We start from the raw sequence: 461373 nt of genomic DNA on the forward strand, positions 1-461373 counted from the left end.
TCGCGCCGACGCGATCATCCTGGCGGGTTCCCGGCAGAGCGGCGACCTCGACCGCGACCTCGAGAAGGACTGCGCGCGATACCTGGACAACAACGGCAAGGTTGTCGTCATCGGACAGCCACTACCGTTCGGTGCCGCGGTGGAGCCCGAGAATCGTGCTGCCTCGGCACAATTGGCGACCGCCCTGCTCGAGCAGGGCCACCGGAATTTCGGCGTCATCGGCGGCCCCGGCAATATCAGGACCGCCGTCGACCGGCGCAACGGCTTCGTCGAGGCGCTCGCGGCGCAGGGAGTGACACCCCTGGTCGAGATCGCGGGCGACTTCTCCCGTGACGGTGGTTTCACCGCCGCTCGCCGCCTCGCCGCCGCGCTGGATCTGCACCCCGGTCAGGCCCGCGGCACCGCACCCTGCGTTTTCGCCGTCAGCGACGTGATGGCGATCGGCGCGGTCGCGGCATGGCGTGAACTCGGCCTCACCGTGCCCGATGATGTCTGCGTTGCCGGGTTCGACGATATCCCGACGCTGCGCGACCATGTGCCGGGTCTTTCGACGGTGGCACTGTCGCTGGTCGAGATCGGTGAACGCGCCGTCGCGCTGGCACTGGACGACTCCGCGAAGGCCGCTCATGTCCACGAATTCGTACCCGGCCGCGTGATCCTGCGCGACAGCAGCGTTGTGCGATGTGTCTGACCTGCACCAACCCGAAACCCTTGACACTGTGCGTCCGGTCACACTAGCCTTTTCCTCAGCGTCGGAAAGCGCATTCCCAGCGGGTGTAGTGCGAACCCCGCTTTACTACTAGCTTTAGGACTCCAGATGGCGGTAGTCACGTCCGTCGAGGCCGGTTCCTCCGCACCGAAAGCGACGCAACCCGTTCGCACTCGGCGCCGGAAACTCCCATCCCCATCCACACTGTGGTCGACCATATGGCGCCCGCTCGCCCTCGTGGCGGCGCTCGTTGCCGCATGGTGGGCCGTCACCGAATTCGAGCTCGTCGAGCCCTACATTCTGCCGTCGCCGGCGGATACCTGGCGCACCGCCGCCGACAATTCGGCATATCTGCTCCAGAACACCTGGGTCACCACTTACGAAACCGTGGTCGGCTTCATTATCGCCGCGGTGATCGGCGAAGCCGTCGCACTGGTGATGATCTACTCCCGCGGTATCGAGCGGACGATGTACCCGCTCATCCTCTTCGCGCAGGTCATCCCCAAGATCGCAATCGCACCGCTGTTCATCGTCTGGCTCGGGTTCGGCACCAGCCCCAAGATACTGGTTGCCGTGCTGATGGCATTCTTCCCGATCGTCATCGCCGGTATGGCCGGGCTGCGCTCGGTCGATCCCGAAATACTCGAGCTCACCTCCACCATGGGCGCGAGCAACTGGAAGACGTTCGTGAAGGTGCGTTTTCCGGCATCTCTGCCGCAGTTGATGTCCGGCCTCAAAATCGCCGCCACCCTCGCGGTCACCGGCGCCGTAGTCGGTGAATTCGTCGGTGCGAACGAAGGGCTCGGCTACGTGATTCTGCAAGCCAACGGCAATATCGATACAGCAATGCTGTTCGCCGCCCTGATCATCATGTCCCTGCTGGGCATCATCCTGTTCGCGATCATCGAAATCGCCGAACAGTTCCTCATCCCATGGCACGCCTCGCGCCGGTCCACGGCCTCGGCCGTCGGCGCGGCATAAGCATCGAACAACCGCATTCACGCCACAGCTGGAGAACTCGCATGACATTCGGAACTCGCAGACTCACGACGATGGCCGCCGCTGCGGCTGCTTCACTCCTGGTATTGACCGGCTGCGGGGGCAGCGGCAACGAGGCGAAAGATCCCGGCGCCGGCGGGGAGACCACCACGGTGTCGCTGATGCTCAACTGGTATCCCTACGGTGAACACGCCCCGTTCTATTACGGGGTACAAGAAGGCATATTCGCCAAGCACGGCATCGATCTGAACATTTCGGCCGGCCAGGGCTCCACCAAGACCGCGCAAGCCACCGGTTCACAGCAGACCGACTTCGGCTGGGCCGATACCCCGGCCGTCCTCAGCAATATCGATAAAGGCGTCAAAATCAAGAGCGTCGGCGTCTTCCTCCAGACCACGCCCTCGGCAGTGCAGGTATTCGCCGATTCGAATATCCACACACCGGCAGACCTGGCGGGTAAGACCATTGCCGTGTCCGCGGGCGACGCGCCGACCACGACCTTCCCGGTCTACCTCGACAAAGCGGGCGTTGCGGCGGATCAGGTAAACCAGCAGAGCCTCGACTCGGCAGGCAAGATGTCGGCGATGCTCTCCGGGCGCGTCGACGGGCTCATCGGATTCGCGCACGACCAGGGCCCCACCATCGCGAACAAAAGTGGCCGCGAGGTCCGCTACCTGCGGTATTCCGACGAAGGCCTGAGCTTCTTCAGCAACGGCCTGATCGCGAACCAGGCCACCATCGAATCCTCCCCCGAGCTCGTACAGGCCATGGTGGATGCGACCAGCGAGGCATTCGCCGCCGCGGTCGCGAAACCGGAGGCCGCGGTCGCAGCGATGGAAGGTAAGGATCCGCAACTGCCGCCGCAGGAGGTACTGCTTCAGCAGTGGCAGGAGACCATCCCGTTGCTCACCACACCGGAAACAGCCGGCAAGGCGCCGGGCACGAACTCAGAAGCCGATTGGCGCGCCACCGTCGAGGTCCTCAGCAGCGCGAAGCTCCTCGACAAGGCCGAAGCCCCGGCCAAGTACTGGGAATCGACGTTCACCCCCACCAGCAAGCCGTGACCGGAGCAGGTGACGATATGAGCACACCCACCGATACTCTCGCCCGCACCGATACCGCCGTCGCGGTGGATGACCTGACCGTGCGGTTCTCGTCCAAACGCGGCGAGGTCACCGCACTCCACGATGTCGGACTACAGGTCGGCCGGGGCGAATTCGTTTCGATCGTCGGCCCGTCCGGCTGCGGCAAATCGACGCTGCTGAAGGTCGTCGCCGGCCTCACCGATCCGAGCGGGGGCAGCGTCGAACTCGGCGGTGTCGCTGTACGCGGGCCGCAACGCAATATCGGCTATGTCTTTCAGCGCGCGGCACTGCTCGAATGGCGGACCGTCCGCAAGAACATCCTGCTCCAAGCCGAGATGCGTGGCTTGAACAAACGGGCGGCCGAGGCCGAATGCGCGCGCCTCATCGAGATGACCGGCCTCGGCGGATTCGAAAACGCTCTGCCGCACGAGCTCTCCGGCGGTATGCAACAGCGGGTTTCACTGTGCCGGGCTCTGCTGCACGAACCGGAAGTGCTGCTGATGGACGAACCGTTCGGCGCCCTCGACGCCCTCACCCGGGAACGGATGAATATCGAGCTGCACAGGATCTGGCGGGAAACGGGCACCACGGTCCTGCTGGTCACCCATTCGGTGGCCGAAGCGGTCTACCTCGCCAACCGGGTGGTCGTGATGAGCCCGCGGCCGGGCCGGATCGTCGAACTGCTCGACGTGGACCTGCCCGCCCACCGGGAGTACGCCACGACCATGGAGCAGCCGGAGTTCATCAGAGTCGCCAATCGGATCCGCGAACTACTCGGCTCGGCGCCACACACGGACTGAACTCGATCCCCCGGCCAGTCACTGACAGGAAGTCGACCGCGTGAAAGTTCTCGTTGCCCCGGACAAGTTCAAGGGAAGTCTCTCGGCGTCCGAGGTGGCCGACCGGCTGGCGGAGGGTTTGGCGGCAGCAGGGGTCGACAGTTACCGGATGCCGCTGGCCGACGGCGGGGACGGGAGCGTCGACGCCGCGATCGCGGCCGGATTCACCCCGCGTCCGGTGACGGTGGCCGGGGCGGCGGGAACCCCGAGATACGGGCGGATCGCCGTCGGCCACGGCACCGCGGTGGTCGAGGTCGCCGACACTTGCGGCCTCACCACTCTTCCGAACGGCCGCAAGCTGCCGCTGGACGCGAGCAGCCTCGGTATGGGGCAGGCCATCTCGCAAGCGATGCGATATCGGCCGCACCGACTGGTCCTCGCCCTCGGGGGCAGCGCCAGCACCGACGGCGGGATGGGACTGCTCGCCGCGCTCGGCTACACCTTCGCCGACGCGGCGGGAAGCCGGCTGCGCGCGTGCGGACGGTCTTTGGGGCAAGTCCATACGATCGACTCGTCGCGGGCCGCGAAGCTCAGCGGGATCGATATCGTGGTCGCCGGGGATGTCACCAATCCCCTACTCGGGCCGGACGGCGCGGCGGCGGTGTACGGGCCACAGAAGGGAGCCACCGACGAAGAGGTTCGCTTCCTCGACACCGGCCTGAACAACCTCGTGCGAGCGTTCGCGCGCAGCGGTTATCCGCAGGCGATGGCTGCCGCGAACGCGGCCGGGGCGGGCAGCGCGGGCGGAATGGGCTTCGCCGCGTCGGTGCTCGGCGCAGAGATCGTGTCCGGTGCCGACTACTTCCTCGATTTGCTCGAGTTCGATCGTCATCTACCCGGTTGCGACCTGGTGGTCACCGGCGAGGGACGTATCGATGAGCAGACAGCGAACGGCAAACTGCCGACAGTGGTGGCCCGCCGCTCATTTCCCGTTCCGGTTGTCGCTGTCGCCGGTCGGAGCACCCTGTCCCCGAGCCGTTGGCGCGCGACAGGATTCACCGATATTCATGCCTTGGGCGACTACACCGACAGGGATACCACCGACGATCCCGACCTGACCCGCCGGCTACTCACCCGGATCGGCCGGCAGATCGGGTGTGCCGCCGCATACCGTCCCGGCGTAGTCGTCGATGACAAACAGCCCGACGTCCACCGTTGATCGCCCGCCGAACCCGAATGCGGTTGAGCGGGCTCCCGGGACACGAAGGATATGGCACCGAGGACTTACTTCCTGCCGATGACTTGTTACGGGTCAGAGAAAGCCCCGGAGGGCCAGGCTGCGGAACAGGTCGGCGGTACCGAACTGCCACGGTTCGCAGTTGTCGCTGGTGCGTACCCGATTGGTCAGGCCGCCCAGAGCAGGTGCACTGATGGTGACCAGATCGTCGATATGGTGGGTGAAGCCGAGTCCGGGCTCGGCACGATCCTGGACGGGAGCGAACATGGTGCCGAGGAAGAGGACGACCCCGTCCGGGTATTGATGGTGACGGCCCATGAGCTGGCGAATGAGATCTTCCGGGTCGCGGCTGATCTCGGCCATCGACGATTCGGCGCGCAGGGTGAAGCCGTCGGTGCCGCGGACCCGCAATGTCACGGTCAGCTTGCGCACCGCGTCGAGATCGAAGGTGTTGTCGAACAACCGGATGAACGGTCCGACGGCAGCGGAAGCATTGTTGTCCTTGGCCGCGGTCAGCAACAGTGCCGATCTGCCCTCGAAGTCACGCAGGTTGACATCGTTGCCGAGGCAGGCGCCGACAGCACGGCCGGCAGACGAGATCAGCAGCACCACCTCGGGTTCCGGGTTGTTCCAGGTGGAGCGGGGATGCACACCGATATCGGTGGCGGTGCCGACACTGGCCAGCGGTGCGGATTTGGTGAAGATCTCGGCGTCGGGTCCCAGCCCGACCTCGAGGTACTGACTCCACCAGCCCTCGGCGACCAGCAGTTCCTTGAGCCGTGCGGTTTCGGCCGAACCCGGTTCCAGCGCAGCCAGATCCGTGCCGACATGCTCGGTGATCTGCTCGCGCACGCGGTCGGCCAGGGTGGCGTCACCGCGGCAGCGTTCCTCGATGACCCGTTCCATCAAGGAGACCACGAAGGTGACGCCTGCGGCCTTGATCGGTTGTAGATCGATCGGGCTGAGGAGCCTGGGAATCTCGGGCCGCCGGGATTCCGCCGGAGTGCAGGCGGCGATCTCGGCGAGCGATCCGAGGTCCGGGCCGGCACAGTCGCGAACGAATGCGGCGGGGTCGTCGTACTCGGCGAGATCGCGCACCGTGGCGACCCGTGCGGTGATATCTATCAGGCGACCGCCGCGCACCGTGACCACGCAGGGGCCCTCCGCGCCCATCACCCGCCCGACGAGAACAGCACGGTCGTGGTCGGCGGGCAGGAGGGTGTCGGCGGCCGGTGGCCAGGTGGGGGTCACGATGCGGTCCTCGATGTCGTGGCCGGTGCGAGGCTGCGCTCGTAGCTCTCGTTCACCTCGCGGGTGAGTCGGCTGATGTCGCGGTGGTCGAACAAGCAGGCCCGCACGGCCGCGGCACCCGCGTTCTGGAAGGCGATGGCGCCCGCGTGGCGGGGCCGGACCCAGGCGTCGTCGATGGTCGCCCGGGTCGTCCGGTAGAAGTCGTGGCTGCCGGCGTTGACGGCATCGTCGTCCCAGGCGCCGGTGTGCGCCGGCTGACCTTCCTCTGCGACGACGAACCGGCGCTGGGTGTCGGTGATCATGAGCCAGCGCAGATGGTCGAGCAGCATCGGGTCCGGTACACAGCGGGTGCTGACTGCGATGCCGGTGCCGCCCAACACCGATCCGCGGCGGCCGGCTGTGCCGCGCGGCGCGTCGGCGAACCACAGCGGGCGGGGCCGGCGGGCATAGTTCACGTAGCCGTAGATATGCGGGCAGTAGTCCGGACCGTCGCCGCCGGACATCCGCTCCAGTAGGGCGATGGGGTTGTCGTTTCCGTCGACCGGCCGGTCGGAAACGAAATGGCGCAGGATATCGATCGCGGCGCCGTATTCCGCTTCCGTGAGGAACGTGTCACCGTCGCCGGGTGTGGCGCCGTCCCCCACCGCGATACCGCACAGGGTGAGAAACAGATGGGGCCCGGAGGTCGGTAATGCCGCAGGGATTTCACCGGCCAGTTCGACCGCTTCGGCCCAGGTCCGTGGAACGGGGATACCGGCATCGCACCGCACAGAAACCTGCGTCGCGGCGTCCAGTGGCAAGGCCCAGCAGTGTCCGGCCATCTCGTAGGACCGGGCCGACAATCCGACACTCGCGGCTCGCCAGGCCGCGAGTTCCGCCGCTGTGAAGAGCGCATCGAGCGGTTGCAGCGCCCCGGTCTCGATCGCCTCACCGATATGCGGATGGTCAAGTACTACGAGGTCGTAGCGACGCGCGGTCTCGGCGATAGGCGCCGATTCGAACCCCTCCAGTGGCTGGATATCCCAGCGGATATCGCAGGCGGGTGCGGCAGGGTGCCGGGTCGCGGCGCGCAGCGCCCGGTAGCCGCGGGGATGGTCCCAGGTCAGTCCGGTCCAGCTCGTCATCCGCGCAGCTCCACGGGAAGTGCTGCGGTGGGCAGGTTCTGGTAGGCGACCGGGCGGGCGAACCGCAGTGCGGCGGCGGTGCCGACCGAGGTCGAGACAGGCGCCGTGGTGGCAGGCCAGGGACCGCCGTGCTGCTGAGCGTCGCTCACCGTGACACCGGTGGGCCACTGGTTCCAGATGATCCGGCCGGTCCGTTCGGTCAGGAGGTCGATCGCGGCGGCAGCCTGATCGTCCACCTCATCGCCGCCCTGCACTGTCGCGGTCAGGCTGCCCTCGATGAGTTCCAGAACCGCCAGAGCCTGGGCGGGATCACCGTATTCGACCAGTACCGACGCCGGTCCGAAGATCTCGGTGGTGACGAGCGCCGGATCCGCCAGGGCGGCACGCGCAGTGGTGGTGAGGATATGCGCGGCCGGTGCGGCCGGTGCCGACGGCCCGGTGCGGGAGGTTTCGACATCCGGATGTTTCGCCACCGCCGCCAGGGCCGCGGCGAATCCGTCGGATATCCGCGGATTGAGCATCGGTCCCACGGCGGGTAGGGCGATCCGGTCCAGGAACCCGGCCAGGTCCGGAACCAGCACGACTCCCGGCTGGGTGCAGAACTGCCCTGTTCCCATGGTTGCGGATTCGGTGAAACCGGTGACGATTTCGTCCGCACGTTGTGCCCACCCGGCCCGGGTGACGAGCACCGGGTTGGTGCTGCCGAGTTCCCCGTAGAACGGTATCGGGTCCGGACGCGAGACTGCCAGGTCGAACAGGGCGCGTCCCCCCGCCTCGGAGCCGGTGAAGCCCACCGCACGGATCCGCTTGTCCAGCACCGCGGTGATGCCCGCCTGTTTCCCCTCGATCAGGCCGAATACGCCGTCGGGCGCCCCGGCTCCACGCAACCGTTCGGTGACGATACGGGCGGTGGCCCGGGAGAGCTCCGGATGGCCCTCATGAGCCTTGACCACCACCGGGCACCCCGCCGCCAGCGCGCTGACGGTATCGCCTCCGGCAACGGAGAAGGCAAACGGGAAGTTGCTCGCCGCGAACACGAGGACCGGGCCGATCGGCACATGGCTACGCCGGATATCAGGGCGCGGCCCCATCGGCCAATCCGGATCGGCCGGATCGATCCGCACATCGAACAACGTGCCCTGTTCGAGCCGATCGGCGAAGAGCCGGGCCTGGAAGGCAGTGCGCACCAGTTCGTTACGAAGCCGTGGGAGCGGCAGTGCGGTTTCGCGGTGGGCGAGTTCGGCGAGTTCGGCGGCGCCGTCGTCGAGCCCTCGAGCGACAGCACGCAGCTGCCTCGCTCGCTGCGCTGCCGTGGCGCGCCGGGACGGCCGGCGGGCGAGATGGGCTGCGGCGAGTATGTGTTCAACGGCCGCGGTGTCGATCATGACTTCTGCTCCTCGGAATGCGGTGTGCGGTCGACGGCGAGCACGTGCTTGCAGACGAGCACGGTGTCGCCGCGCTGGTCGACCCCGGTGTACTGCTTGGTGACCAGTCCGATGCGCGGGTTGCGGTGCTCGGCGAGGTCGACCACTTCCGAGGTCGCGCGGACGGTGTCGCCGGGCAGTACCGGGCGGGGAAACCGGATGCGGTCGTAGCCGTATGCCACGGCGCGGCCGTTGTATTCGACGGTGAGCCCGACCACCACACCGAAGGTGAGGACGCCGTGGGCGATCACGCTACCGAACCTCGGCTCCGCGAAACCGGGGTCGGTATGGGCGGGATGATGGTCGCCGGTGAGATCGGCGAACCGGGCGATATCGGCGGCAGCGATCACCCGGCTGCCCCCGGTGCCGGTCTCCCCCAGCGTGTACTCCTCGAAGTACCGGTCCTCGAAGTGCGGGATGGTCATACCTTCGCTCCTGTGACAACAGTGCCGGTCGGATGGGTGATCACATGGTTGAAATGGTCGTCACTGTCCTGATCCGCATCGCTTCGGTAGCGCTTGGAGAGATAGACGGAGACGAATGCGACGGTCGCCATGATCACCATCCACACCGCCACCGGCCACCAGTGCCCGAAGCCGGCGAACATGGCCGTCGCGATCAACGGAGTGGTACCACCCAGCAGAGCGCCACTCACCTCCCGGGCGAAGGCGACTCCCGAGTACCGCATGGCGGGCGGGAACATTTCCGCCAGGAACGCCGCCTGCGCGGCATAGCAGGTGGCCACCGCGCCGATGAAGCAGATCACCAGGGCCAGGATGATCAACGCGGGTACGCGGGTGTCGATGAGAGCGAACATCGGGAACGCCCAGACTATGCCGAAGCCGGCGCCGAACAGGAACAATCTGCGCCGCCCGAAACGGTCACCGATCCGGCCGAACACCGGCATGAACGCCGCACCTGCCACCAAGACCACGGCATTGATACCGAGCCCGGCCATCGCCGCGAGGCCGATATCGTTGGTCAGGTAGCTCAGCGCCCAGACCTGGGGGATATACGAGAACCCCGACAGCATGAAGTTCGATCCGAGGCTCAGCACCAGCCGACCCTTGGCCGTCCGGAACAGCTCCAGCAGCGGGATTTTCGTATCGTCCTTCTTCGCCTGCTCGAAGCTCTCGGTCTCTGTGACGCGGCGCCGGATGTACAGGCTGATCACCAGCATGACCACGCTGAGCAAGAACGGTATTCGCCAGCCCCACTGCTCGAAGTTGTCGCCGGTCAGCCAGAGCGCGATCTGGAAGGTGCCCAGCCCCAGGGCCGAGCCGAGCCACACACCCCCGCCCGACCAGGAGGCGTAGAACCCGCGGCTCCCGCGTGGCGCCGCCTCCGAGGACAGCACCACCGCTCCGGCGTACTCGGCGCCGGCGCCGAGTCCCTGGATGATCCGGAGCAGGACCAGCAGGACCGGAGCAGCCAGTCCGATCGAGTGGTAGCTGGGTAGCAGCCCGATCAGCGCGGTCGACACGCCCATGATGCCGAGCGTGATGATCATGACCGGTTTTCGGCCGATCTTGTCGCCGAGGTGTCCGAAGACCACGCCGCCGAAGGGCCGGGCGAAGTAGCCGACAGCGAAGGTGGCGAACGAGGCGAGCAGCCCGGTGGTGGGACTGGCGTCGACGAAGAAGTAACTGTTGAAGACGAGGGCCGCGGCCGCGCCGTAGAGGGCGAAGTCGTACCACTCGACGAGACTGCCGACCGCGGACGCCGCTGCTGCGCGGCGTGCCTGCTGAATCGGTGGGGCGGTTGTACTCATGAAGGGATCTTTCGGTGATGTGTCGTCAGGAATTGCGCGCGACGACGGGAGACCGGTGACGGTGGATGGCGCCGGTCGATTCGAGTTTCTCGATCCGGTCGATGCTCACGCCCAGCTCCAGCAGCACTTCCTGGGTGTGCTGGCCGTTCAGCGGCGCCGGCCGGTAGACCTTCTGGGTCTGGTTGCTCAGGCGGAAGGCGAAACCGGGGGTCACCACGGTGCCCTCGGTCGGGTGGTCGTATTCGACGAAGGAGTTGTTGTGCCGGACCTGCGGGTCGTCGCGGAGCTGGGTGTAGTCGTAGACCGGGCCGACCCATACGCCCGCGCCGCCGAGGGCGGCGAGCCAGTGCGCAGTGGTATTCACTGCGAGGTTTTCGGTGACCAGCGCGGATATCTCGTCGCGGTGGGTGAATCCGTCGCGTTCGGCGTCGTAGGCCAGAAACCGGTCGTCGCCGAATACCTTCGCCAGTGCGTCCATTTCCGCGAAAGACAGCGCGAGATAGCTGTCCGAGGTGGGGAAAATGCCGTAGGGAGCGCGGATATAGGAGTGAGCATGGATCTGATCGGTCGGTTCCTGCCGGACCCCACCGACGGTCGCGACGCTGATCTCCTGCATTTGCGCGGCAATGATCGAATCCAGCATATTCGCCTCCACCAGCTGACCTTCGCCGGTGCGTTCCCGGTGGAACAGTGCGGCCATGGCGCCCTCGAAGGCCGAATAGGCGGTGATGGCGTCGGCAAGGAAGAACGGTGCCGGGCGCGGCGCTTCGCCGTGGCGGCGGGCGCTGGCCAAGCCGCCGCTCATCGCCTGGAGAAGGACGTCCTGGCCGGGCCGGTCGGCGTACGGCCCGGTGGTTCCGTAACCGGACATCGACACGTAGACCAGGTCGGGCTTGATCGCTCGTAGCGTTTCGTAGTCGACGCCGAGCCGATCTGCCACGCCGGGGCGGTAGTTCTGCAGGAAGACGTCCGCACCGCCCACCAGTTCGTACAGCAGCTCGCGGCCCGCCGGGTCCTTGAGATTCATCGATAGCGAACGCTTATTGCGGTTCAGCGAGAGAAACGAGGCATTGACCTCGTTTCCGCGAGCTCCGCCGGCCGAAACATGGCGCTGCCACTCCCCGGTCACCGGCTCCACCTTGATCACATCAGCTCCGAGATCTGCCAGTTTCTGCGCGGCGAACGGCCCGGCCATGGCGATCGACAGATCCAGCACCCGGATACCGTCCAGCACATTCATCCTGCTACTCCCTGCCTCGGGACCACTGTACGAGTAGTCACATGGTGTTCTGCGCCACGAATGTTAGCGGTAACGTTAGCGGTAACGCAATAGCTTGTTTTCGACCGGCTACGGATCGGCGAACACGCCGCGCACGAAACGGATCGCTCGCAGCGGTATGCTCCGCACACAGCAGGGACAGCGTTTCGGGAGGTGGCGTGGCCGGAGTGGAACGACGACGGCGGGTTCGCGCCAAATCGTCCACGAAATCGGTCACCATGCAGGATGTCGGGCGGGCGGCCGGAGTCTCCGCGCAAACCGTCTCGCGCGCCCTCAGTTTCCCCGATCAGGTCTCCGAGGAGACTCGGCGCCGCGTACAGCGCGCCATCGCCGATACCGGCTATCTGCCGAATCTGGCCGCCAGCAGTCTGGCATCGAACCGCAGCCGCACCATCGCCGCGATCCTGCCGGTCATCTCGACCTCGATCTTCTCCGATACGCTGCGTGCCGCCGCGGGGCGGCTCAATCCCGCCGGATACCAGCTGATCGTCGGCTACACCGATTATCACCCGGAACGCGAGGAAGATCTGGTGCGTGGCTTCATCCAGCGGCGCCCGGACGGCTTCTTCATCGTCGGCACACTGCACACCCCGGAAACCCTGCGGTTGTTACGCGCCTACGGTGCGCCCGTCGTCGAAACCTGGGACTGGATCGACGAACCGATGGATACACTGGTCGGCTTCTCGAACGAATCCGCGACCGGCGATCTGGTCCGGCACCTCGTAGACCGCGGCCACCGCGCCCTGGTGTTCGCCGGCACCTTCGGCTCCGGCGACGCCCGTGCCATCCGGCGCCGGGACGGATTCACTCGCGCCGTAAGCGAACTACTACCGGACCAGCCTGTCCGCATCGTCGACCTACCGGAACACGATATCTCGATGGACACCGGTGTCGCCCTGCTCGATACGGCCCTGGAACGCTTCCCGGAAGCGACAGCGATCATGTTCGCCACCGATGTCCTCGCCACCGGCGCCGTTCTCGCGGCGCAGCGCCGTGGGATCGCCGTGCCGGATCGTCTGGCCATCACCGGTTTCGGCGATTTCGAGATGTCGCGGCATCTCAACCCGGCACTCACCACAGTGAGCGTCGATATCGATGCAATCGGCACCAGGGCCGCCGATCTACTCCTGGCCCGGTTGGCCGGTACCGCGATCGAGTCGGCCACGGTGGACGTCGGCTACCGGATCGTCACCCGCGAAAGCGCCTGATTACCAGGTTTTCTCGCGACGAGCGCGTGCCCCGGCCCGACCGTGGGGCGATGACATCAGCGGCGCAGAACGGCAACGATCGAATCCGGGCACCTACAGGGCCTGCTCGATCTACTCGAACCGGACGCAATGCTCCTGGGTGACGCCAACGGAATGAAGGCGTCGAGCGTGAGGCCGAAGCGGTGGCCCACCTGCTGACACAATCCCGTCGAGATCGGGTCTCCGGCGCGCCGTGCGAGATCTTCCCACCCGGGCCCGGGTTCGTCGTGGCCGCGGTCAGCTCGACACCGCCCGGGGCCCGAGCACAAGATCATGACCACCCAGGTCGATGGACTCGGCCAATTCCGGATCGCGGATATCGGCACCGGCAGTCGCGGCATGCCGGTAAGCGATCAGGTTCACGGAATCGTTCGCAGTGCTGGTGACGCCGCGTTTCCAGTAGGCCCTGGCGAGGATGTCGCAGCGGTCGACTTCCCATACCTCGACGGCGTGCGCCCGGATACCGCGAACCTGGGTGGCCTCGGCAGCGATCCAGACCTGGGTTCGGCGACCGACGGCTATCGAGGCGGGGGTGTGGTCGAGCGTCCGGGTGAGATCGGTGAGGTGGTGCAGCGTCAGTTTCGGATGCGCCGGAACGAGTTCGACGTCGGCAGGATCCGGGGTGGCAATATAGGCCGATACGGCATGACCCGAGTCGAGACCGTCGAGGATGGCCGAGATGGCCGGGAGTGCGGTGGCGTCACCGATCAGCACATGCTCGCGGATTCCGGTACCTACTGCCCATTCGGGTCGCATTCCGGACAGCGATACCGGGTCACCGGGGCGCGCGGCGTTGAGCCAGTCGATTCCCACGCCGTGGTCGTGCCGAGCCACATCCATGGTCAACCGGCGTGCGACCGGATCGAATGCGCGGACCGTAAAGGCACGGAGCACCGGCTGCACCATATCGGCGGGCCATTCCGGAAGCCCTGACTCGCCGCGTACCGGTGTTGCCACCGCGGAATTCCGCGTAGGTGCCATCATGAGTTTGAACGCGTCGGCCGGATGTGGGTCGCGATATTCGTCCAGATCCGGTCCTTCGAGAACGACGCGGGTGTATCCCGGAGTCAAGGGCTCGATCCCCGCGACGAACAACTCGAGCGACAACAACCGACGGCCCTGTGATCGCCTCCAGATCCCGGCCTTGATCGACTCCACCGCACCCACCTCTCGGTATTTAGGGTAGGTAACCCTAAATTCGATGGTAGCGCAAACTCAGGTGCCCGTGCGAAACCACACAAGGTGGTCTCGCCGTTTCACCTCGTCGTCACGACGCCGACAGCAGTGGCCGACGCCGCCACACCTCCAGCCACTGCCCGGCAGCCGGGCCACGGCTCACTACTTCAGGAGACTTCCCGCGTCGACCGGTAGTGGAAGTCCGGTGATGTAGCGGGCCTCGTCGGAAGCGAGGAACAGTACCGCGTTGCTGATGTCCACCGGTTCCACCCAACCCACCGGCAGGACATGCATGAGCTGGGCAACGGGGGCGAAGTCGTCGGCGCCGGGATTCTCCAAATCCGGCCGGAACAGTTTCATCGTTCCTTCGTTCATGAACATCGGAGTGTTGACATTGGTGGGCAGCACCGAGTTCACCCTGATGAAATGCTGCCCCAGCTCCACGGCGAAACTGCGCATCAAGCCGATGACCCCGTGTTTGGCGGCGATGTAGTGGCCGGTGTTGGGGTAGGCCTTCAAACCGCCGACCGAACTGGTCAGGACGATCGATCCCCCACCGGCGGTCAACAGATGGGGCACACCGGCTTTCACCGTTTTCCACACCCCGGAGAGGTTGATGTCGATCATGGCCTGCCAGTCGGGTTCACTGGTCTTGTCCAGGGTTTCGCCACCGTTGCCGATGCCGGCGTTCGCCACGATGACATCGAGGCGACCGAGCTGTTCCACCCCATTGTCGAGTGCGGTCTTCAGGGCGTCGTAGTCGCGGACATCGACCTGTTCGGTCACGATCCTGCGGCCGTGATTCTTGACCAGATCGGCGGTCTCGGCCAGATCTTCCGGTGTCGACGGGGCGATATCGTCACTGCCACTGACCGGCGCACAGACGTCGACAGCGATGATGTCGGCACCTTCCTGCGCCAGCCGGACCGCGTGGCTGCGTCCTTGTCCGCGTGCTGCTCCCGTAATGAAGGCGACCTTGCCTTCGACCCGACCGGCCATGTTCCACCTCGTTCTGTCGTCGAACGGCCACCACGCAGAGCCCGGTAGCCACCACGATCGACCAACTGTTGATCGATCGATAAAAACTGTGACACCGGCGATGGGAACTGTCAACGACGGACCGGCTATTCGGGGGGACGGGCGACCCCCGCGGTCGCAATCGGCGGACGGTAACCGCTCATCAGCTCCTCGACGAAAACACGCAGCTCGCTGTGCCCCTGCCGCATACCCACAGCACCTTCGTTGCAGAGAATCCGGGCCGCACCGGTGAGCAGCATCGACACGACGACAGGCGGGAACTGTGTGAGGTCGACCCCACACGAGCGCAGTACGAGAGTGACAGCGGCGGTTTCGATATCGCGGACACGTTCGGCGAACACCTTCAGCTCCGCTCCCACCGCCTTGCGATGGTTGGCCAATGCCATGAACTCGGTGTTCAGCTGGGTGAACCGGGCATCGGTGTTGATCTCCCACAACACCTGCAGCGGATCGTCGGCGGTGAGCGCCTGCCGCATTCGATTCAGCGCCTTTTCCCCACCGGCACGCAGTACCGCAACGAACAGGTCGTCCATCGTCGGGAAGTAGTAGTACACCAGGGTCGATTTGACTCCGGCAGCGGTCGCGACCCGGCGTGAGGTCGCCGCGGCGTAACCCTCTTCACGGATGATCTGAGCGGTCGCCTCCATGAGCCGCAACCTGGCCCCGGTGTCGTCGGCTTTAGCGGCACGCTTCGCAGGCATTCAGCGGCACCGCCCGAATTCGCGGCCGACCGACCCGCTCCCGAGGGGGGTCACAATCCTTGACTGCCCGAAATGCCACATGGTACCCATGGTGCACTCTAACATTTTATCGATCGATCAAATTCTGATGAGGGCCGCGAACGGCCACCTCGGGCGGATCGACGAAACAGCGAACGGTCCTGCGGCGTCGCCGCGCGGACCTGCATCGAAAGGCTGCGAGCCGATGAACGACCTTGCCGCACGGGATTTCTTCTCCGACGAAGCCATCGCCCAGAGCCCCTACGAATACCTCGACCACCTGCGCAGCCGGAACCCGGTATTCCGTGAACCCCACTACGGCGTGGTCGCGGTGACCGGCTACCAGGAGGCCAACGAAGCCTTCCGCAACACCGCGGACTTCTCGGCATGCATCTCCATCGGCGGCCCGTTCCCGCCACTGCCGTTCGAGCCGGCCGGCAACGATATTTCCGATCGGATCGCCGAGCACCGCCATCTGTTCCCGATCTTCGAGCACATGGTGACCATGGACCCGCCGGAGCACACACGCGCTCGGTCTTTGCTCAATCGCCTGCTCACCCCGAAACGACTGAAGGAGAACGAGGACTATATGTGGCGGCAGGTCGACCGCCAGCTCGACGAGTTCCTGGGCGCCGGGCGTTGCGAATTCCTCGGCGACTACGCAAAACCGTTCGCCACCCTGGTGATCACCGACCTGCTCGGCGTACCCGAAGCCGACCGGGAGCGGTTCCGCGAGACCCTGGCCGGCAACGAGCGGTCCGGCAGACGCCCGGGCGCCCTGGACCACGAACCGGTCGGCCGCAATCCGCTGGAATGGCTCGACGAGACGTTCAGCGCCTATATCGCCGACCGCCGCCGCACACCCCGCACCGATGTCCTCGGCACCCTGGCGACAACGCACTATCCGGACGGCACACTGCCCGAGATCATCGATGTCGTACGCCCCGCAACATTCCTCTTCGCGGCCGGCCAGGAGACGGTGACGAAGCTGCTCAGTTCCGCGGTACGGGTTCTGGCCGAGCGCCCGGATCTGCAACAGCAACTCCGTGCCGACCGTAGCCTCGTCGGCAATTTCATGGAGGAAGCGCTGCGGATCGAAAGCCCCACCAAGGTCGACTTCCGGCTCGCCCGCCGGTCCACCTCACTCGGCGGTGTCGATATACCCGCCGGCACCGTGGTCATGCTCTGCATCGGCGCCGCCAACCGCGATCCCCGCAAATTCGACGACCCCGGCGAGTTCCGGCTCGACCGCCGCAATGCCCGCGAGCACATCGCCTTCGGCCGGGGTATCCACACCTGCGCTGGAGCCCCGCTGGCACGCGTGGAGGGTCAGGTCACCCTCAATCGGATGCTCGACCGGATGAGCGATATCGCAATCGACGAGAGCGCACACGGTCCCGGTTCCACGCACCACTTCGAGTACGAGCCGACCTTCCTACTGCGCGGACTGCGCGACCTCCACATCACCTTTGCTGCCGCCTGAACCCCTGACGGGAAGCCGTCGCACCGCACGATGCGACCGGCTTCTCGTCCAGGCACCCGGAAGGCACGGCGGTCACAGCAGTTCAGTGAGCGAAAGTGATATCGCGCGGCCGCGGCGCGTTACGGCAGCGTACGCAGGGTAGGTCGTGCGATCCCGGAGGTTTCCAGTGCGGCCGAAGTCTCGGCCGAGGGTGGTGTGACCAGTTGGGCCACCAGCGTATCCAGCAGTTGACCGACGTGAACCGCGAACGACGCCACCACCGAACCCATCCGGCGCATACGGTGACGATCCGCGCAGATATGAAGGCAGATGGCCGACGCCTGATGAATGCGGATATCCCGCAGGGGCTGGGGAATATGCTCGATCAGCGCCCCGACACGTGCGTAATAGGCGCGTTCGGAGTCACGGTGCGTAGCGGGCAGTTTGTCCAGCGGGTGCATCTCCCGCACCAGCTGTTCGAGGAACGACAGGTAGTAGCAGTTGTCGTCCTCGGCCAGTTCCATCAACGGCAGCTGATGAGCCTCGACGACCCGCCGCAGATCACCTTCCGGGACACGGGCTTCCAGCAAGCGGCGGCGCCGGGTCAGGTCCTCGACACGGTTCAGCAGGATCGCATCGATCAGCCCTTGTTTCGATCCGAAATGGTATTGCACTGCCGATTTGTTGCCCATTCCGGCTTCGTCACCGATCCGGCGCAGTGGGACTCCACCGAGGCCGTGCACCGCGTAGAGCCGTTCCGCGGTGAGCACGAGTTGCTGTTTGGCGGAGAGGCCAACGGAGGGTGCCGACTCGGTCATGGATTCATCAAACCACCCCTGGACATTGTAAGTCGATAGACTTAAAGTCAGGGTAGCCGCATTACTTTTAAGTAGATAGGTAGGCGCTATGGGGAGCTACCGGTCCGTGATGACCGTCGACCCACCACCCGAAACGGGCACCCCCTTCGAGCGGGCGGCCCGCGATTTCGTCATCGATCAAGTGTGGTCACGACCTGGGTTGTCGCGCCGCGACAGGCGCTGGGTCACCCTGACCTGCGTCGGCGCGGCGGATGCGCCGCAGTCGATCGAGGACCAGGTCTTCGCCGCCCTCAACAGCGGCGATATGACCATCGACGAGATGCTGGAATTCGTCCTGCATTTCGCGGTGTACAACGGCTGGCCCAAGGGCTCCCATCTGGAGGGGGTCATTCGGCGCCAGTGGTCCCGCATACAGAGCGAGCGGGGACTCGACGCCGCGATCCGGCCACCGGACAACGCGACCCTGGGCTCGACCGACTGGACCGAACGCATCGCAGAAGGCACCCGCGAATTCATCGAGGTCAATTTGATCGACGCCCCCGCGCCGGAGACTCCGTACATCCATGCCGGAATCCTGAACTTCGTCTTCGGCCATATCTGGCAACGCCCCGGTCTGTGCCGCCGTGATCGGCGGTTCATCACTGTCGCTTCCGTCGCCGTCTGCGATGCCGCCCTACCTCTGGCTTCCCATGTCGGCTCCGCACTGGAATCCGGCGATATCACCAAGGCCGAGATGGACGAGATCGTCCTTCAGCTTGCGGCCTATTCCGGTTTCGCCAAAGGCGAGGCCCTGCACTACACGGCCGAAAACGCCTGGGCCCGGCTGGGTCACCGAGACCGGCCGGGTCACTGAGAAAGGACCGACCATCATGTCAGGACTGGACGGACGCGTCGCGTTCATCACCGGCGCCGGCCGAGGTCAGGGCCGCGCGCACGCCGTGCGTCTCGCCCGCGAAGGCGCCGATATCATCGGTATCGATATCTGCGCGAACGTCACCTCGATGACCTATCCCAATGCAAGCGAGGCAGAGCTCGCCGAAACCGAGAAAATGGTCCGTGCACTGGGCCGCACAATGATCGCCCGCAAGGCAGACGTCCGCGACTACCACGCACTCTGCGCAGCTTTCCAGGACGGGTATCAGCATTTCGGCCGCGTCGACATCGTCGTCGCCAACGCCGGCATCATCCGGATGGGTCCCGAATCCGATGATTTCCTCGCCGACTGGAACGACGTCATCGACACGAACCTCACCGGCGTCTACCACACCGTCCGCGCCGCGCTGCCGGCATTACGCCGGAGCGGCCGCGGCGGGTCCATCGTCATCACCAGCTCCACCGCCGGGCTCAAGGCCTCCCCCTCACTCAATGCCAGCGGCAACGCCTACGCCGCCGCCAAACGCGGTGTCGTCGCACTGATGCAAGGGCTCGCGGGCCACCTCGCGCCCGAATGGATCCGCGTGAACACCATCCACCCGACCGGTGTCGCCAGCGGCATGACCCATAACGACGCCATGCGCGAACTGATGGAACAAGCCGCCGCCGGGGGCCAGAACTCGATCTCCGGCATGCAGAACGCACTCCCCGTGCAGATGCTCGAAGCCGAGGACATCGCAAACGCCGTTGCCTACCTCGTCTCCGACGAAGCGAGATTCATCACCGGCATCCAATGGCCCCTGGACGCCGGCTTCATGATCCGCTGACCGCACGACCGGTCACCCCACCGACGACAGAGACCGCCAGGACCTCCAGCCCCGCGTAGCGGTTCGACGGTGCCGGTCAAGAGGGGGCCGGGTGCAGCGTGTGCGGTCCGGTGGGACGCAGGCGTAGTTCCCGAGAGAGACGGTGCGCACAGCGCAGGAGTAGGCTGCCCAGCTCGTCGCGGCGGTCGGCGCGGAACCGGCTCTCGACTCCGGTGAGACTGAGTGCCCATCGGGGTTCGTCGCGCTGGTCGAAGACCGCCGCCGCCATGCCCCAGCTGCCTTCGACGAGCAGGCCGGGATTCACACACCACCCGGATTCCCGTGTGGCGGTGATGCGCTGGGACAACTCGGGGCGTGCGTGTGCTGAGCCCCAGTCGGTACTCAGGTCGGTACGGGCGAGATAGTCCTCGATATCGCGGTCGGGCAGGTGTGCCAGGATCACCAAACCGGCCGAGGCGACACCGAGGGGAAAACGGATACCGGGGTACAGCACATGGGAGCGGAGCGGGAAACTGCCTTCCTCACCGGCCAGGCATACCGTCTCGTCACCGCGGCGGGCGGACAGGAACGCGCTCTCTCCGGTCTCCCGGGCGAGTTCCCGCAGCACGGGCCGGGCGGCGTCGCCGATGTCGTAGCGCTCCGCGGCGAGTGAGCCCATGAGGAACAATTCCGGGCCGAGCAGCCATCGCCCCGTTCCGGCGTCGCGGTCCAGGAAGCCTTCCTCGGCGAGTGCGACGAGCAGTCGGTGGGCCGTGGGCCGCGCCAAACCCGTCCGGCGTGCCAGATCGCTGGTCGTCACTGCCTGCTCGCCCTCGGCGGCGACCGCGCGCAGCAGGGCAGCTGCGCGCCCGAGGACCGACGGGTTCGGCTCTGCACTCATCCCTCCATCCTACGTTCACTGAGTGAACGTGCTTCAGCACAGTGTTCACTCGATGAGCACTTCCTGCTTCGCATAACCCGAACACTTGCCAGTTCATACCGGGCAATGTTCTCGTGAACGAACCGCAGCAACGACGTTTGCTGAGTGGACAGAGAATGAGAGGCAAGCCGGAAATGGAATCAAAAGTGGTGGAATCCGCCGCCGCTGCCGTCGCCGATATCTGTTCGGGAGCGACCCTGGCGGTCGGCGGATTCGGGCTGTGCGGTGTCCCGGACTCCCTGATCGCGGCCATAGCCGAGGGCGAGGCCACCGGCTTCGAGGTGTTCTCCAACAACTGCGGGGTCGACGACTATGGGCTGGGAATCCTGCTGTCCGCCGGCCGGATCGCCCGGGTGACCGCCTCCTATGTGGGCGAGAACAAGGAATTCGCCCGGCAGTACCTCGGCGGCGAACTCGAAGTCGAACTCCTGCCCCAGGGCACACTCGCCGAACGACTGCGCGCCGGTGGCGCCGGTATCCCCGCCTTCTACACACCGGCCGGGGTCGGGACACCGATCAGCGAGGGCGGGCTGCCGTGGCGGTACGCGCCGGACGGGTCGGTCGCGGTCGCTTCACCGCCGAAAGAAGTCCGGGTATTCGGCGGCCGCCGCTACGTGCTCGAGGAGAGCATCGTCTCCGATTACGCCCTCGTCCACGCTGCCGTCGGCGATACCGACGGCAACCTGGTGTTCGAGAAAACGGCCCTGAACTTCAACCCGCTGGCCGCGATGGCCGGGCGAGTGACCATCGCCCAGGTCGAGGAACTCGTCGCGCCCGGCGATCTGGCTCCCGCCCACGTGCACCTGCCCGGCGTCTTCGTCCAGCGCATTGTGCACACCGGACCGCAGAACAAACGTATCGAGAAGCGCACCGTACGGCAGGAGGCCACCCGATGAGCTGGACGCGCACCGAAATGGCCGTCCGCGCGGCCCGCGAACTCGTCCCCGGCGAATACGTCAACCTGGGGATCGGTCTGCCCACCCTGATCCCCAACCACTTGCCCGACGGGGTGACGGTTGTCCTGCACAGCGAGAACGGCATCCTCGGCACCGGCCCCTACCCCACTCACGACGCGGTCGACGCCGACCTCATCAACGCCGGAAAGGAAACCGTCACCGTCGAACCCGGTGCCGCGTTCTTCGATTCCGCGCTGTCGTTCGGCATGATCCGTGGCGGCCATATCGACACCGCAGTCCTGGGCGGTATGCAGGTCTCGCGAACCGGTGACCTGGCCAACTGGATGGTGCCCGGCGCGATGGTCAAAGGTATGGGCGGCGCGATGGACCTGGTCCACGGTGCCCGTCGCGTCATCGTGCTGATGGAACACACCACACGCGACGGTTCCCCCAAGATCGTCGACGCCTGCACTCTGCCACTCACCGGACAGGCCGTCGTCCACCGGGTGATCACCGACCTCGCCGTCCTCGATATCGCCGGCGGACAGGTGATCCTGCGCGAAACCGCGCCCGGGGTGAGCGTGGCCCAGGTGCGGCAAGCGACCGGAACAACGCTCTCTGTCGAGACCGCTCCGGCCTGACATCCCGCACCATCGCTAACCAGCGATGCTCGAACGCTTCGCCTGGCCGGCGATTCCCGTAGAGACCGCTGCGGCCGCTTCACATGTTCGGCGTATGCCATTACTGCGGGGGCCGGACAATACCGGCCCCTTCGGGTGTTGCCGGAGTCCGCCGACGAGAGCTATCCCGGTTCCCGCCGACGGCTTGTCGTCGGCTGCCACCGAGGTACCCGCCGGATGATGAAGTAGCCCCTTACCGACGGGCAAAGTGTGCCGGTTCTCCCCCGGGTAGCTGAATGATCAGATCGCGGGCCACGAGGTGCCGCAGGTGCGCAGCCGCCTCGGACAACGCCATGTTCTTCCCGAGAGGTGAGATCGCCGCCCACGGCTTGTACCATTTCATCCGCTCCGCGACCTCCCACACGGTGATCTGATCATCACCGAAGGCGCTGTACAGGTGGTCCAGTCGCTCTTCGTGATGTTTGATCAGGAACGCAGCACGCCCCCCGACGTCCTCGAGGGCGAGTCCGTGGGCGCCGAGCCCACGCGTGACGTTCATCGATTGCACTCGTCGCAACGACTCGGTGAACTCGGCCAGCGCGTCACGCTCTTCGAGTGGGTAGACGAAACTGCCGACGTGCGGTGTCGTCTTCTGGAGAATATGGTCGCCGGTGAACATCACGTCGCCGTCCTCCAGGTAGAAGCACACGTGCCCCGGGGTGTGGCCGGGGGTGTGAACCGCGCGCAGCTCACGGCCGGTGAGCGCGATCCGCTCGTCATCGGCAAGCGTCCGGTCCGGCGCCGAATCGCGGCTCACTCGGGTTTCTTCGTTCACGGCGAGCTCGTATGCCGCCACATCGGCGAGAGGTGCACCCGCCTGGGCCAGATTCTGCTTCTGAGCCGCCATCCAGGTCTCGTCTCGGTCCGCCGTCATTGCGGTGAACAGATCGTGGTCGGCTTCGTGCATCGCGATCCACGCACCCGAGGCCTCCCGGACACGTCCGCACAGACCGCTGTGGTCCGGGTGGAAGTGTGTGAGAACGACACCCTCGACGTCGTTCACCGAATGGCCGATTGCCGCCAACCCCGCTGTGAGGCCATCCCACGCGTTGTCGTCGTACCAACCGGCATCGATGAGCACGATGCCACCCGGGGATTCCAGCACGTATATCAGCGTATGCCCGAGTGGATTACCTGTGATCGGAACCGGAATGCGGAAGATACCATCGCCCACAGAAATCGCGCCGTCCATGAGGTCACCATATTCCTTAGGCAAAGAAAGTACTGCCGGGGGTTCCCGGTAAGCGAGACCACGGGCTGCGTCGACTCTCCCGGCCGATTTCCTGGACGTGTGTACCACGGCCGTTCAGGGAACGATGGCGGAGCGTGTCACGGGTTCCGGCGCCTGTTGTCGCGCAAATATTCCGCGGCGCAGGGCGGTCAACAGGGCGTCGCGTGTCTCTTCCGGCCGGATGAGCTCGTCGAAACCCATACGTTCGGCGGAGTGGTAGGAGGCCAGTAGTTCCATCTCCCGCAATTGCGCCGCGATATCCTCGTCCGCGCCCGAGGCCACCCCGAGGGCCGCCGCGCTCATCGCTCCCATGGTCGCGCCGGGGTAGGCGAAGGTCGCTGTCTGATCGTCGAAACCGATGAGCGACATGACCATCGAGCCGAACCCGTACGCCTTACGCAGTGTGACGTGCAGTTTGATCGTGGTCGCCGTGGTCTGGGCGACGAACATCCGGGCGCCCGCGCGCAGCACACCCTCGCGTTCGGATTCACTGCCGGGCAGCATACCGGGATTGTCGGCGAGGAATACCAGTGGCAGGTGGAAGGAATCCGCCACCGAGATGAAATGTGCGGCTTTGTCGGCGGCTGCGGTATCGATCGAGCCTGCGAGCACCTGCGGCTGGTTGGCGACCACCGCCACCGGGTGCCCGCCGAGATGGGCCAGGGCACAGACGATCGCGGTGCCGTAGCCGGGTTGGACCTCGAACCAGTCGGGGGTGTCGAATACGGTGTCGAGGACAGCCCGGATGTCATAGGTGTTGCGGTTGTCCCGCGCGATGATGTCCAGCAGTTCCGGGGTCGGCCGCGGTTCGGTGGAATCGTCGGAGAGCAGTGCGGGCGGATACGACCACGCGCTGGACGGGAAATAGGACAGATACCGCCGGATATCGTCGAGTGCGTCCTCGTCGTTGTCGGCCAGGTTGTGGATCAGGCCGCTCGGCACCGCTACGCCGGGGCCGCCGAGGTCCTCTTTGCTGATGTCCTCACCTGTCGATTCCCGGACTACCGGCGGGCCCGCGGTGAAAATGGCGCCCTGCCGGCTCATGATCGCGAAATCCGATACCGGGGCGATGAGCGCACCGTGACCGGCCGAGGCGCCGAGCACCCCGGTGACCATCGGCACCCGGCCCGAGCACCGAGCCTGGGCGAGCAGGTCGGTGGGGGTCCGTCCATAGTGTGCGCCGGTGGGCCGGAATCCCGCGCCCTCCAGCAGCATCACCAGCGGGACCTTGTTTCGTACGGCGAGTTCGGCCAGGCGATACCGTTTGGCGTTGCTGCCCGGCGCGATGGTTCCCGCCACGGTGGTGAAATCTTCCGCGCCGACCATGACCGGCGCTCCATCGATCAGGCCCGAGCCGGTAACGACGGCGTCGGCGGCGATCTCACCGCCGACCAGCGAGCCGAACTCCTGGAACGTCCCCGGGTCGAGCAGGTGTGTGATCCGCTCCCGCGCCGTCAGCTTCCCCTTCGCCCGGTGTTCGGCCACTCGTTCGGGACCACCCATGGCCGCCGACCGCGCCCGGCGGACGTCGAGATCCTCGAGCGTTTCCTTCCAGCCTCGCGCATTCGTCATTCGTGTCCCTCTCAGCGCAGTGGTCGGCTCATCGCAGCAGGTTGTGATCGGCGGATACGGGTTCGATCCGCATCGTCGCGGCTGTACCAGGCGGCCCGCACTCGTTGCCAGTAGATCACCCAGCACCCGTCCGGCAGTATGGATCGGTCGCAATGTCCCATCCCGCGGAATCGACGGCCTCGTTGTGCCGGCAACTGTGCATGGCACCGCCTATCGGTCACGACCGGCCGCGACTAGCAATTCGCTACGTACCGCGGACGCCACCTGCGGCGGTGCCGCCACTCCGGACGGCCGAGTGTTCATACGCTGGACCAACTGCGCGCCCGGCTGTACGAACAGGCGACCCCGGGCAGATGTTCGGCGCCACACCGGATACGCCTTCGACTCCCCGGGCAGCATGCTCGGCACCACACCGGATAATTCGCTTTTCAAACACCGAATTAATACAGTGATCCTGTGCAACTGTCCCGCTTCAGCGATCTCGGCCTGCGGGTGATGATGCGCCTGGCTGTCAGCGGGGCCGCGGCCGAACGGGTCACCGTCAAACTCGTCGCCCGCCAGGTGAACGCGTCGGAACACTACATCGCGAAAGCGGTGACGAAACTTGCCGAACTGGGCCTGGTGGATTCCCACCGCGGCCGCACCGGGGGCATCTTCCTCACCGAGCGCGGGCGCACGGCCACCGTCGGTCGGATCGTGCGCGGGCTCGAGGGGCAGGGCGAGGTCGTGGAATGCACGGGCGCCACCCCTTGCCCACTGGCCTCGGCCTGCCGGCTGCGGCATATGCTGGCCGACGCCCAGGAGAGTTTCTACCGGAATCTGGACCAGTACACTCTCGGCGATCTGATCGACAGCCGGACGGTGCAATTACTGCATATGCCGGACTTTCCGGAACGTTAGATAATCTTCGCCGTGATATATCGGCGCGGCGATGCACAGATATCGTTTTCGCCGGCGAGTATCTTCACCTCCACCGGAAATCAATTCACCCTCCTTTTCTGCGCTTTCCGCTGAGGTCGCAATCACCCTGTGGTTCATGCACTTCCACGGCAGTCTCGCCTACTTCGCCCACATCGGACGCCCACTGTGGCGCCTACAACATATTCCGCACGACGGTGGGTAATTCAGTTCACGCCGTCGAGACCTATTTTCCCCCACGGAATTGGATACCGTGTTGTCGTGGCATTCGAGCCGCATTTCAGCTCGTCGAGGAGAACAGCATGACAACCGTCGCGATATCGGCACCGGACCTTCCCGCAGAATTGGAGGCGCACCACGCCGATGTGGTCCGCGCGACCCTTCCGGTGATCGCTGCGCGTATCGACGACATCACCGCCCTGTTCTACGAGAAGTTGTTCGCTGCCCACCCTGATCTGCTCGCCGGCCTGTTCAACCGCGGGAACCAGGCCCACGGCGCACAGCAGCGGGCGCTGGCCGCATCGATAGCCACGTTCGCCACCCATCTGGTGGATCCCGCCCTGCCGCATCCGCGGGAAATGCTCGCCCGGATCGGGCACAAGCATGCTTCCCTGGGCATCGTGGCCGAGCAGTACCCGGTGGTGCACGAACATTTGTTCGCCGCGATCGTCGATGTGCTGGGCACTGAAACGGTCACCGCGGAAATCGCCGCCGCATGGGATCGCGTCTACTGGCTGATGGCCGACACTCTGATCGAGTTCGAACGTGGGCTCTATTTCGAGGCCGGGGTGGCGCCCGGCGACGTTTTCCGCGAGACGGTGGTCACCGAACGTATCAACGACCCGTCCGGAGTGGTCACCTTCGTCGTGGAATCCACGGACCCCGCTCGCTCGCTGCCGGAATTCCTTCCCGGGCAGTACGTTTCCGTCGGCGCGGAGCTTCCTGACGGGGCGCGGCAGCTGCGGCAGTACAGCCTGGTCCGGGCGCCGCACGACGGGCGGCTCGCCTTCGCCGTACGTCCGGTGGCCGCCACCGCGGACCAGCCCGCGGGGGAGGTGTCGAACCACCTGACGGCCAATATCTCGGTGGGCGACAAGCTGGCGATCACCCTGCCGTTCGGCGACCTCACCGCCGACCCCGCGGCGGCCACACCGCTGGTGCTGATCTCGGCCGGAATCGGTATCACGCCGATGGTCGGGATCCTCGAACACCTCGCCGCCGCCACCTCCCGGCGGGAAGTGCTCGTCGCGCATGCCGACCGCAACACCGCCACCCACCCGTTGCGGGCGGTGCAGGCCGACCTCATGGAAGCGCTCCCGAACGCCACCCTCGAACTCTGGTACGAACAGCCCGCCGGCCACGGCCGGCCCGGCACACTCACCGTGGCCGATCTCGACCTACCCGCGGACGCCGATTACTACTTCTGCGGCGGTGCAGGGTTCCTCCGGTCGGTACGCGCCCAGCTGACCGCCGCGGGAGTTGCGCCGACCCGCATGCATTTCGAACTCTTCAGCCCCGACGACTGGCTGTTGCCCGAATGAGGGCGGCCGGAGCCGCCCGTGGCGCGGGTCAAGATTCCGCGGAAAAGGGTCAAGAAGTCGTCAGGAGCGAGTTCGCCGGGAAGCGACGGGCGTAGTCCTGAGGTCGACCCCGCATACGGAACGGCGGGGACACACCAGGAGCACATCGTGACCTTGCTCGACATGATCCCGTCTCTCCAACCGGGAATCCCGCCCCGGCTGAGCCCGGGGATCTGGCCGCGCGACGCCCGCTACGACAGCGAAGGCAGGATCACCCTCGGCCGCGTGGCGGTCACCGATATCGCGGACCGGTACGGAACCCCCGCCTATGTACTGGATGAAGCGGAAGTCCGGGCGCGCTGCCGCGCGTACCGGAAGGCGTTTCCCCGCGCCCGGATCTACTACGCGGGTAAGGCGCTGCTTACGAAAGCCGTCGCCGAATGGGTGAGCGCCGAAGGGCTTTCGATCGACGTCTGCTCCACGGGCGAACTGGCCGTGGCTCTGACGGCGGGTGTGGACCCGCAGCGCATCATCCTGCACGGCACCGGGAAATCGCGCGATGAGCTCGAAGCCGGCGTCCGCGCCGGGGTGGGGCGTATCGTCATCGATTCGCTGTCCGAGATCGCGCTGCTGTCCACCCAGCTGAACCGGCCGCAGGCGGTGCTGCTGCGGCTCACACCCGGTATCGACGTGCACGGGCATCCGGCCGTCCGCACCGGCGTCCTGGACCAGAAGTTCGGTCTTCCGCTCGGTAGTGCGGACGCGGCCGAAGCGGTCCGGCGGATCCTGGAGCAACCGCTGCTGCAGCTGGCCGGCCTGCACTGTCATCTCGGGTCGCAGATCTACGATCCGGACCACTACGGTGAGGCGGTCCGCCGTTTGATCGCGGAAATGGCCTGGATCCGCCGCGATCACGGGCATCTGATCACCGAACTGGACGTGGGCGGTGGCCATGCGGTGGCCTATCGGCCCGGTGACGCCGAGCTCAACGTGGCCGAACTCGCCGATATCCTCGACGACGCGCTCGACGCGGCCTGCGCCCGCCACCGCTTCCCACGACCGGTCCTGGCCATGGAGCCCGGCCGGGCGATCGTCGCGCGGGCCGGGGTCACCCTCTATCGCGTCATGTCGGTCAAACAGGTCGAGGGGGCGAGCACATTCGTCACCGTCGACGGCGGGATGAACGACAATCTGCGGGTCGCGTTGTACGGCGCGCATTACGAAGCCGTCGTGGCGAACCGCCGGCCGCACGGTCCGCAGCGGACGGTGACCGTGGCCGGCCGCTATTGCGAAGCGGGCGATATCCTCGCCCGCGATATCCGGTTACCCGTCGACCTGCACCCCGGTGATCTCCTGGCGGTGCCCTGTACGGGCGCCTACCACCACAGCCTGTCGGCCTCCTACAACTGCGTCGGCAGGCCGCCGGTCATCGCCGTGCGTGACGGTTACGCCCGGGAACTCGTCCGCCGCGAAACCATCGCTGACCTGCTGGCTCGCGATATCGGCGGATGAATCCGCGCCGGAGGACAGGCGACACCGCGTGCGCGAGGTTCGGTGGCGCCGGTGTGCCGGTCCCCGGTCGGGAATGCACACCCGGTCGTTCCACAGATCCCGAGCGGCGTCTCCCGCCGGCGAGGGCGGCGGTCGGCCGGCGGGGCCGGGGGCAGAAGCGGGCGGCGGTGGCCAATGCTGCCGGAAGGGTTCCGCGATCGCCTCATGGACGTATATCCGTTCCACGGTGACACAGGCCTGCCCGGAGCACGGCGACCGCTGGGCCGAAACCGATCCCGTCAAGGTGTCGCCGGCCCGGGATCGGGGCGTAACGCGGCCAGGGCGAGGCGGGCGTAGCGGCGCCATACCTCGGGGTCGCGGATATCGAGGTCGATGAGCGCGCGGGCGACACCGGATACCAGGATCTGCACATCCATCCCGGTGGCGTCCGCGCGCAGACTGCCCTGCCCACGCCCCAGTGTCAGAAGCTCCTCGAGCCGGTCCCCCAGGCGTTGGTCGAGTCCTTCCAAACCGCTGAGCACCTCGATCATCAACCGGTCCTGGGCCAGGCGGGTGGTGACCTGTTCCAGCAGATCCTCGAGCGCGCGGTAGGCGTCGTCGCGCGCCGCCGCGACCGCCGCGCCGGCGAGTTCGTGGAACCACTCGATATGTTGCTGCGCCAGGGCCCGCACCAGGTCGGCCTTGGTCGGGTAGCTGCGGTAAACGGTGGCCTTGCCGACTCCGGCCCGGGCCGCGACCTGCGGGATGGTGGCGCCGATACCGTGCTCGGTGAACACTTCCCGTGCCGCGGCCAGGACCCGCTCGTGGTTCAGCCGGGCATCCGCCCGGCGCCCCGCCCAGTTCTGCGCGTCGTCGTTCTGCGCGTCGTCGCGCGTGGCGTCCGGCTGCGCTGCCGTCCTACCGGTCATGGTGTCGCCTCCACGAAATCCGCTTCCATCCTGCCGGATCGAGAGGCACGTCTCATCCCGGCCGCAAGGTGAGTTGCTCCACAACTTCCTCGCCGAAGTGGACCCTCGGGTCCACTCGCTTCTACCCTGAAGCATAACCGGACCACAAGGTCCACATAATCGCTCGGAGGAAAGCGCATGGCGTGGCAGTTGTTCCGGCTCGGCCGCTGGTCGTTCGTGCACCGCAGGGTGGTGGCGGCGGTCTGGGTGGTGCTCCTGGCCGTTCTGGCGATCGGAGCGGCGACACTGTCCGGGAAGACCAGCGATAAATTCGAGCTGCCCGGGATCGAATCCACACAGGCCTTCGAGCTCATCGAACAGCGCAGCCCGCAGGCTTCCCCGGACGGCGCGACCGCACGCGTGGTGTTCGAGGCACCCGCGGGTCGGTCGCTCACCGAACCGGCCTACAACTCGGCGGTCGCCACGGCGTTACGTGAACTCTCGACCGAGAACGTGCAATCGGTGGCCGACCCCTTCACCGCCGGCAGCCTCTCCCCCGACGGCCGGGTCGGCTACGCCGCGGTCACCTACACCAAAACCGCGAACGAACTCACCGACGCCGACCGGTCGGCGCTGGAAACCGCCGCCCACAACGCGGAGTCGGCCGGCCTGGACGTGGCCATCGGCGGTGACGCGCTGACCGAATTCGAGATGCCGCTGGCCGAGGTGGTCGGTATCGCGGTGGCGCTGGTGGTACTCGCGATCACCTTCGGATCGCTGGTAGCCGCAGGGATGCCGCTGCTGACCGCTCTCGTCGGCGTCGGTATCGGGATGCTTGCCATCACCACCCTCACCGGGTTCGTCGAACTCGGCTCCACCACTCCCGCGCTGGGCACCATGCTCGGCCTCGCGGTCGGGATCGATTACGCCCTGTTCATCATGTCCCGCTACCAGAGCGAGGTCCGCGCCGGTCGTTCACTCGAGGAAGCGGCCGGGAGGGCGGTCGGCACCGCGGGATCGGCAGTGGTCTTCGCCGGCGCCACCGTCATCATCGCCCTGGTGGGCCTGGCGGTGTGCAATATCGGGTTCCTCACCCAGATGGGTCTGGCCGGCGCCTTCACGGTCGCGATCGCCGTACTCATCTCGCTCACCTTGCTCCCAGCAATCCTCGGCTTCGCCGGCGACAAGGTCATGAAGGGTAAGCCCCGCTACCTGAAGCAGCAGACCGCCGAGGCGGAATTCCGCACGCACGGCCGCCGCTGGGTGGACGGTATCGCCCGGCACAAATGGCTCGCCCTCGCCGGCGGTATCGCCGTCGCCGCGGTGGCCGCGCTGCCGATGACCTCCATGCAGCTCGCGCTGCCCGACGATTCCAGCAAACCCGGCGGCAGCGACGCCCGCATCGCCTACGACCTGATCTCCGAGAACTTCGGCGCCGGCGCCAACGGCCCGCTCGTCGTGGTCGTCGACACCGCGAATGCCGCCGATCCCGCGGCGGCCGTGCACACCGCCACCGAGAATCTGCAGGCAATGTCCGACCGGCCGGACTCCGATATCGCCACCGTCGTCCCGGCGGTCACCAGCGATACACCGCAGGCCCGGCAGATGTTCGCCCAGCAGCTCGAGACGGTCCGGTTCGCCACCATCACCGTTATCCCCGCCTCCGGCCCGTCGGATCAGGCCACCAAGGACCTCGTCGCCGATATTCGCACCACCGTCGCCGATCTACCGGCCGAGACCGGCGCCCGCGCCCTGGTCACCGGACAGACCGCGGTCGGCGTCGATATCGCCGACAAACTCACCGACGTGTTCCCGCTCTACCTCGCCGTGGTGGTGGGTTTGGCGATCTTCCTGCTGATCGCGGTGTTCCGCTCGATCTGGGTACCGGTCAAGGCCGCATTGGGCTTCCTTCTCTCGGTCGGAGTCTCGCTCGGCGCCACCGTCGCGGTATTCCAATGGGGCTGGCTGAACGAACTCGTCGGCCTGGACACCACCAGCCCGGTACTGTTCATCCTGCCCATCCTGCTGACCGGCATCCTGTTCGGACTCGCGATGGATTACGAGGTCTTCCTCGTCACCCGGATGCGCGAGGCATATGTCCACGGGACCCCCGCACGGCAGGCGGTGATCGACGGGTTCACCCACAGTGCCCGCGTGGTGGTCGCCGCCGCGATCATCATGATCGGGGTTTTCGCCGGATTCGCGCTCGTCGACGATGTCATCCTGAAATCCATCGGCTTCGCCCTCGCGGTGGGGGTTCTGGCGGATGCGTTCCTGGTCCGTATGCTCATCGTTCCCGCGGTCATGCTGATCGTGGGCGAGCGGATCTGGTGGATGCCGAAATGGCTGTCGCCGCTCGTACCCGCCTTCGATATCGAAGGCGAAGGACTCGCCAGGCGGCTCGACAAGACGGCTGTCGAACCGCCCGCGGAGCGGGTACTCACCGGAAGCTGAGCAGAAACCACGCGACCCGCGGAGCGCGGCCGAATCCGAACGGCACCCTCTCGATATACCCAGGTGTAACCGGTGCGGTCGTGGGTATGCGGGTCGGCGTGGGCACTGCGAATACGCGACCGACCAGCACAGTCCGGGACGACCGTCCGCCGCCGCGCAAGTCCGCGTGGTGGATGGCGGCCGTATCGGCGGCCGCGCTGCTGGTCACCGGTTGTTCGGCCGGACAGCAAGCCCAGACTTCCGGCCAGGAGCCGGCGATCAACGGTACGAACGGGAGTGTCGGCGCCATCGACCTGGAAAACGTCTACTTGCAGGCCGAGGTCGCCGATCAGCCCACACCGATCTACACCGATATCCGCCTGGCGTTCACCGCCGTGAATACGAGCTGGACCGAATCCGACCGGTTGACCGGGATCGCCTCACCGGCTGCCGAATCGGTGCAGATCGAGGGGCCCGTTTCTGCACTGGAACTGCGTCCGCAGACCGGTCTCGCCGCCGGCGAACCCATCCAGAATCTCGATCCGAGTGCCGCTCCCGACCAACCGATCACCGTCACCGTGACCATGAAAAGTGCCGGCGCATCCCCCGGTCTGACGTACCCGTTCGATTTCACCTTCGAAAAGGCCGGCACCGTTCAGCTACCGGTACCGCTCGACGTAAGGGCCCCGAGCGAATCACCAACCGTTCAAAGCCCACCTGCCCCTCGGTGACCCCTCGATGGACGTGACGCCACGCCCGCGGCCGACGCCGAGCCCCCGGGCCGAACCGCAGGACGGGACGAAATCCGACGTCGGACCGCACGGTCCCCGAAAGCCTGCCCTCCGAAAAAGCTGGATATCACCCCGTGGTGGCTGGGCTGCGCATCCGGCGAGCCACCCGGTCCCGCTCCTCGGTTATCGCGCGCCGTCGAATCGCCATGGCTTCGGCGGGCGACTCCTCCGACGCGATCGCCTCGAATACGGCCACAACGTCCTCTATGCCCTCCCGGGCACCGACACCCGCTGCCGGGGTGATGGCGTGATCGGCGTCGCCCACCAGCACCACCGGTGGGGCGGGCGGTGCCGCCGAGCCGAGTGAGACATTGCGGGCATTGGAGACATGCACGCGCTCGGTGGCAGCCACCAGTTCGGCGGTCAGCTCGCGGACCGATCCAGGAGCTGCGGCCACGACCGCCTCGGCCCATTCGCCGACCCGCCGGATTCCGGTCTCCGCGTCCGGTAGCGGCGCCCGCGAGATCCGCAGGAACCACAGCGCCGCCACAGCGCCGGGCCGCCAGATATGGCCGACGGTTGCTGCCGGGCGGCCACCGGAACCGGCGGCCGCGTCGAAGTGCAGGACGAAGGGGTCCGTCGGGCAGTGCACCGCACGTTCCGTCATCCCGTAGACCACCACATCCCCTGCATATTCCGTAGACCGGCGCGGTTCGATACCGGCACGCGCCACCGAATCGATTCCATCGGCGCCGATAACGAGGTCCCCGGTTTTCACCGTGCTGTCGCCGAACCGCAGCACGGTCCCGTCGATGGGATCTACGCGGACCTCCGTGACCGGGTCGCCGTATCGGATCTCGGCGCCCGCGTCCACCGCGAACCGATTCAGCACCGTCATCAGATCGCTGCGCAGCCAGAACCGGTGCCCCTCGCTGGGACGTCGCCGGGTGACCCCGTCGTCCGGGGTGTACCGCAGTTCGTCGAGCGGGTACGACGCGGCATGGAGGTCGTGCTCCGGCACACCGAGATCGATCAGGCCGCGATGCCCGCGACCGTCGAGAATCAGGAAAGCCCCGCCTCCCTCGCTGTGGCGCTGTTCGTAGACGGTGACCGGCCGGCCGGATCCGGCCAGCGCACCCGCCAGCGCGGTTCCGGCGATACCGCCGCCGAGGACAGTGACCATCCTGAATCCTTCCGTTGCCGTGCGCGGCGTATCACCTGTGTGTATCCAGAGCGGCTTGCCGCCGGACAGATCGCCGGCGCCCCGGGAACGCACCGTCCGGAGCCGATCGGGCTTCGAATACATTTGCGCCCAAAGGTTCCGGTGCCGCCGCAGAGTGCATTCTGTTGTACGTGGTGAAACCGACCTTAACCGAGCGCGGCTCGACAGATCGCGACACAGGAGTAGCCCGTCCCTGCGTTCTCCGAACCGTGCGCGCGTCGGTCGGCCGGGGCAGCAGGTAGACCCCGAATCCATGGGCGACAGCGACGGATGCCGCGAACGCCCCTCGCAAGGTGGGTGATGCGCGGGGCGAACCCGGCGGCCGCATAGGCGCGCGGGTCGACCGCAGGCCGCGCAGGCGGGGCCCGAAGCTCCGCGACCGGGCACGTTCGTCGGGCTTTGACTACTGCGGCCGGTCGACGACTGCGGCGCGGCGCAGAACGCCGATCCGGAGGTGCCCGCTACCCCGCCGGGGTATTCCGGGGCAGCGAGATGTGCTGCTGACCGGCCGGATACCCGGAGCAGGTAGGTATCGAGCGGCGCGCCCGACGCGCTCCGCCCGGACCGACCAGGTCGTACACGCACCGGCCGGCGCCGGGCTCAGTTACGCATCTCGCCGCCGAGACCCCTCAGGGATACAGTGGACGGTGGCGAGAGGTGAGCGCATGCCGACCGGTGCCCACACAATTATTCGGCGGGTCGTTTTCCGGCCATGACCGCCGGAGATCCGCTGCGAACGCGTCGCAAGTCGACGACATCGGTCGCCGCGGAACTCGATGCGGCCGGTTTCACGGCAGCCACCGAAATCGGGCGGGGCGGGTTCGGCATCGTCTACCGCTGCACCCAGCAGGCGCTGGATCGAACAGTGGCGGTCAAACTCCTCACCGGCGAAACGGACGAGGACAACCGGGCCCGGTTCGTCCGTGAACAGCGCGCTATGGGCCGCCTCACCGGGCACCCCAATATCGTCCCGGTGCTGGAGGCCGGGGTCACCGACGGGGGGCGCCTGTACCTTGTGACGCCTTACTATGCGTCGGGTTCGCTCGAGAACCGGATCCGCCGGCACGGGCCGCTGCCGGCGGAGGACGCGCTGCAACTCGGGGTGAAGATCGCCGGCGCATTGGAGAGCGCGCACCGGCTGGGGGTCGTGCACCGCGATGTCAAACCCGGGAACATTCTGCTCACCGACTACGGAGAGTCCGCGCTCACCGATTTCGGCATCGCCCATATCTCCGGCGGGTTCCGGACAGCCGAGGGCACCGTGACCGGCTCCCCGGCGTATACCGCGCCGGAGGTATTGGAGGGTGATACACCGACACCGGCCGCCGACGTATACGGCCTGGGGGCGACGCTGTTCAGCACGCTGACCGGCCATGCAGCGTTCGAACGCGGAACCGGCGAGAAAATCGTGACCCAGTTCCTGCGCATCACCAGCCAACCGCTGCCCGATCTGCGGGAGAACGGGGTTCCCGGCGACATCACAGACCTCGTGGAAGCGGCGATGAGCCGCGATCCCCGGGCGCGTCCCTCCGCGGCCGCTTTCGGGGAGGACGCGCGCCGCGTACAGCGCCGCCACGGGTATCCGGTGGGTTCCATGGCGCTGCGTGACGTCCCGCTCGAGGGGCGACCCCACGAGGTGCCGCCGAAGGCGCGCGAATCGCCCGTGCTGGATCGCTCCGGCAATCTCCCGCTCGAATTGACCAGCCTGGTGAATCGGCGGTCCGAGCTGGCGGAGGTGAAGAATCTGCTGGCCACCCAGCGTTTGGTGACCTTGACCGGGATCGGCGGCGTCGGAAAGACGCGGCTGGCGTTACGGGCCGCCGCGCAGACGATGCGGGATTTCGCCGACGGTGTCCGGCTGGTCGATCTGGCCGATGTCTCGGATGCCGAGATACTCGTCGAGAATGTCGCCGCGGCGGTGGGGGTGCGCGACGAGGCGGCGGTCCCGTTGATCGACGTGCTGGTGAAATTCCTCTGCACCCGGAACATGCTGCTGGTGCTGGACAACTGCGAACAGCTCGTGCAGGCTGCCGCCGAATTCGCCGAGGAGATGCTGCGGGTATGCCCTGATCTGTGCCTTCTGGTGACCGGCCGGGAGCCGTTGAATGTCGCCGGGGAGGCGGTACTGCGTATTGCGCCGCTCACGGTTCCGGAGCCGGGCCGGGAACCGAGCCTGAAGGCGATGCCCCGGTTCGACTCGGTCAACTTGTTCGCCGAACGCGCCGCCGCGGTGGTGCCGGGGTTCGAACTCGACGAGGACAACAAGGGTGCCGTTGCCGGTATCTGCGCCAGACTCGACGGGCTACCGCTGGCGATCGAACTGGCGGCCGCCCGGATGCGTACGCTGTCGCCGCAGCAGATCCTGCAACGGCTCAACGACCGGTACTCGCTGCTCACCCAGGCCGCGCGCACCGCCCCGTCCCGCCAGCAGACCCTACGGCTGTGTGTCGACTGGAGCTTCGATCTGTGCACCCCGGCAGAACAGCAGCTGTGGTCGCAACTGTCGATGTTCGCGGGCAGTTGTGAACTGGATGCGGTCGAAGGGGTCTGCGATGCCGACACGGCGCCGCTGAGCCTGCTCGACGTGCTGTCGTCGCTGGTGGACAAATCCATCCTGGTCCGCGAGGAATCCGGTACCGTCGTGCGTTTCCGGATGCTGGAGATACTGCGCGACTACGGTCGGCAGAAACTGCGGGAAACCGGCCGGTTCGGGGAGATACGCGTCCGCCACCACAACTGGTACCAACAGCTGATAGCCGATGCCGCGGCCGGGTGGATCAGCGCCGAACAACCGCAGTGGATCGCGCGGCTGGAACGGGACCAGGGCAATCTGCGCGACGCACTCGAATACTGCCTGGCCGAGGACACCCCGACCGCGATCGAAGCCGGACTGTGCACGGCTGCGGGCCTCTACGAGTTCTGGAATTTCCGGGGCTTGTACGGGGAGGGCCGGACCTGGCTGAACCGGCTCCTTTCCCGTCCCGGACCGCATTCGGTACCGGTGCGGATCGAGGCGCTGTGCGCGGCCGGAAAGCTGAATGCGATGCAGGGCGAGTTCCCGGCTGCGGCGGCCCGGCTGCAGGAGGCGCGGGCGTTGGCCGGCAGCGAACTCCGGCCGCCGGCCGGGGCGCAGATCACCTACGCCGAAGGCTTACTGGATCTCGCGCGCGGCGAATCCGACGGTGCCAGACAACATTTCGGACAGGCCGTGGACCTGACCGAATCCGATCCGCACGGTCAGCTCAGGATGAGTGCGCTCGCCCTGCTGGGCTGGGCGTATGAGCAGGCCGGAGATACCCTCCGCGCCGGAGACTTCTACCGGGACGTGCTCGCGGTGACCGAGCCGCGCGGCGAGGTGCTCCACCGCGCGGCAGCGCTGCGCGGACTGGGCGTCACCGAGTGGCGGCGCGGTGCGCGCGAACGCGCCCAGCAGCTGCTCACCGAAGCACTGCGGGTGAACAGCGGATTGAACAGCACGGTGATCACCGTATTCTGTCTCGACGCACTGGCCTGGACATTCGACCCCCGACGCGACGCCGAACGGGCCGCCGTCCTGCTGGGAGCCGCGCACGGACTGACTCCGGCGGGAAGCCAGGTGCCGACGGTCTACGGCAATATGGCCCGCTACCACGAGGAGTGCGAGCAAGCGGCACGTCGAGTCCTGGGCGAGCGCAGGTTCGACACCGCCCGCCGCCGCGGCCTGGCGATGAGCATGGACGCCGCCGTCGCCTACGCGCTCGGAGCACCGGAATCGGCGCCGCCGGCCGGCTCCGCCTCCGGGTCGCTGACCAAACGTGAGCGGCAGGTCGCCGATCTGGTCGCCCAGGGTCTCAGCAACAGGCAGATCGCGGCGAAACTGGTGATCTCGCAGCGCACCGCCCAGAGCCATGTGGAACATATCCTCACCAAACTCGGGTTCACCTCACGCGCACAGATCGCCGCCTGGATCACCGATGCCGGCCAGGACTGAGAGCAGCGTCCCGAACTACCGAGCGGGTTCCACCACCGCGCCGCGATCGCACCGGCGTCAGTAGGAACGCCAATCATCCGCGGCCGCTGCGCCGGAGAACGCCGAGACATGGTCGGCGACCCACTCGGCATACGCACGCGGCGGCCGGCCGAGTACCTGCCGGATATCGTCGGTGAGCACAGCGTTCCCCCCGTCCCGCACGAATGCCTGACCGGCCAGGGCGCCGTCCGCAAAACCTGGAGTGGCGCCGGCAGCGAGCATATGGGCGCGTGCGGCCGCCTCGTCGATATCGGCGACCTCGACACGGCGCCCCAGCGCGGCAGCCACGACGGCGGCCTGATCATGGGTGGTGAGCAGTTCAGGCCCCGTCAGGGTATACAGGCGCCCGGCATGCACCGGGAACAGCAGCGCTTCGACCGCGACAGCGGAGACGTCCCGCGGATCGACCACTGCCTGCGCGCCGGAACCCGAGAGATTGGAGACCGGCTGGTGCGAATGGAGGGCTTGGGCCCAGCTCAGCGTGTTCGAGGCGAACGAGCTGGGGCGCAGGATGGTCCAGTCGGCGCCGCTGGCGCGAACCGCCTGCTCACCCGGTAGATGCCAGGTGCCGACGAGGCCGAGTCCAGGATCACCCGTGCCGATCGCGGACAGTTTCACGATCCGGCGGGCGCCCGCGGCCGAAGCCGCGTTGACGAGGGCGGAATCGGCATCGACTCCTTCCGGGCCGAGCACACCCAGAACGAAAACAGCATCCGCGCCGTCCATGGCCCCCGCGATGGACGTGATATCGGAGTAATCGCCCCGGACCGCCTCCACCCCGCCGGGGAAATCCGCGGTTTCCGGGTTCCGGGTGACAGCACGAACAGGCTCACCACGCGCAGCCAGCAACCGGACGATTTCGCTACCGATGGTGCCCGTAGCACCGGTGATCAGAATCATGGGTACATACGGTGCCGCCGGAACAGGCCCGGCGATAGGAAATTCCGGCACACCCGAATTGCCGGGAGCTGAATACAGTCGAACCGGTGAACACCCCGGAGACGGCGTGGCCGTCCGTGAACACCGACCTGGCCGAAACCGTGGTACCCGCGCCGGAATCGCTGCGGCCATGGCTCACCGAACTCGGGCGGATTCCCGCAGTGCGCGAACTGTCCGAACCGTTCGCCCATCTCCCCCAGGCCACAACCATGATCGTGCTCCGGACCGAGGACCACGGCCCGCGCGACGCTTTGGTCCTGGGGCCCAGAACCAAAGCCTCGTACGCCAAGGCAGACAAGCCCCTGGGCTGCCTGCGGCTACGGCTCGCGGCGGGCGCCACCCCGGCATTGCTCGGAGTGCGGGCCGCCGACCTCACCGACCGGGTGGTCCGGCTCGCCGACCTTCCCGGACCGGCCGCGGAGCTGGCCGCCGAACTGACGCAACTGCACCCCGATGAGCTGCTCCACTACCTGGAACAGCGATTACCGCACCGCGTTCGCGAAAGCCCGACGCAAAGGTCACACCGCGGACTGCTGCACCGGGCAGTCGGCACCGTGTCGACGCAGCCCGCGGATCGGACAGTTCCCGTGCTCGCCCATTCGCTCGCCGTCAGCGAGCGCCAGCTCCGGAACATGTTCATCGCCGGAATCGGAGTCTCCCCCAAACACTATGCGCGGATAGAACGCGTCCGGCGGGTGCTGACCCAGGCCGGCCACTCGCCCTGGTCGCAGCTCGCCGTGCGCGCCGGCTACTACGACCATTCACATATGACCGCCGAATTCCGGACCCTGATGGGCGTCACTCCCAGCTCCTTCCTGAGCGGTACCCGCCCACCAGCGGACCCTTGCCGGCCACTGATACGCGGCTGATCACGCCGCACCTTCGCGAAGAAATATTCGCGGGCGGAAATGCTGTGCGTACGCCATCATTGCGGCCGTGACCCGGAACCGGATCGATATCGCACAGTCCTGTCCACCGAATCGGAGCAACGATGAACACCCCCGAACGACCTGAACGCCCGGACCTGACGGGATGGCGACGGCGGCAGCAACTTCGCCGCTCCAATGCGGCCCAGCCCATCGCCTCCGCCAAGAGCTATCGGCGCAAACCCAAACATCTGCGCGAACGCGAGGTCCGGGATGCCTGGCGGTGACCGCCGTCCGGGAGTTCAGGTGACGAAGCCAGTCGGCCGACCGGTATCACCAGGTATAGAAACTCTGCCCGCTCTTCCTGCCGAGTAGACCGGCCGCGGTTTTGCCATTCGATTTGCCGATTCGCTCGACGTCGGCTGGGATCGGTGCACGTGAGCGGAAACAGGAACGTTTCGATGCCGACCCGCCCGGGCACCCTCGGCCGGCGCGCGCTGTTGCAGGCCGGGGCAGGTGCGGTCGCCGCCGCCAGCATGCTGACAGCACCCGCCGCCCGGGCGGCGACCCAGGTCTTCGGCCACGGGGTCGCGTCGGGCGATCCGCTGCCGGACGGAATGATCCTGTGGACCCGGGTAACCGTCCGCCCGGACGCGGTACCGGGATCCGGTCTCGGCGACCCGGCGACCGTGCGCTGGGAGGTCGCCGCGGACGAGCAGTTCACCGAGATTGTGACGTCCGGAACCACAACCGCCACCGCGGACAGCGACCACACGGTGAAGGTCGATGTACGGGGTCTCGCTCCCGCGCAGTACTACTGGTACCGGTTCACGGCCTTCGGCGAAGAATCGGCCGTGGGCCGCGCCCGGACCGCGCCCGCCGCCGGGGCCACTCCCGCGCGACTGCGCTTCGGGGTGGTGTCGTGCTCGAACTGGGAGGCAGGATATTTTGCCGCCTACCGGCATCTGGCCGGCCGCAACGATCTCGACGCCATCGTCCATCTCGGCGATTACCTTTACGAGTACGCGACGGGGTCCTACGGTGGCCGCTCCGGGTCCGTCCGGCGGCACGACCCGGTGCACGAGATCGTCTCGCTCGCCGACTACCGGATCCGGCACGGACAGTACAAAACCGATCCCGATCTCATGGCGCTGCACGCCCGGCTGCCGTTCATCTGCACCTGGGACGACCACGAATCCGCCGATAATTCCTGGTCCGGGGGCGCCGGCAATCACGACCCGGCCACCGAGGGCGACTGGCCGGCTCGCCGGGCCGCCTCCGTGCGGGCCTATCTGGAATGGATGCCGGTACGGGCGGAGGGCACGGCCGCGGCACCCCGGATCTACCGGAGGTTGCGGTTCGGCACTCTCGCCGAGCTGTCCATGCTGGATCTCCGCAGTTATCGCGATGCCGCGCCACACCTCGGTTCCCCCGGCAGCGACGATCCGGCCCGCAGTATCACCGGTGCGGCGCAGATGGATTGGCTCACGGCCGGGCTGGTATCCGGTTCGGCGCGCTGGCAGCTGGTGGGTAATTCGGTGATGATCTCGCCGCTGGCGTTCCCGCCCATGGATCCGGCTACGACGGCCGCGGTGACCGAGGTTCTCGGGATCCCGCGGGAGGGCCTGGCACCCAACACCGATCAGTGGGACGGGTATACGGCCGACCGGCGGCGCCTGCTGACGGCCCTCACCGACCGGAACGCGACGAATATCGTCTACCTCACCGGTGATATCCACAGTTCGTGGGCGTCGGATGTGCCACTCGACGCAGCGGCCTACCCGAACGGCCCCACCGCGGGGGCGGAGTTCGTGGTCCCGTCGGTGACTTCCCTCGGGATCGGTGATCTGCTGCCCGGCCCGCCTCGCACAGGGTCGGTGGCGCTGGAGCACTCGATCCGGACGCTCAACCGGCATATCCGCTATACCGAACTGGATTCGCACGGTTACGGCGTGGTCGATATCGCCGCCGATCAGGTGCGTATGGAGTGGTTCTACACGGCGGATGTCACCGATCCGGGAACCGGGGTCGCACTCGGCGCGGCCTGGGTCCTGCCCCGTGATGGCCGGCTCCAGCCCGGAACCTGAGGCCACTACCCGGTCGGCGCCACACCCGAGCAAGGCCGGCGCCAGCCCGCTTGTGGAGGACAATGCCGGGAGCGGTGTGCGCGTCGTGCCTGCTTCTGCCACCTGGTCACCAGCCGCCGCTCGACCCGGGCGACACAGGTCTCGACCGTCCCCGCTTGATAGGCAAGTAACTACTTGCCTATAGTCGGTGTGTGCACGACGATCAGGGACCGATCTTCAAAGCACTCGCCGATCCGACCAGGCGGGTAATTCTCGACGAACTGGCCGATCACGACGGTCAGACCCTGTTCGAACTGTGCGGACGACTCACCATGAAACACGGCCTGTCCTCCACCCGGCAGGCGATTTCTCAGCATCTGGACCTGCTCGCCGCCGCGGGGCTGATCCGCACACACCGCGACGGGCGGCACAAATTCCATCATCTCGAGCGCAGCCCACTGCGCCATCTCACCGACCGCTGGCTGGAGGAATAATGTTGCGAATCAATGTCACGAGCGTCTATGTCGACGACCAGAGCAAGGCCCTGCGCTTCTACACCGATGTGCTCGGGTTCCAGAAGAAAACCGATATCCCGGTCGGTGACGCCTCCTGGCTCACCGTGGTATCGCCACTGGACCCGGACGGTGTCGAACTCCTCCTGGAACCGACCGGCCATCCCGCGGCCGCGGTCTACAAACAGGCTCTGATGGAGGACGGGATACCGTTCACCTCGTTCGCCGTTGCCGACCTGCACGCCGAGCACGAGCGGCTACGCGGACTCGGCGTGGAGTTCACCCAGGAACCGGCCGACTACGGCACGGTGATCACCGCGGTATTCGATGACACCTGCGGCAACCTCATTCAGATCGCCCAGGAAAAGTCCGCCTGAATCCGGTCGCCCGGTGCAGGTCCACGGTCACCGTTGCCCACCCGGCGCCGGTGCGGGCGGCGGGGTTTTACGGAGGCGGCGCGGAGCCCTTCACGCGGCGCCAGCGCCCGCGAGTCCCCACTCCCGGGCAAGCAGACGATGCGAGGCCAACCTGTCCTCGTGCCGGTGGGTGACACTGGTGATCACCAGCTCATCGGCACGGGTCAACTGCTGCAGTGCCGACAGCCGCGCGGCGACGGCCGCCGGTGTCCCGACGAACTGGGTGTTCACCCGGTCGTCGACCAGCTGACGCTGATAATCGGTCAGCGGCGGTGCGGTATCCGGGTCCAGGTATTCGGTCGCGCCCGCACCGCTACGGACACTGGCCACCCAGTGTCCGTAGGTGGACGCGAGGTGCCGGGCCCGCGCCTCGCCTTCGGCGACGACCACATCGGCCGATACCACCAGGTAAGGCTCCGGAAACTGCTCCGACGGCCGGAATGCCGTGCGGTAACCTGCCACGGTTTCCAGGATGGTCCCCGGCGATACATGGTAGTTCGCGACGAACGGCAGTCCGAGGCGACCCGCCAGCTGCGCACTCTCCCCACCGCTGCTACCGAACAGCCAGACCTGCACACCCGCCCCTTCTCCCGGTACAGCACGCAGGTGAATCCCGTCGGCGGTCGTGTACGTCCCGGCGAGCAGTGCGCGGATCTCGGCGACCTGCTCGGCGTAGTCCAGCGGTTCGGCTCCGGGCAGCCGGAGGGCTTCGAGTGAGGCTGCCAGCCGGCTCGTATCCCGGATCTGCGCGGGCGAGAACGGGGGCGGGACCACCACGCCGTCGCGCACCACGGTCGGCCGCGGTGGCGGCGGGGTGCCCGGGGCGCGCAACTGCGGAAGGCGATGCGCGGAACGCCCCAGCCCGAGGTCCAGCCGGCCGGGGTACAGCGCGTCGACGGTGCCGAAGGCCTCCACCACCGACGCCGAGGTCCGGTAGCCCGCCTGGACGGCGGCGGAACCGACCCGGATGGTCTCGGTGGCGGCGGCGATGAGCGCGATCAGTTCAGTGGGCGCCGACGACGCCACCGCCACGAAATGATGTTCGGCGACCCAGTACCGCCGGTACCCCCAGGCTTCGGCGTGACGGGCGAGATCGATGGTGTTGCGGATCGCGCCCCGCGCATCCGACCCCGTGCTGATCGGCGAAAGGTCCAGGACCGACAATGGAGTGGTCATGAGGCACGCACCTGATCCGCGGCACGGCGCGGAAGGCGCAGGCCCAGATGTTCGCGCAGCGTCGTACCCCGGTATTCGGTGCGGAAGCTACCGCGGTCCTGCAACTCCGGCACGACTCTGTCGACGAATTCGTCCAGACCGGCGGGAGTGAGGTGGGGTACGAGGATGAATCCGTCGGCTGCGTCGGCCTGTACGTAGCGGTCGATCTCCGCCGCTACGGCGGCGGGTGTGCCCACGAACTGCTGGCGAGCGGTGACCTCGATAACGAGTTCCCGGATGCTCAATTTCTCCGCCTCGGCCCGCGCCCGCCACTGGCGCACCAGGGCTTCGGGGTCCCTGGTGTGCCGGACCCGGCCGCGGGTGATGGTCACATCATCGAGCGGCGCGAGATCCGGAAGAGGACCGTCGGGGTCGTAGGCGGACAGATCGCGACCCCACACCTGCTCGAGGAAGGAGATCGCGGTCTGTGCGCTCACCTGCTTCAGCCGGATCTCCCGGGCCCGTTCCTCGGCATCGGCGGCGCTGTCGCCGAGAACGAAGGTGGCGGCGGGCAGGATCAGCAGGTCGCCGGGGTCGCGGCCGTACTTGGCGAGCCGCTTCTTCATATCGGTGTAGAACTGTTGTCCCGCTTCGAGTTCCCCGTGCCGGCTGAAGATCGCGTCCGCGGTGGCGGCGCCGAATTCCCGGCCCTCATCGGAATCCCCGGCCTGAAGTTGTACGGGATACCCCTGGGGGCTGCGCGGCAGGACGAAGGCGCCGGAAATATCGAATTGTTCGCTGCGGTAACGAAACTCGGGAATCGGGCGGGCGAAGATGCCACGGTCGCGGTCGACGACCAGAGTGTCGGCAGGCCAGCTGTCCCACAGTGTGCGGGTGGCGGCGACAACCTCGGCGGCACGCGCATAGCGCTGGGCATGGTCGAGGTAGCCGCCGCGGCGGAAGTTCTCCCCGGTGAACGCATCGGACGAGGTCACTGCGTTCCAGGCCGCCCGGCCGCCCGAGAGGTGATCCAATGTGGCGAACTGTTTCGCCAGTTCGAACGGTTCGTTGAAGGTGGTGTTGATGGTGCCGGCCAGGCCCAGCCGCGTCGTGACAGCGGCAAGGGCGTTGAGGACCGTCAAGGTGTCGGGCCGGCCGACCACGTCCAGATCGTGGATGCGGCCGCGATGCTCACGCAACCGCAGCCCTTCGGCGAGGAAGAAGAAATCGAACAGCCCGCGCTCGGCCGTGCGGGCCAGGTGGGCGAACGAACCGAAATCGATCTGGCTGCCGGATTCGGGATCGTTCCACACCGTAGTGTTGTTGACGCCGGGGAAATGGGCGGCGAGATGGATCTGTTTGCCGGGCTTACGTATCGACACGATCATGCCCTTTCGGTCGCATAACGGTTCAGTGGCCGCGGCAGCCCCAGGCGGCCGCGCAAGGACAGCAGCGGAGCGGGTATCCGGTCCAGGAACGCGGCCTGTGCCAGTGGCTTCAGGACCAGGCCGTCGGCGGAGCATGCGTGCTCGGCCTGCGCGACGAGCTCGCGCAGGGTGTCCGGGGTGCCGATATGACGCAACGTGCCCGGTGCCGGTCCGGTGGTCCAGGCGTCCAGCTCCCCTATCTCCGCTGCTGCGGCGGCAGCCGACTCCCCGAGATGGACCTCGATATCGAGCAGTACCCGGATCAGGTTCGGATCCCGGCCCGCAGCGGCGGTGGCCGCGCGGAGCACCGATCTGGTCTCGGCCGCCGTCATGAGATCAGGGGCAGTGATGCGGAGGAGGTCGGCGCGCTGCACAGCGACGCGGGTGGCGTGCGGGTCGTCTGCCCGGACCGCGATCAACGGTTGCCCCTGGGGCGGACGCGGAGTGATCGAGGGCACCTTCACCGAGAAATGCTCCCCGGTGAAATTGATGTAGTGCAGTTTGCCGCGGTCGATGAACCGGCCCGTCGGCGTATCGCGGATCTCCGCGTCGTCCTCCCAGCTGTCCCACAGCCGGGTGACCACCTCGATCGCATCGTCCGCCTCCTGCCACAGCGAAGAGCCGGGCTGTTCCGGTTTGCGACCGAACAGCCGGGTCTGCTCGGTACCGGTCGAGACCGTCACCTCCCAGCCCGCCCGGCCGCCCGACGCGTAGTCCAGGCTCGCCACGGCCTTCGACAGATGGAACGGTTCGGCATGGGTGACCGGGCTCTGCGGGATCAGGCCGATCCGGGTGGTCACCGGCGCGACTCGCGCGGCGATACCGACCGCGTCGAGCCGGCCGCGTACCTCCCCCGATTGCAGCGCGCACGAATCCGGCAGGAATACCAGGTCTATCCCGGCTCGTTCGGCGGCGGTGACCGCGTCGACCCAGAATCCGGGTGTGAACAGGTCCTGTGCCCGTGAATCCGGGCGCCGCCACGATGCGGGATGCGCGCCGGTACCGTCCAGTTCGACGGCCAGCAGCAACGGGGAAACGTGCGGCATCACGCGGTCCTTTCCGTCGGCCCGTAGCGCCGCCCGGCGCCGGGAATCGCGAGCAGCAGCTCGCGGGTGTAATCGTGTTCCGGGGCTTCGAAAACCTCGATGGTCGGACCGGTCTCGACGATCCGCCCGGCGCGCATCACCGCGACACGATCGCTGATATCGCGGACCACCGCCAGATCGTGGGAGATGAACAAATAGCTCAACCCCAGCTCCGACTGCAACTCACCGAGCAGCTCCAGAATCTGCTCCTGCACCGAAACATCCAGGGCGGATACGGGTTCGTCGAGCACCACCAGATCCGGGCGTAAGGCCAGCGCGCGGGCAATGGCCACGCGCTGGCGCTGGCCGCCCGACAATTCGGCCGGCCGCCGCCGGGCGAAGGAGCCCGGGAGCGCCACCCGGTCGAGTAGTCCGGCGACCCTGTCCTGGCGCGTGGTCCGCGTACCGACGCCGAATGCCTGCAACGGTTCGGCAATGATCCGCTCTACGGTGAGCTTCGGATTCAGTGACGCATAGGGGTTCTGGTACACGATCTGAACGCGCCGCCGCCATGCCCGTAACCGCGCTCCGCGCAGCGCACCGATATCGATACCACCGAACTCGACGGTGCCGCGATCGGGTGCTTCCAGCCGGGCGACGATCCGGGCGGTCGTGGATTTTCCGGATCCCGATTCGCCCACCACAGCCAATGTCTCACCACGGTCGATTGTCAGCGAGACATCGTCTACCGCGGCGATCGTATTACCGCGCGCCACGCGGAAGGTCTTGTGCAGTCCTCGGGCCGACAGCAGCGGTGTGCCGGCCCGCTCACGAACGGACCGCCGGGGCCGGTGCGCCCCCCACGCCGCGTCCAGCAGGCGGCGCGTGTAGTCGTCGCGGGGTTCGGTGAGCACCTCCGCGGCCGTGCCGGCTTCCACGATCCGGCCGTGCCGCAGCACCACGATCCGGTCGGCGCGGTCGGCGGCGACGCCGAGATCATGGGTGATCAGCAGTACCGACGTACCGTATTCGGTGGTCCGGCCGGACAAATGATCCAGGATGCGCCGCTGCACGGTGACATCCAGTGCACTGGTCGGCTCGTCGGCGATCACCAGGCGCGGTCGGCAGGCCAGCGCGATCCCGATCAGCACGCGCTGGCACTGGCCGCCCGACAGGTCCTGCGGGAATTGCCGGACGCGTAGTCCGGGCCGGTCGATCCCGGCTTCGGCCAGGATCCGCACTGCTTCGTCCCACGCGGTTCGCCGGTCCGCGCGGCCGTGGATCCGCAGGGTTTCCGCGATCTGGTCGCCGATTCGCAGCACCGGGTTCAGTGAGACCACCGGGTCTTGCGGAACAAGCCCGATCTGGGCGCCGCGCAGCCGCCGCCACGCCCGCGGCGACAGCCGGTCGATACGCCGGCCACCGAAAGTGACGGTACCGGCGGTGACCGCTCCCCCGCCGCTCAGCAGGCCGATCACCGCATGCGCCAGACTGGATTTCCCGGAACCGGACTCGCCCACGAGCGCAACCGTTTCTCCGGCATGGATCGTGAGCGACACATCATCGACCGCCGTGGTGGATTCACCACCGGTGCGGTATTCGACCCGCAGGTGGTCCACCTGTAGAACCGGGGCCCGGGCCGCAGCGGTGATGCCGTTTGCGGCAGCTGCGTCGGGACTCCTCACAACGACCATCCGGAAAAATAGGCGTGTGGCATCCGTTCGGCCAGGCGAGCAATGAAGGACCAGCCCTCACGAAAGAAGCTCCGCAGCCGTACCAGCGCCGCACTCACCGGATCGGCCGCCGGCCTCGATGCCGTACCGGCAGACCTGGCCAAACCCGCGACCGGCCGCTCCGGGTATTCGCCGCGACAGCGCGCCGCCCTGTTCGTGGTGGGAATACGGCGCGGTCGGGACGAGAACGCAGCGGCCTTGATCCGATGCGAGGTGTGCCGCGCCGAGGCGGGGCCGTATCTGTTCATCGCAGTCCTTCCCCGGCGAGTGCCCGGCCCAGGCGCTGCGTCGCGAGCACCAGCGCGACGATGACGAGACCGGGCAGAGTGGTGAGCCACCATGCGGTGGCCAGATAGTTGCGCCCTTCCGAAATCAGCGAGCCCCATTCCGGAGTGGGCGGTGCGGCGCCGTATCCGAGGAAGCTCAGCGAGGAGACGGCGAGCACGGCGAGACCGAATTCCACGGCAGTCAGGGCCGCCACCGGCGCGTAGGCATTGCGCAGGACGTGCCGCACGAGCACCACGTACCAGCGGACACCCGATGCGTAGGCGGCCTCCACATAGGGGGCGCCGCGCACACGGAGTACTTCCGCGCGCATCACCCGGGCGAACCGCGCGATGAGCGCCACCCCCACCGCGAGCGCCACATTGCCGGTGCCGAACCCGAGGACCGTGACGAGCGCCAGCGACATCAGGAGCTCCGGAATCGACAGCAGCACATCCACGCCACGCATCAGCACCGTGTCGACGGTGCCGCCCACCACCCCGGACAGCAGCCCGAGCAGTGAACCGGCGACCAGCCCGATCGCGACCGCGAGCACCGTCGCAGTCAACGACAGACCTGCCCCGTGCACGACCCGGGTGTAGAGGTCACGACCCAGATTGTCGGTGCCGAACCAATGCTCGGCGCCGGGTTCCTGGAACTTCTCGCTCGGCACGCCGCTGCGCGGATCGCCCCCGGCGAACACCCGGGGAGCCGCTGCCCAGCCGAGCACCAGCACAATGATGCCCGCCGACACCAGAACACCCACCGCCGGCCGTGGACGCCGCACACGGATTCGCTCCAGCAGCGACCTCACACCCCGGTGTGGTGACGGTGCCGCGTCTCGGCGCACCGCAACCGGGTCTGCGGGCGTCTTCACCGCGTCAGGCCCTTCCGGTCCCACGGCGGGAGCCAGGCGTTGAGCACCGATTCCCGATCGTGGCACGGTATCGGCAGGCCCCTTCGGCACGCCGGTCTTGCGGGAATCAAGCACCGACCCGCTCCTTCGCCCGGAAATCTTCCGCCACCCGCGCATCCACCAGCGGGTACACCAGGTCCACCAGGAGATTCACCACTACGTACGCCGCCGCCCCGAACAACACGATCCCCTGCACCACCGGTATGTCCTGGTTCAGCACCGAAATCTGGGTGAGGCGGCCGATACCGGCGCGCGCGAACACCGTTTCCACGATCACCGACCCAGCGAGCACTGTTCCCACCCAGATACCCGCGACGGCCAGCGCCGGACCGATCGCCGCGCGTAGGACGTGCCGCCACTGCACCCAGGCCCGGGACGCGCCTTTGGCGAAGGCCATGGCCACAAACGGCTGCTGCCACGTGGTGAGCAGACTGCTGTAGAGCACCTGTGCGGTCACCGCACCCACCGGTATGGCCAGGGTGACCGCGGGCAGCACGGTGCCCGCGAACCCGGTACCGCCGAACGCCGGGACCAGCCGCAACTGGAACGAGAACACCTGCAGCAGGAGTAACCCCACCCAGAAGGTCGGCATGGCGGCACCCACCGGAGGCAGTGCGGTCAGCAGGTCTCGCAACCACCGGCGTTCGGTGTACGCGGCCGCGAAAGCCAGTGTGGCCCCGAATATCAAGGCACCCGCCAGCGCCGACCCGGCCAGGGCCAGGGTCGACGGCAGTGCTTCACCGATGGCAGCCGTAACGCTTTGGCCGGTGGTCAGCGAGTATCCGAGGTCCCCCTGCACGGCATGGGTCAGAGCTGTCCAATACTGTTCCCACACCGGCCGGTCCAGGCCGTATCGGGCCTGCAGTTCGGCGACGGCGGCGGCATCGACCGGCGTTCCCGGGGTCGCGTCTATTGCGAGCTGCACGGGATCGGCGGGCAACAGGTACAGCACTGCGAACGTCACGGTGAACGCCGCCCACAGCACCCCTGCTGCCTGCATCACGCGGATCGCCGCATAGCGTGCCATCACCGTCACCGCCCGCTCAGCCAGGTGTCGTAGAACTGCAACCGCGCCGAGGCCTCGAATTTCAGTTCCCGCACCGTCCCCGCGACGCCGATGGCTTGCGAGAGCTCGATGGTCGGGAGCCACAATCCTTCCGCGAGCACCAACCGCTGCGCTTCGCCGATCAGCCGCGCGCGTTCGGTGGCGTCGACCGTTCGCAGCTGTTCCGACAGCACCGCATCGAGCGCCGGTATCGCGTCCCGGTCGTTGAGATTGCGGCCGTCCAGGCCGAAATTGGTGCGGAGGATATCGCCGTCGGCACGGGTGGTGTTGTAGTAGATGGTGTCGAAGTCCTTGGAGTTCTGCCGCACCGTGTAGTCGGCATTCGAAGCCAGTTCGAGCCGCAGATCGACACCCGCCGCGCGCAATTGCTGCTGCAGCAACTCCAGAACCGCCTGGTTCCCCGCAAATACCTGGCTGAACAGCACGCCGAACGACAGTCGCTGCCCGGCCTTCGCACGGATCCCGTCGGCGCCCGCGATCCAGCCGGCCTCGTCGAGGATGCGCTGTGCGGCGGGCAGATCGAATTCGGTATCCGCGGCGAGGTTCACATACCCCGGTGTTGTGTGGGCGAGCGGGCTGGTCGCGGCCCGGAACTGCGGGCCCAGCACGGTATCGACGAGTTCCTGCCGGTTGATCGCCCGCAGCACCGCGGTCCGCACCGCCCGGTCGCGCAACGGCCCCCGGGTCACATTCGGTTGCAGACCGAAGGTGATTCCGGGATTCGACGCGGTCGCCACCTGTCCGCCCGCGGCCTCGATCTGCGGTACGTCCTGCGGCAGGGCATCGCTGACCGCGTCGAGTTGGCCCGATATCAGGCTGCCGGTACGCACCCCGGACTCCGGCACGACGGTGAATTCGATCCCGTCCGGATACGCCTCACCCTGATGAGCGAATATCGCAGAGCCCCAGGCATATCCGGACCGCTTGGCGAGTGTCACCTTATCGCCCTGGCGGTATTCGGCGTACGTGAACGGGCCGCTGCCGATCGTATCGCCCAGGCACCGCTGCTCGGCCGGCTTCGCGGTGGTCGCGGCGGCGAGAATCGCGAGCTGCGGTGTGGATGTCGCCTGCAAGAACTGGGCGTTGGGCGCGCCGAACCGCACTCGCGCGGTGAGCGCGTCCACCACTTCGGTACCCCGGTAGCCGGCGAGGTAGGTGGCCGCCAGCGGCGCCTTGGCGCCGCCGAGGGTGTGGACAATCGAATCCAGGTTCGCGCGAACCGATTCCGCGGTCAGCGGCGTACCGTCACTGAATGTCACGCCCTCGCGCAGGTGGAAGGTGAACGTGGTGGCGTCCGGGCTCACCTGCCAGCGTTGCGCCAGCCACGGGACGATCTCGCCGGTGGCCGGATCTTGATCGGTCAGTGAATCGGCGATCTGCCGGGTGACGTAGAGCGTCTGGTTGGTACCGCTCTGCGCCGGGTCCGAACAGGTCGGTGCCTGGGACAGGCCGTAACGTAGCGTCCCTCCGGGCTGCGGTGGCCCCGCGGCCCCGCCCTCCCGGCCTGGACCCGCGCAGGCCCCGAGGGCCAGTGTCGCGGCCAGCACCCCCAACAGGGCAACGGTTCGTTTCATCGCGCACTCCGCATCGCGCCGTTCCGCACACTCGGTCCGGCTTCGTGGCGCCGGGACTCCTCAACAGCAGATCCCTGACGTAGGGAGAACGGTAGGCAGACAGCTGCGGTGAGTCGCCGGTCTCGCTCAGCCTGAATCCAAACTCCGGACAGGCGGCATTCGCTCACCCATCGGCAAACCGGTCCTCACCGGATGCGCGAGATTCGCCATCGTGGTCCACCGGCCGTACTGCGCGGCAATCTGCCCGGGCGTCGCGTTGCCGATTCGTTCTTCGAGGATATGGAACGGGCTGTCAGCGGGGTTCTGCGCGCCACCCGGCAAGCAGACGGGGGGCGGTCAGGCCGTGTAGCCCCCATCGATGTCCAACGTCTGACCGGAGATGAAGTCCGCCCGATCCGAGGCCAGGAAGGCTGCCGCTTCGGCGATATCCTGGGCATCGCCGAAGCGGCGCAGGGGGATATTGCCCCGGGCGATCTCGAGCGCCGATTCCTCGAGGTCGCCGGAACCGATCAATCGTTCGGCCATCCCATCGGTGAGCATGCCCGGTCCGATACAGTTGACCCGCACCCCGTAGCGCCCCTCCTCCACGGCCAGCCCCCGGGCCACCGCCTCCACCGCCCCCTTCGTCCCGGCGGACAGCCCGTCCCGGACCGGGTATCTCCGGGTAGCGGCAGTGGTGACAGCGACCACGGCGCCGCGCGACTCCCGGAGCAGCGGCAGCGTGGCGTGCATCAGATTGAAAAATGCCGCCGAATCGCCGAGCAGCTGGTCTCGGTACTGCTGCGGCGAGACCCTGCTCAGGTGGACCATCGGGACATGAGGGCCGGCGGCGTACACCACTGTGTGCAGGCCACCGAAGTGTTCACGGAACTGTGTGACGACGTCGGCTACCGCGTCCGGATCCGCCAGGTCCAGCGGCCATGCCCGGCCCGAACGTCCCAGTCGCACAATATCTTCGGTCAGCCGGTCGGCCCCCGCCCGGTTCTTTCGGTAGGTGAACCCGATATCGCTGCCCCGCTGGGCCAGCAAACGCACCACCGCGGCGCCGATTCCACCCGTCCCGCCGGCCACCAGCGCAGCCCCGGGGCGCCCGGAAAACTCGTCCACCATCACGCCTCCCGACCAACCAAGCAATTGCTTGCTTAAGTCTAGCAGCAGGGCGAGCGACCCATGAGCACCGCCGTCTGCCCGCGACATTCCCCGGATTGCAGCAAGCACACACCCGCACCGGCCGCAGCTTCCAGGCCCGGTGACCACAGGTGCCCGCTGACGCCACGCAAGCGCAGCCACCTGCGACCACCCCCTTATGGCCTGCCGTTTTCTCGATGACCGAGTGTTAATGTGAACATATGTTCGAATCCGACGACGACTCCCCCGGGCGTGGTCGCATACGCCAGCCCCCTCGGCCCGGCCTGCGGCCTCGGATCGCCGCGCGGCCGCAGGCGTCGATCCTGCACGCCGATCTGGATTCGTTCTACGCCTCGGTCGAGCAGCGGGATCAGCCGTATCTGCGCGGCAAACCCGTACTCGTGGGCGGCGGGGTCGTACTGGCTGCCAGTTACGAAGCCAAGGCACGTGGAGTGCGGACCCCGATGAACATCGGTCGAGCACTGCAGTTGTGCCCGGAGGCGATCGTGGTTCCGCCGCGGATGCCGGAGTACGCGCAAGCCAGCTCGGATGTGTTCGCGATCTTCTTCGATACCACTCCTGTCGTGGAGGGCGTCTCCATCGACGAAGCGTTCCTCGATGTCGCGGGGCTGCGCCGGGTCGCCGGGGAACCGCGTGCCATCGCGCGGGAGCTGCGGGTACGGGTGCGGCGCGAAGTCGGCCTGCCTATTTCGGTCGGTATCGCGGGCACCAAATTCCTGGCCAAGGTCGCCAGTGCGGTATCGAAGCCGGATGGATTACTGCTGGTGGAACACGGCGGCGAACTCGATTTCCTGCATCCGCTTCCGGTACAACGACTCTGGGGCGTGGGGCCGGTGACAACGAAAGCCCTGCGCGCGCACGGTATCGAACGGATCGGACAGCTGGCCGAACTCGGCGAGCAGGGGCTGAGGCCGATCGTCGGCCGGGCGGCTGCCCGGCATCTGCACGCCCTGGCCTGGGCGCGCGACCCACGCCGCGTGGAATCCGGGCGACGGCGCCGGTCGATCGGCGCGCAACGGGCACTCGGCCGCAGGTCGCGGACCCCGGACGAAATCGAGGCGTATCTGCACGGCCTCACCGATCGTCTCGCCCGGCGACTCCGGAAGGCAGACCGGGCCTGCCGGACAGTGGTGCTGCGTTTGCGTTTCGACGATTTCGGCCGCGCCACCCGTTCGCACACTCTGCCCGATTCCACCGATCACACCGAAACGATCCTGCGCGCGGCACGTGGCCTACTGACCGCGGCCATGCCGCTGATCCACGAACGCGGGCTCACCCTCATCGGGTTGGCGCTGACCAATCTGGACGACGCGGACCCGCGCCAGCTCACGCTGCCGTTGAATCACGATCCCGGCCCGGAATTGGATACGGCACTGGACCGGGTTCGCACCCGATTCGGGTCGAGTGCCGTCACTCGCGCCGCACTCCTCGGCCCGGGTGAAGGACTTTCGGTTCCGCTGTTGCCCGACTGATCACGGCTCCTGCTTCGTGCGCGTGGCCGGCGCCGAGAGCTGAACAGTTGCCCAACCACATCTGGACGAACGTTCAACAGTGTGGTTCGCTGCCACTCGACAGGAAAGGAACCGCGATGGCAGCGACACCCGAACCCCACACCGCCGCGAGCCCGTCCGGCGACCGGCCCGCAGCCCTTCCGCGCCGGACCGTGCTGGCAGGTGCCGCGGCGGGGACGTTCGCCCTCGGCGCGGTCAGCACATTCGGCTCCGGCGCCCCCGCGACAGCGGCGCCCGGATCCGGCGAATATCTGATCGGGATGGGAATTTCCGATATCACCGGACCCGCAGCCGAATGCGGCATGATGGGGTACTCCCAGCAGGACCAGACCTCCGCCGGAATCCATCTACGGCCCCGCGCCCGCGCGTTCGTCATCGCCGCCGGCACCGAACGGGTGGTGTTCGCGGTCGCGGAGAACGCGATGATATTCCAGTCGGTGCACCGGGGCGTGCTCACCGAACTGGCGCAGCGGTTCGGCGGTCTCTACACCGAGCGCAATGTGCTGCTCACCTCCACGCATTCGCATGCCGTCTGTGGCGGCGCGGCACACGATTACGCCTACAACCTGTCCATTCTGGGCTTCCAGCAGCAGGTCTACGATGCCGAGGTCGGCGGGCTGGTCGAGGCCATCGCCGCAGCACATGCCGATCTGGCGCCCGCAACCTTGGCGCTGGGCCGTTCCGAATTGCACGACGCGAGCGTGAACCGCTCCCGGATCGCATTCGATCGCAACCCCACCGCGGACACAACGCATTTCCCCGGCGCCATCGACCCGGCCGTCACCGCCCTGTCGATCGACCGGGGCGGGCGGCCGGCGGGTGCGATCACCTGGTTCGCCACCCACAACACGTCGATGACGAACAAGAACCGGCTGATCAGCTCCGACAACAAGGGTTACGCGGCCTTCACCTGCGAACACACCCGGCACGGTGTCCGCTACCTCGACGACGGACCACCCGATTTCGTCGCCGCCTTCGCGCAGACCAATGCCGGCGATATGTCGCCGAACCTGAATCTGCAACCGGGTTCCGGGCCCACCGAGAACGAGTTCGACAACACCCGGATCATCGGTGAACGGCAGTACAACGCCTCCCACGCGGCCCTGGCCGCGGCTCGTCCGCTGACAGGTCCGGTGGGGTCGGTGTTCTGCTATATCGATCTCGCCGATATCGCGGTGGACGGCCGGTTCACCCCGGACGGCGTCGCCCGCCGGACAGCGCCGGCCGCCGCCGGTGTCTCCCTGCTGGCGGGCAGTATCGAAGACGGACCGGGTCTGCCCGGCGCGCCGATCCCGGAGGGTGTCCGCAATCCTCTCGTCGACGCACTGGGCGACCCGCGCCTACCGGCGCCCGGGTGGCTCGCCGATGCCCAGGCCCCCAAAGCGATCGCGGTGCCGTTCAGTCTCTTGCCTCCGGCGCCGTGGGTGCCCAATATCGTGCCGATCCAGATCGTGCGGATCGGTGAGTTGTATCTGGCCGCGGCCGGTGGCGAATTCACCATTGTCGCGGGCCTGCGGGTGCGCCGGGCCGTGGCGGCGGTACTCGGCGTGGATATCGCACAGGTCCTGCTGCAGGGGTATGCCAACGCGTACCACGAGTACGTCACGACCCCGGAGGAATACGACGCTCAGCAGTACGAAGGCGCCTCCACGCTGTTCGGCCGCTACACGCTGCCCGCCTACGAGCAGGAATTCACCCGCCTCGCTACGGCGCTGGCCGCGGGCACGACTGTCGCGCGCGGTCCGGCCCCGCGCGATATCTCGCATCTGCAGCCGAATTTCGTTCCCGCGCCGGGCCCCGATACCGCACCGCCCGGATCCGATTTCGGTGCGGTGCTCACTCAACCGGCACCCTCCTACACCGCGGGTACCCGGGCAACCGTGGAGTTCGTCTCCGGCCATCCCAAGCACAATCCACGGCGTAACGGCACCTTCCTCGAAGTGCAGCGGTCGATGGGCGGCGAATGGACCCGGATCGCCAACGAGGGCGAATGGAATGTGCGATTCCACTGGAGCAAGCGCCCACCGGCGACCTCCATCGCGACATTCACCTGGGACATCCCCGGAGACACCCCGGCCGGGCGGTACCGCTTCGTCCATCGGGCCGACCGCCTGTCCGCCGAGGGAACCCTGCACCCCATCGACGGCACCAGCAGCGAATTCGATATCCGCTGATCACCGACTACCTAGGCCCGATCGAGGTCGCGACTACCGGCGGCGCAGGGTAGAAAGTCCGGTCTCACGCCAGCCACGGACATTACCGGTGAATGCGAGGCCCGGGGTTCAGTGGCGCCGGCAATCCGGATCCGGGGTGCGATCAACCCCGGAGCGCAGGCTCACCGACCCGGGCCGGTAGTTGCTGTTCACAGACCGCCTCCACGAATTCACCGGTCTGCCTCTCCGATACACCGTGGGCAATATCGGCCTCGGTGATGATCCCGACCAGCCGACCGTGTTCGGTGACGGGCAGGCGACGGATCTGGTATTGCTGCATCAGCGCCAGTATCGCCCCGGATTCCGTACCCGCTTCGACGCTGCGCAGTTCGTCGCCCTGCGCGAACTCTCCGGCGGTCGCGGTAGTGGGATTACGCCCCAACGCCAGGCAGTTCACCACGATATCCCGGTCGGTGACGATTCCGACCGGATGTCCTTCCCCGTCGCAGATCGGCAGCGCCCCGATATCGCGCTGTCGCATCTGCTGAGCAGCGGTGTCCATGGTGTCGCGTACACCGATGGTCACCACATCGGTGTGCATGAGCTCGCGTGCTGTGATCATCGTGCTCTCCTTCCACCGGGATGCAACCTGCGGAGTTCCTCCTCGCTACGGTGGCGAATGTTCTAATCCATAGTCCGCGCCGGTGTGGTCGCTGTCCAGACTCTGCCGATATCCGGCCGGACGCTGGAGCGATCCGGCCGCGAGGAGCTGTTATCGGCACCGCGGACACCTGAGTGCCCACCGGGTCGGAGCCATGACAGTGTATAAACGCAACATTTGTCGCTTCAGCGGTCGAGGTCCGCCTGCCGCTGCCCACCGGGGCGCACCGATTCAAGATCACGTAGTCCCACCGGCCAGGGTCTTTCGGCCCCTACGGCACAGGACCATCGCCCGCATCCGCCGCCATGTGCCACGTTCTAGTGTCGGCGACGAGTCTGTATAGACCGGTTGCCCTCTCCAGTCCGGAACCAGGTGGTCGAGGGCAGCCGGCCGCCGCACGAAAGGAAACCCCGTGACCGCGTGCACGCGAGCCCCCGTTGTCGTCGGCATAGACGGGTCGTCCGGATCGATGGCTGCGCTGTGGTGGGCGGCGCGTACCGCCGCCCGTCATCGGGCCGCGCTGCACCTGGTGTCCGCGATCGGCATCCCCGACGATCCCGACCTCCCCCACGGCGATGCCACCTTCGACGATCGGACCCTACGCGCGGATGCGGCAATACTGCTGTCCACCGCCCAGGGGCTCGCGCGCGACCGCGCCGGAGCCGAGTTGGATATCGTCTGCACGGTAGCCGACGCCCGGCCGGAGACAGCGCTCATCGGCTGCTCCGAGGATGCCCGCATGGTCGTTGTCGGAGTTCGTGGTGTCGGGGCCGTCGGGCGGGGTGTGCTCGGTTCGGTCAGCACCTCCCTGGCCCGCCACGCCCGCTGCCCGGTCGCCGTGATCCCCGCACCCGACAGCGGTGTAGCCGATCTCCCGCCCCGGCCCGTCGTGGTGGGAGTCGACGGGTCCGCCTGCGGCGCCGAAGCTGTCCGGCTCTCCTTCGAGGAGGCGTCGCGGCGTTCCGTCGGGATCGTCGCGGTCACCACCTGGTCGGAGCTCTCTCCGCACGGATCCCGCGCCGTCATGCACGCGCGGGCGCGCGCCCTGCAATCGAAGACCCTGGCCGAGCAGGCCGAATGGTATCCCGATGTGCCCGTCACCCAGGTCGTCGTCGAGGACCGGCCGGCCCGGCGCATCCTGGCCGAGTCGGACAGCGCCCAGCTGGTGGTCGTCGGCAGTCACGGCCGCGGCGGATTCGCGGGTATGACCCTCGGCTCCGTCGGCCAGGCCGTCCTGCACGGCACACAGGTCCCGTTGATCGTCACTCGCCCCCGGGACTGATCGAACTCCCGCTGCGGCCCCCTCCCGTCTAAGCTTGGACAGGACTCGGGAGAGGGGGCTCGGTGTGATCACGGTGTTCCTGGTCGACGACCACGAAATCGTCCGGCGCGGCGTGGCCGACCTCATCGACGCCGAAGCCGATATGGAAGTCATCGGCGAGGCCGGCGATGTGGCGCGGGCCCTGGCCCGTATTCCCGCGCTGCGCCCCGATGTGGCGGTCCTCGATGTACGACTGCCCGACGGCAACGGCATCGAGCTGTGCCGCGAATTGCGCTCGGCCCGCCCGGATCTGCCGTGCCTCATTCTCACCTCGTTCACCGACGAGCAGGCCATGCTGGACGCCATCCTGGCCGGCGCGCGCGGGTATGTCGTCAAGGACATCACCACGCTCGCACTCATCAGCGCCATTCGCGATATCGCCGCGGGCCGTTCGCTGCTCGACAACCGCGCCGCGGCCGCGCTCATGCGCAGACTCCGGTCCGAGACCGAGGCCGATTCGGGCCCACTGTCCGGGCTGACCGATCGGGAAAGGGCCCTGCTTGCCCTGCTCGGTGAGGGGATGACCAACCGCCAGATCGCCGAGCGATTGTCGCTGGCGGAGAAGACTGTCAAGAACTATGTGTCGAGGTTGCTGTCCAAACTCGGAGTGGAGCGGCGCACCCAGGCGGCAATACTGGCCACGAAATATCAGAATCGGGCCTGAAACCGCGACTACCCCAACCGGATCGCCGCCGAATCCGGAAGGTCGATGGCAGAATACGTCAGTGACGGAACATCACCGGGGCGGGGGCATGGGCGTGCGGAGAGCGGTTTCCATCGGGGCGGAGCGGACACCGGTTTCGGAAACGCTGTCACAGTTCCGGCTCCGTGAACTGCTGCTGGAAATGCAGGACCGGATAGCGCAGATCATCGACGTCCGCGACCGGATGGACCGGCTGATCGAAGCGATGCTCGTCATCACTGCCGAACTGAATCTGGACGAAACCCTGCGCACCATCGTGCATACCGCCATCGAACTCGTGGACGCCCGGTACGGCGCGCTGGGTGTGCGCGATACCGAGCAGAGCGGTCACGAGCTGGCCGAATTCATCCACGAAGGGATCGATGTCGAAACGCATACGCGGATAGGTCATCTCCCCCGCGGCCACGGGATGCTCGGTCTGCTGTTCCAGCAACCCGAACCGATTCGGCTCACCGACCTGTCGGACCACCCGTCCTCGGTCGGGTTCCCGGCGCAGCATCCGCCGATGCGCAGCTTCCTCGGTGTGCCCGTCAAGGTGCGCGACGAAGTGTTCGGCAACCTGTATCTGACCGAGAAGTCCGGCGGCCACCCGTTCACCGAGGACGATGAGGTCGTCGTCCAGGCGCTGGCTGCGGCGGCCGGTATCGCGATCGAGAACGCCTATCTCTACGAGCAGTCCCGGGTCCGCCAGCGCTGGCTGGAGGCCACCAAGAATGTCGCCACCGAACTGCTCGAGCGCGGTGAACCCGACGACGTTCTCGATCTGGTCGTCGATCGCGCACTGGCACTGACCGATTCGGCCTACACGTTCATCGCACTCCCGGAGGAGCCCGATCTGCCCACGCACGAGATCGGTGAACTCGTGGTCGTGGCCGCCGCCGGGGCCGACGGCGCCACCCTGACGGGGCAGCGAATCGGGCTGCACGGGTCGCATTCCGGTAGGGCGTTCCGGCAGGGCCGGCCGGTCACGGCGGACCGGCCCGATTCACCGCCGCACCCGGATATCGGCGACGACGCGTGCCCGACCCTCACGCTCCCGCTGCGGGCCGGCGGAACACCGATCGGCGTGCTCACCATGGTCCGGCCGTCCGGCGCGCGCCCACTCAACGATCACGCGAAAACGATGATGCTCGTGATCGCCGACCAGGCGGCTCTCGCATTGCAGCTCGCGGCGAGCCAACGCCGGATGCGCGAACTCGATGTGGTCGCCGATCGCGACCGGATCGCGCGCGATCTGCACGATCACGTCATCCAGCGTTTGTTCGCGGTGGGCCTGTCTTTGCAAGGCACCCTGCAGCGGGCCCGCACACCGGAGGTCCGTGACAGGCTGAGCTCCACGATCGACGATATCCAGGACATCGTGCAGGATATCCGGCACTCGATCTTCGATCTGCACAGCGGCACCGTCGATCTGCGCCGGCATCTGCACCGGTTGTTCGAGGAGATGACCGCGGAAACAGACCTGCGCACCAACCTGCGGATGACCGGCCCCGTCACCGTTCTCGGGCCGCCGCTGTCCGACGATGTGGAAGCGGTGCTGCGGGAAACCGTCAGCAACGCCGTCCGGCATGCACAGGCGTCCGCCCTTTCGGTCGAACTGCGTGTCGGCGACGATGTCACGGTCGTGGTCAGCGACAACGGGACGGGAATATCCCCCGATATCGGCCGGCGTAGCGGCCTGGCGAACCTGACCGCTCGCGCCGCGGCCGCGGGAGGGCACTGCGATATCGAACCGATCCCCGGCGGGGGAACTACCGTGCGCTGGCAAGCACCCTTACCGTAACCCGCGCCGACGGGCTACTCCGGATAGTCACGCCCATCCAAACCGGCAAGAGGAGCTCGATCAACCGAGTCCCCGGGAACTGTTCCCGCGCAACGAGTTCTCGGGCGCGCTCGGCGACCGGCCCACGGGCAGGGTGCGGTCGAACAGTGCCAGCAGTTCGCGGTAGTGCCGTTCGGCGGCCGCGGGGTCGTGGGCGGCGGTGTCCGCCTGGGTGAAGCCGTGCTGGGCGCCCGGATAGACCTCGGTGCGGTAGCGGACGCCGGCGGTGGCCAGCGCCTCGTCGAACCGGGCGATATGTTCCGGAGTCATATGGTCGTCCTCGCCGGCGTGCGCGAAGTACAGTTCCGCAGTGATGTTTCCGGCCGCCAGGTGCGGACTGTCCGGGGTATCGGTGACGAGCGGCCCGCCGTGGAATCCGGCCACCGCCGCGACCCGGCCGGGGAACATGGCGGCGATCAGCACCGCCAGTCGCGCGCCCATACAGTAACCGGTGACCCCGGCCTTCCCCTCGGCCACCTGCGGCGCTGCCGCCAGCCACTCGAGGTAGGCGGCGGCATCCGAACGCAGAAGCTCGGGTGTGAGCTCGCGGATCATCGGGATAACCTCCTGGAAGATCTCGGGCCGCTGCGCCGGGTCGATGAGCTCCGGCAGTTCGATCACCGGTGCGCGCCCGTGCCGGTAGTAGGCGTTCGGCAGCAGAACTGTGTAGCCGTGGGCGGCGATACGGTCGGCCAGCGCACGCAGACCGGGCCGCACGCCGAAACCGTCCTGGATCACCAGCACTCCCGGATGGGGATTGCCGTCATCGGGGTGGGCGATGTACGCGTCGGCGACACCATCGGGTGTCCGCACATCGACCTGCATACCCTGTATTGACATCATCATCGAATCCTTCTGTCGTAGTTGATATTCCGCAATCAACTCGACGAAGGCGGAGCCCGGGCACTACGGCGGGTCCCTCGACGGCACAGCGGGCCCGGACCGGCCCGCACGGCGCTCAGCAGAGCACCGGGTAACCCCTCCGTGTGTGGCGAATCGCCGTCCCGGTAGTCATCGCCGCAGAGACTAGCAACGGTTGCCGATGGCGCGATCTGTGGGGTGTATGTCGTTGACGCCATCCGCGGTAGAGCGGAAGGGTGGCACTGTGCAGCAACGCCGTGTCGTATTCGTCGTATTCGACGATTTCCAAGCGCTCGACCTGGTCGGCCCTTACGAGGTCTTCCAAGGCAGCGGCGAGTACGACTGCCGAGTCGTGGCCTCCCGTCCCGGATGCGTGCGATCCGACAGCGGCCTACCGGTCGGAGTCGACTGCGGTGTGGACGATGTGGACCCGGTGAGCGTGGATACGCTCGTGGTCGTCGGCGGGCCGGGTGTCGAGGCCGCCCGCGATGACACCCACCTCGTGCAGTGGATCCGGGCGGCCGCGGGGGCTCGTCGCGTCGCCTCGGTATGCACCGGTGCGTTCCTCCTCGCCGCGGCGGGCGTACTGGACGGGAAACGGGTGACCACGCATTGGGCGTTCACCACACAACTCGCCCGCGACTACCCCCGGGTCGGCGTCGAACGCGATCCGATTTTCGTGCACGACGCAAACATCTGGTCCTCGGCGGGCGTGACCGCCGGGATGGATCTCGCCCTGGCTCTCGTGGAGGACGATCTCGGCCGCCGGGTCGCCCTCGAACTGGCGCGCTATCTGGTGCTGTTCCTGCGCCGACCGGGCGGACAGACCCAGTTCAGCACGGCACTGTGGCGGCCACAGCCCGCCACCGACCCGGTGCGGGCGGCAGTGGCGGCCATCCACGCCGAACCGGGCGCCCGGCACAGTATCGGCGATCTCGCGGCCCGGGCCGGTTTGAGTTCCCGTCACTTCCAGCGCCGCTTCACTGCCGAACTCGGTGTCGGCCCGGCGACCTATGTCGAGCAGGTGCGAATCGAGGCTGCCCAGAACGCACTGGTCGACGGTATTCCGGTCGACGTCGTCGCCCGGCGCTGCGGTTTCGGTACCGCCGAATCGTTGCGCCGCGCATTCCACCGCAGGCTCGGGGTGTCGCCCTCCGACTACCGGGACCGTTTCCGCTCCACCTCCGCGACCACTGCGTAGTCCGCCCCATCGACCTGAACAACCGTCCCGCCCCGCAGCATCGGCCGGTTCCGGCCGGCCGGTCTCCGCCGCCGTGCGACCACACCGTCCGCATACCCATTCGACCCGAGGAGTTCCCATGTCTCTGGACCTACCGGCCACACCGCTGGCGCTCGCGGCGCACACCGTGATCGACACCGAACTGACCCCGGCCCTGCGCAATCACAGCGTCCGCTCATTCCTGTTCGCCCGAGCCGCGGCCGCCGACCACGGAATGCGGGCGGGTACGGACTACGACGAGGAAATCGTGTACCTCATCTGCGCCCTGCACGATATCGGCCTGGCCGAAGTCGCCAACGGTGACCAGCGGTTCGAGGTCGACGGCGCCGACTACGCCGCAGAATTCCTGGAATCGCAGGGCGTGACCGATGAACGAGTCGACATCATCTGGGATGCCATCGCCGCCCACACCACCGGCCTCAGCGGCTCCCCGGTCTACCGGCGCCGCCGCCCCGCCGCCATCTGGGTCGCCGTCGACGGAATCGCCATCGATATCGGCGGCAGTGCGGACATGGTTCCCGCGGGCTACGCCGACCGGGTACACGCGGACTACCCGCGGCTCGGCGGAATTCGTGCGCTGACACGCCTCGTCGAGAAACAGGCCGTAGCGAATCCCGCAAAGGCGCAACCGGGTTCGCTGCCCGGCGAAATCGTCCGGCTCGCACACCCAGAACTTGTCCCCAACTGGCAGGACATCATCGCCGCGGGCGGCTGGGGCGACTAGCAGCGCACCCGCCCGACCTTCCTCCCTTCCACCCCTCTGTTTCGATCAGCCAGGAGTTTTCCGTGACCGATGCCGGTGTCACTTTCATCAATGTCATCGAACTGCCCGCCGAAGCAGTCGACGATTTCATCGCACAGTGGCGCGGGAGAGTCGACCGAATGCGGTCCGCGCCCGGGTTCCGCGATGTACGCCTGCACCGTGCACTCCTACCGGATTCCCGCTTCCAGCTGATCAATATCGCACACTGGGACACCGCCGAAGATTGCCATACCGCCGGTGTCGACCCTATGGTCACAGCCTCGGTCGCTGAGGCGGAGAGGACCGCTACTGCCCACCCTGGGCTTTACCGGGTGGTCGCCGAAATCAATCCGGGCGCGCATCGAAAAACTCTGTGAGCAGGTCACGTCGATTGAGCCGCCGCCGACGACCCGGAGCTCCGCCGAAAACGGCGTTAGCAGCAGTGCGGCCATCACCGGACATCGAGGCGTCCTGTCCACCAGCGGATCTCCGGGTACGGCCGGCGGCAGCGCTACTCGGTGAACTGTGCATTTCCGATGGGCGCCGGCCGGGATCGCCGGTAGCCGCGAAATCCATCCAGGGCCGGTGCATATATGCGGCGAGGGCAGCTGGTGGTTCGGCCGGTCCGCGGCCAGTCTCGAGCTGCTCACCCGCTCCGTAACCGCATCGGCCACCGTCGCCGCCCGTCTCGCACGAATAGCGGCCGTTCCGGTCGTAGGTCCGACATAATCCGCCATTGACAAATGGCACATTTGTAAATGATGCTTACAGGTATGAACAGGTCGACGAGGACCTCACCGCCGGTGCTCCCAGCCCGGAAGGTGGGCTGACATGCTCGGACTCGATATCTTCCGGCCGTTCGGTCCGCCACCGCGCAGCCGCGGCGCGCGGGCCGTCGTTACCGGTGCGGGCAGCGGCATCGGCCGGGCCTTCGCCCATGAACTGGCCGCTCGCGGCGGCCGGATCGTCTGCGCCGATATCGACGAGGATCGCGCGGCCGAGACGGTGGCATCGATCGGACGCGAGTATCCGGGCGTTGCCTACCCGTTCCGCTGCGATGTGGCGAAACGCGACGATGTCGAGGTACTGGCGCGCTACGCGGAATCCGTTTTCGACGGTCCCGCCACCCTGGTGATCAACAATGCCGGGGTCGGGTCGGGTGGACCACCCGTCGGCGAGATCGGTTTCGCCGAATGGGAGCGCACCCTGGGCATCAATCTCTGGGGCGTGATCCACGGATGCGAAATCTTCGCGCCACGGCTGCGCGAGGCGGGTCACGGCGGAATCATCAATGTCGCCTCGGCGGCGGCGTTCGGCACCGCACCGCGGATGGCCGCCTACAACACCGGGAAGGCCGGGGTGCTGGCGCTGTCGGAAACGATGGCCGCGGAGTTCGGCGGAACCGATATCGCGGTGACCGTACTGTGCCCGACCTTCGTCCGCACGAATATCGCGCGTGACGCACCGGTCCCCGCGGGGCCGCGCGAACTCGCCGACACCTTGATGCGCTGGACCGGGTTCTCCCCGGAAAGCATCGCCCGCACCACCCTCGACGCGCACGACCGCGGCCGGTTACACGTCGTCCCGCAGCTCGACGCGCAACTTCTCTGGTTGCTGAAACGACTGTTCCCCGGCCAGTACACGGCCGTGGCCGGCCTGCTCGCGCGGCTACTGCCCGACGAGGAAGCGGCAGCATCTGTCACCCCGGAAAGGACAGGAGTCTGATATGGCGACCATGGACTTCGACGATATGCTCGGCAAGATCAAGGACCGGCAGTGGGCGCTGGCCGATATCGATTGGGACGCTCCGGGCGCGGAAACTCTCACGCCGGAACAACATGCCCGCCTGAAGCCGTTCATGGCGGATCTGATGTGGATCGAGAACGTGGGTGCGCGCGGTTTCGCGGCGATGGCCAAAAAAGCCCCCACCGAGACCCTGCGCGAGATCTACCGCTGGTTCCACGCCGAGGAACAGCGGCACGCCAACGCCGAACTCGCCCTGATGCGGCGCTGGGGGATGCTGGACGGCGACGAGATCCCGCAACCGAATATCAATGTCAAACTCGTGATCGACTTCCTGGACAAGTACTCCGACGATATGTCGCTGTCATTCCTGGGCACCGTGATCCCGATGCTGGAGGTCGCACTGGACGGCGCCCTGGTGAAGTTCATCATGGATGAGATCGACGACCCGGTCTGCCAGGAAACGTTCCGTCGCATCAATGCCGACGAATCCAGGCATCTCGCAGTCGATTTCGCGGTGATGGACGTGCTCGGGCATGCGGATTTGCGTAAGCTGCTCATCGACCTGGTCGGTGGCTGGGTGAAACCGACCTTTCTCATCGGAGTGCTCAGCTATGTGCCGTTGCTGAACAAGATGCGCGACAATATCGTGGCAATGGGCGTGGACGAGCAGAAGCTGTACACGGCAATGGAGCGTTACCGTAAGGTGGGCGAGCGTAGCGAATTCGTGCGCCGGCTCCCTATGTATCAGATCGTGAAACTCCAGGCAAATTGGGTGGTCGACCGTGGCCACCCCTATCACCTCCTCGCCGATGCGCTGGTGAAGATCACCGGGGTCATCCCGCGGCAATTGCTGCGTAAGGACCCGACCTGGTCGAAAGAGCTGACCTACACCCCCGCCGCGTGAACGAGGACACCATGACCATCAACCATGCGGCGGCGCTCGACGTCGCCGTGATCGGTGCCGGCTTCGCCGGAATCGGCACCGCGATTCGGCTACGCCGGAGCGGTATCGGAAATTTCGCCGTATTCGAGCGTGGCTCCGCAATCGGCGGCACCTGGCGTGACAATACGTACCCGGGCGCTGCATGCGATATTCCGTCGCGGCTGTACTCCTACAGTTTCGCACCGAATCCGGGATGGTCGCACACCTACTCCGGTAGTGCCGAAATCCTCGGCTATATCGAGTCTATTACGGCGAAGTACGACGTTGCGCCGCATATTCGCTTGCAGCACAACGTCACCGGGATGTCGTTCGACGAAGAAGCCGGACTCTGGGAGATCACGTTCGAGGGCCGCGAGTCTGTGCGAGCACGGGCGGTGGTACTGGCATCCGGGCCGCTCACCGAACCCGGTTTCCCCGATATTCCGGGAATCGACACATTCACCGGCCACAAGATCCACAGCGCGCGATGGGACCACGACTACGATTTCAGCGGTAAACGGGTCGCGGTGGTCGGCACCGGCGCGAGCGCGGTCCAGATCATTCCCGAATTGGTTCGGAAGGCCGGTTCGGTCAAGGTTTTCCAGCGTACGCCGGGCTGGGTGCTGCCCCGGGTCAACCGCCGCACCGGCACGCTGGCCAAGGAGATCTACCGGCAGGTTCCGGGTGCGGAAACACTGGCCCGGCAGGCCTGGTTCTACGGCCACGAATCGGTGGCGCTGGGCGTCGTCTGGAACACCCCGCTCACCCGGGTGGTCGAACTGGCCGGGCGGGCGCAGTTGCGGCGCCAGGTGCGCGATCCCTGGCTGCGCCGCCAGCTCACCCCGGATTTCCGGGCCGGCTGTAAACGCCTGCTCATGTCCGACGACTACTACCCGGCACTGCAGCGCGACAACTGCAAGCTGATCACCTGGCCGATCGCGCGGATCGCCCCGGACGGTATCCGCACGGCCGAGGGAATCGAACACCGGGCGGACTGCATTGTGTTCGCCACCGGATTCGATGTTTCCAAGAAGGGCACCCCGATCCCGATCACGGGACGTGACGGCCGGGTACTCGCCGACGAATGGCGACGCGGCGCTTTCGCGTACCGCAGTGTCACGGTGTCGGGCTATCCGAATCTGTTCCTCACCTTCGGCCCCAATTCCGGTCCCGGGCACAATTCGGCGCTGGTGTATATGGAATCGCAGATCGACTATCTGGTTCGCGCTATCCGGATAATCGTGGATCGCGACCTGAAGATGCTCGATGTCCGCCCGGACCGCCAGGAACGCCACAACGCGGCGATCCAGCGCCGGCTGGGCGCGACCACCTGGAATTCGGGCTGCCGGAGCTGGTATCTCACCGAGGACGGTTTCAACCCGACCATGTACCCGGGTTTCGCCACCCAGTACCGCCACCAGCTGCGTGACGTCGACCTCGACGACTACACGGTGACGGCTGCCCGGGTCGAGGATTCGGCCGACGTCGGTCCCGGCGTTCTGAGCGGCGGCTAGACTCGGTCACTCGAGCCGGGGGCAACCGGGCGGTAGGCGGGCGAGGAGGTGTGGCGGATATGCCGAGGTACCGGATCGACGATCTGGCCCGCGCTGCGGGCACTACCTCCCGCAATGTCCGCGCCTACCAGGAGCGCGGCTTGCTCCCGCCGCCCGCTGCCAAGGACGGCCGCGCCAGTATCTACGACGATTCGCACCTCGAGCGGCTACGACTTATCGACGCGCTGTTGCAGCGCGGGTTCACCACCGCACATATCTCCGATTTCATCACCAGCTGGGAGACAGGTAAGGACCTCACCGAGGTGCTCGGTTTACAGCACGCGGTCACCGCCAATTGGTCGCAGGAGCAACCGTTCGAGGTCTCCCGGGAACTGCTCACCACCATCCTCGGCGCACAATCCGAGGAACTGGTGGAGAAACTGCGCCGGATGGACCTGGTCCGCACCGACGGCGATACCGTCACGATCACCGATACCCAGTTGCTCACCTCGTTCACCGAACTGCACGAGTACGGGATCGATCTGGGCACTCTGATCTCGGTGTACGCCGAGGTCGCGACCCGGATCGACGATATCAGCGGGATCCTCATCCGCGCCGCGAAGAAACATATCGTCGACGAACACGGGCCCGGTTGGCTGCCCGACACCAACGAGGAGATCGCCGAAACCACCCGCATGCTCAACACCATGCGCGAACTCGGCGTCGCCGCCGTGCACAGCAGCCTCGCCCGTTCACTGGACGCGACGCTGGCCCGCGAACTCGGCGACTATCTCGCCACCGCCGCCGAGCGAGAACGCGAACGTAAGGCCGACAGCGCCGAACGCGGTCGCTGATCCCGGCGGCCATCACCTGCCCAGCGGCCGTCCACGAGCAGTCCGGAGTAATCCGCGCTCTTACTCGAGGGGCCGCGGAATCGTCAGGCGGCGAGCCGGCAGAGCGTTTTCCCCATGGTGAGCCCGGACAACATCGCCGGCAGAGCCGTACTCGCCGACTCGATTCCGTCGAATACGGTTTCCCGGTAGATCAGCCGGCCGTCCGCGAGGTAGCCGCTTACTTCCCGGCGCATCGATTCCTCGAGGTGCAGGAAAGATCCCGCGCGGAAGCCGCGCATTCGCAGCCCCTTCGACACCATGGTGAACAGGTTCGGCGGCCCCGGCGGTGCGGCGCCGTCGTAACCGGAGACTGCGCCACACAACGCGATTCGGCCGGATGGCCGGAGAGCGTCCAGCGCGGCGGTGAGGTGGTCACCGCCGACATTGTCGAAATAGGTGTCGATACCACCGGGCGCGAGCGCCGCCAGCGATTCCGGTACCGGGCGGTCGTGGTAATCGAAGGCCGGGATGCCGAGTTCGTCGCGCAGGAACGCGACCTTCGCGGGGCTTCCGGCGGAACCGATCACGGTGGCGCCCCGGATCTTCGCGAGTTGCGCGGCCAGCGCGCCGACAGCGCCCGCGGCGGACGAAACCCACAGCGTGTCGGCCGGATCGAGGTCCAGGATCTCGAACAGTCCGGTATAGGCAGTGAGCCCGGCGCTGCCGAGCGGACCGAGGAACCATTGGGGCGGTAGGTCTGCGGCGTCGATCCGGGACGCGGCGCCGTAGCCACCGATGGTCTGCGCCCGGGTTCCGACCAGCGCGTATTCCCGGTAACCGAGAGTATGGGAAACCAGATCACCGACGGCGAAATCCGGGCACCGGGATTCGATCACGGTGCCGAGGGCGAGCCCGGACAGCTCGTCGCCGGGCCGTAATGGCGCGAGATACCCGTTCGGGGTGGTGTCGGCGAGCCGGATCCGAATCGAGGGGTCTATCGACAGCCAGGCGTTTCGCACCAGTGCCTCCCCCGGGCCCGGTTCCGGGATCGGCGCCTCGACCAGCTCGAGGTCGGCGGCTGCGAGTTTCCCTGACGGACGGCGGGCAAGCCGCACGTGACGATTCAACGACGGTTCCTTCCAACGGTCCGTGGCGCGGTTCAGCGCACGAACGAAATCTCGGGGGTCCGGGCGATGAGAAGGCGGCGGACCGCGCCGGCGGAGTCGAGTTGCGCGGTCGCGTTGAACGACGCCTCGAACGCCCCGTCGCGGGTGGTGCGACCGACCACCAGCTCGTATTCGCCGGCCACGGTGCCGACGTCGATGTGATGGATCAGCGTGCTCTTCTCGCGCTGCGCCAGGTAGGCGACCAATCCCGCCCGGTCACCGACGAATTCGGCGCTCTGCCCGGCACCTGTGGAGAACTGCACGGACATGGTGAAATCGTCGGCGATCATAGCGAGAACCCGGTCGGGGTCGTCGGAATCCATATAGCCGAACCACTGGGTGAGTACCGGTACCACCGTCGTCATGCCTGCGCTCCTTCGGTCGAGGACTCAGCTGGTACGAGCGCGAAATCCGCGCTGAACGAGACCTGATAGCGGTCGATCCGGCCGTCGGCGCCGAGATGCACGGCGGCGACGAACCAGCCGGTGGTCACGGAATCGTTCTCGGTCACCGCACCGTGCGCGAACTGCATATCGCCGTCGACGGCTACCCGCAGCAGCCGGTGTTTACGGTTCACCTTCGGCCTGCGGCTCAGGTAGTCGAACATGGCCGCACGGCCGCGGTCCCGGTTGACTCCTGTCGGCAGGACCATCGCGAACTCGACGTCCTCGGCCAGCATGGCCGTCGCATCCCGCAGCCTGCCGCTGTCGACCGTCGCGTAGTAGTCCTCGATCACGTGGGTCATGAAATGAACTTAGTTCAGCCCACCTCTTCTTGTCGAGAGGTTCAGCCGCTAGGCTCGGAGATATCGAATTGAACTCAACTCAAGGGGAGAAAATGTCTCCGACCTCGGCAGCCGTCGCCGAACACCCCTGGCCACGCTCGGAACCGCGGGGATTCACCCCCGACCCCGAACAGCTTCAGCTGCGCGAATCGCTGCGGGGATTGCTGGGAAAATACAGCGATATCGAACAGGTCCGAGCCGCCGCGAACACCGGCCCCGGCTACTCACCACAACTGTGGCGCACACTCGTCGACGAGATGTCGGTGACCGCCCTGGCCATACCTGAGCAGCACGGCGGACTCGGTTACGGAACCGCCGAACTGGCGGTAGTCCTCGAAGAATGCGGGCGGGCGCTGGTCTGCGAACCGGTCTACAGCTCGGCAGTCCTCGGCACACAGGCACTGCTGGGCGCGCCGGAAGCCGAAGGTAATCCACTTCCGGACGTTCTCGCCGGAAACCTGATCGCCACGATGAGTTCGCTCGATCCGGCCACCGATTCACTCCGGGCCACGTCGAGTCCACACGGATGGCGGGTCGAAGGCACGGTTACCCACCTGACCGGCGGCCGGAGCGCCGATATCGTCATCGCCTCGGCCGAAACCGCCGACGGCCCGAAACTGTTCGCGCTGTCTCTGCCGGACGAGGCGATACGCACGGAACTGCGGGGACTCGACCCCACCAGGCGGCAAGCCGATATCACCGTGCGCAACTGCCCGGCCGTGGCACTCACCGCGCCGGACACCACCGCGGCGGTGCGCTCGCGCCTCCACGACCTGGCGACACTCGCCCTCGCCTGCGAGAACACCGGAATCGTCGAATACCTGCTGGAGACGACCGTGCAGTACGCCCGCACCCGGCACCAGTTCGGCCGGGCCATAGGGTCGTTCCAGGCGGTCAAACATCGACTGGCCGATCTGCTGGTATCCCTGGAACGCGCACGCTCGGCCTCGCGCTATGCGGCTGCGCTCTATGCCGAGGACCCGGATTCGACCAGCCTGGCCGTGGCAGTGGCCGGTGCGGTGTGCACCGACGCTGCCGTTCACGCGGCAGCCGAAGCCGTGCAGCTACACGGCGGAGTGGGGTTCACCTGGGAACATCCCGCCCACTCCTATTTCCGCCGGGCTCTGGGAAACGAAGCGGCACAGGGTGATGCGCGGACTCACCGGGCCCGTATCGCCGCACTGATCGGCGTGTGACCTGCCGCGACGTTCTCCGGAAATCCATATTGACGTGCTTCATGCCGTCGAGTACAACTGAAGTGAATCCAGTTCAGGAACTGATCCCGAAAGAGGCTCCGATGATCGACACCGACCACATCGTCCTGGAGAAAGACGGCGATATCGCGCGCGTCTGGCTCAACCGCCCGCACAAGAAGAACGCGGTCACGGTGGAACTGCTGCACCGGCTCGACGAGATCATCGTCGAGGTCGACAACGATCCAGAACTGAAGGTGCTGGTACTGCGCGGTCGCAACAACACTTTCTGCTCCGGCTTCGACCTCGACGAATTGCGCGAGAACTATGTCGGCAAAACCAACGCCATGGACGTCGCGGTGCTCTCCGCCAAGGTCTGCGACCGGCTGTACTCGATGAACACCCCATCGGTGGCAGTGCTCGAGGGATACGTCACCGCGGGCGGGTTCGAGCTCATGATCTCCTGCGATTTCGCAGTAGCCGCCGACGACGCCAAGATCGGCGACTTCCACATCCGGCGGGCCCTCTTCGGCGGCGCCGGCCCGATCTACCGGCTTCCCCGGATGATCGGCATCCGCAAGACCAAGGAACTGATGCTCACCGGCAAACTGCTGAACGGCCGCGAAGCAGCCGACTTCGACCTGATCAATGCCTGCGCCCCCGCCGCGGAACTGGATCAGCTCGTGGCCGATTTCATCGCCCCGATCGTGGACAAGAGCCCGTTCGCCATGAAGCTCACGAAGATGACCATCGATCGCGGCCTGGACGCCGATATCCAGTCACTGATGGTGATGGAGCACCTCGCCGTCGGCAATGCCCTGCAGTCCGAGGACGCGCGCGAAGGCGTCAACGCGTTCCTGGAGAAGCGTGAACCGAAATGGGTCGGGCGCTGAATTCCGGATAGCGGCGACGAAACGGAAGGGACGACATGGGTGACCAGGTGAAACCGGTGCTGGAAGGCAGTAGGTGCACAGTATGCGGCACGGTCGGTTATCCGGCCGGCGCGAACTGCGCGCGCTGCGCCACACCGACCGCCGAACCGCTGACGCTGAGCACCGAAGGTGTGGTGTGGACGCATACCGTGCAACGGTTCGCACCGAAATCGCCGCCGTATGTCGTTCCCGCCGAAGGCTTCACGCCCTATGCGGTCGGCTATGTCGAACTCCCGGAGGGAATCCGGGTGGAGGCGATCCTCGACTGCGACGATTTCGCCGAGCTGGACCGGGCACCGGTACGCCTCGTCGCGGCGGCACCGGTGCCGCGATTCGCCACAACAACCCGACAGCAGAGTGAGGTCCGGTGACCCGGCAGGTTTCCATCATCGGCAGCGGGCTGTCCCGTTTCGGCCGGCAGCCCGGGGTCACCGGACGGCAACTCGCCGTCCAGGCGATCGGCAACGCGCTCGCCGACGCCGGGCTGACCTGGCCCGATATCCAGGTCGCCTACGGCGGTAGCGACGGGTCGGGATTGGCCGACACCCTGGTGGCCGAACTCGGCTTCACCGGGATCCCGTTCACCAATGTCAAGAACGGCTGCGCCACGGGTGGTAGCGCACTGTTCTCCGCCGTCAACGCGGTGCGCTCGGGCGCCGCGGAGATCGCGCTGGCCGTCGGTTTCGACAAACACCCGCGGGGCGCGTTCGATCCCGATCCCGCAGACTGGGGCCTGCCCGAGGGATACGGCGCGGCCGGGCTGATGGTGACAACACAATTCTTCGGCGCCAAGATCGGCCGCTATATGCGCGAGCACGGTATCTCCACGGCAACGCTGGCCAAGGTCGCCGAGAAGGCCTACCGCAACGGCAGTCGCAACCCGAATGCCTGGCGGCGGGAACCGATCTCGGCGGAGCAGATTTTGTCGGCCGAGATGGTCAACGATCCGCTCACCAAGTTGATGTTCTGCTCACCGGGCGAGGGCGGCGCGGCCGTGGTCGTCGCGAGCGAGGCCGCCCTCCGCCGCCTCGGCGGCCGACCGGTCCGGTTGCGAGCCATCAGCCATCGCACCCGGCAGTTCGGCTCCTTCGAGGTGTTCAGCCCCGCTGTCCAGGGCACCGGTGAACCGACCAGTGTCAGCGCGGATGCCGCCTCGGCGGCATTCGAACAGGCCGGTATCGGCCCGGGAGAGATCGGCGTCGTACAACTCCAGGACACCGAGAGCGGCGCGGAGATCATGCATATGGCCGAATGCGGGTTCTGCGTTCCCGGGGCGCAGGAAGAACTGATCGCGGCGGGTGTCACCGAGATCGACGGCCGGCTGCCGATCAATACCGACGGCGGGTGTATCGCCAACGGCGAGCCCATCGGCGCTTCGGGGTTACGGCAGGTGCACGAGATCGTGACCCAGCTGCGCGGCGAGGCAGGTGATCGCCAGGTACCGGGCGCGCCGAAAACCGGTTTCACCCATGTATACGGCGCCCCCGGGATCAGCGCCTGCACGGTTCTGTCGATCTGAGGTGGACACAGTGAATACCCGACAGCTTCCCGGCCTCGCAGAATTCACCGAGCAGGCCCACGCCTGGCTCGCCGGGACGGCGGTGCCGCGGGCCGCAACCACCTGGGGCGACGGCGACGATTCGGTGGCGGTCTTCGAGAACTGGACCGCAGCGGAAGAGCGGCGCCACACCGACCGCATCCGAGCCTACGAACAGGTCAAATTCGATGCGGGCTGGGGTGCGCTGACCTGGCCCGCCGAATACGGCGGCCGGAGCCTGCCGATGTCCTACGCACTGGCCTTCCGCCGCGCCGAGGAAGAGTACGACGTGCCGCGGCGGACCGAAATGTTCTCGGTCACCCAGCAATTGGTCGCGCCGACCATCGAGCAGTGGGGCACCGGCGAGCAGCGGGAACGCTACGTGCGGGCGATGCTGCGCGCCGACCTCATCGCCTGCCAGCTCTTCTCCGAAACCGAGGCCGGATCGGATCTGGCCGCGGTACGCACCCGGGCAAACCGCAACACCGACAGCACGTGGACGCTCAACGGTCACAAAGTGTGGACCTCCGGGGCCAGGGTCGCCGACCTGGGGGTCGCGGTATGCCGCACCGATCCCGCGGCGCCGAAACACGCGGGACTCACGGTCTTCCTGGTGCCGATGGACGCCCCGGGGGTCACCGTCCGGCCGATCAGGCAGATGACCGGCGGGAGTTCCTTCAACGAGGTCTACCTCGACGACGTGGTGCTCGACGACGGGTTGCGGCTCGGGCCGGTCGGTAAGGGCTGGCCGGTGGCGCTCACGGTGCTCGCCGCCGAACGGCTCGACGGCGCCGGGTTGGGACTGGCGAACGCCGATCAGGCAGTGGAGCTGGCCCGCAACCTGGGTCGCGAACCGACGGAGCTGGAACGCGACCGGGTCGCGGATCTGGTGACCCGGAGTTATGTGCAGCGGATCGCGGGGATGCGGGTGGCCGCGGCGGTGGTCGCGGGCCGCGATCCCGGACCTGAGGCGTCGGTCGGCAAATTACTCGCCACCGACACCATGGCCCGGACCTCCGAGGTCGTGCGGCTACTACTCGGCCGGGAACTCACTGCGGATTCCGGACGCTGGGGCACCTACGCCTGGACCGAACATGTGCTGGGCGCGCCCGGGTACCGGATCGCCGGCGGTACCGACGAGGTCCAGCACAACATCATCGCCGAGCGGGTGCTCGGCCTACCCAAGGAGCCGCGGCCATGACGCTGGAACAGCGGGTACGTGACCGGTTGCGTACCGCCCTCGATGCCGAGGTCACCGGATTCGAACCGCTGCCCGGCGGGCATTCGGGCCTCACCTACCGGGTCACCACCACCGGCCCGGAGTTCGTGGTGAAGGCGGTGCCCGAAGGCCGTAAACCGGTCGGCCGCCACGATATGCTGCGGCAGGCCCGGATCATGCGGGCGCTGGCCGATACCGCTGTGCCGGTGCCCCGGATCGTGGCCGTCGACGAAGCCGGACCGGCCTGGTTTGCCATGGAATTCGTCACCGGGGAATCGCTCGAGCCGGTACTGGACGACCCGGCCGTCGAACCCACCCTGGCGGCAGCCCGGATGCGGCGTGCAGCCGAGGTACTGCCGCGGCTGCACGCGGTCGACCCGGCCGCGGTACCGGACGCCGAAACCGCCCTGACACCGGCCGATGAACTCGCCCGCTGGGCACGCACGCTGGGCGCGGTACCGCCCGAGCTGGTCGCGGGCGGCGACCGGCTGCTCGAACTGCTGGGCCGGACGATTCCCGACCCCGTAACCCCCACGCTTGTCCACGGTGACTACCGGCTCGGCAATATCATCGCCGCCGGTACCGAACCGGTCGCGTTGATCGACTGGGAGATCTGGAGTGCGGGCGATCCGCGCGTGGAACTCGGCTGGTTCCTGGTATTCGCCGACGGTACGAATTTCCCGGAAGTGGGCCGCACCGTACCGGGCCTGCCCGACCCCGCCGAACTCGTGGACCGCTACCGCGCGGGTGGTCCGCCACTGCCCGGCCTGCCCTGGTTCGACGCGCTCGGGCGGCTCAAGATGGCCGCCATCATGGGCCACAACCTGCGGCGGCACCGGGAAGGCCGGCACCACGACCCGGACCAGGAAAAACTGCCCGCCACCATCAATCGCCTCATCGAGACCGGAACCGCGCTCCTCGCCGGTTGAAGTCCTCTCCCCCCGATTCAGGAGCCGTATCGTGGATTTCGCCTACACCACCCGCACTCGAGAGCTGCTCGGCCGGCTCGGACAATTCATGGACGAGTACGTCTACCCTGCCGAACGGGTGTACGACGAACAGATCGCGGCCGCGGACAATCCGCACGACCAGCCGCCGATCATGCGCGAACTCCAGGCCGAGGCCAGGCGGCAGGGGTTGTGGAATCTGTTCATGACCCACGACGGACTCGGTGCCGGGCTCACCAACCTCGAATACGCACCGCTGGCCGAAATGGTGGGCCGATCGATCATCGGCAACGAGACGATCAACTGCTCGGCCCCCGATACCGGCAATATGGAAATCCTCGCCATGTTCGGCACCGAACAGCAGAAGCAGCAATGGCTGAAACCGCTGCTGGACTGCGAGATCCGCTCGGCGTTCGCCATGACCGAACCCGCCGTCGCCAGCTCGGACGCCACCAATATCACCTCCACCATCCGCCAGGACGGGGACCACTACGTCCTCAACGGCCGCAAATGGTACATCTCCGGAATCCTCGATCCGGATTGCAAACTGATCATCTTCATGGGCAAATCCGATCCGGACGCCCCCGCCTACCGCCGGCAGAGCATGATCCTGGTGCCCGCCGACGCCCCGGGTATCGAGGTGCTACGGGATCTACCGATGTTCGGATTTCACGACCGGCTGGGGCACGGTGAGGTGCAGTTCACCGATGTGCGAGTCCCAGCCGAGAACATGCTCGGCGCCGAGGGCGACGGTTTCGCAATCGCCCAGGGCCGGCTCGGCCCGGGACGGATGCACTACGCCATGCGCGCCATCGGAATGGCCGAGCGCGCCATGGAACTCATGTGCCGGCGGTCGCTGGAACGGACCGCGTTCGGCGGACCACTGGCCGACCGCGGCGTGGTGCGGGAATGGATCGCGCGCAGCCGGATCGAGATCGATCAGATCCGGCTGCTCACCCTGCAAGCCTCCTGGCTGATGGATACGAAAGGCAACGCGGCGGCGCGTTCGGAAGTCGCGGCCATCAAGATCTCGGCGATGGAGGTCGCGCACAAGGTGGTCGACCGCGCGGTCCAGACCTTCGGCGCGGCGGGAGTCAGCAACGACACCGTCTTGGCCCGGATGCACGCCATCACCCGTGCTCTGCAGATCGCCGACGGCCCCAACGAAGTACATCTGCGCACCATCGCGCGTCTCGAGGTGAAAAAGTACGTATGAGCACAACGGATCTGAGCGGGAAGGTCGCGCTGGTAACCGGCGCCAGCCGCGGACTGGGGCTGGCCATGGCACGTGGACTACGCGACGCGGGAGCCACCGTGATCGTCTCCAGCCGCAAACTCGCCGCCTGTGAAGCGGCCGTCGCCGCGCTCGGCGATGGGCCGGGCAGCGCGCACCCGCTGGAATTACATGTGGGCCGGTGGGACACCCTCGAACCCGCAGTCGACGGGATCATCGAACGCTTCGGCAGCCTCGACATCCTGGTCAACAATGCCGGGATCGCCCCGCTTGCCGAGGATCTGGCGTCGGTCACCGAAAGCCTGTGGGACAAGACCATCGAGGTGAATCTGAAGGGCCCGTTCCGCCTCATGGCGATCGCGGGAGCCCGGATGGCCGACGCCGGCGGGGGGTCGATCATCAATATCTCGAGTATCGGTGCGGTGCGGCCGAGCCCGCCGGAGGCGATGTACGCCGCGGCCAAGAACGGGCTCAACGCGCTCACCATGGCCTTCGCCCAGGAATACGCACCGTCGGTGCGGGTGAACTGTGTGATGCCGGGCGGGTTCGCCACCGATATGTCCGAGCACTGGGACGACGAATTCGTGGGCAAGATCATCGACCGGCTGCCCGCTGGGCGGCTCGGCGATCCGGCCGAAATTGCCGGCCTGGTGACCCATCTCGCGAGCGACGCGGCCGGCTATACGACGGGCGCGCTGATCCCGGTCGACGGCGGCCGTACCGCGGTGTACTGAGAGGCGGCGCAGATGAATACACCGGTATTGCGGGATCTTTTCGGGCTGGACGGCCGGATCGCCGTCGTCACCGGGGCATCCTCCGGCCTCGGGGCCGGTTTCGCGCGGGCACTCGCCGGGGCGGGAGCCACCGTCTATGCGGCCGCCCGCCGGCTGGACCGCGTACAGGCGCTCGCCGCAGCCGAACCACGAATCATCCCGGTACGCTGCGATGTCACCGACGCCGCGGACCGCGCCGAACTCGTCGACCGCTGCTACGAGCAGTCCGGACGCCTCGACATCCTGGTCAACAACGCGGGCCGGGCCGGGCCGCCCAACGCGGAGCAGGAGACCGACGCGGAGTTCCGGGCCATCCTGGATCTGAACCTGCTCGCGGGATTCCACCTGGCAACCTGTGCTGCGGCCAGGCTCCCCGAGGGGGAACGCGCGTCGTATATCAATATTTCCTCGGTGATCGGCCTCGTATCCACCGCGCCGATCGGCGGCGCCAGCTATGCCGCGTCCAAAGCCGGAACCCTGGGATTGACCCGCGAACTGGCCGGTCAGTGGGGCCGCCGGGGTATCCGGGTGAACGCCGTGGTCCCGGGCTGGTTCGATACGGAGATGACCGACGGACTGTTCACCGATGAGAAATCCGCGGGCTGGGTGCGGCGCAACACCATGCTCGGGCGGGGCGGACAGGCCGGAGAGGTGGACGGAGCCGTGGTTTTCCTCGCCTCGGACGCGTCCTCGTATATGACCGGGCAGGCTCTCGTCGTCGACGGCGGCTGGACGGCACGCTGATGCTGGCCGTTCAACTCACCGCCTGGGGCGCCGAACCCGAGCTCCGCGAGATCCCCACACCCCGGCCGCGTGGCGAAGAACTGCTCGTCCGGGTGACGGCAGCCGGCATGTGCCGTTCCGACCTCCATGTCATGGACGCCGCGGCGGGCAGTTTCGACTACCCGCTGCCGCTCACCCTGGGCCACGAGGTGGCCGGGACCGTGGTGGACGCGGGATCGTCCGCCGACCGGAGCTGGCTCGGGGAACAAGTGGTGGTGCACGGTATCTGGGGTTGCGGCGGCTGCCGTAATTGCCTGCGTGGCCGGGAGAACTACTGTCTGCGCCTGCGACCGCGCGACGGCCGCGGCGCACCCATCGGCAACGGGCTCGGTTATCCGGGCGGTCTGGCCGAAGCGGTGATCGTGCCCGCGGCCCGGTTCCTGGTGCGTTCGGCCGGTGTCGATCCGGTGCTCTGCGCACCGCTCGCCGATGCCGGTCTCACCGCTTACCACGCGGTCCGCGAACATCGCGATCTCCTCGACGCGCAGAGCGTCTGCGTAGTGATCGGGGTCGGCGGCCTGGGGCATCTCGCACTCCAAGTACTGCGCGATTTCGGCGCCGGGCGCATCATCGCGGTCGACACCCGCTCGGACGCACGGGATATGGCCGGGGCGCTGGGAGCCGATGCCGTATTCGGCGATATCGTTTCCGCCACCGCAGCCTTGGGTGAGGGCGCGGATCTGATCCTGGATTTCGCCGGTGCGCCGGATACAGTCGCCCCGGCCGCCGCCGCACTCGCGCCCGGCGGACGGTTATCGGTGGTCGGCAGTGCGGGCGGACGTCTCGAGGCCGGCAAGGATGTGGGGCTGGCGGCCGGCTGGGAAATCACAGCCCCGTTCTGGGGACCACGCGCGGACCTGGCGGCAGTGGTCGATATGGCCCGGCGGGGCGCGCTGCACGTCACCGCGCAGACCTACCCGCTCACCGCGGCGGTCGAGGTCTACCGGCAGTTGCGGTCGGGGGCCATCACCGGCCGCGCAGTTCTGGTCCCGCCGCCGTGACCGGGGCAAACCGCCCCGCGGCGGCCCAGCAGCGAGTAAACAGAGAGCACAGCAGCAGCACGAGGAACGGTAGATGAAAGCACTGGCGCAGGAGATGGTCGAGCGGGCCCGCAGGGCTCCGGCGGAGATCGCCGTGATCGACGAGCTCGGACAGCACACCGTGGGCGAGATCATGGCGACGGCGAATACGCTCGCCGAACGGATCGCGGCCATCGACGGCCGGGGCCCGACGGTGATCATCCAGGCCGACAACACGTGGCGCACGCTCGCCGCGGCGCTGGCCGTCGGGCTGCGGGGCGGTGTGGTGGCCGTGTTCAGTCCGCACGCCACCGAATCGGAATTCCGGCTCGCGTTCGAGGATATCGACCCGGATCTGGTGATCGGCGAACCCGCGGCCCTGAGTGCATGGGACGTGCCCGCAACGGAGTTCCCCTTCGCTGCCACCGCATTCGGCGACCATCAGTTGCGTTCTCGCGGCCTGCCGTTCGGTCCGGTACAGCGGTGGCGCGGCGGCAGTGCCATCGCTATGACCTCGGGCTCCACCGGCCGGCCGAAATGCGTGGTCCAGTCCGAGGACGCCATCCGCTACGCCTGCCGCAGCACCATCGATACCGTCGGCCTGCGGCCGGGTGAATCGGTGGGCGCGTTCGTACCGCTGTCGTCGGTGGCCGCGTTCTGTTTCGGTATGTATCTGCCGGCCTTCCTGGGCGGCACCATGGTCACCATCGGCAGATGGACTCCGGCGGCGGCGCTCGACGCCATGGCCGAGCACCGGGTTGCGTGGACGATGCTGGTACCCACCATGGCCTTGCAGCTCTCGGTCACCGGCAACAGTGCCGGGCGCCTGGCCGGTATGCGGGCCATGACTGTGGGCGGTGGCCCGATGAATCAGCGGGCCTTGGCCGACGCCGAGACGAAGCTGGGCACCACTTTCCTCCGGGTCTTCGGAATGTCGGAATGCCTCGGCCATACGACCCCGCGTCCGGCCGATCCCTCGTACATCCGGCTGGGTCGCGACGGCAGGCCCTTCCCCGGCACCGTTGTCCGCGCGGTGGACGAGTCGGGCACCCGGCTCCCCGCCGGCGCGATCGGCGACGCCCAGGTGAAGGGGCCCTCGTTGTTCGTCGGCTACGCCCGGGGCGGGGTCCCGATCCAGCCCGAGCTGACTGCGGACGGCTTCCTTCCTACCGGTGATCTCGTGGAAGTCGCCGCGGACGGTTCTATCCGGGTGATGGGCCGGCAGAAGCAGATCATCATCCGGGGCGGTCGCAATATCGATATCAACGAGATGGAGTCGGCGATCGCGGCGCTGCCCGGGATCGTGCAGGTCTGCGTGGTTCCGGTGCCCGACGAACTGCTGGGCGAGCGGGCGGCGGCCCTGGTCGTCGCCGACGGCGCCACGCCGACGCTGACCGGTATCACCGACCGGCTCGCCGCGGCGGGTATCCCGAAGTTCAAATGGCCGGAATACCTGTTCCCGGTCGCCGACCTGCCGCAGAACCGGGTCGGGAAACTGTCCCGCCCGGACGCGATCCAGCTCGCCACCCGACTCGCGACAGTTGACTCGAATTCATCTCAGGTTGGGTTGTAGAGTTGACCGATCCACACACAGTCCATATTTGGGGGCACAACTCATGACCGTTGACACCGGAGCCCGGCGGGAAAGCCCGCGGTCGAAACGCAGCAGCATTCTGACGGCCGCCATCGAGCAGTTCGGGCGGATCGGTTACGAACATACGAAATGGGCCTCCATCGCCGACGAGGTCGGCATCGGGCAGACCGCCCTCTATCACTACTTCGAGTCCAAGGCGCACTGCCTGCTCACGATCATGCGCTTGGAGCTCGCCGATTCCGTCGACCGTTTCGCCTCGGCAACCGAGAACGAGACGGATCCCGAGAAGGCCCTGCGCGCCGCCGTGGCCGCTGCCCTGCGCGCCGAACCGATCGATGCACTGCAGCGCCGCATTCTGCAGAACCATATGGACCTGCTGGCCCAGCCGCGCCAATCGGAGAAAGAGGAAGCCGAACGGCTGCGGTCACGTGAACTGGTCCAGGAGATCGAACAGAATTGGACGGAGCTGATCGAGCGGGGCGCCGAGGCCGGCGTTTTCACCGGCAGTGATCCCAAGATCCTCGGCCGAATGGTATTGGCCGTGGTGATCAGTGTCTGGCGCTGGTATCGCCCGGAGGGCACGCTGACCTTGGCCGACATCACCGAAACCGTCACCGATACCGCGGTGCGGATGGTGCGCGCTTGAGGGGCTCCAACACGACGGTCCGTAGGTTCCACGAGCCCAGGATCACGACGTAAGAACTCCGATCTCCGGCCGGCGCCACGACATACCCCACCAACCAGAACAGAATTCAATTAGGAGACCCTCGTGTACAACCTCATCGTGCTCGCATCGCGACCCAGCGATTGGTCGCACGAACAGTTCATCGAATGGTGGCGCGGCGAACACGCCGAGGTGACCTACCCACTGCCCGGCCTGCTGCGCTGGCAACACACCGAACTCCTCGACACCTCCGACGAAAAATCGGCCGGCTGGGACGGCCTGTCGATCCTGAGTTTCGAATCCCGCGCGGCGCTCGACGCCGCGCTGGCGAGCCCCGAATGGAAGGCCGCCGTCCAGCACGTCGGCGCTATGCGCGGCCGCCGCATGATCTGGTTCGGCGAGGAACAGACGATGGTGCCCTTGGCCGGCAGCGGCGAATGAGCACGCACTGGGCCGAGCCCGGCTGCTACCCGGTCGCCGACGGAATCCACCGCATTCCGCTGCAACTACCGCAGGACGGATTGCGCGCGGTGAACGTCTACGCACTGGAAACCGATACCGGGCTCGTCCTGATCGACGGCGGCTGGCACCGTCCGGACACCTACCGCGAACTCGCCGCCGGTCTCGCGCGGATCGGCCGCTCCCCCGACGATATCCACGATGTCCTGGTCACCCATATCCACCGCGACCACTACACGTTCGCGGTGGAACTGCGGCGCCGCCACGGTTGCCGAGTCCACCTCGGCGCCGGCGAATCGGCCGGCCTCGCGGCGATCCGCGCTCTGGGCAACAATGTGCCCACCAGTTCTCTGCGCGAACTACGCCGCGCCGGCGCCACGGGTATCGCGGCACGCGCTTACGGCGCCAGTATCGGCGAACCCTTCGACATCGCCGACTGGGCGGCCCCCGACCAGTGGCTGCAACCCGGGACACTCACCCTCGGCGGATACGAACTCGAGGCCCGCGCCACACCCGGACACACCAAGGGGCACTTGGTCTTTCAGGACCGTGCCCGGCGACTCCTGTTCACCGGCGACCATCTGCTACCGACCATCACGCCCTCCATCGGCTTCGAACTGGGCACCTGGGAACTGCCGCTGGACAACTTCTTGAACTCGCTCGCCCTGCTCCGCGACGACGACGATCACACCATGCTGCCCGCCCACGGTCCCGACGGCGGCAACGCCGGCCACCGCGCACGGGACCTGCTGAATCATCACGACCAGCGTTTCGACCAGATCCGCACCGCCCTCACCGAACTCGCACCCTGCACTGGCCTCGAAGTCGCCCGCGCGCTGACCTGGACGCGCCGGGAGCGCCCGTTCGACACCCTCGATACGTTCAACCAGATGGTGGCCACCTGCGAAACGATGGCGCACCTCGATGTTCTGGTCGCCCGGAACGTCTCGACCGTCGAAACCGACTCCGGCGTAGATATCTTCGCGCCCGCCCACTGATCACACTCGGTTCCGCCCAGCGCCCAGCGCCCAGCGCCCAGCGCCCAGCGCCCAGCGCCCAGCGCCCAGCGCCCAGCGCCCAGCGCCCAGAAGATCGTTCCCGCCTGCGTCGCCGTCGGCAAGCCCACCACGGTTGCGCCGATCCCGCATCGCCTGCAATCCGCCCGCATGCCCGGATTGCTCAACCGGCATATGCGGGTCGCCGACGGTTGCCTCCACCCTCATCCGATGGAGACAACCCCGGCTTCCGCACCGTCAGGCGCAGGTCCAGCCCCCATCCACGTAGAGTTCGCTGCCGGTGACGAACGTCGAGTCGTCCCCGGCCAGGAACGCCACCGCGGCGGCCACTTCCTCGGCCCGGCCGAGCCGGTCCATCGGCGTGTTCGCCAGCATGGCGCGATACCGGTCGGTGCCTTCGTAACGTTCGAGGAGTTGTTCGGTTTCGATGAAGCCGGGATGGATCGAGTTCACCCGTACCCCTTTCGCCGCCCAGTGCAGGGCGGCGTTCTTCGTCATCGTCCGTACCGCGCCCTTGGCGGCGGCGTAAGCGAGGCTGTTACCCAATCCGCCGACTGTGCCGAGGATCGAGCAGAGGTTGACGATCGAACCGCCACCGCTCTGCTCGATCACCGTTCCGGCATGTTTCATACCCAGCCAGGTGCCGGTCTGGCTCACCTCGATCACCCGGTTGTAGCGGTCGAGGTCTTCGTCGACCACCGTGGCCAGACTGCCGATGGCACCATTGTTGACCAGGGCGTCCAGCCGCCCGTACCGGTCGCGCACCGCACTCACCGTGGCGACCCATTCCGGTTCCCGGGCGATATCCAGCGGCCGGGCGAGATGGCGGTCCGGCCGATCCAGGGTGGCGGCGAGATCGGCACAGGCCGCCTCCCCGAGGTCGGTCACGACCAGCAGGGCGCCTTCCGCGGCGAGCCGGCGCACGATCTCCACACCGATACCGCCGGTCGCACCGGTCACCAGGACCACCTTGTCGGTCAACCGCGACGGACCCGTTGCCATGGCAGGCCTTTCTGTTTCGAGGGAAAGAATGCGGCAGGCCGCGGTTCACAACTTGTTCAGCACGTTCCGGCCACCGACGAGCATCGCCACACCCACACCCGCGGTGGTGACCGCGGTCATCAGCAGCGCCATCGCGGCAACCAGCGGGTAGGAGCCGTTCTGCCACAGATCGAACAGCAGAGTGCCCATCACCTGCGTGGTCGAGGCGCGCACCAGCAGCGAGGCGGCGAATTCGTGGGTCAGCAGGATGAACATCAGGGCGACGGCGCTCAGGATGGTGGGCCGCATCAGCGGCAGCATCACTCGCAGATTCGTCACCAGTGGCGACGCACCGCTGGTCGCCGACGCCTCGCTGTAGGTATTGCCGAGCGAGAGCATGGCGGTCATCTGCATCCGGGTCGCGTAGGGCAGCATCAGCACGATGTAGACCAGGATGATCACGGTCTGGGTCCCGTACAGGATGAGTGGCGGCTCGGTATAGGTGAGCAGGAAACCGACGCCGAAGATCACTGCTGGAATACCCAAGGGCAGTGCGGTGATCAGATCGGCCAGCAATGCCATGATCTTGAACTGCCGGCCGCGGACCAGCAGGGTGGCCATCAGGTAGCCCAGCGGTACACAGACCAGCACGGCGGCCAGTGAGGTGGACACGCTGGTGACGACAGAGCTCACGATGGCACCGTCGGTGGCCAGCGCACGGAAATTGTCCAGGGTGAGCAGATCCCAGGACAGCGAACCGGACCAGTACGGGGTCAGCGCGACGATGATCAGGCCGATCAGCGGAATGATCAGCGCGAACAGGGCGTAGACGACGATGGTCACCGTGGCCCACAGCGAACGTCCTCCTGCCGGAGCGAAGGATTTCCCGCCATGGGTGACGAAGCGGGATTGATTACCCAGCAGTCCTTTCTGGATCAGCACCAGCACCAGCCCGAAGATCACCAGCGGTGAACCGGCGGCGGCCGCCGCGGCGAAATCCGACGGCGATTCCGAGACCCGGCGATACATCTCGGTCGTCAGCACTTTCACGCCGTAGTTCTGGCCGAGCAGCAGCGGACCCGTGAACTGGCCGAGCCCCAGCAGCAGTGCGATACCGCCGCCGTAGATCAGTGACGGCCGCAGCAGCGGCAGTACGACCCGGAAGAACACTCCGACAGTGGAGGATCCGCTGATCTGCGCGGCCTCCAGATGTTCGGCACCGATGTTCTGCATTCCGGCGCTGACGAACAGGTACACGAACGAAGTGAGCCCGAACCCGGTGAGGATGATGATCCACGGCACGGTGTACACATCGATCGGCCCGGAATCCGTGCCGCTCCACCAGGGCAGCTTCCGGAGCACGACATTCAGGTAGCCCGGCCCGGGAGACAGCAGGAACGCCCACCCCACGATATTGGCCACCGCGGGCATCACGATCGGCAGGATCGGGATGATCCGCAGGAACCCGAAACGTTGCGGCAACCGGCTCGCCGCGAACGCGAGCAGCGTGCCGAGCACCATGGCGATCACCAGCGACCCCAGCGCGAGCGCGATGGTGGTACCGATGGTTTCGCCGATATCGAAACGGGTGTACTGCGCCCGGTAACCGCGGGCACCGTCTTCGAAGGCCAGCGACTGCAACCGGATCATCGGTAGCACCACGAGATATGCCAGCACGGCCAGCAGGACGAAATACCCCAGCCGGGTCCGCCATTGTGCCGGCATCGCGAGGGCGCGGCCGACGGCGGTGGTCACGGTGGCCATCAGGCGTGCCCTCCCGCGCTCACGGCGACGGGTTCCGGGGCGGCGGGTTCGTCCCCCGGAATCGGGAAAACACGCAGGCTCGCCGGCGAGAAGCTCACAACCAGCGGCGCACTCGGGCGGCTGCCGCGTAGCGCCGCGCTGTGCCGGGCGGCCGGCACCCGCAGGATCAGCTGTTCACCACCGGTTTCGACCGTGACATCGAAGTAACGTCCACCGTATTCGTAGGTCACCAGTTCGGCGTGCAGGACGACATTCCCCAGCGGCACCTCGTCGGCCCTTGCGTGCAACAGCACGTCGTCGGGCCGCAACCGGGCCACCGCGGTGGTGTGCTGGTCGGCGGAATCGCGGATCACGGCATGGGTGAGGTCGATCGGGTCGCCGGCAGAGGTCTCCCAGCCCCCGTGTCCGCGCCGCAGCGACAGCTTGTTGCTCATCCCGATGAAGGCGGCGACATAGTCCGATACCGGGTTCTCGAAGACCTGTTCGGGCGCGTCGTACTGTTCGATCTTGCCGGCCTTCATGATGGCGAGCCGGTCACCCAGGGCGAAGGCCTCGGACTGGTCGTGGGTGACGAATACCGCTGTGAATCCGAGCTTCTGGTGCAACTGGTGGATCTGGGTGCGCACCTGATCGCGTAGCCGGGCGTCGAGATTGCTCAGTGGTTCGTCGAACAGCACCAGATCGGGCCGCGCCACCAGACCGCGGGCGACCGCCACGCGCTGTTGCTGCCCGCCGCTGAGCTGCGACGGATACCGGTCGAGCAACTGTCCGCAATCGACCATATCGGCGGCGGCCTCCACCGCGCCCTCGGCAACGGCTTCTTTCATCTTCCGCACCTTCAACGGATAGCGGATATTGTTGCGGACGGTCATATGCGGCCACAGCGCGTAGGACTGGAACACCATCCCGATATTGCGTTTGTGAGCAGGTACATTCAGCCGGGCGTCGGAGTCGAAAACGGGCCGGTCCTTGAATGCGATCGCACCGCCCTGGGGTGTTTCCAGCCCGGCGAGACAACGCAGCGTGGTCGTCTTCCCGCACCCACTCGGCCCGAGCAGCACCAGGAACTCGCCCTCCTCGATGGTGAGGTCGAGCTGGTCGACGACAACGTTGCTGCCATAAGTCTTGGTCAGGCCGGAAACGGTGAATTGCGACGTCATCTCATGCCTTCTGGGTCGATAGTTTCGGTGTGCGGACGCCGGCGGCGGTTCCGCCGTCGACGAGAAGATCGGTTCCGGTGACATAGCTGCTCTCGCCGCCGGCCAGGAACGCGATCACCGACGCCACTTCGGTGGGGGTGCCCCGGCGCTGCATCGGAATACTGCGGACATACGCCGCGACGTCGTCTGCGGCGAATCCGGGCGCCGCGGTGATCTCGGTGGTGATACTGCCGGGACATACGGAATTCACCCGTATTCCCTGTTCGGCCAGTTCCAGTGCGGCGACTTTCGTCAGGGCGCGCACGCCGGATTTGGCGGCGCCGTAGGCGCCGAGTTCGGCGGTGGCCAGTACACCGCGCAGCGATGAGATGTTCACGACCGACCCGCCTGCGGTCATCGCCGCGGCCGCAGTCCGCAATCCCAGGAATGTCGCGACCAGATGCTGGTCGATCATCCGCCGGAACTCGTCGAGCGTGGTCTGCGCCAGTGTCGCTTTCATAGCGGTTCCGGCGCTGTTGACCAGCACATTCATCGGATGCCCGGAGTGCTGCATCGCGCCGGCCACCGCGCGCCAGCCGGCTTCGTCGGTGACGTCGAGGTGGTGGTAGTGGGCGCGCGGGCCCAGCGCCCGTGCTCGTTCCTGGCCGGCGATATCGTCGATATCGGTGAGGTAGACAGTCGCGCCCTTCGCGACGAACAGTTCGGCGGTCGCTCCGCCTATCCCCCCGGATGCCCCGGTCACCAGTACGTGGGTGCCGTGCCAGGGCTCGGCCGTATCGTCCATGCCTATCCTTCGTCGATGTTTCGGGAACGGTGGAGCCGGATCAGCCCTGGAACCGCCGGGCCCATTCCTGGGAGTACTGCGCGACCTTGTCCGGGGTCAGGTCGCGGGTGTCCGGTACGGCGATATCCTGCGCCTGCACAACGGCACCCGGAATATCGGGCAGCGCAGCGGCGTAGCCGTCGTTCAGCGCAGTCTGGCCCTCGCGGGTGGCGAGGAAATCGACCACCAGCTGGGCGGCGTTCGGATGCGGCGCGACGCTCACCACATGGCTGTACCAGGGCGTTCCCCACGGTTGTGGCGGGAGGGCCCAATCGACCGGAGCGCCTGCGGCCACCTCGGTCACCAGCGGCTGCACCGACGGGGTCACCGCGATCTCACCGGAGGTGAGGGCCTGTGCGATACCGAGTGCGCTCGGATATATCCGGGGTTTCAGCTCGGCCAGCCGCTCCCAGTAGTCGGCACCGTAGGTGTCGGCGTAGTAGCGGTAGAGGTCGACGTACGAGGCGATACCGGTCGGGTTGACGATGCCGATCTTGCCGGTGTATTTCGGGTCGAGGATATCGCGCGGTGAGGCCAGGCCGGCGGGAACTGCCTCGGTGTTCCAGCCCAGGGCGAAAACGGCCGCACTGCTGAGCGCGAATCGATTTTCCAGCATGCTGGTCTCCGGCCGGTATTCCGGCGCCCGCATATTCGGGCCGATCAGTTCGGTCGAATAGCTCCCCGATTGGGCGGCGTTGGTGACCCAGGTGGCGTCGGTCAGCATATGGACGTCCGCGGTACCGCGACCGGTCCGGTTCTCGGTTTCCACACGCGGATTGATATCGGCGTCGGTGCCTCGGACGAACTTGAGATCGATGCGGGGATACGCTGTTTCGAAGGCCTTCTCCAGACGTTCGAGATTGGCCGGTTTCTGACTCGAGTAGAGCAGGACGCTGCCTTCGTCCTCGGCAGCGGCGACCACTTCTTCCCATGTGCCCGAGACCGGGGCCGTCGTTCCGGGGCTCGCCCCACAGGCGGTGAGGACGGAGGTGACGGCGAGGGCCGCGGCGGCCGCCGTGGCCTGGAACAGCAACTTCATAGTGCGAATACCCACATCCCACAGAACTGAACTGATGTCAGTTTGAAACTAAGGCATACCCATTGTGGTGTCAATCACCTTGTGGCAATAATATGAAGTGAATCCAGTTCAAGGAGGAACTCTCGGTGCCCCCTCTCCTATCGTCCCCACTGCGAATAGGCGACCTCGAGCTGCGTAATCGCCTGGTCGCGACCGCCCACGGCTCCGGCGTGGTCAGCGCCGGGACCGCCCGTCCCGGCGACGACGACTACTGGCGACGCTGCGCTGCCGGGGGTGCAGCCATGGTGATCGCGGGCGGCACGGTGGTCGGATCGGACTCGGGCAACCGGACAGGCAACATCACCGACGCATCCCTGCCCGACGCGGTTCCCGGACTGCGGCGACGCGCACAGGCGATCACCGACGGCGGCGCCGTACCGGTCTGCCAGCTCGTGCATCTGGGCCGCGAAACCCTCGGCGCCGAGATCTGGGAGCATCCGGTCGCACCGTCGGCCATCCGGTCCCCACGCGAACCGGTCCGCGCACGGGTGATGTCGGACGCCGATATCGACCGGGTGATCGCCGATTTCGTCCGCAGTTCCCGCCACGCCGCGGCAGCGGGATTCGCCGCGGTAGAGCTGCACGCCGCCCACGGATACCTGCTGGCACAGTTTCTTTCCCCGGCCACGAACCACCGGGCCGATGCCGATACTGCCGCCGGCAGGGCCGCGATCCTGCACCGGCTGCACGCCGAAATCACCGAAGCCTGCCCTGGCCTCGTCGTCGGCGTGCGGGTTTCGCTGGACGGAGCCGAAGAAGCGGGACTGGACACCGACGGCCTGTGCGAACTGCTGCCACTACTGGACATGTTCGCCTACCGCAATGTCACGGCGGGCGTACGCACCACCTACGTCCGCGATATGGCAACCGCCGAGCCCCCCTTGCTGCCGCTGCTGCGGCGTTTGCGCGCGGCGACCGCCGGGCCGCTGCTGGTTTCGCAGGCCTTCCGGTCACGGGCGCAGATCGAGGAGGCTCTCACCGCCGGCGCGGACCTGGTCGGGATGGCACGGCCGTTCATCGCCGACCCGGATATCGCAGCGAAACTACTGAGCGGAGCGGACAACCGGATCCGGCCGTGTGTGTCTTGTAACGAAGACTGCCGTTCTTTCACCCCGGTACTGCTGTGCACGGTCAATCCGGCCCTGGCGCCACCCGGCCTCGCCGCCCGGCCCGCCCGCCCCCTCCGTTTCGGCCCGCCGCCGAGCCGGCCCGGGAAGGTCGCGGTGGTCGGCGCGGGGCCGTCCGGGCTGGAAGCCGCCCTACGCCTGGCACCGGCTCACGACGTCACCCTCCTCGACGCCATGCCCTGGATCGGTGGCCAGTTGCGCACCGCCGCGCAGGCGCCGAACCGGACGGGCTGGTCGGCGCTGCTGCGCTTCTATCAGGACAACCTCACCGGCGTTCGTACCGAACTCGGGCAGCGGGTGACTCCGGCGGACCTCACCGATTTCGACGAGATCATCGTGGCGACCGGAGCGACCGAAACCGATACCGCCGGCGCGGAGACGACCACCTCGGTTCTGACCGATCCACACCGGTTCCGACCCGGCAATCGCGTGGTGGTGGTCGACGACGGATTCGGCTACTGGCCCGCACTCGGCGCCGTGGAGGCCGCCCTGGCCGGAGGCGCCGGCCAGGTGACCGTGCTCACCCCGGTGGCGGCGATCGCGGCGGGTATCCCGGCAGAGAGCCGCGTGCAGTTGCTGCGGCGCCTGGCGGGGCACCCGGTGGATTTCGTCGTCCAGGCCGCACTGGCCGAGGTGCGCCGTATCGCATCCGGCACGGTCGTGCGCTATCGCAATGTCTTGTCCGGGGAGGCGATCGAGCTGATCTGTGACCGGCTGGTGGTCGCAGGGGAGCGGATCGCTACCGACTGGCGATCATTCCCGGAGAACCTGCCACAGGCGAGGGTGCAGGTCATCGGTGACGCACTCGTCCCCCGGCGGGTGTCCCACGCTGTCGCCGAAGGATACGCGGCCGCGGAAACGATTCTCACCGGCGCACGGGTGCCCGCACAGGCCGGGTGACCGGCGCCCCGGCGAACTGCGCCGGCCACCGGCGTGATCTGCGGGCGTGCCCGAGGCCTGGACAGGCCGCGGACCGTGCGCCACGGAAAGGATGAGGTAAGTATGTGGAAAACCCTTCGAACGAGGGTTCTGGGGACGGCAGCGATACTGGGGGCCATCACCCTGACTCTCGCCGGATGCGGTGGTTCCACCGCGGTATCCCGGCCGGTCTCCGGATCGTGGGACGAGGTGGTGGCGGCGGCGAATGAAGAGGGCTCCGTCACGATCTACTCGACCCAAGCCCAACCGGTGCTCGCAGACCTCGAGCGGGCCTTCGAAAAAGCCTATCCCCGGATCGATCTGACCGTCGTCCGGGGCGTGGACTCCGATCTGCTCTTCCGCGTCGATATCGAAGCCCGCACGGGCAAGGGCGCCGGAGATGTCGCGGTGATCACCGATACCGCCTGGATGCAGGCGGCCGCAGACACCGACAAGGCGGTGCAGGTGATCGGCCCCGCGTTCGACGCACCCGAGTACCGGCGCGCCGACAGCGTTGTCGGCGGGAAGTTCTTCCTCGAGGGCGCGGTGGTCCTCGGCTTCGGCTGGAACACCGCCGCATACCCAAAGGGCATCCGGACGGCCCAGGATCTGCTCGACCCAGCACTGAAAGGCAAGGTCGGGATCGTCACCCCGGCCACCTCGCCGACCTACATCGACTACTACGACCACATCGAGGAGCACTACGGCGGCCACGAATTCCTCGAAAAACTCGCGCAGAATTCGCCGCGCATCTATCCGAGCTCGCAACCACTCGGGCAGGCACTGGCCTCCGGCGAAATCGTGGCCGCGCTGATGTGCAACCCGATGCTGCCGGAGAAAGCCGCAGGGGCGCCCGTCGACTGGACCGCCGGACCGGCGGTGTGGGGCGCGCGCTGGTACGGCCTGGCGCTGGGTTCGGCCCCCCATCCCAATGCGGCGCAGGTACTCGCGGACTTCATGGTGAGCCGGCCCGGCCAGCAGGCGACGTCACCGGGATACGGGTCCGTCCTGCCCGATATCGAAGGGGCATTGGCAGTGGCACAGGACATTCCCGACCAGAACCTCGAGGTGACCGTCGGCGAAGGCGCCGAAAAGTACCGCAACGACTGGGAAAACATCTTCCAGTGAGCACCGATCCCACCACCACAGACGAGGAGACAACCGTGCCGGAACAGCAGTTCGACGGGAAGGTAGCGCTCATTACCGGCGCCGGATCCGGGATCGGTGCCGCCACCGCGCGAATGCTCGCGCGGCGCGGAGCGTCGGCCGTGCACCTCTGCGATATCGATCGGCAGGCGGTTGCCGGTGTGGCGGCCGATATCGTAGGCGGCGTCCCGGTCGCACTGGACGTGGCCGATTCGGCGCAGGTCGATCAGGCCTTCGCCGCAGCACTGGCCGAGCACGGCCGCGTCGATATCGTGGTCCACGCGGCGGGTGTCGACGACCCGCACAGTAAGCAGCGCATCTACGAGGCCGCCGAACAGAATCGGCCGCCGGACGTGCTCACCCACCTCGGGGACGCCGACTGGCGGCGCATCCTATCGATCAATCTGGACGGCACCTTCCACGTCCTGCGCGCCGCGGTCCGGGCGATGAAGGACGCCGGCGGCGGCGCGATCGTCACCGTGGGTTCGTCCGCGGCGTTCGACACCCTGGCCGGTTATCCGCACTACGCGGCGTCCAAGGCCGGAGTGCACGCGCTCAGCCAGTCGGTGGCAAAAGAGGTGGCGCATCTCGGGATCCGGGTGAACACCGTCGCGCCTGGTCCGGTCGATACGGGGATGGCCCAGCGTACGCCGCCGCATCTACGCGCGGCGATGTCCGAAGGCACAGGCCGCGGTTACGCCACCGCCGAAGAACTGGCCGACACCATCCTGTACCTCGCCGCACCATCCGCCGCCAATGTCGTGGGCGCGGTGTTGTTGAGCAACGGCGGCCGGTTCACGGTCTGAATCACCGGATCGAACAGCAAGGGAGCAAGAATGCAGAGGATCGACACCGATGTCCTGGTGATCGGCGCGGGTATGGCCGGTCTCACCGCCGCGGCTCGTTCGCTCGACCGCGGCGCTTCGGTCGTGGTGGTCGAGAAGGCCGATACCGTCGGCGGGTCGGCGCGCTTCGCCGGGTACGCCTGGACCGCACCCGACCGGGCGGTGATGGACGAGGTGAACCCGAACGGCGACCCGGCGCTGCGTACCGCGCTCGTCGACGGATTCGCCGACGGTATCGCATGGATCCGAGCGCTCGGCGTGCACTGCGCCGATGCGGTGCCGATCCTGCGCTACGGTCGCGGCCACCAATTCGACACCAACCAGTACCTCGACGAATGCCGGCGCCGGGTGAGCGCCCGGGGGCAGCTGTTCACCGGTACGGATACTCTGGCCCTGCGCACCGCAGACGGAGCGGTCACCGGCGCCCGAGTACGCAGGCCGGATGGCACCGAACTCGAGATAAACAGTGCCGCAGTGGTTCTCGCCACCGGCGGATACCAGGCCGATGGCGCACTCGTCGCCGAGCACATCCATCCCCGCGCCGCCGATATGCAGGTGCGTTCCAATCCGGTGAGCGCGGGAGCCGGTCTGCGCCTGGCCGAAAGCGTGGGCGCCGCGACCGGGAACACTCGCTCCGGCTTCTACGGGCACCTGGTACCGACGCAGGTGCCGTTCCGCGATCCCGCCGATTTCGTGGCATTGTCGCTGTACTACAGCGAACACGCGCTGCTGTTCAACCTCGGCAACCGGCGCTTCACCGACGAGACCCAGGGCGATCACCTCACCGCGATGCACCTGCTCGAGCAGCCGGAATCCCGCGGCTTGCTGGTCGCCGACGAACGGGTGTACCGCGAATGGGTCCTCGGCAGTTATGTCGAGGGGGCGGTCGCGGTGGACAAGTTCGAACTCACCCAGCGCCGCGGCGGCCGCTGCGGAATCGCGGAGACCCTGGCGGATTTCGCCTATCTGCCGCCGGAGTGGGGATACGACGGGGCCGCCGTCGCCGAGCAGATCAGGCAGGTCAACGCCGCCGGTACCGCGGTCCGGCCCACGCGGACCCACGACGACCAGCCTCTGGACAACGGCCCGTACTACATCATCGAAACATGCCCTGCACTGACCTTCCCGTTCCACGGCGTCCGCATCGACGCCACCGCACGGGTTCTGTCCGCGGCAGGCGGCTCGATTGCGGGGCTCTTCGCGGCGGGTTCCGACGCCGGCGGCCTCTATCACTATGCGTACGCCGGTGGTATCGCCCCCGCACTCGTCTTCGGCTTGGCCGCGGCCGATACCGCGACAGGACACCGGCCGGCCGTGCCCGCGGAGAACATCGGGTAGGCACCGAATGCACTGGGCCGCCGATGAGGGGCGGTCCAGCGCAGCCCTCTCATCGATCGACGATCATCGGCATGCCTCTTCGCCGGGTCCCTCGACCGCCGCGCGGAAACCGGCTCGATGGCCCGTTCCCGGCCTTCGCAGCACTATCCTGCTCGGATGACGGAACCTCCCCGGTCACCCGGCCGCACCGGTGACATCGATATCGCGGCCGAAATCGAGCGGGTCCACGATCTGCTGGCGACCTGGCTGGGTTCGGCGGCCTCGCCGCGCGTCCTCGACGGGTTCGCCGCCGCGCACGACGAGGACTTCTCGATGATCACCACCGCGGGCACGGTGGTGCGCAAACGCGACCTGCTGTCCGGACTGCACCGCGCGCGCAACAGCCGCCCCGGTCTGGTGATCGAGATCTCCGAGGTAGAAACACTGCGCTCGGAGGGCGATACCGCCGTGGTCCGTTTCGTCGAATGCCAGCGGGACGCCACCGGGTCGGAGTACCGGCGCACCACTGCGGTGCTGCACGTCGATCCGGATTCGACCTGCCACTGGGGCGCGGTGCAGGAGACAGCGGTCGCCGAGCCGGAGTAGCTTCCCGGGTTGCCCGGATCCGTTCTGCTGTCAGGCGCGCGGTGCTGCTCCGCGCCGGGCCGCCCACACCGTGACGGTGAAGAGCAGGACACCCAGGAGAGCGAGTCCGGCCCCGACCACCGCGGGTGCCGTGTAGCCGTAGCCCGCGGCGATCACCAGCCCGCCGAGCCAGGCGCCGGCCGCGTTCGCGATGTTCAGGGCGGCGTGGTTGAGCGCGGCCGCCAATGTCTGCGCGTCGGCGGCCACGTCCATGAGCCGGGTTTGCAGGCCGGGCGCCAGGGCAGCGCCCGCCGCCCCGACCAGCAGCGCGCCGATCCCGGCCGTGACCGGATTGTGCGCGGCGGCCACGAACACCGTCAGGATCACCATCATCGCGCCCATGGCCAGGAAGATCGACCGATCCACACCACGGTCGGCGAGTACACCGCCGATGATATTGCCCAGCACCATGCCGACCCCGAACAGCATCAGCACCAGCGGCACCAGCCCGGTGCTCAAGCCGGCCACATCGGTGAGGGTCGTGCTCACATACGTGTAGACCGCGAACATGCCACCGAAACCGATGGCGCCCACGGCCAGCGTGAGCAGCACCTGCGGGCGGCGCAGCGCACCCAGTTCGGTGAGCGGATTGGTGATCGCGATCCCGGTCAGGGCCGGCACATAGCGCAACAGGGCCACGACGGTGGCCACTCCGATCACCCCGACCAGAACGAACGCACTGCGCCAGCCGAGGTGCTGCCCCAGCCAGGTCGCGGTGGGAACACCGACGACATTGGCGGTGCTCAGCCCGAGCATCACCGCCGCCACCGCCTTCGCACGCTGCCCGGCCGGCGCCAGTGTGGCCGCGGCCAGCGAGGCGACCCCGAAATACGCACCGTGCGGAAGGCCGGCCACGAAACGCGCCGCGACGAACGTCGCGAAATTCGGCGCGAACGCCGAGGCCAGATTGCCGATAGTGAAAGCCACCATCAGCACGACCAGGAGACGTTTGCGCGCCACCGACGCACAGGCCGCCGCGATCACGGGCGCGCCGACCACCACCCCGAGCGCATAAGCAGAGACAGCATGACCGGCAGCGGGCTCGGACACCGTGAACGCGTCCGCGATATCGGGCAGCAGCCCCATCGTGACGAATTCGGTGGTACCGATCCCGAAACCGCCCAGCGCCAGCGCCAGCATCGCCGGGATATGCCAGCTGGTGCGAGCAGTGTGGCCCGAGTTCGGGGCCGTACCGGTAGCCGTAGAAGTCACGCTCTCGTGCAACAGGTGGTCCGCGGGCAGGTTTCCTTATCCCCGCTGTGAGTTCGCCCACCGTATGCACCTGACCCACCCGCCCGACCTCGGATTCCGCTCGGCGGTCCGGACGATACGATCGCCGTGGTCTGCGAGGTCGTCGGCTCGGATGCCGGGCGGCGAATATCCTGGGTACCTCCGGCCCACCCGAAGCTCGCACGCCATAGACGAGGACGGCGGATGAACGACCCACAGGTCCGGGACCGAACGCTCGACGGACTCCGCGGCGCGGTGCCGATCCGGGAGTATCTGCCCGCGGACCCCGATACGGCGGCAGACCCCCTGCTGTGGATCCACGGGGGCGCGTTCGTCTCCGGCGGGCTCGATCAGCATGAATCCCATGCGGTGGCGTCGCGGGTGGCCGCGTCCGGCCGGCGGGTTCGCACCGTCGACTATGCACTGGTGCCGAGGTTCCGGATCTGGGGTCCCCCGGTCCTGCGCCCCTCGTCCAACCGCTATCCGGCGCCGTTGGACGATGTCCTCACCGCCGCCACCGACCTCATGGCGGGGGGAGGGCGGCGGATCGTGATCGGTGGCGCGAGCGCGGGAGCCTGCCTCGCTGCCTCGGGCGCACTGCGGTTGCGTGACCGGTCGGCGGAGGTGCCGGCCGGAATAATCCTCGCCTACGCGACCCTGCACGCCGAACTGCCGTCGCTGCCGGATTCCGTCCGGGCACGGGTGCGAGGACGGCGCCGGATCGGCACTTACACGCCGCGGATGATCCGCCGGATGAACCTCAACTATGTAGGCTCGCCGCAACTGCTCGCGGATCCGGAGGTTTTCCCGGGCGGCGGCAAACTGGCCGCCCTGCCGCCGGTGCTACTGCTCGACGCCGCCTACGACACACTGAGCGCCTCGAGTACCGCTTTCGCCGGTGAACTGACCGAGGCCGGGGTGCCGGCCGAACACCACGTGGTCTCCGGCACCCGCCACGGTTTCCTCGACCGCCCCGATTCCCCCGGTTTCCGTGCCGGAATCGACGCGATCCTCGATTGGCTCGGCCGGACCGCGCGCAACGGCTGATCGCGACGCTACGAACGCGGTGGCAGTGGAACGGCCGCCGCGACCGGTCCCTGCACACCGCGGCCGTGCCCGGCCGGAACCGTACTCAGCGCGCGGTGGCCGGCTGCCCTTCGGCCGGATGGACTCCGTATCGGTCGGTTTCCATCAGATACGCGATATCCCGGCCGGCGGGGGTCATCGTCAACGAGGACCGGGTTTCCAGCAGCCAGGCGCGGTAACCGGGCTGGACGTTTTCTTCGGGACCCTGGTGCAGGATGCCCTTCGGGGTCCAGGTGACCGTGCCGGGCGTATCGACCGAACCCCACGGCGAGGGGCCCATGCCGTAGCAGATGACCTCGTCGAAATCGGCGTTGTGATGGACCGGGGGCCGAGCACTGTGCCGGCTACCGACGCCGAAGATGAAGTCGCGGCCGGAGGTACTGCTCATCAGCTGGGCGGGCGCCAGTCCGCCCTCGGCGACAGCGAGCCCCTGTACGTTCTCGATATTGAACCGGACCACCAGCGGAGCGCCGATGACATCGAGGCACGGGATCGGGTCCACGTCGTAGAAATACGATGTGAACCTGTCGCCGGTACGGACCACGACCTCGTATTCGTCGTCCACCGGGAGCCCGGGCCGGCCGTGCGGGACGGGGCGATCGAGGTGGAGGTCGGGGTTGAAGGTCGCGGGTGCGCCCTCGGGGTCCAGGCGTAGTTCGCTGGTGGTGACCACGATGAATTCGTTGATCTCTTCGGCGATTTCACCCCAGCGGTAGGTCACGGCGCGCGGGATGAGCACGAAATCGCCGGTACGGACCTCTAGTGTGCCGACCTCGGTGTCGAGTTGGCCGCGCCCGGATACGATGTAGTGCAGTTCGTCGGCCCACACGTTCACGTAGCCGAATGACATGGCGGCGGCGCGACGGTTCAGCTCGAGGCCGATTCCCTCGCCCTCCAGGATCGTCACCGGCAGGGCTTTGGGTTCGGCGAAAACCTGGGCCGGTAGATCCCACGTGTGGAAACGGCGCGGTAGGTATTCACCGCGGGCGCGTAGGAAACGAGGCCGGTACTGGGCCCGGACGATCGTGGTATTCGGGCCGGCGAAACCGTTGCGGGAGAAAAGCTCGATATTGGGCGCCAGGACTTCGTCCGGCATGCAGCACCTCCGAAAATCGTTGTGCCACAGATCCTAGACAAGAGACTCGGTGTCCGCGCACTTTTGCGAACTCACTATTCCGGAGTTAACTGGTACCGAAAGTACACTCGCCCTGGCGAATCCGGATCGACCCCGAACGGTCCGCCCATCGGAGCGCTCTCGGCTGCTACCGAATTCACGCCCACCCGAATCCGTGGGACGGTTCAGGTCCTGGTGGCACACTGCACAAGCAGGTCCGCCGCACCGGCCGGTGGCGTCGCGCGGCGCCAGATCACCCGGAACTGCCGATCGAGGACCACTCCATCCGCGAGCGCCACCCGGCGCAACGCACCGGTCGCGAGCTCGGGCGCAGCGACAAGAGAACTGAGCACCGCCGGGGCCATCCCGGTCCGGGCGGCCGCGACGATGGCGACCGCGGAGCCCAGTTCGGCCGCAGGCGGCGCCGGTGGGCCGTACCCACTCAGAATTTCCCAGACGGTGTCGCGGGTACCGGATCCCGGTTCGCGCCACAGCAGCGGTGTCGCGACCAGTTCGCGCAAGGCGACCGGCACGGTCCGGGTGGCCCACGGATGCGTGGGTCCCACCACCAGCAGTAACTCGTCGGCGCCGAGCGCCCGGCCACCGAGTTCCGGGGGCGGATGGGGGCCTTCTACGAAGCCGAGGTCGGCGTCACCCGCACGGACCATGGCTTCCACGTGCGTGGTGTTGTCCACCTCCAGCGATACCGCGATATCCGGCCGGATCCCGCGCAACGCCGCCAGCCACTGCGGAATCCGATGGTCGGCGATGGTTTTCGAGGCCGCAATCCGCAGTCTCGGGGCGTCGGTGCTGTGCAGTGCAGTGACGGTATCGTTGAACGACCGGGCCGCATCCAGCACCGTCCGCGCGGCGGCGACCACGGTGCGGCCGGTGTCGGTAAGGGTGGAACCGGTGGGGCCGCGGTCGAGCAGTCGCACACGCATCCGTCGTTCGAGAGCACTGATCCGCATACTCGCCGCGGGCTGGCTCATACCGTGACGGCGTGCCGCCGCACCCAGACTTCCTGCATCCGCGACCGAGACCAGCAGGTCCAGCACGGCGAGGTCGGGGGTTCCGGGCGGCAAGGTCACAGGGTCGATTATGGGTGGTCGGCACACCGGCCTCACCGGCACCCATCAGTTCCGCTTATGACCTCCTGCGGATTCGACGGCTACCGGGGCCCGCCCGGGTCCGACAAGGTCGGACCGGTGACAGACGTATATCGCAGAATTCCGGGGCTCGGCCTGGCCGCCGGCCTCGCGACCGTGGCGACGCTGCTCGGCACGTTCGTCCCGGTGGCCGGCGCGCCGGTCCTCGCTCTGGTCGCCGGTGCCGCGGTCGGTATGCGCGCCGAGGGGCAGGTGGCGGATTCGGGCCGGTTCGGACCGGGGCTGGCCTGGGCGCGGCAGCATCTACTCGGCGCGGCGATCGCACTGCTCGGGCTCGGACTCCCGGTGGGAGCGGTGTTCACGGTCGGGCGCGAAACCGCTGTGGTCCTGCTCGGGACCTTGTGCGCTGGAGCGGTGACCGCATTGTTCGTCGGCCGGCTACTGGGGCTGCACCGCGAATCGGTGATCCTGATCGCCGCCGGGACGACGATCTGCGGTGCCTCGGCCATCGCCGCCACCACCGCGGTATTGAAACCGGACCGCGAGCGTGTCGCCTACGCGCTCGGGACCATCTTCGTTTTCAATATCGTCGCGGTGCTCGCCTATCCCCCACTGGGCCGGACGATCGGAATGTCGGAGGAGGCGTTCGGCCTGTGGGCCGGCACCGCAATCAACGACACCTCGTCGGTACTCGCGGCCGGTATCGCCTTCGGGCCGGTGGCCGCGAGTTTCGCGGTAGTCGTGAAACTGGTGCGCAGCCTGATGATCATCCCACTGTGCGTCGGCCTGCATTTCTCCTGCCGCCGCACCGATACCGGCGACCTCGCCAGGCCTCCCCTGTGGCGGACCGTCCCCCTGTTCGTCGTGCTCTTCCTCGCCGCCTCGGTCGTCGCCGGGACCGGCGTACTGCCGTCGTCCTGGACCGCGCACCTCACCGATCTCAGTTCCTGGTTGGTCGCCGCCGTACTCGCCGCGATCGGCACCTCCCTCACCTGGCGGCGGCTACGGTCGGCCGGCTCGCGGCCACTGATGTTCGGCGGAGCACTCGCCGTGGTTCTCGCACTGTCGGCGCTCGCCCTGCAGTGGTGCACCGGCTGGCGCTGAGCGCACCGCCGGCCTGATCGCCGACTCGGCTCGCCGAACGGCGGCCGACCGGGTCCGGGCATCCGCCGCCGACGTCCGGGCGGAGAAATCGGGAGTGGTGAAGTTCAGCAGACCTCGGCTTTCGAGTTCGCCGCCCGGCGGGTGGGTATCATCTCCGGCCGTACGCGATACGTGTACCGGCCGAGCCTTTTCGAGCAGGTAGTACCGGCCGTTCCGGATAGCGCCCGGAGTGCCGGCGCACAACCTCAGGGGGTACCAGTGGCAGGACAATCCCGGCCGGCGTCCACGAGACGTCGCGGCAGCACCGACACACCGGCAGATTCCACAGGTTCCCGAATCCCGCTCTACTCTCGTGAATTCGCGACCGACCCACATGGCTTCTACCAGTGGATGCGTCGGCGTTTCGGCACGTTGGTCCCGATCGACCTCGCCCCCGGAGTTCCCGCCACCCTCGTGGTGGACGACCGGACGGCCCGGCGAATCCTCGACGATCCCAGCCGTTTCCCGTCCGATCCCCGCGTCTGGCAACAGAAAGCACCTGCCGGACTGCCGATCGTGCCGATGATGCAGTGGCGGCCCAATCCGCTGCGCACTCACGGCCCGGACCACGACCGCTACCGCGCCGTCACTGTGGACGCCCTGGCCGGCGTGGACCCGAATTCGCTGCGTACCACCGTTTCGCGCATCGCGATGGATCTGATCAACGAGTTCTGCTCCGACGGCGCCGCCGATCTGCTCGACCGGTACGTGGTGCCGCTGGTGTTCCGGACGATGGACAATATTCTCGGCTGCCCACCCGAACTCGGTGATCTGCTGCGTCTTGCGCTGACCGAGATGACCGCCGGCGCCGCCGACGATGGTTCCGAACCACGGATCCAGCAGCTGCTCGCCGAACTGATCGCCTGTAGACGTGCCGAACCCGGCGACGATGTCACCAGCCGCCTGATCCGGCACCCGGCGAACCTGTCCGACGAGGAACTGGTGCACCAACTGCTGGGCCTGTACTGGACCGGAATCGAACCGCCGCGCAACCTGATTGCCAACACACTGCTGCTGATCCTCACCGATCCCCGGTTCACCAGCAATCACACCGGGTTCGCACCGCCCGCCGGCGCCGCACTCGACGAGGTGCTGGCGAGCGACCCACCGCTGGCGAATCACACCATCAGCTATCCCCCTTGTCCGGTAGTGGTCGACGATGTGCTGCTACCCGCGGATCAGCCCGTACTCATCGGTGCGGCCGCCTGCCACAGCGACCCCGCCCGATCGAGTACACCCGTTCCCCATGAGGACCGGAACCTGGCCTGGGGCCGCGGACCGCACGCGTGTCCGGCACAAGCCCGGACAATCTCCCGGCTGCTCGCCGAGGAGGCAGTCGATCAGCTACTCGACGCGCTACCCGATCTGACTACCGCGTTCGACCCGGATCGGACGATCTGGCGGCCCGGCCCGTTCCATCGCGCGCTCATCGCGCTCCCGGTGCGATTCCCACCCGCACCGGGAATGCCGCTGGGCTGATCACCCGCTGCGGGTGCTACCGGTCCCGGCGATGTGACGACGGCCCGCTAACGCCGGGCGCCCGGCGAACGATTGTCCCGGTGTACGTGCTCGGCGATCCAGCTATGGAGGTTACCGATGGTCACTCCGGCCGTTGTCCCGTCCGATCCCGTTCAGGGCCTGATCATGGAACTGAGCCGGCTGTTGTGCACGCTGTCGTCGGGCGAAGGTTGCATGGTGATCATGTAGACGGTCGGGCCGGGATTGCGTAGTGTAGGCTGGCGCAGTCGCCTTTCGGCAATTTCCCCGCATCCCCAATTTATCTGCAACCGCTAGTTACAGATAAATGTAGTGGTTCGTACCCAACAATCCACCTGCTGTTTCCGGCCCGCCCGGCAACTCCTTGCGCAGATCGGGCAATCCAGCACCACACCACGCGGGGACCCCCCCCGGACGATCGCACGGCAGTCAGCGAGCGGATACTCCCGCCGATTCACCGCGGCCGGTGCGATATCGCCGCCCCGGACTGCCGTCACCCACGGAATCGCCCCACACGCCACGGATTCGGCGAGTACGGTATAGCCACCGCATTGCTGCGGGGTGAATCGAAGCGGTGGGAAAGGCGGGGCACAGGATATGCACGATCCGGGATCGCCGGGTATCGGATTCATTCCGTCGCAGGCCGACAGGTCTGCACCGGTATCCGGTGCCGGTCAGCTGCCCAGGTATCTACGCGGCGGATATCGCGATGCCACACCGTTGCTGACGAGCGCCCCACCGCCACCTTCCGGACCGCGGCACAGCGCCGCCGAACCAGCACCGCAGCGCCGCACACTCGCCGCGCGATATCGCAGTGCCGATCCGATCGACCTCGACGGCGCCACGGTATACCCCATGTACAGCGAGCAGTTGCCGACCCCCGCGTCAGCACTGACGATGACCCTGCTCTCGGCGACACCGCCCGGCGGATTGGCCGCCGTCGGTATCGGCCTGTCGGTGATCGACGGATATATCGACCTCGACGACCGGCACCTTGCCGGAGTCGATATCTGGCGCGACGCACTCGAACGGGGAATCACCTTCGACCTGGCCGCGGACTCGCCGGGCGCCTTGTTCGCACTCACCCCGGTCTGGTCGAATGCCGCGGGCGAACCCCAATCGTGGTCCGGTAATTACGGAATCGTCGTCGAGCGCACCGGGACGGGCCGGACCGTCCTCTGGTGCAGTATGGGCGAAGGCCCACCCCATTTCGCCGATCTGGTGATCGAGGTGCGCAACACGCCACTGGACCCACACCCGCGCCTGTTCATGTCCGGAGCAATCCCCACCGTCTCCACGGCTACGCCCCCGGAACACCGGACCAATCGGCACCACTGGGTGGAAACCGATGATCCCGACCCGGATGGCGTCGAATTCGACCCGTGGGCAACGCATTACGAACCGGCCACCGACGATTCCCCAGCAACGCCGTATGCCGCCGAATTCCCGCTGGTGCCGACCGCAGTCGACCCCCTGACCAGATCGATCGCGGACGACTCCGCACCGGTCCAGTGCGATTCCGTATCGGTATCCACTACCGGCGAATCCCTGCCGGCGACGGAAGCACACGAGCCCGAGCGGGAACCCACCGCAGCCGGCTCCATACCCGCCCCCGCCCTGCCGACGCCCACTACCACCCCGGCGTCCGCGTCCACAGCATCAGCGCACATCACAATCGAACCGCTGCCCGCATCTGCCGCGTCGGCGCACACCACAACCGGCCCTCCGGCCGTACCGGCCGTATCGGGGCCCGTCACCACTGATCCTCCGGCAACGCCCACCGTATCGGTGCACGCCACACGCAAATTCACCACGGCGCCCACTGCCCTGGACTGCTCGACAGCGCCCACGACCCACAACTCCCCGACGGCACCGACAGCCCACCACTCGCTGACGGCGCCCACCGGCAGGGACCATTCGGCCACGCCGGCAGGCGACTCCTCGACGGCGGCCCACTATTCCCCGGCGGCATACAGCAAGGGCGACCGGGTGACGAAACCCGCCGCACCCGATTCCCTGATGGAACCCCTCGGCGGCGAACCTGCGATGGCAGCCGTTCCGGCAGATTCCGCGGTGGTAGACGCCGAAGACGACGCCGAGATACAGGGTTACCCTTGCAGTTTCGCCGATATTCAGCTGTCCGCACCGGAGGACGTGGGCGAGCCGCACCATACAGGGGCGCTGGAGGCCACCGCACCGCACCGCGCCATAATCGACGCTGTCTTCGGCTTCGACGACCCGCCCATCGGAGCGGATGCGGACCGCTCCTCGGCCGACGCGGATTCCTATCGGGATAGCGGGGCGCCCGGATGGGCCGAGAATCCGGAGCTGACAGGCCTCGTCCCGGTTATCCGCGATGCCGGATTCACCGATTTCGGCCCCGAACCACCCCGGCCGGCAGCAACCGATTCCACTGCCGGGGCCTCCCCGCACCGCACTCCACTGCTCACCGGGGCGGGCGCGGCCACGGAATTCGCAGTGCACGAAGACAACTCGCTCGTCGACACCCTCGCCGACGATTCACTCACACCGGTTCCGCCCGCCGGGCGGCCACCTACGGGCGACGAGATCGACCCGGCTCGGCTCCATTCTCTCGGCGCGGTGGCGCACGCCCAGGGTGATGACGATCGTGCGCATCTGTTGTGGTCGCGGGCCGCGCGGGCCGGGCACCTCGGCGCCATCTACGACCTGGGCGCGCTGTCGCTGTACCAGGACGATCCCCGCGCCGCAGAACGGTGGTGGCGGGCAGCGGCCGGTCGGCGGATGATCCCCGCCATGGCCGAACTCGCGGTACTCCTGGAGCAACGCGGCGCCGTCGCGGAGGCCCGTATGTGGCGAACTCAGGCGGTTGCCGAAGAGGTGATCGCCACCGCGACCCGCCGCCCGGCCGCCTGCGAGACACTCACCGGCATGTTCTGACGCTGCACGACGAACGCTCCGGCCCGAAAACCACTTGAACGCACGGCCGGATTCCGGCGACGATATTGCAACCATCGTGGCTACGCCCGCCACGTCTTGTGCAGGCCGATCGGTGCACGGCGGTCCGGCACCGGTGTCGTCGGCGGCAGGATCGCTGTCGCGGTCGACGGCGAAGGATTTCGCGGCAAACCCAGCCGCTCCGGAGCCGGATGTTTTGTACAGACATCCGTTCGGGCGTGGCGTCGTTCAATTGCCGGGCACCGTCGCCGATGCGGGCGAATGCGGTTGCCGGGAACAACGCCGACCGGGGCGCCGTACGGCTACACGCGGCGGCAGCTCCGATGAATCTCGGGGGCTGCGACCGTCCAAGGTGGTGATATGCCCACCGGTCACCACTTGACCTGAACTATTGTCGAGGTTGTTGAGTTCATGAGTATGGAAGCCCCGAGTCGGCCTGCCGACGCGACCGATACCCGCCTCGACCTCGCCGACCCCACTGTCCGGACTTTCGCGCAGCTGCTGGTGAATGTGCTGCTCGTATCGTTCATCAACTTCACGATCTGGTTCGCTATCACTTTCTTCGTCTACCTGGAGACCCGTTCGGTTTTCGCCACCGGAATGATCGCCGGGATCTTCCTGGTGGCGATGGCGGCCACCGGCGTGTGGTTCGGCAGTATCGTCGACCACCACCGCAAGAAGTCGGTGATGCAGGCTTCCGCGCTGGTATCCCTCGCGATCTATGCGATCGCACTCGCGTTCTACCTGGTTACTCCGGCCGAGCAATGGCGCAATCCCGCCGGTATCCACCTGTGGGTGCTCATCGTGCTGGTGATGGCCGGCGTGATCACCGGTGGCCTGCGCACGATCGCGCTGCCGACCGTGGTCACCGCTATGTTCGATCCCCGTGTCCGGGATCGGGCCAACGGCTTGGTCGGCACGACCACCGGCATATCGCAATTGGCGACATCGGTGGCCAGTGCGCTGCTCGTCGGTTGGAACGGAATGCTCGGTGTGCTGGTGATGGCCGTCGTCGTCCTCGCCGGAGCCGTCCTGCACTTGCAACGCCTCACTCTCCCGGACGCGCTGTCCCATGCCGCCGCCGCAGGCGAACCCAAACGGGTCGACCTGCGCGGGACGGTGCGAATCATCCGCGGAATCCCGGGCATGATCCCGCTGATCGCCTTCGCTGCGTTGAACAACCTCCTTTTCGGTGGGTTGATGGCACTGATGGACCCGTACGCCTTGTCGATGATGTCGGTGCAGGCCTGGGGCATCATCTCGGGTGCGCTCAGCGCAATGATGATCGTCGGCGGCCTACTCGTGGCCAGAACCGGGACCTCATCGAACCCGGTGCGGTTGATCCTGCTGATCAACCTGGCGTTGTGGGCGGCGATGCTGGTGTTCCCCCTACAGGATTCGGTTCTTCTCCTGGTGGGCGGAATGGCGGTCCTCATGGTGCTCATGCCTTTCGCGGAGGCCGCCGAACAGACCGTCCTGCAGAAGGTCGTCCCGTACGAACGGCAGGGCCGGGTGTTCGGTTTCGCGCAGAGCGTGGAACAGGCGGCTTCCCCGCTGACAGCCTTCTTGATCAGCCCGCTGGCGCAGTTCTTCTTCATCCCCTTCATGACCGACGGGTCGGGCGCCCGCTGGATCGGCGACTGGTTCGGCACCGGCGAAGCCCGGGGTATGGCGCTGGTTTTCGTCCTGCTCGGAGTCCTCGGTTTGCTGTTCACCGGTTACGCCCTCGGCAGCAGACATTACCGCTACCTGAGCCGCAGCTACCGTATGAGCGGCCTCCCGGACGTCGGGGATTCGGTGCCCGACCCGGGGACCACAAACCCGCCGACCACTGTGCCCTGTGACGCCGCAGACGCCGGTACCCCCTCGGCCGAACTCGCTGATCTGACAACGGACGAACGGGGCGGTGCGCCGGGATGCGACCCCACGGGAGTGCGGTAACAGAGCGGAACGCGCCAGCCGGCGCGGTGTTGCCGGCAAAGGGCCGGTGATACCAGCGGGCCGCGAGCTCATCGCCACCGGGGCACCGCGATAGCACCACTGGGCCGGCCGCGAAAACCGCACCCGCCCGTCGCATCCGGGTCGTATTCCGCACCCGACCGCGGGCACCTGTTCGAAGGTGCCGGAAAACCGTTCGACGGATTCCCACGGACCGCCCTAAGGTGGCAGGCATGGGAACTTTGTGCATCGGCGGAGTGTGCGCGGGCGTGTACTCCATCCGCCTGCGCACGGCAGCTCGGGCTCTGCCGGCACATTTCGCACTCCGCTGACGCCGCCGGGTCGTCCCACTGACGGGATCTCCCCGCCGTAACCGATACCGGTCCACCGGCCGGTATTTCGTCGCGATCATCCGACGCTTCGGCGCCGCGGGCAGCACCGGCATGAGCCCGGGCGAATCAACGCACCTCGATTCGGCCGACTCCCTCGGAGGACCCTCATGTCCCGCTCGACCACACGCCCGCGTGCCCGTAAACGGCTGTCACAGAATTTTCTGACCGAACCCGCCACCGCTCGTCGCATCGTGGGGGCCGCCGGTATCGGCCCATCCGATTTCGTCCTGGAGATCGGGCCCGGCGACGGTATGCTCACCCGCCATCTCATTCGGCAGGCGGGACGGGTGGTGGCCTACGAAAGGGATCCGCATTACGCCCGCCGGCTCGCCGTACGCTACGACGATAATGATCGGATCCGTATTGTGCACAAGGATTTCCGTTGCGTCGAACCGCCAGAGCACCCGTTCGCCGTCGTCGGCAATATTCCATTCGGTGCGAGCACGGATATCCTGCGCTGGTGTCTGGCCGCGCCCCGGCTCACCGCGGCTACCTTACTCACCCAATACGAATTCGCCCGGAAATACAGCGGCAACTACGGGCGCTGGACCAAATCGACCATTACCCACTGGCCGGATTCGGTACCGGCACTGGGCGAACGGATCGACCGCGGTGAGTTCTTTCCGGTGCCACGGGTCGACGGCGCGATATTGCGGATCGTGCGCCGGCCGGTCCCACTCCTACCGGCCGGCGCCCGCAGTGATTACCGGCGAATGGTGGAACTGGGCTTTTCGGGAGTCGGCGGTTCACTCGGCGCCTCACTCCGGCGGGCGCATTCGGCCCGGATGGTAGCCCGGGCCTGCGCAGCAGCCGATATCGCGACCGACCTGCCGGTGGGACTGGTTCCACCGGCAGCATGGCTCACCCTGTACCACCGGCTGTACGACACCGCACCTCCGGAATACGACCGTCCGGCACCGCGGCGACGCCGCTGACCCGGACACGACGACGGGGACGAACCCGCCGGGATTCGTCCCCGTCGCCATGGGCGAGCAGTCCCTTCTATACCGCCGTGAAGTCGCGACTCGCGATATATGTCGGCCGGCGCGCCGGTGCCGCGAACGGCTCCTCCAGGATGTTCTCCATACTGTTGAACACAAGGAAGATATTCGACCGCGGGAACGGCGTGATGTTGTTCGCCGACGCGTGCATGATATTCGAATCGAACAGCAGCGCCGACCCGGCCGGGCCGGTGAACTGCTCGATCCAGTACTTATAGGCCAATTCGGTGATATCGGCCTCGCTCGGTACCCCGATCTCCTGCTCACGCAGTGATTCGCGGTAGTTGTCCGCCGGTGTTTCGCCCTGGCAGGGGACGAAAGTGCGATGCGATCCGGGCATCACCATCAGGCTGCCGTTGTACGGGTAATTATCCGTCAACGCGATGGACAGACTCACCGCCCGTGGCGCGGGCATTCCGTCTTCGGCGTGCCAGGTCTCGAAATCGGAATGCCAGTAGAAGCCGGTACCGAATCCGGGAAGATAATTGACCCGGCTCTGGTGGATGTACACATCCGAACCCAGAACCTGTCGGGCCAGATCCACAACCCGGGATTCGCGCACCAGCTCCTTCACCGCCGGACTCAGCCTGTGCACATCGAATACCGAGCGCACCTGCCGCGACGCCTTCTCCACGATCAGCCGGTCGTCACCCCACAGTTCTGGATCGTCGGCCAGCCGATCGATTTCGGTGGCGAACTCCGCCACCTCTTCGGGGCTGAGCAAACGATCCAGAATTGCGTAACCGTCGGTATCGAACGCAGCCAGCTCCGCGTTGCCGATCCGGCCCCACACCGTCGCGTCGTGTCGCTCCTGTAGCGCCAGCCGCTCGGCGGTTCTGGTCGGATAGCGATCGATCCGATTGTCAACCAACGTCGTTCGTCCTTCCTCTCAGTCGGCCGGAACGGCGATCAACGGATAGACGCCGTTCTCGTCGTGCACCTCCTGCCCCGTGACAGGAGGATTGAACACGCACAGCATCCGCATCCGTGTCCGTGTCCGCACCTCGTGCTTCTCGTGCCCGTCGAGCAGGTACATGGTGCCCGGGGCGAGATCGTAGGTGCGGTCGTTGGTCAGATCGGTGAGGGTGCCTTCCCCCTCTACCAACCAGACCGCTTCCACATGGTTCTGATAGTGGAAGACGTGGGTGGTGCCGGCCTCGATGGTGGTCTCGTGGAACGAGAACCCCACACCATCACCGCCCAGCACGATCCGTTTGCTACGCCAATCCTCCGCACCGACATCGCGGTGGGTGCCGGTGATCTCGTCGGTGGTGCGCACGATCATTTCTGTAGTTCCTCTCAGCTGCAGACGGTTTCGACGGCATCGCCCAGGATGCGCAGACCGTGGTCCAGTTCGTCGTCGGCGATGGTCAACGGCGGCAGCAGTTTCACAACTTCGTCCGACGCCCCGGAGGTCTCGGCCAGCAGGCCACGCTCGAACGCGACCTGGCAAACCTTCCCGGCCTGCGAGGCATCGTCGAAGACCAGGCCGTGCACCAAGCCGCGGCCCCGAGTCGAAATTCCCGGTGCGGCCGCGGCGATATCGTTCAACGCCGTGGCCACCCGCTTACCCTTGGCTCCGGTGGACTTCTCCAATACATCATCGGACCAATAGTGCTCGAGCGCCACCTGTGCGGTCACGAAGGACGGATTGTTACCCCGGAAGGTGCCGTTGTGTTCGCCCGGTGACCACACATCGTGTTCCGGCTTGAACAGCACCAGCGCCATAGGCAGGCCGTAACCGCCGATCGACTTGGACAGGGTGACGATATCGGGGGTGATCCCGGCGGTTTCGAAGGAGAAGAACGGGCCGGTGCGACCGCAACCCATCTGCACATCGTCGACGATGAGCAGGATGCCGCGGGCGGAGCACAACGAAGCCAGATGCCGCAGCCATTCGGCGCGGGCCAGATTCACACCGCCCTCACCCTGCACCGTTTCCACGATCACGGCGGCCGGGCGGTCCAGGCCGGAGGAAGAATCGTCGAGCACCCGCTCCATCCACTGGAAGTCCGCGGTGGTGCCGTCGAAGTAGCCGTCGTAGGGCATCGGTGTCGCATGGTGGAGCGGAACACCGGCACCCGCGCGCTTCATGGCGTTACCGGTCACCGACAGTGCGCCCAGCGTCATCCCGTGGAATGCGTTGGTGAAGCTGAGGATGCTCTGACGGCCGGTCACCTTGCGGGCCAGCTTCAGCGCCGCTTCCACCGCGTTGGCGCCGGTCGGACCGGGGAACTGCACCTTGTAGTCCAGGCCGCGCGGCGCCAGCAGGGTATCGCGGACGGTTTCCAGCAGTTTGCGCTTGGCCACGGTCGACATGTCCAGGCCGTGGGTAATGCCGTCACCGGCCAGGTAGTCGATCAGCGCGGTCTTGAGCAGGGGGTTGTTGTGCCCGTAGTTCAGCGCGCCCGCGCCGGCGAAGAAATCGAGGAAATCCCGGCCGTTCTCGTCGCGAAGCCAGGCACCCTGGGCGGTCTCGAACACCGCGGGCCAGGAGCGGCAGTAGCCGCGAACGTTGGATTCAAGGTCGTCGAAGATCGTCGTTTCAGGGGTAATCATCAGTGATCCCTTTCGTTTTTACGGGCGATCGGGGAAATGGTGTAGAGGTCCTCGGCGGCGTGACTGTCCGGGAACACATCCGGTTCGAACAGTTCGCTGCGCACCATTTCTGCGTCGCGGCGGCGGGCCAGCGAGGCGAACATGGCGATCGAGGCGGGATTATCGGGGGACACGGTGGTCTCCAGCGCGTTTACGTCACCGCCGGCCGAATGATCCGGCGCGGTGACGGTGGCGACCAACCAGTCCAGCATGGCGACCCCGGTTCCGCGGCCACGCTGGTCGGCGTCCACGGCGACCTGCCAGACGAACAGGGTGCCGGACGCGTCGGGTCTCAGGTAGCCGGTGACAAAGCCGACGACACGGCCGTCGCTCTCGGCCACCACCGAGGTGGCGGCGAAATCTCGGCACCACAAAAGATAGGAATAGCTCGAATTGACGTCCAGGACCTGCGACTCGTCGGCGATCTGCCACAATCGCGCGGCGTCCGTGATCCGCGGTGCGCGCAAGCTCACGCCGGTACTGGCGGGCTCCGCATCGGTCGCGGCGGACGAAGTGGTCGAGCCGGTGCCGGTCGAACCGGCGGTCTGCGTGGACTCAGTGTGTAAGGACATACAACTCCGATGTCTGCTTGCAGTACTTTCCCAGGCTTACGAATCAACTTTGAGGTAGCCTGGTCGAGTTCTTTACGATTGTGTTACAGGCTGATGACGCCCCTCTCGATCGATGGCAGGAAGCCGGATGACGAATCGGGCGCCCCCTCCGGGGCGTTCCGTACATTCGACCCGGCCACGGTGAGTGGACACGGTCTCGGCGACGAGCGCCAGGCCTATTCCGGTACCACCGGTGGTGGACCGGCGGCTGTTGCGGGAAGTCGCGAAGCGTTCGAAAATTCGGTCGCGGTCGGCCCGTGCGACCCCGGGACCGGCGTCGTCGATCTCGATGACGGCCTCCGGGCCGTCGCGGCGCACTGTCACCGCCACCGCGCCCCCACCGTGCCTGTCGGCATTCTTCAACACGTTCAGCAGGGCGCGCTCCAACTCCAGTTTACGGCCCAGCACCGTGACGCGGTCGGCGACTGTGAGCAGTTCGGCAGGCCGGTGACTGTCGCGCAACGTGTGTACCAGCAGATCTCCCACCGAAACGGGATCTGCATCACCGTGATGCATACCCGCCTCCACCCGCGCCAGAGCGAGCAGATCATCGAGCAGCCGACGCAGGTGTTCCACCTCGGCGCTCACCAGATCCAACGCTTGCCGAGACCGCGGAGGGAGTTCCGCGCGCGAGCGTTCCAGCACTCCCACCGCGGTGGTCAACGTGGTCATCGGGGTGCGCAGTTCATGGCTCACATCGCCGAAGAGGCGGTGTTCGCGATCGATGCGACGTTGCAACGAATCGACCATCCGGTTGAACGAGGCGACCGTGCTTGCGAGGTCCTGGTCATTGCTGTCCGGCAGGCGAGTGCCCAGTTCACCGGAAGCGATCAGAGCGGCCGCTTCGGCGACGTCACGCAGTGGTTTGAGCATGCGCCGGCTCACCCCGACCCCGACGGCGGCGCCGACTAGCGCCGCGGCGACGGCGCACCCCACCAGCAGTGCCGGACGGTGATGCAGCCGCTCGCTGAAGGTGCGGCTCTCATCGCTGATCACAGCAAACACCGCCAGTACGAGTACCAGCGCCATCAGGCCGGACGACGCCGCAAACGCAGTCGTCACCCGGCTGCGCAGGCTCCAGCGCCCCGGACCGCGTTCGACCCGGGCCGCATTCGTGATGCCGACCATCGTTCAGCGCTGCACGTCCAGCCGGTAACCGAGGCCACGGACGGTGACCACGATCTGCGGTTCGGAGGGATCGCGCTCGATTTTGGTCCGCAATCTGCGCATGTGGACATCCACGATTCGCTCGTCACCGAAGAAACCCCGGTCCCAGACGCGCTCCAGCAGAACATCGCGGCTCAGGACCCGCCCCGGGGCATCTGCCAGTTCACACAGCAGCCGGAATTCGGTGATGGTTAGGTTGATCTCCTCGTCGCCGCGGCGGACGGCGCCACCCTCGGGTGAGAGGATCAGGGGCGCGGCGGGGTCGGCGTCCAGAACGACCTCGATCGGCGCCGTGTCGCGTTCCACCGACAGCCGCGCGCGGCGCCGTAGAGCGCGCATGCGTGCGGTAATTTCCTTGATCTCGAACGGTTTGGTGACGAAATCGTCGGCGCCGGCCTCCAGGGCAGCCACCACATCGTGAGTATCGTCACGTGCGCTCACCACAATGATCGGCACGTCATGGTCGCGGCGGATCTCCCGGATACAGGTGAATCCGTCCATTCCGCCGAGCATCAGATCGACGATCATCACATCTGGTACACCGATCGTCCGCAGATGGGTGAGCGCGGCCTCGGCTTCCTCGGCCTCCGCGACGTCGTAGCCTTCGTCCTCCATGGCCAGGCGTAAAGCACCCCGGACCCGGTCGTCGTCTTCCACGATCATCAGGTTCGCGCTCAATTTTCAATCCCTTGCAGACGCACGTGGCGTGCCGCGGCGTGGGTTCGCATCCCCAAACCGACGCGACAGCCCACTACTCAGTTTACTCGAGCAACCTTCCGGTTATACGAGTAGCCGCAATGCCTGCGAAGTAAACCCCCCAAGTGAAATGACTCACTGTCAGATGTCGCGCGCATGCTCCAAACGGAAGAAGTTGCTCGGAGTACCGTCGGCGCGGTGTTCCTGATAACGAAAGCTCAGTTTGCGTGCGTCGAAGGTGGCGAACCAGTCGGCCCAGCCGACCGGCTGGAGGACCGCTCCACCGTAGTGCGGAAAGTCCAGGCGTAGGACCCCCACCTCGCCGTTGTACTGACTGCCGGGCGTCGTCGCCGGAGTGGCACCGCGCCGCTGGGCCCACTGACGGATGATCTCATGATTCGTGGTGACCATGGTTGTTCCGGGAGCGGCGGAAAGGCCACCCTTCATGACGAACCTCCTTGCGGTAGGTGCGTACGTGCTCACCGTGCGACCCTCGTGGTCACACCGGCTTTCCGGACTTGTACCCGACTTCGCACTCTTGCAAACACAACGGACAAGCAACTGTCCTGTATGTCCGCACCGTCGACCCGGCAACTGAAGATCCCCGCCCTCAGCAGCCCCTCCGGTTTGCCGAAGGTTCGCCGCGACCGGGAAACGGTCACCTGCCGTCGGAAATCGGCGCCAGAGCCACTGTGATGTTATCGCTCCCCCCGCAGACCACCGCGTAGTCGACGAGCGCCCGCGCGCCGTCACTCGTCGGCATCCCGAGTGCGCGTTGGGACAGCTCGGCCGGACCGGGCAGGTAGTTCCACAGACCGTCGGTGCACAGCAGCAGCGAACCCGGACCGTCCACGTAGTAGGACCGGATACTGTCACCCGACCAGGGCTGCTGCCCGGCGTCCGCACCCAGCCAGCGCATCAGGGTATGCGCGCGCGGATCGGCCATCGCTGCCTGCTCGTCCATCGCACCCGCTTCGATCAGCGTCTGCGCCCACGAATCGTCGACCGTCAGTTTCTGCGGACCGGCTAGCGGACCGGAATGCCCCGGCCCTGCCGGGTGCTCGGAAACCTGGTCCCCAGCGGCCAGCCAGTAGGCACGGCTGTCGCCGATATTCGACACGGTAACCGATACCCGGCCGTCGGCCTCGGTGCGCACGATCGCCGAAACATAGGTGCACGACGGAGCGTCCCCGTCCGGCCCGACCAGATTGCGCACCGCCTCCGAAGCGGCCGCCATTCCCGCGGCCGTGGCCTCCTCGGCCGTCCGGTCCTCGGCGAGCGCGGCGAGGCAGGCATCCACACCGGTGCGTACGGCGGTGCCGGAGGCCGCCTGCGGATCCGGCGAGGATGACACGCCATCGCACACCACCAGGACGAGAGTCTCCGGTTGCCCGCTGTCGTCGGGCACCACCGCTGCGGCCACGGCATCCTCGTTACGGGCATGCACGATGCCACGGTCGGTGACCAGTCCGGCCACCCCGAGATCGGCCTCGAACCGATCCTGAAGGCGATGCGGATGGTCACAGACGGGGCAGCGCGGGCCGCGTCCCTCGGTCCCGCAGTGCACACAGACCACTTCCGCCAGGCCATCGTCCGGTAACGCCACCCGGTGGACCCCCGGCGTGACGGCCTGGCGCGGAACTGTCCGTTCCGCGGCCGCGGCCCGGCGACGGGTGTCCAAGGTATCGCGCACCGCCGGCATGGGTTCGGTCACCGCGTCGAGGATATCGCCCGATTCGGCGCCCCCAGCGTTCGTCTCCCGGTTCATCCGGCCACCACACTGTCGAGTAGTTCCCGGCGCCCCCCGACCCGGATACCGCGAGTCCGCACACCGCCCCCCTTCATTCGACCCGTTCCGTTCTGACGATCGACGATAGTACGCGGTGAACGGGCGGGCGCGTTCATCCGCGCTCCCCAACCGCGCGAACGGCTTTGCGGGCCGCCACCAGGACCGGGTCCCAGACCGGCGAGAACGGCGGGGCGTACCCCAGATCGAGTGCGGTCATCTGTGTCACGGTCATCCCCGCGGTCAGCGCGACCGCCGCGATATCGACCCGCTTACCGGCGCCTTCCAGGCCTACGATCTGCACGCCGAGCAGGCGTCCGGTAATGCGTTCGGCCAGCATCTTGACCGTCATCGGTGCCGGGTCCGGGTAATATCCGGCACGACTGGTGGATTCGATCGTCGCCGTCACATATTGCAGACCGGCGGCACGGGCATCCTTCTCCCGCAACCCGGTTCGCGCCACCTCGAGATCGCACACCTTGCTCACCGCGGTACCGACCACACCGGGAAAGGTCGCGTAACCGCCACCGATATTGGCGCCGATGGTCTGGCCGTGCTTGTTGGCGTGGGTTCCCAGAGGGATATGGCGGCGCATACCGGAGACGAGGTCGAGCACCTCCACGCAATCACCCCCGGCCCAGATATTCTCGTGACCGAGAACCCGCAGGGCGGTATCGGTCAGGATCCCACCGTGTCCGCCGATCGGTAATCCGGCCGCGCGGGCCAGTTCGGTCTCCGGGTCGACCCCGATCCCGAGCACCACCACATCCGCGGGGTACTCGCTGCTGCCGGCGACCACGGCGCAGGCCCGGCCGTCGGCACCGGTCGATATCCCGGTCACCTCCCGGCCGCCGGCCACCACGATGTCCAGGCCACTCAGCGCGTCGCGAACCAGAGCTCCCATATCGGGATCCAGCGTCGACATCGGTTCGGACCCGCGGTGCACGACGGTGACCTCGAAACCGCGGCGGATCAGGGCCTCCGCCATCTCGACCCCGATATATCCCGCACCGACCACTACGGCACGGCGACCGCCGGTGGCGGCCAGGGCCGCGATGAGCGCCTCGCCGTCGTCCAGCGTCTGCACGCCGTACACACCCGGCGCACCGATGCCGGGTAGCGGCGGACGGATGGGCCGGGCGCCGGTCGCGAGCACGAGTTGGTCGTAGCCGGTCCATGTTTCGACGCCGGTTGCCAGATCACGGCTACGCACCCGGCGGCCCGCGATATCGAGTTCGACGACCTCGCTGCGTAACCGCACGTCGATCGCCCGCGCCCGGTGCTCGGCCGGCGTGCGCGCGATCAACTGATCTCTGTCGCGGACCTGCCCGCCGACCCAGTACGGGATCCCGCACGCGGAGTACGACGTGAAATGCCCGCGTTCGAACACCACGATCTCGAGGTCGCCGGCATTCCGGTACCGGCGTGCCTGGGCGGCCGCCGACATGCCGGCCGCGTCACCGCCGACGATCACCAACCGCTCGGTCATACGATCAACCTACCCAGTCGGCCGCGGTTCCCCGCGACACCACCGGCAACCGCCGCCCGTACCACCGGATGACAGGCGCCCACTGTAGTTCGTGTTGCTCACCGACCCACGATGAACAACCTGCCGACGAGAGCTTTTCCCTCATGAGTGGGTACGCACCGAGCCCGGCCCATCGAGGACACCTGCACCGCGGCCGCGACCGGGGCCCGGGCGGGCCCGTGGCCGGTACTGCTCGGACCGGCCGCATCGCCGAGTCTGCGTATGCACGGGCAGGCTACCGGGGTCACCTGCGGCCTGCCTGAGCCGGGCCGCGCAATCGCTACGCCGACCTGCTGTGCTCGTCCTCGGTCCCCGCGCCGACTCACCATGCCTGCGACGAACTCGCTGGTATCCGGGCCGAACTCCTCGTCCGGGCGGCGCCGGATTCCTCGGACCGGGCTCACGACCTGGCCGGTAGCCGGTGATTGCGCGGCCTCAGTCGGTGCGAGAGCCGATCAGCGGGAGCCGGCCCATGGCCGTGCGGGCCGCGCGACGGGGGCCGGTGGTCGATCGGCCGGTGCTGTCGGTGAAGGTCAGGACACCGTCCTCGATCGGGCTCTTACGCAAATAGGCGCGGTCACGGAAATAGCTGTTGACCACCTTCCACGGTCCGCCGGTGCCCTGTCGGGGCATCACCGCGTCGCCGCGCTGGATATATCCGGAACTGAGCGCACCGCCCATCACCGAAACTTCGGAGCGGTCGCCGGGGTGTGCGTTCGCCACGAACCGCGTGTATCCGCGGTCCCGCATCCGGTTGAGCACCTTGCAGAAGTATTCGGCGGCGAGGTCGGCCTTCAGGGTCCACGACGCATTGGTGTACCCGAGGACCATCAGCGCGTTCGGTACACCGTCCAGCAGCGCCCCCTTGTACATGACCCGCTCCCGGGTCACCACCGGTTCCTCGTCGACTTCCAGAGTTGCGCCGCCCAGGATCTGGATGGTCAGGCCGGTGGCGCAGACGACGATATCGGCGCCGATCTCGGTGCCCGAGGAGAGGCGGATTCCGTTCTCGGTGAACGCGTCGATGGTGTCGGTGACGACGGACGCCTGTCCACGGCGAAGTGCTTTGAACAGGTCGCCGTCGGGTACTACGCACAACCGCTGATCCCAGGGCGCATAGTCCGGGCTGAAATGCCGCATATCGATACCGGGGCCGACCGCCATACGAACCCAGTTCAGAAACATTTTCCGGGCCAGGGCCGGCTGCTTCCGCGAGAGCTGATAGCTGGCCTGCTGGACGGCGATATTGCGCGCGCGACCGACCTGGTAGGTGAGACCGGCCGGGGATTTGACCTTCGTGAGGCCGATCGCGACCGGATCGTCGGCCGGAATCGAGGCGATATAGCTGGGTGAGCGCTGCAGCATCGTCACATGGCCGGCTTCGGCAACCATCGACGGCACCAGGGTGATGGCAGTGGCCCCGCTGCCGATCACTACGACCTTCTTCCCTCGGTAGTCGAGGTCCTCGGGCCAGTGCTGGGGGTGGACGATCTGCCCGGTGAAATCGTCTTCCCCCAGGAACGACGGCCGGTAGCCCTTGTCGTAGTCGTAGTAGCCGGTGCAGCCGACCAAGAACCCGGCGGTCCACAATTCTTCGGCGCCGGTCGCTTCGTCGACGCCCCGGACGGTCCACCGGTTATCCGCACTGGACCAGCTCGCCGAAACCACTTTCCGGCCGAAGTGGATATGTGGAGTGACCCCGTACTCGTCGGCGGTCTCCTCGATATAGCGGCGGATCCCGGCACCATCGGCGAGCATCTTGGTTCCGCGCCAGGGCCGGAAACCGTAGCCGAACGAATACATATCGGAATCCGATCGGATCCCGGGGTATCGGAACAGGTCCCAGGTTCCGCCGATGGCGGTCCGCCGTTCCAGGACCGCGTAGCTGCGCCCGGTGTTCTCCTTCTCCAGGTGACAGGCCACATCGATACCGGACAGACCGGCTCCGATGATCAGTACGTCGACATGCCGCGTCATTGCGTTCCTCGTCTGCTTCGTGCCGGGTTCGTCGTCGACCGTGACGGACGCACCTTTTACATGTTACCGAGGGTAGCTGATATCAGTGCGGAAGCGGGCACGCCCCCACAGAGCAGGTCGAGAATCTTGCACTCACCGCGCACCTCCCCACGCCCGGACTCAGCTCCCTCCGACCTTCGACGAACCGAGCCGCCCCGGCGAACTCCCGGCCGGCAGCACCGGGTCGCGAAGGGCATATTCAGCAGGGACGTGTTCAGCCGGACCCGTCCGGCGTTCTCCGCCGCCGGCATCAGCGCCCGAAACGACGCACCCGGCCGAGATGGCCGGTTACGCCGATCACGTCATATCCCGGCCACTCGGCCCAGCGGCATTTACGCACCCGGTCGCGGCGCGAATCCGGCACGACCGCATCGCGACCGAACCGGAGTTCCGTCGGTGATCTCACATCTTCTGCAAACCCCGCGCCGCCTCCGGGCCGGCGAGCCCGCGGACATAGGCTGGGCATACGTCCCGGGCAGGCGCGGCGCCGGCCCGAGCCACCAGGAGGAATGTCGATGAACACCACCAAAACCCGGTTCGCTCTGCTGGCCGCGACCGCAGCGCTCGCATTGGCCGGGTGCACCGAGATCGAGCAGGCGCTGAACAAAGGCGGCGACACCCCCTGCCGCGAATACATCGCGCAAGATCAGGAAACCAAACGCGTCACCATCACCAAGTTCCTCGAGGAACAGCACGGACAGGCGCCGACCGGCACGAATGTCGACCTGTCGATGGCCGCCGCCGACGGCCTGTGCACCGTCCAGGCCAATGCCGATACCCCCATCGAGCGGGCCGACCTGGCCGGTATCTTCATCCGGAAATAGTCGGCGGCTGCCACACCTTTCTTCGCCGGCCCGGAAGCCCGAGCAGCCTATCGCGCTTGCGCAACCATTTGCCCTATACCACAAGCATTTTCACCGCGCCACCGACACCCCTTCGCCTCCGGAACCGGGATACGCAAGAATGTGTTCGCAAAAGTGCTGGCGAAGTACCGATCCGGCTACCGGGCTACGGCGAGAGCCGGAATCGGTGCGCACGGGCGGCGCCGGCGCCGGAAACTAGGTGCAAGGAGCGCGCAATGTTTCATCGGATCGAATCGGTGGCGCCGCGGTACCGTGGCGTGGCGCGGAGTTCCTGATGGCGTATCGCAGCGACCGGGTGGCGGTAACCGACAGGGCGCGCAACGCGTTACGAGAATTGATCGAACAGCACGGCCCCATCCTGCTCTACCTGCCCGACCTCGACAGGGACGAACCGGCACCCGACTGGCTGCCCATCCGCGATTTCCGGGCAGGCGAAGGCGATACTCTCTTCGGCCGACTTGCCTGGCATACCGAACTGTGGATGAGTGCCCAGGCGCACAAGCATTTCGAACGCGACCACCTGACCGTGGACGTCCCCGCCGATACCGGGCCACCGGCGGGCGGTGGGGAACCCGCAGCGGATACCGCGGTCTTTCTGCTGCGCACCCGCCGGCTCAGCGCCGCCGAGGCCGCCGCCTCCGAGACCCGCAAACGTAGCCGGGGCTGAACCGCCCGGTCATCGTCTCCACCGGCAGGACGAGAATTCCGGCCTGGGCGCTACGGTTCTCGGCCGCCGCTGCCACAGTTCGATCACGGGTACGGTCGCGGCTTACACCGCTGCCGGTCGCGAGGTCGAAGGGAGTCCTGTTCAATGGGATTCGATGTGCCGGAAGCGGGTCGAAAGGTTACTTTGTGGCGATGTTCAGAGCGAGGCTCGGTGTCCGCGCCCGGATCCTGGCGATCGCGCTCATCCCGAGTTTGACCTTGTTGGTGGTCGGTGTGGGCGCGACCGGCTACCTGATCGACCAGGGCCAGCACGACCGCCAGGTAACCGAGGCGATGCGGGCGGCCTCCGGTCCCACCCGCACGGTGTACGAAATCGTTCAGAACGAACGCCGGCTCACCCTCGCCTACCTCGCCGGTGATTCGGCCGCTGCCGATGCGCTGGCCGCCGTACGGCCCGGCAGCGAACAGGCGCTGCGCGGCCTCCTCGACGCTTCCCAGCAACTGCGCAGCCTGCAACCCGACCAGATCACCGACGATGTCGGCTCGTTCGCCACGCTCATCCAGCAACTGGGCAATATCCGGGGCGCGGTCGACAGCCGCGCGGTCTCCGCGGGTGACGCCTATACCTTCTACGCGCGTCTGCTCGACGCACTCGCGATCGGTGCGCAGGTTTCGCAGTCCTTCGCACCGGATGCGCATTCGGCCACTCAACTCACCCTCGCGACCCGCATCATGCACATGCTCGAGGCCACATCCCGCAGCCGTGCGCTGGCCGGGGCGGCGCTGCAATCCGGCCGGCCGGTGGCACTGCCCGAGGAGTACATCCAGCAGACCGGCTTCTACCACACCGAATCAGCGCTGCTGGCCCGTGAGCTCGCCCCGGAACTCGGTGAGCGGCTGAACAATCTACTCAGCAGCCCGCAGTGGCAGCTGCTGACCCGCGCCGAGAACACCCTCATCGCCCGGAGTCTTTCCAGCGCAGGCAACGACTCCTCAGGTCTGCCGCCCGCCCAGTTCGCCGCCTGGCAGGATGCGGCCGGCCATCTCGATCACGAAATGCTCGAACTATGGGACGAGCAGAACACGGTCATGCAGCAGGCCTCGCTGGATGCCGCGGCCCGCACCACGACACAATCCCTGCTGATCGGGCTCGCCGTCCTGGTGATCTCCGCGGCGGCGTTCGGTATCTCCCTGGTGCTGGCCAACCGGTTCATCCACCGGTTGGTGCGGTTGCGCGACCATACACTGGCCCTCGCCGACGAGCGACTGCCGGATATCCTCGACCGGCTCCGCGCCGGAGAGGATATCGACGACGCCGCTACCGCGGCGCGACTCGATTTCGGCCACGACGAACTCGGTGCAGTGGCCACCGCATTCGAGCATGCGCACGCGGTGGCCGTTACTGCCGCCGTCACCGAGGCCCGCAACCGGGAAGGCGTCAAGTCGATCTTCCTGAACATCGCGCACCGCAGCCAAATCGTGGTGCACAAGCAACTGGAGATCCTCGACGAGGCCGAGCGGCGCGAAGAGGATCCGGCGATGCTGGATGTTTTGTTCAAACTCGACCATCTGGCCACCCGGGAGCGCCGTAACGCGGAGAACCTCATCGTGCTCGGCGGCGGGAAACCCGGCCGCCAGTGGCGCACCCCCGTACCGCTTGTGGATCTGGTGCGTAGCGCTGTCGGTGAAACCCAGGACTATCCCCGGGTGCGCCTGGCCCGGCTGCCCGAGCTGCGGGTGGCGGGTAGCGCGGTCGGCGATCTCATCCATCTGCTCGCCGAACTCGTCGACAACGCGACCTCGTTCTCCCCACCGCAGTCGCGTGTCCAGGTGACCGGTTCGGTCATCGGCAAGGGGGTGGCCGTCGAGATCACCGATCAAGGTATGGGAATCCCCGCCGACAGCCGCGACCGGCTCAACGAGATCCTGGAGAGCCCGCCCGATTTCGAAGTCGCCTCGCTGCAGCGGGATTCGCGGCTGGGAATCTTCGTGGTCGCGCAACTGGCCCACCGGCACGGTATCTCCGTACGGCTGTGGGAATCGGAGTACGGCGGTGTGCGCGCGGTCGTGATCATTCCGTCCGCGCTGCTCACCGACCCTGCCGAGGAGACCGCGCCGCTGACGGGTTTGACGCGACCGGCCGCCCCGGTCCCGCCCCCCGCACCCGAGGAACGCGCCGAGACCCCGACGGCCACCCTCGTCGAAGACCGCCCGCGGCCCGCCGCCCGTCCCGAACCGGCGCCTCCGGACGTCGCGGCGGCGGAGACCGGCGCAACCACCGGGGAACCGAAGGTTCTGCCCGACGGTCGTCCGGCTTTACCACGCCGCGCCAGGCAGGCTAAAGTCGCACCGCGACCGGAAGATTCGGGCGCCCAGCAGGCCGCAGCGGCACGGCCGCGCTCGGCCGAACAAGCCCGAGATCTGATGGCGGCGATCGAGAACGGTACTCGGCAGGGCCGCAGGCCTCTGCCCGCCACGGATTCCGGCGCCGCGAACCCGGCGCCGGATGGCATATCCCCGGATGAACAGGAAGGCTAAGTGTCAACTTCCACTCAAGGTGACCTGAACTGGCTGCTCGACGATCTCGTCGAGCGACTCGCGGGAGTCCGGCTGGCGGTCGTACTGTCCACCGACGGAATGCTGCTCGGCCACTCCTCGAAAATGGACCGCACCGAGGCAGAGCATTTCGCCGCGATGTCGTCGACCCTGCACGGCCTGGCCCGGAGTGCGGGCGCACGATTCGAGGGCGGTAGCGTACGGCAGGCGGTGATCGAACTCGATCGGGCCGTACTGTTCGTGACCTCCGCCGGCGATAACGCATGCATCGCGGTCCAGGCCGCGGCGGACGCCAACCTCGGCATGGTGGCCTACGAGATGAACCTGACCGTCCAGCGCGTCGGTACCCATCTCTCGACCAGTTCCCGCAGCGGAACCGGGGACCGACCACAGCAACCGTGAGAACAGCAGCGATACTGCGATGACCGGTACACGGGATTCCTGGTTCGACGATGATGCCGGGCCACTGGTGCGGCCGTATGCGATCACCCGGGGCCGGACCGTCGGTGCCGGACACGATCTGGATATGCTCACAATAGTGGTCAGAGCTCGCGGAGCCCCGCCCCTACGTCGTACCGAACCCGAATATCTCGATATCGTGCAGTTGTGCACAGAACCACAGACAGTGGCGGAGGTGGCAGCCGCCTTGAAACTGCCGCTGGCGGTGACCAAGATTCTCGTCGGAGATCTGATCGGTGACAGCCATCTGATCTTCCGGACTCCGGTGCAGATGGAGTCCGGACCCGGCGACTTCAACATATTGCGAGCGGTACTGGATGGAATCCGAAAAATTTGACCCTGCCCGGATCGACCCCGCGGCACCGGCCCTGGCCGCATCGGTCAAGGTCCTCATCGCCGGCGGCTTCGGCGTCGGCAAAACCACCATGGTGGCCTCGATCAGTGAGATTCCGCCGTTGCGGACCGAGGAGATGATCACCGAACTCAGTACGGGGATCGACGATCTGTCGGGTGTCGAGTCCAAGACCACCACGACGGTGGCGCTGGACTTCGGCCGGATCACCATCGACAAAGATCTGGTGCTGTATCTGTTCGGCACGCCGGGCCAGGACCGTTTCTGGTTCCTCTGGGACGAATTGGCACGGGGCGCGCTCGGCGCGGTGGTCCTGGCCGATACCCGCCGGCTCGGGAACTCCTTTGCCGCCATCGACTATTTCGAACGCCGCGGGCTACCGTTCCTCGTGGCGGTCAACTGCTTCGACGGCGCACCGCGCTACACCGTGGACGAGGTCCGGGACGCCCTCGATCTCGACGGCTCGATGCCGGTGATGCTCTGCGATGCCCGTGATCGGGTGTCGGCGAAGAATGTGCTGCTCAGCTTGATCGAGTACCTGATAGATCGGGCCACCCGGCCCGATCTGACGGCCAATCCCGGGTGATCTGCCGGCGGAGCCGTTCGCCGGCTCCGCCGGAGCGCGTCAGGACCGGAGGCGGTAGCACAGCGTAACCACGCAGGGCCCGCGCTCAGGTGCAACAGACACAGCCGATATTCAGCGCAGGGCGCCCGCCGCGTGCAGTTCGTCGAACAGCAGCTGATCCACCGGAGGTACGCGGGGTCGGTCGGCGTAGCCGAACCAGTCGATTTCGGAGATTTCGCTGCTCGCGGTCAGCTTTCCCCGGTAGTCGGCGCGGTAGCAGCTCATCCGCACCCGGGCCGCACCGTCGGCGGCCTCGTAGACGCCCACCGGCTCGACGGTTTCGGCGACGAGTGCGACGGTGAGCTCTTCGGCGATCTCGCGAACCAGGGTCTGTTCATCGGTTTCGCCCGATTCGCGTTTTCCGCCCGGGATGTAGAAGATTTCCTTGCCCGCCGGGCGGGCGCACAGGATCCGACCGTCCACGATCAGCACCCAGGCGACCGTATCGATGAGCTCACCGACCAATTCGTCCGTCACGCCGGCAGCTTAGACCAGCGCCGCGCGCGGGCCATATCGGCCAAGCTGCCCCCAACAGCACGGTCGCGGACGTACCATGCGGACGTGGCCGATGCGAATCTTCCCGCCGTGCTGCGGGTCCTGGTCTACAGCAACGACGCCGACACTCGGAGTCAGGTGATGCTGGCGCTCGGGCGCCGCCCGCATCCGGAGCTACCACCGCTCGAGTACCTCGAGGTCGCTACCGCTGCGGTGGTACTGGAGCGGATGGATGCCGGTGCTGCCGATCTCGCCGTTCTGGACGGTGAATCCGCCCCGGTCGGCGGGCTGGGCCTGGCCAAACAGCTCAAGGACGAGCTCGCCGAATGCCCGCCGCTGATCGTGCTCACCGGCCGCGCCGACGACGCGTGGCTGGCGAACTGGTCGCGCGCGGAGGCTGTCGCGTCCCACCCGATCGATCCACTACGACTTACCGAGATAGTGGTCGACCTGCTGCGGCGCCGCTCCGCCGCCTGAGCGCGTCAGGCCCTGAGGCCGTAGCGGAGCGTCACCACCAAGGGCTGCACTCAGGCGCAATCGACACAGCCTGAGCCGATTAGGTTCATTCGCTCATAAATCTCAGTCCCGAATTCGATCAAACCGGCCTGTGAATCCGCGTTCTTCCTGCCGCGACAGTTGTAGGCTGTGCTGTAGCTCACATGAGCGCGGGAGATGACATATAACCCATGCCACCGAAATCCTCCCCCAGCCCATTCCCGATTTCGGGGATGATCCGGCGGCGTGGGCCGTACCCATCGACCGCCCGACCCCGTTCGCGGGCGCCGCGGCACAACCGCGGGTCCGGAGTTCGCAAGGAGGGGAAGCGCAGTCGTGAACACCGAACTGCCGATATTGGTCCTCGGCGCGGTTGCCGCCGCGTTCGCGATCATCTCGATCCTGATCGCCGGCCTGATCGGCCCGAAACGCTATAACCGCGCAAAACTACAAGCCTACGAATGCGGTATCGAACCGACACCGCACGCGGTGGCCGGAGGCGCGGGAAGCACTACCGGACAACGCTTTCCGGTGAAGTACTACCTCACCGCAATGCTTTTCATCATTTTCGATATCGAGATCGTGTTCCTCTACCCATGGGCGGTCCATATCGATGCGCTCGGGGTGTTCGGCCTGGTCGCGATGGCATTGTTCATCGTCAATGTCTCGGTCGCCTACGCCTACGAATGGCGGCGCGGCGGCCTCGGCTGGGACTGAGCCGCGAACCTCCGATCAGCAGCGGTCCGCGTCGCGGCGTGGGCCCATAGCCCCAGGGAGTAGTCGGATATGGGTTTGGAAGAGAAACTGCCCAGCGGTTTCGTACTCAGCACGGTCGAGGCCATGGCGGGGTACATGCGCAAGGGGTCGTTGTGGCCGGCCACATTCGGTCTGGCCTGCTGTGCCATCGAGATGATGGCGACCGGCGGCGGCCGGTTCGATTCGGCCCGTTTCGGTATGGAGGTTTTCCGCGCCTCGCCGCGGCAGGCCGATCTGATGATCGTCGCGGGGCGGGTCAGCCAGAAGATGGCGCCGGTACTGCGACAGGTCTACGACCAGATGACCGAGCCGAAATGGGTACTGGCCATGGGTGTCTGCGCGTCGTCGGGCGGAATGTTCAACAACTACGCGATCGTGCAGGGTGTGGACCATGTGGTGCCGGTCGATATCTATCTGCCGGGCTGCCCACCGCGACCGGAAATGCTGCTCAACGCGATCATCGCCCTGCACGAAAAGATCCAGCACACCCCGATGGGGGTGAATCGCTCCGAAGCGATCCAGGCGGCGGAGCAGGCCGCCCTCGCGGCGACCCCGACGATCCGGATGGAGGGTTTGCTGCGATGAGCACCGACCGTCCCGAATCCACCGACAGCCGAGCCGTCGAACCGGAACAACCCATCGGGCCCCACGACGAGGTTATCGGCCGACGGCGCGGAATGTTCGGCATCTCCGGCAGTGGTGATACCTCCGGGTACGGGCGCCTCGTCCACGAGATCGCCCTGCCGGGCGGTACCGCCCCACCTTATGGAGGCTATTTCGATACGGTCGTCGACCTGCTGCGCACAGCGCTGAGCACCGGCGCAGGCTTCGACGCGGCGATCGAAAAAGTGATCGTGGACCGCGACGAACTCACCCTGCATGTGCGCCGCGACCATCTGGTCGCGGTGGCCCGGGCGTTACGCGACGAGCCCGCCCTGTGTTTCGAACTGTGCCTCGGGGTGAGCGGTGTGCACTACCCCGACGAGACGGGCCGCGAACTGCACGCCGTCTATCACCTGAACTCGATCACGCACGGACGGCGGCTGAGGCTCGAGGTGTCGGCACCCGATACGGACCCGCATATCCCGTCGCTGTATTGCGTTTATCCGACCTGCGACTGGCACGAACGGGAAACCTACGACTTCTTCGGAATCCGGTTCGACGGGCACCCCTCACTGACCCGGATCACCATGCCGGACGACTGGCGCGGTCACCCACAGCGCAAGGACTACCCGCTCGGCGGGATACCGGTCGAGTACAAGGGCGCGCGCATTCCGCCGCCCGATGAGCGGAGGACCTACAGCTGATGAGTGAAATCGATACCCGGCCCGGCGTTTCCGGTGGGCCGGACCACGACGACTCCGGCACCGGAACCGGCCCGGCCGCGCCGCGCGCGGATTCTGGTCAGCAGGTGGTGACGGTCGCAGGCCAGGACTGGGATGATGTCGCCGACGCGCTCCGCGGTGCCGGGGAGGAACGCATCGTCGTCAATATGGGCCCGCAGCATCCCTCCACGCACGGCGTACTGCGGCTCATCCTCGAGATCGAAGGCGAAACCGTGGTGGAGGCCCGCTGCGGAATCGGGTACCTGCACACCGGTATCGAGAAGAATCTGGAATTCCGGGCGTGGGCCCAGGGCGTCACCTTCGTCACCCGGATGGACTATCTGTCCCCCTTCTACAACGAGACCGCCTTCTGCCTGGGCGTGGAACGACTACTCGGGATCACCGACGATATCCCCGAGCGCGCCACCGTGATCCGGGTTCTGCTCATGGAGCTCAACCGCATCTCCTCACACCTGGTGGCGCTCGCCACGGGGAGTATGGAGCTCGGTGCGCTCACCCCGATGCTGTTCGGTTTCCGGGAGCGGGAACTGATCCTGGATGTTTTCGAGGCCATCACCGGCCTGCGAATGAATCATGCCTATATCCGGCCCGGCGGGATCGCCCAGGACTTACCCGGCGACGGGGTCACGAAGGTGCGGGAACTGCTGGAGCTGATGCCGAAACGGCTCCGCGATATGGAACATCTGCTCACCCATAATCCGATCTTCAAGGCCCGCACCCAGGGCATCGGCTATCTGGATCTCACCGGATGTATCGCCCTCGGTGTCACCGGACCGGTACTGCGGTCCACCGGGCTCCCACACGATCTGCGCAAGGCCATGCCCTACTGCGGATACGAGAATTACGAGTTCGATATCCCTATTACCGATACCTGTGACTGCTACGGCCGCTACCTCATCCGGATCGAGGAGATGAAGGAGTCGCTGAAGATCGTGGAACAGTGTCTGGACCGGCTGCGTCCCGGCCCGGTGATGGTTTCGGACAAGAAAATCGCCTGGCCGGCGGACCTCACCCTGGGCGAGGACGGCCTCGGTAATTCACCGCGGCATATCGGCAAGATCATGGGCACCTCTATGGAAGGGCTCATCCACCATTTCAAACTGGTCACCGAGGGCATCCGGGTGCCGCCGGGGCAGGTCTACACGGCGGTGGAATCGCCTCGCGGGGAACTCGGGGTGCATATGGTCAGCGACGGCGGCACCCGGCCGTATCGGGTGCACTATCGCGATCCGTCCTTCACCAATCTGCAGGCGGTGGCCGCAATGTGCGAAGGCGGCATGGTCGCTGATGTGATCGCCGCCGTGGCCAGTATCGACCCGGTGATGGGCGGTGTGGACCGATGACCGAGATCCTGTTGCGCCTGAGCACCCGGCCGCAGCCCTATCCGGACGAGGTCCGGGCCCGGCTGGAACCGGACGCGAAGGAGATCATCGCCCGGTACCCGCAGCCACGGTCGGCCCTGCTGCCACTGCTGCATCTGGTGCAGTCGGAAGAGGGCTGTGTGACCGGTACCGGTATCGAATTCTGCGCCGAGCTGCTGGGCCTCACCGGCGCCGAGGTGACGGCGGTGGCCACCTTCTACTCCATGTATCGGCGCACACCCACCGGCGAATACCACGTCGGCGTCTGCACCAACACGCTGTGCGCGGTTCTCGGCGGCGATGCCATCCTCGCCGCATTGCGCGAGCATCTGGGAATCGCACACGGGGAGACCACCGACGACGGCAAGATCACCCTCGAGCACATCGAATGCAACGCCGCCTGCGATTACGCCCCGGTCGTCATGGTGAACTGGGAATTCTTCGACAACCAGACCCCCGGGTCGGCGAAGTCGCTGGTCGACGATCTCCGCGACGGGCAAACGGTCCGGCCGACCCGGGGAGCACCGCTGTGCACCTTCCGCGAGACCGCCCGCGTGCTGGCCGGATTCCCCGATACCCGCCCCGGCGTGCTGGACGGCGATCCGGGTGGCCCGACGCTGGCGGGATTGGATATCGCGCGTGAACAGGGGATGTGCGCCCCCGAGGTCGCGGAGACCGGTGAGGACGGTGCGCGATGACCTTGACCCCGGTACTGAGCAAATATTGGAATCTGCCGAACTCCTGGACCCTCGACACCTACCGCGCGCACCAGGGGTACGCCGCGTTGCCGATCGCGTTCGCCATGACTCCCGACGAGGTCATCGCCACGGTCAAGGATGCCGGGCTGCGTGGTCGTGGCGGGGCCGGCTTCCCCACCGGGATGAAATGGGGTTTCATCCCGCAGGGCCCTGACCCCGACGGCACGGTGAAACCGCACTACCTGGTGGTCAACGCCGACGAATCCGAGCCGGGCACCTGCAAGGACATCCCCTTGATGCTCGCGTCCCCGCATTCGCTCATCGAAGGTGTGATCATCGCGGCCTACGCCATCCGGGCCGCCCATGCGTTCATCTACGTACGCGGTGAGGTGGTGCCGGTCCTGCGCCGGTTACAGGCCGCGGCCGAAGAGTGCTACGCCGCCGGACTGCTCGGCTCCGACATCCTGGGTTCCGGTTACGACCTCGAACTCACCGTGCACGCAGGCGCCGGCGCCTATATCTGTGGTGAGGAAACCGCTCTCCTGGATTCGCTGGAGGGCCGCCGCGGCCAGCCCCGGTTGCGTCCGCCGTTCCCCGCGGTCGCGGGGCTCTACGCCAGCCCGACGGTGGTCAACAATGTCGAGTCGATCGCCAGCGTACCGCCGATTCTCCGCAACGGGCCGAGCTGGTTCCGTGCCATGGGCACCGAGAAGTCGCCGGGTTTCACGCTGTACTCGCTGTCCGGGCACGTCGCCCGGCCGGGGCAGTACGAAGCGCCGCTCGGGGTGACACTGCGCGAACTGCTCGGGTACGCGGGTGGCGTCCGGGCGGGCCATGAACTGAAGTTCTGGACCCCCGGTGGCTCCTCCACCCCCTTGTTCACCGCCGAACACCTCGACGTACCACTGGACTACGAGAACGTCATGGCGCACGGCTCGATGCTCGGCACCAAAGCGCTACAGATCTTCGACGACACCACCTGTGTGGTCCGGGCAGTCCTGCGCTGGACGGAGTTCTACGCGCACGAATCGTGCGGGAAATGCACGCCGTGCCGCGAGGGCACCTATTGGCTGGTGCAGCTGCTCACCCGACTCGAAGCAGGGCTCGGCACCCCGGCCGATCTGGACAAACTCCTGGACATCGCGGACAACATCAACGGCAAATCGTTCTGCGCGCTGGGTGACGGCGCCGCCAGCCCGATCGTGTCCTCCATGAAGTACTTCCGCGACGAATACATCGCCCATCTGGAACGAGGTGGCTGCCCCTTCGACCCGGCGCGCGCCACCGCCTGGGCCCCCACCGCGGCCGGAGAGGTAATCCGATGACAGCTACCGTCCGTTCCGATTCCGCTGATCTGCAGCCCGCCGACCTGGTCACCCTCACCATCGACAGCACCACGGTGAGCGTCCCGGCCGGAACGCTGCTCATCCGCGCCGCCGAACTGATCGGGGTCCAGATCCCGCGGTTCTGCGACCATCCGCTGCTCGCACCCGTGGGCGCCTGCCGGCAATGCCTCGTGGAAGTGGAAGGCCAGCGCAAACCCGTGGCGTCCTGCACCATGGCGGTGACCGAGGGCATGGTGGCCCACACCCAGTTGAGTTCACCGGCCGCAGAAAAGGCGCAGCAGGGCGTGATGGAACTGCTGTTGATCAACCATCCGCTGGACTGCCCGGTCTGCGATAAGGGCGGCGAATGCCCGCTGCAGAATCAGGCCATGTCCACCGGGCGTACCGAATCCCGGTTCGACGGTGTCAAACGCACCTTCCCCAAACCTATTCCGCTGTCGAGCGCGGTACTGCTGGACAGGGAACGCTGTGTGCTGTGCGCGCGCTGCACCCGTTTCTCCCAGCAGATCGCCGGGGATCCATTCATCGAACTCCTCGATCGCGGTGCGTTGCAGCAGGTCGGCACCGCCGAACACGAACCGCTCGACTCGTACTTCTCCGGGAACACCGTGCAGATCTGCCCGGTCGGTGCGCTCACCGGGACCAGCTACCGGTTCCGTGCCCGCCCCTTCGATCTGGTGTCCAGTCCCAGTGTCTGCGAACACTGCGCCTCGGGGTGCGCACAGCGCACCGATCACCGGCGCGGGAAGGTGATGCGCCGGTTGGCCGGTGACGACCCGCAGGTCAATGAGGAATGGAACTGCGACAAAGGCCGGTGGGCCTTCGCCTACGCCACCGAACGGGACCGGATCACCACGCCGATGCTGCGTGGCCCCGACGGCGAACTGGCCTCCTGTTCATGGTCGGAGGCCCTGGCCGCGGCCGCGCGCGGGCTGCGCGCCGGAGTGGGGAATGCGGCGGTGCTGCCGGGCGGACGGGTCACCGAGGAGGAAGCCTACGCCTACGCGAAGTTCGCCCGGGTGGTACTGGGCACCAACGATATCGATTTCCGCGCCCGCGACCATTCCGCGGAGGAGGCCGAGTTCCTCGGCGCGTGGGTCGCCGGCCGTCCCGACTCCGTTACCTACGACAGTCTGGCGACCGCACCGGTGGTGCTGCTCGCCGGTTTCGAGCCGGAGGAGGAGTCGCCCATCGTCTACCTGCGGCTGCGTAAGCAGGCGCGCAACCGGGACCTGCCCATCTACTCCATTGCCCCGTTCGTCTCCCGCGGTCTGGAACGGATGTCGGGCACCCTGCTGCCGACGGTACCCGGTGCCGAAGCACAGGCCCTCGCCGCTCTCGGTGGAGCCGGCGGTTCGGAGAACTCGACTGCGCCGGAGCCTGTTTCGGCGGGCCTGGCGCGGCTGCTGCGCGAGCCCGGCGCGGTGATCCTGGCGGGCGAACGATTGGCCGCAGCTCCCGGGGCACTGTCGGCCACAATTCGACTGGCCGCCGATACCGGTGCCGCGCTCGCGTGGGTGCCGCGCCGGGCGGGTGAACGCGGCGCGGTGGAAGCGGGTGCTCTGCCGGGCCTGCTCCCCGGCGGCCGGCCCGTCACCGACCCGGAGGCCCGGCGCCAGGTCTGCCAGGCATGGAAGGTCGACGAACTACCGGCCGGGCCGGGGCGTGATACCGGGATGATCCTCGACGGCACCGGCCGGGTCGGCACGCTCGTCGTCGGCGGTGTCGAACTCGCCGACCTTCCCGATCCTGCAGGTGCCCGGGCCACACTCGGCCGGGCGGATTTCGTGATCTCCCTGGAGCAACGGCACAGCGAGGTGACCGCGTACGCAGACGTGGTGTTTCCGGTGGCGACAGCGATGGAGAAATCCGGTACCTATCGCACCTGGGAGGGCCGCCCGCGGCCGTTCGCCGCGGCGCTGACCGACAGCACGGTGCGCCGCACTGCGGCGCCGCTCTCGGACCAGCGAGTCCTGCACAGTCTCGCCGCCGAACTCGGTGTTCCGCTGGGCCTGCCCGACACCGCCACCGCCCGCGCCGAACTGGACCGGCTCGCCGGCTGGTCCGGAACCACCGTCGATGCGCCTGCGTATCCGGCCGGCCGGGTGCCCGAACTCCCCGCCGGGACCGCGGTTCTGGCCGGCTGGCGGATGCTACTCGACCGCGGCCGGCTACAGGACGGTGAGCCGAATCTCGCGGGTCTCGCCCGAGCTCCGGTCGCCCGTATGTCCGCGGCGACCGCGGCAGAATCGGGCGTGGCCGATGGTGATCCGGTCACGATCGGCGCCGACAAGGGCACGGTCACCCTGCCGTTGGTGGTGACGCACATGCCCGACAGGGTGGTGTGGCTGCCGTTGAATTCACCCGGTTGCTCGGTGCACACCGATCTGGGCGCCGGACCGGGCAGCGTCGTCACGGTGCGGCGCGCCGAACGGACGGAGGCATCCGACCATGACTGATCTGTCCCTTTTCGGCCTCGACCCGCTGTGGCTGGTCGCCGCCAAAGCCGTCGCCATTTTCGTATTCCTGCTGCTGACCGTTCTGTTCGGGGTCCTGGCGGAACGCAAGGTCGTCGCCTGGATGCAGATGCGGGTGGGGCCCAACCGGGTCGGTCCCAAGGGACTGCTGCAGAGCGCGGCCGACGGGGTGAAGATGGCGTTCAAGGAGGACATCGTCCCCGCGATCGTCGACAAGCCTATTTTCGTTCTCGCCCCGATCATCTCGGTGATCGCCGCGGTCATGGCCTTCGCGGTGATCCCGTTCGGACCCGAGGTGTCGATACTGGGGAACACCACCGCCCTCCAACTCACCGATCTTCCCGTGGGTGTGCTCTACATCCTGGCGATCACCTCGATCGGGGTGTACGGGATCGTGCTGGCCGGCTGGGCCTCCGGTTCGACCTACCCGCTGCTGGGCGGCCTGCGCTCCACCGCCCAGGTGATCTCCTACGAGATCGCCATGGCGCTGTGTTTCGCGGCCGTGTTCCTGCTCGGCGGCACCATGGCGACCTCGGGCATCATCGCCGCCCAGCACCCCACCTGGTATGTGTTCCTGCTACTGCCGTCGTTCCTGATCTACTGCATCTCGATGGTCGGCGAGACCAACCGCGCACCGTTCGATCTGCCCGAAGCCGAAGGTGAGCTCGTCGGCGGCTTCCACACCGAGTATTCGTCGCTGAAGTTCGCGATGTTCATGCTCGCCGAGTACGTGAACATGGCGACGGTATCCGCGCTGGCGACCACCATGTTCCTGGGCGGCTGGCGGGCCCCGTTCCCGGTCAACCTCTGGGAGGGCGCGAACTCGGGCTGGTGGCCCCTGCTCTGGTTCACCGCCAAGGTGTGGATGTTCCTGTTCGTCTTCATCTGGTTGCGCGGCACCCTGCCGCGGCTGCGCTACGACCAGTTCATGAACCTCGGCTGGAAGCTGTTGATCCCGGCTTCGCTGGCGTGGGTTATGGTCGTGGCCACCGCCCGCGTGCTCGATCTCGAGGGTTATACAGCGGCCACACCTATCCTGGTGATCGCCGGTCTGCTGGTGACGGCGCTGCTGATCGGGCTGTTCCTGCGCGCCGGCCGCATCCCCGCACCCGCTCCGGAATTCCCACCGGACGATTTCGCCGCCCCCACGGCGGGGCAGCCGAGCGGTTCCGAGGTTTTCCTCGGTTTCCCGACCCCGCCACTTCCGGAGCGGACCTCCACCATCAGTTCCTCACCCGGTCTCTTCGAACCGCTGGCAGGTTTCGCGGTCACCGCCGGCACCATGTTCAAGAAACCCAACACCGAGTTCTATCCCGAGGAGAAGGTCCCCACCGCACCGCGATATCACGGCCGGCACCAGCTCAATCGGCACCCCGACGGGCTGGAGAAATGTATCGGTTGCGAACTGTGCGCCTGGGCCTGCCCGGCCGACGCGATCTACGTCGAGGGCGCCGACAACACCGAGGAGGAACGCTTCTCCCCCGGTGAACGCTACGGCCGCGTCTATCAGATCAACTACCTGCGCTGTATCGGCTGCGGCCTGTGCATCGAGGCCTGCCCCACCCGGGCGCTCACGATGACCAACGACTACGAGATGACGGACGACAACCGGGCCGACCTCATCTACGAGAAAGACCGCCTCCTCGCACCTCTGGCACCGGATATGCAGGCTCCGCCACACGCCATGCAGCCGGGCACCACGGAGGCCGACTACTACCTCGGCCGCGTACACGGCGATACGGAGCAACCCGTCGCCGGCGCGGGGCAGGGAGGCAACCGATGAGCCTCGCAACCGCATTCGTGGCAGCCGCTCCGCTCGCCGAGACAGGAACCGGCGAAGCCGTCCAGTTCTGGATCCTGGCACCGCTGGCGGTACTCGGTGCGCTCGGTATGGTTTTCGCGGCCAAGGCTGTGCATTCGGCGATCTGCCTGGCCGCCACCATGATCAGCCTGGCGGTTTTCTATATCGCCCAGGATGCATTGTTCCTCGGTGTCGTCCAGATCGTCGTGTACACCGGCGCCGTCATGATGCTGTTCCTCTTCGTACTCATGCTGGTGGGCGTCGATTCCGCGGAATCCTTGCGGGAAACCCTGCGCGGACAGCGCATCGCCGCCGCCGTGGTGGGGATCGGGTTCGGCATCCTGTTGTGTACCGGGATCGCGCACGGTATCCGGCGTTCCGATATCGCTTTCCCCGCCACCGGTTTCCCCGGTCAGGACGTGATCGGCGCGCTCGCGGAGTTGATCTTCGTGCGCTATGTGTGGGCGTTCGAGCTCACCGGGGCCCTGCTCATCGCCGCCACCATCGGCGCCATGCTGTTGGCGCACCGCGAACAGTTCGTCCCCAAACTCGGCCAGCGCGAACTGTCCCGGCAGCGGTTCCGCGTTCCCGGGCACCGGCCGACACCACTGCCGACGCCCGGTTTCTACGCCCGGCACAATGCCGTCGATATCCCCGCACGGCTCCCGGACGGCTCCTTCGAGGAACTGTCGGTCTCCACCATCCTGCGCCATCGCCGCACCCGGGCCCTCACCGATGCGGCAATCCTGTCCGTCGGTGCCCCGGCCGCGGAACGCCCCGCAGGCGATACCGCGCCGCCCGGCGCGCAAGACTGCACCGCTCGCCCGGCCGACGAGGAAGGTAACCGGTGAATCCCGAGAACTACCTGTTCCTGTCCGCGCTGTTGTTCACGATCGGCGCTGCGGGCGTGTTGTTGCGGAGCAACGCCATCATCGTGTTCATGTGCATCGAGCTGATGCTCAACGCAGTGAATCTGGCCTTCGTCACCTTCGCCCGGATGCACGCGAACCTCGACGGTCAGGTCTTCGCCTTCTTCACGATGGTGGTGGCCGCGGCCGAGGTCGTGGTCGGACTGGCCATCATCGTCACCATTTTCCGCGCCCGCCGCTCGACCTCGGTCGACGACGCCAACCTGCTGAAGTTCTGACATGTTCGGGTCGAGCACGGAGGCGGTAGCGCAATGCAACCACGCGGCGCTCCCGAGCATGCCGAAAGGACACTGACGTGGATACCGCAACGCTATGGCTGCTGCCCGCCCTGCCCCTGGCCGGTGCCGCCGTACTACTGCTCACCGGCCGTCGCGCCGATACCTGGGGCCATGTGCTCGCGACCTTCGCCGCACTCGCCTCGTTCGCCGTGGCGATCGTGGCCTTTGTCGGAATGCTGGGCCGCGCCGATCCCGATCGCGCGGTGGCAGCAGATCTGTTCAGCTGGGTTCCGGTGGCCGGGCTGCAGGTCGATTTCGGGCTGGCACTGGACCAGTTGTCGATCTGTTTCGCCCTGCTCATCACCGGCGTCGGCTCGCTGATCCATATCTACTCGGTCGGATATATGAGCGAGGACCCCGGCCGCCGGCGCTTCTTCGCCTATCTCAACCTGTTCCTCGCCGCCATGCTGCTGCTGGTGCTGGCGAACAACTACCTCGTGCTGTACCTGGGCTGGGAGGGCGTCGGTCTCGCCTCGTACCTGCTGATCGGCTTCTGGTACCACAAGCCGACCGCAGCGACGGCGGCCAAGAAGGCGTTCGTGGTGAACCGGATCGGCGATATGGGGCTGGCGCTGGCCATGATGGTCATGTTCGCCACCTTCGGCTCGGTCGATTTCGACGCGGTCTTCGGTTCCGCCTCCGGCGCGAGCGATGCCACCCTCACCGCGATCGGGCTGCTCCTGCTGCTGGCGGCCTGCGGTAAATCCGCCCAGGTGCCGCTGCAGTCCTGGCTCGGGGACGCAATGGAGGGCCCCACCCCGGTGTCGGCACTCATCCACGCCGCCACCATGGTCACCGCCGGGGTGTACCTGATCGCCCGCTCCAACCCGATCTACAACCTCGCGCCCACGGCGCAGGTCGCGGTGGTGCTGGTGGGCGCGGTAACGCTGTTGTTCGGCGCGATCATCGGCTGTGCCAAGGACGACATCAAGAAGGCGCTCGCCGCGTCGACCATGAGCCAGATCGGCTATATGATGCTGGCCGTCGGCCTGGGACCCGCCGGCTACGCGGTGGCCATCATGCACCTGCTGACCCACGGCTTCTTCAAGGCGGGCCTGTTCCTGGGCGCCGGTTCGGTGATGCACGCCATGGACGACGAAACCGATATGCGCCGTTACGGTGGTCTGCGCACCCTGTTGCCGATCACCTACATCACCTTCGGACTCGGGTATCTCGCGATCATCGGCGTACCACCGTTCGCCGGGTTCTTCTCCAAGGACCGCATCATCGAGGCCGCATTCGCCGCCGAGGGGGCCGCGGGACCGATTCTGGGCACCGTCACCCTGATCGGCGCCGGGCTCACCGCCTTCTACATGACCCGGGTCATGCTGCTCACCTTCTTCGGTGAGCGCCGTTGGAAACCCGATACCCATCCGCACGAATCCCCCGGCCTGATGACCGGCCCGATGATCCTGCTGGCGCTCGGTTCCGTCGGCGCCGGTGCGGTATTCGTCTGGGGATCCTCATTGCAACACTGGCTGGCCCCGGTCGTGGGCGAACATCACGGCGAGCCCGCACTGCCGGTGCCCGTGATCACCGCGCTCGCGCTCGGGGTGGTTGCGACAGGTATCGCGCTCGCCTACCGGCAGTACGGGCGCGCGAAGGTACCCGCCACCGCACCGGCCGCCGTCTCCGCACTGACCGTGGCCGCCCGCCGCGATCTCTACGGGGACGCGGTCAACGAGGCGGCGTTCATGCGCCCCGGCCGGCATCTCACGCGGGCACTGGTTTTCCTCGACAACCGCGGTATCGACGGACTCGTCAACGGTTGCGCAGCCCTTATCGGCGGGGTGTCCGCGCGGGCGCGCCGTGTACAGACCGGGTTCGTCCGTTCGTATGCCCTGTCCATGTTCACCGGCGCGGCCCTGGTGGCCGCCGCCCTGCTGGCCGTAAGGATCTGGTGAGCGCCGTGCCCTGGTTGACCGTGCTCTGGCTGCTCCCCCTGGTGGGCGCGGCAGTTGTGCTCCTGCTGCCCGCCGGCCGGCCGAACCCGGCCCGCTGGACCGGACTGGTGTTCGCGGTGGCGACCCTGGCTGTGGCGCTCGGCGTCGCCATGGCCTTCCAACCGGGCGGTGAACAATTCCAGTTCGTCGAATCCCACACCTGGATACCGGCGTTCGGTGCGGGCTATACCCTCGGCGTCGACGGAATCGCCCTGGTGCTCACGCTGCTCACCGCCGGACTGGTGCCGCTGCTGATCATCGCGGGCTGGCACGACGACCGCGAGGTGGGTTCCGGGAAACGCGCCGCGCATATCTACATCGCCCTCACCCTGCTGGTCGAGGGCATGGTGCTGGTCTCCTTCCTCGCCCTCGACATCCTGCTGTTCTATGTGTTCTTCGAGGCGATGCTCATTCCGATGTATTTCCTCATCGGCGGGTTCGGGCCCCGCACAGACGGCGCGCCGGCCCGGCAGCAGCGCTCGCGGGCCGCGGTGAAATTCCTGCTGTACAACCTGCTCGGCGGATTGATCATGCTGGCGGCGGTGATCGGTCTCTACGTTCTCACCGTCCAGCAGGGTCTCGGGGCCGACGGGGCGGGCACGTTCGATCTGCGCACGGTGGTGGCGGCCGCGAATGCCGGCGAGCTCGGCGCCGGGCCCGTAGTGCTCAATGCCCTGTTCCTGGGGTTCATGTTCGCGTTCGCCGTGAAGGCACCGCTGTGGCCGCTGCACACCTGGCTGCCGGATGCCGCGGTCTCCGCGACACCGGCCAGCGCGGTGCTGATGATGGCGGTGGTGGACAAGGTCGGTACCTTCGGCATGCTGCGCTACTGCCTGCTGTTGTTCCCGGCCGCCTCGGATACTTACGCACCCTTGGTCATAGCCCTGGCCGTGATCGGCATCCTCTACGGTGCGCTGCTGGCCATCGGGCAGACCGATGTGATGCGGCTGATCGCCTACACATCCATCTCGCATTTCGGTTTCATCGTGCTCGGTATCTTCGCGATGACCAGCCAGAGCCAGACCGGCGCGACCCTGTACATGGTGAACCACGGCATTTCCACGGCGGCGTTGTTCCTCGTGGCCGGATTCCTGGTGTCCCGCCGGGGCAGCCGGCTCATCGCCGACTACGGAGGTGTACAGAAAGTGGCGCCGGTACTGGCCGCAACGTTCTTCATCGCCGGTCTGGCCACGCTGTCGTTACCGGGTCTCGCACCGTTCGTCAGTGAGTTCCTGGTTCTCATCGGCACATTCAGCCGATATCAGGTGGCCGCGATCCTCGCCACCGGGGCCCTGGTGCTGGCCGCGATCTATGTGCTGTGGCTCTACCAGCGGATGATGACCGGACCGGTGGCCAAAGGTAACGAGGGGATCCGCGATCTGGTGCCCCGGGAACTGGTCGTGGTGGTGCCGCTGGTCGGTGCCCTGATCTTCCTCGGCGTGTATCCGAAGCCGGTTCTCGATTTCATCGATCCAGCGGTGCATCAGACCCTGACCAGCATCGGCAGTGTCGATCCCCCACCGCCGGTCCCCGCGCAACCGGAGGCCGCGAACACCGGAGGTGTGCCTCATGAACGCTGATCCACGCGGCAGTGAGATCCTGGCCGCCTCGATACCCGCGCCGAGTATCGAATACCACGCACTGGCCCCGATCCTGATCGTCTTCGGAGCAGCTGTGCTGGGTGTCCTGGTGGATGCGTTCCTTCCACGCGCCCGCCGGTATCCCACTCAGTTGGCGCTCACCCTCACCGCTTTGGTAGCCGCCTTGATCACGGTGGTGCTCCTGTCCGGAACAAGGATGACAGCCGTCGCCGATGCGGTCGCCGTCGACGGAGTGACACTGTTCCTGCAGGGCACGCTGCTGGTCGTCGGGATTCTGTCGGTGCTCTTCGTCGCCGAACGTGGACCACTGCCCCGGCCGCGGTCCGGTCCCGGTACCTGGAGTCGCGCCGCCGCTGTCCCCGACTACGGAATGGACGCGTTCACCCCGCAGGCGTCCGCGGTGCCCGGGAGTGGCGCCGAACGGTCCGCGGCGACCGCAGGTGTCACCCCCACCGAAGTGTTTCCGCTGTTGCTCCTGGCCCTCGGTGGGTTGCTGCTGTTCCCCGCAGCCAACGATCTGCTCACCATGTTCGTCGCGCTCGAGGTGCTCTCGCTGCCGCTGTATCTGTTGTGTGGGCTGGCGCGCCGGCGCCGGCTGCTCTCCCAAGAGGCAGCGCTGAAATACTTCCTGCTCGGGGCGTTTTCTTCGGCGTTCTTCCTGTACGGCGTGGCACTGCTCTACGGCCAGGCCGGAACCGTCCGGCTGACCGGTATCGCCGAGGCGATCGCGGCCGAATCCGGTGCGCCCACGCTCGCGCTGCTGGGGATCGCCATGCTGGCGGTGGGTCTGCTGTTCAAGATCGGCGCGGTCCCGTTCCAGGCTTGGGTGCCCGATGTGTATCAGGGTGCACCCACGCCGATCACGGCCTTCATGGCGGCGGCCACGAAGATCGCGGCGATCGGCGCCCTGCTGCGGGTGCTGCAGGTGGGTGTCGCCGAGATCGCCGACGATTGGCGTCCGGTACTGGCCGCGGTCGCCGTGGCCACGATGGTGGTAGGTGCGGTATTGGCGATCACCCAGACCGATATGAAACGCATGCTCGCGTATTCCTCGATCGCGCACACCGGTTTCCTGCTGACCGCGCTGGTCGCGGCGAACGACCGCGGTATCTCGTCGACACTGTTCTACCTGTTCGTCTACGGAATGGGCACGCTCGGCGCGTTCGCGGTCGTGAGTATGGTGCGCGAACCCGACGGTACCGAGGCCACCGCACTGTCGCGCTGGGCCGGCCTCGGCCGTCGCGACCCCTGGCTCGCGACGATATTCGCCCTGCTCCTCCTGTCGTTCGCCGGGATCCCGGTCACCGCGGGCTTCGTTGCCAAATTTGCGGTGTTCCAGGCAGCGGCCGCCGGCGACGCCGGGCTACTCGTGATCGTGGGTGTGCTGGCCAGCGCGGTTGCCGCGTTCTTCTATATCCGGGTGATCGTGCTGATGTTCTTCACCGACCCACCCGCCGATGCGCCCGTTGTGGTCAGGCCACCGGCCACGATGGCGTCCGTCGCGGTTGCCGCCGCGGTCACCCTGATCCTGGGTATCGCGCCACAACCACTGCTGGACTTGGCCGGTCGCGCCGCGGAGTTCGTCGGCTGATGCCGGCAGCCGTGGTGGATCGCTGCGCGCAGTAGGGCGAGCGGTGGATGATCCCGGCGGACACGATATCCCGGCCGGGATCACCGGGACTCAAGCCGGGGCATATCACAACGAGCGGGCGATGAGCTCCTTCATGATCTCGTTCGCGCCACCGTAGATGCGCTGGGCACGGGCGTCGGCATACATGCGGGCGATCGGCCGATCGAGCACCAGTCCGTGCTCGCCGAACAATTGCAGACAGCGGTCGAGCACATCGCCCTGTACCTCGCTCGCATGCGCTTTTGCCATGGACGCCGAGGCGATATCGAGAGTGCCGTCGAGCGCCTTCCGGACGCATTCGTCGACGAACGCGCGGGCCGTCCGCGTCGAGATCGCACAGCGAGCCAGCTCGAAACGAGTGTGCTGGGTCGCAAACATGGGAGTATCGAGCACTCGATGCTCCTTGGTGTAGCGCACGGTTTCGGCCAGGCCCGCTTCCGCAACGGCCACCGCGCTATCGGCGAGCAGCAGCCGTTCGCGGGCCAGCTGGGTCATCACATAGCCGAAACCCGCACCTTCGGCGCCGAGTAGATCAGTAGCCCGCACCCGCATATCGGTGAAGTACAGCTCCGCGGTGTCCTGCGCGGGCAGGCCGATCTTGCTCAGCCGCCGGCCTACCCGGAACCCCTCGGTCCGCGCGGTATCCACCAGCAGCAGGGAAATCCCGGCGGCGCCCGCTCCGGGACGGGTCTGCACCATGAGAACCACGAGATCCGCGCAGGAACCATTGCTGATGAAGGTTTTCGATCCGTTCACCACGTAGTGGTCGCCGTCGCGGATCGCGGTGGTGCGCAACCGCTGTAGGTCCGATCCGGCGCCCGGCTCGGTCATGGCAATGGCACCGACGACGGATCCGTCGGCCATACCGGGCAGCCAGCGCTGCCGCTGTTCCTCGGAGCCGTAGGCGAGCACATAGTGCGCGACGACTCCACTGTGTACCGCATTGCCTATGCCGAATCCGGTCTCTGTCGCAACCAGGGGCGCGCGGAAGACCACGAGATCGTGGGCAAGCGTGCCCCCACCACCGCCGTACTCGGCCGGAATGGAGGGGCAGAGTAAACCGGCCGCTCCCGCCCGGCGCCAGAAGGCGCGGTCGACAAAACCTTGGCCTGCCCATCGCACGCGATGCGGCATTGCTTCGCGCTCGACGAATCGTCGTGCTGTTTCGGCAAGCGCCGCGATCGCATCGTCCATCCAGACCGAACGACGCTCCATCCCGACCTCCCGATGTTTCCGCGACCGGTCTCTGAGGCCGCATTTTCAGAATCTACCAACTATGTACATATTGCGTACGGACCACAGTTCGATTGCCTGCCGACCAACCGCAAGGCTTCGAAAATCCCGTCGCTCTTCCTTCTCGACAACAGGGTGTTTTGCTGTTCTCCAGCCTCGATTCGACCGAGACCGAGGGCGACCACCCGTTGCCCCACAGCAACCGCAATGCTAGCCTGTGATCCACTTCATATCTATCAACCATGTACTTATCGTCCCGGTTCACACCGGGCAGTCGTGAGAGAGTCCCGATGACACTGACCTTGTCGTGCTCACTGACCAGCTCGCTACACAGCCATGAGCACGCGCGAATCGCCGAAGAACTCGGATATACCCGCGCGTGGTTCTACGACTCCCCTGCCCTGTACGCGGATGTCTGGGTGCAGCTGTGCCGCGCCGCGGAACTCACCGAGCGGATCACCCTCGGGCCCGGCGTCCTGGTACCGTCGCTGCGTCACCCGATGGTGACCGCTTCGGCGATCGCCCAATTGGTCGACCTCGCGGGCCCCGACCGGGTCGTGGTCGGCGTGGGCACCGGGTTCACCGGCCGTGTCAGCCTCGGGCAGCGTCCTTCTCGATGGCGCGATGTCGCCGCCTATATCGAGGCGGTCAAGGCGTTGCTGGCCGGCAAACAGGTCGAATGGGAGGGCAGCATCATGCAGATGCTGCACGAAACACCGTTCGCGCCCGCACGGCCGATCGAGGTCCGGTGGGCGGTTGCGGCCGAAGGACCCAAAGGTATCGCAACAGCGCGCGAGCACGCCGACGGCGTTCTCGCGGTCACCAAACCCATTCCCGGCTTCGACTGGAGTGCTCAGGTGGTGTTCGGCACCGTCCTGGAGGAGGGCGAAGAACCCGGCTCCGCGCGCGCGATCGCCGCGGCAGGGCACGGCGCGAGCGTACTGCTGCACGTCGCCGCCGAATTCGGCATGTTCGAACTGATTCCGGGCGCACAGGAGTGGGCCGAATCCGCCTACAGCGATGTGCCGGAGAACGAACGCCACCTCGCGCTGCACCGGGGCCACCTTCACTCGGTGAACGACCGCGACCGCCCTTTCGTCACCGCCGAATTGATGGCCGCCACCGGAGTAGCCCTCGGCGTGGCCCAGTGGCGTGACAAGCTCGCCCAGCTCGATGAGGCGGGAGTCACCGAAATCGTGTACCAGCCGGCCGGCCCCGACATCCCCCGTGAACTAGAAGCGTTCGCCGCCGCGTTCGCCCACTGACCAGCGCCACAAACCCGAGAACGAGAGAGGTCCGAATATGAGTAATCGTCGCATCGTCATGGGCACGTCGGCAGACGGAGCCACCGTTGTCCTCAGCGATGACACCGTCGCACCGGTGACCGCCACCTTGCTGCCCGGCGTCGAAATCTTCCGGGTCTGGGAACTCGACAAGACCTCGGTCCCGGTCACGACCGCAACGGACGGCGACCGCAAGTCCACGTTCTTCCCAGCGCCCGGCGGTATCCGCTTCGGCTTTCTCACCATCCCGCCCGGTATCGACTACATCCCCGCCCCGGACGCCGATCTGAACGCCGCCGCGGTGGAGATGGAGGAGAAGCTGCCGGGTGCGGCGGCGACGTTCTCCACCGAGCATCCCGGCGAGCACACGACGCAGAGCGTCGACTACATCATCGTGTTGTCCGGTAACGGGCTCATGCGGGCGCCCGGCGTGGAAGTGCGCCTGAACGAGGGCGATTGCCTGATCCAGAACGGAACCCCGCACGCCTGGCTGAACGACGGCGACGAACCGCTGGTCCTCGGCTATACCCTCGTCGGCGCGGACAGCTGATGCCGGCTCTCCGTGCCGCTGTGCCACCACCGGACACCGGCCACCTGTTCATCGGGGGGCCGGACCGGCCTCGCCTGATCGGGAGCCGGTGCCCGCACTGCGCAGTCACGACCTTCCCGCTCCAGTCCAGTTGCCCGCGTTGCGGCAGCGGCGATATGCGGGAGATCGAGTACGCCGAAACCGGAGCGTTGTGGACGTTCACGACCCAGGGCTTCCCACCGAAATCCCCGCCGTATGTACCGCCGCCCGAACCCGAATTCACTCCGTATGCCGTGGGTTACGTCGAATTCCCCGGCCAGGGCCTGGTCGAGGGCCGGATCGAATGCGCCGACCCGTCGGCACTGCGAATCGGGATGCCGATGCGGGTCGCCATGCGCCGGTTCGGCGGCCAGGGCGATGCGGCTGCCTGGTGGATCCATTGCTTCCGGCCGATAGAAGAGATGTGAACCCCATGGATATGGCAATCGTCGGAATCGGCCTCTATCCGTTCGGCAGGCACGCCGGTGTCTCCGCAGTGGCGATGGGCGCGGAAGCCACCCGGAAGGCACTTCGCGACGCCGGAGTGACGTGGGCCGATATCCAATTCGCCTATGGCGGGTCCTACGGCGCCAATACCGTCGGTGGTGAGGGGACTACGGCGGATTCCATGGTGCGCTGGATGGGTCTGACCGGGCTGCCGTTCGTCAATGTTGCCAACGGCTGCGCAACGGCGGGCAGCGCCGTCGCGATGGCACACCACACCATCGGCTCCGGTCACGGCGATCTCGGCGTCGTCGTCGGTTTCGACAAACACCCCCGCGGCGCGTTCGGTGTCGATCCGGCGCTGTTCGATCTCGAGCCGTGGTACGGCGCAAGCGGCCTGATGCTCACCACCCAGTTCTTCGCCATGAAGATCAACCGGTACCTGCACGATCACGGGATCGATCCCGCGGTGCTGGCAACCGTCGCGGCCAAGAGTTACCGGAACGGGGCGCTCACGCCCACCGCCTGGCGTCGCGAACCGTTCTCGGAGGAAGAGATCGCGGCCGCGCCCATGCTGAACCACCCGTTGACCAAGTACATGTTCTGTTCACCCAGCGAAGGAGCCGCCGCGCTGGTGGTCTGCCGCGCGGACCGGGCCCGGCAATACACCGACACCCCGGTGTATGTCTCCGGGGTCACCGTACGGACAAGGGAATTCGGTTCGTTCGAGGTCTTCTCGCCGGCACTTCCCGAGCGGCGCGCCCCTGCGCCGACCGTGGCTGCCGCTGCGGCCTGCTTCGAGATGGCCGGCATCGGGCCGCAAGATGTGCGAGTTGCGCAACTCCAGGACTCCGAGGCCGGCGCCGAGCTCATTCATCTGGCAGAGAACGGCTTCTGCGCGGACGGCGAACAGGAGAAGCTGATCCGGGACGGCGACACGGCCATCGGCGGCCGGATCCCCGTCAACACCGATGGCGGGTTGCTGTGCAACGGCGAACCGATCGGCGCATCGGGCCTGCGCCAGATCCATGAGATCTGTGTCCAGCTCCGTGGCCAGGCCGGTGCACGACAGGTCCCCGGCACCCCGACTGTCGGCTACACCCAGGTATACGGCGCACCCGGGGTCTCCGCCTGCACCGTTCTGTCGACCTGACCGGCGCCACACAGCAAGGAAGACCCATGTATCTCACCCAAGGCCTGCACCGCGCGGTGGCGCACCATCCCGGCCGCATCGCCACCGCATTCGGCACCCGCACCCGTACCTTCGCCGAACAGATCGACCGCGTGAGCCGCTTCGCCGGTGGCCTGCGCGCACTGGGCGTGGGTTCCGGCGATTGCGTCGGAATGCTGGCGCTCAACTCCGATCGCTACATCGAGTATCTGCTCGCCACCTGCTGGGCCGGTGGCGTCGTGAACACGATGAATATCCGGTGGAGCGCCGCCGAAACGGCCGAGTCCGTCAACGGTTGCGGTACCCGTGTGCTGTGCGTGGACGACGCCTTCGCGGTTATGGTCGACGAACTGCGCGACCGTTGCCCGGAGCTGACCCATATCATCCACTGCGGTGACGGACCGACCCCGGACGGGATGTACGGCATCGAGGATCTCATTTCGGGGAGCCTTCCGGTCGACGACGAGCGGCGGGGCGGGAACCAGCCGGCAGCGTTGTTCTACACCGGCGGAACCACCGGGCGGGCCAAGGGCGTGATGCTCAGCCACCACAATCTGGTGGCCTCCGCACTGGGGTCCATCGCCACCTGCGGTTTCGCGACTCCCGATGGGGCGATGCTGCACGCCGCGCCGATGTTTCACCTCGGCGACCTGGCGGGCTGGGTGGCGCATACCCTGCTCGGCAACACCCATGTCCTGATCCCCCGGTTCGATCCGACGGCGGTGTTACGCGCCGTCGAACAGCACAACGTCACCGATCTGCTGCTGGTGGCGACCATGGTGCCGATGGTTTTCGACCATGTCGAGGCCGGCAGCGCGGATCTGAGCAGCCTGCGCCGGCTGGTCTACGGTGCCGCGCCCATCCCGGCCACCGTGATCCAGCGGGTTCTCGCGAAGGTGCCGCAACTGGAATTCGTCCAGACCTACGGTATGACCGAACTGTCGCCGGTCGCGACCATGCTGACTCCCGCCGACCACCGCGCGGGCGGCCACCGGCTGCGTTCGGTCGGCCGAGCCGCGGTGCACTGCGAGGTTCGTATCGTGGACCCGAACGGCCGGACCGTCGAGCCCGGTGTCGTCGGCGAGGTCAGCGTTCGCGGCGACGGTGTCATGCAGGGGTACCGCGATCTGCCCGAGGCCACCGCGGCCGCGGTGCGTGACGGCTGGATGCACACCGGTGACGGTGGATACATCGACGAGGACGGCTACCTTTTCCTTGTCGACCGGATAAAGGACATGATCATCACAGGAGGGGAGAACGTGTACTCGTTGGAAGTCGAGAACGCCATTGCCGGGCATCCCGATATCGCCGCGTGCGCGGTCGTCGGCGTACCCGACGACAAGTTCGGCGAGCGGGTCCACGCGGTGGTGGTGCCTCGTCCGGGCACCCGGCCGGACCCGGACGAGATCCGCGCTTTCGCCAAGACATCGATCGCGGGCTACAAAGTGCCGCGAACGATCTCGTTCGCGGCGGAACTGCCCCTGTCCGCCGCAGGCAAGGTGCTCAAACACGTACTACGCGACCGCCTGACCGCACCGGTTGCGAACGGCGCCCGGTGACCGACGGTCCCGGCAGTGCGGATAATTCCAGCACGCGCAGGCCCAAGGATCGCCGGCTCATCGTCGCCCGAGAAGCGGCGGAGATGTTCAGCGCGCACGGGTTCGCAGCGGTCCGCATGGACGATATCGCGCGCGCCGTCGGCGTCACCGCGCGCGCGTTGTACCGCCACTACCCTGGCAAGCATGATCTGCTGCTGGCGGTTGCCCTGGCTGCACAGGACAACTACTACACGGCACTTGCGGCGGCCGATACTGCCGGTGATGCCCGGCACCGATTCCGGTCGGCCATCGCCGCGCTGGTGGAAGTAACCCTCGACGGACGATCGCACGCGGTGCTCTGGCAACGCGAAGCCCGGCACCTACACGCCGAGCAGCGGGCCATCGTCCGCGGCCGGCTCACCGAGATCGCGCATCGTATCGCCGAACTGATCGGTCGCTGCCGCGACCGCCCGGCCGACGACCCCACCGTGGAGCTGCTGGCCTGGGCGGTGCTTTCTGTGGTGACCAGTCCGGGCCACCACACACGCACACTGCCCCGCCCCGATTCCGATCAGCTCCTGATGCAGGTGGCCGACGCCCTCGCACAGCTCGAACTACCGCCACGCAGCGAAGACACCGGCAGTATCTGTACCCGGCCGCTCTCGTCGCGACGTGAACGTATTATCCAGGAGTCTGCGCGATTGTTCGCCGAACGGGGTTATCCCGCGGTATCGGTCGAGGATATCGGCGAGGCGGCCGGCATCCTGGGCCCCAGTGTCTACCACTACTTTCCGAGCAAGCAGCAAATTCTGCACACACTGATCCATCGCGTGTACGAGTGGATGACCTTCGGCCTGGTGACAGCCGGGGAGACCGGTGAGCCGAACGAGGCCGTCGTGCGGATGACCGATTTCTACGTGTCCTTCGCCCTGCGATTCCCCGATCTCACCGGTATCGCGGTCACCGAGGCGTTGTACCTCGGCGAGGCAGAGGCGGAAACGTTGCGCCGGATCCGGTTCGAATTCGTGACCGAATGGGCGGACCTTCTGACGACCTCACGTCCTGAGATATCCCCGTCCACCGCGGCGCAGATCATCGAGATCGTCCTGGCCCTCGTCGACGACCTCGCACGTACTCCGCATATCCACTCTGCCGGAATCGCCGACCAGATGAATGCGCTGGCCGGAGCAGTCATATCCGCGAGTCCGACCGCCATCTGACGTGGCCGAAGGCCGGCCGAGCCGCCTTGTCACCATTGCAAAGGGGGTGAGGGCGGGAACATCACCGGCAATGATTCCAGGGAACGGTGCGTCGCGCCCGGCCGCCACCGCAGCGATTCCGGGGGTATCGCCAGTTCGATTTCCGGTAGGGCATCCAGGATCTGGTCGATTGCTTCTTTCACGACCAGAGTTGCCGAGTTCCGAGCCGGGCACGCATGCGGCCCCGCACCCCACGACAGATGCGATCTGTTGTCGACGAATTGCCCACCCACCGCAGGATCGTTGTTGCACGCGGCCATACTGATCACCACCGGCTGATGCGCGGGCAGCCATACATCATTCAGCAGGATCGGCTGCTTCGGGTACGTAACACAATGGTTCGCGAACGGCGGGTCGGTCCGCAGTACCTCCTCGATCGCGTCAGCACTCGAGAGACCACCGCCCAGCAGGCTCCCAGCGAATCGGTCATCGGTCATCATCAGGAGCAGAGTGTTGATGATCAGATTGGTCTGTGGTTCACTACCCGCCCCGTACAGGGTGACCAGCTGATGAATGATCTCCACATCCGTCAGTGCCGGTGTGTGCGTCACCAGGCGTGAGGCGATATCGTTCGCGGGCTCAGCTCTTTTGGCGGCGATGAGTTCGGTCAACGCCGCGGCCATCATGGCCTCGGACTGCTCGCTCCCCGTGTTCTCCATCAGGGCTGCGAACGCCGCACCGACTCGCGCCCCGATCTCCTCGGAACAGCCGATCTGAGCGTTGATCGCGGCGAATACAAGGGGCCGGGCATACTGGGCGAGCAGGTCCGCCGAGCCTCCTTCACAAAAGGTGTTGACGAGTGTCACCGCGTGTCGCCGTACTTCGGTATGCAATGCGTTGAGGTCGACGCCGCTGATGGCGAGGGTGTTGGCCGCCCGGTAGCGGGAATGCTCGACCCCGGACGTTCGCAGGGCATTGGGCCGCCACTGCAGCAGCGGAAGAATCGGGGAATCGGCCGGGACCGTCTTCTGCCACTCGCGCGGGTCGGCCGGGAAACGCTCTGGGTCGTTGAGAATGCTCAGCGCCAGGCGATAGTCGAGTACCAGGGTGGCCGGCACCCCGGGTATCAGCTCCACCGGAGCAAGGCCACCGTACTCACTGCGCATTTCCCGGTACACCCGATGTGGGTCCGCGGCGAACTCCGCACTGTACAACGCTACTCGATCCTGCACAGAAGCCACCTCTGGGGAGGACACACTACGCTCCGATTCCGTTGAGCTGCCGACGATTCCATCCATCCTCGCTTATTCTCCGGACCTACGCCACTGCGAGTCACCGGCCCGCCGCCGACCCTGTTCCCGCCCCGCCCCGCCGCGAGCCGGAGGCTGACGCACACCAGATTCGCACGACCTACAGTGAGAACTTCGTGCGCTGGGACGCAGATGGCGGGTTCGGAACTGCCCTGACGGCCGTGCTCCTCGAGCACCGTCGCGCTTTGGGCGAGGTGTTCGTACAGCACACCGTCCCCGTCGACGTCTCGTCGCGGATAGCAGGAAATCCAACTGCTCGGTGCGGGGCGATTCCGTTACACCCGTTTACGACTCCATGTAGTAGTCGTCGCGGGGATCGAGTAGCGTTCCGTTTCATGGAACTCGTCTACAACGTTGTGGTCGTCACCCATCTGCTCGGGATGGCGGCCGTGGTCGGCGGATACGCCGCCGGGCGTCCCGGAGTCAACGAGGTGATGGTCTGGGGTGCACGGGCCCAGCTCATCACCGGTGTGATCCTGGTCGGTCTGGCCGAATCGGTGTCCTCGCTGGACAAAGACCTGAACATGGTGAAGATCGGGATCAAGCTGGTGATCTCAGTACTGGTGGCCGCATTCGCGGAGATGGCGCGGGCCGATGCGAAACGCGGCAAGGATGCGGCCTGGATGCCCGATGCGGCCGGCGGGCTGGCGATAGCCAATGTGCTGATCGCTGTGCTGTGGACCTGACACCACCGACACGGTGACCCCAGCAGTAATGTCCTCGAACGACGGCGGCGGGACGCCCGCGCGGTAGCGTTCGGTCATGCGGCCCTGGGCCCGGAATCGGCGCTCACCCGGAACGGATCCGGGAAGCTGTGTGCCGGCAGAGTTTCATGGGCGTAAGCATGTCGATCGCCGTCCCGGTCGTGGTAGAGCGCACCGACCGCGGGACTAACCGGTTCCTGACCATCCCGTTTCGGCACTGCGACCATATCCTCGATACCGGCGCATCGGCTCTGCCGATCGCCGGTGGCGCGAACGCCGGCCGACCCGCCCGGACACTTGGCGCCCGCGGTTCAGGCTTGCTGGGCAGTGCCGAGCAGTGACCATGCCTCCAGCGCCAGGTACAGCTCGGCGGACTGCCGTGGATCGGTGGTGTCGCGGCCGGTGAGATCGCGGATCTTCCGCAACCGGTATCGCACCGTATTGCGGTGGCAGTGCATCGTTTCGGCAACGGCTGCGGCCGAACCACCGCAGCGGTACCAGGCATCGAGAGCCGCGATCAGATCGTCGCGTTCGGGATCCGGCAGTTCGAGAACGGGGCCCAGGATCTGCGTGGCGGCCCGGCGGCCCGCCGCGGGCACGGCGATGAGCAGGTGACCGACGGGTTCCTCACCGAAGCGGACCGCACCGGTCACGCCGGTGCGTACGGAGCGCGCGGCCAGCCGAGCCTCGGTGAGCCCCGCGGGAATGGCCTGGGATGCCCAGAACACGGTGCTGATACCGACACGGTCGGCGACGATCGAGGAGATCGCCGCGGCCGCGCGGTCGATCGCGGCCGGGGCTGCCGCGGACAGCAACCCGATATACGCGTCGATCTGCGCATCCCAGACCGACCTGATACCGAGGCTGTCCAGCACCGCGGCAAGTTTTGCCGGTAACGGGGCGGTGGGCTCGGTATCGATGGCGACGACGGCGAACGCGCCTCGTTCCGGGAACCCCAGCGTCCGCAGGACGTCGAGCACTCGGGCCGGGTTACCGGAATGGTCGTCGAACAGGGTCCGGATGAGCCGGCTCTGGACCTGAGCGTCGGAATGCGCAAGCAAGACCTCGGCATCACGGTAGGCCTCGACGGCAGCGTCGGAGTACAGGTCGATGAGTTCCCACAGATGCGTGGCCAGATCATGCAGCCGCGGATCGCCGGGCCCGTCCGATCGCGCGGTCAGTTCTTCCCAGATGAGCCGGCCGCCGACCCGGTAGGCGTGCAACAGGGCAGCGACCGGGATACCCTGCTCGGCCTTCAGACGCCCCGCCGCACGGGCCGGTTGCGGCCGGAATGGGTGCGTACCGGCCAGGGCACCGATCACCGAGGCCAGGTTTTCCCGGCAGGTGTGCGCCAACTGATCCTCGGTCAGCAGTCCGGATTCTCCGTAGGAAGGGTCCGCCGCGGCGATGCGGCCCACGAGGATATCGGTCAGCACGTCGATGGCATCCGACAGCCGGGCGGCCAAGGCCGACGCTTCGGGTGCGGGCGTCGCGGGTACGGGCGTGCTCATATCTGGCAGTGTACGCATCAATGAGTGACCCAAGCCACGCCTTGATTGTGCTCACGCACAACTATTGGGGGCCGGGTGCGCAACAACAACACATTCCCTTCGGTCGTGAGCACAGTCACACTCATCAGTGTCCGGATAACCGCGCGATTCTCATCAACGGAGTGCACCGTGCAGACAGAACAGGCCGCCGCGGCCGATACCGTAATCGACGCCGCCCTCTCCGACCTCGCCCAGGGCGAGGAGAAATGGTCGCGGCTACCGCTGGCCGGCAGACGCGCCCTGCTCGACCGGGTGCGCGCGCTCACCGGGCAGCACGCCCAGGAATGGGTCGCCGCCGCCGCGCGGATCAAAGGCCTGGATGCCACCTCGCCGCTGGTAGGCGAGGAATGGATGTCCGGCCCCTATGCGTTCGCGACCGCTCTGGCCGCCGTTTCGCGCACGCTCGACTCGCTGGAACAGGGGGTGAGCCCGCTCGCGAAGGCGAAGTTCGGCGCCGCCGGTAATCAAGTGACCGTACAGGTGCTACCCACAAGCCTCTACGACGAACTACTGCTCAACGGCTTCCGCGCCGACATCTGGCTGCAACGCGGTGTGAGCTCGGCAGCGGCACGGGCCAATGCAGGTCTCGCCCAGCTCGATCCGACCCGAACGCACGGCATCGGTGCCGTCCTCGGCGCGGGCAATATCAGCTCGATCGCGCCGCTGGACACCGTGTACGAACTCATCGCGCACAACCGGGTGGTCGCGCTCAAACTGAACCCGGTCACCGATCCGCTGCTGCCGGTCCTCGAGAAGATATTCGCGCCGCTGATCGACCTCGCAGTGGTGCGCATCCTCACCGGTGGCGCCGATATCGGCGGGCGCCTGATCGCCCACGAGAAGGTCGCTCATGTCCATATGACCGGTAGCGCCGCGACCCACGATGCGATCGTCTGGGGTACCGGCCCGGACGCGACGGCCCGCAAGGCCGCCGGAGCACCGCTGCTGGACAAGCCGATCAGCAGTGAACTCGGCGGGGTCTCCCCGACGATCGTGCTGCCCGGCCGGTGGAGTGCGTCCGATCTGCGGTTCCAGGCCGAACATATCGCTACCCAGCGGCTGCACAACGGCGGCTACAACTGTGTGGCGGCGCAGGCGGTGATCATCTCCGCCGAGTGGGCGCAAAAGGACGAATTCCTGAAGGCCCTGGCCGCGGCATTGGATCGGGCGCCGTCCCGCCGCGCGTACTACCCCGGCAGCGACGACCGTGTGGCCGCGGCGCGTAGCACTTACCCCGATGCCCGGCGGCTGGGCGGGCACGGCGAACGCACGCTGATAACCGGGCTCGATCCGACCGCAGCGGAGCAGTTGTACTCGACCGAATATTTCGCACCGGTTCTCGGCGTCGTGGAATTACCCGAAACCGGCGCAGCCTTCGCCGGCGCGGCGGTGGATACCGCCAACGAACGGCTCACCGGCACTCTCGGCGTAAACATCGTCGCGCACCCGGACACCATCGCCGCTCTCGGCACCGAGTTCGAGGACCTAATCGAACGGCTGCGCTACGGCACCATCGCGGTCAACGCCTGGACAGCGGTGGGATATCTGACCCCGACCGCGAGCTGGGGCGCCTACCCCGGCCATACCCTCGACGATGTCCAGAGCGGTATCGGCGTCGTGCACAACGCCTGGCTGATCGACCGGATCGAACGCACCGTCGTCCGGGGCCCGTTCCGGCCCGCCCCGCGTTCGCTACTGAACCGGGAATGGGCGCTGACCCCGAAACCGCCGTGGTTCGTCACCAACCGGACTGCCGCGCAGACCGGTCGCCTGCTGACCGCTTTCGCCGCCGAACCGCGCTGGTCGCGACTGCCCGCCATCTTCGCCTCCGCCCTGCGCGGCTGAACCACGACTGGAGCATACGATGAAAGCAGATATGGCTCTGCCGTCCACCGCTGACTACGTCGTCATCGGCACCGGTTCGGCCGGGGCAGTCCTCGCAGCCCGGCTGAGTGAGGATCCGGGCAGCCAGGTCGTCGCACTCGAGGCCGGTCCGGAGGATACCAACCGGTTCGCCCATATCCCGGCCGCGTTCTCCAAACTCTTCGGAGGTGAATGCGATTGGGGCTACCTGACCACTCCGCAGCCCGAACTGGGCGATCGCCAGATCTTGTATCCGCGTGGGAAACTACTCGGCGGCTCGTCCTCGATGAACGCCATGATGTGGGTGCGGGGTTTCGCCGCCGACTACGACGAGTGGGCCACCGTGGCCGGTGATGCCTGGTCGTTCGCCGGAATCGTCGAGTATTTCAAGAAGATCGAAGCCGTCGAGGGTGCGTCCGAACCCGACGAGGGCAGGAGCGGGCCGCTGCGGATTTCGCACCAGCGCACCGCCAACCCGTGGACCGGGAAGTTCCTGGCGGCTGCCGAGCTCGCCGGATTCAAGCACGAGCGGGCGAATACGGCGCAGCCGGAGGGCTTCTGCCCGACGATGGTCACCCAGAAACGCGGGGCTCGGTGGAGTACCGCCGACGCGTATCTGAAGCCGGCGCGACGGCGGCCGAATCTGACCGTGATCACCGGGGCGCACGCGAACCGGGTCATCTTCGAAGGCACTCGAGCCGTCGGCGTCGAATACCGGAAAGACAATCGGGTTTTCACCGTCGAGGCCCGGAAAGAGGTCGTGCTCTGCGGCGGTGCGATCAACACCCCGCAATTGCTGATGCTCTCCGGTATCGGCGGCGAACAGCAGTTGCGCGCACACGGTATTCCGGTGCTGCACCATATTCCGGATGTCGGCCGCAATATGAGCGATCACCTGGTTTCACTCATCGGCTTCGGCGTCGATTCCGGCACCCTCTTCGATGCCGAAAAGCCGCGCCAGCTGCTCGACTACCTGCTGCGGCGCCGCGGGTTACTCACCTCGAATGTCGGCGAGGCCTACGGTTTCGTACGCAGTCGGCCCGATCTCGAACTGCCCGACCTCGAGATCATTTTCGGCCCGGCGCCATTCTTCGACGAAGGGATCGGTGTGGCCCCGGGGCATGCCGTCGCGCTCGGCCCCATCCTGCTGCGCCCGCGCAGCCGTGGAACGGTCACCCTCACCGGGGCGGACCCCGCAGCCAAACCCCTGGTGGACCCGAAATACTTGTCCGACAGCGAGGGTGCCGATCGTGCCGCGCTACTCGAGGGCCTGCGGATTGCGCATCGGATCGCCCGCACCGCACCACTGGGCCCCACGCTCGGCCCATTCCTGCAACCCAAACGGGAGCTCGACACCCTCGACGAAACCCTCGAAGAGGCGCTCACCTGGCATTCACACACCCTGTACCACCCGGTGGGCACATGCCGGATGGGCAGCGATTCCAGCAGCGTGGTGACGCCGGACCTGAAGGTGCGCGGTGTCGAGGGTTTGCGCGTGGCCGACGCTTCGGTGATGCCGGGGATCATCCGCGGCCATACCCACGCACCCGCGGTGGTGATCGGCGAGAAGGCAGCGGACCTACTGGCAGCCGCCCGCTGAGTTCGACACTCAGGCCGATAGGCCCGTCCACTGCGTCACGGTGTATGGGCCGGAGCCGGCAATACCGGTCCACCGGCTGATCACCGCGGTCAAGTTGTCGGGCGAGGACGACCCGGGGTGCAGATAACCGCCGTAGAGGTTCGGTAGTTGCGGGAAGCCCGCATGTTCCGGCGCGACCGTGGCATCGTGCACCACCTGGGTTTTCGGGGCGGACCACAGCGCGTCCGGCCGTGGCGCGGTCCGGGTACACACACTGAGATCGGTGCAGTCGAAGTACGACATCACATAGACCGAACCGATACGTTCGACCGAGAATTCGCCCAGGTTGTTGCCCGGGCCGAAGATCGGGGTCGGGGCTTGCCGGGCGGCGGGATACCAGCCCCATTCTCCGTCGACATGGGCCCAGTTCTGCTGGGCAGCGAAATCGCCGTGGAAGAAATCGGCGGGGTCGTAGCGGAAGAGCTGGATACGGCCACGATCGTGGCGGTAGTGGTGGCTGCCGTTCCAGGGTTTGGCGAAGATGTACAGGTAGCCGTCGGGATCGATACCGGCAAACGTCCACATGCCGTAGGGATTCCCATTGATGCCGAGCGCAGCGCCGTGCCAGTGGTACCCGAAGTCCTGCCAGGTGACTCCGTAGTCGTCCGAGTAGGCGACACCCGAGAACCCGGATCCGTCGGTATCGGAGTTCGGCGGGACCCAGGTGTGCACGGAGGTGTACTGGACGAAGGTGCGGCCGCCGAATTCGATGGCGTCGTTCGGAATCCGCGATACCTCGGTGACACCGAATCCGTTGTCCGCGTGGCGCCGGTAGTCGAACAGCTGACCGGCCGGACGGTCGCCCGGCAGCGGGCGGGTGAATTCGATGGGGCGGGCGCCGGACGGGTCGAAATCGTCCTCGACCAGGATCAAGGGGGAACCGAGGTAATCACCGGATTGCCCCGGCCCCCGCCAGCAGTCGCCCCACACATAGCCCCAGGTGCCGTCGTGGGCGCGGTGATACGGGATGCACAGGTCGCCCGACCCGAGTCCGCATCTGCTCGCCGAGTCGGCGGGTTCGTCACACAGTGGGGTGCCACTTCGAGAAAATTTATCGATTTCGGACATCTCCCCCAGCGTAGCCGGTACAGCTCCGGGTGTAATACCGAGCGGCCACAACGATATCGGCATCCGGCAAAATTCTGGGCCCGAATCACCTTGGCGGAGAGGTATCGCACCGTCGATGACGTGAATCCACGTGGCCCGATAAAAGAACAGCCCGCCGGATCTCTGATCCAGCAGGCTGTTCACGCAGGTCTACCTGCATACACGAGCCACTTGTCACTCTGCGGAGAAGCTCGTCAGATCGCCGAATCCACTGAAGATGCTCCCGAACGCACCCAGCAGAGTCCCGAGGTTTCCCAGGTCGACAGAACCCATTTCCTTCTCCAATCAATCATCCAACCGATAACGCTCCGTGCGTCGCACACATTGATAGTTCCGTAATTTAAACACACCCGCCTCGTTTTGCAAATGTTATACGAAACAGAGGTTAATAGAAGTCGAATTCCAGCGCGATTCGAATACCATTCATGGAATTACATCAGTGTATTACAACGAATTATCGTGCGCGAGCGGATTACTCGGATAATTACGGAAATAACGGACATTTCCGAATCAGGAGGCCGTTACGGCGACCTGCCGGACGCTCGCCTCGGAAACCTCGAAGCACCCGAGCACCTCGGCCGATGACCGCCGATCAGCCCTGCACGGACACGATCAGCCCAGGTGCGCCGAGAGCAGCCAGGCCGGCACCGATTTGCGGCCGTGCGGTTCGTCGCGCATGGCCTCCAACCGGAACATCGGGTTGCCCGTCGGCGCCTCCAGAACGGCGGCGGGAATCTTGGCGTGGATCCGCGCCGGCTCGATCTCGTCGACCACCCAGTACCCCGAAACCGCCGATCGCAGCTCGTCCGCGGAGACCGGAGCCGGCCCCGGCCCCGCGGGCTCGGGGAAGGCGGCCCGGTCGAAGACCAGCGCGAAGTAGGATGCGCCGGGCGCAGCGGCCCGGGCAATCGAACGCAGGTAGCCGTCCCGCGCCTCGACTGGTATCGAATGGAACAGCGTGCTGTCGGCGACAGTGCCGAACCGCCCGTCGTAGCCGGTGAACGAGGTGATATCCGCGACCTCGAATGTGGCATTGCCCAGGCCGCGGCGGCGGGCCTCGGCGCGCGCGGACTCGATCGCGGTCGGCGCGAGGTCCAGCCCCACGGTCGTGTAGCCGCGGGCCGCGAGGTCCAGCGAGATCGCACCCTCCCCACATCCGGCGTCGAGGATTTCGCCGTGAAACCGCCCCTGTTCGATGAGCGCGGCGAGCGCGGGCTGCGGTTCGCCGATACTCCACGGCGGTTCGGCGCCCGGCCCGAACGGCCCGCCGGTGCGGTAGATGTCCTCGAATTCGAACTCATCCGGAGTTGTCATATCCAATGACTATCAGCCGGGACTGTCGGTGTACATGTAACCGTTCGGCGATATCCGCCGATACCCGTTCTACAGGCCGCCGCCGGGCGCCGACCATCAAAAGGTTTCGACGAGCTCGGCTACCTCTGGTTACGCAGTGGTTATCGCATGCATCGAATCGACCGACGCGCCCTCCTTTCTGATCGCCCCAGACCCCGGGTCATCCCGAGAGCGAACAGCCACACCGCCGATAGATACGAATCATCCGACGTATAGCGGATTTTCACCGGAACACTCGACCCACCCGTAGGCAATCCGCTTTCCGGCAACCTCATTCAGAGAATGCAATATTGCGTATTCACAGTGCACAGACAGCAAATGTGACGGATACCACCAAAATTGGCAAATAATCAGCACACTTCTTCGATCAGCCTGTCGTACTGTCTATCTCACACAACAGGACCGGGATTTCCGGCGGAAATTGGATGGACATGCTTCACCTGGAACACTTCGCGCTGGGCTGGCTCACGCCGGCACTGGCGTATTTTCTCTCGGCCACCGGCTGCGCCATCGGGCTCCAGTGCACCAAACAGGCCCGCCGTGGGCGGCGCCGGCTCGGCTGGCTCATCATGGCCTCGATCGCCATCGGCGGGACCGGCATCTGGGTCATGCATTTCGTTGCGATGCTCGGCTTTTCGATCGACGGCGCCCAGATCCGCTTCGACGTCCCGCTCACCGTGCTCAGCGCTGCCCTCGCGATCGGGGTCGTCGGCGTCGGCCTCTACCTGGTGAGCACGCCCGGTTCGGGACTCGCCACCCTGCTCACCGGAGGGCTGGTCACCGGACTGGGAATCAGTGCCATGCACTACACGGGTATGGCGGCGATGCAAACCAACGCGCAGATCGATTACGACCCTGTACGAATCGCCCTGTCCCTGCTGATCGCCGTGGGCGCCGCCACCGCCACCCTATGGTTCAGCCTGCACTCCTGGGGCGCGGTCTCCACGGTGGGGGCCGCGCTGGTGATGGCGGCGGGCGTGGCGACCATGCACTACACCGGCATGTCCGCGATGCACGCCCACGCCACCACGCACGCCGGGGAACCGGCGGGCGCCGAAGCGCTGGAGGTACTCGGCCCGCTGATCGGCGCGATCAGTGTCGTCACCGTCGGGCTCCTCATCGGCATCAGTATGACGCTGACGGATCCGCATCGGACCTCCCCACCGGAGCGCTGACAGCGGCACCGGATTCACTCGGCGAACGCCCGGCGCAAATTCTCCTCCTGTTCATAAGACAGGTTGGTGGATATCAGTTCCGGGCTCTGCCCGTGGAATTCGTTCAGTACCCGGTCCATCACGGCATCCGAGCTGAGGACGAACAGCGCCGAGCTGCCCGGCCTGATCCGGGTACTCACTTCCTTGATGAATTTGTCGTCGATACCGATATCGGTCAGCGCACCGGCTACCGCGCCCACCCCGGCGCCGACAGCGGCCCCGACCAGCGGGACGAAGAACGCGATCCCGAACAGCAGCCCCCAGAACACTCCCCCCAGCGCGCCGGCTCCGGCGAGGCTCCGCAACTGCCGCGTTTTCGGTTTACCGGCTTCCGGTGGCCAGCTCACGACGGCGGCATCGCGCAGCGTGATGAGTCTGCGGCGGCGCAGATCCTGCAGAGTGGCGACAGCGGTGTCGGCTCCGGTCTCGGTCGGGAACCTCCATACGGTCAACGTTGCGGCCATACCGGCCTCCTCGCTTCTACCGGGGCTGGAATTCATCCGACGGCAAGGTCGGATTCCGGCGGTCGGCAATTGTTCGGTCCACGATGCCCGGCGCAGCCGGCATCCGGTACGCCGCCGTCAACCGAGCAATTGCCGTTTCGCCGCGGCGAATTCGTCGTCGGAGAGCACACCTGAGGCGTGGAGTTCACCGAGACTGTGCAGCTTCTCGACCAGGTCCTCCGATTCCGCCGCCGCGGGCGCCGGTGCCGGCCGGGCGTAGGGATCCGGTCGACCGTACTGCTGCGGGGGTGGCGGCGGCGCCTGTTGCGCGGCGTATGGCCGGCTCTCTTCGGCCCGCCGCTGCGCGTGCCGGTCGACCGCGTTCGCCGTCGCGCGGGCGGTACCCGCCACCACCGCGGTGCGGGCCACCGTGCCGAGCAGCCCCGGCCGACCGATACGTCCTGCGCGGAACACCATGGGATTCTCCTTATCGAGTGGCCGCCGACAATGCCGACGTCACGGCATCCCGGGGTATCTGCACGTGCAGCGCGACCTCGCCACCGGCACCGCGCACCGTGTCGGCCAGCTTGCGGGCCCAGCTCTCCTCGTAGGCGATCACGACGGCGGAGGTCCCGGGTTCCATCGCGGCCCGTACGACGGCGAGGTCCTCGTCGCTTACCAGGCCGCGGGAATCCACGGTAAGCCCGTCGAGCCCGATATCGGTGAGCGATTCGTCGACTTCGACCTGGACCAGATCTCCCTGCTCGTCCATGGTCAGGTAAATGAGGTCCAAGACCGTGACATGGCCGCGGTCCACCACCTCGGCCAGCGCGGACGTCACCGACCGGTCTATCCGCGTGCCGGGGAAGGAGAGTACGACCAATTCGACCGGGCCGAGATCCGATGTGTAGGTCATAACGTCAGGGTGGCGCCCCGGCCACCGCATGCGCATCACCCGCCGCGGATGAGGTCGCCCTGCCGGGCGGCTGATCTCGCGTGCCCGGGTCGCGCGGCCCCGGATCATCGCCGGTCCGGGGTCCAGGTGGTCACGGCCCAGATCACGACGACATCGAGGGCGATCACGAGAATCGACCACCACGGATAGTACGGGAGCCACAGGAAATTCCCGACGATCGACAGGGCGGCGAGGAATACCGCGGTGACCCGCGCCCAGACCGCCCCGGCCAGCAGGCCGACGGCCGCGATCACGATCAGCGCACCCACGACGATATGCACCCAGCCCCAGGTCGTGGTGTCCAGCTGGTACAGGTATGCCGGTCCCTCAACGAAAAGATCGTCGGCGGCGACGGCGGAACCGCCGGCAAAAATTGACAGCACCCCCACCGTGAGCAGCAGCACTGCGACCCCGATGGAGGTCACGGCTGCCACACCCTGCGAGACCGGGTTGCGCAGTGAACCTGTCGTGTGCGTCATGCGTCCTCCTCATCCGGTTCCTCATGGACAGATATGCCGTATCCGCGACGGTGGCCGCGTCACCCGGAGCGGATGAAGTCGCTGGACCTCAGTTCACGATCCGGCTACCGACCGTATGCACGAGCACGACGCCGGGATGCCAGGGCACCAACTCGTGCACCGACCGTTCCAGGCCGGCGGTGGGAGGTAGATCGCCCGGCGACAGCACCTGGATCGTGGCAGTATCGGATTGCAGGGTGACATCGGTGACCTGCGCTCCGGGCACATCCGCCAGCCAGTTCCGGGTCGCGTCGGCGATCTGTTCGGCCCACAGCGAAGACAGCGAGTTCACCACCATCGGCACGGCCACCACGATCAACCCGGCTGCCAGCACCGCATACGCGCGCCCGCGCCGCCGGGCTCCCGCACCGGCTTCGGCCGGGTACCCGGTGATCACCAGCACCACAGTGGCGGTGATGACCATGGCGACCATATTCGAGGCGAAGAGGACGAAGGCGCCCAGCGCCAGCCCCGGCGCACTCGACCCCAGGCAGACCCCCACCACCGCCAACGGCGGGACGAGCGAGATCGCGATGGCCACCCCGGGCAGGACATCACCGACATCGCGCCGGATGATCGCCACAACACCTACCGACCCGGTGGCCAGCGCCGCGGTGAGATCCATCAGCTTCGGTGACGTGCGGCCGATCACCTGCGAGTTGGACAGCACATTCGTCGGATTCGGCAGTACCTGCGCGAACAGGAAACCCACGAGAACGACCAGGCCGATCCCGGCCAGGACGAGCAGCAGACTGCGGGCGACGAGTTCCCCGCGACCGGTGGCGATGCCGAGACCCACGCCGAGGATCGGCACCGACAGCGGCGCGACGATCATCGCGCCGATCACGGTCGCGGTCGAATCGCCGACCACCCCGGACGCCGCGATGATCCCGGACAGGGTCAGCATGATCCAAAAGGCGGAACGCTTCGCAGTCGTTTCCCCGACGCCCAGGTCGAGCCGGTCGGTGAGCTCGTCGAGAGTCCGGCGTCGACTTGCGGGGACCAGAAGTGACATGGGCGTGACCTCGATCCGGTTCGCGCGGGCGCGGGCGGCGCCATGTCCGGCCGCCGGTCTGAGACCTTCTCGAATATCCGTCGACTGTGCCCGGCAGTCCGCGGAGCGGCTTCATCCACGAAGGGTGAATCAGTTCCACCGCCCCTGCCGATCACAACGGTCCGGTGGTTTCGAAGCAAGCCCCCGGGCACGCCCATAAAGGACGTGTTTGCCCGGCATCGGGCCGGGTACGGCCCCGATGACACCAGGCCGGTCGCACGGTCCGGCGCCGGCCGGCAAACCCTGGGAGGTGTGGACGATGGCCATCTGTGTTACCTGCGGCAACGACTACGACAAAACATTCACTGTCAGCCGCGACGGACAGTCGTGGATATTCGACAGTTTCGAATGTGCCGCGAGCGAGCTCGCACCGGTCTGTGCGCATTGTGGCTGCCGGGTACTCGGGCACGGTGTCGAGGCGGCGGAACAGATCTTCTGCTGTGCGCACTGCGCGCGCCGGGCCGGGCACCGGTCACTGGCCGATCACGCATAGACAAGGCCGGGGAAGGACAGCGCCCGGGGACCGGCAGCCCTCACTCCAATCGCCGCCGCGCGCGTTCCAGTGCGGTTGCCGCGCTGCGGACCTCGTAGCGGGTGGCGCGTTCGGCTTGCCGAGCGAAACGATGTTCTTCTTCGGCGGCGGCAAGCTCGGTGCGGAGTTCCGCCAGCCGCTCCTCCCCGCGCCGGAGTTCTTCGGCGGCCAGCCGGGCGTCGTGTTCGGCGGCTTCCAGCGCGCGGCGCGCCTGCTGCTCAGCGGCCCGTAACTCCGCCGCTTCGCGCGCCACTCGCCGCTGCTCGTCGTCATCGGAGCGCTTTGCCTCCGCGTGCTTCGCGGATGTTTTCCGCCCGCGGGGTTTTTCTCGTGACCCGGCGGTACCTTCGTCCGCTCGCACGATGCTCAGGCCGGATCCCACGGGGCCGAAACCCGCGTAGTTCGCCGCCGACGCCAGTGTTGCCGTGCGGACCCGTTCGGCGACCTCGGGGTCGGCAAGGGCAGCGGTCAGGGTCTCACCGACCTGACGGAGCACGGCAGCGGTCACCGGCTGTCCGTGTTCGGCGGCGACCGTGCCGGCCCGCGCGGCGAGCGCGTCGACCACGTGGCGCCGCTGCGCGGTGAGTAACCGCAGTTGTTTCCCGGATAGTTCCCGCTGCGCGGTACGCAGATCCACACCCAGCCGCAGCAGGGCGGCGACCTCGTCGGGTGCCGTGCGCACCAGCATGTTCACCGTCCACGCCGCCACTGTGGGTTTACGCAGGGCCGCGATATCGGCGGCCAGTTTCTCGGCCCCCGACTCCTTGGCGGCACGTACCTGTTCGTTGCGCGCAGCCACGAACTCCGCGGGCGTTCGCCCGTACAGATCCGCGGCCACTTCGCCCAGGTTCATACCGCCCGAGCCTAATGCGCGCGGCGGCGGGGACGGCCGCAGCTGGGCGGCGGATGTCATTTCCCGGTCGTTGCCCGTTCATCTCTCGGCCGGCTGATGGAAAACTGAGGAGATGGGTGCCCCCACAATCGAGGCGCTGACCGGACAGCGGCCACATTGGCTGCTGCGCAGCGGTGTGTGGTCGGCCTATCTGCTGGCATTGGTGGTTGTCACCGTCGTGTTCGGACTGCCGACCGATCGGATATATCAGGCTGTCTGGATCGTCGTCGGGATCGCCGCCTTCAGTCCGGACCGCCCGTGGCGCGACCATGTGCGCACGCTGATCGATTGGATTCCGCTGATCGCCGCGCTGGTCGTCTACGACCACACCCGCGGTATCGCCAACACGCTCGGAATGCCGGTGCGAGTCGAGGAATTGGTGACGGCGGAGAGCTGGTTGTTCGGCGGCACGATCCCGACGGTGTGGTTACAGGACCACCTGATCCACGATGGTGCGCAACCGTGGTGGACTCTTTTCACGGGGATGGTCTACACCAGTCATTTCGTTCTTCCCTGGCTGATCGCCGCGATCTTCTACGTACAGTCGCGGGACCGCTGGTCGAAGTACATGCGCCGGATCGTGCTGCTGTCCTATCTCGGTCTGCTGACCTATGTGCTGTTACCGGCCGCGCCTCCCTGGTACGCGGCCCGCGAAGGCGTGCTCGGTGCCGAGGTCTACCGGGGAACCGGGTTCGGGTTCCATCTGCTGTCGGTGGATGTCAGTGGCGACTGGCTTGCGGCACAGGGGAATCCGGTGGCAGCCCTGCCGTCGTTGCACTCCGCGTTCGCGCTGCTGGTGACTGTCGCGCTGTGGCCCTCGGCCCGGAACTGGTGGTGGAAGATCCCCCTGGCACTGTTTCCGCTGGCGATGGCTTTCACACTGGTCTATGGGGGCGAGCACTATGTGGTCGACGTGCTGGCGGGCTGGGCGTATGTCGGGCTGACGATCCTGCTCGCGCGGGCCTGGGAACGACGCCGCAAACCGGCCGGACCACTGGCGCAGCCCGAGCCCGACGGGCGGCACGCCCCGTAATCCGCCTATTTCTGTCCGGCCCACGGGGCCAGCAGCAGCTTGCATGCCCGGCGCATATCGGCCGCCGCCTCCCCCGCCTCCAGTAACCCAGCCGTGGCCCAGGTCATGATGCCGTACGCGGTTTGTTCCGCCAGCCGCGCAAGCTGGAGATCTCCGGGTTCCGGGTCGGTGATACCGGCAACGGCGATGATGCGGTCCCGCATCGTAACGTTGTCCGCGCCCGTCTCGGCCGATCGCACGGCATTGGCCGACACCAGCATGGCGCGGCCGAGCCGGGGACGCCGGAGCAGCTCGACCACCGCGCTCTCCAGGAAATCCGCCACGGCGCCCACCGGGTCGGCGGGATCTCGCGGGGGCGCGGGCAGCTTTTCGACAGCAGTCGCCAGTACCCCCCAATACAGGTGATGTTTCGACGGGTAGTACCGGTACAGTGTGCCGAGCGCGACCCCGGCGGCCGTCGCGATCTCCGACATCTGGACTCGTTCGAGACCCGACTCCGCGCCGAGCCGGGCGGCCGCGCGCAGGATTGCGCGCCGACGTGCCAGCTGCCCCGTGGTGGACGGTTGCCCCGGCTCACGGGGCTCCGCTATCCGCGGCACGGCCCACCTCCGATCGAAAAACTAGAATTCACTCTAGCAGGAGGGCCGCCCCGGCGGCGGACCTCGTCCGCCACCGGGGCCCAGTACCGGCTACAACGGCATGAGGTGGTGCTTGCGCGGCCCGTGCCGGACGGACTTGTCGCGGAGCAGGCGCAGCGCCCGGCGGATCTCCAACCGCGTCTGCGACGGTTCGATCACCGCGTCGATATATCCGCGTTCAGCCGCTGTCCATGGCGTCGCCACAGCGGTGTTGTAGAAGTCGACCATCTGCTGTCGCAGCGCGGGGCGCTCCTCCTCGGAGGCTGCGGCGAGCTGCCGGCGCTGGGTGAGCCCCACGGCGGCCTCGGCGCCCATAACGGCGATGCGCGCGGTCGGCCAGGCGAGATTGATATCGCCACCGAGTTGTTTACAGCCCATCACCGCGTAGCCGCCGCCGTATGCCTTACGCACCACCACGGTGACGATCGGGACAGTGGCCTCGACCACCGCGTAGAAGAACCGGCCGCCACGTTTGATCACGCCGATCTTCTCCTCCTCGACCCCGGGTAGCACGCCCGGTGTGTCGACAACGAAGACGAGCGGGAGGTCGAACGCATTGCACAAACGGATGAAATGCGCTGCCTTGTCCGAAGCGCGGGCGTCGATCGCACCGCTGGACACCAACGGCTGATTGGCCACCACACCGACACTACGGCCGTCGACCCGGGTGAAACCGGTGATCATATTGCGTGCCGTCGCGTCGCCGACCTCATGGAATTCGCCGTCGTCGAAGATCTTGAGCAGTACGTCGTACATGTCGTAACCGGCGCGATCGGAATCCGGCACGATCGAATCGAGCTCACGATCGGAATCGGTGAGCTCGGGTTCGAGGCCGGGATTGACCAGCGGCGCCCGGTCGAAGCAATTGGACGGCATGAAGCTCAGATAATTGCGCACCCACGCAAGGGCCGCCTCCTCGTCCGTGGCGACATGGTGGATATTTCCGTTCTGGGCCTGGTTGTGGGCACTACCGAGTTCTTCGAGTGTGATCTCTTCGCCGGTGGTCTCCCGGATGACGTCGGGGCCGGTAACGAACATATAAGCGGATTCGGTCGCGACCAGCACATCGGTGTTGATCGGTGAGTACACGGCACCGGCCGCGCATTTACCGAGCATCACCGAAACTTGCGGCACCACGCCGGACAAGCCCAGTTGCCGCCGGCTCATGGCGGCGTACCAGGCCAGCGAGGTGACCGCGTCCTGTACCCGGGCGCCCCCGGAATCGTTGATCGCCACGAACGGACAGCCGATATCGGCGGCGAGATCCATCGCTGCGGCCACCTTGCGGCCGAACATCTCGCCGACGGAACCGCCGAACACCGTCTGATCATGGGCGATGACCACCACGGGGCGGTCGTCGACCGTGCCGCGCCCGGTGACGACACCGTCACCGTAGAGGCTGCCCGGATCGGCGGGTTGCCGGACCAGCGCGCCGATCTCGACGAAACTCCCCTTGTCGAGAAGCATATCGATACGCTCGCGGGGGCTGCGGATACCTTTTGCGGCCCGTTTGGCGACACCCGCCGGGCCGGCCGGTTCGTGCGCAACCGCCAGATTCTCCCGCAGTTGTTTCAGTTTGGCAGCGGTCGTCGCCTCCACTGTGTACGCCCTTCGTTGTCTCGATCGAGCTCTCGGTCGCCGTGCGGTGCCGACCCTAGCTCCGATAGACGCGTTCACAGCGCTGTGCACCGCAATAAACTTTCCGGCATGTCGTCTACTGCAATACATCGCGGGCCGGGAACGAGCTATCAGCAGCGCAGCGGCCGTGCCATCGAAGAGCGGACCAAGGCGATGATCGTGGCGGCTGCCGAGCAACTCATGACCGAACGCCTCGCCGAAGCGGATACCGACGATGCGCTCGCCCATCTCACCACCGCCGATATCTGCGTCCAGGCCCGCAACTACATCCGGCGCGACGGCACCGAGGGACCGATACCGAAGGCCACCATGTGGAAACACTTCAAAACCGTCGAGGCTCTGGCTGTCGCAGTCGCCGACACGATGACCGCGGCCGACCGGCCGGTTCCCGACCAGGTACTCCGGCTGGCGGCGGGGCGCCCGGCGGCGCCACCGGAGGGCGGAGATACCCGGCGGCTGGAAGCGAGATTCGCCGGCCGCCACTACGACCTGGATCAACTGGCCGACCAGTTCGTCCGGGCCGCCGGAGCGGACGATCGTGCCGATATGCTCTATTGGGCCGCCGAACTCGCCGAACGCGGACTTCGGGAACGCCGCCGGGGCGATCACGCCCGGGTCGCAACCGCCCGGGACTGGGCGCGCCGCGGACTCGAACTGGCCGACCGGGGCTCGCGCCTCGATTGCATGATGGGTATCCGCTGTGCCCGGGCTGCCGCCGCGGCCGAGGCGGTGCTGTCACGGAATCTCGACTACGAGCCGACCGGCCTCAGCCGGTTACGCACCATCAGGGAGACCGAGCTCGAATTCGCCGAGGCGCTCGGCTGGGACCTGCACCGGCTGCTCGCCCGGTTCCATATCGACCACGCGCGTGCTCTCGCCGAGGAGGATCCGTGGCGCGAGATGCACGCCGTGTACACCGTCGCCCGGGAACTACCTGCGCTCGCACTGGAATCGGACCGGGCGCGCGAACCCCAGGATCGTCTGCAGGCCGGTGAGCTGTCCGAGATCATCGCGGCCCTGTGCCGGATCGATATGGCCTACGGCGGCGATCCCGAGTCCGGCGAGCAGTTCGTCGCATTGTTCGGCGACAGCGCGCAGACGCTCATCCAGGACCTGCTGGCCTGCTTCGCGGTCACCACCGGGGAGCGCCGACGGCACGAGGGCAATATCCGGGCACTGTTGCGCCTGAGCGAATTCGCTCGCCGCACCGGGCACATCACCGATCCTGCGACGACGGTCGCCGCCGTCGAGAATTACCGGCAAGCAGCCGTGGATCTACTGCGCACCGCGGAATTCGGTGCCCTGCGAGACCTTCTGGTTGCGCGATACCTCACTGCGAAAGCATATTCCCTCACCGCGACGGAAACAGATGCGCGCCCAACGGAACCGGCCGCCGGGTCGATCGTTCATCCACGCCCCGAAGGCCTGCTCCAAGCCGCCGTCCAGTTCTACGATCACGCCGCCGGAGTGACCAGCCCGCGGGGATCCGCCGGTGTCCTCCGCGCCCGCGCCGCGCAGGCCGGCGCCGAATTACGGCACTCGGTTCCCGCCGCCGCGGACCCGCACACCGCGGAGACCGGAGTACTTGCGGGCGGTGAATTCGACAGTATTGCCCGAGCCATCAACGATCTCGTGCTGATCGTCATCAGCCGCCGGAACAGGTTCACCGATACCGAAATCGCGCGGTTGCTCGAACTGGTCGACCCGATGTACGACTACATCACCGCGGGCCGGAACTGAACGCGATCGCCAGTGCTGTCCGCCTGTAGGAGGCGGGCGAGGATTTCCGGGCCGGAGCTGCCGGTCAACGCGACCGGTGGGCCGATATCGGTGATCCGGCCGCCGTCCAGTACTGCAAGCCGGTCGGCGCGGTCCAGCTGGCTACTCAGATCATGGCTGATCCACAGGACCGCGGCCTCGGTCCTCCGCCGGTAATCGTCCAGGTGGTCGAGGATCAGGGCGGCGGTGGGTTTGTCCAGCGCTGTGGTCACCTCGTCGCACAGCAGGATCCGGGGCCGGGCGAGTAGTGCCCGGGCGAGGGCGGCGCGTTGGAGCTGCCCGCCGGAAAGCCCGGCGGGCAGGCGGACCGCCTGCTCAGCGTCGATTCCGAGGTCGGCCAACAACGCCGCACCAGCGGACCGGGCCCGGGCCCGGTCCAGCCCGCGCAGCCTGATCCCGGTGGCGGATACCTGGTCCAGGATGTCGCGGTGGGGGTCGAAGGCGGCCGCGGATTCCTGCCAGACGTACTGGACCCGGCCGATCTGCTGCCGGGTCCGGCGGCGCAGTACGGGGAGCCTCTCCCCATTCACACAGATATCCCCGGCGACCGGCCGGGCCAGTCCCGCGATACACCGGGCCAGTGTCGATTTGCCCGCACCGGAGATGCCGAGGAGACCGAGCATTTCGCCGGGATGCAGGTCCAGATCGATATCCCGCAGGATCGGTGTGTGCCGAGAGCCGACCGCGAGGCCGCGGACCCGCAAGGCCGGTTCACCGCGCGACTCCCGGCGCGGCCCCGTCACACCGAGGTGGCCGACGGGCGTAGGTTCCGGTTCGACGAGACGGCCGCCGCTGACGAAAAGTGTGCGGTCGCTCAGTTGCTCGACCACGTAGGGGTCGTGGGTGACCAGCAGTACGGCCTTTCCCGCACCCCGCAGGTCCCGCAACGCGCTCAGCAGCGCAGCCCGGGCCAGCGAGTCCAGCCCGACTGTCGGCTCGTCGACAACCAGTATTCCCGGCTCGCACACCAACACCTGAGCGAGTGCCAGCCGGGCCCGTTCACCGCCGGAGAATTCGAACGGGTATTTACGGAGTATCCGGTCGCGGTCGCCGGTATCGATCGCGACGGTCGCCAATGCCCGCGCGACCCGCTCCCTGCGGGCCTCCGCGCTCATCCGGCGGCCGCCGCTGCGCCGGTGTTGCCGGGTCACCAGTTCGCCGAGCGCCGCCCCGATCCGCCGGGCCGGATTCAGTGTGCCGGCCGCGTATTGCGGCAGGTAGCCGATCCGGAGGTCCGGTGCACACCGGATCTCGCCGGATACATCGATGCCGGGGCGGTCCACGCCGGCGACGGCCGCTGCGAGGGTGGTTTTTCCGGCACCGGACGGCCCGAACAAGGTAAGGATCTGCCCCGGCTCGATATCGACGTCGACGGCGTGCAGGATCGCGCTCGTGCCCGCCCGGGCATTGAGGTTGCGCACCGAGATCAAGGGGTCAGCCATGGTTGCCCACTCGGCAAGACCGTCGCGGGCGGGCTCGATGCGCTGTTCCGGCGGGTGCCGTGGGACGGCGCCGGCGGGCGCCGGCCGCGGCCCGTGTGCGCGGATCCGACAGCAGATCGTCGACCAGCAGATTCGTCCCCATCGCCAGCAGGACGATGAGCGCACCGGGCAGCACCACCGACCACGGCGCGATCATCAGCGCATCCTTGTTGGCTGCCACCGAGACCGCCCAGTCGGTGGAAGTGGTGTCGAAACCGAGTCCGAGGAAATTCGCGGAGGCGAGGAAATAGACGGCGGCGGTGAAGCGGACACCCACATCGGCGGCGACGGGCCGGGCCATCGCGCGGACCGCGTACCGCCCGTACCGGTAGCCGCGGCTCTCGCCTTGCATCCGTAGTGCGTCCATGACGGGCCCGTGCACTATCCCGGCGGCCGCCATACGGACGAACCGCGCGATGGGGGCCACCAGGGCGAACCCGATGGCGCAGGCGATCGCCACGGCCGATCCCTGGGTGCGCAGGGCTGCCACCATGATGAGCAACAGGGCGGGGATGCAGAGCAGCACATCCACCGGCCGCATGAGCAGATCGTCCAGCCACCGGCGCGGTGCGGCGGCCGCGGATACGCCGATGAGGAACCCGGCGAAGTAGGCTCCCAGCACGGTGAGCACGCCGACGGTCAGGAAAGTCTGCCCGCCGTTGAGTGCGGCGGCCAGAACATCCCGGCCCAGCCGGTCGGTGCCGAACGGCGACCACGGGGACGGCCCGAACGGCGCCAGCCGGCCGGCCGGCGCGCCACGTGCGAGCACTGGCCCGGCCAGTGCGAACAGCAGCGGTACCGCGATGAACGCCGCGTACACCCACCGCCGCGCGGTCATATCCGTACCTGCGCCGCGGCCGCCGGGTTCAGCCGGTGCCCGGCCATATCTATCGCCGTATTCACCACGACGGCGATCACCCCGGTGATCGCGACGATCGCGAGGATCACGGGATCGTCCCGGTTTCCGATGGCGCCGATGAGTTCGGTGGCGATACCCGGTACCGCGAATACCGCTTCCACGATCAGCACTCCGGACAGCAGACCGTCACCGGTGCGGCCGAGCTCCTGCATCGCCGGGGCCAGCGCATTGGGTGCCATATGCCGGACCAGCAGCGAGAATCGGTGGATTCCGAGCCGCCGTGCCTGCGCGATATAGGGTTGGTCCGCCACCTCGATCACGCCGGCACGGACCAACCGGACCAGTGGCGCGGCGACGCGCGCGACCGTGACGACCAGCGGTAGCACCAAATATTCGGGCCGTTCCAGCAGCGCCGGTAGATCGGCGCCCAAGAAGGTCGCCGGCAGGAGGTCGAGCCGAACCGACAGCACCGCCACCAGCAGGACGGCGAGGACGAAGTCGGGGATCGAATCCAACCCGATACTGATCGAGGTGATCAGGCGGTCGGCCGCCGAACCGGGGCGCAGGCCTGCCGCGAAACCTGCGGTCACTGCGACGGGGACGAGCACGAGTAACGCCAGCCCGGCGAGCAGCCCGGTGACCAGGAACGGGCCGGCGATCACCGATCCGACACTCGCACCGTTGGCATAGGAGGTGCCGAAATCCCCGCGTATCGCATCGCCGAGCCATTCGAGGAATCTGGTCACCGGCGAGACGTCGAGGCCGAGCAGGTGCCGGGCGTGCTCCTGCTGAGCGGCGCTGAGGACGGTGTTGTTCTGCACATCCGCGGCATCGCCGGGCAACAGCAGCGACAGCAGGAAAACCAGCACGAGCAGCACAGCGAGCTGGCCGACACCGATCCCGGCACGGCGGACGAGCAACCGCACGCCGGGGCGGGCTGCTGATATCACCGGACGATCACCGGATCGCTACCACGACGCGATCGTCCCCGTACTGCCAGACGGTTCCGGCTTCGGCGAATCCGGCCTCGATCGCGAACGCGAGATAGTCGTGGGCAGTGGGCCGGTCGTGCACCTTGTGTTCGAATCCGCCGTCCCGTAGCCGGACCAGTTCGGCGAGTTCGGGAGCGTTGTCCACCGCCGCCCACCAGTCCGCCCAGTCCTCGGCGCCCGCCGTGCCGCAGCGTTCCGCCCGGCGGACGGTCAACGCCCGGCCCAGGGCGTCCAGGCGCGGGCCGGCCGGGCCCTCGTAAAGATGGTCGCCGTCGACGAATATCCCGCCGGGCGGGAGGACGGTGGCGCAGGTGCGGATCAGCCTCCGGAGTGGTTCGCGATTCATCCAGTGCAGTGCGGTGGTGCTCACGAAGGCGTCCGGCGCGCGGTTCAGGCCCAGCGCTGCCGGCCAGCCGGGTTCGCGTAGATCGGCGAAAACCGTGCGTAGCCGGTGCGACCCGTGGGCAGCCTCGCACAGGGCGAGCAGGAGCGGGTCGGCATCGACACCGACCACCGTGGCGCCCGGTAGCCGGGCCAGCAGCCGCTCGGCCAGGGTTCCCGGGCCCACCCCGAGATCGACGATCAGCGGGTCGGGCCGGTCGAGCAGTTCGGTCAGCACATCACCGATCACATCGAACCGCATTTCGCGATCGGGCATATACCGTTCCTGCTGGCGGTCCCAGCGTTCGAGCCAGTAGCGCGCTCGCGCCGGATCCAGGTTGGGCGTCATCGGGCACGCACCTGGTCGAAGCGGGCCCATTCGTGCGAGTTCGGTACGGCCGCCGGAAGCTCCACGAAACGGTCACCACAAGCGCTGTTCCAGTTGGTGGTGCCGAAAAAGATGAAACCACCGCGGTCGTGCTGTATTTCGTGCATGGTCCGGTAGAGCGCCGTGCGCCCCTCCGGACTCCGGGTGCCTCGAGCCCTGGCATAGAGCCGGTCGAACTCCGGATCGGACCATTTTGTGCGGTTCTGCGGGGAATGACTCAGCAGCCGGGACGCGAAATGGTTGGGGATCGGCAGCGGCCCGGACTGCCCCATGGTGAGGTGCCCGGTCTCCAGTGCATCGGTGTAATAGGTGTCCTTGGAACCCAGCACCACGTTCACCCGCACTCCGCAGGTGGCGGCGTGGTCGGCGAAGAGCCTTGCCGCCTCGACGAAGCCGTAGGCCACCGGCGCGGTGAACAGGTCGAACGAGAGGTCGCGCACGCCGGCGCGACGCAGTAACCGGCCCACTTCGTCGGGGTCGTAGTCGTGCTGCGGCAGGTCGGCGTAGTACTGGTAGCCCTTGCCGAAGACGTCGTTGGCGATCTCCCCCTGCCCTTCCAGCGCCACCTTCAGCAGCTCGGACCGGTCGGCCATCCGCATCATCGCCCGGCGCACATCCGGGTTGTCGAACGGCGGGCGGTCGGTTTTCATCGCGAAGAAGTAGATACCGCTGCCCGGTGTGGATACGAGCGTGGTTCCGGACCGGCCTTCGAGGGTACGGGCCGCCGAGGGGGTGAGATTATCGGCGTAGTCGATCTCCCCGCTCTGTACCGCGTTCACTCGGGCATCGGCCTCGGCGCTGACGATCCGGAGCTCACCGATCCCCGGGGCGCCCGCCCAGTAGCGCTCGTTACGGGTGGCGATGAACTGGCGGCCGGGGTCGAAGGATTCGAATACGAAGGGGCCGGTGCCCACCGGCCGGCGGAAATCGGTCGCACCGTCCTGCACGATTTTGGTCCCGTAGACCGAGAGGGCGATGAGGAACTCGAAAGACGGCTCCTTCAGCGCGATCTCGACGGTCCGGTCGTCGACCGCCCGGCACCCGGAAAGATCGACCCCATCCAGTGAGGACGCCGCGATGAAAGGGCGTTGCGGCGCGGGCCCGAGCACCCGGGACAGGGTGTAGAGCACATCGTGCGCGGTGAATTTCTTCCCGTCGTGCCATTGCGTATCGCGCAGTGCGATCCGCCAGCGGGTGCCGTCGGTGCTGGGTTCCCCCGATTCCGCCAGGCGCGGGATCGGCGTCATCGCCGAATCCACCTCGAACAACCCGTCGTACACCGCCTTCATCCGGGCTTCGTCGATGAACAGGGTGTTCACCCCAGGGTCGATCCCCTCCCCCGCACCCGATCCTTGGAAGGCCGCCGTGAACATATCGGCGGCGGACCCGGATCCGCCGCATCCGACGGCCAGCGCACCCGCGGCCACCGCGCTGCCCAGCAAGAACGTTCGACGATTCCACTCCGGTGGCATGCCACGCATATCCGACTCCCGTCGCGTCAGGGCAGTTCACGCGACACAGATATGCGAAACCGGCCGCGCGCAGGCGGCTGGTCCGGCGCATCGATCAATACCCACGTGATCATGACCATTCAGTACCTCATCCGCAGGTATCTGGCTTCGGTTCGCAAAACGAACCTCACAGTTGCGGGACAGCCCCGGACTCGCACCGGTCTTCCCTGCAGACCGAGCCGACATTACCGAAGCGCAAGCCGCGGAACCATACCGCCGCCGCGACCGGCCACGGCGGATCACCACATATTCCGTGAACCACGACATGTGATCCAGGCCGCGATCGGCCAACGTTTGCCCACCGAGCCCACGGGTAGTCAACCAAAGGAATGCTCTCGTCGTGGTCCAGCCCTCGGGATGGTGCGGGGAAGGGGGCGCAATGGGCAACAGGTGGCTAGGAGAGTCGGGTGTCGGTAGTTCTCGTGCTTCAGGCACGCGGTCTCGGTGAACTGCTCACCGCTGTTCCGGCGTTGCGTGCCCTGCGACGGGCCCGGCGTAACGATCACCTGGTCCTCGCCACCCCGCATCGTCTGCGCCCGATCGTCGAGGTGATGGCCCTGGTGGACGAGATGGTGCCCATCGCCGACCCGCAGGGGTTGCGCTGGGACGGGCCGGCCCCGAAACTCGCCGTCAATCTGCACGGTGCCGAGGCCACGCCGATCGTGGAACTCGCCAAAACCGGTGCCGAACGTATCCTCACCTACCGCAATACGGCATTCCCGGAAATTCCCGGCCCGGACTGGCACGAGGATCGGCATCCGATCGACCGCTGGTGCCATCTGCTGGAATTCGACGGGATCGGCGCCGACCGCCGCAATCTCGGGCTGGTACCGCCGGTGGCCACCACCAGCCACCGCGACTGTGTGGTCGTGCACGTCGGTGCCGGCGCCGCCGCACGGCGGTGGCCGGCCGATCGGTTCGCGGCGGTGATCCGGCATCTGCTGGTGCTGGGCCACGAAGTGGTCCTCACCGGCAACGAAGGCGATCGCGAACGCGCCCACGGTATCGCCTCCCGGGCAGGACTGGCCGGGCAACGAGTGCTGGCCGGTAACCAGAACCTGATCGAACTGTCGGCCACCGTGGCCGAGGCGTCGGTGGTCCTGTGCGGCGATACCGGGGTCGCGCATCTCGCGACCGCGTTCGGGACCCGCACGGTGCAACTGTTCGGGCCCACCGCCCCTGCGCAGAGCGGACCGCCCGGGCATCTGCTCAACCGGCACGAAGTGCTGTGGGCGGGGCGCACCGGTGACCGCGAGGGTGCCACACAAGATCCCGGTCTCCTGCAGATCGGCGCCGCCGAAGTGATCGCGGCACTGGACCGGCAGCTGAGCAAGCGCCGCGCCGAGGCCGGGGTGACGGGAGCCGCGTACCGCCGGGTGGGCTGACCACAGGCGGGCGGGTCATACGCGTCCGCGTGCCTCACTCAATGCGGCGGCATAGGCGGCGAGGGCGCTCGGCCAGAACTGCTCCAGGTAGTCACGGGCGTCCCCGAGGCCGCGCGGGTCGAGCGAGTAGAGCCGCCGATTGCCCACAGGGCGCACCATCACCAGGCGTGCTTCGCGTAGTACTCGCAGATGCTGCGATACGGCCGAACTGCTGATCCCCACCTGTTTCGCCAGCTCACCCACCGAGCGCGGGCCCGAGGGCAACGCTTCGAATATCGCCCGCCGGGTGGGGTCGGCGAGGGCGATCAGCGGCGCAGCTCTGTTAGCGACCACTCATACAGTGTCTCCATCGGGCAACCCCTCGGTCAAACCCCCGCCGGATGTCTCATTTGTGCAGCTCGACGCGGGAAATTTCGGGTTTCGTTACCGGACGGTTATAAGCGACCTGGGCTTATGCACCGAGAGTGACGGTAACCACATGCTTGCTGACTCGGCCTGAAAGTCCCCTAGCTTGTAGCTCATGCCCGTGACCCTTCCGTTACCTCTCCGCAAGCTCACGGTGCCGTCGATCGGCCGTCGTCGCGTAACGACGCAGGTTGTCGCCACCACGACTGCGCTCTTTGCCGGTTTCGGTCTCCTCGCCGCAGGGGCCGACTCCGATAACGAAACGATCAAGAACGTGGCCGCCACCGCGCCCGCGCCGGCCGCCACCGACGCGCCCGCAGCCGAGCAACAGGCCCACTCCCACGACCCCGCGGCTTGGGACCCGAACAAGCCCGCTGCGGACAACCAGCCCGTCGCATTCCCCTTCCCACCTCCGCTACCCCGGCCCACCACCGTACGTCCGGTCGATGCTGTCGTGAGCTCCGGCTTCGGCCCGCGCTGGGGCGCCAACCACTTCGGTATCGACTTCGCCGGCCAGCAAGGTGTGCCGATCCGCTCGGTCACCGACGGCGTGGTGATCGAGGCCGGCCCCGCTACCGGTTTCGGCCTGTGGGTGCGTGTCCAGCAGGACGACGGCACTGTCGGCGTGTACGGCCATATGCAGGACATCCTGGTCCAGGTCGGCCAGCCGGTACAGGCCGGCGATGTGATCGCCACCGTCGGCAGCCGTGGCCAGTCCACCGGACCGCATCTGCACTTCGAGGTGCACCAGCCGGGTGTCGGCAAGATCGACCCGCAGCCGTGGTTCGCCGGACGCGGCCTCGACGTCATGAACTTCCCGGGCTGACCCTACTCACGACCCATACCGACGGCCGGTAACGGTACCCCGGTAGCGGATCCACTCGGTCCCGTAGTGGGACGCCTCGAGTGCAGTGCCGTTCCTACCGTCGGTCCATGTCCGCGATATCGCCCCCCGGCGGGCCGGGAGACTCCGGCCGCCCCACAATCTCCGATCTTCGTCGGGTGATCGGATGCCTGCACCGGCCATTACTGCTCTGTACCGCGGTAATGGCCGGTCTGGTGTTTTTCTGCCTGGTCGCCATGGTTGTCGACGACCGGGAGCTACTGGGGGAATCGGTCTGGCTGAAACCGATGAAATTCGGACTGGCCTTCGTGCTGTACTCGGTCACGCTGGCGTGGCTGCTCTCGCTGCCTCATAAAGGACAACGTTTCACCTGGTGGCTGGGCTTCGCCTTCGCGGTGACCGGGATTGTGGACGTGGGGTTCGTGGTACTCCAGGCCGCGCGTGGAACATTCAGCCATTTCAACACCGAAACCGATGCGGTGAACGAGATCGGGCAGATGGTCTTCGCCTCGGGCGTGCCGGGTCTCTTCGTTGCGAATCTGCTGATCGCCGTCATCGTTTCGATACGGCCCGGCGCGGATCGGCCGACCGTCCGGGCTGTTCGCGGCGGGCTGGCCATGGCCGTGGTGTCGATGGCGCTCGGCTACCTGATGGGATTCACCGGCACCCAGCTGACCCGGACCGCTGATGGACGGCTGGTGGAGTTGGCCGCCGGACACACCGTGGTCGACCCGGAAACCCGCGCGGCCGTGGGCGCGCCGGACGCTGTCGGCGGGATGCCGATCACCCACTGGAGCAGCCTCGGCGGTGATCTGCGGATCCCGCATTTCGTCGGATTGCACGGAATCCAGGTCCTACTGGGCATTGCCGTGCTGCTGGCGTGGTGTGCCCCGCGATACTCCCGGCTACGCCCGGCCCGCACCCGCGCCCGGCTGGTCGGGGTGGCGATACTCGGTGGAGGCGGCCTGCAGGCGATCACGTTCTGGCAGGCGATGCGTGGTCAGTCCCTGATCCATCCGGATTCCGTCACACTGCTCGTTGTGCTGGGGCTGGTTCTGCTGGTCACAGTTCTCACCGTGGCGATCCTGCAGGCCGCACCGGTCGAACCGCCGCCGGACGGTCCGGCCGAGCGGAATCCGGTACTGCGGACTCCACCCGTGGTTACCGCGCGCGGAGTCAGCGCAACCGTTCGGCGTCCCGGGCGAGTTCCACCAGCACCGCACTGAGACGTGCGAGCTCGTCGTTACCAGCTCCTTCGTCGATGGCCGTCGCCACATCCTCGGCCGCACAGCGTGCCGCGAACCAGCGGTCCGCGAGAGAGGTGGCCTCGGTGGCACTGAGCACCACCGAATCGATGGGGATACCAGTGCCCTTCACATTATTGCGGTGCTCATACGCGCGTTGACGACAGGACTGGCGGCAATACCGGCGCCGCCGCCCCGCTTCCGTATCAACAATTTCCCGACCACACCACAGACAGGACTGCAACCGGCGCGACATGACCCGACACCCTAATAGGCGTTCTCACAGCAGCACACACCGCACACCGCGCAGAGTTCCCGGGCCGACGCCGTACAATTACAAGGCTCTCCCGAACTGGGAACGGATCGACCCTCGCGAACGTTGACAAGAAACAGGGTGCAAGGCCGTAACCGGCACGAACCGCGGGTTCGTGTGCAGGGATCGGCTCGCAGACGTGACCCGAACGGTCGGCGGAAGGCAACGGCCGTCGACACGCGAACCCACGAGGTTCGCGACAGCACAACCACAGGGGTCAACCCACCGGTTCGCCCCGGGTGGGTTCCGGTGCACCGCAGCGGATACGCCGACAGGTGTTTCCGGTCCGGTGATCCGGAACCGAGCATCCGGGAACCCGCGGACCTGCGCGCGGTAACGCGCCGACAACACAGAGAGGACCTGTACAGATGGCAGATCGCGTACTCCGGGGCAGCCGGCTCGGAGCGGTGAGCTACGAAACCGACCGCGACCATGATCTGGCTCCCCGCCGGATCGCCCGGTACCGGACCGACAATGGTGAAGAATTCGATGTCCCGTTCGCCGACGACGCCGAGATCCCACCGACCTGGCTGTGCAAGAACGGCCAGGAAGGTGTGCTGCTCGAAGGCACCTCGCAGGAGGCCAAGAAGGTGAAGCCGCCGCGCACGCATTGGGACATGCTGCTGGAGCGGCGCAGTAAGGAAGAGCTCGAGGAGCTGCTCAAGGAGCGTCTGGAGCTGCTCAAGACCCGCCGCCGGGGCTGAGTCACAGCTTTCGGGAGTCTCGGTTCGGGGCTCATGCCCCGAACACCGGCTGATAAGGCCGTACCCACCGGATCATCCGGTGGGTACGGCCTTTGTCGTTTTCGGCGGCGCCGGACACCCGGCGCCGCCGAACGGGCTTCAGCGGCTGGCCACCCGGCGGTAGCGCAGCAGCGCCAGCGGCATAGCGATGAGCAGGATCACCACCGAGCAGATCACGGCGTATTCGACACAGTGTTCGGCCGGCCAACCGGTGGGCGCTTCGAAGGTCGGCGGCGCACTGTTCTCGAACAACTTCCGGCCGGTTGCCGCGACCGCGGTGATCGGGTTCCATTCGGCGATGACGCGCAGCGGCCCGGGCAGGGTCTGCGCGGAGATGAAGGCCGAAGAGATGAACGACAGCGGGAACAGCCAGATCAGGCCGGCGCTCTGCGCAACCTCCACGTTCGGGGCAAGCAGGCCCGTGAGGGCGCCCACCCACGACATGGCGAACGCGAACAGCAGGATCACTCCGTAGGCCAGTGCGGCCTCGGCCACGCTGCCCTCGATGCTCCAGCCGACGATGTATCCGCAGATGGTCATCACCAGCAGACTCAGCATGCTGACCACGAGATCCGACAGCGTCCGGCCCATCAGCACCGCCAGCCGCGACATGGGCAGCGCACGCATCCGGTCGATGATGCCCTTCTCGAGGTCACCGGCCAGGCCGACAGTGGTGAACGCGGCACTGAACGCGACCGTCTGCGCCATGATCCCGGCGATCAGGAATTCCCGGTATTCGCCGCCGCCGAGGGAGGCACCGAATACGTAGGCGAACAGGAAGACGAACATCAGCGGCTGCACGGTGGCGGTGACCAACAGCGTGGGCACCCGCATGATGGTGAGCAGGTTGCGGTGCGCGACAATCGCGCTGTCGCGAATGATCCGCAGCCGGGGCTCGGCCGATTTCGGGATCCGGTGCGAGGCCGGTGCATGCTCGGTATCCGCGGTGTCCTCCTCGGTCCGGTCGGCGGTTTCGGCTTTCTCGACCGCCACTTCTGCGGTGCTCACGACATGATCTCCTCGGGTACATCGCTGGTTTCCGGCTCGGAGTCCGGGGTCGCCGGGGCGCCGGTGAGGGACAGGAAAACGTCGTCGAGGCTGGGCCGGTGCACGCGGGCATCGACAGCCAGCACATCTGCGTCGTCGAGGCGGCGCAGCGCTTCGACCATGGTGCGGGACCCGTCGGCGACCACCACCGACACCTCGTCGACACTCGCCTCGTGCGCGGGGTCGCCGAGGCCGACATCAGCGAGCACCCGCAGCGCGGGCGCCGGATCCTGCCCGGATGCCAGGGTGACGGTGAGGCGGTCCCCGCCGATCGAGGATTTGAGTTCGTCGGCCGAACCGCGGGCGATGACACGCCCCTTGTCGATCACCGTGATCTCATCGGCCAGCCGGTCGGCTTCCTCCAGATACTGGGTGGTCAGCAGGACCGTCGTACCGTCGCGCACGAGATCGCCGATCACCCCCCACATATCGGTGCGGGCCCGCGGGTCCAGGCCGGTGGTCGGTTCGTCCAGAACCACCACCGGCGGACGGGCGATCAATGCGCCGGCCAGATCGAGACGGCGGGTCATACCGCCGGAATAGGTTCCGGCGCGGCGATCGGCCGCATCCTCGAGCCCGAACTGACTCAGCAATTCCCGGGCCCGTCCGGCGGCGCTGTCGCGGCTCATCCCGTAGAGCCGCGCGACCATGCGCAGATTCTCGTAACCGGTGAGATTGGCGTCGACTGCCGCGTACTGGCCGGACACTCCGATCAGGCGGCGGGCGGCGGCCGGATCGTGCAGCACGTCGACCCCCGCAACCTGCACCGTTCCGGCATTGGGCCGCAGCAGCGTGGTCACGATGCGAACGGTGGTGGTTTTACCGGCACCGTTGGGTCCGAGCAGACCCATCACGGTGCCGGCGGGTATTTCGAGATCGACATCGTCCAAAACGCGGACCCGGCCGTAGTTCTTCACCAGGCCGGTGATCTGTACCGCGGGCTTCACTGAGCGTTCTCCTTCGTTTCGATACCGGGCGGGGGCGCGTTCTCCGCACGCACCGTCAGCTGCGCAAGCGCGCGCGGAGGTGTTCGCGCAGTACGGGTCCGATCACCGCGAGCGCTTGCGCCGTGGTCATCTCCGCGTGTGTGCATTCGATTTCATGGGCTGTCACCGAGCCGGTGACGAATTCTTGCCACGCGCCGGGCCGGCGGTCGGCTGCCGCTCGGTTCACCGGGTCGGTGGCGGCGGCGAAGAAGAGCAGGTCGCCATCGAAAACACCGGGCCGGAACCCATTGGCCTGCACCGTGCCGTCGGCGTAGCCGGCGTAGAGCCGTTCCAGATGCTCGAGGGTGAGCGCCGCGAACGGTCCCGGCCGTGAGCGCAGCATCTCGGCGGCCTCGGCCAGCGTCGGTTCCGCACCGTCGACGGCGAGGTCACCGCCGAATTCGCCGAGGATCTCGCTGATCGTCGGCATCGCGTGTCCGGCCAGATCGTCGGAGAGCCGGTAGCTGTCCAGCATGGTGAGCGATTCGACTTCCTCGCCGTCCTCTTGCAACCGCACCGCGATCTCGTGCGCGATGAGGCCACCCAGTGACCAGCCGAGCAACTGGTACGGCCCGTGCGGCTGCACCGATCGGATATGGGCCAGATAGTGCTCGGCGACCTCGGCGATCGACCCGAACCCCGGCTCGCCCGCCGCCTGCGGCGCCTGCAGCCCGTATACCGGCTGATCGGTGGGCAGTTCGGCGAGTAGACCGGCGTAACACCAGGACAACCCGATGGCGGGGTGGACGCAGAACAGCGGGGCACGGCCCGATCCGGAATCGGGTCGCAACGACAGCAGTGGTGCGAGCGCGAGATCCATCGCATCGCTCGCGGTGCCGTCACCGATCCGGGCCGCCAGGGCAGCCGGGGTGGATTCACCGAACAGCAATTGCATCGGCAGGTCCAGTCCGGCCTCGCGCGCCTGGGCAACCACCTTCGTGGCGAGCAGGGAGTTACCACCCAATTCGAAGAATCCGTCCGCGGTGCCGACCCGTTCGACTTCGAGCACATCGGCGAAGATTTCGCACAGGGCGGTTTCGAGGGGGTTCGTCGGTGCCCGGTATCCCTCGGCTGCAGAGAACACCGGTTCGGGCAGGGCCGCCCGATCGAGTTTGCCCACCGGCGTCAGCGGCAGCCGGTCGATCAGCATGATCGACTGCGGAACCATGTAGTTGGGCACGGATTCGGATACGTGTGCGGTCAGTTCGGCCGCGGTGGCGCCCGGCGCGGCCTTCACGTACGACACCAGTGCGGTGGCACCCGCCGGAGTGCGATGGCCGGTGGTGTACGAGAACTCCACCGCCGGATGCCGGCTCAGGGCGGCGTCGATTTCGCCGAGCTCGATCCGGAAACCACGGATCTTCACCTGGTGGTCGGACCGCCCGACGTACTCGATATCGCCGGGGCCGCCGTCACCACCGGCGCGGATCCGGACCAGATCGCCGGTGCGGTACATTCGTTCGCCCGGCTTCCCGAATGGGTTGGCGACGAACCGCTGCGCGGTGAGACCGAGGCGGTCATGGTAGCCGCGGGCCAGCGCGCCGCCCGCGAGATACAACTCCCCGGTAACGCCGAGCGGGGCCGGCCGCAGCCGGGAATCCAGAACCATCGCAGCCACCCCGCGGATCGGTTCCCCGATCGGGATCGGACCTGCCGGCACCAGCGGCTGCGAGACCACCGTAACGATGGTGGTCTCGGTGGGACCGTAGACATTGTGCAGGTTACGACCCGGCGCCCAGCGGGCCACGACCTCGGCGGGCAGCGCCTCACCGCCCACCAGCACGTGCTGGAAATCGGTGATACCGGTCGGATCCACCGTGGCCAGGGCGGCCGTGGTGATGAACGCGTGGGTGATGCGTTCGGCGATCAGGACCCGCGCCAGTTCCGTTCCACCGACGACACCGGGTGGGGTCAACACCAGAGTGGCGGCACCGCCGAGCGCGAACAGCAGGTCCAGCATGGCGGCATCGAAACTCGGCGTCGCGAAATGCAGGATACGGCTGTCGGGCCGGACGTCGAACCGCTGGGCGGTTTCCGCCGCGAAGTTCGACAGACCGCGATGGGTGACGACCACGCCCTTCGGCGTACCGGTGGATCCGGAGGTGTAGATGACGTAGGCCGGGTTGTCCATCCGCAGCGGCCCGTTCCGTTCCGCATCGGTGACCGGTGTGCTGGACGCGTCCAGCACCTCTTCCCGGAATTCGGGATCGTCGAGGGCCAGCCACTGGACCTCACCCACCAAGTGCGGCCGGTACTCGGCGAGCGTGAGCCCCAGTGCGGCACCGGAATCGGTGAGCATATGGCTGATTCGGGCCGCCGGATAGCCGGGGTCGACCGGGACGAAGGCCGCGCCGGTCTTGGTCACCGCCAGAACCGTCGCCACCGATTCCACCGTGCGCGGAATACCCAGCGCCACGAGCGTTTCCGGGCCGACACCGTAACCGACGAGTACCCGCGCGAGCCGATTGCTCCAGCGGTCGAGCGCGTCATAGGTGACCTCGACACCCGCGGCAGCCAGCGCGACCGCTCGCCGGTCGACCGACGCCGCCGCCGCGAAGACCGCGGGCAGGGTGGCCGGCTGATCCGGATCGGCCCGGCGCAGCGGTGCCAGCGCCGACCATTCCGTCGGTTCCAGCAACTCCAGATCGCCGACGAGCACGGCCGGATCAGCCGCGATCGCGGCGAGCAGCCGGACCAACCGGCGGCCGAGCCGGGCCGCGGTCTGTTCGTCGAACAGGTCCGCGCTGTAGTTCACCGCAACAGCTATTCCGTCCGGCGACCGATCCTCGCCCCGGCATTCGGTGAGCGTGAACTGGAGATCGAATTTCGCGATACCGGCATCGATATCCATCGCCTCGATACTCAGCCCCGGCAGTTCCAGTGCCCGCACCGGTTCGTCGCGGACCGACAGCATCACCTGGAACAGCGGGTGATGCGATTGCGACCGCACCGGGTTCAGTACCTCGACGAGCCGTTCGAACGGCAACTCGGCGTGCGCGAAGGCGTCGAGATCGGCTTCCCGCACCGTATCGAGCAGTTCGGTGAACTGCCGGCCCGAATCGACCGGTGTCCGCAGCACCAGAGTGTTGACGAACATACCGATCATCCGGTCGAGCTCGGGATGGCCGCGGCCCGCGACCGGGGAACCGACGACGATATCGCCGGATCCGGTGAGGCGGTGCAGCAGTACCGCCAGTGCGGCGTGCAGCACCATGAATACGCTCACGTTGTGGCGGGCCGCGAGATCGCGCAGGTCCCGGTGCGCGCCGGCGTCGAGCCGTTCCTCCACGGTGCCGCCGCGGTAGGCCGGAACCGGCGGACGGGACCGGTCGGCGGGTACGGCGAGGAGTTCGGGCAGTCCGTCGAGCGCGTCGCGCCAGTACTCGAGCTGGCTGCTGATCACCGAGTTCGGATCGTTTTCGTCGCCGAGCAGTTCACGCTGCCACAGCGTGTAGTCGATGTACTGCAGTTGCTCGGTATCCGGGCGTGGCTCGGCACCGAGCCGCACTGTCCGGTACGCCTCGGCCACATCGGCGGCGAGCGGTTGCAGCGACCATCCGTCCATGGCGATGTGATGTACCACGAGTACCAGGATGTGATCGTCCGGGGCGACGACGAACAATCCTGCCCGCAAGGGGATCTGCGTGGACAGGTCGAATCCGGGGGCGATGAACCGCTCGATATCGGCACGCGGGTCGGCCTCGGTCGCCGGAGTCTGCAGGGCGACAGCGGCGCCGGGGAGATCGCGGACCACCTGGGTGGGTTCGCCATCGATCTCCGGGAACACCGTCCGCAGGGTTTCGTGCTGCTGCTGCACCGAGTGCAGGGCTGTCGCCAGCGCCATCCGGTCGAGCGGGCCGCGCAAACGCAGCACCACCGGAACGTTGTAGGCACCGGGAGTTGCCGCCGGATCGGAACCACCGAACCGATTGAGGAACCACAGCCGCTGCTGGGCCGGGGACAACGGAATCCGGGCGGGACGCGCGCGGCGTTCCAGTGCGGGCCCGTTCTCACCGGCGTTCTCGCCGTCCAGCCGGGCGGCCAGTTCGGCGACAGTGGACGCGGTGAAAACCGAACGGACCGCCAGCCGCACCCCGGTGGCCGCTTCCAGGCGCCCGACCAGCTGAGTCGCCAGTAGTGAGTTGCCGCCGATCTCGAAGAAATTATCCCCGGTATCGGTGACCGGGGCGTCCACCAGATCGCCCATAACCGCGGCGACCAGGCGTTCGGTAGCGGTCTGCGGGGCCCGCCCGGCGGATACGGTGGGCAGCGCCTGCGGTTCGGGCAGCGCGGCGATATCCAGTTTGCCGACGGGGGTCAGCGGGATCTCGTCCAGCAGTGTGAACGCGGTGGGCACCATATGCCGAGGTAGCCGGTGCGCCAGATATTCGCGCAGCTCCTCGGGTTCGGGCCGGCGGCCGGGATCGGCCGGATGCACATAGGCCACCAGCCGATCCACCCCGGCCACCCGGCGAACTTCGGTATGGGCGAAATGCACCGCCGGGTGAGCGGTGAGCGCGCCGGTGATCTCGCCGAGTTCGATACGGAACCCACGCATCTTCACCTGGTTGTCACTGCGTCCCAGATAACGCAGGTCGCCCTCAGGAGTCCAGCGGACCACATCACCGGTGCGGTACATCCGGGCTCCGGTGGGGCCGTACGGGTCGGCGACGAAACGTGCCGCGGTGAGGCCGAACCGTTCGTGATAGCCCCGGGCCAGCCCGGGTCCTCCGAGATACAGCTCCCCGGGGACACCGGTGGGTACGGGGCGCAGGCGTTCGTCGAGGATTACCGCGCGCACTCCGCGGATCAGCGACGCCAGACCGGCGGGGCGGCCCGGCACCACCGGGGTCACCGAGACCACGACGGTGGTTTCGGTGGGCCCGTAGGCGTTGAACATCCGCCGCCCCGGCGCCCAGCGGGCCACCAGTTCGGGGCCGACATGTTCGCCGCCCACCATCAGGCCGCGCAGCCGCGGCAGCGGCCACCGGTCCGGGTCGATGGTGGCGAGGGCAGCCGGGGTGATGAAGGTATGCGTCACCTCGGCGCGGGTCATGAGTTCGGCCAACTCGTCGCCGCCGTACACCTCGGGCGGGACGATCACCATGGCGGCGCCGGGGCCGATGGCGAGCAGCAGGTCCAGGACCGCGGCATCGAAACTCGGCGAGGAGAAATGCAGTGTCCGCGCGCCGGGGTTGATGGCCAGCCGGTCGCGGAACTCGTCGGCGAGATCGGCGAGCGAGCCGTGGGTTGCGGTGACGCCCTTGGGTTTACCCGTGGACCCGGAAGTGTAGATCAGGTACGCCGGATCGGTGACCCGCACCGGGCGGACCCGGTCGGCATCGGTGACCGGGTCGGCCGGAACGCCGGTTTCCCGCCGCCCGGCGGGAGTGTCGAGCAGCAGCCAATCGATATGGTCACCGCCCGCGGCGCGCAGCGTCTCCGCATGCCCCGCGCGGCTGATACCGACGGTGCAACCGGAATCGGCGAGCATATGCGCAACCCGCTCGACGGGATAGTTCGGATCCACCGGAACGAATGCGGCCCCAGATTTGGCGATGGCCAGCATGGCCGTCACCGAATCGGCGGACCGGGTGAGCCCGAGCGCGACCCGGTCCCCCGCACCCAGGCCACGACGGATCAGCGCCCGGGCCAACCGGTTGGCCCGGCGGTCCAGTTCGGCGTAGGTGAGTACGGTGTCCTCGGTGTGGAGCGCCGGGCGCGCGCTGTGCGCGAGGACGGTCGCGGCGAACAGGCTCGCCAGGGTGCGCGGGATTCCGGGAACCGGGCCGCGGGCGGGGCTGTAGGTGGCGCGTTCGGAATCGGTGCGCGTATCGATATCGCCCACCGCGATATCGGGTCGTTCGGCGACAGTGGCCAGGACGCGCAGAAACCGATCGGCCAGGGTCTGCACCGTGGCCGCGTCGAACAGTTCGTCGGCGTAGACGAATTCGAGCTCACCGGCGTCGAGGGCACCTGCCCGGAGTTCGAGATCGAACTTCGCGCGGGCGATATCGAGCGCGGCCGCATCCACCGCGAGTCCGGGCAGCTCCAGCGTCGGCACCGGGGTGTCCTGCACGGTCAGCGCAACCTGGAACAGCGGGTGACGCCCGGTGGCGCGGGGATCGTTGCCCAGGGCCGAAACCACCTGTTCGAACGGAATATCGGCGTGGGCGAGGGCGGCAAGTTCGGTATCGCGGTCGGCCCGCAGCAGATCGGTGAAGGAACGGGCCGGGTCGACGTCGGAACGCAACACCAGAGTGTTCACGAACATGCCGACCAGCTCGTCGAGCCGCCGATCGGTACGCCCGGCGACCGGAGTGCCGATGGCGATATCGCGGCCGCCGGTCACCGACCGGAGCAGTACGGCGAGCGCCGAGCGTAGGAGCATGAACGGGCTCACGCCCTGGGCGCGCGCCAGTTCCGCAAGTGCCTGGCGTATCGGCGCCGGGATCGTGTATCGCACTGTCCCCGCAGTCTGCTGCGGTTCCGCCGGACGGGGCCGGGTATAGGGCAGGGGCAGTTCCTCGGGCAGCCCGGCGAGCCGATCGCGCCAATAGCCGAGTTGCCGGGCGGCGAGGCTGTCCGGGTCGGTGGCGGCGCCGAGATGCTCGCGCTGCCAGAGCCCGAAGTCGGCGTACTGCACGTCGAGCGGGCTCCAGTCGGGCACGGAGCCGGCGCACCGGGCCCGGTACGCAACGGCGAGGTCGCGGGTGAGCGGTGCCAGCGACCAACCATCCGCGGCGATATGGTGCACCACCACACCGAGCCGGTAACGGTCCGCACCGGTCCGCAGCAGGGTCGCACGCAGCGGGGTGCCGGTGGTGAGGTCGAAACCGGTGGTCGCCGCCTCGTGCAGGGCCGCGGCGGCACCGGCCCGATCGGTGTCACGGACTTCCACGACGGGAAGCGCCCACGTGGCAGGAAGGATCCGTTGCTGTGCACCGTTTCCGTCGTCGGGATAGGTGGTGCGCAGGACCTCGTGCCGTTCGACGATATCGCCCAGCGCCGAACGCAACGCCGCCATATCGAGGGCGCCCTCGATATCGAGGACGAAGGCGATGTTGTAGGCACTGGATTCGGGGGCAAAGCGGTTGAGGAACCACATCCGCTGCTGCGGCAGCGACAACGGGATCCGGTCGGGCCGCGGATCCCGGGCGGTCAGCGGCACCCGAACCGTCACCGGAGTGCGGGTGACGTATTCGGCCAGCCCGGCCACGGTCGGTGCCTCGAACACGGTCCGCACCGGAAGGTCTACCCCGAAACGGTCGTACAGACCGCCCACCAGCCGGGTAGCCAGCAGCGAGTTCCCGCCGAGATCGAAGAAACCGTCGTCCACGCCGGTGACTTCCCGGCCCAGCACCTCGGCGAACACCTCGGCGACCCGGCGTTCGATATCGGTGGCCGGCGGCCGGGAGGTCGCGGTCGCGCTGACGAAGTCCGGTTCCGGCAGCGCCTTCCGGTCGAGCTTGCCGGAGGGAGCGGTGGGGAATTGCGGCAGCACGGTGACGGCGTCGGGAACCATATAGCCGGGCAGCCGGCCGCGGACACTGCCCCGCACCCCGGCCGGATCGACGCCCGCATCGGCGACGATATAGGTAGCGAGACGTTGCCGGCCCTGCGGATCCGTATGTACGACGGTCAGCGCGCGGCGGACCCCGGGATGGTCGCGCAGGACGTGATCGATCTCGGACAGTTCGATCCGGAACCCACGCAGTTTCACCTGATCGTCCGCGCGTCCCAGGAATCGCAGCCGGCCGGACCGGTCGGCCACGACCAGGTCACCGGTGCGGTACATCCGTTCGCCGCGGCGGCCGTAGGGATTGGCCGGGAACCGGGCGGCAGTGAGCGCGTGCCGCCCGTGATATCCGCGGGCCACGCCGGGGCCGGACAGGTACAGCTCGCCGGGCGTGCCCGGCGGCACCGGCCGCAGCCGGGAGTCGAGAACGAAAAGCCGCATCCCCCGCACCGGATGGCCGAGCGGTACCGGCCGGCCGGGCCGCATGGGTCCGGACATGGTGGCGGCGACGGTGGCCTCGGACGGACCGTACATGTTGTGCATGCGGTATCGGCGAGCCCAGGTGGCCACCAGCTCGGGTCCGGGGGCCTCACCGCCCACCATGACCGTTTGCAGCCGGTCCAGACCGGCCGGGTCGACGGTGGCCAGCGCGGCGGGCGTGACGAACGCGTGGGTGACCCGTTCGACCTGTAGGAAGGTGGCGAGTTCGCTACCGCCGTATATCTCCGGGGGGGCGATCACGACCGTCGCCCCGCAGGCGAAGCCGAGCAGCAGTTCCAGTACCGACGCGTCGAAACTGGGCGAGGAGAAATGCAGCGTGCGCGCGGCCGGGGTGACCCCGAACAGGTAGCACTGTTCCGCCGCAAACGAAGCCAGTCCGCCATGGGTGACGACCACGGCCTTCGGGGTACCGGTCGATCCGGAGGTGTAGATCAGATAGGCCGGGTGGATGGTGCGCACCGGGCGGATCCGGTCGGCATCGGTCACCGGCGCGGAAGAGACTGCCGCGCACGCTGTTTCCAGCTTCCTGTCGCCGAGAACCAACCACTGCCGGACAGCGCCGGAATGCTCGCGCAACACGTCGAGCTGATCGGGGCCGGTCACACCCAGCAGCGCACCGGAATCGGTGAGCATATGCGCTATGCGGTCGCGCGGGTAGCCGGGATCGACCGGCACATACGCCGCACCGGTCTTGGCGACAGCCCAGACCGCGGTGATCGCATCCAAGCCACGGGGCAAGGCGAGCGCGACCACGGTTTCCGGGCCGGCCCCCTGTGCGATCAGCAACCGGGCCAGGCGGTTCGCTCGCTCATCCAGTTCCCGGTAGGTCGTATCGCGGCCGCGGAAACGCACCGCAACACCGTCCGGATCGCGGACCGCGGACCGGCCGAGAAGTTCGGCCAGCGAAACGGGCGGTTCCGCCGGACCGCCCGCCAGCGGTACGAGATTGCCGTACTCGCGCCGGTCCAGCACTTCGATATCGCCGACCGGCCGCCGCGGCGCGGCCACCGCGGCGTCGAGTACCGCGACGAACCGCCGAGCGATCGACTGCACGGTCCGCTCATCGAACACATCGGTGGCGTAGCCGATTTCGGCGTGCAACTCACCACCGGAGTTGTCGTCGTGCATCTCGAGCTGGAGATCGAATTTTGCGATACCTGCATCCAGCGCCATGATCTCGGTCCGCACCCCGGGCAGATCCAGGTCGATTTCACCGGCGTTGTCGTAGGACAGCATCACCTGGAACAGCGGGTGGCGGGCGCCGGAGCGCTCCGGATTCACCACCTCCACGAGCCGCTCGAACGGCACATCGGCGTTGGCGAAGGCATTGAGATCGGTTTCCCGCACGATATCGAGCATCCGGTCGAAATCGCCGGCGGGATCGACCTCGGTACGCAGGACCAGGGTGTTGACGAACATCCCGACCAGCTCGTCCAGCGCGGGATCGCTGCGTCCCGCGATCGGGGTGCCGATGACGATATCGGTGCTGCCGCAGATCCGGGACAGCAATGTCGCCAGAGCCGCATGCACCACCATGAACATGCTCGCACCGCGGGCAGCCGCCAGTTCCGCTGCTGCCCGGCGGGTGCCCGCCGGAATGGTGAAGGCGACCCGCCCGCCCTCGGTGGACCGGTGCGCGGGACGCGGCCGGTCGAGCGGGAGGTCGAGCTGATCCGGCAGGCCGGCGAGTTCGGCGCGCCAATGGGTGACCTGCCGGCTCAGCGCGCTGGCGGGATCGGATTCCTCACCGAGCAACTCGCGCTGCCACAGCGCGAAATCGGCGTACTGCACGGGCAGCGGGGTCCAAGCGGGTGCCAGGCCCGCGGCCCGCGCGGCAACCGCGACAGTGAGGTCGCGGACCAGCGGCGCCACCGACCAGCCGTCGCCGCAGATATGGTGCAGCACCAGCACCAGCACATGGCAATCGGTATCGACGGCGTACAGCCCGACCCGGAACGGAAGCTCCGCACGCAGGTCGAACGGCCGCGTCACGAACTCGGCGGCCAGTTCGCGGACTCCGTCGCCGGCCACCTCCACCGGCTCGAGCGTCAGCGGTACTTCCGACAGCGGATGTACCAGCTGCTGCGGACCCTCGCCCAGATCGGGGAAGCTGGTGCGCAGGCTTTCGTGCCGCTCGAGCACATCACGCAGACCGGCGCGCAGCACATCGATATCGAGGTTGCCGTCCAGCTGCACGGCCAGCGGCATGTTGTAGGCGGCGGCGTGTTCGGCGAACCGGTTGAGGATCCACAGCCGCCGCTGCGCCGGGGACAGCGGAATCCGTTCGGGCCGTGGCACCGGAACTAGGCGCGGGGAGGCGAGATCCGGTTCGTGCACCGTGAACCGTTCGGTGAGCGCGGCGATACTGCCGGCTTCGAACAAGTCGCGAATCGTCAGGGCGGTACCCAGCGCGGTATTGATCCGCGCCACCGCCCGAGCGGCCACCAGCGAGTTTCCGCCCAGTTCGAAGAAGCCGTCGTCGATACCGACCTCGGGTAGGCCGAGCAGTTCGGCGAATATCGCGGCCAGTACCTCTTCGACCTCGGTGCGCGGCGCGGTCCGCACCCGGTCGCCGGTGGGCCCGGGCGCCGGCAGTGCGGACCGATCGATCTTGCCGTTGCTGTTGAGCGGTAGTTCGGGTAGCGAGGTCACCGTCGCGGGCACCATATATCCCGGTAGCGTGCGCGCCAGCCGAGTCCGCAGCTCTGCGGTTTCGAGCGGTTCGTCACCACGAACCACCACGTAGGCGGCCAGCTGATCGCCGGCCGGCGTCGCCTGGGCGATACAGACCGCGCGCGCGATCCGCTCGTCGCCGAGCAGCGCCGCTTCGATTTCGCCGAGCTCGATCCGCAAACCGCGAATCTTCACCTGGAAATCGGTGCGGCCCAGATATTCCAGCACGCCGCGGCGCGTGTCCCCGAGCTGCCAACGGGCCAGATCACCTGTCCGGTACATCCGCTCACCGGCGTGGAACGGGTCGGCGACGAATCGTTCGGCGGTCAACGGGGCCTGCCCGAGATATCCGCGAGCCAGCTGTACCCCGGACAGATACAGTTCACCCACCGCGCCGGGAGCTACCGGGCGCAGCGCATTGTCGAGCACATAGGTCCGGGTGTTCCACACCGGTGAACCGATCGGCACGGTGACCGGATCCGGCGAGCACTCCCAGTAGGTCACATCGACCGCGGCCTCGGTGGGGCCGTACAGGTTGTGCAACTGCGGCACGGGCAGCGCCGCCCGGAAATCACGAACCGTCGCGGCCGGCAACGCCTCCCCACTGCAGAAGACGCGCCGCAATGTGACACAGTCGCCCACCGCGGTATCGGTGACGAAGACCGAGAGCATGGAGGGCACGAAATGTGCCGTGGTGATGTGTTCTTCGCGGATGAGCCGCGCCATATACGCCGGATCGCGGTGGCCGTCGGGCCGGGCCACCACCAAGCGGGCTCCGGTCTGCAACGGCCAGAAGAACTCCCAGACCGAAACGTCGAAGGTCGCCGGGGTCTTCTGCAGCACCGCATCGGTGTGATCGAGCGGGTATTCGTGCTGCATCCAGCGCAACCGGTTCACGATCGCGCGGTGCGTGACGCCGACGCCCTTAGGGGTTCCGGTGGACCCGGAGGTGTACAGCAGATAGGCGAGGTGATCGCCGCGCAGCGGTACGGTCCTGTCGCTGTCGGTGATCGGCGCCGGGTCCCGCTCGGACAGATCCACCGTGTCGACGGCGATCGCCGCGATGGTGCCGGGCAGGGCGAGACCGTCGCGGGCGGCGGCCAGCAGGGCGACCGGCCTGGCTCGGTGAACGATCTGTTCCAGCCGCTGGACCGGATGTTCGGGATCCAACGGCAGGTAGGCGGCACCTGACTTGATCACGGCGTACATCGCGACCACCAGATCGAGGCTGCGGCGCAAGCACAGCGCCACCACTTGCTCCGGGCCTGCTCCTTCTGCGATCAGCAGACGCGCCAGTCTGTTCGCGCGTGCGTCGAGTTCCCGGTAGGTCAGCGCCGCGTGCTCGAATCGCACGGCCTCGGTATCCGGGGTGCGCGCCGCGCGATCGGCGAAAATACCTGCCAGAGTGGCCGGTTCCACCTCGGCGGCGGTGTCGTTCCAGGTGTGCAGGACCTGCCGGTGCTCGGCCTCGGTGAGGGCAGTCAACTCCCGGACGGGGGTGTCACGATCACTGGCGAGGAAACGATCCAGGAAGTCCAGGTAGCGCCGGCGATGAGCGGCGACCTCGGCCTCACTGTAGAGCTGCGGGTTTGCCTCGAAATCGAGGTGGATCCCGGCACCGTCGCTGTTGTAGAGGTTGACCGAAAGGTCCTCGACCGGACCCGTTGCCAGCACGTGCACCGAAACGTCGAGGTCGGCGAACTGCAGCGGCCGGGCGAAGAGCATGATGTTGATCATCGGGCCGAAGAATCCGCGGGTATCGCGGTCGTATCCGCAATCGCGGCGGATATCGTCGTGCCGGTAGCGCTGATGACGCAGCGCCCCTGTGATCTGGCCGCCCACGACACGCACCACATCGTCGAGAGTGGTCGCGGGTCCGAACCGGATCCGCAGCGGCACCACATTCGATACGACCCCGGCCGAGCGGCGCAGCGATACCGTGGTGCGCGCCGATACCGGCAGGCTCAGCACCACATCGTCCCGCCCGGTCATCGCCCGCACATAGCAGGCCATCGCCGCGGCGAACAGCACCGAATTGGAAGAATCGCGCTGTTCGGCGGCGGCAACGACCGCGGCCTCCGTTTCCTCGCTCAGGACACCTGTTGCCAGCCGGCGCCCCGCGATCGCCGTGGCCGGCGCGTTGGTCACGGCGGACAGGCTGACGACTTCGCCTGCCCCGTCGAGCACCTCTTTCCAATACGCGCCGTCGCCGGCGCGGCGCTGCGATTTGCGGTAGTCGATCTCGCCGGCATACAGCTCGGCCAGCGGCGTTGCCCGCGATACCGCCGGTTCGCGGCCCTCCGCGTAGGCGGTGTAGATCTCGGAGGTACGGATCAGTGCGTTCATCGCGGCGTAGCCGTCGAGCACGATGTGGTGCACGCGGGAGTACCAGATGTAATCGCGCTCCCCCGTACGCAGAACGGCGTTGAAGACCAGCGGGTCGCAGTCGATATCGATCGGCGTGCGGGTGTCGTCGTGCATCCAGCGCAGCGCCGCGGCACGCGGGTCCGGCTCGTTACGCATGTCCAGGCGGGCCCAGCCGGGTCGGGAGGTGGGGTCGAGTACCTGATGCGGTACACCGTCCACCTGCACGATGCGCTGCAGTACCACCTCGGTTTCCACGCCGAAGCGTTCGATCGCGTACAGCAGCAGGCCCGGGTCCAGATCACCGTGGAACTCCACATATTCGGCGATGATGAGAGGAATCTCCGGCTGAATCCGCTGGGCGTACCACATCGCGGTCTGCGCCGGTGTGAGCGGAAATGGTTCGGCCGAAAGCTCTGCCGACCAACTGCTATCGACCCCGGTGGCCGACGATCTCATCAATCACTCCGTTCTACAGTTCGACACTCCCCGAACAGCCCACGGCCGGCCGATACCGGTCGTGGGTGTGATTCACGACTGGTTATTCGGAGCGTCACCTTGAATGGATTGGCAGTCGAAACCGAATGGTTACCTGGAACCGGAACAGCGTTCGGACCACGGTGTCCGAATTCCGGCGCAGTCGTACACTTTCAGGCGGAATTCCGCCTCACTTCTTACCCGGCGGCCCGGGTGCTGCCTAGATACTACGCACTACGAGCGGGTCTGTTTACCCTCTGCCGCCAAAAAATAAACCGGTCACGTCCGGTTACTGCATCGACGGTCGGCGAATTTCCGGCAAACCTGCCGCGGGGGCGGCGAACAGGGTCCGGCGATCAAGCGCGAACGGTTGTTTCCGGCCCGCTCACACTTCGTCGAACCGCCCGGAGACGGACCAGTGCGACCACTGCGCCGGCCACGGTCACCAGCACGACGGCCAGTTCCGGCCACGGCCCGAGCGCTGTCGCCGGAGTGGTCGAGGTGCGCAGCGGAACCTCCGCTACCAGTGCTTCCGGCACGAACAACGCACTTTCCTGCCGGACGCTTCCGTCGGCGGCGATGATCGCACTGACGCCCGAGGTCGCGGCGACGACCAGCGACCGCCCGTGCTCCACCGCCCGCACCCTGGACATCGCAAGTTGCTGGTAGGTCATTTCACTGTCACCGAAAGTCGCATTATTCGTCGGCACGGCCAGCAATTGCGCGCCGGACTGCATCGAATCCCGGAAAGCCCGGTCGAAAGCAACCTCATAACAGGTTGCTATCCCGATTTCCGTACCTGAAGCCCGAATCGTTCCGTCACCGTGACCCGGCACGAAGTAACCGGCCCGGTCCGCATAGTTGGAAAAGAGCCGGAAGAATCCGCGCATCGGCAGGTATTCACCGAATGGCTGTACTATTTTTTTGTCGTGCTGCTCCCCCGGCCCACCTTCAGCGGTCCAGACCATTACCGAATTCGTTGTGGTGCGGTCACCGTTCACCAGTACCGCGCCCACCAGAATCGGTGCCGAGATGCGGCGTGCGGCATCGGTGATGAGAGCGGCCGCGTCGGGATTGCGCAACGGGTCGATATCCGAGGAGTTCTCGGGCCACACGACCACATCCGGGGCCGGAAACCGACCGGCAGCTACCTCATCGGCGAGCTGCTCGGTCCGCCGGACATGGTTGTCGAGGACTGCCCGCCGCTGGGCGTTGAAATCCAGGCCCAGCCGCGGCACGCTGCCCTGGATCGCCGCCACCGTCAGGGTGCTGTCCCCCTCCATGGGTGCCGGCAACGCTGCGCGCAGGCCGAGGCCGGCCGCGGGGAGCAGCAGGCAGGCCAGTGCGGCGGCGATCGGGGCCGCCCGGCGCCCGCGCACCACCGTTTCGGATGCTCCATTCGGCTCATGGTCACCGAGGAGTTCGCGACGGACCGCCCGCAGGACTGCTGCCGCACAGGTTCCGCTCAGCGCAACGGCGAAACTCACCAGCGGGGCGCCACCCAGCATCGCCAGCGGAAGGAACAATCCATCCGCCTGACCGAACGCCAGCCGGCCCCACGGAAATCCGCCGAACGGGAAACTCGACCTGCCCCATTCCGCCGCAGTCCAGGCCAGCGCGAGCCAGACGGGCCATCCCGGGAGCCGGCCGAGTAGCCGGGCCAGGACGCCGAACAATCCCACATACACCGCACACGCGGTCGACAGGGCAAGCCACGGTACCGGGCCCACGTAGATCCCTGTCCACGGCAGCAGCGGGAGAAAGAACCCGAGGCCGGCGAGAAAGCCGTAGCCGAAACCGGACCGCAGCCCGGTCCCACTGCGCAGCACCAGGGTCAGCACCGCGATCCCCACCGGCGCGAGGAACCACCACGGCCGCGGCGGGAAGCTACCGAAAAGCAGCAATCCCGACACCACCGCGACCAGTGATCGCATCACCGCGGGATATCGCCCCAGCCGCTCGGACCACCGGTTCGCCGTCCTGACACCCTGTTCCACACCCATATCCTGTCGTTCCGTCGACACGGTGGCGCAGCCACCCCGTACCGGTGTGCCCGAACACACCGGTACGGGACTGAACCGGCTCTGCACAGATGCGTTCGCCCACCCCGATCCGACCACCTTCTCCCGCCTCGACGAGCTCGGGCTCGCCGTCACCGGCCGGCGCCTCGAGCCCGAGCGCGCAGTCCTCGGATGCCCGGTCGTCGTTCCCGACCGTTGTTCACCGCTGCGCTGTGCAGGGGACACCGCGCCCCGGCGCCTGGCCCACGACCGGCGGCCCACGGGCACTACGGGCCGGGCGTACGGGCCGGGCGGGTCACGCCGATACTGCTCGCCGGCATTTCGCTCCATACCGGACAGTCGTTCTTCCGCCGAGACGAACCGTGGACGCAGCACTGCCTGTCCAGGACACGTGCACCGGCGTTGCGATCGAGACACGCCCCGCGCTGTCCAACGGGCCCCGGTGGCACACACACCACACTTGAATGTCTTTTCCGGGCGCGGCCGGGCCTCCGAGGGGCGGCGTTCCACCATGACCCGGCTCACAGCGTCTGTACGCACGGCCCGGACTCCGCACCGTTTCCGACGCCGGTAGGACGAGATACGTCCGGCAGCCCCCGCGCCGGCTTCGCCCCGGGGACACGTCCGTCCGCCGGCACGGGCGCGATCACGCGGCGTAGATCGTGGCCCCCCGGTGCACGGTGCGCAGGCAACGCGGCAGTTCGGCGTCAGGGGTCAACGGCGGAAGGCCCGGCACTCGCGAGCGCGGATCGGTGGACCACCGTTGCACTGAATCCGCTGGTGCAGTGACCACGAGGTCATCTGCCTCCCAGACCGCATACGAGGCGGGCGCCCCGGGCACGAGTGTGCCGGACACACCGTCCCGGACGCCCCCTGCCCGCCAGGCTCCCCGGGTGGCCGCGGCGAAGGCGGCACGGGGCGAGAGACCGTGGCCGGGGGTCCGGTGGTGCACGGCGGCCCGGATCGCTGCCCATGGCTCCAACGCCGTGACCGGCGCATCGGAACCGATCGCCAGCGAGACCCCGGCCGCGGCCATGGCCGCGAACGGGTTCAGCGCCGCCGCCCGGGTCACCCCCAGGCGTTCGGCGTACATACCGTCGACTCCACCCCATTCGCGGTCGAACGCGGGCTGCACACTGGCGATGATTCCCCAGCGGGCAAGCGCTTCGATCCCGGGGCTGTCGAGCAGTTCGGCGTGTTCGACGCGGTGACCGCGGGCCGCGACGGCGGGCCCACCGAGTTCCGCAACAACCTGCTCGATCCCCGCGACGACCGCGTCCATGGCCGCATCACCTATCGCGTGGAACCCGGCCTGCACTCCGGCTTCGGTGCAGGCGCGCACATGACCGGCGATCTGCGCGGCATCCAGGTAGGCGACGCCGGCTCCGGGCGCGTCCGAGTAGGGATCACGCAACCATGCCGTGTGTGAGCCCAGGGAACCGTCGACGAACAGGTCGCCGGCCAGTCCGTGCGCGCCGAGATCGTGCAGCAGTTCACGCGCCTCGCCGGCGGTCCGTACGGCCTGCCCCCAGTACGCCCGCACCTGCACGCCGTGCTCGAAAGCGAGCAGTTCGCGCAGATCGGTTTCTCCTTCTATATCGGGGCCGGCGCATTCGTGCACCGCGACCACCCCGCGCGCAGCCGCGAGATCCAGCGCCGTCCGCCGCGCCGCATCCCGCTGGTCCCGGCTGAGCAGAGCCCGCGCGGCTGCCCGCACCAGATGGTGGGCGTCCGCCCGGACCGGTTCCCCGGCCCGGTACCCGGCCGCGGCCGTCGACCCGGGGGTCATATCGAGCAGTGCCGAGGAAGCCACCGCCGAATGACTGTCGACCCGCGCCAGGTACACCGGACGACCGCGCGGCACGGCGGCGTCGATCTCGGCGACGGTCGGCGGCCGGCCTTCCGGCCAGCGCGTCTCGTCCCAGCCGTCGGCCAGGATCACCTCGTCGGGCCGATCCGCGGCGAACTTCGCCACCATGTCCAGGCACTGCGCGAGGGAGTTCGCCTCGGACAGGTCGAGCCCCGACCGTTGCAGTCCGTACGCGGTGGTGTGCATGTGCGGCTCGACGAATGCCGGGGTGACCAGCGCGCCGTCCAGGTCGATGACCTCGGCATCGGGATGCAGGGCCCGCCCCACGTGATCTGCGCCCAGCCACACCACTACACCGTCGGTGACCGCGAGCGCCGTGGCATCGGGTGCGCTCGCGCTGTAGATCCGACCTCCGACCAGCAGCTGCGTACTCACGGTGGACCAGTCTGCCGCACCCGCCCGCGCCCGGTGCGACCGGTCACGCCCCGCACTCGGCCGGTCGTCCAATTACCCTGCGTACATGACCAACACGCTCGGTGCGGTCGGCACCGCCGACTATGTTCTGCTCACCACGTTCCGCAAGGACGGCACTCCCGTGCCGACCCCGCTGTGGGCAGTGGCCGAGGAAGGCAAGCTGTACGTCTGGACCGTCACCGATTCCTGGAAGGTCAAGCGCCTGCGCCGCAACCCCGAGGTGACCATGCAGCCCTGCGATTACAAGGGGAAACCGCACGGCGAGGTGGTCCACGGCACCGGCCGCATCCTGGACGCGTCCGGCAGCGAGCATGTGCGGAAGTTGATCCGCCGCAAGTACCGGTTTTCGGGTCCACTGGTTGTACTGGGCAGTACGCTGCGCCGCGGGAAGACGGGCACGGTCGGTATCGAGCTGACCCTTCGGACCGATGCGCCCGCCGATCAGCCGACTCGGGACTGACCGGGCATGGGACCGGCCCGGTCATGCCGCCGTATCTTCGCCGAAACGCCGGCGGTCCTCGGGAGACCGATTCAGCCGGCGTGACCTCCGGCAGGCCCGCTCACCGCTCCTCTTCCGCTGTGCACGGCGAAGCGAACGGTGGCGAGTCGGGTAGCTGCCGGACCGACCCCTGATCGCCCCGGCTATTCGTCGATAGTGCCGACGTTCACTGTCCCTCGTGGTCCAGCCAGGAGGTGAGAGCATCGGCGGCATCGAGCTCGGTAGCCAGTTCCGCTCGTTCGGACTCGGTCAGCGACAGAGCCGCCAGATCGGCGCGACGCGCATCGGCTTTGGCCGGGTTTTTCAGCGCCACGGCCAGTTCGGCGAGCGCTGCATAGGCCCGAGCCCGGTCGATCCGGCTCGCGTCGGCCCCGTGGCGGCGCAGCCCGGCCTCGAGCGCCCGTTCCGCGGCTGCGTCGTCGATCTTGTAATCCCGCAGGATGCGGGCGTTGTCGAGAACCTTCGCCAAACCGGACAGCTCGGCCGAGCCGCCGTAGTCGACCGCATCGTCCGGTTCGTCCGCCTGGATGTAGGTGATCCAATTGCCGTCCGGGTCGACCGCACTGAACCGGGTTTGTCCCGGCCGGAACCGCGTGATGCGTGCGTCGCCCTTGGCGGGAACCTTCCCATACCGTTCCCGGAGCGCCGCGGTGAAATCGCGGTGCCGACCCGCCACATCGTCCACCATGATCAGGCACCCACCCGTTTCCTGTGCTTGCCGCTCGTGCCCGTTGGCCGCCCCGTAGTAGTGGATCTCGCAGTCGTGTGCCCGTAGCGCGCCATAGACATAGGGCTTGTGCTGTTCGTGCGTGACCGTGTACCCGAGCATGCGCCAGAACTCCAGGGTGCGGGCCAGATCGTGGGTGGACATAACGGGGACAGCGGTATCGCCCATGGGAACCCTCCAATAATCAATTTTGACTACCCGAAGATAGTGGCGACCCGCCTAGTAGTCAAAATTGATTACCGTACTGTTCCGATGACGGAAGGAGTGCCGATGTCGGCGGTACGGCTACTGGTTCTGGGAGTAACGCGTCGGTACCAGCCGACCCACGGCTACGCGGTCCGCCGCGAACTGCTGTCCTGGCGAGCGGATACCTGGACCAATGTGCAGCCCGGCTCCATCTACCACGCCATCAAGCAACTCACCCAGGAAGGCAAACTGCACACCCTCGGCACCGAAGGCGGTGGACGCGGGCCGGGCCGCACCCTTTTCGAACTCACCCCGACCGGCGAAATCGAATTCTTCGAACGCCTCGACGCCGCGCTCACCAGCGTCGATATGGAAGAACTCGGGGCCGGCATCGCCTTCATGGACGCACTCCCCCGCGCCGAGGTGGTCGCCAGACTCGAAGAACAACGCGCCCGCAGCGAAACCATCCGCACGGATTTGCTCGCCATGATCGCCGACTACCCCGGCCGGCACGAACCTCCGCACTTCCCCGACCTACTCGAACTGTGGAGCGGTGTCTTCGACAACCTCACCGGCTGGACCTCGGGTGTGCTCGACCGACTGGAACGCGGCGAGTATGCGCTGTCCGACGAGGAAGTCCCACGCACCGGCTCTTGAGCGCGCGGACCGGTCCGGACGTTGATTCGGCACCGCAGCGCGGACCGGAATACACCTGGGTCACCGAAGTATTACCGGCCGAGGCCACACGAAACCGAAGTAAGCTGCCGGCCAGGTCGGCGCCGCTGATCAGCTGCGCGGACCTGCATCGAAACCGTCGGCGGAAACCACGCGCTTCTCCAGCGCGATCGCCGAGCGCGCCGGCTCATCGGTGTACCACTCATCGACTACAACGCCGTCGACGATATCGGCGTCCACGACCGTCCCATACTGCCGAGGCATGGTCGCGGCGAGCTTGGCGACCCGGCGGGCGGCCACGGCGGCGAGTACCGGACGGAACAGCGCGCGGGTGGGCGGAAGCAGCATGAGCAGTCCCACCACCGAGCTGACCAGGCCGGGGACGAACATGAGGACGCTGCCGAATGCCACCAACGCACCGTCGGCGACCGCGGCACCCGGGGTGATCTCCGCGCGGGAGGCGCGGCGGAACTGTTCACCCACTCGACGCCACTGGGAGCCGAGCAGCAGCATGCCCGCGGCAGAGCTGGCGATGAGCAGCAGGATCGCCGGAACCGCACCGAGCCAGGAGACGGCGGCGGCGAAAACAGCGATCTCGACGACGAGATAGGCGATGAAGCCGAGGACGGGCATGGGCGAACCTTTCGGTCGGACTACCCGTACAACGCACGAGATGTCCGTTTTGCTCCCGGCGCCCTCAACCGCCGGGCCGGACCAACCCGGTTTCGTAGGCCAGCACCACCGCCTGGACACGGTCGCGCAGGTCCAGTTTGGTCAGCACCCGGCCGACATGGGTTTTGACCGTCGCCTCGGACAGGAACAACCGGCCCGCGATTTCCGCGTTCGACCGGCCCGCAGCGATTTCTTCCAGCACTTCCCGTTCCCGCGCGGTGAGGACATCCAGGACCGAAGGATCGCGGGACGGCGCGGGCTGTTCCGCGATCAGGCGGTCGAGCAGGCGTTTGGTGACCTTCGGCGAAACCACCGCATCCCCGGCCGCGACGCTGCGGATGGCGGAGACCAGGTCCTCGGGCGGGGTGTCCTTGAGCAGGAACCCGCTGGCCCCGGCGCGCAGCGCGCCCAATGCGTGCTCGTCGAGGTCGAACGTCGTCATCACCAGCACCCGGGTGCCCTGTCCGGCCTCGAGGATCCGGCCGGTGGCGGTGACGCCGTCGACCACCGGCATCCGGACGTCCATCAGCACGATATCCGGTTTCAGTTCAGCGGCTCGGCTGATGGCGGTGGCCCCGTTCTCGGCCTCGCCGACCACTTCGAGATCGGGATGCGCGCCGAGCACCATCTTCAGGCCGACACGCATCAGTTCCTGGTCGTCCACGACGAGCACGGTGATCGGCACGGACACCAATGTAGTGGGGGCAGCCGGTTATTCCGTATCCGGTGCGGCCAGCGGGATCCGGGCATGCACTCGCCACACCCCCTCCGCGGTACGGCCGGCTTCCAGACTGCCGCCGAGCACCGCCATCCGTTCCCGCATTCCGGCCAATCCGAGACCGCTGCCCTGGATCCGTGCCTCGGGGTGCACCGGCACCCCACCGGAGTCGGTGACCTCGACGTCGACATCGCCGGTATGCCGGTGGACCCGGACCCATGCCTTCGGATGGGCTCCGGCATGCCGGAGGGTGTTGGTCAGCGCTTCCTGCACGATGCGGTGCACGCCCAGCCCGACCTCGGGGGCGAGATCGTCCAGTTCACCCGAGAGCTCCAGCTCGACGGCCAGACCGGCGTCGCGCATGAGTTGCGCCACTTTCGCCAGACCGGCTGTGCCGTGCTGAGGCACCTGATCGGGTGCGTGTTCGGTGCGTAACAGTGCAACAGTGCGGCGCAGCTCACGCAACGCCTCCCGCCCGGTGCCCGCAATGGTCACCAGAGCCTGTTCGGTGGTGTCGGGGGCGGTGCGCAACGCATAGCGGGCGCCGTCGGCTTGGACGATCATCACGCTCACCGCATGCGCCACCACATCGTGCAGCTCGCGGGCGATGCGGGTGCGCTCGGCCGACACCGCGTCGTGCGCACGGCGCTCCCGTTCGGACTCGGCGACGGCATGCCGGGCCGCCACCTCGGCGTCGTAAGCGCGCCGGGCGCCTGCGAACTCGGCCAGCACCCAGCAGAAGGCGAAGTAGATACCCACGAAGGCCAGATCGCTGAGTTTGAATCCGGTCACCACCGCCATCCCGTAAGCGGTATCGGCGACCAGGGCCAGCGCGTACCAGAATCCTTCGCGGCGACCCACATACGCCACCAGCGTGTACAGCATGATCCCGTGTCCGAGCAGCGCCGCGTGCACCGTAGGATCACCGACGATATAGCCGATGGTGCTGGTGCAGAACGACAGCACCATGAAGGTCACCGCCATCGCCCGCGGATAGACCCGCCGCAAGGCGATCGGCAACGGGACCAGCACGGAGAACACCAGGAACGCGGCCGGGTTCGTGCTGTCGCGGGCGATCACCAGATCGAGGATCAGCAGTAACAGTGCGAGTGTCGAATCGGCGACGACAGGTTTGTCTCGAAGCCACAGGCTGAACCGGCGCACCCGACCAGCCTAGAGCCGAGACGCCGGCCGGCTGCCGCAGCCGTGTCCACACCCCCCCCGGGCACGGATTACCGCCACCGAGCTGCCGAGCTGGTGCCGGGCCCCTCCCCGTAGGCCCGGCTGTATATCCTCGCTTGTCGTGCGCTCATCATCTCCGCTGGTCATTCTCCCTTTTGCCACCAACAGCCCGTACGCATGATGGATGTGACCGACTGGGTGGTGCTGCTGTCCGCGGCGACAGCCGCCGGCTGGGTCGACGCAGTGGTGGGTGGCGGGGGCTTGATCGTGCTGCCGACGTTGCTGCTGGTGGTGCCCGGTATCGCGCCGCAGACTGCACTGGGGACCAATAAACTCGCCGCGGTGGCGGGTACCGCGACCGCGGCGGTCACCTTCGCCCGCAAGGTTCCGCTGCAGTGGCGGCTGCTGGTTCCGGCCGCGGTGCTGGCGGCGATCACCGCGGCGGCGGGCGCGGCAGCGGTCTCGTTGATCGATCGCGACCTGTTCATCCCGATCGTGCTGGTGGTGCTGGTGGGGGTGGTGGTTTTCGTCACGGCCCGGCCGTCGATCGGTATCACCCTGGCGACCCACCCGCCGTCGCGCCGCAAAGCGATACTGGTGATCGCACTGGCCGCCGGACTGATCGGCGCCTACGACGGCCTGCTCGGCCCGGGGACGGGAACCTTCCTCATCATCACGTTCGCGACCCTGCTGGGTACCGAATTCGTGCGCGCCGCCGCGATGGCGAAGGTGATCAACTGCGGGTCGAATATCGGTGCGCTGATTTTCTTCGGATTCACCGGCCATGTGTTGTGGGCGCTGGGTGCGGCCATGGCCGTCGCCAATATTGCGGGGGCAGTGATGGGGTCGAGAATGGCGCTGGCCCGGGGGGCGGAATTCGTTCGTATGGTGCTGCTCGTGGTCGTGGTGGTGATGGTGATCCGGCTGGGTTGGCAGCAGTTCGGCTGAGCCCTGCATTCCCGGCCGGTCACCCGATCCGATCACACAGCGGGACGGACCGGCCGGGCCGGAGTCTCCTGATGAGCGTGTTTCCCTGCTGCCTCGGCGACCGCCGCCGTCACCCGCTTCGCAATTCGGGCCACCAGGGTGCGTGGCCGTCGCGGCATCAGGTGCGCGGCCGCGAAGTTCTGGCGGCCGGGAACGATATAGCCCTTGTTACGCGCCAGAGCCCGCAACGACGCTTGCACGACTTCGGCCGCCGTGCCCATCGAGCCGGTTACGGCAGCATCGCGGGTGCCCACGACCTCGAAGAATCCGGTTTCGGTGGGACCTGGGCACACCGCGAGCACCTTGATACCGCGATCGCGGTATTCGCTCCACAGCGCCAGACTGAAATTGAGCACAAAAGCTTTACCCGCGGCATAGGTCGCGAAGTACGGGGCGGGTTGTAACGCCGCAGTGGACGCGATGTTGATCACTTCCCCGCGCCCACGCGCCACCATAGCCGGGACCAGCCGGTGGGTAAGACCCTCCAGCGCAACAACATTGACCATCAGCTGGCCGTGGTCTGTTTCGGCGGCAATATCTTCGTACCGGCCCGCGCTGCCGAAGCCGGCATTGTTGACGAGCACGTCGACCGAAAGACCTCGCGCGGCAAGCTCGGTCACGACCCGTTCGGCGGCCCCTGGTTCGGCCAGATCCTGAACGACCACCTCGACTTCGACACCATGCCTGCCGCGCAATTCGGCGGCCAGCGATTCCAGACGAGCTGCCGAGCGTGCGACGAGGACGAGATCGTGCCCCCGGACAGCGAGTGCGGCGGCGAACTCGGCCCCGATTCCCGACGAGGCGCCGGTGACGAGAGCGGTTCCGGTCGGCCGCTCGATATCGGACTCTTTCGATTTCATGCACTTCACAGTAACAGTTCATCCACGATCTGCAACACAAATGTTGCAGATACCATCTGACTTGCTTCCGCTATGTAGACTATTTGCAATTCCGCTGAGAGGAGCCCATGCACCCGCCCCCTGCTGCGCGACCACTGCGCGCCGACGCCGAACGCACCGTGCGCGCCATCCTCGACGCCGCCGAACGCGTCCTCGGCCAGAATCCGAACGCGACGCTGGAGCAGATCGCCGAGGCAGCAGGAGTCGCGCGAACCACCGTGCACCGCCGATTCGCCAGCCGCGAGGACCTCATCCGGGTCATGGCGATCGAGGCGTGGCGACGGATGGACGCGGCCGTCGACGCCGCGCGCCCGCACACCGCACCGCCACTGGTGGCGCTGCACCAGGCCACTGCCAACGTCATCGCGATCAAACACGGTGCCGCGTACGCCCTTGACCGCGTGGGCCCTGCAGAGGGCGAGGTAGCCGAAATACGGGCCGCCGTGTTCGGCAAATGCGACGCCGCTTTCCGCCGGGCCCGAGCCGAGGGAGTCCTCCCGGCCGAAGCGAACCTGGAATGGGTCCGGCGCGTCTACCTGGCACTCATCACCGAAACGGTCCACGGCGACACCGGGCCCGAAACCTCGGCCGATCCGGACACTCTCGCCCGCCGGGTAATCGATACCTTGCTGCACGGGGTAGCCGGTCCGTCCCGGGAACACTGACCGCGGTCGAGCCCACCGATCGAGCTCCCCGACATCGCCCCCCGAAAGTGGGCCCGGTAGCCGCGGGTACGAGGTGCGGGGCCGGGCCGGCATCACACGACCGGCCGGGGAGCCCTCCGGGCCGTGCAGCGGCGCGAGCCCGCCCGGGATCGCAATTTCTCCCGGCGCGGTCGTGATACCGACGTTCCATCGAGCAGACACCGGGAATGCTCCCCGGTTGGGTAAGTTGGGCGGAGTGAACATGGCGACGTCCACCGAACCCGGCGGGCAATCTTGCGGGCACGATATCGATCCCGAATTCGCGGGCCTGCCGTTGCAGAGTCTGGCCGATGCGGCACTGTCCGCGGCCCGCGCGGCAGGTGCGGAACACGCCGATCTGCGGGTGCACCGACTGTGTACGCAGTCGATCAGATTGCGGGACGGCCGGGTGGAGGCGCTGACGGATACCGTGGAACTGGGGTTCGCGGTACGAGTAATCGTGGACGGCACCTGGGGTTTCTCCTCGCACGCGGTGTTGAATCCGGAAACCGCCGCCCAGGTCGCTCGTTCCGCAGTGGCCGTTGCGACGAGTCTGCGGGCGCTGAACCGGGAGCGGGTCGCGTTGGCGGACGAACCCCGCTATGGCAACGCGCAGTGGGTCTCGGCGTACGAGATCGACCCCTTCACCATCCCCGCTACCGACAAAGTAGCCCTGCTACAGGATTATTCGGGGCGTTTGTCGGCCGCCGACGGGGTCGATCACGTCACGGCGACCCTGCTGCAAGTCAAGGAACAGACCTACTACGCCGACACCGCGGGCTCGGCGATCATCCAGCAGCGGGTGCGCCTGGAGCCCGGATTGGAAGCGGTCACGGTCGATACCGCGTCCGGCGCGTTCGAGACCATGCGGACGCTGGCGCCGCCGGTCGGACGGGGCTGGGAATACGTCACCGGCGCGGACGGTGTGTGGGATTGGAATACGGAGCTGGGCCGGATCCCGGAATGGCTGGCCGAGAAGGTGAAGGCCCCGAGCGTGGTTCCGGGACCGACCGACCTGGTGATCGACCCCACCAATCTGTGGCTCACCATCCACGAATCCATCGGTCACGCCACCGAATACGACCGCGCCATCGGTTACGAATCCGCCTACGCCGGCACCTCGTTCGCTACCCCCGACCTACTCGGCACACTGCAATACGGGACGCCGATCATGCACGTCACCGCCGACCGGATGCAGCGGCACGGTCTGGCGTCCGTCGGCTACGACGACGAGGGGGTGGCCGGTCAGCGCTGGGATCTGGTCCGCGACGGCGTGCTGGTGGGCTATCAGCTCGATCGCGCGTTCGCGCCCCGCCTGGGTTTGGAGCGGTCCAATGGCTGCTCCTATGCCGATTCCCCGCATCATGTGCCTATCCAGCGGATGGCGAATGTGTCCTTGCAGCCGGACCCGGAGCGCGACACCAGCACTCGAGAACTGATCTCACGGGTCGCCGACGGTATCTACATAGTGGGTGATAAGAGCTGGTCGATCGATATGCAGCGCTACAACTTCCAGTTCACCGGCCAGCGGTTCTTCCGGATCCGCAACGGCGAACTGGACGGGCAGCTTCGCGATGTGGCCTACCAGGCCACCACCACGGATTTCTGGGGTTCGATGGAGGCGGTCGGCGGCCCCTCGACCTGGCAGCTGGGCGGCGCGTTCAACTGCGGTAAAGCGCAACCGGGACAGGTGGCGGCTGTCAGTCACGGCTGCCCCTCGGTCCTGGTGCGCGGTGTGAATGTGCTCAACACGCGGACGGAGGCAGGGCAATGACGGTACTGACCGGCGCAGGGGTTCTGCCCGCGAACGCGGTGGTCGAGCGGGCACTCGGGTTGTCCCGGGCCGACGAGGCAATGGTGATCGTCACCGACGAAGCCGAGGCGTCGTTGCGCTGGGCCGGTAATTCCATGACCACCAACGGTACTTCGGTGGCGCGGCGCTGGTCGGTGATCTCGGTGCTGCGCGACGGGCCGCGGTCGGCGCGGGTCGGCAGTGTGGCCTCCACCAGCGTGGATCCCGCCGATATCGAGGCCGTGGTGCGGGCCAGCGAAGACGCCGCCGCGGCCGCCGAACCTGCCCGTGACGCGATGCCGCTGCTCAACGCGCAGGGTACGGCGCCGGATTGGGAGCAATCCGGCGGCGGCACCGGTATCGAGGTGTTCTCCGGCCTGGCGGCCGATCTGTCCACCGGATTCGACGGCGCTGATCGACTCTACGGTTTCGCGCACCACCAGGTGCACACCACCTGGCTCGGCACCTCCACCGGTGTCCGCCGCCGCTACACCCAGCCCACCGGGTCGGTGGAGATCAACGGTAAACGCGGCGCAGGTGCGCGACCGGCCAGCGCCTGGGTGGGCGCCGGAACCACCGATTTCCGCGATGTGGACACCCCCGGCCTGCTCACCGAGCTGTCCCGGCGACTCGACTGGTCGGCGCGGCGGGTGGAACTGCCGGCCGGTCGCTACGAAACCCTGCTGCCGCCGTCGGCCGTCGCCGATCTGCTGATCTGTATGTACTGGTCGATGGAGGGCCGCGGCGCGCACGAGGGCCATACGGCGTTCGCCGCTCCGGGCGGTACGCGAATCGGGGAGAAACTCACCGATATCCCGCTGACTCTCGCCTCCGACCCCGCCGCGCCCGGCCTCGAATGTCTCCCGTTCGTAGCCACCCAGGCGTCCTCGGAAACGGTTTCGGTCTTCGACAACGGTATGGCCGCGCAGCGGGCCGACTGGTTGCGCGACGGCGCGATCGCCGATCTCGTGTATCCGCGCGCGACTGCCGCCGACTACGGCACCTCCCCCACCGTCCCGGTACAGAATCTGGTGCTCACGGGCGGTTCAGCGGCGAGCCTCGACGAGATGATCGCCCGCACCGAACGCGGCCTGCTACTCACCACGCTCTGGTATATCCGCGAGGTCGACCCCACCACCCTGTTGCTCACGGGGCTCACCCGCGACGGGGTGTACCTGGTAGAGAACGGGGAAGTGACCGCAGCGGTGAACAACTTCCGCTTCAACGAGAGTCCCCTGGGTCTGCTACGCCGGGCCACCGAGGCCGGCGCGACCGAACAGACACTTCCTCGCGAATGGAAGGACTGGTTCACCCGAACGGCCATGCCGCCGCTGCGGATCCCGGACTTCCACATGTCCTCGGTGAGCCAGGCCACCTGATTTCGCCTGTCGCGTTCGGCTCAGGCAGTGGTGAGCACCCGCGGCCCGTCCGGGGTGATCGCGATGGTGTGTTCGGAATGCGCGGTGCGTGAGCCGTCCGCCGAGCGGATGGTCCAGCCGTCGGGGTCGGTGACGATCCGGTCGGTGGTTTTCGCGAACCACGGTTCGATCGCGATGGTCAGCCCGGGTTTCAACCGGAAGCCGCGGCCCGCCCGGCCGTGGTTGGCGATGTGCGGGTCTTCGTGCATGGTGCGGCCGAGTCCGTGACCGCCGAACTCGGTGTTCACGGGGTAGCCGTGGGAGCGCGCGACGGCGGAGATCGCCGCCGAGATATCGCCGATCCGGTTCCCGGGCTGCGCCGCTTCGATCGCGGCCGCGAGGGCCTCCTCGGTGGCTCCCACCAGGCGCTGGTCCTCCGGGACGGGTGTGCCGACGATGACGGTGGTGGCGGCGTCGGCTACCCAGCCGTCGATACCGACCGCCAGGTCCATGGTCAGCACATCGCCGTCGCGCAGCGCGTAGTCGAATGGCAGCCCGTGCAGGACGGCGTCATTGACCGACAGACAAACCGTATTGCGGAACGGCCCACGCCCGAACGACGGCGCGTAATCCCAGTAGCACGATTGCGCACCCCGTTCCCGGATTCTTTCCCGGACAATTTTTTCCAGCTCGAGCAGGTTCATCCCCACCGTGGCCTTTTCTCGCAGTTCGGCCAGGGCCTGCGCGACGAATACGCCGGTCACCCGCATCCGCTCGATCTCCTCGGGCGTTTTCAGTTCCACCATCACAACCTCCATCAGTTACCGGTATTTCAATACCAACTCTTGCGGTACTTTAATACCACTTCTAAGCTGAGGTCCATGGTCCGCCTCCCCCTGACCCCCGCCCAGATCGAAGCCGGTCGCCGCCTCGGCCTCCGGATCCGGGCCGCCCGCGCCGACCGCGACCTCGGCGAGGTCGCCCGCGCTGCCGGCATCTCCCCGGAAACCTTGCGCAAAATCGAAACCGGCCGCCTGCCCTCCCCCAGCTTCGGCACGGTGGTCTCGCTGAGCCGGGCACTACAACTCCCGCTCGACGAGCTCGCCGAGATCTGGACCATCGACAAACTCGCCGAATCGGCCTGACCGATTCCGGATATCGATCCCCACCACAGGCCGGGCATAGGCGAGAAAACCCGGGCCCGCCGCCGACTGGGTAGGGGTGGCCGAACCACATCGCCACGCCGGTACACGGGAAGGCTTCAGCCGACCCGGAATGCCCGCCGGTAGGCGCCGGGAGTGGTGCCGACGTGGGCACGGAAGCGGCGGCGCAGATTGACGGCCGAGGCGAGCCCGACGCGGACAGCTATCACCTCAACCGGGAGATCGGTTTCCTCGAGCAGTCTGCGAGCCTCGACGACCCGGCGCGCCAGCAGCCATGCACCCGGGCTGGTACCCAGCCGGTCGGCGAAGCGCCGGGCCAGGGTTCGCTGCGAAACACTGAGATATGACGCCATATCACCTACCGACAGCGGTGACCCCAGCCGTGCAGCAACCCATTCGAGGAGGCCGTCGAGCGCATCCCCGGGCTGTTGTGGTGGTGCGTACTGCGCCTGGCCGCCCTCTCGATGCGGTGGCATCACCATATGCCGCGCGAGGAGCGCCGCGTGCGCGGCGCCGTGGTCCTTCCGGACGAGGTGCAGACACAGGTCGATACCCGCACCTGCCCCCGCACTGGTGGCGATATCGCCATGGTCTACGTAGAGCACATCCGGCTCCACCCGTACCAGCGGGAACTCACGTGCGAGCTGCGCGGTGCGAGCCCAGTGGGTGGTGGCCGACCGGCCGTCCAGCAGCCCCGTCCGGGCCAGCGCGAACACTCCGGAGCAGATCGTCACCAGCCGTGCACCCCGATCGTGTGCCCGCACCAGTGCACGTCGCACCGGCGCGGACAGCGGCGCCTCCACCGGGGACCACCCGGGGATGAGCACGGTATCGGCACGGGTGAGCGCTCCCAGGCCCCGGTCCACCGATATCGCATATCCGGCCGTTGTCGGCACCTGACCGGGGAGTTCCGTGCAGACCTCGAATTCGTAGTACTGCGGCACCCCTTCCCGGAAGGTGCCGAAAACCTCCACGGCGCAGCCGAGTTCGAAAGTCGACTGCACCGGCCGCACCAAGGCCACCACACGATGCATGGCAGAAAAGTACCCGATGGTGTCACTCCGGACACTTTCCGCGCTCCGCCGAGCGCGGCACTGTGGACCCCATGCACTCCGAGATCCTCACCCAGCCCGGCTACACGTCATCTGCCGTCACCGAAGCCCCGGCGCGTGAACTGTTCCCCGGAATCCGGCAACGCCCGCTGTGGCGCGGGCCATCCGGCGCCCACGCCCAGGTGCTGGAGATGGACCCGGGCACGTCGTGGCCGCACCGCGATATCCACGAACCCGGCCCCGAAGAGGTCTACGTGGTCGCGGGCACGTTCAACGACGGCGCCCGTGATTACCCGGCGGGCACTTTCCTGCACGCACCCGCCGGGTCGTGGCACGTACCGGCCACCACCACCGGCTGCACACTGTTCGTTTTCTACCCCGAGGGTTAGCCCGGAACCGCACCCCGGCGCGGGACACCTTTCGGCACGGACGGCATCGAGGCATCGCAGGGACCGATCGGCTCGATGAAAACTATCGCGACCGCATCCGGTGCCGCAGGCCGAGGTGAAGCCCGCTTACAGCGACCCGCCCGCGTCGACCATCTGGGTGGTTCCGGTGACATAGCGGGCAGCGTCGGAGACCAGGTGCAGCACCGTATCGGTGATGTCCTGCGGTTCGGCCGCCGCGACCGGGAGGCGGTTGAGGGTGCGGGCCGCCTCCTCGAAATCGGCGCGGGCCGGGTTCTCCAGATCCGGCCGGAAGAGCCGGTAGGTCGCGTCGTTGAGGATCATCGGGGTGGCGACCGTGGACGGGTGCACCGTGTTCACCCGAATACTGTGCGGGGCCACCTCTTTGGCCAGCACCTTCATCAACATCACCAGGCCGGCTTTGGAGGCCGAATAGTGCGCGGTGTTCTCGTTGGCGTGGACCGCTGCCAGCGAACTGGTGATCACGACCGAACCGCCGCGGCCGCCGTCGATCACGTGCGGGACCGCGGCCTTCAGTGTTTTCCAGACCCCGGTGAGGTTGATATCGATCATGTCCTGCCAGATCTCTTCGCTCATTTCGAGCGTCGGGGCAGGACTGGAGATACCTGCGTTGGCGACCACGATATCGAGGCGCCCGAAGGTGTTCACCCCCTCGGAAACCGCGGCCGCGAGGGCGGTGTAATCGCGGACATCGACATCGCGGGCGACGATCCGACGGCCGGTGGCCTCGACCAAGCGGGCCGTCTCGGCCAGATCGTCGGCGTCGGCGAGTGGATAGGGAACAGTGTCGACTTTCGCAGTGGTATCCACGGCGATGATATCGGCGCCCTCCTGCGCCAAACCCACTGCATGACTGCGGCCTTGACCGCGTCCTGCGCCGGTGATGAATGCGACCTTGCCGTCCAGTTTGCCCATGAACTACTCCCGATCCGCAGTGGGTGGTCCGCCGCCCGGCGCACCAGCGAGAATATGGCACAAACTGCCAAAGGTCGACCGCCGAATCGACCAGGGGAACGTTGGTCCGGACCGATGACCGGACATGTCCTATGATCTCGGTAACCCGCAGCGCCGCGGTAAGGCCCGATCCCACCAGGACCGACGACTCGTTTCCTATGCCGTTGTCCGCAGACCTGCCTGGAGCAAGCCATGACCACCCCGCCGGACGCCGGGCGTGCGCACAACACACCTGGACGAGGCGTCGAAATGCGCTTCCCGCTGTACACCGCCGAGTTCGCCGCCCACCCGCACCGCGCCTACCGCGAAATGCGCGAACACTACGGATCGCTGGTACCGGTGGAGCTGGCCCCCGGAGTCCCCGCGACCCTGGTCATCGGATATCGCAGCGCATTGCGGATTCTCAACGATCCCGAGCGTTTCCCCTCCGACCCCCGCGTCTGGGAGAAAACGATCCCCGCAGACTGCCCCATACTACCGGTCCTCCAGTGGCGGCCGAACGCCCCGCGTAGCGCCGGCGCCGCGCACAGCCGGTATCGCCGAGCGGCCACCGCGGCCCTCGACGGAGTCGACCTGCACGCCTCGCGCCGCACCGTGGAACAGTTCGCGGTCCCGCTGATCAACAAATTCTGTTCGGCCGGTTCGGCCGATCTGGTTCGTGAGTATGCGTTCCCACTCACCTTCGAGGTCATCAACGCGATGCTCGGCTGCCCGCCGGAGATCAGTGAGCGCGCCGCCGCCGCGACCGCCGCCATCTTCGACGGTATCGATGCCGACGCGGGCAACCGGATGTTCGGCGAGGCAGTTGCCGACCTCGTGGCGTTCAAACGCGCGATGCCGGGTGACGACATCACCACCCGCCTACTGAACGACTCCGCCCGGTTCGACGAAGAGGAGATGGTGCATCAGGTGCTGGCACTCTACGGCGTCGGTATGGGGCCTATGCAGAGTCTGATCATCAACGCGTTGAGTCTCATGCTGACCGATGACCGTTTCGCCGACGAAATGCTCGGCGGCGCCGTGTCGACCCGTGACGCCCTCGACGATGTGCTGTTCGACGATCCGCCGCTCCCCAACGCCAGCGTCACCTATCCCCGCCAGCCGGTCCTGGTCGGCGATACCTGGCTGCCCGCGCATCAGCCTGTAGTGATCAGCCTCGCCGGCTGCAACAACGACCCGGAGATCCGCGCCGGCAACCACACCGGAAACCGCGCACACCTGGCCTGGGGCGCCGGCCCGCACACCTGCCCAGCCCAGCACACGGCGTACGTGGTCGCCCAGGAGGCCATCGATCAGCTACTCGATGCCCTGCCCGAACTCGAACTGGCGATCGCCACCGGCGAACTGACCTGGCGCCCCGGCCCGCTGCACCGCACCCTTTCCGCCCTGCCCGTGACCTTCCCGCCCGCACCGCCACTGCACATTCCCTGAGTTCTCTCAGGCGACGGTGAGCACATCGTCGAGCGTCACCAGGGACAGATTACGTTCGCGGATAATGTCCACCAACTGCCCGTAGCAGCGGGTGACCGGCGCGAAATTGGCGTGCCCGATCACGATTGCCTGCGGATTGAAGTACTTACGCGCGCAATCGACCAAGTATTGCTCGGTGATCAGCCCGGAATCCGACAGCGACCCGTACCACATCACCGGCACGGTATAGCCCAGATCGGCGGCGATCCGGTCCACGGTCGCATTGTGCCGCCCGAAAGGCGGCCGATAGTAGGGCATCCCATCGACACCGAATGTGTTGCGCAGGAACAATTTACATCGAGACAGTTCGTCGGCCACCGCCGATCCGGACAGGGCGGTCAGATCGGCGTGATCCCAGGTGTGGTTGGCCAGCTGGATCTGTCCCGATTCCACCAGCGGACGCAGTTGGTCGCGATGCGCCGTCCACGACGGGTAGTAGGCCGTAACGAAAAAGGTGAACCGCGCCCCGGTGTCTTTCGCGAACTCGATGTACGCACCGACGACCTCCGCGCTCGCACCGTCGTCCACGGTGAGCGCCATACAACTCCCCGGTCCCGGCAGCGCCGTAATGGTGGCGGGCGCAATGGCCGTCTTCGGACCACCGGGCGGAGGCGCAAGCAAAGCCGGGCGAACCGGCGCCTGCCCAGCCGCTTGCGGCGCATTCGGGATATCCGCGGCCGCGGGTTCACCCTGCGCCGCACTGCATCCGGTCAGCGCCATCGCCGTCCCCGCAGCCAGCATCGACAACATCGAACGCCTGTCCATCGCCACCCCGATCACATCGCATCGCGCTACCGAGAAAAGCTACTGACGTGGTGATATGCGTTCGGCACTCTACCGGCGCAGGCAATGAATCCCGCGAATCGCCACGCAGGGAGGCCGTCTGTGCGCGGCCTCTACCGTCGACGACTCGTCGAGCACCATCGCAGGCTCGCAATCGGCAACAGTAGAGCCGCTCGCTACAGGCCGCGAACCAGGATCGTCGACGGCAACAACCGCTGCATATCGTCGGCATCCGAGGTGAACACGGTGACCAGGCCGTGTTGCCGCCTGGCGACCACCGCCAGGACGGCGTCCATCGCGTATTCGTGCCCGTGCAACCCGGCCTCACCGAGTAACCGCTGAGCTTCACGAGCTTCCGGTTTCCCGATATCCGCGATACGCATCCGGGAGATCACCCAGTTCCATCGCGCGGGAGCTATCGCCCCGTCGTATGCCTCGATCAATGTCATCGGCGAGGTGATGACGTCCACCCGACCCTGCCGCGCATTTGCCAGTCGCGCGAGCATGGCACGGTCGCCGCGCACAGCCATGGACAAGGCTTCACAGTCCAGCACGAAGGTCTGCAGAACAGTCCGCGACAGGCCGCGCCGAGCAGCGCTCAAGCGACTTGCCCGCGTTCGGAACCGGTGCGCCGACGCATATGTTCGGCGTACAACTCGTCCAGCTCGGCTTCACTCGCGGCCGCTTCCTCCGCAGTGACGGGACCGTGCTCCTGTTCCAGCCGATCGACGAGTTCGCCGAGCAGATCCCGGTCCCGCTGAGCGCGTACCGCCTCGGCGATATAGGCGGACAGCCCACGGGCGTCGATATCGGCGCGGACCTCCTCGAGCAGATCCTCCGGCAGGGTTACCGTGATCTTCTTCGTCGCCATACTCAACACCATACTTAATCCTGAACGGCTCGACAACAAGCCCGGCCCCGGCTGAGAGGTGCACCGTCGCGACAGCCCCACGCCCACACGCACCACCGACGGTGCCCACCACCCACCACCGACGAAAAGGCCACCCCACCGTCGACGGTGAGGTGGCCTGGTCACAACCGCCTCAGCGGCGCAACTACCGCCTGCGGCGGGCCGCATATTCGTTCCGACGAGCTACGAACGTGCCGGTGACAGGGTCGCGGCGGTGACCGCGAACCCGGCGATATATTCCTTGATGGGCCGGTAGAACCGGTAGTCCACGGTGTATTCGCCGCAGGCCCGCAGGGCTGAGTAGGCGGCGACCCAGGTCCTGATCTCGTGCGAGGAATGGCCTGCCACCGCATCCATCTCGCCGGCGTCGTAGGCGTCGAAGCCTTCGACATCGCCAGAGCAGCACAGGTCGAGGAAGGCCCGGTCCCATTCGGGGTTCAGATCCTGGATATCGGCCCGGCCGGCCGCGAATTCCTGTGCGGTCCGGATGGTGTTGGCCTCCCGGGCAGCCCGCGCCTCGGGGGTAGGGTTGCGGCCGGCGGTGAGCAGGCGGCGTTGAGCGTCGGTGGCGGTCGCGATCTGCGGTACGGGCGGGTCGTGGGATAGACCTCCGGAGCCGATGAACAGCACCTTCTTGTCGGTGGCGCGGAAGTATTCGCCGACCGCCGCGCCGAACCGGCGGACCCGCGACATCTTCACGAACGGGCGGGCAACGGAATTCACGAAGACCGGCACCACCGGTTTGGCCGCTACATCGCCCTGATAGAGAATTTCCATCGGCTGGACCGCGCCGTGGTCCACCACCATCTGCCGTGAGATCGCCACATCGAGATCGCGCTCGTGGACGAATTCGGCCAGTTCCTCCGCGATACCCGCCGGGACGGTGAGCTCACCGGCGAAGGAACCGTAGTCGCCGGCGCCGCGGGCGGTGAAACCGATGCAGAACGGCGGCATGAGGTCGTAGAAGAACCCGTTGTAGTGGTCCGGTCCGAAGTTGACGACGATATCGGGGTCGAAATCGGCGACGAAGGCACGGGCGTGGGCGAAGGCCGCTTCCACCGCCGCTTCGGTTTCGGCGGGCGGATGGGTGTGGTGCAGCAGCGGACTGTGGGACATACAGACGAGCGCCTGCGGCATGACGGTATTCCTTTCCCGGCGGCCTCGCCGTTATCGCCCGGCGCCGTGCGAGGTCAGGAACCGGGTGACGACGGCGTTGAAGTCCTCCGCGCGCTCGACCTGCGACCAGTGCCCGCAGCGGCTGAAGATATGGGCGTCCGCCTCCGGGATCACGGTGAGTAGATCCCAGGTGCGCGAGACCGGGATGACGACATCCTGGACACCGTGGACGAGCAGCACCGGGACGGCCAGCTGGGCAAGTACGCCGAAATCCAGAGGTAGTTCGTGCCGGTCGCGGTCGCGAGCGGCCACGACCTGGGCGAGCCGGTCGGAGGCGGTGTCGTTGAGTGCGGACCGGTAGCGCAGGGTCACCAATTCGTCGGTGACCAATGATTTGTCGAAGACGAACTTTTCGAGCGTGTTACGGATACCCGCCTCGGTGAGCGTGGGCTTGGCATGCTGGGCGAGCGCACCCGTCAGCTGGGCGCCACCGGTACCCATGGAGACGATGCCGAGCAGCCGGTCGGGGAAATCGATCGCGAACTGCAACGCCACCCAGCCGCCGAGCGAGTTCCCGACGATCCACGTTTTCTCGATCCCGAGGGCGTCGAGGACTCGCACGGCATGCCGGACCCATTCCCGGATGCCGTAGGCAGTTCCGTCGGCGACGACGGTCTGGCCGTAGCCGAGGGAGTCGATCGCGACACAGCGGCCCACCTTGCTCAGTTCGGGAAGGTTGAGCCACCAGTTCGCGGCGGCGGTCACGCCTGTACCGGAGCCGTGCAGGAACAGGACCGGTGCGCCTTCTCCCAGCTCGTGATAATGCGTGAGCTCACCGGGGGCGGTTTCGATCCACCGGTCGTCGAGGCCGAAGAACGGGTCGGTGCGGTAGTCCGGGATTCGGGTATCGGACATCGGAGATTCCTATCGTTGGTCTATACGAGCGGCGCGCGGTCAGCGGGTCGCGGGCTCCGCGTTGTCATCCAGGTCGCGGTCCTTGGTTTCGCGGCCGAACGACACCGCCACGATCGTGACCACGGCGGCACCGATGAGGTACAGCCCGACCATCGAGAACTGCTGCCAGCCGGAATCCGCGACATTGTTGCGGCCGAGGTCCCAGAGCGAGGCGGCGATGAACGGGGTGAAACCGCCGACGGTGGCGCCCAGCTGGTAGGCAAGGCCCGCACCCGTATAGCGGGCGTCGGTACCGAACATTTCCGAGACATAGGCCGCCAGCGGGCCGTACATCGAGGCCTGGAGCAGCGAATTTCCCAGGATGAACCCGGCGAGCACCAGTGCGACGCTGCCGCTGCCGAGCAGCATGAGCAGCGGGTAGGTCAGCACGATCGACACCACGCCCCCGGCGATCAGCACGGACCGGCGGCCCAGGCGGTCGGACAGGTGCGCGAAATAGCCGATGGTGAAGATATGGACGAGGGCAGCGGCGGATTTGCACAGCAGTACCGCGGTGGCACTCACGCCGGTTCCGGTCGCCATGGAAATGGCGAAGGTGGCCATGAAGGTCTGAAAGGCCAGCGCCCCGACCGCAGCGGTGGCGGCCAGCAGAAGCGGTTTGCGGAATTTCCGCAGGACGGTGAACAGTGCGATTTCCCGGTCGGCCTTCTTCTCCGCGGCGCGTTTCTGCGCTTCCAGGAACAGCGGAGATTCGGAGACCTTCAGGCGGATGAACAACCCCACCACCACGAGCAGCGCCGAGAGCAGGAACGGGATACGCCAGCCCCACGACAGGAACTGCTCGCGCGGCAGCGTGGTGAACGCCGCGAAGACCAGCGTTGCCATCAGCGCGCCGGCGGGCCCGCCCATATTCGCGAACGAGGCCGAGAAGCCGCGCTTCTTCGCCGGTGAATGTTCCAAGGCCATCAGCGCCGCGCCGCCCCATTCACCGCCGACGGCAAGGCCCTGCACGATACGCAGGACGACCAGCAGGATCGGGGCCGCGGCGCCGATCTGGGCGCTGGTCGGCAGGAGACCGATCAGGCAGGAGGCCACGCCCATCATCACCATCGTGGTGACGAGGGTGGCTTTGCGGCCGATGCGGTCGCCGAGGTGACCGAAGATGATCCCGCCCAGCGGCCGGGCGAGGTAGCCGACCGCGAAGGTCGCGAATGAAGCGGCCAGGGCGACGGCTTCGCCCTGGTTGCTGAAGAACAGGGGGCCGAATACGAGACTGGCGGCGGTGCCGTACAGCAGGAAGTCGTAATACTCGATGGCCGAGCCGAGAAAACTGGAACTGAGTACGCGCCGGTACTCACGTTCCCGCGCCTTCTCGTCGGGCACGGCCGGATCGCTTTTTACGGTCATAGTTCTAATCCATCTTCATTGATGCAAGACAGGGCATACGGACGGAATTGTCCCCGGTTATTTCCGAGCTACCCCGATGGTTATACATTTCCCGAATCGTCTAATTCGAATAGTTGACACCGGTCTATTGTTTCATTACCGCATTTCCATCACGTATTCGGTGTCCCCGTCGTCCGCGCCGGTAATTTGCCGGACCCACATGTTTCCCAATACCCTTGGGAAGCGGCATCGGCGCCCACCACCGGCCACGACCACTTTCGCCGGTGCAATACGCGCCGCAGGAGGAGAGCGCATGTACGGGAAAGGCTTCGGTGCCGACCGCCGGGATATCGACTCCAAATTGCTGAGAACCTTCGTCGAAGTGGCCCGGGAATCCAGTTTCACCCGGGCCGCGGGGCATCTCGATGTCACCCAGCAAACGGTCAGTAGCCATATCAAAAGCCTCGAAAGCATCCTGGGCACAAGCCTGTTCGAACGCCACAGCGGCGGCGTGAGCCCGACGCCGGCCGGTAACGAGATCCGCGCCTACGCGGAACAGGTTCTGCTGGCCGTGGAAGCCCTGTTCGAGCGGGCGTCCGGAAACGACCGGCCCATCCGGCTCGCCGAGATCCGCAACCGCAAGATGATGCAGGAGATCTGGCGTGAACACCGCCGGCATCATCCCGAGCACCGGGCAAGTTTCATGGACCTCACCGGCGACGAGCAGGTCACCGCGCTCATGAGCGGCCATATCGACGTCGCGATGCATACCGCGACCCGGGTGGAACCGAATCTCAGCCAGGCACTGCTGCGGCTGGACCCGGTCAAACTGTTCCATATCCGCGATCTCGACGATCCCGCCCTCATCGGGCGCCGGGTCGGATACACCGCGGTGGGCGCGCGGTTCTCCAGCTGGCAGCGGTTCTGCATGCATCTGGCCCCGGAATTCCGGGCAACCCTCGAGCTGGTCCCGCACGACATCACCATGCTGGAAGCCATCGGCCAGCAGATGATCCAGGGCGATGTCCCGCCGGTGCTCGTTCTGGAGGGTATGCAGGAATACGCCGAAACCGACCATTTCTACTTCCGCTACCTCACCGATATCCAGCCCTACTACCCGTGGGCGATCTCGATCCGCCGCGACGAACGACGACCCGAAGTGCGGGCCTTCTTCGACAGCGCTCTCGAATTCCGTTCGGCCCGCGGCTGGCTGGCTCCGATTCGCCCGGAGGTGCCGCAGTGGCTGCCGCCGGATCTCGTCGAGGACGCCGCGGCATATTTCGATCCCGCCACCGGATTCATCGTGGTATGACACGGCCGTCATACGACTTCCTCCCGGCATTCCGCGAGGGACGCTCCCCGTCCGACCAGTCGGCGCATCCGGCCGAGATTCTTCGGCTGATCGATCAGCAGGGCACCGGTGATCCGGTCCGGGTTTCCGAATGTCCCCACACAGCTCATCGAGTCGAGCGCACCGTGCAGCACCTGGAAGGGAGCGGTGGTGTCGATTTCGCCGAGAACCTGGAATTTGTGGTGGTACTGGTCGGACCAGAAGTAATCGGGCACGCTGACCGGCCGAGCGGTTCCGGCCTTGCCGGCGATACCGGCAGCGACCGTCTTGGCCTGCGCAACAGCTTTCGCCCAGTGCCCTTGGGCGCCCCGGACGACATCGCCCGCCGCCCACACCCGGGCACCGGCGCAGCCGCGCTCGTCGACTGCTACACCACGGGGGTCGTGCAGCTCGCTGCCGGCCAGCCAATCGACCTGCGGGACGGCACCCACCGCGACCAGCACGGCCTCGGTAACGATCACCGTCCCGTCGCCGAGCCGGACACCTTCCACAGCGTCGCGGCCGACGAGTTCCGTCACCTCGATGACCGGCCGGATATCGACCCCTTGCGCGGCGTGCAGATCGCGTACGGCGTGCCCCACCTCCAGGCCGAGGACTCCGGCGAGCGGTAGCGGTTCCCGCAGGAGCATTGTGACTTCCACGCCCATCGACCGGGCCGATGCGGCCACTTCGGTACCGATGAACCCACCACCGACCACGACCAGCGACCGTGCGCCGCTCAGGGTTTCGCGCAGCGTGCGGGCGTCGGCGAGAGTGCGGAGTTCGTGCACGCCCCGCATCGGCCGGTACCAGGCCGGGCGGCGGCAGCGCGCGCCTGTGGCGATGACGAGATCGTCGAACGGCACCGATTCACGACCGGCGAGGTCGAGCGTCCGGCGTTCGAGGTCGACCCTGCGCACCCGGGTATCGATCCGGAGATCGATATCGTGACCACTGATCTCGTCGCCTGTGCACAGCGCGAGCGAATCCTCGGTGTCCTCTCCCGACAGCACCCCCTTGGACAGCGGCGGCCGGTCGTAGGGCAGCGCCGGTTCGTCGCCGATCAGTGTGATGGGACCGTCGTAACCTTCGGCGCGCAGGTCGAATGCGGTACGCAGCCCGGCGAGCGACGCACCGGCCACGACAACACCGGCCGGCATGTCACACCCCCGCCGTCAGTTTGATGGCCAGTGCGGGGCAGGCGTCCGCGGCGTCGCGGATCTCGGCGCCGGGAACCTGCGCGGCGGTCGGCAGCACGACTGCCTTCCCCTCGTCGTCCAGGTCGAAGACGTCGGGCGCGAGGATTGTGCAGATGGCATGACCGGCGCATTTCGGGCGGTTGATTTCGATTTCCATAGTTGCTCCCGTTTCAGTTCACGGTCACCGCGGCGTGCAGCGCGGCCGGATCGCGGCCTTCGCCGAGGGCATCGCCGAAGGCCCGGTCGAGTTCGCCGAGGCCGTAGGTGCGTTCGCACAGGCGGGCCGGCCGGGGATCCGCGGCGAGCCAGGCGAAGGCCGCGGGAACGGCCCAGCTGGACCGGCCCCAGAGTCCGCGGACCGTCAGTTCCTTCTGGACGACGAGGTCGGTATCGACCAGCGGTTGCGCGGCGCCTCGTTTCATCCCGCCCCACAGCACACGGCCGCGCGGGGCGGCGAGGCGAATACCCGCCTCCACCGGCTGCGCGCTGCGCGGTGTCATATCCAGGACGACATCCGGGTTCCCGCCCAGCGCCGCGAGCACGCCGCGTTCGACGTCCTCGGTCCCGGCCGTCACGGTGTGGCAACCGAGTTCGCGGGCCAGGGCGAGCCGGCCGCTGTCCTGTCCGGTCCCGACGACCACCACTTCGGCGGCGCCGAGGCGCTGGGCCGCCAGGGCGGAGGCCAGTCCGTGCTGCCCTGGCCCGAATACCGCGACCCGCTCTCCTGGACGCACGTCCGCGGCGTCCCTCATCCACGCCAGGCCGTTGGAGAGCGGAATGTAGAGCGTCGCGAGCTCATCGGACACGCTGTCGGGCACCGGATGCAGCTGGGTGCGGGGATGCAGGTACATGTATTGCGCGAATCCGCCCCACAGGCTCGGCGCGGTACCCACGGAGGTGTACCCGTACCTGATGCCGGAGCGCGCGCACAGCCGCTGGTCGCCGGAACGGCACAGCGGGCAGGACATACAGGGAATGGCTTCCTCGACGGCGACCCGGTCGCCCGCACCCACGCCCCACAGTTGCGCCGCCGCGGAACCGATTTCGGCGATCCGGCCGACGACCTCGTGGCCGAGGATCACCGGTCCGCCGTGTTTCTTCTCGCCGAGATAGCTGGCGAGGTCGCTACCGCACAGCCCGGTCGCCGCAACCTCCAGCAGTGCGTCGTGCTCGCTCAGCTCCGGGCGGGCGAACTGCTGCGTCTCCAGAGTCCGGGGGGCGGTGAGTACACGGGCCGAGATATCAGCGGCGGGCATGATCTGCGCCTTCCTGCGTATCGTCGTACGCGTAGATACCGATCTGAAGCAGTTCGGCCCGCCGTTCCTCCGGCCACAGGCACAGGCCGGCCAGTTCGATGGGGTCGAGGTAGGTCGCGGCGCCGGTTTCCCGGTCCTCGACCAGCAGCCGGGCGCCGCAGCGGGTGTGTTCCAGGGTGAGCCGGATATTGGCGAATTCGTTGCGCAGCGTTATCCGGGGCGGACCGCCGACTGCCGGGGCGCCGCCCATCACAACAGGAAGGTGAGGTTGCCCAGCGGCCCCTCACTCCCGAGCAGCTGTACCTTCTTCGCCGCGATACGCCAGGTCCCCGCCGCCCCGGTGAGCCAGTAGGTGTACCGGCCGGTGTATTCGGTGAAACGTTCCGATCGGTACTCGGTGAGCCGGAACGGCGCGGTGACGACCTCGTCGAAAGGAGCCGCCGGAGCCCAGCCGTCGGCGACGGGCTTCGCCGGCTGCCCCAGCATCCGCACGGTCTGCGAGGCGGGGTCCTGCGCGTGCAAATCGCCGCCGGTCAGCCGGGACACCCGCTCGGCGAGCCGGGGCAGATCGTCGTAGACGAGGTTGACTTCGTTCAACGGCTCCGGCGCGTCCCAGCGGTAAGGTGCCCAGTACCGCGACTCCGGCGCGAACAGCAACAGCCATTCCTCGTACCGGCGCTCGTCCAGCAGGAGGTTTTCGTGGTGGATCAGGTCGGGGGCAGACATATCGTTCCCGTTCACGCGTCGTCGTCCATCAGCTCGGCCCAGCGCGCCCATTCGGCCCGCTGCGGCAGCTCGTCGGTGATATGCGCGGAGACCACATCACCCTGGGGGTTCTCGCGATGCTTCCCCCGGCTGAGCAGCAGCCATTCGGTGTCGCTGCCTACGCCCACCGAGACGCGGCGGAACATCTCACCGTCATCGGGCACCCCGAATCCGGCAGCGGAATAGAACAATTCGTGATTCCGCATCCGCAGCTGATTGATTCCGTCGGGCACCCCGTCGACAGCCAGCGGTGTGTAGTGCACGACGGTTTCGTCCACCGAAACCGGACGGATCTCGCGGATGTGCAGACCGATCAGCTGAAGGTTCGGGAAGACTGTCAGGTTGAATCCGGGACTGGTCGAATTGGCCAGTAGCCGGTTCATTTCCTCTTCGGACAATTCCTTCCGGAGTTCGGCCACGATATCATCCACATCCGGGGATGCCCGGTACCGTTCCGCGTAATGGTCGGTGGCGGTGTTGCGCTGGTCCAGCAGCGTATGCCCGCGCCCCAGGCTGAGTGATTCCGCCGCGGCGGAACCATCCATATAGGAGCCCAGCCCTTCTTCACCGGTGCGCTCCGCCATCACCCGGAAGAACGACCGGTGCGCGAAGTTCGGATGATAGCCGTCGCAGCCGTTCTCCAGCTGATACTTCCAGTTTCCGCCGTACCGGATCTTCTGTGTCCCGTATGCGGCCGCGAGGGGCCGGCCCGCACCCTGGGCGACGAACAGATCGATATATTTCTTCGCCTCACCCAGATGTTCGTCGAGCGGTTCCACCTCGGGGTTCAGCGAGACGAACACGAAATCCTGGTAAAGCTCGACCCTCGGCAAGGACTGGAGACCGAGCTGGGATTTGTCCAGCTCCTGGTAGGCATCCGGATAGGTCACGCCGACCAGCTCGCCACTGTTGCGGTAAGTCCAGCCGTGATACTCACAGCGGAAGAACCGCGCATTACCCTTCGGCGCCTGACAGACACTGGCGGCCCGGTGCCGGCACCGATTCTGCAATACCCGGATTTCTCCGTCCGCACCGCGAACCACGATAACCGGGCGCCCGGCCACTTCCGTGGTCTTGTAATCGCCGGGCTCGGGAACTTCCGACGCGTGGGCAATGTAAAGCCAGGTGCGTTCGAAGATCCGGTTCATTTCGGCTGTATACAGATCGGGATCTGTATAGGCGGACTTACGGACGAGACCGTTTTCCAGGTCGACGAATTCCATGGCGGAGACAGAGACTGTACTCATTCGTAATCGCTCACTGATTCCTTCTCGAAATGCAGAAAAACCTGCGGAAATCGCCCGGGGCTGTGGGCTTCTTTCGCTGATGTGAGCACGGTAACAATATGCCGCCGCGGCGTTCCAACAGGAAGCCGGTGTGACCCACAACAAATCGTTGTGGGGCCTGGCAGCGTCGCCGGGTGCCGCACCCCGCAGGCGGAGCTCGCCTGGAGAAATGCGAAAACCCCAGCCCTCCGGAGAGGGCTGGGGTTGCAGGAGTGACGCACGGGCCCACCGTCCATCCCGGCCGACCACGTGAATCGAGCGCCCGCTCACAGGCCGGTACCCTGTTCACCCTCGCCGGAGCACGGTCCCCTGTTCACCGGCGAGGGCCACTGTGTCCTGTACGCCCCGCCGAGTAGGGGCGGGGCTCAGTGTTTGTTTCGCTTCGTCGTGGTCGTCTTCTTCTTGGATTTGCCGTCGCCGTCGCTGTCAGGTTCCCATTCGTACCCGGGTGTGCCTTTTTCGCAGTAGGAATCGGCGACCTTTGTATCGGTGGCATCGAATTCACACCAGCGGTCGCTGCTGCAGGCGGCCGAACCCAGGCCGGCGGCGAGGGCGATAACCGCGGTGCCGGTGACGGTGCGCAGACGGGTTCCGGAAAACAAGATGTTTCTCCTATGAGAGTTACCGATAGTGCGAAATGCCGGCGGGCGGCGGATCAGGACGACAGCCGGAGCCGGGCCAGTACGGCCCGGTGATCCGAGCCTGGGATGGTGAGGGTCTCTATGTTGTCGGTGGTTCCGTCGGCCACCAGGATGTGGTCGATACCGATCACCGGGCCCCAGGATCGATCGTTCGGATAGGTGAGCATCCGGCCCGCGCCCGCCTGTTCCGCCGCGGCCTCGAAACGTCCGCTCACGAGCTTGCGGAAGGCGGCGTGATCGCTGGTGGCGTTGAAATCGGCGCCGACGACCGCCGGTCCGCCGGTGGACTCCAGAATGGTTGCGACGGCCGCCAATTCCTTGTGCCACACCCGGTGGTCGATATTCGGCGGCAGCGGATGGAACGCGAAAACCGCGACCGGGCCGATCGCGGGGTGGGTGAACGTGGCCGACAGGTTGGCCATGACGAATTCCTGGTGGCGGACGGTATCCGACAGCGGGAACCGGCTGTAGATACCGGTTCCGCCGCCACCGAGGCCCGGGTCCAGGTAGTGGTACGGGAGCACTGCGTCGATACCGGAAACCGTCAGCATCGACACCGAATCCGGGGTGAGTTCGTCGACCGTGAGGATATCGACCTGCTGCTCCCGGACGGCTGCGACGACCGCACCGGTATCGGCCCCGCCGAAAAGCAGGTTCGTCTGCAATACAGTCAGTTCGGTGCCGGTGGCGGCGTTGCTGTCCGGAACGTACAGCGGGACCTGGGTCCACAGCACACCGGTCAGCACGATTCCGGCCGCGACGGCGCTGCGCCAGCCCCGGGCGAACAGGAACAACAGCAGGGCCGCCAGCGCACCCAGCATCAGGTACGTCGCCCCGGACGCGAGCAGGATGAGCTCGCGCCGCTGCCAGCCGCCCAGGTATAGCGCGATCCCGGCCAGCGCGGCGAACAGCGCACACCATCCCGCGGCGAGCAGTACCCGGCGGAACACCCCATGCGTCATACCGCTCAACCTATCCGCTGCGGTTGCGGAAACCTTTCCGCGGCCTTGCACCCGTCTCCGCAGCCGGGCAACGATATTCAACGAATGCGGCCATGCGCGAAGTGCTTATCCGAGGGGATACGACTGCCGCGCCCGGCCACGGTGGCACGCGGGCAGGCCGATGCGATGGTCTGCGGGTGCTCACGTGGCAGCCAATCCACGCAGAACGAGATCGACGTGGTGGGTGAGGGCGCGTGTATCGGAAGCGGGGACCAACTGGGCGATACGGATCAGTCCGAGTAGCTGATAGGCGATATCGGTGGCAGTCACGTCCGGGGCGAGGCTGTGGTCTGTGCGCGCGCGATGGACGGCCTCCCGGCCGATTTCGGTGAGATGTGCGAGGCAGCGTTCCAGGTCCGCGTTCGAAGGGGGGCCGGCAGCCAATAGGTCGATCATCGCCTGGTTCCCGAGGAGCTGCGTGGTTGTGGCGGTGAAGAGCATGCGGAGGCCCGCCAGGGCGGACATCCCGTCCGGAAGCCCCGCGCCGGCGAGTTGGTCGAGGTCGGTCCCGGTGACGGCCTGCACGAGGCTCTCGCGGGTGGGGAAATGGCGGTAGAGGGTGCCGATACCGACGCCGGCCGCGGCGGCGATGGCGCGCATATCCACCGATATACCGCTGTCCCGCAGCGCGATACGTGCCGCGGTGAGGATTCGTTCGCGGTTGGCGACGGCATCACGCCGTGGTTTCCGATCCGCTGCCACCGCCCCACTATAGCCAACCGGAACATTCGTTCCGCTCGAGGTACGCTAATCCGGAACCGATGTTCCGGAAAGGGTGTGGACATGCGGACAATCGTCATCACCGGCGGCACGGACGGCATGGGCAGAGCGCTCGCCCGGCACTACCTCGCCGCAGGCGACCGTGTCGTCGTTATCGGCCGTGATCAGGCAAAATTCGAGGCACTACGGGACGCAGTGGGGTCGCGAGCGGACCTGGGCTCCGCCGCGGTGCACGCCCCGTTCATCGCGGCCGACCTGTCGTCGATCGCCGATACCCGTCGGGTCGTCGAGCAGGTGCGGCGGGAGCACGAGCGTATCGACGCGCTGGTACTCGCGGCGTCGTTCATCCGGCAGCGCCGACAGCTGACGAACGAGGGATACGAGGGATCGTGGGTGCTCTTCTTCGTATCCAAATACCTGTTCGTCACCGGGCTCGCCGACCGCCTACGATCGGCCGCGCGGCCGATCGTGGTGAATACGGCGGTCCCCGGGGCCCGCGCCGATGCCATCGACTTCGATGACCCCGGTATGAGCCGGGGCTTCACCTTCACCCGCTCCAATGCGCAGCAGCGGCGAGCCAATGAACTCCTGGGCCTGCTCGCCACCGCGGACGATCCGCGCCTCGCCTACGTGACGTGGGGACCCAGCGGGCTGGTCAGAACCAGTTTCGCCGGCGAGGTGGGGCCGGGAATGAAGATCACTGCCGCGATCCTGGGCACCCTCGTGGGTAAACGCCCGGATATCGCGGTGCGCCCGATCATCGACCTGATCGACGCTCCTGCACCGGGACGGGCCGCCTACCGTGGCACGAAGCCCGCACCGCTCGTCACGACCGAACACGACCGAGCGGATAGCGCGCGGCTCACCGCGCTGATCGAACGCGACTTCCAGTGAGGAGCGTCAGGCGCGGGCACGAATCTCGGGCGGACCGGATCACGCCGGGTCGAGCGCGCTCAGTCTGCCACGGCGACGGGCTCCGATCGCTCGACCGGGGCCGGGTGGGCACGTAACAGAATCAGGCCGAGCAGAGCCGCGGCGAGACTGAAACCGGCACTCACCCACGCGCCCACCGAGACCGCGTCGGTGAAAGCCGTTTTCGCGACGTCGGCATAGCCGAGTTCGAAGGCCGCGCCGATGGATTCCCGGGCCGCCGCGGGGGCCTCGCCCGGCATCTGGGCGGTGAACACACCGGCCAGCACACTGCCCAGAATCGCGATACTGAGGGCCATCCCCACCTGCTGCAGCGTGTCGTTGAGGGCCGATCCCACGCCCGCGTGCCGCAGCGGAATGGTGTTCATGATGGCGGCATAGGCGGCCGGACCGGCCAGACCGCCGCCGATTCCCATGGCCAGCATGCTGACCAGCACCCACAGATACCCGTAGCCGACGGCGAGGATGGTGAACGCCAGGGCCATGACGGTCAGACCGGAGACGATGAGGGTTTTGTTCGGGAGGTTCTTGCCCAGGGTGGCGCCGATACCGTTGAACACCGCTCCGGCGAGCGCATAGGGCAGCAATGCCAGGCCGGCTTTCATGGGCCCGTAGCCGAGGACGAACTGCAGGTACTGGGTGAGCATCAGCATCACCGCGCCCATCCCGAACACCATCAGCAGTACCGTGGCGCAGGTGCCGGTGAAATCCCGGTTGGCGAACAGGCCCAGCGGCAGCATCGGATGTTCCTGCCGCCGTTCCCACAGCACGAACGCGACCGCCGACCCGGCGGCTAGCGCCAGGCCGGCGATATTCCATTCCCTTTCGATGATCAGGTAGACAGTGGACCCCAGAGCGACCACCGACAGCACCACGCCCACCAGGTCGATGCGACGTTGGTCGCCGGTGGTTTCCGGCATGAGGACGAGGGCGGCGACGATGGCCAGTACGGCCACCGGAATATTCAGTAGGAACACCGATCCCCACCAGTAGTGCTCCAGCAGCAGGCCACCCAGGACGGGTCCGGCGACGATGCCGAGGATCGACACGGTGGACCAGGCGGCAAGGGCCATCCGGCGTTCGGTTTCGTCGAAGGTGGTCATCAGGATGGACAGCGTCGAGGGCATGAGCAGCGCGCCGCCGAGGCCCATCACCGCGCGGGCGGCGACCAGCTGCCACGGTTCGGTCGCCACTACTGCCGCCAGCGACCCCATCGCCAGCACGACCAGGCCGAGTATCAGCATCCGTCGGCGCCCGAACCGGTCCGAGAGGCTTCCTGCGGTGAGCAACAGGCCGGCGAAGACCAGGACGTAGGAGTCGAGGATCCACTGGATATCGGCGGGGGTCGCGTCCAGTTCACGGATCAGTGAGGGGATCGCGATATTGAGCACGGTGCTGTCGATCATGAGCACCAGCAGGGATAGGCACAGCGCCGCGAGGATCAGCCAACGGCGCGGGTCTCGTGCAGTGTTCGATTTCACTCGCACACTGTACGATGAAATCGCACAGTGTGCGAGTCAGGTTAGGATCGACTCGTGGCCAAAAAGTTCGATTCCGTATGGACCCGCGCACCCCGGCAACCCAAAACCTCCGGCCTGACCAGGGAGCAGATCGTGCAGGCCGCCATCGCCCTGCTGGACGAGGAAGGTCTCGATGCGCTGAGCATGCGCAAACTCGGCGCGCGCCTCGGCGCGGGCGCCACCAGCCTGTACTGGTATGTGGCGAACAAGGACGAACTGCTCGAGCTCGCCCTCGACGAGTTCTGGGGTCTGGCCGACGACGGCGGCGGGCTGGACCGGCCCGGCGAACTGCGCGAATCACTGACCACCTACGCCTACAATCTGCGGGCCGTACTGCTCGCCCACCCGTGGGCGGCCGCCCTCATCGGCAGGCTCCCGAGCTTCGGGCCCCGCGCGTTCCGGCTCGGGGAACAACTGCGCCGGATATTTCACGAGGCCGGTTTCCGCGAGCTGGACGTGTACCTCGCGGGCGGCACCGTGAACAGTTACGTGCTCGGTCAGGTTGTCCCGATGATCGCCATGGAGAAGACCCACGCCGGCCCGGTCCGGGGGGCCGAGGTGCTGGAAACAATGGAGGAGCTGGCGGCGGGCTATCCGGAAATGCGCGCCGACTACCACACTGTGATGCCCGAGGATTCGACGGTCGGCCAGGCAATCGGCTTCGACTTCGGGCTGATCTGTGTACTGGACGGGCTGGAAAACCGGCTGCGTGCGCAGTCGAACGTCGATAGCGTTTCCGGCGCAGCCGATACCACCGGACCGGCGTGAGACTGTTCCGGTCCGCCACCGCCGGAAGGATTTCATGCGCACCGACGACGATTTCGTTGCCCACGTCGCCGACCGCCTGGCCGCTCTGCCCGGGGTAGTCGCCGTTTCGCTCGGCGGTTCCCGGGCGCAGGGCACACACGAACCGGACAGCGACTGGGATTTCGCCCTCTACTATCGCGACCATTTCGACCCGGCCGGCTTGCGCGCCGTCGGCTGGCCCGGTGAAGTGTCCGAACTCGGCTCTTGGGGCGGGGTCTTCAACGGCGGCGCCTGGCTGACCATCGACGGCCGCGCCGTCGATGTGCACTACCGCGATCTCACAGTGATCGAGTACGAACTCGCCGAGGCCGAACAGGGCCGATTCCGCTGGGAGCCGCTGGCGTTCCATCTGGCGGGTATTCCCAGCTACCTGGTGGTGGGTGAGCTCGCCGTATCCCGGGTGTTACGCGGTGAGCTGCCGAAACCCGGGTTTCCGGAGGCGATGCGAACGGTGGCCCCGCCGATCTGGCGGCGACAGGCCGATCTCGGGCTGCGCTACGCCCGCGCTGCGTTTGCGCCACGCGGCCGGGTCACCGAAACCGCCGGCGCCCTGGCCACTGCGGCAATGCAGACGGCACACGCGATTCTGGCAGCTCGCGGCGAATGGGTGACCAACGAAAAGCGCCTGCTCGAAGGCGCCGGTCTGCGCGAGATGGACGCGATCATCGCCCGGTTGACCCCGGATCCGGATGTACTCGCGGAACAGATCGACGCCGCCCGGCAGATACTGGAAAGCGCCGAGACGCTCGAACCGGCCACCGGACACTGATTTCCGCAGGTGGGTGCTGCTGAACGTCCGCAGATAACGATGCGGTCTCTCCAAGATCGAACATCACAGCTTCGGTACCAATGGTCTTCCGGGTTGGGCACAGCGGCGTGTCGCCCCTAGGCTCGCTGAGGGCCGGATATCGGCCCGGACTGTCGCGGCTCGCCGGCTGCGCAACATCGGCCGAGTGACAACTAGACCCCGGAGAAGGATGAGGATGAAAAAGATCGTCGTGACCGCCACCGCGGTTTTCCTGCCCCTCGTCTTCGCAGGCCCGGCCGTTTCCGAACCCACCCCGGTGGAACCGGGCCCGCCCGCCGCGGTACTCGCCGAACCGGTGGCCAGCGGTCCCTTGGGCACCACTTTCCCGATTCGCACGGGTGGCGATATGGCAGTGACGGTCCATCCGTCCGAGGCCGAGGTCGCGCCCCGCACGGAGAGGGGCTCAGTGCTCGTCTTCGATGTCAGCGCCGAACAGACCGCGGGTAAGCCCTACTTCCTGCCGACCCTGGACCTGCGGCTGATCACCACGAACGGCGATATGGTCTATCCGCTCGCCGGTGTTCCCGGTGAGTATCCCGGCGGGTTCGTGGAACCGGAACAGCCGCGCAACGGATTGGTTGCCTTCGAGCTCACCGAACAGCAGCAGCCCGAGGAGATCGTCTTCGCCACCAACGACGATTTCGTTCAGGGCGCCTGGACTCTCTGACGACCCGCTCCGCCGGATATCTCCGTCGAACGGCCGCCGGACGCCTCGTCGGCGGGTACCTGCTGCGTGATGACAAGCCGGTCTGTCACGACGGGACATCATCAAGATCGAGTACTACGCCTTCGGCAAGATCACAGCCACCGGGTTCGGTCCGCCCGGGACAGGGCATACCCTCGCTGTAGGCTGTCCCGCACGCGTATGAGCGATTATGCGTAAGGCGTATGGCCGTGCGGTATCAGCGTTTCCAGGCGTCGCGGCGAGCCGGCCGGTTCGCCCGTCGGCCCGGAAATCGAGTAACCAGTGCCCGGTAGCGACCGAAACCGCGAAGGATGCACCATGAGAAAGCTGATCGCCGCATTCGCAATCGCCCTTCCAGCCCTGTCCGGAGCCCCGGCTGTGGCCGCTCCCGACCCCGCCGAACCACCACCACCGCAGGTAGAGGTCCGCGCCGAGCAGCCCACCGAAGCGGTGCCACTGGGCACACCCATCCAGGTTCAGAGCGTGGGCGCCATGGACATCACCGTCCGGGCATCCGATCAGGCCATGCCGCCTCGGATGAACGACGCGAGCGTTGTCGTCTATGACGTCGAGGTCGAAGCCCTGGGCGAAACGGCAGGTATCGGCCCGTACGACCTGAACCTGGCCACCGCCGGCGGCGATAACCTCGGCGCGCTCGCCGATATCCCGGGCGGATTGCAGTTCGGGCTGCTGGATCCCGGCGAAATACGGCGCGGACTGGTGGCATTCGAACTGCCGCACGGACAGGAACCCGTGGCGATAGTCTTCGCAACCGGTAACGGCTACATCCAGGGCACCTGGGCTGCGTGAGTCCGGGCCCTGCCCGGGTCCTGACTACACGCTCACCACAAGGACTCGTCCGGTGCATGGATAATCCGGGTGGAGTCTTGCCGCGGATCCAGCGCACCGGACCCGCTTGCACGGCATCAGGAAGACCACGACCGAACCGGTGCCGGCGGTATCGGGCCTGCGTGCCGCAGACTGCGGTAGCCGCCTTCGACGGACCGGCCGGCTACTCCAATTCGCCCTCGGCCTCCAGGTAGATCTGACGCAACCGGTCCAAGGTTTCGGTATCCGGCTCGGCCCACATCTTCCGTTCGGCGGCTTCGAGCAGGCGTTCGGCGATACCGTGCAGCGCCCACGGATTGGACTGCTCCATGAACTTGCGGTTCGTCTCGTCGAAAACATAGCTTTCCGCGAGCTTCTCGTACATCCAGTCGGCGACCACATCGGTGGTGGCGTCGTAGCCGAACAGGTAGTCCACCGTGGCCGCCATCTCGAATGCGCCCTTGTAACCGTGGCGGCGCATGGCTTCGAGCCAGCGAGGATTCACCACGCGGGCGCGGAACACCCGGGTCGTTTCCTCCGAAAGGGTGCGGGTGCGTACCGAATCCGGGCGGGTGCTGTCACCGATATAGGCCTCCGGGTTCTTCCCGGTCAGCGCCCGCACAGTGGCGACCATTCCGCCGTGGTATTGGAAATAGTCGTCGGAATCGGCGATATCGTGTTCGCGGGTATCGGTGTTCTTCGCGGCTACAGTGATCCGCCGGTAGGCGGTGCGCATATCGTCGGCCGCGGGGGCGCCGTCGAGGTCGCGGCCGTAGGCGTAACCACCCCAGGTGGTGTAGACCTGAGCGAGATCGTCATCGGTGCGCCAGCTCTTGGAATCGATGAGCTGCAGTAGGCCCGCGCCGTAGGTGCCCGGTTTCGAACCGAAGATACGGGTGGTGGCACGGCGTTCGTCGCCGTGCTCGGCCAGGTCCGAAAGCGTGTGGGCGCGAACGTAGTTGGATTCCGCGGGTTCGTCGAGTGCGGCGACCAGGCGCACGGCATCGTCCAGCAGGGCCAGTACGTGCGGGAAGGCATCGCGGAAGAAACCGCTGATCCGGACGGTGACGTCGATCCGCGGCCGCCCCAGTTCGGCGAGGTCGACGACCTCGAGCGAGGTGACGCGGCGGCTCGCCTCGTCCCATACCGGGCGCACCCCGAGCAATGCCAGCACCTCGGCGATATCGTCGCCGGAGGTGCGCATCGCGGAGGTACCCCAGACCGAAAGGCCCACCGAGCGTGGATACTCGCCGTGATCGGCCAGGTAGCGCTCCAGCAGCGAATCCGCCATGGCCCGCCCGGTCTCCCAGGCCAGCCGCGACGGAACCGCCTTCGGATCCACCGAGTAGAAGTTGCGGCCGGTGGGCAGGACATTGATCAGCCCGCGCAGCGGCGAACCGCTGGGACCGGCGGGAATGAAACCACCGTTGAGCGCGTGCAGGACACGGTCGATCTCGACCTCGGTCCCGCGCAGCCGCGGAACGACTTCCGTCGCGGCGAATCGCAGCACCGAAGCCACGGCATCCCGATCACCACCGGCTTCACCGAACAGGTTGCCGGCGAACCGTTCGACGAGTTCGTCCACGGCCCCGGGTGACCATTCCGCGGCCTGGAGAGCCACCAGCAGTTCCCGGGCCCGCGATTCCACAGCGTCCACCCGATCGCGGGCTTCGTCACCGGATTCGCTGAGCCCCAGCGCTTCCCGCAGGCCCGGCACCGACATCTCGCCGCCCCACAGCTGCCGGGCACGCAACATGGCGAGCACCAGATCGACCTCGCCCGCCCCCGCCGGCGCGCGGCCCAGGATGTGCAGGCCGTCGCGGATCTGCACATCCTTGATCTCGCACAACCAGCCGTCGACGTGCAGCAGCATATCGTCGAAGACCGCCTCGTCCGGGCGCTCGGCCAACCCCAGATCGTGGTCCATTTTCGCGGCACGCATCAGGGTCCAGATCTGCTGCCGGATGGCAGGGAGTTTCGCCGGGTCGAGCGCGGAAATATTGGCGTGCTCATCGAGCAGTTGCTCGAGCCGGGAGATATCACCGTAGCTCTCCGCCCGAGCCATCGGCGGAATCAGATGGTCCACCAGGGTGGCGTGCGCGCGGCGTTTGGCCTGCGTCCCTTCCCCGGGGTCGTTCACCAGGAACGGGTAGATCAGCGGCAGATCACCGAGCGCCGCATCGGTGCCGCACGCGGCCGACATCCCCAGTGTCTTACCCGGCAGCCATTCCAGGTTGCCGTGTTTACCGAGATGCACCATCGCGTCGGCACCGAAACCGCCCGATTCGATATCGGTGGACAGCCAGCGGTAGGCGGCGAGGTAGTGGTGGCTGGGCGGGAGGTCGGGGTCGTGGTAGATGGCCACCGGGTTTTCCCCGAACCCGCGGGGCGGCTGCACCATCAGCACGATATTGCCGAAACGCAGGGCCGCGATAACGATTTCGCCGCGCGGATCGGCGGAGGTGTCCACATACAGCCCGCCGGGCGGCGGGCCCCATGCCTCGACCACGGCCTCGCGCAGTTCGGCGGGCAAGGTCTCGAACCACGCGGTGTACACCTGGGCGCCGATCCGGATGGGGTTGCCCTCCAGCTGTTCGGCGGTGAGCCAGTCGGGGTCCTGGCCACCGGCGGCGATCAGGGCGTGCATGAGCGCGTCGCCGTCGCCTTCCTCGAGGCCGGGAACCTCGCCTGCCGTGCCGAGATCATATCCGGCCGCGCGGAGCTCACCGAGCAGGGCGATCGCGCTGGCCGGGGTGTCCAGACCGACGGCGTTCCCGATCCGGGCGTGTTTGGTCGGGTAGGCGGAGAGCATGAGCGCCAGCCGTTTCCGCTCGGCCGGGATGTAACGCAGCCGGGCGTGCCGGACCGCGATCCCCGCGACCCGGGCGGCGCGTTCGGGGTCGGGCACATAGGTGGACAATCCGTCGGCGTCGAACTCTTTGAAGGAGAACGGCACGGTGATGATACGTCCGTCGAATTCCGGCACCGCGACCTGCGTCGCGACGTCCAGCGGGGACAGACCGTCGTCGTTCACCTCCCATTGGGCGCGGCCGCCGGTCAGGCACAGGCCCTGCAGAATCGGTACGTCGAGTTCGGCGAGCGCGCCGATATCCCAGGCTTCGTCGTCGCCGCCCGCCGAGGCGGTGGCCGGTTTGGTCCCGCCCGCCGCCAGCACCGTGACCACCAGTGCGTCGGACTGCCGGAGGGTGTCGAGCAGTTCCGGTTCGGCCGTGCGCAGCGACGCACAGTAGATCGGCAGCGGTACCGCCCCGGCATCCTCGATCGCGGTGCACAGGGTATCGATATAGCCGGTGTTCCCTGCCAGATGCTGGGCCCGGTAGTAGACGACGCCGACCGTGGGTTTCTCGGCCACCCGCCCGGGATAGCGCGCGGCGCGGTCGAGTCGGCCCCAGCTGGGCAACTGTACAGGCGGTTCGAATCCGTGTCCGGTGAGCAGGACGGTATCGGACAGGAAGTTGTGCAACTGCCGCAGGTTCTGCGGGCCACCGGCCGCGAGATAGTTGTGGGCATCGGCGGCCACACCGACCGGGACGGTGGAGCATTCCATGAGTTCGGCGTCGGGCGCCATCTCCCCACCGACGGCCACTACAGGAAGGCCGCTGTCACGCAGCGCGGCCAGTCCGTCCTCCCAGGCGCGTTTGCCGCCGAGGATGCGCACGATCACCAGCTCCGCCCCGTCGAGCAGGCCGGGCAGATCGTCCACCAGCAGGCGGGCCGGATTCCCCCACCGGTAGTCGGCGCCGCACGCGCGTGCGCTGAGCAGATCGGTGTCGGAGGTGGACAGCAGCAGAATCACAAGGGTGACCTTCCTGGGGTGACGCGCCCGTCGGGGTTCGGTGTGCTCGCCGGAGAGGGTCTGGCTGTGTCAGTGGCGCGACCGCACCGGAGTTCCACCGGTTTCCTCGTCACCCGTCGAGCGCTCGCATGGTATCGCGGCGGCCGACCGGGTCCGTAGGCACACCGGACAGGCGAGTTCGTGGTCGGGTCGGAAGCCGCCGGTGGTTCCTGGGATTCGGTAGCCCAGACAGCGTCCCGCATGATTGCCAGATATTTGCCCGCGAGAAGTGAGCGAATTTAGAGGAATTCGTTGCGGGAAAATTGGACGCTTGCTATGTTGCCTGGGTCACCATCGGCCGCACCGGCCGTGACCGCCCTCACGGCGTGCAGTCCACGACGGAGAGGGCGCTTCAACCCTCCGAAGGAGATTCACCATGGGTTCGTTGAGCGATCTGCTCATGGCACTGATTCCGGCTCTCGGATCGGCCGTAGCGGGCGACGGTCTCTTCGATGTGTTCCTCGGTTCACTCGAAGCCATCATCGCATGATTCGCGACTGAGCAAACCATTCATTCATCGGAATTCCGCCGGAATTCCGCTTTCCAGTGATACAAGGAGAAACACATGGGATCCCTCATGGAAATTCTGGGCATGGGCACCGCCAGCGCCGGTGGACTCGGCACCAGTCTGGTGAATGCCCTGGTCACACTCAGCGGTGGCACGCCCGCCCCCGGCAAGTAGATCCGGGACCTGACGAGGGGTCCATCCGATATGACGGATGGACCCCTCCGCCATGAGCCATGGCGTACCCCTGCATTCCGTCCGGCCAGGCGCGTTCCGCGGCCGGGCCTCCGCCGGACATTACTTCAGAGGCGCAAATGAATTCACTCCTGCGGGGCCCCCGGCGGGCAGTTGTTCTGCTCGCTTCGGCTGCCCTCCTGTCACTCGGCACCGCGGCTACCACGACCGCCGATCCCGACGCGTCCATCGTCTCCCGCACACCCGGCACCGGACGCTCACTCGAGATCACGGTGCACTCCCCCTCCATGCAGCGCGATATCGCCCTCCAGGTGCTGCGACCGGCCGATACCCGAACGCCTGCGCCCACCCTTTACCTACTGAACGGCGCAGGTGGCGGTGAAGACGCCGCCAGCTGGTCGGCACAAACCGATGCGGCCGGATTCTTCGCGGACAAACACGTGAATGTCGTTATTCCGCTGGAAGGCGCCTTCAGCTACTACACCGATTGGCAGCAGCCCGATGCCGGGTTGGCGGAAAAACTCGGGAACAACGGTCGCAATATGTGGGCGACCTTCCTCACCGAGGAGCTGCCACCGGTCGTCGATGCCGCCTTCGGAACCACCGGCGCCAATGCGATTGCCGGTATCTCGATGGCCGCGACCTCAGTTCTCGACCTCACCATCCGCGCGCCCGAACTGTATCGCGCTGCGGCCGCATACAGTGGCTGCGCAATGACCAGCGATCCACTGGGGCAGGCCTTCGTCACCTTGGTCGTCAGCCTGGGGGGCGGTGACTCCGAGAACATGTGGGGCCCGATCGGTGGTCCGGACTGGCAGGAGCACGACCCCTATTTGCAGGCCGACCGGCTCCCCGATATCCCTATGTACATCTCCAGCGGCAGCGGACTACCCGGCCTGCACGACACAGCGACGGACCCGCGGCTACGCGGGAACGAGAAGATGCTGTGGAACCAGCTGCTGGTCGGCGGCGGGATCGAGGCCGCGGCCGATTACTGCACCCGCGCACTACAGCAGCGCACCCACGAGCTGGGCCGCACCGATATCGTCTTCGAGCTGCGACCGTCCGGGACTCATTCCTGGGGGTACTGGGAGGACGATCTGCATCGTTCCTGGCCACTGCTGGCCGCGGCGCTGGGTACCTGATTCCGGGTCCGCGGGGCGGTATCCGGAAACCCGGCCCTCATCCGAGGGCTTCGACCAGGTCGCGGAACGACTGCGCCAGCAGTTCCCGGTAGCGCTCGGAGTCGGGCATCATCGCCGAATCCGCCTGGAACGTGATCACCAATTCGTCGCCCTGCGAGGAGACGAGATGCCGCAAACCGTCACCGTCCAGAACCGGCAGCACGCCGAATGCGCGCAGCAGCGGAGCACCGCGGAAGGCCAAGCCGTCGCCGGTGGGCGGGACATTGCTGATGGTGGTGTTGCTCAGCGGAATCGAGTCGACTTCGGCGAACGACCGCTGGGCTCGAGCCCAGCCGGCCAGCCGCAACAACCAGGCCGGCGAAGTTTCCACCCGGGCGGCGTACCGCAGAACCGCCGGATCGATATTGCGGCGGCGTTCCCGGCGAACCGATTCCCGGATCGCCGCCAGCCTGGCCGCTGGATCGGTGACGCCGGTGTGCAGGTCGACGGCCATCTGACTGAGTCGGTTCGCCGAAGCCCACTCCGCAATACCGCGCATCGATATCGGCACCATGGCGGCCAGCGAATCCGGCGGAGTTTCCTGCTTCTCGCCGAGGTAGGCGGCCAGCGCGCCGGATACGACGGTCAGCATCACATCGTTGACGGTCGTACGCTCTGCGCAACGGGCGCACACAGCCTTGACCTCGGACAACGCCAGCGTCACCTGGTCGACCGTACGGCCGGGGCCGGCCGGGCGATTGAACCGGGTGGCAGGCCGGATGGGCAACGGTTCGTCCAGCAGCCCGGCTGCGGCCCGGGCACGCACTTCGGTCCGGGCCGTCCCGGCGCGCCGCAGGCCGGTCACGAAACACGCCAAGCGGTAGGGAAACAGTAGTGCAGCACGCATGCCCACGACCGGTGACCGCCAGGGCGCGCCGCCCGGTACGGCCGGGGCCGTTCGCCCGCTGAACAGTTGGGCTTCCAGCTCTCGGGTCGCCACCCCGTCACCGGCACTGTGGTGAAACTTCAGCACCAGTATCGTTGCCGGCCCGGGTGCACCCGGTACCCCGTGTACTCGATCGAAGAAATGGAACTTCCACGGTGGACGATCGAGATCCACTCGCGCCACGGTGATCTCCCCGAGCCGACGCCGGACCGCATCCCAGCCCACACCGGCCGGTTCGACAAGTACATGTTCGGCAATATCGAAGGCCGGATCCGGAACCCAGTAGGGCAGGTCCAGGTCGAACGGCACCCGGCGCAGCCTGCGCCGGAACAGCGGGGCGAGCCCTGCCCGCTCCTGCGCCCAGCGCACCGCCGCGGCGGTATCGAGCAATTCCGCCCCACGGGAATCGAATACGTAGACCGCGACGATCGTCGAGGGATGCCGGTCGGTTTCGTCGTAGCAGAAAACGGCATCCCGTGGCGCCAACTGTTCCGTCACCGCTGCGGTTTTCGCCGTGGCCGCGTCGACCGCGCTTTCCATTCCTGCGCTCATACCTGTTCCTACGGACCGATTTCGTGGTGCTCGACAATGCCCGCGGAAAGCAGGCAGACCGATCGACACTATCGCGATCCTGCCCGGGGTGAGGTGGAACAGATATATTCTGGAGCAGCAAAATTTCAGAGCGGGGAAACGATGGGCAAAAGTCCACCATCGAGCGGATCGAAATTCCCGCGGGAACACCTTTTCCGTTCCCTGCACTCAGAACCGGATCAACGCGCCGCGAGCCTGCCTCCACCCCGCACACACACCTCCGGCACCCCCCGGAAGCAGGTGGCCCCGACACGGGCCGAGCCGCCGACGGCCCGGCACCGCCGGAGCCCGGTGAGTGTCCGGGACACTGCGACACACGCGAAAACACGCATTTGCTGAATATTAGCTACAGTTCATCAGCTCGAACACCACGGTTTCACTGGATCCGAACCGGCGGGCACGTGGCTCCGGATATGGAGCCGGGTCGGGACGGTAGACGCCGGGCACTCGGCAGGGACCTCGTATCCTGATCCGGATATGTCACGTACCACCGCCGATTCCTGCCCCGGCGTCCTCCAGCTGCACGAGGCCGCCGACGGACCGCTGGCGCGCGTCCGCATACCCGGCGGGCGACTCGCACCCGGGCAGCTTCGGACGCTGGCGGAGGCCGCGCACCGGCTCGGCGACGGAAACATCGAACTGACCTCCCGCGGCAATGTTCAGTTGCGGCGGGTACGCGACGCCGGCGCACTCGCGGACCTATTGGGCAACGCAGGGCTCTTGCCGAGCCGGACCCACGAGCGCATTCGCAATATCATCGCTTCCCCACTGTCCGGGCGGATCGGCCCGCACCTCGATATCCGGCCGCTGGTGACGGCGCTCGATGCCCGCCTGCTCGACTCCCCGCGGCTGGCCGGTCTTCCCGGGCGAGTGCTGTTCACGGTGGACGACGGCCGCGGTGATGTGAGCGGCCTACGCCCTGATATCGGGATACACGGCCTCGGCGACGACCGTTTCGCACTGTTGCTCGCCGGCCGCGACAGCGGAGTCCGGGTCTCGGCCGGCGAGGCGGTCGAGACCTTGGCGGCCGCCGCACACGGCTTCCTGGAGCTCGGGACCGGCCAGTGGCGTCTCCAGGAGATCGACGACGGCATCGAACGTCTCACCGCCCTGCTTGGTCGCGCCCCCGGCACCGAACGTCTGGAGTTCGCCGAAACAGCCGATCCGCCCATCGGCTGGCTCCCGCAGGACGACGGGCTGGTCGCACTCGGCGCCGGTGTGCGCCTGGGTTCCCTGTCCGCCCGCATCGCCGAATTCCTGGCCGCGATCGAACGCCCGATCCTGCTCACCCCGTGGCGCAGCCTGGTGATCACCGATCTCGGCGACGGACCGGCCGAGCAGGTGGTCCGGGTACTGGCACCGATGGGGCTACTGTTCGACGCCGACTCACCGTGGCTGCGGATCACCGCCTGCACCGGCCGCCCGGGGTGCGCAAAATCGCATACCGATATTCGCGCCGATGCTGCGGCCGCCGTCGAAGCGGGCCGAACCACCGCTGCCCGAACCCTCGAAGCCGATACGGTCCCCGCTGCGGCGGCGGTGGTGACGTCGGGCAGGCAACACTGGTCCGGTTGCGACCGGCACTGCGGGCGACCGGCCGGGTCGATCACCGAGGTGACGGCTACCCCGGGTGGTTACCGGGTCGTCTCCCCCAGCAACTGAAACCCGTCTTTACCACCCCGATTTCGATCCCGCACTGCACGCTCGGTCAGCGCCGGCCGGGGTGCCGTTCACCCCGCACCGTGATCATCGCGTGCGATCGACCCGAGTCTGCACGTGTCCTGTATCAGGCAACAACACCCGGAGCTATCCGGCCGGACGGTGGCCGCAGCACTCGGCTCAGGCGCCGCGTACCCGTTTGATTCCGGCGTAGGCACGCGGCGCGTAGCGCAGACGCTCCGGGAGCAGCGGCCAGACCGTCCGCACTGTTGTCGCGACCAAGCCGAAGAGCTTCCGGTCGAGCGGGCTCCAGCGCAGGTCCAGGATTTCCCGGGCTCGTTCGGGCATGAGCGCATTGGCCAGCCACACATTGAACGCCATGACCGGCCGCCAGATCACCGACCACACCGGTTCCGGGATACCCGGCACGGCCGGGATACGGACACTGCCGAGGCGGAGCGCGAAATCGGTGGTGGCGTTGGATTCCAGCACCTCGTCGATGGTGCGGTGCCAATATTCCTCGAACTCGGCGTAATTCGCGACCAGCACCCGGTCGGACAGTCCATACATCCGCCACCAGGTGACCCCTTCGGCGATCAGCTGATCTTTCTCCTCGGTGGTCAGCGGGGTGCCGAAATGCTCGTTGAGGGCGAGGGTGAGTTCGACGAACGTGGCGTGGGTCCACCAGTACACGTCGGGGTTCAGCGCGTGGTAGCGCTCGCCACGGGAGTCGGTGCCCTTCAGTGGGCGGTGATAGTCGCGGACGCGACCGGCTCGAGCCTCGGCATCGGCGTCGTAGATCATGCCCTGGATCTGCGGCAGGGAACGGATCAGGCGATCCCAGGGATCGGCGAAGAAGTCCGAATGGTCCTGCAGTGCCGCGCCGACCGCTGGATGCATGTTCTGCAGGATGCCGGTGCGGCCGAGGAACAGCATGTTCCGCAGATCGCCGGCGTATTTCCAGGTCAGCGAACCGGGGCCGATCGGCGCGCCGGCCGGGGCGGACGGGACGGCGGTGTTCGGAGCACCCATGGTCCGATCTCCTTCTATCTCCGAGATGAAGCTATGAGACGGACATTAGTTCACCATCTCAACCTCTCGTCCCCCCGGGGTGCCGAAGCACTCCGGACTCGGCGAATAGCGACCCCACCGGAGCCACTTTGTCGTATCGTTGTCCGGACGCTTGTCCATACAGTTGTTCATATGAGTTCGGAGCCCATCTCCCGGCGGCGCGGCGGGCCCGGGGCGCTGAGAAAGCGAGTACACGATGAAGACCAAAGGCGCTCTCATCTGGGAATTCAACCAGCCGTGGCAGATCGAGGAGATCGAAATCGGCGACCCTCGTAAACACGAGGTCAAAGTCCAGCTCGAGGCCGCGGGGATGTGCCATTCCGACCACCACCTGGTCACCGGCGGTATCCCGATGATGGGTTTCCCCGTCCTCGGCGGTCACGAGGGCGCAGGCAAGGTCATCGAGGTCGGCGAGGCGGTCGAGGACCTCGCGGTGGGCGATCACGTGGTGCTGTCCTTCATCCCCTCCTGCGGGAAATGCCGGTCGTGCCAGGCCGGCTTGCGCAACCTCTGCGATCTGGGCGCGCTACTGCTCGCGGGCACCTCGGTGACCGACGGGTCGTTCCGGATCCAGGCCCGCGGCCAGGATGTCTACCCGATGGCACTGCTGGGCACCTTCTCCCCGTACATGGTGGTGCACGAGAGCTCGGTGGTGAAGATCGATCCGTCGATCCCGTTCGAGGTCGCCTGCCTGGTGGGCTGCGGTGTCACCACTGGCTACGGGTCGGCAGTACGCACGGCCGATATCCGGCCGGGCGACGATGTCGCGATCATCGGCCTGGGCGGGGTGGGCATCTCGGCACTACAGGGCGCCGTCCACGCCGGTGCGCGATACATCTTCACGGTCGACCCGGTGCCGTGGAAGCGCGAGCAGGCGCTGAAATTCGGCGCGACCCACGCCTACGCCACCATCGAGGAGGCGACCGCCGCGTGCGCGGAGATCACCTGGGGCGGGATGGCAAAAAAGGTGATCGTCACCGTGGGTGAAGTGCACGGCGAAGAGGTCGACAGCTGGATGGGGATCACCGCCAAGGCGGGCACCTGTGTACTCACCGCCATGGGCAGTCTCACCGAGAACCAGGCCACACTGAACCTGTCCATGCTCTCGCTGCTGCAGAAGAACCTGCAGGGCACCATCTTCGGCGGCGGCAACCCGCATTACGACATCCCGCATCTGCTGTCGATGTACCAGGTGGGCAAACTGAATCTCGACGATATGGTCACCCGGCAATACCGGCTCGACGAGATCAACGAGGGCTATCAGGACATGCTCGCCGGACGCAATATCCGCGGCATCATCCGCTACACCGACGCCGACCGGTAACCGTGGCGCCCGCCGGACATCATGCGCGCCGAAGGGCGAGCACCGGAATCGTACGGATCCCGCGGGCCTTCTCCTCGTATTCGGCGAAACCCGGGTAGCGGCGGGCTTGTTCGGCATAGATCCGGTCCCGCTCTGCACCCGATACCTCGGCGACGGTGACCGGGTAGGTCTCGGTACCGCGCTCCACAGTGGCCTGCCCGGCCGCGGTGAGGTTGTAGTACCAGTCCGGGTCGGTGGGGGCACCTGCCTTACTGGCGAATATGTAGATGAGGTCACCGGGGTTCTGCTCGTCGGGCAGGTACATCGTCGGCGTCACGGATTCGCGCCCGGTTCTGCGGCCGCGGTGATGCACCAGCAGCATCGGCGCGCCCTCGAAAGGCCCTCCGACGCGGCCCTCGTTCGCCCGGAATTCCTCGATGATCTGTGTATTCCAGTTGTCGGCCATAGTGGGATTATGCCGTCGGATACCCCGCCACGCCCGGCAGCGCCGACGTGTGGCGCGGAGCCCTCGGCCTGCATGTGAGTATTCGACGTTCCGCGGTTGCCACACTGGTGTTCATGGCGTTCAGCAACGATCCCGACGGCGACCAGTTCTTCGCATTGCGCACCTACCGCGCCGACGGTTCGCCGGTGAGCACCCCGATCTGGCTGGCACCCGCCGGCGGCCGCTGGTACGGGTACACACCGGGCCGGTCCTGGAAGGTCCGGCGGATTCGCGCGAATTCCCAGGTCGATGTCGCACGCAGCACATTCGACGGCACGCCGACGGGCCCCTGGCGAGCCGGAGCCGCCCGGGTACTGCCCGCCGACCGGGTAGGCACGGCGAAGCGCGCGCTGACAGCCAAGTACGGCAACAAGTTCCGGGTGTTCGTACTCACGACTCTGCTGGGCCGTTTCCGCCGCCACGGCGGGCGGGCAGTGGGGCTGGAAATCGACGTTCCGGAAGGACTACCGGCGTTGCGGCGCTGAAACCGGGGAAGCAATCGCCGCTGTCACGAAACGAGTCGACGTGTGCGCGGATTCGGTCCGGAAGGCCCGGCCCCCGCAACCTTCCTCCGTGGCAGGGCGCGCATTTCAGCGCAGGCACAGCGGAGCGATATCCGGTATGCCGCCGGTGGTCGGTGAAGTGAGGTAGATGCACGGACTCTGTCCGGACGCTTCGATCGCGGTACGCACCTGCCGCCAGGCCGGGGCGTCGAGTGCCGCCCCGCGCGCAAGCACAAAACCGGAGAGCCGGCTCGGGTCGGTGATCACCGCCCAGGAGTAGTCGGGAGCGAGCGCGGTGACGATGTAGTTGGTCGGCCCGTCGATCGAGTCCTGACCGGGCACACCCGGGAAACTCACGTGCAGCTGTGCCTGGGTGAAGGGATCGTTGACCTTCGCGGTACCCCGGATTTCGTTGGTACCGCCCGTCCACGTCGTACACCGGTTGTACACCGCGATATTTCCCTGCGGGTCCGGTGTGTACTCGGCGCGGGTGTCCCGGGCGCATTCCAGATTGAAAGGCTGCGGGACGGCCGCGAGCTGGTTCCAGGTGCCGAGATACCGGTCCAGGTCCAGGGCAGGTACAGGTGCCGGGCCGGTGGGCGGCGGCTGGGCGACGGCAGTGCCGGCGGTCAGCGCGGCCGCGGCGACGACTGCGGAGATGAAGCCGAGAATGCGATGGACTGCGCGATACGTGGTCACGGTGGCTCCTCGTGAATCGGCGGATGGGGCCATCGTACGGAGTCGTGAGCTGCGGTGATCCGCAGCCTGGATCTGCCTCACAACTATCTCGGCGACGAGATGGGTACCCGGCTGCGTCAGGCACTCGACCCCGCCGGTGTGTGCACCTCGATCTGGACTCCGGCGATGCCGAGGAGGACAGCGACAACAAGGTCCGGCGCTCGTATCGGTCGGCGAATGAACCCCGCCCCGACCACGCGGCTCACGCCGTTCCGAGCGTCTCCGTCACAGCCAGCAGGCCGTCCGGAGTACCGCCCATGATGAGAGCGGCGTGCTCGGTGATCACCTCGGCGGGCCAGTCCCACCACCGGGCCCGCAGCAGCGTCTCGACCTCGTCGGGTGTGAAGCGGGTCCGGATGGCGCGGGCGGGATTACCCGCCACGATCGCATACGGTTCGACATCCTTGGTCACCACCGAATGCGCGGCGACCACGGCGCCGTCGCCGATGCGCACCCCGGGCATGATCGTGGCCGACCGGCCGATCCATACATCGTTGCCGATCACCGTATCGGGCAGCGGCTCGATCGCGGTGAAAACCTCGAGTGTGTTCTCCGTCCACGCACCACCGAACATGGTGAACGGGTAGGTGGACGGGCCGACCATGGGATGGTTGCCCCCGGGCATCAGGAAGGTCGCGCGGGGCGCGATCGCAGTGAACCGGCCGATCACCAGCCGTTGCGGGCCGTAGTTGTAGAGGACATTGGCTTCCTGGAACGGCACACCGCTGCCCTCGTCGTCGAAGTAGGTGAACGCACCCACCTCGAGGAACGGGGAGTCGACCTGATTCGCCAGGAACACCACATTCGTCAGGTCCGGACGAGTGGATGGATGTAATTGCATCGGATCGGGCGCAGCCAATGCTTCCTCCCTATTTCGCACCGATAACGGCCGCTGGGGCGCGAGCCGACCGTGCCGACTCTACGGAGCAGCGCCGATACCCGGTCGAGCCGGCGCGCGAACCCGCGGCCGGTCGGCCATCCGGCCATGGCGCGTCCGCGGCCTGGCCGAGGTCGATCCCGACCGGGTGAGGCGGGATATTCCCCGGGCCCGACAGCCGCGCGCCGCGGACACAGAACCGGCGACGCACGCGCACAGGCACCGGTTCGTGCGGTCCGACCCAGACCTGCCCGGCCGGTGCCGCCCGGCATAAGGTGTGCCCATGCCCGACACACGCACCGGCTATCTCACCGACGCGGCCGAGATCTATCGCCGATCGTTCTCGATCATTCGCTCCGAAGCCGAACTGGATCGGTTTCCGGCGGATATCGCGCAGGTGGTGGTGCGGATGATCCACGGCTGCGGCCAGGTCGATCTGGCGGGCGATATCGCGTTCACGCCCGGCGTGGTGGCGGCTGCGCGGAGTGCCCTGCAAGGCGGTGCTCCCATCCTGTGCGACGCGAACATGGTGGCCTCGGGCGTCACCCGGATGCGGTTACCGGCCGACAACGAGGTGCTGTGCCTGCTGCGCGACCCGCGGGTCCCCGATCTCGCGGCCCGGCTCCGAACCACCCGATCGGCGGCCGCGCTGGAACTGTGGCGTGACCGCCTCGAGGGGGCCGTGGTGGCCATCGGAAACGCGCCGACCGCACTGTTCCACCTGCTGGACATGGTCGCGGCCGGTGGCCCCACACCCGCTGCTGTGCTGGGCATCCCGGTGGGCTTCGTCGGCGCCGCCGAATCCAAGGAAGCCCTTACGGAGGTCTCGGGTCTGCAATACCTGACGGTCCGCGGGCGGCGCGGCGGCAGCGCAATCACCGCCTCGGCTCTGAACGCAATCGCGAGCGAAGAGGAATGACCGTGCGGACCGGGAAACTCTGGGGTGTCGGGCTGGGGCCCGGGGACCCCGAACTGGTGACGGTGAAAGCGGCGCGGATCATCGCCGAGGCCGATGTGATCGCGTTTCACAGCGCCCGCCACGGGCGCAGTATTTCGCGCGGGATCGCGCAACCGTATATGCGGCCGGGTCAGCTCGAGGAGCATCTGATCTATCCGGTGACCACCGAGAGCACCGACCATCCGGGCGGCTATCAGGGCGCCATCGACGAGTTCTATGCCGCGGCCGCCGAGCGGCTGGCCACGCATCTGGCGGCGGGTCGCTCGGTGGCACTGCTGGCTGCGGGGGATCCGCTGTTCTACAGCTCCTATATGCATATGCACCGGCGGCTGGCCGGCCGGTTCGAGGCGGAGATCATTCCGGGTATCACCTCGGTGAGCGCGGCGACAGCAGCCCTGGGTACGCCGCTCGTCGAAGGCGAACAGGTTCTCACCGTGCTGCCCGGCACCATGGCACCGGACGAACTCACCCGCCGGCTCGCCGACAGCGATGCGGCCGCGATCATGAAACTCGGCCGCACCTATCCGGCCGTCCGTAAGGCGCTGGCCGACTCCGGCCGGCTCGACCGCGCCTACTACGTGGAACGAGCAAGCACCGGCCGTGAACGCGTTCTGGCCGCCGGCGATGTCGACGAATCACAGGTCCCTTATTTCGCGATCACCATCGTGCCGGGGCCGGAACCGACGACCGTACTGCCCGCGGCCGAACGTTTCGGGGCGACGCCGTCGGAGGAAACCGGCGCGGGCCACGGCCTGCACTCCGCCGGCACAGGGGGGGTGACCGCCGAACCGGCCACGGCTCCCGGCACAAACTTCGACAGCGGCCGGTCGACTCAGGACCGGCAGACCGGCGACGACGGCGAACGGACAACAGCGCCGACCGGCGCCGGCCCGAGCTCCGCATCCGAAGCCCACAACTTACGCCGCGAACCGGGACTTACGGCGCAATCCGGAACGGGCACGGGTGAGGTCGTCGTCGTCGGACTCGGCCCGGGCGATATCGCATGGACCACCCCGGAAGTCACCGCGGCGCTCACCGCTGCGACCGATCTCGTCGGCTACACCACCTATATCGACCGGGTCCCCGTGCGCGCCGGCCAGCGCCGCCACGCCAGCGATAACCGGGTGGAATCCGAACGCGCCGCGATGGCTCTGGATCTCGCTGCGCGGGGCGGGCGGGTGGCCGTGGTGTCCTCCGGTGATCCCGGGGTGTTCGCCATGGCGGCCGCGGTGCTCGAAGAATCCGCCGACCCGCAGTGGGCGGGGGTGCCGGTGCGGGTGCTGCCGGGGGTGACGGCAGCGAATGCCGTGGCCAGCCGGGTGGGCGCACCCCTGGGCCACGATTACGCGACCCTCTCGCTGTCGGATCGGCTGAAACCGTGGGAGGTGGTGGCGCGACGGCTGGCCGCGGTCGCCGCCGCCGATATGGCGATCGCGGTGTACAACCCGGCGTCCAGTAAACGCAGCTGGCAGGTCGGGGCGATGAAGGACATCCTGCTCGAGCACCGCACGCCGGAAACTCCGGTGGTACTCGGACGCGATGTCGGAGGTCCACAGGAGTCGGTGCGAGTGGTGCCGCTCGGCGAGCTCGATCCCGCCGAGGTGGATATGCGTACCCTGCTGATCATCGGCGCCTCCACCACCTCCGTGGTCGGTGGCGACGACGCGCTGCGGGTTTTCACGGCACGGCGATATCACGGCTGAAGCCTCGATCCGATAGCATTCCACTATGGAATAACGTCGGAGAAAGGGGTCACGCGGTGAACGGCAATCGGAAGCGGCCATTGAACTCCACGGCCGCCTCTTTGCTGGGTTTCCTGCACGAGGGCCCGATGTCCGGATGGGATCTGGTGACTCTCGCTCAGGAACGGATCGGCGATTTCTGGACCATCACCCAGAGTCAGGTCTACCGGGAACTGGCCACCATGGACGCGGCGGGTCTGGTGCTGAAAGGGGAAGCCGGTGCCCGGGAACGCACCCCGTATCGGATCACCGATGCCGGGCGCGCGGAGTTCGCCGAGTGGATCGCCCGCGATCCGGGCGCGGAGACCATCCGATTCCCGCTGCTGCTCACCCTGCATTTCGGCGGTCATCTGGACCGCGCGCACCTGGCCGCCATCATCGACAACAGCCGAAAAGTGCATCAGGAACGGCTGGACCGGTACCAGGTCGACTCGGCGCGGACAATGCCCCCGTACGCGCGCGCCACCCTGGAGTTCGGGATCGGTTACGAACGCGCTGTTCTGGAGTGGTTCGACCGGTTACCGGAGCTCCTGAACCCCTGAGATCGGCGCCGCGGCCGACTTTCCGCCGCTTCCCGGACGAGCCGCCTGTCTCCGGTAGGGCTCAGGCGCCCGCCCGCAACGTCCCGTTCCTCGCCGCCGGAACAGGTAATCGGGGGTTGGCCACGGCCACAGCACCGAACGACCACGAAGCCGGCTCCGGCCTCCGGGGCTCATCGGCACGGCTCCACAGAACGACCGGATCGACTGCAATCCCGTTGTCCGATCGCACCACGCACGGGCGGTACCGAGCGTCGACCGCACCCGCTGCCCCAGGTGTACTCGCCCAGCGGAAGTCAGGCCCGTCCCTGCACCTATCGGGTAGCCGCGCTATAATGACCGATTGCGTTGCGTGGCAGCATAAGCGATGACCCATGCATGCGCGGCGCCGACGGACGCGACCTCGACGAACCCGGGAGGCACCTGCGGCCGATCGACCATGACGACAGGTACGCCCGCATGCCGGGCCGCGACGAGTTTGGCCGCGGTGGCCGCACCGCCGCTGTCCTTGGTGACGAGCACGTCGAGACGGTGTTCCGCAAGCAACGCGCTTTCCGACTCCACCGTGAACGGGCCGCGGGCGAGCAGGATCTCGTGGCGCGGCGGCAGCGCGGCTTCGGGTGGATCGATAGCGCGGATCAGATACCACGGGCGGTTGTATCCGGCGAAAGCACCGACCCCTTGCCGGCCGATCGTCAGCAGGATCCGGTCACCGGTGTCCGCCGATACCCGTGCGGCCGCGGCCAGGTCCGGAACCCGCAGCCAGTGGTCGCCGGGTCCGGCAGTCCAGCCCGGGCGGCTGAGCCGGACCATGGGCAGACTCAACTCCGCACACACCCGCGCCGCATGCGCGGTCATGGTGGCGGCGAACGGATGGGTGGCGTCGAGGACAAGCTCTATTTCGTTGCCCGTCAGCCACTTCCGCAGCCCCTCGACACCACCGAAGCCGCCGACCCGAACGGTCCCGCCGGGACGTACCGGATCGGATACTCGACCGGCGAGCGAGGACACGATCTCGAGTCCTCGCTCGCCGGCCAGTGCACGGGCCAGTTCCCGTGCCTCCCCGGTACCGCCCAGCAGCAGAATTCTCAGGGCTGCCCACTGAAGTAGGCCATGGCCGAATCCAGCAGCGGCGGCCCACCGGCCACCGCGAGTCCGATACCGGCGCCGATGATGGCACCGGGCGCACCCGCCACCGGGGTGGCCTGCGGGGTGAGGGTCAGCCGGCGGCTGTCCTCGTCGATGGTGGCGGCGACAGCGACCACCTCACCGCCGGTCTGCTGGTTCAGCGGGATACTGGTGCGGCATTCGCCCGCGGCACTGGTCAGCACCACCGCGTTGTTGGCGGCATCCAGACTGAACGCACCCCCGGAAACCGTGGTGACCAGCGATTTACCGGCCTCTGCGAGCGCCAGGGTGTAATCGAGGCCGCCGCGATCGTGGCCGGTTACTTCCGGTACCGCGTTCGCCGACTGTTCAACGGCCGGCGCCGCGGGGGCAGGAGCGGCGTAGCCGGTGCCGGCTCCGATCCCGGTCGCGGCGGCCGCCATAATCGCGGTGGCGGCGAATCTTCTGTACTTCACTCGTGTTCTCCGACGTTACGCGCAAGCCCGGTGACCCACGCTCGGAACGCACAGTGACATTACTCGCGCTGTCCGATTCGTCCGTTCGATTGGCACCGTCACGCAGCCGTAGCGACCTATCGGCTCTTCACGACAGACCACTGTGTCACCGGTAGCTGCGGACGCCAGGTCGTGAAACGTCCCAGCGGCTCCCCGCGGTAGATCTGGAACCGGCGCAATTCTCCGCCGTGCTCCCCAGCCCACGCGGCCAACAGCGACTCCGATTCCGCAGTGACCGCATTGGCCACGAGCCGCCCACCCGCGGGCAGCCGCGACCAGCATCGTTCGAATAATTGCGGCGTGGTGAGGCCGCCCCCGAGAAAGATCGCGTCGGGGGTTCCCGCAACTGCGTCGGCCGCGAGTTCGGCAGCCGCCTCACCGCGCACCTCGATGTCGGGGACGCCCAGTGCGCGGGCATTTCCGGCGATCTGTTCGCGGCGCCGGTCCAGGATTTCGAAGATCACCGCCCGGCAGAACGGATGCGTGCGACACCATTCGATCGCAATACTGCCGGAACCGCCGCCGATATCCCACAGGGTCTCGCCGGGCCCCGGCGCGAGCGCAGCGAGAGTCAGCGCTCGGATCTCCGATTTGGTGAGCTGACCGTCGCCGGTATACGCGGAATCGGGCAGCCCCGGCTGCCGGGTGCGACGCGGATGTCCGGGTTCGCCGGTCACCGCTATCGCGACAATATTGAGCGGATCACCGGGCACTTCCCGCCAGTCCGCGGCGAGGCCCGAGACGATCCGTTCGGCCGGGCCACCCAATTGCTCCAGCAACGTCACACGGGAGGGCCCGAACCCGTGAGCGCGCAACAGTTCCACGATCTCGGCGGGGGTCCCGGCGTCCGCGCTGAGGACGAGTACGCGGCGGCCGTCGATCAGTTCCGGCAGCACCCGCCGGACCGGCCGGCCGACCGCGCTCACAATGCCTACCTCGGGTAGCGGCCAGCCGAGCCGGGCGCAGGCCAGCGAGGCCGACGACGGCTGGGGCAGCACCCGCAGCGATTCGGGGCCCAGCAACCGCGCCAAGGTCGTGCCGATGCCGTAGAACATCGGGTCCCCACTGGCAAGTATCCCGAGCCGGGTGCCGCGCAGATCCGCCAGCAGACCCGGTAGCGCAGGCGCCAGCGGTGAGGGCCAGGGTTGCCGGTCGGCGGTGATCTCAGGGGGTAGCAGGGCAAGCTGCCGGTCCGACCCGAGCAGCACCGCGCATTCCCGCAATGCATCGCGCGACGTCTCCGGAAGACCCGCCCAGCCGTCGGCGCCGATACCGACCACGGGAATACGCGACCCGGCCCACCGCAACGCCGGGTCGGCGCTCATACCGCGCCTCCCCGGGCCGCTCCGGCAGTACCTCTCGGTCGCTCCCGGCGGGCGACACGGCACAACCAGGCCCCGACGGCGTACGGATCATGCTGCCGCCGGCCGGTGCAGGCGCTCACCGGGGCAGCCGCCGCCAGACTGCCTGGGGCAGCAGGCGCATTCCGAAAAACACGGGGCGCAGGATCCCGGGTATCCAGACCCGGCCCGCTCGACGGCCCAGCGCACCCACGACCGCATCGGCGACCTGGTCGGGCGTGCTGGAGAACGGCGCCGGCCGCATCCCCTCGGTCATCCGGCCGATCACGAATCCCGGGCGGGCCAGCAGCAGATGCACCCCGGTACCGTGCAGCGCATCGGCCAGACCGCTGGCGAAACCGTCCAACCCGGCTTTGGCCGACCCGTAGACGTAGTTCGCCCGCCGGACCCGGACCCCCGCCACCGAACTGAATACGACGATATGTCCGCTGCTCTGGGCACGGAACTCGTTGGCGAGCACGGTGAGGACGCTGAGCTGGGCTGTGTAATCGGTGTGCACCACGGCCAGCGCGTGGCCGGGGTCTGCCTCGGCCAGCGCCTGATCACCCAGTACGCCGAACGCGAGGACCGCGACACCGACCGGGCCGTAGTCGGCGACGATCTTGGCCAGCAGCGCCGGATGGCTCGCAGTGTCGATGGCATCGAATTCGACAGGATGAACCGCTGTCGCACCGGCCGCGGTGAGCGCCGCGGTCTCGGTGTGCAGTTCTTCGCAGCGCCGTGCGGCCAGGACCACGGCCCTGCCGGGTGCCAGTCGCAGCGCCATCTGCAAACCGATTTCGCTGCGTCCACCCAGCACCAGCACTGTGCCCGGGTCGATCCCTCGTCTACGACGCACAACCATGCGCTCAGTCTGTCATCCGGTGCGGGTCGCGGGCCGCACCGGGAGACCCCGGGTCGGGTCCAGGTCACCCGCTACGGTCCTCGTATGGCAACCCATACCGTCGAATTGTCTCCCGCCGCCGTCGAGTTCCTCACCGAACGGCATCTGGCCACCCTCACCACCCTGCGTTCCGATGGCACCCCGCATGTGGTGCCGGTGGGTTTCACCTGGGATGGGACTGCCGGGCTGGTCCGCGTGATCACCAGTGGCAGTTCGGTGAAGGCCCGCAACATCCGGCGGTCCGGCTACGCCGCGGTCGGTCAGGTCGACGGCCGGCGCTGGCTCACCTTGGAGGGCCCGGCCACGGTCCTGGACGAACCGGCGCAGGTCCGGGAAGCCGAGAGCCGCTACGCCGAGCGCTACCGCACCCCGCGGGAAAACCCGGCCCGCGTGGTACTCGCGATCGATGTTCGCCGGGTGCTGTGCGGGGTCGCCTTGCGGACGGCCTGAAGCGCCGCGTCTCGGCGTCGACGAGCCCGACGGTGGGCACTCGGGTCCCGGGCCGCCTGCCGATTCCTCATCCGAGCGCCCGGCGGCGTGCGGTCGTCGCGGGTACGACCCTGGGCCTCCGACGGCCCTGTGCTCCGTTCATACCGCCCGAAGCCGCTCAGGTGATTCGATCCGCGACCGAAGCCGACACAACCGTTCGGCCGCCGGCGGCACCGAAGACCTCATCGATGCGTCCGGCCGCCCTGTGCCGGGCGCCGACCTCCGGCCCGGTCGTGCCGTCAGACAGGCAGGACGGTGAGGCCGTGCGGCTGCTGGTTCATCGACACGCAACCGTCCTCGGTGACCACCACGATGTCCTCGATCCGGGCGCCCCATTCACCGGGGAAATAGATCCCCGGTTCGATACTGAAGGCCATACCGGGGCGCAACTCCAGATCGTTGCCCGCGACGATATACGGCTCCTCGTGTACCGATAGGCCGATCCCGTGCCCGGTGCGGTGGACGAACGCCGCACCGAGGCCGGCGGCCCCCAGCGGCTCGCGGGCCGCCGCGTCCACCGCCGCGGCCCGTACCCCCGGGCGGACGGCGGCCACGGCGGCGGCCTGGGCCCGTTCCAGTTCAGCGCAGCGAGCGGCGATCTCCGGATCGGGTTCGCCGAGTACGTAGGTGCGGGTGGAATCCGAGTAGTAGCCGGGTTCCACCGGACCGCCGATATCGATGACCACCACATCACCGGCCTCGATTCGCCGGTCCGACACCTCGTGGTGCGGTATGGCACCGTTGGGCCCACTGCCGACGATGACGAACTCGGCCCCGGTATGCCCTTCGGCCACGATCGCGTCGTTGATATCCTTCCCGACCTCGGACTCGGTGCGCCCCACCTGCAGGAATTCACCCATCCGGGCATGGACGCGGTCGATGGCGGCGCCCGCGCGGCGCAGCGCTTCGATCTCCGCGTCGTCCTTGATCATGCGCAGCTCCCGCAGGACCGGGGTCGCCGAGACGGGCAGCCCGCTGAAACTGTGCGCCAGCGGCAGGAGATGTAGCGCGGGCATCGCATCCGCGACCGCCACCCGCGACCCGATATGCAACACCGACTGCACCAGGTCGTAGGGGTTCACGCCATCCACCCAGTCCAGGACCCGCAGCCCCAGCTCGTCGACGGCGGACTCCTGCAACCCGGCGACCTCCAGCTTCGGTACCACGACCGAGGGGGTGGCCTTGTCGGAGGTGATCACCAGGCAGGTGAGCCGCTCGAACGATTGCGCGGACGATCCGATGAGATACCGCAGGTCGGGGCCGGGAGTGATGAGCAGTGCATCCAGGTGCGCTTCGCGGATCAGCTGTACCGCCCGCTCCAGCCGCTGCTCGTAGATTTCCGCCGCGAACCGTGACTCCGTGTGCGCGCTCATGATCTCGAACTTACCCGGTGTCCGGGGGCGGTACACCGGATCCGTCGGTGCCGCCCGGTAGATTCCGGCGGGTGACTACGACCGAATCCGCACCGCGTCCACTGCTGCTGCTGGACGGAGCGAGTCTGTGGTTCCGGGCTTTCCACGCCATCCCGGACAAGATCACCGCGCCGGACGGCAGATCGGTGAACGCTCTGCGCGGGTTCACCGATATGGTGGCCGCGCTCATCACCCGGTACCGTCCCGCCCGCCTGGTGGTCTGCCTCGATCTGGATTGGCGCCCACAGTTCCGGGTGGATCTGGTGCCGACCTACAAAACGCATCGCCTGGATACCTCCCCGGCCGCCGACCCGGGCGCCGAGGTAGTACCGGACCGGTTGACACCGCAGGTCGAGATGATTCTGGAGGTGCTCGCCGCCGCCGGTATCGCCACCGGCGGCGCGGCCGGCCTCGAGGCCGACGATGTGCTCGGCACCCTGGCCTTCACCGAACGCACCGATCCGGTGGTCGTAGTCAGCGGCGACCGTGATCTGCTGCAAGTCGTGCGCGATACACCCGAACCGCCGGTCCGGGTGCTCTATGCCGGTCGGGGGCTGGCCAAGGCAGAGCTCTTCGGCCCCACCGAGATAGCGGCCAAATACGGTGTACCGCCGGAGAACGCAGGCCCCGCCTATGCCGATATGGCCACATTGCGTGGTGATTCGTCCGATGGGCTGCCCGGCGCGGCCGGGATCGGCGAGAAGACCGCTGCCACCCTGATCAGCCGGTTCGGCTCGCTCGAGGCGTTACGCGCCGCTGTGGACGATCCCGGCGCCGAGCTCGCCCAGGGTATCCGCGCCAAACTCCGTGCCGCCGCCGCCTACCTCGACGCCGCGGCCCCGGTGGTGCGCGTGGTCCGCGACGCGGATGTGATCCTGTCCCGCCCGGATACGCTGCATCCCATCCCCGCCGACGCCGATGCGCTCCAGGAACTGGCCTCGACCTACAACGCCGAAAGCCCCGTCAAACGCTTGATCGCAGCCCTCGCGACTTGCGCCTGACAGTCCGCGACCGGGCGCCTGGAAAGGTCCCGGAGCCTGGCAGACCACAGCCGAATCCGCCGAACCGGAGGCGGGGACGGAACTCGGCCAGGCATGCGCCCACCAGGGCTGCGTACCGAACCGAACGCCCCCGTGGACGTGCAGCATGAACCACAGCGCGGCGGTGCCGACCGCGACCACGATGGATGGCGGACCGGGCCCGTATCCCTGCGGCTGCGTAGATCTCGGCGAGGTACTCGCAGTTCGACCCGCGCAGAGCCCACCATGCTCATCACAACCCGTTAAATGCGCATATCGTCATATGGAGATGGTGATCCCTGGACCAGCGACGTGAGGGATGGACAACTCCGGGAGCCGAGTCCGTCGAGGCCCTGAAACGGTTCACCCTCCCCGCTGTCAGCACTCGACGCGATGCGGCGAAGCCGCGCGGGTCGAGTGCTGACAGCAAGGTCGGGCCGAAAATTGCAGCGCCGCAACCGAAGACAACTCAGCTCGGTCGGCCGACCTCGTAGGTCCCGTCATCCTTGGTGATCTTGATATTGACCGTCTTGTCTTCGCCACCGATCTTCAGGTCGCAGGTGAACGTCGCGTCCACCGCAACCTCCTGTCCCGCCGGGCACTGGACATCCTTGACGTCCTCGATCCCGTAGGACTCCGCGAGCACCTTGGCCACCCCGGTCTGCACCGCGGCCTGATCCAGCTCGTCCTTGGCGGTCAGCATCAGGATCGCGACCACCACACCGGCCACGACCACTACACCGAGCAGCACGAGCCCGGCAATCACGCCGGTTTTCTTACCGCCCCCGCCGGCGGGTTGCTGCTGCGCACCCCACTGCTGCTGGCTCGGCTGCCCCCACTGCCCGGATTGTGCCTGCGGCTGCTGACCCCACTGCTGCTGTTGCTGCTGATTCGGGTCACCCCACTGCTGCTGGGACTGCGGCTGCTGCTGGTTCGGGTCGCCCCACTGCTGCTGGGGCTGCTGGGGCTGATTCGGGTCGCCCCACTGCTGCGGCGGCGGCTGCTGACCCCACTGCTGCTGGGTCGGTTCGCTCCACGGCTGCGGCTGGGGTTGCTGGGGCTGGGGTTGCGGCTGGCTCCACTGCTGCGGCTGCCATTGCTGACCACCCTGATCCCCACTGCCCCATTGCTGAGTGGCCTGGGCCTGCTGTGGATCGTTCGGGGGCTGGCTGGGTGGCTGGCTCCCCCACTGCGGCGCTGCGCCGGGCGGCTGCTGCCCACCCCAGACCTGGGTGGGATCGTTACGTCCCTCCCCGGGTCCCGGGGCGTCGTTCGGTCCGTACGGCCCACTCATCTGGTCGCCTCCACTCGCATCGTCAAACACACGGTAGCCCCCCGCGTGCGGTTGAAATCAAATCACAATCGATGGTCTCACGCTGCGTCCACGGCCACGACACCGCGCCGGATCGCCCGTACGGCCTTGGCCGCGGTGGCCGCGACCTCGGTATCGTCTGCGGTGCTGTGGATCTGGTCGAGCAGATCGATCACCTGACGACACCAGCGCACGAAATCGCCGGCCGACAACGGCGTACCCCGATCCCCGCCGGCCAGCATCGCGTCCACGAGGGCGTCGCCGCGGGCCCATTTGTAGATTCCGTCGACGAACCCGAGATCGGGTTCCCGAGTCGGCGCAAGCCGGTGCTCGGATTCGTCGGTACGCAGCCGGGACCACTGGGTGATCGTGTCCGCCACCGCCCGGCGGATCGGCGCGGTCGGCCCGGTGGCACCGAGATAACCTCCCTCACTACGTGACTCGAAGACCAGCATGGATACGACGCCCGCCAATTCGGCCGGCCCCAAACCGCGCCACAGCCCCTGTCGCAGGCATTCCGCCACCAGCAGATCGCTTTCGGCGTAGATCCGGGCCAGCCGCCGCCCATCGGCGGTGACCTCGCCGTCGTGCACGAATCCGCGCTCTTCCAGCAGGCCGACGATCCGGTCGAAGGTGCGGGCCAGCGAATTCGTGGTCGCGGAGACCTTCTGCCGCATGGCCTCGGTCTCCCGGCGCACCCGGTTGTAGCGCTCCCCCACCCGGGCCAGCTGTTCGCGATCCGGCCGGGAATGTGCGGGATGGGCGCGCACTGTACGCCGTAGTGTCGCCAGTTCCGGATCGTCCGCACCGCGGGCACCTTTATCGCGCCGGCCACGGCTGGGCGCGGTGATCCCGGTACTGCGCAACGCCGATGCCAGGTCGCGGCGGATGCGGGCCGTGCGATGGTCGACCCGGCGCGGTAACCGCATCCGGCCCAGCGGTTCGGCGGGTACCGGGAAATCGGCGACCGATACGCGCCCCGCCCATTTGTCCTCGGTGAGCACCAGCGGACGCGGATCGCCCGGTGTGGCATCGGGTTCCAGGATCACGGCCAGACCGGCCCGGCGGCCCGCGCCGATGGCGACCACATCACCGCGCCGCAGTTCGGTCAGCGCCGCGACCCCGGCGGTCCGCCGATCGCTTCGGGTCTGCTGGTTCAGCTGCCGCTCCCGCTGTTTGATCCGTTCCCGCAGGCCGAAGTATTCGAGGAAACCGCCCTCCTCGCCACCGAGTTGCGCGGCCAGTTTGCGCAACTGACCTTCATTGCGCTCGATACCGCGCACGAGACCCACCACCGAACGATCGGCCTGGAACTGCGCAAAGGACCGCTCCAGCAGCATCCGCGCCTCATCGGACCCCAGCCGGTCGATCAGGTTGATCGACATGTTGTAACCGGGTTTGAAGGAGCTGCGCAGCGGATAGGTCCGGGTGGAGGCCAGGCCGGCGACCGCGCTGGTATCGACCTCGGGTTGCCAGAGCACCACCGCATGGCCCTCGACATCGATACCGCGTCGGCCTGCGCGGCCGGTGAGCTGCGTGTACTCCCCCGGAGTGAGTTCGGCATGCGTTTCGCCGTTGAATTTCACCAGCCGCTCCAGCACCACCGTGCGCGCGGGCATATTGATACCCAGGGCCAGGGTTTCGGTGGCGAACACCGCCCGCACCAGCCCCTTGACGAACAACTCCTCGACCGTATGCCGGAATGCGGGCAGCATCCCGGCATGATGTGCGGCCAGGCCCCGGTGCAGCGCCTCGCGCCACTCCCAGTAACCGAGCACTTCCAGGTCCGCCCGCGGCAGCTCGCCGGTGTGTTTCTCGATGATCGCGTCGACGACCTCCGGGTCGGCCGCACCACTCAGATTCAGTCCCGATCGCAGGCACTGGGCCAGCGCACCGTCACATCCGGCTCGGCTGAATATGAACGTGATAGCCGGAAGCAACGCTTCCTCGTCGAGCCGGGTCAGCACCTCGGGCCGGGGCATCGGGCGGAAGAATCGGCGCGGGCCGCCCCGGCCGCGGGGTCCACCCCAGCCGTCCATCCGGTCGGCGGCCTCGCGCTGTTTGATGTAGCGGACAAGATCGGAATCGACGAGAACGCGCTGATCGGAGGATTCACTGTCGAACAGATCGAACATCCGGCGGCCGACCATCACGTGCTGCCACAGCGGCACCGGCCGGGTCTCGTCCACCACCACCGCGGTATCGCCGCGCACGGTTTCCATCCAGGCGCCGAACTCCTCCGCATTGGACACCGTCGCGGACAAGCTCACCAGCCGCACCTCGGACGGCAGGTGCAGGATCACTTCTTCCCAGACCGCGCCGCGGAACCGGTCGGCCAGGTAGTGCACCTCGTCCATCACCACATAGGACAGCGCCCGCAGCGAATCCGACGACGCGTAGATCATATTGCGCAGCACCTCGGTGGTCATCACGATCACCTGCGCGTTCGGATTGATGGACTGATCGCCGGTGAGCAGCCCTACCCGGCCCCGGCCGTACCGTTCGGTCAGATCGGCGAACTTCTGGTTCGACAATGCCTTGATGGGTGTGGTGTAGAAACATTTACCGCCGGAGGCCAGCGCCAGATGCACCGCGAATTCCCCGACCACGGTTTTCCCCGCCCCGGTGGGCGCGCACACCAGCACTCCGTGGCCGTTCTCCAGGGCGGTACAGGCTTGGCGCTGAAACGGGTCCAGCTCGAATGTCAGCTCGGCGGCGAACCGGGACAGTTCGGCGGTCAGCGACGCGTTCGGTGTCACCTGTCCGAGACTAATGGAGGATTACGACACCGGTCGCGCCGATAGAATCCGCCGGTCGTCCACGGCCATACGAGCAGGCTCAGAGCGTGTCCGAATAGTCCGGTGCCGCCCCCTTGGCCGGGCCGGGTGCGCGCACCGGGTCCGTCGCGGTGACCGGCGCCGCCGGGTCGACCGGCGAGGGCGCTCCGATCCGCGATGCCTGCTCGTCGTCGAGGGCGCCCAGCTCCTGTTCGGCACGTTTGGCGCGCCGCCTGTCGTTGATCCGCGCGAACTGCACCGCCACTTCGAACAGCACGGTCAGCGCGAGAGCCAGAGCCAGCATCGAGAACGGGTCCTGGGGGGTGACGATCGCCGCGAAGACGAACAAACCGAAGATGATGCCGCGACGCCACGCCTTCAACCGTTCGTAGGTGAGGATCCCGATCAGGTTGAGCCCGATGATGAGCAACGGCGTTTCGAAACTGACCCCGAAGATGATCAGCAGCTGGATGATGAAACCGAAGTATTGGGAACCACTCAGCGCGGTGATCTGCACATTGTCACCGATGCTGAGCAGAAAGCTCAGGGCGTGCGCGATCACCCAGTACGCCAGGACCGCGCCGACTACGAACAGTACCGACCCCGAGGCCACGAAGCCGACCCCGTATTTGCGTTCCTTCGGGTACAGGCCCGGCGTGATGAACGCCCACAGCTGGTACAGCCAGATCGGGCAGGCCAGCACCACCCCGGCCGTCATACCGACCTTCAGCCGGAGCATGAACTGTTCGAACGGCCCGGTCGCAAGCAGCCGGCACTCCCCGTTCGGGGACAATGCGGCCCGCGCCGAATCGGGCAGATCGCAGTACGGACCGCGCAGGATCTCGCCGAGGCTGTCCATCCAGAGGAACGAATTCGCGTACCACAGGAAACCCACAACTGTGGTGACGACTATGGCCGCGATAGAAATCAGCAGCCGGGTGCGCAGCTCCCGGAGATGCTCGACCAGCGACATCGTGCCATCGGGATTCGTGCGCCGTTTGCTGCGCCGGGGGTCGAACGGAATTCGCATATGTGTGGATGCCCTCGTATCAGCGTGCCTCGCTCCGCTCGGCCTGCGGCACTGTACCCACCCCGGCGTTCACCTTCGCGGGGTGGGATCGGTGCCCGGTCGGCAGCGCCGGGTGGACAGCCGTCACAACCGGGCCCGGGCGAGCCCGGGCCCACGCCGGACGGGCCTCAGAGCGTTTTCGACTCGCTCCGGGTCTCGGTGGCCGATGTATTCGACTCCCGGCCCGACGGCAGTTCCGGAGCGGGCGTGGCGACACCGGTGCTCGCGGACTTGCCGTCGTTGTGCATCTCGCTCACCTCGCTCTTGAAGATCCGCAGCGACCGGCCGAGCCCGCGAGCCGCCTCGGGCATCCGCTTCGCGCCGAAGAACACCAAGAACACCGCCGCGACGATCACCCAGTGCCAGATGCTCATAGAGCCCATTGTGGAACCTCCCAAGACTGTGGTCTCTCTGATGCTACCTGCCGTGATACCGGCACCGAACCCGAGCGGGGGCACTCACAGGCATGTCACAGCCGTTGTCAACCGCTGTTCACCGCCGCGCCGCTTCCGCGGCACCCACTCGGTCGGCGCACAGCAGGCCGATTCAGGCCGATTCGTCCAGTCCGGCGCCGTCATACGCCGCCAGCGCGGCCGCAGAGCGTTCCCGGACCGCCGCCACCAGTCCGGGTGGACTCAGCACCGTCACTCCGGACCCGAACCCGAGCACCAGCCTCGCCATCCAGTCCAGCGTGGCGAACCGCATCGTCGCCTCCAGACTGCCGTCCGGATGCACCGCCATCCGATGCATCGGATACTGGTCCAGCACCCACGCGTAATCGGGAGCGATCAGCAACCGTGCCAGCGGGACGGCCGGGTCGTCCTGGAACAGATCCAGGCCGGCATCGGTCGCCCGCGCTTCCTGCGGCGGCCGCGACGGTTCAGCGAGTTCCTCGGCCGATTCGATCCGATCGAACCGGAACAGGCGCACTCCTTCCGCTTCCCGGCACCAGCCCTGCAGGTAGCTGTTGTCGTCCACCGCGACGATACGAATGGGATCCACCACCCGCGTCGACACCACGTCACGGCTGGCCGAGTAGTACTCCAGCCGCAACGCCCGGCCCGCCGCCACCGCGGAGCGAACGGTGGTGACCGCGGGGGCCTCCTCGGGTGGCCCGGCCGAGGTCGCGGCCGGTGCGCCCCCGGAGATCGCCGCCTCGAGTTTCGCGATCGCCGCATGCGCCGCGGTCGGGTCCACCATCCCGGGCAGATCGACGATCGACCGCAACGCCACCAGCACCGCGGTCGCCTCGATGGATGTCAGGCGCAACGGACGCTCGATACCGGCGGTGAAGGTGACCTGCACGCTCTCCTCGGAGAACGACAGATCGATCAGATCGCCGGGCCCGTAACCGGGTAGGCCACACATCCACAGCTGGTTCAGATCCGCCATGAGCTGTTTGGTGGTGACCCCCAAGTCGGCGGCCGCCTCCGCGGCACTGATACCGGGGTTGGCCACGAAATACGGCACCATGTTCAGCAGGCGCGACAGCCGCGCCGACAACCGGGTACTCACAGCGCCACCTCGGTCCGATCGACAACCGACCGCAAGCGCGCCACCACATCCGCACGCAGGTCCGCGGGTTCCAGAACCAGTGCGTCCGGACCCAGGCCGGTGATCAGGCGGGCCAGCCAATGCTGCGACCGGATCGGTACCTCCAGCACACTGCCCGGCCGTCCACCGAAACTGCGATTGCCGACAACTTCACCGATCCGGCGCAGATCGCGGCCGCGCCCCTGCGCCACCCAGATCGTCGCGGACCCGGTGACGGGCGCGGTCCCGGTGACCTGCGCGACGATCCCCCGCAGATCGGTGCCGGCCGGCGCCTTCACCACATTGCGCGGCCCGTGCGGGGTGATTTCTTCGCCGATACGGGACAACCGGAAGGTTCGCACGGCGTCACGGTCCCGGTCGTGTCCCACCAGATACCAGCGGCCACGCAGGGTGACCACACCCCACGGTTCGACATCCCGCATCAGATACGGCGCGTTACTGGCCCCGCGATGCTCGAACCGCACCGCCTGACCGGCATCGATGGCCGCCAGCAACTTGCCCAGCACCGGTTCGGACCCCCGGGTCCGCGCCGGCACCGCGGGAATCGCAGCGAACGCGGTATCGGTTTCCACATGGATCCCGGCGGCCCGCAACTTCAGCAGCGCGCCGGCCGCGGCCGAAGCCAGCTCCGGGGACTCCCACATCTGCAGCGCCACCGCCACCGCAGCCGATTCCTCGCTGCTCAGATCGATATCGGGTAGCTCATACGCATCCCGGTTGATCCGGTACCCCTCCACCGTCGAGAACCGGCCCGAGGCACCCACCTCCAACGGAATGCCCAGATCGCGGAGCTCGTTCTTGTCCCGCTCGAACATCCGGCTGAACGCCTCGTCGCTGGCACATTCCTCGTACCCCGCGACACTCTCCCGGATCCGCTCCGCAGTCAGGAACTGCCGGGTCGACAGTAGCGCGATGACCAGATTCATCAGGCGCTCGACCTTGGATATCGCCACCCGACACAGAGTAATGGAGTGCTGCCGCGTCGCGTCGGCGCACGCCGACAAACCGTGCACAGCGGCCGGACCGGCGAAGGAGCTGTGGGCGCCGCCGCACCGAACCGGCCGGGCTCCTGGCCGCGCCGAGTTCAGCGAGGCCCTTCGACCCACAGGCCGGCCCGTCCATCACATCGAGGCGATGAGGCGATCCACCCGTTCATCGACCGAGCGGAACGGGTCTTTGCACAGCACTGTGCGCTGGGCTTGATCGTTCAGCTTCAGGTGCACCCAGTCGACCGTGAAATCGCGGCCGGCGGCCTGAGCGGCGGTGATGAAATCGCCACGGAGTTTGGCGCGGGTGGTCTGCGGTGGCGTGTCCACGGCCGCGTCCACCGCGTCGTCCTCGGTGATCCGTTTCGCCAGCCCCTTGCGCTGTAGCAGATCGAACACGCCGCGGCCGCGTTTGATGTCGTGGTAGGCCAGGTCCAGCTGGGCGATCTTCGGGTCGGCCAACTCCATCCCGTACCGCTCCTGGTAGCGCTGGAACAACTTCCGTTTGATCACCCAGTCGATCTCGGTGTCCACCTTGGCGAAATCCTGGGACTCCACCGCATCCAAGGTCCGTCCCCACAGATCCACGACCTGGTCGACCTGCGGATCCCGCTCCCGGTTGCGCAGATGCTCCACGGCGCGGGCGTAATACTCGCGCTGGATATCGAGGGCGCTGGCCTGCCGCCCGCCGGCCAGCCGGACCGGACGGCGGCCGGTCAGATCGTGGCTGACCTCACGGATGGCGCGAATCGGGTTGTCTAGCGCGAAATCGCGGAACGACACACCGGCCTCGATCATCTCCAGCACCAGCGCGGCCGTACCGACCTTCAGCATGGTGGTGGTCTCGGCCATATTCGAATCGCCCACGATCACATGCAGGCGGCGGTACTTCTCGGCATCGGCATGCGGCTCGTCCCGAGTGTTGATGATCGGACGCGACCGGGTTGTCGCCGAGGAGACCCCCTCCCAGATGTGCTCGGCCCGCTGCGACAGGCAGTACGTGGCTGCCTTCGGAGTCTGCAACACTTTGCCGGCACCACAGATCAACTGCCGGGTCACCAGGAACGGCAGCAGCACATCGGAGATCCGGGAGAACTCGCCCGCGCGCACAACCAGGAAGTTCTCATGGCAACCGTAGGAGTTGCCGGCCGAATCGGTGTTGTTCTTGAACAGATAGATATCCCCGCCGATCCCCTCCTCCGCAAGGCGCTGCTCGGCATCGATGAGCAGTTCCTCCAGCACCCGCTCCCCGGCCCGGTCATGGGTGACCAACTGGACCAGGCTGTCACATTCGGCGGTGGCGTACTCCGGATGCGAACCGACATCGAGGTAGAGCCGGGCACCGTTCCGGAGGAACACATTGGAGCTACGCCCCCACGAAACCACCCGGCGGAACAGATACCGGGCCACCTCGTCGGGGCTGAGCCTGCGGTGCCCGTGGAAGGTGCACGTCACACCGAATTCGGTCTCGATCCCCATAATTCGTCGCTGCACACTATCGAGATTACAGCGCGGAATGATTCCTGCGGGTGAGTGCGAAAAACGTAATGATTTTGGCTGTGTCTTTTTGCGACGCCTTCGGCGACGCGGGTTTCGGCCCCCTTGGTCCCTGCTGTCCGCACTGGACACTCGCGGCTGCGCAGCAGAGGAGAAGAGTTGCCTATGCCCCGGAGGCCTGCCCGCTGTCCCCGGTATGCAGGGCCCCACATCCCGCTATCGACCTCACCCGGACCTCACCCGGTGAGGCGGGGTTCGGCGCGGCGACCGTCTCGGGGTGCCTGATGAGCTTCTCCGCACCGTCGTGGGCGCATGGGGCTCGGCAACGGGCCTGGTCCGGGCACCGCACAGGCCACGTCACCGGGCCACATCCGGTCCGATGCGTCTCGGTGACGTGGCCTACCGGCTATTTATCGCTCTTGTCCTGCGCCCCGTCGCTATCCTGCGCCCCGTCGCCCGACGGGGTGAGCAACCGCTCGAGCGCGGTCTTGCTGATCCTGCGGAACGCCCGCCGCGGCCGGGCGTGTTCGAGGGTGGCCACCTCGAGGGAGTCGACGCCGAGCGTCCGCTTCTCCTTATCGGCCCCCTCGGTCACCTGCAGGGCCTCGACCGCAACCCCGATCGCGCCGGAGAGGTCCAGGCCCGGCCGGTAGGACTCCTTCAGGGCAGTGACGATGGGCTCGGTCGTGCCGCCCATCACCACATAGTCGCGTTCGTCGACGATCGAACCGTCGAAGGTGATGCGGTAGAGCACCGATTCCGGTTCCTGCCCGGGGTAGCTCACCTCGGCGACGCAGATCTCCACCTCGAAGGGTTTGAGCTGATCGGTGAAGATGGACCCGAGAGTTTGCGCGTAGGCATTGGCCAGTGCCCGGCCGGTGACATCACGCCGGTCGTACTGGTAGCCCCGCAGGTCGGCCTGCAGGATGCCGCCGCGGCGCAGGCTCTCGAATTCGTTGTACTTCCCGACCGCCGCGAACCCGGTGCGATCGTAGAGTTCGCTCACCTTGTGCAGGGTGGCCGACGGGTTCTCCGCCACGAACACCACACCATCGGCGTAGGAGAGCACGACAACACTGCGACCCCGGCCGATTCCTTTGCGCGCAAGTTCCGTCTTGTCGCGCATGATCTGCTCGGCGGACGCATACAGCGGCATGGTCATGCCCGTGCGCTCCCTTCTTCGGCGGCCTGGCGGTCGGCGGCAATACCGCGGGCGATCTCCTCGAGCCGGGATTCGGCCACCTCGACCGCGCCCTCTTCATCGATGAGGATCGCGGTCGGATAGATACCGCGCAGCAGATCGGGCCCGCCGGTGGCGGTATCGTCGTCCGCGGCGTCGACGAGGGATTCGACCGCGATCCGCAAAGCTCGATCGGCGTCTATTCCCTTGGTGTACAGCTTCTTCAACGACGTCCTCGCGAACATCGAACCGGAGCCGACGGCGGTGAAACCGAACCGCTCCTCGCTGCGCCCACCGACCACGTCGTAGGACACGATGCGCCCGGACCTGTCCGGATCCGCGGCCTGCGGGTCGAAACCGACCAGCAGGGGCACCACGGCCAGGCCCTGCATAGCGGCCGGGAGGTTGTCGCGCACCATCTTCGACAGCTTGTTGGCCTTGCCGTCGAAGGTGAGCGAAACGCCCTCGATCTTCTCGTAGTGTTCGAGTTCCACGGCGAACAACCGCACCAGTTCGATGGCCATACCCACGGTTCCGGCGATACCTGTCGCCGAGTAGGTATCGGTGATGTGGACCTTCTCCACATCACGGCCGGCCAGCAGATTGCCCTGGGTGGAGCGCCGGTCACCGGCGATCAGCACACCGCCGCGGTAGGACACGGCGACCACGGTCGTACCGTGCGGCGCGATATCCCCCGCGGCACCGCCGCCGGGAATCCCGGCGGCGGTGGACTGGCCCAGCGTGTCGAATCTGTTGCTGGGCAACAGGTCCGGCGCGTTCTGGCGCAAGTGTTCGGAAAAGGATGACAGGGCGTACCCCAGATGGAGACGCAAGGGGTCACCTGCGGTCACTGGCCACCTTTCTGCACGTAGGCGCGAACGAAGTCTTCGGCGTTCTCTTCGAGCACATCGTCGATCTCGTCGAGCAGGTCGTCGGTGTCCTCCGCCAGCTTCTCGCGCCGCTCCTGACCGGCGGCGTCTACGCCGTCGACGCCTTCGTCATCGTCGCCGCCCCCGGCGCGTTTGGTCTGCTCTTGTGCCATCGCAGCCGACCTCCTCTGTTTCCACCGACCGGCGCTCGTTCGCACCGGACGAATCGTGAGCAGCCTGGTGTGCTCGTTCTTCAACACTACCCAGCCGGGCCGACACGTAGTCGGATTACGCCCCACCTCGAAGCGCGCAACCCCGCGCGCCGGCCGGGCCCGATGGTCAGGCGGTGAGCTTCTGCACCAGGTCAGCGGCGGTATCAACGCCGTCGAGCAGGTCACCCACATGGGCTTTGGTCCCACGCCGGGGTTCGAGAGTGGGGATCCGCACGAGCGAATCACCGCCCAGATCGAAGATCACCGAGTCCCAGCTCGCCGCCGCGATATCGGCACCGAAACGCCGCAGGCATTCACCGCGGAAATAGGCCCGGGTATCGGTGGGCGGCCTGGTCATGGCGTCGAGCACCTGTTGTTCGGTGACCAGGCGTTTCATCGAGCCGCGGGCTACGAGCCGGTTGTACAGCCCTTTGTCGAGGCGGACGTCGGAATACTGCAGATCCATCAGATGCAGTTTCGGGGCGGCCCAGCCCAGCCCTTCCCGGCTGCGCATCCCCTCCAGCAGGCGCAGTTTGGCCGGCCAGTCGAGCAGATCGGCACATTCCATCGGATCGCGTTCGAGCTTGTCGAGGATCATCGACCAGTTGTCGAGGACATCGCGCACGCGCGGGTCGTCGTTGTCCTGTTCCTCGACGAATTTCGCGACCCGTTCGTGGTAGAGCCGCTGGATCGCCAGTCCGGTGAGTTCGCGGCCGTCGGCCAGTGCGACCTTGGCCTGCAGCGTGGGGTCGTGGCTGATGGTGTGCACCGCGGTCACCGGGCGGGCCAGCTGCATATCGGAGAGGTCGGCGCCGGATTCGATGAGGTCGAGCACCAGTGCGGTAGTGCCGACCTTGAGGTACGTCGACATCTCGGCGAGATTCGCATCGCCGATGATGACGTGCAGCCGGCGGTATTTGTCGGCGTCGGCGTGCGGTTCGTCGCGAGTGTTGATGATTCCGCGTTTGAGCGTGGTCTCCAGGCCGACCTCGACCTCGATGTAATCCGACCGCTGCGATAGCTGGAACCCGGGATTGTCGCCCGACTGCCCGATTCCGACACGGCCCGAGCCGCAGATCACCTGGCGGGAGACGAAGAACGGGGTAAGCCCGAGAATGATCGCGTTGAACGGGGTATCCCGGCTCATCAGATAGTTCTCATGGGTGCCGTAGGAAGCACCTTTACCGTCGACGTTGTTCTTGTACAACTGCATACGGGGCGCGCCGGGCACACTGGATGCGTGCCGGGCGGCGGCCTCCATCACCCGCTCCCCGGCCTTGTCCCAGATCACCGCGTCCATGGGATCGGTGACCTCGGGGGCGGAATATTCGGGGTGAGCATGGTCGACGTAGAGCCGGGCGCCGTTGGTCAGGATCATATTCGCCGCCCCGACCTCGTCGGCGTCGATCACGGGCGCGGGGCCGTTCATCCGGCTCAGATCGAAACCGCGGGCGTCACGCAGCGGTGATTCCACCTCGTAGTCCCACCGGGTGCGCTTGGCGCGGGGCACCCCCTCGGCCGCGGCATAGGCCAGTACCGCCTGGGTGGAGGTGAGGATCGGGTTGGCCGACGGTTCGGTCGGCGTGGATATCCCGTACTCGACCTCGATACCGATGATGCGCTGCATGCTATCGAGCGTAGGCGACGATTCGCGTCCGGCAGGCGATCGGCGCCCGCCCCGGTCCGCCCAAATCATCCTCCGAGTCGTACTTATGGCGGATGCTCGACCCGGTCGTTGCCCGCATGCTCAGGATATGACCAGCACCACAGCCGATTCCGCGCCGGCCGGATCGCTACCGCGCCCCGCGCGCCTGATGGCACTCGATGTACTGCGTGGTATCGCCATCCTCGGCACCCTCGGCACCAATATCTGGATTCTCACCGACCCGGAGGGCTTGGTCGGGTACTTGAACCGGCTCGTCACCGCCCCCGTGGACGGTTGGATGTGGGCGGAAAAGGTGCTGCAACAACTCGCCCAGGGGAAGTTCCTGGGGCTGCTCACCGTGATGTTCGGGATCGGCCTGGCCATCCAGCAGGCCTCGGCACAGCGGGGTGGCCGGAGCTGGCCCGGTAAGTATCCGTGGCGGGCGGCGCTGCTGTTCCTGGACGGTCTGCTCAATTTCGCGCTGATCGCGGAGTTCGACGTGCTGATGGGGTACGCGGTGACCGGCCTGATCGTCGCGTTCCTGCTCGCCCGCAGCCCGCGAGCACAGGGGCGATGGCTGATCGGCATGCTGTGCCTGCATCTCACGTTGATCGCGTTGTACGCCCTGAGTCTCACCGTGGCCGGGTCCACGGACGGTTCCGGTGCCGAACCGCTTTCCCCCAACCCCTACGCCGACGGGTCGTTCTGGGATCTGGTGTTGTTCCGGATCGAGAACGCCGGCCTGTTCCGGTTCGAGACGGTGCTGATCCTGCCGCTGTCGATCGCGTTGTTCCTCCTCGGCGCCCGGCTGTTCCGCGCGGGTGTCTTCGCCCCCGGCGGTGCCCGGTTGCGCCGCCGCCTGCTGGTGCTCGGTTTCGGTGTCGCTGCACCGGTCGACCTGCTGCTCGGCGTGTTCGGCGGCGGTGACTGGGTACTGGTGACCCGGTACGCGGTGGCACCGCTGGTATCACTGGCGATCCTGGCTCTGGTCGCCGAGTTCTACGTACGCCGGACCGCGACCGGGTTCACCGGCCGGCGGTTGTCGGAGATAGGCCGTGCCGCGCTCAGCTGCTACATCCTGCAGAACCTGGTGTCCGCGATCATCTGTTACGGCTGGGGCTTCGGGCTGGCCGCACGGTTCACCCCGGACGCCCGGGTTCCGTTCACTATCGCCACCTACCTCGTGGTGGTCCTGGTGATCGCTCTGTTTGCGCATTTCTGGCTGCGCCGGTTCGAACGCGGACCGGTGGAATGGCTCTGGCACACCAGTTACCGGCGGATCGCCGGGTAGTGGCCACCGGTCTTCACGAACCCGAGCACGGTGTGATCATCGCCGGCGTCGGCCCGGACGGATTGATGCCGGCCGGTGAACTCGCGCTCGGCGGGATCCGCCCGATCGTTCCCGGCCCGCTGCCCGGACCGAGCCACGAACCAAAGGCCAACGGGCTCATCGGCGAGAGGCGATCACTGTTCCCCGAACGCTCCCGCCACCGCGTGGCCGGGCTCGCATCCAGCCCGCGGGAGTGAATTCGCGCACGCCGGGCCGCCGTCGAGTGGTCCGACACACTGCGTCGCTCCAGCTGTACTTGCCGCCGGGCTGCCACGATGATCCTGATCGGATACCGGCCGGCCGCACATCCCCACGGACGGCCGCCCTGATCCGGAGGGAGTACAGGATGCAGCCGAACGGCACCGACGGCGAATCCGATACGGGCACCGCGGTCGCGGCGCGGGCGGACGCCGGACCGACCCGGCACCGAACCGCCTTGCGGGCGTGGCTGGGCCCCATTGTGGTGATCACCGCACTGATGGCTCTGCTGTCGACCATGTACCTGGGCTATGTGATCGACCCGGAGAAGAACCTGCACGGCTTCCCGATCGCGCTGGTGAATCAGGACGATGGTGAAATCCGCGAAGGCACACCGACAAATATCGGTGACCAGATCACCGGCGCACTCACCGAGCAGGTACCTGCGGACAAGATCGACCTGCGGGTGACCGGTATCGCGGAAGCCCAGCGCCTGCTCGGCACCGGCGAGGTCTACGGCGCGATCGTTCTGCCCAGTGACCTGTCGAAGCGACTGTCCATCCTCGGCGCCGGTTCGATCGTTCCGGGCGATATCGACCGACCGGTGATCACCGTGATCACCAACCCCCGCACCGGCACCTACGCCACCCAGATACTGCAAGTCGTGACCGATCAGGCCCTGACGCAGGTCGACGCCGAGGTCGGTAAGCAGCTCACCGCGACCGTAGAAGCCGAACTGGGTTCCGCGCCCTCCGGTGGCACCGAAATCAGCGGCGCCGCCCGTCTCGTGCTGGCCGACCCGATCGACGTGATCACCGAGCCCTACCGCCCGCTACCGGACGGAACCGGGCAGGGACTGTCCGCGTTCTTCTACACGCTGCTGCTGGTGCTGGCCGGGTTCACCGGCGCGATGGTCGTGCACACCATGGTCGATTCGGCACTCGGCTTCATACCCACCGAGTACGGTCCCTGGTTCGTCCACCATCCCACCGCGCCTCATTCGCGGCTCCGCACGCTGTTGCTGAAATGGGGGGTGATCGTGGTGACCGCGCCGATTGTCTCCGGGGTCTTCCTCGGGATCGGACATCTGCTGGATATGCCGATCACCCACGGCCCGGCGCTGTTCCTGTTCAGTACGCTGGCGATCGTGGCGGTCGGGGTGACCGCGCTTTCCGTGCTGGCGACGTTCGGCTCGGCCGGGTTGCTGATCAATCTGGTGCTGTTCATCATTCTCGGCCTGCCCTCCGCCGGGGCCACCATCCCCCTCGAGGCGACCCCGCGGTATATGGCCTGGCTGGCGGCCTTCGAGCCGATGCACCAGATCTATCTCGGTGTCCGGGCCATTCTGTACTTCGACCTCGGCAACGGACTCGCTCGCGGCGTCTGGATGAGCCTGGCCGGACTGGCGGCAGGTCTTGTCCTGGGCGCGGTCACCACCTTCGTCTACGACCACAAGGGTTTGGAACGGCGCAGCCACTGACCGGCCTCATGTCACGCCGCTCTCCTTGCTGGAGCCGCCGGCCGAGCTCATGACAGGACGGTGCTGCGCAGCCGGCATTCGACACTGCGCAATATCGGTCAAGCGAATCGGTGTGCCGGGCCGCCAGACTCTATCCGTGACCACCCGACGTGACCGACTGCGCGAACTACTGGATGCCGTTCTCGACGAGGACAACACGACCCTCGGCCGGATGGCTGCGGGCGTCTACTCGTCACCCTTCCATTTCGCCCGGCAGTTCAGCCGGGGCACCGGCGAATCACCGGTGAGCCTGCGGCGTCGCGTAATGCTGGAACGGGCCTGCTGGCAGCTCGGTGCGGGCGCCACCGTGACCGAGGTGGCCTTCGCCGCCGGCTACGACACGGTGGAAGGGTTCAGCCGGGCGTTCACCCGTGCATTCGGCCATCCCCCCAGCGCCACCCCGCCGCCCACCGGCCGGATACCCCGGTGGCTGCCCGCGGCGAACGGGATTCATTTTCATCCCCCCATGTCGCTGTGGGTCGAAGGCGAACCGAAAGGACGTTCGGATATGGATCCGACCGCGCTGCTGCTGCACCATGATCTCGACGACACTCGGCTGTTGTTGAAAGCAGCGACCGGATTGAGCGAGGAACAGTATCGGTGTTCTCGCGCCGGTGCGGAAACGGTACTGCCGTGGGACGGGCCGGAGGAGTCGATCGCGGCGGCACTGGACCATCTGATCCGGACCAAGGAATCGTGGCTCGCCTCGATCGACGGCGCCGATACACCCGGCCGTGGCGGCGACGATATCCCCGCGCTGCTCGCCCGGCTCGACGAGGTGGGCCCGCGCTGGCTGGACACGGTTCGCGAAATCGATCGCCGCGGCGGTTGGGGCGACACCTTGATCGATGCATTGTGCGACCCACCGGAGAGCTTCGTGCTCGGCAGTGTGATCGCCCATGTACTCACCTACTCCGCATATCGCCGCCAGCAGGTGCGGTACTGGATACGTGGTGACGCGCCGGACGATGACGACATCGGCTGGGGCGATCCGATCGAATGGCTACGAAATCGAGACTGAGTTGACCACCCCGCAGACCTCACCGTGCACCGTCTTCAACACGGTGACCGGCCTGGACGGTTGTATCGCGGGCGCTTCGCCGACTACGGCCTACTGCACGAGATCATCGTGTCGATCGCCCCGGTAGCACTGGGCGACGGCGCGCCACTGCTGCCCCGCGAACTGGAATTGCGGGTCACCGAGGTCGCGGCCAACGGCGAATTCGCATGCCTCCGTTATGAGGTGGTCCGCGAAACATCCGGGCGTGCAGTCGGGATTCAGGCCGGGGGCGCTGCCCGCTACATCCGTAGATTCTCGACCTCCACGGGCCGCCGCGTGGAATCGGATCTCCACTTCGCCGCCGGCGCAGGGCCGCCCTGCTATCCGGAGGAGACGGAAGCTGCCCAGGAGGCGAAGGCCCGCGGATTGCGGGTTTGCAGCAGCACCCGCCCGGGGCCGGTGAAATCGAAGACCAGCCCCTCGCCCGATTTCAGCGATTGGAGCGAGCGCCCGGAGACGGCACGGCGGATGGTGAACTGCATCGCGAGGTCGTAGGCCACCACATGCCCGGTATCGATGCTGACCTGGTCGCCGGGCGCCAGATCGAATACGTCGATGGCGCCGAAAACGCCGACCACCACCTCCCCCTGTCCCTCCACACGGAGGCCGAAGCCACCCTCGCCACCGAAGAGGTTCGCGAAACCGCCCCATTGGCTCTCCACCCGCACCCCGGCCGAATGCGCGATCCAGCCGCCCCGGCTGATGAAGTACGGGCGGTCCGCCGCGATCGGCAGCGCGAGCATGTCACCGGGTAACGAGGGCGCCACATCCACCCAGCCGCCGTTCGCAGGTGCGGTGAAGGTGGAGACGAAGAACGATTCGCCCGAGAACACCGAACGTTTGATCCCGGCCAGGATGCCGCCCTCGGCCTTGGCCTCCAGCTTCACTCCGGCCGAATGCGCCACCATGGCGCCACTTTCCACCCGCACCGGTTCCCCGCCCGCCAGCACACAACGCGCCACGGTGGACGAGGGGTTGTGCCGCAGTTCAACTTTCATGAGCCGACACTACCGCCCCCGTGTGACACCGGCCGATGTTCGTACGCGACCGCCCCAGGCGGCCACGCACCGCGTTCACCGAGGTCCGCGCACGATTCGGGTGGACACTCAGTGGGCGATTACTTCCCGGCGCTGCATGGAGAACGGCGGATCACAGTTCGTCCACGACTGCTGCGCACCGAACGCCGGGTTCCCCCCTTCGTAGCTCCTGAACCAGTGCCATCAGGCCCGGCAGGTCGCCCTGAGCCGGCGCCAGGCCGGCCCACGGCATGTGCGGGTACGCGGCGGTACCGGGCACCGGGTCGACCGAGCAGAACGGGTCCGGCTACGCCCCGGACGTTCCCGCGCGGAGCAGCGAGCAGTATCACCGCCGAGGCCGAAACGAGGTTTCCCGAGAACCGACCTGACTACCTCCCACCGCATGGAGCCATGCGGTAGCGGAACCGATCAAGCCCGAACACCACCCTCCGTGGCCCAGATCACACATGAATGGCCGGCGTTACACCGCGGCAAACCGGTGCGGAATCACTCCAGCAATCGCAGGGCATCCTCGTCGCGAGCCACGACCGCACGCCCGTCGGTGGTGAAAACGATCGGGCGCTGGATCAGCCGGGGATGTTCGGCGAGTGCGGCGATCCAGCGCTCCCGGTCGGCGGCGGTACGCCCCCAGCCGGACATACCGAGTTCCTTGGCGATGTCCTCGCCGGTTCGGGTGATCTCCCAGGGTTCGGCGCCGAGCCTGTCCAGGACGGCCCGCAGCTCCGCTGTACTGGGCGGATCGTCCAGATATCGGCGAACCGAATAGGTGGCGCCGGCCGCATCCAGATGCGCCAGCGCCGCCCGGCTCTTGGTGCAGCGAGGGTTGTGCCAGATCTCGGTTTCCGGGGTACTCATACCGCGAGCGTAACCGCCGCACACCACGCAACCTGCGCGTTCCACCCACAGGACTATCGGCCGGGGCGCCGACCGATTGCGCCACACGCGAATCAGGGCCGCGCCCCCATGGGAGCGCGGCCCTGACAGCAGTGCCTCTCTACAGGTATTGGCCGGTATTGGATTCGGTATCGATCGCCCGGCTGGCGCTGGCGTTCTTGCCGGTGACCAGCGTGCGGATGTAAACGATCCGTTCGCCCTTCTTACCCGAGATACGGGCCCAGTCATCGGGATTCGTGGTGTTGGGCAGGTCCTCGTTCTCGGAGAACTCGTCCACGATCGAATCGTAGAGATGCTGGATCCGCAGGCCCGGATTTCCGGTGTCCAGAACCGATTTGATGGCGTACTTCTTGGACCGGTCCACGATGTTCTGGATCATGGCGCCGGAGTTGAAGTCCTTGAAGTACAGAACCTCCTTGTCACCGTTGGCGTAGGTGACCTCCAGGAAGCGGTTGTCCTCGCTCTCGGCGTACATCCGGTCCACCACCCGCTCGATCATCGCGCGGATGCAGGCCACCTTGTCGCCTTTGAACTCGGCCAGATCGTCGGCGTGCAGCGGCAGGTACTCGGTGAGGTACTTCGAGAAAATGTCCTGTGCGGATTCGGCATCCGGGCGCTCGATCTTGATCTTCACGTCCAGGCGGCCGGGCCGCAGGATCGCGGGGTCGATCATATCCTCGCGGTTGGAGGCGCCGATGACGATGACGTTCTCCAGCCCTTCCACACCGTCGATCTCACTGAGCAACTGGGGCACGACGGTGGTCTCCACATCGGAGGAGACACCGGACCCACGAGTCCGGAAGATCGAGTCCATCTCGTCGAAGAACACGATCACCGGGGTGCCCTCGGAGGCCTTCTCCCGGGCGCGCTGGAAGATGATCCGGATATGGCGCTCGGTTTCACCGACGAACTTGTTCAGTAGTTCGGGACCCTTGATGTTCAGGAAGTAGGACTTCGCCTCCTTGGCATCCTCGCCCCGCGCCTCGGCGATCTTCTTGGCCAGCGAATTGGCCACCGCCTTGGCGATCAGCGTCTTACCGCAGCCCGGCGGGCCGTAGAGCAGGACTCCCTTGGGCGGTCGCAATGCGTACTCGCGGAACAGATCCTTGTGCAGGAAGGGCAGCTCCACGGCATCGCGGATCTGCTCGATCTGCCGGCCCAGGCCGCCGATATCGTGATAGCCGACATCGGGTACCTCTTCCAGGACCAGATCCTCTACCTCGGCCTTGGGAATACGTTCGAACGCGAAGCCGGCCTTGGTATCGACCAGAAGGGAATCCCCCGGCCGCAGCTTACGGATCGGGGAATCCGGATCGTCCAGATCGTCGGCCTCGGCGAGTTTGGACAGCGGACCGGACAGCCACACCACCCGCTCCTCGTCGGCATGCCCGACGACCAGGGCGCGGCGGCCCCCATCGAGGACTTCGCGCAGGGCGCCGATCTCACCGATGGAATCGAACGTGCCCGCCTCCACGACCGTCAGCGCCTCGTTCAGCCGGACGGTCTGGCCGTAGGCGAGGATGGACGTGTCGATATTCGGCGAACAAGTCAGGCGCATCTTGCGGCCGGAGGTGAACACGTCGACGGTCTGATCCTCGTAGACACCGATCAGAATCCCGTAACCGCTGGGCGGCTGACCGAGCCGGTCGACCTCCTCACGCAACGCGACGAGTTGCTGCCGCGCTTCTTTCAGGGTATCCATCAACTTGGTGTTGCGAATGGTCAGCGAATCGATACGGGCTTCCAATTCCCGTGAGCGATCCGGTGAATCGGCGAGTTGCCTCCGGAGTGCAGCCGCTTCGGCGCGTACTGCCTCGAGTTCTCTCCAGGCCGCCGAATCCGAATTCTCGATGGGGCTCATGTGCTGCTCCTCCCAATCCCGGTCTATCAACGCTACCGGGCGCGACCCGTTTGCGCTGTCCGACATGATTTCGTGGTGATCACATCTGGCCGCGACCATCATGCTGGTCAGACCATGTTAGCCTGCCCTAACCCTCGATCGGTGGGGTTCCCCACCGACTAGCCGAAAGGTTGCCAGCTATGCACCTTCCCGCACGGACACTCCGGCTGGTCCACGTCGCGGTGGCGACGGCCGCGGCCGGCGCACTGGCGCTGGGATCGACTGCCTGCGGATCCGACGACGGCACCGGCACCACCGCACCCCCCAGCGGCGCGGCTACCACCAGCGCGTCGGCGCATGACGACAGCGGCGACCACGAGCACGGCGATTCCGCGGACGCACCCACCGCGCAGAGCCTACAGTCCATCCTCGAACAGATCACAAATCCGGACGTCACCGTGGACGAGAAGGTGAACCTCATCGTCGACGGCGAGAACAGGCGCGGCCAGCTCGAGCAGCTCAACGCGGCCCTGCAGACCTACCGCGGACTCAGTTACACGGTCGCCGATATCACCGTGGACGACGATACGGCCACCGGCCAGACCACCATCACCAGCCCGCGGGGAGGCAGTGCACCGCCGGCACCGGTCACCTGGGAGGAGGAGGACGGCACCTGGAAGCTGTCCGACGACGGGGCCTGCCTGCTGCTCGGCTTCGCACAGATCCCCTGCGCTCCGGCGTAACCACCGCAACGCCCCGGCCGCGGTGGAACTCCCACCGCGGCCCGCGGCGTTTCCGCACCGCCCCGCCCGCTCAGCCCTTGGACGGCCGTCGCTGCGGCTTCGGGGTGACCACACCTTCGGCCAGCCGCCGAGCGCTCACCAGGAAGGCCGTATGGCCCTGCATCCGGTGCTCGGGCCGCACCGCGAGACCCACCACATGCCAGCCGCGCACCATCGACTCCCACGACCGCGGTTCGGTCCAGCACTGCTGTTCGCGCAGCGCTTCCACGATCTTCGACAGCTGCGTCACGGTCGCGACGTAGATCATCAGCACCCCGCCGGGCACCAGGGCCTGCGATACAGCCGGTAGGGCGTCCCACGGCGCCAGCATGTCCAGGATCACCCGATCCACCGGTTCCCCCGCGTAGTCGGCCACATCGGCGACGGTCAGCTCCCAGTTCGCCGGCCGTTCCCCGAAGAACCGTTCCACGTTCCGGACGGCGTGCTCGGCGTGGTCCTCCCGGATCTCATAGGAAACCACAGCACCCTCGGGCCCCGCCGCACGCAGCAACGAGCAGGTCAGCGCGCCGGAACCGGCACCCGCCTCGAGCACCCGGGCGCCGGGGAAGATATCGCCCTCGTGCACGATCTGGGCGGCGTCCTTCGGATAGATCACCGCTGCCCCGCGCGGCATGGACATCACATAGTCGGTCAGCAGGGGACGCAGAGCAAGGTACGGGGTGCCGTTGGTGGAGTGCGCGAGCGTGCCCTCCTCGGCGCCGATCAGTTCGTCGTGGTCGATCGCGCCACGATGGGTATGGAATTGCTTTCCCGGCTCCAGCAGCACCGTGTACAACCTGCCCTTGGCATCGGTCAGCTGCACCCGGTCGCCGACGACGAATGGCCCGGTCCGTCTGGCCGTCATGAATCTCCGTTCCCGCGATGTCCGCGTATTCGCGCGCGGCACCGTGTCGGTGCCGACGGATAGCCTGCCAGGTATGTCAGCGCCACCGAGCACACCCCCGGCGAGTCCCGAGCCCGAGGCACCGCCCCGGCCCGCCCGGCCCGCGCTGTCGCCCTCGCGCGCAGCCGATTTCAAACAATGCCCGCTCAAGTATCGGCTGCGGGCAATCGACCGGATCCCCGAGCCTTCCACGCGGCAAGCGGTACGGGGAACCGTGGTGCACGCGGTACTGGAGGATCTGTACGCGCTTCCGGCTGCCGAACGTGAACCCGAGCGGGCGACGGCGTTGGCCGGCCCTGCCTGGGAGCGCGTCGTAGCGGTGGAACCGGAGGCGGCACAGGTGGTCGACGGCGACGGCGAACTCGAGACATTCCTCGGCGAGGTCCGCGCGTTGGTACGCGGCTACTACCGCCTGGAAGATCCGCGTCGGTTCGAACCGCAATCCTGTGAGACCCGGCTCGAGGTCGAGCTCGCCGACGGCGCCCCGTTACGCGGCTTCGTGGACCGAATCGATGTGGCGCCGACCGGAGAGCTACGGGTGGTGGATTACAAGACCGGCCGGGTTCCGGGTCCGAATCAGGAGACGCGGGCCCTGTTCCAGCTCAAGTTCTACGGCCTGATGCTGCTCCGTCTGCGCGGCGTGGTCCCGGCGCAGTTGCGCCTGGTGTATCTCGCCGGCGCGCAGCTACTCACCTACGCGCCGGAGGAAGCCGAACTTCTTCGCTTCGAACGCACCCTCATGGCCCTGTGGGAAGCAGTGTCCACGGCCGCCGAGACCGGAGATTTTCCGCCGAATCCGAGTTGGCTGTGTGATTACTGCGCCTACAAAAAACTCTGCCCCGCGTTCGACGGAACCCCGCCGCCGTATCCCGGCAGGCCCACCGACGGCGAATCCGCCGCCGAGACCTTCGCCGAATCGGTATCGGACTGAGTCCTTTCGGTGCCGCCGCGGCCTGCCCCGAAAAGGGCGCCCCGCCGGTCGGCACCGCGTTCAGGGAGGCGTCCGAACACGTGCCGGCACCGACGTACCTGCAGCTGCCGCTGTCGTTCGCCGGGCAAAGACACCAGCGTTGTGTTCCCATCATCACTGCCTTATGCGCACAGCGGTGCCACCGAGTTCAGCGAGGCCCTGAAAGGTTTCGGCCCGTCCCTGCTTTCCGTGCTCGATGCGATGCGATGCGCCGCAGGCGCGGGTGTCGAGTGCGGAAAGCAGGGACCAAGGGGGCCGAAACCCCGCGCCGCCGGAGGCGGCGCCAGATACTCAGAACGCGCGGCAGGAACGGATATCGGTGGCAAGGATGGCGCGAGCGCCGATATCTGCCAGCCGATCCATCAGTTCGTTGCCCTGTTTGCGAGGTACCAGGGCGCGGACCGCCACCCAGCCCTCGTCCGCCAGGGGCGCCACGGTGGGCGATTCCAGGCCGGGGGTGATCTGTGCGGCGCGTTCGAGCAGCCCCTTCGGGCAGTCGTAGTCCAGCATCAGATACTGCTGGGCAAACACCACGCCCTTGACCCGGGCGATCAGCTGGTTACGCGACCGATCGTCCCGATCGGCTTCGGCCTGTTCGATGAGCACCGCCTCGGAATCGCACAGCGACTCCCCGAACGCCACCAGGCTGTGCTGGCGCAGGGTGCGCCCGGAACCCACCACATCGGCAATGGCGTCGGCGACGCCGAGCTGGATCGAGATCTCGACCGCACCGTCGAGCCGGATCACCTCCGCCTCGATGCCCCGCCGGGCCAGATCGGACAGCACCAGGTTCGGATACGAGGTGGCGATCCGCTTGTCCTGCAGATCCTGCACTGTCCAGTCCTGTCCCTGCGGGGCGGCGTAGCGGAAAGTGGAGCCACCGAATCCGAGCGAGAGACGTTCGGCCACCGGCGCACCGGAGTCCAGGGCGAGATCGCGGCCGGTGATGCCGAGATCCAGTTCCCCGGAGCCGACGTAGATAGCGATGTCCTTGGGCCGCAGGAAGAAGAATTCCACCTGGTTGGCCGGATCGAGGACGGTGAGGTCACGCGAATCGGTGCGTTTGCGGTAACCGGCTTCGGTGAGGATGGCAACGGCGGATTCGGAGAGCGCACCCTTGTTGGGTACTGCGACACGCAGCATAATGGCAGGTCCTTTCGGTTTCGGGGAACGGTCGGGGCGTCTACAGATGTCGGTAGACGTCCTCCAGCCGCAGCCCGCGGCCCACCATCAGGACCTGCACCCAGTACAGGAGCTGCGATATCTCCTCGGCGAGCGCCTCGTCGCCTTCGTGTTCGGCGGCCAGCCATACCTCGCCGGCCTCCTCCAGCACCTTCTTGCCCTGGGTATGGACGCCCGCGTCCAGTGCGGCGACGGTACCCGACCCGGCGGGACGGGTGGCTGCGCGATCCTGGAGCTCGGCGAACAGGGCCTCGAAAGTCTTCACGGCAGGTCATTGTTTCAGACCACCTCCGAGCCCTTGTCCCCGAGTACGCGCGGCTGTGCCGTAGCACTCACCCGATCGCTTCCGGAGCCCGCGCGACCCCGTGCCCGGACCGCCACCGCCGGTCCGGGCACGTGTCATCGGTACTGTGAGGATCCGAGGAGGTGGTCGCCGACTGTGGACGAGAACATGGCACAGGCCCGGCAGGAGCGCCGGCACCTGATCGTGGCCGCTGCGTCCGGTTTGTTCGCCGCGTGCGGATACCGGGCGGCAAGTATGGACGAGATCGCCTGCCGGGCGGGAGTGAGCAAACCGGTCCTATACAACTCCTTCACCAGCAAACTGGAGCTCTACCTGGCGGTTCTGCACGAGGCGCTGCGGGTGCTGGGTGAAACACTGGCGGAGGCGCTCGCACCTGCCCAGGGCATGCGATCGATCGTTTCGGCGACGGTGGCCGCGATATTCGATTTCGCCGATACCAATCCGCGCAGCGCCGCCCTGCTGGCGGGTGCTGCGGTGGTCGATGAACCGTCGGCGCAGCGGGTGGCCCATCAAGCCACGACGATCTGCACCGATACCCTGCTGCAGGCACTGGCCCCCTATCCGCCGACGCAGGCCGAACGGGGCTGGTTGATCACGGCCGAGGTGGTCGCGATCGCGCAGTCGTGTGCTCGGCACTGGGTCCTCACCGGGAAGCCCCTCCCCCGGCACGAGGCCGTTGCCACGACCGCGGGACTGTGCTGGACCGGCTTGTCCGGTGTCCAGCAGGCGCCGAAGCTCCCGGAGTCCACCGATACGGGTTTGCCGGCATCCGACGCACGGAGATAGCGCCGCCGCTCGACGCGATGCCCCGCTCCGGGATACCTCGCCGGGCAACGATCCGTCCCGTCGACGCCGTTCGCGAAATCCGTCGGATCTGCGCGTCCTGCGCTCGGTGCGATGGACGACCGTGGACCTACCCCCGAAAGCCCCGGGGAAGCGTCTGGATGCCCCGGACGGCAGGAACCGTCCGGGGCTTGCGCGGGGGCATCGTCGGCGATGACCCCCGCAGAGCCACCGCGGTGACCTACTGCTCATCGGACGCGGGGCCCCGGACCGGCCGTGCGCCGACCGCGTGGCTCTACTGCCCGGCGAGCAACTCCTCCAGTTCGGCGACCGCGGTGCGGAGGTGGTCGGCGAAGGTGTACATCTCGCCCGCCACCGCGGCCGGGGTCGCCAGGTAGAGGTTCCACCGGTCCGGCAGGAGGACGTAGGCGATACCGATGCATTTCGGGCTGGTGGAACCGAAGCCGAAGTACCGGATGTTCACCGACGGCGCCGAACTGGTGCTGAGGTAATCGTCGCGCATGATCGTCCAGCCGGGGCTGTGGAACAGCGGGATCGGATCGGTGACGCCGAGTTCGGCCCCGCGGCGCCGCTGGATCCATTCGAGTTCCCACAGGTGCTGTTCCGGTGCTTCACCGGACTGGCATTGTTTGGCGCGGGCCACGTGGGCACCGGCGGCGGCGCGGGCCGCGGCGAGTTTCGTGGCGGTATCGGCGGCGGGTTCCTCCATGGAGTCGACGAAGGCGATCATCTCCGGGGTGATCACCCGCATCGCCTCGGTCCGGCCGTTGCGGTACTGCCGGGTCGCGATGGATTCGTAGGTGGCGCCGGTGAGACCTTTGCTGCGGCGGTGGGCCAGCTGATAGCTCAGCTGGGCGAAGGCGTCCGGAGAGATGCCGAGCTGTTTGGCGCGGGCCGTGCCGAACTCGTCGAAGGACACCGTGGTGGTGGCGTTGTCGGCGGCGTACTGCGCAAAAGCCGCGCCCGCGGCGGTCACCGCGGCACGCTGCTCGTCGGTCAGCCGGAATTCGACCTGCTCGACCGGCGGCAGCCCTTGGCCCCGCGCCCCGGATCGTTCCGTATGCCCGGTCACCGGTGTTTCCAGCAGGGCGTCGACGAAGGACAGCACCGTCGTACCGTCCAGCCCGCAGTGCTCGATATTGATTCCGGTCTGGCCGTCGGCGAACACGATGAACGACACCGACTTGTCGAACCAGCGGTTGGCGCTGTCACCGTGCAGCAGGGTGTCCGCGGCGTGCAGTTCGTCGCGGGGCGCGAAATCCTCGAGGCAGACGCAGAACAGCGCCGTTTCGATCGTATCGAGCGCCGCGGCGTTGTACGGATCGGTGAGCAGTTCGGCGCGGCTGCTCGCCCAGTCGGCCCGGGCCGCGGTGGTCAGATGTCCCACCGAGGTCCCGGCGGGCGCCGGCTCGGTCGCGGATTTCAGGATGGCGCACAGACCACCGAGCAGATCCTCGAAGGCGTACGGGTCGCCGTCGGCGCCGAGTACATCCAGCCGGAACATATTGCCGTGGTGCAGTACCAGGATGTGACGGGCGCCGGACGGGCCCGGCCACTCCTCGGTGTAAGGCACGCGCACGGTGTCCTGTTCGGCACCGGGGATCCGGGTTTCGGAGAACAGGTACTTGTTCTGCCACATCGACAGCCGCCGGCCACGCTGGGTGACCGGCGGGATTTCTTCCCGGTCCAGAGCCAGTTTGTAGTCGACGGCGGCCGCGACCAGCGCCGCGGCACGGTCCGCCTGACCCGCCGCGGTGGAGGTGGCCAGGGCGGTATCGTCGCGGAACAGGAAGAAGAAGTTGGCGTTCAACGCGATCCGGTCACGCCGGCCCAGATAGCGGGACGGCCAGAACCGATCCAGCCAGCTGCCGACGCCGGGGGTCTCGTCGTATTCACGCAGGGCCGCATGCAGGGTCCGGCCGGCGCCGTCGGGGCGCAGCAGATCGGCCACGGCTTCCTCGGTCGCCGCCAGTTCCCCGGGGGTCAGCAAGGGTGTACACCACTGCACGAAGCGGGCGCAGCTGTCCTCCAGGGTGGGCAGCGGAACCCTGGGCAGTTGGTCTTCGGCGGCGAAGGTGCTTTCGGTCAAGTCGTCTCTCCGGTTCGGGTCGGTGCTGCTCGACGATCGGGCTGATCCCGGCATCGCACGGCTTCGTGTATTACGAACCCGGCCGGGACACATAAAGATTGGCATACAACCGGCCTTCGGACTCCAGGCCGCCGGGATCGATGCCGTTGGTGGTGAGGGTGTCCAGTACCTGCTCGCGTTCGGAGTCGGAGGCGAAGCGGCGCTGGGCGAACTCGCCCGGCATCCGCCGGGTGTGGTATCCCAGGGCGTCCAGTTCCGCCTCGATCGGTCCGAAACCGTACATGCGCAAGACGAAGTGCGCCATCCAGGGGCGGCGGTCCGGGGCGGCGGTCGCTATCCGGACGAGTGTCTTCTCGGTGACATAGCCGATACAGCCGGTCGAAATCACCAGATCGGCCGTGGCGAGGATCGCGCGTTGTTCGTCGGTGGGGTCGGCGGCCTCGAGGTCGGCGTGTACGACGCTGTCCAGTAGCCCCGCCGCCCGGGCGTAGTCCAGGGCCGGTGCGGAAGCGTCCATGCCGATGAACCGGACGCCGGGCAGGGCGGCGGCACCGCGGACGCGATCACGATCGCGGGCGATGAGATCGCCGGTCCCGAGCACCGATTCGGTATAGGAGCCGGCCAGCTCGGCCAGGGTCGTATCCAGGCGGAGCAGGGCGGCGTTCACACCGTAGGAGCACCCTATGTCCAGCACGGTGGGGGCAGTTCCCGCTGCTGCCCGATACTCCGCTATCTGCTCGCGCAGATGCGGCTTCGCCAGTTCCGGTATCCGATAGTCCAGCTCGGACATGCGGGCGTAGTAGTCGCGGGGGTCGGGCCTCGAGTAGATATCGTCGAACGATGCTTTCCCGGTGGTGTGCAACGGCACTGGCACGTTGTGTTCCTCTCGGTAGGGCGGTACCCACTCGACCGGGTCCCTGATCAATCCAGCAGCCGGTCACCACGGACGGCGTCGGCCGCCGCGTGATGATCCGGCAATACCCGCCCGAAGAGCTGGCGGGTACGTTCCACGGTGCCGATGGCGCCGGGGCGATCACTGTAGGCGAAGATCGCCGTATGCCGAGGGGTCGCGCCCTGCACCGGCGACACCCGGTGCAGTGAGTACCTTCCTTGGAAAAGCTGCAGGTCACCGGGGCGTAGCTCCAGCCGCCGGACGAGACCGTCGCCGCCGCCGGTGAGCACCGCGTGCACATCGGCGAGGTTCTCGGTATGCGGTGAACGGATATTGGGGCAGTATTCGAACACACCCCCGGACTCCGGCGCCGCCGTGAGCATGCTGACGGTGAACTCGTTGGTGTCGAAATGCCATGGATGCGAGTTGCGCGGGGCCACCACGTTCAGTACGAGACCGGCCAGCGGGTCGGCGAATTCGTGTAGCTGCCGCCGGCCGAAGCAGGCGGCCAGAAATTGCTGGAACTCGGCGCCGGTGTACAGCTGGTGGATCAATGCGCCGACCGGAATCCGGTCGCGCGGGACGAAGGCGTTACCGCGTTCGAAGATGATCCGGCCCGGATGCTCGGCGGGCAGTTCGGTATCGAGCGGAATGTTGTAGGCATTCACCCGTTCGGTGCGGTAGTAGGCGTGCGGCGCCATCTGTTCTCCCTGTTCCGCGAGCAGGGCGTGCAGTTCGGGCCGGATGAACTCGCGCAGTATGGTGCAGCCGTCCTCTGCCAGACCGGCCCGCGCAGCCGCGACAGCGGCATGCCAGCCGGGCGTATCGGGCTCCGCGAGCGGGTAGCGGGAAGTATCGACGATCTCGTCCAAGGTCACCGTGGCGGCCATAGCGATATTGTTGCCGCCGGTAGGCCGACACGCCCGGCGAATCCGCGAGATGCCCGGTGAGACCGGTCACGGACCATCCGGTTTTGTTGATCCGCAACACCATCGGCAGCGCAACGTTGTCGTTCCGCACCGTTTACCGAGGCACTTTCATGGACAGTCGCTTCCGCTGCCCACCCTCGCCCGGGCCTGCCGATTGCCACCGACGAGGCAGCGGACCAGCGTACGTGCCGCGTGGCCACTGCCCGCGGACACGGGCCCCGGATTCGCCGTCAGCAGGTACGCGACCCGGCGTGCTGAAGCCGCGTACGCAAGCACAGCTCCAGGTCGCCACTGGTCAATCCGATGAGCGTGTCACGATGCGTGCGGGACGGGTCTACAGGTACCGGGATCTCGCAGGGCACCACCGGGACTCCGCAGCCCGCCGCCGTGGCGGCCGCTACGCCGGTGACCGAATCCTCGACAGCCACGCAGTCGCGGGCATCCAGCCCGAGCAGGTGCGCCGCGCGGAGGTAGACGGCCGGGTCGGGTTTTCCGTGCGGCACCTCGTCCCCGCAGACCGAGACGTCGAACCGGTGCCGGCCCAGCGTTTCCAGGGCCAGTTCGGTGAGCGACCGTTTGGTGTTGGTCACGAGCGCGCAGGGCAGACCGGCCTCCCGTACCATGTCCAGCGCCGCCGCCGCGCCCGGCCGCCAGGGGATGGGACCGGTCATGAGTTCGGTGACCCGCCGCTCCAAGAACAGGCCCGCCGCCTCGACGGCCTCGGGGTGCGGGTCCACCCCCAATTCGGTGAACATGATCCGCAGCGCATTCGGCCCCGAAGCCCCGATGAGTGCGTGCCGGATCTCCTGCGTCATCTCCCGGCCGAGCTCGCGCGCCAGCTCGCGGACGCCGATATCCCACAGCTTCTCCGAATCGAGCAGCGTCCCGTCCATATCCCACAGGACACCGGCCGGCTGGGCCATACGTTCGGACCTTTCGTCATGGTGGATCGAGCCGGCGCCGAGCCGCGCAGCACGATCGGAGGCTTCGGCCGACGGTAGCCCGGCCGGGTAAGCGGCAGCAAACCCGGCCGGTCGCGGTCACAATACTTGCGACGCGGTGATGACCAACTCTCCTCCGTTGGGCGCGACCCGGAACGATCGGCTCTCCGACTGCACCGACCCGTCACGCATCGTGTAGGTGACCGTCGCCACCGCGCTACCGTCACCGGAACGGCTGACCGAGCCGATACTGACGGCGCCGATGGTCGACCAGAACCCCTGGTAGTCGGCGTAACCACCGGCGGTGGCCTGGTATTCGGGTGAGAGCTGCGACCACGCGGCAGCCGTGTTGCCGGGCAGCAGCCCGTAATAGCCACGAACGAACTGTTCCACGCGGGCACCCGAAGGCGGGCCGGATTCGGTGGTGGTGGTGGAGGCAGTGGTGGTGGGTGGATCACTGGGTTCAGCCCGCGGTTCCCCGGTCTGCTCCGGCGCGTTCACCTGGCTGCTTTCGGGCCCGGCGGCGGTGTTGCCGTCCCCGCCGGTGACATTGACGAGAACCAAACCCACCACGACCACCAGGAGCAGTGCCGCGGCGCCCGCCAGCACGGCCGTGCGGGACCGCACGCCGGAACCACGTCCGGCGGCCGGGCCCGCGGGCGCGGGCGACGGTCCCGTAGCCGGTGGCACCCCGGCATCCCGGAACGCCGGCGCCGCGGCGGGCGGGCGGATATCGGCGGCGCCCGGCTCCGGATCGGGCCGGTCGAGTGTCGCCGTGGCGGCGAGCGTGGGCGGGAGGACCTTCGTCGTGGCGGACGGTGCGATATCGACCGGTTCCGGCGCCCGGCCCGCGGCCACTTCTTCCAGCATGACTCGCGCCTCGTCCATGGTCGGCCGGTTCGCGACCTCGGTCGCCAGCAACCGCATCACCACGGGGCCCAGCGCGCCCGCCCCGGCGGGCGGTTCGACCTGCCCACCGGCGACCGCGTGCAGCACGGCCAAAGGGTTGTCGCCGTCACCGAAGGGCGGGCGCCCGGTGATCGCGTGGTAAAGCGTGGATCCCAACGCGAAGACATCCGAGGACGGTATCGGCTGTTCACCGCGTGCGACCTCCGGGGCGAGATAGGCCGGGGTGCCTGCCAGAAATCCGGTTGCGGTGACGGTGACATCACCGGTGGCGCGGGAGATTCCGAAATCGGTGATCTTCACCGTGCCGTCGTCGCCCACCAGCAGGTTCGCCGGTTTCACATCCCGGTGCACGATACCGGCGTCGTGGGCGGCGGCGAGCGCGGCCGCGGCCTGCGCCCCGAGTTCGGCGACCTTCAGCGGCGTGAGCGTTCCGTCGAGGTTCAGCCGGTTGGCCAGGCTGGGCGCGTTCATGTATTCCATGACCAGCCACGGCTGGCCGTCCTCGTCGGCGACGTCGAACACCGAGATGGCGTTGGGGTGGTGCAGGCGCGCGGCGATCCGGCCTTCGCGCAGTGCGCGTTTACGCGCCTCCGCTGTCTGCTGTTCGGTCAGGTTCGGGCCGAGCAGCACCTGTTTCACCGCGACCGTGCGCTGTAGCCGGATATCGAGCGCCCGCCACACCACTCCCATGGCACCGGTGCCGATGGGATCCGTGAGCCGATAACGTCCGGCTATCAGCCGATCCTTGCTCATCTGAAGTCGTGACCCCTTCTGCTCGCCGCCGAGTCGTCCAGCACTCCGCGCGTCACAGGCGGCTGCCCAGAGTTCCGCGTCGGCCCGGCGCGTGCAACGCATCCGAACGGCTTTGTCCGGATTTCTGGTTCCGCGGGAACCTCGGCGGAAGTTCCCGGAAATCGTAGCTGCGGCACCCCGAACCTCTGCGGGCAGTATGGGATTTCGGACCCGATCACGCGCCGGTCACCTGCGGTTTCCGCGGGTGGCTCAGGCAGTAGGCGCAGTAGTGACATACAAAAGTGACGACAATCACACCGACCGCGTGTTTAGCCCGGCTCAGGCATTGAAGTATTTTGCCTCCGGATGCAGCAGCACGAACGCATCGGTGGATTGTTCGGGATGCAGCTGCAGCTCCTCCGACAACGTGACACCGAGCCGCCCGGCGTCGAGCAGGTCCACCAGTTTGGCGCGATCCTCCAACTCCGGGCAGGCCCCGTAACCGAAGGAGTAACGCGCGCCGCGGTAACCGAGTTTGAAGTAGTCGGCCACCTCCGCGGGGTCGGATTCGGCGATGGCGTGCCCGTCGAGGGTGAGCTCTTCCCGGATCCGGCGATGCCAGTATTCGGCGAGCGCCTCGGTGAGCTGGACGCCGATTCCGTGCACCTCCAAATAATCCCGGTAGTTGTCGGCGGCGAACAGTTCGTTCGCGAAATCGGCGATCGGCTGCCCCATGGTGACCAACTGGAACGGCAGTACATCCACCTGCCCGGTCTGCCGGGCGTGGTCGCGCGAGCGGATGAAATCGGCTACGCACAGGAACCGGTCGCGCTGCTGGCGCGGGAAGGTGAAGCGGTACCGCTGCGGCGCATCGGGGTTCGGTTCGGTGAGCACGACCACGTCGTCGCCCTCGGAGACCGCCGGGAAGTACCCGTACACCACCGCCGCGTGCTGCAGGACACCTTCGACGCTGAGCCGGTCCAGCCAGGCCCGTAGCCGCGGGCGGCCGTCGGATTCGACGAGTTCCTCGTAGCTGGGCCCTTCACTGCCGCGCTGCCCGCGCAGCCCCCACTGGCCGAGGAACAGGGCACGTTCGTCGAGCAGGCCCGAGTATTCCTGGACCGGCAGACCTTTCACCACGCGAGTCCCCCAGAACGGCGGAACAGGCACGGGGACATCAGCGGCCACATCCGACCGGGCGGGCACCTCTATCGGGGTTTCGGCGGCCCGCCGCTCCTCGGCGATCCGGCGCGAACGTTCGTGGCGGGCTTTCCGTTCGGCAGTCTTGCGCCGCCGCTCCTCCGCCTCCGGGCTGTCCGGGTCGGGTGCGGCCCCGCGTTTGACGGCCATGATCTCGTCCATCAACCGCAAGCCTTCGAAGGCATCGCGGGCGTAGTGCACATCCCCCTCGTAGACATCGGTGAGATCGTTCTCCACATAGGAGCGGGTGAGCGCGGCGCCACCGAGCAGCACCGGGAACTGTTCGGCCACTCCCCTGCCGTTGAGTTCCTCCAGGTTCTCCTTCATCACCACGGTGGATTTCACCAGCAGACCCGACATTCCGATCACATCGGCCTTCTTGTCCACCGCGGCGTCGAGAATGCTGGCGATGGGCTGTTTGATCCCGAGGTTCACCACCTCGTAGCCGTTGTTGGAAAGGATGATGTCGACCAAGTTCTTGCCGATATCGTGCACATCGCCCTTGACGGTGGCCAGCACCACGCGACCTTTACCGCTGTCGTCGGTGGCCTCCATATACGGCTCCAGATGCGCCACGGCAGCTTTCATCACCTCGGCCGATTGAAGCACGAACGGCAGTTGCATCTGGCCCGACCCGAACAGCTCGCCGACGGTCTTCATCCCCGACAGCAGCGTTTCGTTGATGATCTTCAGTGGCGGAACTTCACGCATCGCCTCGTCGAGGTCGCCCTCCATCCCGGCGCGTTCACCGTCGACGATGCGCCGCTCGAGGCGTTCGAACAGCGGCAGCGCGGCCAGTTCGTCGGCGCGCGAGGCCCGCGAATCGGCCGTCGACACACCCTCGAAAAGCTGCATGAGCATCTGCAGCGGGTCGTAGCCTTCGCGGCGGCGGTCGTAGATCAGGTCGAGGGCGATTTCGCGGTGCTCGTCCGGGATCCGGCTCATCGGCAGGATCTTGGAGGCGTGCACGATCGCACTGTCCAGGCCGGCCTGCACGCATTCGTGCATGAACACGGAGTTCAGCACCTGGCGGGCGGCGGGGTTCAGGCCGAAGGAGATATTCGACAGACCCAGCGTGGTCTGCACCCCGGGGTGGCGGCGTTTGAGTTCGCGGATGGCCTCGATGGTTTCCAGGCCGTCGCGCCGCGATTCCTCCTGGCCGGTGCCGAGGGTGAAGGTCAGGGTGTCGATGATGATATCGCCGACATGCAGGCCCCAGTTGCCGGTGATATCGGCGATCAGCCGTTCGGCAATATCGACCTTGTGTTCGGCGGTCCGCGCCTGCCCCTCCTCGTCGATGGTCAGCGCGACCACTGCGGCGCCGTGTTCGGCGACCAGGCTCATGATCTGCTGGAACCGGGAGTCCGGCCCGTCGCCGTCCTCGTAGTTCACCGAGTTCACCGCGCAGCGCCCGCCGAGGCGCTCGAGCCCGGCCTGCAGCACGGGCGGCTCGGTGGAGTCGAGCATGATCGGCAAGGTGGAGGCGGTGGCCAGCCGGGACGCCAGTTCCGACATATCGGCGCTACCGTCGCGGCCGACGTAGTCGACGCACAGGTCGAGCAGATGGGCGCCGTCACGGGTCTGGTCCTTGGCGATATCGAGGCATTTACCCCAGTCCTGGACCAGCATGGCCTCCCGGAACGCCTTCGACCCGTTGGCGTTGGTGCGCTCACCGATCATCAGCACGCTGGCGTCCTGTTCGAACGGCACCGCGGTGTACATGCTGGAAATGCTCGGTTCCGGCTGCGGGGTACGGCGCTGCTCGATCGGCGGCAACGTGGTTTCCACCTCGCGGACGGCCTCGGCGACCTGCCGGATGTGCTCCGGGGTGGTGCCGCAGCAGCCGCCGACCAGGGCCAGGCCGTAGTCGGCGACGAAACCACGCAGCGCCGCGGCCAGCTCCTCGGGGGTGAGTGGATACTCGGCGCCGTTGGCCCCGAGCACCGGCAGCCCGGCGTTGGGCATCACCGAGACGGGGATCCGGGCATGCTGGGAGAGGTAGCGCAGATGCTCGCTCATCTCGTCCGGGCCGGTCGCGCAGTTCAGCCCGATCAGATCGATACCCAGCGGCTCCAGCGCGGTGAGCGCCGCACCGATCTCACTGCCGACCAGCATGGTGCCCGTGGTCTCGACCGTGACGTGGGTGATGATCGGAATGCGGCGCCCGGCCTGTTCCATGGCCCGGCGAGTGCCGTTGATCGCCGCCTTGACCTGCAGCAGGTCCTGGCAGGTCTCGATCAGTACCGCGTCGGCGCCGCCGTCGAGCATGCCGAGCGCGGCCTCGGTGTAGGCGTCACGCAGGCTCACGTAGGGGGCGTGACCCAGGGTCGGCAGCTTGGTGCCCGGCCCCATCGAGCCGAGGACATAACGAGGCACCCCGTCGGAGCCCGGCCCCATCTCGTCGGCGACCTCACGGGCCAGCCGGGTGCCCTTCTCGGACAGATCCCGGATCCGGTCCGCGATATCGTAGTCGGCGAGGTTGGGCAGGTTGCAGCCGAAAGTGTTGGTTTCCACGGCGTCGGCGCCGGCCTCGAAATAGGCACGGTGGATATCGCGCAGCACCTCGGGACGGGTGTCGTTGAGGATCTCGTTGCATCCTTCGAGGCCGCGAAAATCGTCGAGGGTGAGATCCACGGCCTGCAACATCGTGCCCATGGCCCCGTCACCGATCACGACACGGCGGCTGAGCGTGTCGAGCAAGGTGGTGTCGAACTCGGCGGGGCGGGAGGCAGACATGGATTCCAGACTAGTGGGCGCCACCGTGACGATGTTCGCCTAGTTCACACCTGTGGGGGCGGCCACAGCCGGCATCCGGTGTGACCGGCCGCCCACTGTCCTACCGGGCGGCCGGTCACACCCGGCGGGAAAACCGCGAGCCGGCGGGCACTCGCGCCTCGGGCCACCACCGCGCAGGCCCGGCGACCGGCCGCGACAGGCGCGGGAGGACCGATACTGCGCGCCGGTCGCGACCAGCACCGTAGGCTGACTGAGGTGAGCTCGAGTGAATCTCCGGTGGATCGGGAACTGCCCGCGTTGCGCAACCCGGTGCTCGTCGCCGCTTTCGAGGGCTGGAACGACGCTGGTGATGCGGCCAGCGGCGCGGTCGAGCACCTGGAGTTGATCTGGGATGCGCGGCCACTGGCCGAACTCGATTCCGAGGACTACTACGACTATCAGGTGAACCGGCCGATGGTCCGGCAGGTGGAGGGCGTCACCCGCGAGATCGTCTGGCCGGCGACGGTGCTGTCGGTGTGCTCCCCGCCCGGCAGCGACCGCGATGTGGTCCTGCTGCGCGGTATCGAACCCAATATGCGGTGGCGCCGGTTTTGCGCGGACCTACTGGAGCTCATCGATCAGCTCGGAGTAGAGACAGTGGTCATCCTGGGTGCACTGCTGGCGGATACCCCGCATACCCGGCCCGTGCCGGTGACGGGTTCGGCCTACAGCAAAGAAGCGGCCGAACGCTTCAATCTGGAACAGACCCGCTACGAGGGCCCGACGGGGATCACCGGCGTGCTGCAGGACCAGTGCGTGAAGGCCGGGATCCCGGCGGTGTCGTTCTGGGCGGCGGTTCCGCATTACGTCTCCCAGCCGCCGAACCCGAAGGCCACGATCGCACTGCTGCACCGGGTGGAGGATGTTCTCGATATCGAGGTGCCGATGCGGGAGCTGCCGCAGCAGGCCGAGGAGTGGGAGTCGACGGTGAACGAGATGACCGTCGCCGACGAGGAGATCGCCGAGTACGTCCATTCCCTCGAGGAGCGCGGCGATGCCGCGATCGACGTGAACGAGGTCATGGCCAAGATCGATGGTGATGCCATCGCGGCCGAATTCGAGAAGTATCTGCGCCGGCGGGGGCCCGGCGGCTTCGGGCGCTGAGGGGGGACGCCGAGCCGCCGGGCCGCCGGTTCAGCTCGCCACCGACCAGATTCGGGCGGCGGCGTCGTTGGCCAGTTTCGCGATCAGCAGTTCGCGTGGAATGGTCTGGCCGGTGAGGTGATCGAGCGAAGGCACCACCACGTGGTGGGCATCCGCCCGTTGGAGTTCCCGGGTCAGTTCGGCGAATGCCGTTCCGTCACCCGCATGCGATTCGTGGAATGTCGCGGCGAAGCATAATCCGTGGGCATCGGCGAGCTCGCGTAGCGCGGCCTCCATATCGTCGCCGTCGCCCGCGGCCAGATCGTCGCGTAAATACCCATATACCAACGCTTCCACCCGAACCTCCTGAATCCTTCCCCGCGCGAGGCGGGGAACCATTTCCTGCTCCGGGATCTCCTCCCGCGTTCGCGGGGGTGTTGCTTGAACCGGTACGGAACCGGTTCGATTCGAGCATGACCGACGGCGAACGCACGCAGAAGAGGTCATGCGGGGGACATCTTCATGCCCTATGGGGTCCACGAAAAGTTTGCTGGTGCAATACTGGCGGCGTGACTGCTGCTGAAGATCGTCCGCTGTGGGCCATCCGGATGCGCTCGGAACGCGATGCGCGTGGGTGGTCACAGGCCGAGGCGGTACGCGCGCTACGCGCCAAATCATCCCAGAACCTACCGACCGACAGCACCCTGCTACGCAATTGGCGGCGTTGGGAATCGGGCGAATCCCGCCCCGACGATTTCTACGCTCCCCTCATCGCCGCCGCTTTCGACACCGTCGCCCCGGCCTTCTTTCCCAAGGCGCGCCCGAGCCGCGACGACGAATTACTCACCGCCACCGGGATGGACACGCTCGAATTCATGGGACGGCTACGGATGTCCGATGTTTCGACCGCCACCCTCGACGCCGTCCGGATCACCGCCGAACGCCTGTGCCGTGACTACGCCTCCACCGATGCCCACCAACTCCACCGTGAGGCATCGGGCTGGCTACGGCGGATCGCGGCCCTGCTCGACAGCCGGCTGACGCTGGCCCAGCACAAAGAAGTCCTCGAGCTGGCAGGGTGGGTCGCCCTGCTGCTCGGCTGCCTCGAATACGATCTCGGCCGCCGCGGCGGCGCCGAGGCCACCCGGCGGGCCGCCCGATCCCTCGGCCTGGAATCCGGCAATATCGAAATCATCGGATGGAGTTCGGAACTGGCGGCCTGGTTCGCGCTCACCCAGGGCAACAACCGCGGTGTCATCCAGGCCGTCGATTCGGTACCGCCGGAATGCGCCGACAGCGGCGTCGGCGTCCAGCTCGCCGCCCAGCGCGCCAAAGCCTGGGCACGCCTGGGCGACCGCACCGCGGTGGACGCGGCACTGGCACAGGGCCGGATGCTGCTGGACCGGCTCGGGCATCCCGAGGACCTGGAGAACCATTTCGTCGTCGACCCGCAGAAATTCGATTTCTATGCCATGGACTGCTGCCGGGTGGTCGGCGACGATATGCGGGCCGAACGGTTCGCCCGTGCCGTACTGGCCGATTCCACCACCCTCGACGGCACGGTCCGCAACCCGATGCGGGTCGCCGAAGCCCACCTCACCCTGGCGATGGTGGCCGCCCGCGGCCGCGATCTCGAACTGGCGGTCTCGGAGGGGCTGCAAGCCTTCGAATCGAAACGCCGGTCGCTGCCCTCACTGTTGTGCATCGGCGGCGAGGTCGGACGGGAATTGATGGCGCACTTCCCCGACGATCCGCGGACTCAGGAGTACCTGGACGAACTCCGCGCAGTATCCGGCACCTGAACTGTTCCGTGGGCGTACGCCCGGCGCGGATTCACACCTCAGCGGTGGGCGGCGTCGGGCACCCGCGCCGGACAGGCCGTCCCCGGGAGGGTGACCAGCTCGAAATGCCACCATTCGTTGTCGAACGTTCGGCACAGTCCCCACCGGTTACCGTTGGCTTCCAGCCATGCGGCACCGTCGCGCGGCGCGATATCGACGGCCCGGCCGGTGACATGCGTGGACTCCTCCGGCGGCAACACCCAGCGGCGGGTTTCTTCCGGCGTGCCGTAGGTGCGCAGCCCGTCCTCCCACATCGCCTGCTGTTCGGCCGGGCTGCGATAGCCGGAATTGATCCACATCGGTACACCCGCGGCATGCGCTTCCCGCTCGGCCATGGTGTACGCGAGCGCCAGCAACGGATCGAGCCCCTCGGTCCCCGCCGCCGCGGTCTCCGTCAGGGGCGGCACCGGAAAGGGAGAGGCGGCGGCTTCGGCACCACCGAAGGCGAGCACACCGGCAGCTACCGCCGACACCGCCGCCGCGGCGGCACGACCAGCTTTCGCCGACAGAGGAAAGGGCATGCGGATGATCTTATCGACCACTACCTGCCCCGACCGGCTGCGTTACCGATGAGCTGCACAGATGTGATTCCACGCAAAGCCGACCACATGGCCGGTTGCCGTCCCCCTGGCCGGGGACTACGCCCGGTTCAGGGTCCTTGGTCGGGCCACCACAGGGCGATGGTGAGACCGAGTAGGCCGAGCACGAGCTGCACCAGTGCCACGTCAGCCATTCACCTGCTGCTCATGTCCGTCCGGCTCCCCGACCCAACGGTGCCCGCGTGGGTACAGCCGCATCGGGGTGATGAGCGCGGCGTTATCGGTGACGAGGTGGCGGATCGCATCGACGTGCTCGAAGCCCGGCACGACAACGGCGGCCGCGCCGTGCTCACCCGCGTGCCGGGCCAATGCCAGCGCGGCAACTTTCGGCCCCGAATCCGTGAACACGGTGAACACGAGCCGATAGCCGTGCCTTTCCGCTAGCGCGTACAAGTCGACCACGGATACCGCAACGTCACGCCGGACCAGCGCGACTGCCTTGGGACGCTCATCGGTGGTCACGTGAATCCTCCGAGTCCGCGCACCAGCGACGCACGGCCGCTGCGATGCACTCCAACCGCTCGACCGGCGGCAGCACCGCTACAGGCCCTTCCGGGATCCCGAAAGATCCGCGAACCCGCTTCGGTAGCAGCCCAGGCCCGGTCCCGATGGATCGGCTACACCCTTGAAACCCGCTGACAGACATGAGTTGTCCCCTACTCCTGGAATAGTCTTGGCAAGCACCCGGCGCAGGGTCCGGCACGGCATCAGCGACCGAACTGTGAATGCTGGACCGCCAGTTCGCGGCGCTCCTGGCGTTGAACTGGTGTCTCCCAGTGGTTCTGGGAGGTGGCCTGCGCCGGGTGCGCCATCAGTAGACAAGGGCTACAGCCGCTATTGGAAGCTTCCGATGCGTCAATTCCTCAGAAAATCTGCAACATTCCAGATTTTGCCCCCGCGCCTTCCAGTACGAGTCACACTGCGTTCCGGTGCGGGATGTGGAGGCCCGCACAAAGGGGAGAGAGAGCATGGACAGGGAGACCGATAGCACCTTCGCGCGACGGATGCTGGGAAGGCAGCTGCGGCATCTGCGCGAGACGTCGGGTGTCAGTGTGCAAACGGCTCGGCAGGCCATCGGAGTGGGGCATCAGACTCTATGGCGCCTGGAGACCGGACAGTCCACCCGGATATCGGCATTACAGGTGCGCGAGCTGTGCCGCATCTACAAGGCAGCACAGGAGGTTACGGATGTTCTCCTGGATCTTCTGAGCGGACTGTCGTACAAGTCTTGGTGGCATGCCTACCGCGAGGCGGTACCGAAGGACTTCGACCTATATCTGGGTTTGGAGGTGGCGGCCAGTCGATTCCTGACCTACGCACCGACGCTGCTTCCCGGTCTTGTCCAAACACAGCCGTACCGGCGCGCGATGATCTGGATATCGAACCCGGGGATGCGCACAGTAGAAGTAGAGCAACACATCGAGATCGCGAGCCGTCGGCAATCGCGGCTACACGACGACCCCAGCCTGGAAGTGGAAATCCTTGTCAGTGAGGCTGCATTGCGACACCGCATAGGAGGCCCGGCGGTAATGACCGAACAACTCGACTACCTCGCCGAGCTGAGCGAACTTTCCCAGGTTTCGATCAAGGCCGTCCCCTTCACCGCCACTCACGTCGGCCTGGATGCGGGATTGTTCGTCCTGCTGGAGTTTCCGCCGCATCGAACAACGTGGCTGTCAGAACCGCCGATTGTGTACGTTCAGGGCTACACCAGCGACCAGTACCTCGAGCGGCCAGAGGAAATCGACAGATACCAGACGGCAGCCGACGGCATCAGACGCGTCGCGCTCGACGAGGTACGAACCCGAGACCTGGTGCGGAAGATAGCGAAGGAGCACCATGAACAGCGCTGACCTACCCGGAGCCCGGTGGTTCAAGAGCAGCCGAAGTTCCGGCACCAAGGAGTGTGTCGAGGCCGCACACCTGGATAAAGGTTTCGTCGGCGTTCGCGACTCCAAGAACCCTGCGGGCCCCGCCCTGGTGTTTGCCCCCAGCAAATGGGACGCCTTCCTCGCGACCGCCAAGTCCGGCGAGTTCGACCGGGCCTGATTCCTACAGATAAGGGAACCCCTCCTTCGGGAGGGGTTTCCTTATGAAGGAGGCCATAGGAGATGACCGGACGTCCATTGTCCGCCGAGGAATGCGACCGGCTCTGGCGAGCCTGGACACCCGCCGAAGCCGCCGAACGGCTGTCGAGCGCCCCGCCGTGCTGGTACGTCACAGGCGGCTGGGCACTGGACCTGTTCGTCGGCGGTCTCGGACGTGAGCATTCCGACCTCGAAATCGGCGTGCCCAGCAGTCGATTCGCCGATATCGCGAACGTACTCCCAGGCTATGAGTGGGACGTCGTCGGTGACGGGCACGTCTGGCCGTTTCCCGAGGAAGCCGATGATCAGCATCAGACCTGGTTGCGCGATCCGGCGAGCGGGCTGTATCACCTCGATGTTTTCCGCGAGCCACATCGTGGCGATCGATGGGTGTGCCGCCGCGACACCTCGATCACGCTGCCCTACGACGAGCTGATGCTCCACACCGCCGACGGCATCCCCTACGTGATCCCCGAAGCCGTCCTCGTGTTCAAGGCGAAAGCCCCCAGAGCCAAGGACGAGACCGATTTCCTGCGAGCGCTTCCGGCTATGGACCGGTCGAGAAAATCACGGTTGTCCAGATGGCTTGCCCGAGTGCACCCCGGCCACCCCTGGCTGGAAACGCTTTCGGCGCACGGATCCTGACAGATATTCGCGGGCAGCACACCCGCCGGGATCAGGCCGCGAATCCACCGTCGATGTCCAAGCTCGCGCCGGTGATATAGGCGGCGTCGGGCCCGGCGAGATACGAGACGAAGGCGCCGACCTCGGCCGAGGTGCCGAATCGGTCAGTGGCCATAACTCCGAGCAGATTCGATGCATTGGGCCCATCGGCGGGGTTGGCATCGGTGTCCACCGGGCCGGGCTGGACATTGTTGATGGTGATCCCGCGCGGTGCCAGTGACTATTGCCGATTACTGACCGACCGTCTAAAATCTGACCATGCGGCCAGAAAACAGCACGACCGGCCAGGCTCGTCGCCCCTCGCTCATCGAAGAGGTCCGGCGGCGGCAGATTCTCGAAAGTGCTGTCACCGTGTTCGCCGAATTCGGTTACGCGAAAGCCTCACTCGCCCGGATCGCCGAGCGTGCCGGTATCAGCAAGGGCGTGATCTCCTACCACTTCGCCGGCAAGGACGAACTGATGGAGCGGCTCGTCGAACACGTCTACGCGGAGATCACCGAATTCGTCGTGCCCCGGGTCACCGCAGAAGAAACGGTGCTGCGCCGGATCGGCGAGCGGATCCGCGCCGTCGCCGACTATGTGCGCACCAACCCCGCCGAACTACGGGCACTGACCGAGGTGCTCCACAACCTCCTCGACGAGAACGGACGCCCGGTATACGGCGACCAGTTCAACGAATCCATCTATCAGGGTTTGGAAGCCGAGTTCCGGACGGGCCAGGCATCCGGCGAACTCCGTCCGTTCGATACCCGCGTCATGGCCGTTACGGTGCAGGCCGGAATCGACGCGATGATCGCCTACTGGCATTCCTACCCCGAGCACGATCTCGCGGCACACGCGGGCGAACTGGCGGATCTCATCACGCACGCGATCACCGCGAACCCGACCACCTCCGAGGTACAGCCATGACAACCGAGCAGGCAACGGCACGCGGTCCCGCACCGCTGGGCGGAAACGATCGGATCCCGGGACCGGATCTCGCCCGCGGGTTCATGCTGCTACTGATCGTGCTGGCCAATACGGCCTACTACCTGTACGGCGGGCAGCGTTCGGCGTCCGGGGCACATCCGGTGGACGGTTCGGCACTCGACACCGTGGTGCAAGGCGTCCTCATCACCACCGTGGATCTGCGGGTCTACCCGATGTTCGCGTTCCTGTTCGGTTACGGCCTGGTGATGATCGCCCGCCGGCAGTCGCAGCGCGGACTTTCCGAAAAGCAGGTCCGGTCGGTGATCCAGCGCCGGAACGTGTGGCTCATCGTGTTCGGCGCGGTGCACGCCCTACTGCTGTGGGGCGGAGACATACTCGGCGCCTACGGGCTCACCGGCCTGGTCCTGGTGTGGCTGTTCCTGCGCCGCTCCGATCGCACACTGCTGGTCTGGGCCGGGATCGGCAGCGTCATCGTTGCCCTGGTGGCAGGCTTGTCGGCACTCGGAGCGGTGGCCGTACTATCCGGCGAGGACACCGGGGGCGGATTCGATCCGGGATTCGCGGACTCGGCGTACGCCAGCATCTCGGAAGAGAATTTCTGGGCCGCGGCCGTCGCACGGATCACGATGTGGCCGGTGCAGGTGACCTTCGTACAGGGCTTGTTCGGCTTGGTTGTCCCTGTATCGATCCTGCTCGGATTCTGGGCCGCGCGCCACCGGGTACTGGAGCGGCCACAAGAGCATCGCCAGCTGCTGTGGGTGACCGCGATTGCCGGTATCACCCTCGGCTGGAGCTTCGGACTCGTCCACGCGCTCGCCCATGCCGGAGTGATCAGCGGTGTGGAACCGGCGATGGCGGCGATGGCGGCCCCACAGATGGCCACGGGTCTGGCGTGCGGCCTCGGCTATGTCGCGGTGTTCGGGCTGATCGGCGGCCGCCTGGCCGGTCGCCGGCTCGGACCGGTCGCGTACGCCGTCACGGCAGTGGGTAAACGTTCGATGAGCTGCTATCTCGCTCAATCAGTGCTGTGCGCGCCACTGCTCGCGGCGTGGGGCCTCGGACTCGGCGCCGCACTCGGTAGTGCCGGTATGGCCGCGTTCGCTGTCGGCGTGTGGATCATCACGATCGGCTATGCCGTGCTCCTCGAACGGCAAGCAAACCCGGGGCCGGCCGAAACCCTGTTGCGTCGGCTGGTTTACGGCCGAGCGCGACATTCACACAACCCGCCCGCGTACGCCGCCGGCAGCAACTGACCGGGTAGCGATGCGAACGTCCGGCCGAGACACCCGCCGTTCACCGCACCGCGCGCAACGCCGCGAATGTCTCCATGAGCACATGGCTGAGGTTGACAACCACGAGGCCGGCACCCGATTCGAATGCGGCGCGAGCACGCTGCGCACCAGAGACGATCTCGAGCCGGGTCCGGCCGTGTTCTGCCGCGGCGCGGTGCACCTCCGCCACCGCGGCCACGACGACCGGATCGGCCGGACCGACAACACCCAGTGAGACCGCGAGATCGGCCGGACCGGCCATCACTGCGTCGATTCCCGCGGTGGCGACGATATCGCCCACATTGCGGCAACCCACGTCCGATTCGACCATGGCGATGACCAGTGTTTCCCGCGCGTCGGCGGCGAGATGATCGGCAGCGGTGCGGGTCCCGTATCGGCCCGCACGCCCGTAGGTGGCGAATCCCCGGTCGCCCACGGGTGGGTACCGGGCGGCGTGCACCGCCGCCGCGGCGCCACCGGCGTCGTCCACATGGGGCACGACGACCCCGGTGGCACCGTGGTCCAGGACCCGCTGGATCAGCGCGGGCTCGTTCTGGCCGACCCGCACCAGCACATCCATACCGTGGACCTGCGCGGCGGCAATATGCTGCCGGAGCGGGACCATATCGGCGGGACCGTGTTCGCAATCGATCAGGACGTAGTCGAACCCCGCCACGCCGACCATCTCGACGAGTTCCTCGGCGGGCATACGAACCAGCGCCCCGAGCAACTTGTCTCCTTCGGCGAGCCGCTGTTTCATCCCGGCCATCAGCGCGCCACCATTCCGGCGGACAGGTCGATATCGGCGGCGCACAGTCCGGGCATCGCCAGCATCGCCAGTACCGCCCGGGCCACCTCGTCCTCGGTGACCATCCGCCCGAGCGCGGCCCTGGAGACGAAAGCCTGCTCGGCTTCGTCGTAGCTGGTTCCGGAGCGTTCGGCCTCCAGCCGGAAGTTGCGATGCATCCGCGCACTGTCGACCGGTCCGGGCGACAGCGAATTCACGTTCACCCCTAGCGGCCCGACCTCGGCGGCCAGCGTGGTGGTGAGCCCGATGACCGCCATTTTCGACGCACAGTACGGAGTCCGGCGCACCAATGGCCGCTTCCCGGACACCGACGCGAGATTGATGACATCACCGCGACCGGCCTCGACCATCGCGGGCAGAAAGGCTCGGCACAGCAGGTAGACGCCCCGCACGTTGACGGCGAAAACACCGTCCCATTCGGCGGGTTCGATCTCGGTGAGCGGCGCGACAGGACCGGGTACCCCCGCGTTGTTGACCAGGATCGACACCGACTCGTCCGCGAGTTCCCCGGTCAGCGCGGCAACGGAATCCGGCGAGGCGACATCACAGACCGCGGGGCGCATCGACTCGGGCCGCCACGCAGCGACACGGTCGAGCTTGTCCCGGTCGCGCCCGACGACGATCACCCGGGCGCCCGCATCGGCCAATGCGACTGCGATCGCGGCCCCAAGCCCGCTGCCGCCACCGGTCACCAGCGCAGTGCGCCCCCTGACCGAGTCGGCAGCGGCGGCGCGCTCGGGTTCCTGTTCACGCTGATACTCGGGAGCGGTCGGCGATTCGGACTGTGCGACCGGCTCGTTCACGAGCCCGCTCCCGCATAGGCATCCGCGGCCCACGGCAACTGCGCGCCCGCGTACTTCGCGGCCCGCACATCACCCGAGCGCGCGTGTCCCTCGAACAGTTCCACCCGGGCGGCTCGGCCGCACACCTCACCGAGCTGCGCGCTCGACGCCTGGTCCACCACCTCGGAGTAGGTGACCGTCTTGAGGTATTTGCCGACCCACAATCCACCGGTGTAGCGCGCCGACCCGCGAGTCGGGAGCACATGGTTGGTGCCGATCACCTTGTCGCCGTATGAAACACAAGTCCCCTCACCGAGGAACAGGCCACCGTAGTTGGTCATCTTCTCCAGCGCTTCGCGCGGTTCGCGGGTCAAGACCTCGACATGCTCGCTCGCATAGGTGTCGGCGAGGGCGTAGGCCTCGTCGAGGGTTTCGACGACGAGGACTTCACCGTGGTCGCGCCAGGCCGGCGCCGCGAAATCGGCGGTCGGCATATCCGGCAGCAGCGCCTCGATATGTTCGATGACTTTGCGCCCCAGCACCTCCGAGGTAGTGATCAGCACCGCGGGCGAATCCGGGCCGTGTTCGGCCTGGGACAGCAGATCGACCGCGACGATGAACGGATCCGCCGCGTCATCGGCGATGACGAGGATCTCGGTGGGCCCGGCGAAAAGGTCGATCCCGACCTCACCGAAGAGCTGCCGTTTCGCCTCGGCGACATAGGCGTTACCCGGCCCTGCGAGCAGGTCGACCCGGTCGATGGTCTCGGTACCGCGGGCCAGCGCACCGATCGCTTGAACCCCGCCCAGCAGGTAGATCTCATCGGCACCGGCCAGATGCATGGCCGCAACCGTCGCGGCCGGGATCTGCCCCCGGATCGGCGGAGTGCAGGCCGCGACGCTCGGCACGCCGGCGACCTTGGCGGTCACGATGGTCATATGTGCCGAGGCGGTGAGCGGGTAGCGCCCACCCGGTACGTAGGCGCCCACTCGGTCGATGGGAATATGCTTCTGCCCGAGGTGCACACCCGGCAGTGTTTCGATCTCGAAGTCGGTCAGCGAATCGCGCTGGTGCCGGGCGAAGGTGCGTACCTGTTGCTGGACGAACTCGATATCCTCGACGACCTGCACGGGCAGGGTATCGATGAGCTCGTCGATCCGGGCCGGCGAAAGCCGGAACGATTCAGGGCTCCATGTGTCGAACTGTTCCGAGTACTTGCGCACCGCGGTATCTCCGCCGACCCGGATGTCGTCGAGGATCGCGGCAACGCGTTCGCTCACATCGGAGCGACCCTGGCGGACCACCTCGGCCGGGATCGGTTTCTTCAGAACTAGGGGCATGACGACTCCTGTCGGGTGATTCGGTCTGTGGCGACGACTTGCAGCCAGTCGCTGATGAGGTCGGAAATTCGGTGCGGCACTTCCCAGGTGCACAGATGTCCGGCGCCGGCGACCGTTTCGAGGCGGGAACCCTCAACCGCGTCCGCGATGGCCCGGTGGAAATCGGGCGGGCACAGTGCGTCTTCATCCGCGGAGACGATCAGCGCCGGACAGCCGGCGGCGGCAAGCGACGGTAGCGAGTCGATGCGATCGGCCTGGGCCCGCAGCTGATTCTGAAAACGGTCGGGTCCGATGCGCCGGGCCATGGCCACCACCTGCTCGATCCGCTCGGCGGTGCGGTGCCGATCGGCGAACATGGTGGGAGCGATGGTGTTGCGGACAACGGTCTCGAACTCGCCACGCAGGGTACGGAACGCCATATCGTGCCAGCCCCGGTACTGCGCGGCGACCGGCGCATGCGGGTTCGTCGAGATCGCACAGAACCCGAGCACGCGTTCGGGCGCACGGCGCAGCACTTCGAAGCCGACGATCGCACCGAGACTGAGTCCGGCGAGCACGAAGGGACCGTCAGTGGAAGTAAGCACCTGATCGGCCATTCCCGCGACCGACGGCGCGTCGATCGCGGCGTGTACCAACCGGACACCGGGCCCCGGTGTCAGTTCCGCCCACAGCTGCGCGTCGCACAGCATCCCGGGTACGAGGACCAGGGGTAGTTCGTCGCCCATCTCATCGCTTCCGGCGCGGGACCAGCGCGTACGGCGCAAGATATCCGTTGTGGTCGAGGGCGTCACCGGCGTCGGCGGCCGCTTTCACCACTTCCTCGTCCCAGGTGAGCCGGACCCGGCCGTCGCCGCTGTTGACGACGAGCATATGCGCGGTCTCGCCGCCCACATTCCGGATCGCCCGGTAGGCGCCGGCGGGAACCGACAGCATGTCCCAAGTGCCCAGCCGCACCGTGCGGGCGTCGGCACCGCGGTTGACAATCACTTCCCATTCGCCGTCCTTGGCCATCAGGACCTGGCGTGCCGTATGCCGGTGCGACGAAACCCCGGTGCCGGGTTCGGCCCGCAACCAGGCGATGTTGTGACCGTGCGGGTTGTGGATCCGCGGGACCTGGGTGACGTCCTCGGTCATCCCGTACCCGATCACCAGCCCGAGTTCGACACCGCCGCCGGGCAGCGCGGAGTCCAGCAGTGCACGGCGCGACCAGTGGATGTTCTCCGGAGTCGCGATACGTTCGGCCATCTGTTCGGCGGTGTACGGGCGCAGCGCGGCGATCTGTTCCGCGCTGATCGGTTCGACCAGTTCGATATCTTCGGGCAGTTCGTCCCCGGCCAGGGTGTCGACGAGCTTGTTGTCCGCGGTCAGGTACAGGCCGTACCCCTCGGCCTCCTCGAGGACTGCCGGTCCCCAGATGATCCCGCCGGTATCGTCCATGCCCAGTGCCGTGAACAGGAATCCGTCGTCGGGTCCGATATTGGTGAATCCGCGGAAGATCCAGGTGGGGATGGAGGCGATCTCCCCCTCGCGCAGAACCAGTTCACCCTGTTCGCCGTGGGCACCCCAGCGCAGCAGGTACTCGCCGCGGAAGCACAGGAACACTTCGGCCGTGAAGTGCAGGTGCAGATTGTTGGTCACTCCGTTGGGCATGGCGGCGGCGCCGATCTGGAAACCGTGCGGCTCCTGCAGATTGACCACCTGGCCGGAGCTCTGCGTCACGCCACGGCCGATCATCGAATAGTTCTCTTTGCGGTCGGAGCCGGGGGTTCGGCAGTCGATGAACGCCTGGTTGCAGGACACGAAATCGCTGCGCCGGATGGTGTACCGGTCGAGGTCCGCGGCGGTGACGGTGACTTCGGGAGACATCTGTCCTCTTTTCACAGTGGTTTTCGCACGGTGGGCGCTCGGCACGCGCGGGGGCGGCGGCGCATCCACGGGAAATCGCGCACAACACGGATGATTTATACGTATGCATGGTGCAGGATCCGCGGCGCTATGTCAACGAATTACTCGCCGGATCCACGCCTGGACGCCGCTTTCACATGCCCTACCGGGTAGTTCACCGATCCGCGCCAACTGGATGCCTCGAAAAGCAAGAGCCGGCCGAGAGCGCAGCACGATGGACTAAGATTCGTATTCACAGCACCGGAGCAGTTCCGGCGCGGCCGCCGTCCGGCGACCACGTAGCCGATCAGGGGATTCCATGCCGATCACGAGTCGCGACGTCGCCCGCCTGGCGGGCGTATCGCAGCCGACCGTCTCGCGGGCCCTGCGTGGGGACCCCCGGGTCGCCGCGGATACCCGCGCCCGGGTCCAGGAAGCCGCCGAAGCCCTGGGCTATGTACCCAGCGAGGCCGGGCGCAGCCTGGTGACCCGCCGGACCAAACGGATCGGCATCGTGGTCAGCGATCTCACCAACCCCTTCTACCCGCATCTACTCGGCCCATTGCACGACGAACTGGAAAAGCATTCGTACCGGATGATGGTGTTCACCGAACGGTCGGACAACCAGGTCCCCCTGGAACAGCTCGTGGATGGTTCGATCGACGGCGCGGTACTACTGACCAGCAATCTCGACTCGCGGCTACCCGCCGAACTCCAGCGCCGCCGACTACCCTTCGTTTTCCTCAACCGCGAGAGCTCCCCGCATACCGCCGATGCCGCGGTAGTGGACAACGAACTCGGCGGGCGGCTGGCCGCCGCCCATCTCACCGATACCGGCCACCGGCGCATCGCCGGCATCTTCGGCCCCGATACCACCAGCACCGGCCGCGACCGGGAGCTGGGATTCCGGGCAGCGCTCGCCGAATCGGGTATCGCCCTACCCGGGGTGTTCACCCACCGGGGCCCGTTCGAGTTCGACACCGGCTATCACGCGATGCTCGAGCTCCTCGGCACCGACCCGCGCCCGACAGCGGTGTTCTGCGGTAACGACGTAGTGGCGATCGGGGCACTCAACGCGGCCATGTCCAAGGGTGTCGGCATTCCCGACGAGCTGAGCTTGATCGGCTTCGACAACATCCCGATGGCCGAGTGGGAGGCATTCCGCCTGACCACGGTCGGCCACGACCTCGACGCGATGGCGGCGGCCGCCGCCCGCCTGCTCGTCGAACGACTGGAGAACACAATCAGCGAGGACCGCCCGCAGCGGGTCGTCTTGACCCCGCAGCTGGTCGAACGCGCGACGGTCGCCCCGCCTCCGGCTTGACCGGCCGCGGGCTCACCGTCGCATGCATACGTAAATTCTTGCCGGCCGGGATGTTCCGGCCGACGCCCGCCCGACCGGCCGCACGGAACCCTATCTGCGCACTCCAGTGCCATAAGGCCACGGTTACCGCCAGGTTTCCACGGTCGCCGATCCGAGCTGAACCCTTGTCTTTCTCGAATACATACGCATACACTCACCGGACACTGTGAGAGCCGCGTTACATCTCGCCGCCTCGCCTCCCTCCTCCCCAGTCCTGTGGGATCACTATCCGAAGGAGTTCAGAGTGAAGCCGAGCAGCCCACCCGGGGCCGAGCCGCTCACCCAGCCGGGCCACCCGACCTCCTGCCCGCTTCGGCGCCGGATGCGGCGATGACCGCCACGAAAGCCGCGAACAGCGGCCCCACCGTCCGGCGCAGGCATTCCGCGTGGCGCCGGATCGGTGTCCCGTATGCCCACCTCGCCCCGGCGCTCATCGCCATCGTCCTCACCACGATCTACCCGCTCGGCATTGCGCTGGTGAACAGCTTCCGCCACTGGCGGGTGAACGAAACCCGCGAACCTCAGCAATTCGTCGGCTTCGACCAGTACACGAAGGCGCTCACCGACGACACATTCCACAATGCGGTCTGGGTGACAGTGCTGTTCACGGTCCTGTCGGTCGTGCTATCGGTCGGCCTGGGCCTGGGTATCGCGCTGGTGCTCAACAAAGCGACCTGGCTCAACGGCCTGACCAAGGCTCTGCTCATCCTCCCGTTCGCCATCGCCCCCGCCCTGAAGGGCTACTCCTGGCGATTCATGTTCAACCCCGACTACGGCGTCTACGACACGATGCTCGATACGATGCTGCCGTTCACCCGCGATATCAACTGGCTGGGCGAACCGTTCTGGGCGCTCGTCGTGGTGACCCTCAGCGAGATCTGGGGCTGGGCGCCACTGATCGCGCTGATGTTCCTGGGCGGGCTCGGCGCCATCTCACCGGAGATCCGCGACGCCGCCCGCGTCGACGGCGCCAACCCCTGGCAGGAGTTCTGGCGGATCAGCTTCCCGCTGCTGCGGCCGTTGATCCTGATCGTGGTGTTCCTCAAGGCCGTCTGGTCGGTGAAGATGTTCGACCAGGTCGTCACCACCACCGGCGGCGGTCCGGGCCGAGCCACCGAAACCCTGAACTTCTTCGCCTACGAACAAGGCTTCACCTTCCTCGATATCGGCTACGCCTCCGCCGTCTCGTGGATCCTCGTCATCGTGCTGGGCGTGCTCGCCACCGGATACCTGATCCTCATGGGTCGCCAGGAGCAGAAATGACCGACACACTCGAAACCGCCACCGGGCCCGTCGCCACGGCGCGGCGCACCAACCGGCGTACCGTCTCGCCGCTGGCCCGCGCGGGCGCGGCGCTCCGGCTGCTGGGGACCCTCGCAATCCTGTTCTTCGTGATGTTCCCGATCCTGTGGCTCACTCTCACCGCATTCAAACCGGATCGCGAAGTGTTCTCCACGTCGGTGCTGTTCAGCCCCTCGCTGGACAACTTCCGGGCGATCATCGGCGGGCAGAACGATCTCATCGGCCCGATGTGGAACAGCATCATCGTCGCCGTGGTCACGACGGTGATCGCGGTGCCGCTGTCGATGCTGGCCGCCTACGGGTTCTCCCGGTACAAGTTCCCGGGCGCGAAACCGATCCTGCTGGGGATCGTCGCGACCCAGTTCATCCCCGGTGTCGCGATCGCGCTGCCCTTCCTCACCATGTACCGCGATCTGGGGTTGCTCGACACCCATCTCGCGCTGATTGTCACCAACCTCGCCATCGTGGTGCCCTACAACACCTGGTTGCTGAAGGGTTTCGTCGACAGCCTGCCGCTCGAGATCGAGGAGGCCGGGCGCCTCGACGGCTGCGGTCAGCTCACCCTGCTGTGGCGAGTGATCACCCCGCTGGCCGCGCCCGGAATCTTCGTGGCGGTCGTGTTCTCTTTCCTGCTCGCCTGGAACGAATTCCTCTTCCCGACCTTCCTGGCCCGCAGCAACGCGATCACGCTGCCGGTTTCCCTGATGACGCTGGACCAGCCCGACGGTGTGCTGTGGGGGCAGATGGCCGCCGCCGGCCTGCTGGTGATGGTGCCGATGATCGTCCTGGCGACGCTGGTGCGTAAGCACTTCGCGCAGGGCATGACCCTAGGAGCAGTCAAGTGAGGGCCCTGTCCAGACGACCGGACCATACGACCAGCAGGCGCAGTGTCCTCGCCCTGGTATTCGCCACCGTCGTGGCCGTCCTGGCCGGCGGCTGCACCGGCGCGCCCGAAACCAGGAGCTTGACCGACCAGGTCGCCGACGCACCGGTCGGCCCGGACGGGCTGCTCGACGGTAAACCGTACGACGGCACCACCATCCGGTTCCTCACCTGCTGCGCGACCGTTCCGCAATTCGCCGCCCTGGACCAGCGGACCGCGGAATTCACCGAACGCACCGGTATCCGGGTCGAATGGTCGAATATCCCGTACGCGGCGTACCTGCAGAAGATCGTGGCCGAGAGTGCCATCGGTGGCGGCACCTACGACGCTCTGATCTGGCCGGACGCCTGGGGCCCGTCGTTGAAGATCGGGGTGCAGCCGCTGGACGAGGTGATGGCCGCCCACGGTGTGACCATGGACGATTTCTCCGGTCCGTTCCGGGAGGCCGCGTCCGCCGGGGTGGAGAACTCGACCTACGGTATGCCCGTTCGCGGGTTCTCCTACAACCTGTTCTATCGCAAGGACATCTACGCGAAGCTCGGGCTGGAACCGCCCACCACCTGGGCGGAGTACTACCACCAGCTCGAGATCATCAAGAACGGCACCGCCGAGCATCCCGTGGCGGGCCAGTTCGGCCGGCGCAACGGCCAGAACCTGAACACCTGGCTGTCCATGCTGTGGAGCAACGGGGGCGAACTCCTCGACGAGAACGGGGCGCCCGCATTCGACACCCCGGCGGGTATCGAGGCCACGGAGCAGTATCTGCAGACCATCCGCGCCGGCTACACCCCACCGGAATCCTCGAACTGGGGTGAGCTCGAATCCACCCAGGCTTTCCTGAACGGCGACGCCGCCACCGTGTTCACCTGGTCGTGGCATCTGGAAGATTTCGTCAACCCGACGAAGTCGGCCCCCGAACTGGCCGAGAATGTGGGTGTCGCGCCGATGCCGGCCTTCCCCGGTCACGACGAGCAGAGCTATGCCTACACCTGGCTTGCCGGTGTGCTCAACACCTCGCACAATCAGGGTGCGGCCTGGGAGTACGTCAAGTGGATGACCAACGCGGACACCGAACGCATGATCGCGCTCGACAAATCCGATCCAGCGACGAGTACCGGCATCACCATGCACGACTCGAACATGCTCGACCCCGAGGTCAATGCGGCCAACAATGATCTGCCGGAACTCCAGTACGAGGCATTGCAATCCGGCCGCGCCATTCCGATGAGCCTCGATTGGCCACGGATCATGGATGTCCTCGCCGTCGCGATCAGCAATATGGCCAACGGCGCCGATGTGCGCGCCCAGCTCACCGATGCGGCGCACCGGATCGCCGAACTCGACTGAGTGGCCGGCACTCGTATCTTCAGAAAGCCGAGAACATGACATTGAAAGACAGCGCATACCTGCCCTACGCCGATCCGGAAGAGTTCATCGTCGAATGGACCGACCGCATCTGGGTGCAGCGCGGGGTCGGGTTGATCCGCGAGAACTACGCCCCGGACGCGATCGTGCACGGTGCGTACGGGACCGGAGTCGGCGTCGAACCGGTGATCGCCTCGACGTTGGCCAAGATCAGCGCCTTTCCCGACCGAGTGGGCCAAGCCGAGGACGTGGTGTGGGAAGCGCGCGGCGACGACGCCTTCCTGAGTTCCCATCGCATCTTCAGCAGCGGCACCAACTCCAAGCACACGATCTACGGCCCGCCGACACACCGCCGGTTCTCACACCGGTCCATCGCGAACTGCCTCTACCGCAACGGCGTGATGATCGAGGAGTGGGTGATCCGCGACGAACTCGCCGTGGTTCAGGATCTCGGACTCGATCCGTTCGAGGTGGCACGAGCCCTGGCGTTCCGCGGCTGGACCGGCTCGGCCACTCGCGACCAGGCCGTCGACCCGCTGATCGCCGGCGATACCGGGGCCCGCCCGGATAGCCACGGCAACGAATGCGCGTTCGTGCTCGACATGTTCGACACCGTGCTCGGACAGTCGATGTTCCAGCGCATCGAGGATTACATCGCCCGCGATATCACCTGTCATACCGTCGGCAACCGCACCCTCACTCGTCCACGCAACTATCAGGAATCGTGGATGGACGTGCTCGCCCCGTTCCCCGACGCCCGGATCGAGGTCCGCGATATCGTGGCCAACGATTCGGCGGCGCACGGCGGTCTCCGGCTGGGTGTCATCTGGTGGCTCACCGGAACCTATTCGGGGCTCCCCGTATTCGGCCCGGCCACCGGTTCCCAGGTGGAAATCCTCGGATCCTCGCAATTCCTGCTACGCAACGGACGCATCGTCGAGGAGTGGCGGGTATACGACCAGCTGGCCGTTCTGGCCCAGATCGCTCGCGCGCGCGGCGACGAACCCGCCGAGGCGGCGGCCGAATCTTCTCCGGAAAGGCAGTGACATGGCAGAAGTCCGTTACGAACAGGCGACCCGCCGCTACGCCGGGTCCGATACCGCCGCGGTCGACGGTCTCGATCTCGATATCGCCGACGGCGAATTCCTGGTCCTCGTAGGGCCGTCGGGCTCCGGTAAGACCACCGCACTGCGGATGCTGGCCGGACTCGAAGACGTCGATGAAGGGTCGATCTCCATCGGCACCCGCGATGTCACCTTCGTACCGCCCAAGGACCGCGATATCGCCATGGTGTTCCAGTCCTACGCGCTCTACCCGCATATGTCGGTCGGCGACAATATGGGTTTCGCATTGAAACTCAAAGGTGTTGCGAAGGAGACGGTCCGGCAGAAGGTCGCCGATGCGGCGAAGATGCTGGATCTCACCCAGTTCCTCGATCGTAAGCCGAAAGCGCTCTCGGGTGGGCAGCGGCAGCGGGTGGCCATGGGCCGCGCGATCGTCCGCGATCCGGCCGTGTTCCTGATGGACGAGCCGCTGTCGAACCTCGACGCGAAACTGCGCGTGGAAACGCGTGCCAATATCGCCTCGCTGCAGCAGCGGCTGGCCACCACCACGGTCTACGTCACCCACGACCAGGTGGAGGCCATGACGATGGGCCATCGGGTCGCGGTGCTGAAAGACGGTGTGCTGCAACAGGCAGCGACGCCGCGCGAACTCTACGACCGTCCGGCAAATGCCTTCGTCGCGGGGTTCATCGGTTCTCCCGGAATGAATCTCACAACACTCAATGTCGGCGACGGCGGTGTCGAACTCGGTGAGTGCACCGTACCGGTGGCGCGGGCGGCGACGACCGATCTGCGCGAAATCGTCTGCGGTATCCGGCCGGAGACGTTGCGCCTGGTCGGCGAAACCGACGAGGGCTTCGCGCTCACCGTCGAACTCGTCGAGGAACTGGGCGCGGATGCGTATGTCTACGGCACCGTACTGAGTCCGTCGGGAGCCCATCGCGTCAACGTACGGGTCGATGGCCGCACCCCGCCGCGGATCGGGCAGACGGTGCGAGTCGGTGTCCGCAACCATGCGGAGGTTCATCTGTTCCACCCCGGTACCGGCGTTCGCTTGGCAGCCTGACCTTATTGTTCTCGATGTGCCGACCGGGCCGTGCCCCGGTCGGCACATCGTGCTGTCCACGGGTCCGACCCGGCTTCGGTTTCCGGTACGCCGTCGGCAAGTATTCTCCGAATCGGATAGCGGATGACCCTTCCCTGGTCTTGAATACGTATGTATTCTCATCGTCATGCCACTCGATCCCATCGCTTATCAGCCCTACACCGATCCCGACGACTTCATCCGGGAGGTCACCGACCACATCTGGATCGAGCGCGCGATCGGTCATATCAACGACAACTACGAGCCCGACTCGATCGTGCATGGCGTCTACGGCACCTCCACCACCGCTGCCGAGGTGATCGAGGGCACGCTCATGCGCATCTCCACCACCCCGAACCGGGTGGGCCAGGCCGAGGACATCGTCTGGGAAGCCCGCGGCGATGACGCGTTCCTCAGCTCCCACCTGGTCCTCGGCACCGACCGGGAAAACATCGAGTACCGCAGCCGCAATATCGCCAACTGCCTGTACCGGCGCGGCCGGATGGTCGAGGAATGGGTCGTCCGGGACGCCCTGTCGGTCGCCCGTCAGCTCGGCCAGGACCCCGACGAACTCGCCCGCCGCCAGGCATTCCGTGGCTACAGCGGCTCCATGGCCGCACCCGCCCCCGCCGATGTGATCACCGAAGGCGGCAGCGGCCGCCGGCCCGACCAGTTCCGGCCCGAAGTCGAGATGGTGCTCGAATTCATCGACTCCGTCTGGAACAAGCGCGAACTCGAACGGGTCGAACAGTTCTGGATCCGTGATCTGTGGCTCAACACCATCGACGATCGCACCATCGCCCGCCCCGAGGGGTACCGCCGCGCGCTGCTGCGCATGCTGCGGGCGTTCCCCGGTGGCACCTTCGATATCCGCGATATCGCGGCCAACGATTCACCGCGCTACGGCGGCCTGCGGATCGCGGTCACCTGGAAATTCACCGGCAAGTACAACGGTATCGCCGATTACGGCCCGCTCACCGGGTCACCGGTGGAGATCCTGGGCATCTCCCAGTTCCTGGTGCAGGCGGGGAAAATCGTCAAGGAAACCCGGATCTACGACGATATCGCCACCCGCTCGCAGATCTACGCCCACCGCGGCGACGAACCGTACGTGAGCCAGAACATCTACTGAGCGGTTGCCGGGTCACCGTCGCGTACCGGCGCGGCGGCGACCCGGTTCCGGAGCAGCGTCTGCTGCGCCATCCGCGCCAACTCTCGTGTCGCCGGGGACAGCACTCCCGATTCCCGCTGCACCAAGGCGATGGTGTCGTAGAGCGGCGGGTCGAAACTCGCCACCCGCACTTCGGGCGGGCAGGCCGAACTCGTCGCCACCGCACGGGAGACGATCGTGTCGCCTATGCCCCGGCGCACCAATCCGAGTGCCGATTCCACCTGCTCCACCTCGATGAGAGGTTCGAGTTTATGACCCGCGAGCTGGGCTCGTTCGGCCAGCTGGCGACGGGTGGGTTCCTTCCAGGCGTAGTGCGCGTCGTAGAGAATCGTGGTGGAATGCGCGAATTGTTCGATGGTGACCGGCCGGGCCACTCGATCCGGTGCGGTGGAGGCGTAGAGCACCTCGTCACGCACCAGTGGAGTCACCCGCAGCCCTTCGGCGTCGACGGGCAGAACCACGAGGCCGGCTTCGAGCCGCCCCTCGGCCACTTCCGCGGCAACCTCCACCGAGTTCATCCCCACCAGCCGGATCCGCACCTCCGGGAACCGGCGGTGGAATTCTTCGGCCAGATCGGACAGCAGATAGTACGAGGCGTTGCGGAGCACCCCGAAGGTGGCGACCCCACCGGTGAGCGACCGCACCGATTTCAGGGCTTTGACACCGCTGTCGGCCGACGCCAGCGACTGTTCGGCATGCGGCAGCAGCGCTACTCCGGCGGCGGTCAACACCAATTTTCGCCCACCCCGGACGAACAGTGTCGTGCCGTACTCGTCTTCGAGCGTCCGGACCAGTTCGGACACCGAGGCCTGCGCGATACCCAGCGATTTCGCCGCGGCAGTGAACGTGCCCGTGCGGGCGGTGGCCAGAAATGCGCGCAGCTGCCGAAGGGTCACAGGGCAACCCTATATGAATGACCAAAGCTACCGGCATGACCCATCACCCCGCCCGCGCCGATGTCCGCTCCGCCTTCCGGACCACGCATCGCCCCACGGCAACGCACACCCGAAACCGACAAGGCCGCACCCGATGAACCCACCGCTCGCCGCCCAGGAGTCCACCACGGTGGAGATCTCCCCCTGGCAGGCCTCCACCGTCGCCGATCTGCGCCACCTGATGAACGAAGAAATACTCACCAGCGAGCAGATCACCCAGACCTACCTGGACAGAATCCAGCGCTACGACAGCGCGGGCCCCCGTCCGCTGAACTCGATCGTCGATATCGATTCCGCGGCGATCGAACATGCCCGAGCCCGCGACCACGAACGCCGGGCGGGCCGTCTCCGAGGACCCCTGCACGGCATTCCGTTCGTCGTCAAAACGAATATCTGCGCGGCCGGTGTCCCGACCACCGCCGGCAATCTCGGCCTTGCCACCTACCGCCCCTCGATCGACGCGCCCGTCGTCCGGGAACTCCGCGCGGCGGGCGGCATCGTCCTGGCCACCACCAATATGTCGGAGTTCGCATGGCACGGCACGTTCACCACGAGCTCGATCCGCGGCACCACCGCCAATATCTTCGACACCGCATGCAGCGCCGGCGGGTCGAGCGGGGGCAGCTCGGTGGCCGTGGCCGCGGGTTTCGCGCCGATCGCCCTCGGCACCGATTCCTGCGGATCGGTGGTGGGCCCGGCAGTCCATGCCGGACTGGTCGGGTTCCGGCCTTCCAGTGCCGCAGTGAGCGGGGCCGGGGTGGTACCGCTGTCCCCGGCGCAAGATGTCGTCGGGCCGATCGGCCGGACCGTCCAGGATGTCGCGGAATTCGCCGATCTGATGACGGGCGGACGGCATGCCTGGCTCGCAACAACGCGGGCCACCGAACCCGCGCACCTGAGGTTCGCCTATTTGACCTGGCCCTTCGATGCAATCGCCGACAGAGGGGAGCATTCGGCGCAACTGCGGGCACTCGCCGACGAGACGATCGCGGCGCTCGCTCGGGATTTCCGGATCACCCGTACCGAACTACCCGAGCTCGACGCGGACTACGCCTGCGACGTCCTCACCGACAGCGGTTGGACGGACGCACGCGCGTCCATCGATCTGTTTCTCGCCCGCACCCCGGCTCGGTACGGGCCGGGCGTGAACACCCCCCACCCTGCCTTCGCCGACCTGGTGTCCAGGACAGCGCTCGACCGTGCCACGGTCGAGCGCTGGCTTGCAGCGAACCCGCTCCCCAACGCGGCCCATGATGCGGCGGCGGCGAAGCAGCGAGCGGGTAGCCGCGCCCTGACAGACCTGCTCACCCGTCGCGGTGTCGATGTGCTGGTGTACCCCACTGCGGCCGATACCGCACGTCCGGGCCGGGCGGGGACAGCTGCGGCCGGGATCAGCTCGAATACCGGGGCGCCGTCGGTGCAGGTACCGATCGGCACCATAGGAGGACTGCCTGTGGGACTCACCGTGACCGCCGCCCCCGGCCGGGACCACCTGGCACTGGCAGTGGCCGCCGCGGTAGAAGCGGTCGTGGTCGAGCCGGTCCGGCCACCAGGATTGGGAGGGAACCACAAGTAGGGGGCGCGGACACAGTTGTGTGGTGCGGGCAAGCCTTCCGGCGGCAATCCACACGGCGGCGGCCTTCCACAGGGTTTCCCTTTGAAACTGTCAGGGCTTCGGGGGGTTGTCCATTGACATGGACAACCCTACCGTCGTTTCCATGAAGTTCACCCCCGCTCGCCTCGCCGAACTCGAAGGCTCCTTCCAGATCCTCAAACGCCCCGCGCTCGACCGCCCCGCCGCCCAGCGGAATCCCGCGGTGATCGCGAAGGTATCGGAGATGCTGTCCACGATCGAAAAGGGCGGTTTCGACGCGGTACTGTCCTACGCCCGCGCACTCGACGGGTTCGAGTCCGCTCAGGTCGAACTGGGTTCCGCCGATCTGGCACGGTCCGGGGACGCGCTCTCACCGGAACTACGCGCCGCCCTCGAGCTCGGCCATGACCGGACCAGCGCATTTGCTCGCGAGTCCCGTTCGCATCTGGTCGATTTCGAAACTCAGCTCGCACCCGGCCTGACCACCGGTGTGCGTTATGTACCGATCTCCCGGGTGGGCGCCTACGTTCCCGCCGGGCGTTTCCCGCTACTCGCCGGTGCGTTCATGACCGTGGGTGTGGCGAAGGTCGCGGGCGTACCGACCGTCCTCGCGTGCACTCCCCCACGCCGCGACGGCACCGCCGACCCCGCCGTGCTCTACTCCAGCCATCTCTGCGGCGCCGACCGCGTGTACGTCCTCGGCGGCGTCCAGGCCCTGGCAGCAATGGCGTTCGGCCTGCTCGGTGAGCCGTCGGTGGATATGCTGGTCGGCGCCGGAAATGCCTACGTCGCCGAGGCCAAGCGGCAACTCTTCGGCAAGGTCGCGATCGACCTGCTCGCCGGGCCCTCGGAGGTCGCGGTGATCGCCGACGATACCGCTGATCCCGTCACAGTCGCCGCCGATCTCCTCGGACAGGCCGAGCACGGCACCGAATCCCCCGCGGCACTGGTCACCACCTCACGTCAGCTGGGTGAGGCGGTCGTCACCGAGGCCGACCGGCAGCTCGAAACGCTGAAAACCCGCGATATCGCCGGCCCCGCCTGGCGTGACTACGGCTCGGTGACCTGGGCGAAAGACCCCGCGACCGCCGCGGCGCTGATGGACGATCTCGCGCCCGAACATCTGGAGATCCAGACGGCCGACGACGAGTACTATCACAACGCCCTACGCAATTACGGCTCGATCTTCCTGGGCCGCTGGAGCACGGTCGCCTATTCCGACAAGGGCATGGCCGGCACGAATCATGTGCTGCCGACCGCGGGCGGCGCCAAACACAGTGCGGGCCTTTCGGTCTCCCGCTTCCTCAAACCGCTGACGTATCAGCGGGTGGAACGCTCGGCCACACCGGAGGCCGCGGGAGCGGTCGAAACGATCTCGCAGTACGAGGGCATGGCCGCTCATGAAGCGACCGCGACCATCCGGCTCGCCGCCTACCGCAACAGCGAAGCCTGACGACGTCGCTTCCGGCGGATAACACTGCTTCGGCCACGGCTGACCCCACCCTCGCGAGGTGGGGTCAGCCCTCCGGCTCCAGTGCCCGAACCACCACCGCGACTGCCGATCCAGACACCGGGTGCGCCGGCATGCGCCGGGTCACTGCTCACAGCGGATCGCGGCCAGGACTGTGTCCACCGACTGATCGGCGAGCGTGTCGGGCAGCGGCAGATGCCGGAACAGGGCGCGGAAATAGATCGGCGCGGCCACCGCGTCGAGCACGAATCCGATATCGATATCCGGGTCGACCTCGCCACGATCGATCGCCGATTCCAGCGCACGGGCCGTCGTGTCCCGGCGCGGCCCGAACACCCTGGACCACAGCTGTTTCGAGAGTTCCGGGTCGGCGGAAAGATCGGCGACCAGCGCCGGCAGCACCCGGCCCAGCGAGGTATCACGCACGGCCACCACCAGTTCCCGCATGGACGCCACCAGATCCGCGCGGAGATCACCGGTATCCGCCGTCGGTTCGAGCCCGAGCAGATCGGCGACGATATCGACCACCAGATGACGCTTGGACGGCCAGCGCCGATAGATCGCCGGGCGATGGACACCCGATTCGGCAGCGACCCGGCCGATGGTCATCCGCGCATACCCCTCGGCGTCGAGTACAGCGCGCGCCGCAGCCAGCACGGCCGTATCGATTCGGTCGTCCCGGGTTCGGCCCGCCATCAGAACACCGGCCGCGGCATGAGAACCACCTGCCAGCCGTCCGGGTCCGGGAACGCGATCGCCCCGTTCGCCGCCCAATAGGGATTCTCGGTCGCGACCGGTTCGACCCCGAACTCCCCCAGCCGCTCCACCGTTTCGTACATGCGGGCTTCCGAGGAGAAATACAGCACGAGCAGATGATCGCTACTCGGCGCCGCACCCGGACTGCCGTCGGCGTGGGTAGTGAATTCGAGGTGATAGTCCGTTCCCGGAAGCCCCAGCATCACCCCGTCGTACCCCGCGTGGTTCTCGAACCGGTAGAGCTCGTTCAAGCCGAGCCCGTCCACATAGAACCGCGTCACCTCCTCGAGGCGATCGGTCGGACGGGCGAAGCGGACCTGCACTACATCGAGGGAATCAGGCCAATCGCTGACAGTCATGCCATTACAGTACGGTACGTACCGTAATTATTCGAGAATGGATTTCAGCGACGCGCCGAACGAACGAACACGCCGATATTCGAACACACTTTCTACTGTTACCCGCGGTATCTCCGATAGCTTGCCCGCATGGTCGGCTCCGCACATGAGGCGATGCACCGCCTCTTCCAAGACAACCCCGGGGTATTCGCCCGAGCTTTCCGAGTCCTCGGACTCCCCTTCGACGATCCCGCCGAAGTCGCAGTCCTCACCAACGACCTCACCGAGATTCGCCCACTGGAGCGCAGAGTCGACACCCTGCTGCGCATCACCACCGTGCGGGAAGGTTCGTTCCTGCTGTTGGTCGAAGCCCAGAACAAACCGGATCCGGACAAACCGAGCGCCTGGGCCTACTACCTGGCGCATCTGCACGAGAAGTACCGGCTGCCCGTCGTGCTGCTCGTCGTCTGCCGCGATACCAGGACAGCCGACTGGGCCATCCAGCCGATCACCATCGGCCTGCCGCAGTGGGCCAGTATCATCGTGCGCCCACTCGTCCTCGGCCCGCACAACGTCCCCGTCGTGACCGATCCCGCCGTCGCGGCCGCCGACATCCCCCTGGCCGTGCTGTCGGCGATCACCCACGCCAAGGACCGCAGTATTGATGCGATACTGAAAACACTCGCCGATGCCCTGCACGAACTCGAAGACGAGGAAGATCTCCACGTCTTCGCCGAACTCACCGAACTCGGCCTCGGCGCGACCCGAGCCGCGAAAACCTGGAGCAAACTGATGAGCGTGGATCTGTCGTTCTACCGTTCGCGTACATCCCAGCGCCTTCGCGCAGAAGGACGCGCAGAAGGACGCGCCGAGGGCCGGGTCGAAGGACGCGCCGAGGGCCGATTCGAAGGACGCGCCGAAGGCAGGGTCGAGGGCCGTGTCGAGGAGGTCATCGGCAAAACCATGCGGCTGTTGGAGGCCCGCGGGATCGATGTTCCCGAATCGGCCCGGGAACATATGCAGGCCTGTACAGACCTCGACGTTCTCGACCGATGGTTCGACCGTGCCATCACTGCCGCCGATATCGACGAGGTCCTCGCCTAGTAGCCGCGCGCCGACAATCCGGGAATGGACGCGCTGCATGCACTGATGAGCCCTCGCCGCTGGGTGAGGCAAGTCGAATCGCCGCTCGGAAAGCGCAACACCGTGCGGGTATTCGGCGAGATCTCGACGTCCGCCCCTGCGGAAACCGACACCGGTCGCGATAACCACACCCGAGTTACCGACCGACCACCCCCGCCATTGCCGAGGAGTCGACTCCGACTGTGGTAACGATGACAGGTAGGTGCTCTGGTGCATGGCCGGGGGGATGAATACGGGGGAGCTATGACCGCGATAGCCAGGTTCGGTGCAGTCTCGCTCGATAGCCGCGATCCGCACCGTCTAGGGCAGTTCTATCGAGCGCTGCTGGATTTCGAGGTCCGGTACGAATCCGATGAGCTGATCGTTCTTCGGGGCGACGGGGTGATGCTGACGATCGAACTCGTGGAGAACCACCGACCGCCGGACTGGCCCGGCGACCAGGTGCCCAAGCAAATGCATCTCGATCTCTTCGTCGACGATCTCGATACCGCGGAGCGAGCAGCGATCGAGTGTGGCGCAGCCAAGGCATGCTATCAGCCTGCACCCGATCGTTGGCGGGTGCTGATCGACCCCTCGGGGCACCCCTTCTGCCTCACTGTGCCATCCGGTCCAGCCGAGTGAGGCAACCGACAGCGATTCTCACTCCGATCTTGTCGGCCATACCGTGAATACCGGAGATTGGGCTGTGCAGTGCGGCTCCGGAATCCGGGTCGAATGGGGACGGGCCGGCGCACGAGCCTTGGGCCCGCACAGCGCGGCGCTGGTGATAGTCGATATCTTGTCCTTCACCACCACGGTGTCGGTAGCAGTCGACGCCGGAACGGCGGTGCTGCCCTACCCGTGGCGAGACGACGGCGCGAAAGAATTCGCGGCACGACACGATGCTGCCCTGGCAGTTGGACGACGTGTGATATCTCCGCAGCGACCCTGGTCGCTGTCACCTACCGCACTGAGGAGCGCACCTGCGCCGCACCGATTGGTCTTGCCGTCACCGAACGGCTCGGCTATCGCGGCGGCTGTCTCGGGGGTGCCGGTTGTCGCCGCGTGCCTGCGTAACCCCACCGCCGTCGCCGCATGGCTGACCCGGCAAGGGTGGGGCACCGCCGATCGGCCGATCGCGATCATTCCCGCCGGGGAACAGTGGCCCGGCCAGGGTGCAGTCCGGCCGGCCATCGAGGACTGGATCGGCGCCGGCGCGATCGTTTCCGCTCTCGCCCACGAAGGAGCGGGGCCGCTCTCGGCGGAAGCAGTGGCGGCCAGAACGCTGTACGAGGCGATCGCGGACGTGCCGGGCCTGATCTCCGAATGCGCATCGGCCCGTCAGCTTGTCTATATGGGCTTCGGCAATGATGTCGCGGTAGCCACGGAAATGGATGCCACGACTAGGGTCCCTGTGCTCGTGGACGGCAAATTCGTCGCATAATCGTGGTCGCGCACAGGCCTGAGGATCAACCCCACGTGCCCGGGAGACGGGGTGGAACCTCGAGTTCGGTGACGACACCGTAGTGATCACTCGCTTGAACGCCGTCCACTCCCGCAACACCGAAGCGTTCGGCAGACCGGGCGTGGAGTGTCGGGCCGAAGCTCGCGCCACGAACCATCACATAGTCGATCCGCCTCCCTGCCGCGGAAAACATGTCGCCTGTGGCCACAAGCGGGTTCTGCGGTGTGAAGGTGTGTCCCGAATCCCCGGGATGAATCGCCTCCCAGACATCGTGATAGCAGACACTGATGCCGGACAACGACTGGCGCCCGGTCAGGAAACGAACGCCGGCGGAGTCCGGGGGCGCATCGAAGTCCCCCAGCAAGATGACGTGCTCATCCGGAGACGGGATCTCGGTTCCGATGAATCGTGCAGTCTCGACCGCTTGGAGTTCGCGCTCGTGTTCGTAGTCGAATTGAAAGACCGGCTTGTGGTGGGCAAGGTACACCGGTCCAAGCGGTGGCGGCGCAAGAACTTCGGCGAGCACCACCGCCGACCACGGGAGTACTGCGGCGCGGGCGGTTACGCCCAACCCGTGTTCAATGATCTTGCCGAACGGCCAACGGCTGGCCAGAACCAATCCGATGCCATCCGGAGTGGTGTGTGAATGCCATGCGGCATGCCATCCGGGACCGAGGAGATCATGCAATGCCTCGTCGCGATCGGGGCCGGCGTCCACTTCCTGGAGAGCAATGATGTCCGAGCGCGCTCCATCCATCCGAGCTGACACAGCTCGCCGCCGGGCAGGCCAGTCGGCGAGCAGCGGCGTCAGGACATTGAACGTTGCTACACGCATCCGCTGCACGAAGGTTCGACCGGTCACCTGGACATGATCGCAGGCGACCATTCTAGCGCCGGCTACGAGCAGGCAGATGGCTGCACCAAATACACTACAAACTGTTGCGGGACAACGCTTCCTACATTGACCTGCACTCGGATCCGCCACCGAGGCCCGAAGGGCCCCGGGGTGGCCCGAGAACACAGGAACACTCGAGGTCCCGACCGACGGCTACCCGGTGCGGTCCGTTCGGATGCTGAGCAGGAGTAACGCGGCCGGTAATGCGATGGCACCGGCGAGCGCGACCATGAGGAGAGCACCCGTCGCCGGAGCGAGATGATCGAGCATGGTCCAGTGCACCAGGAAGTGGGGAACCGACCAGGTCAGATACATGACCAGGGCAGTTCGGACCGCCCACCGGCCGCCGTGGACCGCCGCCACGCCCAGAACCACGGCGCTGGCCAGTGTCATGGCGCCGTAATCGCGCATCAGATGCTCGTTGTAGGCCATACCCATACCGACCACTGCGAATGCGAAGAACCGGACGGGAAAGAACAAGGCCCAGATACCGACGACGATCTGGACGGCGGCGAGGAACCCGATGCCTGCTCGGATCCCGGCCCGCATCACCGGCCTGCTTCCGGGCCGCCGAGGAATTCGTCGAATGTGATGCGCCCGACCGCGCGATCCGGGGTGAGATGGTTGCCCGCACGGTAGTCGCGGAACATCTTGCCCGGCAATCGGACCGGCCATACCAGGCGTCGCCGCCCCTTCATCCGGTGGTAGGTTCGGGCCAGTTCGGCCAGGTCACGTACCTGCGGTCCGCCCAGATCCGGTATCCGATGCGCGGCCGGGCCGGCGACGATCGTGACGAGCCGGTCCGCGACCTCGGTCACGTCGATCGGCTGAACACGCATCCCGGCCGGCACGATCGTGACCGGCGATACGCGCTGCGCGTCGCAGATTGCGGTGACCAAATCGTGGAACTGTGTTGTGCGCAGGATCGTCCACGGCAGCCCCGACTCCTCGACCAGGTGCTCGCACGCCAGCTTGGCCCGGTAGTAGCCGAACTCGACCCTTTCGATACCGACTATCGAGACATACACCAGGTGCGGAACGCCGGCGGCCCGCGCGGCCTCGATCAGATTGCCCGTCGCGGCCACGTCGCCTTGTCCGTTGGTCGTCGCCAAATGCACGATCGTATCGACACCGGCGACAGCGGCGGCCGGTCCGCCGGGCGTGCGCAGATCGCCGACCATCCACTCCTGCGCGGCCGGTGCCCGGGTCTTGCGGGTGAGCACCCGCACCTGGTGCCCCGCATCGAGCAGCCGTGGTACCAGCGCCCGGCCCAGCCGCCCGGTGCCCCCGGTGACCAGCACTGTCTTCGATTCCGCCATAACTCCTCCGTGGTTGCGAGATCTTCTTCTCGACGTACACCACTAGGAACCGGACAGCCCTTCGGAATGTGACAGCCCCTCCAGCTGCGAGGCGGCGAACCGGATCTTGTCCGGGTTGGCGATGATCCGGATATCGGTGAGCCGGCCGTCCGCGATTTCCGGCACGAATACCCCGATCGGTGTTGCGGAGAATCGGGCGATACCGGCCGGCACCCCGTTCACCTCGTGAATGGACACCGTCAGACCGGTACCGAAGCGACCGGTAATCGATGCCAGGTACCGCGCGACCTTCGCCGCACCGCGAATCGGACGCCGCGCCACTCCCTGGGCGCCGCCGCCGTCGGCGACCGATATCGCATCCTCGGCCAGCATCTGTTCCAGGGCGGCCAGGTCGCCGCCCTGCGCCGCGTCGAGGAACCGCTCGACCAGCTCACGGTGTCCGCGCGTATCACCGGCGCCGGGGCGCTGCCCGGTGCCGGCGAGCCGGTTGCGCGCACGATGGTGCAGTTGCCGGCAGTTCGAGTCCGAGAGCTCGAGCACTGCGGCCACCTCACCATGGCTGTAACCGAACGCTTCGCGAAGCACGAAAACCGCGCGCTCGGCCGGGGTGAGCCGCTCGGCGAGCAGGAGAAACCCCAGCGATACCGTGTCACGCTGCTCGGCAGTCGCCGGCGGATCGAGCACACCATCATTGGTCAGCACCGGTTCCGGCAGCCAGGGCCCGATGTAGTGCTCCCGCCGGTACCGGGCCGAACCCAGCAAGTTCAGGCACAAATTCGTCGTGACTTTCACGAGCCACGCATCCGGCTTTCCGACCGAGCCCGGCTCGACCTGCTGCCAACGCAGGAAGGCGTCCTGCACGATATCTTCCGCGTCCGTGGCAGACCCGAGCATCCGGTACGCCAGGCCGAACAACCGCCCGCGCTGCCGCTCGAACTCGTCGACCGTCCCATGCGCCACCGCTTCAGTCTTGCTCACCGCATATGCAGCGGGGGATCCAGGTGCCCCGGACCGGCCGAGTCACCCTGAGCCGCGACTCCGGGCGCCGAGGCGGTCCGGCCACCGGTGCTCGAGCCTCGAATCCCGCACCGACGTCATTGCGCCGCCGTAACGCCCGAGGCCGTGTTCTTCGGCGACATCGCTATCGGCCACCGAAACGAGGGATCACGGCGAGAAGGACATCGGACAAGCCGTCCAGGACTTTCATCGGCGGCCGAAGGCGAGTGCGACGTTGTGGCCGCCGAACCCGAACGAATTGTTGATCGCGTAGTCGATTCGGCCCCGGCGGGGTGCGTCGGTGACGATATCGAGGTCGATGGCGGGGTCCTGGTGCTCCAGATTCAGGGTCGGTGGAATGATCTCGTCGCGGATGCTGAGGACCGTGAGCGCCGATTCCAGGGCGCCGGCCGCCCCGATCGAATGGCCCAGTGCCGATTTCGGCGCATAGACGGCGGGATGAGTGCCGATGGCCTGATTGATCGCGGACGCTTCGGCGGTATCGCCGATCGGGGTCGCGGTGGCATGCGCGTTCACATGGGTGATGTCGCGCTGGGTCAGACCCGCGGTCTGTACGGCACGGGTAATCGCCCGCGCCGCGCCGGTGCCCAGGGGGTCCGGCGCTACGAGATGGAAACCGTCGGAGGTGATTCCGGCACCGAGCAACCGGGCGAGGACGGTGGCGCCGCGGGCTCGGGCGTGTTCCTCGGTTTCGAGGATCAGCAGGGCGCCGGCTTCGCCGAAAACGAAACCGTCGCGGGCGGCGTCGAAGGGACGTGATGCCCCTTTCGGGTCGTCGTTGCGGGTACTCATCGCCCGCATCATCGTGAACGCCGCGATCGGCACGGGATCGATATAACCTTCGACCCCGCCGGCGACCACCATATCGGCGTCGCCCATCGCGATCATCTGCCAAGCCCGCGCGATCGCCTCGGAACCGGACGAGCACGCCGATACCGGGGTCACCACACCGGCGCGGGCCTGGAGTTCGAGGCCGACCACGGCTGCCGGACCGTTGGGCATCATCATCTGGACCGCCAGTGGCGAAACCTTCCGGTATCCGCCACTTTCGAGAGTGTCACGAGATTCCACGACCGCATCACCACCACCCTGACCGGTGCCGATCGCCACCGCGAGCCGCTCCCGGTCGACCTCCGGGCTGCCCGCGTTCCGCCAGATTTCCCGCCCGAGGACCGTGGCCAGGCGTTCCACATACGCCAGGCGCCGCAGCTCCACCCGGGTCAGATGTGTTTCCGGCCGGACCTTCAACGGCCCGCCGATCCGCACCGGGAGATCGTGTTCCTGGACCCAGGTCTCATCCAGGCGCCCGATGCCGGACGCACCGGCCAATAGTCCGGCCCAGGTCGCGTCGATATCCCCCGCGAGGGATGTCGAGGCCGCCAGCGCGGTCACGACGATATCGGGAAATCTTCCGTCTGCCGCGAACGGATTACGAACCTGCACCACGCGCCTCCCTGCTCAGCCCTGTAATGGACTCTTGGCCATCTGGTTGTCGCCCCTCGACTACGTGAGCATTCCATCGAAACCACCGGAGCGGACGAGAAATCTCCAGAAGCACCGAAGGTTCCCGGGCCCCTGGGCCGACTTCGCGGTGCCACTATGCGAGGCGATTTGCTTCCGGGCTGCCGAGTTCGATGCCGGCGTCCATCGCGTCGGCGAGGGCGGTGACGCTGTCGGCGTGGGTGGTGTCGGGCATGCCTAACGTCTCAAACCCCCGTGGCGCACCCGGACAGCACTACATATAGGTACGGCCCATGGACCGCTGCCACCACTACGGCGAAGGCGAGCAGTTGGATGCCCAGCGTCGAAGCCGGGAGCACTGCCGAGCGGGCTCGGGTGGGCGATACCAGGTGGCCGATTCGGTCGGGTCCGGCCGCGTGGAGCAGCAGGCCGGGAAGAGGTTTACCGGGAGCTGCGGCGAGGTGGTTTTCCGGCGCACCGAGTTTGAGCAGCGCGCTCGCCAATGCCGGTGTGCCCGCGTGGCTGCGGGCCGCGTTGTCCGCCGCGATCTCGAGATAGTGCGGGATCGCATCGGCGATCGCCGATACCAACGGCACCCAGCGCAATGGCCAGGTCAGCCCACCGAGCAGCGTCAGGATCATGTGGTGGTGCTGGCGCAGATGAGCGTGTTCGTGCGCGAGGACCGCCGCGAGTTCGTCGGACTCCAGCGAGGTGCAGAGTCCGTCGGATACGACGATCCCGCCGTAGCGTCGCGGCAGGGAGAAGGCGATCGGTCGTGGATCGTCGATCACCAGGACTCGATGCCCACCGACACGCGCAGTGCGCGCTCGGTCCGCAAGCGCCTGCGCGGCCGAGCGGGTGGCCCGCTGGCGGCGCAGCCACCGTGCTGTTCCCAGTCCCAGCAGGGCGAACAACACGAATGCCGGTAGCAGCAGGAGCATTACGACGGGAATCGCCGTGTCCACCGTGGTCGGGGCGAACGGGCTGGCGGCATCCAGGCACTGCCGGCAGGCTGCGGCGAACGGCGCGGGAAGCACACTCGGGCCGGTGACCATCCACGCCGCCATCAGGCTCAGCGACGCTACCGCGAGGACCCACAGCAGCAGACTGCCGGTGAGGACGAGAACGGCTGTCCGGGGTACGCGCGTCAGTGCCGGTGCGGCGGCACGGACGAGCGCCGGCCCGCCCACCGAGGACGCGGCCAGAACCACCGCCAGAACAGCCGGGACGACCAGGGCGCTCATCCGCTGCGCCCGCTCTTGTCGAGGTAGTCCCGTAGCAGCTGCAGGTCACGCCGGTCGATCTCGTCGATGAAGTGCAGGATCGAGGCCATCGGGTCGTTGCTGGTGGAGAGCGCCTGTTTCATGAGCTGGGCGGCGTGTTTCTCGCGGGTGTGGCGCGGCGCATAGCGCACGGACCGGCCCTCCCGTTCGGGGGTGACGAGCTCCTTGCGTTCCAGGTTGGCCAGCACGGTGGCGATCGTGGTGTAGGCGAGGTCACCGCCGAGCCGGATGATCACCTGCCGGATCGTGGCAGCTCCGTGGTCCCACAGCACGTCCATCACCTGTTGTTCGAGCGCCCCCAGACGCACCGGCTCGGACTGCTGATCTCGTTTTTTCCCGGACACCGTGACCTCTCTACCGTACTGCGGGCGCCGGGCATGCGACCTGGCCCTGGAGTCGCCCGACGACAACGACCGCGGAAATCACGAGCGCGGTCACGGCCAGGACCGGCTGGGCGGGTGCGAACCAGGTGAGCGCCCCGGAGTAGCCGAGAGCGAGCAGCGCAATCTTGTTGCAGACCGGGCAACCGACCGCGAACCAGGCCAGCACCGTGGCGAATCCGCCGAGCCGGGCATTGCGCCGGTCCGAACCGTCGCCGGCTTCCGCCGGTTCGCCGGACCGGGAAGTCTCTGCGGTTCCCGGGCGAACGTAGGTGGCGAACAAGATCCCGGTGAGAACGGACGTGACGATCCACACCGGGTAGTTCCACGGCTCCGGCGGTATCTCCCGCCCGAAGACCGGGTTCGGAATCAGGACGGTGACGAGGCCGACCAGCACACCGACGACCACGGCCGCCGCAGCGGCGCAGCCCAGCTGCCGGGGACCCCACGCATACAACGCCTGCGCCGCGAGACCCAGCGACGTTTTCCGGCGGCTCACCCACTGTTCGATCCGACTCACAGTTTTACTATGCCGGATAGTCGACTATCTTGCATAGTCGACTATCCGAGATAGTCGATACGCCACCGCCCGGCACCCACCGGGCCACGGCACGCGCCACACTCGCCGCCCGGATACCTCGCACCCCGCCCGCGTACTCCTCTCACGCGGCAGCACCACCCGACCAGTAAGGAGCCAGACGATTTCCACACAGGACACCACCACCCGCTCACTCCCGTGGAAAGCCATTGCGATCGGCGCGATAGTCGTCGCGCTCCTGGCTGTCGGCGCCGCGATCAGCGCGAGCACCGGGGGCGATCCGTCTCGTGCCGCGCCGTCGACAGCCGAGGAGAGCAACGGCCTGCCCGACCTGGCGCGCCGCGACGACAACGACCCGTTCGCCATCGGCGCTGTCGACGCCCCGGTCGTCGTCATCGAATACGCCGATTTCACCTGCCCGTACTGCGGCGCTTTCGCGGCCGAAACCCTCCCGGCACTGCTCGACGAATACGTGGAGCCCGGCCATGTCCGTATCGAATGGCGCGATACCCCCATCCTTACCGACCACTCCGTCGAGACGGCGATCGCCGGACGAGCAGCGGCGGAACAAGACCTGTTCTGGGAGTTCTCGCGAGAGATGTTCGCACACACGTATTCCGGTTCCAAGGACTACCGACGCGAGACCCTGATCGGCATCGCCGACAAGGTGAAGGGTCTCGATACCGCGGCGTTCACCGCCGCATTGGACGATCCCGGACTGGCAGCAGCCGTGGACCGGGAGGCCGATGAATCCCGGAATCTCGGGGTCTCGGGCACGCCCACCTTCATCGTGGGCGACCAGATACTCCAAGGCGCACAGCCGGTCGACGCTTTCCGGCAGGTCATCGACGCACAGCTCGAGGGCATCGGCTGATGGATATCGGCTACCTCGGCGCCTTCCTCGGCGGCATACTCAGCCTTCTGTCCCCGTGCTCGGTCATGCTGCTACCCGCCTTCTTCGCCTACGCGTTCTCCGACCCCGCCACACTCGTCGCCCGCACCGGCGTGTTCTACCTCGGACTGATCACCACCCTCGTACCGCTGGGTGTCTTCGCCGGCACCGCCGGAGCGTTCCTCAACCAGAATCGCGGCCTGCTACTCACCCTCGTCGCCTGCGTGGTGATCGTCTTCGGTGCCGTCCAACTGGCGGGGATCCCGATTCCGGGTTTGTCCCGCACTTCCCGGCCCGGCGGCGACACCGGCCGCGCCTGGACTGTCTACGTCCTCGGCACGGCCTACGGCGTCGCAGGCGTCTGCACCGGCCCGATCCTCGGATCCGTCCTGATGATCGCCGCGGTCGGGGCGAACCCCACCTATGGAGCCATCCTGCTCGCGGTCTACGCGGCGGGAATGGCTCTGCCGCTGCTGGCTCTCGCGCTTGCCTGGAAGCGATGGTCGGCCGGGCTCCGCGCCGCGCTGACTCCACGCGAACTCACTATCGGCCGTTGGACGAACAGCTGGCATGCGATTATCTCCGGCCTGCTGTCCACCGCCCTGGGTGTCCTCCTGCTGTTCTTGGCCCGCGACCCGGAAGCCGGCGGCATCCTGGCCATCGCGGACCAATACCGGATCGAGACAGGTGTGGCCGAACTCGGCGGGCAGGTATCGAACATCGTCGTGCTGCTCGTGTGCCTCGGGACCGGAGCAGCGGTGTGGTGGCTCCGGCGTCGCAGAACCCGCAGACAGAATCTCCCCACTTGACAGTAACTCCCATATAGGTGGAGACTTCCGTTAAATGGTTCCGCACTGCGGACCGGTCAACAGGAGGTTCGGGTGTCCTTGCGGGAGAGACAGCGGCAGCAGGTTCGCGCCGAGATCCAGAGCGCGGCCTTCGCGTTGTTCGCGCGCTCCGGGTTCGACGCGGTGACCACCGACCAGATCGCCGCGGCGGCGGGGGTGTCATCCAGCACGTACTTCCGGCATGTACGCAGCAAAGAGGACCTCCTACTCGACCCCGTACGGGAAGGTGGCGCGGGGATCGCGGGCCTGTTCGAGGGGCGGCCGGATGACGAACCCGCCGATATCGCACTGGCGCAGTCCATCCTCACCCGCTCCGCCGCCCTCGGGACGGTCGAAGTCGAACAGTGGCGGGCAGCGTTCGCCACCGCACCACACCTGCTCGACCGCGTCGCCCTGATCCCGGCCGACCATCGAAAGCGGCTGGTGGAGTTGGCGGCCCGGCGAATGGGCACCGATCCGGTGACCGACAGCAGCCCCGGCCTGCTGGTGCACCTCATGCTCGCGGCCGCCGAATTCGGATACCTGCAGTGGCTGCGCAGCACCCGGAATCAATCGGCGTCCCTCCCGGTCTGCGTCGAGGCAGCCGTCGCCGCGGTCCTCGACGACCGGTGGCGAAACCGCCGCTGACGCCCCATCGACCACGATCAGAAGCAGAAAAGGCTCCCATGAAGCAGGACATCGTGATTCCGGATTCGATCGACGTCGTGATCGTCGGGTCGGGGGCGGCGGGCATGACCGCGGCAATCACCGCGGCCCGGCACGGCCTATCCGCGGTGGTGGTGGAGAAAGCGAGCCGGTGGGGTGGTTCGACCGCCCGCTCCGGCGGCGGCGTCTGGATCCCCGGCAATCCGGTACTGCGCCGCGAAGCGCCCGCCGACGATATCGGCGCCGCCCGCGCCTACCTCACCACCATCATCGGCGCCGGGGTCGCACCGGAGATGATCGACACCTATATCGACCGCGGTCCCGAGGCATTCGAGTTCCTCACCCGGAATGCACCGCTGACGATGCGCTGGGTGCCCGGATACAGCGACTACTACCCCGAAGTACCCGGTGGCCGAGCACACGGCCGGACGGTCGAACCGGAGCCCTTCGACGCGCGGACGCTCGGACGCGAACTCGCCACCATGGAACCCGACTACTCGAAGGCACCACGCAACTTCGTGCTGACCCAGGCCGATTTCCGGCAGATCCACCTCGGGTTGCGCAATCCCCGGGCACCGTTGCGCGCGGTCCGGATCGGGGCGCGCTGGGTCGCGGGCCGACTACGCGGCCGACACCTGCTCGCCCGCGGTCAGGCCTTGAGCGCCATGCTGCGCCTCGGCATGCGCGACGCCGATGTTCCACTGCTGCTGGATACCGAACTGGTGGAACTCCGGACGACCGGCGAACGGGTCACCGGGGTCGTCATCCGCAGCGAGGGCGTCGACCACGCAGTCACCGCGCGGCACGCAGTGATCCTGGCCTGCGGCGGATTCGAGCACAACGACATAATGCGCAAGCAATATCAGCGCGAACCGATCGGCACCGAGTGGACCGTCGGCGCAACAGCGAACACCGGCGACGGAATCCGCGCGGGCCAGGCCATCGGCGCGGCCACCGCATTCATGGACGACGCCTGGTGGGGACCCTCGATCCCACTCCCCCGCATGCCCTGGTTCTGCCTGGCCGAGCGAAACCTGCCCGGCAGTCTCATCGTGAACGACCGTGGTGTGCGGTTCATGAACGAATCACTGCCCTATGTCGAGGCCACTCATCGCATGTACGGCGGGGAATACGGGCAGGGCGACGGCCCCGGCGAAAACATCCCGGCCTGGCTGATCTTCGATCAGCGCTACCGCAACCGCTACCTCTTCGCCGGACTGCCACCCCGGCAACCGTTGCCGCGGCACTGGTTCGATACCGGGGTACTTTCCCGCGCGGACACCATCGGCGAACTCGCGAGCAAGATCGCGGTGCCGCCGGACCACCTCGCCGCCACGGTCGCCCGGTTCAATACCTTCGCCCACACCGGGACGGACGAAGATTTCGGCCGCGGCACCAGCGACTACGACCGCTACTACGGAGACCCCCGCCAACGCCCGAACCCCAACCTGGGTGCGCTGGACACCGGCCCTTTCTACGCCGCGCGACTCGTCCCCGGAGACCTCGGTACCAAAGGTGGATTGGTCACCGATATCCATGCCCGTGTGCAACGGGACGACGGAACCGTCATCCCGGGGCTCTACGCCGCCGGCAACACCAGCGCACCCGTTATGGGCCACACTTATGCCGGCCCCGGAGCCACCATCGGCCCGGCCATCGTCTTCGGGTATCTGGCCGCCCTCCACGCCGCCGGCTAGTACTGTCGACGCGCGCCCACGGGTTCGGGATCACGGCTTCGGCTGTTCTGCCGCGCCCGGAGCTCGATTTGCGCTCTGGCGCGTTCACCCTTGCTGGATGCGATCCAGATACCCCTTCCGCTGTGTCGCATCGTATCCGCCGTACTCGGCGCCGCCGACGAAACGCTTCAGCCACCACAGAATCGGCGCCGGGATCAGTTCCTCGACCACACCTATCGGCGCGAGCCAGCGGGGCACGGTCACTTCACCTCGGCCGTGACACACGCTATCGGCGATCGCGGTCGCGACCTGCTGCGGCGTCAGCGTCGGCTGCAGCCGCAACCGCACACCGGAGGTGAGGTCGGTGTGGGTTGCGGCGGGCAACACGGCCGTCACGGTGACGCCCGAGCCCGCCAGTTCGGCGCGCAGGGCGCGGGAAAACGCCACGACACCGAACTTGGATGCGCAGTAGGTGGCGATACCGGGTGTGGTGATCTTGCCCGCCATGGACGCGACGTTGACGATATGCCCGTGCCGCCGCAGGCGCATTCCAGGGAGTACCAGGTGCACGCCGGTGAGCACCGCGCCGAGATTCACGGCGAGTTCACGCTGCATCGCGGCGAGCTCTTGATCGGCAAAACCGCCCATGAACTGGACGCCGGCATTGTTGACCAGGATGTCGATCGGACCGTCGGTTTCCGCAGCGGCCACGAAGGCACGGAAACTGTCCTCGTCGGTGACGTCGAGAGCGTACGCGGTGGCGCCGATTTCGGCGGCGGTCTGCTCAGCGACCGGTAGGTCCCGGTCGCCGATCCATACCCGGGCACCGCGGGCGATGAATTCCTCGGCGGTGGCCCGTCCGATCCCGCGGGCCCCGCCGGTGATGCACACCCGAGCACCTCGTACCTCGATCACAGCGGACTGCCGATCGGCTCACGCAATGCGAAGTAGGCGATAAGCCTGATCGCTCCGTCATGCATCCTGAGCAGCGCCCGGCCGAGATAAACGCCGGGGATCACCTCCACGATTTCGTCACGGGTCCGGCCGATGGGGAAGGTCCGGATAGTCGGGTTGCGGTATTCGGGCACCGCATAGTCCAGAGCCCGCACGGTCTTGGCGGGCTCGAGCCAGCTCGGGGCGAGTGCGTGCGCGAAGTCGAAGCCTTCCATTTCCGCACCGGCACGGCGCAGGCCGAGGTAGCCCGCTGTGATGATCGGCATCACCACGCCGGCGATCGGCGAGAGCCTGTTCCAGCCGACCCCACCGGCCAGATCGAACGTCTTGCCCCGCCAGGTCGGGTCGATTCGCATCAGCGGATTCGCCAGCCGGGCTTCGGGGATTCCGAAGAGCTTGCCGACGATCAGGCCCTCCATCTTCCCGTCCGGCCTTTCGGGCGCGATACGCCCTCGCCGACGCGGTGATCGAATCCATCGCCACCGAGGTGGCCGAGGCGGCCGTCGCCGGATACATCCCACTCCTCGACCAGCCCGTGGAGGAACAGGCCCGAGGAGCGATCACCGCCGTCGTCGACCTCCTCGGTAACGACCCACGCAAGGCCCTCGTCCTCCTGGGCGGCGCCCCCACCACCCCGGTGGCGCACGAAAAACGCACCGCGGTCATCACCGGACTCACCGCCGCCTTGATCGCCCACGCCCGCACGACCCACGACGTATCCCTCGAACGGGATTCCCTGGCAGCCACCGCACCCGCCTTCGTCATCGGCGGCACCGCCCAAGCGATCCTGTCCTGGGCCGCCGGAGATCTCCCGGTCACCCGCGACCGCCTCGTCGACGACATCACCGCACTCTGGATGACCCTGGAGCACGGCGCCACCGAGCTGGCCCGATCACGCTTGTCCGACTCCGCCGCCGATACACACTGACCGGCCGGCCGGTCACGGGACCCCCACAGTTACCAGGGACGCCGTTCAGGCCGGTCGGGGGGCGTACATGATGACGGCGACTCCGATGAGGCAAAGGGCGGCTCCGGCGATATCCCAGCGGTCGGGGCGGAAACCGTCGAGGGCCATACCCCACAGCAGTGATCCGGCGACGAATACGCCACCGTAGGCGGCGAGGATGCGCCCGAAGTGGGCGTCGGGCTGCAGGGTGGCAACAAAACCGTAGAGGCCGAGCGCGATGACACCGGCCCCGATCCAGACCCATCCGCGGTGTTCACGCACGCCCTGCCAGACCAGCCACGCCCCACCGATTTCCGCGACGGCCGCCAGGATGAACAACAGGATGGAGCGCAGCACGGTCATGAACGCAGCCTAGACATCGTGGGTGCCGAACAGCACCGTCGGCCGGGCCGGTGCACGCTGACGGAACGACGGCACCTTCGAGCCTCTACAGCCGCCGCGACCATCACCTACAACGACCTATCGGAGAAGTAACTCACCGGCGAGTCATCGACTCGGAGGCCTTCATCGCACGCGTGGCCGGCAGAGAATTGAAGTCTCCTGAACCGCAGCAGCCCGGACGAGTGATCCTCCCGGCCTCCCCGAGCCGAACGGAAGCCTCCGGTCCGCTGTGCCCGATCAGTGCGCGGCCACGGGCCGGAGCAGTACCGCGAGCAGTTTCGCGCGGTCCTCGGGCGAACCGGTCCACTTCTCGTCGTCCTCGACGATATCGGCCAGGGCGCGGAATACCACGTCGATCAGCCCCGGGAACCGGGCCTGCAGGTCCGCGTAGCGCAGGCGCATCACCCTGGTGCGTCCGGTAACCGTCGTCCGGGTGATGCCCGCTTCACGCAGGACCCGGTAGTGATGCGAGAGCGTGGACTTGTGCAATTCGATGTTCTGGCTGAGCTCGCCGCAATTCTCGCCCTCGTCGGTGGCCAGGCAGGCCACCAGTTGTAGCCGGATCGGGTCGGACAAGGCGTGCATGACCGCCGCCAGCTCGAGGTCGGCGGTATCGGGGTGTGACAACTCGGCGGGCACGAACGCGCCTCCTTCCAGCACTTGACAGTTTGATAATCATACAACAATTATTGTTGGACATCGTTCAAACAATCAGGAGGCAGCATGTCCGGCGAAGCAGGCACACCCGTCGCAGTCCTGGGGCTGGGGCTCATGGGATCGGCGATCGCCAAGACCTTTCTGGCCGCGGGATATCCGACGGTCGTGTGGAATCGCACCGAAGCGAAGGCCGACGCACTGGTCGCACTCGGCGCCACCCGCGCGCCGACGGCAGCCGCGGCGATCACGGCCGCTCCTCTGACTGTCGTCTCGCTGCTCGACGACGATGCGGTGGGCGCGGCATTACGCGATGTGGGTCCACGGCTGCACGGCCAGGTGCTGGTGAACCTCACCTCCTCGACTCCCGAGCAGTCGAGAAGGCGTGCCGAGTGGGCCGGCCGGCACGGCGCCGAGTACGTGGACGGCGCCGTCATGGCGATACCGCAGGGCATCGGCACGCCGGACGCGCTGCTGCTGTACTCGGGGTCCGAAAGTGGTTATCGCACCGCGGAACCGGCATTGAGCACCCTCGCCGAACAAGGCACCTACCTGGGCGCGGATCCCGGGCGCGCCGCCGCGTTCGACGCCTCGCTGGTGTCGGTGTTCTGGCTCTCGTTCTTCGGTGTGGCGCTGGGCATCTCACTGGCCGAGGCGGAAGGGATCACCGGCAGCGAACTCGTCCCGTTCGCACCCGCCGTGGTGTCGCTGCTGCCCGATATGATGGCGCAAACCGCCGCCCAGGTCGAAGCCGGGCACTATCCCGGCCACGACACCTCTATCTCGTCGGCCTATACCGCCTTCAGCACACTCCGCGATGTGATCGCCCGCCACGGGATCGACACCGGCGTGCTCGACGCAACGGGCGAGGTCTTCCGGCGGGCGCTGGCGGCCGGCCACGGGGCCGACGGGCTTGCCCGCCTGGTCCCGGTACTGACCGGGGACCGCTGAGGGGTCACACCGGGCGACGGTCGCGGCCCACAGCCGGCGCGCAGTTCGGCGGCCGCCGCGACCACGGAGCGCGAGGCGTATGGGCCACCCGGTGCGCTCAGCCCGCACCGCCGAGGGTCAGCACGACCAGCGGCATGGGCCGGTCGACCTTGGACTGGTAATCCGCCAGCAGGGGGTTGTCGGCCAGTGCCCAGGCCGCAAACTCGTCGTAGTCCGCGCCTTCGAGCACCGTGCCGGTCGCCTGGTAGGTCTTGTCCCGGAGCTCGACAGTGACCTGGGGATTCGCCTTGATGTTGTACCACCAGGCCGGGTACTTGTCTTCGATGAACGAGCTCACGAACATGACGCTGCCCCGGTACAGGGGCCCCAGCGGAGTCGTGTGCCGTTTGCCGCTCTTGGCTCCCGTGGTGGTGAGCAGGATGAGGTCCCCGCCCGCATAGGCACCGCCCACCTTGCCCGAGTTCTCCCGGAACTCCTCGATCACATCGTCGTTCCAGTTGGCGATGCCGCCCTCCTGGTCCCACGCCTGGTTCCACGGCGCGTCCGGATCGTTGTAGTCGGTGATGTCGACCTGACCCGGCCGATCCGCAGTCGCTTCGGTTTCGCTCATGATTCGAGTGTGTCGCGGAATTAGGCCAGTTTCCGTCCTGAATCAAACAGAACCGTGCCCTCATTGCACCCGCCGGGTATGTCCGAAGGTGTTGCAGTCCGTTCCGGCCGGTCGCAGAGTCCGATCCGGCGGTCACACACTCGGGCACCGTTCAGTCGGGTGGCGGGTCCGCAATCCCGGCTCGGTCAGGGCGCGTGCGGTGGCACCGCACACTCAGGATGCAGTTCGCGAGGAGCCAGAAGGTGCCGCGATGCCGGACATCGATCGTCGACCGCCGCGGCATTCGGGGTGGCGAAACTCCCGGGCCGCCGTTGCCTCTGGGGACGGATTGAATCCGCAGGTTACACGGACGCCGGGTCCGGGGTGACGATGGTGCCGTAGTCGAGTCCACCGTGACTGTAGGTGGGCACGACGGGCCATTGGCGTTTCCACGGCGCGCATTCCGAGGACGGGATGATCTGCAGCCAGCGCGGGTCGCGCGGTGCGTGCGAAGCCAGGGTCTTCTCCTTGACCATCGAGTCGTACTGGTCGAGCGAGTCTTCCAGGGTATTGCCGTTGAGTACGACTTCGCGGCCGTAGAACGCCGCTTGCTGTTTGACGCCGGGAATGGTGGACAGTTCGGGCTGCCAACTATCCGGGGCCATCCCGTTTTCCGAGGAGACCCAGACGCCGTCGGGGGTGTTGAGGACCAGCGAGTGGTTGCCGTCGGTGTGCCCCGGCGTCCACAGCAGGCTCACTCCGACACCGAGTTCGATATCGCCGTCGAAGGTGAGCAGCCGGTCGCGGGGAACACCGTTCATACCGCCGTCGACGTACCAGGCCCATTGCATCGGGTGCATGGATTCGAAGGTGCCGAGTTCCTTCCGGTGCACGAGCAGTTCGGCGTTCGGGAACAGCGGTGGCCGCGGCACGGTTTCGCCCTCGATCACCTCGGTACTGCCCATGATCATGCGGACGTCCTGGACGTGGAGGTGGTCGAAGCTGAGATAGTCGACGTCGTCGTTGCGCAAACCGAGCCGCGGTAGCACCGTATCGGGGTCGTTGTAGTACTTGACGAAGAGTTTCTCGGCGCCGAAGCGCTGGGAGACGCGCTGCAACTTGCGGTAGAACGGCGCCTCCGCCGAACCGGCCGCCACTGTGGGCTCCCAGACCAGGGTTTTCGGGGCGCCGTCGAATCCTTCGAACTGGATCACGAACATCCGGTTGATGATCGAGATCATCGGGTTCAGATTGAGTGAATAGCCCTGGAAGGCGAATCGTGCGGGATACGGCGCCGCGGCGATATCGAAACTCTTCACGGCCCGCACCTGCCCTTGTGTGAGGAAGCGGGTGCGGTATCGGGTGGCAGCCTCACGGATTGCGGCGAGGCGTTCGCCGCGGGGCCAGATATCGTGCACGCCCTCGAATTCGGGAATCGGGCGCACCCGATCGATCCCGTGGTTGCCGGTTCCGGTGGTCATTGTTCGTCTCCTGGGGTGTCGGTGGGAGTGAGTACGTCACGCTCGTATTTCGCACGCGAGGAACGGTCCGTGCCCAGCGCCGCGACTTGATTCGGGACCATCCGCCGCAATACCGCCGCCCGCAGCACGTCGGGCAGAATCCCGACGGCGCGGACCAGCGGTCCCACATACCGCGGGATGGTCACCTCGAATTTGGGGCGGGCGATGACACCGGCCACCGCCCGGGCGACATCGTGTGGAGTGAGCATCGTGACCGGCCCCGCCGAGGTGCCGGCGGCCAGCTCGGTATCGACCACGGTCGGCATCACCACCGACAGTTCGACGCCGCTGCCGCGGAGCTCGGTGCGGACCGCGCTCAGGTAGCCGTACACACCGTGTTTGGTCGCCGCATAGGTCGCCTCTCCCGCCGGGGCGAGTTTGGAAGCCGCGGAAGCGACGGTGACGATATGCCCCCGGCCACGGGCGCGCATCCGGGGCGCGGCCAAACGGACGCCGCGGATGACACCGTGCAGATTGACCTCGAGCTGCCGCTGGGTCGCCCGCTCGGGTTCCTCGTCGAACCTGCCGGCCCACATCACGCCCGCGTTGTTGACCAGCACGTCGATCCGTTGCCAGCGCTGTTCGACCGCGTCGAGGAATTGGAGGAAGGACGCTTCGTTCCCGACATCCAGTGCGAACCCTGCCGCTGCACCGGGCAGTCGGGCGGCAACGGTCGCGGCATGCTCCCCGTCCAGATCACCGATCGCTACGTGTGCGCCCGCCGCGGCGAGCTCGGCGGCGATGGCCAGTCCGATCCCCCGGGCAGCGCCGGTCACCGCGACCACTCGGCCTCTCAGCTCATTCGTCGAGCGCACGAGCAGCTCCTTCCGGTTATTTGACATGTATTCGTGTCAGATGGAGTGTGCAGTACGACACGGCGGGGACGCAAGGAAATCTCTCGCCGAGCCGGAATATCCGGGTTAGCGCTTCAACCCCTCCAGCGCAGCGAGGAACAGCGTTGTACAGACCTCGACGAGCATTTCGGGCGATTGCCGCGTACCTGTCATCATCCAGTCCACGAGCAGATTGTTGACCGCACCCGAGAGGGCGATCGCGGTCAGCCGCGACCGTTCGGCGGCCGGGTCGATCCCCTGATCCGCCGACCATACGGAGGCGATCAGGTCGGCGAAGGCACGGAGGACTCCGTGGCGTAATTCCTCGATCTCGGGCGATACGCCCACGACCTCGATGAGCACGATCCGAGCGCGGCGCGGGTCCGTGGTGAGGTAACCGACGAATGCCGCCAGTCCGTCGTGGGCGGCTGTGCCGATATCGCCGTCCGCCGCGTCGATAGCGGCCTGCGTGGAGATACGGAGTTCGGCGACGAGTTCGCCGTACACACCGGCCAAGGCGGCATGGCGGTCGCGGAAGGATTCGTAGAAATATCGTTCGGTCAGGCCGGCCGCACCGCAGATCTGTTTGACCGAGGTCGCGGCAAACCCGCTCGTGCCGAACAGTTCCAGTGCCGCGCCGAGAATCGCGGACCGCCGGGCCCGCGTGCGCTCGGTGGCGTCCATACCGGAATAGCGGCGGCCGGTACCCCGGTCTCGTGCGGCGGTCATCGTCGCTCCTTCCGATGCGCGGTGTTGTCGTGCCATACTGGCGCCAACATCTGACAAATGTACATGTCAGATTCGGCCGTCGACCCGAGGGACACGTCGTGAACAGTGAAACCGCACCCGCCGCTCCCCCACCCCAAATATCGGAGCCCGCGGTGAACCTGCACGACGAAGCCGGTCCGGGCACGCGGTTGACGTATGTGCTGGCACGCCTGATCGCCAAACAGGGCTATCGGATCTGGCCGCTGAACGATCCCGGTATCCGGGCGCTCGCACGGCTCGACGCCGCGGTCGGCCGGCTGCCGCGACTGCCCGGTGTCATCTGCTCGGTCACCGAACTCGGCGCGGTGCCCGTGGAGGAGTTCCGGCCCGCATTACCCGCACAGGACGGGTTGACCGGCGCGAGCGTGCTGTACCTGCACGGCGGCGGCTTCACCTTCTGCGGCGCCGGCACACACCGTCGAGTGGCGAGCAGAATGGCGCAAACCCTGGCCGTCCCGGTGTACTCCGTGCTCTACCGGCAGCTGCCCGACGGTGGGGTGGGATCCGCGGTTCACGACGCCTACACCGCCTATCGAGCCTTGCTCGATCGCTGCCCGGACCCCGGCAAGCTCGTCCTCGCGGGTGATTCGTCGGGCGGTTTCCTCGCCGCCAAGATCTGCGAACTGGCCGCGGCCGACGGAGTGCCCGCGCCCGCCGCCTTGATCGGATACTCCCCACACGTGGACCTCGACGCCGATCGGCGCGACCACGACATCATCGGCCACGACGCCCTCATGCCGGTCTCCGCTTACCGGCGCGCTAAACGGAAGTGGGCCCGCGGCCCGGTGGCCCCCCGCGGTGCACGCTCGATGCTGGAAGTCGACCCCGCGGCGTTTCCCCCGGCCTTCCTCACCGCGGCTCGAGGGGAGATGTTCGAAGCCGACATCCTGGATTTCACCCGGCTCCTCGCCGACGCCGGACGTATCGTCGAAACACATATCTGGCGTGGCCAGATACACGCCTTCCCCGTTCTCGACGCGCTTTTGCCCGAAAGCCGCGAAGCGATGCGGTTGACCGGCTTATTCCTGCGCGACACCGTATTCGGGGCCGAGAGCACTTCGCGACGAAACCCTCGCCGATGATCGGCCGCGATTCACCTATCCGCGGCAGACCGTTCCTCGACCGCACGCACCAGTGCCGACGCGAGCAGCGCAACAGCCCGTTCGTCATCGTGAGCCAGTTGCCGCAGGAGATCCAGCGCGAGAGTTCCCGGCATCTCGGCGAGCGCCTGGGTCAGTCGCGTCCGCACCGCGGGATCGCCCGGGTGCGCAGCGAATTCGGCGGTCAGCGCGGCCATGATCCGGTCGGCCCATATCGCGTCCTCGGCCAAACCGCCCAGGAATTCGGCCGCCTCGACATCGTTCGGGCCCTCGACAACTGTGCGGATGAGCTCCGGCACAGCCATCGTTACCCCGCGCGCGCCCAGAGCGAGAGCCGCGTACCGGCGAACCGCCGGATCCTGATCCGTGAGCGCCCCGGCCAGCGCCCCGGTGGCCTCGGGTAATTCGGCGAGCGCGCGGATCGCACGGCGGCGGAGTTCGGCATCACCGGAACGCAGGCCCGACGCGAGTCCGTCCACCGCATTCCCCTCGGACCGGGCGAGGGCCCAGCGCAACGAACCGGCGACGTTCGGATCGGATTCGGCCAGAACGGCAGCAGCCAGCAGTTCGGCGGGCGGCAGCACATCCTCGGCCGGGGCCAGGATCGCCTGCTGGCGCCGCGCGGCATACGGCGAACCGAGTCCGTGCAAGAGCTCGACGATATGCAGGACCTCCCGCCAGCCGGTGGGACCGGCGGCATCGACGCTGCGCAGCCGGTCGAGGAGTTCCTGTTCCCGGTTCAGTCGTTCCCCGGTTTTCCGGATGAGGTCGCCGACCAGCGCGGACGGGGTGAAGCCGGGATCGTCTAGGGCCCGCCCGATCTCTCGCAGCGACAACCCCAGCGACCGCAGGCCCTCCACGTGGAAGATCCGCCGGATGTCCTCGGGCGAGTACTCGCGGTAGCCACCCACGGTGCGGCCGGTCGGCCGCACGAGCCCGAGGGAGTCGTAGTGACGGAGCATCCGGGTGCTCACCCCCGAGCGTCGTGCGACCTCACCGATCAGCATGCGGCCTCCTCGCCGTCCGGTCCGAGCGCCACCACCCGCCGGGCCGCGTCGACGGCGAGATCGAAGCCGGCGTCCGGGTCGCGCAGGAGGCGCTGGGTGGCGTTCGCATGTGCCCGCACCGCCGGGTTCCGGCCGATTGCCGCTGCGTCGAGTACAGGCTCGGCCACCTCACCGAGCGCGACGAACGCCCGGCTGAGACTGAGCTGCACTTCTCGGTCCCCCCGGCCCAATTGTGTGGCCAGTTCCGCGGCCAGCGCACCCTGTTCCGCGTCCGGCACCAGCACGACGGCGGCCCGCCAGGCAGTGCGCGCGACCTCGTCGTCGGAGTCACGCAGCAATGACCGCGTGATCGCGGGCCACGCGGCGCGGTCACCGATCTTCGATAGCGTATGCAGCGCTTGACTGCGCGCCTGCGCGTGACCCGAATCCAGTTCCGCGCGGACTTTCGGCAGCGTAACCTCCGCCGGAAGCCGGGTCAGGGCCCAGGTGAGCATGTCACGCACGAAGAAGTCCGGTTCGACCGCGCACCGCTGCACCAGCGCGTCGACGAGTTCCGGCGCGGGATGTGTGCCCGCGGCCAGCGCAGCCTGCAGCCGCGTCGACGAATCCGGGGCGGCCAATGCGCGGAGCAATCGCGTGTTTCCCGAGTCCCTGTGTGTCGTATTGATGGGTACCACCTCCGACAGCCAGTCAAGACCTTGTCACAGTGAGAAGGTCAAGTACAGAACCATCGGGCCACCACAGGGCACACCGACCACTCCGCAGGGCCGTCACTTCCGGATTCGGTCGTGCTTGTCGGCGAATTCCAGGAAGCGAGGGATAATCACCTCCTGATTCGCCCACAGCAGGTCGTGCCCGATATTCGGGTAGGTCTGCACCTCGACCGACGGAATGTATTTCCGGGCGCGGGTCGCCCCGATTTCGGGGTCGTTGACCACCGTTTCGGCGCCGAACAGCACCAGCACCGGGACGGTGATGGCCGCCAGCTCCTCGTCGGTGAGCAATCGGTCCCAGGGCATCCCGGTCTTGAACTTCAAGCTCGCCATCACCATCGCGAACTCCTCGTCGGTGTGCTCCACACGGGGTGTCAACCAGGCGTTGAGCTTGCGCATACGCTCGGGAGTGGGACGCATACCGGCGATCAGAAACTTGAACAACAAACTCCACTTCGGCTTGGCGAAGGTGGCGCCGCCGGGCTCGAACATGGTGAGGCTCGACAAGCGGTCGGAATAGTGGACGCCGACCATGGCGGCCAGCCACGCGCCGAGAGAATTCCCGGCCAGGTGGATTCGATCCTCGCCGAGTCCGTCGAGAGTCTCGGCTACCCACTTCGCCACGTCGGCACCGTCTCGCACGGGTGCGGTCTGTACACACCGTCCGGGCCAGCCGATGACATCCGGTGTGTACACCACGCGGTCCCGGGCGAGGTCCTCGATGAACCGGTGCCAGACCAAACCGTTGCCCATGATGCCGGGAAGCAGAAATACCGGTTCACCCTCGCCGGTTCCGGATTTGCGCACACGCGTGGTCCCGAACGACGTTTCGACGTCGAGGACCGTCGAGGGCACCGGCCAGCGCTGTGCCCATGCGTCGTAGACGCGCAGTGATTCGGCCTTCGCGTTGTCGTTGCTGAATCACCCGACCTTCGGCATGAATATCCCCTCTCAAACTACGAACCACTATTGCTGTTCGTAGCATACATACTACATTCAGAGGTATATCGACGCTATCTCTATGAAGATCCGACCGGAGACACACGTTGTGACCGCCACCGACAGACGCTGAACCGGACGGCAACAGACGAGTGCGCGTGTGATCGGCATCGGCCCCGAAACAGGGAATGGTTGGCGGATGTTCCGGACGGGTAAAAACCCGTTGTCCATCGCTTCCACACCCCGGGGGGATACGTGCCCGCGACAGCACAGCCTTCGACATCCGGCACCGGCGCACCGACTTTCGTGTTCGTGCACGGCCTGACCTGCAACAGCTTCTACTGGACACCGGTGGTCCGCGAACTGGCCCTGCTCGGCCACCGGAGCCTGGCTGTCGACCTACCCGGCCACGGCTTGGACGCACCGTTTCCGCTGTCGTATCAGGCACCGCAGGACCTCGCCGCATTCACCGTCGCAGACTCGCCACTGGCCGGCATAACAGTGGAGGACAACGTCGCTCATGTCGTCGATACGGTGCAGCGGGTTCGACAGCACGGCCCGGTCGTCCTGATCGGGCACAGCCTCGGCGGCGTCACGATCGGCATGGTCGCCAACAAGGTCCCCGAGGCCATCCACCGGTTGGTCTACCTCTCCGCGTTCTGCCCTTCCACGCCCGAGGCCCCCAGCGCCATGGCTTTGGCACAAACTCCCGAAGCAGCCCAGGGCATCCCGGCCGCGAACCCGGACCATTCGCTGTTCCTCGGGTTGGAGGCGGTTCCCCCGGGCATCATCCGGTTCAACCTGCGTTCGGCCGATATCGAAGCCCTCGAAGATTTCCGGATGCTCAACATGCCCGAGGCCACCCTGCAACAGACACTGGCCATCCTGAATTTCGGTATGCAGCACGAGGACGGCTCCCACACCCAGTTCGCCGATACCCGCGTCCAGCCCGAGACCTGGGGCCGCGTACCCCGCAGCTACATCCGGCTGACCCGGGACAATGTCCTCTCCCCCGCCCTGGTCACGAAAATGATCGCCGACGCCGACCGCCTCACTCCCGGCAACCCGTTCGATGTGCACACCTTGGATGCCGGCCACGCCGGTGTCGTGCTCCGGGCGCGCGAACTGGCGGCCCTGCTCGACCGCTTCGCATGAGGCGATGACGTTCTCCATCGTCGCCTGCGATCCGGAGACCGGCGCCTGGGGTGTGGGAGCGGCCTCGAAGTACCTCGCTGTCGGATCGATGGTGCCGGCTGCCCGGGCAGACGCCGGCGCCCTCGCCACGCAGGCCTACACCAACGCATCGTTCCGGCCGCTGGGGCTGTCGGCCTTACGCGAAGGGCGCAGCGCAGGCGAGACGCTCGACGCACTGTTGTCCCAGGATTCCGGTCGTGCGGCACGGCAGGTGGGCATTGTCGACGGCCGTGGCAGGTCGGCCCTCTGGACCGGTAGTGACTGCAGTACCTACGCGGGCGGCGCCCGAGGAGACGGCTACGTGGTTCTGGGGAACCTGCTGACCGGCCCGCAAGTCATCACCGCCATGGAAAATGCGTGGACCGGCGGTGATCCGGAACAATCACTGGCGCACCGCCTCTGGGCGGTCCTAAGGGCCGGAGAGGAGGCCGGCGGGGATCGGCGCGGTAGGCAGTCCGCCGCAATCCTGGTCGCCCGGCGCGGTTCGGACTATATCCTGGGTACGGATATCGAGATCGATCTCCGGGTGGATGACCACGACTTTCCACTGACGGAACTGGGCCGTCTGCTCGAGCTACGTTATGGGGCACCACCATGACCGCTTCACACGAAAGCCGCCTGCGCCGTATCCGCGTCCGGTGGCGTCTCCTCGGTCTGCCGGTGCGGCTGGCGATCCAGACCGCGGCGGTCACCGCCGCCGGGTTCGCGATCTTCGCCATCCTGCAGACCACCGACGCTATCGACGCGACAGCCGCTTCTCTTCTGGTAGCGGTGGTTTTCGGGAGCGCCACCGTGCTCCAGCACCGGCAGGCGCAACGGCGGCAGTACACGGTGGAGCTCATTGCCGCTTTCCAGACGACAGACCATCTGGCGGCGGCCGATACGTGGATGGCCAACCAGATCGCAGGCGACCTACCGGTCACCGCGGATGTCTGCCTAGCCGACGAGCCCCGGGTCATCGCGATGCTCGACTACTACGAATTCCTGGCGGTGCTGGCCGAACAGGGCCTGATCGATGTGCCGCTGGTCCGTAATCTGCGCGGCGGCACCATGGCCCGGTGTTTCCTGATCTGCCACGACTATATCGAGGACCGCCGGACCCGGGTGGGGCCGGAGCTCTACCGGGGCCTGGAATTCTTCACCGAAGCAACCCGACCACCAGCCATAACCGGATCAAGGCACGATGCATCGAGCCCGGTTGCGTTCGTCCGCTTCCCCGGCTCCGAGGGGGTTCCGAACTCCGGAACACGCTGAAACACCGACGCTCCCGGCCGACACACACTGCCCCGGGAGCTCACTGCCGGGTAAGAAGTGGCATGGGTTCGACTCCGGGCCCGCGCCTCCGGCATTACCGGGTCAAGCGAGCAGGGCTCTCGTTTGTGGGGCAGTGGGCCGGGCGAGAACAGCGGCGGTGCTCCCGGCTTCCACGACCCGGCCGTCGGCGAGGACGAGCATCCGGTGACAGTGCCCGGCCACCACCGACATATCGTGGCTGATCACGAGAATGCTGATCCCGCGTTCGGCGCGGGTACGGTCGATCACCCCCATGATCGCGGTGGCTGTTTCGGCATCGAGGGCGGAGGTGATCTCGTCGCAGATCAGCACCTCGGGCGCGGCGGCCAGCGCCCGGGCGATCGCCACGCGTTGCCGCTGGCCGCCCGACAGTTCATCCGGGTAGCGGTGCAACATCGCGGCGTCGAGTTCGACCTGCCGCAGCAGTGTTACGGCGCGGCCGGCCACTTCGCGCGTCGGCGTTCCGCTCAGCCGAAGTGGCCGCGACAAGGTCTGTAACACGGTGTGTTTCGGGTTCAGTGTGGACAGTGGATTCTGGGGTATGAGCTGGATACACCGACGGTCGCGGCGGGACCGGCGGGCGTCCCCGAGGCCCAGTCGGCGTCCGTTCACCTCGAGGCGCCCCGTCGCGCGGATGTGCAGGCCCGCGAGTGCCCGCGCCACCGTGGTCTTCCCGGCGCCGGACGGCCCGACCAGCGCGACCGATTCACCTGCGGCGACAGTGAGGTCGACCGACTCCAGCAGGATACGACCGCCCGCACGCACGGATATCGCCTCCGCACGCAGCGCGACCTCGTCCCCCACCACCGGGCCGGCGGGCGCGGACGACCTCCTGAGCAACGCAACCCCGGATTCGCCCAGACAGACCACATCGTCGGCGAGTCGAGGAAGAGTTGCGGTGTCGTGGCCGGATACCAGGACGGCGACCTTCTCCTCGGCGGCCAGCGATCGCAGCAGGTCCGCGATCTCGTTGCGCAGTTGTCCGTGCAATCCGGCGAGCGGTTCGTCGACGACGAGCACACCGGCCCCGCGGACCAGTGCCGATGCGAGCGCCACGCGGCGCTGTTCGCCACCGGACAGTTCCCCGGGCCGGCTTCGCAGCATACGTTGCGGCAACCCGACCCGTTCGAGCGCCGCACCGTGTTCCGCGCGAGTGGACCGTGGCGCCGCCTCGGCGAGGAGTGAACGAATACGCATGGCCGGGTTCAGCGCGGCGCCCGGATCCTGGCCGACATAGGCCAGGTGCTCACGCCGGAAAGCCTGCAGCGCCGCACGATCGAAGCCGAAGATATCGTGTCCGCAGACTTCGATCGAACCGCTCACGACTGTGGTACCGGCGGCAATATGACCGAGCACTGCCCGCATCAGGGTTGTTTTTCCGGCGCCGGACGGTCCGGTGATCGCCGTGATCGTGCCCGGCGGCGCCTCGAACGATGTGGGCGCCAGCAGTTCGGCGCCGGTGCGCGCACGGATCGAAAGTTTTTCGGCCACAACACCAGTGGTCATGCGCTGCGCCTCCCCCGTCCGAAGGCGGCTACGGCACTGTTCACGCTCACCGCGAGCAACCCGATGGCCAGGCTCGGCGCCAATACGGCGGCGGGATTGAGCAGGATTCCGGAGGCATTCTCGCGCACCATGACCGCCCAGTTCGCATCGCCGAGGGTGGCCGGCAACTGCAGGAACGCGGCAGTGCTCACCAGATACATCGCCTCCACGAAACGCAGACCCAGCTGGGTCAGCAATGTTTCCCGTAAGTTCGGCAGCAACTCCCGGATTACCAGATACGCCGCGCCCTCCCCCCGGCCCCGCGCTGCCTCGATGAAACCGCAGGACGCAACCCCGGCGGCCGCCGCCGCGAAAACACGCGCGGTGTACGGGGTTCCGGCGACAACGCAGATGATCACGAGTCCCGGCACACCGGATTCCGGCCACGAGAGCATGAACAACAGCATCGCGAGTACAGGCGGCAGGAGCATGCCCAGGTCCGCCGCACGCTCGATCCACGCGCCCGCCCGCGGATACAGCGCGGCGACGGAACCGAGCACCGCCGCGCATCCGGTCACCAGCAGTGCAATGATCACGGCGACCAGCAACAGCCCCCACCCGCCGTGCAACAACTGACTGAATACATCGTGGCCGAGCCGGTCACCGCCCAGCCATGCCTGCCCGTTCGGTTCCGCGAAGGTTATGCCGACCGGATGGTCGACGGCGCGGGGCGCGAGGATCGGCCCGGCGACCGCGACAACCACCAGCACGACGGCGATCAGCCCGGGCAGCCAGAGCCGGATCGATGCGTTGGCGGGCCGGAGCCGGCCGGCGGTGAGCGGCAGGGTCACGGCCGGCCCCGGTTCGACCAGGCCCGGATGGTGTCGGCTACGAGCAGAACGCCCATGATCGTTGTCCCGGTGACGGCGACGACAGCCGCGACCAGGGCCGTATCGCGATCCGATACGGAACCGGCGATCATGGCACCCATCCCCGGATAGTTGAAGATCGTCTCCACCACCAGCGCCCCGCCGAACAGAGTGCCGACAGACGTGGCGAACGACATCGCGATGGTCGGCCACGCGAACGGCAGGATATGACGCAGCAGCACCGTCCGCTCCGGAAGACCGTTCAAGACCGCGCTTTCCACATGCGGCGCGGCAGCGGCATCGGTCACCGCGCCCCGGACGACCCGGAGGTTCCAGCCCACCTGCGGTATCGCCAGGGCCAGCACGGGCAGGATCAGCATTTCCGCACCGGCCGGGTAGCCGGAGCGGTCGGTGAAGGTCACCGCGGGCAACCAGCCCAGCCAGAGGGAGAAGACGAGGACGAGCAGGGTCGCGATGACGAATTCGGGAACCGCGATCACGAAGGCCGAGCCGGGCTGGAATACGCGCGCGGCGCGACCGGTGGGCCGGGCCGCCCACCACAGGCCCAGCAGCAGCGCGACCGTCACCGTGACAAGCAGGGCGATCGAAGCCAGCAGCAGTGTTTGCGGGAACTTGTCCGCCAGCAGATCGTTCACCGATTGCCCGCGCGCCGTGGTCCCGAAATCGCCCGTGACCACACCACTGAACCACTCCCGGAAGCGGGCCGGTAGTGGCCGGTCCAAACCGAGTTCGTGCTCCTTGGCCGCGATCCGTTCCGTGCTCGCATCCCGCCCCAGCACGGCCCGGGCCGCGTTACCGGGCAGCAGGTCGACGACCACGAATACGACTGCGAGCAAGGCGACCAGCAGTCCGATACGACGCGCGACCGTCGCGGCGAATCCGATCAACGCGATATCCACGCTCGCTCGAGCTGCACGCGACCGTATCCGCCCAGGGTCGGCAGGCCGTGCACGTACCGGGAGGCGATATCGATCCCGTCGGCCATCCCCCACACGAGGTATCCGCCGTGATCGTGCTGGATCCGCTGGATCTCCCGGCAGGCCGCGGTGTACTCCGCGCCGGGCGGTGCGGCGAGGGCCTCGGTGTAGGACTTGTCGAACGCGGCGTCACGGAAGCCGGTCTCGTTCCATTTCGTTCGCGAGTACATGACCTTGCTGGCGAAGAAGACCACCGAATCGTTGGTGCCCCAGTTCACCGTGTACAGCGGCGCCGTCAGCCAGGTCCGGTCGTAGAAGGCATTCGATTCCTGCACGACGACCTCGATCTTCAGCCCGATATCGGCGGCCTGGCTCGCGAAAACCTTCGCCGACTCCACCTCACCCACCGCCTCCTGTTTCGTCAGCAGGCGATACGTCTTCCCGGTATCGAATTCGGCGTCGGCGAGCAGTTGCCGGGCGCGGTCCAGGTCGCGTCCGCGCTGCGGGATCGACGTATCGTATTCCGGGTCGGCGGTGCCGAGAATATCGTTGGCGACAGTGCCGTACCCCGACAGCACCTGCGCCACCATCGCTTCGCGATCCGCGGCGAGCCGCAATGCTTCCCGCACCCGGGGATCGGCGAACGGCCCGTCGGAGGTGCGCATCGCGATCGCCACCGCGACATCGTTCGGACGACGGATGACCTCCAGCTCGTCCCGGGTTTCCGCCGTCCGCCCGGCCACAGCGCCCACGCTCGAGGCGAGATCGATCTGGCCCGCCATGATCGCGTTGGCCATCGATTCGGGGCTTTCGAACAGCGTGACCTCGATGGCGTCGAGCAGCGGGGCCTCCCGATACCAGTTCTCGTTGCGCACCAGGCGTGCATTGCCATTGTCGTAGGACTCCAGCCGGAACGGCCCGGTACCCACCGCTGCGGCGAAATCGGTGGTCCCGGCGGGCACTACGAACGTCATCATCCGCAGCAACAGCGGCAACTGGCTGTTCGGTGCCGCGCAGGTCAGCACCACCGCGTTCGCACCGGCGGGCTGGATATCGTCGCCGGATGCCACGGGCACCTTGGTTTCCCCCGCGATCTCCCGCAGCCGGCGCAGTGACCAGACGATATCGTCGGCGGTGACCGGACGGCCGTCGTGGAACCGCGCGCCCTCGGCAATCGTGAAGGTCCACTTCCGCTGCTGGGCATCGGCTTCCCATGTCGAGGCCAACCGCGGAGCCACATTCGGGTCCGTGCCCGGAACGGTAAGCGCGTCGTAGACGAGCGAGGCGATGAGGAAATCGCTCTCGTTGCTCAATGTCTGATGCGGGTCACGCTCGATCTTGGACGATTTCCCGATCGCGCCGACCCGCAACGTTCCACCCCGCTGCGGCGGGCCGTCGGATCCCTCGGAAGGTGACGAGCCGTCACCGCAACCGGCAACCAGCAGTACTGCACCCAACCCCAGGCCGGCCTTGAAGATATGACGCCTATTCAAATCCACCGCTCGACCTCATCCAGCCCGATCCAAGGTTAGCCTCTGCTAACCGGATTGAGGGTATCGCCGTGCCTACGAGCCGGGCAATACCTCGCCGGATACCGACCGTGCTCCCGCTGTCCGGGTTCCGGTGCGGCGAAGGATGCCCGCCGGGGCGAGCACAACCGAAGGAATCGGAAGTGGTGGCTGCGGCAGGTGGCGGCGGAGCGGCCGGCGATTTCGCTCATCGAGGTGGGTAGGGACCGCTTACGGCGATGCCGATTGCACTGCTACGAAAAGGGGAACTCCCGGCCCCTCGAGGCGGCCGGGAGTTCCGAGATCGATTCGCGTCAGACTCGTTCTTTCGACCGGGTGCGCACGCGCAGGGCGATCGGTTTCTGGGTTTCGGCGAAGAAATCGTTGCCCTTGTCGTCGACCACGATGAACGCCGGGAAATCCTCGACCTCGATCTTCCAGACCGCTTCCATCCCCAGTTCGGGGTATTCGAGGACCTCCACCGATTTGATGCAGTCCAGGGCGAGCCGGGCGGCGGGGCCGCCGATCGAGCCGAGGTAGAAACCGCCGTGTTCCTTGCAGGCGCGGGTGACCTGGGCGGAGCGGTTGCCCTTGGCGAGCATCACGAAAGAACCACCGGCCGCCTGGAATTGGTCGACGTAGGAGTCCATGCGGCCCGCGGTGGTGGGGCCGAAGGAACCGGAGGCATAACCGTCGGGAGTTTTCGCCGGACCTGCGTAGTAGACGGCCATATCCCGCAGGTACTGCGGCATCTCCTCGCCCGCGTCCAGCCGCTCCTTGATCTTGGCGTGGGCGATATCGCGGGCCACCACCAGCGGGCCGGACAGCGAGAGCCGGGTCTTGACCGGGTATTTCGACAACTCGGCGCGGATCTCGTCCATCGGGCGGTTCAGATCGACGTGCACCACATCGCCGCCGAGGATCTCATCGGTCTGCTCGGGCAGGTACTGCGCGGGCTCGCGTTCGAGCTGTTCCAGGAACACGCCTTCGGGTGTGATCTTGGCCAGCGCCTGCCGGTCGGCGGAACAGGAGACGGCCAGCGCGACCGGGCAGCTCGCGCCATGTCTCGGCAACCGCACCACCCGGACATCGTGGCAGAAGTACTTACCGCCGAACTGGGCGCCGATCCCGAACGACTGCGTCAGCGCGAACACTTCCTGCTCGAGTTCGAGATCGCGGAAGGCGTGCCCGGTCATCGACCCCTCGGTGGGCAAGTTGTCCAAGTAGTGCGCGGAGGCGTATTTGGCCGTTTTCAGGGCGAATTCGGCGCTGGTACCGCCGATGACCACAGCGAGGTGATACGGCGGGCAGGCCGCGGTGCCCAGCGAGCGGATCTTCTCGTCCAGGAACTCCAGCATCCGGGTGGGATTCAGGATGGCCTTGGTTTCCTGGTAGAGGAAGGATTTGTTCGCCGAACCGCCACCTTTGGCCATATACAGGAATTTGTAGGACGGCTGCGCGGGATCACCCGGTGCGGAATACAGCTCGACCTGGGCGGGCAGATTCGACCCCGTGTTCTTCTCGTCCCACATGGTCACAGGCGCCAGCTGTGAGTATCGCAAGTTCAGTTTCGTATAGGCGTCGAAAACGCCGCGGCTGATCCATTCGGCGTCGTCCACGCCGGTGAGCACGCCCTCGGACTTCTTACCCATCACGATGGCGGTACCGGTGTCCTGGCACATGGGCAGGATGCCCCCGGCAGAGATATTGACGTTCTTGAGCAGGTCGAGCGCCACGAACCGGTCATTGCCGCTGGCCTCGGGATCGTCGATGATCCGGCGCAGCTGCGCCAGATGCGCGGGCCGCAGATAGTGGCTGATGTCGTGCATCGCCTCGGCGGTGAGCATGCGCAGCACCTCGGGATCGATCTGCAGGAAGGTCCGGCCGCCGGATTCGAAGGTGCTGACGCCTTCGGTGGTGAGCAGCCGGTACGAGGTGTCGTCGGCGCCGATCGGGAGCAGGTCTGAATAGCGGAACTCGGGAGCGGTCACCGATCGCACTCCTTCGGAAGTGGGCTGCGGGTGGAACAGAGCACAGCCGCGGTGGACGCCGCTGTACCGGGAGTCGAGCACAGCGAGCTTAGCGACCGATCGCCACACAACCCCGAGTAAGGCAACCCTAAATCGTAACCTCCGGGGCGCGGCCGCGGGACGCTACTGCGTGCGCAGTGTCAGCAACAGGTAGGCGGCCAGCGACGGACCGTCGGCGATCAGCCCGTCCCGCAGCATGCCCTCCACCTCGGACCGCGAAAACCACTGCTGGCGCATGTCCTGCTCGGTGTGCTCCCGATTCGGCTCACCGGGCGACAGATCGGTGGCGAGGAAAACATGGCATCCCTCCGCGGTCATCGCATTCGCGACCTGAACCCGGCCGAGCCATTCCATCCGCCCTGCCGTGAAACCGGTCTCCTCGCAGAGTTCGGCCGCAGCCAGTTCCTCCGGGCTCCCCGTCACCCCCGCCGGAAACGCGCCCGACGGGAACTCCCAGGTCCGGGCGCGTACCGGGTACCGATATTGCTCCACGAGATGGAAGCCCTCGTTGTCCATGGGGATGACGAGCGCGAAGTCCGGTTTCTCGATCACCGAGTACAGGCCGGGCGACCCGTCCCCGCGCTCGATGCGATCCTCGCGCACCGTCAACCACGGATTTTCGTACACGACCCTGGACGCCACGGTTCTGATGCTCACGCGTCCAGTGTCATACCGCGCTCACCCCGATGCCGTTATACGCCCTTCGTGGCCGAGTCCGGCACCCGCAGCTGCGCCGGCGTATCGACGCCCAGCCGGCGTTCGAAACCCTCCGGGATCACGATGTCGGACCGCTCCAGCTCGGTGACATTCGTCTTGCGCAGCCCCAGCAGCGCGGAGTCGATTCCACCGCGCAGCAGGTCCAGCACGTTCTCGACTCCGGCCTGCCCGTTGGCCGCCAGACCCCACAGGTAGGCGCGCCCGATCATCACCGCCCGCGCACCGAGCGCCACGGCCTTGACGACATCGCTACCGCGCCGGATACCTCCGTCGAGCAGGATATCGATCTCGTGGCCCACCGCATCGGCCACCACCGGCAGCGCACGGATGGATGCCGGGGTGCCGTCCAGATTGTTACCGCCGTGGTTGGACACCGAGATGGCCGCGACACCGGCATCGACGGCGCGCCGCGCATCGTCCACCCGCATCACACCCTTGAGCATCACCGGCCCGTCCCACTGTTCGCAGACCCAGGCCACATCGGACCAGTCCGGCGCCGTGGTGCCCATCCATTCGCCGTAGGCGCCGAAGAAACCGGGAGCGGGGGCATCGCCGAGGGCCATATTGGGGGCGGTGAGGTCGGGCAGGGCACCCGAACGCAGGTAGGTGGTCAGCCAGCGCGGTTTGACGATCACCTGCGGCGCGAAACTCGCCATGGTACGCAGGTCCAGTTTCTCCGGGATGACCGGCGAACCCCAGTCGCGGCCCATCGAGAACGACCAGTCGAGCGTGAGAATCAGTCCGACCGCGCCCGCGGCCTTCGCCCGCGCCATCCGCGCGGAGATATCGTCCTTGCTGCCGCACCAGTAGAGCTGGAAGAAGGTCATCGGGTTCGCGGCGACGACCTCTTCCACGGGTTTGCTCGCGAAGGAAGACAGCCCCATGGCGGTACCCCGGGCGGCCGCGGCGCGCGCCACCGCGACCTCACCGTCGGGATGCACGGCCTGCACACCGGTCGGCGAGATCAGGACCGGCATCGAAATCTGCTGCCCCATCACGGTGGTGGACTGGTCGCGTTCGCCGATCGGGCCCGCGACATGCGGGGCGAAACCGAGCTCGGTGAACGCGGCCTGGTTGTCGTCGATGGTCTGGCCGCGCTCCGAACCGGCGACCAGAGCGCCGTACACGGATTTCGGCAGCCGTTTCTTCGCCCGGCGGTGCGCCTCGGCGACGCTTTCGAACCACGGGTTCATGGTCGGATCCTTTCCACTGGTTCCGGCCACCATTGCCGGACCTGATCGAACAATTGGGAGACGAGCTCGGTGAGCAGCCGCGCGCCTTCGGCCGCGGTGGCACCGGTGGGATCACCGAGGACCCCGTTGGCGCTGACGGCGCGAACCCCGCCGGCACGCAACTGAGGCAGCACCTGCGGCAGCGGCCGGGTGTCACCGGGCCGGGCGCGATCGACGCGGACCCGGTCCGGTGAGAGTTCGAGTTGCAGTGATGTTTCGGTACGGCCGGCATGGGCATCGCCGGAGTACCGCGGCAGGAACAACCGGATATCGCGGGATTCGCTACGCAACAGGGTTACCGCCCGGCGCAGCGGCTCCACATTTCCGCCGTGTCCGTTCACCAGCACAATCCGCTCGAAGGTATCGGTGGCCGACCGGCACAGTTCGACGATCAGCAGCTCCAGCGCGGCCTGCCCGATGGAGAGTGTGCCCGGGAAACCGCTGTGCTCACCGCTGGCGCCGTACGCGACGACAGGGGCGACCACCACGTCACCGCAACGGCCGGCCAGTCCCGCACACAGTGCGCCGGCCAGGTCGCTATCGGTGGACAGGGGCAGGTGCGGACCGTGCTGCTCGGTGGATCCCACGGGCACCACCAGCAGCGCCCCGCTGTCGCCGAGGCCACCCGCCTCCGGCCATGTGAGGTCCGCCACCAACATGCCGCCGACATTAACGTCAGCCACTGACAAAATCAATAGGTGCGCATTTCCGGTGCATGCCGGCCCGAGCCTGCGGTTCATCGTTCAGAATCTTCCTGTGACGGCACAGCATCCCCGGGGGCGCCCCCGGGGTACCACCAAACGCGAACTCGAACTGATCGCCATGCGACTGTTCAGCGAACAGGGATTCGACGAGACGACGGTCGAACAGATCGCGGCGGCTGCCGGGATCAGCGGGCGCACGTTCTTCCGTTACTTCCCCGGCAAGGCGGAGGTGCTGTGGTACTCGTTCGACGACGAGGTCGCCGGGTTGCGCGCCGCCTTCGCTACCGCGGCACCGGACGAGCCGATGATGGCAGCGGTCCGGCGGGTGGTGGTGAATGCCAACCGCTACCGCGCCGAGGATGTCGCGGAACTGCGGACCCGGATGAAATTGGTGGCCGAGGTCCCCGCCCTGGCCGCGACGGCCGGTGCCCATTACGACGCATGGGAACGCGCGGTGGGCGAGTTCGCGGCGTCCCGGCTCGGCGAACCGGCGGATTCACTGATTCCCATGGCGGTGGGCCGGACCACCCTCGCCGCAGCTCGCGCCGCCTTCGACGCGTGGGTGGCCGGTGCCGACGCCGATTTGACCGTTTATCTCGATCGCGCGCTGGTGGCCTTGGAGCACGGTTTCGTCCTATCGGACGCGTTCCCGGTCACAACGGGCGACTGAACCGAACCGGCAGGTTTCACCGGCATAGGAGCACGGGTATGACTAGGCTCGGTATCGGCAAGACCGCCGAAGTCATTACGATGTACCGGACCGCCGTCGAAAGGGGCACAAGTTACATGTCCGAGGTGTCCATGGGCCTTTCGGCGGACTCATTGGCCGAGGTTTCCGTCGACAAACTGCTGCCGCAGTTGGTCGAACATCTGCGCCAGAACCGCACCGCACTACGCGAGGAATGGGCGCGGCGCATCACCGAGGCACGGTTGCTCACCGCCATGACGCCCGACGAGGTCTTCTCCGAGGCGACGTCGGTGTACGACAACTATGTCGAGGTGCTGGAAACCGGCAGTGTCGAAGCGCTACAGGCCTACGCGCGTGATCTGTCCGAGCGCATCATCCCGAGAGGCGTCGAAACCGACGAAGTCCTCGGCATGGTGCTGCTACTGCGCGATGTCCTCGCGCGGTCCCTGTTCGAGAAGTACCAATCCAACTTCGACCTGCTCAACGCCGTCCTCGACGCCTACGAACCGGCCGCGAATCGAATCGCGAACACCGTGGCCATCTCGTTCGTCCAGGAGCGCGAACGCGTTATCCGGCAGCAGCAGGAAGCCATCCGCGAGCTGTCCACCCCGGTGCTGCAGGTCCGTGAACAGCTGCTGATCCTGCCGATAATCGGCGTGCTCGACAGTCAGCGCGCCCGCCAGCTCACCGAACAGCTGCTGCGGGCCATCCGGGACAACCGGGCCAAGGTAGTCGTCATCGATATCACCGGTGTGCCCGATATCGACTCCACAGTGGCAAACCACCTGGTGCAGACCGTCGACGCCTCCGGGCTCATGGGCGCAAGCGTCATCATGACCGGCCTGTCCTCGGAGATCGCGCTGACCCTGGTGACCATCGGTCTGGATCTGTCGAAGATGAACGCCGTCGGCGATCTACAGGGCGGCATCGAAGAAGCGGAACGGTTACTGGGCTACGAAGTGTCCAGAGTGACCGAACGCAGCGAACGCGATTCGCGCTGACGGAATCGATATGCCAGTACCAATCCTCAAACAAGGCACATATCTGATCGCATCCGTCCAGTCCGCGCTGACCGATGCCGATACAGAGCGACTACAAGACGACCTGATGAAGCAGGTCAGCAAGTACCGCGCGCAAGGCATCATCGTCGATGTCACGGCGATCGACGTGATGGATTCCTTTGCCGCCCGATCACTGCGCACCATCGCGCATATGACGCAGTTACGCGGCGCCGAGACCGTGATCGTCGGTCTACAGCCAGAGGTCGCCTTCGCCATGGTGCAACTCGGCCTCACCTTCGAGGATATGCACACTGCGCTGGACCTCGAGGAGGGCTTGGCTTGGCTGAACCGGAAATCCTCGGCCCGGCACCAGCATCGAGATGGTCGTGACAGTGGCCGCTGATCGGGTGGTAATCGCGGTGAAGATGTCGAACGACATCGTGACCGCACGTCAGGCCGGGCGTGAGCTGGCCGAGGAACTCGGCTTCACGCTCACCGACCGGACCATGATCTCCACGGCGATCTCCGAGGTCGCCCGGAATATCACCAGCTACGCCGGCAGCGGGGAGATCCGCCTGCAGGTGGCCGAGCGCGACGGACGTCGCGCTCTCGTGGTCCAGGCCAAGGACCAGGGGCCGGGCATCATCGATATCCCCCGCGCCATGGAAGACGGGTACTCCACGGGCCGGGGCCTCGGTTTGGGCCTGCCGGGCGCCAAACGACTGATGGACGGGATGTCCATCGAATCCGCACCCAATGAGGGCACGTTGGTGGACATGTGGAAGTGGGTACCCCAGGGTGCATGAGGACGGTTTCATCGGCCGGATCGAATGGGCCGTGGCCGGCCGCGCTCTCCCCGGACAGGATGTTTCCGGGGACCGCTGCGTGGTCCTGGACACCGGTACCGGCTCCGCACTTTTCGCGGTACTCGACGGTCTCGGCCACGGCAGCGCCGCGGCGGCCGCGGTGGATCGCGCGGCCCGGATCCTCGGTGAGAACAGTGCCGAACCGTTGGACGTGCTGATGGTGCTGTGTCATCGGGCGATGTCGGACACCCGTGGCGCCGCGGTGACACTGGCGTTGTTCGGCGCGCAGGAAGCGCAATGGCTCGGCGTCGGGAATGTGGATTCCCAGGTGGTGACCGCCGGACCCACCGGACCGCAGGTCAACGCCACCGTATTACAGAGCGGCGGGATCGTCGGCTACCGGCTGCCACCGAACCTGCAGCCGCAGACCGTCCCGGTGCGCCCGGGCGATCTACTGCTCATGTCCACCGATGGGGTGGTGGTCGAACCGGACGCGAGTATCGACCTGGCCGCGTCGACGGCGGATATCGCCCGCGAACTCGTGGACCGGCACGCCAAGGACACCGATGACGCACTGGTGCTGGCCGCCCGGGCCCGCGGGGTCGCCCACGACGCCGCGTCCGGACACGAAGCGTCATGACCCGCCGGGGCAGGATATGAGCGAGATCCTGACGGCGTTCCTCGACACCTATGCCGACACCCTGCGCCGTCATCTCGCCGCGCCCGAACGCGACGGGCTGGCCGAAGCGCATGAGCTCGGCCGCCGCGCGCTCGTGGAGGGGATCAGCCTGCTCGACCTCACCGAGCACCACCTCCGGGTGGCGAAACAGGTGCAGCTCGAAGCGGACGAGCAGGAAACCGCTGCCACCGGGGCCGCCCGCGCCGATAGCCCGCTGGCCGAGAACGCGCTCGAATTCCTGCTGCAGACCTTGACCACCCTCGATGTGGCCACCCGCGGCTACCTCGACGGCACCCGCCGCTACGAGCAGCAGCGTTCCCGCGCCGACGATCTCGCCGGGCGTGACGAATTCCGTACGGCGCTGGTGGAATCGCTGCAGGACGGTTTCTTCGTCGCCGACGCCCGCGGTTCGATCATCGAGGTCAACAAGGCCTTCGGTGAGCTCACCGGATACGGTGCCTCGGGCGTGCCCTATCCGATACCGCATCCGTGGTCGATACCGGAGGAACAGGGCTACCCCGACCTGGGCACCGAGGCGTCCCGGTTCGTGGTGCCGATTCAGCATCGCGACGGCCGGCGCCGCTGGATCGCGGTCAGCACCAGCGCACTGGTGCAACCGGACGGCGAGGAACATATCTTCGTCGGCACCGTTCGCGATGTCACCGCAGAACACGACGCCCAGGCCCGCGACCAGGCCGCCAACCGCCTCGCCACCGCCCTGGCCGCGGCAACCACGGTGGCCGAGGTGCTCGAGGTGGGGCTCGACGAACTGCGGCGTACGGTCGGCGCGGAAACCGCGGTGGTGGCCGTCTGGGCCGCGCATCAGGCACCGGAGGTATACGTCTCCGGGACACCACCCGCCGAGCCCGCGGGGGCGAGCGCCACCGGCCTCGAACCCGCCACCGAGGCCATTCTCAAACGCGCGCGCCTGCGCCCTGGCCGCACTCTCATCGCCGTCCCCGAGGGCGACGGCAGCGCGGAGGGAATCGTGGCGCCGCTGGGTGAAACGGGAGACGCAGCCCTCTGGTTGCGATTCGCTGTGCCGCGGGTTGTCGACGCCGCCGATTGGACACTGTTCTCACTGCTCATCGGGCACCTCAGTCTCGCCGTACAGCGAGCCCGCAACTTCGACCAGGCCCGCTCGACCTCACTGACATTGCAGCGGGCCATGCTCGGACCGATCGAACTCCCACCCCGCTTCTCGGTGCACTACGAACCCGCGCTGCCGCCACTCGAGATCGGCGGCGACTGGTACGACGTGGTACCGCTACCGGACGGGACCATCGGGGTCGTGGTCGGTGACTGTGTCGGTCGCGGACTGTCCGCGGCCGTGGTGATGGGTCAGCTGCGCACCGCTGCCCGGGCGTTGCTGTTGCGTGGTGCCGGACCGGCGCAGCTGCTCACCGAGCTGGATCCGGTAGCCGCCCGTATCCCCGGCGCCCTGTGCACCACCGTCTGCGCGGCGGTACTCGACCCGGTACGCGGGCTGGTCCGCTACAGCAATGCCGGGCATATGCCGCCCATCCTCGCCGATGTGGACAAAACCGGCCGGCTACTCGAAGGTGGCCGATCCGTTCCGCTGGCGACGTTCGAAACCCTGCGCCGCCCCGAAGCCACCACCCCACTGCCACCGGGATCCACCCTGGTGTTGTTCACCGACGGACTGGTGGAACGCCGCGGCGAGGATATCGACGAGGGTTTCACCAAGATCGCCGAAACCCTGGCCGATACGGCCGAGAAGCTACCGCGTGAGGTAGCCGATTCGGTGCTTTCGGCTTTACGGCCGGACGGCGGATACGACGACGATATCGCCATGGTGGTCTACCGGCAGCCCCCGGAACCGCTGAAACTGGACCTACCCGCCCAGCCCGACCGGCTGACAATGCTGCGCCGCACCCTGACGGCCTGGCTGTCCGCCGCGGCGGTCCCGCACAATCTGACCGCCGATCTGGTCGCCGCAACCAACGAGGCATGTAGCAACAGCATCGAACACGCCTATCAAGAAGGCGGCACGGATACCGAACGAGTGCGGATCACTGCCGAATGCGATGGCGACAGGGTGGTCATCGAAACCACCGATACCGGCATCTGGCGGCCACGCCCCGCCGATCCTGGCCCACGGGGCCGGGGAATCGATATGATGCGGGCACTCACCGAGGAACTCGAGATCGACCATCCGGGTCCCGGCACCCGGGTGCGGATGTCGGTGACCCTGCCGTCGATCACGTTCCCGGTGGCCAGCGCCCTGCGCGGAACGAACAACCGCTCCCGCCGGGGGTAGGATGCAGCAAGATCGAGAGGCCCATGGCAGATTGTGATGATGTGACGAACTCTTCTCCGGACGCGAACCCACTGACAGATACGATGACGACTTCGGTTGCCGACCATGACGGCGTCACCGTGCTCACGGTGACCGGCGAGGTCGATCTCGCCACTGCACCCGCCCTGGAGACCGCCATCGACGCGGCGCTCGATGCCGGACCGGACCATCTGGTCATCGACCTGGTGGCCGTGAGCTTCCTGGCCTCGGCCGGGATGGCCGTCCTGGTCGCCGCACATCAGCGTGCGGGGGACAAAACCACCATCGCCCTGGTTGCCGAGGGCCCGGCCACCAGCCGTCAGCTGAAGATGACGGCGCTGGACCAGGTCTTCGATCTGCATTCCACCCTCGACGCCGCACTCGCGAGCGTCCGGCGCGCCTGACCCGCTTCTCCGGCGATCCGCCCGGCTCCGGCCGACGGTCGCCGGAGACCGCGGCGCCACCCCCGACTCCGTAACCGGCCGATTCGAAGAATCCGCCGGTTACGCCTGTTGCCATCAGAGCAACAAGATCCGGCCATCCTGGGGTCCCGGCGACCGGCATCTCGGGACGAAGCAGAATCCGCGTGGCGCCGATGCGAGCGCCCCGGCGAACTCCCTACCGCGGTCGAAGTCGGCGATACGACGGAACGCCCGAGCTCCCCGGTCTGCCGTCCTCTGTCGATTCCGCGACCGGCCGGCCCGCCCGGTTCATGTATCCCGGCGCAGGGGCACCATGGCGCCCCTGCGGGGATGGGGATCCGCGTCAGTCGCAGAGGGTGCGGAGTTGTTCGATCAGCGCGACCCGGTCGGCCGGGGTGGCCGCCAGCGGCGCGACATTGAGGACGGTGACTCCGGCCTCGGCGAAGGCGGCGATACGTTCTTTCACATATCCGGCCGGGCCGATCAGCGAGACATCCCGGACCAGCTGGTCGGGAACGGCCCGGGTCGCCTCGTCTTTCTTTCCGGCCAGGTACAGCTCCTGGATCCGGTCGGCCTCGGCGCCGTAACCGTACTTGGTGGCGAGGGTGTGGTAGAAGTTCTTACCCTTGGCCCCCATACCGCCGATGTAGAGCGCCAGCATGGGCTTGACGAACTCCAGGAGCGGCTCGACGTTCTCGCCGATCGCCAGGGCCGGGCCGGCGTAGACATCGAGCGGGCCGAGTTCGGGATCACGCTTCTGTTGTCCGGCTCGCAGCGCGTCACCGAAGACGGCGTCGGCGCGTTCGGGCAGGAAGAAGATCGGCTGCCAGCCTTCGGCGACTTCCGCTGCCAGCGCGACATTCTTCGGGCCCAGCGCGGCCAGCAGAACCGGGATTCGCTCGCGGACAGGATGGTTGATCAATTTCAATGGCTTGCCGAGCCCGGTGCCGGCACCTTCGGGCAGCGGGATCTGATAGTACTTGCCCTGGTAGGTGAGCCGTTCCCGGCGCCACACCTTTCGGCAGATCTCGATGAGCTCGCGGGTACGGCCGATGGGCGCATCGTAGGGAACACCGTGGAAACCCTCGATGACCTGCGGTCCGGAGGCGCCCAGTCCCAGGACGAAGCGGCCGTCGGAGACGAAATCGAGCCCGGCCGCGGTCATCGCGGTCAGCGTGGGTGTCCGGGTGTAGAGCTGCATGATTCCCGAGGCCAGTTGCAGCCGGGAGGTTTTGGCCGCCAGGTAGCCCAGGGCGCTCACCGCGTCGAACGAGTACGCCTCGGGGACGAACACGATATCCAGTCCGGCCCGTTCCAAATCGGCCACTTCGGCCGCGGCTTCCGTGAAGCCGCCCGAATAATTGATGCTCAATCCGATCCGCATGCCCTCAACATAAACCCGGTTACGGGGTGGCCTGGCACCGGCCACGCCGGTGGACGCGGTAGGTTGAGGGCAGTTACTCCGTGCGCAGTGCAGCTAACTTCGAGCTACCGTATCGAGAAAGGCCTGATCGTGTCGCAGCCCACCACATCGCACCAGCCCACCGAAGCCGGTTTCGGCGGGTCGCCGATCGGCGACTACCTGGGCGAACTCGCGGCGAAGGTGCCGGCACCGGGCGGCGGCGCGGTCGCCGCACTGCACGCGGCCCAGGGCGCGGCACTGGTCGCCATGGTCGCGCGGTACACCACCCGGGCCAAGGACGCCGAGCACCGTCCGGTCGTCGACCGGATCATCGAGGCGGCCGACGCGGCCCGGGTACGCGCCCTCACCCTCGCCGACGACGATGCCGCGGCTTTCACCGCGGTGGGCGCGGCGTACAAGCTGCCCAAGGAATCCGAGGGCGAGAAGGCCGCGCGTGGCGCCGCGATCGAAGCGGCACTGCTCGAGGCCGCCCGGGTTCCGGCGGCCGTCATCGACGCAGCCGACGGTGTACTGGCACTCGCAGCCGAATTGCTACCGATCGGAAACCCGAATGTAGTCACCGATATCGGCGCCGCCGGTGCGGCCGCACGGGCAGCCGCGACGACCTCACAACTGAATATCGAGATCAACCTCGGTTCACTTCCGGCCGAGCGGGCCGCGGCATTCACCGCGGTCCTGGGCCGGATTTCGGAAATCACCGCACGCGCGGATTCGCTACAGCAGGAAGTACTCCATGCGGTCCGTACCTGAAACGCGTGCACATATCTGCACGCGCGAATTAACCAGGTATATGCCGAACTGGGATTATTCGAGATATCAGTAAGAAGACGGCACGCGTAGAATGGGCGACGTTCGGAGATATTCACAGCGCTCCACCGCTCGACCCAGGCACCATCGGCTAGACCGGCCGGCGGAGTTCCGGTGGCCGGGAACTGTTTGCTCCAGCTCGACGAGTGCAGGAGGTAACGGTGAGGATCGGGTACACATCGACGCCGGTAGCGGCGGAAGTCCATGAGCCGGGAATCGATGTCATCACCGAACACGGAGTCGTATCCAATATCGCCGACTGCTCGGCGGATCCGGGCACTTTGACACCGGGCCAGGCCCGGCGCGCCCACGATATCCACAGACTCTGTTCTCCCGAATGTCTGGTCCGCAGACGCGCCGGCTTCACCCTGGCCATCGCCGTACCGCCGGACCGGCCTGCTTTCGGTATTTCGCCCGGCCGTTCGGTCCGTTACGGCGATTGATATTCCCGCGCGGCGGAGGCGAACAGCCCCGCATGCCGCGCTTCATTCTGCCCGCCGGGATATTCCGGCGTGCTTTCAATAGCACCACGCGCTCCCAACGAATGGTTCGTGATCAGCTCCACCCAATGGCCGGGCGGCGCTCGACCACTGTCGTGCGGCCACAAAACGAGGAGGAAAGTTGAACACCATATTCACGAATGCGGAATCCGAATCGGATACTCCGGCGCGAAAACCCCGGCGCGCCCGCTTCGGCGGGGCCGGGCGTAACCACCCGTTGAACATCGTGCTGGTCGCGCCGCCGTATTTCGATGTGCCCCCGGCAGGTTACGGCGGCGTCGAGGCCGTGGTGGCCGAGCTCGCCGACACTCTGGTCGCGCGCGGGCACCGGGTTACGCTACTGGGCGCCGGAAAGCCCGGTACGGAAGCGGAATTCGTGCCGGTCTGGGAGACGACCCAGGCCGATCGGCTGGGCGACCCGTTCCCCGAGGTCGTCAACGCCCTGAAGGTACGGCGCATGGTGGAGAAGCTGGCCCGCTCACGGCATATCGACATCATCCACGACCACACCTTCGCCGGACCCCTGAACGCCCCGGCCTACGAGAACCTGGGCATCCCGACCGCGGTCACGGTCCACGGACCGGTCGACAACGATATGTGGGAGTACTACGGCTCTCTCGACGAGCACACCCGCCTCGTGGCAATCAGTGACCGGCAGCGAGAACTCGCGCCGAGTTTCAACTGGATCGGCCGGGTGCACAACGCATTGCGCCCCAGCGAATGGCCGTTCCGCACCGAGAAACAGGATTACGCACTGTTCCTCGGCCGCTACGCCCCCTACAAGGGACCGCAGTTGGCCCTGCGGGCCGCACACGAGGCCGAGATCAAACTCATCCTGGCCGGTAAGTGCAACGAGCCGCCGGAGAAGGCGTTCTTCGCCGAGGAGATCGAACCGCTGCTCACCGAGACCGACCACATCTTCGGGGAAGCGGATGCGGTCGCCAAACGCGAACTACTGGCGGGCGCGCGCTGTCTGCTGTTCCCGATCCGCTGGGAAGAACCGTTCGGCATCGTGATGATCGAGGCGATGGCCTGCGGCACCCCGGTGGTTGCGTTGCGTGGCGGTGCGGTGGAAGAGGTGATCGAAGACGGTGTCACCGGCATCATCTGCGATCATCCGGACGAATTGCCCGCTGCCATCGCCAAAGCGAGCGAACTCGACCCGCATGCCTGCCGCCGCCGGGTCGAAGATTATTTCGGCGTGGATCAGCTCGGTGCAGGATATGAGGCCGCCTATTACCGCATACTCGATGCATGGGACGAGGCCCACAACAGGGGCCAGGCACTGTCCGCCGTCGGTATGCGCCGCAACGCGGTACCCGCGATCCACGCCGACGCCGGCACGACACCGGTATGGAGTAGGGCATGAATGCATCGCCGAGTATTCTCAATTCCGGCCAGCCCGCCGCCATCAATGGCGGCGGGGGGACGGTCACCCTGGTCGAGGCAAGCACCTTCTGCCTGTCGGACCCACTCGGCGATATCCATTCCGGCACTTCGCAAGGGCTGTTCTATCGCGACGCGCGGGTGATCTCGCGCTGGGAACTGCGCCTCGACGGCCAGCCCGCCGAACATCTCACGGTGCTCACGCCGGAGGCGTTCAAAGGCCGGTTCATCCTGCGTAAGCCCCCACGAGCCGGGGTCGCCGACAGCACCGTGCTGGTGGTCCGCCGCCGGCTCATCGGCAACGGCCTCAAAGAGGCCATCTCCGTGCACAACCTCGGTCACGAGGATACGGCGATGACCATAACCCTGTTGGTCGACTCCGATTTCGCGGATCTGTTCGCGGTGAAGGAAGGTCGCAACCACGGCGGCGGCGCCGAACACAACGCCGTCGACGGCGACCTGCATCTGACCGACCACAACGAACCCGGCCGCGGCCTGACCATCACCGCCACCGGCGGCGCGGTCATGCTGCCCGGCACCATCACCTGGCAGGTGGTGGTGCCGGCGCGGGGCCGCTGGGACACCCAGATCCTGGCCCAGCCCATGGTCTCGCACCGCAGGGTGCAGATGGCTTTCGGTGACGACGAGGACAGCCCGATCAGCCGGCTCAAGGCGTGGCGGGCCACCGCCACCGATCTGACGGCCACCGATCCGGCGTTGTCCGATGTCCTGCAGCGCACCGAGAGCGATCTCGGTGCCCTGCGTATCGACGGCAGTACCGACGGCGCCCCGGCCTATGTGGCCGCGGGCGCGCCCTGGTTCATGGCGCTGTTCGGCCGGGACAGTTTGCTCACTTCCTGGATGGCTCTTCCACTGGATTCGGCGCTGGCGGTCGGCACCCTGCGGCGGCTGGCGGATCTACAAGGCACGAAAGTCAATCCGATCACCGAGGAAGAGCCAGGGCGCATCATGCACGAGATGCGGCACGGACCGGCCAGCGGGCAGGTACTCGGCGGCACTGTGTATTACGGGTCGGTCGACGCCACACCGCTGTTCGTGATGCTGCTGGCCGAATGCTGGCGCTGGGGCGCCGGGGACGCTGTGGTGCGAGAACTACTCCCGGCGGCGGACGCGGCGCTGGCCTGGATCGACGAATACGGTGACACCGACGGTGACGGGTTCGTCGAATACCGTCGCAAAACCGATCGCGGACTGAGCAATCAAGGCTGGAAGGACAGCTTCGACGCGATCAACGACGCAACCGGGCATCTGGCCGAACCGTCCATCGCCCTGTGCGAGGTCCAAGGCTACGTATACGCGGCACGACGGGCCCGCGCCCAGCTCGCCGAATACTTCGGCGACACCGGCACCGCCGAACGCCTGCGCGAACAGGCAGAAACGCTCAAGGCACAGTTCGACGAGGCCTTCTGGGTCGCCAAGAACGGCTGGTACGCGGTGGCTCTGGACGGCCAGAAGAACCAGGTCGACGCCCTGACAAGTAATGCCGCGCAATGCCTGTGGACGGGTATCGTCTCCGACGAACGCGCCGCCGAACTGATCGAACGACTCGCCGATATGGCGATGGACAGCGGTTTCGGGCTGCGCACCCTGGCCGCCACGATGGGCGCCTTCAACCCGATGAGCTATCACAACGGCTCGGTGTGGCCGCACGACACTGCCATCGCCGTGGCCGGACTGTTGCGATATCGGCATATTCCGGGTGCGAGCGAACTGGCCGAACGGCTCACCACCGGGCTGCTCGACGCGGCCGGCGAGTTCGGCGGGCGGCTACCCGAGTTGTTCTGCGGGTTCGCCCGTACCGAGTTCCGCTCCCCGGTCCCCTACCCCACTTCCTGTTCCCCACAGGCCTGGGCGAGCGCCGCCCCGCTGCTGCTGGTGCGCTCTTTCCTCGGCCTGTCCCCGTGCGCGCCGACACGCACCCTGCGGGTGACTCCGCAACTCCCCCGGGAATGGGGCAAGGTCGGGCTGACGGACCTGCGACTGGGTCCGGCCACGGTGAGCATTCACGCCGAAGGCTCGACCATGCATGTCCACGGGCTACCCGATGACTGGAAACTTGTCACCGAATAGCAATCACCCGGTGTGTCTACATCGCAAACAGGTGCCGGGACGATATCCTCGCTGGTTCTGATGATCATGGCCCCTTAGGATGGACGTCTGTCCACCGGTCCTCCGTAAAGGGGTGGAACCATGAATATTGTTGCCCGGCACCTGTTTCTGGCTCTCGCAATCGCGCTGTCACTGATCGTCTTCCCGGCGGGGGCGAACGCCATGACCGCCGGCGAGACCGGCTCCACCGCGGTGACCTCGGTCGCCCCGGCCGACGGCGCAGTCGTCGGAATCGCCCACCCGGTTACCGTCCGGTTCTCCCATCCGGTCACCGACCGAGCCCGCGCCGAGCAGACACTGTGGGTTACCGCCGACCGGCCACTGTCCGGTACCTATTCCTGGCACGGCGACCGGGAACTGACCTGGAACCCCAGCGGGTTCCTCCCGGCGAACACCACATTCACCGTGAATTTCGGTGATCAGCGTACCCAGTTCCAGACCAACGGCGGAGTCGTCGCCGACGCGAACATGTCCACTCACACCTTCACCGTCTCCATGGGCGGCCAAGTAGTGCGAACCATGCCGGCGGCCATGGGTAAGCCCGGGTTCGAAACCCCGACCGGCACATACCCGGTACTGGAGAAGTTCCGTAACCTCATCTTCGATTCCCGGACCATCGGGATCCCGCTGGATTCGCCGGAGGGCTACCTGATCGACGGCGAATGGGCGGTGCGGCTCACCTGGGGCGGTGTCTTCGTCCACTCCGCACCGTGGTCGGTCGGTCAACAGGGCAATTCCAATGTCAGCCACGGGTGTATCAATCTGGCGCCCGGTGACGCGGCCTGGTACTACGACAACGTCGGTATCGGTGATCCGGTGAACATCCACTGGTGAGCCGCCGCGGCCCCCGTGCTGCGCCGCGCTCGCGGATCCACTAGAACAGTGGGCAGCGAGCGCGCGCAGTGAATCGAGAAAAGGGGGCCGCGTCATGGACCGATCACCGCCGGGACCCGGCACCGGAGGGGACAACCCGGCATTTCCCCGCTCCACCGAACCCGGATACACGCCCGGTGATCAGGCCGATCCCATGCCCACCGTGCCCATCCCCCGGCTACCGGACGCGGGCAGTCGCTACCCCGCAACTCCTGCTCCCGCATTCCCTGGGAGTGTGCCCGATCCACATCATCGGTCACCTGCCACGGCAAATCCCGAACACCTGCCACCGGCCACAACCGAACCGCAGGATCCGCGAACCGAACCGGCCGGTTATCCGGCGCCCCCGCCGGATACCGGTGCGCCCGGTGGTTTCCCGTCCAGCGCCACCGGCCCGCCCTCGAATGCAGGATACGAGGGCGACTGGGCGGACTGGATGGTGTCTTCGGACGGCTACCCACCACGGCCCGGTGGCGAGACCGCGAATCCCTACCCCGCCGAGGCCGGATCGGCTTCGTGCGACGATGGCCCCCCGGTCGATGACGGTCGTGCGACGGAAAGCCGAGACGGTTCCGCGGAGGTCCCGCCGGATCCGAATGCCGGCACGGTGCCGGCGACCGCGCGCGAACGGCTCCGGGCCCGCCTGACACCCCGCGAGGTGCCTGCGCCGATACCAGTACCCGCCCGCACCACCAGCAGTCCCGGGCGGAACCGGCTCCTCCCGGTGCTGCTGGGTGTGGCGGGGGTCGCGGCGCTCGGGACCGCCGCCTATGTGCAATTCGCGGTGGTGGGAGCCGGCGAACCGGCCTCGGCGCCCGGGGCGGTGAATCCGCCCGCATCCCCAGCGCAGGACGTCCCGCCGGCAGCGGACCCGAACTGCCCGGCCGAGCGCACCGGAAACACGGTGCAAGGAAACGGTCCGGGTGGCACCGGTTCCGGAACCGACGCCATCTTCGGTTTCCAGCACGCCTATTACGCGACCCGATCCGGTGAGCAGGCGCGGACCGTCGTGGTTCCGGACGCCGCGGTCCCGTCCGCCGCCGATATTCAGCACGGTATCGATACGATCCCGGCGGGGACCACGCACTGTATCCAGATCACACCGGGCGCCTTCGTCGGCCAATACACCGTCGTCGTCACCGAACACCGGCCCGGATCTGCGCCTCTCGGATACAACCCGCAACTGGTGACAACGATGCGAATCGGTGACCGGACCTTGATCACCGGTATCGGCCCCATGCCCTGACTGCCACGATTCGGTCCGGATCCACGCAGGTGGTGGTCCGCCGCCCCGCCGCCGGGCAGACTCGGAAGATGGACGCTATCGGTACGGCTCGGGTCCCCGACCATCCGACGGTGCAGGCCGCTCTCTCCCTCGCTCGCCGCGCCCCCTCGGTCCACAACACCCAACCCTGGCGGCTGGTCTTCGACGGCCACCGGTTGCAGCTGTACGGCGATACCTACCGGCGGTTGTCCTCGGCGGATCCACAGGGTAGGCAGCTGACCATCAGCTGCGGCGCCCTGGTGGACCATATCCGCACCGCGTTCGCGGCGGCGGGCTGGTCCACCCGGGTGACCAGGCTGCCCGATACCGCCGCGGACCATCTCGCCGAGATCGAATTCGAGCCGGCCCGCGATGTTTCCGATACCGTCCGGGCGCGGGCGGCGGCCATCGATCGCCGCTACACCGATCGGTTGCCGATGCTGCCGCCACGCAATTGGGAGCGGGTGGAGCCCGCGTTACGTGCCGTGGCCGCAGCCGGCGAGGTCACCCTGACCGTGCTCGAGGCCTCGGCCCGGCTCCGGTTGGCCGCCGCGTCCGCGCAGTCGGCGGCCTTGCGCGCCTACGACCCCCAGTACCTGAACGAACTGCACTGGTGGGCCGGTAATGACTCGCCCGCCGACGGTGTCCCGATCTCGGCCCTGGTCTCGGCCGCGGAACTCGCCCAGGTAGGTGTGGGCCGGGCCTTCCCCGCCGCGCCGCCGTCGCTACGGCGCGGCGAGCTCACCGATGCGTCGAAACTGCTGGTACTCGGAACGGACGCCGATACGCCCGCCCAGTGGCTTCGGGCCGGCGAGGCCCTGTCCGCGGCGCTGCTCGAATGCACGGCGGCGGGGCTGGCCACCTGCCCGCTGACCCACATCACCGAGGTGCCGACGAGCCGCCGCGCTATCGCGAACCTCGTACCCGGGCGGGTGGAACCGCAGGTAGTGGTCCGGGTCGGTACGGCGCCGACCACTGCCTCGCAGCCACCGACACCGCGCCGCCCGGTCAGCGATTTCCTGGATCTGCACCGATTCGGCTGACGCACTGTCCGCCCGGTTCGCGATGCGGGGAACACCGGGCAGCGACGCCCGGTCGTCACGGCCGGCCACCCGTTACTCTGTCGTGATGACGACCCAGCAGCCCGTTCCGGAGGAGCGGCGGCCCGCGAATCGCGGGCCGAAGGCTGCCGCCCACAACCGGGCGGCCCTGATCACCGCGGCCCGGGAGATCTTCGCGGTGCAGGGCCTGGACGCCCCGCTCTCGGCGATCGCCCGCCGGGCGGGGGTCGGGCAGGGTGTGCTGTATCGGCATTTTCCCGATCGGGAGGCCATCGCGGCCGCGGTCCTGGAGAGGAACGTACGGGAGATCGAGGGGGCGGCCGCGGTCACCGGCGCCACTCTCGCGGCGGTGCTCGGGGTGGTGACCTGGCATCAGACGCAGTCGGCCGCGTTCATCGGCCTGTTGCACGCCGCCGGGATGAACGACCGCGCCGATACCCGTGCGTGGTCCAGAAAACTGTCCGAGCGGGTCGGAAACGCCCTGCGCAACTGCCTACCGGCCGGCCATCGACTCAGCGCGGACGATCTCATGCTGGCCATTGCCATGGTCTCCGGCGCAGCGACAGGTCCCACTCCGCAGGAACGTGAGCGCCGTGCGGTGGCGGCCTGGCGCCTGCTCGGAATCACGGTGGGGCCGGTGCGTTCGTTCGAGGACGAGTGAGACGTCCGGCCTCACCCGCCGTTCGACTGGCGGATCCCCTCCGCGAGCGCCTCGAACGTGTACAGGTAGCCACCGGCGGGGCCACTGACGGTCAGGTACGCCGTGGTTGCACCCGGTGTGATCGCCACATTGGTCGCCGATTCCAGGCCGTCGGCGCCGTCCGGTAATTCCACTGTCGCCAGCCGTTCACCACTCGGGCTGTACACGAACATGGCGGCCCTTCCGTGCATGGCCTGGTAGAGATTGCCCGCCGCGTCCACTGCGATCGAGTCGGTCTGAGCGATACCTCCGTCGACGCGGATGGCGGTGTGCCGGGGGCCGGTCCCGCCCTTCTCACCGAGGTGCAGGTAGGAGATTCGGTTCTCGATCAGTTCGCTGATCCACAGCCCGCGATAGTCCGGATCGAAGGAGATCCCGTTCGGCGCGGCCAGGCCGTCGGCCAGGACGGTGGCATTCTTGCCCGACCGGTCGATCCGCACCACCCGTCCGATGGCTGCGCCGTCGGAAAGACCCCGGGAATCGCTGATGTAGAGGTTGCCGGCCTGGTCGAAGGCGATATCGTCGGGCTGCATCCCGGCCCCGTCGACGGGACCGGTGAAGAAAGTCCGGCGATCGGTGCCGCCGGGAGCCAGCGAAACGATCTCGCCGTGGGCGAAGTCGGTCAGGTAGAGCCGGCCGTCGTACGGGCTGAATTGGGCCGATGTGTAGGCGCCCCGGTCGTCGGTGAACAGCGAATGCGAGGTCTTCTGTTCGATATCGACCCGCATCACTTTCGGCTTGCCGGCTGGTGCGGGAACGTCGACGACGATCAATCCACCGTCCTCGTCGAATGCCGGTCCCTCCAGCAGGGTCATTCCGTTCTTGTCCGGTGCCGTTTTCAGGCGCATGAACTCCTGGGCGGCGATGGTCGGGCCCACGCCGTTGCGTGGTGTTCCGTCGTCGCCGCCGCCGGTACTGCACCCGGTCAGGACCAGCACCGCGAGCGTGGCCGATGCCGTCAGGGATCGAATCCGAGGTCGTCGCATGGAGGTTTCACTCTTTCTTCCAGGGCGGTCGTGACCACAACCCTAACCGGACAGTATTGTCCGGTACTTGTTACCGTAGGTGAAGGCCGCTCCCGCCGAGAGCAGTTCACCAGTAGCCGGAGATATGGCCGGCCCCCGACAGCCGGAAAGAATCGAGGCCCACACCCATGACATCGTCCGCGCCGGCGCCGGCCCCCGAAGACCTCGTCGCACTGAGGCGCCGCTATCACCACGAACGGGAACGACGCGTACGGCCCGACGGCGCAGGCCAATACCTGGGCACCGACGCCGAATTCGGCTACTACGCCGCCGACCCCTATGTGGGCGAGATAGCCGGGCGCGCGCCGCTGCACGATACCGTGGATGTTGCCGTCGTCGGCGGCGGATTCGGCGGAATCCTGGCCGGAGCGCACCTACGCCGGCAGGGCGTGGAACGGGTCCGGATCATCGATACAGCGGGCGATTTCGGCGGCACCTGGTATTGGAACCGCTACCCGGGCATCCATTGCGATATCGAATCGCACGTCTACCTGCCCATGCTCGACGAGACCGGATACGTGCCGGAATGGAAGTACTCACCCGGCGAGGAGATACGGCGCCACGCGATCCGGATAGCGGAAAAGTACGAGCTCTACCCGGACGCCCTGTTCTCCACCACCGTCACCGACCTGACCTGGGATGACACCACCGAGCACTGGATTGTGACGACCGACCGCGGGGACGCCTTCGCGGCTCGGTACGTCATCACCGCCACCGGCACCCTGACCGAACCGAAACTGCCGGGGATTCCCGGTATCCAGGACTTCCGGGGGCACACCTTCCACACGTCCCGCTGGGATTACGGCTACACCGGCGGCACTGCGGACGGCGGGATGGCCGGGCTCCGGGACAAACGCGTGGGCGTCGTGGGCACCGGCGCAACCGGGGTACAGGTCGTTCCCATGCTGGCCGCGGATACCGCGCACCTCTATGTCTTTCAGCGCACTCCCTCTACTGTCGATATCCGCGCCAACCGCCGGACGACGGCCGGAGATGTCGGTGCGGACCGCGTGGGATGGGCCCGGGAACGCCGGGAGAACTTTTTGCGCATAGTCTCCGGCGAAACAGCCGAGGAAGATCTGGTGGCCGACGGGTGGACGGCGGCGGCAGAACTATTGGAGAAGTTGTTGCCCAGCTTCCGGAGGCGCGGCGACCGGGAAACCTTCGAAGCCGCCTATGAAATAGCCGATGCCGTGCAGATGAACCATATCCGCGACCGCGTCCGGCAGACCGTCACGGATCCCGGCACCGCGGAAAAACTCGCGCCCTGGTACCGGTACGCCTGCAAACGACCCACGTTCTCCGACAACTACTATCCGGCGTTCAATCGCAGCAATGTCACCCTGGTCGACACAGCGGATACGCACGGGATCGAGCGGGTCACCGAGAACGGCGTCGTCGTCGACGGTAGCGAATACGAACTCGACTGCCTGGTCTTCGCCACCGGATTCTCCGTCGGTATCTCCGGTATCCGCTCCGGCAAACTCCCGGTCCGGGGCCGGGGCGGCACCCTGTTACTCGACGCGTGGGACCAGCACGGCACCCGGACCTTACACGGATTCACCAGCAACGGGTTCCCGAACCTGATCCATATGGGCCCCCAGCAAAATGCCAGTAGCGTCAACTTCACCCATATCCTGGACGAACAAGCCTGCCATGCCGCCATCCTCGTCGCGGCCGCCGAGGCCGCGCACGCCCTCGTCGAACCGTCACGCGCCGCCGAGAACGCCTGGCTCGAAACCCTCGCGCGGGACGCCCCGGACCACGAGTGGTTCCACGCCGAGTGCACACCCGGCTACTACAACCGAGAGGGGCGCGGGCGGACCAACGGAGCGGGCGCGTATCCGCACGGCGCCTTCGCCTTCCATGAGCTGCTGCGGCAGTGGCGGGCGCAATCCATCAGCGAAGCACTCCGGGCCAGGAACTCCATCGGCGGTCCCGCTCCGCAACCGGAACCGGCGGCACGGTGACCTGAGCACCGTCCACACGCCCGGCCGGGCTCCGTCCCGGGCACCCGATATCCCGGCACGGAAAACCCGCGAATTCCGGCGGCACCGGAATAGGGTGCAGCCATGACAGCCGCGATCGATATCTCCGGTCTGGTGAAGAAATTCGGCCGCACTCGCGCCCTGGACGGGCTCGACCTGCAGGTCTGCGCCGGTGAGGTCCACGGTTTCCTCGGCCCCAACGGGGCCGGCAAATCCACCACCATCCGCGTGCTGCTGGGTCTGCTGCGTAGCGACGGCGGATCGGCGCGGTTACTCGGCGGCGACCCGTGGTCGCGGGCCGCCGAACTGCATCGCCGACTCGCCTACGTTCCGGGCGATGTGAACTTGTGGCCCGGCCTCACCGGCGGTGAGGTGATCGATCTGCTCGGTCGGCTCCGCGGCGGCCTGGACGAGAACAGACGTAAGGATCTGCTCGAACGTTTCGACCTGGACCCGACCAAGAAAGGCCGGACGTACTCCAAGGGAAACCGGCAGAAGGTCGCCTTGGTCGCGGCACTGGCCTCCGATGTGGAACTACTGCTGCTCGACGAGCCCACGGCAGGCCTGGATCCCTTGATGGAGGCGGTATTCCAGGAATGTGTGGAGGAGGTGCGCCGGGCAGGGCGGACCGTTCTGCTGTCCAGCCATATCCTGGCGCAGGTCGAGGCACTGTGCGACCGGGTGACCATCATCCGGCACGGCCGGGCGGTGGAGTCCGGGACGCTCACACAACTTCGTCACCTCACCCGGACCTCCATCGACGTGGACACCCAGCGTCCGGTCACCGGCCTGGACGAACTACGTGGCGTACACGATCTGATCGCCGACGGGACTCGGGTCCGCTTCCAGGTCGACACTGTCGACCTGGGTTCGGCGATGCAACATCTGGCGCCTTTCGGTATCCGCACACTGACCAGTCAACCCCCGACTCTCGAAGAACTGTTCCTGCGCCACTATGGCGACGAACTGGCGGCGGCGGGGGTGCCGGAATCGTGATCGTGCGGGATTCGGCCCGGTATGCGGGCACATTGACCGGGACCGGAGTCCTCACCCGGTTCGCGCTGCGCCGGGAACGCTTGTCGCTGGTGGCCTGGATCGTGGGTGGCACCCTGATCTATTGGTCGCAGGCGGTCGCGCTCGACGCCGCCTATCCGGGACAGGCCGAACTGGATGCGCTCGCCGAGAGTTTGGGCAGTAATGCCGCGATGATCGCGATGGCGGGACCACCGCGGGCGCTGAACACGGTCGAAGGTCAGGTCGCCTTCCAGTCCGCCGCGTTCGGCATGCTGGTGGCCGGGTTGATGAGCATGTTCCTCATCGGCCGGCACACCCGGTCCGACGAGGAATCCGGCCGGGACGAACTGATTCGGTCGGGTGTGGTGGGCCGCTACGCCCCGGCCTGCGCAGCGACGGTGGTGACGGTGGCCGCGAATATCGTGCTGGGGGCGGCGATCGCGCTCAGCCTGATCGGTTACGGCCTCCCTGTTGCGGGCTCGATCGCGCTGGGGGTCGGCGCCACCTGCGCCGGGGTGGTGTTCGGCGCGGTAGCCCTGCTGGCGGCCCAGCTCAGCGCGAGTACCCGCACCGTCTATGCGATCACAGGCGCTGTCCTGGGGATCTCGTATCTGCTGCGCGCGGTCGGCGATGTCGGCAACGGCGTCCTGTCCTGGTTCTCGCCGCTGGGCTGGGGCCAGGCGATGCGGCCCTATGACAATGAGATCTGGTGGCCGGCGCTGCTGTCGGTGGTGGCCGCCATCGGAACCGGGGTGGCGGCGGCACGGGTGCTGGACCGGCGGGATTTCGGCGCCGGGTTGCTACCGCCCCGGCCCGGTCCGGCGCGGGCACCCGAATCCTTGCACGGCACGTTCGGGCTGGCCTGGCGGCTCCAGCGCGGCAGCCTGATCGGCTGGGCGCTGGGTATGTTTTTCGGCGGCCTGGCCTTCGGCACGATCGGCGACGATGTCGAGGATCTGCTGGGGGAAATCGACCTGAATCAGGTGCTGGGCCAGAACATGGGCAGTATGGTCGACGCTTTCTATGCGATGGCCGTGGCGATACTGGCGATCATCGGTTCGGCGTACACGATCTCCGCCGGATTGTGCCCCCGCGGTGCGGAAGCGGCAGGACTTGCCGAACCACTGCTCTCCACACAGCTCACCCGGTGGCGCTGGCTGGCCGGGCATGCGGTGATCATGCTGGCGGGATCGGCGCTCGTGGCCGGGCTCAGCGGGTTCGGGATGGGCCTCACCTACGGCATCCTGGCCGGCGATCTATCGCAAGCGCTGACGCTGACCGGTGCCGCGCTGACCTACCTCCCGGCGGTGTGGGTGCTCGGTGGCATCACCCTGTTCCTCTTCGGTTTCGCCCCGCAGGCCACGGCCGCTGCTTGGCTGGCGATGGCCTTCTGCATGGTCGTGCTGATGTTCGGCGCGACGCTGAAGTTCCCCGGCTGGCTGATGAGCCTGTCGCCGTTCGACAACATCCCGCTGGTACCTGCCCAATCGTTCGACCTCGCCCCGGTTCTGATCACTCTGGCGGTGGCCCTGATTCTCTGCGCGGCGGGCGCGTTCGGCTTCCGCCGCCGCGACCTGGAAACCAACTGATCGCCGCGCGAGCGCGTCACGCTACCGGGGTAGCACACGAAGACGAATCAACCTGATTCCGGCCGGTAGCTTCAGTGACCGCCGGTGAGTATCGGCGGACTCGCGGGGAAGGTGACAGGCAGCGAGACCAGGGCTCGATGGAACGGTCCCGGACGCCAGCGCAGTTCCGTACGCGGTACGGCGAGCCGCATTTCGGGGATCGCGTCCAGCAGTTGGTCGATAGCATCACGTACGACCATCAGCGCCACCGACTGGGCCGGGCAGCTGTGCGGGCCGATGCTGAACGCCAGATGCGACCGGTTGTGGGCGAGCCCGCCGGTATGGACCGCGGGATCGTTGTTACAGGCGCTCATACTGATCAGCACCGGTTGATGCGCCGGCAGCCAGATACCGTCGATCAGTATGGGCTGGCGCGGATAACTGATGCAGTAGTTCGCCATCGGCGGATCGTTGAACAGCACCTCGTCGAGTGCATCGCGGGTGGACAGGCTGCCATCGAGGACCGTTGCCGCGAAACGCTCATCGGTGAGCATCAGTAGCAAGGTATTCGCGATGAGGTTCTGCGGCGGCTCGGTACCGGCGCCATAGATCAGCGCCAGCTGCTGGCGGGTTTCCTCATCGCTGAGATGAACCGGATGCTGCACGAGGCGGCTGGTGATATCTTCGCCCGGTTGCAGGCGTTTCAGCCGGGCCAGCTCGAGCAGGGCGTCGGCCTGCGTCGCATTTCCCGCCACCGCGTCCACCGTGTCGAACATCGCCGCCAGTCCCTGTGCCGCCCGATGCCCGAGTTCGGGCGGGCAACCGAGTATCGCGTTGAGGGTGGCGAAGATGAGCGGGGACGCGTACTGGCCGACCACATCGCAGTAACCGTCCGCGCAGAACGAGTTGATCAGCGGGACCGAGATCTTCTCGATGATCGCGTGCAGTTCGTGCATATCGACACCACCGATCGCCGCCACCGCGGCCGATCGGTAGCGCGCCCGGTCGTGTCCCACGGTGCGCAGCGGGTTCGGGCGGTATTCCATCATCGGCAGCACCGGGCAGTCAGCCCGCACACCCTGCTGCCAGACGCGCGGGTCGGCCGGGAAATGCTCGGGATCGTGCAGGATTCGCACCGCGGTGTGATATCCGATCACCAAGGTGGCCGGAACGCCCGGCGCCAGTTCCACCGGAGCCAGCGAGCCGAAGCGTTCGCGCATCTCCCGGTAGATCTTATGCGGGTCGGCTGCGAAGTCCTCGGTATACAGGGGGATTCGCGGACCGGTGGTGTCGCCGGGAGATCCGTGGGAGAGCGGGACGCAGTCGATGGCGTCGTACCGGTCAGTTTTCGCTGTGGTCAAGACATCACACTCCGAGGTTCGAATGAATCGGCGAATAGTGCGGGTTCGCAGACCTATTCGCCGACCCATACCTCCCGTTCAGCGACGTCCGCGACGAGCCATCAGCAATGAAGTTGTGGGTCGTACGCTACCGGCCACAACGCCGGCGCACAGGCGAATGCTCGTGCTCATCGAAGAACTCTTCACCGTGCAACCGGCTCCCTACACGGGGTCCAGTACGACGTGGGCGCAACACAACCGGCACGGCGGCCAAAGCTCCCCTGATGCCAGACGAGCCGGTCGGCCGGGGCCGCCGGCTCGAGTTCCGGGAGAGCGTCGAGCAACTGGTCGATCGCCACCTCGACCACTGCGTACGCGGGCGACCGCGCCGGACAGCCGTGCGGCCGGCGCGACGAGCCGTCGGCATGATGAATCCGCCCTGCGCACGGCACCGGCATCAGGACAGGTACACGGGCAATTCCTGATGCCCGTTGGAAACAAAACTCACCACGGGTTTCAACTCGCCCGGCTCCACCGCCAACCGCATGTTCGGGAAACGCTCGAACAATGCGGGCAGCGCCAGTTCGCCCTCCATCCGGGCCAGCGGCGCGCCGATGCAATGGTGGGCGCCGTGCCCGAAGGCGATATGGTCTTTGACCGCGCGGGCCGCATCGAAGGTATCCGCGGAGGGGCCGTGCACTTTCGGGTCACGGCTGGCAGCCGCGTACGACGCGAGGATGGCTTCACCCTTACCGATACGCAGGCCCTCGATCTCGATATCCTCCACCGCGAAGCGCAGCGGCAGATGCGCGACAGGGGCCTGATAGCGCAGCGTCTCCTCCACCACATCCGACCAGCCGATTTCGCCGGCCAGCGCGGCGGCGCGCTGCTGCGGATGAGTAAGCAGTGCGACGATGGCCTGGTCGAGCAGGTTGACCGTCGTCTCGTGCCCCGCGTTGATGACCAGCATCAGCGTATCGATGATCTGATTCTCGGCGAGCTGCGAGCCGTCCTCGTCTCGGTTCGTGATCATCACGCTGGTGATGTCGTCCCCGGGGTTCGCCCGCCGGTAGGCAACGAGTTCGGCCACCAGCCCGTACATCTCGACATAGTTGGCCTGGGCCTCGTCCTGCCCGATGGTGGTGTCGAAATACCGGTCGACACAGACTCGCAGGCCGGGGCCCAGAGTATCCGGGACCCCGAGCAGTTCGGTGATCACCTGGATCGGCACCGGATAGGCGTAGCTCTCACGCAGGTCGACGACCTCACCGGCCGGGACAGCGGCCAGTTTGCCGAGGAGTTCGCCGACCAATGCCTCGACCCTGGGCCGCAGGCCTACGGTCCGGCGATGGGTGAACGCGGGCGATACCAATTTGCGCAGCCGCCGATGGTCGGCGCCGTAGGCGGTGAACATGTTCTCCACCGCGATCCACGGCAGCAACGGCCAGTCTTCGGTGATCTCGCCATTGGCGAACGCCGTCCAGTGCTGCCGCGGATCCTTCGACACCCTGGGGTCCGCCAGCAGGCTCTTCAGTACCGCCGCATCGGTGACTGCCCAAGCCGGGACCTCGCCGGGCAATTCCACCAATGCCGCCGGTCCCCGGGCACGCAACCGAGCGGATTCACCGACGACATCGGTGCCGGCCATATCCAGCACGAGGGTTTCGCGTTCCAACGAACGTTCTCCTTACACGGTGTTCAGGGGCGGCGCGGGCGGAAAGGAGACCGGCAACGCCGCCAGGGCACGGTGGAAAGGCCCCGGGCGCCAGCCGATTTCTTCGGACGGCACCGCCAGCTCCAGCTCCGGGAGCGCGTCCAGCAGCAGGTCGATCGCGCCCTGGACCACGACGAGCGCCGGAGACTTCGCCGGGCAGGTATGCGGACCGATACTCCAGGCCAGGTGGGACCGGTTACCGATATGGTCGCCGCCCCGGATGGCCGGATCGTTGTTACACGCGGACAGGCTGATCAGCACCGGCTGGTGGGCCGGTAGCCAGGTGTTCTCCACGAGAATCGGCTGACGTGGGTAGGTGGTGCAGAAATTCGCCATCGGCGGGTCGTTGAACAACACCTCGTCCAGCGCATCCCGGGTGGACAGACTGCCGCCGAGCATACTTCCGCCGAACCGCTCGTCGGTCATCATCAGCAGCAGGGTGTTGTTGATCAAGTTCTGCTGCGGTTCCACACCGGCGCCGTAGAAGCTGATCAGGTTCGACAGCAGCTCCTCGTCATCCAATTTCGCCGGATGGTGGACCAGCCGTGAGGTGACATCGCTACCCGGGTCGGAGCGCTTCTGGAAAATCAGTTCCATCAACGCTTCGCTCAGATGTTTCATCCCCCACTCGGCGTTGACCGTATCGAACAGCGCGGCCATCCCGTTGGCCACCCGCTCCCCCAGTTCCGGCGTACACCCGACCATCCGGTTGAGCACCTCGAAGACCAGCGGAAAGGCGTATTGCGTGACGAGATCAGCCTTTCCGGTTTCACAGAACGAGTTGATCAGTGGAACGGCAAGCCGCTCCACTGTCTGGTTCAACTCGTGCAGGTCGATCCCGTCGATCGCGTGCACATACGCCTGGCGATAGCGCAGATGCAGGTCACCACTGTTGCGGAGCGCATTCGGATACCACTCCATCATCGGCCGGACCGGCGAATCGGGCGGGATACTTGTCTGCCAGGTCCGCGGATCGGCCGGAAATCGATCGGGATCGTTGAGAATCCGGACCGCTGCCTCATACCCGATCACCAAAGTGGCCGGAACATCCGGAGCCAGGTCGATGGGAACCAGTGAACCGTACCGGCTACGCATAGCGACATAGGCGCGGTGCGGGTCGCCGGCGAACTCCTCGGTATAGAGACTGAATCGCGGGCCAACGCCTCCGGTGGGTTCTCCGCGGACAACCGGCGAACCGGCGAACGGAGGTTGTTGCTGCGGAACCGGAGAGTGCTGCGTGGTCAACGACGAGACTCCAATCGATGGAACAGATATTCGACGAGCGTGATCAGCCCCTGCAGGCAGGTACGCCGATCCCGGGCGTCGAGCGCGACGAGCGGAGTGTCTTCGGTCAGGTCCAGCGCTTCACGAATCTCCGACAGCGGAAAGCGACTCGATCCCTCGAACTCGTTCACGCCGACGGCGTAGGGCACACCACGCTCCTCCAACGTAGCGAGCACCTCATCGGCCTTCTCGATCCGCCGGGTGTCGACCAGCACCAGGGCACCCAGGGCGCCCTTGGCCAGTTCCTCCCACAGCGGGATGAACCGCTGCTGCCCCGGTGTGCCGAAGAGGTACAGCGCCAACTCGGGATTGAGTGTGATGCGGCCGAAATCCATCGCGACCGTCGTCGTTGTTTTCGACCCCAGTCCGCCCAGATCGTCGATCCCGACGCTGGCCTCGGTGATGGTCTCTTCGGTACGCAGCGGTTTGATTTCCGAAACACTGCTCACGAAGGTGGTTTTGCCGACGCCGAAATTTCCGGCGACCAGCAATTTCACCGACCGGGTCACCGTCTCCGCAACATAGTCGACCGCGCGGCCGTAATCCGCGGACCGATCAGGCCGGGAGAGCACGGAGCCCATTGAGTACCTCCTCGAGCAGGGCGATCTCCGGCATGATCTCCGCCGGGGTCGGGATATTCAGGTGTCCGCTGTCCAGCAGATCGGAGACGACGATCGTCACCACCGACGGCGGCAGGTCGAGATACGCGGCGACCTCCGCGATCGACAGGGCACCGCGAGCGCATACATCGACCACCCGGCGCGCGTCCGGAGTGGCGCCCGGCGCCGGGTCCGATACGGCGACGACAAGCGTCACCAGGCCCAGCTCGCGGGTCGGACGCGAGCGCCCGCCGGTCCGCACGTAGGCACGGACCAGGTCTGGGTCACGCCGCGACCGGCTCATTGCAGATCGCCGCCGTGTGCGCCTCTGCGGGGCTCACTACCGAGCTCGTGGCCCACCCGGCCGGCGAGCTCATTCATGCGATGCGCGATGAGACCCACATCGATATCGGTCATGGTCGCCACGCCGAGTAGTGCGCCCTCGCCGGCGGCGGTGATCATGATCATGCCCTGGTCGTATTCGGTCATGTTCTGCCGTACATCGTTTCCGGTGCTGCCGCAGAATTCCCCGAGCGCTTTGCCCAGCGAACGCAAGCCCGAGGCTGCGGCCGCGAACCGTTCGGCATCGTCTTTGGCGATGCCGGCAGAATGCGCGATACGGAGCCCGTCCTCGGAGAGCAGAACGGCGAATCGGACGCCGGGAACCTCGAGATCGTCCAGTAACCAGCCCAGTTTATTGGTGCTGTCTGATACCACTGTCCTCGGTGAACCCATCAGGATGTCATCCCTTCGGTGTTTTCGGATGCGGCGGCTCGGCCGCTCTTGGAGCCGCTCTGCCAGGCGGCGGCGATGTCGGGGCGAGCCTGCCCCTGTTCGGTCCTGGACTGCCCGGACAGACGATCGTTGATATCCGCAGGCACGGACGCCGCACGGCGCCGCCGCCTGGGCAGGCCACCGCTGGTGATGTCGTGCACGGTTGTCCGCTGTTCGGTGCCGGTGTCCTCGGCGGATTCGGCCGCCGAGGCCCACCCGCCGGGCACCGGCGCCTCGGCAGCCGCGGGTACCGCGGCGTGGGCGCCGGTCTCGGTGGCGGCATGCGCACCACCCCGAGCCGACATCGTGTTGCCGGCCAAGGCATTACCGTTACCACTCGATACCGAGGAGGCCTGGCCCCCGGGGACCGCGGCAAGCTCCCGGGGGGCCGAGCCACCGTTGGAGAGAGCGTTGTTGTCGTTATCGGCCTTTGGAGCAACCAGCAGTGCCTCCGGAATGTAGACCATGGCGCGCATACCGCCGTAGGCGTTGGGGCCGTCGATATAGACGGTGAACCCGTAGCGGCGAGCGAGGGCGGCGATGCCGGGGAAACCGACCTTGGGGGCCGGGCCCAGCTGATGGATATCGACCGTACGTTCGTTGGCCAGAACCTGGCGCGATTCCTCCATCTGCTCAGCGTTCATCCGCACGCCGGCGTCGTCGACGATCACGGTCACGCCGTGATGACCTTCCTGGAAGGTGACGTCGACGAACGAGGTGGGCGGCGAATAACGCAGGGCATTGTCGATGAGGGAGGCCAGGGTGTGCACCAGCGGTTCCACCGCACGGCTGATGACGACGCGGTCGAGCTGGGCAGGCCGCACGCGCAGATAGTCGCGCACACGGCCGGTCGCGCCGCCCACCACATCGGTGAGCGACTGGGCGGGCCACCGGCGGCCGGGCAGGCCACCACAAACGATCACATAGGACTGCGCCTGGCGGATCATCTGCTGCACGGTGTGATCGATACGGATGAGGGTCTCGTACACGCGGTCGTCACGGTGTTCACGCAGCGCGGCGCTCACCACCTGACTGACATCGGCGCCGAGGCTCACCACCGAGGTACCGAAGGAACGCACCGCCGCGCTGGTCGCCTCGCGCGCAAGAGATTCGGCGCGCTCGCGGCCGCTGTCGGCCTCGGTGCGGACGTTCTGCTCGGCGGTGGTGATCGCTGTGCGGGTTTGTTCTTCGGTTTCCCGGGTGACGGTTTCACGGGTTTCGGTCTGGACGGTGCGTAGATCTTCGGAAACCCGATCGAGGATCCAGCGCAGGCACTGCGCGAAGCGCGAGTTCTCGAGTCCCGGCGGTACTTCGGGACCGACGGCGGTCTGTTCGAACCGGCGTACGGATTCCGATAGCGCGGGCAGTGTGCTGGCAGCGAGATGTTCGAGAGCATCTTCGCGAACGGCCAACTCCCGCTCGAGTACGGAGAGGCGCTTCTGTTGTTCGCGCACGGCCCGAACGGCGTACCACGCCACGCCGAGCACCAGTAAGGTGGCGAGGATCCAGGGAAGCAGCACGGCGGTATTCAGATTCATCAGCTTTCTCGTCGTTGACGGGGCTCGAGGTGCGCCACGCGGTGCCGTGGCATGCCACGGCGCTTCGTCTCGCCTTCCTCGCGACGCCGACCATGTTCGCCCCTGGCCGGATGAGGTCCGCGCCGGGCACCAGCGGTTCGGTCGGTGACATATCCCTTAGTTACTTTCGGCTACTCGAAAGTAACTAAGGGACAAGTCATTCGGCCGCTCGCTGACCATCGGAACACATCCTCGATGGCCCGGAACCCGACGACTCGCTCACAGTAGCAGCATTGCCGTGAACTCTCTCAATAACGGTCGATAATCGATTGTCACCGATCCGTGATAGCGCCAGGGACCTCGTGGAATGCGGAAAGGTATTGCGCCGGTGAAGATCACGAACTCGATTCCTCCGCGACCACCCAGCGGGCTCGCACGTGCCGCAGCCCACATCACGCGACCGTCCCCTACCACCAGCGACGGAGACGAAACCGGACCGGTCGGTCGGCGATTGGCGACACGCGCCGAAAATTGATATTGGAGCCTCGGCCGAATCTTCCGGCCATACGACCGATACCGGAGCCGGCCGCACAGAAAACAATGGCGCCGCTCTGCACAATCCCCGCCCGCCCTACAGAACTCGGATGCGCGAATATGCCCGGGTTCCAGTAGCACACCGGCATTAACGCAAGGAAATGCGCCCGTTTCCGATCGACTCAGCAGCGGCCTACGCCAGCGGATGGCTTCCAACTGCCCGTCCGGACCAAATCGGGTATAGACCAATTTCGGGCGGCGACCGATCGGTCGCCGCCCGAATTCGGCGTCGCTGACGTTGCGCCGAGTCCGCCTAGACGGTGAAACCCAGCGCCCGCAACTGTTCCCGACCATCCTCGGTGATCTTGTCGGGACCCCACGGCGGAATCCAGACCCAGTTGATCTTCAGATCGTCGACCAGGCCGCTACGCACCAGCGCGTTGCGCGACTGGTCCTCGATGACATCGGTGAGCGGGCAGGCCGCGGAGGTCAGAGTCATATCGAGTACCGCGGTGCTCTCCTCGACCCGCAGGCCGTACACGAGGCCCAGATCCACGACATTGATACCGAGTTCGGGATCGACCACATCGCGCATCGCCTCCTCGAGATCAGCGAGCTGCGCGAGATCCTCGGCCGACAGCTCGACCTCGGCGGGTGCGGAATCCGTAGTGGATTCGGTGGCGGATGTTTCGGTCATGATGTTTCCCCGTTCCGTGCTCGGTCGGTCTCCGGCGTCGCGGCGGCCGGGACAACGGCATCGGCGGCACCGTCGATCCGGAGCACCGCATCTTTGAACGCCATCCAGCCCAAAAGCGCACATTTCACCCGGGCCGGATATTTGGCGACGCCGGCGAAGGCGATCCCGTCGCCGATAATGTCCTCGTCGCCCTCGACGGTACCCCGGCTGCCGATCATCTGGTTGAACGAGTCGACGACACCCAGCGCCTCGGTGACCGGCAAGCCGATCACCTGATCGGTGAGTACCGAAATCGACGCCTGGCTGATCGAACAGCCCTGTCCGTCGTAGGACACGTCGGCGACATCCCCGTCGTCGCCGAGATGCACCCGCAGGGTCACCTCGTCGCCGCAGGTCGGGTTCACATGGTGCACCTCGGCGCCGTACGGCTCCCGCAAGCCGCGATTGTGCGGGTGCTTGTAATGATCCAGGATCACTTCCTGGTACATCTGCTCCATACGCATGTTCTAGGCAACCCCGAAGAAGCTCTGAGCCTTCCGCACCGCGGCGACCAGTTTCTCCACCTCGTCCACGGTGTTGTACAACGCGAACGAGGCACGGGCAGTTGCGGCGATACCGAAGCGCCGGTGCAGCGGCCAGGCGCAGTGATGGCCGACCCGGATGGCCACACCCTCGTCGTCCAGGATCTGGCCCAGATCGTGTGCGTGGATACCGTCGGCGACGAAGGCCACCGCACCACCGCGATCGATGTTCTCGGTAGGCCCGACGATCCGGATACCCGGTACCCCGCCCAAGCCTTCCAGCGCGGCCTCGACCAGGGCATGCTCGTGCGCAGCGACCGCATCCATGCCGATATCCCGCAGATACCGCACAGCGGCCCCCAGCCCGATCACCTGAGAGGTCATCGGTACCCCGGCCTCGAACCGCTGCGGCGGCGGAGCATAGGTGGTCTCCTCCATGGTGACCGTTTCGATCATCGAGCCGCCGGTGATGAACGGCGGGGTCTCGGTGAGCAGCTCCCGTTTTCCGTACAGCACGCCCACCCCCGAGGGGCCGAGCATCTTGTGCCCGGAGAAGGCGGCGAAGTCCACGTCCAGGGCGTGGAGGTCGACCGGCGCGTGCGGTACCGACTGGCAGGCATCCAGCACCACCAGCGCCCCGACGGCCCGGGCCCGGCGCACCAGCTCGGCAACCGGCGCCACCGCCCCGGTGACATTGGATTGGTGGGTGAAGGCCACGACCTTGGTGGCCGGCGACAGCTCCAGCGACGACAGATCGATCCGGCCGTCCTCGGTCACGCCGTACCAGCGCAGGGTCGCGCCGGTACGCCGCGCCAGCTCCTGCCACGGCACGAGATTCGCGTGGTGTTCGAGTTCGGTGATCACGATCTCGTCACCGGGGCCCACGTGGTACGGGAACCGCGCATCGGCGAAGGAGTACGTCACCAGGTTCAGCGATTCGGTGGCGTTCTTGGTGAACACGATCTCGTCGGCTTCGGCACCGACGAAACCGGCGATCTCGGCGCGCGCCGCCTCGTAGGCGTCGGTTGCCTCCTCGGACAGCTGATGCGCACCCCGGTGTACCGCCGAATTGCTTTCGAGCAGGAAATCGCGTTCGGCGTCCAGCACCGCCAGCGGCCGCTGCGATGTGGCACCGGAATCCAGGTACACCAGCGGCTTACCATCCCGGACCGTACGGTTCAGGATCGGGAAGTCGGCCCGGATCCGGGCGACGTCGAAGGCGGGGAGGGTCGCTGTCATATCACGCTCCGGCGGTCGCGGTCTGAGTGAATTTCACATAACCGTTGGCGTCCAGTTCTTCGGCCAGTTCCGCGCCGCCCTCGGCGACGATACGGCCGCCCACGAAGACATGTACGAACTGCGGCTGGATATAACGCAGAATGCGGGTGTAGTGGGTGATCAGCAGAACCCCGCCGTTCTCCCGCTCCCGGTAACGGTTGACGCCCTCGGAGACGATGCGCAACGCATCCACGTCCAGACCCGAATCGGTTTCGTCGAGAATGGCGATCTTCGGCTTGAGCAGACCCAGCTGCAGGATCTCGTGCCGTTTCTTCTCACCGCCGGAGAAGCCCTCGTTCACACTGCGGTCGGCGAAGGCTGCGTCGATATCGAGTTCGTTCATCGACTCCTTCACCTCCTTCACCCAGTGCCGCAGCTTCGGCGCCTCGCCGCGCACCGAGGTGGCGGCGGTCCGCAAGAAGTTCGACATGGAGACCCCGGGAACCTCGACGGGGTACTGCATCGCCAGGAACAGGCCGGCGCGCGCCCGCTCATCCACCGACATCTCCAGCACGTCCTCACCGTCGAGGGTGATGGAGCCGCTGGTGACGGTGTACTTGGGATGCCCGGCGATCGCGTAGGACAGGGTCGACTTACCCGAACCGTTGGGCCCCATGATGGCGTGCGTCTCACCGGATTTCACGGTGAGGTTCACGCCCTTGAGGATCTTGACGGTATCGCCGTCCGGGGTGGCGACCTCGGCGTGCAGGTCCTTGATTTCCAGGGTGGTCATCGGTTTCTGAATTCCTTCGGTGGCTGTGGCTGGGTGGTCGGTCAGGCGCCGATGGCGGCGAGTTCGGCCTCGATGGCCGCCTCCAGCCGCTCGGCGACGTCGGGCACCCCGATCTTCTGGATGATCTCGTGGAAGAAACCGCGCACCACGAGGCGACGTGCGGCGTCCTCCGGAATACCGCGTGCCCGCAGATAGAACAGCTGTTCGTCGTCGAACCGGCCGGTCGCCGACGCGTGTCCGGCGCCGACGATCTCACCGGTTTCGATCTCCAGGTTCGGCACCGAATCGGCGCGCGCCCCGTCGGTGAGCACGAGATTGCGGTTGATCTCGAACGTGTCGGTGCCCTCGGCGGCGGCGCGGATCAGCACATCTCCGACCCACACCGTGCGGGCATCACCCTTACGCGAACCGGGGTCGCCCTGCAGGGCTCCCTTGTACAGCACATTCGATTTGCAGTGCGGTACGGCGTGATCGACCAGCAGACGCTGTTCGAAATGTTGTCCGGCGTCGGCGAAGTAGAGACCGAGCAGTTCGGCGTCGCCGCCCGGCCCGGCATAGCGCACGGTGCCGGTCAGCCGCACCAGATCACCGCCGAGCGTGACGGCGGTATGCCGCAGGACGGCGTCACGACCGAGGTTGGCATGGTGGGCGGTCGCGTGCACCACATCGTCGGCCCAATCCTGAACCGCGACGACGGTGAGTTTGGCACTGTCGCCGAGGACGAATTCGACGTTCTCGGCGTAGGTTCCACTGCCGCGCTGATCGATGACGACGGTCACGACGGCGAATTCGGCCAGCCGCACCTGCAGATGTCCGTAGGCGGTCTTACCCGCACCCGGGCCGGTGATCCGCACAACGACGGGGTCGGCGACCTCGGTTTCCCTGCCCACCGAGACGATCGTGGCCCGCTCGAATCCCGAGTACGCCTGGGCCGCGACCCGGTCCGCAGGGGTGCCGCCGGCGCCCAGCCGGGCATCGTCACGACCCACGGTCTCCACGGTGACGCCGGGAACGTCGGTCACCTCGACAGCGGCTTGCCCGTCCGCGGTGGCGGTGCCGTTGTGCAGTCCGCGCAGCCGGCGCAACGGGGTGAACCGCCACGCCTCGTCCTTACCGGAGGGGATCTCGAAGGCGTTCACATCGAAGGAGGTGAACACCTCGCCCTTGTTGATCGCCGGCGTGCGAGCCTCGGCGGCCTCGGCAACGTTTTCGACGGCCATCAGCCGACGGCTCCTTCCATCTGCAGTTCGATCAGGCGGTTGAGCTCGAGCGCGTACTCCATCGGGAGTTCCTTGGCGATGGGCTCGACGAATCCGCGGACCACCATCGCCATCGCCTCGTCCTCGGTGAGACCGCGGCTCATCAGGTAGAACAGCTGGTCTTCCGACACCTTCGACACGGTCGCCTCGTGGCCCATGGTCACGTCGTCCTCGCGGATATCGACGTACGGGTAGGTATCGGAGCGGCTCACGGTATCGACCAGCAGCGCATCGCATTTCACCGTCGACTTCGAGCCGTGCGCACCCTTGTTCACCTGGACCAGGCCGCGATAGGAGGCCCGGCCACCGCCGCGCGCCACCGACTTGGAGACGATGGTCGAGGAGGTGTGCGGAGCCAGGTGCACCATCTTGGCGCCCGTGTCCTGATGCTGCCCCTCACCGGCGAACGCCACCGAGAGCACTTCACCCTTGGCGTGCTCGCCGGTCATCCACACGGCCGGGTACTTCATGGTGACCTTGGAGCCGATATTGCCGTCGATCCACTCCATGGTGGCGCCGGCCTCGGCCTTGGCCCGCTTGGTGACCAGGTTGTAGACGTTGTTCGACCAGTTCTGGATGGTGGTGTAGCGGCAGCGGCCGCCCTTCTTCACGATGATCTCGACCACGGCCGAGTGCAGCGAATCCGATTTGTAGATCGGCGCGGTGCAGCCCTCGACGTAGTGCACGTAGGCGTCCTCGTCGACGATGATCAGCGTGCGCTCGAACTGCCCCATGTTCTCGGTGTTGATCCGGAAGTAGGCCTGCAACGGGATATCGACGTGCACACCCGGCGGGACGTAGATGAACGAACCACCCGACCACACCGCAGTGTTCAGCGCGGAGAATTTATTGTCTCCGGCCGGGATGACGGTGCCGAAGTACTCGCGGAAGATCTCGGGATGCTCCTTCAACGCCGTATCGGTGTCGAGGAAGATCACGCCCTGCTCCTCCAGATCCTCGCGGATCTGGTGGTAGACGACTTCGCTCTCGTACTGTGCGGCGACACCCGAGACCAGCCGCTGCTTCTCCGCCTCCGGGATGCCCAGCTTGTCGTAGGTGTTCTTGATGTCCTCGGGGAGATCTTCCCAGCTCTCGGCCTGTTTCTCGGTCGAGCGCACGAAGTATTTGATGTTGTCGAAATCGATACCGTCGAGGTTGGAACCCCAGTGCGGCATCGGCTTGCGATCGAAGATGCGCAGCGCCTTGAGCCGGTTCTCCAGCATCCAGGAGGATTCGCTCTTCTTGTCCGAGATATCGCGTACGACCTCCTCGGACAGCCCACGCTGCGCACTGGCGCCCGCCACGTCCGAGTCGGCCCAGCCGTAGCCGTAGTTGCCCAGTGAGGCGATGGCCTCCTCCTGGGTCAGCTGCGGCACCTGGTCGGTGGTGGTCGTCATTCGGCGCTCCTTCCGGAGTCGTTCGTAACGTCCGTTGCGGGCTGTGCAACGGTTGATGGTGAAGCGTTGTTCGGTCGGTGCCCGCCCGCCCGGTCCGGTAGGACGGTGAGCGGGACATGCGTTGTGCAGGCGCAATCGCCGTTGGCGATGGTTGCCAACCGCTGCACATGCGTGCCGAGCACCTCCCGGAATGCCTCGAGCTCGGCCTCGCAGAGCTCGGGGAATTCCTCGGCCACATGCGAGACAGGGCAGTGGTGCTGGCAGATCTGCACACCCGCACCCACCCGCCGGGTACTCGCGGCGAACCCGGCGTCCGACAACGCCGTGGCGATCTCGTCGGCCTTGGCCACCGTTTCGGACCGAACGGTATCGTCCCCTGCCGCGACGGGATCGGCCGACTGCCCCGTCCGCTGGGCGGGCAGCGGATCGATGCCGTCGACCAGGGTGCGTGCCCGTTTCCGGGCGAAGGCCGTAACGGCATCCTCGCCGCCGACCTCGCGCAGCTGCCGGATGGCCGCACCGGCGAGATCGTCGTACGCGTGCCCGAGCATGCTGCGCCCAGCGGCGGTGAGCTGATACTGCTTGGCCGGACGTCCGCGCCCCTTCTGCTGCCACGGCGCGGATCGGCCGGCCCGCGCCTGACCGGATTCGATGAGCGCATCCAGATGGCGCCGCACACCGGCCGGGGCAAGCCCCAGCGCGATACCGACCGCGGTCGCCGTGATCGGGCCCTCCTCGAGCAGCAGTTGAATGATCGCCGCCCGGGTCTGTCCTTCACCGCCGATCACGGGCGCGCCGACGGACCCGGTACCGGCCCGGTGACCAGCCCTTTCGTCCACATTCGGCAAACCCACAGTTTTCACAACATCAGTGTGGCGGAATTCGTTCCCGAAATCTAATAAGGGTGCCCTGACCAGTAGGGGCGTCACAGCGCCGCCCACTCCGGCCGGAAACCGGAAACCCCTGCTCCACCGAGAAAGTCCCGTTCACCTCGACCGCAACGAATATCTACAGTGATCTGCTTCACTCCCGCAGCAGCGCGGGCCGGATGCCGAACCGTCTCCCATCGGTTTGCTGTCGGGCTGCACAGGGCGAGCGCTCGGTCCTGAGAAGATACGTCCCGTGGTCGTACGCCGGCGCGACTCGGTGTCCCGCCGGGTGCCGAGCGCGAGATCACCCCACTACAACCTGGCCGCGCGGCCGATAACTGAGCGGTGTCCGGAGGCAGCACGAGGTGCGCCGGCAGCCCTCCCTGGCGACCCGGCCCCCTCGACCCGGCACACCGTGCACCGCGGCCAGGGGGCCACCGGAGACTCCGGCGAACTAGTCTCGGTGGCCGTGGCAGGACAGGCAGGCGCCCCGGGCGCATCGGCATCGCTCCGGCAGCGCGCGCTGCACCTGACGCGGCGCGCCCTCGGACTGGATGTCAAAGCCTCGGATCACACCATCGCCGTCCTGCACAGCGACGAATCCGAGGCACCCGGGCTCGATCGCCGCGAACTCCGGCAACTGGACCGAATCCGGCTGATGGGCGTCACCGGAACAGTGTTGATGGCGATCAGCGCCCTCGGTATCGGTGCGCAACCGGTGCACCAGAACCCCACATCCGGGATGCGGGTGCTGGGTATCTTCGCGCGGGCGCACACCGGATCACTTGCGATGTGCATGGTCGGTACGGTCACGGTCGTCCTGGCGTGGCTGCTACTGGGCAGATTCGCCATCGGCGGCCTCGGCAGCTCACCGCTGCGCCGGATCACCCGCCGCCAGCTGGACCGCACCCTGCTCGTCTGGATCATTCCGCTCTGCGTCGCACCACCCATGTTCAGCAACGATGTGTACTCGTATCTCGCGCAGAGCGAGATCACGGCCCGCGGGATCGATCCCTATGTGGAGGGTCCGGTCGCGGGCCTCGGCATCGACAATGTCCTCACCAACAATGTTCCGAACATCTGGCGCGAAACCCCGGCACCGTACGGTCCGCTGTTCCTGTGGATAGGTCACGGCATCGCCCAGATCACCGGTGACAATATCCTCGCCGGTGTCTGGGTACACCGGCTGCTGGCGCTGGCGGGAGTCGCGCTGATCGTCTGGGCGCTACCGCGGCTGTCGAGGCGCTGCGGGGTGGCGCCGGTGAGCGCCCTCTGGCTCGGAGTGGCCAACCCGCTCGTGCTCTTCCATCTCATCGGCGGTGTACACAACGACGCGCTGATGCTCGGCCTGATGCTGGCCGGGCTCGAACTCATGTTGCGGGCCATCCACGGTCTGCCGGGCGACGGAGGGCCGCCGCCGTTGGACGCTCGCGGCTGGGCGTTGCTGATCGGGGGCGCGGTCACGGTCAGCCTGTCCTCATCGGTCAAGATCACTTCGATTATCGTGCTCGGTTTCGCGGGGATGGCCCTCGCCAGGCGTTGGGGTCCGGGGATACGCCCGGTCATCAAAGCCGCGGCGCTACTCGGTGTTGTTGCCGCGCTGACAACGCTGGTGATCAGCACGGCGAGTGGTCTGGGATTCGGCTGGCTCGATACGGTCAGCGTGGCCAATGCGGTACGCAGCTGGATGTCGCTGCCGACGGCACTGGGGATCGTCACCGGTTTCGGCGGTGTCCTGCTCGGATTGGGCGATCACACCACGGCACTGCTGAGCATCACCCGGCCCATCGCCGGGGTCGTGGCGGGCTACATCACCGTGCGTATGCTCGTCGCGACCTGGACCGGCCGCATCCACCCGGTGGGTGCGCTGGGCGTATCGCTGGGCGCGATCGTGCTGCTGTTCCCGGTGGTCCAGCCGTGGTATCTGCTCTGGGCGATCGTGCCCATGGCGGCCTGGGCCACCCGGCCGGTGTTCCGGGTTCCGGCCATCGGCATCTCCGCGGTGGTCAGTGTGATCCTCATGCCGCGCGGCGCCGACCTCGAGGTTTTCCAGATCGTCGGGTCCGCGGTCGCGACGGTGATCGTATCCGTGCTTTTCATCGTGGTCACCCGAAATGCCCTGCCATGGCGCGGTCAGCAGGGGGTGTCGGCCCCGTCACAGCAGGCCGGGGCATACGGTGTGACCTCGTGACCGCTTCCCGTGTACCCGCCGTTCAGGTGGACCACGTCGCCAAACATTACGGCGAAACCGTCGCGGTGGACGGTATCGGTTTCACCGTCGAACCGGCGCAGGTATTCGCTCTGCTCGGGCCGAACGGGGCCGGTAAGACCACCACGGTGGAGATGTGCGAGGGCTTCGTGCGCCCGGACGCCGGCACGGTCCGCGTCCTGGGGCTCGATCCGCACACCGATTCCGAGCGGCTGCGGCCGCGGATCGGAGTGATGTTGCAGGGCGGCGGCGCATATCCCGGAGCCCGCGCCGGCGAGATGCTGGACCTTGTCGCTTCGTATTCGGCCGATCCGCTGGACCCCGATTGGCTGCTGGGCATACTGGGACTGTCCGATAGCCGGCGTACACCTTATCGGCGGCTCTCCGGCGGTCAGCAGCAGCGGCTTTCGCTCGCCTGTGCGCTGGTGGGCCGGCCCGAGATCGTCTTCCTGGACGAACCGACCGCGGGTATGGACGCCCAGGCCCGGATCATGGTGTGGGAGCTGATCGACGCACTCCGCCGCGATGGAGTCAGCGTGCTGCTCACCACCCACCTGATGGACGAGGCCGAAGAATTGGCCGACCACCTGGTGATCATCGACCACGGCCGGATCGTCGCCTCCGGCACACCCGCGGAGGTTACCGCGCACGGCGCGGCCGGGCAGTTGCGTTTCGCGGCACCGCCGCGGCTGGACCTGGAGCTGCTCCGGCGCGCTCTTCCGGAGGGGTTCGCACCCACCGAAACCAGTCCCGGCTCCTATCTGGTGGAGGGCGAGATCAACCCGCAGGTGCTGGCAACGGTGACCGCGTGGTGTGCCCGGGTCAACGTCCTTGCCACCGATATCCGGATCGACCAGCGCCGGCTGGAGGATGTTTTCCTGGAACTCACCGGACGGGATCTGCGCGCATGACGCAGTGGAACCTCCGCCTCCGCAGACCGCATCTGTCAGCTTCGAAGGAGGCCTGGTGACCAAACCGGCTCTCTCGGCCAACCGGTTCGAACCGGGTATTTTCGCCCCAGCGCCCCACCCGGCTCCGCGGGCGGCCATGTTGTTCGCGCAGACCCGTCTCGACCTGGTGCTGTTGCTGCGCAACGGCGAGCAGCTGCTGCTCACCATGTTCATCCCGATCACGCTGCTGGTGGGGCTCGCGCTGCTGCCGTTCGGCGATATGGGTCCGGACAAGATCGACAAGATCGTGCCCGCCGTGATGATGGTGGCCGTGATGTCGACCGCCTTCACCGGCCAGGCCATCGCCGTCGGGTTCGACCGGCGCTACGGAGCGCTCAAGCGACTGGGCGCCACTCCCCTGCCACGCTGGGGCATCGTCGCCGGTAAGAGCGGCGCGGTCCTGCTGGTGGTGATTCTGCAGGCGGTGCTTCTCGGGTCGATCGGGTTCGCCCTGGGCTGGCGGCCCGGCCTCGCCGGGCTGGCACTCGGCGCGGTGCTGATCGCCCTGGGGACAGCGACTTTTGCGGCCATGGGCCTGCTGCTCGGTGGCACGCTCAAGGCCGAGATCGTGCTCGCGCTGGCCAATATCCTCTGGTTCGTCATGCTGGGGATCGCCAGCGTGGTCTTCGCCTCCGAAGAGTTGCCCGAGATCGTGCACACCCTGGTCCGGCTGGTGCCCTCGGGGGCGCTGGCAGTCGCCCTGGAACACGCGCTCAGCGGTAGTGTCGACTGGCTCGGCGTGGTGGTGCTGCTCATCTGGGGAACCGTCGCGGGGCTCCTGGCCGCACGCTGGTTCCGCTTCGAATGAGTGACCACGACAACTTGTAGTAGACCGGCTGCGGCCGCCGCACCGGCGCCCGCTACCATCGTGACGTGCTCTATCGCGCATTCCTGCGAGTCGTGGACCGGCTCCCGCTGCCCTCCCGGCGCGCCCAGCTGCTGATCGCCCTCTCGGTACTCGGCTCCCAGGCCGGGATCGCGGTGACCGGCGCGATCGTCCGGGTCACCGCCTCCGGGCTCGGCTGCCCCACCTGGCCGCAATGCTTCCCCGGCAGCTTCACGCCGGTCGGGGTCTCCGAGGTACCGGTGCTCCATCAGGCGGTGGAGTTCGGCAACCGGCTACTCACCTTCGCCGTGACGCTGTGTGCCGCGCTCATCGTGCTCGCGGTCACCCGGGCCCGGCGGCGCCGCGAGGTGCTGATCTACGCATGGCTGATGCCGGCCGGGACGGTGCTGCAGGCGATCATCGGCGGTATCACCGTGCTGTCCGGGCTGCTGTGGTGGACGGTTGCCCTGCACCTGCTCGCCTCGATGCTCATGGTGTGGGTGGCCGCGGTGATGTACGCCAAGGTCGCCGCACCCGATGACGGTGTCGATACAGTCCGCGCCCCCGCTCCGCTGCGCTGGCTCACCGCACTCAGCGGTATCGCCCTGGCCGGTGTGCTCGTCGCAGGCACCCTGGTTACCGCCGCCGGACCACACGCCGGGGACAAGAGCATCGAACGCCCGGTGGCCAGGCTCGAAATCGAGATCACCACGCTGGTACATCTGCACTCGCAACTACTCATCGGCTATCTGGCCCTGCTGATCGGCCTCGGCTTCGGTCTGTACGCCACCGGTATCACTACGCCGGTACGCAATCGCTTCTTCGTGCTGATCGGTCTGGTCCTGGCGCAATCGCTGGTCGGGGTCGTGCAGTATTTCACCGACGTCCCCGCGGCACTCGTGGCGATCCATGTGGGCGGCGCGGCACTGTGCACCGCCGCCACCGCGGCCCTGTGGGCAGCGCTGCACACTCGTGAACGCCTCCCCGTCGGCGTACCCGAACCCGACACTCAACCTGCTTGAACCGGCGGCAACTGCAAGGCGGACGATTCCGGCGAAGTTGCGCGGATCGAAGACTCCGGTAAGCCACGCACCGGACGCTCGATCAACACGCGCCCGGCTGTTTTCTCCGCGCACTCGATCGCCGGACGACGAATGGCGCCTTGTCAATCGCCGCTGGGGCGCTTCTGATAACTACGGGCGACCAGGGCCGAGGTCAGATACCACAGGCCGTTGGGTATCGCCGGGTCGTAACCGGTAAGCAGCCGGACCCGTTTGAGGCGGTAGTCGAGGGTGTTGGTGTGCATATGCATGAGGCGGGCGGTGCGCTGCCGATTGAAATTGTTGGCGATGTGCCGGCGCAGCGTCTCCAGTAGTTCGGGATGCTCGTCCAGTGGGTCCAATATGGCGCTGAGATGTTCCCTCGCCGGACCCGGCCGGGTGATTTGGAATTCCAGCGCCAGGTCCGAGAACCGGTGCAGCCCACCGCCGTCGGTAATACGCGAGACGATATCGAGGAGTTCGTGGGCCCGGTCGGTGGCGTCGGGGATACCGGCGGTCTCCGCGGTGACGACGGTGGCGGTGACCGGCACCTGCGCGGCCTGCGACAGCCGGTCGATCAGTTCGCCGAGTGCTTCGCCGGGAAACATATGCGCCGGCAGCAGTACCGTTCCGCCGTCGATACTGAGCAACGACAGTGCGCGCTCACCGCAACTTCGAGCGAGTTCGGCCTGGACCCGGCGCAATTTCCGGCGCGCGACGATACGCCCGTCCACCTGTGGCGCGGATTCGTCCGGATGCGGCGGCACCCCCAGGGCCAGTACCTGATACGACTCCGCGATCTCGATCCCGCATTCCCGCGCCATGGTCGCGGTACTGTGCCCGCCGAGCAGTGCGGAGGTCAGCGTGTGCACGGCGGTGTGATGTTCGGCGACCACCCCGCGGTATTCGCCCACATAGGCCAGCGCGACTTCCGAGGTGATCGTGTCGAGGATTTCCAGCATTCGGCGGGCGGTGGCGACCAGGGTTGCCGAATCCGCCGGACCGGCGGTGGACATGATGTGGTCGAAACCGAGTTTGAAGCCCTCGTGAATGGCGTGGTTGATGGTGTCGATCGGAATGCCCTCGCGCGCCCATTCGGCAGCGGCCTCGCGCACCTGTTCGATCTCGTGCGGGATTTCGCGGCCGTCGAGGCGGCTGAGGGTGAGTTCGAGGCATAGGCGGGTCACCGCGGTGACATCACCTTGCAGCGCGTCGCCCGGCAAGGTGCCGCAGGGCGCCACATTCTCGACGAAGTGCCCGACCATCTGGCGCGAGAGGGTCGACACGTCGCGTAGATGGTTCGAAATCGGACGGCCGGACACCGTAAGTCGGGAACGGGTCGGACTACTGACCGCCATATCGGCTCCTTCTACCCCCGGGCTGACGCTCGAAGCCCTAACGGTAGCGCGAAGCGGTTACTCGCCAGTAGGTTTTGGCCGGGAATCTGTCCGAGCTACCTGAAGCGCGGACCGGCGGCCTGTGAGTACACACAGGACCGCCGCCCTCGAACCTCAATTCTCGTTACGCGCCTTGGGGAAACGAGTCTGCCCCGCGACCCAGCCCGCCATCTTCGCCCAATGCCCGGTACGCGGCGTGGTCTTGGCGACCAGATCGCGCTCCCAGCCGTCGGCGGCGGTGAGGCCGTCCACAGCGTCGACCACGGCCCGCGCCGTGGCCGGATCGGCGACCATCCGGTCACCCAGGACACCGTCGGCGCCGACCAGCGTGATCCGGACGCCCCGGCGTCCCACCGGCTGCGGCACGGCCTCGGCCGATCCGCCGTGCGCGGCGACGAACTTACGCACCGATCCGACGATCTCCTTCGGCGCGCGGACGGTGGCGGTGGCGGTGGCGGTATCTGCACTCATGCCCCGGAGTTTACCGGCGAGTAGTACCACCCACCCGGGGCGTTGCGCCCCCGCCCACCCGGACCCACGTATTGCAGGGCCGGGCGCACGTGTAGAACTGGACCATGCGCGCCATCCAGGTGGACCGGCACGGCGGTCCAGAGGTACTGACCCTCACCGAAGTTGCCGACCCGTCGCCCGGACCGAACCAGCTACTGGTCGAGGTCGACGCCGTCGGCGTGAACTACATCGACACCTATTTCCGGACCGGCACCTATCCGAGACCGGTGCCCTATATCCCGGGTTCCGAAGGGACCGGCATCGTCACCGAAATCGGTTCGCAGGCCGGTAGGTTCGCCGTCGGCGACCGGGTGGCCTGGGCCGCCGGGCCGAACAGTTATGCACCGCGAACGGTCGTGGACGAGGCGGTCGCTGTGGCGGCTCCCGAAGGAGTGGACCCACCTGTCGCCGCTTCTGCGCTGCTACAGGGAATGACCGCGCACTATCTGATCGAGTCGGTCTATCGGCCGGAACCGGGTGAGACCGTGCTGGTTCATGCAGGCGCCGGCGGGGTCGGACTACTGCTCACCCAACTGGCGGCGGCCCGCGATATCCGGGTGATCACCACGGTGTCCTCGGACGAGAAAGAGGCCCTGTCCCGCGGCGCCGGGGCCTGGGAGGTCCTGCGCTACGGCGACGAACTCGCCGACCGGGTCCGCGAACTGACCGGTGGCACCGGAGTCGCCGCGGTCTACGACGGAGTCGGTGCGGCGACCTTCGACGCCAGCCTCGCCTCGTTACAGGTCCGCGGCACGCTGGCCCTGTTCGGCGCGGCCAGCGGCCCCGTACCGCCCGTCGACCTACAGCGGTTGAACGCCGCCGGTTCCGTATTCGTGACCCGGCCCAATATCGCCCACTACACCCGCGATCGCGCCGAACTCGATTGGCGCGCGGGCGATATCTTCGAGGCCGTAGCCGACGGTTCGCTCACCGTCCGGATCGGCGCGACGTATCCGCTCGCCGAGGCAGCGCAGGCACACCGCGATCTCGAAAGCCGCAAGACGACGGGTTCGATCGTCCTGATCCCCTGACCCAACCCGGGCGCGGCGGCGGCAGGAACGCGGGGCGGAAACCGGTCCGCTCGGCGTCACCTGTCGCGACCTCACCGATTCCCGCCCGGCGACCGCGCACCCGACGCCCCGCTGAAGAACCGCCGACGGGGCAGCCGGTGCGCCTGTTCGACCTTCCCCGCGGCCACACGCGGCGCTGCCGTATTTCGGATCCGCGGCCCACCGAGCCGGAACCCGCCGATACGCGTGGGCCGTCCCGGTGTACCGGCCGGTGCCGACGAGCTGCTCGATGTGGACGGCGACGCGGCGCATAGGCCTACGACACCATTGCCGGAACGCGGATCTTCGGTACGGCCGGACAGGAGTCTCGGCACCGCACCCCTCCGCGCAGGGTTCAGCCGAAGAAGACCTCGCCGAGGGTGGTCCAGCCGAGGACCGAATCGACGGCCAGGCCGCAGAAAACTACGGCAAGATAGTTGTTGGACTGCAGGAACAGGCGCAGCGGTTTCACCGATTCCCCGCGGCGGACACCCGAGTAGAGCTGGTGCGCCATCAGCAGGAACCAGGCCCCGGCAACCATTGCCACCGCCGCGTAGATCACGCCGGTCGCCGGAACCAGCACCAGGGTGGTGAGGACAGTGAGCCAGGTGTAGACGACGATCTGCTTGGTCACGGTCTGCTCGGTGGCCACCACCGGCAGCATCGGCACGCCGGCGGCCCGGTAATCCTCCTTGTAGCGCATGGCCAGGGCCCAGGTATGCGGTGGCGTCCAGAAGAAGATCACGCCGAACAGGGCCAGCGCGGGCCAGCCGATGTTCCCTGTCACCGCGGACCAGCCGACGAGCGCGGGCATACAGCCGGCGGCACCGCCCCAGACGACATTCTGCGCGGTGCGCCGTTTCAGGCCCAGGGTGTAGACGAAAACGTAGAAGAGGATGGTGGCGACCACCAGTACACCGCTGAGCAGATTCGCCTGCCACCACAGCCACGCGAAGGAACCGATTCCCAGGACGACACCGAACACGAAAGCGTGCGAGGTGGGGACGGCGTCACGGGCCAGCGGGCGTTTGGCGGTCCGCTTCATCACCTTGTCGATATCGGCGTCCGCCACGCAGTTCAGCGTGTTCGCGCTCGCCGCGCCCATCCAGCCACCGAAGAGGGTGGCCAGGATGAGCCGGATATCGACTTGGCCGCGGTCGGCCAGCAGCATGGTGGGAATAGTGGCGACCAGCAGCAGCTCGATCACGCGCGGTTTGGTGAGGGCGATATACGCCAGCGGACGATGGGCGATCCGGGCAAGTTTTGCACTGCCGAGGACGCGGTCCGCAGGTGCCGGGGCGGAATCGTGGGCGCCGCCGACCCCCGGGTCATGACCGATCCGCACTGTCTCTCCTCGCACACTGTCGAACGGGCGCAGCCGGACCAACCTCGCTCGCAGCCACGCCGGCCGGAGCGGAGCCGGAGGCCGCTGCGCATCGCATCCGGTTCGCGGGCGAGCAGCGCACGGCTCCGACGCGGCTACTACTACACACGATGGTAGACCCAAGACCGCGACGGTCTGCCGTGCGCCCCTGCGACCCCGGCCACACATCCGGGCTACGCCCCGCGGGTACCCGGTTGGACCGGCGGGTCGTTCTTGGCCGGGGGCCGTGCGCAGGGGCGGCCGGACGCATCTAGGGTATGGGGTGTATGCGGCGCCGCCGTCACCGTGCCGTACCGGTTTGCCGCCCCTGCCCGCCCCCTTTTCGACGCCTCGAAAATGTCAGGAGAAACACGGTCGTGTCAGTGACAGACGACATCCGCGCCCTCACCCAGCCGAACCTGCCGGACGACTGGACCGATCTGGACACCAAGGCCGTGGATACGGTCCGCGTCCTGGCCGCCGACGCCGTGCAGACCGCGGGCAACGGCCATCCGGGCACCGCGATGAGCCTGGCGCCCCTGGCGTACACGCTGTTCCAGCGCACCATGCGGCACGACCCCGCCGACCCGGAATGGGTCGGGCGCGACCGCTTCGTGCTGTCGTGCGGCCATTCCAGCCTCACTCTCTACATCCAGCTGTACCTGGCGGGTTTCGGGCTGGAACTCGACGATCTCGAGAATCTGCGCAAATGGGGTTCGCTGACACCGGGGCATCCGGAGTACCGGCACACCAAGGGCGTCGAGATCACCACCGGCCCGCTGGGCCAGGGGCTGGCGTCGGCGGTGGGTATGGCGATGGCGGCCCGCCGTGAGCGCGGCCTGTTCGATCCGGAGGCCGCGACCGGCGTGAGCCCGTTCGACCATCACATCTATGTGATCGCCTCCGACGGCGATATGGAGGAGGGGGTCACTTCCGAGGCCTCTTCGCTCGCGGGCACCCAGCAGCTGGGGAACCTGGTGGTGATCTACGACGACAACAAGATCTCCATCGAGGACGACACCACCATCGCCTTCACCGAGGATGTGGCGGCCCGGTACGCGGCGTACGGCTGGCACGTCGAGGTGGTCGAGGGCGGCGAGGATGTCGTGGCGATCGAGGCAGCGCTGGCGGCGGCCAAGGCCGAGACGGATAAGCCGTCGCTGATCCTGCTGCGCACCATCATCGGTTATCCCGCGCCGAACAAGATGAACACCGGCGCTTCGCACGGTGCGGCGCTGGGCGCGGACGAGGTGGCCGCCACCAAGCGCGCCCTGGGCTTCGATCCCGAGCAGACCTTCCAGGTCGACGACGATGTCATCGCGCACACCCGCAAGGCCGCCGAGCGGGGCGCGCAGGCGCACGCCGGCTGGACCGTCGAATTCGACGCCTGGGCCCAGCGTGTACCGCAGGGCAAGGCGCTGTTCGACCGGCTGTTCAATGGTCAGCTGCCGGACGGCTGGACCGACGGCCTGCCTACCTGGGAGCCGGACGCCAAGGGCCTGGCCACCCGGAAGGCTTCGGCCAAGGTACTCGCCGCCGTCGGCCCGGTACTGCCGGAGCTGTGGGGTGGTTCGGCCGACCTTGCCGAATCCAACAACACCACTATTCCGGAATCGCTGAGCTTCGGGCCCGAATCCATCTCCACGGGAATGTGGAAGGCGAGCCCTTACGGCCGCACCCTGCACTTCGGTGTCCGCGAGCACGCGATGGGGTCGATCCTCAACGGCATCGCCCTGCACGGGCCCACCCGTCCCTACGGCGGCACCTTCCTGGTGTTCAGCGACTACATGCGCCCGGCGGTCCGGCTGGCCGCGCTCATGCGGGTGCCGGTGACCTACGTCTGGACCCACGATTCCATCGGTCTCGGTGAGGACGGCCCCACCCACCAGCCGATCGAACATCTGGCCGCGCTGCGGGCCATCCCCGGCCTGTCGGTGTTGCGCCCCGGTGACGCCAACGAAACCGCTTACGCCTGGCGTGCGGTGATCGAGAAGCACAGCGGTAAGCACAATTCGCCGTTCGTCTCCAGCGACGCCGTCGGTACCGGTGGCCCGGCCGCGCTCGCCCTCACCCGCCAGGACCTGCCGGTGCAGGAAGGCACCAGCTTCGAGGGCGTATCCAAGGGTGGTTACATCCTCGCGGAGGCCTCCACCGGCGTTCCGCAGGTGATTCTGATCGGCACGGGCTCCGAGCTCCAGCTCGCCGTGGCCGCGCGCACTACGCTGGAGGAGCAGGGCATCGGCACCCGGGTGGTCTCGATGCCGTGCGTGGAATGGTTCGACGCGCAGGACAAGGCCTATCGCGACGAGGTGCTTCCGCCGGCAGTGGCCGCCCGGGTCGTGGTCGAAGCCGGTATCGCCATGCCGTGGCACCGGTTCACCGGCGATGCGGGCGAGATCGTGTCGATCGAGCATTTCGGCGCCTCGGCCGATTACAAGACCTTGTTCCGCGAGTTCGGCTTCACGCCGGAGGCTGTCGTGGCCGCTGCGCAGCGCACGCTCGACAATGTGAAGGGATAAGGGTTCATGGCACAGAACGAGAACATCGCCGCCCTGGCCGCGGCCGGAGTGTCGGTGTGGCTGGACGATCTGTCACGCGATCGGATCAACTCCGGTAACCTCGCCGAACTGATCGCCACCCGCGGGGTCGTCGGGGTCACCACCAACCCGACCATCTTCCAGGGTGCCCTCAGCAAGGGTCACGCCTACGACGAGCAAGTCCGGGCGCTGGCCGCCCGGGGCGCCGATACCGACGCCGCCGTCCGCACCATCACCACCGACGATGTCCGCGCGGCCTGCGATGTGCTGGCCCCGGTCTTCGAACAGACCGGCGGCGTGGACGGGCGGGTCTCCATCGAGGTCGACCCGCGGCTGGCCTTCGACGCCGACAAGACGGTGGCGCAGGCCGTCGAACTGTGGAAGATCGTCGACCGGCCGAACTTGTTCATCAAGATCCCGGCCACCGAGGCCGGCCTGCCCGCCATCACCGCGGTCATCGAGGAGGGCATCAGCGTCAACGTGACCCTGATCTTCTCCGTGGAGCGCTACCGCGCGGTTATGGGCGCCTACCTGGACGGGCTGCGTAAGGCCCGGGTCGCCGGGCACGATCTGGCCAAGATCCATTCGGTGGCTTCGTTCTTCGTCTCCCGGGTGGACACGGAGATCGACAAGCGGCTGGAGGCGATCGGTACGCCCGCGGCCCTGACGCTGCGCGGTAAGGCCGCGGTGGCCAATGCCCGGCTTGCCTACGCCGAATACCTGGATGTATTCGGCGCCGGCGGCGACCACGCCTCGACCTACAACGATCTGTCCGCCGCCGGTGCAAACCGGCAGCGGCCGCTGTGGGCGTCGACCGGAGTGAAGAACCCCGATTACCCGGACACGCTCTATGTCACGGAATTGGTTGCCGCGAATACGGTGAACACGCTGCCGGAGAAGACGCTCGAGGCCGTCGCCGATCACGGCCGGGTCCGCGGGGACACCGTGTCCGGTACCGCCGACGAGGCTGCCGGGGTCTTCGAACAGCTTCGCGAAGCGGGTATCGATCTCGACGATGTCTTCGCCGTACTCGAACGCGAGGGCGTGGACAAATTCGAGAAGTCCTGGGCAGAACTGCTGGAGGCCACCACGGCCGAACTGCAGGCAGCAGGAGGTAACTGACCCCGATGGCCGGCGCTCCGGAGAGCACAGGGACGGCATCCGGCACCCCGTGGCGTAATCCGCTGCGGGACAGCCGGGACAAACGGATACCGCGGATCGCGGGCCCGTGCAGCATGGTGATTTTCGGAGTCACCGGAGATCTCTCCCGGCGCAAGCTCATGCCGGCCATCTACGACTTGGCGAACCGGGGGCTGCTGCCCCCGGGTTTCGCGCTGGTCGGTTTCGCGCGCCGTGAGATGTCGGACCGGGATTTCGGCGATATCGTCCACGACGCGGTGCGCGCGCATTCACGGACTCCGTTCCGCCAGGAAGTCTGGGATCATCTGGCGGAAGGGTTCCGCTTCGTCCAGGGCACCTTCGAAGACGACGCTGCCTTCGCGACGCTCGCCGGCACGTTGGCCCGGCTCGATGCCGAACGGGGTACCGGCGGCAATCACGCCTTCTATCTCTCGATCCCGCCCGATTCGTTCCCGGTAGTGCTCGATCAGCTGCATCGGCACCGGCTCACCAGCCGGCATGCCGAGCAGGGTCCCGCGCCCTGGCGGCGGGTGGTGATCGAGAAACCGTTCGGCCACGATCTCGAAAGCGCCCGCGAACTCAACGAACTGGTGAACCGGGTGTTCCCCGAGGAGACCGTCTTCCGGATCGACCACTATCTCGGTAAAGAGACGGTGCAGAACATCCTGGCTTTGCGTTTCGCGAACCAGTTGTTCGATCCGATCTGGAACGCCAACTACGTCGACCACGTACAGATCACCATGGCCGAGGATATCGGCCTCGGCGGCCGTGCCGGCTACTACGACGGGATCGGCGCCGCCCGCGATGTGATCCAGAACCATCTGCTGCAACTGCTCGCGCTCACCGCCATGGAGGAGCCGATCAGCTTCGAACCCCGGCAGCTGCAGATGGAGAAGATCAAGGTCCTATCCGCCACCAAACTGGTGGAACCGCTCGACGAAACGACTGCCCGCGGCCAATATGCGGCCGGCTGGCAGGGCGGTCAGGAAGTGGTAGGGCTACTGGACGAGGAAGGTTTCGACCCGCAGTCACGCACCGAAACCTATGCGGCGCTGACCTTGGAGGTCGATACCCGGCGCTGGGCCGGGGTCCCGTTCTATTTGCGGACCGGTAAACGCCTGGGCCGCCGGGTCACCGAGATCGCGGTGGTGTTCAAACGCGCCCCGCATCTGCCGTTCGACCAGACGATGACCGAGGAACTCGGCGAGAACGCACTCGTCATCCGTGTGCAGCCGGACGAGGGCATCACCATGCGGTTCGGTTCGAAGGTGCCCGGATCGTCCATGGAAGTACGTGATGTGAACATGGATTTCAGCTACGGCGAATCGTTCACCGAATCCTCCCCGGAAGCCTACGAACGTCTCATCCTCGATGTCCTGCTCGGCGAACCCTCCCTTTTCCCGGTCAACGCGGAGGTCGAATTGTCCTGGCGCATCCTTGATCCCGTACTCGCCCATTGGGCGGCCGACGGCAAACCCGAACAGTACGAGGCCGGGACCTGGGGCCCGGAATCCGCCGCCGAGATGCTGAGCCGCACGGGCCGGGAATGGCGGCGGCCGTGATCATCGATATTCCCGATACCACCACCGGCGCCGTCACCAAACGCCTGGTGCAACTACGCGAGAGCAACGGCGTGATCACCATGGGCCGGGTGCTGACCCTGGTCGTGTGCACGCTGGACAGTTCCGAAGCCGAGGACGCCATCGACGCCGCCAACGATGCCAGTCGCGAACATCCCTGCCGGGTGGTCGTACTCGCGCGCGGTGACCGGTTCGCGCCGACCCGGCTCGACGCCCAGATCCGGGTGGGCGGCGACGCCGGTGCCGCCGAGGTGATCGTGCTACGCCTTCAAGGCGAGCTGATCAGCCACGAGAGCAGTGTGGTCATCCCGTTCCTGCTACCGGACACCCCGGTGGTGGCGTGGTGGCCGCGTGGCGCACCGGAATTTCCGTCGAAGGACTCGGTCGGCCGTCTCGCGACCCGGCGGATCACCGATGCCACCTTCGCCCCGGATCCACAGGCCACCATCAAGAAGCGGCACGGTTCCTATGCGCCGGGCGATTCCGATCTGGCGTGGAGCCGGATCACCTACTGGCGGGCCCTGCTCGCGGCCGCCCTGGACGAACCCCCGCACCAGCCGGTGGAATCGGTGACGGTTTCGGGACTTCGCGAGGAACCGGCCCTGGATATCCTGGCCGGCTGGCTCGCCCGGCGGCTCGGATGCCCGGTGTATCGCCGGACCGGGGAGCTGAAGGTCGAACTCTTTCGCCCGACGGTGACGGTCGCCATCGCCCGCCCGCAGACCGGAGTCACTGCGACACTGACTCGCACGGGCGACCCCGAGCAGCGGATCGCACTGGCACGCCGGGAGACCCGGGACTGCCTGGCCGAGGAACTGCGCCGTCTGGACGCCGATGAAATCTACGCCGAAGCCCTCGCCGGAATCGAAAGGGTGACCTATGACCACCAGTAGTGACGCGGCAGCTTTCCCCGCCGCCGTCGTGGATGTGCATCCCGGCAGCGACGCCCTGACCACAGCCGCCGCCCGGCGGTTCGTCGAGGTCTTGGTGGCTGCGCAGGCCGAACGCGGCACCGCGTCGGTGGTGCTGACCGGCGGCGGTACCGGTATCGCCCTGCTGGAGAAGGTTCGCGCCGAACCCGGCGAGCTGGACTGGTCGAAGCTCGATATCTTCTGGGGCGACGAACGTTTCGTCCCTGCGGGCGACCCCGAACGTAACGAACTGCAGGCGCACCGGGCACTGCTCGACCACGTCCCTGTCGACCCCGCCCGTGTCCACACCGTGGCCACCTCCGACGGCGAATACCCCGACCCGGTCGAAGCGGCCGCCGAATACGCCACCGCGATCCGCGCCCACTTCGCCGCATCCGGCGGTTTCGACCTGCATCTGCTCGGGATGGGCCCGGACGGGCATATCAATTCGCTGTTCCCCGGGCATACGGACACGGTCCGCGAAGAGCACGAACCGGCCGTCGCCGTCACCGATTCGCCCAAACCGCCCCCGGTCCGGGTCACCATGACCTATCCGGCAATCCGGCGGTCGCGCCATGTGGTGCTGGTGGTGTCGGGCACGAACAAGGCCGGCCCCGTCGCGGCCGCACTGGGCGGCGCCGACCCGCTCGAAGTCCCCGCAGCGGGCGCCCACGGCACCGAATCCACCACCTGGATCCTCGACGAGGATGCGGCCGCCGCGCTGAACTGAACCGCGGTGTTGCGCCCGGCGCAACCCGTGACGGAGCCCGAAGCCGGTCGCTCGGCGGCGCCCAGGTAGCCGAGTCCGCGATTCGGCAAAGGTTACGGCGAGGCTCACCGGTGTGGTCAGGACGAACGCGTGCGCACATGGATGCCGCGTGACATATCTCCGACCTGCCGGTGTGGCGCGACTTGCCGTGACAATGCACCTCGACCCTCCGCTCCTCGCCTTAGGCTCGCAACGGTGAGGGTCCGGTGAATATCGACGAGGCCGATCAGCGGTTCCGCGCCGAGATCGCGGAACTGAGTCCCGCCGCGGCCACTGCGCCCGATCGCGCACTCGCGCCGGGGCTCACCGGGGCGGACTGCCTCGAATTGTTCACCGCGCAGGTGCTGAGCAGGCAGGCCGATCTGGCGGCCCGGCGGCTGGGGGCGAGCGGGCGAGGGTTCTACAGCATCGGATCGTCGGGGCACGAGGGCAATGTGGCCCTGGCCGCCGCGAGCCGTGTTACCGACCCACTCCTGCCGCATTACCGTTCCGGGGCACTGTTCGTCGAGCGGGTGCGCCGGGCAGGCGGTGTGGATCCGGTACGGGACCTCCTGCTCGGTGTGGTTGCCGCCGCCGCGGATCCCCTCTCCGGCGGCCGGCACAAGGTGTTCGGCAGCACAGCGGCCCATATCATTCCGCAGACCTCGACCATTGCTTCCCAGCTACCACGCGCGGTGGGGCTCGCGTTCGCCATCGACCGCGCCGCCCGCCTCGGCCTCGAGTGCCCGTGGCCACCGGATGCGGTGGTGCTGTGCGGTTTCGGTGATGCCTCGGCCAACCATTCGACCGCCGCCGGTGCCATCAACACCGCGGCGCATACAGCCCATCTCGGCGTGGCGGTCCCGGTGTTGTTCGTCTGCGAGGACAACGGGATCGGGATCAGTGTTCCCACGCCACCGGAGTGGATCGAGCAGGCCTACGGTCACCGGCCGGGTCTGCGCTATTTCAGCGCGGACGGATGCGATCTCCTCGATACGGTCACCACGGCCTCCGACGCCGTCGCATGGGTGCGCACGCACCAGCGGCCGGCATTCCTGCGGCTGAGGACCGTGCGGTTGTTCGGGCATGCCGGGTCCGATGTGGAATCCGCCTATCGCGATCGCGCCGCGATCGCGGCCGATCTGGCCCGCGACCCGGTCACCGCCACCGCTCGCCTACTCGTCTCCGCAGGAATCTGTACGCCGCGGGAGATCCTCGGCCACTACGACCGGCTGGCCGGACAGGTGGCCGCCACGGCCGAAGACGTGTGCCGGGAACCGAAACTGGGCTCGGCGGATCAGGTGATCGCGCCACTGGCACCGGCCCGCCCGGAATCGGTACGTGCCGACGTCCTGCGTTCCGGTCCGCTGAGCCCTGCGCCCCGACGCCCGGACGCGCCGCACGAAGCCGGCGGTCACGACGCTGTCTCTGCGACCGACGGCGCATTTGCGGCCGGGCTGCCGGTGGACGGCGCTCAGCACGAGCCCCCGGCCTCCGCCACGGATCACCCGAGATCCGGCAGTTCGGAGGCGCCGCCGGCGAATCGGGTGACGCTGGCGCAGGCACTCGACCAGACTCTCGCCGAACTGCTCGCTCGTGATGCCGATGTCCTCGTTTTCGGCGAGGACGTGGGTCGTAAAGGAGGTGTGTACGGGGTCACCAAAGGACTTCGTCAAAGATTCGGCGCGCGCCGCGTATTCGACACTTTGCTCGACGAGCAGAGCATTCTCGGTACCGCGCTCGGCGCCGGGCTGGCGGGGTTCGTCCCGATTCCGGAAATCCAATATCTGGCCTACCTGCACAACGCCCTGGACCAGTTGCGGGGCGAAGCGGCCACCCTCTCGTTCTTCTCGGCGGGCCGCTTGCCGAGCATCGATTCGCTGCTTCGCCTCACAGCAGCCGCCGCTGGACGACATCGGCCGTAATCGTTTCCACAATACGGGCCACGGCGGCGGTATCGGGACGTACCGGGGCACCCGCGAACAGCAGATGTCCGGCACCGATCAGCGACAGCGCGAGCGAGTCGGTATCCGCGTCGGCCGCGATACGGCCCAGGGCGCATTCGTCCGCGAGATAGACGGCGATCATGGTGCCGGCCTCCGTCAGGACGGGCAGGCCGGGTATGGGCCGGTTCCGGCGTAGCCGCGTGCGCAGCTCGTCCCGCGCGACGACCAGGGCGACGATCGCCACCGCGACCGGGTCGAACAGTTCGGCCAATGCCTCGGTGAGATTGCCGGTCACGGTCCCGGTGCCGGCGGAACCACGCAGGGTCACCGCCTGGTCCGCGAGCCGGGCGAGCCGGTCTCCGACGAGTTCGGCGAGGAATGCGTCGAAGTCGGCGAAATACCTGTGCAGGACTCCTTTGGCCACTCCGGCTTCGGCGGTGACGGCGCGGCTGGTCAGCGCGCCCGCCCCGTCTCGCAGCAGGATTCGTTCGGCCGCGTCGAACAGCTGCTGACGCGCGTCTCGGATATGCACACCGGTCGGCACCGAGTTCGTCCCTCCACCTCGTTCGGGGCCCACCGATTGCCCAGTGGGCGCATGCCCACTAATGTGGGCACATGCCCACTCTACCGCGGCACTCCGCTTCGCCTCCCCGGCCGCAGCCGCATCGGCACCGCGCGGTCGCCGAATCGTTCGGAGCCGACCCCCAACGCTACGACCGGGCTCGCCCCCGCTACCCCGACACTCTCATCACCCGGATCATCGCCACGAGCCCCGGCCACGACGTTCTCGATATCGGTTGCGGCACCGGCATCGAAGCCCGGCAGTTCCAGGAAGCGGGGGGCACGGTGCTCGGCATCGACCCGGACGACCGAATGGCCGAATTCGCCCGCGGCACCGGGGTCGAGGTCGAAACCTGCACGTTCGAAGCCTGGGATCCGGCAGGCCGCACCTTCGACACGGTCGCCGCCGGCCAGGCTTGGCACTGGGTCGACCCGGTCGCCGGACCTGCAAAGGCTGCGCAGGTGCTGCGTCCGGGCGGCCGGATAGCCGTATTCGGGCATGTTTTCGATGCCCCCGACGAAGTCACCCGGGCACTCGCGGCGGCCTACACGCAGGTGGCACCCGATTCCCCCTTCACCCGCGCGGCCGTCCAGGCGAAATCCGCCCTGGAAACCTATCGGGAAATGTTCGCCGCAGCCGCCGACGGCATCCGCCGGACGGGCAGGTTCGGCGAACCGGAGCAGTGGCGTTTCGACTGGGAGCAGTCCTACACCCGGGACCAATGGCTCGACCATCTACCCACCACCGGCCCGCTCACCCGGCTCGCACCGGATCAGCTGGCGGTCGTCCTCGACAGTGTCGGCACTGCCATCGACGCGATCGGCGGCGGTTTCACCATGCCGTACACCACACTCGCCGCGACCGCCGCGCTCACTGCCTGAGCACCAGACCGCGGTGGCGCGAAGATTGCGGGCAGAGCGGGCACCGGCCGGCTCGTCGAGGGCCTCGGCCGAGCCGTCCGTATCAACGGATGCCGTACTCGGCAAGCGCATCCAGTAGTGCGCGCGGCCGCTGGTCGGCCGGCCCGGGTTCCACCAGAGTGACCGCACAACCCAGTTCGGCGGCAGCGCCGTCGGCCTCGGCACTGTCACCGATCATCAGTACCTCACCGGGCACGATACCGATACGGTGACAGGCGATTTCGAAGAGCCGCGGGTCGGGTTTCACCGCACCTTCGGCATACGACAGGACGAATTCGTTCACCTGCTCGGCGACCCCGGCATGTTTGAACACCGGCCGGATATCCCAGGCGATATTGCTCACCACGGCGATCGGCAACCCGGCCGCGGCCACTGCGGTCAGGGCGGCCTCTGTATCCGGGAACGGCCGCCATGCCTCCGCCGACAGCAGTTGTTCGTACAGATATTCCGGATTACCGACCCCGGACCCACGCAGCACTGCCAGATACAGATCCCGATGCAGCGGCGGATCCAGGTCCCGCCGTTCCCATTCGTCGCGCAACCGCTCCGGCAGACCGCCCGGCCCACCGACCGGCGCCGTCATCCGCCGCATCACCTCGGCCTGAGCCTCGCCTGCCAAGGCGTCACCATCATCGCCCACCAGCTCGTCCAGTACCGGCTCGAATCGGAAGAGAGTACCGGAGAAATCGAACAGCACACCGCGGATAGTCATACGGCCAGGTTACGGAGGATCCCCGGCGGCGGCCTATCACTTCACCACAGCCGACATCACCAGGTGGGCGGGCGCTCTGCCAGGTGGACAGCGCAATCGTGTTCCCGCACAGCGCATTGCCGACGTGGGCGAGGCTCGTGAATCCTCGTCACTGCTGGGATCACTCGCACCGCATACTCGCCGCCACTGTGGTAAATCCATCGGTGTGGTGGTTTCGAATCGGCTGAGAACGCCGTAGGACCGTTTGCCGACGGCACATGTACTGCGCCCCCGAACTGACAGAGAGCGGGCACGGCAGCAGAAGCGCCAGAATTCGAAGCCACCGACCGGTTCCGTGGTTTCCCGACCCCGCCGCCGTCGAATGCCTCGACATTCCCTGTCGACCAGTGCAGTGAAAGGTGAACCGCAACATGACCAGCTCGACGCGCGTCAGCTCCGACGAATCCCGGCAACCGGCGGCCCCCATGATCACCGGTGCCGAATCCGTAGCCCGCGCTTTGGCGGATCGGGGAATTTCCACCGTCTTCGCCTACCCGGGAACCTCCGAGCTCGCGCTGAGCGCGGCCATCGCCGAGCGCGACGGTCTCAGGCTGATCAACGCACGCGGTGACAAAGAGGCCGCGTTCATGGCGGCGGGCGGCAACTTTCCGGGCCCGGCGAAGTGCGCTGCAATTCTGCACGGTGCCCGTGGTTTGACCAACGCCCTCGGCGCCTCAGCGGATGTCCGACGCAGTGAGATACCGGTGCTCTATATGGTCGGTATGCCGTCGCGGTCATCGGCCCGGTATCTCCCCCCGCACGCCGAGCCCGATCTCATCGCCGCCGCCGGCGCCTTCGCGAAAGCCGCCTTCGATACCTCGACGCCGAGCTCGCCCGACCCGCAGGCGTTTCTGAAGGTCGTCACCCAGGCGCTCGATACTTTGGCCGAGGCTCCCTACGGCCCCGTCCTGCTCGGCCTGCCGCAAGACCTCTTGGTCGGCCGGTTCGTTCCTGCCGATATGCGGGCCGATCCGGGATCGGCACGACCGGCCGACGCATCGCTGGAGACCACCGCAGCGGTGACCCTGGCATCCGCGGCGCAGCGTCCGGTGATCCTGGTCGAGGACTACCTGTTGCGGGATCCGAGCGCCGAGTCGGAGCTCGCCGCGTTCGCCGCTGCCTTGGGCGCACCCGTACTTCAGACGGCCTACCAGCGTGGGCCGATGCTCTTCCAGCAGGTACGAGCGGAAACCGTACCGTCGTTCATCGGTCCCTACGAACCCACCGATTCGGAACATCGGCACCTACTCGACTCCGCCGATCTTCTCGTCACGGTGGAGGACCGGAATATGTACCCCCGGGTCGTGGGCCCGCTGCCTGCATGCCGCAAGATCGCTCTCACAAGCAATATCGCGGCGACCACGAAGAACGGTTACCTCACCTCCGAGGATGTGCTGGTGCCCGGAAACGTACGCATATCGATGCGCGCGATCACCGATCAACTCGGCAACCGCAGCGACCACACAGAGGAAGCCGCCGGAGCCGAGGGCCGTCCATCGATCCCGAACCCGGGCGCAGCCGACCCGAAATGCTCCGCGGGCGCCGTCGAACTGGTGCGCGCCCTCGGCCGTGGACTCGAGTCGGTCGGTGATCCGGTTGTCGTGGACGACAGCCTCATGTTCGGCGGCCTGGTGGCACGTAATTATCAGCACCTTCCCCTCGGCGTGCAGGTCTTCGGTAGCCACGGCGCTTTTGTCGGGGGTGGGTTGCCGACCTCGGTCGGTCTTGCCGTCACCTCCCCGGACCTGCATGTTCTGACCACCCTGGGCGACCACGGATTCACCAACGGCCTGCAGGCTCTGGCAGCTGCCAGCGAGCACGACGCCCCGCTCGTCGTCTTGGTGTGCAACAACGGTGCCAGTGTCTGCCTCGGCAAACAAGCGGACTTCGACGGACTCGGGGAGAACGTCCTGCCGTTGGACAACATCGCCGAGATGAGCTATTCCGCAATCGCTTCCGGATTCGGACTGTCGAGTTCGGTTGTCGTATGGCCGGATGAAACATCGGTGACAGAGAGTGTCGTGGCAGCGTCGGAAACGCTGACCGCAGAGATCGAGCGCGCGCTATCCGCGCGGCGCCCCCACCTGATCGAACTGGTCACGCCCAGCCGGACCGAGTTCTGGACGGGTGTGTGGCGGGTCGAGGGGATGGAGAGCGTCTTCCGGACACGCACCGGCGACGGGGCGTGAACCGACCGGCCGACGCCGCGCAGCCGCATGCGTGCCCTGCCCTGCCGCAAGAATTCGGCAGGGCAGGTGCGCACGCCCCCTGTCAAACGGTCAGTTCTCCCAAGGCATGGAGCAGGAAGGCATTTACGGCTTCGGTCGCCTCCAACTGAACCAGGTGCCCTGCACCGGGCACCTGCCGGACAGCGCGCAGGTCCGGCAGCGTCGCGCGCATGGTTTCGAGCGGATCGCGGCCGCTGAACCCCTCCATATCCGGGTCGTTCTCCCCGTACACGAAATACACCGGCGCGACAGGAGCGGCGTGCGCGTACTCGGCGGTGAGCTCCCAGTTGCGGTCGAGGGCGCGGTACCAATTCAGTCCGCCGGTGAAACCGGTGCGTTCGAATTCGGCAGCGAGGATGTCGAATTCCGCTTCGGGAAGCCACCGCCACGGGAATTGCGGGGCCTGCGGCAGCGCATCGATATAACGCATACCCGGCGGGTTCTGCCAGACATCGAGGTAGTGGTAGTCACCGCTCAGCGCGTAGTACACCCGGGACAGGAATTCGCGCGGCTGCGCGGCGAGATGGGCATCGGCGACGCCGGGTTCCTGGAAGTACTGCATATGGAGGAAGTGCCGTTCGGCCATTTTCGCCCAGTAATACCCGGGTGGTTTCGGCGAGCGCGGTGCGAACGGATTGTTCAGCACGACCAGGCCGCGTACCCGTTCCGGTGCCCGCATTCCGAGTTCCCACAGCAGGGCGGCGCCGAAATCGACACCCACGAATACCGCTCGTTCGGCGCCGATATCGTCGAGCAACGCCAGCAGATCGCCGATCACGGCCCGGTTGGTGTAGTCGTCGATTGCGGCGGGGGCGTCGGTGCGGCCGGCGCCGCGCAGGTCGGGAGCGATCGCCCGGTATCCGGCCGCCGACAGGGCGGCGAGCTGCCGGTGCCATACGTATCCGGTGTGCGGGAATCCGTGGCAGAAGATCACCGGATCGCCCTGCCCCTGTTCGGTGATGTGCATCCGCACACCCCCGGTATCGATGAACCGGTGTATCGGCGTCACGGAACCTCCCGAATACTAGAACGCGTTACATTTTCACGGTAACGTCCCGGGACTGTGAGCGGAACACCACACTCCCTGAAAAATCGAATCGCAGTCGTCACCGGTGCGAGTCGCGGTATCGGCAAAGGTATCGCGCTGGAACTCGGCGCGGCCGGCGCGACCGTATACGTCACCGGGCGATCGGAACAGCCCGGCAAGCTCCCGGGCACGGTGCACGAGACGGCCGCGCAGATCGACGAGCTGGGCGGCACCGGCATACCCGCCATCTGCGATCACGGCGACGACGAGGCCACAGCGGCCCTGTTCGAGCGCATCGGCACCGAACACGACCGGCTCGACGTCCTGGTCAACAACGTCTACAACTCCCCCGCCGCCGCCCGCTGGCTGGGCCGCAAATTCTGGGACGTACCACCGAAAGCCTGGGACGAGACGTTCCGAATCGGGGTGCGTTCCCATTACGTCGCAGCCGTGTACGCGGCACCGTTGCTGCTGAAAGCGGGCGGTCTCATCGTGAACGTGTCCTCCCCCGGCGCGCAGCGCGCCATGCACAACGCCGTCTACGGGATCGCAAAAACGGCACTGGACCGGATGACCGCCGATTTCGCCCGGGATCTCACCGATACCGAGGTCACGGCCGTATCGATCTGGCCGGGCCTGGTGGCCACCGAACTACTGCAGCTGGTGCCCGCCGATGACACGGGTAAACGCGTGGTGACCCTGCCGGGTGAGGGCAGCTTCGACCTGGACGAGGCCGAAACGCCCCGATTCGCGGGCCGAGCCGTAGTGGCGCTGGCCGCCGACCCCGACCGCAAGAAGCGAGCGGGTAATGCCTGGAAAGTGGCCGATCTGGCCGAGGACTACGGATTCACCGATATCGACGGACGGATACCCCGGACCGACTGACGATCAGGCGAACTTGATCTCCAGCCCGATCCCCAGAATCGCGATGAACCAGACCAGCCCGGTGAAGATGGTGATGCGGTTGAGGTTCTTCTCCGCAACGGTCGAACCGGACAGCGCCGACTGCGTCCCACCACCGAACAGGCTGGACAAACCTCCGCCCTTGGCGCGGTGCAACAGCACCATCAGCACCAGCAGCAGGCTGGTGACGATCAGGAGGATATCCAGGAACATCCGCATGCGGACAGTGTATCTATGCGCGCGGTTCGACCGACACCAGGTGGGTGAGCGTCTCGTCGTGAGCGAATTCCGCGACCGCGCGTTCACGCATCAGGTCCTGGGCGGTCAGCCGCACCTTGTGCTGCTGCATATGCTCCGACCAGGAGCGCACCACGAATGCCTCGACGTAGCGGTCCGCGGCGCCGACATCGCGGTACAGCCGCCATTCCATAGCACCGGTGCGCTGCCGGGACCGGCCCACGTAACTCATCGCGTCGAGGAATTCGGGAACCCGGCCCGCCGGTACGTCGTAGTCCTTGAGCACCAGCACCGGGCCGTCATCCGGTTCCGGTTCCACCACCAGCTCGGGTTCGGGCCAGTACGCATGCGGGGTCAGGTCGAAACCGGCCGCGAACTGGCGCATGGGCAGCCATATGGTACTGAGCGCGGCGAACCCGAGCAGCGCACCGGCGACCAGCAGGGCGGTGACCGCGCCGTAGGCGCCGGCGACCAGGCCCCACACCACCGAGCCGATCGCCTGGCCGGCCATGAAAACCAGCATGTACACCGACAGCCCACGCGCCCGCACCCACCCGGGGAGCAGTAGCTGCATGGTGGCGTTCATGGTCGAGAGTGTGAGCAGCCAGGCCGCGCCGGCGAATACCAGCAGGATCAGCACCAGCGCCTCGACCCGCAGCAGCGCGGTTCCGCAGCAGGCCACACCGAACACCAGCGCGGCGACGGCGACCTGCTGGGTGGGTGTGAGCAGCGCCCGCACCCGCGCCAGGCTCACCGCGCCGAGTACGGCCCCCACTCCGAGCGCGCCGAGCATAACGCCGTAACCGGAGGATCCCAGGCCCAGCTGATCGCGTGCGATCACAGGTAGCAGCGCCCACAACGCACTACCGGGAGCGACGAACAGCGCGGTGCGCAGCAACACCCGCCGGATGGCCGGTGCCGATTTGATGAACCGGGTCCCGGCCTGCAAGGCCGCCAGCGGGCGTTCGCTCGGGAATTCGCGCTCCACCTTCGGTCGCCGCCACAGCAGCAGCGCCCCGACGATGGCGCAGAAGGAAAAGGCGTTGAGAGTGAACACCAGCGCCGGCCCGGACAGCGCGACCAGCACGCCCGCGACCGCCGGACCCACTGCCCGGCCGATATTCATATTCATACTGCCCAGTGCCGCGGCGGACGGAATCTGGTCACGCGGGACCAATTCGGGCTGGATCGCCTGCCAGGAGGGCGCGACAACCGCCTGACCGCAGCCGAGTAAGAACAACAGTATGAGCAGCACCGAGGGAGTGGTGTGCCCGGTGGCAGTCGCGATTGCCAGGACCGCCGCCAGCACCGCCATGGTGGATTGCGCGCCGAGCAGCAGGCGCCGGCGGTCCAGCAGATCGGCGAGTACCCCGGACGGTATCGACAGGATCATCACCGGCAGCGTCGTCGCGGTCTGGACGAACGAAACCAGAGCCGCCGCATTGGGTCCGTCGACCAGCACCCACTGGGCGCCCACCATCTGCATCCAGGTACCGAGATTGGAGACCAGCTGGGCGATCCAAAGCGCCCGATAGACCGGGGATCGCAGCGGCGCCCAGGTAGAAACTGGTTTCGGCGCGGCTGTGGTCACTCGGGACAGCATAGCCGTGTGCTCTGAAAGGAAAGCCGCACGCTCACGCGGTGAGGCGGTCTTCCTCACTGATGAACCGGGTGGCGATCACACTCACCACCGCGGTGCTCACCAGATACCCGCAGGCCAGCCATGGTGCGCCACCGGCGGCCGCGATCAACGCCGTAACGATCATCGGCGTCAGCCCCGAAGCATAGATACCGGAGAACTGATAGACGAACGATAAACCCGTATACCGCACCTCGGGCGGATACAGTCCGGCGTACAAGGTGCCTTGCGCACCGTAGAAGAGCGCATGCGCCACCCCGAACACTGCGATGACGGCCACGGTGAAGACGACGATATTGCCGGTTTCGAAAAGCAGGAACACCGGATACACCAGCACCCCGTAGGCCGCGATCCCGGCAATGTACACCCGCCGCGGCCCGAAACGGTCGGTGAGCAGACCGGATACCGGGATGAGCGCGGCCATCACCACCGCTGCGACAGTGACCGCCAGCAGTACCGGCACCTGCTCGAAACCCAGCTGAACGGTTGCGAAGCTGATCGCGAAAACACCCCACGTGTTGAACGCCGCGCCCTCACCCCAGCGGGACAGCAACCCCAAGACGGTATTACGCCGGGAACGAGCGCTGCGGAACAACTCGACCACCGGCACTTTCGAGATCCGGTTCAGCCGATCCACCTCACGGAAGGCCGGCGTCTCATCGATCTTCAGCCGGACCACCAGCCCGATCAGCACCAGCACCACACTGGCGCCGAACGCGATCCGCCATCCGTAAGCCAGAAACGCGTCTTCGCTCAACACCGTGCGCAGCAGCGCAAAGACCCCGGTGCCCAGCGCCAGGCCGAGTGCCAGCCCGACCTGCGGGTAGCTACCGAACAATCCCACTTTCCGGCGGGGGCTGTGCTCGACGGCCAGCAGTACCGCACCGGCCCATTCCCCGCCCAGCGCGAACCCCTGCAGCATCCGCAACGCCAGCAACAGGATCGGCGCGGCAACACCGATCGCGGCGGCGGTGGGCAGTACGCCCATCAGGGCCGTGGATCCGCCCATGATGGCCATCGTCAATGCGAGCGTACGTTTGCGGCCGATCCGGTCACCGATATGCCCGAACACGAGACCGCCCACCGGACGCATCAGGAAACCCACAGCGAAGGTCGCGAACGACAGCATGGTTCCGACGAATGCACTGCTGCTCGGGAAGAACAGTTTGTCGAAAACAATGCCCGCCGCGGTGGAGTAGAGGAAGAAGTCGTACCACTCGACAGTGGTTCCGATCAGGCTCGCGGCAACCGCTTTCCGGGTGTCGCCGGCGGCCAGTCCGCCCGCGTCTTCCTCGGCCGGAACCGCGGGCTCGTCCGCGCGGGCGGGCACCGCCGCGATTTCCGGCAACGACATGGTGCCCCCTTCGGTACGGCATCGACTCGACCGGTGAGGTTATGGCGGCACGGCGAGTGCCGGCAGGGTTGGAATCAGCGCGATTCGAGGACGGATAAACCCCCGATGTCGCCGCACGGGCCACCGGCACGCGCCGGGTAACATCGGCGGCATGCCCGGACGACTGCTCCGATTCGGTGCGGCCCTCGCCCTCACCCTGCTGGCTGCCACGGCCTGCTCGAACGATGAGGAGCCCGAGCCCGCGGCGCCCGATTCGACGCCGATGGGCCACACCTATATCTCCACCGAGGTCACCGGCACAGCGATCCCGGGTGGTGGACCGCTCACCCTGGTTTTCGCCGACGGCCGGATCACCGCCGACGCCGGCTGCAACAAGCACAGTGGTGCGGTGGATCTACACGATCATGTTCTGCACGTTTCCGAACTGGCCAGCACCCTCGCCGGCTGCCCCGGTGAACGCGCCGGCTCCGATACCTGGGTCGGCGAACTACTGCGCGGCGAGCCGACCTGGGAACTCGACGGCAACCGGCTGACACTGACCGGCAAGAACTCGACGGTGGCGCTCACGGACAAGAAAGTGGTGCAACCGGACCGGCCGATCCGTGGCACCGAATGGATCGTCACCACGCTGCTCACCCCGCAAGCGCAGGTATCGTCCCGCACGATCGAGGAAGTGCGGCCCAACCTCACCATCGCCGAAGACGGCGGTCTCACCGGGTTCGCCGGCTGCAATCGGCTGACGGGGCGCGCAGAGGTCACCGAGACCCCGGCCGGCGCCGACATCGCGTTCACCGCGGCCACCACTCGCATGATGTGCACGCCCGAGGTCATGGAAGTGGAACAGGCAGTGCTGGCTGCCCTGGACGGCACCGCGCAGGCCACCGTCGACGCCGATACCCTCACCCTGCACAACACCAACGGCCACGGCCTGACACTGCGCGCCCGGTAGGTCGACTGCCGGGTCGGCTCGTACGAGGCAGGGGTCGCGCCTCCGCAACCGCCGCGGCCGCGGCTACGAGCTGAACACCACGCTCTCGAATGCCCGGGTTTCCGCGTCCATGGGCACACCCTCGCAGTTGGGCCCGGGAAACGCGGCCACGTGCATACCGGTGTCGTTGGCGAGAACTCCGGCCGCGCCCGGTGTGTTGTAGCAACGGTCGGGGTCGAGATCGTCGAGCACGGCCGGGCCGCCGATCTGTGACCGATAGGAGAATTCCCCGGGCGTCGCGTGAGCGGGGAACGGAACGGTCACTGTGATCGCGGCGCCGACCGCGAAGGCACCTACGGTTTCGACGATATATCGCACTCAGCTGGTCCTTTCGCTCGGCATTGCGGGCTGGCCGCTTCCGGCACCGCAGTATTCCGCACCCACAGCCGGATCCCCGGTAACCGAGCGGCACCCGCCCGTCGATGGGCTCGTCGCGCCGGCTGGGCTGATGTCACCGTGCTCGGTGTGTTGGAGCGACGGCCGGGATCGAGATCGTCGAGGACGGCCGGACCGCTGGTCTGGGCGCGATAGGCGAATTCCCCGGATGCGGCACGAGCGGCAAGCGGAACGGTCGAGGTGATCGGCGGCGGTGAACCGGAAAACCCCGGGCGCGCGGCGCAGCCGGGGTATCAGGTCCGGCCCGGGACGTCCTACTGGTAGAGAGCAGGAATGAGGAAACGTTGGAGGAGCTGAGCTTCCGTTTCGGCGTCGGCCGGCCACAGCAGCAGTGACAACACCGACCGGATGAACCAGACGCCGGTGAGCGGATCGTCCGGGCGCGTACCCAGCATGTCGGAAACGATACCGATCAGGGCCGGCGATTCCGCGAAGGTCATTACCGAACGGGGTCCGTGCTGCGAGGCGAGAAACGCGACGACGATCGGATCGGAACGCACCTCACGCAGTGTGACGGTGAGTGCAGCGAACACACGATCGGGGCCGGCAAGATCACCGAGAGCCGATTCGACCACTCCGGCGATACGGTTCGCCGCGCGAGCGAGGACGGTCTCGCGCAGATGGATTACGCCACCGGTATGACGGTAGACGGTGGCGCGCGAGCAGTGCGCGTGGCGCGCGACCGTATCGACGTCGAGACCGTCGAAACCTCGCCGCGTGATCAGGTCCGCGACCGCGGCGTAGATGTGGTCGGCCGCGGTGTCGTGGCGGTCCGCACCGAGCAGCCAGTCTCGCGCCATAGCCTCAGTATGAGACATTCGCTGCGTCGAAGATTCCGATATTGCCCAGTTCATCTCCATGGACTGCGACAGCATGCGTCGGCATGACCGCCCGAGGTGTATCGACTTCAGTCGCAGATCTTGTTCCGGCGCTACCTGAGGACAACTGTGGAGGCGGGGGTACCGCGCCGGCGGCCGATGGTCGCCGGGCCGCCGGTACTTCGGAGCGGTGTACGCCCGCCTTCGGTTGCCACCCGGTACTCGAAACCGGCAGTGCCTCGGATTGCGAATGGAGATCGGATGTCGACCACCGAATTGCTCGATCCCCATGCCGGTGTCCGGTCGTGGACGCAGCGCCGGACGCTTGTCGTGTCCTGCCTTGCCGTCACCTTGGTGATCGCGTCGATGGCCGCCCTGTATACCTCGTTGGCGCAGATCTCGATCGCCACGGGCGCGGATCACACCCAGGCGACCTGGATCGTCGACGGGTACACCCTCGCCTTGGCTTGCCTGGTTCTGCCCGCCGGCGCCTTGGGCGACCGCTACGGCCGGCGCCGGCTGCTCGTCAGCGGGCTGCTCGTGTTCGCGGCCGCCTCGATGATCCCCACGGTCACGTCGTCGGTCGACTGGATCATCGGCGCTCGCATACTCGCCGGTATCGGTGCAGCGCTGGTGATGCCGTCCACCCTGTCCATGATCACCACCGCATTTCCGCCAGGTGCCTCGGGGCGGGCGGTCGGGGTATGGGCCGGGGCCGCCGGCTCCGGCGGTCTGCTCGGTCTGATCGGTTCCGGGCTGCTGTTGCAGTGGTGGTCGTGGCAGTCCATCTTCATCGGCATGGCTGCCGCCGCGGTGGTCCTGGCCGCCGCGGGGTTCACCCTCACCGAATCCCGCAGTACCGCGCCGACCGGGCTGGACCCGTTCGGTGCGTTGACCGGGGTCACCGCGATCGCACTACTGGTCTGGTCATTGATCTCGGTTGCCGACCGCGGATGGAGCGATCCCTACATTCTGGCCGGTCTGGCGGGCGCCGCGCTCGCGACCGAGCTGTTCATCCTGACCGAACTCCGCGTCCGGTATCCCATGCTGGATTTGCGGCTGTTCGCACGGCGCGGTTTCGGCTGCGGCGCCGCATCGCTGGCCGTCCAGTTCCTCGTCACCTTCGGACTGTTCATGATCGTTGTCCAGTATCTGCAGTTGATCATGGGCTACAGCCCCCTGCACGCCGCCGTCGCAGTTCTGCCCATGGGGATCGCCGTCGTCGGACTGTCGGTACTGTCGTCCCGGCTCACCGCCCGCTACGGACTCAGGCTGCCCACGATCGCCGGCCTGACCGTTCTCGCCACCGGCCTGCTGCTCCTGACCCGCCTGACAACCGAATCCGGTTATCCCGGTGTGCTGATCCCGTTGTCCATCGTGGGCATCGGGATCGGCCTGGCCGCGGCACCGGCCACCACCGCGATCATGACCGACGCCGATATCGATATGCACAGCGTCGCCGCCGCGGTCAACGACGCCGCGCGCGAGATCGGCGCGGCCATCGGTATCGCCGTCGCCGGCACCGTCCTGGCCACCGGCTACGGCGCCAGTATCGCCCCCAGCCTGCCGCAACTGCCCGCACCGGCTCGCGAGCCCGTCGCGCACTCCCTCGCCGCCACCACCCAGCTCGCCGAGCAGGCCGGCCCGCAAGCGCAACCACTGCTCGACCTCGCCCGGGCCGCCTTCCTCGACGGCTTGCACCAGACGGTGTTCGTCCTCGCGGTCATCAGTCTCGTTGCCGCTGCCGTCTTCGTTTTCTGGGCACCCGGACCGCCCGAAACACCGAGGCCCGCCGGGACGGTACCCGGCGGGCCTCGAATCCTTCACCTGCTCAGGGCAGTGGACCACCCGCGGCGATCGCGGAAAGCGTGGCGAATTCGTCGCCCTTGAGCGAAGCTCCGCCCACCAGCGCACCGTCGATATCGGTCTGTTTGCTCAGCTCACCGACATTCTTGGCGTTCACCGAACCGCCGTAGAGCACCCGGACGGTTTCGGCAACCTCGGGTCCGGCCAACTGCGCGAGCTCGCCACGGATGGCGCCGCACACCTCCTGCGCATCGGCCGGTGTGGCGACCTTTCCGGTGCCGATCGCCCATACCGGTTCGTAGGCGATGACAACCTTCGCGATCTCCTCGGGCTTCAGGCCCTTCAGCGAACCCCGCAACTGCTCGAGGTTGTATTCGACGTGGGTGCCCGCCTCGCGGACGTTGAGCCCCTCACCGATGCAGACGATCGGGGTGACCCCGTGCTTCAGTGCCTGCTTCGCCTTGGCGAGCACCGTGGCATCATCCTCGTTGTGGTACTGGCGGCGCTCGGAGTGCCCGACCACCGCGAACCGGCACCCCAGCTTGGCCAGCATGGCCGCGCTGACCTCACCTGTGTAGGCGCCGGATTCGTGTACCGAAACGTCCTGCGCACCATAGGTGATCCGCAGTTTGTCGCCTTCGATCAGCGTCTGCACGCTGCGGAGATCGACGAACGGCGGAATCACCGTCACATCGACCTTGTCGAAGTACTTGTCCGGCAGCGCGAACGCGATCTTCTGCACCAGAGCAATGGCCTCGAGGTGATTGAGGTTCATCTTCCAGTTGCCCGCGATCAGCGGTTTCCGAGCCATCACGCGTCCTCCGCATCGTCGAGCACGCTGATGCCGGGCAGCGTCTTACCTTCCAGGGATTCCAGCGAGGCACCGCCACCGGTGGAGATATGCGAGAAATCGCTCTCCGGGATACCGAGCGCCCGCACGGCCGCCGCCGAATCGCCACCACCGACAACGGTGAACGCGCCCTTACCGGTGGCCGTGGCGATGGCTTCGGCAACGCCACGGGTACCTGCCGCGAACTTGTCGAACTCGAATACGCCCATCGGGCCGTTCCAGAACACCGTGCGCGCCTCGGTGAGCAGTGCGGCGAAACGCTGCACCGATTCCGGGCCGATATCCAGGCCCAGCCAGCCATCCGGGATCTCGTGGCACGGCACGACCTTCGTTTCCGCGTCCGCGGCGAAGGAATCGGCGACCACGATATCGCGCGGCAGATGGATGACATCGGCGTAACGGTCGAGCAACTGCTTACAGGTATCGATCATCTCCTCCTGCCGCAGCGAAGATCCGACGGACAGACCCTGCGCGGCCAGGAAGGTGAAGCACATCCCGCCGCCGATAACCAAGGTGTCGACCTTGGGGGCCAGCGCCTCGATCACGGCCAGTTTGTCCGATACCTTCGACCCGCCGAGCACCACCGCGTAGGGGCGGTCGGTGGATTCGGTGAGCTTGGCAAGCACGTCGGCCTCCGCGGCGACCAGTGTGCCCGCATAGTGCGGCAGCAGTTTCGCCACGTCGTATACCGACGCCTGCTTCCGGTGGACCACACCGAAACCGTCGGAGACGAACGCACCGTCGTCGCCGACCAGTTCCACCAGCGCAGCGGCCAGTTTCGCGCGGTCGCCGTCGTCCTTGCTGGTCTCGCGTGGATCGAAACGGATGTTCTCCAGCAGCAGCACATCGCCGTCGGTGAGGCCTTCGGACCTCGCGAGCGCGTCCTGGCCCACCACATCACCGGCGAGCTGCACATTGCGACCCAGTTCGGCGGCCAAACGGGTAGCCACCGGAGCCAGCGACAGCGCCGGATCCGGGGCGCCCTTCGGGCGACCGAGATGCGCGGTGACGACAACCTTCGCACCGGCTTCCACCAGTGCGCGGATGGTCGGCACCGAGGCGATGATCCGGCCCGGATCGGTGATCTCGCCGTTGTCGAGGGGAACGTTGAGGTCGGAGCGCACCAGTACGCCGCGTCCCTCGACGCCCTCGGCGAGGAGATCGTCCAGAGTTTTGATGCTCACGCCGGTCCTAGAGGGATTTGCCGACGAGGCCGATGAGGTCGGCGAGGCGATTGGAGTAGCCCCACTCGTTGTCGTACCAGGAGTAGACCTTCACCTGGTCGTCGATGACCTTGGTCAGCGGCGCGTCGTAGATCGAGGAATGCGGATCGGTGACGATATCGCTGGAGACGAGCGGGTCCACGTTGTACTTCAGGATGCCCTTCAGCGGACCGTCGGCGGCCGTCTTGAACGCCGCGTTGATCTCGTCTACCGTCGCCTTCTTCGCCAGATCCGCGGTCAGGTCGGTGATCGAACCGGTGGGAATCGGCACCCGCAGCGAATAGCCGTCGAGCTTGCCGTTGAGCTCCGGCAGCACCAGGCCGATGGCCTTGGCCGCACCGGTACCGGTCGGCACGATGTTCACTGCGGCGGCGCGGGCGCGACGCAGATCCTTGTGCGGGCCGTCCTGCAGGTTCTGGTCCTGCGTGTAGGCGTGGATGGTGGTCATCAGACCCTTGACGATGCCGAACTCGTCGTTCAGTACTTTCGCCAGCGGGCCCAGGCAGTTGGTGGTGCAGGACGCGTTGGAGATGATGTTCTGGCTGCCGTCGTACTTGTCGTCGTTGACACCCATCACGATGGTGATGTCCTCGCCCTTGGCGGGCGCGGAGATGATGACCTTCTTGGCACCGGCGGCCAGGTGCCCCTTGGCCTTGGTGGCGTCGGTGAAGATACCGGTGGACTCGACGACGACGTCCACGCCCAGATCGCCCCACGGCAGGGCCGCCGGGCCCTCCTTGATGGCCAGCGCCTTGATGCGCTGGTCGCCGACCACAATGGTGTCCTCGCCGTCCAGCGAGACATCCTCGGGCAGCCGGCCGAGGATCGAATCGTATTTGAGCAGGGTGGCCAGAGTCGCGTTGTCGGTGAGGTCGTTGACCGCCACGATCTCGATATCGGTGGTGCCGAGCGCTTTCTGCGCCTCCACCGCCCGGAAGAAGTTACGTCCGATACGACCGAAGCCGTTGATACCTACCCGGACAGTCACGTTTCTCGCTCCTCAGCAGTCAAGCGGATGATTCCGACGCCACCCACACTAATGCCTTCGGGTCATCTGGCCGACACACCCCTGGAGTTCGTGAGCACTGCCTATCCGGGCGCACACGGGCCTCGGCAGCCACGGAAGCCGCCCACGTGTCCCGACGCACGGGGCCGGCGACCGAGCGCCGCACTGCCGAGATCCCATCTCACTGCGGCCACTGTCCTGGTTCCGGCGGTGGTGACGGTTGTGGTGGGTGCCCTCGGCGCCGCCGTCTCAGTCCGCTGCACCTACGGGTGCAGCGGACACCTCGGCGAGCTCCGTAAAACACTGGCAACCCGGACCGCCGCACTGCAGGATGGGTGGGGATGTCCAGCACCCCGCTCCCCGAATCCGGGCCCGACGTCCGTCCGGCCACACCCGCCGATCTCCCCCGCGCCACGAGAAGTCTCACCCGAGCCTTCGCCGACTACCCCTGGACCCGGCACACCATCGCCGCCGACGAACACGAACGCCGGCTCGCCGAGTTCCAGGAGCTCTTCCTCACCCGCATCGGACTACCCCACGGCAGGGTGTGGGTCGCCGACGACGGTGACGCGGTCGCCGTCTGGACCACTCCCGCCACCGACGCCGGCGCGGTATTCACCGAACTCGCCCCCCGCTTCACCGAACTGGCCGGTGATCGCGCCGAGGCGCATGCAGCGGCGGAGACGGCAATGCAGCCACACCGCCCGGTCGAGCCCGTCTGGTTTCTCGGCACCGTGGGCGTCGACCCCACTCGCCGGGGCAGTGGACTCGGCCGAGCGGTTATCGAGCCCGGCCTGGCCGCTGCCGAGCGCGAGGGGGTCGGTGCGTTCCTGGAGACGTCGACCGCGGAGAACGTGCGCTTCTACGAACACCTCGGTTTCCACGTGACCGCGGAAGTCGTAATCCCGGACGGCGGCCCTCTGACCTGGTCCATGCTCCGCCGGCCTTAGCCGTTCCGGCCCCGCTGGGCCGAGTGGCCGGCTCCGGGAACCGGCCGACGCGCCGCTGATCCGCCGGTGTTCCGACCGCACAACAGTGCGTGGACCAGCGAGCAGATCCGATCGCCGTCGCGATCGTCCGCGTCGAGCCACGTTCTCGGGCGACCGCACCACGTCGGCCGACGGGAGAGGTGCCGATCGCGACGAGCATGCCGGGCAGGAACCGCCACCCGGTGCCGGCGCCGCACCATGTCATGGGCGCCAAGGTGTAACCGCGGCACGCTCCCGGCTCCCGGTCCATGACGTGTGGCGGCTCAGGCGTCGTCGAGCAACTCCGCCGTGACCGCCGATTCGGTATCCGGCACGCCGAGTTCCTTGGCTCGCCGATCGGCCATGGACAGCAGCCGCCGGATACGACCGGCCACCGCATCCTTGGTCATCGGCGGGTCGGCGAGCTGGCCGAGTTCTTCGAGGGAGGCCTGCCGATGCTCGACACGCAGCTTTCCCGCCGCCGCCAGATGGTCCGGAACATCCTCACCGAGCAGTTCCAGCGCACGTTCCACCCGCGCCGCCGCTGCGACCGCGGCACGCGCCGAACGCCGCAGGTTGGCGTCGTCGAAGTTGGCGAGCCGGTTGGCGGTGGCGCGGACCTCGCGCCGCATCCGGCGCTCCTCCCAGGTGAGCCGGGTGTCCTGGGCGCCCATCCGGGTGAGCAACGCACCGATCGCTTCACCGTCGCGGACCACGACCCGGTCGGTGCCACGCACTTCCCGCGCTTTCGCCGATATGCCGAGCCGCCGCGCGGCGCCCACCAGCGCCAACGCCGCCTCCGGGCCGGGGCAACTCACCTCGAGTGCCGAGGAACGGCCGGGTTCGGTGAGCGAGCCGTGAGCCAGGAAGGCGCCGCGCCATGCGGCTTCGGCATCCGCGACACTGCCGCCGACGACCTGGGCGGGTAGTCCGCGCACGGGCCGGCCGCGTACATCCAGCAACCCGGTCTGGCGCGCGAGGGCTTCGCCCTCCTTCGCGACCCGGACCACGTACCGGGAGGATTTGCGCAGGCCACCGGCACTGAGCACATGCACATCCGACCCGTATCCGTAGAGCTCGAAGATCTCCCGCCGCAGCCGCCGCGCGATGGAGCCCATATCGACTTCGGCTTCGACGATCACCCGCCCGCCGACGATATGCAGACCGCCGGCGAAACGCAGCAGGGCGGACAGTTCGGCTTTACGCGCACTCACCTGTGTTACCGCGAGCCGGCTCAGCTCGTCTTTCACTTCAGCTGTCATCGCCACGAAAAGTGCTCCTTTCCACCCAACCCGGACCGCACATCCTGACCCATGTGCCGTCCCTCGACTCGAAGCCCCGGCACCGCCGGCCGGGGCTCGCGGATCAGTTGATCCAGTGCGGCGGCGAGCTTTCCGGCATCGTGCCGGGCCGTTCCCGCGTCGGCGACATCGGAAAAGACTACTCGTGCCCGCAGTTGCCCGGCCGCTCTGGCCACATGTTCACGCTCGCGGCCCTCCGGAACGCACCCGGAATCGACCAGAACCTCGTCGACCGCGAAATCCGGTGCGTGCTGGGACAATACATGCAGATGGCGTTCGGCGGAGAAACCCGCCGTCTCACCGGGTTGTGCGACCAGATTCAGAATCAGCACCTTACGCGCCCGGGTGCGGACCAGCGCATCGCGCAGGCCGGGCACCAGCAGGTGCGGGATGACACTGGTGAACCACGATCCGGGTCCCAGGACCACCGCATCCGCTCCTTCGATGGCGGCGGCGGCCTCGGCGCAGGCGGGCGGGTCGGCGGGCAGCAACCGCACCCGGCGCACCTTGCCGGGGGTCGTGGCCACAGCCACCTGACCGCGAATACAGCGGCTCACCCGCGGGTCGGTCTCCAAACCCGAAACATCGGCCTCGATATCGAGCGGGAGGGTCGACATGGGCAGTACCCGGCCACTGATACCGAGCAGCTCACCGACCTTGTCCAGGGCGGCCACCGGATCACCCAGCACCTCGGTGAGACCGGCCAGCAGCAGATTCCCGACCGAGTGCCCGGCCAGCGCACCGGTCCCGCCGAATCGGTGCTGCACGGTCCGGGTGAGGACACCGTCGGCGTCGGCCGCCAGCGCCGCGAGGGCCATCCGCAGGTCGCCGGGCGGCGGAACCCCGAGTTCCCTGCGCAGCCGACCGGAGGAGCCACCGTCATCGGCAACGGTGACCACTGCGCTGACCCGCCGGGTGAGCCGGCGTACCGCAGACAGGGTGGCGTAGAGACCGTGACCGCCGCCGAGTGCGACGACTTCGGGACCGTGGCGAGTTCCGGGACCGGTATCGGGGCCGTTCACTCGCGCCCCAGATCTCGGTGCAATACCCGCACCGTATCGACAGAACCGTCCGCATCGTTATCGATGCTGCGGCCCGCCAGCTGCCCGAGGGCCTCGGCGATCGCGACACTGCGATGTCTGCCGCCGGTACAGCCCACTGCGACGGTCATGTATCGCTTCCCCTCTTGGCGGTAACCCTGGGTGGTCAGCTCGATCAGGTGCCCGCAGGTCTGCAGATAGTCCTCGGCGCCCGGACGCGACAGCACATAGTCACTGACCACCGCTTCCTGACCGGTGTGCTGCCGAAGTTCTGGTACCCAGTGCGGGTTGGGCAGGAAACGCACATCCAGCACCATGTCCGCGTCCAGCGGGACACCGTACTTGAATCCGAACGATTGCACGGTCAGCTGCAGTGCGGCGGGCGTGCCGCCGCCGTAGACCTCTTCCAGTTTCCGGTGCAACTGGTGGATCGACAGCTCCGTGGTGTCGATGACCACATCGGCGGCGGCCTTCACACCGGCGAGCCGGACGCGTTCGGCGGCGATCCCGGCCGACAGGGTCCCGTCGGCGCTGTCGTTCTGCAGCGGGTGACGCCGCCGGGCGAACCCGAACCGGCGGATCAGCACATCGTCGGAGGCTTCCAAAAACAGGATCCGGGTGGGCACGCCGCGGGCGCGTAACTGGTCGGTGACCGCAGGGAGATCGCCGGTGAAAAAACGACTGCGCACATCCATCACGATCGCCAGCCGCCGGATGGGCGGATCCGCCGAGGCGCCGAGTTCGACCATCCGTCCGATCAGTTCCGGCGGCAGATTATCGGTGACATACCAGCCGAGATCCTCCATGACTCGCGCGGCTGTCCCCCGCCCGGCACCGGACAGCCCTGTCACCATCACGACCTCGACCGGGGTCCCCGAACCCGGTCCCCCGCCCGCCACCACTTTCGTACTGCTGTTCGATTCGACGCGAGTCATGTACCACCCGGATCTGTGTTCGGGAATGCGTTCGGTCACCCTGCTGCAACGTGCGCGCCCGGTCCCTGCCCCGGAGCGCCGAAACACGACCGCGGGGGCGCAGAAACAAACGTACGTGAACCGCGCCGGTCACCGCGCTGTTGTGCGTGCGCCGCGCCGGAGGCTATCGGTCGTGCAGGGCGGCCAGCACCGCCTCCGCGGTGGCCCGGCCGATACCGGGCACCTCGATGATCTCCTCCACGGTCGCCTCCTTCAGCCGCGCCACCGAGCCGAAATGCGTTACCAGCGCGGTACGCCGGGTGGCGCCGAGCCCACGCACCGAATCCAGCGCGGAAGCGGTCATCCGCCGGGACCGTTTACTGCGATGGAAGCTGATGGCGAAACGGTGGGCTTCGTCACGTACGCGTTGCAGCAGATAGAGCGCCTCACTGGTGCGCGGCAGGATCACCGGGTCGGGTTCGCCCGGCACCCAGACCTCTTCCAGCCGCTTCGCCAGCCCCACCACCGCGACATCGGTGATCCCGAGTTCGTCGAGTACCTCGGCCGCGGCCGCGACCTGCGGTGCGCCACCGTCGACGACGTACAGATTCGGCGGATAGGCGAACTTCCGGGGCCGGCCTGTCTTCGGATCGATTCCGGGCCGGGTGGTGATCTCCTCCTCCGCGAGGTCCTCCGCCCCGGGCGTGGCCTCGAACTCCGGGACCTCGACCGTCCCGGCGAGATCGGCCTGTTCGGTGGCATCACGCTCGCGGCGCAACCGCAGGAACCGGCGCCGAGTGACCTCGGCGATACTGGCGACATCATCGGACCGGCCCCCGCCGGCCGCCTCCCGGATCGCATAGTGCCGGTAATCGGATTTCTTGGGCAGGCCGTCCTCGAACACCACCAGCGAGGCCACCACATCGGTGCCCTGGACATGACTGATATCGACGCATTCGATCCGCAGCGGCGCGGTATCGAGGTCGAGGGCGTCCTGGATGTCCTGCAGCGCCACCGAACGCGAGGTCAGATCGCCGGCCCGGCGGAGTTTGTGCTGGGCGAGCGCCTCGGTGGCATTGCGAGCCACGGTTTCGGCGAGCGCCTTCTTGTCCCCGCGCTGCGGCACCCGTACCCGTACGGCGCTGCCCCGCAGTTGCGACAGCCAGCGCTGGACCTCATCGACATCGGCGGGCACCTCCGGCACCAGAACCTCGCGCGGTACAACCGCCGCCGGCCGGTCCCCGGCGGTCTGCGCGGCGATTGCGGCCTGCTCACCGTAGAACTGGGTCAGGAACTGTTCCACCAGCGCGGCGAGCTCTCCGTCCTGTTCCGGGGTATCGGCCGCGTCGCCGGATTTGTCCACCACCCAGCCGCGCTGGCCGCGCACCCGGCCGGCGCGTACGTGGAAGATCTGCACCGCGACCTCCAGATCGTCGCCGGCGAAAGCGATCACATCGGCATCGGTACCGTCGCCCAGCACCACGGCCTGTTTTTCCAGCGCCCGGCGCAGGGCCTGCACATCGTCACGGAGGCGAGCCGCAGTTTCGAAATCGAGGTCCCCGGACGCGGTGTGCATCCGGCGTTCCAATTCTTTGACCATCCGGTCGGTACGCCCGGCCAGGAAATCACAGAAATCGTCGACAATGCGCCGGTGCTCGTCCGCCGATACCCGGTCCACACAGGGCGCAGAACATTTATCGATATAACCGAGAAGACAGGGCCGGCCGATCTGACCGTGCCGTTTGAAAACCCCCGCCGAGCAGGTCCGGGCCGGGAAAACCCGTAGCAGCAGATCGAGGGTTTCCCGTATCGCCCACGCATGTGCATAGGGCCCGAAATAGCGGACCCCCTTCTTCCGCGCGCCCCGATAAACGAAAAGCCGCGGATATTCCTCGTTCAGAGTGACGGCCAGCACGGGATAGGATTTGTCGTCGCGGTAGCGGACATTGAATCGAGGATCGAATTCCTTGATCCAGTTGTATTCCAGCTGCAACGCTTCCACCTCGGTGGAAACCACGGTCCATTCCACACTCGCGGCGGTCGTGACCATCTGCCGCGTCCGCGGATGCAACGCGGCCACATCGGCGAAATACGAGTTGAGCCGATTACGGAGGCTTTTCGCCTTGCCGACGTAGATGACCTGCCCGTAGGAGTCACGGAATTTGTAGACACCGGGCTCGAGCGGAATACTGCCCGGCTGCGGCCGGTACGTCGCGGGATCTGCCACGTACTCAGCCTAGTGCGAGGCTACGACACCCCTGGCGGGCACCGGGACCGGCGGCCACCGCAACGGATCCGGCAGCACCCACCTCTTGTACCTCGGTGCCGCTGCTGGACAACGGCCTGCGCAAGCTCTCTCCGCGCAGACCGGCCTCATCGGCAGCCAAGGGCCCCGTTCAGGGCACGCAGACGAGCTCTCCGCCTTCTGGATGCAGGCTCGAGGCAGATCGTCCATGCGGCCACTGTCGCAGCAGCCCGGCGCCGACCGCGCGTCCCACGTACGGACCGACCCTCACTGCTCCTGCCGGAGTCACCAACCGACCCACGAACTTCATCCCCGAACGCCTCCTCCGTCGTTTCGATACCACCTCCAGCGGCAGCGGCACCACGCCACGCACGCGAAATACCATACGAGACCGCAGCTTTCGCATCAGCCGACCACCACTCATTTTATGCCGGAACACAATCCACGAACCCCACATCCACCGACCGAGACGCTTTTGCCGGCCCGGCCGTATCGACCGATGATTCCGGCCCATCGGTCACCGCGACCCGATACAGTTCCGAACATGCGCCCGACACGACGGATTCGGCCCGCACTGACCCTCGCGGGGCTACTCGTGGCCGCATCCCTCAGCGGATGCTCCGGCGAGTCCGACACCGCGGGCCCCTGCACTCCGGTGCCCAACGGCGCCGCCGCCACCGCCGCTCCCGGAACCGGCCCGGCGGCGCCGGCCTCCCGTGATCTCGCGACCAACCCGGAGATCGCCTCGGGCTACCGATCCGGTATGACTGCCGTGCGCACCACCGGTTACGCCGTATCCACCGCCAACTCGCATGCCACCCGCGCCGCCTGTGCGGTCCTGCGTGCCGGCGGTACCGCGGCGGATGCGCTGGTCACCGCCCAAACCGTGCTGGGCATCACCGAACCGCAGGCCTCAGGACTCGGCGGCGGGGCCTTCCTGCTGTATTACAACGCGGAGAACGAGACCGTCGAGGCCTACGACGGCCGCGAGACCGCACCGGCCGCCGCGACGGAGAACTATCTGCGCTGGATCAGCGATACCGACCACAGCGAACCGCGGCCGGATGCCCGAGCCAGCGGGCGCTCCATCGGGGTCCCGGGAGTGGTGCGCATGCTCGGGATGGTGCACGCCGAGCAGGGGCACACCGCCTGGCGCGAGCTGTTCGATCCTGCCATCGCACTCGCCGATCAGGGTTTCGAGATCAGTCCACGGCTGGCCGGGCAGATCGCCGAATCCGCGCCCGAGCTGGGCCGCGATCCGGCGGCAGCCGAATACTTCCTCGAACCGGACGGATCCCCCAAACCCGCCGGAACGGTCCTCACCAATCCGGCCCTGTCGAAAACCCTGAACACCCTGGCCACCGACGGCGCGGACACGTTCTACACCGGACCCATCGCGCAGGACATCGCCGCCGCCGCCGGCGCGGCCACCGGCGGACGTACCCCCGGTGCACTCACCGCAGCGGATCTGGCCGGCTACCGGGCAGTGAAGCGAGCACCGCTGTGCACCGGTTACCGGCAACACGAGATCTGCGGAATGCCCGGCCCCTCGTCCGGCGGCACTACCGTCGCCGCCACCCTCGGCATCCTGGAAAACTTCGATATCCCGGCCCTGCCGCCGGAACAGGTCGACCGCAACGGCGGGGTGCCACGCGCCGAGGCCGTCCATCTGATCGCGGAGGCCGAGCGGCTGGCCTACGCCGACCGCGACAAGTACATCGCCGACCCCGGCTATGTTCCGCCGCCGGGCGATTCCCCGGAAACATTGGTCGACCCGGACTATTTGCGCGAGCGGGCCGGTCTCATCGATCCGGGCCGCAGTATGGGCACCGCCCGCCCCGGCGACTTCGGACCTACCACACTGGGCGCCGGACCACAGACGCCCGAGCACGGCACCAGCCATATCTCGGTGGTCGATTCCTACGGCAATGCCGCCGCCATGACCACGACCGTGGAATCGGCGTTCGGCTCGTTCCATATGGTCGGCGGGTTCCTGTTGAACAACCAGCTCACCGATTTCTCTGCCGACCCGCTCGATGCCGCCGGTGTACCCGTGGCGAATCGGGTCGAACCGGGTAAACGCCCACGCAGCTCCATGAGCCCGACCCTGGTCTTCGAACCCGGCACCGGTACCGGGCCCGGCACTCTCACCCAGGTGGTCGGTTCACCGGGCGGTGCGGTGATCATCCAGTTCGTGGTGAAAACCTTGGTGGGCATGCTGGATTGGGGCCTGGATCCACAGCAGGCGGTCTCCGCCGTATCGTTCGGTGCCGCGAACACTCCGCTCACCGGCGTGGGTGGTGAGCATCCCGCGATCGACACACGTGACGACGGTGCCCACGATCCGCTCGTCACCGCCTTGCGCGAGCGTGGCCACCAGGTTTCGGTGGCACCGCAGACGAGCGGGCTCAGCGTCCTGAGCCGCGACGGTGAGAATTATTGGATCGGCGGTGCCGATCCACGGCGCGAAGGCGAGGTACTGGGCGGTACTCGCTGATTCGGTGACCCCCATGCCTGACTGATGCTTGCGGGTGTTCCCTGACCGCCGCAACTGTGAGGTACCTCGCCGAACCGAGCGGAAAGGTTGCCGACCGGTAGCGGATGTGCGATTTTGGGTACATAGCCCCGATGAGGTGGGCTTCCGGACGAGAGGGTCGTACCCGGCGTGCGACAAGACGACCCCACGGAGGTCGTCATGGCATTGGCATGGATCGTTCTCGTCGTATCCGGTGTGCTGGAAGCGGTGTGGGCCACCGCTCTGGGCAAAACGGAAGGCTTCTCCAAGTGGCCGCCCACTGTGCTGTTCCTCGTCGCGCTGGTTGCCAGCATGGGCGGACTCGCGTACGCAATGCGCGATCTTCCGGTGGGCACCGCCTACTCGGTGTGGGTGGGTATCGGAGCGGTACTCACCGTCGTCTATGCGATGGCCACCGGGGAAGAACCGGTGACGATCGGAAAGCTGGTCTTCCTGACGATGATTGTTTCCGGTGTGGTCGGGCTGAAGCTCGCCCACTGAATGTGCACCGGGTACCCGGACCGGCGCCACACCTCGCGCCGGTCCGGGTACTGCGGTCACAGACCGGGGTGATCTCGGCCGGCGCGCCGACCGACAGCGCCTGAGAATCAGGGGGCGCCGTTGTACTTCGTGCTGAGTTCGCGGAGCCGGTCCAAGGCGGCGGCGGCACGCTCACCATCGTTGGAGCGGATGGCCAGCATCGGGACGTAGTCGTCGTTCACCAGCTCCAGCCGGGCCCACGCCTTACGGTCCGGGAAGGAGAGGCCACGGATATGCTTCCATTCGAATTCACTGTCTCCCAGAACATTACGCACCACCACGCCGTTTTCTCCGGCGCGCACACGCGGTCTGGTGAGAAGCAGTACGGCGATGGCGCCGAAAATACCGATACATGCCATCGCGAACTGGTCCACGACCCGGAAATTCACTCCGGTGTAGTCCACCCGGAGGAACACCCCGAGCAGGACGAAGGCCACCACCAGGCAGACGGCCACGATGAACGCGGTCCGGCGCGCTTTACGCGGGCGCACCTCGAACTCCCATTCGGACGGCTGGTCCGTGGCCGGGCTCACGCTCCGCCGCAAAATACGCGCCACCGGCATAGTTCAGCCCGCCGCGCGCAGCCTGCGCAGGGTCAGGGCGGCATCCAGCGCGGCCGCGGCCGCCTGCTCGCCTTTGTTCTCCACCGAACCGGGCAGCCCGGCGCGATCCAACGCCTGCTGTTCGTTGTTCGTAGTGAGTACGCCGTTGGCGACCGGAGTGCTCTCGTCCAGCGAGACCCGGGTCAGGCCGGCGGTCACCGCATCGCACACATACTCGAAATGCGGGGTGCCGCCGCGGATCACCACACCGAGTGCGACCACCGCGTCATGCGTGCGGGCCAGTTCCTGCGCCAGGACCGGCAATTCCATCGCGCCGGCGCACCGGGCGACGGTGGTGTGCAGGACGCCCGCCGCCGCGGCCACGCGTTCGGCATTGGCCACGAGGGTGTCGCAGATCTCGGTATGCCAGCGCGAGGCGACAATGGCCAGGCGCAACCCTTGCGCGTCGGCAAGCGCGAACTCCGGTACGCCGGTACCGCTCATCGGTTTCCGCCTTTCGATCCGGATGCGGTCATTGCGCCGTCTCCCCCAGGTCCAGATCGTCCAGACCTACCAGGTCATGACCCATCCGGTCGCGTTTGGTGCGCAGATAGCGCAGGTTCTCGGCGTTGGCCCGTACCGGCATCGGCACGCGTTCGGTGATCCGCAGGCCATAACCGTCGAGCCCGACCCGTTTCGCCGGGTTGTTCGTGAGCAACCGCATCGACCGCAGCCCCAGATCGACCAGGATCTGGGCGCCGGTTCCGTAATCGCGGGCGTCGGCGGGCAGCCCGAGTTCGATATTGGCGTCGACGGTGTCGTGCCCGGAATCCTGCAGCTGATAGGCCTGCAGTTTATGCATCAGGCCGATCCCGCGACCCTCGTGCCCGCGCATGTAGAGCACCACACCGCGCCCTTCGGCGGCCACCATTTCCATGGCCGCGTCCAGTTGCGGGCCGCAATCGCAGCGCAGCGAACCGAAGACATCACCGGTGAGGCATTCCGAATGCACCCGGACCAGGACATCCTCGCCGTCGCCGATATCGCCGCGTACCAGCGCCACATGTTCGACATCGTCGTAGATGCTCTGGTAGCCGACCGCGGTGAACTCACCGTGTGCGGTCGGGATCCGTGCCTGCGCCACCCGCACCACATGCTTCTCGTGCTTACGCCGCCACGAGATCATCTCCGCGATGGAGATCAATGCCAGTTCGTGCTCGTCGGCGAAAACGCGCAGCTCATCGGTGCGGGCCATATGCCCGTCTTCCTTCTGGCTGACGATCTCGCAGATCACGCCCGCCGGACGCAGGCCCGCCATCCGGGCCAGGTCCACTGCGGCTTCGGTGTGACCGGGACGGCGCAGCACCCCTCCGTCCTTGGCCCGAAGCGGCACCACATGACCCGGCCGGGTGAAGTCGCCGGGTTTGGCGTCGCCGTCGGCGAGCAGCCGGACGGTGGTGGCACGATCGGCGCCGGAGATACCGGTCGTCACGCCTTCCCTGGCATCGACGGAGACGGTGTAGGCGGTCCCGTGCTTGTCCTGGTTCACCGCGTACATCGGCGGCAGGCCGAGACGGTCGCAATCATCGCCGGTGAGAGGTACGCAGATATACCCCGAGGTGTACCGGATCATGAACGCCACCAGCTCCGGGGTGGCTTTCTCGGCGGCGAAGATGAGGTCGCCCTCGTTCTCCCGGTCCTCGTCGTCGACCACGACGACCGGTTTACCGGCCGCGATATCGGCGACGGCGCGCTCGATGCTGTCGAACCTGGTCACGTCTGCAATGCTCCATCTCGATTGGTCGCTGATCACACTACTGGGTCCGTCCGGCCCGTCCGGGCGCGGCCGGAGGCATCAACCGCGCTGATGGAGGCGCTCGACGTACTTCGCGATCACATCGACTTCCAGGTTCATCACGGTCCCGGCAGCGGCGGTGCCGAGATCGGTCAGGCTCAGGGTGGTCGGGATGAGGGACACCTCGAACCAGTCGCGGGTGCCGTCGGCGGCCGGGGTCTCGGCGCGCCCGAGCCCGGACACGGTGAGCGAAATACCGTTCACCGTGATGGAGCCCTTCTCCACCACATATTTGGCGATCGCGTCGGGCAGCGAGATCCGGACGACCTCCCAGTTCTCCGCGGGTGTGCGGGTCAGGATGGTGCCGGTGCCGTCCACATGCCCCTGCACGATATGACCGCCGAGGCGACTGTTCACGGCGGCTGCCCGCTCGAGATTGACCTGCGCGCCGGGGCCGAGGCCGCCGATACTCGACCGGCTCAGCGTTTCGCCCATCACATCGACGGTGAACACGTCGTCGACGACATCGACCACGGTGAGGCACACCCCGTTGACCGCAATGGAATCGCCGTGCCCGGCATCGGAGGTGACCAGTTTGCCCCGGATGGTCAGCCGGGCGGCGTCGGTCAACTGTTCGCAGGCGACGATCTCACCCAGCTCCTCGACAATGCCTGTGAACATGCCTTCTCCCGTTCGCATCGGTGTTCCGCCTACGGAACGGCGCCAGCGGTACCGAATATTCCCGGTTCGCCGTCCAGAACCAGACTAGATGGCAGCCGGACCGGCGAACCATGGCCGCCCACTCGCCGGGACGTTGCCGCTCCGATCACGGACCGGTACGCCTCGGCCGAGCCGCCCTCTCGACCCCGGCCGGAAAATTTGCGGTCGGATGATCGTCGTCACAAGTTTCATGCCAGGCCGTGGGACCGCCCCGACTAGCGGCTACATGGTCTGGACCGGTTCCCGGTGATCCACCTTTGCCCGGCCGAGACCGCATCGAAACCGGAAATGTTCCTCGATTTGCACGCTCACACCGGCCGACGCAATATGGTGAGGTGATCGGTCCACCGCCCTCGACCACCCCGCGGCGCGGCCGGGCACGATATTCACCGATGACGGCCACCGCCGCGGAAGACCGTGCGCCACAAGCCTTCACGAACAACCGGATCGAATCACCAGAACGCGGCCGGAACATCAGGCCGCGGATCGTCGATCCGGTATCCCCCACCCCAGCAACAGAGTTGTCCGGGCATCGGATCCCGCGGTAACAGCACCCGGCGGATCCGCGCGGGTTCCCCGCCCCGGAAGACCGCGCCCAGTCAAGCACGTCCATCACTCGAGGAAGCCCGAGCGCTATGACCACATTCACCGAGTCCGCCCTGGAACAGCACTGCCGGCGATACCGGGAGCGCGATCTGCTGCCGGCCGTGGTCGATCCCGTGTCGCGACGCATCCTGCTGCATATCGGCGCCGCCTACGGTGCGGTGACCATGCCCACCGAACTCGGCGAACCGGTACTGCAGCGACTCCGGGCCGCCGGGCCGGCCGGGCCGGTTTTCGCACATCCCAGGGCCGGGCGCTGGACATTCCTCACCGGCCCCACCCGCCACGACGAATTCCCCGCCACCGCCGCGGCGGAACTGTTCCGCCGCTACACGACGGTCGCCGGCACCGGTAGCCAGATCGTGCTGCCTTCCGCCGAAGACGAAGCCAGCGGCTACCGACTATGGGTGGCCGGGGCGGATACCTACGGCACCCGCCCCACACAGCAGGCGGTGATCGACGCGGTCTGCGGTCGCCCCACTGCCTGAGCCCGTCACCGAACTTCCGGCCCGGCCGCGGCCCCGCGGCCACAGGCCTACGCAAACGGAGTCGCTACCGTGGAACGGGTCGACCGGCCGTCACCGGCTCACCAGGCCGACCGGGCTCAGCGCGCGGCGTGGTGCGGCGATTGTGCCGCGGCCGCCCGGCTGCGCAATTTCTCCACGGTAGCCCCCGGGTCGGCAGTGTTGTATATGGCCGACCCCGCAACGAAACAGTCGATCCCGGCCTCGGCGGCCTGTTCGATGGTGTCGGCGTTGATCCCGCCGTCGATCTCCACCACCAGCCGCAACTCCCCCGCGTCGACCAGCCGCCGCACGATCTTCGCCTTGTCCAGCACAGCGGAAATGAACGACTGGCCGCCGAACCCCGGCTCGACACTCATCACCAGCAAGGTGTCGAAATCGCGGAGAATCTCCAAGTACGGCTCGATCGGCGTATTCGGTTTCACCGACAGTCCGGCCTTCGCCCCGGCCGCCCGGATATCGCGGGCCACCGCCACCGGGTCATCGGTCGCCTCGGCATGGAAGGTCACGTTGTAGGCGCCGGCCTCGGCGTAGGGGGGCGCCCACCGCGCCGGATCCTCGATCATCAGGTGGCAGTCCAGCGGAATATCGGTGGCCTTCAGCAAGCTCTGCACCACCGGCAGCCCCAGTGTCAGGTTCGGCACGAAATGCGCGTCCATCACATCGACGTGTAGCCAGTCGGCAGTCGCCACCGCCTCGGCCTCCTCGGCCAGCCGCGCGAAATCCGCGGACAGGATGGACGGGGCGATCATCGGGGCCACCGGACGGATGAACGTGGGCTCGGGCGCAGTCACGCGGCGGAGTCTAGTGCGATCCGGCGTAGCCGCCGAATGCGCCCGACCGCCAGGCCGCACCGGAGGCGGGCTGCGGGGATCGGCCGTTACCGAGGGCGCCAAACCCCGCGCGCGCCGATGCGCCGGAAACCCAGTAACCTGCCAGAGTGATCAATACTTCGGCGGAAGAGGGGATTCACGGCTCCCCGGTGGAGATTCGACTGGCGGCATCGGTGACGCAGCTGCCCATCGTGCGCGGTCTCGCCGAAACTCTGGTCCTGCTCAGCGATTTCACCTTGGACGAGGTCGCCGATATCCGGCTCGCGGTGGACGAGGCCTGTTCGACACTGATCGGCCTGGCAGCACCCGGTACCAGCCTGCACTGCGTATTCACCATCGGCGATACCGATCTGCGGGTGCGGGTCGCCGGCGTCGCCGCGCGGGAGGGACTGCCCGATTCGCGCAGTTTCGGCTGGCATGTGCTGCGTACCCTGACCGATGCGGTGGATGCCCGGCAGGATCCGTTCGACCAGCAGGTTTCCGGATTTCCGACAGCGGTCGAGTTCCGTCGGGTCCGGGGGAAAGCGTGACCGAACAGGACAAGCCGCTCGACCCGTCTACCGGCCCGCCCGGTACGGAACCCTTCTCCGGTACCGAGAACGCGGCGGCATCGGCTGCGGAGGCTGCGGAGGCCGCGGACGCTGATTCCGAGACCGAGGCGGAGCTGGCGGATTCGAGGCAGGGCAGCGGGTACGACGATGTCGCGGGCCTGTTCACCCAGTTGGCGGCCGCGGAACCGGAGTCGGCCCAGCATGCCACGCTTCGCAACCAGCTGATCGGCCGCTGCATCCCGCTGGCCGATCATATCGCCCGCAAGTTCAGTGGCCGGGGGGAACCGTTCGACGATCTGACCCAGGTGGCCCGGGTGGGGCTGGTACACGCGGTGGATCGTTTCGATGTATCGCGCGGTTCGAATTTCCTGTCCTTCGCGGTGCCGACGATCATGGGTGAGGTGCGCCGGTATTTCCGGGACAACACCTGGGCGATGCGGGTGCCGCGCCGGGTGAAGGAAACTCATCTGCGTATCGGGGCAGCGGTGGATGCGCTGTCGCAGTCGCTGGGCAGGTCGCCGACGGCCAAGGAGATCGCGGCCGAGCTCGATGTGGATCCCGACGAGGTGACGCAGGCGGTGATCGCAGGCAACGCCTACCAGCCGACATCGATCGACGCGGCGTCGGTCGGCCGGGATACCGATGCCTCGCTGCTGGACACGCTCGGCGAAGAGGAGACGCAGTTCGACCGGGTCGAGGAGTATGTGGCGATCCGGCCGTTGCTGGCGGGGCTACCGGAGCGGGAACGCCGGATCCTGACCATGCGGTTCTTCGAATCGATGACCCAGACGCAGATAGCCCAGCAGATGGGGATATCGCAGATGCACGTTTCGCGAATCCTCACGAAAACTCTGGCCCGGCTGCGGGAACAGTCGTCGCGGGAGTAGGGGCGCCGGGTCTTTTCCGGTGACTGTTGTGTGTGGCTCGCTGATCGGCCTACCCTCATCTATGAGAGATCGAGTAGGTAATTATCTCAGCGAACCATTCAAGGTGGATCCATGACCACGGAAACCGTCGCCCGGCAATGCACCCTGTGCGAGGCCCACTGCGGCATCCTGGTGACCGTCGAGGATTCGGCCGTCACCAGGATCGAAGGCAACCCGGAGGACGTGCTGTCCAAGGGGTATATCTGTCCCAAGGCGACGGCGATGGCCGGCCTCCACGATGATCCGGACCGGTTGCGCACGCCGATGCGGCGGGTGGGCGACCGGTTCGAAGCGATCAGCTGGGACGAGGCATTCCGTGAGGTCGGCGCCCGGCTGCGGCAAGTACGGCGCGACCACGGCCCCCATGCGGTCGGTATGTACCTCGGCAATCCGGCGGCACATAATTCGGCGATCATGTACGCCATGGCATTGCGGGCAGGCCTGATGACCCGCAACTTCTACACCGCCTCGTCGATCGATCAGTTCCCCCAGGAGTTCGTGGCCTGGCAGATGTACGGCTCGAATTTTCTGATGCCCATCGCCGATATCGACCGCACCGATCGGCTGGTGATCATCGGCGCCAACCCTGCGGTCTCCAACGGATCGGTGACCACCATGCCGGGCGCCAAGAACCGGATCAAGGCGGTGCGGGCCCGCGGCGGCAAGGTCGTGGTGATCGACCCGCGGCGTACCGAAACCGCGCGCCTGGCCGACGAACACCTGGCGGTGCTGCCGGGCGGTGACCCCTATCTGCTGCTGGCCGTCCTGCACGTACTGCTCACCGAAGACCTGTGCGACCGGACCGCCGTCCGCACGCAGTGCGCCGGTTCGGATGCATTGCGGCAGCTGGTATCCGGGTTCTCCCCCGAGGAGGCGGCACCATACGCAGGCGTCGACGCCGAGGCCATCCGCCGACTGGCCCGGGAACACGCCGCGGCGAAATCGGCAGTGATGTACGCCCGGATCGGAGTCTGCCAGACCCTCACCGGAACGATCACCCACTGGCTGGTCAACACCATCAACGCGATCACCGGCAACCTCGACCGGCCCGGCGGCCAGATGTATGCCACCCCCGCGGTGGACCTGCTGCCGCTGGCGCGGCGGATGCCACCGTTCCACGGTGCCTGGACCGATCGCTCGGGGAAGTACAGATCATTCCGCTTCGAACTACCCGTGGCCGCTCTGGCTTCCGAAATCCTGAATGAGGGACCAGAGCAGATCCGCGCCATGATCACCTATGCCGGAAATCCCGTACTGTCCACCCCGCAGCGCGGGCAGCTGGACAAGGCGCTGAGTTCCCTCGATTTCTATGTGGCCGTGGATATGTACGTCACCGAAACCACCCGCCACGCCGATATCATCCTGCCGCCGGTATCGCCGCTGGAGCGCGAGGATCTCGACATCCTGCTGACCATGTTCAGCGTGCACAACAACATTCGCTACAACGCGCGGGCGATCGACGCCCCGGCGGACGGTCTCGAGGACTGGGAGATCATGGCCCGGCTGACCACCGAGATCCTGCCGCTGCCAGTGCGTTCGCTGACCGGCCGGGCCCTCAACGCGGTATTCGCCCGATTCAGCCCAGTGCGCGCGGCGACCTTGGGAATCGCGGTCGGCCCGCACGGGGTCCTGCGCCGGGGCCGCCGCGGCATCACCCTGGCGAAAGTCCGCGCGGCCCGCGGCGGGATCGATCTGGGGCCGCTGCGTCCCCGCCTGCCGTCCCTCATCGCCACCGCTGATCGGAAGGTGCAGCTCGCCCCGGCATCGTTCGTCGCCGAAGCCCGCCGGCTGCTCGCCGACGCCGGTTCCGCGCGCGCCGAAGGTTTCGATCTGCGGCTGATCGGCCGCCGCCACCTGCGCAGCAACAATTCGTGGCTGCACAATGTGCCGTCGATGGTGAAGGGCCGCGACCGCTGCACCGCGCTGATGCATCCCGCCGATGCCGCCGCGCGCGGGCTCGCCGACGGCGACCAGGCCACCGTGAGCTCGCCGATCGGTGCCATCGCGGTACCGGTGGAGGTCAGCGCCGATATCCGGCCCGGGACGGTGGCCATCCCGCACGGTTGGGGTCACCGCGAACCGGGCGTCGGCTGGACCGTAGCGGCCTCGCTGCCGGGCGCGAATGTCAACCTGCTGCACGATCCGGAACAGGTGGACCGTATCTCCGGGAATGCCGCGGTGAACAGCACCTGGGTCAGGATCGAACCGGCCGGGAAAGCGGCGGCCACCGCCGGCTGATACACCCGGCCACCGGACGGTTCACGCGAACCGCATCGGCGAAATCGCCGCGAACGATCGTCAGCACCCGAGTACCGTCCGCTGCCTCCGGGGCGGGTCACCGACCTAGCCGGTAGACCCTGATATGTCGGGGGTGCGGGGGGCAACTGTTCGAGTTCACGGACAGAACCTGCGCGGCCGGGGCGGACTGTAAACCATTGGAGGAGACGATGTGCGTCCCGGCCCGGCTATCCAGCGGTTCCCCGATCCCTGGTTTTGCGCAGCTTCGCGGGAGCGGCAAGCCACCACGCGGCATCGAGCAGTTCCCGCAACTGCTCGGTATCGACGCGGTCCAGGTCGATGAGAATGTAGGGATATCCGTCGTAGTGCCCGGTGGTGTAGAAGGCCGGATCGCCGGAGGCCAGCAGGGCGTGTTTCTCCGTCATCTCGCAGCGCAGTGCAAGACCGCCCTCGGCCTCCGTGCGCAATCGAGCGAAACTCTTACCCGATACCTTCAGCGCCGGGGCCCGGTAGGAGGTCGATTCCGCGACCTCCGGCAGTTCGGTGGCCAGTCGGACCACATTCTCCCAGGTGAGGCTCATACCACGGAGTCTGCCCGCGGCGGTGGCGGCAGGCTTGGAAATCCGTCACCTACCGCGCGCGAGCCCGGCTGCCGCGCTACTGCGGTTTGCGCAGTGCGGCCACGAACATGGCGTCGGTGCCGTGCCGGTGCGGCCACAACTGCACTGCCGGTCCGGCGCCGAGCCCGGTGACGCCGGGTAGCAGCTCGCGGGCATCCAACTGTTCGGCCCCGGTACGACGCACCGTATCCGCTACCACCGCAACGGTTTCGGGTAGGTGCGGGGAACAGGTCGAGTAGACCAGGACGCCACCGGGGCGCAGCAGATCCCAGGCCGCGGTCACCAGTTCGCGCTGTAGCGCCACCAGGTCCGCGACATCTCCCGGGGTGCGCCGCCAGCGGGCCTCCGGGCGGCGGCGCAGAGCGCCCAGTCCGGTGCACGGGGCGTCGACCAGGATCCGGTCGTAACCGGCGGGCAGGCCGCTGTCGCGGCCGTCGACGATATGCACCTCTACCGGCATGTCGCGGGTCGCCGAACGCACCAGTTGGGCGCGATGCGCGGCCGGTTCCACGGCATCCACCCGGTAGCCGTCGATACCGGCGAGCGCACCCAGCAGTGCGGTTTTACCGCCGGGGCCCGCGCACAGGTCGAGCCAGCGTCCGGTATCCGAGCCGTGCAACGGCGCACGGGTGAGCGCGAGCACCACAAGCTGACTGCCCTCGTCCTGTACCGCCGCCATTCCCTCACGGACGGGTTCCAGCGATCCCGGGTCGCCGCCCTCGAGATACACCGCGTACGGGGACCAGCGGCCTTCCTCACCGCCGGTGACGAGAGCGAGTTCCTCCGCGGTGATATCGCCGGGGCGAGCCACCAGATGCACCACGGGGCGGGCATCGTCGGCGGCGAGCAGGTCACGCAGTTCACCCACATCGGGGCCGAGCGCGTCGGCGAAAGCCTGGGCGATCCATTCCGGATGCGCGTATTCGAAGGCCAGCCGGCCGATCGGGTCCGGCGGCGCCAGCCGCGCCACCCAATCCTGCGGCGAGCGTTCGGTAACCCTGCGCAGAACGGCATTGACGAAGCCGGCACGGCCGGCACCGGATTCGGCACGAGCAAGTTCCACTGCGGTGTGCACGGCGGCATGCGGTTCGATACGAGTACGCAGCAATTGATAGGTGCCCAGACGCAGCACATCCAGCAACGGACCATCGATATCCGCGATCTCACGGCCGGCGCATTCGGCGATCACCGCATCGAGAACGCCGAGGGTGCGGGACGCGCCGTACCCGAGTTCGGTGGCCAACGCGGCATCTCGCCCCTGCACGGAGTATTCGCGCAGGAAGGCCGGGAGCACCAGGTTGGCGTAGGCATCCCGCTCCCGGACCGCCCGCAGGGTTTCCAGCGCAACAGTGCGCGCCGGATCCTTGACGTGTTTCGGTCGCTCCGCGGACTGTCCACGCCCGGGGCGTGTCCGGTCGGTACCGGACCGCTTACCGGCGCCGGGAATTTTCGAGCCCCCACCCGACCGTCGGTGTTCGTCATCACGCCGGCCCGGCCCGTTCGCGCCGCGCTCGGCTGCCCGGGAGCTGCCGCGGCCTGCGGATGTATCGGCGCGATCCGCTCGGCCCGCACCGAATTCGCCGCGGTACCGGGAATCCGGCCGTCCGCCGCGTGCCGGTGCGCCCTGATCGGCCGGGCGGCCGCCCGAGCCCGATACGCGCCCTTGCGTGCCGCGACGAGCCGCCCTTTCGCCCCGGTCGTTCCCGTCGAAACCCGACGATTTCCCGCCGTGCCCGGTGTCCCTGCCGCGGTCACCCTGCGCCGAACCGGCCGGGCGATCACGCCTTTGCTGTTCGCGACGGGCCGCCCCGTCACTGCGTTCTCCGCCCGAGCGCGAAGATTTCCTGCCCTGCCCGGCGTCTCGACGTCGGTCACCGGCCGCGCCGCCGGGGCCCGTCCACCGGTCTCCCGCCGTGGAATCGCCCCGGCCGACACCGTCTTTGGTATCGCTCCGGTGGGAACCACCAGCCTTCGTACCCTTCGCCCGTTTGTCTGCACGCCCATCGCTCTGCGAATCCCAGGAACCCGGGCGACCGCGACCGGCACCGGGGCGGTTGTGCGAGCGGGTATCGGGGGCGTTCCGGGGTCCCTGCCCCGCCGCGCCACGGTCTGCGCCCGATTCGCGATCCACACCTGCCCCGTTGTCCGCAGAATCGGGCTTCGGGTGGCGCCGGAAGCCGCGCCCCCGCTCACCGGCCGGGCCCGTCATTCGACCACCGCGCCGGGCTCCAGGCGGGCACCCCGAGCCCAGTCCAGGGCCGCCATCATGCGTTTACCTTGCGGCTGCACCCGGTCCAGCCGCACCGCAGTGGTTGCGGTTCCGATGTATACACCGGTCTTGCGTACGTCTATCTGCCGTTCCGGCAGCGCCTCCTCGACGAGTTCCACAGGGCCCAATTTGAGCCTGTTACCGGCCACGGTCGTCCAGGCGCCGGGAAGCGGTGTCACCGCCCGGATCGCGCGGCCGACTGCGAGGGCGGGCTGATCCCAGCGCACCTGCGCCGCCTCGACAGTGATCTTCGGCGCGTAGGACACCCCCTCGGTGGATTGCGGAATCGCCTGCAACGTCCCGTCTTCCACACCGTGCAGTGTCTGTTCCAGCAGGGCCGCCCCGCTGTCGGCCAGCCGGGCCAGCAGATCTGCGGCGGTATCGGTGACGGCGATCCGTTCGGTTACCACGCCGTAGACCGGCCCGGTGTCCAAGCCTGTTTCGATACGGAACGTGGAGGCCCCGGTGATCTCGTCGCCCGCCGCGATAGCCGCCTGCACAGGGGCCGCGCCGCGCCATGCCGGAAGCAGCGAGAAGTGCAGGTTGATCCAGCCGTGGCGCGGGATATCGAGGATTTCCGCGGGCAGCAGCGCGCCGTAGGCGACCACCGGGCAGCAGTCCGGAGCGAGCTCCGTGAGTGCTTCGGCGAATTCGGGTTCGGCCGGTTTGTGCGGTGTCAGGACCGGGATACCGTATTCGTCGGCGAGCTGCCCGACCGGCGAGCGCTGCATTTTCCGCCCGCGACCGGCGACAGCGTCCGGGCGGGTGACCACGGCGATCACCTCGTGCCGCGATTCGATCAACCTGCGCAGTGACGGTACGGCCGGGTCAGGGGTGCCGGCAAAGACGATCCGCATCAGCGGTCCCGTTCGGCCAGCGCGCGACTGGGCCGGATGGTGATACCGGCCGTGAACCAGTCGGACTCACGGATGGTGCGCATGGCCTGCTTGCGGTCCGGTGGATCCAGGCGGTCGATGAACAGAGTGCCGTCCAGGTGGTCGGTTTCGTGCTGGACACAGCGCGCCAGCAGCCCCTCGGCCTCGAGCTCGAGCGGTGCACCGGTCATATCGACCCCGCTCGCGCGTACCCGCATGGCCCGGCGGGTGTCGTGATTGACCCCCGGTATCGACAGGCAGCCCTCCGGGCCGATCTGTTCCTCGTCGTCGAGAGCGGTCCAGACCGGGTTGATCAGGTGGCCACGGGCGTCCCGGGTGTCGTAGACGAAGACCCGCAGTCCGACTCCGATCTGCGGTGCGGCCATCCCCACCCCACCGTCGTCGTACATGGTGTCGGTCAGGTCGGTCACCAGCTGCCGCAGTTCGGGGCCGAATTCGGTGACCTCGGTTGCGCGGGCTCGCAAGATCGGATCGCCGAACAGGCGGACGGACTGGACGGTCAAGGTCGGCTCCCGGAGACATGAGACAGGGCAGAAAGAATCCATTCTAAGTCGCCGCGCGCACCTACCGACACGTCCGGGGTACTCCCGCTCGCAAGCTCGACGGCGCCGCCCATCGTGGCAGCGCCGCGTTCTGTGGAGCAGTCAGCGGTTCGCCCTGGCCTGCGTCAGATATTTCCGCCGATGATCACCTGCGGAATCCCGGTGCCGAGTGCGACCGGCAGGCAGACCGGGGCCGGCGCACGGTCCGGGTCGAGTACCTCGAGTACCAGTTGCGCCACGAACGGGTCGTACACCATGTGGAAGTGTCCGGTGAGATCCTCGGGGCAGCGATCCTGAATCACGATGTTTTCTACCCCCTGCCCGCGCAGTGCGATATTGCCGAAAGGCTGGATCATCTCGTCGACCCGGCTGCCGACCGTCACGTACCGGACGCCGGGGACGGTATCGCCGCCGGCATTGAGCTCCAGCATGAACGGCGACCCTTGTGCCTGCTGCACGGCCGCCACCGAGATCGTCTTCTCCGCCACGGTCAGCGCGCCGGGTATCTGCTGCGCCACCGGCGCCAAGCCGTACATGACACCGCCGTAGGTGGGAGAGGCGAGACCGACCCAAGTGCCGACAGCGGGCGCGCCGCCGAGCTTGTTGATGTAGTACCGGGTCATATTGGCACCCTGGGAGAAGCCCACCAGATCCACTCGAGGCGCCCGGGTGGCGGCCTGTACCCGGTCCACGAAGGCCGCGAACTGGTGGGCGCTGAGCACGATGTCCTCGGTGCCGAAACTGGTCGCGCCGGGTTTACCGCCGTAGTCGAGTGCGAAAACGCAGAAGCCCTCGTCGACCAGGCGGGGGCCGATGGCCGACCAATCGGTGTAGGCGCTCGCGTCGGTACCGTGGGCCAGGATCACCGGGCGCGGATGCGCCGCGTCCGGGATACAACCGAAATCGTTGACTCCCCGGGGTGCGGCGCCGGGATGGTCCTTCATGTACAGCACAGCGCCGAGGTGGTCGGCCTGCGGCGGCGCCCATTCGGTGGGTACCACCGGCGGGAGGTACCCGGCGGGCTGGGCGGTGCCTGCGGCGGTGCCGAGCAACACCGACCCAGCCAGTGCGGCGACCATCGCCGGCATGCGCCGCCCGAGCCCGCCGCGCCGGCGGGCTCGCCACTGAAAACGTTTCACCACATAATCTTCCACCCTCCCGGCGCGACGGAAAACCGGTGGCCGAGGTCTTGATCACCCCGTTACTTCGTATCGCCCTCGTCGCCGGCCAGGATGCGGTACAGCGCTTTGCGTGCCTCGGTGAGCACATCGGCCGCCTTGGCCGCCTGTTCCGGGGTTCCGGCACCCGCGACCTGCGCGATCGCACCCATGAGCGGCGGGACCAGCGCACGCAGATCGTTGGTGTGGGCGCCGACGCCTTCCTTGACCTCGGCCCACGGATCACCGAGCTCGGTCCGGTGTTCGGCGACGTAGGCGGTGCCTGTCTCGGTCAGTTGCGCGGTCTTCCGGCCCGCGACCTTCTCGATGGTGATCAGGCCTTCGTCCTCCAGCTGGGACAGCGCGGGGTAAACCGATCCCGGGCTGGGGCGCCACAGATCCTCGCTGCGTTCCCGGATCTGCTGGATCAGTTCGTAACCGTGCATCGGACGTTCGGTGAGCAGCAGCAGGACTGCCGCCCGCACATCCCCGCGCCGCCCGCGGCCGCCCCGTCCCCGCCCACGGCCGAACCCCGGACCGAATCCAGGTCCGAAACCGGGCCCGAAGCCCGCGCCGAAACCCGGACCACCGAAACCGGGTGGGCCACCGTGCCGGAAACCGCCGCGGCCGGGCCCCTGTTCCATATCGGGACGATGGCGCCGGGCCCAGCGGAGCCGTTCCTTGCGAAAGTCTGTGTTCTCCATGTCTTCCATCGCAGCCTCCTGAGCTACTCGATCTGTTTGAATAACATCGACGATATATCGACAATGTATCCAGCGCAACCCCTAAGGTGACATCATCGGCCCATCACGGCAGGTACAGGCCGCCTGTAGTCAATTCACCCGCGCGCTGCCGGGCGCATCGGACGACAGCAGGGTGCTGCCAGTTCTCACATCCCATACGCTGGTCACGGCACGCGGCGACGTCTGAGCTGAAGCAGGCAGACGAGGACGGGTGTTCGATATATGGTGGCCGCGCTGGTCCGTAGATACTCCGAACCAGCACCGGGACGGCCGGGCGGAAAATTCAGGAGGCTCCGACACCCCGGAACAGGTGTACCGCCGCGCGGCCCGAGGAGGCGGCCGCGACCCACCTGCGACGACAGAGGGTTGTAGGACACCCCGTCATCGGCGAATACAGATCAGCCGATTTCCAAGGGGTCGATCTGCACGCGCGCCGAAGTCTCCGTCCGCTGACTACTGCGGACGGCCTGCGCCGCGGTCAGCGCCCGTGCCAGCGCACCGCCCTGCGACCGGGGGACGCGTAACAGCACCCGCTCGACCTCCACCGGTTCACCACGGTCGTCGTCGGTGCGGCGGCCCGACGGTTTACGCGCGGTGCCGGGCAGCGGTACCGGGCCCAGCACTTCGGCGGCGCCGGGAAGTTCGGTCACCGCGAGTAGCTCGGCAACCGCATCGGGAGTCCCGTCGATCGCGGCCATCCGGACCGCGGGCGGGAACCCGACCTCCGTGCGCTGGGCGAGTTCGGCGCCCGCATGCCCGGCCGGGTCCCACCGCAGCAGCGCCTGCACGGTCGGCACACCCGGATCCGCCATCACCAATACCCGGCCCGCGGGTTTCACCAGGGCGGCGGCACCCAGCCAGCGGCGCAGGGTGTCCTCGGCGGCACGGAGATCGGCACGGCCCAGCAGCGCCCATCCGTCCAGCAGCAAACCGACCCCGTAACCACCGGGTAGCAGTGGTTCGGCGCCGACGGTGGCCACCACAACCTGCGGTCCCGGTTCAACTGTGTCGAGCATCGCGGCGCCGCTCGACCCCCGAATCGGCACCCCGGGAAATGCCCGGCCCAGTTCCTCCGCCGTCCGGGCAACGCCGATGACCACGGCGCGCAGCACCCGGCCACCGCAGCCGGGACAGCGAAACGCGGCCTCGGTCCGCCCGCACCACCGGCACACCGGACTGTGGGCGACCTGCGCGGCGGGATCCGCGGGACCGTCCTCCGGTAGCGACAGCGGGCCCACACACTGCCGGCAGCGGGCGGGGGTGCGGCATTTGGTGCAGGCCAGAGCCGGGACATACCCGCGGCGGGGTACCTGCACCAGCACGCCCTCCCCCGCGGCGAGTGCCTGGCGGGCAGCGGCGAAGGCGGCACCCGGAATCCGGACCGCGCGCGCGATGGGGTCGCGGTCGAGTGCCGCGTCCGAATCCCCCGGCGCGCCGATCCGGGGCGAGGCCGCCCGTACCGTGGCGCGGTCGGCGAGAAGATCGTGCGCCCAGCCCGACTCCACCACCGCCTGGACCTCCGCAGTCCGCGCGAAACCGGCGGCCACGAACGCTGCTCCGGTCTCGTGCGCCCGCAGCATCGCCACTTCCCGGGCGTGCGGATACGGGGACCGAGGTTCGGCGTAGGTGTCGTCACCGTCGTCCCAGATCGCGATGAGCCCCAGATCGGCGGCCGGCGCGAAAACGGCGCTGCGGGTGCCGACCACCACGCGTGCGGTCCCACGCAGGACTGCCAACCAGCGCCGATATCGTGCTGCCGGACCCAGCCCCGCCGAGAGCCCGGCCGCCGAATCCCCGACCAGCGATTCGCATTCGCGCAGCACCCGGTCCAGGTCGCGCTGGTCGGGCACCATCAGAATTGCGCTGCGTCCACCGGCCACCACGACGGCCGCCAGTTCGGCGAGCCGGCGTGCCCAGTCCTCACCCGGCAGCGCCTGCCACGCGGCGCGCACACCTTTGCGCCCGGCAACTGCGGTGAGAAACGATTCCCCGTGCCGATACCGCTGCCAGGCCGAGAGGTCGACGTCGGCCGGAACGGTTCCGGGGCCGGCCTCCGGATCGGCAGCTGATCGTCCGCCACCGGGTATTGCCCCACTGTCCTCGGGAGGGGCGCCCGGGCCCCGGTGTGCCGAACCCGGCATCTCCGTCGATGCGGCCGCATGCCGTGGATCACCAGCACCTGGGCCTGTCACCCCCGAGGGATCGTGGGCGACTCGCGTTTCGAGTGGTACCGAAGGCCCGGCCGGCGAAGCGCTCGACGCGGCACTGGCATGGAGCCGTCCGAGCTCCGACCCTCGATCGCCGTATTCTCGGCCCTCCGGGGCCTGCCGCCGGTCCGCGTCCGTCGCGACGGCAACCCCGGGTCGGGCCAGCGACCGATCGCCACCGTCCAACGTCCCCGCGATACCTTCCGAGGCCGGCCGGCCGTCGACCGGCGTTTGCTCGACACCGGCCGATTCCGGAGCACCGTCAGAGGACACGTGGGCACCGAGCACCGTGTGTCCGGTACCTGCCGATACCGGCCGGTCACCCGCCGGCGCCGGCTCGGGCCCGACCGCGCCCGCTTCCCCGGCGGCCTGTCCTGTCACTGCCGGTCGGTCGGTGCTGCCAGGCGCCGCCGCCGGGACAGCTCCACCCGATTCCTTCTTCCCGGCGCCACCGTTTTCCACTCGCGCGTGCCGGGGCGGTATCGCCAAACGCAGGACGTCGGCGCGGGTGCCGGCGCACCGGGCGGCCACGGTTGTGGCGAGCCGAAGGATCTCCGGGGTGAGTACTTGTTCTGCCGACACCACCCGTTCCAGCCGCACCAGCTTCCCGGGATGGCCGGTCTCGGTATGCCGCGACAACAGATAGCCGTCCACGAGCCGCCCGGCGAAACGCACCCGGACCCGCACTCCCGGCCGGGCGATCTCGTCCAGTTCCGGCGGCACCAGATAGTCGAAATCGCGGTCGAGATGGGCCGGGGTGAGCAGGGGAAGCACCCGGGCGATCGGATGCGATACGGGTTGCCGGCCAGGACGGGAAGATTTCTCGGCTCGGCCCCGTCCCGCCGAAGCAGCCGACACCCCCGGCGACTCGATGTCTCCGGGGGTGTCGGCGGCAGGTTGCGGCACGCGGAACGCGGACCTACTGCCCGGCGGCGGCGCGCAGTTTCTCCGCGCGATCCGTACGCTCCCAGGGCAGATCGATATCTGTGCGGCCGAAATGCCCGTAGGCCGCGGTCGGCGCGTAGATCGGGCGCAGCAGGTCCAGATCACGGATGATGGCGCCGGGACGTAGATCGAACACTTCGGTGATGGCGGCCGAGATCTGGGCCGGATCGGTCTTCTCGGTGCCGAAGGTCTCCACGAACAGGCCGACAGGCGCCGCCTTCCCGATCGCGTACGCCACCTGGACCTCGACCTTCTCCGCCAGACCGGCGGCGACCACGTTCTTGGCGACCCAGCGCATGGCGTAGGCGGCCGAACGGTCGACCTTGGAGGGGTCCTTACCGGAGAACGCGCCACCACCATGGCGGGCCATCCCCCCGTAGGTGTCGACGATGATCTTGCGCCCGGTGAGTCCCGCATCGCCCATCGGACCGCCGAGGACGAACTTGCCGGTCGGATTGACCAGCAGCCGGATATCGGAGGTGTCCAGATCCGGGATGGCGATATCGGCCAATACGGCCTCGACGACTTTCTCTCGAATATCGGGTGCCAGCAGATTGTCCAGGTCGATATCGGCGGCATGCTGCGTGGAGACGACCACGGTGTCCAGCCGGACCGCGCGATCGCCCTCGTATTCGATGGTGACCTGGGTTTTACCGTCGGGCCGCAGATACGGCAGCACACCGGTTTTGCGGACCTCGGTGAGCTTGCGGGACAACCGGTGCGCCAGGGCGATCGGCAGCGGCATCAGCTCCGGGGTGTCGGTGTTGGCGTAACCGAACATCAGGCCCTGATCACCGGCACCCTGCTGTTCGATCTCGTCCCCGGAACCGCCCACCCGCGCCTCGTGCGAGGTGTCGACACCCTGGGCGATATCCGGCGACTGGGAACCGATCGCGATATTGACGCCGCAGGAATTGCCGTCGAACCCCTTTGCCGAGGAGTCGTATCCGATCTCCAGGATCTTGTCCCGGACGATATGCGGAATATCCGCGTACGCCTCGGTGGTGACCTCGCCCGCGACATGCACCTGACCGGTGGTCACGAGGGTTTCCACGGCGACCCGGCTGCGCGGATCCTGGGCGAGCAGGGAGTCGAGGATGGAATCGCTGATGGCATCACAGATTTTGTCCGGGTGACCCTCGGTCACGGACTCACTGGTGAATAGCCGGCTACCGGACGTGCGCACAGTTTCCTTCTTCCTCAACGGTTACTCGTGTCCCGGATATGGACCGTAGCGCACGGCTCCGGTCGTGACCCTGGACTCCCAGACTATTAGAACGCGCGGCCGGTTTGTGGTTCCGGACACCACACCGGACGGGTTTCCGGTCCGGGGCCCCGTCTGCCGGAACAGTCACGGCGGACACCCCGCCGCAACGGCAGCACAACCAGTACGGGGCGCCGACGCTCGCGGCAAGAGTTCGGATCGCGATGAGTCGATTCTCCGCCGGGCCGATCAAGGCCCGAGCGGTCGTCGACACGGGAGGGAATTCAGCGGCGTGGCTACGCGCCGCTACCGGATCTGGCCTGCTCGCGCAGGAGCGGGCCCAGGGCATCGAGGACACGGCTGGCCAGCAATGCCTTGGACCCGTGATCCAGGGCCTGTTCGCTGCCGTCGGCGCCGAGCAGCCAGCCGTCGTTGGTATCCACCTCGAATGCCTTACCGTCCCCTACGGCATTGACAACCAGCAGGTCACAGCCCTTCCGGGCGAGCTTGGCCCGAGCATAGGTGATCACATCGCCGTCCTCGTCGCCGGTTTCGGCAGCGAATCCGACGATGGCGGTACCGGGTAGCTGACCTTCGCGCCGCGCCTGGACCAGGCCCGCAAGGATATCCTCGGTCCGCGACAGCGCGATGCTGTCGGGTTCGTCCTTGCCCTTTTTGATCTTGGCCCCGGCGACAGACGTGGGCCGGAAATCGGCCACGGCGGCGGCCATGATCACCGCGTCCGCACCCAGTGCGTGTTTTTCGACGGCGGTCTTGAGCTGGTCGGCGGTCGTGATGTGCACCAGCTCCACGGCGGCGGGCGGCGCCATCTCGATGGTGTTCCCGGCGATCAGCGTCACCTGCGCACCACGCTGAGCGGCCACCCGGGCCAGCGCATAGCCCTGTTTACCGGAACTGCGGTTACCCAGGAAACGCACCGGGTCCAGCGGTTCGCGGGTGCCACCAGCGGTGATCACGACCCGTTTACCGGCCAGATCTCGTGGTACGGCATCGGCGCGCTCCAGCAGCAGGGACGCCAGCCCGAAGATCTCCTCGGGTTCCGGTAGGCGGCCCGGACCGGTATCGGTACCGGTGAGCCGGCCCGACGCGGGTTCCATCACCGTCGCGCCGTGCGCGCGCAACGCGGCCACATTCGCCACAGTCGCCGCGTGCTCCCACATCTCGGTATGCATGGCCGGCGCGAACAGCACCGGACATCGGGCGGTGAGCAGAGTCGCGGTCAGCAGATCGTCGGCGCGGCCCTGTGCGGCACGGGCCATCAGATCGGCCGTGGCCGGGGCGATAACGACCAGCTCGGCTTCCTGCCCCAGCCGCACGTGCGGGACCTCGGGCACATCGGCGAACACCCCGGTATGCACCGGATGGCCGGACAGCGCCTCGAAAGTCGCCTTGCCGACGAACTGCAATGCCGCCTCGGTGGGGATCACCCGCACACTGTGGCCGGTCTCGGTGAACCGCCGCACCAGCGCGCACGCCTTGTACGCGGCGATACCGCCGCCCACCCCGACAACTACCCGCGCCATTGCGCGCCTCCTGCCCTATCGGCCGTTCACCCGGAAACTACCGGATCATTCGCCTTCGGTGTGCTCGAGCAGATCGCTGTGGATCTCCCGCATCGCCACGGACAGCGGCTTCTCCTGCGGCAGCGGCTCGACCAGCGGGCCGACGTATTCGAGGATGCCGTCGCCGAGCTGGTTGTAGTAGTCGTTGATCTGGCGGGCACGTTTGGCGGCGTAGATCACCAGCGCGTACTTGGACGAGGTGCGGTCCAGCAGTTCGTCGATCGGCGGGTTGGTGAGGCCGATCGGAGTGTCGTAGGCGGGCGCGGCGATATCCGTACTGCTCACTGAGGAAGCTCCTGCGGGGTCGGGGGCTCGGGTACGCGGCGGCTGGGCCGGGCGTATCCGGCTACGAATTGGAATTCGTGCTGACGAACAACGATACCAACTGCGCACAGGCGCTGGTCACGGTGTCGTTCACGATCACGGTGTCGAACTCGTCACGTGCGGCCAATTCCACCCGTGCGGTCGCCAGCCGGCGTTCGATCACCTCAGGAGATTCGGTGCCACGACCGCGGAGCCGGTTCTCCAGCTCCGCCCAGCTGGGCGGAGCGAGGA

The 461373-nt window shown here is 67.1% G+C and carries 418 protein-coding genes, 2 pseudogenes and 2 riboswitches (2 of these 422 only partly in view); of the genes and pseudogenes, 198 read left to right on the top strand and 222 right to left on the bottom strand.

What is annotated here, in order from left to right:
* The 5 genes from NS6_RS03605 to NS6_RS03625 form a co-directional block, all read left to right on the top strand.
* Positions 1-691: the 3' portion of a LacI family DNA-binding transcriptional regulator gene (locus NS6_RS03605; protein ID WP_068036358.1), read on the top strand. It extends 350 nt beyond the left edge of the window; 691 of the gene's 1041 nt are visible here — the last part of the coding sequence; the start codon falls outside the window, past its left edge; the stop codon is at positions 689-691.
* Between the two features lie 126 nt (positions 692-817).
* A complete protein-coding gene (locus NS6_RS03610; protein WP_068036360.1) occupies positions 818-1690 on the top strand; it encodes an ABC transporter permease in 873 nt (290 codons plus the stop codon).
* Between the two features lie 41 nt (positions 1691-1731).
* Positions 1732-2772 carry an ABC transporter substrate-binding protein gene (locus tag NS6_RS03615; protein WP_084470586.1) on the top strand — a complete coding sequence of 347 codons (1041 nt, stop codon included), beginning with the start codon at positions 1732-1734 and terminating at the stop codon, positions 2770-2772.
* A 17-nt stretch (positions 2773-2789) separates the two neighbouring features.
* Entirely contained in the window at positions 2790-3593 is an 804-nt protein-coding gene (locus tag NS6_RS03620; protein ID WP_068037827.1) for an ABC transporter ATP-binding protein, read from the top strand.
* Positions 3594-3633: 40 nt separating this feature from the next.
* Entirely contained in the window at positions 3634-4791 is a 1158-nt protein-coding gene (locus tag NS6_RS03625) for a glycerate kinase (RefSeq protein WP_068036362.1), read from the top strand.
* Positions 4792-4884: 93 nt separating this feature from the next.
* Here the strand turns inward: NS6_RS03625 and NS6_RS03630 are convergent, their stop codons facing one another.
* Genes NS6_RS03630 through NS6_RS03655 form a run of 6 tightly spaced genes read right to left on the bottom strand, consistent with a single transcriptional unit; the run spans position 4885 to position 11619 of the window.
* Positions 4885-6060, bottom strand: a complete 1176-nt coding sequence (locus tag NS6_RS03630; RefSeq protein WP_068036364.1) for a fumarylacetoacetate hydrolase family protein — start codon at positions 6058-6060, stop codon at positions 4885-4887.
* Complete coding sequence (locus NS6_RS03635; RefSeq protein ID WP_068036366.1) at positions 6057-7184, bottom strand: extracellular solute-binding protein; 1128 nt, start codon at positions 7182-7184, stop codon at positions 6057-6059. The genes NS6_RS03630 and NS6_RS03635 overlap by 4 nt, the downstream gene beginning before the upstream one ends.
* A complete protein-coding gene (locus NS6_RS03640) occupies positions 7181-8569 on the bottom strand; it encodes an aldehyde dehydrogenase (NADP(+)) (RefSeq protein ID WP_068036371.1) in 1389 nt (462 codons plus the stop codon). Before NS6_RS03640 ends, NS6_RS03635 begins: the two co-directional genes overlap by 4 nt.
* Positions 8566-9033 carry a MaoC family dehydratase gene (locus NS6_RS03645; RefSeq protein ID WP_068036373.1) on the bottom strand — a complete coding sequence of 156 codons (468 nt, stop codon included), beginning with the start codon at positions 9031-9033 and terminating at the stop codon, positions 8566-8568. The genes NS6_RS03640 and NS6_RS03645 overlap by 4 nt, the downstream gene beginning before the upstream one ends.
* Positions 9030-10379 (bottom strand): MFS transporter, encoded by a 1350-nt coding sequence (locus NS6_RS03650; RefSeq protein ID WP_068036375.1) that lies wholly within the window; start codon positions 10377-10379, stop codon positions 9030-9032. The genes NS6_RS03645 and NS6_RS03650 overlap by 4 nt, the downstream gene beginning before the upstream one ends.
* Before the next feature lie 25 nt (positions 10380-10404).
* Positions 10405-11619 carry a CaiB/BaiF CoA transferase family protein gene (locus tag NS6_RS03655; protein WP_068036377.1) on the bottom strand — a complete coding sequence of 405 codons (1215 nt, stop codon included), beginning with the start codon at positions 11617-11619 and terminating at the stop codon, positions 10405-10407.
* 206 nt (positions 11620-11825) lie between these two features.
* Here NS6_RS03655 and NS6_RS03660 point away from each other — a divergent pair, with 206 nt between their 5' ends.
* On the top strand, positions 11826-12866 hold the full coding sequence (locus NS6_RS03660; RefSeq protein ID WP_210746598.1) for a LacI family DNA-binding transcriptional regulator: 1041 nt from the start codon (positions 11826-11828) through the stop codon (positions 12864-12866).
* 276 nt (positions 12867-13142) lie between these two features.
* Here NS6_RS03660 and NS6_RS03665 read toward each other — a convergent pair whose 3' ends face one another.
* From NS6_RS03665 to NS6_RS03675, 3 genes are all read right to left on the bottom strand, one after another.
* Positions 13143-14063 (bottom strand): siderophore-interacting protein, encoded by a 921-nt coding sequence (locus NS6_RS03665; protein WP_157112609.1) that lies wholly within the window; start codon positions 14061-14063, stop codon positions 13143-13145.
* 180 nt (positions 14064-14243) lie between these two features.
* The gene (locus NS6_RS03670) at positions 14244-15080 is read right to left on the bottom strand and encodes a mycofactocin-coupled SDR family oxidoreductase (protein WP_068036383.1); all 837 of its coding nucleotides are present in this window, start codon (positions 15078-15080) and stop codon (positions 14244-14246) included.
* 125 nt (positions 15081-15205) lie between these two features.
* The gene (locus NS6_RS03675) at positions 15206-15820 is read right to left on the bottom strand and encodes a TetR/AcrR family transcriptional regulator (protein ID WP_068036385.1); all 615 of its coding nucleotides are present in this window, start codon (positions 15818-15820) and stop codon (positions 15206-15208) included.
* 223 nt (positions 15821-16043) lie between these two features.
* Here NS6_RS03675 and NS6_RS03680 point away from each other — a divergent pair, with 223 nt between their 5' ends.
* A complete protein-coding gene (locus NS6_RS03680; RefSeq protein WP_068037829.1) occupies positions 16044-17321 on the top strand; it encodes a cytochrome P450 in 1278 nt (425 codons plus the stop codon).
* Positions 17322-17440: 119 nt separating this feature from the next.
* On the opposite strand, the gene NS6_RS03685 is transcribed toward NS6_RS03680, so the two are convergent.
* Complete coding sequence (locus NS6_RS03685; protein ID WP_068036387.1) at positions 17441-18118, bottom strand: TetR/AcrR family transcriptional regulator; 678 nt, start codon at positions 18116-18118, stop codon at positions 17441-17443.
* Positions 18119-18206: 88 nt separating this feature from the next.
* Between NS6_RS03685 and NS6_RS03690 the strand changes: the two genes are divergently transcribed.
* Together NS6_RS03690 and NS6_RS03695 are read left to right on the top strand one after the other, a co-directional pair.
* The gene (locus tag NS6_RS03690) at positions 18207-18971 is read left to right on the top strand and encodes a carboxymuconolactone decarboxylase family protein (protein WP_068036389.1); all 765 of its coding nucleotides are present in this window, start codon (positions 18207-18209) and stop codon (positions 18969-18971) included.
* Between the two features lie 16 nt (positions 18972-18987).
* The gene (locus NS6_RS03695; RefSeq protein WP_068036391.1) at positions 18988-19818 is read left to right on the top strand and encodes a mycofactocin-coupled SDR family oxidoreductase; all 831 of its coding nucleotides are present in this window, start codon (positions 18988-18990) and stop codon (positions 19816-19818) included.
* 76 nt (positions 19819-19894) lie between these two features.
* Here NS6_RS03695 and NS6_RS03700 read toward each other — a convergent pair whose 3' ends face one another.
* Positions 19895-20698 carry an IclR family transcriptional regulator gene (locus tag NS6_RS03700; RefSeq protein ID WP_068036393.1) on the bottom strand — a complete coding sequence of 268 codons (804 nt, stop codon included), beginning with the start codon at positions 20696-20698 and terminating at the stop codon, positions 19895-19897.
* A 173-nt stretch (positions 20699-20871) separates the two neighbouring features.
* On the opposite strand from NS6_RS03700, the gene NS6_RS03705 reads away from it, so the two are divergent.
* Both NS6_RS03705 and NS6_RS03710 read left to right on the top strand, forming a co-directional pair.
* Positions 20872-21633, top strand: coding sequence for a CoA transferase subunit A (locus tag NS6_RS03705; protein WP_068036398.1), 762 nt, complete (start codon positions 20872-20874; stop codon positions 21631-21633).
* On the top strand, positions 21630-22274 hold the full coding sequence (locus NS6_RS03710; RefSeq protein WP_068036399.1) for a 3-oxoacid CoA-transferase subunit B: 645 nt from the start codon (positions 21630-21632) through the stop codon (positions 22272-22274). Before NS6_RS03705 ends, NS6_RS03710 begins: the two co-directional genes overlap by 4 nt.
* Before the next feature lie 232 nt (positions 22275-22506).
* Here the strand turns inward: NS6_RS03710 and NS6_RS03715 are convergent, their stop codons facing one another.
* Together NS6_RS03715 and NS6_RS03720 are read right to left on the bottom strand one after the other, a co-directional pair.
* Positions 22507-23505, bottom strand: coding sequence for an MBL fold metallo-hydrolase (locus NS6_RS03715; protein ID WP_068036400.1), 999 nt, complete (start codon positions 23503-23505; stop codon positions 22507-22509).
* Positions 23506-23619: 114 nt separating this feature from the next.
* Entirely contained in the window at positions 23620-25116 is a 1497-nt protein-coding gene (locus NS6_RS03720; RefSeq protein WP_068036401.1) for an acyl-CoA carboxylase subunit beta, read from the bottom strand.
* A gap of 456 nt (positions 25117-25572) precedes the next feature.
* Here NS6_RS03720 and NS6_RS03725 point away from each other — a divergent pair, with 456 nt between their 5' ends.
* The 3 genes from NS6_RS03725 (at position 25573) to lysA (ending at position 29066) form a co-directional block, all read left to right on the top strand.
* Entirely contained in the window at positions 25573-26016 is a 444-nt protein-coding gene (locus tag NS6_RS03725; RefSeq protein ID WP_068036403.1) for an RrF2 family transcriptional regulator, read from the top strand.
* A 320-nt stretch (positions 26017-26336) separates the two neighbouring features.
* Entirely contained in the window at positions 26337-27575 is a 1239-nt protein-coding gene (locus tag NS6_RS03730) for a globin domain-containing protein (protein ID WP_068036405.1), read from the top strand.
* A gap of 147 nt (positions 27576-27722) precedes the next feature.
* Positions 27723-29066, top strand: coding sequence for a diaminopimelate decarboxylase (gene lysA / locus NS6_RS03735; RefSeq protein WP_068036407.1), 1344 nt, complete (start codon positions 27723-27725; stop codon positions 29064-29066).
* Between the two features lie 278 nt (positions 29067-29344).
* On the opposite strand, the gene NS6_RS03740 is transcribed toward lysA, so the two are convergent.
* Positions 29345-29974 carry a TetR/AcrR family transcriptional regulator gene (locus NS6_RS03740; protein WP_084470587.1) on the bottom strand — a complete coding sequence of 210 codons (630 nt, stop codon included), beginning with the start codon at positions 29972-29974 and terminating at the stop codon, positions 29345-29347.
* 177 nt (positions 29975-30151) lie between these two features.
* On the opposite strand from NS6_RS03740, the gene NS6_RS03745 reads away from it, so the two are divergent.
* Positions 30152-32407: an MMPL family transporter gene (locus NS6_RS03745; RefSeq protein ID WP_068036409.1), complete on the top strand. Its 2256-nt coding sequence runs from the start codon at positions 30152-30154 to the stop codon at positions 32405-32407.
* Positions 32408-32493: 86 nt separating this feature from the next.
* Positions 32494-33117 (top strand): copper chaperone PCu(A)C domain-containing protein, encoded by a 624-nt coding sequence (locus NS6_RS03750; protein WP_084470588.1) that lies wholly within the window; start codon positions 32494-32496, stop codon positions 33115-33117.
* 127 nt (positions 33118-33244) lie between these two features.
* Here NS6_RS03750 and NS6_RS03755 read toward each other — a convergent pair whose 3' ends face one another.
* Complete coding sequence (locus tag NS6_RS03755; protein WP_168443393.1) at positions 33245-34300, bottom strand: FAD-dependent oxidoreductase; 1056 nt, start codon at positions 34298-34300, stop codon at positions 33245-33247.
* 751 nt (positions 34301-35051) lie between these two features.
* Here NS6_RS03755 and NS6_RS03760 point away from each other — a divergent pair.
* Positions 35052-38309, top strand: a complete 3258-nt coding sequence (locus NS6_RS03760; protein WP_068036412.1) for a protein kinase domain-containing protein — start codon at positions 35052-35054, stop codon at positions 38307-38309.
* 57 nt (positions 38310-38366) lie between these two features.
* On the opposite strand, the gene NS6_RS03765 is transcribed toward NS6_RS03760, so the two are convergent.
* A complete protein-coding gene (locus NS6_RS03765; protein ID WP_068037837.1) occupies positions 38367-39248 on the bottom strand; it encodes an NAD(P)H-binding protein in 882 nt (293 codons plus the stop codon).
* 86 nt (positions 39249-39334) lie between these two features.
* Between NS6_RS03765 and NS6_RS03770 the strand changes: the two genes are divergently transcribed.
* The 5 genes from NS6_RS03770 to NS6_RS03785 all read left to right on the top strand — a co-directional run bounded on the left by NS6_RS03770 (position 39335) and on the right by NS6_RS03785 (position 43108).
* A complete protein-coding gene (locus tag NS6_RS03770; protein WP_084470589.1) occupies positions 39335-40156 on the top strand; it encodes a helix-turn-helix domain-containing protein in 822 nt (273 codons plus the stop codon).
* Between the two features lie 122 nt (positions 40157-40278).
* The gene (locus NS6_RS35120) at positions 40279-40440 is read left to right on the top strand and encodes a hypothetical protein (protein WP_168443394.1); all 162 of its coding nucleotides are present in this window, start codon (positions 40279-40281) and stop codon (positions 40438-40440) included.
* A gap of 174 nt (positions 40441-40614) precedes the next feature.
* Positions 40615-42240: an alkaline phosphatase D family protein gene (locus tag NS6_RS03775; RefSeq protein ID WP_068036414.1), complete on the top strand. Its 1626-nt coding sequence runs from the start codon at positions 40615-40617 to the stop codon at positions 42238-42240.
* Positions 42241-42431: 191 nt separating this feature from the next.
* Positions 42432-42713, top strand: coding sequence for an ArsR/SmtB family transcription factor (locus tag NS6_RS03780; protein WP_068036416.1), 282 nt, complete (start codon positions 42432-42434; stop codon positions 42711-42713).
* Positions 42714-42715: 2 nt separating this feature from the next.
* A complete protein-coding gene (locus NS6_RS03785; protein WP_174552569.1) occupies positions 42716-43108 on the top strand; it encodes a VOC family protein in 393 nt (130 codons plus the stop codon).
* 90 nt (positions 43109-43198) lie between these two features.
* Here the strand turns inward: NS6_RS03785 and NS6_RS03790 are convergent, their stop codons facing one another.
* The 8 genes from NS6_RS03790 to NS6_RS03830 all read right to left on the bottom strand — a co-directional run bounded on the left by NS6_RS03790 (position 43199) and on the right by NS6_RS03830 (position 53417).
* The gene (locus tag NS6_RS03790; protein WP_068036420.1) at positions 43199-44323 is read right to left on the bottom strand and encodes an LLM class flavin-dependent oxidoreductase; all 1125 of its coding nucleotides are present in this window, start codon (positions 44321-44323) and stop codon (positions 43199-43201) included.
* Positions 44320-45690 (bottom strand): NtaA/DmoA family FMN-dependent monooxygenase, encoded by a 1371-nt coding sequence (locus NS6_RS03795; RefSeq protein WP_068036421.1) that lies wholly within the window; start codon positions 45688-45690, stop codon positions 44320-44322. The genes NS6_RS03790 and NS6_RS03795 overlap by 4 nt, the downstream gene beginning before the upstream one ends.
* Entirely contained in the window at positions 45687-46775 is a 1089-nt protein-coding gene (locus NS6_RS03800; protein ID WP_068036422.1) for an LLM class flavin-dependent oxidoreductase, read from the bottom strand. The genes NS6_RS03795 and NS6_RS03800 overlap by 4 nt, the downstream gene beginning before the upstream one ends.
* Positions 46775-48439: a dipeptide ABC transporter ATP-binding protein gene (locus NS6_RS03805; RefSeq protein WP_245669115.1), complete on the bottom strand. Its 1665-nt coding sequence runs from the start codon at positions 48437-48439 to the stop codon at positions 46775-46777. Before NS6_RS03805 ends, NS6_RS03800 begins: the two co-directional genes overlap by 1 nt.
* A gap of 292 nt (positions 48440-48731) precedes the next feature.
* Positions 48732-49517, bottom strand: a complete 786-nt coding sequence (locus tag NS6_RS03810; RefSeq protein ID WP_371859304.1) for an ABC transporter permease — start codon at positions 49515-49517, stop codon at positions 48732-48734.
* 217 nt (positions 49518-49734) lie between these two features.
* Complete coding sequence (locus NS6_RS03815; RefSeq protein ID WP_068037844.1) at positions 49735-50694, bottom strand: ABC transporter permease; 960 nt, start codon at positions 50692-50694, stop codon at positions 49735-49737.
* A 5-nt stretch (positions 50695-50699) separates the two neighbouring features.
* A complete protein-coding gene (locus NS6_RS03820) occupies positions 50700-52307 on the bottom strand; it encodes an ABC transporter substrate-binding protein (RefSeq protein WP_068036426.1) in 1608 nt (535 codons plus the stop codon).
* A 336-nt stretch (positions 52308-52643) separates the two neighbouring features.
* Positions 52644-53417 (bottom strand): SDR family NAD(P)-dependent oxidoreductase, encoded by a 774-nt coding sequence (locus tag NS6_RS03830; protein ID WP_174552557.1) that lies wholly within the window; start codon positions 53415-53417, stop codon positions 52644-52646.
* 302 nt (positions 53418-53719) lie between these two features.
* Between NS6_RS03830 and dinB the strand changes: the two genes are divergently transcribed.
* Complete coding sequence (gene dinB, locus NS6_RS03835; RefSeq protein ID WP_068037850.1) at positions 53720-54928, top strand: DNA polymerase IV; 1209 nt, start codon at positions 53720-53722, stop codon at positions 54926-54928.
* Positions 54929-55044: 116 nt separating this feature from the next.
* Entirely contained in the window at positions 55045-57141 is a 2097-nt protein-coding gene (locus NS6_RS03840) for a neutral/alkaline ceramidase (protein WP_068036428.1), read from the top strand.
* A 142-nt stretch (positions 57142-57283) separates the two neighbouring features.
* Here the strand turns inward: NS6_RS03840 and NS6_RS03845 are convergent, their stop codons facing one another.
* Entirely contained in the window at positions 57284-57742 is a 459-nt protein-coding gene (locus NS6_RS03845) for a CBS domain-containing protein (protein ID WP_068036429.1), read from the bottom strand.
* A gap of 451 nt (positions 57743-58193) precedes the next feature.
* Here NS6_RS03845 and NS6_RS03850 point away from each other — a divergent pair, with 451 nt between their 5' ends.
* From NS6_RS03850 to NS6_RS03860, 3 genes are all read left to right on the top strand, one after another.
* Positions 58194-59063, top strand: coding sequence for a universal stress protein (locus tag NS6_RS03850; RefSeq protein WP_084470593.1), 870 nt, complete (start codon positions 58194-58196; stop codon positions 59061-59063).
* Positions 59064-59127: 64 nt separating this feature from the next.
* Entirely contained in the window at positions 59128-59766 is a 639-nt protein-coding gene (locus NS6_RS03855) for a response regulator (protein ID WP_068036431.1), read from the top strand.
* 88 nt (positions 59767-59854) lie between these two features.
* Positions 59855-61588: a GAF domain-containing sensor histidine kinase gene (locus NS6_RS03860; protein WP_068036432.1), complete on the top strand. Its 1734-nt coding sequence runs from the start codon at positions 59855-59857 to the stop codon at positions 61586-61588.
* Between the two features lie 60 nt (positions 61589-61648).
* Here the strand turns inward: NS6_RS03860 and NS6_RS03865 are convergent, their stop codons facing one another.
* On the bottom strand, positions 61649-62473 hold the full coding sequence (locus NS6_RS03865; protein ID WP_245669116.1) for a dienelactone hydrolase family protein: 825 nt from the start codon (positions 62471-62473) through the stop codon (positions 61649-61651).
* Positions 62474-62732: 259 nt separating this feature from the next.
* Between NS6_RS03865 and NS6_RS03870 the strand changes: the two genes are divergently transcribed.
* From NS6_RS03870 to NS6_RS03905, 7 genes are all read left to right on the top strand, one after another.
* Positions 62733-63689, top strand: a complete 957-nt coding sequence (locus NS6_RS03870; protein ID WP_068037858.1) for a GlxA family transcriptional regulator — start codon at positions 62733-62735, stop codon at positions 63687-63689.
* Positions 63690-63807: 118 nt separating this feature from the next.
* Positions 63808-64452, top strand: coding sequence for an HD domain-containing protein (locus NS6_RS03875; RefSeq protein WP_068036435.1), 645 nt, complete (start codon positions 63808-63810; stop codon positions 64450-64452).
* Positions 64453-64514: 62 nt separating this feature from the next.
* Entirely contained in the window at positions 64515-64847 is a 333-nt protein-coding gene (locus NS6_RS03880; protein WP_068036437.1) for an antibiotic biosynthesis monooxygenase family protein, read from the top strand.
* Between the two features lie 454 nt (positions 64848-65301).
* On the top strand, positions 65302-66195 hold the full coding sequence (locus NS6_RS03890; RefSeq protein WP_068036441.1) for an SDR family NAD(P)-dependent oxidoreductase: 894 nt from the start codon (positions 65302-65304) through the stop codon (positions 66193-66195).
* A gap of 1 nt (position 66196) precedes the next feature.
* The gene (locus tag NS6_RS03895) at positions 66197-67120 is read left to right on the top strand and encodes a ferritin family protein (protein ID WP_174552558.1); all 924 of its coding nucleotides are present in this window, start codon (positions 66197-66199) and stop codon (positions 67118-67120) included.
* Positions 67121-67131: 11 nt separating this feature from the next.
* Positions 67132-68652 (top strand): flavin-containing monooxygenase, encoded by a 1521-nt coding sequence (locus NS6_RS03900; protein WP_068037864.1) that lies wholly within the window; start codon positions 67132-67134, stop codon positions 68650-68652.
* Between the two features lie 59 nt (positions 68653-68711).
* Positions 68712-69485 carry a MerR family transcriptional regulator gene (locus NS6_RS03905; protein WP_068037865.1) on the top strand — a complete coding sequence of 258 codons (774 nt, stop codon included), beginning with the start codon at positions 68712-68714 and terminating at the stop codon, positions 69483-69485.
* Between the two features lie 83 nt (positions 69486-69568).
* Here the strand turns inward: NS6_RS03905 and NS6_RS03910 are convergent, their stop codons facing one another.
* The 3 genes from NS6_RS03910 to NS6_RS03920 are packed head-to-tail and all read right to left on the bottom strand — an operon-like array spanning position 69569 to position 71375.
* Positions 69569-70591, bottom strand: coding sequence for an NADP-dependent oxidoreductase (locus NS6_RS03910; RefSeq protein ID WP_068036443.1), 1023 nt, complete (start codon positions 70589-70591; stop codon positions 69569-69571).
* Between the two features lie 32 nt (positions 70592-70623).
* Complete coding sequence (locus NS6_RS03915; protein WP_068036445.1) at positions 70624-70995, bottom strand: hypothetical protein; 372 nt, start codon at positions 70993-70995, stop codon at positions 70624-70626.
* Entirely contained in the window at positions 70992-71375 is a 384-nt protein-coding gene (locus NS6_RS03920) for a nuclear transport factor 2 family protein (RefSeq protein WP_068036447.1), read from the bottom strand. The genes NS6_RS03915 and NS6_RS03920 overlap by 4 nt, the downstream gene beginning before the upstream one ends.
* A 92-nt stretch (positions 71376-71467) precedes the next feature.
* On the opposite strand from NS6_RS03920, the gene NS6_RS03925 reads away from it, so the two are divergent.
* The 14 genes from NS6_RS03925 to NS6_RS03990 all read left to right on the top strand — a co-directional run bounded on the left by NS6_RS03925 (position 71468) and on the right by NS6_RS03990 (position 84766).
* On the top strand, positions 71468-72610 hold the full coding sequence (locus NS6_RS03925; protein WP_068036449.1) for an acyl-CoA dehydrogenase family protein: 1143 nt from the start codon (positions 71468-71470) through the stop codon (positions 72608-72610).
* Between the two features lie 101 nt (positions 72611-72711).
* On the top strand, positions 72712-73500 hold the full coding sequence (locus tag NS6_RS03930; protein ID WP_068037870.1) for an enoyl-CoA hydratase/isomerase family protein: 789 nt from the start codon (positions 72712-72714) through the stop codon (positions 73498-73500).
* Positions 73501-73535: 35 nt separating this feature from the next.
* Entirely contained in the window at positions 73536-73910 is a 375-nt protein-coding gene (locus NS6_RS03935) for a Zn-ribbon domain-containing OB-fold protein (protein WP_068036451.1), read from the top strand.
* Positions 73907-75058, top strand: coding sequence for a thiolase family protein (locus tag NS6_RS03940; protein ID WP_068036453.1), 1152 nt, complete (start codon positions 73907-73909; stop codon positions 75056-75058). The genes NS6_RS03935 and NS6_RS03940 overlap by 4 nt, the downstream gene beginning before the upstream one ends.
* Before the next feature lie 10 nt (positions 75059-75068).
* Positions 75069-76277 carry an acyl-CoA dehydrogenase family protein gene (locus NS6_RS03945; RefSeq protein WP_068037873.1) on the top strand — a complete coding sequence of 403 codons (1209 nt, stop codon included), beginning with the start codon at positions 75069-75071 and terminating at the stop codon, positions 76275-76277.
* Positions 76274-77224 (top strand): phosphotransferase family protein, encoded by a 951-nt coding sequence (locus NS6_RS03950; protein ID WP_068036455.1) that lies wholly within the window; start codon positions 76274-76276, stop codon positions 77222-77224. Before NS6_RS03945 ends, NS6_RS03950 begins: the two co-directional genes overlap by 4 nt.
* 31 nt (positions 77225-77255) lie before the next feature.
* Entirely contained in the window at positions 77256-78458 is a 1203-nt protein-coding gene (locus NS6_RS03955) for an acyl-CoA dehydrogenase family protein (RefSeq protein WP_068036457.1), read from the top strand.
* On the top strand, positions 78455-79210 hold the full coding sequence (locus NS6_RS03960; RefSeq protein ID WP_068036459.1) for an SDR family NAD(P)-dependent oxidoreductase: 756 nt from the start codon (positions 78455-78457) through the stop codon (positions 79208-79210). Before NS6_RS03955 ends, NS6_RS03960 begins: the two co-directional genes overlap by 4 nt.
* Positions 79211-79222: 12 nt before the next feature.
* Entirely contained in the window at positions 79223-79993 is a 771-nt protein-coding gene (locus tag NS6_RS03965; protein WP_068036461.1) for an SDR family NAD(P)-dependent oxidoreductase, read from the top strand.
* Positions 79993-81033 carry an NAD(P)-dependent alcohol dehydrogenase gene (locus NS6_RS03970; RefSeq protein WP_068036463.1) on the top strand — a complete coding sequence of 347 codons (1041 nt, stop codon included), beginning with the start codon at positions 79993-79995 and terminating at the stop codon, positions 81031-81033. The genes NS6_RS03965 and NS6_RS03970 overlap by 1 nt, the downstream gene beginning before the upstream one ends.
* Positions 81034-81106: 73 nt before the next feature.
* Entirely contained in the window at positions 81107-82624 is a 1518-nt protein-coding gene (locus tag NS6_RS03975) for a class I adenylate-forming enzyme family protein (protein ID WP_068036465.1), read from the top strand.
* A 43-nt stretch (positions 82625-82667) separates the two neighbouring features.
* Entirely contained in the window at positions 82668-83291 is a 624-nt protein-coding gene (locus NS6_RS03980) for a TetR/AcrR family transcriptional regulator (protein WP_068036466.1), read from the top strand.
* 123 nt (positions 83292-83414) lie between these two features.
* Positions 83415-83750 (top strand): EthD domain-containing protein, encoded by a 336-nt coding sequence (locus NS6_RS03985; protein WP_068036467.1) that lies wholly within the window; start codon positions 83415-83417, stop codon positions 83748-83750.
* Positions 83747-84766, top strand: a complete 1020-nt coding sequence (locus tag NS6_RS03990; protein ID WP_068036469.1) for an MBL fold metallo-hydrolase — start codon at positions 83747-83749, stop codon at positions 84764-84766. The genes NS6_RS03985 and NS6_RS03990 overlap by 4 nt, the downstream gene beginning before the upstream one ends.
* On the opposite strand, the gene NS6_RS34525 is transcribed toward NS6_RS03990, so the two are convergent.
* The 6 genes from NS6_RS34525 to NS6_RS04015 are packed head-to-tail and all read right to left on the bottom strand — an operon-like array spanning position 84767 to position 90551.
* Positions 84767-84991 (bottom strand): hypothetical protein, encoded by a 225-nt coding sequence (locus NS6_RS34525; protein WP_157112612.1) that lies wholly within the window; start codon positions 84989-84991, stop codon positions 84767-84769. It lies immediately after the preceding gene.
* Between the two features lie 30 nt (positions 84992-85021).
* On the bottom strand, positions 85022-85786 hold the full coding sequence (locus NS6_RS03995) for an SDR family NAD(P)-dependent oxidoreductase (RefSeq protein WP_068036471.1): 765 nt from the start codon (positions 85784-85786) through the stop codon (positions 85022-85024).
* Between the two features lie 45 nt (positions 85787-85831).
* The gene (locus NS6_RS04000; protein WP_068036473.1) at positions 85832-87529 is read right to left on the bottom strand and encodes an ABC transporter permease; all 1698 of its coding nucleotides are present in this window, start codon (positions 87527-87529) and stop codon (positions 85832-85834) included.
* Positions 87529-88689, bottom strand: a complete 1161-nt coding sequence (locus NS6_RS04005) for an ABC transporter ATP-binding protein (RefSeq protein WP_068036475.1) — start codon at positions 88687-88689, stop codon at positions 87529-87531. Before NS6_RS04005 ends, NS6_RS04000 begins: the two co-directional genes overlap by 1 nt.
* 1 nt (position 88690) lies before the next feature.
* Positions 88691-89473 (bottom strand): SDR family NAD(P)-dependent oxidoreductase, encoded by a 783-nt coding sequence (locus NS6_RS04010; protein WP_068036479.1) that lies wholly within the window; start codon positions 89471-89473, stop codon positions 88691-88693.
* 40 nt (positions 89474-89513) lie between these two features.
* A complete protein-coding gene (locus tag NS6_RS04015; protein ID WP_084470596.1) occupies positions 89514-90551 on the bottom strand; it encodes an ABC transporter substrate-binding protein in 1038 nt (345 codons plus the stop codon).
* 125 nt (positions 90552-90676) lie between these two features.
* Here NS6_RS04015 and NS6_RS04020 point away from each other — a divergent pair, with 125 nt between their 5' ends.
* The 5 genes from NS6_RS04020 (at position 90677) to NS6_RS04040 (ending at position 96549) form a co-directional block, all read left to right on the top strand.
* Positions 90677-92617 (top strand): oxidoreductase, encoded by a 1941-nt coding sequence (locus NS6_RS04020; RefSeq protein ID WP_068036480.1) that lies wholly within the window; start codon positions 90677-90679, stop codon positions 92615-92617.
* A gap of 102 nt (positions 92618-92719) precedes the next feature.
* On the top strand, positions 92720-93763 hold the full coding sequence (locus NS6_RS04025) for an extracellular solute-binding protein (protein WP_084470597.1): 1044 nt from the start codon (positions 92720-92722) through the stop codon (positions 93761-93763).
* Positions 93760-94587 (top strand): SDR family NAD(P)-dependent oxidoreductase, encoded by an 828-nt coding sequence (locus tag NS6_RS04030; RefSeq protein ID WP_245669117.1) that lies wholly within the window; start codon positions 93760-93762, stop codon positions 94585-94587. The genes NS6_RS04025 and NS6_RS04030 overlap by 4 nt, the downstream gene beginning before the upstream one ends.
* A 30-nt stretch (positions 94588-94617) precedes the next feature.
* The gene (locus tag NS6_RS04035; protein WP_068036481.1) at positions 94618-95964 is read left to right on the top strand and encodes an FAD-dependent oxidoreductase; all 1347 of its coding nucleotides are present in this window, start codon (positions 94618-94620) and stop codon (positions 95962-95964) included.
* Between the two features lie 156 nt (positions 95965-96120).
* The gene (locus NS6_RS04040; RefSeq protein WP_068036483.1) at positions 96121-96549 is read left to right on the top strand and encodes a DUF4440 domain-containing protein; all 429 of its coding nucleotides are present in this window, start codon (positions 96121-96123) and stop codon (positions 96547-96549) included.
* A gap of 30 nt (positions 96550-96579) precedes the next feature.
* Here NS6_RS04040 and NS6_RS04045 read toward each other — a convergent pair whose 3' ends face one another.
* Positions 96580-97800: an MFS transporter gene (locus NS6_RS04045; RefSeq protein WP_371859300.1), complete on the bottom strand. Its 1221-nt coding sequence runs from the start codon at positions 97798-97800 to the stop codon at positions 96580-96582.
* Positions 97801-98022: 222 nt separating this feature from the next.
* Between NS6_RS04045 and NS6_RS04050 the strand changes: the two genes are divergently transcribed.
* The gene (locus NS6_RS04050) at positions 98023-98865 is read left to right on the top strand and encodes an alpha/beta hydrolase (protein ID WP_068036487.1); all 843 of its coding nucleotides are present in this window, start codon (positions 98023-98025) and stop codon (positions 98863-98865) included.
* An 85-nt stretch (positions 98866-98950) separates the two neighbouring features.
* Here the strand turns inward: NS6_RS04050 and NS6_RS04055 are convergent, their stop codons facing one another.
* Both NS6_RS04055 and NS6_RS04060 read right to left on the bottom strand, forming a co-directional pair.
* A complete protein-coding gene (locus tag NS6_RS04055) occupies positions 98951-100000 on the bottom strand; it encodes a hypothetical protein (protein WP_068036489.1) in 1050 nt (349 codons plus the stop codon).
* 203 nt (positions 100001-100203) lie between these two features.
* Positions 100204-101109 (bottom strand): LysR family transcriptional regulator, encoded by a 906-nt coding sequence (locus NS6_RS04060; protein WP_068036491.1) that lies wholly within the window; start codon positions 101107-101109, stop codon positions 100204-100206.
* A gap of 117 nt (positions 101110-101226) precedes the next feature.
* Here NS6_RS04060 and NS6_RS04065 point away from each other — a divergent pair, with 117 nt between their 5' ends.
* The 5 genes from NS6_RS04065 to erm all read left to right on the top strand — a co-directional run bounded on the left by NS6_RS04065 (position 101227) and on the right by erm (position 109969).
* On the top strand, positions 101227-102231 hold the full coding sequence (locus tag NS6_RS04065; RefSeq protein WP_068037885.1) for a YeiH family protein: 1005 nt from the start codon (positions 101227-101229) through the stop codon (positions 102229-102231).
* 390 nt (positions 102232-102621) lie between these two features.
* Positions 102622-103749 (top strand): cytochrome P450 family protein, encoded by a 1128-nt coding sequence (locus NS6_RS04070; protein ID WP_210746601.1) that lies wholly within the window; start codon positions 102622-102624, stop codon positions 103747-103749.
* A 615-nt stretch (positions 103750-104364) separates the two neighbouring features.
* Positions 104365-106686, top strand: coding sequence for a hypothetical protein (locus NS6_RS04075; RefSeq protein WP_068036493.1), 2322 nt, complete (start codon positions 104365-104367; stop codon positions 106684-106686).
* A 429-nt stretch (positions 106687-107115) separates the two neighbouring features.
* Positions 107116-108645: an MFS transporter gene (locus tag NS6_RS04080; RefSeq protein WP_084470599.1), complete on the top strand. Its 1530-nt coding sequence runs from the start codon at positions 107116-107118 to the stop codon at positions 108643-108645.
* Positions 108646-109141: 496 nt separating this feature from the next.
* A complete protein-coding gene (erm, locus tag NS6_RS04085) occupies positions 109142-109969 on the top strand; it encodes a 23S ribosomal RNA methyltransferase Erm (RefSeq protein ID WP_068036498.1) in 828 nt (275 codons plus the stop codon).
* A gap of 67 nt (positions 109970-110036) precedes the next feature.
* Here the strand turns inward: erm and thpD are convergent, their stop codons facing one another.
* The 10 genes from thpD to NS6_RS04135 form a co-directional block, all read right to left on the bottom strand.
* A complete protein-coding gene (gene thpD, locus NS6_RS04090; RefSeq protein ID WP_068036499.1) occupies positions 110037-110906 on the bottom strand; it encodes an ectoine hydroxylase in 870 nt (289 codons plus the stop codon).
* A gap of 18 nt (positions 110907-110924) precedes the next feature.
* Positions 110925-111320, bottom strand: coding sequence for an ectoine synthase (locus NS6_RS04095; protein WP_068036500.1), 396 nt, complete (start codon positions 111318-111320; stop codon positions 110925-110927).
* A 14-nt stretch (positions 111321-111334) separates the two neighbouring features.
* Positions 111335-112594, bottom strand: a complete 1260-nt coding sequence (gene ectB / locus NS6_RS04100; protein ID WP_068036501.1) for a diaminobutyrate--2-oxoglutarate transaminase — start codon at positions 112592-112594, stop codon at positions 111335-111337.
* Positions 112594-113205, bottom strand: a complete 612-nt coding sequence (gene ectA, locus NS6_RS04105; protein WP_084470600.1) for a diaminobutyrate acetyltransferase — start codon at positions 113203-113205, stop codon at positions 112594-112596. The genes ectB and ectA overlap by 1 nt, the downstream gene beginning before the upstream one ends.
* A 72-nt stretch (positions 113206-113277) precedes the next feature.
* Positions 113278-114372 carry a sensor histidine kinase gene (locus tag NS6_RS04110; protein WP_068036503.1) on the bottom strand — a complete coding sequence of 365 codons (1095 nt, stop codon included), beginning with the start codon at positions 114370-114372 and terminating at the stop codon, positions 113278-113280.
* Positions 114373-114375: 3 nt separating this feature from the next.
* On the bottom strand, positions 114376-115089 hold the full coding sequence (locus tag NS6_RS04115) for a response regulator transcription factor (RefSeq protein WP_068036505.1): 714 nt from the start codon (positions 115087-115089) through the stop codon (positions 114376-114378).
* Positions 115090-115248: 159 nt separating this feature from the next.
* Positions 115249-115554 (bottom strand): hypothetical protein, encoded by a 306-nt coding sequence (locus NS6_RS04120; RefSeq protein WP_068036507.1) that lies wholly within the window; start codon positions 115552-115554, stop codon positions 115249-115251.
* 211 nt (positions 115555-115765) lie between these two features.
* Positions 115766-116875, bottom strand: coding sequence for a PP2C family protein-serine/threonine phosphatase (locus tag NS6_RS04125; protein WP_068036509.1), 1110 nt, complete (start codon positions 116873-116875; stop codon positions 115766-115768).
* A 133-nt stretch (positions 116876-117008) separates the two neighbouring features.
* Positions 117009-118382: an FAD-dependent oxidoreductase gene (locus NS6_RS04130; RefSeq protein WP_068036511.1), complete on the bottom strand. Its 1374-nt coding sequence runs from the start codon at positions 118380-118382 to the stop codon at positions 117009-117011.
* A gap of 474 nt (positions 118383-118856) precedes the next feature.
* Complete coding sequence (locus tag NS6_RS04135; RefSeq protein WP_068036513.1) at positions 118857-120398, bottom strand: flavin-containing monooxygenase; 1542 nt, start codon at positions 120396-120398, stop codon at positions 118857-118859.
* 554 nt (positions 120399-120952) lie between these two features.
* Here NS6_RS04135 and NS6_RS04140 point away from each other — a divergent pair.
* The 6 genes from NS6_RS04140 (at position 120953) to NS6_RS04165 (ending at position 125919) form a co-directional block, all read left to right on the top strand.
* Entirely contained in the window at positions 120953-121261 is a 309-nt protein-coding gene (locus NS6_RS04140) for a hypothetical protein (RefSeq protein WP_068037895.1), read from the top strand.
* A gap of 313 nt (positions 121262-121574) precedes the next feature.
* Entirely contained in the window at positions 121575-121967 is a 393-nt protein-coding gene (locus NS6_RS04145; RefSeq protein ID WP_068037899.1) for a DUF779 domain-containing protein, read from the top strand.
* Positions 121968-122158: 191 nt separating this feature from the next.
* Complete coding sequence (locus NS6_RS04150) at positions 122159-124504, top strand: sensor histidine kinase (RefSeq protein ID WP_068037902.1); 2346 nt, start codon at positions 122159-122161, stop codon at positions 124502-124504.
* On the top strand, positions 124505-124924 hold the full coding sequence (locus NS6_RS04155) for a roadblock/LC7 domain-containing protein (protein ID WP_068036516.1): 420 nt from the start codon (positions 124505-124507) through the stop codon (positions 124922-124924).
* Between the two features lie 19 nt (positions 124925-124943).
* Entirely contained in the window at positions 124944-125318 is a 375-nt protein-coding gene (locus tag NS6_RS04160) for a DUF742 domain-containing protein (protein ID WP_033241831.1), read from the top strand.
* Positions 125299-125919, top strand: coding sequence for a GTP-binding protein (locus NS6_RS04165; protein ID WP_051157594.1), 621 nt, complete (start codon positions 125299-125301; stop codon positions 125917-125919). Before NS6_RS04160 ends, NS6_RS04165 begins: the two co-directional genes overlap by 20 nt.
* A gap of 111 nt (positions 125920-126030) precedes the next feature.
* Here the strand turns inward: NS6_RS04165 and NS6_RS04170 are convergent, their stop codons facing one another.
* Positions 126031-126435: an NUDIX hydrolase gene (locus tag NS6_RS04170; RefSeq protein ID WP_084470602.1), complete on the bottom strand. Its 405-nt coding sequence runs from the start codon at positions 126433-126435 to the stop codon at positions 126031-126033.
* A gap of 84 nt (positions 126436-126519) precedes the next feature.
* On the opposite strand from NS6_RS04170, the gene NS6_RS04175 reads away from it, so the two are divergent.
* The 14 genes from NS6_RS04175 (at position 126520) to nuoN (ending at position 143075) form a co-directional block, all read left to right on the top strand.
* Complete coding sequence (locus NS6_RS04175) at positions 126520-126930, top strand: Rv3143 family two-component system response regulator (protein ID WP_068036526.1); 411 nt, start codon at positions 126520-126522, stop codon at positions 126928-126930.
* 354 nt (positions 126931-127284) lie between these two features.
* Positions 127285-127665, top strand: a complete 381-nt coding sequence (locus tag NS6_RS04180) for an NADH-quinone oxidoreductase subunit A (RefSeq protein WP_068036529.1) — start codon at positions 127285-127287, stop codon at positions 127663-127665.
* 69 nt (positions 127666-127734) lie between these two features.
* Positions 127735-128289: a NuoB/complex I 20 kDa subunit family protein gene (locus NS6_RS04185; protein ID WP_068036531.1), complete on the top strand. Its 555-nt coding sequence runs from the start codon at positions 127735-127737 to the stop codon at positions 128287-128289.
* Positions 128286-129011: an NADH-quinone oxidoreductase subunit C gene (locus NS6_RS04190; protein ID WP_068036534.1), complete on the top strand. Its 726-nt coding sequence runs from the start codon at positions 128286-128288 to the stop codon at positions 129009-129011. The genes NS6_RS04185 and NS6_RS04190 overlap by 4 nt, the downstream gene beginning before the upstream one ends.
* Positions 129011-130393 (top strand): NADH dehydrogenase (quinone) subunit D, encoded by a 1383-nt coding sequence (nuoD, locus tag NS6_RS04195; protein ID WP_245669118.1) that lies wholly within the window; start codon positions 129011-129013, stop codon positions 130391-130393. The genes NS6_RS04190 and nuoD overlap by 1 nt, the downstream gene beginning before the upstream one ends.
* A complete protein-coding gene (nuoE, locus tag NS6_RS04200; RefSeq protein WP_068036536.1) occupies positions 130390-131109 on the top strand; it encodes an NADH-quinone oxidoreductase subunit NuoE in 720 nt (239 codons plus the stop codon). Before nuoD ends, nuoE begins: the two co-directional genes overlap by 4 nt.
* On the top strand, positions 131106-132434 hold the full coding sequence (nuoF, locus tag NS6_RS04205; protein WP_068036539.1) for an NADH-quinone oxidoreductase subunit NuoF: 1329 nt from the start codon (positions 131106-131108) through the stop codon (positions 132432-132434). The genes nuoE and nuoF overlap by 4 nt, the downstream gene beginning before the upstream one ends.
* A complete protein-coding gene (locus NS6_RS04210) occupies positions 132431-134914 on the top strand; it encodes an NADH-quinone oxidoreductase subunit G (protein WP_068036542.1) in 2484 nt (827 codons plus the stop codon). Before nuoF ends, NS6_RS04210 begins: the two co-directional genes overlap by 4 nt.
* Positions 134907-136715: an NADH-quinone oxidoreductase subunit NuoH gene (gene nuoH / locus NS6_RS04215; RefSeq protein ID WP_068036546.1), complete on the top strand. Its 1809-nt coding sequence runs from the start codon at positions 134907-134909 to the stop codon at positions 136713-136715. The genes NS6_RS04210 and nuoH overlap by 8 nt, the downstream gene beginning before the upstream one ends.
* A complete protein-coding gene (locus NS6_RS04220) occupies positions 136712-137584 on the top strand; it encodes an NADH-quinone oxidoreductase subunit J (protein WP_068036549.1) in 873 nt (290 codons plus the stop codon). Before nuoH ends, NS6_RS04220 begins: the two co-directional genes overlap by 4 nt.
* Positions 137581-137880 (top strand): NADH-quinone oxidoreductase subunit NuoK, encoded by a 300-nt coding sequence (gene nuoK, locus NS6_RS04225; protein WP_068036553.1) that lies wholly within the window; start codon positions 137581-137583, stop codon positions 137878-137880. Before NS6_RS04220 ends, nuoK begins: the two co-directional genes overlap by 4 nt.
* 77 nt (positions 137881-137957) lie before the next feature.
* Positions 137958-139844, top strand: coding sequence for an NADH-quinone oxidoreductase subunit L (gene nuoL / locus NS6_RS04230; RefSeq protein ID WP_068036569.1), 1887 nt, complete (start codon positions 137958-137960; stop codon positions 139842-139844).
* The gene (locus tag NS6_RS04235; protein WP_068036577.1) at positions 139841-141463 is read left to right on the top strand and encodes an NADH-quinone oxidoreductase subunit M; all 1623 of its coding nucleotides are present in this window, start codon (positions 139841-139843) and stop codon (positions 141461-141463) included. The genes nuoL and NS6_RS04235 overlap by 4 nt, the downstream gene beginning before the upstream one ends.
* Positions 141453-143075, top strand: coding sequence for an NADH-quinone oxidoreductase subunit NuoN (gene nuoN / locus NS6_RS04240; protein WP_068036581.1), 1623 nt, complete (start codon positions 141453-141455; stop codon positions 143073-143075). The genes NS6_RS04235 and nuoN overlap by 11 nt, the downstream gene beginning before the upstream one ends.
* Before the next feature lie 105 nt (positions 143076-143180).
* Here the strand turns inward: nuoN and NS6_RS04245 are convergent, their stop codons facing one another.
* The gene (locus tag NS6_RS04245) at positions 143181-144329 is read right to left on the bottom strand and encodes an acyl-CoA dehydrogenase family protein (RefSeq protein ID WP_068036584.1); all 1149 of its coding nucleotides are present in this window, start codon (positions 144327-144329) and stop codon (positions 143181-143183) included.
* Between the two features lie 308 nt (positions 144330-144637).
* Here NS6_RS04245 and NS6_RS04250 point away from each other — a divergent pair, with 308 nt between their 5' ends.
* From NS6_RS04250 to NS6_RS04275, 7 genes and pseudogenes are all read left to right on the top strand, one after another.
* On the top strand, positions 144638-145612 hold the full coding sequence (locus tag NS6_RS04250; RefSeq protein ID WP_245669119.1) for an LLM class flavin-dependent oxidoreductase: 975 nt from the start codon (positions 144638-144640) through the stop codon (positions 145610-145612).
* Between the two features lie 37 nt (positions 145613-145649).
* Entirely contained in the window at positions 145650-146180 is a 531-nt protein-coding gene (locus tag NS6_RS04255) for a cupin domain-containing protein (protein WP_068036587.1), read from the top strand.
* Positions 146180-146326: pseudogene (locus tag NS6_RS36415) on the top strand (zinc ribbon domain-containing protein); the annotation flags it as partial. The gene NS6_RS04255 and the pseudogene NS6_RS36415, both read left to right, overlap by 1 nt.
* Before the next feature lie 9 nt (positions 146327-146335).
* Positions 146336-146626, top strand: a complete 291-nt coding sequence (locus tag NS6_RS04260) for a Zn-ribbon domain-containing OB-fold protein (RefSeq protein ID WP_245669120.1) — start codon at positions 146336-146338, stop codon at positions 146624-146626.
* 5 nt (positions 146627-146631) lie between these two features.
* Positions 146632-147795 (top strand): thiolase family protein, encoded by a 1164-nt coding sequence (locus tag NS6_RS04265; RefSeq protein WP_068036594.1) that lies wholly within the window; start codon positions 146632-146634, stop codon positions 147793-147795.
* Positions 147792-149372: an acyl-CoA synthetase gene (locus NS6_RS04270; protein WP_281211396.1), complete on the top strand. Its 1581-nt coding sequence runs from the start codon at positions 147792-147794 to the stop codon at positions 149370-149372. The genes NS6_RS04265 and NS6_RS04270 overlap by 4 nt, the downstream gene beginning before the upstream one ends.
* The gene (locus NS6_RS04275; RefSeq protein ID WP_068036602.1) at positions 149369-150571 is read left to right on the top strand and encodes a TetR/AcrR family transcriptional regulator; all 1203 of its coding nucleotides are present in this window, start codon (positions 149369-149371) and stop codon (positions 150569-150571) included. Before NS6_RS04270 ends, NS6_RS04275 begins: the two co-directional genes overlap by 4 nt.
* A gap of 29 nt (positions 150572-150600) precedes the next feature.
* Here the strand turns inward: NS6_RS04275 and NS6_RS04280 are convergent, their stop codons facing one another.
* Complete coding sequence (locus NS6_RS04280) at positions 150601-151782, bottom strand: cytochrome P450 family protein (protein ID WP_245669121.1); 1182 nt, start codon at positions 151780-151782, stop codon at positions 150601-150603.
* A gap of 413 nt (positions 151783-152195) precedes the next feature.
* Between NS6_RS04280 and NS6_RS04285 the strand changes: the two genes are divergently transcribed.
* On the top strand, positions 152196-152546 hold the full coding sequence (locus tag NS6_RS04285) for a hypothetical protein (RefSeq protein ID WP_068036607.1): 351 nt from the start codon (positions 152196-152198) through the stop codon (positions 152544-152546).
* Positions 152547-152875: 329 nt separating this feature from the next.
* Here NS6_RS04285 and NS6_RS04295 read toward each other — a convergent pair whose 3' ends face one another.
* Entirely contained in the window at positions 152876-154075 is a 1200-nt protein-coding gene (locus tag NS6_RS04295; RefSeq protein WP_068036614.1) for a PucR family transcriptional regulator, read from the bottom strand.
* A gap of 168 nt (positions 154076-154243) precedes the next feature.
* On the opposite strand from NS6_RS04295, the gene NS6_RS04300 reads away from it, so the two are divergent.
* A complete protein-coding gene (locus tag NS6_RS04300) occupies positions 154244-155959 on the top strand; it encodes an aldehyde dehydrogenase family protein (protein ID WP_084470603.1) in 1716 nt (571 codons plus the stop codon).
* Positions 155960-155978: 19 nt separating this feature from the next.
* On the top strand, positions 155979-157577 hold the full coding sequence (locus NS6_RS04305; RefSeq protein WP_068036618.1) for a GMC family oxidoreductase: 1599 nt from the start codon (positions 155979-155981) through the stop codon (positions 157575-157577).
* 9 nt (positions 157578-157586) lie between these two features.
* Here the strand turns inward: NS6_RS04305 and NS6_RS04310 are convergent, their stop codons facing one another.
* Positions 157587-158684, bottom strand: coding sequence for a DUF4185 domain-containing protein (locus NS6_RS04310; protein ID WP_068036621.1), 1098 nt, complete (start codon positions 158682-158684; stop codon positions 157587-157589).
* Positions 158685-159335: 651 nt separating this feature from the next.
* The gene (locus NS6_RS04315) at positions 159336-160037 is read right to left on the bottom strand and encodes a class I SAM-dependent methyltransferase (RefSeq protein WP_068036626.1); all 702 of its coding nucleotides are present in this window, start codon (positions 160035-160037) and stop codon (positions 159336-159338) included.
* A 464-nt stretch (positions 160038-160501) separates the two neighbouring features.
* Between NS6_RS04315 and NS6_RS04320 the strand changes: the two genes are divergently transcribed.
* Complete coding sequence (locus NS6_RS04320; RefSeq protein WP_245669122.1) at positions 160502-161251, top strand: MHYT domain-containing protein; 750 nt, start codon at positions 160502-160504, stop codon at positions 161249-161251.
* Between the two features lie 14 nt (positions 161252-161265).
* Here NS6_RS04320 and NS6_RS04325 read toward each other — a convergent pair whose 3' ends face one another.
* The 5 genes from NS6_RS04325 to NS6_RS04345 form a co-directional block, all read right to left on the bottom strand.
* Entirely contained in the window at positions 161266-161754 is a 489-nt protein-coding gene (locus tag NS6_RS04325; protein WP_068037917.1) for a DUF1269 domain-containing protein, read from the bottom strand.
* 117 nt (positions 161755-161871) lie between these two features.
* Complete coding sequence (locus tag NS6_RS04330; protein ID WP_068036629.1) at positions 161872-162210, bottom strand: SHOCT domain-containing protein; 339 nt, start codon at positions 162208-162210, stop codon at positions 161872-161874.
* 10 nt (positions 162211-162220) lie between these two features.
* On the bottom strand, positions 162221-162649 hold the full coding sequence (locus NS6_RS04335; RefSeq protein ID WP_068036630.1) for a DUF6325 family protein: 429 nt from the start codon (positions 162647-162649) through the stop codon (positions 162221-162223).
* A gap of 104 nt (positions 162650-162753) precedes the next feature.
* Positions 162754-163167: a DUF7144 family membrane protein gene (locus NS6_RS04340; protein ID WP_068036632.1), complete on the bottom strand. Its 414-nt coding sequence runs from the start codon at positions 163165-163167 to the stop codon at positions 162754-162756.
* A gap of 88 nt (positions 163168-163255) precedes the next feature.
* A complete protein-coding gene (locus NS6_RS04345) occupies positions 163256-164221 on the bottom strand; it encodes a TIGR00341 family protein (protein WP_068036635.1) in 966 nt (321 codons plus the stop codon).
* A 298-nt stretch (positions 164222-164519) separates the two neighbouring features.
* Here NS6_RS04345 and NS6_RS04350 point away from each other — a divergent pair, with 298 nt between their 5' ends.
* Positions 164520-164753 (top strand): metallothionein, encoded by a 234-nt coding sequence (locus NS6_RS04350; RefSeq protein ID WP_068037920.1) that lies wholly within the window; start codon positions 164520-164522, stop codon positions 164751-164753.
* Positions 164754-164793: 40 nt separating this feature from the next.
* On the opposite strand, the gene NS6_RS04355 is transcribed toward NS6_RS04350, so the two are convergent.
* Positions 164794-165645, bottom strand: coding sequence for a coiled-coil domain-containing protein (locus NS6_RS04355; RefSeq protein WP_068036639.1), 852 nt, complete (start codon positions 165643-165645; stop codon positions 164794-164796).
* 112 nt (positions 165646-165757) lie between these two features.
* Between NS6_RS04355 and NS6_RS04360 the strand changes: the two genes are divergently transcribed.
* Complete coding sequence (locus NS6_RS04360) at positions 165758-166717, top strand: phosphatase PAP2 family protein (protein WP_084470604.1); 960 nt, start codon at positions 165758-165760, stop codon at positions 166715-166717.
* A 5-nt stretch (positions 166718-166722) separates the two neighbouring features.
* Here NS6_RS04360 and NS6_RS04365 read toward each other — a convergent pair whose 3' ends face one another.
* Together NS6_RS04365 and NS6_RS04370 are read right to left on the bottom strand one after the other, a co-directional pair.
* Positions 166723-167316: a TetR/AcrR family transcriptional regulator gene (locus tag NS6_RS04365; protein ID WP_068036642.1), complete on the bottom strand. Its 594-nt coding sequence runs from the start codon at positions 167314-167316 to the stop codon at positions 166723-166725.
* 90 nt (positions 167317-167406) lie between these two features.
* A complete protein-coding gene (locus NS6_RS04370) occupies positions 167407-168954 on the bottom strand; it encodes an acyl-CoA carboxylase subunit beta (RefSeq protein ID WP_068036649.1) in 1548 nt (515 codons plus the stop codon).
* A gap of 108 nt (positions 168955-169062) precedes the next feature.
* Here NS6_RS04370 and NS6_RS04375 point away from each other — a divergent pair, with 108 nt between their 5' ends.
* Complete coding sequence (locus tag NS6_RS04375; protein WP_157112615.1) at positions 169063-170733, top strand: hypothetical protein; 1671 nt, start codon at positions 169063-169065, stop codon at positions 170731-170733.
* On the opposite strand, the gene NS6_RS04380 is transcribed toward NS6_RS04375, so the two are convergent.
* The 5 genes from NS6_RS04380 to NS6_RS04400 are packed head-to-tail and all read right to left on the bottom strand — an operon-like array spanning position 170709 to position 176354.
* Complete coding sequence (locus NS6_RS04380; protein ID WP_068036657.1) at positions 170709-172214, bottom strand: ABC transporter ATP-binding protein; 1506 nt, start codon at positions 172212-172214, stop codon at positions 170709-170711. The genes NS6_RS04375 and NS6_RS04380 overlap by 25 nt on opposite strands.
* Entirely contained in the window at positions 172207-173091 is an 885-nt protein-coding gene (locus NS6_RS04385) for an ABC transporter permease (protein ID WP_084470606.1), read from the bottom strand. The genes NS6_RS04380 and NS6_RS04385 overlap by 8 nt, the downstream gene beginning before the upstream one ends.
* On the bottom strand, positions 173088-174062 hold the full coding sequence (locus NS6_RS04390; RefSeq protein WP_245669123.1) for an ABC transporter permease: 975 nt from the start codon (positions 174060-174062) through the stop codon (positions 173088-173090). Before NS6_RS04390 ends, NS6_RS04385 begins: the two co-directional genes overlap by 4 nt.
* Before the next feature lie 7 nt (positions 174063-174069).
* A complete protein-coding gene (locus NS6_RS04395) occupies positions 174070-174834 on the bottom strand; it encodes a class I SAM-dependent methyltransferase (protein ID WP_068036666.1) in 765 nt (254 codons plus the stop codon).
* Positions 174831-176354, bottom strand: a complete 1524-nt coding sequence (locus NS6_RS04400; protein ID WP_068036668.1) for an ABC transporter substrate-binding protein — start codon at positions 176352-176354, stop codon at positions 174831-174833. Before NS6_RS04400 ends, NS6_RS04395 begins: the two co-directional genes overlap by 4 nt.
* A gap of 106 nt (positions 176355-176460) precedes the next feature.
* A riboswitch (cobalamin riboswitch) is annotated at positions 176461-176598 on the bottom strand.
* Between the two features lie 193 nt (positions 176599-176791).
* On the opposite strand from NS6_RS04400, the gene NS6_RS04405 reads away from it, so the two are divergent.
* Positions 176792-177769, top strand: a complete 978-nt coding sequence (locus tag NS6_RS04405) for a glycosyltransferase family 9 protein (protein ID WP_068036671.1) — start codon at positions 176792-176794, stop codon at positions 177767-177769.
* Between the two features lie 15 nt (positions 177770-177784).
* On the opposite strand, the gene NS6_RS04410 is transcribed toward NS6_RS04405, so the two are convergent.
* On the bottom strand, positions 177785-178102 hold the full coding sequence (locus NS6_RS04410) for an ArsR/SmtB family transcription factor (RefSeq protein WP_068036673.1): 318 nt from the start codon (positions 178100-178102) through the stop codon (positions 177785-177787).
* A 187-nt stretch (positions 178103-178289) separates the two neighbouring features.
* Between NS6_RS04410 and NS6_RS04415 the strand changes: the two genes are divergently transcribed.
* On the top strand, positions 178290-179000 hold the full coding sequence (locus NS6_RS04415; RefSeq protein WP_068036675.1) for a M23 family metallopeptidase: 711 nt from the start codon (positions 178290-178292) through the stop codon (positions 178998-179000).
* A 107-nt stretch (positions 179001-179107) separates the two neighbouring features.
* Positions 179108-180244, top strand: coding sequence for a hypothetical protein (locus NS6_RS04420; RefSeq protein ID WP_174552559.1), 1137 nt, complete (start codon positions 179108-179110; stop codon positions 180242-180244).
* Here the strand turns inward: NS6_RS04420 and NS6_RS04425 are convergent.
* Positions 180195-180518, bottom strand: coding sequence for a hypothetical protein (locus NS6_RS04425; RefSeq protein ID WP_084470607.1), 324 nt, complete (start codon positions 180516-180518; stop codon positions 180195-180197). The two genes, NS6_RS04420 and NS6_RS04425, sit on opposite strands and share 50 nt — an antisense overlap.
* A gap of 425 nt (positions 180519-180943) precedes the next feature.
* On the opposite strand from NS6_RS04425, the gene NS6_RS04430 reads away from it, so the two are divergent.
* Positions 180944-181279 (top strand): RNA polymerase-binding protein RbpA, encoded by a 336-nt coding sequence (locus NS6_RS04430; protein WP_068036680.1) that lies wholly within the window; start codon positions 180944-180946, stop codon positions 181277-181279.
* Positions 181280-181417: 138 nt separating this feature from the next.
* On the opposite strand, the gene NS6_RS04435 is transcribed toward NS6_RS04430, so the two are convergent.
* The 5 genes from NS6_RS04435 to NS6_RS04455 all read right to left on the bottom strand — a co-directional run bounded on the left by NS6_RS04435 (position 181418) and on the right by NS6_RS04455 (position 201151).
* Positions 181418-182200 (bottom strand): ABC transporter permease, encoded by a 783-nt coding sequence (locus tag NS6_RS04435; protein ID WP_084470721.1) that lies wholly within the window; start codon positions 182198-182200, stop codon positions 181418-181420.
* A 122-nt stretch (positions 182201-182322) separates the two neighbouring features.
* Complete coding sequence (locus tag NS6_RS04440) at positions 182323-183312, bottom strand: ATP-binding cassette domain-containing protein (RefSeq protein ID WP_068036683.1); 990 nt, start codon at positions 183310-183312, stop codon at positions 182323-182325.
* Between the two features lie 55 nt (positions 183313-183367).
* Positions 183368-196867, bottom strand: coding sequence for a non-ribosomal peptide synthetase (locus NS6_RS04445; RefSeq protein WP_084470608.1), 13500 nt, complete (start codon positions 196865-196867; stop codon positions 183368-183370).
* A gap of 374 nt (positions 196868-197241) precedes the next feature.
* Positions 197242-198819 (bottom strand): apolipoprotein N-acyltransferase, encoded by a 1578-nt coding sequence (lnt, locus tag NS6_RS04450; protein ID WP_245669124.1) that lies wholly within the window; start codon positions 198817-198819, stop codon positions 197242-197244.
* Positions 198820-199552: 733 nt separating this feature from the next.
* Entirely contained in the window at positions 199553-201151 is a 1599-nt protein-coding gene (locus tag NS6_RS04455) for an amidohydrolase (protein ID WP_068037937.1), read from the bottom strand.
* 85 nt (positions 201152-201236) lie between these two features.
* Here NS6_RS04455 and NS6_RS04460 point away from each other — a divergent pair, with 85 nt between their 5' ends.
* On the top strand, positions 201237-201650 hold the full coding sequence (locus NS6_RS04460) for a PPOX class F420-dependent oxidoreductase (RefSeq protein WP_068036685.1): 414 nt from the start codon (positions 201237-201239) through the stop codon (positions 201648-201650).
* A 205-nt stretch (positions 201651-201855) separates the two neighbouring features.
* On the opposite strand, the gene NS6_RS04465 is transcribed toward NS6_RS04460, so the two are convergent.
* Complete coding sequence (locus NS6_RS04465; RefSeq protein WP_068036687.1) at positions 201856-202584, bottom strand: DUF8817 family protein; 729 nt, start codon at positions 202582-202584, stop codon at positions 201856-201858.
* A 102-nt stretch (positions 202585-202686) separates the two neighbouring features.
* Between NS6_RS04465 and NS6_RS04470 the strand changes: the two genes are divergently transcribed.
* Positions 202687-203259 (top strand): PadR family transcriptional regulator, encoded by a 573-nt coding sequence (locus NS6_RS04470; protein ID WP_068036691.1) that lies wholly within the window; start codon positions 202687-202689, stop codon positions 203257-203259.
* A gap of 129 nt (positions 203260-203388) precedes the next feature.
* Here NS6_RS04470 and NS6_RS04475 read toward each other — a convergent pair whose 3' ends face one another.
* The 3 genes from NS6_RS04475 to NS6_RS04485 form a co-directional block, all read right to left on the bottom strand.
* Positions 203389-203910 (bottom strand): FxsA family protein, encoded by a 522-nt coding sequence (locus tag NS6_RS04475; RefSeq protein WP_068036692.1) that lies wholly within the window; start codon positions 203908-203910, stop codon positions 203389-203391.
* Between the two features lie 64 nt (positions 203911-203974).
* Entirely contained in the window at positions 203975-204634 is a 660-nt protein-coding gene (locus NS6_RS04480) for a response regulator (RefSeq protein ID WP_068037940.1), read from the bottom strand.
* A gap of 27 nt (positions 204635-204661) precedes the next feature.
* Complete coding sequence (locus tag NS6_RS04485) at positions 204662-205831, bottom strand: sensor histidine kinase (RefSeq protein ID WP_068036696.1); 1170 nt, start codon at positions 205829-205831, stop codon at positions 204662-204664.
* A 198-nt stretch (positions 205832-206029) separates the two neighbouring features.
* Between NS6_RS04485 and NS6_RS04490 the strand changes: the two genes are divergently transcribed.
* Entirely contained in the window at positions 206030-206797 is a 768-nt protein-coding gene (locus tag NS6_RS04490) for a TSUP family transporter (protein ID WP_068037943.1), read from the top strand.
* A 32-nt stretch (positions 206798-206829) separates the two neighbouring features.
* Here NS6_RS04490 and NS6_RS04495 read toward each other — a convergent pair whose 3' ends face one another.
* Positions 206830-207696, bottom strand: coding sequence for an SDR family NAD(P)-dependent oxidoreductase (locus tag NS6_RS04495; protein ID WP_068036699.1), 867 nt, complete (start codon positions 207694-207696; stop codon positions 206830-206832).
* A 107-nt stretch (positions 207697-207803) separates the two neighbouring features.
* Between NS6_RS04495 and NS6_RS04500 the strand changes: the two genes are divergently transcribed.
* The 3 genes from NS6_RS04500 (at position 207804) to NS6_RS04510 (ending at position 211589) form a co-directional block, all read left to right on the top strand.
* The gene (locus tag NS6_RS04500; protein ID WP_068036702.1) at positions 207804-208400 is read left to right on the top strand and encodes a TetR/AcrR family transcriptional regulator; all 597 of its coding nucleotides are present in this window, start codon (positions 207804-207806) and stop codon (positions 208398-208400) included.
* Positions 208401-208641: 241 nt separating this feature from the next.
* Positions 208642-210192: a TldD/PmbA family protein gene (locus NS6_RS04505; RefSeq protein ID WP_068036708.1), complete on the top strand. Its 1551-nt coding sequence runs from the start codon at positions 208642-208644 to the stop codon at positions 210190-210192.
* On the top strand, positions 210189-211589 hold the full coding sequence (locus NS6_RS04510; protein WP_068036710.1) for a metallopeptidase TldD-related protein: 1401 nt from the start codon (positions 210189-210191) through the stop codon (positions 211587-211589). The genes NS6_RS04505 and NS6_RS04510 overlap by 4 nt, the downstream gene beginning before the upstream one ends.
* A gap of 20 nt (positions 211590-211609) precedes the next feature.
* Here the strand turns inward: NS6_RS04510 and map are convergent, their stop codons facing one another.
* The gene (map, locus tag NS6_RS04515; RefSeq protein WP_068037946.1) at positions 211610-212374 is read right to left on the bottom strand and encodes a type I methionyl aminopeptidase; all 765 of its coding nucleotides are present in this window, start codon (positions 212372-212374) and stop codon (positions 211610-211612) included.
* Positions 212375-212449: 75 nt separating this feature from the next.
* Here map and NS6_RS04520 point away from each other — a divergent pair, with 75 nt between their 5' ends.
* Entirely contained in the window at positions 212450-212713 is a 264-nt protein-coding gene (locus NS6_RS04520; RefSeq protein WP_068036717.1) for a helix-turn-helix transcriptional regulator, read from the top strand.
* 116 nt (positions 212714-212829) lie between these two features.
* Here the strand turns inward: NS6_RS04520 and NS6_RS04525 are convergent, their stop codons facing one another.
* The gene (locus NS6_RS04525; protein WP_068036719.1) at positions 212830-213765 is read right to left on the bottom strand and encodes a GlxA family transcriptional regulator; all 936 of its coding nucleotides are present in this window, start codon (positions 213763-213765) and stop codon (positions 212830-212832) included.
* A gap of 71 nt (positions 213766-213836) precedes the next feature.
* Here NS6_RS04525 and NS6_RS04530 point away from each other — a divergent pair, with 71 nt between their 5' ends.
* Complete coding sequence (locus NS6_RS04530) at positions 213837-214172, top strand: cupin domain-containing protein (protein WP_068037949.1); 336 nt, start codon at positions 213837-213839, stop codon at positions 214170-214172.
* Positions 214173-214298: 126 nt separating this feature from the next.
* Here NS6_RS04530 and NS6_RS04535 read toward each other — a convergent pair whose 3' ends face one another.
* On the bottom strand, positions 214299-215126 hold the full coding sequence (locus NS6_RS04535; RefSeq protein ID WP_068036721.1) for a mycofactocin-coupled SDR family oxidoreductase: 828 nt from the start codon (positions 215124-215126) through the stop codon (positions 214299-214301).
* Between the two features lie 231 nt (positions 215127-215357).
* Here NS6_RS04535 and NS6_RS04540 point away from each other — a divergent pair, with 231 nt between their 5' ends.
* Complete coding sequence (locus tag NS6_RS04540) at positions 215358-216596, top strand: cytochrome P450 family protein (protein ID WP_068036723.1); 1239 nt, start codon at positions 215358-215360, stop codon at positions 216594-216596.
* Positions 216597-216602: 6 nt separating this feature from the next.
* Here the strand turns inward: NS6_RS04540 and NS6_RS04545 are convergent, their stop codons facing one another.
* From NS6_RS04545 to NS6_RS04570, 6 genes are all read right to left on the bottom strand, one after another.
* The gene (locus NS6_RS04545) at positions 216603-217400 is read right to left on the bottom strand and encodes a polysaccharide deacetylase family protein (protein ID WP_068037952.1); all 798 of its coding nucleotides are present in this window, start codon (positions 217398-217400) and stop codon (positions 216603-216605) included.
* Positions 217401-217594: 194 nt separating this feature from the next.
* Positions 217595-218020, bottom strand: coding sequence for a hypothetical protein (locus NS6_RS35620; protein WP_068036730.1), 426 nt, complete (start codon positions 218018-218020; stop codon positions 217595-217597).
* Positions 218017-218289, bottom strand: coding sequence for a ribbon-helix-helix domain-containing protein (locus NS6_RS04555; RefSeq protein ID WP_068037955.1), 273 nt, complete (start codon positions 218287-218289; stop codon positions 218017-218019). The genes NS6_RS35620 and NS6_RS04555 overlap by 4 nt, the downstream gene beginning before the upstream one ends.
* A gap of 222 nt (positions 218290-218511) precedes the next feature.
* Positions 218512-219465 carry a 3-carboxyethylcatechol 2,3-dioxygenase gene (locus NS6_RS04560; RefSeq protein ID WP_068036732.1) on the bottom strand — a complete coding sequence of 318 codons (954 nt, stop codon included), beginning with the start codon at positions 219463-219465 and terminating at the stop codon, positions 218512-218514.
* A 30-nt stretch (positions 219466-219495) separates the two neighbouring features.
* Positions 219496-220359 (bottom strand): alpha/beta fold hydrolase, encoded by an 864-nt coding sequence (locus NS6_RS04565; protein WP_068036735.1) that lies wholly within the window; start codon positions 220357-220359, stop codon positions 219496-219498.
* Positions 220360-220398: 39 nt separating this feature from the next.
* Positions 220399-221766, bottom strand: a complete 1368-nt coding sequence (locus tag NS6_RS04570) for an MFS transporter (protein WP_068036740.1) — start codon at positions 221764-221766, stop codon at positions 220399-220401.
* A gap of 292 nt (positions 221767-222058) precedes the next feature.
* On the opposite strand from NS6_RS04570, the gene NS6_RS04575 reads away from it, so the two are divergent.
* Complete coding sequence (locus tag NS6_RS04575; RefSeq protein WP_068036743.1) at positions 222059-223057, top strand: LysR family transcriptional regulator; 999 nt, start codon at positions 222059-222061, stop codon at positions 223055-223057.
* Positions 223058-223065: 8 nt separating this feature from the next.
* Here the strand turns inward: NS6_RS04575 and NS6_RS04580 are convergent, their stop codons facing one another.
* The 9 genes from NS6_RS04580 to NS6_RS04620 all read right to left on the bottom strand — a co-directional run bounded on the left by NS6_RS04580 (position 223066) and on the right by NS6_RS04620 (position 229925).
* Positions 223066-224235: an NAD(P)/FAD-dependent oxidoreductase gene (locus tag NS6_RS04580; protein WP_068036746.1), complete on the bottom strand. Its 1170-nt coding sequence runs from the start codon at positions 224233-224235 to the stop codon at positions 223066-223068.
* 1 nt (position 224236) lies between these two features.
* A complete protein-coding gene (locus NS6_RS04585) occupies positions 224237-224431 on the bottom strand; it encodes a ferredoxin (RefSeq protein WP_068036748.1) in 195 nt (64 codons plus the stop codon).
* A gap of 13 nt (positions 224432-224444) precedes the next feature.
* Positions 224445-225530: a zinc-dependent alcohol dehydrogenase gene (locus NS6_RS04590; protein ID WP_068036750.1), complete on the bottom strand. Its 1086-nt coding sequence runs from the start codon at positions 225528-225530 to the stop codon at positions 224445-224447.
* Complete coding sequence (locus NS6_RS04595) at positions 225517-225780, bottom strand: hypothetical protein (protein WP_068036753.1); 264 nt, start codon at positions 225778-225780, stop codon at positions 225517-225519. The genes NS6_RS04590 and NS6_RS04595 overlap by 14 nt, the downstream gene beginning before the upstream one ends.
* Positions 225780-226256, bottom strand: a complete 477-nt coding sequence (locus tag NS6_RS04600) for an aromatic-ring-hydroxylating dioxygenase subunit beta (RefSeq protein WP_168443395.1) — start codon at positions 226254-226256, stop codon at positions 225780-225782. The genes NS6_RS04595 and NS6_RS04600 overlap by 1 nt, the downstream gene beginning before the upstream one ends.
* Before the next feature lie 11 nt (positions 226257-226267).
* The gene (locus tag NS6_RS04605) at positions 226268-227542 is read right to left on the bottom strand and encodes an aromatic ring-hydroxylating oxygenase subunit alpha (RefSeq protein ID WP_068036759.1); all 1275 of its coding nucleotides are present in this window, start codon (positions 227540-227542) and stop codon (positions 226268-226270) included.
* 404 nt (positions 227543-227946) lie between these two features.
* Complete coding sequence (locus NS6_RS04610) at positions 227947-228183, bottom strand: hypothetical protein (protein WP_068036761.1); 237 nt, start codon at positions 228181-228183, stop codon at positions 227947-227949.
* Between the two features lie 53 nt (positions 228184-228236).
* Positions 228237-229184: an endonuclease/exonuclease/phosphatase family protein gene (locus NS6_RS04615; protein ID WP_068036764.1), complete on the bottom strand. Its 948-nt coding sequence runs from the start codon at positions 229182-229184 to the stop codon at positions 228237-228239.
* Between the two features lie 180 nt (positions 229185-229364).
* Positions 229365-229925, bottom strand: a complete 561-nt coding sequence (locus NS6_RS04620) for a TetR/AcrR family transcriptional regulator (protein WP_068036767.1) — start codon at positions 229923-229925, stop codon at positions 229365-229367.
* Between the two features lie 81 nt (positions 229926-230006).
* Between NS6_RS04620 and NS6_RS04625 the strand changes: the two genes are divergently transcribed.
* A complete protein-coding gene (locus NS6_RS04625) occupies positions 230007-230837 on the top strand; it encodes an SDR family NAD(P)-dependent oxidoreductase (RefSeq protein WP_068036768.1) in 831 nt (276 codons plus the stop codon).
* A 59-nt stretch (positions 230838-230896) separates the two neighbouring features.
* On the opposite strand, the gene NS6_RS04630 is transcribed toward NS6_RS04625, so the two are convergent.
* Positions 230897-232354, bottom strand: coding sequence for an MFS transporter (locus tag NS6_RS04630; protein WP_068036771.1), 1458 nt, complete (start codon positions 232352-232354; stop codon positions 230897-230899).
* A gap of 54 nt (positions 232355-232408) precedes the next feature.
* Here NS6_RS04630 and NS6_RS04635 point away from each other — a divergent pair, with 54 nt between their 5' ends.
* From NS6_RS04635 to NS6_RS04650, 4 genes are all read left to right on the top strand, one after another.
* A complete protein-coding gene (locus tag NS6_RS04635) occupies positions 232409-233161 on the top strand; it encodes a TetR/AcrR family transcriptional regulator (RefSeq protein WP_068036774.1) in 753 nt (250 codons plus the stop codon).
* Positions 233162-233195: 34 nt separating this feature from the next.
* Positions 233196-233969 carry a nucleotidyltransferase domain-containing protein gene (locus NS6_RS04640; RefSeq protein WP_068036779.1) on the top strand — a complete coding sequence of 258 codons (774 nt, stop codon included), beginning with the start codon at positions 233196-233198 and terminating at the stop codon, positions 233967-233969.
* Positions 233970-234183: 214 nt separating this feature from the next.
* On the top strand, positions 234184-234675 hold the full coding sequence (locus NS6_RS04645) for a hypothetical protein (protein WP_068036787.1): 492 nt from the start codon (positions 234184-234186) through the stop codon (positions 234673-234675).
* A gap of 336 nt (positions 234676-235011) precedes the next feature.
* Entirely contained in the window at positions 235012-235503 is a 492-nt protein-coding gene (locus NS6_RS04650) for a hypothetical protein (protein ID WP_068036794.1), read from the top strand.
* A gap of 202 nt (positions 235504-235705) precedes the next feature.
* On the opposite strand, the gene cobN is transcribed toward NS6_RS04650, so the two are convergent.
* Positions 235706-239338, bottom strand: a complete 3633-nt coding sequence (gene cobN, locus NS6_RS04655) for a cobaltochelatase subunit CobN (RefSeq protein ID WP_068036797.1) — start codon at positions 239336-239338, stop codon at positions 235706-235708.
* A gap of 858 nt (positions 239339-240196) precedes the next feature.
* Here cobN and NS6_RS04660 point away from each other — a divergent pair.
* The gene (locus tag NS6_RS04660) at positions 240197-241222 is read left to right on the top strand and encodes an alpha/beta hydrolase (RefSeq protein ID WP_068036800.1); all 1026 of its coding nucleotides are present in this window, start codon (positions 240197-240199) and stop codon (positions 241220-241222) included.
* Positions 241223-241259: 37 nt separating this feature from the next.
* Here the strand turns inward: NS6_RS04660 and NS6_RS04665 are convergent, their stop codons facing one another.
* Entirely contained in the window at positions 241260-242699 is a 1440-nt protein-coding gene (locus NS6_RS04665) for a wax ester/triacylglycerol synthase family O-acyltransferase (RefSeq protein WP_245669125.1), read from the bottom strand.
* A gap of 516 nt (positions 242700-243215) precedes the next feature.
* Here NS6_RS04665 and cobG point away from each other — a divergent pair.
* Positions 243216-244400 (top strand): precorrin-3B synthase, encoded by a 1185-nt coding sequence (cobG, locus tag NS6_RS04670; RefSeq protein ID WP_068036805.1) that lies wholly within the window; start codon positions 243216-243218, stop codon positions 244398-244400.
* Between the two features lie 177 nt (positions 244401-244577).
* On the opposite strand, the gene NS6_RS04675 is transcribed toward cobG, so the two are convergent.
* Positions 244578-245429: an oxygenase MpaB family protein gene (locus NS6_RS04675; RefSeq protein ID WP_068036807.1), complete on the bottom strand. Its 852-nt coding sequence runs from the start codon at positions 245427-245429 to the stop codon at positions 244578-244580.
* A gap of 235 nt (positions 245430-245664) precedes the next feature.
* Between NS6_RS04675 and NS6_RS04680 the strand changes: the two genes are divergently transcribed.
* Positions 245665-246792, top strand: coding sequence for an NDMA-dependent alcohol dehydrogenase (locus tag NS6_RS04680; protein WP_068036809.1), 1128 nt, complete (start codon positions 245665-245667; stop codon positions 246790-246792).
* 19 nt (positions 246793-246811) lie between these two features.
* Here NS6_RS04680 and NS6_RS04685 read toward each other — a convergent pair whose 3' ends face one another.
* Complete coding sequence (locus NS6_RS04685) at positions 246812-247237, bottom strand: nitroreductase family deazaflavin-dependent oxidoreductase (RefSeq protein WP_068036811.1); 426 nt, start codon at positions 247235-247237, stop codon at positions 246812-246814.
* Between the two features lie 113 nt (positions 247238-247350).
* Between NS6_RS04685 and NS6_RS04690 the strand changes: the two genes are divergently transcribed.
* Entirely contained in the window at positions 247351-247761 is a 411-nt protein-coding gene (locus NS6_RS04690) for a PPOX class F420-dependent oxidoreductase (RefSeq protein ID WP_157112617.1), read from the top strand.
* Between the two features lie 105 nt (positions 247762-247866).
* Here NS6_RS04690 and NS6_RS04695 read toward each other — a convergent pair whose 3' ends face one another.
* Both NS6_RS04695 and NS6_RS36140 read right to left on the bottom strand, forming a co-directional pair.
* Complete coding sequence (locus NS6_RS04695; protein ID WP_245669126.1) at positions 247867-248478, bottom strand: lipocalin family protein; 612 nt, start codon at positions 248476-248478, stop codon at positions 247867-247869.
* 241 nt (positions 248479-248719) lie between these two features.
* A complete protein-coding gene (locus NS6_RS36140; RefSeq protein ID WP_281211388.1) occupies positions 248720-249376 on the bottom strand; it encodes a CatB-related O-acetyltransferase in 657 nt (218 codons plus the stop codon).
* A gap of 301 nt (positions 249377-249677) precedes the next feature.
* Between NS6_RS36140 and NS6_RS04705 the strand changes: the two genes are divergently transcribed.
* The 3 genes from NS6_RS04705 to NS6_RS04715 all read left to right on the top strand — a co-directional run bounded on the left by NS6_RS04705 (position 249678) and on the right by NS6_RS04715 (position 252636).
* Positions 249678-250313, top strand: a complete 636-nt coding sequence (locus NS6_RS04705; RefSeq protein ID WP_068036820.1) for a precorrin-8X methylmutase — start codon at positions 249678-249680, stop codon at positions 250311-250313.
* The gene (locus NS6_RS04710; RefSeq protein ID WP_068036822.1) at positions 250310-252055 is read left to right on the top strand and encodes a precorrin-2 C(20)-methyltransferase; all 1746 of its coding nucleotides are present in this window, start codon (positions 250310-250312) and stop codon (positions 252053-252055) included. Before NS6_RS04705 ends, NS6_RS04710 begins: the two co-directional genes overlap by 4 nt.
* 128 nt (positions 252056-252183) lie before the next feature.
* Positions 252184-252636, top strand: coding sequence for a PadR family transcriptional regulator (locus NS6_RS04715; protein ID WP_084470734.1), 453 nt, complete (start codon positions 252184-252186; stop codon positions 252634-252636).
* Between the two features lie 327 nt (positions 252637-252963).
* Here NS6_RS04715 and NS6_RS04720 read toward each other — a convergent pair whose 3' ends face one another.
* The 4 genes from NS6_RS04720 to dprE2 form a co-directional block, all read right to left on the bottom strand.
* A complete protein-coding gene (locus NS6_RS04720) occupies positions 252964-253725 on the bottom strand; it encodes a cobalt-precorrin-6A reductase (protein ID WP_084470613.1) in 762 nt (253 codons plus the stop codon).
* Positions 253722-254216, bottom strand: a complete 495-nt coding sequence (locus NS6_RS04725; protein WP_068036830.1) for a DUF8020 domain-containing protein — start codon at positions 254214-254216, stop codon at positions 253722-253724. Before NS6_RS04725 ends, NS6_RS04720 begins: the two co-directional genes overlap by 4 nt.
* A 116-nt stretch (positions 254217-254332) precedes the next feature.
* Entirely contained in the window at positions 254333-255580 is a 1248-nt protein-coding gene (locus NS6_RS04730; protein ID WP_068036834.1) for a bifunctional cobalt-precorrin-7 (C(5))-methyltransferase/cobalt-precorrin-6B (C(15))-methyltransferase, read from the bottom strand.
* Between the two features lie 115 nt (positions 255581-255695).
* Positions 255696-256460 (bottom strand): decaprenylphospho-beta-D-erythro-pentofuranosid-2-ulose 2-reductase, encoded by a 765-nt coding sequence (gene dprE2 / locus NS6_RS04735; protein ID WP_068036836.1) that lies wholly within the window; start codon positions 256458-256460, stop codon positions 255696-255698.
* Between the two features lie 84 nt (positions 256461-256544).
* Between dprE2 and NS6_RS04740 the strand changes: the two genes are divergently transcribed.
* Entirely contained in the window at positions 256545-256949 is a 405-nt protein-coding gene (locus tag NS6_RS04740) for a pyridoxamine 5'-phosphate oxidase family protein (RefSeq protein WP_068036837.1), read from the top strand.
* A 278-nt stretch (positions 256950-257227) separates the two neighbouring features.
* Here the strand turns inward: NS6_RS04740 and NS6_RS04745 are convergent, their stop codons facing one another.
* A complete protein-coding gene (locus NS6_RS04745; protein WP_068037961.1) occupies positions 257228-258361 on the bottom strand; it encodes a M24 family metallopeptidase in 1134 nt (377 codons plus the stop codon).
* Positions 258362-258432: 71 nt separating this feature from the next.
* Between NS6_RS04745 and NS6_RS04750 the strand changes: the two genes are divergently transcribed.
* Positions 258433-259401, top strand: coding sequence for a 5'-3' exonuclease (locus NS6_RS04750; protein WP_068036839.1), 969 nt, complete (start codon positions 258433-258435; stop codon positions 259399-259401).
* A 487-nt stretch (positions 259402-259888) separates the two neighbouring features.
* Here NS6_RS04750 and NS6_RS04755 read toward each other — a convergent pair whose 3' ends face one another.
* From NS6_RS04755 to dop, 11 genes are all read right to left on the bottom strand, one after another.
* Positions 259889-260713 carry a DUF4333 domain-containing protein gene (locus NS6_RS04755; RefSeq protein ID WP_068037964.1) on the bottom strand — a complete coding sequence of 275 codons (825 nt, stop codon included), beginning with the start codon at positions 260711-260713 and terminating at the stop codon, positions 259889-259891.
* Positions 260714-260790: 77 nt separating this feature from the next.
* Complete coding sequence (locus tag NS6_RS04760; RefSeq protein ID WP_068036841.1) at positions 260791-263490, bottom strand: DEAD/DEAH box helicase; 2700 nt, start codon at positions 263488-263490, stop codon at positions 260791-260793.
* Between the two features lie 79 nt (positions 263491-263569).
* Entirely contained in the window at positions 263570-264538 is a 969-nt protein-coding gene (tatC, locus tag NS6_RS04765) for a twin-arginine translocase subunit TatC (RefSeq protein WP_068036844.1), read from the bottom strand.
* Between the two features lie 167 nt (positions 264539-264705).
* Entirely contained in the window at positions 264706-264960 is a 255-nt protein-coding gene (gene tatA, locus NS6_RS04770; protein ID WP_068036847.1) for a Sec-independent protein translocase subunit TatA, read from the bottom strand.
* A 163-nt stretch (positions 264961-265123) separates the two neighbouring features.
* Positions 265124-266092, bottom strand: coding sequence for a helix-turn-helix transcriptional regulator (locus NS6_RS04775; RefSeq protein WP_068036850.1), 969 nt, complete (start codon positions 266090-266092; stop codon positions 265124-265126).
* On the bottom strand, positions 266089-267084 hold the full coding sequence (locus NS6_RS04780) for a helix-turn-helix transcriptional regulator (RefSeq protein WP_157112618.1): 996 nt from the start codon (positions 267082-267084) through the stop codon (positions 266089-266091). The genes NS6_RS04775 and NS6_RS04780 overlap by 4 nt, the downstream gene beginning before the upstream one ends.
* Positions 267085-267252: 168 nt before the next feature.
* Positions 267253-268611 carry a Pup--protein ligase gene (pafA, locus tag NS6_RS04785; RefSeq protein WP_218024246.1) on the bottom strand — a complete coding sequence of 453 codons (1359 nt, stop codon included), beginning with the start codon at positions 268609-268611 and terminating at the stop codon, positions 267253-267255.
* 409 nt (positions 268612-269020) lie between these two features.
* On the bottom strand, positions 269021-269776 hold the full coding sequence (gene prcA / locus NS6_RS04790; RefSeq protein WP_068036855.1) for a proteasome subunit alpha: 756 nt from the start codon (positions 269774-269776) through the stop codon (positions 269021-269023).
* Complete coding sequence (prcB, locus tag NS6_RS04795) at positions 269773-270645, bottom strand: proteasome subunit beta (RefSeq protein ID WP_068036858.1); 873 nt, start codon at positions 270643-270645, stop codon at positions 269773-269775. Before prcB ends, prcA begins: the two co-directional genes overlap by 4 nt.
* The gene (locus NS6_RS04800; protein ID WP_030521323.1) at positions 270642-270836 is read right to left on the bottom strand and encodes a ubiquitin-like protein Pup; all 195 of its coding nucleotides are present in this window, start codon (positions 270834-270836) and stop codon (positions 270642-270644) included. The genes prcB and NS6_RS04800 overlap by 4 nt, the downstream gene beginning before the upstream one ends.
* A 166-nt stretch (positions 270837-271002) precedes the next feature.
* On the bottom strand, positions 271003-272502 hold the full coding sequence (dop, locus tag NS6_RS04805; protein WP_068036860.1) for a depupylase/deamidase Dop: 1500 nt from the start codon (positions 272500-272502) through the stop codon (positions 271003-271005).
* Between the two features lie 127 nt (positions 272503-272629).
* On the opposite strand from dop, the gene NS6_RS04810 reads away from it, so the two are divergent.
* From NS6_RS04810 to NS6_RS04825, 4 genes are all read left to right on the top strand, one after another.
* Positions 272630-273811, top strand: a complete 1182-nt coding sequence (locus NS6_RS04810; protein ID WP_068036862.1) for a DUF418 domain-containing protein — start codon at positions 272630-272632, stop codon at positions 273809-273811.
* Positions 273811-274047: a hypothetical protein gene (locus NS6_RS04815; protein ID WP_068036866.1), complete on the top strand. Its 237-nt coding sequence runs from the start codon at positions 273811-273813 to the stop codon at positions 274045-274047. The genes NS6_RS04810 and NS6_RS04815 overlap by 1 nt, the downstream gene beginning before the upstream one ends.
* A 149-nt stretch (positions 274048-274196) precedes the next feature.
* On the top strand, positions 274197-275528 hold the full coding sequence (locus NS6_RS04820) for a YhgE/Pip domain-containing protein (RefSeq protein WP_084470614.1): 1332 nt from the start codon (positions 274197-274199) through the stop codon (positions 275526-275528).
* 136 nt (positions 275529-275664) lie between these two features.
* Positions 275665-276588: a helix-turn-helix domain-containing protein gene (locus tag NS6_RS04825; protein ID WP_068036872.1), complete on the top strand. Its 924-nt coding sequence runs from the start codon at positions 275665-275667 to the stop codon at positions 276586-276588.
* A 359-nt stretch (positions 276589-276947) separates the two neighbouring features.
* On the opposite strand, the gene NS6_RS04835 is transcribed toward NS6_RS04825, so the two are convergent.
* From NS6_RS04835 to arc, 3 genes are all read right to left on the bottom strand, one after another.
* The gene (locus tag NS6_RS04835) at positions 276948-277625 is read right to left on the bottom strand and encodes a TIGR00266 family protein (RefSeq protein WP_068036878.1); all 678 of its coding nucleotides are present in this window, start codon (positions 277623-277625) and stop codon (positions 276948-276950) included.
* 525 nt (positions 277626-278150) lie between these two features.
* The gene (locus tag NS6_RS04840) at positions 278151-278519 is read right to left on the bottom strand and encodes an arsenate reductase family protein (RefSeq protein WP_068037972.1); all 369 of its coding nucleotides are present in this window, start codon (positions 278517-278519) and stop codon (positions 278151-278153) included.
* Positions 278520-278658: 139 nt separating this feature from the next.
* Entirely contained in the window at positions 278659-280419 is a 1761-nt protein-coding gene (gene arc, locus NS6_RS04845) for a proteasome ATPase (protein WP_068037975.1), read from the bottom strand.
* A gap of 179 nt (positions 280420-280598) precedes the next feature.
* Between arc and NS6_RS04850 the strand changes: the two genes are divergently transcribed.
* Entirely contained in the window at positions 280599-281141 is a 543-nt protein-coding gene (locus NS6_RS04850) for a nuclear transport factor 2 family protein (protein ID WP_084470615.1), read from the top strand.
* 70 nt (positions 281142-281211) lie between these two features.
* On the opposite strand, the gene NS6_RS04855 is transcribed toward NS6_RS04850, so the two are convergent.
* Positions 281212-282045, bottom strand: coding sequence for a tRNA (adenine-N1)-methyltransferase (locus NS6_RS04855; RefSeq protein WP_068036883.1), 834 nt, complete (start codon positions 282043-282045; stop codon positions 281212-281214).
* A 73-nt stretch (positions 282046-282118) separates the two neighbouring features.
* On the opposite strand from NS6_RS04855, the gene NS6_RS04860 reads away from it, so the two are divergent.
* A complete protein-coding gene (locus NS6_RS04860; RefSeq protein WP_084470738.1) occupies positions 282119-283015 on the top strand; it encodes a RecB family exonuclease in 897 nt (298 codons plus the stop codon).
* Between the two features lie 330 nt (positions 283016-283345).
* Here the strand turns inward: NS6_RS04860 and hisG are convergent, their stop codons facing one another.
* Both hisG and NS6_RS04870 read right to left on the bottom strand, forming a co-directional pair.
* Positions 283346-284197, bottom strand: coding sequence for an ATP phosphoribosyltransferase (gene hisG / locus NS6_RS04865; protein WP_068036886.1), 852 nt, complete (start codon positions 284195-284197; stop codon positions 283346-283348).
* Positions 284198-284237: 40 nt separating this feature from the next.
* Positions 284238-284501 (bottom strand): phosphoribosyl-ATP diphosphatase, encoded by a 264-nt coding sequence (locus tag NS6_RS04870; RefSeq protein WP_030521337.1) that lies wholly within the window; start codon positions 284499-284501, stop codon positions 284238-284240.
* Positions 284502-284675: 174 nt separating this feature from the next.
* Here NS6_RS04870 and NS6_RS04875 point away from each other — a divergent pair, with 174 nt between their 5' ends.
* Positions 284676-285326, top strand: a complete 651-nt coding sequence (locus NS6_RS04875; RefSeq protein WP_068036889.1) for a TetR/AcrR family transcriptional regulator — start codon at positions 284676-284678, stop codon at positions 285324-285326.
* A 292-nt stretch (positions 285327-285618) separates the two neighbouring features.
* Here the strand turns inward: NS6_RS04875 and NS6_RS04880 are convergent, their stop codons facing one another.
* From NS6_RS04880 to metH, 6 genes are all read right to left on the bottom strand, one after another.
* Positions 285619-287433: a choline/carnitine O-acyltransferase gene (locus NS6_RS04880; RefSeq protein ID WP_068036892.1), complete on the bottom strand. Its 1815-nt coding sequence runs from the start codon at positions 287431-287433 to the stop codon at positions 285619-285621.
* Between the two features lie 70 nt (positions 287434-287503).
* Complete coding sequence (locus tag NS6_RS04885; protein ID WP_068037985.1) at positions 287504-288307, bottom strand: class I SAM-dependent methyltransferase; 804 nt, start codon at positions 288305-288307, stop codon at positions 287504-287506.
* 47 nt (positions 288308-288354) lie between these two features.
* The gene (locus tag NS6_RS04890; protein ID WP_068036896.1) at positions 288355-289215 is read right to left on the bottom strand and encodes a HalD/BesD family halogenase; all 861 of its coding nucleotides are present in this window, start codon (positions 289213-289215) and stop codon (positions 288355-288357) included.
* 269 nt (positions 289216-289484) lie between these two features.
* Positions 289485-290177, bottom strand: a complete 693-nt coding sequence (locus tag NS6_RS04895) for an HAD family hydrolase (RefSeq protein WP_068036899.1) — start codon at positions 290175-290177, stop codon at positions 289485-289487.
* Between the two features lie 117 nt (positions 290178-290294).
* The gene (locus NS6_RS04900) at positions 290295-291857 is read right to left on the bottom strand and encodes a serine/threonine-protein kinase (RefSeq protein WP_068036902.1); all 1563 of its coding nucleotides are present in this window, start codon (positions 291855-291857) and stop codon (positions 290295-290297) included.
* Between the two features lie 318 nt (positions 291858-292175).
* Positions 292176-295772, bottom strand: a complete 3597-nt coding sequence (gene metH / locus NS6_RS04905) for a methionine synthase (protein ID WP_068036905.1) — start codon at positions 295770-295772, stop codon at positions 292176-292178.
* 255 nt (positions 295773-296027) lie between these two features.
* Between metH and NS6_RS04910 the strand changes: the two genes are divergently transcribed.
* Positions 296028-296915 carry a PAC2 family protein gene (locus tag NS6_RS04910; protein ID WP_068036908.1) on the top strand — a complete coding sequence of 296 codons (888 nt, stop codon included), beginning with the start codon at positions 296028-296030 and terminating at the stop codon, positions 296913-296915.
* Positions 296916-296945: 30 nt separating this feature from the next.
* On the opposite strand, the gene NS6_RS04915 is transcribed toward NS6_RS04910, so the two are convergent.
* The gene (locus NS6_RS04915; protein WP_033242355.1) at positions 296946-297251 is read right to left on the bottom strand and encodes a hypothetical protein; all 306 of its coding nucleotides are present in this window, start codon (positions 297249-297251) and stop codon (positions 296946-296948) included.
* A gap of 212 nt (positions 297252-297463) precedes the next feature.
* On the opposite strand from NS6_RS04915, the gene NS6_RS04920 reads away from it, so the two are divergent.
* Positions 297464-298696 (top strand): helix-turn-helix domain-containing protein, encoded by a 1233-nt coding sequence (locus NS6_RS04920; RefSeq protein ID WP_307647232.1) that lies wholly within the window; start codon positions 297464-297466, stop codon positions 298694-298696.
* Positions 298697-298734: 38 nt separating this feature from the next.
* Here NS6_RS04920 and NS6_RS04925 read toward each other — a convergent pair whose 3' ends face one another.
* The gene (locus NS6_RS04925; protein WP_068037987.1) at positions 298735-299256 is read right to left on the bottom strand and encodes a M15 family metallopeptidase; all 522 of its coding nucleotides are present in this window, start codon (positions 299254-299256) and stop codon (positions 298735-298737) included.
* 204 nt (positions 299257-299460) lie between these two features.
* Positions 299461-299796, bottom strand: coding sequence for a hypothetical protein (locus tag NS6_RS04930; RefSeq protein ID WP_068036913.1), 336 nt, complete (start codon positions 299794-299796; stop codon positions 299461-299463).
* A gap of 506 nt (positions 299797-300302) precedes the next feature.
* On the opposite strand from NS6_RS04930, the gene NS6_RS04935 reads away from it, so the two are divergent.
* The 3 genes from NS6_RS04935 (at position 300303) to NS6_RS04945 (ending at position 302066) form a co-directional block, all read left to right on the top strand.
* Entirely contained in the window at positions 300303-301187 is an 885-nt protein-coding gene (locus NS6_RS04935) for a helix-turn-helix domain-containing protein (RefSeq protein ID WP_068037991.1), read from the top strand.
* Positions 301174-301383 carry a DUF397 domain-containing protein gene (locus NS6_RS04940; RefSeq protein WP_068036916.1) on the top strand — a complete coding sequence of 70 codons (210 nt, stop codon included), beginning with the start codon at positions 301174-301176 and terminating at the stop codon, positions 301381-301383. Before NS6_RS04935 ends, NS6_RS04940 begins: the two co-directional genes overlap by 14 nt.
* Before the next feature lie 62 nt (positions 301384-301445).
* Positions 301446-302066 (top strand): nucleotidyltransferase domain-containing protein, encoded by a 621-nt coding sequence (locus NS6_RS04945; RefSeq protein ID WP_068036919.1) that lies wholly within the window; start codon positions 301446-301448, stop codon positions 302064-302066.
* 31 nt (positions 302067-302097) lie between these two features.
* On the opposite strand, the gene NS6_RS33660 is transcribed toward NS6_RS04945, so the two are convergent.
* Positions 302098-302277, bottom strand: a complete 180-nt coding sequence (locus NS6_RS33660; RefSeq protein ID WP_245669127.1) for an SDR family oxidoreductase — start codon at positions 302275-302277, stop codon at positions 302098-302100.
* Between the two features lie 86 nt (positions 302278-302363).
* Here NS6_RS33660 and NS6_RS04950 point away from each other — a divergent pair, with 86 nt between their 5' ends.
* Both NS6_RS04950 and NS6_RS04955 read left to right on the top strand, forming a co-directional pair.
* Positions 302364-303014 (top strand): TetR/AcrR family transcriptional regulator, encoded by a 651-nt coding sequence (locus NS6_RS04950; protein WP_068036922.1) that lies wholly within the window; start codon positions 302364-302366, stop codon positions 303012-303014.
* The gene (locus NS6_RS04955; protein WP_068036925.1) at positions 303011-304288 is read left to right on the top strand and encodes a DUF418 domain-containing protein; all 1278 of its coding nucleotides are present in this window, start codon (positions 303011-303013) and stop codon (positions 304286-304288) included. The genes NS6_RS04950 and NS6_RS04955 overlap by 4 nt, the downstream gene beginning before the upstream one ends.
* 40 nt (positions 304289-304328) lie before the next feature.
* On the opposite strand, the gene NS6_RS04960 is transcribed toward NS6_RS04955, so the two are convergent.
* The 5 genes from NS6_RS04960 to NS6_RS04980 are packed head-to-tail and all read right to left on the bottom strand — an operon-like array spanning position 304329 to position 309102.
* Positions 304329-305075, bottom strand: a complete 747-nt coding sequence (locus NS6_RS04960; RefSeq protein WP_068036927.1) for an HpcH/HpaI aldolase family protein — start codon at positions 305073-305075, stop codon at positions 304329-304331.
* Complete coding sequence (locus NS6_RS04965) at positions 305075-305917, bottom strand: SDR family NAD(P)-dependent oxidoreductase (RefSeq protein ID WP_157112619.1); 843 nt, start codon at positions 305915-305917, stop codon at positions 305075-305077. Before NS6_RS04965 ends, NS6_RS04960 begins: the two co-directional genes overlap by 1 nt.
* Positions 305914-307236 (bottom strand): histidinol dehydrogenase, encoded by a 1323-nt coding sequence (hisD, locus tag NS6_RS04970; protein WP_068036930.1) that lies wholly within the window; start codon positions 307234-307236, stop codon positions 305914-305916. The genes NS6_RS04965 and hisD (NS6_RS04970) overlap by 4 nt, the downstream gene beginning before the upstream one ends.
* The gene (locus tag NS6_RS04975; RefSeq protein ID WP_068036933.1) at positions 307227-307961 is read right to left on the bottom strand and encodes an alpha/beta fold hydrolase; all 735 of its coding nucleotides are present in this window, start codon (positions 307959-307961) and stop codon (positions 307227-307229) included. Before NS6_RS04975 ends, hisD (NS6_RS04970) begins: the two co-directional genes overlap by 10 nt.
* Position 307962: 1 nt before the next feature.
* The gene (locus NS6_RS04980) at positions 307963-309102 is read right to left on the bottom strand and encodes a cupin domain-containing protein (RefSeq protein WP_068036936.1); all 1140 of its coding nucleotides are present in this window, start codon (positions 309100-309102) and stop codon (positions 307963-307965) included.
* Between the two features lie 337 nt (positions 309103-309439).
* On the opposite strand from NS6_RS04980, the gene NS6_RS04985 reads away from it, so the two are divergent.
* From NS6_RS04985 to NS6_RS05015, 7 genes are all read left to right on the top strand, one after another.
* Entirely contained in the window at positions 309440-310444 is a 1005-nt protein-coding gene (locus tag NS6_RS04985) for a LacI family DNA-binding transcriptional regulator (protein WP_068036940.1), read from the top strand.
* Between the two features lie 369 nt (positions 310445-310813).
* The gene (locus NS6_RS04990; protein WP_084470619.1) at positions 310814-311746 is read left to right on the top strand and encodes a carbohydrate ABC transporter permease; all 933 of its coding nucleotides are present in this window, start codon (positions 310814-310816) and stop codon (positions 311744-311746) included.
* Complete coding sequence (locus tag NS6_RS04995; protein ID WP_084470620.1) at positions 311743-312630, top strand: carbohydrate ABC transporter permease; 888 nt, start codon at positions 311743-311745, stop codon at positions 312628-312630. Before NS6_RS04990 ends, NS6_RS04995 begins: the two co-directional genes overlap by 4 nt.
* A complete protein-coding gene (locus NS6_RS05000) occupies positions 312627-314015 on the top strand; it encodes an ABC transporter substrate-binding protein (RefSeq protein ID WP_084470621.1) in 1389 nt (462 codons plus the stop codon). Before NS6_RS04995 ends, NS6_RS05000 begins: the two co-directional genes overlap by 4 nt.
* A 35-nt stretch (positions 314016-314050) precedes the next feature.
* Complete coding sequence (locus tag NS6_RS05005; protein ID WP_068036945.1) at positions 314051-315079, top strand: ester cyclase; 1029 nt, start codon at positions 314051-314053, stop codon at positions 315077-315079.
* A gap of 1 nt (position 315080) precedes the next feature.
* A complete protein-coding gene (locus tag NS6_RS05010; protein ID WP_068036948.1) occupies positions 315081-316163 on the top strand; it encodes an ABC transporter ATP-binding protein in 1083 nt (360 codons plus the stop codon).
* A gap of 166 nt (positions 316164-316329) precedes the next feature.
* Entirely contained in the window at positions 316330-317313 is a 984-nt protein-coding gene (locus NS6_RS05015; RefSeq protein ID WP_068036950.1) for an ester cyclase, read from the top strand.
* Here NS6_RS05015 and NS6_RS05020 read toward each other — a convergent pair.
* Positions 317307-318248 carry a LysR family transcriptional regulator gene (locus tag NS6_RS05020; RefSeq protein WP_068036953.1) on the bottom strand — a complete coding sequence of 314 codons (942 nt, stop codon included), beginning with the start codon at positions 318246-318248 and terminating at the stop codon, positions 317307-317309. The genes NS6_RS05015 and NS6_RS05020 overlap by 7 nt on opposite strands.
* Positions 318249-318381: 133 nt before the next feature.
* On the opposite strand from NS6_RS05020, the gene NS6_RS05025 reads away from it, so the two are divergent.
* Together NS6_RS05025 and hisD (NS6_RS05030) are read left to right on the top strand one after the other, a co-directional pair.
* The gene (locus NS6_RS05025) at positions 318382-319863 is read left to right on the top strand and encodes an amidase family protein (protein WP_068036956.1); all 1482 of its coding nucleotides are present in this window, start codon (positions 318382-318384) and stop codon (positions 319861-319863) included.
* 142 nt (positions 319864-320005) lie between these two features.
* Positions 320006-321334, top strand: coding sequence for a histidinol dehydrogenase (gene hisD, locus NS6_RS05030; RefSeq protein ID WP_068038003.1), 1329 nt, complete (start codon positions 320006-320008; stop codon positions 321332-321334).
* Positions 321335-321475: 141 nt separating this feature from the next.
* Here hisD (NS6_RS05030) and NS6_RS05035 read toward each other — a convergent pair whose 3' ends face one another.
* On the bottom strand, positions 321476-322048 hold the full coding sequence (locus tag NS6_RS05035; protein ID WP_068036959.1) for a TetR/AcrR family transcriptional regulator: 573 nt from the start codon (positions 322046-322048) through the stop codon (positions 321476-321478).
* Positions 322048-322467 carry a VOC family protein gene (locus tag NS6_RS05040; RefSeq protein WP_068036962.1) on the bottom strand — a complete coding sequence of 140 codons (420 nt, stop codon included), beginning with the start codon at positions 322465-322467 and terminating at the stop codon, positions 322048-322050. The genes NS6_RS05035 and NS6_RS05040 overlap by 1 nt, the downstream gene beginning before the upstream one ends.
* 129 nt (positions 322468-322596) lie before the next feature.
* On the opposite strand from NS6_RS05040, the gene NS6_RS05045 reads away from it, so the two are divergent.
* The 3 genes from NS6_RS05045 (at position 322597) to NS6_RS05055 (ending at position 325012) form a co-directional block, all read left to right on the top strand.
* Positions 322597-323550 carry an RpnC/YadD family protein gene (locus tag NS6_RS05045; RefSeq protein WP_068036964.1) on the top strand — a complete coding sequence of 318 codons (954 nt, stop codon included), beginning with the start codon at positions 322597-322599 and terminating at the stop codon, positions 323548-323550.
* Positions 323551-323832: 282 nt separating this feature from the next.
* Positions 323833-324210 carry a VOC family protein gene (locus tag NS6_RS05050; RefSeq protein ID WP_068036967.1) on the top strand — a complete coding sequence of 126 codons (378 nt, stop codon included), beginning with the start codon at positions 323833-323835 and terminating at the stop codon, positions 324208-324210.
* A 43-nt stretch (positions 324211-324253) separates the two neighbouring features.
* Positions 324254-325012: a 2-phosphosulfolactate phosphatase gene (locus tag NS6_RS05055; protein WP_068036970.1), complete on the top strand. Its 759-nt coding sequence runs from the start codon at positions 324254-324256 to the stop codon at positions 325010-325012.
* Positions 325013-325037: 25 nt separating this feature from the next.
* On the opposite strand, the gene NS6_RS05060 is transcribed toward NS6_RS05055, so the two are convergent.
* The 9 genes from NS6_RS05060 to NS6_RS35630 all read right to left on the bottom strand — a co-directional run bounded on the left by NS6_RS05060 (position 325038) and on the right by NS6_RS35630 (position 332413).
* Complete coding sequence (locus NS6_RS05060) at positions 325038-326054, bottom strand: endonuclease/exonuclease/phosphatase family protein (RefSeq protein WP_157112620.1); 1017 nt, start codon at positions 326052-326054, stop codon at positions 325038-325040.
* A gap of 27 nt (positions 326055-326081) precedes the next feature.
* Complete coding sequence (locus NS6_RS05065; RefSeq protein ID WP_068036976.1) at positions 326082-326477, bottom strand: hypothetical protein; 396 nt, start codon at positions 326475-326477, stop codon at positions 326082-326084.
* Positions 326477-327247, bottom strand: a complete 771-nt coding sequence (locus NS6_RS05070) for an SDR family oxidoreductase (protein ID WP_068036979.1) — start codon at positions 327245-327247, stop codon at positions 326477-326479. Before NS6_RS05070 ends, NS6_RS05065 begins: the two co-directional genes overlap by 1 nt.
* 42 nt (positions 327248-327289) lie before the next feature.
* On the bottom strand, positions 327290-328225 hold the full coding sequence (gene sigJ, locus NS6_RS05075) for an RNA polymerase sigma factor SigJ (protein WP_245669128.1): 936 nt from the start codon (positions 328223-328225) through the stop codon (positions 327290-327292).
* 225 nt (positions 328226-328450) lie between these two features.
* Positions 328451-329707 carry a KasA/KasB family beta-ketoacyl-ACP synthase gene (locus NS6_RS05080; protein ID WP_068038009.1) on the bottom strand — a complete coding sequence of 419 codons (1257 nt, stop codon included), beginning with the start codon at positions 329705-329707 and terminating at the stop codon, positions 328451-328453.
* 263 nt (positions 329708-329970) lie between these two features.
* Positions 329971-330969 carry a M56 family metallopeptidase gene (locus NS6_RS05085; protein ID WP_068036982.1) on the bottom strand — a complete coding sequence of 333 codons (999 nt, stop codon included), beginning with the start codon at positions 330967-330969 and terminating at the stop codon, positions 329971-329973.
* Complete coding sequence (locus NS6_RS05090) at positions 330966-331352, bottom strand: BlaI/MecI/CopY family transcriptional regulator (protein ID WP_084470623.1); 387 nt, start codon at positions 331350-331352, stop codon at positions 330966-330968. Before NS6_RS05090 ends, NS6_RS05085 begins: the two co-directional genes overlap by 4 nt.
* A 10-nt stretch (positions 331353-331362) precedes the next feature.
* Positions 331363-331908 (bottom strand): hypothetical protein, encoded by a 546-nt coding sequence (locus NS6_RS05095; RefSeq protein WP_068036985.1) that lies wholly within the window; start codon positions 331906-331908, stop codon positions 331363-331365.
* A 208-nt stretch (positions 331909-332116) separates the two neighbouring features.
* Positions 332117-332413, bottom strand: coding sequence for a hypothetical protein (locus NS6_RS35630; RefSeq protein WP_245669129.1), 297 nt, complete (start codon positions 332411-332413; stop codon positions 332117-332119).
* Here NS6_RS35630 and NS6_RS35635 point away from each other — a divergent pair.
* The 4 genes from NS6_RS35635 to kstD all read left to right on the top strand — a co-directional run bounded on the left by NS6_RS35635 (position 332321) and on the right by kstD (position 336008).
* Positions 332321-332800: a DsbA family protein gene (locus NS6_RS35635; protein WP_245669157.1), complete on the top strand. Its 480-nt coding sequence runs from the start codon at positions 332321-332323 to the stop codon at positions 332798-332800. The genes NS6_RS35630 and NS6_RS35635 overlap by 93 nt on opposite strands.
* Positions 332800-333627 (top strand): cytochrome c biogenesis CcdA family protein, encoded by an 828-nt coding sequence (locus NS6_RS05105; RefSeq protein ID WP_068036990.1) that lies wholly within the window; start codon positions 332800-332802, stop codon positions 333625-333627. The genes NS6_RS35635 and NS6_RS05105 overlap by 1 nt, the downstream gene beginning before the upstream one ends.
* Before the next feature lie 72 nt (positions 333628-333699).
* Positions 333700-334293 carry a TetR/AcrR family transcriptional regulator gene (locus NS6_RS05110; RefSeq protein ID WP_068036994.1) on the top strand — a complete coding sequence of 198 codons (594 nt, stop codon included), beginning with the start codon at positions 333700-333702 and terminating at the stop codon, positions 334291-334293.
* Positions 334294-334331: 38 nt separating this feature from the next.
* Entirely contained in the window at positions 334332-336008 is a 1677-nt protein-coding gene (kstD, locus tag NS6_RS05115) for a 3-oxosteroid 1-dehydrogenase (protein ID WP_068036999.1), read from the top strand.
* A gap of 84 nt (positions 336009-336092) precedes the next feature.
* Here the strand turns inward: kstD and NS6_RS05120 are convergent, their stop codons facing one another.
* Together NS6_RS05120 and NS6_RS05125 are read right to left on the bottom strand one after the other, a co-directional pair.
* A complete protein-coding gene (locus NS6_RS05120; protein WP_068037002.1) occupies positions 336093-336902 on the bottom strand; it encodes an SDR family oxidoreductase in 810 nt (269 codons plus the stop codon).
* A pseudogene (locus NS6_RS05125) lies at positions 336899-337384 on the bottom strand (hypothetical protein); the annotation flags it as partial. The gene NS6_RS05120 and the pseudogene NS6_RS05125, both read right to left, overlap by 4 nt.
* Positions 337385-337404: 20 nt before the next feature.
* Here NS6_RS05125 and NS6_RS05130 point away from each other — a divergent pair.
* Positions 337405-337869, top strand: coding sequence for a hypothetical protein (locus NS6_RS05130; protein ID WP_245669165.1), 465 nt, complete (start codon positions 337405-337407; stop codon positions 337867-337869).
* A 45-nt stretch (positions 337870-337914) separates the two neighbouring features.
* On the opposite strand, the gene NS6_RS05135 is transcribed toward NS6_RS05130, so the two are convergent.
* Together NS6_RS05135 and NS6_RS05140 are read right to left on the bottom strand one after the other, a co-directional pair.
* The gene (locus NS6_RS05135; protein ID WP_068037005.1) at positions 337915-338250 is read right to left on the bottom strand and encodes a YnfA family protein; all 336 of its coding nucleotides are present in this window, start codon (positions 338248-338250) and stop codon (positions 337915-337917) included.
* Between the two features lie 276 nt (positions 338251-338526).
* Entirely contained in the window at positions 338527-338928 is a 402-nt protein-coding gene (locus NS6_RS05140; protein WP_245669130.1) for an ArsR/SmtB family transcription factor, read from the bottom strand.
* A gap of 84 nt (positions 338929-339012) precedes the next feature.
* On the opposite strand from NS6_RS05140, the gene NS6_RS05145 reads away from it, so the two are divergent.
* Positions 339013-339894, top strand: coding sequence for an NAD(P)-dependent oxidoreductase (locus NS6_RS05145; RefSeq protein WP_068037013.1), 882 nt, complete (start codon positions 339013-339015; stop codon positions 339892-339894).
* Positions 339895-339991: 97 nt separating this feature from the next.
* Here NS6_RS05145 and NS6_RS05150 read toward each other — a convergent pair whose 3' ends face one another.
* The 4 genes from NS6_RS05150 to NS6_RS05165 all read right to left on the bottom strand — a co-directional run bounded on the left by NS6_RS05150 (position 339992) and on the right by NS6_RS05165 (position 343565).
* Positions 339992-340504 carry a nitroreductase/quinone reductase family protein gene (locus NS6_RS05150; protein WP_068037017.1) on the bottom strand — a complete coding sequence of 171 codons (513 nt, stop codon included), beginning with the start codon at positions 340502-340504 and terminating at the stop codon, positions 339992-339994.
* Between the two features lie 341 nt (positions 340505-340845).
* Entirely contained in the window at positions 340846-341964 is a 1119-nt protein-coding gene (locus NS6_RS05155; protein WP_068037019.1) for an MBL fold metallo-hydrolase, read from the bottom strand.
* The gene (locus tag NS6_RS05160) at positions 341961-342845 is read right to left on the bottom strand and encodes an SDR family oxidoreductase (RefSeq protein WP_068037022.1); all 885 of its coding nucleotides are present in this window, start codon (positions 342843-342845) and stop codon (positions 341961-341963) included. The genes NS6_RS05155 and NS6_RS05160 overlap by 4 nt, the downstream gene beginning before the upstream one ends.
* A 78-nt stretch (positions 342846-342923) precedes the next feature.
* Entirely contained in the window at positions 342924-343565 is a 642-nt protein-coding gene (locus NS6_RS05165; protein WP_157112621.1) for a TetR/AcrR family transcriptional regulator, read from the bottom strand.
* Between the two features lie 98 nt (positions 343566-343663).
* Here NS6_RS05165 and NS6_RS05170 point away from each other — a divergent pair, with 98 nt between their 5' ends.
* Positions 343664-344686, top strand: a complete 1023-nt coding sequence (locus NS6_RS05170; protein ID WP_168443396.1) for an alpha/beta hydrolase — start codon at positions 343664-343666, stop codon at positions 344684-344686.
* 11 nt (positions 344687-344697) lie between these two features.
* Here NS6_RS05170 and NS6_RS05175 read toward each other — a convergent pair whose 3' ends face one another.
* The 3 genes from NS6_RS05175 to NS6_RS05185 form a co-directional block, all read right to left on the bottom strand.
* The gene (locus NS6_RS05175; RefSeq protein WP_068037028.1) at positions 344698-345711 is read right to left on the bottom strand and encodes a MerR family transcriptional regulator; all 1014 of its coding nucleotides are present in this window, start codon (positions 345709-345711) and stop codon (positions 344698-344700) included.
* Positions 345705-346388, bottom strand: coding sequence for a HEAT repeat domain-containing protein (locus NS6_RS05180; RefSeq protein ID WP_218024247.1), 684 nt, complete (start codon positions 346386-346388; stop codon positions 345705-345707). The genes NS6_RS05175 and NS6_RS05180 overlap by 7 nt, the downstream gene beginning before the upstream one ends.
* A gap of 93 nt (positions 346389-346481) precedes the next feature.
* Complete coding sequence (locus tag NS6_RS05185; protein WP_084470625.1) at positions 346482-347279, bottom strand: alpha/beta fold hydrolase; 798 nt, start codon at positions 347277-347279, stop codon at positions 346482-346484.
* A 339-nt stretch (positions 347280-347618) separates the two neighbouring features.
* Here NS6_RS05185 and NS6_RS05190 point away from each other — a divergent pair, with 339 nt between their 5' ends.
* Genes NS6_RS05190 through NS6_RS05200 form a run of 3 tightly spaced genes read left to right on the top strand, consistent with a single transcriptional unit; the run spans position 347619 to position 349811 of the window.
* Complete coding sequence (locus NS6_RS05190) at positions 347619-348518, top strand: alpha/beta hydrolase (protein WP_068037034.1); 900 nt, start codon at positions 347619-347621, stop codon at positions 348516-348518.
* Positions 348519-348522: 4 nt separating this feature from the next.
* Positions 348523-349155: a DUF1028 domain-containing protein gene (locus NS6_RS05195; RefSeq protein ID WP_068037038.1), complete on the top strand. Its 633-nt coding sequence runs from the start codon at positions 348523-348525 to the stop codon at positions 349153-349155.
* Positions 349152-349811 carry a DUF4760 domain-containing protein gene (locus tag NS6_RS05200; RefSeq protein WP_068037040.1) on the top strand — a complete coding sequence of 220 codons (660 nt, stop codon included), beginning with the start codon at positions 349152-349154 and terminating at the stop codon, positions 349809-349811. Before NS6_RS05195 ends, NS6_RS05200 begins: the two co-directional genes overlap by 4 nt.
* 102 nt (positions 349812-349913) lie before the next feature.
* On the opposite strand, the gene NS6_RS05205 is transcribed toward NS6_RS05200, so the two are convergent.
* From NS6_RS05205 to mftE, 8 genes are all read right to left on the bottom strand, one after another.
* Positions 349914-351356, bottom strand: coding sequence for an ABC transporter ATP-binding protein (locus tag NS6_RS05205; protein ID WP_068037043.1), 1443 nt, complete (start codon positions 351354-351356; stop codon positions 349914-349916).
* The gene (locus tag NS6_RS05210; protein ID WP_245669131.1) at positions 351353-352186 is read right to left on the bottom strand and encodes an ABC transporter permease subunit; all 834 of its coding nucleotides are present in this window, start codon (positions 352184-352186) and stop codon (positions 351353-351355) included. Before NS6_RS05210 ends, NS6_RS05205 begins: the two co-directional genes overlap by 4 nt.
* Complete coding sequence (locus NS6_RS05215) at positions 352183-353124, bottom strand: ABC transporter permease (protein WP_245669132.1); 942 nt, start codon at positions 353122-353124, stop codon at positions 352183-352185. Before NS6_RS05215 ends, NS6_RS05210 begins: the two co-directional genes overlap by 4 nt.
* Positions 353109-354641 carry an ABC transporter substrate-binding protein gene (locus NS6_RS05220; protein WP_068037046.1) on the bottom strand — a complete coding sequence of 511 codons (1533 nt, stop codon included), beginning with the start codon at positions 354639-354641 and terminating at the stop codon, positions 353109-353111. The genes NS6_RS05215 and NS6_RS05220 overlap by 16 nt, the downstream gene beginning before the upstream one ends.
* A gap of 323 nt (positions 354642-354964) precedes the next feature.
* On the bottom strand, positions 354965-356641 hold the full coding sequence (locus NS6_RS05225; RefSeq protein ID WP_068038022.1) for a fumarate hydratase: 1677 nt from the start codon (positions 356639-356641) through the stop codon (positions 354965-354967).
* 162 nt (positions 356642-356803) lie between these two features.
* Positions 356804-357337 (bottom strand): NUDIX domain-containing protein, encoded by a 534-nt coding sequence (locus NS6_RS05230; RefSeq protein ID WP_245669133.1) that lies wholly within the window; start codon positions 357335-357337, stop codon positions 356804-356806.
* Positions 357338-357372: 35 nt separating this feature from the next.
* A complete protein-coding gene (mftD, locus tag NS6_RS05235) occupies positions 357373-358590 on the bottom strand; it encodes a pre-mycofactocin synthase MftD (RefSeq protein ID WP_068038028.1) in 1218 nt (405 codons plus the stop codon).
* The gene (mftE, locus tag NS6_RS05240; RefSeq protein ID WP_068037048.1) at positions 358587-359288 is read right to left on the bottom strand and encodes a mycofactocin biosynthesis peptidyl-dipeptidase MftE; all 702 of its coding nucleotides are present in this window, start codon (positions 359286-359288) and stop codon (positions 358587-358589) included. The genes mftD and mftE overlap by 4 nt, the downstream gene beginning before the upstream one ends.
* 97 nt (positions 359289-359385) lie before the next feature.
* Here mftE and mftR point away from each other — a divergent pair, with 97 nt between their 5' ends.
* The 7 genes from mftR (at position 359386) to NS6_RS05275 (ending at position 365210) form a co-directional block, all read left to right on the top strand.
* A complete protein-coding gene (gene mftR / locus NS6_RS05245; protein ID WP_068038031.1) occupies positions 359386-360003 on the top strand; it encodes a mycofactocin system transcriptional regulator MftR in 618 nt (205 codons plus the stop codon).
* A 116-nt stretch (positions 360004-360119) separates the two neighbouring features.
* Positions 360120-361022 carry an STAS domain-containing protein gene (locus NS6_RS05250; RefSeq protein ID WP_033241695.1) on the top strand — a complete coding sequence of 301 codons (903 nt, stop codon included), beginning with the start codon at positions 360120-360122 and terminating at the stop codon, positions 361020-361022.
* 10 nt (positions 361023-361032) lie between these two features.
* Positions 361033-361425, top strand: coding sequence for an STAS domain-containing protein (locus tag NS6_RS05255; protein WP_033241694.1), 393 nt, complete (start codon positions 361033-361035; stop codon positions 361423-361425).
* Complete coding sequence (locus tag NS6_RS05260) at positions 361415-361828, top strand: anti-sigma regulatory factor (RefSeq protein ID WP_068038034.1); 414 nt, start codon at positions 361415-361417, stop codon at positions 361826-361828. The genes NS6_RS05255 and NS6_RS05260 overlap by 11 nt, the downstream gene beginning before the upstream one ends.
* Positions 361821-362468: a SpoIIE family protein phosphatase gene (locus NS6_RS05265; RefSeq protein ID WP_068037051.1), complete on the top strand. Its 648-nt coding sequence runs from the start codon at positions 361821-361823 to the stop codon at positions 362466-362468. The genes NS6_RS05260 and NS6_RS05265 overlap by 8 nt, the downstream gene beginning before the upstream one ends.
* Positions 362469-362484: 16 nt before the next feature.
* Positions 362485-364788, top strand: a complete 2304-nt coding sequence (locus NS6_RS05270; protein WP_068037054.1) for a SpoIIE family protein phosphatase — start codon at positions 362485-362487, stop codon at positions 364786-364788.
* Between the two features lie 83 nt (positions 364789-364871).
* Positions 364872-365210 carry an STAS domain-containing protein gene (locus tag NS6_RS05275; RefSeq protein WP_068037057.1) on the top strand — a complete coding sequence of 113 codons (339 nt, stop codon included), beginning with the start codon at positions 364872-364874 and terminating at the stop codon, positions 365208-365210.
* Positions 365211-365571: 361 nt separating this feature from the next.
* On the opposite strand, the gene NS6_RS05280 is transcribed toward NS6_RS05275, so the two are convergent.
* Positions 365572-366612 carry an LLM class F420-dependent oxidoreductase gene (locus NS6_RS05280; protein ID WP_068037059.1) on the bottom strand — a complete coding sequence of 347 codons (1041 nt, stop codon included), beginning with the start codon at positions 366610-366612 and terminating at the stop codon, positions 365572-365574.
* Between the two features lie 129 nt (positions 366613-366741).
* Here NS6_RS05280 and NS6_RS05285 point away from each other — a divergent pair, with 129 nt between their 5' ends.
* The 8 genes from NS6_RS05285 to NS6_RS36145 all read left to right on the top strand — a co-directional run bounded on the left by NS6_RS05285 (position 366742) and on the right by NS6_RS36145 (position 375333).
* Entirely contained in the window at positions 366742-367401 is a 660-nt protein-coding gene (locus NS6_RS05285; protein WP_068038037.1) for a cyclodeaminase/cyclohydrolase family protein, read from the top strand.
* A gap of 218 nt (positions 367402-367619) precedes the next feature.
* A complete protein-coding gene (locus tag NS6_RS05290; protein WP_157112623.1) occupies positions 367620-367901 on the top strand; it encodes a hypothetical protein in 282 nt (93 codons plus the stop codon).
* Between the two features lie 274 nt (positions 367902-368175).
* Positions 368176-369327: a glycosyltransferase family 4 protein gene (locus NS6_RS05295; protein ID WP_245669158.1), complete on the top strand. Its 1152-nt coding sequence runs from the start codon at positions 368176-368178 to the stop codon at positions 369325-369327.
* Entirely contained in the window at positions 369324-371435 is a 2112-nt protein-coding gene (locus NS6_RS05300; RefSeq protein WP_068037068.1) for an amylo-alpha-1,6-glucosidase, read from the top strand. Before NS6_RS05295 ends, NS6_RS05300 begins: the two co-directional genes overlap by 4 nt.
* A 120-nt stretch (positions 371436-371555) precedes the next feature.
* Positions 371556-372308, top strand: a complete 753-nt coding sequence (locus NS6_RS05305; RefSeq protein ID WP_068037071.1) for a L,D-transpeptidase — start codon at positions 371556-371558, stop codon at positions 372306-372308.
* A 94-nt stretch (positions 372309-372402) separates the two neighbouring features.
* The gene (locus NS6_RS05310; RefSeq protein ID WP_068037074.1) at positions 372403-373593 is read left to right on the top strand and encodes a DUF8176 domain-containing protein; all 1191 of its coding nucleotides are present in this window, start codon (positions 372403-372405) and stop codon (positions 373591-373593) included.
* Between the two features lie 68 nt (positions 373594-373661).
* On the top strand, positions 373662-374654 hold the full coding sequence (locus NS6_RS05315) for an Acg family FMN-binding oxidoreductase (RefSeq protein ID WP_068038040.1): 993 nt from the start codon (positions 373662-373664) through the stop codon (positions 374652-374654).
* Positions 374655-374739: 85 nt separating this feature from the next.
* Positions 374740-375333 carry a TetR/AcrR family transcriptional regulator gene (locus NS6_RS36145; RefSeq protein WP_068038043.1) on the top strand — a complete coding sequence of 198 codons (594 nt, stop codon included), beginning with the start codon at positions 374740-374742 and terminating at the stop codon, positions 375331-375333.
* A gap of 11 nt (positions 375334-375344) precedes the next feature.
* Here NS6_RS36145 and NS6_RS05325 read toward each other — a convergent pair whose 3' ends face one another.
* Positions 375345-376358 (bottom strand): SMP-30/gluconolactonase/LRE family protein, encoded by a 1014-nt coding sequence (locus NS6_RS05325; protein ID WP_068037077.1) that lies wholly within the window; start codon positions 376356-376358, stop codon positions 375345-375347.
* Between the two features lie 167 nt (positions 376359-376525).
* Between NS6_RS05325 and NS6_RS05330 the strand changes: the two genes are divergently transcribed.
* The 3 genes from NS6_RS05330 to NS6_RS05340 all read left to right on the top strand — a co-directional run bounded on the left by NS6_RS05330 (position 376526) and on the right by NS6_RS05340 (position 380988).
* Positions 376526-378367, top strand: coding sequence for a flavin-containing monooxygenase (locus NS6_RS05330; protein WP_068037080.1), 1842 nt, complete (start codon positions 376526-376528; stop codon positions 378365-378367).
* A gap of 102 nt (positions 378368-378469) precedes the next feature.
* Positions 378470-379381 carry an ABC transporter ATP-binding protein gene (locus tag NS6_RS05335; protein ID WP_068037083.1) on the top strand — a complete coding sequence of 304 codons (912 nt, stop codon included), beginning with the start codon at positions 378470-378472 and terminating at the stop codon, positions 379379-379381.
* Entirely contained in the window at positions 379378-380988 is a 1611-nt protein-coding gene (locus NS6_RS05340; RefSeq protein ID WP_068037085.1) for an ABC transporter permease, read from the top strand. The genes NS6_RS05335 and NS6_RS05340 overlap by 4 nt, the downstream gene beginning before the upstream one ends.
* Before the next feature lie 71 nt (positions 380989-381059).
* On the opposite strand, the gene NS6_RS05345 is transcribed toward NS6_RS05340, so the two are convergent.
* From NS6_RS05345 to NS6_RS05410, 14 genes are all read right to left on the bottom strand, one after another.
* Positions 381060-382328 (bottom strand): cytochrome P450 family protein, encoded by a 1269-nt coding sequence (locus tag NS6_RS05345; RefSeq protein WP_210746608.1) that lies wholly within the window; start codon positions 382326-382328, stop codon positions 381060-381062.
* A gap of 436 nt (positions 382329-382764) precedes the next feature.
* Positions 382765-383982: a cytochrome P450 family protein gene (locus NS6_RS05350; RefSeq protein ID WP_245669134.1), complete on the bottom strand. Its 1218-nt coding sequence runs from the start codon at positions 383980-383982 to the stop codon at positions 382765-382767.
* Between the two features lie 12 nt (positions 383983-383994).
* On the bottom strand, positions 383995-385266 hold the full coding sequence (locus NS6_RS05355; RefSeq protein ID WP_068037089.1) for a cytochrome P450: 1272 nt from the start codon (positions 385264-385266) through the stop codon (positions 383995-383997).
* Positions 385263-385886, bottom strand: a complete 624-nt coding sequence (locus NS6_RS05360; RefSeq protein WP_068037092.1) for a GTP-binding protein — start codon at positions 385884-385886, stop codon at positions 385263-385265. Before NS6_RS05360 ends, NS6_RS05355 begins: the two co-directional genes overlap by 4 nt.
* Positions 385861-386208, bottom strand: a complete 348-nt coding sequence (locus NS6_RS05365) for a DUF742 domain-containing protein (protein ID WP_033241677.1) — start codon at positions 386206-386208, stop codon at positions 385861-385863. The genes NS6_RS05360 and NS6_RS05365 overlap by 26 nt, the downstream gene beginning before the upstream one ends.
* Entirely contained in the window at positions 386205-386639 is a 435-nt protein-coding gene (locus NS6_RS05370; protein WP_051157625.1) for a roadblock/LC7 domain-containing protein, read from the bottom strand. The genes NS6_RS05365 and NS6_RS05370 overlap by 4 nt, the downstream gene beginning before the upstream one ends.
* Complete coding sequence (locus tag NS6_RS05375; RefSeq protein ID WP_068037095.1) at positions 386639-388216, bottom strand: ATP-binding protein; 1578 nt, start codon at positions 388214-388216, stop codon at positions 386639-386641. Before NS6_RS05375 ends, NS6_RS05370 begins: the two co-directional genes overlap by 1 nt.
* An 826-nt stretch (positions 388217-389042) precedes the next feature.
* Entirely contained in the window at positions 389043-389426 is a 384-nt protein-coding gene (locus tag NS6_RS05380; protein ID WP_068037098.1) for a metal-sulfur cluster assembly factor, read from the bottom strand.
* Positions 389423-389929, bottom strand: coding sequence for a Fe-S cluster assembly sulfur transfer protein SufU (gene sufU / locus NS6_RS05385; protein ID WP_068037101.1), 507 nt, complete (start codon positions 389927-389929; stop codon positions 389423-389425). The genes NS6_RS05380 and sufU overlap by 4 nt, the downstream gene beginning before the upstream one ends.
* A 3-nt stretch (positions 389930-389932) precedes the next feature.
* A complete protein-coding gene (locus NS6_RS05390; RefSeq protein WP_068037104.1) occupies positions 389933-391186 on the bottom strand; it encodes a cysteine desulfurase in 1254 nt (417 codons plus the stop codon).
* Between the two features lies 1 nt (position 391187).
* Positions 391188-391958 (bottom strand): Fe-S cluster assembly ATPase SufC, encoded by a 771-nt coding sequence (gene sufC / locus NS6_RS05395; RefSeq protein ID WP_068037106.1) that lies wholly within the window; start codon positions 391956-391958, stop codon positions 391188-391190.
* A 41-nt stretch (positions 391959-391999) separates the two neighbouring features.
* A complete protein-coding gene (gene sufD, locus NS6_RS05400) occupies positions 392000-393178 on the bottom strand; it encodes a Fe-S cluster assembly protein SufD (protein WP_068037109.1) in 1179 nt (392 codons plus the stop codon).
* The gene (sufB, locus tag NS6_RS05405; RefSeq protein ID WP_068037112.1) at positions 393178-394614 is read right to left on the bottom strand and encodes a Fe-S cluster assembly protein SufB; all 1437 of its coding nucleotides are present in this window, start codon (positions 394612-394614) and stop codon (positions 393178-393180) included. Before sufB ends, sufD begins: the two co-directional genes overlap by 1 nt.
* On the bottom strand, positions 394611-395477 hold the full coding sequence (locus NS6_RS05410) for a helix-turn-helix transcriptional regulator (RefSeq protein WP_174552561.1): 867 nt from the start codon (positions 395475-395477) through the stop codon (positions 394611-394613). The genes sufB and NS6_RS05410 overlap by 4 nt, the downstream gene beginning before the upstream one ends.
* 475 nt (positions 395478-395952) lie before the next feature.
* On the opposite strand from NS6_RS05410, the gene mptB reads away from it, so the two are divergent.
* The 4 genes from mptB (at position 395953) to NS6_RS05430 (ending at position 400490) form a co-directional block, all read left to right on the top strand.
* Positions 395953-397674 carry a polyprenol phosphomannose-dependent alpha 1,6 mannosyltransferase MptB gene (gene mptB, locus NS6_RS05415; RefSeq protein ID WP_068038054.1) on the top strand — a complete coding sequence of 574 codons (1722 nt, stop codon included), beginning with the start codon at positions 395953-395955 and terminating at the stop codon, positions 397672-397674.
* The gene (locus NS6_RS05420; RefSeq protein WP_068037116.1) at positions 397671-398603 is read left to right on the top strand and encodes an ABC transporter ATP-binding protein; all 933 of its coding nucleotides are present in this window, start codon (positions 397671-397673) and stop codon (positions 398601-398603) included. Before mptB ends, NS6_RS05420 begins: the two co-directional genes overlap by 4 nt.
* 55 nt (positions 398604-398658) lie before the next feature.
* Complete coding sequence (locus NS6_RS05425) at positions 398659-399450, top strand: ABC transporter permease (RefSeq protein ID WP_245669136.1); 792 nt, start codon at positions 398659-398661, stop codon at positions 399448-399450.
* Between the two features lie 65 nt (positions 399451-399515).
* Positions 399516-400490: a COX15/CtaA family protein gene (locus NS6_RS05430; protein WP_068037118.1), complete on the top strand. Its 975-nt coding sequence runs from the start codon at positions 399516-399518 to the stop codon at positions 400488-400490.
* 143 nt (positions 400491-400633) lie between these two features.
* On the opposite strand, the gene NS6_RS05435 is transcribed toward NS6_RS05430, so the two are convergent.
* On the bottom strand, positions 400634-401866 hold the full coding sequence (locus NS6_RS05435) for a PucR family transcriptional regulator (RefSeq protein ID WP_068037120.1): 1233 nt from the start codon (positions 401864-401866) through the stop codon (positions 400634-400636).
* 153 nt (positions 401867-402019) lie between these two features.
* Positions 402020-402376 (bottom strand): hypothetical protein, encoded by a 357-nt coding sequence (locus NS6_RS05440; protein WP_068038060.1) that lies wholly within the window; start codon positions 402374-402376, stop codon positions 402020-402022.
* 104 nt (positions 402377-402480) lie between these two features.
* Here NS6_RS05440 and NS6_RS05445 point away from each other — a divergent pair, with 104 nt between their 5' ends.
* Positions 402481-403446: a quinone oxidoreductase family protein gene (locus NS6_RS05445; RefSeq protein ID WP_068037123.1), complete on the top strand. Its 966-nt coding sequence runs from the start codon at positions 402481-402483 to the stop codon at positions 403444-403446.
* Positions 403447-403819: 373 nt separating this feature from the next.
* Here NS6_RS05445 and NS6_RS05450 read toward each other — a convergent pair whose 3' ends face one another.
* Positions 403820-404842, bottom strand: coding sequence for a heme o synthase (locus tag NS6_RS05450; protein ID WP_210746745.1), 1023 nt, complete (start codon positions 404840-404842; stop codon positions 403820-403822).
* Positions 404843-405204: 362 nt separating this feature from the next.
* Between NS6_RS05450 and tkt the strand changes: the two genes are divergently transcribed.
* From tkt to NS6_RS05480, 6 genes are all read left to right on the top strand, one after another.
* The gene (gene tkt, locus NS6_RS05455) at positions 405205-407346 is read left to right on the top strand and encodes a transketolase (protein WP_068037129.1); all 2142 of its coding nucleotides are present in this window, start codon (positions 405205-405207) and stop codon (positions 407344-407346) included.
* Between the two features lie 6 nt (positions 407347-407352).
* Positions 407353-408486: a transaldolase gene (tal, locus tag NS6_RS05460; protein ID WP_068037132.1), complete on the top strand. Its 1134-nt coding sequence runs from the start codon at positions 407353-407355 to the stop codon at positions 408484-408486.
* A gap of 5 nt (positions 408487-408491) precedes the next feature.
* Entirely contained in the window at positions 408492-410066 is a 1575-nt protein-coding gene (gene zwf / locus NS6_RS05465; protein WP_068037136.1) for a glucose-6-phosphate dehydrogenase, read from the top strand.
* Positions 410063-410977, top strand: coding sequence for a glucose-6-phosphate dehydrogenase assembly protein OpcA (gene opcA / locus NS6_RS05470; RefSeq protein WP_174552562.1), 915 nt, complete (start codon positions 410063-410065; stop codon positions 410975-410977). The genes zwf and opcA overlap by 4 nt, the downstream gene beginning before the upstream one ends.
* Positions 410964-411725 (top strand): 6-phosphogluconolactonase, encoded by a 762-nt coding sequence (gene pgl / locus NS6_RS05475; RefSeq protein ID WP_068037141.1) that lies wholly within the window; start codon positions 410964-410966, stop codon positions 411723-411725. Before opcA ends, pgl begins: the two co-directional genes overlap by 14 nt.
* Before the next feature lie 245 nt (positions 411726-411970).
* The gene (locus tag NS6_RS05480) at positions 411971-413668 is read left to right on the top strand and encodes a thiamine pyrophosphate-dependent enzyme (protein WP_084470632.1); all 1698 of its coding nucleotides are present in this window, start codon (positions 411971-411973) and stop codon (positions 413666-413668) included.
* Here the strand turns inward: NS6_RS05480 and NS6_RS05485 are convergent.
* The gene (locus NS6_RS05485) at positions 413634-414233 is read right to left on the bottom strand and encodes a TetR/AcrR family transcriptional regulator (RefSeq protein WP_068037144.1); all 600 of its coding nucleotides are present in this window, start codon (positions 414231-414233) and stop codon (positions 413634-413636) included. The genes NS6_RS05480 and NS6_RS05485 overlap by 35 nt on opposite strands.
* A gap of 71 nt (positions 414234-414304) precedes the next feature.
* On the opposite strand from NS6_RS05485, the gene NS6_RS05490 reads away from it, so the two are divergent.
* A complete protein-coding gene (locus NS6_RS05490; protein WP_068037147.1) occupies positions 414305-415132 on the top strand; it encodes a class I SAM-dependent methyltransferase in 828 nt (275 codons plus the stop codon).
* Positions 415133-415214: 82 nt separating this feature from the next.
* On the opposite strand, the gene NS6_RS05495 is transcribed toward NS6_RS05490, so the two are convergent.
* Positions 415215-415883, bottom strand: a complete 669-nt coding sequence (locus tag NS6_RS05495; protein ID WP_068037150.1) for an HAD family hydrolase — start codon at positions 415881-415883, stop codon at positions 415215-415217.
* Between the two features lie 410 nt (positions 415884-416293).
* On the opposite strand from NS6_RS05495, the gene NS6_RS05500 reads away from it, so the two are divergent.
* A complete protein-coding gene (locus tag NS6_RS05500; RefSeq protein WP_068037153.1) occupies positions 416294-418111 on the top strand; it encodes a thiamine pyrophosphate-binding protein in 1818 nt (605 codons plus the stop codon).
* A gap of 82 nt (positions 418112-418193) precedes the next feature.
* Here NS6_RS05500 and NS6_RS05505 read toward each other — a convergent pair whose 3' ends face one another.
* Positions 418194-419159 (bottom strand): alpha/beta fold hydrolase, encoded by a 966-nt coding sequence (locus NS6_RS05505; protein ID WP_245669137.1) that lies wholly within the window; start codon positions 419157-419159, stop codon positions 418194-418196.
* 54 nt (positions 419160-419213) lie between these two features.
* Between NS6_RS05505 and NS6_RS05510 the strand changes: the two genes are divergently transcribed.
* Positions 419214-420062, top strand: coding sequence for an SDR family NAD(P)-dependent oxidoreductase (locus NS6_RS05510; RefSeq protein WP_068037155.1), 849 nt, complete (start codon positions 419214-419216; stop codon positions 420060-420062).
* Between the two features lie 3 nt (positions 420063-420065).
* On the opposite strand, the gene secG is transcribed toward NS6_RS05510, so the two are convergent.
* Genes secG through NS6_RS05525 form a run of 3 tightly spaced genes read right to left on the bottom strand, consistent with a single transcriptional unit; the run spans position 420066 to position 423310 of the window.
* The gene (gene secG, locus NS6_RS05515) at positions 420066-420299 is read right to left on the bottom strand and encodes a preprotein translocase subunit SecG (RefSeq protein WP_062973979.1); all 234 of its coding nucleotides are present in this window, start codon (positions 420297-420299) and stop codon (positions 420066-420068) included.
* 13 nt (positions 420300-420312) lie between these two features.
* Entirely contained in the window at positions 420313-421920 is a 1608-nt protein-coding gene (locus tag NS6_RS05520; RefSeq protein ID WP_157112625.1) for an MFS transporter, read from the bottom strand.
* Between the two features lie 31 nt (positions 421921-421951).
* The gene (locus NS6_RS05525; protein WP_084470633.1) at positions 421952-423310 is read right to left on the bottom strand and encodes an MFS transporter; all 1359 of its coding nucleotides are present in this window, start codon (positions 423308-423310) and stop codon (positions 421952-421954) included.
* 151 nt (positions 423311-423461) lie between these two features.
* Here NS6_RS05525 and NS6_RS05530 point away from each other — a divergent pair, with 151 nt between their 5' ends.
* A complete protein-coding gene (locus NS6_RS05530) occupies positions 423462-424259 on the top strand; it encodes an META domain-containing protein (protein ID WP_068037158.1) in 798 nt (265 codons plus the stop codon).
* A gap of 63 nt (positions 424260-424322) precedes the next feature.
* Here NS6_RS05530 and NS6_RS05535 read toward each other — a convergent pair whose 3' ends face one another.
* Positions 424323-424616, bottom strand: coding sequence for a hypothetical protein (locus tag NS6_RS05535; protein ID WP_068037162.1), 294 nt, complete (start codon positions 424614-424616; stop codon positions 424323-424325).
* Positions 424617-424948: 332 nt separating this feature from the next.
* Entirely contained in the window at positions 424949-425494 is a 546-nt protein-coding gene (locus NS6_RS35125) for a TetR/AcrR family transcriptional regulator (RefSeq protein WP_068037165.1), read from the bottom strand.
* A 279-nt stretch (positions 425495-425773) separates the two neighbouring features.
* On the opposite strand from NS6_RS35125, the gene NS6_RS05545 reads away from it, so the two are divergent.
* Positions 425774-427402, top strand: a complete 1629-nt coding sequence (locus NS6_RS05545) for an MFS transporter (protein WP_068037168.1) — start codon at positions 425774-425776, stop codon at positions 427400-427402.
* Here the strand turns inward: NS6_RS05545 and tpiA are convergent.
* From tpiA to gap, 3 genes are read right to left on the bottom strand one after another with little or no spacing between them, the layout of a single operon-like run.
* The gene (tpiA, locus tag NS6_RS05550) at positions 427344-428129 is read right to left on the bottom strand and encodes a triose-phosphate isomerase (protein WP_068037170.1); all 786 of its coding nucleotides are present in this window, start codon (positions 428127-428129) and stop codon (positions 427344-427346) included. The genes NS6_RS05545 and tpiA overlap by 59 nt on opposite strands.
* Positions 428129-429352, bottom strand: coding sequence for a phosphoglycerate kinase (locus NS6_RS05555; RefSeq protein WP_068037173.1), 1224 nt, complete (start codon positions 429350-429352; stop codon positions 428129-428131). Before NS6_RS05555 ends, tpiA begins: the two co-directional genes overlap by 1 nt.
* Positions 429353-429359: 7 nt before the next feature.
* On the bottom strand, positions 429360-430379 hold the full coding sequence (gene gap, locus NS6_RS05560; RefSeq protein ID WP_068037176.1) for a type I glyceraldehyde-3-phosphate dehydrogenase: 1020 nt from the start codon (positions 430377-430379) through the stop codon (positions 429360-429362).
* A gap of 359 nt (positions 430380-430738) precedes the next feature.
* On the opposite strand from gap, the gene NS6_RS05565 reads away from it, so the two are divergent.
* Entirely contained in the window at positions 430739-431347 is a 609-nt protein-coding gene (locus NS6_RS05565) for a GNAT family N-acetyltransferase (protein WP_068037180.1), read from the top strand.
* Positions 431348-431649: 302 nt separating this feature from the next.
* Here the strand turns inward: NS6_RS05565 and whiA are convergent, their stop codons facing one another.
* From whiA to uvrC, 4 genes are all read right to left on the bottom strand, one after another.
* Positions 431650-432627 carry a DNA-binding protein WhiA gene (whiA, locus tag NS6_RS05570; RefSeq protein WP_174372421.1) on the bottom strand — a complete coding sequence of 326 codons (978 nt, stop codon included), beginning with the start codon at positions 432625-432627 and terminating at the stop codon, positions 431650-431652.
* Positions 432624-433688: a gluconeogenesis factor YvcK family protein gene (locus NS6_RS05575; RefSeq protein WP_068037183.1), complete on the bottom strand. Its 1065-nt coding sequence runs from the start codon at positions 433686-433688 to the stop codon at positions 432624-432626. The genes whiA and NS6_RS05575 overlap by 4 nt, the downstream gene beginning before the upstream one ends.
* A complete protein-coding gene (rapZ, locus tag NS6_RS05580; protein ID WP_371859305.1) occupies positions 433685-434560 on the bottom strand; it encodes an RNase adapter RapZ in 876 nt (291 codons plus the stop codon). The genes NS6_RS05575 and rapZ overlap by 4 nt, the downstream gene beginning before the upstream one ends.
* Positions 434561-434804: 244 nt before the next feature.
* Entirely contained in the window at positions 434805-436847 is a 2043-nt protein-coding gene (gene uvrC, locus NS6_RS05585; protein WP_068037188.1) for an excinuclease ABC subunit UvrC, read from the bottom strand.
* Between the two features lie 562 nt (positions 436848-437409).
* On the opposite strand from uvrC, the gene NS6_RS05590 reads away from it, so the two are divergent.
* Together NS6_RS05590 and NS6_RS05595 are read left to right on the top strand one after the other, a co-directional pair.
* Positions 437410-439362: a gamma-glutamyltransferase family protein gene (locus NS6_RS05590; RefSeq protein ID WP_068037191.1), complete on the top strand. Its 1953-nt coding sequence runs from the start codon at positions 437410-437412 to the stop codon at positions 439360-439362.
* Between the two features lie 120 nt (positions 439363-439482).
* Positions 439483-439550, top strand: a riboswitch (guanidine-III (ykkC-III) riboswitch).
* A 16-nt stretch (positions 439551-439566) separates the two neighbouring features.
* Complete coding sequence (locus NS6_RS05595; protein ID WP_068038073.1) at positions 439567-439881, top strand: DMT family transporter; 315 nt, start codon at positions 439567-439569, stop codon at positions 439879-439881.
* Between the two features lie 107 nt (positions 439882-439988).
* Here NS6_RS05595 and NS6_RS05600 read toward each other — a convergent pair whose 3' ends face one another.
* The 4 genes from NS6_RS05600 to NS6_RS05615 all read right to left on the bottom strand — a co-directional run bounded on the left by NS6_RS05600 (position 439989) and on the right by NS6_RS05615 (position 442938).
* Positions 439989-440453, bottom strand: a complete 465-nt coding sequence (locus NS6_RS05600; RefSeq protein ID WP_443093652.1) for a PH domain-containing protein — start codon at positions 440451-440453, stop codon at positions 439989-439991.
* Positions 440454-440486: 33 nt separating this feature from the next.
* A complete protein-coding gene (gene ribH, locus NS6_RS05605; protein WP_068037196.1) occupies positions 440487-440966 on the bottom strand; it encodes a 6,7-dimethyl-8-ribityllumazine synthase in 480 nt (159 codons plus the stop codon).
* Positions 440967-440994: 28 nt separating this feature from the next.
* Positions 440995-442239 carry a bifunctional 3,4-dihydroxy-2-butanone-4-phosphate synthase/GTP cyclohydrolase II gene (locus tag NS6_RS05610; protein ID WP_068037198.1) on the bottom strand — a complete coding sequence of 415 codons (1245 nt, stop codon included), beginning with the start codon at positions 442237-442239 and terminating at the stop codon, positions 440995-440997.
* 78 nt (positions 442240-442317) lie between these two features.
* Positions 442318-442938, bottom strand: a complete 621-nt coding sequence (locus NS6_RS05615; RefSeq protein ID WP_068037200.1) for a riboflavin synthase — start codon at positions 442936-442938, stop codon at positions 442318-442320.
* 674 nt (positions 442939-443612) lie between these two features.
* Between NS6_RS05615 and NS6_RS05620 the strand changes: the two genes are divergently transcribed.
* On the top strand, positions 443613-444068 hold the full coding sequence (locus tag NS6_RS05620) for a hypothetical protein (protein ID WP_068037202.1): 456 nt from the start codon (positions 443613-443615) through the stop codon (positions 444066-444068).
* A gap of 116 nt (positions 444069-444184) precedes the next feature.
* On the opposite strand, the gene rpe is transcribed toward NS6_RS05620, so the two are convergent.
* Positions 444185-444856, bottom strand: coding sequence for a ribulose-phosphate 3-epimerase (gene rpe, locus NS6_RS05625; protein ID WP_068038075.1), 672 nt, complete (start codon positions 444854-444856; stop codon positions 444185-444187).
* Between the two features lie 188 nt (positions 444857-445044).
* Here rpe and NS6_RS05630 point away from each other — a divergent pair, with 188 nt between their 5' ends.
* The 3 genes from NS6_RS05630 (at position 445045) to NS6_RS05640 (ending at position 448652) form a co-directional block, all read left to right on the top strand.
* Positions 445045-445467 carry an ATP-binding protein gene (locus tag NS6_RS05630; protein WP_068037205.1) on the top strand — a complete coding sequence of 141 codons (423 nt, stop codon included), beginning with the start codon at positions 445045-445047 and terminating at the stop codon, positions 445465-445467.
* Positions 445468-445601: 134 nt separating this feature from the next.
* Positions 445602-446375 (top strand): SigB/SigF/SigG family RNA polymerase sigma factor, encoded by a 774-nt coding sequence (locus NS6_RS05635; RefSeq protein ID WP_068038077.1) that lies wholly within the window; start codon positions 445602-445604, stop codon positions 446373-446375.
* A gap of 111 nt (positions 446376-446486) precedes the next feature.
* On the top strand, positions 446487-448652 hold the full coding sequence (locus NS6_RS05640) for a molybdopterin oxidoreductase family protein (protein ID WP_068037208.1): 2166 nt from the start codon (positions 446487-446489) through the stop codon (positions 448650-448652).
* 227 nt (positions 448653-448879) lie between these two features.
* Here the strand turns inward: NS6_RS05640 and NS6_RS05645 are convergent, their stop codons facing one another.
* The 11 genes from NS6_RS05645 to gmk form a co-directional block, all read right to left on the bottom strand.
* Positions 448880-449233, bottom strand: a complete 354-nt coding sequence (locus NS6_RS05645; protein WP_068037211.1) for an MmcQ/YjbR family DNA-binding protein — start codon at positions 449231-449233, stop codon at positions 448880-448882.
* A gap of 76 nt (positions 449234-449309) precedes the next feature.
* Positions 449310-450719, bottom strand: coding sequence for an RsmB/NOP family class I SAM-dependent RNA methyltransferase (locus NS6_RS05650; RefSeq protein WP_068038079.1), 1410 nt, complete (start codon positions 450717-450719; stop codon positions 449310-449312).
* A gap of 758 nt (positions 450720-451477) precedes the next feature.
* The gene (fmt, locus tag NS6_RS05655) at positions 451478-452398 is read right to left on the bottom strand and encodes a methionyl-tRNA formyltransferase (protein WP_068037214.1); all 921 of its coding nucleotides are present in this window, start codon (positions 452396-452398) and stop codon (positions 451478-451480) included.
* Positions 452398-452940 carry a peptide deformylase gene (def, locus tag NS6_RS05660; protein WP_068037216.1) on the bottom strand — a complete coding sequence of 181 codons (543 nt, stop codon included), beginning with the start codon at positions 452938-452940 and terminating at the stop codon, positions 452398-452400. The genes fmt and def overlap by 1 nt, the downstream gene beginning before the upstream one ends.
* A gap of 164 nt (positions 452941-453104) precedes the next feature.
* Positions 453105-454058, bottom strand: coding sequence for a lipase family alpha/beta hydrolase (locus NS6_RS05665; RefSeq protein WP_084470752.1), 954 nt, complete (start codon positions 454056-454058; stop codon positions 453105-453107).
* A 122-nt stretch (positions 454059-454180) separates the two neighbouring features.
* Positions 454181-454849 (bottom strand): PadR family transcriptional regulator, encoded by a 669-nt coding sequence (locus NS6_RS05670; RefSeq protein WP_068037219.1) that lies wholly within the window; start codon positions 454847-454849, stop codon positions 454181-454183.
* Between the two features lie 428 nt (positions 454850-455277).
* The gene (locus NS6_RS35650) at positions 455278-457860 is read right to left on the bottom strand and encodes a primosomal protein N' family DNA-binding protein (RefSeq protein ID WP_371859301.1); all 2583 of its coding nucleotides are present in this window, start codon (positions 457858-457860) and stop codon (positions 455278-455280) included.
* A gap of 145 nt (positions 457861-458005) precedes the next feature.
* Positions 458006-459217, bottom strand: a complete 1212-nt coding sequence (gene metK / locus NS6_RS05680; RefSeq protein WP_084470635.1) for a methionine adenosyltransferase — start codon at positions 459215-459217, stop codon at positions 458006-458008.
* Between the two features lie 314 nt (positions 459218-459531).
* Entirely contained in the window at positions 459532-460779 is a 1248-nt protein-coding gene (coaBC, locus tag NS6_RS05685; protein ID WP_068037224.1) for a bifunctional phosphopantothenoylcysteine decarboxylase/phosphopantothenate--cysteine ligase CoaBC, read from the bottom strand.
* A 45-nt stretch (positions 460780-460824) separates the two neighbouring features.
* Positions 460825-461103 (bottom strand): DNA-directed RNA polymerase subunit omega, encoded by a 279-nt coding sequence (gene rpoZ / locus NS6_RS05690; RefSeq protein WP_068037227.1) that lies wholly within the window; start codon positions 461101-461103, stop codon positions 460825-460827.
* A 61-nt stretch (positions 461104-461164) separates the two neighbouring features.
* Positions 461165-461373, bottom strand: partial view of a guanylate kinase gene (gene gmk, locus NS6_RS05695; protein WP_068038086.1) — the 3' portion only. Its footprint extends 364 nt past the window's final position; 209 of the gene's 573 nt are visible here — the last part of the coding sequence; its start codon lies beyond the right edge, outside the window; it ends in the stop codon at positions 461165-461167.

The sequence above is a fragment of the Nocardia speluncae NBRC 108251 genome, from assembly GCF_001613245.1.
Taxonomy (GTDB): domain Bacteria; phylum Actinomycetota; class Actinomycetes; order Mycobacteriales; family Mycobacteriaceae; genus Nocardia; species Nocardia speluncae.

Coding starts and splice junctions, on each gene's coding strand:
- NS6_RS03610 (WP_068036360.1), top strand. CDS start 818: ATGGCGGTAGTCACGTCCGTCGAGGCCGGTTCCTCCGCACCGAAAGCG.
- NS6_RS03615 (WP_084470586.1), top strand. CDS start 1,732: ATGACATTCGGAACTCGCAGACTCACGACGATGGCCGCCGCTGCGGCT.
- NS6_RS03620 (WP_068037827.1), top strand. CDS start 2,790: ATGAGCACACCCACCGATACTCTCGCCCGCACCGATACCGCCGTCGCG.
- NS6_RS03635 (WP_068036366.1), bottom strand. CDS start 7,184: ATGACGAGCTGGACCGGACTGACCTGGGACCATCCCCGCGGCTACCGG.
- NS6_RS03640 (WP_068036371.1), bottom strand. CDS start 8,569: ATGATCGACACCGCGGCCGTTGAACACATACTCGCCGCAGCCCATCTC.
- NS6_RS03645 (WP_068036373.1), bottom strand. CDS start 9,033: ATGACCATCCCGCACTTCGAGGACCGGTACTTCGAGGAGTACACGCTG.
- NS6_RS03650 (WP_068036375.1), bottom strand. CDS start 10,379: ATGAGTACAACCGCCCCACCGATTCAGCAGGCACGCCGCGCAGCAGCG.
- NS6_RS03655 (WP_068036377.1), bottom strand. CDS start 11,619: ATGAATGTGCTGGACGGTATCCGGGTGCTGGATCTGTCGATCGCCATG.
- NS6_RS03670 (WP_068036383.1), bottom strand. CDS start 15,080: ATGGCCGGTCGGGTCGAAGGCAAGGTCGCCTTCATTACGGGAGCAGCA.
- NS6_RS03675 (WP_068036385.1), bottom strand. CDS start 15,820: ATGCCTGCGAAGCGTGCCGCTAAAGCCGACGACACCGGGGCCAGGTTG.
- NS6_RS03680 (WP_068037829.1), top strand. CDS start 16,044: ATGAACGACCTTGCCGCACGGGATTTCTTCTCCGACGAAGCCATCGCC.
- NS6_RS03685 (WP_068036387.1), bottom strand. CDS start 18,118: ATGACCGAGTCGGCACCCTCCGTTGGCCTCTCCGCCAAACAGCAACTC.
- NS6_RS03690 (WP_068036389.1), top strand. CDS start 18,207: ATGGGGAGCTACCGGTCCGTGATGACCGTCGACCCACCACCCGAAACG.
- NS6_RS03695 (WP_068036391.1), top strand. CDS start 18,988: ATGTCAGGACTGGACGGACGCGTCGCGTTCATCACCGGCGCCGGCCGA.
- NS6_RS03700 (WP_068036393.1), bottom strand. CDS start 20,698: ATGAGTGCAGAGCCGAACCCGTCGGTCCTCGGGCGCGCAGCTGCCCTG.
- NS6_RS03705 (WP_068036398.1), top strand. CDS start 20,872: ATGGAATCAAAAGTGGTGGAATCCGCCGCCGCTGCCGTCGCCGATATC.
- NS6_RS03710 (WP_068036399.1), top strand. CDS start 21,630: ATGAGCTGGACGCGCACCGAAATGGCCGTCCGCGCGGCCCGCGAACTC.
- NS6_RS03715 (WP_068036400.1), bottom strand. CDS start 23,505: ATGGACGGCGCGATTTCTGTGGGCGATGGTATCTTCCGCATTCCGGTT.
- NS6_RS03720 (WP_068036401.1), bottom strand. CDS start 25,116: ATGACGAATGCGCGAGGCTGGAAGGAAACGCTCGAGGATCTCGACGTC.
- NS6_RS03730 (WP_068036405.1), top strand. CDS start 26,337: ATGACAACCGTCGCGATATCGGCACCGGACCTTCCCGCAGAATTGGAG.
- NS6_RS03740 (WP_084470587.1), bottom strand. CDS start 29,974: ATGACCGGTAGGACGGCAGCGCAGCCGGACGCCACGCGCGACGACGCG.
- NS6_RS03745 (WP_068036409.1), top strand. CDS start 30,152: ATGGCGTGGCAGTTGTTCCGGCTCGGCCGCTGGTCGTTCGTGCACCGC.
- NS6_RS03750 (WP_084470588.1), top strand. CDS start 32,494: ATGCGGGTCGGCGTGGGCACTGCGAATACGCGACCGACCAGCACAGTC.
- NS6_RS03755 (WP_168443393.1), bottom strand. CDS start 34,300: ATGGTCACTGTCCTCGGCGGCGGTATCGCCGGAACCGCGCTGGCGGGT.
- NS6_RS03760 (WP_068036412.1), top strand. CDS start 35,052: ATGACCGCCGGAGATCCGCTGCGAACGCGTCGCAAGTCGACGACATCG.
- NS6_RS03765 (WP_068037837.1), bottom strand. CDS start 39,248: ATGATTCTGATCACCGGTGCTACGGGCACCATCGGTAGCGAAATCGTC.
- NS6_RS35120 (WP_168443394.1), top strand. CDS start 40,279: ATGAACACCCCCGAACGACCTGAACGCCCGGACCTGACGGGATGGCGA.
- NS6_RS03775 (WP_068036414.1), top strand. CDS start 40,615: ATGCCGACCCGCCCGGGCACCCTCGGCCGGCGCGCGCTGTTGCAGGCC.
- NS6_RS03790 (WP_068036420.1), bottom strand. CDS start 44,323: ATGACCACTCCATTGTCGGTCCTGGACCTTTCGCCGATCAGCACGGGG.
- NS6_RS03795 (WP_068036421.1), bottom strand. CDS start 45,690: ATGATCGTGTCGATACGTAAGCCCGGCAAACAGATCCATCTCGCCGCC.
- NS6_RS03800 (WP_068036422.1), bottom strand. CDS start 46,775: ATGCCGCACGTTTCCCCGTTGCTGCTGGCCGTCGAACTGGACGGTACC.
- NS6_RS03815 (WP_068037844.1), bottom strand. CDS start 50,694: ATGGCACGCTATGCGGCGATCCGCGTGATGCAGGCAGCAGGGGTGCTG.
- NS6_RS03820 (WP_068036426.1), bottom strand. CDS start 52,307: ATGAAACGAACCGTTGCCCTGTTGGGGGTGCTGGCCGCGACACTGGCC.
- NS6_RS03830 (WP_174552557.1), bottom strand. CDS start 53,417: ATGGTGGACGAGTTTTCCGGGCGCCCCGGGGCTGCGCTGGTGGCCGGC.
- NS6_RS03840 (WP_068036428.1), top strand. CDS start 55,045: ATGGCAGCGACACCCGAACCCCACACCGCCGCGAGCCCGTCCGGCGAC.
- NS6_RS03845 (WP_068036429.1), bottom strand. CDS start 57,742: ATGATCACAGCACGCGAGCTCATGCACACCGATGTGGTGACCATCGGT.
- NS6_RS03860 (WP_068036432.1), top strand. CDS start 59,855: ATGGGCGTGCGGAGAGCGGTTTCCATCGGGGCGGAGCGGACACCGGTT.
- NS6_RS03865 (WP_245669116.1), bottom strand. CDS start 62,473: ATGATGATGTCAATACAGGGTATGCAGGTCGATGTGCGGACACCCGAT.
- NS6_RS03875 (WP_068036435.1), top strand. CDS start 63,808: ATGTCTCTGGACCTACCGGCCACACCGCTGGCGCTCGCGGCGCACACC.
- NS6_RS03890 (WP_068036441.1), top strand. CDS start 65,302: ATGCTCGGACTCGATATCTTCCGGCCGTTCGGTCCGCCACCGCGCAGC.
- NS6_RS03895 (WP_174552558.1), top strand. CDS start 66,197: ATGGCGACCATGGACTTCGACGATATGCTCGGCAAGATCAAGGACCGG.
- NS6_RS03900 (WP_068037864.1), top strand. CDS start 67,132: ATGACCATCAACCATGCGGCGGCGCTCGACGTCGCCGTGATCGGTGCC.
- NS6_RS03905 (WP_068037865.1), top strand. CDS start 68,712: ATGCCGAGGTACCGGATCGACGATCTGGCCCGCGCTGCGGGCACTACC.
- NS6_RS03915 (WP_068036445.1), bottom strand. CDS start 70,995: ATGACGACGGTGGTACCGGTACTCACCCAGTGGTTCGGCTATATGGAT.
- NS6_RS03920 (WP_068036447.1), bottom strand. CDS start 71,375: ATGACCCACGTGATCGAGGACTACTACGCGACGGTCGACAGCGGCAGG.
- NS6_RS03925 (WP_068036449.1), top strand. CDS start 71,468: ATGTCTCCGACCTCGGCAGCCGTCGCCGAACACCCCTGGCCACGCTCG.
- NS6_RS03930 (WP_068037870.1), top strand. CDS start 72,712: ATGATCGACACCGACCACATCGTCCTGGAGAAAGACGGCGATATCGCG.
- NS6_RS03935 (WP_068036451.1), top strand. CDS start 73,536: ATGGGTGACCAGGTGAAACCGGTGCTGGAAGGCAGTAGGTGCACAGTA.
- NS6_RS03950 (WP_068036455.1), top strand. CDS start 76,274: ATGACGCTGGAACAGCGGGTACGTGACCGGTTGCGTACCGCCCTCGAT.
- NS6_RS03960 (WP_068036459.1), top strand. CDS start 78,455: ATGAGCACAACGGATCTGAGCGGGAAGGTCGCGCTGGTAACCGGCGCC.
- NS6_RS03965 (WP_068036461.1), top strand. CDS start 79,223: ATGAATACACCGGTATTGCGGGATCTTTTCGGGCTGGACGGCCGGATC.
- NS6_RS03970 (WP_068036463.1), top strand. CDS start 79,993: ATGCTGGCCGTTCAACTCACCGCCTGGGGCGCCGAACCCGAGCTCCGC.
- NS6_RS03975 (WP_068036465.1), top strand. CDS start 81,107: ATGAAAGCACTGGCGCAGGAGATGGTCGAGCGGGCCCGCAGGGCTCCG.
- NS6_RS03980 (WP_068036466.1), top strand. CDS start 82,668: ATGACCGTTGACACCGGAGCCCGGCGGGAAAGCCCGCGGTCGAAACGC.
- NS6_RS03990 (WP_068036469.1), top strand. CDS start 83,747: ATGAGCACGCACTGGGCCGAGCCCGGCTGCTACCCGGTCGCCGACGGA.
- NS6_RS34525 (WP_157112612.1), bottom strand. CDS start 84,991: ATGAGGGTGGAGGCAACCGTCGGCGACCCGCATATGCCGGTTGAGCAA.
- NS6_RS03995 (WP_068036471.1), bottom strand. CDS start 85,786: ATGGCAACGGGTCCGTCGCGGTTGACCGACAAGGTGGTCCTGGTGACC.
- NS6_RS04000 (WP_068036473.1), bottom strand. CDS start 87,529: ATGGCCACCGTGACCACCGCCGTCGGCCGCGCCCTCGCGATGCCGGCA.
- NS6_RS04005 (WP_068036475.1), bottom strand. CDS start 88,689: ATGACGTCGCAATTCACCGTTTCCGGCCTGACCAAGACTTATGGCAGC.
- NS6_RS04010 (WP_068036479.1), bottom strand. CDS start 89,473: ATGGACGATACGGCCGAGCCCTGGCACGGCACCCACGTACTGGTGACC.
- NS6_RS04015 (WP_084470596.1), bottom strand. CDS start 90,551: ATGAAGTTGCTGTTCCAGGCCACGGCGGCCGCCGCGGCCCTCGCCGTC.
- NS6_RS04025 (WP_084470597.1), top strand. CDS start 92,720: ATGTGGAAAACCCTTCGAACGAGGGTTCTGGGGACGGCAGCGATACTG.
- NS6_RS04035 (WP_068036481.1), top strand. CDS start 94,618: ATGCAGAGGATCGACACCGATGTCCTGGTGATCGGCGCGGGTATGGCC.
- NS6_RS04040 (WP_068036483.1), top strand. CDS start 96,121: ATGACGGAACCTCCCCGGTCACCCGGCCGCACCGGTGACATCGATATC.
- NS6_RS04050 (WP_068036487.1), top strand. CDS start 98,023: ATGAACGACCCACAGGTCCGGGACCGAACGCTCGACGGACTCCGCGGC.
- NS6_RS04055 (WP_068036489.1), bottom strand. CDS start 100,000: ATGCCGGACGAAGTCCTGGCGCCCAATATCGAGCTTTTCTCCCGCAAC.
- NS6_RS04070 (WP_210746601.1), top strand. CDS start 102,622: ATGCGTCGGCGTTTCGGCACGTTGGTCCCGATCGACCTCGCCCCCGGA.
- NS6_RS04075 (WP_068036493.1), top strand. CDS start 104,365: ATGCACGATCCGGGATCGCCGGGTATCGGATTCATTCCGTCGCAGGCC.
- NS6_RS04080 (WP_084470599.1), top strand. CDS start 107,116: ATGAGTATGGAAGCCCCGAGTCGGCCTGCCGACGCGACCGATACCCGC.
- erm (WP_068036498.1), top strand. CDS start 109,142: ATGTCCCGCTCGACCACACGCCCGCGTGCCCGTAAACGGCTGTCACAG.
- NS6_RS04095 (WP_068036500.1), bottom strand. CDS start 111,320: ATGATCGTGCGCACCACCGACGAGATCACCGGCACCCACCGCGATGTC.
- ectB (WP_068036501.1), bottom strand. CDS start 112,594: ATGATTACCCCTGAAACGACGATCTTCGACGACCTTGAATCCAACGTT.
- ectA (WP_084470600.1), bottom strand. CDS start 113,205: ATGTCCTTACACACTGAGTCCACGCAGACCGCCGGTTCGACCGGCACC.
- NS6_RS04110 (WP_068036503.1), bottom strand. CDS start 114,372: ATGGTCGGCATCACGAATGCGGCCCGGGTCGAACGCGGTCCGGGGCGC.
- NS6_RS04120 (WP_068036507.1), bottom strand. CDS start 115,554: ATGAAGGGTGGCCTTTCCGCCGCTCCCGGAACAACCATGGTCACCACG.
- NS6_RS04125 (WP_068036509.1), bottom strand. CDS start 116,875: ATGAACCGGGAGACGAACGCTGGGGGCGCCGAATCGGGCGATATCCTC.
- NS6_RS04130 (WP_068036511.1), bottom strand. CDS start 118,382: ATGACCGAGCGGTTGGTGATCGTCGGCGGTGACGCGGCCGGCATGTCG.
- NS6_RS04135 (WP_068036513.1), bottom strand. CDS start 120,398: ATGACGCGGCATGTCGACGTACTGATCATCGGAGCCGGTCTGTCCGGT.
- NS6_RS04140 (WP_068037895.1), top strand. CDS start 120,953: ATGAACACCACCAAAACCCGGTTCGCTCTGCTGGCCGCGACCGCAGCG.
- NS6_RS04145 (WP_068037899.1), top strand. CDS start 121,575: ATGGCGTATCGCAGCGACCGGGTGGCGGTAACCGACAGGGCGCGCAAC.
- NS6_RS04150 (WP_068037902.1), top strand. CDS start 122,159: ATGTTCAGAGCGAGGCTCGGTGTCCGCGCCCGGATCCTGGCGATCGCG.
- NS6_RS04160 (WP_033241831.1), top strand. CDS start 124,944: ATGACCGGTACACGGGATTCCTGGTTCGACGATGATGCCGGGCCACTG.
- NS6_RS04165 (WP_051157594.1), top strand. CDS start 125,299: ATGGAATCCGAAAAATTTGACCCTGCCCGGATCGACCCCGCGGCACCG.
- NS6_RS04185 (WP_068036531.1), top strand. CDS start 127,735: ATGGGTTTGGAAGAGAAACTGCCCAGCGGTTTCGTACTCAGCACGGTC.
- NS6_RS04190 (WP_068036534.1), top strand. CDS start 128,286: ATGAGCACCGACCGTCCCGAATCCACCGACAGCCGAGCCGTCGAACCG.
- nuoD (WP_245669118.1), top strand. CDS start 129,011: ATGAGTGAAATCGATACCCGGCCCGGCGTTTCCGGTGGGCCGGACCAC.
- nuoE (WP_068036536.1), top strand. CDS start 130,390: ATGACCGAGATCCTGTTGCGCCTGAGCACCCGGCCGCAGCCCTATCCG.
- nuoF (WP_068036539.1), top strand. CDS start 131,106: ATGACCTTGACCCCGGTACTGAGCAAATATTGGAATCTGCCGAACTCC.
- NS6_RS04210 (WP_068036542.1), top strand. CDS start 132,431: ATGACAGCTACCGTCCGTTCCGATTCCGCTGATCTGCAGCCCGCCGAC.
- nuoH (WP_068036546.1), top strand. CDS start 134,907: ATGACTGATCTGTCCCTTTTCGGCCTCGACCCGCTGTGGCTGGTCGCC.
- NS6_RS04220 (WP_068036549.1), top strand. CDS start 136,712: ATGAGCCTCGCAACCGCATTCGTGGCAGCCGCTCCGCTCGCCGAGACA.
- nuoN (WP_068036581.1), top strand. CDS start 141,453: ATGAACGCTGATCCACGCGGCAGTGAGATCCTGGCCGCCTCGATACCC.
- NS6_RS04245 (WP_068036584.1), bottom strand. CDS start 144,329: ATGGAGCGTCGTTCGGTCTGGATGGACGATGCGATCGCGGCGCTTGCC.
- NS6_RS04250 (WP_245669119.1), top strand. CDS start 144,638: ATGACACTGACCTTGTCGTGCTCACTGACCAGCTCGCTACACAGCCAT.
- NS6_RS04255 (WP_068036587.1), top strand. CDS start 145,650: ATGAGTAATCGTCGCATCGTCATGGGCACGTCGGCAGACGGAGCCACC.
- NS6_RS04260 (WP_245669120.1), top strand. CDS start 146,336: ATGCGGGAGATCGAGTACGCCGAAACCGGAGCGTTGTGGACGTTCACG.
- NS6_RS04265 (WP_068036594.1), top strand. CDS start 146,632: ATGGATATGGCAATCGTCGGAATCGGCCTCTATCCGTTCGGCAGGCAC.
- NS6_RS04285 (WP_068036607.1), top strand. CDS start 152,196: ATGGAACTCGTCTACAACGTTGTGGTCGTCACCCATCTGCTCGGGATG.
- NS6_RS04295 (WP_068036614.1), bottom strand. CDS start 154,075: ATGAGCACGCCCGTACCCGCGACGCCCGCACCCGAAGCGTCGGCCTTG.
- NS6_RS04305 (WP_068036618.1), top strand. CDS start 155,979: ATGAAAGCAGATATGGCTCTGCCGTCCACCGCTGACTACGTCGTCATC.
- NS6_RS04310 (WP_068036621.1), bottom strand. CDS start 158,684: ATGTCCGAAATCGATAAATTTTCTCGAAGTGGCACCCCACTGTGTGAC.
- NS6_RS04315 (WP_068036626.1), bottom strand. CDS start 160,037: ATGACAACTCCGGATGAGTTCGAATTCGAGGACATCTACCGCACCGGC.
- NS6_RS04320 (WP_245669122.1), top strand. CDS start 160,502: ATGGACATGCTTCACCTGGAACACTTCGCGCTGGGCTGGCTCACGCCG.
- NS6_RS04325 (WP_068037917.1), bottom strand. CDS start 161,754: ATGGCCGCAACGTTGACCGTATGGAGGTTCCCGACCGAGACCGGAGCC.
- NS6_RS04330 (WP_068036629.1), bottom strand. CDS start 162,210: ATGGTGTTCCGCGCAGGACGTATCGGTCGGCCGGGGCTGCTCGGCACG.
- NS6_RS04335 (WP_068036630.1), bottom strand. CDS start 162,649: ATGACCTACACATCGGATCTCGGCCCGGTCGAATTGGTCGTACTCTCC.
- NS6_RS04340 (WP_068036632.1), bottom strand. CDS start 163,167: ATGACGCACACGACAGGTTCACTGCGCAACCCGGTCTCGCAGGGTGTG.
- NS6_RS04345 (WP_068036635.1), bottom strand. CDS start 164,221: ATGTCACTTCTGGTCCCCGCAAGTCGACGCCGGACTCTCGACGAGCTC.
- NS6_RS04350 (WP_068037920.1), top strand. CDS start 164,520: ATGGCCATCTGTGTTACCTGCGGCAACGACTACGACAAAACATTCACT.
- NS6_RS04355 (WP_068036639.1), bottom strand. CDS start 165,645: ATGAACCTGGGCGAAGTGGCCGCGGATCTGTACGGGCGAACGCCCGCG.
- NS6_RS04360 (WP_084470604.1), top strand. CDS start 165,758: ATGGGTGCCCCCACAATCGAGGCGCTGACCGGACAGCGGCCACATTGG.
- NS6_RS04375 (WP_157112615.1), top strand. CDS start 169,063: ATGTCGTCTACTGCAATACATCGCGGGCCGGGAACGAGCTATCAGCAG.
- NS6_RS04380 (WP_068036657.1), bottom strand. CDS start 172,214: ATGGCTGACCCCTTGATCTCGGTGCGCAACCTCAATGCCCGGGCGGGC.
- NS6_RS04385 (WP_084470606.1), bottom strand. CDS start 173,091: ATGACCGCGCGGCGGTGGGTGTACGCGGCGTTCATCGCGGTACCGCTG.
- NS6_RS04395 (WP_068036666.1), bottom strand. CDS start 174,834: ATGACGCCCAACCTGGATCCGGCGCGAGCGCGCTACTGGCTCGAACGC.
- NS6_RS04400 (WP_068036668.1), bottom strand. CDS start 176,354: ATGCGTGGCATGCCACCGGAGTGGAATCGTCGAACGTTCTTGCTGGGC.
- NS6_RS04415 (WP_068036675.1), top strand. CDS start 178,290: ATGCCCGTGACCCTTCCGTTACCTCTCCGCAAGCTCACGGTGCCGTCG.
- NS6_RS04420 (WP_174552559.1), top strand. CDS start 179,108: ATGTCCGCGATATCGCCCCCCGGCGGGCCGGGAGACTCCGGCCGCCCC.
- NS6_RS04425 (WP_084470607.1), bottom strand. CDS start 180,518: ATGTCGCGCCGGTTGCAGTCCTGTCTGTGGTGTGGTCGGGAAATTGTT.
- NS6_RS04430 (WP_068036680.1), top strand. CDS start 180,944: ATGGCAGATCGCGTACTCCGGGGCAGCCGGCTCGGAGCGGTGAGCTAC.
- NS6_RS04445 (WP_084470608.1), bottom strand. CDS start 196,867: ATGAGATCGTCGGCCACCGGGGTCGATAGCAGTTGGTCGGCAGAGCTT.
- lnt (WP_245669124.1), bottom strand. CDS start 198,819: ATGCGATCACTGGTCGCGGTGGTGTCGGGATTGCTGCTTTTCGGTAGC.
- NS6_RS04460 (WP_068036685.1), top strand. CDS start 201,237: ATGACCAACACGCTCGGTGCGGTCGGCACCGCCGACTATGTTCTGCTC.
- NS6_RS04465 (WP_068036687.1), bottom strand. CDS start 202,584: ATGGGCGATACCGCTGTCCCCGTTATGTCCACCCACGATCTGGCCCGC.
- NS6_RS04470 (WP_068036691.1), top strand. CDS start 202,687: ATGTCGGCGGTACGGCTACTGGTTCTGGGAGTAACGCGTCGGTACCAG.
- NS6_RS04475 (WP_068036692.1), bottom strand. CDS start 203,910: ATGCCCGTCCTCGGCTTCATCGCCTATCTCGTCGTCGAGATCGCTGTT.
- NS6_RS04490 (WP_068037943.1), top strand. CDS start 206,030: ATGGATGTGACCGACTGGGTGGTGCTGCTGTCCGCGGCGACAGCCGCC.
- NS6_RS04495 (WP_068036699.1), bottom strand. CDS start 207,696: ATGAAATCGAAAGAGTCCGATATCGAGCGGCCGACCGGAACCGCTCTC.
- NS6_RS04500 (WP_068036702.1), top strand. CDS start 207,804: ATGCACCCGCCCCCTGCTGCGCGACCACTGCGCGCCGACGCCGAACGC.
- NS6_RS04505 (WP_068036708.1), top strand. CDS start 208,642: ATGGCGACGTCCACCGAACCCGGCGGGCAATCTTGCGGGCACGATATC.
- NS6_RS04510 (WP_068036710.1), top strand. CDS start 210,189: ATGACGGTACTGACCGGCGCAGGGGTTCTGCCCGCGAACGCGGTGGTC.
- map (WP_068037946.1), bottom strand. CDS start 212,374: ATGGTGGAACTGAAAACGCCCGAGGAGATCGAGCGGATGCGGGTGACC.
- NS6_RS04520 (WP_068036717.1), top strand. CDS start 212,450: ATGGTCCGCCTCCCCCTGACCCCCGCCCAGATCGAAGCCGGTCGCCGC.
- NS6_RS04525 (WP_068036719.1), bottom strand. CDS start 213,765: ATGCATCGTGTGGTGGCCTTGGTGCGGCCGGTGCAGTCGACTTTCGAA.
- NS6_RS04530 (WP_068037949.1), top strand. CDS start 213,837: ATGCACTCCGAGATCCTCACCCAGCCCGGCTACACGTCATCTGCCGTC.
- NS6_RS04535 (WP_068036721.1), bottom strand. CDS start 215,126: ATGGGCAAACTGGACGGCAAGGTCGCATTCATCACCGGCGCAGGACGC.
- NS6_RS04540 (WP_068036723.1), top strand. CDS start 215,358: ATGACCACCCCGCCGGACGCCGGGCGTGCGCACAACACACCTGGACGA.
- NS6_RS04545 (WP_068037952.1), bottom strand. CDS start 217,400: ATGGACAGGCGTTCGATGTTGTCGATGCTGGCTGCGGGGACGGCGATG.
- NS6_RS04555 (WP_068037955.1), bottom strand. CDS start 218,289: ATGGCGACGAAGAAGATCACGGTAACCCTGCCGGAGGATCTGCTCGAG.
- NS6_RS04560 (WP_068036732.1), bottom strand. CDS start 219,465: ATGCCGCAGGCGCTCGTCTGTATGTCCCACAGTCCGCTGCTGCACCAC.
- NS6_RS04565 (WP_068036735.1), bottom strand. CDS start 220,359: ATGTCCGATACCCGAATCCCGGACTACCGCACCGACCCGTTCTTCGGC.
- NS6_RS04570 (WP_068036740.1), bottom strand. CDS start 221,766: ATGACCGTAAAAAGCGATCCGGCCGTGCCCGACGAGAAGGCGCGGGAA.
- NS6_RS04575 (WP_068036743.1), top strand. CDS start 222,059: ATGTACGGGAAAGGCTTCGGTGCCGACCGCCGGGATATCGACTCCAAA.
- NS6_RS04580 (WP_068036746.1), bottom strand. CDS start 224,235: ATGCCGGCCGGTGTTGTCGTGGCCGGTGCGTCGCTCGCCGGGCTGCGT.
- NS6_RS04585 (WP_068036748.1), bottom strand. CDS start 224,431: ATGGAAATCGAAATCAACCGCCCGAAATGCGCCGGTCATGCCATCTGC.
- NS6_RS04590 (WP_068036750.1), bottom strand. CDS start 225,530: ATGCCCGCCGCTGATATCTCGGCCCGTGTACTCACCGCCCCCCGGACT.
- NS6_RS04595 (WP_068036753.1), bottom strand. CDS start 225,780: ATGGGCGGCGCCCCGGCAGTCGGCGGTCCGCCCCGGATAACGCTGCGC.
- NS6_RS04600 (WP_168443395.1), bottom strand. CDS start 226,256: ATGTCTGCCCCCGACCTGATCCACCACGAAAACCTCCTGCTGGACGAG.
- NS6_RS04605 (WP_068036759.1), bottom strand. CDS start 227,542: ATGAGTACAGTCTCTGTCTCCGCCATGGAATTCGTCGACCTGGAAAAC.
- NS6_RS04615 (WP_068036764.1), bottom strand. CDS start 229,184: ATGACGCATGGGGTGTTCCGCCGGGTACTGCTCGCCGCGGGATGGTGT.
- NS6_RS04625 (WP_068036768.1), top strand. CDS start 230,007: ATGCGGACAATCGTCATCACCGGCGGCACGGACGGCATGGGCAGAGCG.
- NS6_RS04640 (WP_068036779.1), top strand. CDS start 233,196: ATGCGCACCGACGACGATTTCGTTGCCCACGTCGCCGACCGCCTGGCC.
- NS6_RS04645 (WP_068036787.1), top strand. CDS start 234,184: ATGAAAAAGATCGTCGTGACCGCCACCGCGGTTTTCCTGCCCCTCGTC.
- NS6_RS04650 (WP_068036794.1), top strand. CDS start 235,012: ATGAGAAAGCTGATCGCCGCATTCGCAATCGCCCTTCCAGCCCTGTCC.
- NS6_RS04660 (WP_068036800.1), top strand. CDS start 240,197: ATGAATTCACTCCTGCGGGGCCCCCGGCGGGCAGTTGTTCTGCTCGCT.
- NS6_RS04665 (WP_245669125.1), bottom strand. CDS start 242,699: ATGAGCGCAGGAATGGAAAGCGCGGTCGACGCGGCCACGGCGAAAACC.
- cobG (WP_068036805.1), top strand. CDS start 243,216: ATGTCACGTACCACCGCCGATTCCTGCCCCGGCGTCCTCCAGCTGCAC.
- NS6_RS04675 (WP_068036807.1), bottom strand. CDS start 245,429: ATGGGTGCTCCGAACACCGCCGTCCCGTCCGCCCCGGCCGGCGCGCCG.
- NS6_RS04680 (WP_068036809.1), top strand. CDS start 245,665: ATGAAGACCAAAGGCGCTCTCATCTGGGAATTCAACCAGCCGTGGCAG.
- NS6_RS04685 (WP_068036811.1), bottom strand. CDS start 247,237: ATGGCCGACAACTGGAATACACAGATCATCGAGGAATTCCGGGCGAAC.
- NS6_RS04690 (WP_157112617.1), top strand. CDS start 247,351: ATGGCGTTCAGCAACGATCCCGACGGCGACCAGTTCTTCGCATTGCGC.
- NS6_RS04705 (WP_068036820.1), top strand. CDS start 249,678: ATGCCCGACACACGCACCGGCTATCTCACCGACGCGGCCGAGATCTAT.
- NS6_RS04710 (WP_068036822.1), top strand. CDS start 250,310: ATGACCGTGCGGACCGGGAAACTCTGGGGTGTCGGGCTGGGGCCCGGG.
- NS6_RS04715 (WP_084470734.1), top strand. CDS start 252,184: ATGTCCGGATGGGATCTGGTGACTCTCGCTCAGGAACGGATCGGCGAT.
- NS6_RS04730 (WP_068036834.1), bottom strand. CDS start 255,580: ATGAGCGCCGACCCGGCGTTGCGGTGGGCCGGGTCGCGTATTCCCGTG.
- dprE2 (WP_068036836.1), bottom strand. CDS start 256,460: ATGGTTGTGCGTCGTAGACGAGGGATCGACCCGGGCACAGTGCTGGTG.
- NS6_RS04740 (WP_068036837.1), top strand. CDS start 256,545: ATGGCAACCCATACCGTCGAATTGTCTCCCGCCGCCGTCGAGTTCCTC.
- NS6_RS04745 (WP_068037961.1), bottom strand. CDS start 258,361: ATGAGCGCGCACACGGAGTCACGGTTCGCGGCGGAAATCTACGAGCAG.
- NS6_RS04755 (WP_068037964.1), bottom strand. CDS start 260,713: ATGAGTGGGCCGTACGGACCGAACGACGCCCCGGGACCCGGGGAGGGA.
- tatC (WP_068036844.1), bottom strand. CDS start 264,538: ATGCGAATTCCGTTCGACCCCCGGCGCAGCAAACGGCGCACGAATCCC.
- tatA (WP_068036847.1), bottom strand. CDS start 264,960: ATGGGCTCTATGAGCATCTGGCACTGGGTGATCGTCGCGGCGGTGTTC.
- prcA (WP_068036855.1), bottom strand. CDS start 269,776: ATGACCATGCCGCTGTATGCGTCCGCCGAGCAGATCATGCGCGACAAG.
- NS6_RS04800 (WP_030521323.1), bottom strand. CDS start 270,836: ATGGCACAAGAGCAGACCAAACGCGCCGGGGGCGGCGACGATGACGAA.
- dop (WP_068036860.1), bottom strand. CDS start 272,502: ATGCAGCGCATCATCGGTATCGAGGTCGAGTACGGGATATCCACGCCG.
- NS6_RS04810 (WP_068036862.1), top strand. CDS start 272,630: ATGACCAGCACCACAGCCGATTCCGCGCCGGCCGGATCGCTACCGCGC.
- NS6_RS04820 (WP_084470614.1), top strand. CDS start 274,197: ATGCAGCCGAACGGCACCGACGGCGAATCCGATACGGGCACCGCGGTC.
- NS6_RS04835 (WP_068036878.1), bottom strand. CDS start 277,625: ATGAAAGTTGAACTGCGGCACAACCCCTCGTCCACCGTGGCGCGTTGT.
- NS6_RS04840 (WP_068037972.1), bottom strand. CDS start 278,519: ATGAGTACCCCGGAAACCGAGATCTGGCACAACCCTCGCTGCACCAAG.
- arc (WP_068037975.1), bottom strand. CDS start 280,419: ATGAGCCCCATCGAGAATTCGGATTCGGCGGCCTGGAGAGAACTCGAG.
- NS6_RS04850 (WP_084470615.1), top strand. CDS start 280,599: ATGCACCTTCCCGCACGGACACTCCGGCTGGTCCACGTCGCGGTGGCG.
- NS6_RS04855 (WP_068036883.1), bottom strand. CDS start 282,045: ATGACGGCCAGACGGACCGGGCCATTCGTCGTCGGCGACCGGGTGCAG.
- NS6_RS04860 (WP_084470738.1), top strand. CDS start 282,119: ATGTCAGCGCCACCGAGCACACCCCCGGCGAGTCCCGAGCCCGAGGCA.
- hisG (WP_068036886.1), bottom strand. CDS start 284,197: ATGCTGCGTGTCGCAGTACCCAACAAGGGTGCGCTCTCCGAATCCGCC.
- NS6_RS04890 (WP_068036896.1), bottom strand. CDS start 289,215: ATGGCCGCCACGGTGACCTTGGACGAGATCGTCGATACTTCCCGCTAC.
- NS6_RS04895 (WP_068036899.1), bottom strand. CDS start 290,177: ATGGCCCAGCCGGCCGGTGTCCTGTGGGATATGGACGGGACGCTGCTC.
- NS6_RS04900 (WP_068036902.1), bottom strand. CDS start 291,857: ATGAGCAAGGATCGGCTGATAGCCGGACGTTATCGGCTCACGGATCCC.
- metH (WP_068036905.1), bottom strand. CDS start 295,772: ATGTCTGCCTCCCGCCCCGCCGAGTTCGACACCACCTTGCTCGACACG.
- NS6_RS04925 (WP_068037987.1), bottom strand. CDS start 299,256: ATGCCCTTTCCTCTGTCGGCGAAAGCTGGTCGTGCCGCCGCGGCGGCG.
- NS6_RS04935 (WP_068037991.1), top strand. CDS start 300,303: ATGGACAGGGAGACCGATAGCACCTTCGCGCGACGGATGCTGGGAAGG.
- NS6_RS04940 (WP_068036916.1), top strand. CDS start 301,174: ATGAACAGCGCTGACCTACCCGGAGCCCGGTGGTTCAAGAGCAGCCGA.
- NS6_RS04945 (WP_068036919.1), top strand. CDS start 301,446: ATGACCGGACGTCCATTGTCCGCCGAGGAATGCGACCGGCTCTGGCGA.
- NS6_RS04950 (WP_068036922.1), top strand. CDS start 302,364: ATGCGGCCAGAAAACAGCACGACCGGCCAGGCTCGTCGCCCCTCGCTC.
- NS6_RS04955 (WP_068036925.1), top strand. CDS start 303,011: ATGACAACCGAGCAGGCAACGGCACGCGGTCCCGCACCGCTGGGCGGA.
- NS6_RS04960 (WP_068036927.1), bottom strand. CDS start 305,075: ATGGCCGGGATGAAACAGCGGCTCGCCGAAGGAGACAAGTTGCTCGGG.
- hisD (WP_068036930.1), bottom strand. CDS start 307,236: ATGCCCCTAGTTCTGAAGAAACCGATCCCGGCCGAGGTGGTCCGCCAG.
- NS6_RS04975 (WP_068036933.1), bottom strand. CDS start 307,961: ATGGGCGACGAACTACCCCTGGTCCTCGTACCCGGGATGCTGTGCGAC.
- NS6_RS04980 (WP_068036936.1), bottom strand. CDS start 309,102: ATGTCTCCCGAAGTCACCGTCACCGCCGCGGACCTCGACCGGTACACC.
- NS6_RS04985 (WP_068036940.1), top strand. CDS start 309,440: ATGCCGATCACGAGTCGCGACGTCGCCCGCCTGGCGGGCGTATCGCAG.
- NS6_RS04990 (WP_084470619.1), top strand. CDS start 310,814: ATGACCGCCACGAAAGCCGCGAACAGCGGCCCCACCGTCCGGCGCAGG.
- NS6_RS04995 (WP_084470620.1), top strand. CDS start 311,743: ATGACCGACACACTCGAAACCGCCACCGGGCCCGTCGCCACGGCGCGG.
- NS6_RS05005 (WP_068036945.1), top strand. CDS start 314,051: ATGACATTGAAAGACAGCGCATACCTGCCCTACGCCGATCCGGAAGAG.
- NS6_RS05010 (WP_068036948.1), top strand. CDS start 315,081: ATGGCAGAAGTCCGTTACGAACAGGCGACCCGCCGCTACGCCGGGTCC.
- NS6_RS05015 (WP_068036950.1), top strand. CDS start 316,330: ATGCCACTCGATCCCATCGCTTATCAGCCCTACACCGATCCCGACGAC.
- NS6_RS05025 (WP_068036956.1), top strand. CDS start 318,382: ATGAACCCACCGCTCGCCGCCCAGGAGTCCACCACGGTGGAGATCTCC.
- hisD (WP_068038003.1), top strand. CDS start 320,006: ATGAAGTTCACCCCCGCTCGCCTCGCCGAACTCGAAGGCTCCTTCCAG.
- NS6_RS05035 (WP_068036959.1), bottom strand. CDS start 322,048: ATGGCGGGCCGAACCCGGGACGACCGAATCGATACGGCCGTGCTGGCT.
- NS6_RS05040 (WP_068036962.1), bottom strand. CDS start 322,467: ATGACTGTCAGCGATTGGCCTGATTCCCTCGATGTAGTGCAGGTCCGC.
- NS6_RS05045 (WP_068036964.1), top strand. CDS start 322,597: ATGGTCGGCTCCGCACATGAGGCGATGCACCGCCTCTTCCAAGACAAC.
- NS6_RS05050 (WP_068036967.1), top strand. CDS start 323,833: ATGACCGCGATAGCCAGGTTCGGTGCAGTCTCGCTCGATAGCCGCGAT.
- NS6_RS05065 (WP_068036976.1), bottom strand. CDS start 326,477: ATGCGGGCCGGGATCCGAGCAGGCATCGGGTTCCTCGCCGCCGTCCAG.
- NS6_RS05070 (WP_068036979.1), bottom strand. CDS start 327,247: ATGGCGGAATCGAAGACAGTGCTGGTCACCGGGGGCACCGGGCGGCTG.
- NS6_RS05085 (WP_068036982.1), bottom strand. CDS start 330,969: ATGAGCGCCCTGGTCGTCCCGGCTGTTCTGGCGGTGGTTCTGGCCGCG.
- NS6_RS35630 (WP_245669129.1), bottom strand. CDS start 332,413: ATGGCCGGGCTCCACGTATTCGTCGAGCAGTGCCGGGAGGGTTTCGGC.
- NS6_RS05105 (WP_068036990.1), top strand. CDS start 332,800: ATGGATATCGGCTACCTCGGCGCCTTCCTCGGCGGCATACTCAGCCTT.
- kstD (WP_068036999.1), top strand. CDS start 334,332: ATGAAGCAGGACATCGTGATTCCGGATTCGATCGACGTCGTGATCGTC.
- NS6_RS05135 (WP_068037005.1), bottom strand. CDS start 338,250: ATGACCGTGCTGCGCTCCATCCTGTTGTTCATCCTGGCGGCCGTCGCG.
- NS6_RS05145 (WP_068037013.1), top strand. CDS start 339,013: ATGTCCGGCGAAGCAGGCACACCCGTCGCAGTCCTGGGGCTGGGGCTC.
- NS6_RS05150 (WP_068037017.1), bottom strand. CDS start 340,504: ATGAGCGAAACCGAAGCGACTGCGGATCGGCCGGGTCAGGTCGACATC.
- NS6_RS05155 (WP_068037019.1), bottom strand. CDS start 341,964: ATGACCACCGGAACCGGCAACCACGGGATCGATCGGGTGCGCCCGATT.
- NS6_RS05160 (WP_068037022.1), bottom strand. CDS start 342,845: ATGTCAAATAACCGGAAGGAGCTGCTCGTGCGCTCGACGAATGAGCTG.
- NS6_RS05165 (WP_157112621.1), bottom strand. CDS start 343,565: ATGACCGCCGCACGAGACCGGGGTACCGGCCGCCGCTATTCCGGTATG.
- NS6_RS05175 (WP_068037028.1), bottom strand. CDS start 345,711: ATGCTGATCGGTGAGGTCGCACGACGCTCGGGGGTGAGCACCCGGATG.
- NS6_RS05195 (WP_068037038.1), top strand. CDS start 348,523: ATGACGTTCTCCATCGTCGCCTGCGATCCGGAGACCGGCGCCTGGGGT.
- NS6_RS05200 (WP_068037040.1), top strand. CDS start 349,152: ATGACCGCTTCACACGAAAGCCGCCTGCGCCGTATCCGCGTCCGGTGG.
- NS6_RS05205 (WP_068037043.1), bottom strand. CDS start 351,356: ATGACCACTGGTGTTGTGGCCGAAAAACTTTCGATCCGTGCGCGCACC.
- mftD (WP_068038028.1), bottom strand. CDS start 358,590: ATGAACCCGTGGTTCGAAAGCGTCGCCGAGGCGCACCGCCGGGCGAAG.
- mftE (WP_068037048.1), bottom strand. CDS start 359,288: ATGTTGGTGGCGGACCTCACATGGCCGGAGGCGGGTGGCCTCGGCGAC.
- NS6_RS05250 (WP_033241695.1), top strand. CDS start 360,120: ATGTCCGAGGTGTCCATGGGCCTTTCGGCGGACTCATTGGCCGAGGTT.
- NS6_RS05255 (WP_033241694.1), top strand. CDS start 361,033: ATGCCAGTACCAATCCTCAAACAAGGCACATATCTGATCGCATCCGTC.
- NS6_RS05270 (WP_068037054.1), top strand. CDS start 362,485: ATGAGCGAGATCCTGACGGCGTTCCTCGACACCTATGCCGACACCCTG.
- NS6_RS05275 (WP_068037057.1), top strand. CDS start 364,872: ATGACGACTTCGGTTGCCGACCATGACGGCGTCACCGTGCTCACGGTG.
- NS6_RS05280 (WP_068037059.1), bottom strand. CDS start 366,612: ATGCGGATCGGATTGAGCATCAATTATTCGGGCGGCTTCACGGAAGCC.
- NS6_RS05300 (WP_068037068.1), top strand. CDS start 369,324: ATGAATGCATCGCCGAGTATTCTCAATTCCGGCCAGCCCGCCGCCATC.
- NS6_RS05305 (WP_068037071.1), top strand. CDS start 371,556: ATGAATATTGTTGCCCGGCACCTGTTTCTGGCTCTCGCAATCGCGCTG.
- NS6_RS05310 (WP_068037074.1), top strand. CDS start 372,403: ATGGACCGATCACCGCCGGGACCCGGCACCGGAGGGGACAACCCGGCA.
- NS6_RS05315 (WP_068038040.1), top strand. CDS start 373,662: ATGGACGCTATCGGTACGGCTCGGGTCCCCGACCATCCGACGGTGCAG.
- NS6_RS36145 (WP_068038043.1), top strand. CDS start 374,740: ATGACGACCCAGCAGCCCGTTCCGGAGGAGCGGCGGCCCGCGAATCGC.
- NS6_RS05325 (WP_068037077.1), bottom strand. CDS start 376,358: ATGCGACGACCTCGGATTCGATCCCTGACGGCATCGGCCACGCTCGCG.
- NS6_RS05330 (WP_068037080.1), top strand. CDS start 376,526: ATGACATCGTCCGCGCCGGCGCCGGCCCCCGAAGACCTCGTCGCACTG.
- NS6_RS05335 (WP_068037083.1), top strand. CDS start 378,470: ATGACAGCCGCGATCGATATCTCCGGTCTGGTGAAGAAATTCGGCCGC.
- NS6_RS05360 (WP_068037092.1), bottom strand. CDS start 385,886: ATGGGCTCCGTGCTCTCCCGGCCTGATCGGTCCGCGGATTACGGCCGC.
- NS6_RS05365 (WP_033241677.1), bottom strand. CDS start 386,208: ATGAGCCGGTCGCGGCGTGACCCAGACCTGGTCCGTGCCTACGTGCGG.
- NS6_RS05370 (WP_051157625.1), bottom strand. CDS start 386,639: ATGGGTTCACCGAGGACAGTGGTATCAGACAGCACCAATAAACTGGGC.
- NS6_RS05375 (WP_068037095.1), bottom strand. CDS start 388,216: ATGAATCTGAATACCGCCGTGCTGCTTCCCTGGATCCTCGCCACCTTA.
- NS6_RS05380 (WP_068037098.1), bottom strand. CDS start 389,426: ATGACCGAAACATCCGCCACCGAATCCACTACGGATTCCGCACCCGCC.
- sufU (WP_068037101.1), bottom strand. CDS start 389,929: ATGCGTATGGAGCAGATGTACCAGGAAGTGATCCTGGATCATTACAAG.
- NS6_RS05390 (WP_068037104.1), bottom strand. CDS start 391,186: ATGACAGCGACCCTCCCCGCCTTCGACGTCGCCCGGATCCGGGCCGAC.
- sufC (WP_068037106.1), bottom strand. CDS start 391,958: ATGACCACCCTGGAAATCAAGGACCTGCACGCCGAGGTCGCCACCCCG.
- sufD (WP_068037109.1), bottom strand. CDS start 393,178: ATGGCCGTCGAAAACGTTGCCGAGGCCGCCGAGGCTCGCACGCCGGCG.
- sufB (WP_068037112.1), bottom strand. CDS start 394,614: ATGACGACCACCACCGACCAGGTGCCGCAGCTGACCCAGGAGGAGGCC.
- NS6_RS05435 (WP_068037120.1), bottom strand. CDS start 401,866: ATGGCGGTCAGTAGTCCGACCCGTTCCCGACTTACGGTGTCCGGCCGT.
- NS6_RS05440 (WP_068038060.1), bottom strand. CDS start 402,376: ATGAGTGCAGATACCGCCACCGCCACCGCCACCGTCCGCGCGCCGAAG.
- NS6_RS05445 (WP_068037123.1), top strand. CDS start 402,481: ATGCGCGCCATCCAGGTGGACCGGCACGGCGGTCCAGAGGTACTGACC.
- tal (WP_068037132.1), top strand. CDS start 407,353: ATGGCACAGAACGAGAACATCGCCGCCCTGGCCGCGGCCGGAGTGTCG.
- zwf (WP_068037136.1), top strand. CDS start 408,492: ATGGCCGGCGCTCCGGAGAGCACAGGGACGGCATCCGGCACCCCGTGG.
- pgl (WP_068037141.1), top strand. CDS start 410,964: ATGACCACCAGTAGTGACGCGGCAGCTTTCCCCGCCGCCGTCGTGGAT.
- NS6_RS05490 (WP_068037147.1), top strand. CDS start 414,305: ATGCCCACTCTACCGCGGCACTCCGCTTCGCCTCCCCGGCCGCAGCCG.
- NS6_RS05495 (WP_068037150.1), bottom strand. CDS start 415,883: ATGACTATCCGCGGTGTGCTGTTCGATTTCTCCGGTACTCTCTTCCGA.
- NS6_RS05500 (WP_068037153.1), top strand. CDS start 416,294: ATGACCAGCTCGACGCGCGTCAGCTCCGACGAATCCCGGCAACCGGCG.
- secG (WP_062973979.1), bottom strand. CDS start 420,299: ATGCGGATGTTCCTGGATATCCTCCTGATCGTCACCAGCCTGCTGCTG.
- NS6_RS05520 (WP_157112625.1), bottom strand. CDS start 421,920: ATGCTGTCCCGAGTGACCACAGCCGCGCCGAAACCAGTTTCTACCTGG.
- NS6_RS05525 (WP_084470633.1), bottom strand. CDS start 423,310: ATGTCGTTGCCGGAAATCGCGGCGGTGCCCGCCCGCGCGGACGAGCCC.
- NS6_RS05530 (WP_068037158.1), top strand. CDS start 423,462: ATGCCCGGACGACTGCTCCGATTCGGTGCGGCCCTCGCCCTCACCCTG.
- NS6_RS35125 (WP_068037165.1), bottom strand. CDS start 425,494: ATGGCGCGAGACTGGCTGCTCGGTGCGGACCGCCACGACACCGCGGCC.
- NS6_RS05545 (WP_068037168.1), top strand. CDS start 425,774: ATGTCGACCACCGAATTGCTCGATCCCCATGCCGGTGTCCGGTCGTGG.
- tpiA (WP_068037170.1), bottom strand. CDS start 428,129: ATGGCTCGGAAACCGCTGATCGCGGGCAACTGGAAGATGAACCTCAAT.
- NS6_RS05565 (WP_068037180.1), top strand. CDS start 430,739: ATGTCCAGCACCCCGCTCCCCGAATCCGGGCCCGACGTCCGTCCGGCC.
- whiA (WP_174372421.1), bottom strand. CDS start 432,627: ATGACAGCTGAAGTGAAAGACGAGCTGAGCCGGCTCGCGGTAACACAG.
- rapZ (WP_371859305.1), bottom strand. CDS start 434,560: ATGGTGACAGGGCTGTCCGGTGCCGGGCGGGGGACAGCCGCGCGAGTC.
- NS6_RS05590 (WP_068037191.1), top strand. CDS start 437,410: ATGCGCCCGACACGACGGATTCGGCCCGCACTGACCCTCGCGGGGCTA.
- ribH (WP_068037196.1), bottom strand. CDS start 440,966: ATGAGCGGTACCGGCGTACCGGAGTTCGCGCTTGCCGACGCGCAAGGG.
- NS6_RS05615 (WP_068037200.1), bottom strand. CDS start 442,938: ATGTTCACAGGCATTGTCGAGGAGCTGGGTGAGATCGTCGCCTGCGAA.
- NS6_RS05620 (WP_068037202.1), top strand. CDS start 443,613: ATGACCACATTCACCGAGTCCGCCCTGGAACAGCACTGCCGGCGATAC.
- rpe (WP_068038075.1), bottom strand. CDS start 444,856: ATGATCGCCCCGTCCATCCTGTCCGCGGATTTCGCGCGGCTGGCCGAG.
- NS6_RS05640 (WP_068037208.1), top strand. CDS start 446,487: ATGACCACGGAAACCGTCGCCCGGCAATGCACCCTGTGCGAGGCCCAC.
- NS6_RS05645 (WP_068037211.1), bottom strand. CDS start 449,233: ATGAGCCTCACCTGGGAGAATGTGGTCCGACTGGCCACCGAACTGCCG.
- fmt (WP_068037214.1), bottom strand. CDS start 452,398: ATGCGGATCGTCTTTGCCGGCACCCCTGACCCGGCCGTACCGTCACTG.
- NS6_RS05665 (WP_084470752.1), bottom strand. CDS start 454,058: ATGGTCGCCGCACTGGCTGGGTCGGTGTTGCTCGGCACCGCCGCAGGC.
- NS6_RS05670 (WP_068037219.1), bottom strand. CDS start 454,849: ATGGAAGACATGGAGAACACAGACTTTCGCAAGGAACGGCTCCGCTGG.
- coaBC (WP_068037224.1), bottom strand. CDS start 460,779: ATGGCGCGGGTAGTTGTCGGGGTGGGCGGCGGTATCGCCGCGTACAAG.